The organism is Alcaligenes sp. NLF5-7 (genome assembly GCF_024266725.1).
Classification (GTDB): domain Bacteria; phylum Pseudomonadota; class Gammaproteobacteria; order Burkholderiales; family Burkholderiaceae_B; genus Alcaligenes; species Alcaligenes phenolicus.
Map to the genome: position 1 here is coordinate 2241357 of NZ_CP100755.1, position 456104 is coordinate 2697460.

The 456104-nt window shown below is 56.6% G+C and carries 405 protein-coding genes, 4 tRNA genes, 2 rRNA genes, 1 other RNA gene and 2 riboswitches (2 of these 414 cut by a window edge); of the genes, 224 read left to right on the plus strand and 188 right to left on the minus strand.

The features are described 5' to 3' along the window. From hprK to MID00_RS10365, 8 genes are all read right to left on the minus strand, one after another. A protein-coding gene (gene hprK / locus MID00_RS10330) for an HPr(Ser) kinase/phosphatase (RefSeq protein ID WP_009458650.1) crosses the window boundary here: on the minus strand, nt 1–772 show its 5' portion. It extends 155 nt beyond the left edge of the window; 772 of the gene's 927 nt are visible here — the first part of the coding sequence; its start codon is at nt 770–772; the stop codon falls past the left edge of the window. Next, the gene (locus MID00_RS10335; RefSeq protein ID WP_051316301.1) at nt 744–1244 is read right to left on the minus strand and encodes a PTS sugar transporter subunit IIA; all 501 of its coding nucleotides are present in this window, start codon (nt 1242–1244) and stop codon (nt 744–746) included. The genes hprK and MID00_RS10335 overlap by 29 nt, the downstream gene beginning before the upstream one ends. A gap of 154 nt (nt 1245–1398) precedes the next feature. Next, nucleotides 1399–1725, minus strand: a complete 327-nt coding sequence (gene raiA, locus MID00_RS10340) for a ribosome-associated translation inhibitor RaiA (protein ID WP_009458652.1) — start codon at nt 1723–1725, stop codon at nt 1399–1401. 189 nt (nt 1726–1914) lie between these two features. Next, complete coding sequence (gene lptB, locus MID00_RS10345) at nt 1915–2706, minus strand: LPS export ABC transporter ATP-binding protein (RefSeq protein ID WP_009458653.1); 792 nt, start codon at nt 2704–2706, stop codon at nt 1915–1917. Nucleotides 2707–2724: 18 nt separating this feature from the next. Next, a complete protein-coding gene (gene lptA / locus MID00_RS10350; RefSeq protein WP_021447173.1) occupies nt 2725–3375 on the minus strand; it encodes a lipopolysaccharide transport periplasmic protein LptA in 651 nt (216 codons plus the stop codon). Continuing rightward, complete coding sequence (gene lptC / locus MID00_RS10355) at nt 3372–3992, minus strand: LPS export ABC transporter periplasmic protein LptC (RefSeq protein ID WP_009458655.1); 621 nt, start codon at nt 3990–3992, stop codon at nt 3372–3374. Before lptC ends, lptA begins: the two co-directional genes overlap by 4 nt. 2 nt (nt 3993–3994) lie before the next feature. Continuing rightward, a complete protein-coding gene (locus MID00_RS10360) occupies nt 3995–4600 on the minus strand; it encodes an HAD family hydrolase (protein ID WP_250756174.1) in 606 nt (201 codons plus the stop codon). Nucleotides 4601–4602: 2 nt separating this feature from the next. Continuing rightward, nucleotides 4603–5592 carry an SIS domain-containing protein gene (locus tag MID00_RS10365; protein ID WP_254498790.1) on the minus strand — a complete coding sequence of 330 codons (990 nt, stop codon included), beginning with the start codon at nt 5590–5592 and terminating at the stop codon, nt 4603–4605. 157 nt (nt 5593–5749) lie between these two features. Between MID00_RS10365 and MID00_RS10370 the strand changes: the two genes are divergently transcribed. The 7 genes from MID00_RS10370 to MID00_RS10400 all read left to right on the plus strand — a co-directional run bounded on the left by MID00_RS10370 (nt 5750) and on the right by MID00_RS10400 (nt 13328). Further along, nucleotides 5750–6316: a GbsR/MarR family transcriptional regulator gene (locus tag MID00_RS10370; protein ID WP_026483763.1), complete on the plus strand. Its 567-nt coding sequence runs from the start codon at nt 5750–5752 to the stop codon at nt 6314–6316. Further along, nucleotides 6309–7892, plus strand: coding sequence for a cytochrome ubiquinol oxidase subunit I (locus MID00_RS10375; RefSeq protein ID WP_009458662.1), 1584 nt, complete (start codon nt 6309–6311; stop codon nt 7890–7892). The genes MID00_RS10370 and MID00_RS10375 overlap by 8 nt, the downstream gene beginning before the upstream one ends. A gap of 15 nt (nt 7893–7907) precedes the next feature. Further along, nucleotides 7908–9059: a cytochrome d ubiquinol oxidase subunit II gene (gene cydB, locus MID00_RS10380; RefSeq protein ID WP_021447171.1), complete on the plus strand. Its 1152-nt coding sequence runs from the start codon at nt 7908–7910 to the stop codon at nt 9057–9059. A gap of 14 nt (nt 9060–9073) precedes the next feature. Next, nucleotides 9074–9214 (plus strand): cytochrome bd-I oxidase subunit CydX, encoded by a 141-nt coding sequence (gene cydX, locus MID00_RS10385; RefSeq protein ID WP_009458674.1) that lies wholly within the window; start codon nt 9074–9076, stop codon nt 9212–9214. Next, complete coding sequence (gene cydD / locus MID00_RS10390; RefSeq protein WP_021447170.1) at nt 9215–10915, plus strand: thiol reductant ABC exporter subunit CydD; 1701 nt, start codon at nt 9215–9217, stop codon at nt 10913–10915. Next, nucleotides 10912–12606: a thiol reductant ABC exporter subunit CydC gene (gene cydC, locus MID00_RS10395; protein ID WP_254498791.1), complete on the plus strand. Its 1695-nt coding sequence runs from the start codon at nt 10912–10914 to the stop codon at nt 12604–12606. The genes cydD and cydC overlap by 4 nt, the downstream gene beginning before the upstream one ends. A gap of 170 nt (nt 12607–12776) precedes the next feature. Further along, entirely contained in the window at nt 12777–13328 is a 552-nt protein-coding gene (locus MID00_RS10400; RefSeq protein ID WP_009458676.1) for an adenine phosphoribosyltransferase, read from the plus strand. 138 nt (nt 13329–13466) lie between these two features. Here the strand turns inward: MID00_RS10400 and MID00_RS10405 are convergent, their stop codons facing one another. The 5 genes from MID00_RS10405 to MID00_RS10425 all read right to left on the minus strand — a co-directional run bounded on the left by MID00_RS10405 (nt 13467) and on the right by MID00_RS10425 (nt 25160). Further along, nucleotides 13467–16271, minus strand: a complete 2805-nt coding sequence (locus MID00_RS10405) for an autotransporter domain-containing protein (protein WP_254498792.1) — start codon at nt 16269–16271, stop codon at nt 13467–13469. Nucleotides 16272–16516: 245 nt separating this feature from the next. Next, a complete protein-coding gene (locus MID00_RS10410; RefSeq protein ID WP_254498793.1) occupies nt 16517–19321 on the minus strand; it encodes an autotransporter domain-containing protein in 2805 nt (934 codons plus the stop codon). Between the two features lie 419 nt (nt 19322–19740). After that, complete coding sequence (locus tag MID00_RS10415) at nt 19741–20235, minus strand: HugZ family protein (protein ID WP_238441735.1); 495 nt, start codon at nt 20233–20235, stop codon at nt 19741–19743. 294 nt (nt 20236–20529) lie between these two features. Continuing rightward, nucleotides 20530–24471 (minus strand): DUF3683 domain-containing protein, encoded by a 3942-nt coding sequence (locus MID00_RS10420; RefSeq protein WP_250756168.1) that lies wholly within the window; start codon nt 24469–24471, stop codon nt 20530–20532. Between the two features lie 146 nt (nt 24472–24617). Next, nucleotides 24618–25160, minus strand: coding sequence for a YqaA family protein (locus tag MID00_RS10425; protein WP_022983641.1), 543 nt, complete (start codon nt 25158–25160; stop codon nt 24618–24620). A gap of 150 nt (nt 25161–25310) precedes the next feature. On the opposite strand from MID00_RS10425, the gene ilvA reads away from it, so the two are divergent. Continuing rightward, the gene (gene ilvA, locus MID00_RS10430; RefSeq protein ID WP_009458682.1) at nt 25311–26819 is read left to right on the plus strand and encodes a threonine ammonia-lyase, biosynthetic; all 1509 of its coding nucleotides are present in this window, start codon (nt 25311–25313) and stop codon (nt 26817–26819) included. Nucleotides 26820–27099: 280 nt separating this feature from the next. Here ilvA and MID00_RS10435 read toward each other — a convergent pair whose 3' ends face one another. The 5 genes from MID00_RS10435 to phoB all read right to left on the minus strand — a co-directional run bounded on the left by MID00_RS10435 (nt 27100) and on the right by phoB (nt 31336). After that, nucleotides 27100–28113, minus strand: coding sequence for a biotin-dependent carboxyltransferase family protein (locus tag MID00_RS10435; protein ID WP_009458684.1), 1014 nt, complete (start codon nt 28111–28113; stop codon nt 27100–27102). After that, nucleotides 28110–28808, minus strand: a complete 699-nt coding sequence (pxpB, locus tag MID00_RS10440) for a 5-oxoprolinase subunit PxpB (RefSeq protein WP_083054717.1) — start codon at nt 28806–28808, stop codon at nt 28110–28112. The genes MID00_RS10435 and pxpB overlap by 4 nt, the downstream gene beginning before the upstream one ends. Nucleotides 28809–28810: 2 nt before the next feature. Further along, nucleotides 28811–29242, minus strand: coding sequence for a VOC family protein (locus MID00_RS10445; protein ID WP_022983640.1), 432 nt, complete (start codon nt 29240–29242; stop codon nt 28811–28813). Between the two features lie 80 nt (nt 29243–29322). Continuing rightward, entirely contained in the window at nt 29323–30621 is a 1299-nt protein-coding gene (gene phoR, locus MID00_RS10450) for a phosphate regulon sensor histidine kinase PhoR (protein WP_060185332.1), read from the minus strand. Nucleotides 30622–30625: 4 nt separating this feature from the next. Continuing rightward, nucleotides 30626–31336, minus strand: a complete 711-nt coding sequence (gene phoB, locus MID00_RS10455) for a phosphate regulon transcriptional regulator PhoB (RefSeq protein WP_250756166.1) — start codon at nt 31334–31336, stop codon at nt 30626–30628. 257 nt (nt 31337–31593) lie between these two features. On the opposite strand from phoB, the gene ubiE reads away from it, so the two are divergent. From ubiE to rfaE2, 6 genes are all read left to right on the plus strand, one after another. After that, nucleotides 31594–32364: a bifunctional demethylmenaquinone methyltransferase/2-methoxy-6-polyprenyl-1,4-benzoquinol methylase UbiE gene (ubiE, locus tag MID00_RS10460; RefSeq protein ID WP_026484476.1), complete on the plus strand. Its 771-nt coding sequence runs from the start codon at nt 31594–31596 to the stop codon at nt 32362–32364. 213 nt (nt 32365–32577) lie between these two features. Next, complete coding sequence (locus tag MID00_RS10465; RefSeq protein ID WP_254498794.1) at nt 32578–33570, plus strand: Tim44 domain-containing protein; 993 nt, start codon at nt 32578–32580, stop codon at nt 33568–33570. Nucleotides 33571–33750: 180 nt separating this feature from the next. Continuing rightward, on the plus strand, nt 33751–34380 hold the full coding sequence (locus MID00_RS10470) for an SCP2 domain-containing protein (RefSeq protein ID WP_009458697.1): 630 nt from the start codon (nt 33751–33753) through the stop codon (nt 34378–34380). 2 nt (nt 34381–34382) lie between these two features. Further along, nucleotides 34383–35939, plus strand: coding sequence for a ubiquinone biosynthesis regulatory protein kinase UbiB (gene ubiB / locus MID00_RS10475; RefSeq protein ID WP_022983639.1), 1557 nt, complete (start codon nt 34383–34385; stop codon nt 35937–35939). Nucleotides 35940–36113: 174 nt separating this feature from the next. Continuing rightward, entirely contained in the window at nt 36114–36983 is an 870-nt protein-coding gene (locus MID00_RS10480; protein ID WP_026484472.1) for a ferritin, read from the plus strand. A 1-nt stretch (nt 36984) separates the two neighbouring features. After that, nucleotides 36985–37467, plus strand: a complete 483-nt coding sequence (rfaE2, locus tag MID00_RS10485) for a D-glycero-beta-D-manno-heptose 1-phosphate adenylyltransferase (RefSeq protein WP_254498795.1) — start codon at nt 36985–36987, stop codon at nt 37465–37467. Between the two features lie 133 nt (nt 37468–37600). On the opposite strand, the gene MID00_RS10490 is transcribed toward rfaE2, so the two are convergent. The 5 genes from MID00_RS10490 to MID00_RS10510 all read right to left on the minus strand — a co-directional run bounded on the left by MID00_RS10490 (nt 37601) and on the right by MID00_RS10510 (nt 42062). Next, complete coding sequence (locus tag MID00_RS10490; protein ID WP_088452020.1) at nt 37601–38923, minus strand: TolC family outer membrane protein; 1323 nt, start codon at nt 38921–38923, stop codon at nt 37601–37603. Nucleotides 38924–38938: 15 nt separating this feature from the next. Continuing rightward, nucleotides 38939–39619, minus strand: coding sequence for a protein-L-isoaspartate O-methyltransferase (locus MID00_RS10495; protein ID WP_009458702.1), 681 nt, complete (start codon nt 39617–39619; stop codon nt 38939–38941). A 74-nt stretch (nt 39620–39693) separates the two neighbouring features. Further along, nucleotides 39694–40389, minus strand: a complete 696-nt coding sequence (locus MID00_RS10500; protein WP_041203004.1) for a 5'-methylthioadenosine/adenosylhomocysteine nucleosidase — start codon at nt 40387–40389, stop codon at nt 39694–39696. Nucleotides 40390–40429: 40 nt separating this feature from the next. Beyond that, a complete protein-coding gene (gene thiD / locus MID00_RS10505) occupies nt 40430–41248 on the minus strand; it encodes a bifunctional hydroxymethylpyrimidine kinase/phosphomethylpyrimidine kinase (protein ID WP_022983636.1) in 819 nt (272 codons plus the stop codon). Between the two features lie 7 nt (nt 41249–41255). Then, nucleotides 41256–42062 carry a thiazole synthase gene (locus tag MID00_RS10510; RefSeq protein WP_254498796.1) on the minus strand — a complete coding sequence of 269 codons (807 nt, stop codon included), beginning with the start codon at nt 42060–42062 and terminating at the stop codon, nt 41256–41258. Nucleotides 42063–42657: 595 nt separating this feature from the next. On the opposite strand from MID00_RS10510, the gene MID00_RS10515 reads away from it, so the two are divergent. From MID00_RS10515 to MID00_RS10565, 11 genes are all read left to right on the plus strand, one after another. Next, nucleotides 42658–42999, plus strand: coding sequence for a hypothetical protein (locus MID00_RS10515; protein WP_052159301.1), 342 nt, complete (start codon nt 42658–42660; stop codon nt 42997–42999). 110 nt (nt 43000–43109) lie between these two features. Beyond that, nucleotides 43110–43448 carry a hypothetical protein gene (locus tag MID00_RS10520; RefSeq protein ID WP_179136473.1) on the plus strand — a complete coding sequence of 113 codons (339 nt, stop codon included), beginning with the start codon at nt 43110–43112 and terminating at the stop codon, nt 43446–43448. Continuing rightward, nucleotides 43445–44383, plus strand: a complete 939-nt coding sequence (locus MID00_RS10525) for a CorA family divalent cation transporter (protein WP_254498797.1) — start codon at nt 43445–43447, stop codon at nt 44381–44383. The genes MID00_RS10520 and MID00_RS10525 overlap by 4 nt, the downstream gene beginning before the upstream one ends. Nucleotides 44384–44426: 43 nt before the next feature. Further along, complete coding sequence (locus MID00_RS10530) at nt 44427–44726, plus strand: hypothetical protein (RefSeq protein WP_009458709.1); 300 nt, start codon at nt 44427–44429, stop codon at nt 44724–44726. 3 nt (nt 44727–44729) lie between these two features. Further along, nucleotides 44730–45683: a CorA family divalent cation transporter gene (locus MID00_RS10535; protein ID WP_254498798.1), complete on the plus strand. Its 954-nt coding sequence runs from the start codon at nt 44730–44732 to the stop codon at nt 45681–45683. Then, on the plus strand, nt 45680–46582 hold the full coding sequence (locus MID00_RS10540) for a CorA family divalent cation transporter (protein WP_254498799.1): 903 nt from the start codon (nt 45680–45682) through the stop codon (nt 46580–46582). The genes MID00_RS10535 and MID00_RS10540 overlap by 4 nt, the downstream gene beginning before the upstream one ends. 145 nt (nt 46583–46727) lie before the next feature. Beyond that, nucleotides 46728–48446 (plus strand): porin, encoded by a 1719-nt coding sequence (locus MID00_RS10545; RefSeq protein ID WP_254498800.1) that lies wholly within the window; start codon nt 46728–46730, stop codon nt 48444–48446. A 388-nt stretch (nt 48447–48834) separates the two neighbouring features. Further along, nucleotides 48835–49152, plus strand: coding sequence for a hypothetical protein (locus MID00_RS10550; protein ID WP_035270349.1), 318 nt, complete (start codon nt 48835–48837; stop codon nt 49150–49152). Nucleotides 49153–49432: 280 nt separating this feature from the next. Continuing rightward, nucleotides 49433–49945: a sigma-70 family RNA polymerase sigma factor gene (locus MID00_RS10555; RefSeq protein ID WP_250756160.1), complete on the plus strand. Its 513-nt coding sequence runs from the start codon at nt 49433–49435 to the stop codon at nt 49943–49945. Between the two features lie 5 nt (nt 49946–49950). After that, entirely contained in the window at nt 49951–50928 is a 978-nt protein-coding gene (locus MID00_RS10560; RefSeq protein ID WP_254498801.1) for a FecR domain-containing protein, read from the plus strand. Between the two features lie 63 nt (nt 50929–50991). Continuing rightward, nucleotides 50992–53415, plus strand: coding sequence for a TonB-dependent receptor (locus MID00_RS10565; RefSeq protein ID WP_254498802.1), 2424 nt, complete (start codon nt 50992–50994; stop codon nt 53413–53415). A gap of 18 nt (nt 53416–53433) precedes the next feature. Here the strand turns inward: MID00_RS10565 and MID00_RS10570 are convergent, their stop codons facing one another. Next, nucleotides 53434–54375 (minus strand): ABC transporter substrate-binding protein, encoded by a 942-nt coding sequence (locus MID00_RS10570; protein ID WP_254498803.1) that lies wholly within the window; start codon nt 54373–54375, stop codon nt 53434–53436. Nucleotides 54376–54562: 187 nt separating this feature from the next. Further along, on the minus strand, nt 54563–56416 hold the full coding sequence (locus MID00_RS10575) for a TonB-dependent receptor (protein ID WP_060185323.1): 1854 nt from the start codon (nt 56414–56416) through the stop codon (nt 54563–54565). Nucleotides 56417–56485: 69 nt separating this feature from the next. Beyond that, a riboswitch (cobalamin riboswitch) is annotated at nt 56486–56651 on the minus strand. 142 nt (nt 56652–56793) lie between these two features. On the opposite strand from MID00_RS10575, the gene metH reads away from it, so the two are divergent. Both metH and MID00_RS10585 read left to right on the plus strand, forming a co-directional pair. Next, on the plus strand, nt 56794–60567 hold the full coding sequence (gene metH, locus MID00_RS10580; protein WP_254498804.1) for a methionine synthase: 3774 nt from the start codon (nt 56794–56796) through the stop codon (nt 60565–60567). A 1-nt stretch (nt 60568) separates the two neighbouring features. After that, nucleotides 60569–61408: a helix-turn-helix transcriptional regulator gene (locus tag MID00_RS10585; RefSeq protein WP_254498805.1), complete on the plus strand. Its 840-nt coding sequence runs from the start codon at nt 60569–60571 to the stop codon at nt 61406–61408. Nucleotides 61409–61537: 129 nt separating this feature from the next. On the opposite strand, the gene MID00_RS10590 is transcribed toward MID00_RS10585, so the two are convergent. Continuing rightward, nucleotides 61538–62380, minus strand: a complete 843-nt coding sequence (locus MID00_RS10590; protein ID WP_009458723.1) for an AraC family transcriptional regulator — start codon at nt 62378–62380, stop codon at nt 61538–61540. A gap of 226 nt (nt 62381–62606) precedes the next feature. Here MID00_RS10590 and MID00_RS10595 point away from each other — a divergent pair, with 226 nt between their 5' ends. Genes MID00_RS10595 through pdxH form a run of 7 tightly spaced genes read left to right on the plus strand, consistent with a single transcriptional unit; the run spans nt 62607 to nt 70349 of the window. After that, on the plus strand, nt 62607–63497 hold the full coding sequence (locus tag MID00_RS10595; protein ID WP_031233054.1) for a DMT family transporter: 891 nt from the start codon (nt 62607–62609) through the stop codon (nt 63495–63497). A gap of 56 nt (nt 63498–63553) precedes the next feature. Then, a complete protein-coding gene (locus MID00_RS10600; RefSeq protein ID WP_009458725.1) occupies nt 63554–64264 on the plus strand; it encodes a B3/4 domain-containing protein in 711 nt (236 codons plus the stop codon). 52 nt (nt 64265–64316) lie between these two features. Further along, nucleotides 64317–66464 (plus strand): NAD(P)-binding protein, encoded by a 2148-nt coding sequence (locus MID00_RS10605; RefSeq protein ID WP_254498806.1) that lies wholly within the window; start codon nt 64317–64319, stop codon nt 66462–66464. A gap of 14 nt (nt 66465–66478) precedes the next feature. Continuing rightward, nucleotides 66479–67567 (plus strand): anthranilate phosphoribosyltransferase, encoded by a 1089-nt coding sequence (gene trpD / locus MID00_RS10610; RefSeq protein ID WP_235332462.1) that lies wholly within the window; start codon nt 66479–66481, stop codon nt 67565–67567. Next, the gene (gene trpC / locus MID00_RS10615) at nt 67564–68355 is read left to right on the plus strand and encodes an indole-3-glycerol phosphate synthase TrpC (protein WP_035270368.1); all 792 of its coding nucleotides are present in this window, start codon (nt 67564–67566) and stop codon (nt 68353–68355) included. Before trpD ends, trpC begins: the two co-directional genes overlap by 4 nt. Nucleotides 68356–68409: 54 nt before the next feature. Continuing rightward, nucleotides 68410–69696 (plus strand): diaminopimelate decarboxylase, encoded by a 1287-nt coding sequence (locus MID00_RS10620; RefSeq protein WP_254498807.1) that lies wholly within the window; start codon nt 68410–68412, stop codon nt 69694–69696. An 11-nt stretch (nt 69697–69707) separates the two neighbouring features. After that, nucleotides 69708–70349, plus strand: coding sequence for a pyridoxamine 5'-phosphate oxidase (pdxH, locus tag MID00_RS10625; RefSeq protein WP_009458730.1), 642 nt, complete (start codon nt 69708–69710; stop codon nt 70347–70349). A gap of 65 nt (nt 70350–70414) precedes the next feature. Here the strand turns inward: pdxH and MID00_RS10630 are convergent, their stop codons facing one another. Further along, nucleotides 70415–71848 (minus strand): DHA2 family efflux MFS transporter permease subunit, encoded by a 1434-nt coding sequence (locus tag MID00_RS10630; RefSeq protein WP_254498808.1) that lies wholly within the window; start codon nt 71846–71848, stop codon nt 70415–70417. Between the two features lie 76 nt (nt 71849–71924). Here MID00_RS10630 and MID00_RS10635 point away from each other — a divergent pair, with 76 nt between their 5' ends. The 4 genes from MID00_RS10635 to MID00_RS10650 all read left to right on the plus strand — a co-directional run bounded on the left by MID00_RS10635 (nt 71925) and on the right by MID00_RS10650 (nt 74914). Further along, complete coding sequence (locus MID00_RS10635) at nt 71925–72116, plus strand: DUF3460 family protein (RefSeq protein ID WP_009458738.1); 192 nt, start codon at nt 71925–71927, stop codon at nt 72114–72116. Between the two features lie 45 nt (nt 72117–72161). Continuing rightward, nucleotides 72162–73004, plus strand: coding sequence for a ScpA family protein (locus tag MID00_RS10640; RefSeq protein WP_009458739.1), 843 nt, complete (start codon nt 72162–72164; stop codon nt 73002–73004). 11 nt (nt 73005–73015) lie between these two features. Then, the gene (gene panC, locus MID00_RS10645; RefSeq protein WP_009458740.1) at nt 73016–73864 is read left to right on the plus strand and encodes a pantoate--beta-alanine ligase; all 849 of its coding nucleotides are present in this window, start codon (nt 73016–73018) and stop codon (nt 73862–73864) included. Between the two features lie 774 nt (nt 73865–74638). Continuing rightward, complete coding sequence (locus MID00_RS10650) at nt 74639–74914, plus strand: response regulator transcription factor (protein ID WP_035270375.1); 276 nt, start codon at nt 74639–74641, stop codon at nt 74912–74914. Nucleotide 74915: 1 nt separating this feature from the next. On the opposite strand, the gene MID00_RS10655 is transcribed toward MID00_RS10650, so the two are convergent. Continuing rightward, nucleotides 74916–75554, minus strand: coding sequence for a hypothetical protein (locus MID00_RS10655; protein ID WP_009458742.1), 639 nt, complete (start codon nt 75552–75554; stop codon nt 74916–74918). Nucleotides 75555–75688: 134 nt separating this feature from the next. On the opposite strand from MID00_RS10655, the gene coaE reads away from it, so the two are divergent. The 6 genes from coaE (at nt 75689) to MID00_RS10685 (ending at nt 86264) form a co-directional block, all read left to right on the plus strand. Continuing rightward, entirely contained in the window at nt 75689–76291 is a 603-nt protein-coding gene (coaE, locus tag MID00_RS10660; protein ID WP_009458744.1) for a dephospho-CoA kinase, read from the plus strand. Nucleotides 76292–76341: 50 nt separating this feature from the next. Then, on the plus strand, nt 76342–77097 hold the full coding sequence (gene zapD / locus MID00_RS10665; RefSeq protein ID WP_026484449.1) for a cell division protein ZapD: 756 nt from the start codon (nt 76342–76344) through the stop codon (nt 77095–77097). Between the two features lie 222 nt (nt 77098–77319). Further along, nucleotides 77320–78591: an efflux RND transporter periplasmic adaptor subunit gene (locus tag MID00_RS10670; RefSeq protein ID WP_254498809.1), complete on the plus strand. Its 1272-nt coding sequence runs from the start codon at nt 77320–77322 to the stop codon at nt 78589–78591. 3 nt (nt 78592–78594) lie between these two features. Beyond that, entirely contained in the window at nt 78595–81681 is a 3087-nt protein-coding gene (locus MID00_RS10675; RefSeq protein WP_026484447.1) for a multidrug efflux RND transporter permease subunit, read from the plus strand. Then, entirely contained in the window at nt 81678–84782 is a 3105-nt protein-coding gene (locus tag MID00_RS10680) for an efflux RND transporter permease subunit (protein WP_254498810.1), read from the plus strand. Before MID00_RS10675 ends, MID00_RS10680 begins: the two co-directional genes overlap by 4 nt. 6 nt (nt 84783–84788) lie before the next feature. After that, nucleotides 84789–86264, plus strand: coding sequence for an efflux transporter outer membrane subunit (locus MID00_RS10685; RefSeq protein WP_254498811.1), 1476 nt, complete (start codon nt 84789–84791; stop codon nt 86262–86264). Nucleotides 86265–86593: 329 nt separating this feature from the next. Here the strand turns inward: MID00_RS10685 and MID00_RS10690 are convergent, their stop codons facing one another. Genes MID00_RS10690 through MID00_RS10700 form a run of 3 tightly spaced genes read right to left on the minus strand, consistent with a single transcriptional unit; the run spans nt 86594 to nt 89176 of the window. Continuing rightward, complete coding sequence (locus MID00_RS10690; protein ID WP_254498812.1) at nt 86594–87319, minus strand: spermidine synthase; 726 nt, start codon at nt 87317–87319, stop codon at nt 86594–86596. Then, complete coding sequence (locus tag MID00_RS10695) at nt 87316–88317, minus strand: Nudix family hydrolase (protein ID WP_254498813.1); 1002 nt, start codon at nt 88315–88317, stop codon at nt 87316–87318. The genes MID00_RS10690 and MID00_RS10695 overlap by 4 nt, the downstream gene beginning before the upstream one ends. Beyond that, entirely contained in the window at nt 88310–89176 is an 867-nt protein-coding gene (locus MID00_RS10700) for an ATP-binding protein (protein WP_009458756.1), read from the minus strand. Before MID00_RS10700 ends, MID00_RS10695 begins: the two co-directional genes overlap by 8 nt. A 173-nt stretch (nt 89177–89349) precedes the next feature. On the opposite strand from MID00_RS10700, the gene ispB reads away from it, so the two are divergent. Together ispB and gltS are read left to right on the plus strand one after the other, a co-directional pair. Beyond that, a complete protein-coding gene (gene ispB / locus MID00_RS10705) occupies nt 89350–90315 on the plus strand; it encodes an octaprenyl diphosphate synthase (protein ID WP_009458758.1) in 966 nt (321 codons plus the stop codon). Nucleotides 90316–90568: 253 nt separating this feature from the next. Continuing rightward, nucleotides 90569–91798: a sodium/glutamate symporter gene (gene gltS, locus MID00_RS10710; protein WP_009458760.1), complete on the plus strand. Its 1230-nt coding sequence runs from the start codon at nt 90569–90571 to the stop codon at nt 91796–91798. 183 nt (nt 91799–91981) lie between these two features. Here gltS and MID00_RS10715 read toward each other — a convergent pair whose 3' ends face one another. From MID00_RS10715 to MID00_RS10760, 10 genes are all read right to left on the minus strand, one after another. Then, nucleotides 91982–92884 carry a TIGR01777 family oxidoreductase gene (locus MID00_RS10715; RefSeq protein WP_022983620.1) on the minus strand — a complete coding sequence of 301 codons (903 nt, stop codon included), beginning with the start codon at nt 92882–92884 and terminating at the stop codon, nt 91982–91984. 98 nt (nt 92885–92982) lie between these two features. Continuing rightward, nucleotides 92983–93444 (minus strand): short-chain dehydrogenase/reductase SDR, encoded by a 462-nt coding sequence (locus MID00_RS10720; protein ID WP_009458762.1) that lies wholly within the window; start codon nt 93442–93444, stop codon nt 92983–92985. Between the two features lie 26 nt (nt 93445–93470). Beyond that, nucleotides 93471–95030 (minus strand): cryptochrome/photolyase family protein, encoded by a 1560-nt coding sequence (locus MID00_RS10725; protein WP_254498814.1) that lies wholly within the window; start codon nt 95028–95030, stop codon nt 93471–93473. Nucleotides 95031–95042: 12 nt separating this feature from the next. After that, entirely contained in the window at nt 95043–95834 is a 792-nt protein-coding gene (locus tag MID00_RS10730; RefSeq protein WP_254498815.1) for an SDR family oxidoreductase, read from the minus strand. 5 nt (nt 95835–95839) lie between these two features. Continuing rightward, nucleotides 95840–96400: a DUF3833 domain-containing protein gene (locus tag MID00_RS10735; protein ID WP_003801994.1), complete on the minus strand. Its 561-nt coding sequence runs from the start codon at nt 96398–96400 to the stop codon at nt 95840–95842. Then, the gene (locus MID00_RS10740; RefSeq protein WP_254498816.1) at nt 96397–97692 is read right to left on the minus strand and encodes an MFS transporter; all 1296 of its coding nucleotides are present in this window, start codon (nt 97690–97692) and stop codon (nt 96397–96399) included. The genes MID00_RS10735 and MID00_RS10740 overlap by 4 nt, the downstream gene beginning before the upstream one ends. A 13-nt stretch (nt 97693–97705) precedes the next feature. Continuing rightward, the gene (locus tag MID00_RS10745; RefSeq protein WP_022983618.1) at nt 97706–98275 is read right to left on the minus strand and encodes a chalcone isomerase family protein; all 570 of its coding nucleotides are present in this window, start codon (nt 98273–98275) and stop codon (nt 97706–97708) included. Continuing rightward, on the minus strand, nt 98268–99539 hold the full coding sequence (locus MID00_RS10750) for a cyclopropane-fatty-acyl-phospholipid synthase family protein (protein ID WP_022983617.1): 1272 nt from the start codon (nt 99537–99539) through the stop codon (nt 98268–98270). Before MID00_RS10750 ends, MID00_RS10745 begins: the two co-directional genes overlap by 8 nt. After that, the gene (locus MID00_RS10755; RefSeq protein ID WP_254498817.1) at nt 99536–100288 is read right to left on the minus strand and encodes a DUF1365 domain-containing protein; all 753 of its coding nucleotides are present in this window, start codon (nt 100286–100288) and stop codon (nt 99536–99538) included. The genes MID00_RS10750 and MID00_RS10755 overlap by 4 nt, the downstream gene beginning before the upstream one ends. Then, a complete protein-coding gene (locus MID00_RS10760; RefSeq protein ID WP_254498818.1) occupies nt 100285–101634 on the minus strand; it encodes an NAD(P)/FAD-dependent oxidoreductase in 1350 nt (449 codons plus the stop codon). The genes MID00_RS10755 and MID00_RS10760 overlap by 4 nt, the downstream gene beginning before the upstream one ends. A 143-nt stretch (nt 101635–101777) precedes the next feature. On the opposite strand from MID00_RS10760, the gene MID00_RS10765 reads away from it, so the two are divergent. Next, nucleotides 101778–102434 carry a TetR/AcrR family transcriptional regulator gene (locus MID00_RS10765; RefSeq protein ID WP_009458777.1) on the plus strand — a complete coding sequence of 219 codons (657 nt, stop codon included), beginning with the start codon at nt 101778–101780 and terminating at the stop codon, nt 102432–102434. A gap of 61 nt (nt 102435–102495) precedes the next feature. Here the strand turns inward: MID00_RS10765 and MID00_RS10770 are convergent, their stop codons facing one another. Further along, nucleotides 102496–102966: a nuclear transport factor 2 family protein gene (locus MID00_RS10770; RefSeq protein ID WP_009458783.1), complete on the minus strand. Its 471-nt coding sequence runs from the start codon at nt 102964–102966 to the stop codon at nt 102496–102498. 173 nt (nt 102967–103139) lie between these two features. Between MID00_RS10770 and MID00_RS10775 the strand changes: the two genes are divergently transcribed. Continuing rightward, complete coding sequence (locus MID00_RS10775) at nt 103140–103943, plus strand: SUMF1/EgtB/PvdO family nonheme iron enzyme (protein ID WP_161808945.1); 804 nt, start codon at nt 103140–103142, stop codon at nt 103941–103943. 8 nt (nt 103944–103951) lie between these two features. On the opposite strand, the gene MID00_RS10780 is transcribed toward MID00_RS10775, so the two are convergent. Together MID00_RS10780 and norR are read right to left on the minus strand one after the other, a co-directional pair. Continuing rightward, nucleotides 103952–104650 (minus strand): Crp/Fnr family transcriptional regulator, encoded by a 699-nt coding sequence (locus tag MID00_RS10780; RefSeq protein ID WP_009458784.1) that lies wholly within the window; start codon nt 104648–104650, stop codon nt 103952–103954. Further along, nucleotides 104643–106184, minus strand: a complete 1542-nt coding sequence (gene norR / locus MID00_RS10785; RefSeq protein ID WP_022983615.1) for a nitric oxide reductase transcriptional regulator NorR — start codon at nt 106182–106184, stop codon at nt 104643–104645. The genes MID00_RS10780 and norR overlap by 8 nt, the downstream gene beginning before the upstream one ends. Nucleotides 106185–106490: 306 nt before the next feature. Between norR and MID00_RS10790 the strand changes: the two genes are divergently transcribed. From MID00_RS10790 to MID00_RS10825, 8 genes are all read left to right on the plus strand, one after another. Beyond that, a complete protein-coding gene (locus MID00_RS10790; RefSeq protein WP_009458786.1) occupies nt 106491–108770 on the plus strand; it encodes a nitric-oxide reductase large subunit in 2280 nt (759 codons plus the stop codon). Nucleotides 108771–109037: 267 nt separating this feature from the next. After that, nucleotides 109038–109880, plus strand: coding sequence for a p-hydroxycinnamoyl CoA hydratase/lyase (locus tag MID00_RS10795; RefSeq protein WP_250756143.1), 843 nt, complete (start codon nt 109038–109040; stop codon nt 109878–109880). An 85-nt stretch (nt 109881–109965) separates the two neighbouring features. Continuing rightward, complete coding sequence (locus tag MID00_RS10800; RefSeq protein ID WP_254498819.1) at nt 109966–112089, plus strand: acetate--CoA ligase family protein; 2124 nt, start codon at nt 109966–109968, stop codon at nt 112087–112089. 69 nt (nt 112090–112158) lie between these two features. Continuing rightward, nucleotides 112159–113529: an MFS transporter gene (locus MID00_RS10805; protein WP_009458788.1), complete on the plus strand. Its 1371-nt coding sequence runs from the start codon at nt 112159–112161 to the stop codon at nt 113527–113529. Nucleotides 113530–113531: 2 nt separating this feature from the next. After that, entirely contained in the window at nt 113532–115307 is a 1776-nt protein-coding gene (locus MID00_RS10810; protein WP_250756141.1) for an acyl-CoA dehydrogenase, read from the plus strand. Between the two features lie 128 nt (nt 115308–115435). After that, entirely contained in the window at nt 115436–115900 is a 465-nt protein-coding gene (locus MID00_RS10815) for a MarR family winged helix-turn-helix transcriptional regulator (RefSeq protein ID WP_009458790.1), read from the plus strand. A gap of 229 nt (nt 115901–116129) precedes the next feature. Next, a complete protein-coding gene (gene nirK, locus MID00_RS10820; protein ID WP_009458792.1) occupies nt 116130–117275 on the plus strand; it encodes a copper-containing nitrite reductase in 1146 nt (381 codons plus the stop codon). A gap of 196 nt (nt 117276–117471) precedes the next feature. Further along, nucleotides 117472–117801, plus strand: a complete 330-nt coding sequence (locus MID00_RS10825; RefSeq protein ID WP_009460372.1) for a cytochrome c5 family protein — start codon at nt 117472–117474, stop codon at nt 117799–117801. A gap of 24 nt (nt 117802–117825) precedes the next feature. On the opposite strand, the gene MID00_RS10830 is transcribed toward MID00_RS10825, so the two are convergent. The 3 genes from MID00_RS10830 to MID00_RS10840 form a co-directional block, all read right to left on the minus strand. After that, nucleotides 117826–118620 (minus strand): exodeoxyribonuclease III, encoded by a 795-nt coding sequence (locus MID00_RS10830; protein ID WP_022983611.1) that lies wholly within the window; start codon nt 118618–118620, stop codon nt 117826–117828. Between the two features lie 72 nt (nt 118621–118692). After that, nucleotides 118693–119502: a class III extradiol ring-cleavage dioxygenase gene (locus MID00_RS10835; protein ID WP_026484437.1), complete on the minus strand. Its 810-nt coding sequence runs from the start codon at nt 119500–119502 to the stop codon at nt 118693–118695. 56 nt (nt 119503–119558) lie between these two features. After that, nucleotides 119559–119960, minus strand: a complete 402-nt coding sequence (locus MID00_RS10840; protein ID WP_026484436.1) for a DoxX family protein — start codon at nt 119958–119960, stop codon at nt 119559–119561. 219 nt (nt 119961–120179) lie between these two features. Here MID00_RS10840 and MID00_RS10845 point away from each other — a divergent pair, with 219 nt between their 5' ends. Together MID00_RS10845 and pyrE are read left to right on the plus strand one after the other, a co-directional pair. After that, entirely contained in the window at nt 120180–121070 is an 891-nt protein-coding gene (locus MID00_RS10845; RefSeq protein WP_022983609.1) for a LysR family transcriptional regulator, read from the plus strand. A 53-nt stretch (nt 121071–121123) separates the two neighbouring features. After that, nucleotides 121124–121798: an orotate phosphoribosyltransferase gene (pyrE, locus tag MID00_RS10850; RefSeq protein ID WP_026484434.1), complete on the plus strand. Its 675-nt coding sequence runs from the start codon at nt 121124–121126 to the stop codon at nt 121796–121798. 90 nt (nt 121799–121888) lie between these two features. On the opposite strand, the gene gatB is transcribed toward pyrE, so the two are convergent. Genes gatB through gatC form a run of 3 tightly spaced genes read right to left on the minus strand, consistent with a single transcriptional unit; the run spans nt 121889 to nt 125184 of the window. Next, nucleotides 121889–123346 carry an Asp-tRNA(Asn)/Glu-tRNA(Gln) amidotransferase subunit GatB gene (gatB, locus tag MID00_RS10855; protein WP_035270404.1) on the minus strand — a complete coding sequence of 486 codons (1458 nt, stop codon included), beginning with the start codon at nt 123344–123346 and terminating at the stop codon, nt 121889–121891. After that, the gene (gatA, locus tag MID00_RS10860; protein ID WP_035270405.1) at nt 123346–124866 is read right to left on the minus strand and encodes an Asp-tRNA(Asn)/Glu-tRNA(Gln) amidotransferase subunit GatA; all 1521 of its coding nucleotides are present in this window, start codon (nt 124864–124866) and stop codon (nt 123346–123348) included. The genes gatB and gatA overlap by 1 nt, the downstream gene beginning before the upstream one ends. Nucleotides 124867–124875: 9 nt before the next feature. Continuing rightward, nucleotides 124876–125184: an Asp-tRNA(Asn)/Glu-tRNA(Gln) amidotransferase subunit GatC gene (gene gatC / locus MID00_RS10865; RefSeq protein WP_003801948.1), complete on the minus strand. Its 309-nt coding sequence runs from the start codon at nt 125182–125184 to the stop codon at nt 124876–124878. A gap of 270 nt (nt 125185–125454) precedes the next feature. Between gatC and MID00_RS10870 the strand changes: the two genes are divergently transcribed. The 5 genes from MID00_RS10870 to rodA all read left to right on the plus strand — a co-directional run bounded on the left by MID00_RS10870 (nt 125455) and on the right by rodA (nt 131019). Beyond that, a complete protein-coding gene (locus MID00_RS10870) occupies nt 125455–126498 on the plus strand; it encodes a rod shape-determining protein (protein ID WP_003801946.1) in 1044 nt (347 codons plus the stop codon). A gap of 61 nt (nt 126499–126559) precedes the next feature. After that, nucleotides 126560–127441 (plus strand): rod shape-determining protein MreC, encoded by an 882-nt coding sequence (mreC, locus tag MID00_RS10875; RefSeq protein ID WP_009460381.1) that lies wholly within the window; start codon nt 126560–126562, stop codon nt 127439–127441. Further along, nucleotides 127425–128006 (plus strand): rod shape-determining protein MreD, encoded by a 582-nt coding sequence (mreD, locus tag MID00_RS10880; protein ID WP_009460382.1) that lies wholly within the window; start codon nt 127425–127427, stop codon nt 128004–128006. The genes mreC and mreD overlap by 17 nt, the downstream gene beginning before the upstream one ends. Nucleotides 128007–128020: 14 nt before the next feature. Then, on the plus strand, nt 128021–129880 hold the full coding sequence (mrdA, locus tag MID00_RS10885) for a penicillin-binding protein 2 (protein WP_009460384.1): 1860 nt from the start codon (nt 128021–128023) through the stop codon (nt 129878–129880). Continuing rightward, nucleotides 129877–131019, plus strand: coding sequence for a rod shape-determining protein RodA (rodA, locus tag MID00_RS10890; protein WP_254498820.1), 1143 nt, complete (start codon nt 129877–129879; stop codon nt 131017–131019). The genes mrdA and rodA overlap by 4 nt, the downstream gene beginning before the upstream one ends. A 35-nt stretch (nt 131020–131054) precedes the next feature. Here rodA and mutY read toward each other — a convergent pair whose 3' ends face one another. Genes mutY through MID00_RS10905 form a run of 3 tightly spaced genes read right to left on the minus strand, consistent with a single transcriptional unit; the run spans nt 131055 to nt 133722 of the window. Continuing rightward, nucleotides 131055–132146, minus strand: coding sequence for an A/G-specific adenine glycosylase (gene mutY / locus MID00_RS10895; RefSeq protein WP_250756139.1), 1092 nt, complete (start codon nt 132144–132146; stop codon nt 131055–131057). Then, nucleotides 132146–133054 (minus strand): ABC transporter permease, encoded by a 909-nt coding sequence (locus MID00_RS10900; protein ID WP_009460542.1) that lies wholly within the window; start codon nt 133052–133054, stop codon nt 132146–132148. Before MID00_RS10900 ends, mutY begins: the two co-directional genes overlap by 1 nt. Then, nucleotides 133051–133722: a cell division ATP-binding protein FtsE gene (locus MID00_RS10905; RefSeq protein WP_009460544.1), complete on the minus strand. Its 672-nt coding sequence runs from the start codon at nt 133720–133722 to the stop codon at nt 133051–133053. The genes MID00_RS10900 and MID00_RS10905 overlap by 4 nt, the downstream gene beginning before the upstream one ends. 220 nt (nt 133723–133942) lie before the next feature. Here MID00_RS10905 and MID00_RS10910 point away from each other — a divergent pair, with 220 nt between their 5' ends. From MID00_RS10910 to MID00_RS10935, 6 genes are all read left to right on the plus strand, one after another. Then, the gene (locus MID00_RS10910; protein ID WP_035270417.1) at nt 133943–134959 is read left to right on the plus strand and encodes an amino acid ABC transporter substrate-binding protein; all 1017 of its coding nucleotides are present in this window, start codon (nt 133943–133945) and stop codon (nt 134957–134959) included. 98 nt (nt 134960–135057) lie between these two features. Continuing rightward, on the plus strand, nt 135058–136245 hold the full coding sequence (locus tag MID00_RS10915) for an amino acid ABC transporter permease (RefSeq protein WP_022983606.1): 1188 nt from the start codon (nt 135058–135060) through the stop codon (nt 136243–136245). Further along, nucleotides 136246–137340 carry an amino acid ABC transporter permease gene (locus tag MID00_RS10920; protein WP_009460546.1) on the plus strand — a complete coding sequence of 365 codons (1095 nt, stop codon included), beginning with the start codon at nt 136246–136248 and terminating at the stop codon, nt 137338–137340. 60 nt (nt 137341–137400) lie between these two features. Next, nucleotides 137401–138138: an amino acid ABC transporter ATP-binding protein gene (locus MID00_RS10925; protein WP_009460548.1), complete on the plus strand. Its 738-nt coding sequence runs from the start codon at nt 137401–137403 to the stop codon at nt 138136–138138. A gap of 71 nt (nt 138139–138209) precedes the next feature. Then, on the plus strand, nt 138210–139199 hold the full coding sequence (locus MID00_RS10930; protein WP_250756138.1) for a tripartite tricarboxylate transporter substrate binding protein: 990 nt from the start codon (nt 138210–138212) through the stop codon (nt 139197–139199). Nucleotides 139200–139464: 265 nt separating this feature from the next. Then, on the plus strand, nt 139465–140043 hold the full coding sequence (locus MID00_RS10935) for an OmpA family protein (RefSeq protein WP_088453170.1): 579 nt from the start codon (nt 139465–139467) through the stop codon (nt 140041–140043). 1141 nt (nt 140044–141184) lie between these two features. On the opposite strand, the gene thiC is transcribed toward MID00_RS10935, so the two are convergent. From thiC to MID00_RS10950, 3 genes are all read right to left on the minus strand, one after another. Then, on the minus strand, nt 141185–143101 hold the full coding sequence (gene thiC / locus MID00_RS10940; RefSeq protein WP_009460552.1) for a phosphomethylpyrimidine synthase ThiC: 1917 nt from the start codon (nt 143099–143101) through the stop codon (nt 141185–141187). A 55-nt stretch (nt 143102–143156) separates the two neighbouring features. Then, nucleotides 143157–143251, minus strand: a riboswitch (TPP riboswitch). A 40-nt stretch (nt 143252–143291) separates the two neighbouring features. Continuing rightward, nucleotides 143292–143669 carry a helix-turn-helix domain-containing protein gene (locus MID00_RS10945; RefSeq protein WP_022983604.1) on the minus strand — a complete coding sequence of 126 codons (378 nt, stop codon included), beginning with the start codon at nt 143667–143669 and terminating at the stop codon, nt 143292–143294. Between the two features lie 212 nt (nt 143670–143881). Continuing rightward, on the minus strand, nt 143882–144256 hold the full coding sequence (locus tag MID00_RS10950; protein WP_022983603.1) for a helix-turn-helix domain-containing protein: 375 nt from the start codon (nt 144254–144256) through the stop codon (nt 143882–143884). 112 nt (nt 144257–144368) lie between these two features. On the opposite strand from MID00_RS10950, the gene MID00_RS10955 reads away from it, so the two are divergent. Then, the gene (locus tag MID00_RS10955; protein ID WP_009460558.1) at nt 144369–145130 is read left to right on the plus strand and encodes a helix-turn-helix domain-containing protein; all 762 of its coding nucleotides are present in this window, start codon (nt 144369–144371) and stop codon (nt 145128–145130) included. Between the two features lie 86 nt (nt 145131–145216). Here the strand turns inward: MID00_RS10955 and MID00_RS10960 are convergent, their stop codons facing one another. From MID00_RS10960 to rplU, 5 genes are all read right to left on the minus strand, one after another. Further along, nucleotides 145217–146470 (minus strand): D-amino acid dehydrogenase, encoded by a 1254-nt coding sequence (locus tag MID00_RS10960; protein ID WP_009460560.1) that lies wholly within the window; start codon nt 146468–146470, stop codon nt 145217–145219. A 129-nt stretch (nt 146471–146599) separates the two neighbouring features. Next, entirely contained in the window at nt 146600–147757 is a 1158-nt protein-coding gene (gene proB, locus MID00_RS10965; RefSeq protein WP_026484420.1) for a glutamate 5-kinase, read from the minus strand. A gap of 133 nt (nt 147758–147890) precedes the next feature. Continuing rightward, nucleotides 147891–148979 carry a GTPase ObgE gene (obgE, locus tag MID00_RS10970; RefSeq protein WP_009460564.1) on the minus strand — a complete coding sequence of 363 codons (1089 nt, stop codon included), beginning with the start codon at nt 148977–148979 and terminating at the stop codon, nt 147891–147893. Between the two features lie 286 nt (nt 148980–149265). Continuing rightward, a complete protein-coding gene (rpmA, locus tag MID00_RS10975; protein ID WP_009460566.1) occupies nt 149266–149526 on the minus strand; it encodes a 50S ribosomal protein L27 in 261 nt (86 codons plus the stop codon). 50 nt (nt 149527–149576) lie between these two features. Next, nucleotides 149577–149888: a 50S ribosomal protein L21 gene (gene rplU / locus MID00_RS10980; RefSeq protein ID WP_003801901.1), complete on the minus strand. Its 312-nt coding sequence runs from the start codon at nt 149886–149888 to the stop codon at nt 149577–149579. Nucleotides 149889–150283: 395 nt separating this feature from the next. Between rplU and MID00_RS10985 the strand changes: the two genes are divergently transcribed. Both MID00_RS10985 and MID00_RS10990 read left to right on the plus strand, forming a co-directional pair. Continuing rightward, a complete protein-coding gene (locus tag MID00_RS10985) occupies nt 150284–150487 on the plus strand; it encodes a CsbD family protein (protein ID WP_009460568.1) in 204 nt (67 codons plus the stop codon). A gap of 105 nt (nt 150488–150592) precedes the next feature. Further along, nucleotides 150593–150754, plus strand: coding sequence for a DUF1328 domain-containing protein (locus MID00_RS10990; protein WP_009460570.1), 162 nt, complete (start codon nt 150593–150595; stop codon nt 150752–150754). A 74-nt stretch (nt 150755–150828) separates the two neighbouring features. Here the strand turns inward: MID00_RS10990 and argJ are convergent, their stop codons facing one another. Further along, on the minus strand, nt 150829–152055 hold the full coding sequence (gene argJ, locus MID00_RS10995) for a bifunctional glutamate N-acetyltransferase/amino-acid acetyltransferase ArgJ (protein ID WP_009460572.1): 1227 nt from the start codon (nt 152053–152055) through the stop codon (nt 150829–150831). 94 nt (nt 152056–152149) lie between these two features. Continuing rightward, nucleotides 152150–152680, minus strand: a complete 531-nt coding sequence (locus tag MID00_RS11000) for a MarR family winged helix-turn-helix transcriptional regulator (protein ID WP_009460574.1) — start codon at nt 152678–152680, stop codon at nt 152150–152152. Nucleotides 152681–153413: 733 nt separating this feature from the next. Between MID00_RS11000 and MID00_RS11005 the strand changes: the two genes are divergently transcribed. After that, entirely contained in the window at nt 153414–155063 is a 1650-nt protein-coding gene (locus MID00_RS11005) for an AMP-binding protein (RefSeq protein ID WP_009460576.1), read from the plus strand. Between the two features lie 55 nt (nt 155064–155118). On the opposite strand, the gene hemL is transcribed toward MID00_RS11005, so the two are convergent. The 3 genes from hemL to MID00_RS11020 are packed head-to-tail and all read right to left on the minus strand — an operon-like array spanning nt 155119 to nt 157935. Continuing rightward, nucleotides 155119–156402, minus strand: a complete 1284-nt coding sequence (hemL, locus tag MID00_RS11010; RefSeq protein ID WP_022983602.1) for a glutamate-1-semialdehyde 2,1-aminomutase — start codon at nt 156400–156402, stop codon at nt 155119–155121. A 44-nt stretch (nt 156403–156446) separates the two neighbouring features. Next, nucleotides 156447–157133 (minus strand): thiamine phosphate synthase, encoded by a 687-nt coding sequence (gene thiE, locus MID00_RS11015; protein ID WP_254498821.1) that lies wholly within the window; start codon nt 157131–157133, stop codon nt 156447–156449. Beyond that, the gene (locus tag MID00_RS11020; protein ID WP_031233047.1) at nt 157126–157935 is read right to left on the minus strand and encodes a bifunctional hydroxymethylpyrimidine kinase/phosphomethylpyrimidine kinase; all 810 of its coding nucleotides are present in this window, start codon (nt 157933–157935) and stop codon (nt 157126–157128) included. The genes thiE and MID00_RS11020 overlap by 8 nt, the downstream gene beginning before the upstream one ends. A 140-nt stretch (nt 157936–158075) precedes the next feature. Between MID00_RS11020 and MID00_RS11025 the strand changes: the two genes are divergently transcribed. The 4 genes from MID00_RS11025 (at nt 158076) to MID00_RS11040 (ending at nt 160086) form a co-directional block, all read left to right on the plus strand. Further along, nucleotides 158076–158240 carry a rubredoxin gene (locus MID00_RS11025; protein WP_009460582.1) on the plus strand — a complete coding sequence of 55 codons (165 nt, stop codon included), beginning with the start codon at nt 158076–158078 and terminating at the stop codon, nt 158238–158240. A 112-nt stretch (nt 158241–158352) separates the two neighbouring features. After that, nucleotides 158353–158874: a YqgE/AlgH family protein gene (locus tag MID00_RS11030; protein ID WP_009460584.1), complete on the plus strand. Its 522-nt coding sequence runs from the start codon at nt 158353–158355 to the stop codon at nt 158872–158874. A 16-nt stretch (nt 158875–158890) separates the two neighbouring features. Then, nucleotides 158891–159298, plus strand: a complete 408-nt coding sequence (ruvX, locus tag MID00_RS11035; protein WP_009460586.1) for a Holliday junction resolvase RuvX — start codon at nt 158891–158893, stop codon at nt 159296–159298. Nucleotides 159299–159321: 23 nt separating this feature from the next. Next, nucleotides 159322–160086 (plus strand): 1-acyl-sn-glycerol-3-phosphate acyltransferase, encoded by a 765-nt coding sequence (locus MID00_RS11040; RefSeq protein ID WP_009460588.1) that lies wholly within the window; start codon nt 159322–159324, stop codon nt 160084–160086. Between the two features lie 5 nt (nt 160087–160091). Here MID00_RS11040 and MID00_RS11045 read toward each other — a convergent pair whose 3' ends face one another. The 8 genes from MID00_RS11045 to mpl form a co-directional block, all read right to left on the minus strand. After that, nucleotides 160092–160928, minus strand: coding sequence for a symmetrical bis(5'-nucleosyl)-tetraphosphatase (locus MID00_RS11045; protein ID WP_254498822.1), 837 nt, complete (start codon nt 160926–160928; stop codon nt 160092–160094). A gap of 3 nt (nt 160929–160931) precedes the next feature. Then, on the minus strand, nt 160932–162092 hold the full coding sequence (lptG, locus tag MID00_RS11050) for an LPS export ABC transporter permease LptG (RefSeq protein ID WP_086061563.1): 1161 nt from the start codon (nt 162090–162092) through the stop codon (nt 160932–160934). Nucleotides 162093–162145: 53 nt separating this feature from the next. Then, entirely contained in the window at nt 162146–162865 is a 720-nt protein-coding gene (gene mtgA, locus MID00_RS11055) for a monofunctional biosynthetic peptidoglycan transglycosylase (RefSeq protein WP_035275164.1), read from the minus strand. 1 nt (nt 162866) lies between these two features. After that, nucleotides 162867–163718 (minus strand): shikimate dehydrogenase, encoded by an 852-nt coding sequence (gene aroE / locus MID00_RS11060; RefSeq protein ID WP_035270447.1) that lies wholly within the window; start codon nt 163716–163718, stop codon nt 162867–162869. 106 nt (nt 163719–163824) lie between these two features. Then, the gene (locus MID00_RS11065; protein ID WP_009460600.1) at nt 163825–164694 is read right to left on the minus strand and encodes an energy transducer TonB; all 870 of its coding nucleotides are present in this window, start codon (nt 164692–164694) and stop codon (nt 163825–163827) included. Between the two features lie 5 nt (nt 164695–164699). Continuing rightward, nucleotides 164700–166589 (minus strand): ribonuclease catalytic domain-containing protein, encoded by a 1890-nt coding sequence (locus MID00_RS11070; protein WP_022983598.1) that lies wholly within the window; start codon nt 166587–166589, stop codon nt 164700–164702. Nucleotides 166590–166630: 41 nt separating this feature from the next. After that, nucleotides 166631–167218 carry a YqiA/YcfP family alpha/beta fold hydrolase gene (locus tag MID00_RS11075; protein ID WP_254498823.1) on the minus strand — a complete coding sequence of 196 codons (588 nt, stop codon included), beginning with the start codon at nt 167216–167218 and terminating at the stop codon, nt 166631–166633. A gap of 28 nt (nt 167219–167246) precedes the next feature. Beyond that, nucleotides 167247–168611, minus strand: coding sequence for a UDP-N-acetylmuramate:L-alanyl-gamma-D-glutamyl-meso-diaminopimelate ligase (gene mpl / locus MID00_RS11080; protein WP_060186662.1), 1365 nt, complete (start codon nt 168609–168611; stop codon nt 167247–167249). Nucleotides 168612–168751: 140 nt separating this feature from the next. Between mpl and MID00_RS11085 the strand changes: the two genes are divergently transcribed. From MID00_RS11085 to MID00_RS11120, 8 genes are all read left to right on the plus strand, one after another. Continuing rightward, nucleotides 168752–169216: a TlpA disulfide reductase family protein gene (locus tag MID00_RS11085; protein WP_254498824.1), complete on the plus strand. Its 465-nt coding sequence runs from the start codon at nt 168752–168754 to the stop codon at nt 169214–169216. 161 nt (nt 169217–169377) lie between these two features. Next, on the plus strand, nt 169378–169812 hold the full coding sequence (gene aroQ, locus MID00_RS11090; RefSeq protein ID WP_009460608.1) for a type II 3-dehydroquinate dehydratase: 435 nt from the start codon (nt 169378–169380) through the stop codon (nt 169810–169812). An 86-nt stretch (nt 169813–169898) separates the two neighbouring features. Beyond that, nucleotides 169899–170351, plus strand: a complete 453-nt coding sequence (accB, locus tag MID00_RS11095) for an acetyl-CoA carboxylase biotin carboxyl carrier protein (RefSeq protein WP_009460610.1) — start codon at nt 169899–169901, stop codon at nt 170349–170351. Nucleotides 170352–170355: 4 nt separating this feature from the next. Continuing rightward, the gene (gene accC / locus MID00_RS11100; RefSeq protein ID WP_009460612.1) at nt 170356–171705 is read left to right on the plus strand and encodes an acetyl-CoA carboxylase biotin carboxylase subunit; all 1350 of its coding nucleotides are present in this window, start codon (nt 170356–170358) and stop codon (nt 171703–171705) included. Between the two features lie 96 nt (nt 171706–171801). Then, complete coding sequence (prmA, locus tag MID00_RS11105; protein ID WP_009460614.1) at nt 171802–172722, plus strand: 50S ribosomal protein L11 methyltransferase; 921 nt, start codon at nt 171802–171804, stop codon at nt 172720–172722. 24 nt (nt 172723–172746) lie between these two features. Beyond that, nucleotides 172747–173994 (plus strand): zinc-ribbon and DUF3426 domain-containing protein, encoded by a 1248-nt coding sequence (locus MID00_RS11110; RefSeq protein WP_022983596.1) that lies wholly within the window; start codon nt 172747–172749, stop codon nt 173992–173994. Between the two features lie 8 nt (nt 173995–174002). Then, nucleotides 174003–174944 carry a carbohydrate kinase family protein gene (locus tag MID00_RS11115; RefSeq protein ID WP_009460622.1) on the plus strand — a complete coding sequence of 314 codons (942 nt, stop codon included), beginning with the start codon at nt 174003–174005 and terminating at the stop codon, nt 174942–174944. Between the two features lie 57 nt (nt 174945–175001). After that, nucleotides 175002–175493: a glycine zipper 2TM domain-containing protein gene (locus MID00_RS11120; protein ID WP_003801873.1), complete on the plus strand. Its 492-nt coding sequence runs from the start codon at nt 175002–175004 to the stop codon at nt 175491–175493. A 61-nt stretch (nt 175494–175554) separates the two neighbouring features. Here the strand turns inward: MID00_RS11120 and MID00_RS11125 are convergent, their stop codons facing one another. From MID00_RS11125 to MID00_RS11140, 4 genes are all read right to left on the minus strand, one after another. After that, the gene (locus MID00_RS11125) at nt 175555–176790 is read right to left on the minus strand and encodes a methylated-DNA--[protein]-cysteine S-methyltransferase (RefSeq protein ID WP_250756131.1); all 1236 of its coding nucleotides are present in this window, start codon (nt 176788–176790) and stop codon (nt 175555–175557) included. Nucleotides 176791–176927: 137 nt separating this feature from the next. Further along, on the minus strand, nt 176928–177491 hold the full coding sequence (locus MID00_RS11130) for a YggT family protein (protein WP_009460629.1): 564 nt from the start codon (nt 177489–177491) through the stop codon (nt 176928–176930). Nucleotides 177492–177605: 114 nt separating this feature from the next. Further along, a complete protein-coding gene (locus MID00_RS11135) occupies nt 177606–178511 on the minus strand; it encodes a histone H1-like repetitive region-containing protein (RefSeq protein WP_368044566.1) in 906 nt (301 codons plus the stop codon). 455 nt (nt 178512–178966) lie between these two features. After that, nucleotides 178967–182425, minus strand: a complete 3459-nt coding sequence (locus tag MID00_RS11140; RefSeq protein WP_250756130.1) for an indolepyruvate ferredoxin oxidoreductase family protein — start codon at nt 182423–182425, stop codon at nt 178967–178969. 112 nt (nt 182426–182537) lie between these two features. Between MID00_RS11140 and MID00_RS11145 the strand changes: the two genes are divergently transcribed. The 3 genes from MID00_RS11145 to MID00_RS11155 all read left to right on the plus strand — a co-directional run bounded on the left by MID00_RS11145 (nt 182538) and on the right by MID00_RS11155 (nt 184230). Then, complete coding sequence (locus MID00_RS11145; protein WP_009460635.1) at nt 182538–182996, plus strand: Lrp/AsnC family transcriptional regulator; 459 nt, start codon at nt 182538–182540, stop codon at nt 182994–182996. Between the two features lie 99 nt (nt 182997–183095). Then, a complete protein-coding gene (locus MID00_RS11150; protein WP_009460637.1) occupies nt 183096–183605 on the plus strand; it encodes a hypothetical protein in 510 nt (169 codons plus the stop codon). Between the two features lie 76 nt (nt 183606–183681). Beyond that, nucleotides 183682–184230, plus strand: a complete 549-nt coding sequence (locus MID00_RS11155) for a YaeQ family protein (RefSeq protein WP_254498825.1) — start codon at nt 183682–183684, stop codon at nt 184228–184230. Between the two features lie 201 nt (nt 184231–184431). Here MID00_RS11155 and gltX read toward each other — a convergent pair whose 3' ends face one another. The 5 genes from gltX to MID00_RS11180 form a co-directional block, all read right to left on the minus strand. Beyond that, nucleotides 184432–185841, minus strand: coding sequence for a glutamate--tRNA ligase (gene gltX / locus MID00_RS11160; protein ID WP_250756129.1), 1410 nt, complete (start codon nt 185839–185841; stop codon nt 184432–184434). A 103-nt stretch (nt 185842–185944) separates the two neighbouring features. Beyond that, nucleotides 185945–186586, minus strand: a complete 642-nt coding sequence (locus tag MID00_RS11165) for a response regulator transcription factor (protein ID WP_009460643.1) — start codon at nt 186584–186586, stop codon at nt 185945–185947. Further along, nucleotides 186583–187662, minus strand: a complete 1080-nt coding sequence (locus tag MID00_RS11170) for a sensor histidine kinase (protein ID WP_022983594.1) — start codon at nt 187660–187662, stop codon at nt 186583–186585. Before MID00_RS11170 ends, MID00_RS11165 begins: the two co-directional genes overlap by 4 nt. A 130-nt stretch (nt 187663–187792) precedes the next feature. Next, entirely contained in the window at nt 187793–190495 is a 2703-nt protein-coding gene (gene mgtA, locus MID00_RS11175) for a magnesium-translocating P-type ATPase (protein WP_254498826.1), read from the minus strand. Nucleotides 190496–190629: 134 nt separating this feature from the next. Then, on the minus strand, nt 190630–190848 hold the full coding sequence (locus MID00_RS11180; RefSeq protein ID WP_009460652.1) for a hypothetical protein: 219 nt from the start codon (nt 190846–190848) through the stop codon (nt 190630–190632). 392 nt (nt 190849–191240) lie between these two features. Here MID00_RS11180 and MID00_RS11185 point away from each other — a divergent pair, with 392 nt between their 5' ends. Continuing rightward, nucleotides 191241–193712 carry a GNAT family N-acetyltransferase gene (locus MID00_RS11185; RefSeq protein ID WP_035270494.1) on the plus strand — a complete coding sequence of 824 codons (2472 nt, stop codon included), beginning with the start codon at nt 191241–191243 and terminating at the stop codon, nt 193710–193712. A 187-nt stretch (nt 193713–193899) separates the two neighbouring features. Further along, nucleotides 193900–195978 carry a CocE/NonD family hydrolase gene (locus tag MID00_RS11190; protein WP_254498827.1) on the plus strand — a complete coding sequence of 693 codons (2079 nt, stop codon included), beginning with the start codon at nt 193900–193902 and terminating at the stop codon, nt 195976–195978. A gap of 59 nt (nt 195979–196037) precedes the next feature. Here MID00_RS11190 and MID00_RS11195 read toward each other — a convergent pair whose 3' ends face one another. After that, on the minus strand, nt 196038–196706 hold the full coding sequence (locus tag MID00_RS11195; protein WP_022983590.1) for an alpha/beta hydrolase: 669 nt from the start codon (nt 196704–196706) through the stop codon (nt 196038–196040). Next, nucleotides 196703–197257: a ribosome biogenesis factor YjgA gene (yjgA, locus tag MID00_RS11200; protein WP_009460660.1), complete on the minus strand. Its 555-nt coding sequence runs from the start codon at nt 197255–197257 to the stop codon at nt 196703–196705. The genes MID00_RS11195 and yjgA overlap by 4 nt, the downstream gene beginning before the upstream one ends. A gap of 67 nt (nt 197258–197324) precedes the next feature. On the opposite strand from yjgA, the gene pmbA reads away from it, so the two are divergent. From pmbA to erpA, 7 genes are all read left to right on the plus strand, one after another. Then, nucleotides 197325–198692 carry a metalloprotease PmbA gene (pmbA, locus tag MID00_RS11205; protein ID WP_060186674.1) on the plus strand — a complete coding sequence of 456 codons (1368 nt, stop codon included), beginning with the start codon at nt 197325–197327 and terminating at the stop codon, nt 198690–198692. Between the two features lie 280 nt (nt 198693–198972). Continuing rightward, the gene (locus tag MID00_RS11210; RefSeq protein ID WP_009460663.1) at nt 198973–200076 is read left to right on the plus strand and encodes a TRAP transporter substrate-binding protein; all 1104 of its coding nucleotides are present in this window, start codon (nt 198973–198975) and stop codon (nt 200074–200076) included. Between the two features lie 330 nt (nt 200077–200406). Continuing rightward, complete coding sequence (gene rplM, locus MID00_RS11215; protein WP_003801836.1) at nt 200407–200835, plus strand: 50S ribosomal protein L13; 429 nt, start codon at nt 200407–200409, stop codon at nt 200833–200835. Between the two features lie 9 nt (nt 200836–200844). Continuing rightward, a complete protein-coding gene (gene rpsI / locus MID00_RS11220) occupies nt 200845–201237 on the plus strand; it encodes a 30S ribosomal protein S9 (RefSeq protein ID WP_009460666.1) in 393 nt (130 codons plus the stop codon). 159 nt (nt 201238–201396) lie between these two features. Beyond that, nucleotides 201397–202461 (plus strand): N-acetyl-gamma-glutamyl-phosphate reductase, encoded by a 1065-nt coding sequence (gene argC / locus MID00_RS11225; RefSeq protein WP_254498828.1) that lies wholly within the window; start codon nt 201397–201399, stop codon nt 202459–202461. A gap of 35 nt (nt 202462–202496) precedes the next feature. Next, nucleotides 202497–203234, plus strand: coding sequence for a DUF6776 family protein (locus tag MID00_RS11230; protein ID WP_143241235.1), 738 nt, complete (start codon nt 202497–202499; stop codon nt 203232–203234). An 80-nt stretch (nt 203235–203314) separates the two neighbouring features. Continuing rightward, a complete protein-coding gene (gene erpA / locus MID00_RS11235) occupies nt 203315–203683 on the plus strand; it encodes an iron-sulfur cluster insertion protein ErpA (RefSeq protein ID WP_003801826.1) in 369 nt (122 codons plus the stop codon). Between the two features lie 195 nt (nt 203684–203878). Here the strand turns inward: erpA and MID00_RS11240 are convergent, their stop codons facing one another. Both MID00_RS11240 and MID00_RS11245 read right to left on the minus strand, forming a co-directional pair. Next, nucleotides 203879–204976, minus strand: a complete 1098-nt coding sequence (locus MID00_RS11240; RefSeq protein WP_254498829.1) for an anhydro-N-acetylmuramic acid kinase — start codon at nt 204974–204976, stop codon at nt 203879–203881. 3 nt (nt 204977–204979) lie between these two features. Continuing rightward, the gene (locus MID00_RS11245) at nt 204980–206347 is read right to left on the minus strand and encodes a M23 family metallopeptidase (protein ID WP_009460675.1); all 1368 of its coding nucleotides are present in this window, start codon (nt 206345–206347) and stop codon (nt 204980–204982) included. Nucleotides 206348–206589: 242 nt separating this feature from the next. On the opposite strand from MID00_RS11245, the gene tyrS reads away from it, so the two are divergent. From tyrS to MID00_RS11275, 6 genes are all read left to right on the plus strand, one after another. Next, the gene (tyrS, locus tag MID00_RS11250) at nt 206590–207816 is read left to right on the plus strand and encodes a tyrosine--tRNA ligase (protein ID WP_009460677.1); all 1227 of its coding nucleotides are present in this window, start codon (nt 206590–206592) and stop codon (nt 207814–207816) included. A gap of 19 nt (nt 207817–207835) precedes the next feature. After that, nucleotides 207836–208471, plus strand: a complete 636-nt coding sequence (locus MID00_RS11255) for a YbhB/YbcL family Raf kinase inhibitor-like protein (RefSeq protein WP_009460679.1) — start codon at nt 207836–207838, stop codon at nt 208469–208471. Nucleotides 208472–208654: 183 nt separating this feature from the next. Further along, complete coding sequence (gene glyA / locus MID00_RS11260) at nt 208655–209905, plus strand: serine hydroxymethyltransferase (protein WP_009460681.1); 1251 nt, start codon at nt 208655–208657, stop codon at nt 209903–209905. Between the two features lie 36 nt (nt 209906–209941). Next, nucleotides 209942–210403, plus strand: a complete 462-nt coding sequence (gene nrdR / locus MID00_RS11265; protein ID WP_003801815.1) for a transcriptional regulator NrdR — start codon at nt 209942–209944, stop codon at nt 210401–210403. Between the two features lie 4 nt (nt 210404–210407). Beyond that, complete coding sequence (ribD, locus tag MID00_RS11270; RefSeq protein ID WP_254498830.1) at nt 210408–211556, plus strand: bifunctional diaminohydroxyphosphoribosylaminopyrimidine deaminase/5-amino-6-(5-phosphoribosylamino)uracil reductase RibD; 1149 nt, start codon at nt 210408–210410, stop codon at nt 211554–211556. 140 nt (nt 211557–211696) lie between these two features. Beyond that, a tRNA-Ser gene (locus tag MID00_RS11275) sits at nt 211697–211787 on the plus strand. Nucleotides 211788–211930: 143 nt separating this feature from the next. Here MID00_RS11275 and MID00_RS11280 read toward each other — a convergent pair. Further along, on the minus strand, nt 211931–212914 hold the full coding sequence (locus MID00_RS11280; RefSeq protein ID WP_254498831.1) for a GlxA family transcriptional regulator: 984 nt from the start codon (nt 212912–212914) through the stop codon (nt 211931–211933). A 166-nt stretch (nt 212915–213080) separates the two neighbouring features. Between MID00_RS11280 and MID00_RS11285 the strand changes: the two genes are divergently transcribed. Genes MID00_RS11285 through MID00_RS11300 form a run of 4 tightly spaced genes read left to right on the plus strand, consistent with a single transcriptional unit; the run spans nt 213081 to nt 216219 of the window. Next, a complete protein-coding gene (locus MID00_RS11285; RefSeq protein WP_254498832.1) occupies nt 213081–213518 on the plus strand; it encodes a hypothetical protein in 438 nt (145 codons plus the stop codon). Between the two features lie 39 nt (nt 213519–213557). After that, on the plus strand, nt 213558–214772 hold the full coding sequence (locus MID00_RS11290) for an MFS transporter (RefSeq protein ID WP_254498833.1): 1215 nt from the start codon (nt 213558–213560) through the stop codon (nt 214770–214772). Beyond that, entirely contained in the window at nt 214705–216009 is a 1305-nt protein-coding gene (locus tag MID00_RS11295; RefSeq protein WP_254498834.1) for an aminotransferase class V-fold PLP-dependent enzyme, read from the plus strand. The genes MID00_RS11290 and MID00_RS11295 overlap by 68 nt, the downstream gene beginning before the upstream one ends. Nucleotides 216010–216021: 12 nt before the next feature. Further along, nucleotides 216022–216219 (plus strand): hypothetical protein, encoded by a 198-nt coding sequence (locus MID00_RS11300; RefSeq protein WP_203145455.1) that lies wholly within the window; start codon nt 216022–216024, stop codon nt 216217–216219. 85 nt (nt 216220–216304) lie between these two features. Here MID00_RS11300 and MID00_RS11305 read toward each other — a convergent pair whose 3' ends face one another. From MID00_RS11305 to MID00_RS11340, 8 genes are all read right to left on the minus strand, one after another. Continuing rightward, complete coding sequence (locus MID00_RS11305) at nt 216305–216712, minus strand: YgiW/YdeI family stress tolerance OB fold protein (RefSeq protein ID WP_254498835.1); 408 nt, start codon at nt 216710–216712, stop codon at nt 216305–216307. Nucleotides 216713–216799: 87 nt separating this feature from the next. Next, nucleotides 216800–218200 (minus strand): ATP-binding protein, encoded by a 1401-nt coding sequence (locus tag MID00_RS11310; RefSeq protein ID WP_254498836.1) that lies wholly within the window; start codon nt 218198–218200, stop codon nt 216800–216802. Next, entirely contained in the window at nt 218197–218865 is a 669-nt protein-coding gene (locus MID00_RS11315) for a response regulator transcription factor (protein ID WP_009460700.1), read from the minus strand. Before MID00_RS11315 ends, MID00_RS11310 begins: the two co-directional genes overlap by 4 nt. A 146-nt stretch (nt 218866–219011) precedes the next feature. Next, nucleotides 219012–219728 carry an arsenical resistance protein ArsH gene (gene arsH / locus MID00_RS11320; RefSeq protein WP_302329851.1) on the minus strand — a complete coding sequence of 239 codons (717 nt, stop codon included), beginning with the start codon at nt 219726–219728 and terminating at the stop codon, nt 219012–219014. Next, the gene (gene arsC, locus MID00_RS11325) at nt 219715–220146 is read right to left on the minus strand and encodes an arsenate reductase (glutaredoxin) (RefSeq protein ID WP_060186680.1); all 432 of its coding nucleotides are present in this window, start codon (nt 220144–220146) and stop codon (nt 219715–219717) included. Before arsC ends, arsH begins: the two co-directional genes overlap by 14 nt. A gap of 22 nt (nt 220147–220168) precedes the next feature. Beyond that, nucleotides 220169–221458, minus strand: a complete 1290-nt coding sequence (locus MID00_RS11330) for an arsenic transporter (protein WP_254498837.1) — start codon at nt 221456–221458, stop codon at nt 220169–220171. An 89-nt stretch (nt 221459–221547) separates the two neighbouring features. Next, a complete protein-coding gene (locus tag MID00_RS11335) occupies nt 221548–221871 on the minus strand; it encodes a helix-turn-helix transcriptional regulator (protein WP_254498838.1) in 324 nt (107 codons plus the stop codon). A 157-nt stretch (nt 221872–222028) separates the two neighbouring features. Further along, entirely contained in the window at nt 222029–222886 is an 858-nt protein-coding gene (locus MID00_RS11340) for a LysR substrate-binding domain-containing protein (protein WP_250756099.1), read from the minus strand. Between the two features lie 362 nt (nt 222887–223248). Here MID00_RS11340 and MID00_RS11345 point away from each other — a divergent pair, with 362 nt between their 5' ends. Both MID00_RS11345 and MID00_RS11350 read left to right on the plus strand, forming a co-directional pair. After that, nucleotides 223249–223866, plus strand: coding sequence for a LysE family translocator (locus MID00_RS11345; RefSeq protein ID WP_254498839.1), 618 nt, complete (start codon nt 223249–223251; stop codon nt 223864–223866). 378 nt (nt 223867–224244) lie between these two features. Continuing rightward, nucleotides 224245–225468 (plus strand): hypothetical protein, encoded by a 1224-nt coding sequence (locus MID00_RS11350; RefSeq protein ID WP_254498840.1) that lies wholly within the window; start codon nt 224245–224247, stop codon nt 225466–225468. A 195-nt stretch (nt 225469–225663) separates the two neighbouring features. On the opposite strand, the gene MID00_RS11355 is transcribed toward MID00_RS11350, so the two are convergent. Together MID00_RS11355 and MID00_RS11360 are read right to left on the minus strand one after the other, a co-directional pair. Beyond that, nucleotides 225664–227310 carry a long-chain-fatty-acid--CoA ligase gene (locus tag MID00_RS11355; protein ID WP_254498841.1) on the minus strand — a complete coding sequence of 549 codons (1647 nt, stop codon included), beginning with the start codon at nt 227308–227310 and terminating at the stop codon, nt 225664–225666. A 140-nt stretch (nt 227311–227450) separates the two neighbouring features. After that, nucleotides 227451–228335 carry a LysR substrate-binding domain-containing protein gene (locus MID00_RS11360; protein ID WP_254498842.1) on the minus strand — a complete coding sequence of 295 codons (885 nt, stop codon included), beginning with the start codon at nt 228333–228335 and terminating at the stop codon, nt 227451–227453. Nucleotides 228336–228520: 185 nt separating this feature from the next. Between MID00_RS11360 and phnD the strand changes: the two genes are divergently transcribed. From phnD to phnX, 5 genes are read left to right on the plus strand one after another with little or no spacing between them, the layout of a single operon-like run. Then, complete coding sequence (gene phnD / locus MID00_RS11365) at nt 228521–229339, plus strand: phosphonate ABC transporter substrate-binding protein (protein WP_235484348.1); 819 nt, start codon at nt 228521–228523, stop codon at nt 229337–229339. After that, nucleotides 229336–230151 carry a phosphonate ABC transporter ATP-binding protein gene (phnC, locus tag MID00_RS11370; RefSeq protein ID WP_254498843.1) on the plus strand — a complete coding sequence of 272 codons (816 nt, stop codon included), beginning with the start codon at nt 229336–229338 and terminating at the stop codon, nt 230149–230151. The genes phnD and phnC overlap by 4 nt, the downstream gene beginning before the upstream one ends. Nucleotides 230152–230153: 2 nt before the next feature. Next, the gene (gene phnE, locus MID00_RS11375; protein ID WP_009460720.1) at nt 230154–230969 is read left to right on the plus strand and encodes a phosphonate ABC transporter, permease protein PhnE; all 816 of its coding nucleotides are present in this window, start codon (nt 230154–230156) and stop codon (nt 230967–230969) included. Nucleotides 230970–230994: 25 nt separating this feature from the next. Next, entirely contained in the window at nt 230995–232107 is a 1113-nt protein-coding gene (gene psrA, locus MID00_RS11380) for an iron-containing alcohol dehydrogenase PsrA (protein ID WP_009460722.1), read from the plus strand. Between the two features lie 48 nt (nt 232108–232155). After that, nucleotides 232156–232998, plus strand: a complete 843-nt coding sequence (gene phnX, locus MID00_RS11385; protein ID WP_254498844.1) for a phosphonoacetaldehyde hydrolase — start codon at nt 232156–232158, stop codon at nt 232996–232998. A 115-nt stretch (nt 232999–233113) separates the two neighbouring features. Here phnX and MID00_RS11390 read toward each other — a convergent pair whose 3' ends face one another. The 11 genes from MID00_RS11390 to MID00_RS11440 form a co-directional block, all read right to left on the minus strand. Beyond that, nucleotides 233114–234010, minus strand: coding sequence for a LysR substrate-binding domain-containing protein (locus tag MID00_RS11390; protein WP_250756095.1), 897 nt, complete (start codon nt 234008–234010; stop codon nt 233114–233116). Between the two features lie 60 nt (nt 234011–234070). Next, nucleotides 234071–236218, minus strand: coding sequence for a phosphocholine-specific phospholipase C (locus MID00_RS11395; RefSeq protein WP_239054656.1), 2148 nt, complete (start codon nt 236216–236218; stop codon nt 234071–234073). 74 nt (nt 236219–236292) lie between these two features. Beyond that, nucleotides 236293–236529 carry a hypothetical protein gene (locus tag MID00_RS11400; protein WP_254498845.1) on the minus strand — a complete coding sequence of 79 codons (237 nt, stop codon included), beginning with the start codon at nt 236527–236529 and terminating at the stop codon, nt 236293–236295. An 11-nt stretch (nt 236530–236540) separates the two neighbouring features. Beyond that, complete coding sequence (locus MID00_RS11405; RefSeq protein ID WP_254498846.1) at nt 236541–238796, minus strand: alkaline phosphatase family protein; 2256 nt, start codon at nt 238794–238796, stop codon at nt 236541–236543. Nucleotides 238797–239012: 216 nt separating this feature from the next. After that, nucleotides 239013–239747 carry an alpha/beta hydrolase gene (locus MID00_RS11410; RefSeq protein ID WP_254498847.1) on the minus strand — a complete coding sequence of 245 codons (735 nt, stop codon included), beginning with the start codon at nt 239745–239747 and terminating at the stop codon, nt 239013–239015. A gap of 12 nt (nt 239748–239759) precedes the next feature. Then, complete coding sequence (locus tag MID00_RS11415) at nt 239760–240500, minus strand: ABC transporter ATP-binding protein (protein WP_009460732.1); 741 nt, start codon at nt 240498–240500, stop codon at nt 239760–239762. After that, on the minus strand, nt 240484–241245 hold the full coding sequence (locus MID00_RS11420; protein WP_009460734.1) for an ABC transporter ATP-binding protein: 762 nt from the start codon (nt 241243–241245) through the stop codon (nt 240484–240486). Before MID00_RS11420 ends, MID00_RS11415 begins: the two co-directional genes overlap by 17 nt. Next, on the minus strand, nt 241242–242102 hold the full coding sequence (locus MID00_RS11425) for a branched-chain amino acid ABC transporter permease (protein WP_009460736.1): 861 nt from the start codon (nt 242100–242102) through the stop codon (nt 241242–241244). The genes MID00_RS11420 and MID00_RS11425 overlap by 4 nt, the downstream gene beginning before the upstream one ends. Nucleotides 242103–242258: 156 nt before the next feature. Further along, nucleotides 242259–243140: a branched-chain amino acid ABC transporter permease gene (locus MID00_RS11430; RefSeq protein WP_254498848.1), complete on the minus strand. Its 882-nt coding sequence runs from the start codon at nt 243138–243140 to the stop codon at nt 242259–242261. A 10-nt stretch (nt 243141–243150) separates the two neighbouring features. Beyond that, entirely contained in the window at nt 243151–244392 is a 1242-nt protein-coding gene (locus MID00_RS11435; protein WP_031233034.1) for an ABC transporter substrate-binding protein, read from the minus strand. 40 nt (nt 244393–244432) lie between these two features. Further along, the gene (locus tag MID00_RS11440) at nt 244433–245011 is read right to left on the minus strand and encodes a cupin 2 protein (protein WP_009460742.1); all 579 of its coding nucleotides are present in this window, start codon (nt 245009–245011) and stop codon (nt 244433–244435) included. Nucleotides 245012–245105: 94 nt separating this feature from the next. Between MID00_RS11440 and MID00_RS11445 the strand changes: the two genes are divergently transcribed. Next, on the plus strand, nt 245106–245759 hold the full coding sequence (locus MID00_RS11445; protein ID WP_128831679.1) for a TetR/AcrR family transcriptional regulator: 654 nt from the start codon (nt 245106–245108) through the stop codon (nt 245757–245759). Between the two features lie 41 nt (nt 245760–245800). On the opposite strand, the gene MID00_RS11450 is transcribed toward MID00_RS11445, so the two are convergent. After that, the gene (locus tag MID00_RS11450) at nt 245801–246715 is read right to left on the minus strand and encodes a LysR family transcriptional regulator (protein ID WP_254498849.1); all 915 of its coding nucleotides are present in this window, start codon (nt 246713–246715) and stop codon (nt 245801–245803) included. Nucleotides 246716–246890: 175 nt separating this feature from the next. Here MID00_RS11450 and MID00_RS11455 point away from each other — a divergent pair, with 175 nt between their 5' ends. The 3 genes from MID00_RS11455 (at nt 246891) to MID00_RS11465 (ending at nt 252514) form a co-directional block, all read left to right on the plus strand. After that, nucleotides 246891–247991, plus strand: coding sequence for an alkene reductase (locus MID00_RS11455; RefSeq protein WP_250756090.1), 1101 nt, complete (start codon nt 246891–246893; stop codon nt 247989–247991). Between the two features lie 31 nt (nt 247992–248022). Continuing rightward, a complete protein-coding gene (locus MID00_RS11460; protein ID WP_250756089.1) occupies nt 248023–249045 on the plus strand; it encodes a zinc-binding alcohol dehydrogenase family protein in 1023 nt (340 codons plus the stop codon). 181 nt (nt 249046–249226) lie between these two features. Further along, a complete protein-coding gene (locus tag MID00_RS11465; RefSeq protein ID WP_254498850.1) occupies nt 249227–252514 on the plus strand; it encodes an autotransporter domain-containing protein in 3288 nt (1095 codons plus the stop codon). A gap of 117 nt (nt 252515–252631) precedes the next feature. Here MID00_RS11465 and MID00_RS11470 read toward each other — a convergent pair whose 3' ends face one another. Next, a complete protein-coding gene (locus tag MID00_RS11470; protein WP_254498851.1) occupies nt 252632–253159 on the minus strand; it encodes a DUF2478 domain-containing protein in 528 nt (175 codons plus the stop codon). 285 nt (nt 253160–253444) lie between these two features. Here MID00_RS11470 and MID00_RS11475 point away from each other — a divergent pair, with 285 nt between their 5' ends. Continuing rightward, nucleotides 253445–254194, plus strand: a complete 750-nt coding sequence (locus tag MID00_RS11475) for an IclR family transcriptional regulator (protein WP_254498852.1) — start codon at nt 253445–253447, stop codon at nt 254192–254194. A gap of 117 nt (nt 254195–254311) precedes the next feature. Here MID00_RS11475 and MID00_RS11480 read toward each other — a convergent pair whose 3' ends face one another. The 3 genes from MID00_RS11480 to MID00_RS11490 are packed head-to-tail and all read right to left on the minus strand — an operon-like array spanning nt 254312 to nt 257244. Next, nucleotides 254312–255064 (minus strand): enoyl-CoA hydratase/isomerase family protein, encoded by a 753-nt coding sequence (locus MID00_RS11480; RefSeq protein ID WP_088452152.1) that lies wholly within the window; start codon nt 255062–255064, stop codon nt 254312–254314. Beyond that, nucleotides 255061–256212: a CaiB/BaiF CoA-transferase family protein gene (locus MID00_RS11485; protein ID WP_254498853.1), complete on the minus strand. Its 1152-nt coding sequence runs from the start codon at nt 256210–256212 to the stop codon at nt 255061–255063. The genes MID00_RS11480 and MID00_RS11485 overlap by 4 nt, the downstream gene beginning before the upstream one ends. Before the next feature lie 45 nt (nt 256213–256257). After that, nucleotides 256258–257244: an MDR family oxidoreductase gene (locus MID00_RS11490; RefSeq protein ID WP_009460764.1), complete on the minus strand. Its 987-nt coding sequence runs from the start codon at nt 257242–257244 to the stop codon at nt 256258–256260. A 341-nt stretch (nt 257245–257585) separates the two neighbouring features. On the opposite strand from MID00_RS11490, the gene MID00_RS11495 reads away from it, so the two are divergent. The 4 genes from MID00_RS11495 to MID00_RS11510 are packed head-to-tail and all read left to right on the plus strand — an operon-like array spanning nt 257586 to nt 262139. Then, entirely contained in the window at nt 257586–258584 is a 999-nt protein-coding gene (locus MID00_RS11495; protein ID WP_250756085.1) for a tripartite tricarboxylate transporter substrate binding protein, read from the plus strand. A gap of 34 nt (nt 258585–258618) precedes the next feature. After that, nucleotides 258619–260721 (plus strand): acetate--CoA ligase family protein, encoded by a 2103-nt coding sequence (locus MID00_RS11500; protein ID WP_254498854.1) that lies wholly within the window; start codon nt 258619–258621, stop codon nt 260719–260721. Nucleotides 260722–260764: 43 nt separating this feature from the next. Then, the gene (locus MID00_RS11505; protein ID WP_035273445.1) at nt 260765–261517 is read left to right on the plus strand and encodes an enoyl-CoA hydratase/isomerase family protein; all 753 of its coding nucleotides are present in this window, start codon (nt 260765–260767) and stop codon (nt 261515–261517) included. A gap of 55 nt (nt 261518–261572) precedes the next feature. Further along, nucleotides 261573–262139 (plus strand): cysteine dioxygenase, encoded by a 567-nt coding sequence (locus MID00_RS11510; RefSeq protein WP_060186695.1) that lies wholly within the window; start codon nt 261573–261575, stop codon nt 262137–262139. A 1-nt stretch (nt 262140) separates the two neighbouring features. Here the strand turns inward: MID00_RS11510 and MID00_RS11515 are convergent, their stop codons facing one another. The 5 genes from MID00_RS11515 to MID00_RS11535 form a co-directional block, all read right to left on the minus strand. Next, nucleotides 262141–262902: a S9 family peptidase gene (locus MID00_RS11515; protein WP_083054568.1), complete on the minus strand. Its 762-nt coding sequence runs from the start codon at nt 262900–262902 to the stop codon at nt 262141–262143. Next, entirely contained in the window at nt 262899–264023 is a 1125-nt protein-coding gene (locus MID00_RS11520) for a DUF3182 family protein (protein WP_035273451.1), read from the minus strand. Before MID00_RS11520 ends, MID00_RS11515 begins: the two co-directional genes overlap by 4 nt. Before the next feature lie 45 nt (nt 264024–264068). Next, nucleotides 264069–264863, minus strand: a complete 795-nt coding sequence (gene otsB, locus MID00_RS11525) for a trehalose-phosphatase (RefSeq protein WP_022983322.1) — start codon at nt 264861–264863, stop codon at nt 264069–264071. 1 nt (nt 264864) lies between these two features. Next, the gene (locus tag MID00_RS11530; protein WP_254498855.1) at nt 264865–265836 is read right to left on the minus strand and encodes an SDR family oxidoreductase; all 972 of its coding nucleotides are present in this window, start codon (nt 265834–265836) and stop codon (nt 264865–264867) included. An 85-nt stretch (nt 265837–265921) separates the two neighbouring features. Beyond that, a complete protein-coding gene (locus MID00_RS11535) occupies nt 265922–266344 on the minus strand; it encodes a KGG domain-containing protein (RefSeq protein WP_035273453.1) in 423 nt (140 codons plus the stop codon). A gap of 137 nt (nt 266345–266481) precedes the next feature. On the opposite strand from MID00_RS11535, the gene MID00_RS11540 reads away from it, so the two are divergent. Next, on the plus strand, nt 266482–267543 hold the full coding sequence (locus tag MID00_RS11540) for a mechanosensitive ion channel family protein (RefSeq protein ID WP_250756082.1): 1062 nt from the start codon (nt 266482–266484) through the stop codon (nt 267541–267543). Here MID00_RS11540 and MID00_RS11545 read toward each other — a convergent pair. After that, a complete protein-coding gene (locus MID00_RS11545) occupies nt 267488–268888 on the minus strand; it encodes a trehalose-6-phosphate synthase (protein ID WP_254498856.1) in 1401 nt (466 codons plus the stop codon). The genes MID00_RS11540 and MID00_RS11545 overlap by 56 nt on opposite strands. A gap of 63 nt (nt 268889–268951) precedes the next feature. Then, entirely contained in the window at nt 268952–270322 is a 1371-nt protein-coding gene (rpoN, locus tag MID00_RS11550) for an RNA polymerase factor sigma-54 (RefSeq protein ID WP_254498857.1), read from the minus strand. Nucleotides 270323–270557: 235 nt separating this feature from the next. Between rpoN and MID00_RS11555 the strand changes: the two genes are divergently transcribed. Then, the gene (locus tag MID00_RS11555) at nt 270558–271094 is read left to right on the plus strand and encodes a DUF4142 domain-containing protein (RefSeq protein WP_250756080.1); all 537 of its coding nucleotides are present in this window, start codon (nt 270558–270560) and stop codon (nt 271092–271094) included. 40 nt (nt 271095–271134) lie between these two features. On the opposite strand, the gene MID00_RS11560 is transcribed toward MID00_RS11555, so the two are convergent. Both MID00_RS11560 and MID00_RS11565 read right to left on the minus strand, forming a co-directional pair. Then, complete coding sequence (locus MID00_RS11560) at nt 271135–272163, minus strand: sigma-54-dependent Fis family transcriptional regulator (RefSeq protein ID WP_250756079.1); 1029 nt, start codon at nt 272161–272163, stop codon at nt 271135–271137. 353 nt (nt 272164–272516) lie between these two features. Further along, a complete protein-coding gene (locus MID00_RS11565) occupies nt 272517–272993 on the minus strand; it encodes a YbaK/EbsC family protein (RefSeq protein WP_009460799.1) in 477 nt (158 codons plus the stop codon). A gap of 117 nt (nt 272994–273110) precedes the next feature. Between MID00_RS11565 and MID00_RS11570 the strand changes: the two genes are divergently transcribed. Both MID00_RS11570 and MID00_RS11575 read left to right on the plus strand, forming a co-directional pair. Next, entirely contained in the window at nt 273111–273530 is a 420-nt protein-coding gene (locus tag MID00_RS11570; protein WP_254498858.1) for a DUF411 domain-containing protein, read from the plus strand. A gap of 116 nt (nt 273531–273646) precedes the next feature. Further along, complete coding sequence (locus MID00_RS11575) at nt 273647–274030, plus strand: DUF4168 domain-containing protein (protein WP_026485377.1); 384 nt, start codon at nt 273647–273649, stop codon at nt 274028–274030. Between the two features lie 300 nt (nt 274031–274330). On the opposite strand, the gene MID00_RS11580 is transcribed toward MID00_RS11575, so the two are convergent. After that, nucleotides 274331–275284, minus strand: coding sequence for a DUF3829 domain-containing protein (locus MID00_RS11580; protein WP_254498859.1), 954 nt, complete (start codon nt 275282–275284; stop codon nt 274331–274333). Between the two features lie 212 nt (nt 275285–275496). Continuing rightward, nucleotides 275497–276600 (minus strand): metal-dependent hydrolase, encoded by a 1104-nt coding sequence (locus MID00_RS11585; protein ID WP_250756078.1) that lies wholly within the window; start codon nt 276598–276600, stop codon nt 275497–275499. 212 nt (nt 276601–276812) lie between these two features. On the opposite strand from MID00_RS11585, the gene MID00_RS11590 reads away from it, so the two are divergent. Next, nucleotides 276813–277820, plus strand: coding sequence for a rhodanese-related sulfurtransferase (locus MID00_RS11590; RefSeq protein WP_022983316.1), 1008 nt, complete (start codon nt 276813–276815; stop codon nt 277818–277820). Nucleotides 277821–277968: 148 nt separating this feature from the next. Continuing rightward, nucleotides 277969–278652 carry a glutathione S-transferase gene (locus tag MID00_RS11595; RefSeq protein ID WP_009460811.1) on the plus strand — a complete coding sequence of 228 codons (684 nt, stop codon included), beginning with the start codon at nt 277969–277971 and terminating at the stop codon, nt 278650–278652. A gap of 119 nt (nt 278653–278771) precedes the next feature. On the opposite strand, the gene MID00_RS11600 is transcribed toward MID00_RS11595, so the two are convergent. Continuing rightward, nucleotides 278772–280163 (minus strand): dicarboxylate/amino acid:cation symporter, encoded by a 1392-nt coding sequence (locus MID00_RS11600; RefSeq protein ID WP_009460813.1) that lies wholly within the window; start codon nt 280161–280163, stop codon nt 278772–278774. 268 nt (nt 280164–280431) lie between these two features. Here MID00_RS11600 and MID00_RS11605 point away from each other — a divergent pair, with 268 nt between their 5' ends. Together MID00_RS11605 and MID00_RS11610 are read left to right on the plus strand one after the other, a co-directional pair. Then, the gene (locus MID00_RS11605; RefSeq protein ID WP_254498860.1) at nt 280432–282288 is read left to right on the plus strand and encodes an ATP-binding protein; all 1857 of its coding nucleotides are present in this window, start codon (nt 280432–280434) and stop codon (nt 282286–282288) included. Between the two features lie 2 nt (nt 282289–282290). After that, nucleotides 282291–283631 carry a sigma-54 dependent transcriptional regulator gene (locus tag MID00_RS11610; RefSeq protein WP_250756075.1) on the plus strand — a complete coding sequence of 447 codons (1341 nt, stop codon included), beginning with the start codon at nt 282291–282293 and terminating at the stop codon, nt 283629–283631. A 166-nt stretch (nt 283632–283797) separates the two neighbouring features. Here the strand turns inward: MID00_RS11610 and fabI are convergent, their stop codons facing one another. Genes fabI through gloB form a run of 3 tightly spaced genes read right to left on the minus strand, consistent with a single transcriptional unit; the run spans nt 283798 to nt 286849 of the window. Continuing rightward, the gene (fabI, locus tag MID00_RS11615; RefSeq protein WP_009460819.1) at nt 283798–284583 is read right to left on the minus strand and encodes an enoyl-ACP reductase FabI; all 786 of its coding nucleotides are present in this window, start codon (nt 284581–284583) and stop codon (nt 283798–283800) included. A 33-nt stretch (nt 284584–284616) separates the two neighbouring features. After that, nucleotides 284617–286026 carry a transglycosylase SLT domain-containing protein gene (locus MID00_RS11620; RefSeq protein WP_031232537.1) on the minus strand — a complete coding sequence of 470 codons (1410 nt, stop codon included), beginning with the start codon at nt 286024–286026 and terminating at the stop codon, nt 284617–284619. Between the two features lie 10 nt (nt 286027–286036). Further along, nucleotides 286037–286849: a hydroxyacylglutathione hydrolase gene (gloB, locus tag MID00_RS11625; protein ID WP_022983315.1), complete on the minus strand. Its 813-nt coding sequence runs from the start codon at nt 286847–286849 to the stop codon at nt 286037–286039. Nucleotides 286850–286869: 20 nt separating this feature from the next. On the opposite strand from gloB, the gene MID00_RS11630 reads away from it, so the two are divergent. The 6 genes from MID00_RS11630 (at nt 286870) to MID00_RS11655 (ending at nt 293285) form a co-directional block, all read left to right on the plus strand. After that, a complete protein-coding gene (locus tag MID00_RS11630; protein WP_009460825.1) occupies nt 286870–287631 on the plus strand; it encodes a class I SAM-dependent methyltransferase in 762 nt (253 codons plus the stop codon). Further along, a complete protein-coding gene (rnhA, locus tag MID00_RS11635) occupies nt 287628–288071 on the plus strand; it encodes a ribonuclease HI (protein WP_022983314.1) in 444 nt (147 codons plus the stop codon). Before MID00_RS11630 ends, rnhA begins: the two co-directional genes overlap by 4 nt. A gap of 99 nt (nt 288072–288170) precedes the next feature. Next, nucleotides 288171–289217: an efflux RND transporter periplasmic adaptor subunit gene (locus MID00_RS11640; protein ID WP_009460829.1), complete on the plus strand. Its 1047-nt coding sequence runs from the start codon at nt 288171–288173 to the stop codon at nt 289215–289217. A gap of 9 nt (nt 289218–289226) precedes the next feature. Continuing rightward, nucleotides 289227–292304, plus strand: a complete 3078-nt coding sequence (locus MID00_RS11645) for an efflux RND transporter permease subunit (RefSeq protein WP_009460831.1) — start codon at nt 289227–289229, stop codon at nt 292302–292304. A gap of 86 nt (nt 292305–292390) precedes the next feature. Next, nucleotides 292391–293116 (plus strand): DNA polymerase III subunit epsilon, encoded by a 726-nt coding sequence (dnaQ, locus tag MID00_RS11650; protein ID WP_250756074.1) that lies wholly within the window; start codon nt 292391–292393, stop codon nt 293114–293116. A gap of 94 nt (nt 293117–293210) precedes the next feature. Continuing rightward, nucleotides 293211–293285 (plus strand) — tRNA-Val (locus MID00_RS11655). A 183-nt stretch (nt 293286–293468) separates the two neighbouring features. Here MID00_RS11655 and MID00_RS11660 read toward each other — a convergent pair. Continuing rightward, nucleotides 293469–294782: a short-chain fatty acid transporter gene (locus MID00_RS11660; protein ID WP_009460835.1), complete on the minus strand. Its 1314-nt coding sequence runs from the start codon at nt 294780–294782 to the stop codon at nt 293469–293471. Between the two features lie 363 nt (nt 294783–295145). On the opposite strand from MID00_RS11660, the gene MID00_RS11665 reads away from it, so the two are divergent. From MID00_RS11665 to MID00_RS11680, 4 genes are read left to right on the plus strand one after another with little or no spacing between them, the layout of a single operon-like run. Next, nucleotides 295146–297191 carry a TonB-dependent siderophore receptor gene (locus MID00_RS11665; protein ID WP_022983313.1) on the plus strand — a complete coding sequence of 682 codons (2046 nt, stop codon included), beginning with the start codon at nt 295146–295148 and terminating at the stop codon, nt 297189–297191. Between the two features lie 40 nt (nt 297192–297231). Continuing rightward, a complete protein-coding gene (locus tag MID00_RS11670; protein WP_254498861.1) occupies nt 297232–298311 on the plus strand; it encodes an ABC transporter substrate-binding protein in 1080 nt (359 codons plus the stop codon). Then, entirely contained in the window at nt 298308–299324 is a 1017-nt protein-coding gene (locus tag MID00_RS11675; protein WP_254498862.1) for an iron ABC transporter permease, read from the plus strand. The genes MID00_RS11670 and MID00_RS11675 overlap by 4 nt, the downstream gene beginning before the upstream one ends. Continuing rightward, nucleotides 299321–300088, plus strand: coding sequence for an ABC transporter ATP-binding protein (locus tag MID00_RS11680; RefSeq protein WP_254498863.1), 768 nt, complete (start codon nt 299321–299323; stop codon nt 300086–300088). The genes MID00_RS11675 and MID00_RS11680 overlap by 4 nt, the downstream gene beginning before the upstream one ends. Nucleotides 300089–300103: 15 nt before the next feature. Here the strand turns inward: MID00_RS11680 and MID00_RS11685 are convergent, their stop codons facing one another. Continuing rightward, nucleotides 300104–300664 carry a MarR family winged helix-turn-helix transcriptional regulator gene (locus MID00_RS11685; RefSeq protein WP_009460842.1) on the minus strand — a complete coding sequence of 187 codons (561 nt, stop codon included), beginning with the start codon at nt 300662–300664 and terminating at the stop codon, nt 300104–300106. 290 nt (nt 300665–300954) lie between these two features. Here MID00_RS11685 and MID00_RS11690 point away from each other — a divergent pair, with 290 nt between their 5' ends. The 4 genes from MID00_RS11690 (at nt 300955) to MID00_RS11705 (ending at nt 304499) form a co-directional block, all read left to right on the plus strand. Further along, on the plus strand, nt 300955–301926 hold the full coding sequence (locus MID00_RS11690; protein WP_026485442.1) for an amidohydrolase family protein: 972 nt from the start codon (nt 300955–300957) through the stop codon (nt 301924–301926). Nucleotides 301927–301928: 2 nt separating this feature from the next. Beyond that, nucleotides 301929–302753, plus strand: a complete 825-nt coding sequence (locus tag MID00_RS11695) for an alpha/beta fold hydrolase (RefSeq protein WP_250756069.1) — start codon at nt 301929–301931, stop codon at nt 302751–302753. An 83-nt stretch (nt 302754–302836) separates the two neighbouring features. Then, complete coding sequence (locus MID00_RS11700; protein WP_045931286.1) at nt 302837–303889, plus strand: 2,5-dihydroxypyridine 5,6-dioxygenase; 1053 nt, start codon at nt 302837–302839, stop codon at nt 303887–303889. After that, a complete protein-coding gene (locus MID00_RS11705) occupies nt 303876–304499 on the plus strand; it encodes an N-carbamoylsarcosine amidohydrolase (RefSeq protein ID WP_254498864.1) in 624 nt (207 codons plus the stop codon). Before MID00_RS11700 ends, MID00_RS11705 begins: the two co-directional genes overlap by 14 nt. Before the next feature lie 1358 nt (nt 304500–305857). Here MID00_RS11705 and MID00_RS11710 read toward each other — a convergent pair. The 4 genes from MID00_RS11710 to MID00_RS11725 form a co-directional block, all read right to left on the minus strand. Next, the gene (locus tag MID00_RS11710; RefSeq protein ID WP_009460849.1) at nt 305858–306376 is read right to left on the minus strand and encodes an aromatic-ring-hydroxylating dioxygenase subunit beta; all 519 of its coding nucleotides are present in this window, start codon (nt 306374–306376) and stop codon (nt 305858–305860) included. Between the two features lie 13 nt (nt 306377–306389). Then, entirely contained in the window at nt 306390–307679 is a 1290-nt protein-coding gene (locus MID00_RS11715; RefSeq protein WP_035273649.1) for an aromatic ring-hydroxylating dioxygenase subunit alpha, read from the minus strand. A gap of 66 nt (nt 307680–307745) precedes the next feature. After that, nucleotides 307746–309023: an NAD(P)/FAD-dependent oxidoreductase gene (locus tag MID00_RS11720; RefSeq protein ID WP_254498865.1), complete on the minus strand. Its 1278-nt coding sequence runs from the start codon at nt 309021–309023 to the stop codon at nt 307746–307748. A 31-nt stretch (nt 309024–309054) separates the two neighbouring features. Next, nucleotides 309055–309369, minus strand: coding sequence for a non-heme iron oxygenase ferredoxin subunit (locus tag MID00_RS11725; RefSeq protein WP_009460854.1), 315 nt, complete (start codon nt 309367–309369; stop codon nt 309055–309057). Between the two features lie 382 nt (nt 309370–309751). Here MID00_RS11725 and MID00_RS11730 point away from each other — a divergent pair, with 382 nt between their 5' ends. The 11 genes from MID00_RS11730 to MID00_RS11780 all read left to right on the plus strand — a co-directional run bounded on the left by MID00_RS11730 (nt 309752) and on the right by MID00_RS11780 (nt 322952). Further along, nucleotides 309752–310849 carry a TRAP transporter substrate-binding protein gene (locus MID00_RS11730; protein WP_009460856.1) on the plus strand — a complete coding sequence of 366 codons (1098 nt, stop codon included), beginning with the start codon at nt 309752–309754 and terminating at the stop codon, nt 310847–310849. A gap of 24 nt (nt 310850–310873) precedes the next feature. Then, a complete protein-coding gene (locus tag MID00_RS11735; RefSeq protein WP_254498866.1) occupies nt 310874–313276 on the plus strand; it encodes a xanthine dehydrogenase family protein molybdopterin-binding subunit in 2403 nt (800 codons plus the stop codon). Further along, nucleotides 313273–314109, plus strand: coding sequence for a xanthine dehydrogenase family protein subunit M (locus MID00_RS11740; RefSeq protein WP_009464042.1), 837 nt, complete (start codon nt 313273–313275; stop codon nt 314107–314109). The genes MID00_RS11735 and MID00_RS11740 overlap by 4 nt, the downstream gene beginning before the upstream one ends. A gap of 3 nt (nt 314110–314112) precedes the next feature. Beyond that, nucleotides 314113–315300: a 2Fe-2S iron-sulfur cluster-binding protein gene (locus MID00_RS11745; RefSeq protein ID WP_083054524.1), complete on the plus strand. Its 1188-nt coding sequence runs from the start codon at nt 314113–314115 to the stop codon at nt 315298–315300. A gap of 44 nt (nt 315301–315344) precedes the next feature. Continuing rightward, entirely contained in the window at nt 315345–316364 is a 1020-nt protein-coding gene (locus MID00_RS11750; RefSeq protein ID WP_137431454.1) for an ABC transporter substrate-binding protein, read from the plus strand. Further along, nucleotides 316364–317143 (plus strand): ABC transporter ATP-binding protein, encoded by a 780-nt coding sequence (locus MID00_RS11755; protein ID WP_009464036.1) that lies wholly within the window; start codon nt 316364–316366, stop codon nt 317141–317143. Before MID00_RS11750 ends, MID00_RS11755 begins: the two co-directional genes overlap by 1 nt. Further along, nucleotides 317136–317897 carry an ABC transporter permease gene (locus tag MID00_RS11760; protein WP_009464034.1) on the plus strand — a complete coding sequence of 254 codons (762 nt, stop codon included), beginning with the start codon at nt 317136–317138 and terminating at the stop codon, nt 317895–317897. Before MID00_RS11755 ends, MID00_RS11760 begins: the two co-directional genes overlap by 8 nt. Before the next feature lie 38 nt (nt 317898–317935). Continuing rightward, entirely contained in the window at nt 317936–318544 is a 609-nt protein-coding gene (locus tag MID00_RS11765; RefSeq protein ID WP_250756063.1) for a TRAP transporter small permease subunit, read from the plus strand. 11 nt (nt 318545–318555) lie between these two features. Next, entirely contained in the window at nt 318556–320232 is a 1677-nt protein-coding gene (locus MID00_RS11770) for a TRAP transporter large permease subunit (protein ID WP_250757253.1), read from the plus strand. A gap of 24 nt (nt 320233–320256) precedes the next feature. Next, nucleotides 320257–321279, plus strand: coding sequence for an XdhC family protein (locus tag MID00_RS11775; RefSeq protein WP_250756062.1), 1023 nt, complete (start codon nt 320257–320259; stop codon nt 321277–321279). Nucleotides 321280–321467: 188 nt separating this feature from the next. After that, entirely contained in the window at nt 321468–322952 is a 1485-nt protein-coding gene (locus tag MID00_RS11780) for an NAD(P)H-hydrate dehydratase (RefSeq protein WP_250756061.1), read from the plus strand. Between the two features lie 3 nt (nt 322953–322955). On the opposite strand, the gene MID00_RS11785 is transcribed toward MID00_RS11780, so the two are convergent. Beyond that, nucleotides 322956–323879, minus strand: coding sequence for a DMT family transporter (locus MID00_RS11785; RefSeq protein ID WP_250756060.1), 924 nt, complete (start codon nt 323877–323879; stop codon nt 322956–322958). Nucleotides 323880–324033: 154 nt separating this feature from the next. Between MID00_RS11785 and MID00_RS11790 the strand changes: the two genes are divergently transcribed. Then, nucleotides 324034–325638, plus strand: coding sequence for a phospholipase D family protein (locus MID00_RS11790; RefSeq protein WP_274984784.1), 1605 nt, complete (start codon nt 324034–324036; stop codon nt 325636–325638). Nucleotides 325639–325730: 92 nt separating this feature from the next. Here MID00_RS11790 and MID00_RS11795 read toward each other — a convergent pair whose 3' ends face one another. Beyond that, complete coding sequence (locus tag MID00_RS11795) at nt 325731–329339, minus strand: BTAD domain-containing putative transcriptional regulator (RefSeq protein ID WP_250756059.1); 3609 nt, start codon at nt 329337–329339, stop codon at nt 325731–325733. A gap of 195 nt (nt 329340–329534) precedes the next feature. On the opposite strand from MID00_RS11795, the gene MID00_RS11800 reads away from it, so the two are divergent. The 4 genes from MID00_RS11800 (at nt 329535) to MID00_RS11815 (ending at nt 333093) form a co-directional block, all read left to right on the plus strand. Then, nucleotides 329535–330281 (plus strand): GntR family transcriptional regulator, encoded by a 747-nt coding sequence (locus MID00_RS11800; protein ID WP_250756058.1) that lies wholly within the window; start codon nt 329535–329537, stop codon nt 330279–330281. Between the two features lie 178 nt (nt 330282–330459). After that, complete coding sequence (locus tag MID00_RS11805; protein ID WP_250756057.1) at nt 330460–331353, plus strand: MBL fold metallo-hydrolase; 894 nt, start codon at nt 330460–330462, stop codon at nt 331351–331353. Nucleotides 331354–331374: 21 nt separating this feature from the next. Beyond that, nucleotides 331375–332349 carry a tripartite tricarboxylate transporter substrate binding protein gene (locus tag MID00_RS11810; protein ID WP_250756056.1) on the plus strand — a complete coding sequence of 325 codons (975 nt, stop codon included), beginning with the start codon at nt 331375–331377 and terminating at the stop codon, nt 332347–332349. Nucleotides 332350–332793: 444 nt separating this feature from the next. Next, entirely contained in the window at nt 332794–333093 is a 300-nt protein-coding gene (locus MID00_RS11815; protein ID WP_254498867.1) for a hypothetical protein, read from the plus strand. Nucleotides 333094–333563: 470 nt separating this feature from the next. Here the strand turns inward: MID00_RS11815 and MID00_RS11820 are convergent, their stop codons facing one another. Both MID00_RS11820 and MID00_RS11825 read right to left on the minus strand, forming a co-directional pair. Further along, the gene (locus MID00_RS11820) at nt 333564–334535 is read right to left on the minus strand and encodes a tripartite tricarboxylate transporter substrate binding protein (RefSeq protein ID WP_009464013.1); all 972 of its coding nucleotides are present in this window, start codon (nt 334533–334535) and stop codon (nt 333564–333566) included. 37 nt (nt 334536–334572) lie between these two features. After that, nucleotides 334573–336162, minus strand: coding sequence for a sulfatase (locus tag MID00_RS11825; protein ID WP_031232491.1), 1590 nt, complete (start codon nt 336160–336162; stop codon nt 334573–334575). 106 nt (nt 336163–336268) lie between these two features. Between MID00_RS11825 and MID00_RS11830 the strand changes: the two genes are divergently transcribed. Both MID00_RS11830 and MID00_RS11835 read left to right on the plus strand, forming a co-directional pair. Then, nucleotides 336269–337183 carry a LysR family transcriptional regulator gene (locus MID00_RS11830; RefSeq protein ID WP_009464011.1) on the plus strand — a complete coding sequence of 305 codons (915 nt, stop codon included), beginning with the start codon at nt 336269–336271 and terminating at the stop codon, nt 337181–337183. A gap of 115 nt (nt 337184–337298) precedes the next feature. Then, nucleotides 337299–338411, plus strand: a complete 1113-nt coding sequence (locus tag MID00_RS11835; protein WP_252605448.1) for a diguanylate cyclase — start codon at nt 337299–337301, stop codon at nt 338409–338411. A 73-nt stretch (nt 338412–338484) separates the two neighbouring features. Here the strand turns inward: MID00_RS11835 and MID00_RS11840 are convergent, their stop codons facing one another. Then, a complete protein-coding gene (locus MID00_RS11840; RefSeq protein ID WP_254498868.1) occupies nt 338485–340917 on the minus strand; it encodes a penicillin acylase family protein in 2433 nt (810 codons plus the stop codon). A gap of 186 nt (nt 340918–341103) precedes the next feature. Between MID00_RS11840 and MID00_RS11845 the strand changes: the two genes are divergently transcribed. From MID00_RS11845 to MID00_RS11870, 6 genes are all read left to right on the plus strand, one after another. Beyond that, the gene (locus MID00_RS11845; protein WP_009464005.1) at nt 341104–341691 is read left to right on the plus strand and encodes a hypothetical protein; all 588 of its coding nucleotides are present in this window, start codon (nt 341104–341106) and stop codon (nt 341689–341691) included. A gap of 417 nt (nt 341692–342108) precedes the next feature. Continuing rightward, entirely contained in the window at nt 342109–343326 is a 1218-nt protein-coding gene (locus MID00_RS11850) for an ABC transporter substrate-binding protein (RefSeq protein ID WP_254498869.1), read from the plus strand. 67 nt (nt 343327–343393) lie between these two features. Next, entirely contained in the window at nt 343394–345289 is a 1896-nt protein-coding gene (locus MID00_RS11855) for an ABC transporter permease (protein WP_254498870.1), read from the plus strand. Beyond that, on the plus strand, nt 345286–346053 hold the full coding sequence (locus MID00_RS11860) for an ABC transporter ATP-binding protein (protein WP_254498871.1): 768 nt from the start codon (nt 345286–345288) through the stop codon (nt 346051–346053). Before MID00_RS11855 ends, MID00_RS11860 begins: the two co-directional genes overlap by 4 nt. Then, nucleotides 346050–346829: an ABC transporter ATP-binding protein gene (locus MID00_RS11865; protein ID WP_226349801.1), complete on the plus strand. Its 780-nt coding sequence runs from the start codon at nt 346050–346052 to the stop codon at nt 346827–346829. Before MID00_RS11860 ends, MID00_RS11865 begins: the two co-directional genes overlap by 4 nt. A gap of 48 nt (nt 346830–346877) precedes the next feature. Further along, on the plus strand, nt 346878–347426 hold the full coding sequence (locus tag MID00_RS11870; RefSeq protein WP_254498872.1) for a DUF924 family protein: 549 nt from the start codon (nt 346878–346880) through the stop codon (nt 347424–347426). A gap of 155 nt (nt 347427–347581) precedes the next feature. On the opposite strand, the gene MID00_RS11875 is transcribed toward MID00_RS11870, so the two are convergent. Together MID00_RS11875 and MID00_RS11880 are read right to left on the minus strand one after the other, a co-directional pair. After that, complete coding sequence (locus MID00_RS11875) at nt 347582–350422, minus strand: c-type cytochrome (RefSeq protein WP_254498873.1); 2841 nt, start codon at nt 350420–350422, stop codon at nt 347582–347584. Then, nucleotides 350419–350895: a (2Fe-2S)-binding protein gene (locus MID00_RS11880; RefSeq protein ID WP_035273699.1), complete on the minus strand. Its 477-nt coding sequence runs from the start codon at nt 350893–350895 to the stop codon at nt 350419–350421. Before MID00_RS11880 ends, MID00_RS11875 begins: the two co-directional genes overlap by 4 nt. Nucleotides 350896–351295: 400 nt before the next feature. On the opposite strand from MID00_RS11880, the gene MID00_RS11885 reads away from it, so the two are divergent. The 4 genes from MID00_RS11885 (at nt 351296) to MID00_RS11900 (ending at nt 356184) form a co-directional block, all read left to right on the plus strand. Then, a complete protein-coding gene (locus MID00_RS11885; RefSeq protein WP_254498874.1) occupies nt 351296–353554 on the plus strand; it encodes a xanthine dehydrogenase family protein molybdopterin-binding subunit in 2259 nt (752 codons plus the stop codon). A 61-nt stretch (nt 353555–353615) separates the two neighbouring features. After that, nucleotides 353616–354440 (plus strand): alpha/beta fold hydrolase, encoded by an 825-nt coding sequence (locus MID00_RS11890; protein ID WP_115634365.1) that lies wholly within the window; start codon nt 353616–353618, stop codon nt 354438–354440. An 81-nt stretch (nt 354441–354521) separates the two neighbouring features. Then, nucleotides 354522–355574, plus strand: coding sequence for a 2,5-dihydroxypyridine 5,6-dioxygenase (locus tag MID00_RS11895; protein WP_045931261.1), 1053 nt, complete (start codon nt 354522–354524; stop codon nt 355572–355574). Then, a complete protein-coding gene (locus MID00_RS11900) occupies nt 355561–356184 on the plus strand; it encodes an N-carbamoylsarcosine amidohydrolase (protein ID WP_250756049.1) in 624 nt (207 codons plus the stop codon). Before MID00_RS11895 ends, MID00_RS11900 begins: the two co-directional genes overlap by 14 nt. A gap of 123 nt (nt 356185–356307) precedes the next feature. Here the strand turns inward: MID00_RS11900 and MID00_RS11905 are convergent, their stop codons facing one another. From MID00_RS11905 to MID00_RS11915, 3 genes are all read right to left on the minus strand, one after another. Next, a complete protein-coding gene (locus MID00_RS11905) occupies nt 356308–359610 on the minus strand; it encodes an autotransporter domain-containing protein (RefSeq protein ID WP_254498875.1) in 3303 nt (1100 codons plus the stop codon). A gap of 814 nt (nt 359611–360424) precedes the next feature. After that, nucleotides 360425–360844, minus strand: a complete 420-nt coding sequence (locus tag MID00_RS11910; RefSeq protein WP_250756047.1) for a type II toxin-antitoxin system VapC family toxin — start codon at nt 360842–360844, stop codon at nt 360425–360427. Nucleotides 360845–360846: 2 nt separating this feature from the next. Continuing rightward, on the minus strand, nt 360847–361101 hold the full coding sequence (locus tag MID00_RS11915) for a type II toxin-antitoxin system prevent-host-death family antitoxin (protein ID WP_009454760.1): 255 nt from the start codon (nt 361099–361101) through the stop codon (nt 360847–360849). A 159-nt stretch (nt 361102–361260) separates the two neighbouring features. Between MID00_RS11915 and MID00_RS11920 the strand changes: the two genes are divergently transcribed. Then, a complete protein-coding gene (locus tag MID00_RS11920; protein ID WP_254498876.1) occupies nt 361261–361875 on the plus strand; it encodes an NTP transferase domain-containing protein in 615 nt (204 codons plus the stop codon). On the opposite strand, the gene MID00_RS11925 is transcribed toward MID00_RS11920, so the two are convergent. Further along, nucleotides 361872–362612, minus strand: a complete 741-nt coding sequence (locus MID00_RS11925) for a flagellar brake protein (protein ID WP_009454764.1) — start codon at nt 362610–362612, stop codon at nt 361872–361874. The two genes, MID00_RS11920 and MID00_RS11925, sit on opposite strands and share 4 nt — an antisense overlap. Before the next feature lie 112 nt (nt 362613–362724). Continuing rightward, entirely contained in the window at nt 362725–363645 is a 921-nt protein-coding gene (locus MID00_RS11930; protein ID WP_254498877.1) for a delta(1)-pyrroline-2-carboxylate reductase family protein, read from the minus strand. A gap of 215 nt (nt 363646–363860) precedes the next feature. On the opposite strand from MID00_RS11930, the gene MID00_RS11935 reads away from it, so the two are divergent. Next, nucleotides 363861–364277, plus strand: a complete 417-nt coding sequence (locus MID00_RS11935; RefSeq protein WP_022983226.1) for a YidB family protein — start codon at nt 363861–363863, stop codon at nt 364275–364277. A 148-nt stretch (nt 364278–364425) separates the two neighbouring features. On the opposite strand, the gene MID00_RS11940 is transcribed toward MID00_RS11935, so the two are convergent. Continuing rightward, entirely contained in the window at nt 364426–365706 is a 1281-nt protein-coding gene (locus MID00_RS11940; protein ID WP_009454769.1) for a bifunctional O-acetylhomoserine aminocarboxypropyltransferase/cysteine synthase, read from the minus strand. A gap of 273 nt (nt 365707–365979) precedes the next feature. Here MID00_RS11940 and MID00_RS11945 point away from each other — a divergent pair, with 273 nt between their 5' ends. Then, nucleotides 365980–368679 carry an AsmA family protein gene (locus MID00_RS11945; protein ID WP_250756045.1) on the plus strand — a complete coding sequence of 900 codons (2700 nt, stop codon included), beginning with the start codon at nt 365980–365982 and terminating at the stop codon, nt 368677–368679. Next, entirely contained in the window at nt 368676–369068 is a 393-nt protein-coding gene (locus tag MID00_RS11950; protein ID WP_031232400.1) for an MOSC N-terminal beta barrel domain-containing protein, read from the plus strand. Before MID00_RS11945 ends, MID00_RS11950 begins: the two co-directional genes overlap by 4 nt. A 63-nt stretch (nt 369069–369131) precedes the next feature. On the opposite strand, the gene MID00_RS11955 is transcribed toward MID00_RS11950, so the two are convergent. The 3 genes from MID00_RS11955 to rsmD all read right to left on the minus strand — a co-directional run bounded on the left by MID00_RS11955 (nt 369132) and on the right by rsmD (nt 370631). After that, entirely contained in the window at nt 369132–369389 is a 258-nt protein-coding gene (locus MID00_RS11955) for a YfhL family 4Fe-4S dicluster ferredoxin (protein ID WP_009454772.1), read from the minus strand. A gap of 85 nt (nt 369390–369474) precedes the next feature. Beyond that, on the minus strand, nt 369475–369981 hold the full coding sequence (gene coaD / locus MID00_RS11960) for a pantetheine-phosphate adenylyltransferase (RefSeq protein ID WP_009454773.1): 507 nt from the start codon (nt 369979–369981) through the stop codon (nt 369475–369477). Between the two features lie 20 nt (nt 369982–370001). Continuing rightward, the gene (gene rsmD, locus MID00_RS11965) at nt 370002–370631 is read right to left on the minus strand and encodes a 16S rRNA (guanine(966)-N(2))-methyltransferase RsmD (protein WP_254498878.1); all 630 of its coding nucleotides are present in this window, start codon (nt 370629–370631) and stop codon (nt 370002–370004) included. Nucleotides 370632–370686: 55 nt separating this feature from the next. Here rsmD and ftsY point away from each other — a divergent pair, with 55 nt between their 5' ends. Next, complete coding sequence (gene ftsY, locus MID00_RS11970) at nt 370687–372093, plus strand: signal recognition particle-docking protein FtsY (RefSeq protein ID WP_254498879.1); 1407 nt, start codon at nt 370687–370689, stop codon at nt 372091–372093. A 141-nt stretch (nt 372094–372234) separates the two neighbouring features. Here ftsY and MID00_RS11975 read toward each other — a convergent pair whose 3' ends face one another. Together MID00_RS11975 and MID00_RS11980 are read right to left on the minus strand one after the other, a co-directional pair. Next, a complete protein-coding gene (locus MID00_RS11975; RefSeq protein WP_254498880.1) occupies nt 372235–373764 on the minus strand; it encodes a CYTH and CHAD domain-containing protein in 1530 nt (509 codons plus the stop codon). Nucleotides 373765–373883: 119 nt separating this feature from the next. Further along, nucleotides 373884–374711, minus strand: a complete 828-nt coding sequence (locus MID00_RS11980) for an IclR family transcriptional regulator (RefSeq protein WP_022983222.1) — start codon at nt 374709–374711, stop codon at nt 373884–373886. A gap of 115 nt (nt 374712–374826) precedes the next feature. On the opposite strand from MID00_RS11980, the gene ribBA reads away from it, so the two are divergent. The 6 genes from ribBA to MID00_RS12010 are packed head-to-tail and all read left to right on the plus strand — an operon-like array spanning nt 374827 to nt 379005. Further along, nucleotides 374827–375993 (plus strand): bifunctional 3,4-dihydroxy-2-butanone-4-phosphate synthase/GTP cyclohydrolase II, encoded by a 1167-nt coding sequence (ribBA, locus tag MID00_RS11985; protein WP_009454780.1) that lies wholly within the window; start codon nt 374827–374829, stop codon nt 375991–375993. A gap of 14 nt (nt 375994–376007) precedes the next feature. Then, the gene (gene ribH, locus MID00_RS11990; RefSeq protein ID WP_009454781.1) at nt 376008–376526 is read left to right on the plus strand and encodes a 6,7-dimethyl-8-ribityllumazine synthase; all 519 of its coding nucleotides are present in this window, start codon (nt 376008–376010) and stop codon (nt 376524–376526) included. After that, nucleotides 376480–376995 (plus strand): transcription antitermination factor NusB, encoded by a 516-nt coding sequence (nusB, locus tag MID00_RS11995; protein ID WP_042488795.1) that lies wholly within the window; start codon nt 376480–376482, stop codon nt 376993–376995. Before ribH ends, nusB begins: the two co-directional genes overlap by 47 nt. A gap of 13 nt (nt 376996–377008) precedes the next feature. Then, nucleotides 377009–377971: a thiamine-phosphate kinase gene (gene thiL / locus MID00_RS12000; protein ID WP_035273371.1), complete on the plus strand. Its 963-nt coding sequence runs from the start codon at nt 377009–377011 to the stop codon at nt 377969–377971. Between the two features lie 9 nt (nt 377972–377980). Further along, a complete protein-coding gene (locus MID00_RS12005) occupies nt 377981–378502 on the plus strand; it encodes a phosphatidylglycerophosphatase A (RefSeq protein WP_009454786.1) in 522 nt (173 codons plus the stop codon). Continuing rightward, complete coding sequence (locus tag MID00_RS12010; RefSeq protein WP_009454788.1) at nt 378499–379005, plus strand: CinA family protein; 507 nt, start codon at nt 378499–378501, stop codon at nt 379003–379005. The genes MID00_RS12005 and MID00_RS12010 overlap by 4 nt, the downstream gene beginning before the upstream one ends. Nucleotides 379006–379009: 4 nt before the next feature. Here the strand turns inward: MID00_RS12010 and MID00_RS12015 are convergent, their stop codons facing one another. Then, the gene (locus MID00_RS12015) at nt 379010–379810 is read right to left on the minus strand and encodes an IclR family transcriptional regulator C-terminal domain-containing protein (protein WP_022983221.1); all 801 of its coding nucleotides are present in this window, start codon (nt 379808–379810) and stop codon (nt 379010–379012) included. Between the two features lie 149 nt (nt 379811–379959). Between MID00_RS12015 and MID00_RS12020 the strand changes: the two genes are divergently transcribed. Together MID00_RS12020 and MID00_RS12025 are read left to right on the plus strand one after the other, a co-directional pair. Continuing rightward, nucleotides 379960–380946 (plus strand): tripartite tricarboxylate transporter substrate binding protein, encoded by a 987-nt coding sequence (locus MID00_RS12020; protein ID WP_254498881.1) that lies wholly within the window; start codon nt 379960–379962, stop codon nt 380944–380946. 10 nt (nt 380947–380956) lie between these two features. Then, nucleotides 380957–382225 carry a CaiB/BaiF CoA-transferase family protein gene (locus tag MID00_RS12025; RefSeq protein ID WP_254498882.1) on the plus strand — a complete coding sequence of 423 codons (1269 nt, stop codon included), beginning with the start codon at nt 380957–380959 and terminating at the stop codon, nt 382223–382225. 401 nt (nt 382226–382626) lie between these two features. On the opposite strand, the gene pyrF is transcribed toward MID00_RS12025, so the two are convergent. From pyrF to MID00_RS12045, 4 genes are all read right to left on the minus strand, one after another. Continuing rightward, a complete protein-coding gene (pyrF, locus tag MID00_RS12030) occupies nt 382627–383454 on the minus strand; it encodes an orotidine-5'-phosphate decarboxylase (RefSeq protein WP_009454796.1) in 828 nt (275 codons plus the stop codon). A gap of 5 nt (nt 383455–383459) precedes the next feature. Continuing rightward, entirely contained in the window at nt 383460–383843 is a 384-nt protein-coding gene (locus MID00_RS12035; protein WP_009454798.1) for a diacylglycerol kinase, read from the minus strand. Between the two features lie 154 nt (nt 383844–383997). Further along, nucleotides 383998–385644 carry a chaperonin GroEL gene (gene groL, locus MID00_RS12040; RefSeq protein WP_009454800.1) on the minus strand — a complete coding sequence of 549 codons (1647 nt, stop codon included), beginning with the start codon at nt 385642–385644 and terminating at the stop codon, nt 383998–384000. A 34-nt stretch (nt 385645–385678) separates the two neighbouring features. Beyond that, on the minus strand, nt 385679–385966 hold the full coding sequence (locus MID00_RS12045) for a co-chaperone GroES (RefSeq protein WP_009454802.1): 288 nt from the start codon (nt 385964–385966) through the stop codon (nt 385679–385681). 320 nt (nt 385967–386286) lie between these two features. On the opposite strand from MID00_RS12045, the gene MID00_RS12050 reads away from it, so the two are divergent. Next, nucleotides 386287–386820: an aminoglycoside phosphotransferase family protein gene (locus tag MID00_RS12050; RefSeq protein WP_254498883.1), complete on the plus strand. Its 534-nt coding sequence runs from the start codon at nt 386287–386289 to the stop codon at nt 386818–386820. Nucleotides 386821–386854: 34 nt separating this feature from the next. Here the strand turns inward: MID00_RS12050 and MID00_RS12055 are convergent, their stop codons facing one another. The 5 genes from MID00_RS12055 to MID00_RS12075 form a co-directional block, all read right to left on the minus strand. Beyond that, nucleotides 386855–387265: a DUF1697 domain-containing protein gene (locus MID00_RS12055; RefSeq protein ID WP_009454806.1), complete on the minus strand. Its 411-nt coding sequence runs from the start codon at nt 387263–387265 to the stop codon at nt 386855–386857. A gap of 339 nt (nt 387266–387604) precedes the next feature. Beyond that, a complete protein-coding gene (gene iaaH, locus MID00_RS12060; protein ID WP_250756040.1) occupies nt 387605–389023 on the minus strand; it encodes an indoleacetamide hydrolase in 1419 nt (472 codons plus the stop codon). A gap of 122 nt (nt 389024–389145) precedes the next feature. Then, nucleotides 389146–390291, minus strand: coding sequence for a diguanylate cyclase (locus MID00_RS12065; protein WP_009454810.1), 1146 nt, complete (start codon nt 390289–390291; stop codon nt 389146–389148). Between the two features lie 132 nt (nt 390292–390423). After that, nucleotides 390424–390624, minus strand: a complete 201-nt coding sequence (locus MID00_RS12070; RefSeq protein ID WP_009454811.1) for a hypothetical protein — start codon at nt 390622–390624, stop codon at nt 390424–390426. A gap of 283 nt (nt 390625–390907) precedes the next feature. Next, complete coding sequence (locus MID00_RS12075) at nt 390908–391609, minus strand: pirin family protein (RefSeq protein WP_254498884.1); 702 nt, start codon at nt 391607–391609, stop codon at nt 390908–390910. Nucleotides 391610–391706: 97 nt separating this feature from the next. On the opposite strand from MID00_RS12075, the gene MID00_RS12080 reads away from it, so the two are divergent. From MID00_RS12080 to MID00_RS12095, 4 genes are all read left to right on the plus strand, one after another. Beyond that, nucleotides 391707–392624 (plus strand): LysR family transcriptional regulator, encoded by a 918-nt coding sequence (locus tag MID00_RS12080; RefSeq protein ID WP_009454814.1) that lies wholly within the window; start codon nt 391707–391709, stop codon nt 392622–392624. Between the two features lie 61 nt (nt 392625–392685). Continuing rightward, complete coding sequence (locus tag MID00_RS12085; RefSeq protein ID WP_250756038.1) at nt 392686–393153, plus strand: nuclear transport factor 2 family protein; 468 nt, start codon at nt 392686–392688, stop codon at nt 393151–393153. Nucleotides 393154–393414: 261 nt separating this feature from the next. Then, entirely contained in the window at nt 393415–394401 is a 987-nt protein-coding gene (locus tag MID00_RS12090) for a phosphate acetyltransferase (protein WP_250756037.1), read from the plus strand. Then, complete coding sequence (locus tag MID00_RS12095; protein WP_250756036.1) at nt 394401–395588, plus strand: acetate/propionate family kinase; 1188 nt, start codon at nt 394401–394403, stop codon at nt 395586–395588. Before MID00_RS12090 ends, MID00_RS12095 begins: the two co-directional genes overlap by 1 nt. Nucleotides 395589–395617: 29 nt before the next feature. Here the strand turns inward: MID00_RS12095 and MID00_RS12100 are convergent, their stop codons facing one another. After that, nucleotides 395618–396523 carry a LysR family transcriptional regulator gene (locus MID00_RS12100; RefSeq protein ID WP_009454819.1) on the minus strand — a complete coding sequence of 302 codons (906 nt, stop codon included), beginning with the start codon at nt 396521–396523 and terminating at the stop codon, nt 395618–395620. A gap of 244 nt (nt 396524–396767) precedes the next feature. Between MID00_RS12100 and MID00_RS12105 the strand changes: the two genes are divergently transcribed. From MID00_RS12105 to MID00_RS12120, 4 genes are all read left to right on the plus strand, one after another. Continuing rightward, nucleotides 396768–398156, plus strand: a complete 1389-nt coding sequence (locus MID00_RS12105; RefSeq protein WP_031232389.1) for a VOC family protein — start codon at nt 396768–396770, stop codon at nt 398154–398156. Further along, on the plus strand, nt 398153–399457 hold the full coding sequence (locus MID00_RS12110) for an FAD-binding oxidoreductase (protein WP_254498885.1): 1305 nt from the start codon (nt 398153–398155) through the stop codon (nt 399455–399457). The genes MID00_RS12105 and MID00_RS12110 overlap by 4 nt, the downstream gene beginning before the upstream one ends. 71 nt (nt 399458–399528) lie before the next feature. Next, nucleotides 399529–401058, plus strand: coding sequence for an aldehyde dehydrogenase family protein (locus MID00_RS12115; protein ID WP_152978308.1), 1530 nt, complete (start codon nt 399529–399531; stop codon nt 401056–401058). 154 nt (nt 401059–401212) lie between these two features. Next, nucleotides 401213–402616, plus strand: a complete 1404-nt coding sequence (locus MID00_RS12120) for an amino acid permease (RefSeq protein ID WP_254498886.1) — start codon at nt 401213–401215, stop codon at nt 402614–402616. Nucleotides 402617–402664: 48 nt separating this feature from the next. Here the strand turns inward: MID00_RS12120 and MID00_RS12125 are convergent, their stop codons facing one another. The 4 genes from MID00_RS12125 to MID00_RS12140 all read right to left on the minus strand — a co-directional run bounded on the left by MID00_RS12125 (nt 402665) and on the right by MID00_RS12140 (nt 406702). Then, a complete protein-coding gene (locus MID00_RS12125) occupies nt 402665–403966 on the minus strand; it encodes a sulfate adenylyltransferase subunit 1 (protein WP_009454831.1) in 1302 nt (433 codons plus the stop codon). Continuing rightward, nucleotides 403966–404877, minus strand: a complete 912-nt coding sequence (gene cysD / locus MID00_RS12130) for a sulfate adenylyltransferase subunit CysD (protein ID WP_254498887.1) — start codon at nt 404875–404877, stop codon at nt 403966–403968. Before cysD ends, MID00_RS12125 begins: the two co-directional genes overlap by 1 nt. Before the next feature lie 9 nt (nt 404878–404886). Next, nucleotides 404887–405624 (minus strand): phosphoadenylyl-sulfate reductase, encoded by a 738-nt coding sequence (locus tag MID00_RS12135; protein ID WP_254498888.1) that lies wholly within the window; start codon nt 405622–405624, stop codon nt 404887–404889. A 187-nt stretch (nt 405625–405811) separates the two neighbouring features. Continuing rightward, complete coding sequence (locus MID00_RS12140; protein WP_026485485.1) at nt 405812–406702, minus strand: DMT family transporter; 891 nt, start codon at nt 406700–406702, stop codon at nt 405812–405814. Between the two features lie 152 nt (nt 406703–406854). Here MID00_RS12140 and MID00_RS12145 point away from each other — a divergent pair, with 152 nt between their 5' ends. The 3 genes from MID00_RS12145 (at nt 406855) to ahpF (ending at nt 410755) form a co-directional block, all read left to right on the plus strand. After that, a complete protein-coding gene (locus MID00_RS12145; RefSeq protein ID WP_254498889.1) occupies nt 406855–408291 on the plus strand; it encodes a PLP-dependent aminotransferase family protein in 1437 nt (478 codons plus the stop codon). Between the two features lie 191 nt (nt 408292–408482). After that, nucleotides 408483–409046, plus strand: a complete 564-nt coding sequence (ahpC, locus tag MID00_RS12150; RefSeq protein ID WP_009454841.1) for an alkyl hydroperoxide reductase subunit C — start codon at nt 408483–408485, stop codon at nt 409044–409046. Nucleotides 409047–409162: 116 nt separating this feature from the next. Further along, nucleotides 409163–410755, plus strand: coding sequence for an alkyl hydroperoxide reductase subunit F (gene ahpF / locus MID00_RS12155; RefSeq protein WP_254498890.1), 1593 nt, complete (start codon nt 409163–409165; stop codon nt 410753–410755). A gap of 1252 nt (nt 410756–412007) precedes the next feature. Here the strand turns inward: ahpF and MID00_RS12160 are convergent. Next, on the minus strand, nt 412008–412916 hold the full coding sequence (locus MID00_RS12160) for a LysR family transcriptional regulator (protein WP_251197118.1): 909 nt from the start codon (nt 412914–412916) through the stop codon (nt 412008–412010). A 263-nt stretch (nt 412917–413179) separates the two neighbouring features. On the opposite strand from MID00_RS12160, the gene MID00_RS12165 reads away from it, so the two are divergent. The 8 genes from MID00_RS12165 (at nt 413180) to MID00_RS12200 (ending at nt 421603) form a co-directional block, all read left to right on the plus strand. After that, entirely contained in the window at nt 413180–414703 is a 1524-nt protein-coding gene (locus tag MID00_RS12165; RefSeq protein ID WP_009454847.1) for an acetyl-CoA hydrolase/transferase family protein, read from the plus strand. A gap of 146 nt (nt 414704–414849) precedes the next feature. Next, the gene (gene leuE / locus MID00_RS12170; RefSeq protein ID WP_026485490.1) at nt 414850–415485 is read left to right on the plus strand and encodes a leucine efflux protein LeuE; all 636 of its coding nucleotides are present in this window, start codon (nt 414850–414852) and stop codon (nt 415483–415485) included. A 63-nt stretch (nt 415486–415548) separates the two neighbouring features. Then, nucleotides 415549–416535, plus strand: a complete 987-nt coding sequence (locus MID00_RS12175) for a diaminopimelate dehydrogenase (protein ID WP_250756031.1) — start codon at nt 415549–415551, stop codon at nt 416533–416535. Nucleotides 416536–416669: 134 nt separating this feature from the next. Beyond that, a complete protein-coding gene (locus MID00_RS12180) occupies nt 416670–416861 on the plus strand; it encodes a YqaE/Pmp3 family membrane protein (protein ID WP_009454854.1) in 192 nt (63 codons plus the stop codon). 86 nt (nt 416862–416947) lie between these two features. Then, a complete protein-coding gene (locus MID00_RS12185; RefSeq protein ID WP_080748106.1) occupies nt 416948–418534 on the plus strand; it encodes an ABC transporter ATP-binding protein in 1587 nt (528 codons plus the stop codon). Further along, on the plus strand, nt 418521–419582 hold the full coding sequence (locus tag MID00_RS12190; protein WP_026485492.1) for an ABC transporter permease: 1062 nt from the start codon (nt 418521–418523) through the stop codon (nt 419580–419582). The genes MID00_RS12185 and MID00_RS12190 overlap by 14 nt, the downstream gene beginning before the upstream one ends. Next, nucleotides 419582–420499 (plus strand): ABC transporter permease, encoded by a 918-nt coding sequence (locus MID00_RS12195; RefSeq protein WP_009454860.1) that lies wholly within the window; start codon nt 419582–419584, stop codon nt 420497–420499. The genes MID00_RS12190 and MID00_RS12195 overlap by 1 nt, the downstream gene beginning before the upstream one ends. Nucleotides 420500–420523: 24 nt before the next feature. Next, nucleotides 420524–421603, plus strand: coding sequence for a BMP family ABC transporter substrate-binding protein (locus MID00_RS12200; RefSeq protein WP_009454862.1), 1080 nt, complete (start codon nt 420524–420526; stop codon nt 421601–421603). Nucleotides 421604–421833: 230 nt separating this feature from the next. On the opposite strand, the gene MID00_RS12205 is transcribed toward MID00_RS12200, so the two are convergent. Further along, nucleotides 421834–423240, minus strand: coding sequence for an MATE family efflux transporter (locus MID00_RS12205; protein WP_009454864.1), 1407 nt, complete (start codon nt 423238–423240; stop codon nt 421834–421836). 3 nt (nt 423241–423243) lie between these two features. Then, nucleotides 423244–423681, minus strand: coding sequence for a PaaI family thioesterase (locus MID00_RS12210; protein WP_035273402.1), 438 nt, complete (start codon nt 423679–423681; stop codon nt 423244–423246). A 145-nt stretch (nt 423682–423826) separates the two neighbouring features. On the opposite strand from MID00_RS12210, the gene MID00_RS12215 reads away from it, so the two are divergent. Further along, on the plus strand, nt 423827–424318 hold the full coding sequence (locus MID00_RS12215) for a copper chaperone PCu(A)C (RefSeq protein ID WP_254498891.1): 492 nt from the start codon (nt 423827–423829) through the stop codon (nt 424316–424318). A 66-nt stretch (nt 424319–424384) separates the two neighbouring features. On the opposite strand, the gene MID00_RS12220 is transcribed toward MID00_RS12215, so the two are convergent. The 9 genes from MID00_RS12220 to MID00_RS12260 form a co-directional block, all read right to left on the minus strand. Next, a complete protein-coding gene (locus tag MID00_RS12220) occupies nt 424385–425191 on the minus strand; it encodes an alpha/beta fold hydrolase (protein ID WP_254498892.1) in 807 nt (268 codons plus the stop codon). A gap of 90 nt (nt 425192–425281) precedes the next feature. Further along, nucleotides 425282–425971 carry a tol-pal system protein YbgF gene (gene ybgF, locus MID00_RS12225; RefSeq protein ID WP_250756025.1) on the minus strand — a complete coding sequence of 230 codons (690 nt, stop codon included), beginning with the start codon at nt 425969–425971 and terminating at the stop codon, nt 425282–425284. 216 nt (nt 425972–426187) lie between these two features. Then, nucleotides 426188–426691, minus strand: a complete 504-nt coding sequence (gene pal, locus MID00_RS12230; RefSeq protein WP_009454878.1) for a peptidoglycan-associated lipoprotein Pal — start codon at nt 426689–426691, stop codon at nt 426188–426190. Nucleotides 426692–426725: 34 nt separating this feature from the next. Beyond that, a complete protein-coding gene (gene tolB / locus MID00_RS12235; protein WP_250757250.1) occupies nt 426726–427952 on the minus strand; it encodes a Tol-Pal system beta propeller repeat protein TolB in 1227 nt (408 codons plus the stop codon). A gap of 99 nt (nt 427953–428051) precedes the next feature. Beyond that, a complete protein-coding gene (gene tolA / locus MID00_RS12240) occupies nt 428052–429170 on the minus strand; it encodes a cell envelope integrity protein TolA (protein ID WP_022983210.1) in 1119 nt (372 codons plus the stop codon). Between the two features lie 50 nt (nt 429171–429220). Continuing rightward, nucleotides 429221–429667 carry a protein TolR gene (tolR, locus tag MID00_RS12245; RefSeq protein ID WP_009454886.1) on the minus strand — a complete coding sequence of 149 codons (447 nt, stop codon included), beginning with the start codon at nt 429665–429667 and terminating at the stop codon, nt 429221–429223. Further along, a complete protein-coding gene (tolQ, locus tag MID00_RS12250) occupies nt 429667–430341 on the minus strand; it encodes a protein TolQ (protein ID WP_009454887.1) in 675 nt (224 codons plus the stop codon). The genes tolR and tolQ overlap by 1 nt, the downstream gene beginning before the upstream one ends. 2 nt (nt 430342–430343) lie before the next feature. Next, the gene (gene ybgC, locus MID00_RS12255) at nt 430344–430769 is read right to left on the minus strand and encodes a tol-pal system-associated acyl-CoA thioesterase (RefSeq protein ID WP_003805592.1); all 426 of its coding nucleotides are present in this window, start codon (nt 430767–430769) and stop codon (nt 430344–430346) included. A 66-nt stretch (nt 430770–430835) separates the two neighbouring features. Then, nucleotides 430836–432572 (minus strand): proline--tRNA ligase, encoded by a 1737-nt coding sequence (locus tag MID00_RS12260; protein ID WP_254498893.1) that lies wholly within the window; start codon nt 432570–432572, stop codon nt 430836–430838. A gap of 64 nt (nt 432573–432636) precedes the next feature. On the opposite strand from MID00_RS12260, the gene MID00_RS12265 reads away from it, so the two are divergent. The 3 genes from MID00_RS12265 to MID00_RS12275 are packed head-to-tail and all read left to right on the plus strand — an operon-like array spanning nt 432637 to nt 435390. After that, nucleotides 432637–433203 carry an RNA pyrophosphohydrolase gene (locus MID00_RS12265; protein ID WP_009454891.1) on the plus strand — a complete coding sequence of 189 codons (567 nt, stop codon included), beginning with the start codon at nt 432637–432639 and terminating at the stop codon, nt 433201–433203. Continuing rightward, a complete protein-coding gene (locus tag MID00_RS12270) occupies nt 433184–433870 on the plus strand; it encodes a response regulator (RefSeq protein WP_022983208.1) in 687 nt (228 codons plus the stop codon). Before MID00_RS12265 ends, MID00_RS12270 begins: the two co-directional genes overlap by 20 nt. Continuing rightward, nucleotides 433867–435390: a sensor histidine kinase gene (locus MID00_RS12275; protein WP_009454892.1), complete on the plus strand. Its 1524-nt coding sequence runs from the start codon at nt 433867–433869 to the stop codon at nt 435388–435390. Before MID00_RS12270 ends, MID00_RS12275 begins: the two co-directional genes overlap by 4 nt. 1 nt (nt 435391) lies before the next feature. On the opposite strand, the gene MID00_RS12280 is transcribed toward MID00_RS12275, so the two are convergent. Then, on the minus strand, nt 435392–436315 hold the full coding sequence (locus MID00_RS12280; protein WP_247966492.1) for an NAD(P)-dependent oxidoreductase: 924 nt from the start codon (nt 436313–436315) through the stop codon (nt 435392–435394). 224 nt (nt 436316–436539) lie between these two features. On the opposite strand from MID00_RS12280, the gene MID00_RS12285 reads away from it, so the two are divergent. The 4 genes from MID00_RS12285 to MID00_RS12300 all read left to right on the plus strand — a co-directional run bounded on the left by MID00_RS12285 (nt 436540) and on the right by MID00_RS12300 (nt 441633). Next, entirely contained in the window at nt 436540–437577 is a 1038-nt protein-coding gene (locus MID00_RS12285) for an ABC transporter substrate-binding protein (RefSeq protein ID WP_009454900.1), read from the plus strand. Nucleotides 437578–437660: 83 nt separating this feature from the next. Continuing rightward, the gene (locus MID00_RS12290) at nt 437661–438746 is read left to right on the plus strand and encodes an ABC transporter ATP-binding protein (RefSeq protein WP_250756024.1); all 1086 of its coding nucleotides are present in this window, start codon (nt 437661–437663) and stop codon (nt 438744–438746) included. A 12-nt stretch (nt 438747–438758) separates the two neighbouring features. Beyond that, nucleotides 438759–440444 (plus strand): iron ABC transporter permease, encoded by a 1686-nt coding sequence (locus MID00_RS12295; protein ID WP_022983205.1) that lies wholly within the window; start codon nt 438759–438761, stop codon nt 440442–440444. Between the two features lie 154 nt (nt 440445–440598). Further along, a complete protein-coding gene (locus MID00_RS12300) occupies nt 440599–441633 on the plus strand; it encodes an FAD-binding oxidoreductase (protein WP_254498894.1) in 1035 nt (344 codons plus the stop codon). A 190-nt stretch (nt 441634–441823) separates the two neighbouring features. On the opposite strand, the gene MID00_RS12305 is transcribed toward MID00_RS12300, so the two are convergent. Next, nucleotides 441824–443329, minus strand: a complete 1506-nt coding sequence (locus tag MID00_RS12305) for a tripartite tricarboxylate transporter permease (protein ID WP_022983204.1) — start codon at nt 443327–443329, stop codon at nt 441824–441826. A gap of 17 nt (nt 443330–443346) precedes the next feature. Next, on the minus strand, nt 443347–443805 hold the full coding sequence (locus tag MID00_RS12310; RefSeq protein WP_009454910.1) for a tripartite tricarboxylate transporter TctB family protein: 459 nt from the start codon (nt 443803–443805) through the stop codon (nt 443347–443349). A 340-nt stretch (nt 443806–444145) separates the two neighbouring features. Between MID00_RS12310 and MID00_RS12315 the strand changes: the two genes are divergently transcribed. From MID00_RS12315 to ssrS, 3 genes are all read left to right on the plus strand, one after another. Continuing rightward, nucleotides 444146–444550, plus strand: coding sequence for a hypothetical protein (locus tag MID00_RS12315; protein ID WP_009454912.1), 405 nt, complete (start codon nt 444146–444148; stop codon nt 444548–444550). Between the two features lie 3 nt (nt 444551–444553). Beyond that, complete coding sequence (locus MID00_RS12320; RefSeq protein ID WP_009454914.1) at nt 444554–444865, plus strand: cell division protein ZapA; 312 nt, start codon at nt 444554–444556, stop codon at nt 444863–444865. Nucleotides 444866–444918: 53 nt separating this feature from the next. Beyond that, a non-coding RNA gene (gene ssrS, locus MID00_RS12325) (6S RNA) lies at nt 444919–445102 on the plus strand. Nucleotides 445103–445156: 54 nt separating this feature from the next. Here ssrS and lgt read toward each other — a convergent pair. After that, nucleotides 445157–445954, minus strand: coding sequence for a prolipoprotein diacylglyceryl transferase (lgt, locus tag MID00_RS12330; RefSeq protein WP_026485505.1), 798 nt, complete (start codon nt 445952–445954; stop codon nt 445157–445159). 84 nt (nt 445955–446038) lie between these two features. Between lgt and MID00_RS12335 the strand changes: the two genes are divergently transcribed. Then, complete coding sequence (locus tag MID00_RS12335) at nt 446039–446407, plus strand: c-type cytochrome (protein ID WP_035275678.1); 369 nt, start codon at nt 446039–446041, stop codon at nt 446405–446407. Beyond that, on the plus strand, nt 446404–446934 hold the full coding sequence (gene msrA / locus MID00_RS12340; protein ID WP_009454920.1) for a peptide-methionine (S)-S-oxide reductase MsrA: 531 nt from the start codon (nt 446404–446406) through the stop codon (nt 446932–446934). The genes MID00_RS12335 and msrA overlap by 4 nt, the downstream gene beginning before the upstream one ends. On the opposite strand, the gene MID00_RS12345 is transcribed toward msrA, so the two are convergent. The 4 genes from MID00_RS12345 to MID00_RS12360 form a co-directional block, all read right to left on the minus strand. Next, nucleotides 446931–447911, minus strand: coding sequence for a nucleoside recognition domain-containing protein (locus MID00_RS12345; protein WP_250756022.1), 981 nt, complete (start codon nt 447909–447911; stop codon nt 446931–446933). The two genes, msrA and MID00_RS12345, sit on opposite strands and share 4 nt — an antisense overlap. A gap of 229 nt (nt 447912–448140) precedes the next feature. Further along, complete coding sequence (locus tag MID00_RS12350; RefSeq protein ID WP_009454924.1) at nt 448141–448305, minus strand: hypothetical protein; 165 nt, start codon at nt 448303–448305, stop codon at nt 448141–448143. A gap of 11 nt (nt 448306–448316) precedes the next feature. Continuing rightward, nucleotides 448317–449423 (minus strand): YeeE/YedE family protein, encoded by a 1107-nt coding sequence (locus MID00_RS12355; RefSeq protein ID WP_009454926.1) that lies wholly within the window; start codon nt 449421–449423, stop codon nt 448317–448319. A gap of 11 nt (nt 449424–449434) precedes the next feature. After that, the gene (locus tag MID00_RS12360) at nt 449435–450400 is read right to left on the minus strand and encodes a sulfurtransferase (RefSeq protein ID WP_009454928.1); all 966 of its coding nucleotides are present in this window, start codon (nt 450398–450400) and stop codon (nt 449435–449437) included. Between the two features lie 921 nt (nt 450401–451321). On the opposite strand from MID00_RS12360, the gene MID00_RS12365 reads away from it, so the two are divergent. The 5 genes from MID00_RS12365 to MID00_RS12385 all read left to right on the plus strand — a co-directional run. After that, nucleotides 451322–451747: a hypothetical protein gene (locus MID00_RS12365; RefSeq protein WP_254498895.1), complete on the plus strand. Its 426-nt coding sequence runs from the start codon at nt 451322–451324 to the stop codon at nt 451745–451747. Between the two features lie 818 nt (nt 451748–452565). Continuing rightward, a 16S ribosomal RNA gene (locus tag MID00_RS12370) occupies nt 452566–454102 on the plus strand. A 93-nt stretch (nt 454103–454195) separates the two neighbouring features. Then, a tRNA-Ile gene (locus tag MID00_RS12375) sits at nt 454196–454272 on the plus strand. Between the two features lie 11 nt (nt 454273–454283). Further along, a tRNA-Ala gene (locus MID00_RS12380) sits at nt 454284–454359 on the plus strand. 378 nt (nt 454360–454737) lie between these two features. Beyond that, nucleotides 454738–456104: ribosomal RNA gene (locus tag MID00_RS12385) — 23S ribosomal RNA — on the plus strand; it runs 1518 nt beyond the window's last position. Together the 16S and 23S rRNA genes with 2 tRNA genes alongside form the textbook arrangement of a ribosomal RNA operon.

Sequence of the window (456104 nt, forward strand, 5' to 3'; positions counted from 1 at the left end):
TGATGTCCACCCCCAGCACTTCCTGGGTCTGATCCTGCGTAGGCAGACGCTCGAAGCTGTCGGGGTTGGAACGAACCAGGTGCACAATTAGTTTAAGCTTCATTCTACGACGAACGGAGGTTTCGCCGAAAATGGTGCGAATGTCCAGCAGTCCCAGCCCGCGTACTTCCAGCAGGTTCTGCAGCAGAGGCGGGCATTGGCCGTCAATCATGTTGGGAGCCGTGCGGGACAGCTCAACCGCATCGTCTGCAACCAGCCCGTGTCCACGGGAGATCAGCTCCAGCGCCAGTTCACTTTTACCCAGACCGGATTCGCCGGTAATTAACACGCCCAGACCCAGCACATCCATGAACACGCCATGCATGGTGGTTTTGGGGGCCAGACGTTTGCCCAGGTAGATGCGCAGCAAATCGATAAGCTGGGCCGCATCGATAGGGGTGTAGAGCAGCGGCACCCCTTGGGTTTCGCAAAACTGGATCAGATCGTCGGGCGCAACGGCGTCGTTGGCAATGAACAGGGCAGGAACACCGCCTTGCCTGAGATCATCCAGATGATGCAGGCGACGTTTGACGTCAAAGCGGTTGTAAAAAGAGAGTTCTTCAGGGCCGAAAACCTGAATGCGGCCAGGGTGGATCAGGTTCAGGTGGCCGACCAAATCCGCGGCAGAGGCGCCAAGATCGGGGATGGGGCGTTGGGCAGCTTGTTTTCCGGCTGCCCAGCTTACCTCGAGCTTGTCATGATTATCATTGACCAGTTCTTGAACTGTCAGCATCGGGATGTTCCGCGTTGAGATCAGGGGTCTGGGTCAGGAGTTGGTGGATTTGAACAGGGTCCGTTTCCTGGGCCAGCGCCTGGCGGATGTCCTGATCGGCCATCAAACGGGCGATCTCGGCCAACAAGTCCAGGTGAATTTGAGTAGCCGTTTCGGGAACCAGCAAAAAGAACAGCAAGCTGGCGGTACGACCGTCGCTGGCATCAAAACGCACCGGTTCGGCCAAACGCATGAAAACGGCACAAGGCTCCTTCAAGTCCTTGATGCGGCCATGCGGGACGGCTACGTCGTGGCCAAGAGCAGTGGAGCCCAGACGCTCGCGAGCGATCAGGCTATGGAAAACGGCTGTCCGGGCAATGCCGTGATGGTTCTCGAAAATCAGTCCGGCTTGTTCAAAAGCGCGCTTCTTGCTGGTAACAGCAAGATCCAGAACCACGTTGGACAAAGGCAAAATACGCGACAAGAGATTCATGACGGCCATTATAGGGGGGAATGTTTTTTAGCTAAACATTTTTTGGATGGCTAACAACAGGCGGACACTGTGCCAAGAAACACAAAACCCCGAACTTCTGAAAGAACGGGGTTTGTCGGCAGGCGGCTATGCCTGCTGTAACAGTTCGGCGTGATCAGGCTGCCGGAACTTCGAGCCGCTTGGCGGGCTCATGCGCATGGCTGTTTGCCTTTTCCTTGTATTTCAGAATCTGGCGGTCGATCTTGTCGGCTAGCAGATCGATGGCGGCATACAAGTTTTCGTCTGAAGAGGCGCAGTGTATATCTTTGCCGGGGACACGGACGGTCACTTCGGCATTGTGCTTCAGGCGTTCAATGGAAAGCATAACCTGCGAGTCAACCACGTTGTCGAAGTGCTTTTCAATTCGACCAATTTTGCTTTTGACGTAGTCGCGAATGGCAGGAGTTATGTCAAGATTACGGCCAGTGATGTTAAGGCTCATATAGGCTCTCCGTAGTAGTCAAACAACATGTTTCAGAGGGGGGGATATCTTCGTGTTTAGCCTCCTTACTACTGATCTTGGATATTCCAGTATACCTATATGTTGGTCAGATAACATGACCTGGATCAATCTGCGGTGTGCAGGAAAACCCTTGCTCCGACAGGCCCCGTTACAGGGCCACAAGTCGGCTTACATTCGGAAGTTCGAGCCCAGGTAAACCTTGCGCACGGCTTCGTTATCGATGATCTCGGACGGGTGCCCGCTGGTCAGTACCGTGCCTTCGCTGATGATGTAGGCGCGGTCACAGATGCCCAGGGTTTCGCGCACGTTGTGGTCGGTAATCAGTACACCAATATTGCGGCCTTTCAGAAACTGTACGATGCGCTGGATTTCAATCACGGCGATCGGGTCCACCCCGGCAAAGGGCTCGTCAAGCAGAATGAAACGGGGGTTGCTGGCGAGTGCGCGGGCAATTTCTACGCGGCGGCGCTCGCCACCAGACAGGGATAGGGCGGTATTTTGACGAATGTGCGCAATTTGCAGCTCGCTGATCAAGGTTTCCAGGCGCTCGTTGATGTCGTTCTTGCTGATGCTGCGGCCGTTATCGTCCAGCTGCAGCTCCAATACGGCGCGGATGTTTTCTTCGACCGTCAGGCGGCGAAAGACGGAAGCATCCTGGGGCAGATAGGACAGGCCCAGCCGTGCCCGCTTGTGCATGGGCATGGCGGTAATGGGCGTGCCATCAATTTCAATACGGCCTGCATCGGCGGGCACAATGCCCACAATCATATAGAAGCTGGTGGTTTTACCAGCCCCGTTCGGGCCTAGCAGGCCCACCACTTCGCCGCTTTCCACATTCAAAGAAACATCCTGCACGACCGTACGTTTGCCGTAGGTCTTGCGCAGTCCCTGGGCAATCAGACTGCCTTTGGTCGAGTGGCTGGCGCGAGTAGGGGTAGACGGGTTGTTAGAAGCAACCATGATTCAAGGGGGTCCGGGCTATTTGCGGGGGGAGGACTTGCGTTGGCATTCGGCCAGAGCAGCATCGGCATTGGCGCGTGGGCGGGCCACAGAGCGGACCCGGCCATCACGTGTGGCGGAGTCCGAACCACCAAAGGCTTGGTACGTGCCATCTTTTTGGCGGTAGATAATGCGCTGGCCCTGGACAGAGTCCTGCAGCTTGCCGCAAACATAACGATTGACGACTGCCTTGCCAATCAGCTCGACCTCTTCGGTTTTGCCGTTATAGATAGCTCGGACACCTTCGGCGACCATCAGTTCAAACTTGGCCGGGTCTTCCTGACGAATAGTGACACGGGCGCGCTCGGTCACCGTTGCGGTGCCATGCTGGAAACCTTCCGCGTCCTGCTCGATGGCCAATTGGTCAGCCATCAAGGTCATGGCGCCACGGGTCAGGATGATGTTGCCTTTGTAAATGGTCTGCTTGGCAATATCGTCGTAAGTCAGGGTATCGGACAGCACGGAGGTGTCCGGTTCGGCGGCAGCAGAGGCAGCCGCTTGGGCCAGAGCAGGGGCCGTAGGCAGCAAAGCCAGGCTGGCAGTGCTCAGGCACAGGGCCAGGGCACCACGCAAAAGGCTAAGAGAGAGCTTGGGCTTGTGGCCCAGGCGGGCGCTGTCAGGCGTGGTCATGGAGGGGAATCCTTAGAGCTATTGGAAGAACGCGCTTTTTGTGTTTGTTGGCCGGAGATTTTAACGTCGGATTCCGACATGACGTTCAATTGGCGAACGCGATTATCGTAACGCATCCCGGTACCGCGCATGGTGGATTGGCCGTTGACGACCAGGGCCGGTTCGTTGGTGTACACCACGTCCTCTTCGGGCAGGATGATCAGCACTTCGCTGCGCACGTCCATCGCCTCGTCATCAGGTGTGGCCTGGCGGTGAATATGGGCATTGCCTTTCATGGTGATGGTGTCCCCGCCTGCATTCATGTGTGCCGTATCGGAAGTGGCAATGGTCAGGGGCGAATCGGCCCTGTTGCTGACCGCGCGTGGGGAAGTAATGTCGTGCGAGTCGTCATCCGGGTAGTGATAGGCAATCTTGCCATCCAGGCGGCTGATGGCCATCCCGGTCTGGTCGGAGCTGATCATGGTGAAGTCGCGCGCCCAGGAGTCGGGTTCGTGGGTAATGCGGCGCGGCGGGTCAATGGCGACCGAGCTTTGGGTGTAATCGACCGCCCACAGCGTTGCCAGCACCAGCAAGGTCAGCAACAACAGGGAAATGACGGTGGGTAGACGGTCACGCATGATTACTGAATGACTCCCGTGGTCTTCAAAGGACCACCTGTAATAAAGGGCGCAAGGCGACCCTGGGAGGCCAGGATGGCATCACAGCATTCGCGCACTGCGCCGTGGCCGGCCGGCTGTGTGGCTACCCAGCTGGCAATTTGACTGATATAGAAGGGGGCACCAGGCACGCTGGCGGAAAAACCGACGCGCTGCATGGCGGGCAGGTCGATCAGATCGTCGCCCATATAACCCACTTCACTTAGGGACAGGCCGTTTTCCTGAGCCAAGTGGGTCAGGATGGCAATTTTGTCGCGTACGCCCTGGTAAACAAAAGGAATGCCCAGTTCGGCAGCGCGACGCGATACGATGCCGCTTTCGCGTCCGGTAATCAGGGCGACATGAATGCCGCTTTCGCCCAGCATGCGTAAACCGTGGCCGTCCAGAGCGTGAAAGCTCTTGAACTCCTCGCCGTTCGCGCTGTACCACAGGCGTCCGTCGGTCAGCACGCCGTCCACGTCAAACACCATCATGCGCAACTGACGTAATTGGGTGCGCACGTTCTCGGGCAGCTTGGCCAGAATTTGAGCTTCAGCGGGATGGAGCGGGATGGTGGGCGTATTCATCATGATCAGATTACCTTTGCAGCCAACAGGTCGTGCATGTGCAGAGCTCCCAATAGTAGCCCGTTTGTGTCCAATACCAGCATTTGGCTGATACGCAGGGCATCCATTTGCTCGGCTGCTTCGATGGCCAGGGCTTCGGCGGCAATGCTGCGTGGTTCGCGCGACATGCCCTCAGATACTGGCAGATTGCGTATATCGCCGGCACGAGCGATCAGGCGGCGCAGGTCGCCGTCGGTGAACATTCCAACGGGGTGGCCTTGTGCGTCCGTGACAATAGTCATGCCCATGCCTTTGCTGGACATTTCCATCAGTGCATCGGGAATCAGGGTCTCGGGGGAGACGATAGGCAGTTGTTCGCCGCTGCGCATGATGTCGCGCACAAACGTCAGTAGTTGACGGCCCAGTGCACCACCGGGGTGGGAGCGGGCGAAGTCTTCGCGGCTAAAGCCTCGTGCTTCCAGGCAGGCAACGGCCAGCGCATCACCTAATACCAAGGCGGCCGTGGTGCTGGCCGTGGGAGCCAGGTTGAGTGGGCAGGCCTCATGCTCTACATGGGCATCCAGATGCAGGTCGGCATTTTGGGCCAGTTCGGACTGGGCATTGCCGGTGATCGCAATCAGTTTGGCACCCATGCGGCGCAGCACAGTCAGCACCGTGACCAGTTCCTGGGCCTGTCCAGAGTAGGAAATGGCAATGACCACGTCCTGCTTGGTAATCATGCCCAGGTCGCCGTGCAGGGCTTCAGCAGCGTGCATGAAAAAAGCGGGAGTGCCGGTCGAGGCCAAGGTAGCCGCGATCTTGCGCGCCACGTGGCCGGACTTGCCTATGCCGGTCACCACCACACGGCCCTGACAGTGCACGAGCAGCTTGGTGGCTTCTACAAAACTTTGGTCCAGACGCCCGCCCAGCGCTTGTAACGCGTCAACTTCAATGGCGAAGGTGCGTTGTGCCGAGGACAGGATATGTGCGGGGTCTAAAAGTGCCGGTGTATTCATGGCGAAATTGTAAACGTGAAGTGTCTGCTTGGCATGTAGATTTGCAGGAGGCAAATTGTAAGGACAGATGGCCTTGGACCAGTGGCAAGCCGAATAGTTTAGGGTTAAGATACGTCTTATTTTGTAATTTCAGTAATTACTGAAAATTCAGGAAGCCATGAATCTAGGACCACAGGCAGAGCGTTTTATTCTGCATTTTGGGGAGATGGGCGGGCGCTGGGGGGTCAACCGGACGGTGGGCCAGATCTATGCGCTGCTGTTCATTGCCCCCGAAGCCCTCCACGCCGACGAGATCGCTGAAACGCTAGGCATCTCCCGCTCCAATGTCAGCATGAGCTTGCGCGAGTTGCAGTCCTGGAGACTGGTCAACATGACGCACAAGATTGGCGAGCGCCGCGAATACTTTGAATCTCCCAAGGATGTATGGGATATTTTCCGTACTTTGGTGGAGGAAAAGCGTAAGCGCGAGATTGATCCCACATTGACCTTATTGCGAAGTATCCTAATGGAAGCGCCCGTCAATGACGAAGAGGCATATGGGCAGCAGCGCATTAATGAAATGCTGGAATTGATCGAGTTGGCTTGTGGTTGGTTTGACGAGGTTCATCACTTACCGCCCGAGACCCTGCAAAATCTGATGCGTTTAGGTAGCAAAGTTCAGAAAGTGCTGGGGTTCGCCGGGAAGATTCGCAAAGCTGATCAAACTGGGGATCGTCATGATTGATCTGGATGTTGTTACCTTGTCGCGGTTGCAATTTGCTTCCACCGCGATGTTCCACTTTTTATTTGTTCCCTTGACGCTGGGCCTGTCTTTTTTGCTGGCCATTATGGAAAGCGTCTATGTCATGACGGGCAAGGCCATCTGGCGCCGCATGACCAAGTTCTGGGGCGTACTCTTTGGCATTAACTTTGCCCTGGGTGTCGCAACCGGGATTGTGATGGAGTTTCAGTTCGGCATGAACTGGGCCTATTACAGTCACTATGTAGGCGATATTTTCGGAGCACCGCTAGCCATTGAAGGTTTGATGGCTTTTTTCCTGGAAGCAACCTTTGTCGGCCTGTTCTTTTTCGGCTGGGATCGCCTCTCCAAACTGGGACACCTGATTGTTACCTGGCTGGTTGCCATCGGTACCAACCTGTCGGCTCTGTGGATTCTGGTCGCTAACGGCTGGATGCAGAATCCGGTCGGTGCCATCTTCAACCCCCACACCATGCGTATGGAAATGACCGATTTTGCCGAGGTCATTCTCAATCCCGTTGCGCAAGCCAAAGTTGTTCATACCGTCAGTGCCGGCTATGTCCTGGGTGCCATGTTCGTGATGGGTATCAGTGCCTGGTACTTGCTGCGTGGTCGCCATATCGATCTGGCCAAGCGCTCGATGACGGTAGCGGCCAGTTTCGGCTTGGCAGCGTCCCTGTCCGTGGTGGTGCTGGGTGATGAAAGTGGTTACCTGACTACTGAACACCAGCAAATGAAGATCGCAGCCATGGAATCCATGTGGGAAACCGAGGAAGCCCCTGCCAGTTTCAATCTCTTGGCCTGGCCTGATCAGGAGGCCCGTGAAAACCGCTTTGCCGTGGAAATTCCATGGGTGATGGGTTTGATCGGTACACGCTCAGTCAGTACCCCCATGCTGGGCATTAATGAACTGGTCGAACATGCCAAGATTCGTATTGCCAATGGCTTGCGTGCTTACGAGGCACTGCAGCTGGTGCGCGCTGATGACAGCAATATCGAGGCCCGCCGCGTCTTTGACAATAACTGGAAAGACCTGGGCTATGCCTTGCTGCTCAAGCGTTATACGGACGACATTACCAAAGCCGATACCGAGACCATCGCCCAGGCTGCCTGGGATACGGTGCCACAGGTTGCGCCCCTGTTCTGGAGCTTCCGTGTGATGGTGGCGCTGGGGCTGTACTTCATCCTGTTCTTTGGCGTGGCTTTTGTGCTGGCATCGCGTGACCGTCTGCAACGTCACCCGCGCTTGCTTAAAGCAGCGGTCTGGAGCATTCCCCTGCCTTGGATTGCGATCGAATGTGGCTGGTTTGTGGCCGAGTTCGGACGTCAGCCCTGGGCGATTGAAGGTGTCTTGCCTACCTACTATGCGGCCTCTGGTCTGTCCTTTGTGGACTTGATGATCAGTATGACCATTTTCCTGTTGCTCTATACCACTTTGGCGGTGATTGGCATCAAGGTCATGCTGCACTCGGTGCGTAAAGGTCCGGACGAGGCTGGCGAGACCGCCACACCTTCCGCTTTGTCTTATGGTTCGCGCAACGCTCCGTTGCTGCGCGGTTAAGGAGGGGGAACCATCATGGAAAATTTGATTCTTCTCGATTACGACACCTTGCGCATCATCTGGTGGTTGCTGCTGGGCGTTTTGTTGGCGGCATTTGCCATCATGGACGGGGCCGACCTGGGTGTGGCTATGGTGTTGCCGCTGGTTGCTCGCACTGATGATGAGCGGCGTACGTTGTACAACGTGATTGGCCCGGTCTGGGAAGGTAACCAGGTTTGGTTGATCGTGGCCGGTGGTGTGGCCTTTGCAGCCTGGCCCTTGCTGTATGCCATGGCTTTCTCGGGCTTTTACCTGGCCATGATGCTGCTTTTGGTCGCCTTGATTGTTCGCCCGGTGGCCATCAAGTATCGCAGCAAGCTCAGCTCGTCGCGCTGGCGTCGTAACTGGGACGCGATCTGGACCGCCTCCGGCCTGGTTTGTGCTCTGGTGTTTGGTGTGGCCATTGGGAACGTCATGCTGGGCGTACCTTTCGGCTTTGACGAGACAACGCTGCGCCCCATGTACCAAGGCAACTTCTTCGGTCTATTCCAGCCCTTTGCCGTTCTGTGTGGCTTGCTCAGCGTCCTGATGCTGGCTTTCCAAGGTGCGGTGGTGGTTGCCTGGAAGGGCAGTGATCATGTGGCTCGTCGTGCGCGTGCCTGGGCCCTGCCGTTGGGCCTGCTGTCCATTGTGGCTTTTGCTGCCGGCGGCTGGTGGATCAGTGCCATGAATGGCTATAGCATGCCTTGGCCCGAGGCGGCCCACGCCATGTCCAACCCGATTGGCAAGACGGTCGATATGGTTGAAGGTGCCTGGTTGGCTAACTATCGTACCTGGCCTGCCTTGTGGGCAGCCCCCATTGTCGGTTTTGCGGGCTTGCTGTTCGGTGCCTTGCTGGCTGGTCGTGGTCGCGGCTTGTTGGCTCTGCTGTTCTCGTCCTTGGCACTGGCTGGCATCATCCTGACTTTTGGTTTTGCCGTCTTCCCATTCCTGCTGCCTTCGTCCTTGAACCCCGGTTCCAGCCTGACCCTGTTTGATGCCTCAGCCAGTCATCTGACCTTGTGGATCATGCTTTTGGTGACACTGGTGTTCTTGCCCATCATCGTGCTCTATACCTCCTGGGTATATAGCGTAATGCGTGGCAAGGTGTCGGTTGCCAGCATGAAAGATTCTTCTCATTCTTACTAAGGAGGCCAGCGCATATGTGGTACTTCTCTTGGGTTCTAGGTTTGGGTCTGGCCTGCGCATTCTCCATCCTGAATGCGATGTGGTTCGAGCTTCGTGAAAACACCGCTTTGCAGAGCGCAGCCGCCTCCAAGGCTAAAGCAGATATCGAGGTCTGATTGACACCGCAAAGTCCAACGGCGCAACAATGGCTGGGGCAATTCTCCAGCCGCGCCCGCACGGCTTTGCGGGCTTCCATGCTGGCCCCCGTGCTGGCCGGCGCTTTACTGATTCCCCAGGCCTGGTTGCTGGCAAAGATTGTGCAAGCAATTGTGGTCGATGGCTTGCCCTGGACAGGGCAGCTTTTCTCTATCCTGATGGTGGCCGCACTTTTGTTGCTGCGTGCCGCTATTTCCGCTTTTGGCGAGCGCCGTGCGCAAAAGGTTTCAGAACATCTGAAACAAGGACTGCGCTCCGAGCTGTTTGCCCGACTCTTCCGCAGTACGATGCCGCGTTTGCGGGCCAGCAATAGCGGCGAACTGTCCACCAGCTTGATCACGCAAATTGAAGCCCTGGATGGCTTTGTGACTCGCTATATCCCTTGCATGGCAGCGGCAGCCCTGGTTCCTTTGGCGCTAGTGCTGGCGGTCTTGCCGGTGGATGGCATTGTTTCCTTGATTCTCTTGTTGAGCACACCTTTAATTCCCCTGTTTATGGCCTTGGTGGGCTGGGGGGCGGAAGCGGCCAGCCGTGAACAACAACAAACAACGCTGCGACTGTCCGGCTTTTTCGCCGACCGGCTGCGCGGCATTTTTACCCTGAGCCTGATGGGGCGTGGGCAGGACGAGTTGCAGCGTGTGGAATTGGCCAGTCAGGAGCTGCGCACACGTACCATGAAAGTGCTGCGAATCGCATTTTTATCGTCGGCTGTGCTGGAGTTCTTCGCGGCATTGGGTGTGGCCGGGATAGCCGTCTACATTGGCTTGGGTTACCTGGGCTATCTGGGCGAGTCCTTCTCGGGCATTAGCCTGCAACAAGGCTTGTTCTGTTTGCTCCTGGCCCCCGAGGCCTACCAGCCCTTGCGCCAATTGGCCGCTAATTATCATGATCGGGCAGCGGCGCGTGCGGCTGCGGTGGAAGTCGACAGACTGTGGGCAAACTTGGGCCAGGATTTGATTCCTGCGGCTCCCACCAGCGCCGACAATGAAGCGGTTTTTCCCAACTTACCGGTACTGGTATTGCGTCATCTGCATTTGCCGCAGTTGGGCGGGCAGGGGACCTTGCTGGAAGTGCCCGGCCTGCAACTTTATATAGATCAGTCATACGCCTTGCTGGGGGCCAGCGGCTCCGGCAAGACCAGTCTGCTGGAAAGCCTGATTGGTTTGCGCCCCTTGGCGCAGGGTGAAATTTTGCTGCGCAACAGCGATACTGCCGGGCGTTTGCTGACGCGCCATGATGGCGTCGTACTGATTTCCCAGCAGGCCTTTTTAGCCATGGGGACCATTGCCGATGGCTTGCGTCTGGCAGCCCCACAAGCCAGTGATGAACAGCTGTGGCAAGCCTTGGAACAAGCCTGTGCAGCCGAATTTGTACGGGCCTTGCCCGATGGTTTGCAAACGGCGCTGGGCGAGGGTGGTTTTGGGCTTTCCGGTGGCCAGATTCAGCGTTTGGCACTGGCCCGCCTGTTTTTGACAGACCCGCATGTGGTCTTGCTGGACGAACCCAGCTCCCGCCTGGATGCGGCGACCCGGAATCGTGTTATGCGCAATATTCTTCGCTTCTGTCAGGGGCGTTGTCTGGTCGTGGCCACGCATGACCAGGAGCTGGCGGCCATGTGCTCGAACCAACTGCACATTGCCCAAGGAGTTCTGACGGCATGAAAGCGTGGTTTCGTCTTTTAGGTTCCAGCCTGCGCGCACGACGTGGGGCCGTATTGTTTACGGTTCTGCTGGCGATCAGCACGGTGGCCGCCGGTGTCGGCCTTTTGGGTGTGGCTGGTTGGTTTCTAAGTAGTGCTTTCCTGGCTACTTTGGGCATCGTGTTCAATCTGTTTGGCCCTTCGGCCATGATTCGTGGCCTGTCTTTTTGGCGTATCGCCTCCCGGTATCTGGAACGCGTCGTCGGCCATGCCCTGACGCTGGATCTGCAAGTACGTATTCGCAGCCTGGTTTTCGGACGCTTGAGCCGATTCAGTCAGTCTCGCTTGGCCCAGTTTCGAGATGGGGAGCTGGCTTCCAGTCTGACCTCTGACGTGGCTGTGCTGGATTTGGTGCTTTTGCTGATTTTGGTGCCGCTGACTACGGCTGTGGTGGCTGGTCTGGTGTTTAGCGCTGTGCTGCAAACCTGGCTGTCCTGGTGGGCCTGGCTGATTCTGGCTTGTTTGCTGATTGCCGCTTGTCTGATTCCGTATATTTGCGCCCGTGGCGCCAGCCGTGCAGCCCAGCAAGTCCATCAACTGGAAAACCGCCAGCGTGTTCTGGTGCATCAGGCCATCCGCGCCTATGCTGATATTCAGGTGTTTGCCGCTGCGGATGCCGTGCAGGAACAAGTGGACAAGCTGGGTCTGGAACTGGGGAAAGCCCGTTTGCGCAGTAATGGCTGGGGCATTGTCGGGCAGTTTTCCCAGCAGGTCTTGATGGGCGTGGCCTTGATGACCTGCCTGCTGGTTGGAGCGCAACAGGTCAATCTGCAAGCCATGAGCGGCCCCTTGTGGGTGGGGCTGGTGTTGGCTTTGCTGGGCTTGTTCGAGATCATGGCACCCATGATGCGCGGGGCGTCCCGCTTGGGAGAGGTTCAGGCAGCCAGCAATCGTTTGCTGACAATTCTGGATGAGCCCGAGGAAACCGCTCAGGCGCAAGGGCAGGCGATTGCGTTGGACAAGCCAGCCTCCCTCGAAATCACAGATCTGAATTTTGCCTACGGTTCACAGCCTGTATTGGAGCAGTTGTCGCTGCAAGTCCAAGCTGGCGAGCACATTGCTATTTTTGGCCCTAGTGGCTCCGGCAAGTCCACCTTGCTGGGTGTGCTGATGCGCTTGTTGCCTGTTTCGGGAAAGCAGTATCTGGTTGAGGGTAGAGCAGCCCAGCATTGGAGCCGCGCCAGCTGGTTTGATCATTGCGCCTTGCTGGCACAGGACTCGCCGCTGTTTCTGGGTTCGGTGCGAGATAACCTTTTGCTGGCAGAACCGACAGCTTCAGAGCAACAAATCTGGCAGGCTCTTCACGATGCCCAGCTGGACAGTGTGGTACGCGATTTGCCCCAAGGGCTGGATACCTGGCTGGGCGAGGGCGGGCAGCAATTGTCCTTGGGGCAGCAGCGTCGCCTGTGTCTGGCGCGTGTACTGTTGTCGTCTGCCCATATCTGGTTTCTGGACGAGCCTACGGCCAGTCTGGATGGCCCGACCAGTCAGGCCTTGATGCAGGATATTCTGGCCACAGCGCGGGGGAAAACTGTGATTATGGCGACCCACGATACCCGTTTTCTGCCTTTGGTCGATAACATTTATCAGTTTGAGGCGGGGCGTTTGCAGTGTAAATCCGGCGCAGCAATAGATACTTTAGGACCAAACTAAAAGGACACTTCGGGTCAAGTCTGTAGCGTTTTTTACCCAGCCGCGTCGTATTAGTACAACTTACGGGCACAAGCCGGGCGAGCCCTTGTTGCTGCTGCCCAATTGTGTACACTTGCAACGTATCCAAGTGCGCCCTTCGCGCCCGGATTTTCTGTTGTAGAAGCTTTGACATGCAAATTGATCCCACCCAGTACATCCGTCAAATCATTCGCAATGTGCCGGACTGGCCCAAGCCAGGGGTGACTTTCCGCGATATCACCACCGTCTTGCAGGACCCACGCTCCTTCCGCGTTCTGATTGACCTTTTTGTCTACCGTTACATGGGACAAAAGCTGGATCTGGTGGCGGGTGTGGATGCGCGTGGCTTTATCGTGGGCTCGGTTCTGGCTTACGAGCTGAACCTGGGTTTTGTGCCTGTGCGCAAGAAAGGCAAGCTGCCTTTCAATACCGTGGCCGAAGAGTACTCCCTGGAATATGGCAATGCCAGCGTCGAGATGCACACGGACTCCGTGCGCCCCGGCCAGCGTGTCCTGCTGATTGACGACCTGATCGCTACTGGCGGTACTTTGCTGGCGGCGGCTCGTTTGCTGCAGCGCCTGGGTGCCAACGTGGTGGAAGCCGCCGCGATTATTGATCTGCCTGAACTGGGTGGATCCAAGGCCGTGACAGATTCCGGCTTGTCGGTTTACACCGTATGTAGCTTTAACGAATCTGACCGCTAATTGCCAGAACCGGCGTATTGCCGGTTCGGCTTTGTAGCCTGAATCCCTGCCATGCCCGGAGCATCGCAGGGATTTTTCATGTCTGTCTGCTGGAGAGCGGGACTGGGGTACTGCCAGCCCCGCGCGTGGTCGTAGTGCTTAGAAACGGACCTTCATGAACAGGGAGCCAGCATGGTCCTGATTACGACCAAACTGACCCTGGTAGTTCAAGCCAAAGGAGGTGCTTTTGCCGGCTTTCAGTTCAGCGCCCAATTCGGCGACAGCAGCATTTTTGGCGATAGGCGCGCCGCTGATGCGGAAGTTGTTGCCGGGCAGTGCGGCAAAGGCCAGTTCACGTTCGGGGGTGGTGTCGCCCAGGGCATGACGCCAGCCTAAACCGGCACTCAAGGACAGTGTGGTTTTGGACAGATCCAGTTCCGTGGTGCCACGCAGACCCAGCGTCACGGTGCTCAGGTTCTGGCGTTGCGAGTCTCCGCGCAAGGCTGCCTGACCACCCGATTCGCTAAAGGAGCCGTGACGCAACTGGTGCCAGTTCACGCTGGCGTATGGTTCTACGCTGGAGCGGGGGCTGACGGGCATGCGGTAACCCAGTTGGGCAAAGGCCTGGATGCTGTGCGCTTTGTAATCAGCCTTCAGCGTTTCGTATTGGTGAACGGAGAGAGAACGCTCGCTGTCCAGGCTATGGCGGGTGTAAGCACCACCTGCCAGTAGATTCAGACTACCCGAACCCATTTCCCAAGCTTGCGTTCCGTAAAGGGCGGCGCTGTAGCTGTTGCTGCGTGAGGTCTGACGGCGGTCATCCAGCTTGATGCGGTTTTCCAGGTAGCCCAGAGAGGCACCCATGCGCCAGCCTTGTTCGCCGATGGCGGTATCGCCACCCAGGAACAGGCCGCCCACTTTATGACGAACATCCTGGCTGTTGTCGTCACCGTCCAGATCGCGTTGTTGGTGAATCACTTCGGCCCATAGAACGGTGTCTTTGCCGTTTTTATTACGTGCGCCTGAGGCTTGTTTGCCTAAAGTGCGGGGCAAAAGATCCCCGTTGCTTAGCAGGGCGGAGGTCGTACCCGCATGGATTTGGCCTTGCAATTGCTCCATGTAGCCTGCGACCTGTCCGGACTGAGCATTGAGGACCGTGTCGTACAGTTCGGCCATGGTGACCGGCGGTTGATCCGAGCCGGTATCCAGCGCGTTGGCCACGGCTTTCTGGTTCCCCGTATTGGCAAAGGTGGCAAACGGCGTGTCATTGCGCTTGATCATCAAGGACAGGCTGGGGCCGTAGAGCAGCGTTGGCGACAGGAAAGCCATGTCATAAGTGATGTGACTGTACTGACCTGTCACACCATTAGCTGCATCCAGAAAGGAATAAGCCACATTCTGGCGGTAGGGGCCACCGGCCAGTTTCAGCGTGCCGTCGATATGGGCTGCACCGCCAACCACCAGACGATCTGTTGCGCCTGCGGGGCCCACTTCCAGTTCATGCACCGAACCGGCATGGGCGGTGTAGTCGCCGCTGACGGTCAAGGTGCCAACCGAATTACCTGGAGCCAGGGTGCCGTAGTTATCGACTTGAGCGATTGTACCGGCCCCCCCCAAGGTGCCTTCGCGTTCCACTGTGACCGCAGAAGCCAGCGTGCCATTAACGGCCAGGCGACCGCCGCTGATGGTGGTGTCACCGGTATAGCTGTTATTGCCCGTCAGCTCCAGGGAGCCGGAACCGCGCTTGTGCAGGCCGCCGGTGCCACTGATGTCATTGGCGAAGGTGGAGTTGTAGCCTAGCGTATCGACGTCGAACAGACGAGTAAATTGTGCTGGCCCTTGCACGGCCTTGCCCACATTCATCAGGCCCCAGCCAAAAATGCTGGGGTCTCCCAGAGGGGTGGCGGTGGTCAGCAAGGTTTGCTGCAGGTGATACGCCGTGAAGTAGGGAAAGGCTTCTTTAACTAACGCTGCCGCTCCGGCCACGTGTGGCGATGCCATGGAGGTGCCACTTTTATAAATATAGCCTCCATCCGAGTTGACGGAGTTAATGCCAGGGGCCCACTGCCCCCCTGGTGCGGTCAAACACCACTCGGCGGAAACACCACATTTATTGGCGTAGACGGCCAAGGAACCATCTTCCCCGACTGCCGTCACGGCCAGCCAGTTGTCTTTCAGTTCGGGAAACCAGTAGGGAGAGCCAGCCAGAAAATCAGGGTGGTCTTGAGACTCATTGCCGGTAGCAAATACCATCAGGGAGCCAGCCTGCGCACTGTTCTTGAAGGACTCAATGATCAGAGGTTGAGCCTCTAGGGCGCTTTGAGCTGAGCCATAGTCCACAATATGGCAGGGTGGGTTATAGGACCTTGAGCAGTCATTGAGCCCCAGACTGCTATTGATAATGGGCAGCTTGAACTGGGCGAGATAGTTCCAGCCATTAGAAAGCATTCGATCTTGAAAGGCCCTTATATCGTCTGGAGTCGGGGTAGTGTCGTCACCACCATCATCATCGTCGTCATCGTCATCAGTATTGATGCCGTAGGCAACCGCAAAAAGCTGGCTATTGAAGGCGACGCCGTGCATGCCTGCTTCGTCGCGTCTCGCACCAATGATTCCGGCAACATGGCTCCCGTGTCCGGCAGGGGGCTGAGTATCGACTCCTTGGCCATTGGCGTAGGGGGTATTGTTGGCAAAGTCAAAGCCCCCAGCAATGGCGCCGGCAAACTCAGGGTGATTTGCCTGAATGCCCGAGTCCAGATAACCGACCGTGACGCCTTTGCCGGTAAAGCCCAGCGAATAGGCTTTGGCTGCATTGATCATGTCCAGGCCGGGTTGACGCTTATATTCTTTGGTGTGCCATTGCTCCAGTGAGCTCTCGGAATCGGCATGGACGATGCCAGGTAAAGTCAGGCTTAACAAAGCCATCTGCACCAGCATAGAGGTGTTGCGTTTCTTGTTCGACATGTCTTATCTACTTGGATCTTCTAAGGAGGGTGGCCACTCGTTGTGAAAACCTGCCTTGGAGGTTCTCAAGGCATCTTCAATTTAACGGCATAGCCGTTTAAACCGGCAGTTATGGGCTGCTGTATTGTTGAGGTCGTGTTCTTGTGGGCCCCTGCCATGCACGCGCATCGCAGGGATTTTTGATGGCCGTCTGTTATGCCTGCCGCGGGATTGGCGGAACGCCAAGCCCGCCTCGGGGCCTTAAATCAGAAACGTACCTTCATGAATAGCGAGCCAGCATGGTCCTGATTGCGGCCAAACTGACCCTGGTAGTTCAGACCGAAGGATGTGCTCTTGCCGGCTTTCAGCTCTGCGCCCAATTCGGCCACAGCGGCGTTCTTGGCAATCGGCGCGCCGCTGATGCGGAAGTTGCTACCGGGCAAGGCGGCAAAGGCCAGTTCACGCTCGGGTGTGGTGTCACCCAGGGCATGACGCCAGCCTAAACCGGCGCTCAAGGACAGCGTGGTTTTGGACAAGTCCAGTTCCGTGGTGCCGCGCAGACCTAGCGTGACGGTGCTCAGATTCTGGCGCTGCGAGTCTCCGCGCAAGGCTGCCTGACCACCCGATTCGCTAAAGGAGCCGTGACGCAACTGATGCCAGTTCACGCTGGCATAGGGTTCCACGCTGGAGCGAGGGCTGACGGGCATGCGGTAGCCCAACTGGGCAAAGGCCTGGATGCTGTGCGCTTTGTAATCAGCCTTCAGTGTTTCGTATTGGTGAACAGAGATGGAACGCTCGCTGTCCAGGCTGTGGCGGGTATAAGCACCACCTGCCAGCAGACTCAGACTACCCGAACCCATTTCCCAGGCTTGCGTTCCGTACAGGGCGGCGCTGTAGCTGTTGCTGCGTGAGGTCTGACGGCGGTCATCCAGCTTGATGCGGTTTTCCAGGTAGCCCAGAGAGGCACCCATGCGCCAGCCTTGTTCGCCGATGGCGGTATCGCCACCCAGGAACAGGCCGCCCACTTTATGACGAACATCCTGGCTGTTGTCGTCACCGTCCAGATCGCGTTGTTGGTGAATCACTTCGGCCCATAGAACGGTGTCTTTGCCGTTTTTATTACGTGCGCCTGAGGCTTGTTTGCCTAAAGTGCGGGGCAAAAGATCCCCGTTGCTTAGCAGGGCGGAGGTCGTACCCGCATGGATTTGGCCTTGCAATTGCTCCATGTAGCCTGCGACCTGTCCGGACTGAGCATTGAGGACCGTGTCGTACAGTTCGGCCATGGTGACCGGCGGTTGATCCGAGCCGGTATCCAGCGCGTTGGCCACGGCTTTCTGGTTCCCCGTATTGGCAAAGGTGGCAAACGGCGTGTCATTGCGCTTGATCATCAAGGACAGGCTGGGGCCGTAGAGCAGCGTTGGCGACAGGAAGGCCATGTCATAAGTGATGTGACTGTACTGACCTGTCACACCATTAGCTGCATCCAGAAAGGAATAAGCCACATTCTGGCGGTAGGGGCCACCGGCCAGTTTCAGCGTGCCGTCGATATGGGCTGCACCGCCAACCACCAGACGATCTGTTGCGCCTGCGGGGCCCACTTCCAGTTCATGCACCGAACCGGCATGGGCGGTGTAGTCGCCGCTGACGGTCAAGGTGCCAACCGAATTACCTGGAGCCAGGGTGCCGTAGTTATCGACTTGAGCGACTGTACCGGCCCCCCCCAAGGTGCCTTCGCGTTCCACTGTGACCGCAGACGCCAGCGTGCCATTGACGGCCAGACGGCCCCCGCTGACGGTGGTGTCACCGGTATAGCTGTTATTGCCCGTCAGCTCCAGGGAGCCGGAACCGCGCTTGTGCAGGCCGCCGGTGCCACTGATGTCATTGGCGAAGGTGGAGTTGTAGCCTAGCGTGTCTACATCGAACAGGCGGGTGAATTGCCCGGGTCCTTGTACGGCCTTGCCTACATTCATCAGGCCCCAGCCAAAAACGCTGGGGTCGCCCAGGTCAGTGGCGGTGGTCAGCAAGGTCTGCTGCAGGTGATATGCCGTGAAGTAGGGGAAGGCTTCCTTCACTAGCGCAGCACCGCCCGCGACGTGGGGGGAGGCCATGGAGGTGCCGCTAAAGGCGACATAGCCGCCAGAGGATTGGACCGAATTAATCCCTGGATTGTCGTCACCACCGGGGGCGGCCAAACACCACTCGGCTGCTACGCCGCACTTGTTCGCATAGGAGGCTAAAGATCCATCCTCGCCCAGGGCTGTCACGGCCAGCCAGTTATCTTTTAGTTCAGGAAACCAGTAGGGGGAGCCTGCCAGCAGGTCAGGGTGGTCCTGCGATTCATTGCCGGTGGCAAAGACCATCAGGGAGCCTGCGTCTACGCTGTTGTGGAAAGCCTCGATCGCCAGTGGTTGCCAATCCAGTACGCCTTCAGGCGAGCCATAGTCCAGGACATTGCAAGGTGGTGGGGAACTGGCATCGTTGCAACCATTGACGCCCAGGCTGCTGTTGATGATGGGCAGTTTGAACTGTGCCAGATAGTTCCAGCCTCGGGAGGCAACGCGGTCAAATGCGGCGGCTTGTTCGCGTGGGTCCGGTTCATAAGGATCGTTGCCAAGCATGTCATCATCATCGTCTTCTCTCGCATCGTAGGCGACCGCAAAGAGCTGACTGTTGAAGGCGACACCGTGCATGCCTTTGCCGTCGCGACGTGCGCCAATAATGCCCGCAACGTGGCTGCCATGACCTGCTGGAGGATCGGCATCTATGCCTTGGCCGTTGGCATAGGGGGTATCCGTGTTGAAGTCAAAGCCACCCGCAATGGCACCCGCAAACTCCGGGTGTTTGGCTTCAATTCCCGAATCCAGATAGCCGACCGTCACGCCTTTGCCTGTAAAGCCCAGTGAGTAGGCTTTGGCCGCATTGATCATGTCCAGGCCAGGCTGGCGTTTGTATTCTTTAGTACGCCATTGCTCCAATGAGCTGTCTGCTTGCGCATGGGTAAGGCCAGGCAAAGTCAGACTTAGCAAGGCCATCTGCACCAGCACATAGGTGCTGCGTTTCTTGTTCGACATCTCTTCCTCTCCTGGGTGTTTTTCTCTGTGTGGCGGCAACGTGTTGCGAGGTCGTGTTGTCGAGTCCTTGCGTGCCATTTAACGTCGTAGCTGTTGAATCTTATAGCGGCCAAATTTACGTTTTGTCATGCTTGGCGTTTGAAACACACGAAAACGGACGAGTGCACCGGAAGGGCAAGGAGAAGGAGTGGCGATTTCTCTGGTCAGAAAGGCGTTTAATGAGTGATCTGTTTTCTTTGTCTGGAAATCAGTTGGTGACGCCTTTGTTGCAGAGTCTGCAACATTTTGGGTGCAGGCCGGGGCTTGTAAGGGGCGAAGGCTTACCTGTTTGTCGTGGTATTAAGGTGCTTTGACGTGGTGAAGGCTGGAGCACAGATCCAGCGCTTCCAAGGCTTGCTGCGATTGCGAACTCGGGGACTTCAACCGGCCACAGGCTCTGCCAGCAAGGCACGCACTAGCTCAGGTTTCAAGGTTCGTGCCGCCGCAAACCCGGCAATATGGCGCACCCTGACCAGATCCAGAGCGAAGAAATGAAAGTCCGTAAAGCTGCTTAGAAATTCCATATCGGGAAAACGGGCGGTATAGGCTCGTTTGGCCTGTTCCCAGTCGGGCTGCTCGCGCTCCAGTTTGCGGGCCTTCATTTGGAAGGTGACGCGGGGCAAGTCATGGACAGCATCCTGGCCATGCTCGCTTTGGCTGACCATCAGGCTGGCATCGGGACGTTGCAGCAAATAACGGGTGTGAGCCGCCATTTCGCTGATGTGGATGATGATGCTGGCTTGTTCGGGGCAGATCGCAAAAGGGACGCGAGAGACCACCGGCAAGCCCTGATTGCTGAGTGTGCCCAAAGACGCAGTGCGTTCGCTGCGGAGCAGGGCCTGCAGGCTGTTTAGCAATGGATCATCAACAGACATAAAGACACCTATTCTGAAAAAGCTTCCATACTGCGGTTGGGACTTCATTCGTCCCTAAGGGAGTTTCCTTGGGCTGCTCCGCAGAAAAATCTCCGCGCAGCCCCTTTGCTTTATTGCTATCCGAGTGGCGCTTCTGGGGGAGGGCCTGGCGATGAATAGCGATCACGCTGAGCTTTCTCCCCACCAAGGGGCATTTTTATCCTGGAGCAGTCCAGCGGTAAAAGATACTTGCTCACCCCTTACAAAACAGGCCGACATAAAGCCGGCCTGTTCAGGGGGAGTGATGCGTTTGGTTTACACCAGAACGCGCTCAATACCACCGTCGTTGGCACGGCGTACGTAGTCCGCCATCCAGTTCTCGCCCAGCATGTGCTTGGCCATTTCCACCACGATGTAATCCGCATCCATCTTGGTTTCGTCCTCGTAGCGGGACAAACCTTGCAGGCAGGACGGACAGGAGGTCAGCACTTTGACTTCGCCCTGGAAACCATCGGCACGGACGGTGTCCTGGTTCTTTTGCAGTTCTTCGTGCTTGCGGAAACGGATTTGCGTGGAAATATCCGGACGCGACACCGCCAGCGTGCCCGACTCGCCACAGCAGCGGTCGGCCTTGATGGTGCTGTCGCCCACCAGGGATTTGACCGTTTTCATGGGGTCTTGCAGCTTCATGGGGCTGTGGCAAGGGTCGTGGTACATGTAGCGCACGCCTTGCACGTCTTCCAGCTTCAAGCCTTTTTCCAGCAGGTATTCGTGGATGTCGATCAGGCGGCAGCCAGGGAAGATCTTGTCGAATTCATAGCCTGCCAGCTGGTCGTAACAGGTACCACAGCTGACCACCACGGTTTTGATATCCAGGTAGTTCAAGGTGGTGGCCATGCGGTGGAAAAGCACGCGGTTGTCGGTGATGATCTTCTCGGCCTTGTCGCTTTGACCGCTGCCGCGCTGCGGGTAGCCACAGCACAGGTAGCCAGGAGGCAGAACCGTCTGCACGCCGACATGCCAGAGCATGGCTTGAGTAGCCAGACCCACTTGCGAGAACAGACGCTCCGAACCACAGCCGGGGAAGTAGAACACGGCTTCCGAATCCACGGAGGTGGCTTCAGGGTTACGGATGATAGGTACGTAATCCGAGTTCTCGATATCCAGCAATTTACGGGCAGTCTGCTTGGGCAGGCCGCCGGGCATCTTGCGGTTGATGAAGTGGATGACCTGTTCGCGGATTGGTGCCTTGCCGATGGTGGCAGGGGGAGCGCTGACCTGTTTGCGAGCAGGGGCAGCCAGCAGATTGTGCACCGCACGCTGGGCCTTATAGCCCACTTCAATCATGGCGGTACGAGTGGCCTTGATGACGCGCGGGTCCTTGGCGTTCAGGAAGAACATGGCCGCAGCCGAGCCCGGATTGAAGGACTTCTTGCCCATGCGGTTCAGTAAGGAGCGCATTTCCATGGACACATCGCCAAAGTCGATGTCCACCGGACAGGGGTTGTAGCACTTGTGGCACAGGGTGCAGTGGTCGCCTACGTCTTCAAACTCTTCCCAATGCTTCAGGCTGATCCCGCGACGTGTTTGCTCTTCGTACAGGAAGGCTTCGATCAGCAGGGAAGTAGCCAGAATCTTGTTGCGGGGCGAGTACAGCAGGTTGGCGCGTGGCACGTGGGTGGCACAGACCGGTTTGCACTTGCCGCAACGCAAGCAATCCTTGATGGCATGGGAGATGGAGCCGATTTCGCTGCGTTGCATGATCAGCGATTCGTGACCCAGCAGGTTGAAGCTGGGGGTCCAGGCGCGGCTCAAGTCCGCACCGGGCATCAGCTTGCCAGCGTTGAAGTGGTTGTTCGGGTCCACTTCGCGCTTGTAGTTCTGGAAAGGCTCCAGCTCTTCTTGAGTCAGGAACTCGTACTTGGTCAAACCAATTCCGTGCTCACCGGAAATCACGCCGTCCAGACCGCGCGCAATTTGCATGATGCGGGCCACGGTGACATTGGCTTGCTGCAGCATGCCGTAGTCGTCCGAGTTCACGGGGATGTTGGTGTGTACGTTACCATCACCGGCGTGCATGTGCAGCGCCACAAACACACGGCTTTTCAGCACGCGGTCGTGAATGGCTTGCAGTTCGGTCAGTACGGCCGCGCAGTCGGCGCCGGGGAAAATATGTTCCAGGTTTTCGCGGATCTCGCTCTTCCAGGAGGTGCGGATCGTGTGATCTTGCAGCAGCTGGAAAATCGAGGTGTTCGGGTCTTCTTGCAGACGGGCCTCGATCGCGGCGCTGTCCAGCGGCACACCAATCTCGGCCAGCTCAGCCTGCGAGTCTTTCAGCGGCTTGTCCAGATTGTCCTGCAGCCACTGCCAGCGCTGGCGCACATCGCGCACGATTTGCAGGGCGTCGTGACGGCGCTCGTCCAGAATCTCTTCGCGGGTGTGCTCGGCGTCGTTGTGATCTTCGATCTTGCCCACGGGCAGATCGCCTTGCAGGAAGTTTTCCAGTTCACGGGTCAAGCGCAGCTTGTTGTCCGTGGACAGTTCAATATTGATGCGTTCGATTTCTTCGGTGTACTCACCCATGCGGCGCAGGGGGATCACCACGTCTTCGTTGATCTTGAAGGCGTTGGTATGGCGGGCAATGGCAGCGGTACGGGCACGGTCGGCCCAGAACTTCTTGCGGGCTTCGGCGCTGACGGCTACAAAGCCTTCACCGGAGCGGCCATTGGCCAGACGTACGACTTCTGAAGCGGCCGTTGCCACGGCATCGGGGTCGTCGCCCACGATGTCGCCAATCAGGACCATCTTGGGCAGACCATCGCGCTTGCTCTTGGTGGCATAGCCCACCGCGCGCAGATAGCGTTCGTCCAAGTGTTCCAGACCGGCCAGAATGGCGCCGATGCGCTTGCCTTCGCCGTTCAGGTAGTCAATGACTTCCACAATGGAGGGCACGGCCTGCTTGGCCTGGCCGAAAAACTCCATACAGACGGTGCGTGTATGCGCCGGCATGCGGTGCAGCACCCAGCGGGCCTGCGTGATCAGGCCGTCACAGCCTTCTTTCTGGATACCGGGCAAACCTGCAAGGAATTTGTCGGTAACGTCTTTACCCAGGCCTTCCTTGCGAAAGCGCCGACCCTCAATGTGCAGGGTTTCGCTGCGCAGCAACTGGGCACCAGGGGCGTAACGGCCATCAAACCATTTGACTTCAAAGTGGGCCATTTCCACGTCGTGGATCTTGCCCATATTGTGTTCAAGACGGGTCACTTCCAGCCAGTTTCCCTGGGCATCGACCATGCGCCACCAGGCGAGGTTATCCAGCGCAGTACCCCACAGCACGGCTTTCTTGCCGCCCGCGTTCATGGCGATATTGCCGCCCACACAGGAGGCATCGGCCGAGGTCGGGTCTACCGCAAACACGGCACCGGCGGCTTCGGCAGCGTCAGCCACACGACGGGTCACCACGCCAGCACCGGTCAGAATGGTGGTGACGGGCTCGGACATGCCGGGCAACGTGGTTTGTTCAGGCTTGCCAATGGCATCCAGCTTTTCGGTGTTGATGACAACCGAGCGCCAGCTAAGTGGAATGGCACCGCCGGTGTAACCGGTACCACCCCCACGCGGGATGATGGTCAGCTTCAGTTCGATACAGGCGCGCACCAGGGCGGCCATCTCGTTTTCGTGATCGGGGGTGAGCACGACAAAGGGATATTCCACACGCCAGTCGGTGGCGTCAGTGACGTGCGAGACGCGCGACAGGCCATCAAACTTGATGTTGTCCTTGGCGGTCAGGCGCGACAGGGAGCGCACAATTTTCTGGCGCAGCTCGCGGGTATCGGTAAATTCTTGTTCAAACGCGGCTACTGCACCCCGAGCAGCGTGCAACAGGCGCAGAACCTTGGCATCGCGATCGGGCACGGCGCTGTCGCGGCGCTGGTCAATCTCGTTCAAGCGATGGTTCAGGGCCTCGATCAGTTGATGCTGGCGCTTGGGATTGTCCAGCAGATCGTCCTGCAGATAGGGGTTGCGCTTGACGACCCAGATATCACCCAGCACTTCAAACAACATGCGTGCGGAGCGGCCGGTGCGGCGTTCGGAGCGGAGCTCGGACAGCTTTTCCCAGGCCTCTTCACCTAGCAGTCGCAGGATAATTTCCCGGTCTGAGTACGAAGTGTAGTTGTAGGGGATTTCACGCAGGCGCGGCGTGTCGTTGTTGCGTGCCTGGGCAGCCAGGTGCTTGCTTGCAATGGGGGCGTTCATGGCGATAGTTGGCAAGGCCCGTCAAGGGCGGCTCAGCGAGGAGCAGATAGGCAAAAGACAAGTGTATACGAATCGTAGCCGGGCTGCCCCCTTACTACAGGGCCAAGTCAGGGTTAAGGGGGTGTTTGCGGCCAGTTTGCTGCAAATTACCAACCCAATTTGGGGAAAATCCACAGCAGACCAGCGGTCATGGTGGTATAGCGCGCCAGTTTTCCCACCGCCATGTAAAACACGCTGGGCCAAAATGGCAGGCGTAGCCAACCGGCTACGGCACACAGGGGGTCGCCTACCACGGGTAGCCAGGACAAGAGCAGGGCGGGCGGTCCCATGCGGGTCAGCCAGCGCCGCCCCAGCTCGTGCCAGCGGCCTGCGGCCTTGTTCTTGGGAGTTGCGCCGTCTTCTGTGTGTTGCGGGTGCTTCTCGCGCCAGGCTTCGTAGGCTTTCTCGGCGCCCAGACCCATGGCATAGCTGATGGCCCCACCTGCCGTATTACCCACAGTGGCAACCAGCACGGCGGGCCAGAACATATGTGGAGCCAGATTGATATAGGCGAATACGGCGGGTTCCGAACCCAGGGGGAGCAGGGTAGCCGAGACCAGGCTGATGATGAAAATGGCGCTCAAGCCCACTTCGGGCAGAGATAGGGCGGCCAAGAGCCACGAAATAAGATCAGAGATCCAGGCTTGCATAAGTAATGTGGACGGGTTTTGTAGGGAGTAATGGACGCCAGTTAGGGCATCCGCCTATGGTATTCTGTTTTTCTTTTCCGGTGAGCGGTCTCAGGCAGGGGCCTGCGGCTGGCCTTGGTGGCAAAACCGGTTGTTACTAAAAGCTGAGTCATGTCGAACGATTACCTAAAGCGCATTCTGACCTCGAAAGTGTACGATGTTGCCATCGAAACACCACTTGAACCCGCTCCCCAGGTATCGGCACGAATTAGTAACACGGTCCTGCTCAAGCGCGAAGACTATCAGCCTGTTTTTAGCTTCAAGCTGCGCGGTGCCTATAACAAGATGGCCAATCTGTCGGCCGCAGAATTAAAACGGGGTGTATTGGCCGCTTCGGCGGGTAACCACGCGCAAGGCGTGGCCATGGCAGCGCGCAAGCTGGGTTGCCGTGCCGTTATCGTCATGCCAACCACCACCCCGCAAGTAAAAATTGATGGTGTACGTAATCTGGGCGGCGAAGTGGTCCTGGTGGGCGAGAGCTATTCGGATTCCTACCAGCACGCTCTGGAACTGCAAAAGAACGAAGGCCTGACCTTTGTGCACCCTTTTGACGATCCTGATGTGATCGCCGGGCAGGGCACGGTGGCCATGGAAATTCTGCAACAGCACCCCGGCCCGATTGAAGCGGTCTTTGTCGCGATTGGCGGCGGCGGTCTGGCGGCGGGCGTCGCCACTTACATCAAGTCCTTGCGTCCTGAAATCAAAGTAATCGGCGTGCAGACCGAAGACTCCTGTGCCATGGTGCGCAGTATCAAGGCCGGTCGTCGTGTGAATTTGTCGGACGTGGGCCTGTTCTCTGACGGGACTGCCGTCAAGCAGGTGGGCTCCGAAACTTTCCGTCTGGTGCGTCAGTATGTGGATGATTTTGTCATCGTGGATACGGATGCGATTTGTGCGGCTATCAAAGATGTGTTTCAGGACTCGCGTAGCGTGCTGGAACCGGCTGGTGCCTTGGCTTTGGCGGGTGCCAAGCGCTACGCTGCTCAAAACAAGCTCAAGAACAAGACCCTGATTGCGGTCACGTCCGGCGCGAACATGAACTTTGACCGTATGCGCATGGTGGCGGACCGTGCAGATGTGGGCCAGGCTCGTGAAGCTTTGTTTGCCTTGACGATCCCCGAGGCAAAAGGCAGCTTCCGCCGCCTGTGCGATGCCCTGGGCACCCGCTCGGTGACGGAGTTCAACTACCGCATGTCCAATCCTGAAAAGGCGCACGTCTTTGTGGGTATGTCGATTTCCTCCGAAGCGGAGATCGAAAAGCTGGAAGAGCGTTTCGTAAAGAAAGGCTTTGGCACTTTGAATCTGACGGGTAACGAGCTGGCCAAGACCCATGTGCGTCATATGGTGGGTGGGGTGTCCAGTCAGGCTACGGACGAAGTCCTGCTGCGGTTCGAGTTTCCAGAGCGTCCTGGTGCTTTGCGTAAATTCCTGTCCAGCATGAATCAGGACTGGAATATCAGCTTGTTCCATTACCGTAATCAGGGTGATGACTACGGTCGCATTCTGATCGGTATCCAGGTCCCGTCTTCCGATAAAAAGGAATTCAAGGCTTTCCTGGGCAATCTGGGCTACCCGCACTGGGACGAAACGGATAACCCGGCTTACAAGCTGTTTTTGTAAGTCTATGGAGGGCGCACGGCATTCGCTGTCTTGCCTCAGACCAAATGAAAACACCTCGCTTGGAAAAGCGAGGTGTTTTTTTATTGGGGCTTGAATGTGGTGGCTGTCGTTGGAGCCGTATTGAGCCTGGGAGCCAGGAGCAGTGGGTGTCTGCTCCTGAGTTCGTCATGGGGGATTGGTTCAAGCCGCCTTACTGCCTTTGCGGCCTGATGGGCCGTTTGGCCATACGAATGTGCGATAAGGCCAGATGCCCGTTAGTACGGTGGCGACTTAACAAGCTCTATGTCACACACTGTTTTAGAGCCTGCCGCAACGGCTCCAGGCTGTCATTCAGACGTGCGAAAGCCTGTTCCTGACGGGCAGCCAGTGCATGGGCCTGTTCTACCGTCACCACTTCAAAGCCCAGATTCTGACCGGGCAAACGCTGGGCAACTTGAGCCAGATCCACGCTGATGACTTGTCCGATGCGTGGATAGCCGCCTGTAGTTTGCCGGTCTGCCATCAACACAATGGGCTGGCCATCGTTGGGGACTTGAATCGTGCCAAAGCAGGTGGGGGCGGACAGCAGTTCTTTTGGCGACTTGCGCTGCAAGGGCTGGCCTTCCAGGCGATAGCCCATGCGCTCTGAGGCCGGGCTGATGCGGTAGCTTTGGCCTTGGAACAATTCCAGCGATTCGTCGGTAAACAAATCGGCCTGATCCAGCATGACGCGCAGGCGTTCCCGTGGAGCCAGGGCCAGGGCGGCGGGCATGTAAATGCGCAGCTCATCCAGCTCGGCTTGCAGACTGTTCAAGGTCGTTTCGTCATTGGGTAGTGGTCGAGCCAATGCGATCTGGTCGCCTTTCTTCAAGGCGCGGCCTTCAAAACCACCCAGGCCAACGCGCATGTGGGTGCTTTGACTGCCCAGCAGGGATTCGACCTGAAAACCGCCGTAAACAGACAGGTAGCTACGGGCACCTTGGCCGGGTTTGGCGGACTGCATCGTCAGGGCTTGTCCGGCACGTGCCAGAGTAGGGCGCAGGACTGCTACGGGTTGGCCGTCCAGGCTGGCATTCATATCTGCGCCGGTCAGGACAAACAGGGCAGCTTCGTCAAAGCGCAGGCTGGGGCCTTGTACGGTAATTTCCAGGCTGGCCAGATCCTGGTCGGTGGTATTGCCTGCTAGCAAATGGGCCAGTCTGTGGGCGCGTTCATCCATGGCACCGCTGGGCGAAACCCCCAGGTGCTGGTGTCCATAACGGCCTCGGTCTTGCAGGCTGCTCATCATGCCTGGTTTGAGGATATGCACCGTCATGCGGGTGTCCAGTGATCAAACTGCTCGTGAGGCAGAGGCACAAAGCGCACTTGGTCGCCGGGGGCGAGCAGGGCGGCGGGCGAGCGCCGGGCATCAAACAAATTAACTGGCGAGCGGCCAATAAGATGCCAACCGCCGGGGGATTCGTTGGGGTAAATAATGGTTTGCTGGTTCGCAATGGCGACCGAGCCTTTGGGCAGCACAGTGCGTGGTGTGGCGCGGCGCGGCACATTCAGTTGCTCGGGCAAGATGCCCATATAGGGAGCGCCGGGGGCAAAGCCCACCATGAATACCAGTTGCACCTGGCTGCTGTGCAGTTCGATGACTTGTTCCTGGCTTAGCCCCAATTGCTCGGCAATGGCAGGCAGGTCCGGACCGAAGAGGCCGCCGTAGCACACGGGAACATCTACCAGTGCGCCGGGAGCGGCCTGGTCCTGGCTGGCATCCAGCTCGGCCAGGGCTTGGTGAACATAGTCGTGCAAACGAGCAAGCTGGTCGCTGCTGCCATCCGGGTAAAAGTGGATGGCGACTGCGGTAAAGCTGGGGACCAGATCACGGACACAGGCGGGGGCGTGGTCGCGCAGCAAGCGGGCGGCGCGAGTACAGCGCAAACCGGTGTCCAGAGAAAGCGGGCCGCTGAACTGCACTAGCAGACAGCGGTCGCCTTGCTCGTTAAGTTGCCAGGATTTGTGCATCTTTATTTGGCGAAAAGCGAATCCAGGCTATTGAAGGCCTTGAACTCCAGGGCGTTGCCCGAAGGGTCCATGAAGAACATGGTGGCCTGTTCGCCGGGCTCGCCCTTGAAACGGATATAAGGTTCGATAACGAATTTGGTGCCAGCGGCAACCAGCTTGTCAGCCAGGGTCTGCCAGGTGGGCATGTCCAGCACGACGCCAAAGTGGCGTACGGGCACATTATGGGCATCCACCGCGCTGGTGGCGTTGCTACCACACTCTGAAGGGGCCAGATGAGCCACGATCTGGTGGCCGTAGAAGTTGAAGTCAATCCACTGATCCGAGGATCGGCCTTCGGGACAGCCCAGTGTCTGTCCGTAGAACTGGCGTGCAACGGCCAGATCATGGACCGGAAAAGCCAGGTGGAAAGGGCGCAGCTCGTTGGTATGGGACATGCTTGGCTCCTGTGCGGCATAAGGCCGCCAACGTGGTCTTCAGAGCCGTTTATTGTAGGGCCAATATGGCCCCACATGTTCTAGCTGTCCTGGAGTCGAACCCGGCTCTTGGGGAAACGCAACATAAACACGCTGCCCACACCCAGACGGCTCTGGATTTGCAGGTCGGCGTTATGTCGCACGATGATGTGTTTGGTGATGGCCAGGCCCAGACCCGTACCGCCGGTGGAGCGGGAACGGCCCTTGTCTACGCGGTAAAAGCGTTCGGTCAGGCGGGGAATATCCTGGGCGGCAATACCGATGCCCGTGTCTTGCACCGAATAACAGGCCTCGCCATTGTCATTCAGATACCAGCGCACGGTGATGGTGCCATCCTTGGGGGTATAGCGCACCGCGTTGGTAATCAGGTTGGAGACAGCCGAGCTCAGTTCGGTTTCCATGCCCTGAATGGCAATGCGAGGGTCCAGCTCTGTGACAAAGCTGTGCTGGCCGCCAGAAATAGCCTCGCCTTGTTTCAGCGCGCTTTCAATCAACTGGCTGACCTGTACCGTCTCCCCTTCCACTGTGGGTGAGGATTCCAGCGTGGATAAGGTCAGCAAGTCGGACACAATCGACTGCATGTGGCGAGTCTGCTCCAGCATCATCTGCTCGTAGCGTTGACGCTGTTCCAAAGGCAAGCTTTCGGGCGGCATGTCCTGCAGGGTTTCCAGAAAACCCAGCAAGACGGTAAGCGGTGTGCGCAGTTCATGGGAGACATTGGCCACAAAGTCCTTGCGGGTAGTCTCCAGCATTTCCACCTGGGTGACATCACGCGTCACGATCAGGAACTGGCCCAGGCCATAAGGGGTTAATTGCAGCAGCAAGGAGCGCTCACGTCCGTCTTTGCTCAGATGCAGCAGCAAAGGGCCATCCCATTGAGGCTGACGGGCGTAACGAGAAAACTCGGGTTCGCGCAGGATATTGAAGATGCTGTGATGGCGGTCCGTGGCCAGATTCAGGCCTATGTGCTCACAGGCGGTCTGATTGCACCATTGCAGTTCCATCTCCCCATTCAGGGTAATGGCACCGTCGGGCAGGGCCTCGGCGGCCATCATGATGCCGTCTACGTAACGATTCAGATCCTGAATTTCCTGGCGATCACGGCGCAGTTGGCGGTAGATGGGAGCCAGAATGGCGTCCCAGGGGCCAACTGCGGGGGGCGGAGGATCATTCAGGTTGCGGGTCCAGCGTTCAACGCGGGAAAGCTGCAGGGTGCTGATGACAACCAGCAATAACAGGCCACCACAAAACAAGGCCAGACCGGTGAATGGCCCTAGCCACCAGCCGATCAAGCTGCCCAACAGGGCCCAGATAACAATAGACGTAAATATGCTGAACATGGGATCAGGCGGTCGGCGCCTTTTCCAGTGGGGAAAGGGCAAAACGATAGCCCGAGCCACGAATCGTTTCAATATGTTTGTCGTGTCCGCTAGGCTCCAGCGCCTTGCGCAAGCGACGAATGTGCACGTCTACCGTACGTTCTTCTACAAATACATGGTCGCCCCACACCTGGTCCAGCAACTGGGAGCGGGTGAATACGCGCTCGGTGTGTGTCATGAAAAAATGCAGCAGACGGAACTCGGTAGGCCCGATGGTCAGCGCCATGCCCTGGCTGGACAGACGGTGCGTGCTGGGGTCCAGCTGCAGGGTGCCGATGGAGATCACATCGTCAGTTAGCTGGGGAGCGCGGCGGCGCAATACGGCCTTGATGCGGGCAATCAGTTCTTTGGGCGAGAAAGGCTTGGTGATGTAATCGTCCGCACCGGCTTCCAGGCCATCGACCTTGTCCTGTTCCGAGCCTTTGGCGGTCAGCATGATGACCGGAATATGACGGGTACGTTCGTCCGAGCGCAGTTTGCGGGCCAGATTGATGCCCGAGGAGCCGGGCAGCATCCAGTCCACCAGAATCAAATCAGGCAGTTCCGCGCGAATGAGGATCTGGGCTTGTTCGGCATCGAAGGCGCGCAGCACTTTATGGCCGGCAAAAGACAGATTGACAGAGATCAGTTCCTGGATCGCAGGCTCATCTTCCACGACTAATATGCTTGTACTCATTGTTAGCTTCAGACTGGTCCGATAAAAAATAATAGAGGGTCAGGCTGGCTGTCTGTATTGTGCTTGGGCGCGGGGCCTGCTGTTGTCATCAGGCGGCTCAAGGGCAATACGGCAGGCGCTTCAAATCCCTGACTGCACGTAATAGCGCCATCATATGGCGTTAATGTTTCAGGTTTGTGAATGTGTAAAAAAGGGGAGCGCTCAGCGAGCCGGATTTTCGTTTCTGTACCGGGAAATCTGCGTTACGATTATGCACTATGGAAAAACAGCGTCCTCAAACCTCCTCCGCCCAGAACGCCGATACGCACTTCGGTTTTCAAACCGTGGCCGAAAACGAAAAAGCGGGCAAAGTAGCCCAGGTTTTTCATTCGGTGGCTAACAACTACGACATTATGAACGATCTGATGTCGGGCGGCCTGCACCGTATCTGGAAAGCCTTCACGATTGGTCGCGCAGCAGTGCGTCCCGGCATGAAAGTGCTGGATATTGCCGCGGGTACGGGTGATTTGACCAAGACTTTTGCGCGTCAGGCCGGTGCGGACGGCGAGGTCTGGCATACCGATATCAATAGCTCCATGCTGCGCGTGGGTCGTGATCGTTTGCAGGACAAGGGCATCATCACGCCCGTTACGGTCTGTGATGCCGAGCACCTGCCTTTCCCTGACGGCTATTTTGATCGCGTCTCGGTGGCCTTTGGCTTGCGCAATATGACGCACAAGGATCGCGCACTGGCTGAAATGAAGCGGGTGTTGCGTCCGGGCGGCAAATTGCTGGTGCTGGAGTTTTCCCGCGTGGCCAAGCCTTTGCAGGCCCCGTATGACTGGTATTCCTTCAATATCCTGCCCCGTATTGGCAAGTTTGTTGCCAAGGACGAGGAAAGCTACCGCTATCTGGCTGAATCCATTCGCATGCACCCCGATCAGGAAACTCTGGCCGACATGATGCGCGAAGTGGGCCTGGAGCGCGTGCAGTATTTCAATCTGACAGCCGGCGTAGCCGCGCTGCACGAAGGCATCCGCCTGGATTGATGCCAGGCGTTCTCTCTCTATATACAGCGGCACCTTCTGGTGCCGTTCGTTTTTTGTCTGTAATGAACGGTAAAAAAAACATGGTGCATGAGAACTTGTCATGTTAATGTTCAGCTTATCGTAAGTTTTCTTGAATAATCGACTGGGATGGCATGGCCGGGGGCGTCAAAACCCTGTGTGTTAAGCGCTTGTTCTGGTCAGGAGTTTGTGACTATGTCTGGACGGCTTTCTCGTTATTTCATGGCCGCTGTATTGGCTTTTAGCACCGGCGCCTTGCTGACCGTTTCTTATGATGCGGAAGCACGACGCATGGGTGGTGGCTCCAGTTTTGGCCGCCAATCCTCCAACATTACCAGCAACCGCTCGGCAGCGACGCCTCCTGCTGCAGCGAATAACGCGACTCGCTCGGCTACGCCTGCTGCGGGTGCCGCTGCTGCCGGTACGGCTGCGGCTGGTACCGCTGCCAAGTCGGGCATGTCCCGCTTCCTGGGCCCGATCGCCGGTATCGCCGCTGGTCTGGGTATTGCCGCCTTGCTGTCCAGCATGGGTCTGGGCGGTGCTTTCCTGGAAATGATGTCCAGCCTCTTGTTGATCGGTCTGGTGGTCTTCGCCGTTCTGTTCATCGTGCGTCGTCTGCGTGGCTCGGCTGCTCGTCCTGCCATGCAACAAGCCGGTGGTCAGTCCATGATGCGCAATGCTGATCCTGCTACTAGCCCATGGAAGCAGCCCCAAGCTGCGCCAGCACCTATGCCTGCTGCCGCTCCAGCTGCTCAGCCCGCTGCTGCCGCCGCTGTTCCAGCGCCGCCAGTAGACGAGAGCTGGTTCATCCCCGGTGATTTCGACACGCCTACGTTCCTTGCCAATGCCAAGACCCAGTTCGTGGAAATCCAGAAGCTGTGGGACAAGGGCGACGTGGAACAACTGCGTACCTTCCTGACCGACGACCTGCTCAAGGAAGCCGCTCCTCAAATCGCTCAGCGCCAAGGCGAGAACGTGACTCAAGTGGTACTGCTCAATGCAGAGCTGCTGGGTATCGAAAAAGTAGCCGACGGCCACCTGGCCAGCGTGCGCTACTCCGGTATGCTGCGTGAAGAAGTGGGTGCAGAGGCTTTCCGCTTTGAGGAAGTCTGGAATCTGTTCAAGGCCGACGGCGCAGGCTGGCTGCTGGCTGGTATTCAGCAGATCCCGGTTGACCCCAACGCTTGATCTTTACCTATACAGACAGCCGCCTTCTTACCCAGGCGGCTGTTCTGTTATGAGCGCTCCCGTTTCGCTGTGATCCCATCTGCCCGTGTTCCTGCCGCCCTGTACATCCGGCCGTGTCTGTGTCGGGTTAAACTGGCTGTTTTAATTGGACTGGTTTACTTGCCCCGGCAGTAGACTTGCATGGACATGCTTGGTATCCCTTCATTCCTAGAACCTGGCGCCGTGGGCGTGCGTTTGCTCAATGCCTTGCTTGATCGCGAGGATTGGGCGCGTGAGCGTTTGCGCAGCCATGCAGGTAAAACCGTGTCGCTGATTGTGGGCCGTTTGCAACTGGTCTACACCATCAGCTCTCAAGGAAAGCTGGAGCAGGGCCATCCTGCCGTCGTGCCGGATGTCACGTTGACACTGCCTCAGGACAAGCTACCTGAACTGCCACAAATTCTTCAAGACGGTGATTTCAGCCGTGTCGCCCAGTTAATGCATGTGCAAGGCGAGGCTGGGCTGGCCAATCTGGTGTCGGACCTGGCGGCCAATCTGCGCTGGGATGCCGAGCATGATCTGGCCAAAATTGTGGGTGATGTCATGGCGGTGCGTCTGTTCAGCGGGGCGCGCCGGGCCGTTTCCGGTTTGCGGGATCTGGGCCAGCGTTTGGCAGGCAATGCCAGCGAATACTTGACTGAAGAAAGTGCTTTACTGGTTACCCGCCCCGAACTGGAACGGATGCGCGAGCAATCGGCTGGTTTGGTCCAACGTCTGGACGAACTGGACCAGCGTTTGAAGCGTCTTGACGCGCGTCGGCGGGAGTCCTGAGCATGTTCTCCTTGTGTCGTCTGCTGACCATTTTGCTGGTTGTATTCCGTTATCGCCTGGACGAGCTGGTGCTATCGAGCATCCGCCACCCTTGGGCATCACGTATGTTGCGCATTGTGCGCCTGGGTCGCAAACCCAAGCTGCCACGTGGCGTACGTTTACGGCTGGCCCTGGAAAGTCTGGGGCCCATCTTCGTTAAATTCGGCCAGGTGCTCTCCACTCGCCGGGATTTGATCCCGCTGGATATTGCCGAGCAACTGGCTTTGCTGCAGGACCGGGTGCCGCCATTCCCTTCGGAGGTGGCGGAAGCCACAATTCAGAAGGCCCTGGGTGCTTCGCCTTACGAACTGTTCCAGAAGTTTGATCGCGAACCCATCGCTTCGGCGTCGATTGCGCAGGTTCACTTTGCCGAGCTGCATAATGGCCGCGAAGTGGCGGTGAAGGTATTGCGTCCCGGTATGCGTGAAGTCATCCATAAAGACTTGCGTCTGATGCGCGTGCTGGCTGCGTTCATGGAACGGCTGGGCCCGGATGCCCGTCGTCTGAAACCGCGCGAAGTGGTGGCCGAGTTCGACAAGTACCTGAACGACGAGCTGGACCTGATACGCGAAGCCTCCAACTGCAGTCAGCTACGCCGCAACTTCACCAAAGATGTAGAGCGTACCCAGCTTTTGATCGTGCCTGAAGTGCATTGGGACTATTGCGCCTCGACCGTGTTCACCATGGACCGCATGAAGGGCATCCCGGTCAACCAGATTGATCGCCTGCGCGCCGCCAATGTGGATTTGAAGGATCTGGCCCGCAAAGGGGTAGAAATTTTCTTCACCCAAGTGTTTACCGACGGTTTTTTCCATGCCGACATGCACCCCGGCAATATTTATGTCTCGGACGCACCGGAGAGCTTGGGCCGTTATATTGCCCTGGACTTTGGCATTGTGGGTTCGCTGTCCGAGTTCGACAAAAACTATCTGGCGCAAAACTTCCTGGCTTTTTTCCGGCGCGATTACCGCCGGGTGGCTCAACTGCACATCGAGTCCGGCTGGGTGCCACCTGAAACCCGTGAAGAGGAGCTGGAAGGCTCGGTACGCGCGGTATGTGAACCGTATTTTGATCGGCCCTTGTCCGAGATCTCCCTGGGGCAGGTGCTGTTGCGCCTGTTCCAGACCTCGCGCCGGTTCAATGTAGAAATTCAGCCGCAGCTGGTGCTGCTGCAGAAAACCCTTCTGAATGTGGAAGGGATGGGGCGGGATCTGGATCCGGAGCTGGATCTGTGGGATACCGCCAAACCTTATCTGGAAAAGTGGATGTACCAGCGTATTGGTCCATCGGGCTTTTATTCGCGTTTGAAACAGGAAGCAGGGCAGTGGGCCCAGATCATGCCGCAGCTTCCGCGTCTGGTGTATTCCGCTTTGAATAGGCCAGAGACAGGGCAGGCGTTGAACCAGGAACTCAAGCTGCTGCGCCAGTCGCAGCAGCAGACCAACCGATTATTGACTGCCTTATGCGCTGTATTGGCGGTTGCGGTCGGGGTGGCCATCTGGGCTTTGGTGGGGCGATAAGTGTGACGACCCCGCAACGCGTCAGTTTTTTTGTGGCTGACATATTTCTGATAACTGCAGGTTCTACGATAGACGCAGGTCCGCCAGCTGATTGCTAAGCTGGCGCTTTCCGGCGCCTTCCGGACGGTGAATGGCCGCCCTCAAGGAACCGCTTGATTCTTTTTAGGAATCGTTATGCTTTACCATGACTTATTTAAATCCATGGAAGCGGTGCGCTGGAATTTTGCGCATGACATACCGTGGGATGACTTTGATGGCAGCAAGCTCACAGACGAGCAAGCCTACACCATCAAAATGAACGCCATTACCGAGTGGGCAGCCTTGCCTGCTACCGAAATGTTCCTGCGTGACAATAAAGATGACAGCGATTTTTGCGCCTTTATGTCCGTGTGGTTCTTTGAAGAACAAAAGCACTCGCTGGTTCTGATCGAATACCTGCGCCGTTTCCGCCCCGAGCTGATGCCTACCGAGGAAGAACTGCACAAAGTGCGTTTTGACTTCGATCCGGCCCCGGCCATGGAAACGTTGATGCTGCACTTTTGCGGTGAAGTGCGCCTGAACCACTGGTATCGCCGTGCTGCCGACTGGCACACCGAGCCTGTGATCAAGGCCATCTACAAGATCGTGGCTCAGGATGAAGCCCGTCACGCCGGTGCTTACTTGCGCTACATGAAGCGTGCCCTGGTGCACAAGGGCCAGGAATTTGGCCTGCAAGCCCGTCTGGCTTTCTCCAAGATTGGTGTTCTGATGGCTTCTGCTCATCGCACCGCGCAGGCGTTGCACCCCACCAACTTGCACGTGAACAAAGCCATGTTCCCGGAAGATACTGTGCAGTCCAAGCTGCCATCGCCCGGTTGGCTGGAAAACTGGCTGGATACGCAGATTCGTTTCGACAAGGAATGGGAGCACAAGGTCAGCTCGCGCATCTTGCACAATATGTCGCTGCTGATGGGTAGCTCGTTCGAGACCGTGCAGGAATTGAACCGCTACCGCAAGGATCTGGCACGTCAGGTCGGCTCTGATTCGACGCTGGTGCAGGCTTGATATGGGCGCACGTTTCGAGGCCAAGGTGATGGGTCTGGACGCCTTGCGTGAAGCGGTGGAGCAGGGGCGCCTGGTGCGCCCTCTGGTCTTTACCAACGGTGTGTTTGATATCTTGCACCGTGGGCATGTCAGCTACCTGGACGAGGCTGCCCAATTGGGTGCCTCGCTGATTGTCGGTGTCAATACCGATGCCTCGGTGCGCCGTCTGAACAAGGGGCCGGAGCGCCCCATCAATCCCGAGCAGGACCGCGCCGCCTTGCTGGCTGCGCTGGCCTGCGTGGATGCGGTGGTCTTGTTTGACGAGGACACGCCCGAAGCCTTGATCGCGGCGCTGCGTCCGGACTTGATCGTGAAGGGCGGCGACTACGATATGGAAGCCTTGCCTGAAACGGCTTTAGTGCGTAGCTGGGGTGGCGATGCAGTTGCGATTCCCTTCGAGTTCCAGCGTTCCACGACAGCACTGGTCAAGAAGCTGCGCGACTAAAAGCACAGGACAAATTGATGTGTTGAATCCCGGCTTGGTCCGGGATTTTTTTGCTTCTAAGTCGTGAGCTCGAGGTTCTGCTTTTAAAGGCCAGATTGCGGTGCCTAGACTGTATTTTTTGCCAGCGCAGGCTTCAGGACGCCGGTTCAAGCAGATCGTTGACAGCACGCAGATCGTTTTCGTTCAAGGTGCCGCTGGCTGCTTTCAGGCGCAGGCTGTTCATCAGAACTTCGTAACGCGCTTGGGCCAAGCTGCGTTGCGCTTCATACAACTGCTGTTGGGCATTGAGTACATCGATGTTTACACGTACACCGACCTCGTAAGCCAGCTTGTTGGCCTCCAGGGCGTCCTGACTGGATTTGGTGGCTGCTTCCAGTGCCTGCACACGGACCAGACCTGTGGTGACGCCAGAGAAGTACTGGCGCGTCTGCTGGATGGATTGCTGAATAGCGAACTGATGATCGTAGCGGGCCTGTTGCAGGCGCGAGCTTTGTTCGCGTACTTGCGAGCTGGTTTCACCACCACGGAAAATCGGGATGCTTAACTCCAGACCTAAAGCGCTGTTCAGCGAACGTGGGCCACCGCCCGCTTGGCCAAACAGAGTCTGGTCGCTACCGCTGCCGGTTTGGGCTTTCAGGGCCAGGGTGGGTTCGTGCAGGGCCTGGGTGCTTTTCAACTGCTCTTCGGCAGCACGGGCCTTGATATCAGCCAGTGCCACGGTCAAGCCGGATTGGCTGGACTGATCCAGCCAGTCTTGCAAATTCGCAGGCTGCGGGGCGGGAAGGCGTAAAGGCTCGCGCAGGCGCGCCAGCGTGTCATAACGCTCCAGCGTCAGCGCAGCCAGCTTGTCCTGAGCCACCTGCAGGGCATTTTCAGCCTGCAAGACGCCAGCCCGGGTCAGGTCCAGGCGCGATTTGGCTTCGTAGGTATCGGTAATCGTGGTGCCACCCAGCTGAAAGTTCTGATCAGCAGCACGTAATTGCTCGTCAATGGCGGCTTGCTGGGCTTTCAGGGTAGACAGCGTATCTTGCGCAGCCAGCACATCAAAATAGCTTTGGCTGACGCGCAGCATCAAATCTTGCCGATCCAGCGTCAGCTGAATATCCGCACCCTGCGCCAGTAATTGGGCACGTTCGTAACGGGCCCAGGCATTACGGTTGTACACGGGTTGGCTCAGCGTCAAGGTCCAGGCAGCTCGGTCACTGGAATGCTGATTGGACAGCTTGCTGGTTTGACGCCGCTCTTGTAGTTCGGCTGTGCCGATGGCGCTTATCTGCGGCAACAGTTGTGCCCGGCTTTGGGGTACTTGTTCCTGATCGGCTTGATGCGCAGCTTGCGCAGCGCCAAACTGCGGTTCATGTGCCAGGGCCTGGTTCCAGGCCTGCAGCAGATCTTGCGACTGGGCGGTGCTACTTAAGGCAAGCAGCGAAAGCAATGCCAGGCGCAAGGGAGTCATGAACCGCATATGTGCTTAAAAGCGGAATTGCGAAACGGCGGTGCCGCGCAACGGTTTGATCCAGGTGTCGAACAGGGGTGTAGTCTCGAAGCTGGCCGCGCTGGTGCGAGTAATACGTACAGCCGTCATGACCGGGTTTTGACCGACCACTACAACCAGACGACCGCCGATACAGAGCTGGTACTTCAAAGCATCAGGAATGGTGGGCACGGAGCCGGTGACCAGAATGGCGTCGTACTCGGTGGTGCCCCAGCCTGCGTGCGCGTCACCCACTTCAACCTTGACGTTGCGCACATTGTTGCGCTGCAGGTTTTCCTGGGCGAAAGCGGCCAGTTTGCTGTCAATTTCGATGGAGGTAACTTGTTGGGACAGGTGAGCCAGCAAAGCAGCCTGGTAGCCCGAGCCGGTACCAATTTCGAGCACACCGTCGCTAGGCTGCAGCAGCAGCTCTTGAGTCAGACGGGCTTCGACTTTGGGCGAGAGCATGGTCTCATGCGTGTCCACGGCATTGATGATCAGTGGCAGCTCGGTGTCCGAAAAGGCCGAAGGGCGCAAGGACGAGGGAACAAAGCGTTCGCGCTGGACCTCGACCAATGCTTGCAGCACTTTTTCGTCGGATACGTTCCAGGGACGGATTTGTTGTTCCACCATGTAGTAACGGGCACGTTCGAGTTCAGACAGCGCAAAATGGTTCATAGCTTCCAGAAAACTAAAGGCTTGGCAAAGAGCCGATTATAAGCCAGCACATCGATAAAGATGCGCAGTTGGGCTTAGCAGGACGGCACCATTGCATGGAGCAAGGTGCTGGCGTTGTTGACGGCAATGGGCAAGAAGGTATCAAAATCCATGTGCGCTTCACTGTTGGCATTGTCTGAAATACTGCGTATGCAGACAAAAGGTACCTTGTTCAGATAGCACACCTGGGCAATGGCGCCACTTTCCATTTCGCAGGCTAAAGCGTTGAAGGTGGCGCTTAACCACTGTATTTTATCGTTACATGCGATAAATTGGTCGCCGGTAACAATTCGGCCCGTATGGACCTGATGGCCTTCGATCTGCTGGGCGGCGGTTTGAGCCACGGTCAGCAGGGCGGGATCGGCGGGGAAATCGAAGGTATCCAGACGGAAAACCTGTCCCGGCGCCAGACCCAGGGCTTTCAGTTCCACATCGTGCTGGACCAGGGTATCGGCAATGACGATATCGCCCGGTCGGATGCTGGGTTCAACCGCACCCGCAATACCGATATTGATAATGCTGTCCACGGCAAATTCCGAGATCAGCATCTGGGTGCAGGCGGCGGCGTTGACCTTGCCCACGCCGCAAACCACGGCCACAACGGGCTTGCCCAGATAGCTGCCGCGATGAAAATCCATGCCGGCGCGCTGGATGGTCTGGGGCTCTTGCAAGCGCTCCAGCACAATCTCCAGCTCTTCGCGCATGGCGACAATAATTCCAAGTGTAGACATAAGACAAGGGCCTTCAAGCGGCCCGATCAAACGGCACGTATCAGGACGATGGCCACAGTTTATGGAAGTGATGCACCGGACCATGTCCGCTGCCCACTGTCAGTTCACCCGAACGGGCAATGGCTTCGTACAAGTACTTTTTGGCAGCCAGAGCAGCGTCAGGCACATTGCTGTATTGGGGGAGCAGGGCGGCCAGCGCAGCCGACAAGGTGCAGCCGGTGCCGTGCGTATTGGCAGTATCAATACGTTTGGCGGGCATTTCGATCATCTTGTCGCCATCGTGCAGCAGGTCTATGCAGTCCGAACCGGGCAGGTGACCGCCTTTCAGGAAGACCCAGCGTTGATCGCTGTGATTCATCAGGCGACGCAGACGCTCGGCAGCCTGACGCATTTCCTTGACGGTTTCTACCGGGCGGGCGTCCAGCAGGACACCGGCTTCGGGCAGATTGGGCGTGATCATGGTGCACTGGGGCACTAACTGTTCACGCAGGGCATGGACGGCCGATTTTTCCAGCAGATGATCGCCGCTTTTGGCGATCATTACCGGGTCCAGCACCAGATGCCTGGGTTTGAAGTGAGCCATGCGCTCGGCCACCACGGTGGTGACGGCCTCCTGGCCCAACATGCCGATCTTGACACCATCAATGCGCACATCGGCAAACAGCGTATCAATCTGCTGGCGCACAAAGTCGGCAGGAACCGGGCTGATACCGGTTACCCCTTGAGTATTTTGTGCCGTCAAAGCGGCAATCACAGCGGTGGCATAAGCACCCAGGGCGCTCATGGCTTTGACATCAGCCAGAATACCGGCGCCGCCGGAGGGGTCAACCCCGGCAATGGTCAGCGTGTTGGGAATCATGTCTCAATCAGGTACGGGAGTGAATCAGCCCTTCGGTGGGGGAGCTGGGGTCGGCATCGTAGTATTTGCGGGGCACACGGCCAGCCAGATAAGCCTGACGACCGGCTTGTACAGCCAGGTTCATGGCGCTGGCCATCATCACAGGCTGGTGGGCACCGGCAATGGCGGTGTTCATCAGGACACCATCACAGCCCAGTTCCATGGCAATGGCCGCATCCGAGGCTGTACCGACACCGGCATCGACCAGCACAGGCACCTTGCTCTGATCGATGATCAGGCGCAGGTTCCAGGGGTTGATGATGCCCATGCCCGAACCGATCAGGGAGGCCAGGGGCATGATGGCGACACAGCCAATGTCTTCCAGCATACGAGCCTGGATAGGGTCGTCGGCGCAATACACCATCACATCAAAGCCTTCATCCACCAGGGTTTTGGCGGCTTTCAAGGTTTCGGGCATATTGGGGAACAGATTGCCGGAGTCGCCCAGCACTTCCAGTTTGACCAGTTTGTGGCCGTCCAGCAGTTCGCGGGCCAGACGCAAGGTACGCACGGCGTCCTCGGCGGTATAGCAACCCGCGGTGTTGGGCAGCAGGGTGTATTTGGAGGGGGGCAGGTAATCGAGCAGATTGGGCTCGTTGGCGTTCTGGCCGATATTGGTGCGGCGAATGGCCACCGTCACAATTTCAGCGCCGCTGGCTTCAATAGCCTGACGAGTTTCATCAAAATCTTTGTATTTACCGGTGCCTACCAATAGCCGGGATTGGTAGCTGGTTCCGGCCAGGATAAAGGGATCGTTGTTCACTGTTTGGGTCATGGTGGTGCTTTGTTGCGCATCCGTCTTTGTTGACGGATAAAGAATTGGTTTTTTGCAGGGCAAACACTGCAAGAATAATCCATTTGGCCGGTGCCCGCAGGAAAACCCGTATGCCGGCTTGCTGGTGTGCGATAGGGATTTGGCTCGGGCAGGGGGCTGGCCACGGATGCGAGCGCGATTGGCCTGTGGCTGTGGCAAATATATACCTTGGCATATTCGCCTTATGTTTAAGGCCATGCGCAAGGCCCCAATGCAGGCTGGCCCTGCCAGGGTTGCGATGCGAAAATTCTGTTGTTCCTCAAGAACGGGATTTTTATTGAGGGATCCGTAGATTTCATCCGTTCTTTCTGTTTTATCGCTCGGACACAAGCCTCAGGTGCTGATGTACCTGGGGCTTGAGTTCGATTGGCATTGTTTGATTGTTAAAGGAGCACGTTCTTGGGTCCTGACCCTGAATCTGAAAGACGCACATTTGCGTTGCGCCCCGCGTTTCATGTCCGCATGAAACCCCATTGCGAATTGAGCGCCGGCTCCAGGTTCCTCACGGTCTAAGACGTGTGGGGTGCTTCTGTGGCCGTGTGCCCAGGAGAATCTCATGCTGTTTTCCCGTCCTCACGATAGCTTGCAGCGCGCTTTGCGTATGGCTGTCGCCACTTACCGTCCTGTCGCCGTGTGCGACTTGCTGGCCTCGCACGGCACCTTGGCTTTTGCCCAGGCCTTGCCCGAGCTTTCGGCTCGTGTCCGCGCCGATGTTCTGGCCATGCTTCCCGCGTTTGATCGCAGTCAGGTCTACAACGCCATGCATACCGGCGTGCGAGTAGGGCATTTGGGTCGCCGCCGCACTCATGGCCCGTCGCCCAGCCTGTTCACCCTGTTCCCGCACCGCTACGGCACGCAGGACTGGCTGCGTGAGTATCGCCAGCCCCAGCGCTCTTGAGCACTGGACCCTACCCCTTTTCTGTTCAACCTGTCACAGCAGACCAGCCCATGCGGGGTTCGCACCGTCATGGACGGCTGCTGTGGCTTTCATCAACCCAAAAGAGTGCTATGCCGCAAACCATTCCCTCTTCCTTGAGCAGTAAACCGTATCAGGACAACTCGCTGGCCGCCCAGGTCTGGACCCGCTCGGCGCGTCGCCCCAGTGTTGCACCGCTCAAGGGTCGCAAGCGTTGGTCGCGCTACGAGCGTCTGTCCTTTTCCATGCTGCTGTCTTCGTGGGGCATTTTGATTGTGGTGGTGAGCTGGCTGTTTTTCAGCAACTCGCACCTGGAAACCCGGACCAGTTCTACCTCCGGCTCGCATTCCAGCTTTTACATGGGTACCACGACGCCGTCGCCCGATGCGTCCAGCACCCAAGAGACCCGTTCTGATGGAGATCAACAATGACGGACCAAGGTAAAACGCCGCCGCTCTTTGGCAACGACGGCCAGCCCAATAACTGGATGCGCATCAGCATCCATGCCACCGAGCAGATCAGTGGCCTTCGTAAAAAGCTGGGCGTGGAAATTCCACAGACCTTGCAGAACAGTCCCACACAGGAAGGCCCCTTCAGCTTTGTGCCTGTGACGTTTCTGAACGTGGACAAGGGTCAGAAGAAAGCCAGCCGTGTGGTGTTCATCCTGAGCCGCGAAGCCTTGGTGTCCATTGAACCTGATCCCAGCCCCAAGCCACTGGCCCAGGCCCTGCAGCGCTTGCAGCGTGATGGTCGCGAGAACGACGCCTTTGAAAGCTTTGCGGTGATTTTGCAATCCATTAACGATGCCACCGATGAACTGCTGGACTCCCTGAGCCACGATCTGGGCAAGGTGCTGACTCAGACCAACGCCGTGCTCAACAGCCTGGAAACCAAGGACCGGGACTTTGGCGTCAGTGATGTGGTCTCCACCCAGATGGATTTGAGCGAAGTAGAAGAACTCTTGTCCGACTGCCTGGAAAGCCAATTGCAGCTGGCCATGGCTGCTCGTCATGCCCTGGCGCGTTTACCCGCAGATCAGGAAAAACTGAAGCCTGTTTTTCATACCCTGATCGACGACATCGAGGCCGTGGAAAAGCAGGTGAACTTTGTGCACGACCGCGTCCGCCTTATGCAGACCACCAACAATATGGCGCTGAACGTGAAGCAGAACCAGATTGTGAAAGTGTTCTCGGTGGTGACCGCCGTGTTCCTGCCCGCCATGCTGATTTCAACCTACTACAGCATGAACTTTGCCTATATGCCGATTTTGCAATGGGAGCACGCCGAAATAGTGGGGATTATTTCCACCGCCTTGTTCTCCATGTTGCCGCTGATCTATGTGAAACACCGGGGCTGGCTGCGCTAGAGCGCGCTGCCTTTGATACTTAAATGAATGGGAAGAATTTCGTATGTTGAACACACTGAAAAGCAGTACCGAGGTGGCAACGGCAGGCTCGGATAAATTACGCGGACTGGTTTGGAATGAAGACTTGAGCCTGCAGTCGGACTCCAACGCGGCCGTCCAGCAGCGCCGTCAGGCCATTGACCGGGCGCGTGCCAACCGCCCACGCACCGCGCATATCGAGCGCGAAATCATGATTGCGGTGGTGGTGCTGTACATCCTGATTCTGGGCAGTTTTGCCGGTCTGCATTTGTATGGCCACTACATGGTTTCCCCGGAAGCGGAACAGGTACAAAGTGAGGACTAAGCCATGACTGAAAAAAAACAGGGGGGCGCGGTGGTGTCCAGCCTGAGCTACAAGCGCGGGCAAAAAACGGCATGGTTGCAACTGTCGGCCAGCCGGCACGATGAACTGGCCGAGGCGCAAGCCAAACTGGGCCTGGACCTGAGCGTCAAACGGGGCCGTGCTGCCGCGGAAGAAGCGGGCTTTATTCTGATTCCCGTGGAGATGGTGATACGTCAGGGCCAGCAGTACCGCGAAACCAGCCTGCTGTTCGCCTTGAGCAAGGACCGCCTGATCAGCGTGGAGCAGGACGTGCGGGTTGATACCTTGGAGCGTGTCAGCCAGCAGTTGAACGCCAGGGTAGAGGCCGGGCACGCCGTGCCCAGTCCCGCTTCAATTCTGTTCATGATCCTGCAGGCTCTGAACGACCAGGCTCGTGCCACGATTTCCGATATTGCCGGGCGTCTGGACGAACGCAGCGATACGGTGGCGGCAGCCAGTGGCGGCTTTGATACCTCCGGCCGTCAGGCCGGGGTGGCGGATATTGCCAGTACCGCCATCGGTCTGGGAGAGGCCGAGGAGTTGGTCGCCAAAACCGTGGAAGGGCAATTGATGCTGGCTCGCGCAGGCCGTTGGCTGCGTCGTACGCCCGGTGGCGAAAGCGCAGAGAACCTGTCCATGTTGCTCTCGGATATTCAAAGCTTGCGTCGTTATGCCCGCTTTCAGCACAACAAGATCCGCAACTTGCAGCAGTCCTTGATGACCACGCTGGATTTGAAGCAGAACCAGGTGATCAAGGTCTTTACAGTGGTTACTGCAGTGTTCTTGCCGCCTACGCTGATCGCGGCGTTTTACGGCCAGAACTTTGCCAATATGCCCGAGCTGGAAATTATCGGTGGCGAGTGGCTGGTCATGGGCATGACCGCCGTATTTGCCTTGGCTCCCTTGGCCTATGTAAAGCGTAAAGGGTGGATGCGATGACGGCCCGTTTCAAGGATATGGCTTCCTGGCGGCGCTTGCAGGCCCCTGACCGTCAGGCGCTGGAAGATCTGGGCAAGTTGTATCGCGTGGATTTGCTGCCACAAGCCCAGGCTAGCCTGGGGATGGCCACACGCATACGCTGTGTGCGAGTGAGTGACGAACAGATGCAGGTGTCTGACCTGATCTGGTGTTTGGGGCAGGACGATCAGCCTTTGTATACCGTGGAAACTGGCCATCGTCTGCTGCGTCCCGGCCAGGCTCTGGAGCGCTTGAGTGCCCAGGAAATGTCCTTGGCCAGCTCCCATGCCCTGGCTTTGACTTTGCTGTATCAATTGCTGGCGCAGACCTCGCAAGTGCTGGACCGTATTGATCAGGGCCTGAGTGTCTCGACCCTGTCCTTGCGCGGCTTTCTGTCCAATGTCGGCACGGACTATTCGCGCGGTGCCGAGGACATGATTGATCTGGACAGCCATATGGCAACCCTGCACAAACCGCTGTCTCATGTGATGCATTCCATTGACGATCTGGAGCAGGCCGCACAATGCTTGCGCCGCTGGGTGTATCAGGAAAAAAGCCTGGAGTTGAGCCGAGTGGACGAGCTGATTGCCGCCATTGAAGGCATGCAGCGCCGTGCGCATTTCGCCATTGAACGCCAGCGTTTTCATTGGCGTGCCGCCGGAGAGTCCGTGGCCATGAGCGACCTGAGCGTGACCAAGGTCTTTACGGTGCTGTGGGCCTTGCTGGTGCCCGGTACAGCCCTGATCAACTGGTACGGTCAGAACTTCCATGTCATGCCCGAGTTGTCTTGGGAGGGCACCATGTGGGTGCAGTTGGTGACCGTGTTGGTGTTGACGGCGGTACCGATCTGGACAATCAAGAAATCGGGCGCGTTGCGTTAAGGGGGAGTGCTGTGTGCTGGCCCGGTTAGGCGCTAACTCCTACCCGAATCAATTAGCGATTTTTGTCTTTCCACTGCGACGGTAAACACATCCCTAACCTTTCAGAGCGGGGTGGCCGTCCCTGCACCAATGTGTAGAGGTACCCATGAATGCAAGCCGGTTTTTCCATCCCGATCACAGCGCGGTCGTACACCAGAGCCCGGTGCGTCTGGTACGCCGCGCCCACTGTGCGCTGAGCTACTACGCCACCCGCAGCGTGCCACAAGTGTTGCAAGCCTTGAATACCCAGCGCCATGGCCTGGCCTTTGATGAAGTGTTGCGCCGTCTGATACAGAACGGCCCCAATCAAGTACGGGTACTGCGTTCCAGCCCCGCTGATCTGACCCAAGTGGTCCAGACCATGAAAAAACAAACCTGTCAGGTGCGCCGCGATTTGACCATGTACGATCTGGCACGGGATCACCAGTCCCGCGTGCCGGCTCGTATGCTCGTGACTGGCGATATCGTGCTGCTGTCTGCCGGTGATTACGTGCCGGCGGATCTGCGCTTGATCCATCAGGATCACCTGATTCTGAACCGTGCCATTTTGCAGGCTGCTCCCGAGACATGCGCCATGGGCGACCGGGTTGTGGCCGGGACCGCACAAGGTGTGGTGGTGGCGACGGGTAATCAAACCTTGTTAGGAGTTCTGATGCGTGAACCTGTTCCTGTGGCCTGCGGCTGGCGTCGTGTGCTGGAGTGCAGTCCTTTTCAATTGAGCAAAGCCGCTTCTTTGGCAGCTGGCGTGGCCCTGTTTGGTCTTGCAGGAGCGCTGATGATGCCCAGCCACAGCCATGCTGAAACCTCGGTGCAGCTTTATGGCACCCTGGATGCCGGCTTGGGCTGGACGCACGTGAGTGGTGAAGGCTCGCAGCGCGATGTGTTAAGCGGCGGGCAGACGGACTCGCTGTGGGGGATTCGCGGCCATGAGAGTCTGGGTGATGGGCTGCGCGCCACCTTTAATCTTGAAAGTGGTATTGATCTGGCCACAGGCCGGGCCGAGGATGCCGGGCGTCTGTTCAACTATCAGGCCTGGCTGGGTTTGGGCAGTGATAACTGGGGCGATCTGCGTTTTGGACGCCAGTACACCGTGGGTCAGGAATTTGTCTCTGCCATTGAAGTGGGTTCCTGGAAAGACTTTGGTATGGGCGCTTTGATGCGTGCTTCGGACAACTACCAGATCTCCAATCAGTTCAGCTGGCGCAGCTCGGAATGGGCGGGTATGCAGTTAGGCGCCAGCTATAGCGCGGATGTGGGCGAGCAGGGCCTGGGAGGGTCTCGCAGCAAACTCTATAGCCTCGCTTTGCGCTACGAGGACGGCCCCTGGCTGTTGGGGGCCAGTTACGAGAGCTTGAGTCGTGTCGAGTCCCATCGTCCTACGGCCTGGCAATTGGGTGCGAGCTATGACTTTGAGGTAGCCCGTCTTGCAGCTGGCTGGAGCCGTCAGAGCAATGGCTTTGTGGGCCTGAATGGTGATGATGGTCCTGCCCATCTGCAAGACAAGGGCTTGGAAGGCTTGGGCCCGGCGGAGTTCATCAACGGTGGCCGACTGGACACCTGGTATGTGGGCACGGCGATTCCTGTAGGCAAGGGCGAGTTCCAGCTGCAATGGTCTTTGGGCCGTCCGAACTGGACCTGGGAGGATACCGATGAGCGCGCACGTCGCATTCAGGTGATGTCTGTGGGCTACGTGCATGCTTTGTCGCCCCGCACCAGCGTCTATGCCTTTGCGGCTCAAGGACGTCGCTTTGATATGGAAACGGCAGCCAGTGCCAGCGAACCGCGTAGCAGCCGTGTGGCTTTGGGTGTGACGCATCACTTCTAATGAAATGGCCGGTTTCCTGCACCTGAGTCCGTGTTCTTACTGGCCCTGGCGCAGGAAGGTCGGGCAGGGCTGAGTGCTTGTGAGGACGGCTCAGGAGACATATCCCTAAGTATAAATTTGATGTCTGCAAGGCGATGGAAAGTGTGCCAATGCCTGGCGGACAAGCCCACATTCAGATGCGAAAATACTGTTGGTGCAAAAACCGTTGCACCTTCTTTTTTAACTACTCACGTTTAAAAGTAAATGGACCCTGATCCTTCTTTATGGCTTTGTTCCTGTAAAGGACAAGCCTCCTTAATGACCAGTCAATTGGACACTGGACCACAAAGCGGGCCCCTCTGATGAGGTGAGCACTCTTTCTGGACCCCTGTGTCCGAAGGAGAATGCTATGTTCCGCCTCAACCTGTTTCGTTCCACCCCACACAACAACGCTCTGCAAGACGCTCTGCGCCTGGCCGCATCCCGCCAGCGTCAAGGCTACCTGCTGGAGCTGCTGCAAACCCACGGTGCTCGCGAGTTTGCTTACGCACTCAACGACCTGTCCGGTCGCACCATTGAAAATGCACTGTCCACACTGCCTACCGTGGAGCGCAGCCAAGTCCTCAAGCATCTGTCCCGTCGTGCCAAAGCCCGTCTGAACGATGTAGAAGGCTTTCGCTACCAACCCACTCATGCCGTGCTGACACTGCCTTCTTTTGTGATGTAAGAGCTTGGCAGATGCCCCTGACATTCGGGGCGTAACCCGGCGCCGCGGCAATGATCTGTGCAGAGATCTTTGGGCGGGCATGGCTTTATAGCTATGCCCGCCTTTTTGATTGCAGCCTGAACGCACTTCTTTTTTTTACGGCCCTGCAGGGCGAACAGTTGTTTTCATCGATGATCTGTCGTGAGCAGACGACGCTTGCGACGCTCGCAATCAGAATCCCCGTCTTTTCATGTCATAATTTTGGAATGAGAATGATTATTGATTAGTTTGATCGGGGTCTATGGACTATCCGTCAGCGCCCATAGGGATGGGAGATTTCTATCAAGATCACCGTAGCTGGTTGTTGCGGTGGTTGCGCGCGCGTCTGCATTGCAGCTTTACGGCGGAAGATCTGGTTCAGGACACCTTTGTGCGTCTGCTGTTGGCCCCCTCTACCGTTCATCATTTACGTCATCCTCGTGCGTTTTTGGCTGCCACGGCCAGAAGGCTGTTAATTGATCGCAGCCGACGCATGGCGGTTGAGCAAGCCTATCTGGAAGCCTTGGAGGCGACCTTGGCCGAAGGGGCGCAAGCACCCTCGGCAGAGCAGTGCGCCCAAACCCTGGAGGCGCTGGCCTTGTTGGCTCAGGCTTTGGACGAGTTGCCCGCGCGGGCTCGCATGGTGTTCCTGAGCTGCTATCTGGATGGGGAAACGCAATCAAGCGTGGCCAAGAGCTTGGGGGTTAGCGAACGCACTGTGCGTAATGATCTGGTGCAGGCTTTGCTCCATGTTCAGACCTTGATTCCAGCTTGAGCCCCATGTCCAACGAGGAGATAGAGCGACAGGCCGCCCAATTGGTTGTGCTCTTGTCTGATCCCGAACAATTCACCGAACAGGCCCAAGCCGAATTCATGGCCTGGCGTGCGCAGGACCCGCGTCACGAAGCGGCGGCCGCAGGTATGGAAGCGGTCTTGGGCAGAGTCAGAAAACTGGCGGTACAGGCCAATACCACCCCTGGCCGTAGTGCGCTGGATGCAGGGTTGTCGGCTCGACCCAAGCTGTTGCGTGATTGGCGTCAGGGCATGATGCTGCTGCTCTGGGCTGTGGTGTTTATCTTGCCGATTCTGGCCTTTGTATTGCCCTGGTCCAATCAGTCCGTACAGACCGCTGCCGGAGAATGGCGCAGTGTGGTGCTGGAGGATGGCACTCGTTTGGAGTTGGCCGGAGCATCACAGGTCAAGATTTTGTATAGCAAGCAGTACCGGGATATTGAGCTGCTGGAAGGGCAGGTCCGGGTGGTGGTGGCCAAGCAGCCGGATCGACCCTTGCGGGTCTTGAGCAGCCAGGCGGTATCGCAAGCCTTGGGAACTGAATTTATTGTGCAGGAACAGCCGCAAGGCACGCTGTTGACGGTACTGTCGTCTCGGGTGCTGGCTTATCCGCGCCCCCAGGGCCCGCAAGCCGCTCGCGAGTTGGGGCCCGGCGATCAGGTACAAATTAATGCGCAAGGCTTGGGGGCGAACCGCCAGACCGATGTAAGCCGTGTCATGCGCACTTGGGATCAGCGGCAGTTGCTTCTGGAACATGTGCCTTTGACGCAGGCTCTGGAGCAGATCACCCGCCAGTACTCCGGCAAAACACAGATCAATCCGCAAGGTATGGAAGGTTTGACGGTCAGCGCTGTCTTGCCTGCCGACAAGCCCTTGTCGGCTCTGGCTTTGCTAAAGGACTTGTATCCCCGATTGCAGGTGCTGAACATGTCAGACCAAGGATTGATGATTAATTTCAGGCCTTGATTGCCGCTTTTTTGAGCTCGTGCGTCTTTAACAGATAGACCTTGCCAAAGAAGGAGAGATTTCATGGTCCCGAAGAATGCGCCGGCTTTGGCGCTTGTGAAGACGCCGTTCATGCCCAATACCTGCCGCCGCCTGCTGGGCTTGGCCTTTGTAGGGGCCTTGATGCTGAGCGTGGCGCCGGCCTCGGCCCAGACAACCCAAGCCTACGCGCTGGAAGCCGGGGATCTGGCCAGCCGCTTGAGCCAGTTCGCTCAACAGGCCGGGGTAGCGCTGGTGATGGATTCCTCCCGATTGCAGGGTTTGCGCGCTCCGCGCTTGCAGGGACAGTATTCCGTGCAGGATGGCTTTGCCGCCTTGCTGGCTGGGCAGCCGTTTCAGGTGCAAAGCCGAGATCATGGCTATGTCTTGATTGCCTTGCCCGATGGCGACACCTTGGCGGATGACGCCAGTGTGCAGTCTTTGGCCAGTATTGAAGTACGTCGCAATGCGCTGGGCGACATTACCGAAGGTTCAGGCACGTATGCAGCGGGCACGATTGCCACGGCAACCCGCTTGCGTCTGACTCCGCGTCAGACGCCGCAGGCCATCAGCGTGACTACACGCAAGAAGATGGACGACTTCAACCTGACCAGTATTGATGACGTGGTGCGCCATACACCCGGCCTGAGCATCATTACTTATGACAGCGAGCGTACCGTTTACGAAGCACGCGGTTTTGGTGTCCAGAACTTCCAATATGATGGCATCCCTACCTTGCGCGATTCACCATACTCGGCAGGCCATTCGCTCACGGACACAGCGATTTACGATCGTGTCGAGGTATTGAAAGGCGCCTCCGGTTTGCTCACTGGCAGTGGGACCCCAGGCGCGACTATTAATATGATTCGTAAAAAGCCGACGCACGAGTTTCAGGGATATGCCAGTGCGGGCTTGGGCTCCTGGAACAATTACCGCAGTGAAGCGGATTTCTCCGGCCCTTTGAACGAGTCAGGTTCGCTACGTGGCCGTCTGGTTGGTGCCTATCAGGACAAAAAGAGCCATTTGGACCACTACCAGCGTCAGACTTTGGTGTTATACGGCATCGTTGAAGCAGACCTGACACCGGATACCCGCTTGACCCTGGGTGCAGATTTGCAGGACAACGATCCCAAAGGATCAACCTGGGGGGGCATCCCGATTTATGACGCGCAGGGCCACTTCAACGAGATGGACCGTTCCTTTAATAACGGTACGCGCTGGAGTCGCTGGAACCAGTACACCCGTTCGGCCTTTGCCACTTTGGAGCATGAGTTCGACAGTGGCTGGATGGCCAAGGTGCAGCTCAATCGCTTGGTCAATGGTTATGACTCTGAGCTGGCGGCTGCGGCCGCTGGTAACCCTGATCCTTTGACCGGAAAAGGTGTGTCGCTATGGTCCGGGCGCTACGTGGGCAAGACGGTCTCGAACACGGCGGACTTCTATGCGACCGGCCCCTTTGAACTGTTCGGACGCGAGCATGAGTTGGTGGTTGGAGGCGGCGTATCGCGTCGTCGCTGGACCAATGCGTCTTACGGTGAAAACAGTAATACCGATGTCTCGAATTACTACGAATGGGATGGTCGCTGGCCGCGCATGAACTGGAAGCACCTGGGCGATGATCGTGAAGTGACACGAGAAAATGGTTTGTACGTCAGCACGCGCCTGAACTTGCGTGATGACTTGAAGCTGCTGCTGGGTACACGCTATGCCAACTACAACAAGCTGGATATGCGCGAGACAGGTGTATGGGTGCCTTACTTTGGGGCTGTGTATGACCTGAACGACAACTTCTCGGTCTATGCCAGCTACACCAATATTTTCCAGCCCCAAGACTTGCAAGACGAGGGCGGTCGTACTCTGGATCCCTTGCGCGGTGATAACTACGAGGTCGGTGTCAAAGGCGAGTTCATGGGAGGCCGTTTGACGTCCAGCCTGGCTTACTTCCAGCTGCGTCAGGATAACTTTGGCAAGGAGACGGGGGGGCGCACACCGTCGGGGGGTATCGCTTATGAGGCCACTCAAGGTGTGCGTACTCATGGCGTAGAACTGGAAGTGGCTGGTCAATTAACGCCGCAATGGCAGATGCATGCAGGCTATGCCTACAAGCTGTCGCGCCGCGATGGTGAAAAGGTGTCGACCTTATCGCCTGAGCACCAGTTCAACATCTATACCACCTACGATTTCGAGGGCGACTTGAATGGCCTGACCTTGGGCGGCGGTGCACGTTGGCAAAGCAAGACCTGGGGCGATGTCAGTCGACCCGGATCGCCGGGTAAGGTGCGGCATACTGTCTCGGGGTACTGGCTGGTAGATGCGATGGCGCGTTATCGTTTCAACAAGAATTTGTCGGCTACCTTTACCGTCAATAACCTGTTCGACAAGCGCTATTACTCCATGTTCTCCTGGTACAGCACCTATACCTGGGGCGAACCGCGCAACATGATGCTGGCGGTGAAGTATCAGTTCTAAGCCGAAGTAGAAAACCGCTCAGGATACCTGGGCTCGATAGCGATCCAGTTGCTCGCACAGTTCGCGAGTCGCCTCTATCAGCCTGGGGCCGGGGCGGTACAGCGCATCCGGGTTCAGGTTCAGCAAGGCGTGGGGACTTAGCCCCAGATGCTTTTCCCAGAACAGGTGGCGGGCGCGTAGTTGGGCCGGATCACGGTAGGCCATGATGACCACTTGCGGGCGCTTGTGCAGCACGTCTTCCAGGCTGATGGTGGGGGCGACGGCAGCATGGCGAGCGTAGATGTTTTGCGCTTTGCAGGTGGTCAGCACATCTTGAATCAAGGGATCGCGCGCCAAGGTGTACAACGGCTCGGAGCCGATTTCCAGAAACACGCTGACCGTCTCGCCCAAGCGGCTGTTCTGGCGCAGGGCGGCAATCTGATTGTCCAGCAAAGCAGCCATCGGCACGGCGACCTCCGCCGTGTCCAGGCTGTCTCCAGCCAGACGGACAAAGGCGGGAATATCGTCCAGTTTTTCAGGGGCGGCAAAGATCAGGCTGATATGGGTTTGCTGTAGCTGGCGCTGTAATTCAGGGCCGATCTGGTTGGCTTGCCAGGCCCAGACCTGATCAGGCTTTAGCTCCAGCAGCCGTTCCGGGTTTACGCGCAAGGCGTCCCCAATGCGGGGCAAATCCTTGGCGGCAGGCGGGTAGTCACTGGAACTGTCTACGGCGATCAAGTGCTCTTGGGCACCGGCGGCAAACAGAATTTCAGTGATGTGAGGGGCCAGACTAATCGCGCGGGCAGGAGCGACAGTTTGTGGGGGTTGGACTGCTTGCTCTGTCGCGGCTTTTTGGATTGTTTTATCTTGCTGCTTGCTCTGTACTTCTTGAGTGCTTTGCTCTGTGCTTGTCTGTGTCTCGGGCTGTGCTTGAGTCTGCGCCTGTGACAGCAGCGGGTCGTGATCCTGCGCTTGCGTCAAGATGGGTAATCCCAAAAGCAGGGCGAACAGGCAAAGCAAACCCCATAGCCCCAATCCACTCCAGACAGAGCGCTTTGAGTGCTGAAGACGACAAGTCGCAAGCAAAGAGGGCATCGTGCGCCTTTAAGTAAATGGCGCGGCTCTTGTGCAGATCCGCGCCAAAATCAAGCAAAGCTGATTTTACTGATTACATGCGCCAGGCAAAGTTCAGGAACACGCTGGAGCCGGCATTGTTATAGCCACGAGCCAAGGTGTAATCCTTGTCGAGCACATTGTTCCAACGCAGTTGGGCCTCCAGACTGGAGGTCAGAGGGTAGCTGGCGGTCAGGTTCAACAGGCCGTAGCTGCCCAGACGCTGGCTATTGTCGGGGTCTTCGAATCGATGGGAAGCAAATTGATATTCAGCCCCTGTTTTCAGCGCTCCGAAGCGTTGTTCAACAGCCACTTTGTAGTTTTGTTTGGCGCGGCGAATTAGACGGTTGCCTGTGTCCAGATCTTTGGGGTTGGTAAAGTCAGCGCTGGCGCTCAGAGTTGTGTCGCCCAGTTGCTTTATGGCCGTCAAGGTTACGCCAGTGATACGAGCGTTTTTGGTATTGATAGGCATGCTGTAACCAAGCGCTGCATCGTACGGGCCGGTGCTGATTAAGTCTTTGATGCGGTTTTGGTAGACGACCAGACCTAATTCGGTAGTGTCGTCGGTATAACGGATATGGCCCTCGATATTGCGTGATTTTTCTGGTTTCAGGTCTGGATTTCCTTGGTATCCAAATCCACTTGGCCAGTACAGGTCTGTAAAGGTCGGGGCGCGAAAGCCAGTATTGGCAGCCAGACCAACTGTCCAGTTATCGTAGATGTCCAGGTCATAGCCTAAGCCACCAGTGACTTTGTTGCCGTAGCCGCTGATATTGTCATTGCGGACGCTGGCCTGAAGGTGGTGCTGATTAATGTCGCCCCGGTAAATCAGGGAAAAAGCATTGGTGTTACGTTGATCCTGTTGTTGAATGGTCGAATGAGTAATCCGTTCTTCCTGGCGCTCAGCCAACAAGGAGACAGTATGTCCCTGAGCGAGAGTGAGATCATTTTGCCAACTATATTGACGTTGGATAGACGAGAAGATGGACGGGGCTTTTGTGCGTGAATCTATTGCCTCTTTGCTCAAAGAAGCGCTTAAACGACTGGTCCAGAAGTCGGACAGTTTGTTGGTGCTGGTTAGGCCATAGGCCTGCTGACGGGTCAGGGCTCTAGGTGTGCGAGGTTCGGTTGAGCCGTTGTCAAACTGGCCGTCCATATAGGTGTTGATAGCTGTCAGTCCAAGATGTTGGCCCTGTGCCCATTCATATCCTAGCGATCCGCTCAGACCATGCTGGGTGTAGCCATTCTTGTCGGGGTTATAGGCCCAGTCCAATAGTGGATTGGTCGCATTGAAACCATCGCTGGTGCCGTAGCTGGAAGCCAGACTGTAGTCCCAACCTTGAGACGCCCCCGAAAAACCGGCGCTGGCTTTGAAGGTGTCTTGCGAACCCAGGCCTACATTCCCCCATGCGCTCAAGGCGCGGTCACCGCCACCTTTTTTGGTAATGATGTTGATGACACCACCAATCGCATCCGAGCCATACAGGCTGCTGCCTGCGCCACGCACAATTTCAATACGCTCGATCAGGGCGGGGTCAATTGCCTGCCAGTTCACCGAACCGCTGGTGGGGCTATTGATACGCATACCGTCGATCATGACGCGGGTGTGTTTGGGGTCAGTACCGCGTAAAAAAACGCCGGTCGTGGTCTGCGGGCCTCCACTGCTGTAAATCTCCACCCCAGGCTGACGCTGCAAAATTTCAGCCACACTGCTTTGACCTGCTTTCTGCAAGGTTTCCTGATCAATCACCGTCACGTCACCCACCACGTTTTTCAGTGGCTGAGCCATGCGGCTAGGGGTAACAACAATTTGATCCAGTTTGGCGACAGGGGCAGTTTGGGCCGTGGCGATCAAAGGCAGGGCGCCCGCCAGGGCGACCATCAAAGGCCTGATGGACAGTAGTGTCATGGAGATTCCTGTGAGATGTGCGTCCCCGCACATCAGTAAGCGAAGCCGCCCACCGTGGGACGGCCATGAATTCAGGGTCGAGAAGCAGGCTGGTGTCGGGCTTTGCGCGTAGCAGGTACCGTTGCGGGGGCAGCACGTTTGGCAGTTCCAGGGCGGAACCGCTCACGTTTCCCATTTGACTTTCCCAGGCCCAGGGCTGCATGGGCCGGAAAGCACCTCTTTCCGAGCGGAAAATGTTACATGCCGCTGGGGCAAAGGTTAAGTGTTTAGGGTGGATTCGCTGTACAAAGCGCTACAATTGTGGCGCCAATCCACCATTCTCGCGGCTCTTGCTGTCAGATGCCGTCAACGTCCCGTTTCGTGTTACGGAGCTTTTAGTGTCCTATCCTGCTTTGCCTTATCCGATCTCTGCCTATACGCGTGGTACCGAGTTTGCGCGCCGTTTGGGGCAGCAAATTCTGATTCTGGATGGTGCAATGGGCACCATGATTCAGCGTTACAAATTGGGCGAGGCCGATTTCCGGGGCGAGCGCTTCGCGAATCACCATAAGGACGTCAAAGGCAATAACGAATTGCTGTCGCTGGTACGCCCGGACATCATTCGTGAAATTCACGAGAAATATCTGTCTGCCGGTGCCGACGTCATCAGCACCAACACGTTTGGTGCAACGGATATTGCCCAGGGTGACTACGATTTGCAGGGCATCAGCTATGACCTGAACCTGGCTTCTGCCCAACTGGCCTGTCAGGCGCGCGATGCCTTCAGTACACCCGAGTGGCCGCGTTTTGTAGCCGGTGCCTTGGGCCCGCAGCCCAAGACGGCTTCTATTTCCCCGGATGTGAATGACCCGGCCGCCCGTAACGTCACCTTTGAGCAACTGCGTGTGGCCTACACCGAACAGGTCCGTGCCTTGCTGGATGGTGGCGTTGACATTCTGCTGATCGAAACCGTTTTTGACACGCTGAATGCCAAAGCAGCTGTGTTTGCTCTGGAAACGGTCTTTGATGAACGCGGTGAACGCGTTCCGGTGATGGTGTCGGGCACGGTCACGGATGCCTCGGGCCGTATCTTGTCTGGTCAGACCGTGGAGGCCTTCTGGAACTCCATGCGTCATGCCCGTCCTATTACGATTGGCCTGAACTGTGCCTTGGGCGCTGCCTTGATGCGTCCCTACGTGGCCGAGCTGTCCAAGATTTGTGACACCTATGTGTGTGTCTACCCTAACGCAGGCCTGCCCAACCCCATGGCGGAGACCGGCTTTGATGAAACACCTGCCGATACGTCCAGCCTGCTGCAAGAGTTCACGCAAGCCGGTTTGGTGAATATGGTGGGGGGCTGCTGTGGCACGACGCCAGAGCACATTGCCGCCATTGCCGAGCTGTGCCGCAAGCTGCCTCCCCGCATTGTTCCTGACGTTCCTGTCAAAACCCGTTTGTCGGGTCTGGAACCACTGAATATTGACGAAGAAACCCTGTTTGTGAACGTGGGTGAACGTACCAACGTCACGGGCAGCAAGGCTTTCTTGCGCCTGATTCAGCAAGAAAACTACGAAGAAGCCTTGTCGGTGGCCCGTCAGCAGGTGGAAAACGGTGCACAGATTATCGACATCAATATGGACGAAGGCATGCTGGACTCGGCAGCCTGTATGCATCGTTTCCTGAACATGATTGCCTCCGAGCCGGATATTGCCCGCGTGCCCATCATGATCGACAGCTCCAAGTGGGATGTGATCGAAACCGGTTTGCGTTGCGTTCAAGGCAAGGCCATCGTGAACTCCATTTCCATGAAAGAGGGCATTGAGCCTTTCCTGGAACATGCCCGTCTGTGTCGTAAATACGGTGCTGCCATTGTTGTGATGGCGTTTGACGAGCAAGGTCAGGCTGATAGTTACGAGCGTCGGGTAGAAATTTGCGAACGCGCCTACCGCTTGCTGGTTGATGAGGTTGGCTTTCCGCCAGAGGACATTATTTTCGACCCCAACGTCTTTGCTGTTGCAACCGGCATGGACGAACATGCGACTTACGGTCTGGACTTTATTCGCGGTGTTGGCTGGATTCACAAGAATCTGCCGCATGCACGCTTGTCCGGTGGTATTTCCAACGTCAGTTTCTCCTTCCGTGGCAACGAAGCCATGCGCGAGGCCATCCACACCGTCTTCCTGTACTACGCTATTCAGGAAGGTCTGACCATGGGTATTGTGAATGCCGGTCAGTTGGGTGTGTACGCCGATATCGAACCGCATCTGCGCGACTTGATCGAAGACGTGATCCTGAATCGGGCCGAGCCCAAAGGGAAAACCGATCCGGCGGACGAACGCACCCCCACTGAACGCCTGGTGGAAATGGCCGAGAGCGTCAAAGGCTCCGGCGCCAAGAAAGAGGAAGACCTGAGCTGGCGCGAAACTACGGTTGAGCAGCGTCTGATCCACTCTTTGGTGCATGGCATTACCAGCTTCATCGTGGAAGATACGGAAGAAGTTCGTCAGAAGATTGATGCCCAGGGTGGTCGCCCCATCAGCGTGATTGAAGGTCCTTTGATGGACGGCATGAACGTGGTGGGCGACCTGTTCGGTCAGGGCAAGATGTTCCTGCCGCAGGTGGTGAAATCCGCGCGTGTAATGAAACAGGCCGTGGCCCACCTGATTCCCTTTATTGAAGAAGAAAAGCGCCAGATCGAGGCCGCAGGTGGTGATGTACGCTCCAAAGGCCGCATGGTGATTGCCACGGTGAAGGGCGACGTCCATGACATTGGCAAGAACATTGTGTCCGTGGTGATGCAGTGCAATAACTTTGAAGTGGTCAATATGGGCGTGATGGTGCCTTGTGCCGAGATCCTCGCCAAGGCCAAAGAAGTGGAGGCCGATATTGTGGGTTTGTCCGGCCTGATCACTCCCAGCCTGGAGGAAATGGCCTATGTCGCTTCCGAGATGCAGCGCGACCCGTACTTCCGTGAGCGCAATATTCCTCTGATGATTGGCGGCGCAACCACCAGCCGCGTGCATACGGCGGTGAAGATCGCCCCGCATTACGACGGCCCGGTTATCTATACTCCGGACGCCAGCCGCTGCGTGGGTGTGGCTACCCAACTGGTGTCGGACAATGTGGAAGAGTTTTTGGCTGAAGTGCGCGAGGAATACGAGCAAGTGCGCCAGCGCCATGCCAATCGTAAAGCCACGCCTTTGATCTCGCTGGAAAAAGCGCGCGAAGACAAGCCTGCCATCGACTGGTCCACCTACGTGCCGCCACGCCCTAAATTCATTGGCCGCCGCACCTTCAAAAACTACGACTTGGCCGATATTGCCCAGTTCATCGATTGGACGCCGTTTTTCCAGACTTGGAGCTTGTTCGGCAAGTATCCGGCCATTCTGGAAGACAAGGTGGTGGGCGAGCAGGCCAAGACGCTGTTTGCCGAAGGGCAGGCCATGTTGAAGAAAGTCATTGAAGGACGCTGGTTGACGGCAAACGGTGTAATTGCGTTCTACCCCGCCAACACCGTCAATGGCGAAGATATCGAGGTCTACTCGGACGAATCGCGCAGCGAAGTCTTGTTCACCTGGCGCAACCTGCGCCAACAAGGCGTCAAGCGTGAAGGCGTGGATAGCAAGTGTCTGGCTGACTACATTGCTCCGAAAGAAAGCGGCGTGGCCGATTACATCGGCATGTTTGCGGTTACTGGCGGGATTGGCGTAGACAAACTGTCCGAGCGCTTCCAGGCTGCCGGCGACGATTACTCGGACTTGATGATCAAGGCACTGGGCGACCGTTTTGCCGAGGGCTTTGCCGAATGTCTGCATGCTCGCGTACGTACCGACTTGTGGGGCTATGTCACCGACGAGCGCCTGTCCAACGAAGAGCTGATCGACGAGAAATACCAGGGCATTCGTCCTGCACCCGGCTATCCGGCCTGCCCGGAACACGTGGTCAAGCACGATATGTTCCGTGTCCTGCAGTGTGAAGACATCGAGATGTTCATCACCGACAGCTACGCCATGATTCCGGCTTCCAGTGTGTCGGGCTTCTACTTCAGCCATCCGCAGTCCAAGTACTTCAACGTGGGCAATATTGGTGAAGACCAGTTGCAAGACTATATCCAGCGCAGTGGTCGTACGGAAGAAGACGTACGCCGCAGCTTGTCGGGCGTATTAGGCTGATATGGGAACGACGGGGCCAACAGGGGCTAATCCGGGCGGCGCCGAGAGCGCCTCTCAACCCCGGCGTCAGGCTTTGGGACGATTTTTGCGTAATGCACGCGAGCGTATCCAGCCTGTAGACCTGGGGCTGGCTCCCGGTGTGCGCCGTCGCACTCCTGGTTTGCGTCGCGAAGAAGTGGCGCAGCTGTGCGATATCAGCACCACCTGGTACACCTGGATCGAGCAGGGTCGCGACGTTACCGTGTCCCCCACGGTCTGCGCCCGCCTGGCAACGGTCCTGAAACTGGCCCGGGCCGAGCGCCACTATCTGTTTGAACTGGCTGACTGCGCCGATCCCGAGCATTGGCAGGGTGATATTCAACCCTTGCCGCAAGGCTTGAGCGCATGTGTCGATAGCATCTCCGCCCCGGCCTACATTCTGGACCGCAGCTGGAACGTACTGGCTCGCAACGAAGCCTTGTTGGGTTTGTTCGATGGCTGGCCCGACCGTAGCGAGCAGCCCAATCTGCTGCGTTATATCTTCCTGGACCCGGCAGCGCGTGAGCTGGTGGTGGACTGGGAGCAGCGCGCCAGCCGCGTCGTGGCCGAGTTCCGCGCTGACGTAGGCGCCCACGCGGACGAAGCCGATATACAGGCTTTGATCCAGGAGTTGGCGCAGCAAAGTCAGGTATTCGCTTTCTGGTGGGGACGCCAGACCGTGGTGGAGCGGGAGGGCGGCTTGCGGGATTTCCGGCACCCCAGCCAGGGAGTGCGCCGCTTTCAGCAATTTACCTTTCGCCTGGCGATACGGCCGGATTGCAAGCTGGTGATGTTGCTGGAGGATGAGGATAAGCCGGTTTAAATTGGCTTCCTTATTATTTATTTTTCAAGATTGATTTTATTGCCAATCAAATTTTTTTCAATAAAATAAATTATCAAAATTATTGATTCTTGATTTGTCGTCTTGAATTAATTATCGGATTTCCCTCAATTACTTGAGCGCCGAAAAAGACTGCATTTTGCGAGATTGAGAGAGGGAGCCGGGCGTCAGGCCATAACTTGAGACGAAATGGCGGGTTAAGTGGCTTTGATCTGCAAAACCCGATAAAAGAGACGCTTGCAGTAAGGTGTGTCCTTGCATGATCAGGCGGCGTGCCATTTGCAGCTGACGCTGTAGTCGATACGCATGAGGCGGCAATTGCGTCACCGCCTTGAACGCCCTTAGAAATTGGAATCGGCTTAAACCGGCCTCCGTTGCCAGTTCATTAAGTGAGACCGGGATTTCTGGGTGAGCATCAAGACGAGCTTTGGCTCTGGCTAACTCGGCAGATAGAATCTCTGCTTCCGTGGGCTGATTATTTCCAAGCAGTGGCACCAGAATTTGAAAAAGCTCCTGCTCCGCAATTTCATCTATCAGTCCTTGCTTGGGCTCGCGCTTTGGATCGGTTAATGCCACGTACAGGCGCTTGAATGCCATGACCGCCGAGGTGTCGCCAAGAACAGGGTGGATAAACTCCACCCCGGCGCTATGCCCCATGGACTGGGCAAACTGGGCGATCAGCTCTGGGTCCAGATACAGCATGCGCCAGGTTCTTGCCTTGCCGTCTACGGGTCTTCCATCGTGAACTTCATTCGGGTTGACGGTAATCATGTTGCCGTTGGTCGCTCGTACCTGTCCGCGACCACTGGCTGAGTCCTGAGCTCCGCTGACCAGCACCCCTATCCCAAACTGATCGTGAGTATGCCGACCAAACGATTGGCTGGACATCGCTTCAACAGCGACGATATCTGTCTGCCCGCATACCTTCGCTTTGAATTGCTTACTGACCTTCATTTGGGATATTTCCTTTCATTTTCTAAGAGCGCACTTCGTGTTCCTGGATGAGTGGGGAAATGACTATTCTAATCGTTTTCTATTTTTGTTTTTATCAAAAAATAGTGCTCCCTCTTGATGTCTGCGGATTTTCTGTTTCCTTGCAATATCGTTCAAGATTTTTCTTGATCAATATTATTAAATACCAAGGTTATTACGTGAATTGATTTGCGTCCTAGAGGAAAAGATGTCAAGTCGCACACTTGGATATGTATTGTTGTCCTTGGCCATGATGACGGTTGGATCGACCGTTATTGCCTCCAAACTGATCGCTGGCAACATGCCTGCTTTTTTGGCAACGGCACTTCGTTTTGCTCTTGCCTTGCCGGTTTTGCTTGCCCTGATGTTCTGGCAGCGAGAGCGGTGGCCCAAGCTGTTGTTCCGGGACTGGGTACTGTTGCTGCTTCAGGCCGGGGCGGGCAGTGTTGGCTATACGACCTTACTGATAGCAGGCTTGTCCCATTTGTCGGCGGCTGATGCGGGCGTAATCATCGGCACATTGCCCGCTGTGTCTGCGCTCTTCTCCGTGATCGTCCTGGGCGAGCGGCCAGGGCTAAGGCTGCTGATCAGCGTCGTGCTGGCGACCTTGGGTGTCATGGCAGTGGTCTGGAAGGGCTCAGGTCCAAGTTCGTCCATTGGCATGTTTTATATCCTGGGAGCCGTGGTTTGTGAGAGCGCATTCATTTTGCTTAACAAGCGCATCCCTGTGCCGCTGCGGCCTTTGTTGCAAGCCACCACGATGACCGGTCTGGGCCTGCTGGTGTCCTTGCCCTTTGCTTTGCTTGAGTTACCGCTTTCCATGCCAGATACCGCAGCGATAGGTGCTGTGGCTTGGTATGCGCTTGTCCCTACCGTTGCAGGGTTTTTGCTGTGGTATGGCGGGGCAGCGCGGGTCAGTGGCAGCGAAGCGTCTGTATTTACGGCGGTGGCTCCTTTGACAGCCGTCACCCTGGCAGCGCTGGTTTTAGGGGAGCAGATTGGGTGGGTACAGATTGTGGGTGTTGCCACGGTCATTCTTGCCATTTTTGTGTTGACCTTCCCGGAGCGAACCCGAGCACGAACCGTACTGACGCAATAGGCAGTGTGCTTGCCTGTATTTCACATTTTCAATTGGCGAAAGGTGCCCTGCATACCATGTACTTCAATCATTCTGACACTGTGTGGAACCGCTTTCCGAGGCTGACGGCATTGGTCCTGGTTTTACAAGGGGTGAGGGTAGCTAAACTCCAAAACGATGCCCTGAACAGCACATTTACGAGGGTTGGCCAGTTGCTGGAGCAGGGGCCGGAGAGCGAACTCCCGTCTATTCAGGCCTGGCGTCAGGCGTATTCCCAGATGGGCATGAAGCCGACCCAATACCGCTGTGCGGTTGAGGCATTGCTGCGTCGCTTTCGTAAAGACGGACACCTGCCTGGCTTTCATCCCTTGATCGATACTTTGAACGCAGAGTCTATGCAGGCAGCCATTCCGATTGCGGCATTTGACTGCGCCCATATTTCTGGAGGCATCACAGTTCGGCCTGCCGATGGTACGGAGATTTACCGAACCTTTCAGGGTGAGGTCGAACATCCAACAGAGGACGAGATTGTGTTTGCCGATGAGGCCAACCATGCGCACTCACGTCGCTGGGTTTTCCGGCAGGGGGCTCAGTCCGTGGTCTCTAAAGAGTCAGATACGGTACTGGTCGTCGCGGAGGCATTACATGAGCGGGCTTATGAAGATCTGGAGGCCTTGCACGAACGCATCACGATACGTGCGGCTGAGTTGGAGATAGAGGTTCTGAAGGAGGGAATGCTGACTCAGCACAGTCGACGTTTTGAGTTTGTGCCTGAACTCTGTAAGTAGGGCATGGCGTTGGCGTCTTTCAGGTCTGTCAGCACAACAATCAGAGATAACAATGACTATTTTCCCCCCAGTAAGTGTTGATCGTTATGCACCACTTTTTGAGCCTTTGAGTATTGGTCCGGTAATCGCTAAAAACCGTTTCTATCAGGTGCCCCATTGCAATGGTATGAATCGGGTGCACCCAAGTGCAATGGCTCGAATGCGGGGGATCAAGGCTGAGGGCGGATGGGGTGTTATTTGCACTGAGCAGTGCGACATTCATTACTCCAGTTGTCGTCCGAGAGAGCTTAGGCTTTGGGATACCAGGGATATACCTGTTTTATCCAAAGCTTGTGAGGAGATAGCGCGATACGGTGCTTTGGCAGGCATAGAGCTTGCTCACAATGGTTTTCACGTAACTAATTTGGAGACGCGTGCTATCCCTTTTGCCCCTTCCTTGGCTCCGACAAGAGGAGTGGCTCCCGTTACTGCCAGGGAAATGGACAAAAGTGATATTCGAGACTTTTTGCGTTGGCACAGGAATGCTGCGCTTAATGCTAAGAGAGCTGGGTTCGATATTGTGTACATCTATGCAGGCCACGACATGACGCTTCCAGCTCATTTCTTGTCGCGGCGTCATAACCAGAGAACAGACGAGTATGGGGGCAGCCTGGAAAATCGAGTGCGTTTATTAAAAGAGTTGCTCTTGGATACTAAGGAGGCCGTGGGGGATCGATGTGCAGTCGCTTTGCGATTCAGTGTAGATGAGCTGGCTGGACCTTTTGGTCTTTCTGCTGAGGGGGAGGGCCGTGATGTTGTTGAAATGTTGGCCGACTTGCCGGATCTTTGGGATGTAAATCTCAGTCCATTTGGGAATGATGGACAGACATCGCGTTTTAGTGATGAAGGTTTTCAGGACAGTTACATCAGCTTTGTGAAACAGGTCACTGGAAAGCCGGTTGTAGGTGTAGGTCGGTATACATCCCCGGATCATATGCTGTCATTAATCTCGACTGGGAAGTTGGATTTGATTGGGGCGGCGCGGCCCTCTATTGCAGACCCCTATCTTCCGGAGAAGATCAGAACAGGGGCATTTGAGGATATTCGAGAGTGTATCGGTTGCAATATTTGTGTGGCATCAGACAAGCTCAGTGTCCCCTTGCGATGCACTCAGAACCCCACCATGGGTGAAGAGTGGCGTAGAGAATGGCATCCAGAAATCATCCAGCCCAAAAATACAGATCATAAAGTTTTGGTGGTAGGGGCCGGGCCTGCTGGTTTGGAGGCCGCATTGTGGTTGGGAAGACGTGGCTATGAAACGATCTTGGCTGATAAGGAGCGCAATCTAGGTGGACGTGCTCTGACGGAGGCTAGTTTGCCTGGCTTATCAGCATGGCGTCGGGTTGCCGATTGGCGAGTGGGGCAGTTGCGCAAGAATCCGAATGTCCTTGTTCTACCGGAGAATCCTGTTTCCGCCAGCATGGTTCTGGAGACAGATTGCGATTTGATTGCCGTGGCAACTGGCGCTCGATGGCGGGCAGATGGTGTGGGGCGTACCTACTCGGCACCCGTTGAAGGTTTGAACCGGTTACCGGTTTTTACTCCTGACGATGTAATGGCTGGGAGTTCGCTTGGCGGCCGGGTACTCATATTTGATGACGATCACTACTACATGGCAGGGGTGATTGGAGAGCGGCTTGCCGCCCAAGGTTGTTCCGTGAGTTTTGTGACGCCAGAGAGCTTGGTCTCGGCATTCACGCTCAATACGGCTGAGCAGCCAAAAATTCAGAAAAGATTGATCGAGCTGTGTGAGGGTGTACATGTATCCCACAAGCTAGAGAAGATTTTATCGGATGGCGTTGTGATTGCTTGTGTGTTTACCGGGCGCAAGCGATTTCTCCTTGCGGATGCGGTGGTATTGGTGACCTCACAGGTACCGAATGATTCCTTGTATCGGGAGCTTGATGCGCAGCTTGCTGTTCTCAATGAAGGGGATGGCCCCCAGCGACGAGTAGTGAGGATTGGTGATTGTTATGCACCGGGTACGATAGCTGCCGCAGTTTATGCCGGTCATTTGTTCGCTAGGACATTGGACAACCGTTTATATGACATACCTCCATTTCGTCGAGAGAATGTGACATTGGATTGGAACCAGACTCTCCCGGAGGATTTGGATGTATTCAATGCGTTTCAGTCAGAGCGCATGGATATGTGTTCATAGCCGCTGAGGTTTTCATGCAGACCCCCATAACAATGCAAACCGACGCGTTTGATATCAAATTGGCTATTCAAGACCTTGTCTCGTACAGGTCGTTGAGTCGTAACGGTATGGCTGCTTTGATGGACAGTATCGTTTCTGGGAAAGCTAGCCAGGCACAAGTTGGGGCAGTGCTGACTGCATTACGCATGCGTGGTGAGACTATCGATGAGATAGTCGGTGCCGCTCTTGCAATGCGAGCACGTATGGTGACTATACAGGCTCCACCAGGAACGATGGATATTCTGGGAACGGGGGGCGATAACTCGGGGACATACAACGTTTCTACATGTGCTGCTTTTATTGTGGCAGGTGCTGGAGTTCGCGTAGCCAAGCAAGGGAATAGAGCATTTTCCTCAAGGTCTGGTGCTGCTGATGTCTTGCGAGCGCTTGGGGTAAATCTGGACGTACAGCCTCACACGATTGAACGCTGCATTGATGAGGTTGGAATTGGGTTCATTTTTGCTCCTGCTCATCATCCAGCTCTTGCGAAAGCGATGCCGGTGCGCGTAGAGCTTGGAACCAGAACACTTTTTAATATTCTTGGTCCGTTACTCAATCCAGCTGGGGTTAAGCATCATTTGGTTGGTGTTTACGCCAGAAGCTTAGTTCGCCCTTTAGCTGCTGCTTTGGCTGAGCTTGGATCTGAACGGGTTCTTGTTGTTCATGGTTCTGATGGACTAGATGAAATTACTACCACAGGTCCGACTTTTGCAACGTTGGCTATCAGTGGTCATTTGACTGATCTCGAGATACGGCCAGAGGACCTTGGCTTGTCTATAGCTGCGCCTGACGTCTTAAAAGGAGGAGATCCGCAGACGAATGCACATGCACTGCGTTCAGTCCTCGAAGGGGAGGCTGGGCCTTATAGGGATATCGCATTGATCAATGCGGCTGGAGCATTAATTGCATCCGGGAAAACAGAGGGCTGGTTGGATGCCATACGAATTGCGCGTGCTTCCATTGATGAGGGCCAGGCATTGCGATGTTTGCAGCGTTTGATCTCTGTTTCTTGTCAGGGGGATGCTCCCCAACTGTTTTCCTCTGAGCTTTCTGGTGACCTATGAGTATTTTGAACACGATCAAGGCTTATAAGCTTGAGGAAATCGAACGAGCTCGTAGCGAGATGTCTCTATCTAGGTTTGAGTCTCTTATATCCCGGTTGCCACCACCTCGATGTTTCGTTTCCGCCATGGAAAAACGCGTGGTGCGAGACCAGATTGCACTGATTGCAGAGATCAAGCGAGCGAGTCCATCAAAAGGATTGCTTAGAGAAGGCTTTGATGTTGTTGAGATTGCCCAAGCATATAAAAAGGGCGGTGCAGCATGTTTGTCGGTTTTGACTGATGCCCATTTTTTTCAAGGGAAGGCAGGGGATCTGCAGCTTGCAAAATCTGCGTCTGACTTGCCGGTACTGCGTAAGGATTTCATTGTGGATATGTATCAGGTCTATGAGTCCAGAGCGATGAACGCCGACTGCATTTTATTGATTATGTCGATGCTAGGTGATGACTCCTTACTGAAAGAGCTGATGGAGCGGGCTCAGAGTCTTGGAATGGAAGCGCTGGTTGAAGTTCATGATGAGGCCGAGGCAGAACGCGCCTTGTCTATGAATGTACGAATGGTCGGGATAAATAACCGTAACTTGAGTGACTTCTCGGTTGATCTTGGCGTGTCAGAGCGATTGTTCAAGATGTTGGGGCCGCATTGTTTGGCAGTTAGTGAAAGTGGAATATCCAGTCCAGCAGAAGTGCTTCGTCTTAAAGCTAGCGGAATAAAGGGTTTTTTGATTGGTGAGCAGTTGATGCGAGTGTCTGATATTGAACATGCGACGCGCTCTATCACCTGTTTGTAGTGGGTGTTTGCAACCCACCTTTCTTTGTTGTGACTTTGTTTTAAGAGGAACACTATGTCGATATATGAGGCCGCAGAGCAAGACGTGCCGTGTTTGGATGTTCGTTATTTAGAGAGTCATTGGGTTTCAACAGCTAACCTAGCTAATATTTGCTCTAAATCCGGCACCCCTGTCTTTGTTTACAGCGAAAGCCAGGTTCTGAAGAACTTTCAGCGCATTACATCAGCCTATCGTGCTGCAGGCTTGGAGGGGCGTGTCTCCCTGTACATTCCGTTTTTCCCCAATGCAAACCCTCATGTCATGAAACCTCTTCATGATGCAGGGGCTGGTATCTTGTTACAGATGCCTAATGAGTACGAGCTACTCACACAGTATGGGTTTGACAGATTCATTATTTCTCCAGGGCATGTTTCGAACAAGGAACTCAGCTATTGGAATGCCAAAAAGCATTTGGTGTTTCTGGCTAGCCTTGATGAAATCGCATTTGCTATTGAGCAGAATGCGCCGACGATCAGTGCTCGTATAGATAGTCTTCGTTCGGATAAACCTGGGGTGAAGGTCGAGCAACTGGGACAATTAGCCCAAATGTTGAAAGATAGTGGGCGAACTCTGGAGTGCTTTGAGGTGTATTGCGGAAGTGGCAATTCACTTCAGGATATGGTTGATATCGTGCGTGAAATCTTCCACATGTTTGTTAAACACTTTCCATCAGCGAAATCAATTAATTTTGCGGGTGGGCATGGTTTTAACTATGAATTATGGGATGAAGAGAAAAAGCATTTTGACTGGAATACCTATTTCCTTGCGATCCGTGACCTAGCGGTCGAAATGAAAATACCTGAGACGGTTAAATTCTTATTTGAACCGGCCCGTGATGTGTTGGCTGATTCCGGTGTTTTGGTGTCAAGCGTCAAACGAGATGTAGTGCGTCATTCCAATGGGCATATCGTTGTTACAGATAGTTCTCGCATGTTGATGCCCTCTGCCCAGCTACTTAATCGGCCTCACAATACTGTCTTTCTGGACGACCACTTTCAGGAAATTACAGACTACAAGGACGCGGGTAGAGCCAAAATTCGAGGCCGCACGCTGCTACGGAATGACTATCCTATACCAGGTGAAGTGACTGTCCCTGCCTCGGTAAAGGCAGGTGATTATTTGCTGGTTCTTGATGTGGGAGCGTATTGCGCGACGCAGCATATGGAGTTTTTGAATGTGCCGCCTGCTGGTGAGGTGATCGTTGGCAAGGATGGCCAGGCTCGCATGATCAGCAAGCCGGGTGATGACGCTGATAAATGGCGCAATCTGCTGGCGGCGCCCCAACTACTTTCTTTCGCTTAGGTGTTTCGAAGATGACTCAAGTGACGCACGATGTGAGTGAGGCTTTTAACGATGAGACAAATACAGTTGTAGGCAATGACCCAATTGTTTTGTTTGGGGAATGGCTCGAGTTAGCTCATCGGAGTGAGGTGAACGATGCAAATGCGATGGCGCTTGCTACGTCTGATGCCTCTGGAATGCCCAATGTCCGTATGGTCTTATTGAAGAAATTTGATCAAGAAGGACTGGTCTTTTATTCCAATACACAGTCTCAAAAAGGAGGAGAGCTGCTTAGCAATATGCAGGCTGCCGGGGTGTTGCATTGGAAGTCTTTGCACCGACAGATTCGTTTTCGTGGACAGGTTCAGCAAGTTTCGGACGCCGAGGCTGATGCACATTTTGCGTCTAGAGATCGTGCAAGCCGGATAGGGGCGTGGGCAAGTCAACAATCCCGCCCTTTGCTCAAACGAGGGGACCTGGCCAAAGCGGTTGCGGTCCAGGCGGCTCGCTTTGGCATTGGTGAAGTTCCAAGGCCCTCGTATTGGACTGGGTTTCGTATCGTTCCTCTGTCGATGGAGTTTTGGATCGATAAACCTTTTCGGCTTCATGATCGGTTGGTGTTCAAACGCAGTTCCATAGAGATGCCTTGGGCCTCTAGCCGCATGTATCCATGATTACCGCTGAGGGTGTGGCCCCTTAATCGCGTTTGTTTTACCCGGGGTCAGTTTGGCATGTAGATCTACTTCTTCTGCAAAGACTCACCATCGCTGGCTGACAGTCGGGCAAAAGACAGGCTGGAGATGGCCGTAATAGCACCCAGAATCAGAAAGGCCCAGATCGTATCCTGGGTCTCCACGCTGCTGGCTCCGCGCAATGCCATGCTGATATTCAGCGTTACCGCCGCACATGCCACCCCCAGACTGATAGCCAGTTGCTGCGCCATGGCGGCAAAACTGCTGGCCTGGCTCATGGCTTCAGAATCCAGGTCGGCGTAGGTGAGGGTGTTGACTGCGGTGAATTGCAGGGAGCGGAAAAAACCGCCTGCGGTCAGGACGGCAATCATGAGCCACATGGGCGTGGTGGCCTGGAACATGGCGCACAGGGCGATGAACAGGCCCGTCAGCCAGGCGTTGACGATCAGGACTTTGCGAAAACCGTAACGCCGGATGATGGGTGGGGCCACCAGTTTCATGCCCAAGGCACCAATGGCACCGGTGAAGGTGATCAGGCCTGCTGATAATGCGCTCATGCCAAAGTTGGTTTGCAGCATGATGGCCAACAGAAATGGCGCAGCGCCTAGCGAGAAACGACATAGATTGCCGCCCAGCACGGAAATGGCAAAGGTTTTGGTGCGCAGCAGTGACAAATCAATGATTGGGTAGGTAACTTGTCGGGAGTGCCAGACGTACCATGCGCCAGCGACCAGACCGGCCAGTGTCAGCCAGCCCAAGGTATCCCAGCCCAGCGTGCCATGGCCTACGTTCTCGAAGCTGGTCACCAGAGTGGCCAGACAGATGGCGCTCAAGATAAAGCCCAGCCAGTCCAGGGGCGGGCGCTCTGTGGGGTAGTCCTCGCGGATATAGCGCAGCACCAGGGCAATGCCCAGTATGCCAACGGGGATATTGATCAGGAAAATCCAGTGCCAGCTGGCGTACGTGACTAAAAAACCACCCACGGGCGGGCCGATGATGGGGCCGAGCAAGGCAGGCAAGGTCAGCACCGCCATGGCGCTTAAAAGCTCATCTTTAGGGACGCGCCGCAGTAAGATAATGCGTCCCACCGGCACCATCATGGCTCCGGCCATGCCTTGTATCACGCGGGAAATGATCAGTTGTGACAGGGTCTGGGACAGGGCACATGCAACAGAACTGGCGGTAAAGAGTAGAATGGCGGCCAGGAACACCTTGCGAGCACCAAAGCGGTCTGCAGCCCATCCACTGATTGGAACGAATACGGCCACGGCCAGCAGGTAGCTGGTAATGATGGTATTCATGCGGATGACGCTGGTATCCAGCGACACGGCCATCGTGGGCAGGGCAGTGGCTACAACCGTAGAGTCCAGCATTTGCATGAATAATGCACATCCCACAATGTAGGGAATAATGCGTATGGCTCGACGCTCTTGAGGGGACATGGTCGCCGGTTTGGCGGCTTCGGTCTGTTCAGATGCCATGCGGCGAACTCTCTGGTGTGCGGTGCAGTAAACTCAAACTTTTCTGTTATCCAATTTATTTAGGCGTACAGGTATTATGGCAAAGAATTTCGAATCCGAAATTACCCAGTTTCTTAAACAGTATAAAGAGCAGAACGCGGATACCGAAGCACGGCAGCGTGAAGGCCGTTATCGTCTGTGGGACAAGCAGATTGACCAGGAACTGCAAGACGGTTACAAGGCTGCTCGCACGCCTCAGAAACCTTACGTGTACTACGAAAACAACTAAATCTGTACACCTGCGCCTGTGACTGAGATCGCACAGCAGACTGTTGTGGATACGCCAGCTCCTCAGCCCGAGGATGTGCTGGCGCGTCTTTATGGTGAGCCGCTGTTTGCGATCCCTCAGGATCTGTATATTCCGCCTGATGCGCTGGAAGTATTTCTGGACGCCTTTGAAGGGCCGCTGGATCTGTTGCTGTATCTGATCCGCAAGCAGAACTTCAATGTGCTGGATATTCCGATGGCCCAGGTCACCGGGCAGTATCTGGCCTATGTGGAGCAGATCCGCGCCACCAATCTGGAGCTGGCGGGGGAGTATCTCTTGATGGCCGCGCTGCTGATCGAGATTAAATCCCGCATGTTGCTGCCAGTGCGGCGCGCTGACACGGGAGAAGAGGTGGATGATCCGCGTGCCGAGCTGGTACGCCGGCTGCTGGAATACGAGCGCATGAAGGAAGGCGCGCGTCGTCTGGACGAGCTACCCTTGATGGGGCGCGATTATCTGCTGGCCAATGCCCAGGCCGAACTGGTTATTGAGGCCATTCCGCCGGAAGTGAATGCGGATGATTTGCGCGAGGCCTGGCTGGGCATCTTGAAGCGTGCCAAGCTCAATGCCAGTCACAAGATTACGCGTGAGCAGTTGTCGGTGCGTGATCACATGAGCCAGATTCTGCGACGTTTGCAGCATGTGCGCTTCATGGAATTTACAGAGCTGTTTAATGAACGCCTGGATCAGGGTGATCCGGCGGCGGTGCTTGTCGTGCATTTTCTGGCGATGCTGGAATTGGCACGAGAGTCACTGCTTGAAATCACGCAGGCCGAGCCCTACGCTCCTATTTATTTGCGCCTGACTTATATTCGAGCGCAGGCCGATGGGCCTGATCTTATTCCGTAGCGGAGAATTTTTTGAAAGTCGTCCATAACATCCAAGAACTGCGCGATCAGCTCCAGGGCCAGACACGCGTGGCATTTGTTCCAACCATGGGGAATCTGCATCGAGCTCACCTGGACCTGATGAAGTTGGCTCGTCAGCATGGCGATCCGGTGGTGGCCAGTATTTTTGTGAACCGCCTGCAGTTTGGCCCTAACGAGGATTTTGATCGTTACCCGCGCACTTTGCAGGAAGATGCGGCCAAGATGGAGCAGGAGCGCGATGTGTATGTCTTGTTTGCTCCTTCGGAGCGCGAGATGTACCCCGAGCCACAGAGTTTTCGCGTCAGCCCGCCTGATCATTTGGGCCGTATCCTGGAAGGTCATTTCCGTCCTGACTTCTTTGAAGGCGTGTGTACGGTTGTGTTGAAGCTGTTTTCCTGTGTGCAGCCGCGTGTGGCTGTGTTTGGGAAGAAGGATTATCAGCAGTTGATGGTGGTGCGTCAGATGGTACGCCAGTTCCAGCTGCCGGTAGAGATTCTGGCTCACGAGACGGTGCGGGAAGAGGATGGTTTGGCCATGTCTTCGCGTAATCGCTATTTGAGTCCCGAGGAACGCGCTCAGGCTCCGCAGATTTATTACGCACTGCAGGAAATGAATGAGCGTTTGCAGCAAGGTCAAAGCCGCGAGGAGATTGAGGCTTATGCGACCAAGAAGATGACGGATCTGGGCTGGAAGGTGGACTATATGGCCTTGCGTCGTCAGTCGGATTTGCTGGAACCGACGCCAGAGCAAATTGCAGCTGGCGAACCGTTGGTGGCATTGGCCGCTGCCAAATTGGGCGCGACGCGTTTGATCGACAACCTGGAAATGGTTAAAGCCTGATTTCTTGTGTTGTTTGGTGAGAAAAGCACAGTTTTTACTGTGCTTTTTTTATATCTGCGTGGTTTATTTTTGCAGTCTTTGTCTTTGTCTTTGTCTTTGCCTTTGTCTTTGTCTTTGTCTGGTGCTTTGGTTGGGGTGGTGGCAGTTCAGGCCCCCTCATGCCAGGGAGGGACTCAGTAAGACGCCACTCTGGCGCGCAGCTCTGGGGGGCGGCTGACTACTTGCCGGTGCTGCGCACCGGTGCCCTTGTCGAGAGATAGCTACGGGCGCACCCTGAACTCACCCGGTACTTGGTCCCCCGGACCAAGTACAAGCGTCGGGTTCAAACAGCAGGGTGCTTGCATCCCTGCGCTATCTCCCGCCGGCGGCAAGCAGTCTGAATCGCCGCCCCCCAGAGCTGCGCGTCAGAGTGGCTCATGGCCGTGAATGCTCATCTCTGCTGGCAGTTTATGGGGCCGGGTTTGTTGTGTTGCGTTGTGTTGTGCTGTGGTGAGGTGGGGTGTTTGACCGATCCGGGGGGGGTGACCCAGGTGATTGTTGTGTTTCTTGGGGGGATGAGGCTGTAGCTTTGTCTGCGTTTATCCCCAATTTGAGGCGTAAAAAGATGGTTTTCCGACGCATTGAAAACCGTGTATCTATATTAGTCCTGTGACAAAAACATCCCGTACAAGTTAACAGTCGCGTAGTCCCTGCCTAAAATGACAAACTCTGTCTATGGTTGATTTTTCACATCGCAGGCGGCCTGTTCGCCTGGTACAGATATACGAGACTGACATGGTATTGAATAGTCATTTGCCCGCCTCTGTGCTGTTTGAAAGTCTGACTCCGCGCGAGCGCGACGTGCTGTCTTATATCGCCATCGGCAAGGCGAACAAGGTGATTGCGGCTGAATTGGCGATTTCCCAGCGTACGGTGGAGGCGCATCGGGCACGCGTTTTTCAGAAGTTACGCGTGCGCAATGCGGTTGAATTGACCCGCTTTGTATTTAGCGAGCCGGGCTTGCGCGATGTGCTGCCGCCCAGCCTGGTGGGCAGCCTGTCTATGCCTTAGATTAGCGGCAGGCGGGAGTGGCCTGGCCGTCCAGCTCGCTGATCGGGTCGATGTCGGCTTGGCGAGTCAGGTGGCTCTCCAGCGTAGGGCGTTGCTGGTTAAAGGTGTGAATGCGCAGTACGTTGTTGTTCACAAAGCTCAGATCGGCCAAGGTCGAGTCGTTGTTGGCCAGCAAAGCGATGCGGGTAGGCTGTGTGCCGATAGGTACCCAGCAGCCGCTCATGCGGTGTTCTTCGCCAGCACCCAGCGGGGTGGCACGCAAGCGCCATTGGCCAGCAGGAGCCAGGGTTACGCTGATTTTGTAGGGCTCACATGCGCCGCCTTGTGGTGGGCAGGACAGGGTGCCCAGAAAGGTTTTGGGCTCGGCCAGCTCTGGAACGCTACGGTCGACCATGGCGGCAGGCTGCTGGGCGCGGGCCGGTGTGATGGCGTGCAGGCCTTCCTGGTTACCGAAGCCTAAATTGATTTGCGAGGGGGCACGGGCGGTGCCGCTACCTTGCGCTTGGCGCAGGGCGTCTTTCTGGGTGGAGTCGCGACCCTCGTTGGGGGTAGGCTGAACGGGTGCCTGGGCACATGCTGCCAGCAAAACGACCGAAAGCAAGGTAAGGGAACGCAGGGGGGAAATCTTGGTGAAAGACATGGCGGGCTTCCGTGGACTGGTTGATAGCTGAATTCTACGCTAGACCTGGGGCGGCGGGACAGTATCAGGTCTATTCAGGGTAGGAGGATTGGCGCGGGTACGTTACAGTTTTGTTTTTTATCCGTGGATTGCGCATGCTGACAATTGGGCTGACTGGTGGAATTGGATCGGGCAAAAGCCAGGTGGCCAATTTTTTTGCCTCTTGGGGGGCGGCTGTCGTGGATACGGATGTCATCGCGCATGAGTTGACCGCGCCCGGTGGTCTGGCCATTGAGCCGATTCGCGCTGCCTTTGGGGCACAGGCCTTGGCCGCGGATGGTTCCATGGATCGGGATTGGATGCGGGCCTGTGTATTTGCCGATCCTGATGCCCGTCATCGACTTGAGGCGATCATTCATCCCCTGATTTGGAACGTAACAAAAGCACAGACCTTGAAAGCGCAAGGATGTTATCTTGTTGTGGTTGTACCCTTGCTGGTGGAATCAGGACGATGGCGAGACCGTGTGGACCGGATTTGCGTTGTGGATTGTGATGAAGCGACCCAGATCGAGCGTGTTCAAAAGCGCAACGGGCTGGCAGTGGCCACAATTGAACGTATCATGGCAGCACAGGCGCAACGTCAGCAGCGCCTGGATGTGGCCGACGACGTGGTTCTGAATGATGGGCAGACGACTTTGCCCCTGTTGGAAGAGCGGGCGCGAGCAGTACACCAACGCTGGTGTGCCTTGACTGCCTGACAACACGACGTGTCTGACCCTCCAGTCGACAAAAAAAGGTTTTTAAACGCGTGACTCTATACGAATACCCCTGCAATGAGCGTGTCCGGGCTTTACTGAGAGTCGAATACTTGTTCGATAGGCTGTTTCATTTTTCGGCCAACCAGGATGCGTACTCGCATCAGATCGCTGTAGCGACTTTGTTTGATTTACTGGACATCTCGGATCGAACCGATTTGCGTTCTGCTGTTCTTCAAGACCTTGAGCGTCAGCGCGTGGCGCTGGCTGCGCTGCGTGAACACCCCGGTGTTCAGCTGCAGGCGCTGGACAAGATGATTGAACAAATTGTGCGCGCTTCTGCTGACCTCTCGGCCCAGGGGCGGGTGGGGCAGGGCCTGCGTGAAAATGAATGGTTGGCCAGTTTGCGGGGCCGAGTTGCTGTGCCCGGTGGCACGTCCCAGGTGGACATGCCTTCTTATTATTCCTGGCAACAGCGCCCCGATGCCGATCGTGTCCAGGATTTGCGCCGTTGGTCCGAGTCTTTCCTGCCACTGTATCAAGGTCTGGCCTTGATTTTGCGCTTGCTGCGCCAGTCGGGTGACTCGGCAGACCAACTGGCCCGTGACGGTTCCTATCAAGAAATGCTGGCAGGCAAGACCTTCCAGTTGCTGCGGGTGTGGGTGGACGCCGGTGCGTGCATCTATCCGGAAATGAGCGCTAACCGCTACGTCATCTGGATACGCTTTGTGCAGCAAGATAATCAATTGAAACCGCAGGCCGTGACGGGGGATATCCCCTTCAGGCTGGCCCGTTGCAACTTCGGCTGAAAACGCTGTTCATATAAGGTTCAGACTGCCGCTTTTATACTTGCTGTGCCAGCGTGGTCTAGCAGGGATGCGGTTTTGTCAGCGCTTGTATCTCTTTATCGTTTGAAACTAATTGCTATCGTGTTTTGGCTGCATAATGCGTGTCGCCGTCACGATCGGTAGTGCTTAAACGCTTATTTAGACCGTGCATAGAGACAATCAAGTTTTAGCCGGGGAGTATTCATGTCGGAGTTGAACACAGGCAGAGGTCGGCGGTCCCGATCCTTCTATGTCTGGGTGGTGGTGGGGCTGCTGGTGACAGCAGGCCTCGTTTATTACGCCCTGTCTTCCCCTTCCCGTACGTCCACTCCCATGCGCGGGCCTCGCGGCATGATGGGGGCGACTAAAGTCCCGGTGCAGGTGGCCACGGTCAAGGAAGGCCTGATCGACCAAACGGTCAATGCGATTGCCACGGTCAAACCTTTGCAAACAGTCGCCGTGCGCGGTGAAGTTGATGGTGTGCTCGAACGCATCCACTTCAAGGACGGTCAACGTGTGAAGGCCGGCGATTTGCTGGCCGAGATTGATCCGCGTACCTATCAGGTGCAACTGGATCAGGCGCGTGGCCAATTGGCGCAGAATCAGGCTCAGCTCAAAGGGGCGCAGCAGGAACTGGCCCGCCACCGCGTCCTGTTTCAACAGAATTCTATTGCTCGCCAGGCCTTGGAAACCAAGGAAACGGCCGTTCAGCAACTGCAGGCACAGATCAAATCCAATCAAGCAGAGGTGGCCCGTGCGCAGGTCCAGCTGGATCGCACTCGTATTACGGCGCCTTTGGATGGTCGCCTGGGTTTGCGCAAGCTGGATCAGGGCAATCTGGTGTCTGCCGGTAGTACCGATGGGATTGTCGTCATTACCCAGACGGATCCCATAGGCGTGGAGTTCTCCTTGCCGCAGAATCAATTGAGCAGCCTGCTGGAGGCCATGAAACAAAGCGAATCGCCTTTGCGGGTGTCCCTGATCGACAGCAAGGGTCAGCTCTTGTCGGACAAGGGCCGTTTGCAGGCACTGGATAACCAGATCGACATCAATACTGGCACGCTGAAAGTGAAGGCCGAATTTGATAATGCCGATGAAACCTTGTTTGCTAATCAGTTTGTCAATTCCCGTGTCTTTTTGGGCCAGGAACAAGGCTTGCTGATCCCATCGCACGCTGTGCAACGGGGTTCGGTGGGCACGTATGTGTACACCCTGGATGCCGAGGACAAGGTCCATATCCAGGTGGTGGAATTGGGTACGGCCACGCTGGAATTGACCTTGATTAAAACCGGCCTGAAAGAGGGCGATCGTGTGGTGGTTGAAGGGACTGACCGTTTGCGTGAAGGCTCGGAGGTCGAGGTGATGCAGCAAGATGGTCAGGCCAAGGAAAAGCCTGCGCCCGATGATGCCGCCGACAAGCCAGAGCAAGGCAAACGTCCGGGTGAGGGTCGCCGTCCACGTCCTGCAAGCGAGTAAGCCGTGAGCATGTCGCGTATCTTTATCCTGCGCCCGGTGGCTACCACCTTGGCGATGGTGGCCTTGCTGGTGTCCGGCTTGCTGGCCTATCGCATGTTGCCCGTAGCCGCTTTGCCGCAGGTGGATTACCCCACTATTCAGGTGGTCACGCTCTATCCGGGCGCTAGCCCGGATGTAGTGGCGGCCTTGATCACTTCACCGCTGGAGCGGCGCTTCGGCAGCATGTCGGGCCTGTCGCAGATGATTTCGTCCAGCTCGGGCGGGGCATCGCGCATTACCTTGCAGTTTGATTTGGGCTTGCCCCTGGATGTGGCCGAGCAAGAGGTGCAGGCGGCGATTAATGCCGCCTCCAATATGCTGCCCAATGATTTGCCTGCACCGCCTATCTATAACAAGGTCAATCCGGCTGATACCCCGGTTATTTCTTTGGCGGTGACTTCCCCCAATATGCCCCTGCACGAGGTGCGCGACCTGATTGATGTGCGGGTTGCACAAAAACTCTCGCAGGTGACGGGTGTCGGACTGGTCAGCATTGCGGGTGGTCAGGAACCAGCCATGCGCATTCAGGCTGATCCCAACGCCTTGGCCGTCCGCAATCTGACCTTAAGTCACCTGCGGCAGGCGGTGGTCGCGGCCAACGTGAACCAGCCCAAAGGCAATCTGGATGGGCCTCAGCGTTCCACCAGCATCGGCGCCAATGAACAATTGAAAACGGTACAGGATTATGAAAATCTGATCGTCAGCTACAAGGACGGTGCTGCCGTGCGTCTGGGCGAACTGGCCAAGGTGGTGCGGGATGCACAGGATGTGCGTCAGGCCGCCTGGATGGGGACTGTGCCTGCGATCTTGCTGAATATTCAGCGTCAGCCTGGCGCCAACGTCATTGATGTAGTGGACCAGATTCAAAGCCTGCTGCCCGAGATACGCCGTTCCTTGCCGGTCGGTGTGGATGTGGAAGTCGCCACGGACCGCACCCAGACCATTCGGGACTCGGTTGACCATGTGCAAAAGGAAATGATGCTGGCCATTGTGCTGGTGGTGCTGGTGACTTTTGTGTTCCTGCGCACCTGGACGGCTACGCTGATTCCCAGCGTTGTCGTGCCTATCTCCCTGATCGCCACCTTTGCCATCATGCTGATGTGGGGATTCAGTATTAATAACCTGACCCTGATGGCCTTGACGGTTGCCACCGGCTTCGTGGTTGATGATGCGATCGTGATGATCGAGAACATCGCCCGCTATATCGAAAAGGGCGAAACCGCCTTGCAGGCCGCTTTGAAGGGCGCGGCGCAAATTGGCTTTACCCTGCTGTCCCTGACCATCTCCCTGATCGCAGTGCTGATTCCGTTGCTGTTCATGAGTGATGTCATCGGCCGTTTGTTCCGTGAGTTTGCCATTACCCTGGCCGTCGCCATCCTGCTGTCCCTGTTCATTTCGCTGACGCTCACGCCCATGATGTGTGCGCGTATGCTCAAGCCCGAGGACGAGCGCCAGTATGGCCGTTTCACGACCTGGTTGGGCGATCAGATGGACCGCATCATTGCGGCTTACGACCGTGGCCTGATTGTGGTGCTGCGCCACCAGACGCTGACCTTGTGGGTAGCTCTGGGCACAGTGGTGTTGACGGGCCTGCTGTACGTGATCGTCCCCAAAGGCTTTTTCCCGCAACAGGATACCGGCCTGATTCAGGCGATTACCCAAGGACCGCAAACCGCGTCGTTCCGCGCAATGGGGAATTTGCAGCAGCAAGCCGTTGCGATTGTGCTGGAAGATCCGGATGTGGAAGCCGTCACGTCCTTTATCGGGGTAGATGGCACGAACGCCACCTTGAACAATGGCCGTCTGCAAATTGCTTTGAAGCCCATTGGTTCAGGCCGGGCCAGCGCCAATGAAATCATGGCCAGGCTCGATGAGCGTCTGAAAGATATTCCCGGTTTGTCGGTCTACCAACAGTCCATTCAGGAGCTGACGGTAGACGATCAGATCAGCCGTAATGTGTACCAGATGGCCTTGTCGGACCCGGAAACAGAGGTGCTGACGACCTGGATGCCGCGTTGGCTGGATGCCGTCAACGCCTTGCCGCAGATTAAAGATGCATCCATGAGCCTGCAAAACGATGGCCTGCAAGTGCTGCTGGATATAGACCGGGATGCGGCAGCCCGTGTGGGCGTGACCAAGGCAAATATTGATGATGCACTGTACGACGCGTTCGGACAGCGTTTGATTTCCACGATCTACACGCAGTCTGCCCAGTACCGTGTCGTGCTGGAGGTCAAGGATCAATATCGCCAAGGCCCGCAGGATCTGGAAAATATTCATGTAATGACAGCGGCAGGTACACCTGTGCCGATTACTTCCCTGGCGCGCATTCAGTTGGTTCCCACAACGTTATCGGTAGAGCGCTTGGGACAGTTCCCGTCCGTGAATGTGTCCTTTGACCTGGCTGATGGCTATTCCTTGTCCGACGCCATTGAAGCCATTGAAACCGTGCCCGACCAGATCGGTATGCCATCCTCGGTGGATACCCGCTACCTGGGTGCCGCCAAGGCCTTCCATGCCTCTTTGTCCAGCACGCTGTGGCTGATGTTGGCCGCCGTGCTGACCATGTACATCGTGCTGGGGGTTTTGTACGAAAGCTATATCCACCCCATCACTATTTTGTCGACGCTGCCTTCGGCTGCCATCGGCGCGCTGCTTGCCTTGCTGTTAGCCGGGCGGGATCTGGACATGGTGGGGGTGATCGGGATCATTCTGCTGATTGGTATCGTGAAAAAGAACGCCATCATGATGATCGACTTCGCCCTGGAGGCGCAGCGCGAGCAGGGCATGAAACCGCAAGAGGCCATTCATCAAGCCGCCTTGCTGCGTTTCCGCCCCATTTTGATGACGACTCTGGCGGCCTTGTTCAGTGCCATCCCTTTGATGCTGGCCACCGGCTCTGGCGCAGAGCTGCGTCAACCCTTGGGACTGGTCATGGTGGGCGGTCTCTTGGCTAGCCAAGTGCTGACCCTGTTCACGACTCCCGTGATCTATCTGTTTTTTGACCGCTTTACCCGTAATGGCGCCAAGTCGGTACGCGAGTCGACATGAAACGCTTGTTAGGGCTATTTATCTTCCGGCCAGTGGGCTCCAGCCTGCTGGCACTGGCGATGGTCTTGGTGGGCGCATTGGCCTTGCGGCTCTTGCCCGTGGCGTCTTTGCCGGAAATGGATTTTCCGGTGATTGCGATTTCGGCCAATTTGCCCGGTGCCAGCCCTGAAACCATGGCTTCCAGTGTGGCCACGCCACTGGAGCAGGCTTTAGGTTCTATTGCTGGGGTGTCGGAAATGAGCTCTCGCAGCAGCGAGGGTTCCACCCAGATCATGCTGGTATTTGAGTTGGACCGGGATATTGAAGGGGCTGCACGCGATGTGCAGGCCGCTATCAACCAGGCCCGGCCCATGTTGCCTTCGGGCATGTCCAGCGTGCCCACCTACGAGAAGGTCAACCCGTCGTCCATGCCTATCATGGTGTTGGCCTTGACCTCGCAGACGGCCAACAAGGCCCAGCTGTTTGATATGGCCAGCGGCATTGTGCAGCAGAAGCTCGCTCAGATTCCGGGCGTAGGTTCGGTAGACGTGGGCGGTGGCTCCTTGCCAGCGGTACGGGTGGGATTGAATCCCAAGGCATTGGCCTCGGCTGGCATTGCGCTGGACGATGTGCGTTCGGTGATCAATAACGCCAACAGTCTGCGTCCTAATGGCTACCTGGAAAGCGAGCAGGGCCAGTGGCAGATCAACTCGGGCAAGCAGTACAACCAGGCACGTTTTTTTGACCCCTTGATTCTGAAGAATCAGGATGGGCAGGTTATCCGCTTGGGGGATGTGGCCAAGGTCGAGGACTCTGTCGAAAACATTCACAGCATGGGTTATTGGAATAACCAGGAAGCGGTGCTGTTGATTGTGCGTCGTCAGGCGGGTGCCAATATTATCGAGACGGTCAATACCATTCGTGAACGCCTGGCTGATATCGAGGAAATGCTGCCCACCCAGGCGCAATTGACAGTGGCTCAGGATCGTACGCCCAGTATTCGCGCCACGCTGGAAGAGGCCCAACTGACACTGATTATTGCGGTGGCCCTGGTGGTGCTGGTGGTCTTGCTGTTCCTGCGAAACTGGCGCGCTGCTTTAATTCCGGCCATTGCCGTTCCGGCGTCCTTGATCAGTACCTTTGCCTTCATGCATTTGTTCGGCTTTACGTTGAACACCATTTCCCTGATGGCCCTGATTGTCGCTACCGGATTTGTGGTGGATGACGCCATCGTGGTGCTGGAAAGCATTATGCGTTACCTGGAAAAAGGCTTGTCCCCCATGCGGGCGGCCTTGCGCGGGACGCGGGAGGTGGGCTTTACCGTCACGGCCATGAGCTTGTCGCTGGTGGCCGTGTTCATTCCATTGTGGCTGATCGGGGGGCTGGCGGGGCGCTTGTTCATGGAGTTTGCCGTCACCTTGTGTACCGCCGTGCTGGTGTCCCTGGTGATCTCCTTGATGCTGACTCCCATGATGTCATCGCGCCTGCTGCGTCCTGGGCCGCAAGAGCATGAGTCCACCAACCCTGTCAGTCGTTTTTTGGGTTGGATAGGCAGTGTCAGCTGGCGTGGCTACCGTCGTTCATTGGGGTGGGCGCTCAAGCACCATCGACTGATGCTGTTCTCCTTGTTTGTCACAATTGGCCTGAATGTGTACCTCTACGCCGTAGTGCCCAAGGGGCTGTTCCCGCAGCAGGATACTGGCCAGTTGATGGGTTTTTTCCGGGTCGATCGGGGGACTTCCTTTCAGTCCATGGTGCCCAAGCTGGAATACTTCCGTTCCATCCTGAATCAGGACCCGGACATTCGTTCGGTGGCCGTGTTTGCCGGTGGTCGCAGTGGCAGCACTTCGTCCTTTATTCTGGTTGAACTCAAGCCTATGGATGAGCGCAAGGCCAGCACGACGGATGTTGTGAATCGTCTGCGCGAGCCTTTATCCACCACGCCGGGGGCGCGCATGTTCATGGTGCCGCAGCAGGATATTCCGGTCGGTAGCGGGGGCGGCGGGCGCAGTGGCTCTTACGACTATTCCTTGCTGGGCAGTGACCTGGAGCTGTTGAAAACCTGGTTGCCCAAGGTTCAGCAAGCCATGGCCGAATTGCCAGAGCTGGTGGACGTGGACACTGGCACGGACGATAAGGCCGGTCTGGTCCAACTGGAAATTGACCGCGATATGGCCACGCGCCTGGGCATTGATATGTCCATGGTGGCAGGGACTTTGAACAACTCCTTTTCCCAGCGTCAGGTTTCCACGATTTTTGGCCGCTTGAACCAGTATTACGTAGTCATGGAAGTGGAGCCGCGTTTTGCGCAGGATCTGGAGTCCCTGAAGGAAATCGAGGTTGTTGCCAAAGACGGCACTCGCGTTCCTTTGTCTGCCTTTACGCGCTTTACGACCGGCACCGCGCCGCGCAGCATTAACCATATGGGCTTGCTGGTGGCCGAGTCCGTGTCCTTCGGTTTGGCCGAAGGCGTCACCCTCAGTCAGGCAACGGCGGCCATTGAACAGGCCATGGCTCGCATTCAGCTTCCTACACGCGAGATCCAGGCCGGGTTTGAAGGTAATACGGCGCAGATGCTCGATGCCCTGGCCAAGCAACCCATGATGTTTCTGGCTGCCTTGGTGGCTTTGTATATCGTGCTGGGGATGCTGTACGAGAGCTATATGCACCCGCTCACCATTCTGTCCACTTTGCCTTCGGCTGGGATTGGGGCATTGCTGGCCCTGATGATGACCAGTGGCGAGTTCAACCTGATTGCCATGATCGGGGTGTTCTTGCTGATTGGTATCGTCAAGAAGAACGCCATCATGATGGTGGATTACGCCTTGCAAATGGAGCGTGAGCGCGGCATGGGTTCGCGTGAAGCTATTTACGAAGCCTGCCTGGTGCGATTCCGCCCCATCATGATGACGACCTTGTCCGCCATTTTTGGTGCTATTCCTTTGATTCTGGCCTCCGGGCCGGGCGTGGAAATGCGCCAGCCCTTGGGCGTCACCATTGTGGGTGGTTTGGTGCTCAGTCAAATCCTGACCTTGTACACCACGCCGGTGGTTTATCTTTATCTGGATCGTTTGCGCCATCGCTTCATGCGCCGCAAGAACCAGACAACTTTGAATATATAAGCTGATATGCCTACTTCTAACGCCATGATTCTTCCGCGCTTCGCACTGGCTGGGATGGTGCTGCTCCTGTCCGCATGTGCTGTTGGCCCTGATTATCAGCGGCCCGAAGCGCCGGTGGGCGAGCACTTCCGGGAAGAGGTACGGTCCACGGCCTGGAAGCAGGCCGAACCGGCTGATTTGAAAGACCGCGGCCCCTGGTGGGAAAGCTTCAACGATGGCGTGCTCAACACCCTGATGCAAAGCCTTAATGAGCAGAACTTTACCTTGCAGCAGGCACAGGCACGCGTTCGTCAGGCGCAGGCCACTCTGTCCAACACGCGTTCGACCCAGTTCCCGCAAGTAGGCAGTTCGGTCGGCACGACAAGGCGTGGCAGTGGGTCCGGTGATACCAGCCAAAGCAGCAGCGCCTATGACGCCAGCATTACGGTGAATTGGGAAGTGGACTTGTGGGGGCGGATTCGCCGTCAGGTAGAAGCAGGTGATGCTGGCCTGCAAGCCAGTGCTGCGGATATGGCTGCCACACGCTTGAGCCTGCAGTCTCAATTGGCGCAGACCTATTTGCAGTACCGCAGTGTGGAGTCCAGCGAGCGAGTGCTGGATGAAACCGTGGCCGCGTACGAGCGTTCTTTGCAAATCAATCAGAATCGCCTGGACGCCGGGTTTTCGGCACCGGGAGATGTGGCCGCAGCCTTAAGCCAGCTAGAGGGGGCTCGCACCCAGCGCTTGGCCTTGAATCGCGAGAAGGCCTCCTACCTGCATGCGATGGCTGTGTTGGTAGGCCGCGCACCTTCCCAGTTTGAGGTGGTGCCTCATGCGCCCTGGCCTGTTGCTCCGGATATTCCGGTGGGTCTGCCATCCAGTTTGCTGGAACGTCGCCCCGATGTGGCCCGTGCCGAGCGTCGCATGGCGCAGGCCAATGCCCAGATTGGTGTGGCCAAGGCTGCCTGGTTTCCCAGTTTGAGCCTGAAGGCCAGTGGGGGGTTCAGCAGCAGTGATCTTGGCGAATGGCTGACGGCACCCGCGCGTGTCTGGTCCCTGGGTCCTGCCTTTGCCCTGACCTTGCTGGATTTTGGGGCACGCCGTGCGCAAGTCGAGCAGGCCGAGGCCAGCTATGACGAACAATTGGCTGCCTACCGTCAGACAGTGCTGGATGCGTTGAAGGAAGTGGAAGATGCCTTGTCTGAACGCAATGGCCTGGAGCTGGAGCAAGCCAGCCAGGCGCGTTCTCTGGCCGCGGCACGCGAGTCCTTGCGGCTGACACGCAATCAGTTTGATGCTGGTCTGGTGGATTTTCTGAGTCTGGCCCAAACCCAGGCCACGGCGCTGTCGGCCGAGCGGCAGGCTTTGGACCTGGAGTCTCAACGCCTGCGGGCTGCGGTCAAGCTGATGGTTGCCTTGGGCGGCGGTTGGGATGTAGCGACAGGTCTGAACCCCGAAGAGCCGAACGCGGTGGAAGCTGATCCAGCCGCTAAAGCAGAATAGGTTCGGCCTGACCTACACTAATCTGACCTGACCTGACCTGACCTGACCTGACCTGACCTGACCTGACCCGATCCAATCTGGTCTTAATCAAGTTTGGTTTAGTTTGGTTTGAGGTGGTTCGGCGTTGGCTGAACTTCTTGGCGCTTGGTTTGGTTTAGTTTGGCCGTTTCATTGTGCTCTCCGGCCTGGCTGGGCCGGAGCTTCAACGCCCGGTTTGCCCCGTATGGACCAAGCAAAGATTGGACTACCTCCCAAGCTTGGGGCTGCAGTTTGCTTGCTTAGCGTTCAACAGCGGCTCATTCCTTGCTTGATATGGCGTGGAAACCGCCTCAGTCCTGGTCCATCCAGGTATACAGCCCGTCAACCCATTCCTCGCCGTCGGCCAAGCCCAAGGTGGCGTGGATCTCTTCGGCCCGCTGGTACAAGTCATCAAAGTCAATTTGTGGCGGGTCAGCAAAAGCCAGGGCGACCAGATTGCCATCGTGCGTTTCAGGTAACCAGACTACGGCCGGGAAGCTTTCTTGAAGCGCATGCAGATTGCGCGCATGGACCAGTTCCGAGCCCAGCAAATTCACCGTTAACAGTCCTTGTGGCCCCAGAGCCTTGCGGCAGGCCTGATAGAAAGCTGCGCTTTCCAGGGCAGGGTGTTCGGCCTGGTCGGAGTACACATCAATTTGCAGCACATCCAGCTCGCCGTAGACGGCATCCAGATAGTCCAGCGCGTCTACCGTGTGCACGTTCAGGCGTTCGTCGTCGGGCGGCAGGTTAAACAGCAGGCGACTGGCCTGCACCACTTCCGGGTTGATTTCCACGGCGTCGATGCGCGCCTGGGGGAAGTGCTGGTAGCAAAAGCGTGTCAGGCTGCCTGCGCCCAGGCCAAGCTGGGCAATACGACGTGGATCGGTCTGGAACAAGGTCCAGATCATCATTTGGCGAATGTAGTGCAGCTCTAGCTGATCGGGAGCATCCAGGCGCATGGCACCTTGCACCCAGGCAGAGCCCAGGTGCAGGTAGCGTACGCCTTCATGTTCTGAAATAGTGACGTGTGGCGTCATGCCGGGTCGTTGTCCAGCATGTGGCGTATACCGGCAATACCGTGTGCACCGTGGTTGCGGGCGTCAGCCAAGGTCCTGGCCGATTGCCCGCCTATGGCAAACACTGGCAGGCCAGCTTGTTCCGCCAGGCTGGCGAAACGGGCCCAGCCCATGCCGGGATCGCCGGGATGGGAGGAGGTTTCCAGGACATGGCCCAGAACCAGAAAGTCCGCCTGGATTTTGCGGGCTATTTCAATATCACTTTCATTGTGCGTGGACATGCCGATCAGGCCTTTGCTGATCGCGGGAAATGTCGTCAGGGTGTCGTGGCATTTCGCGGAAAGGGATTGGGCGTCGCTGGCGCGCAAATGCACACCATCGGCATGGTCCCACCAGCTCTCGGGGTGCAGGCTATTGACCAGGCAGCGCGCTTGGTAGCGCTGGCACAGGTTCACAACTTGCAGGAACGCTTGGTGCAAATGGAATTCGGCATCGGGCCGGGTAGCCCAGGCTGGCTCACGAAACTGGACCAGGGCCGGGCCTTGTTGCAGGGCTTGTTCCAGTTGTTCCAGATAGGCGGGTAAGCGGGCCGGCTCGTCGATGTTGGTAATCAGATAGCGTTCGGGCAGTTGCAGCCATTTAAGTGGCGGTTCGGTAGCAGGCAGTACAGGGCCGACTTCCAAAGGACCTTCAGGGTTGACCCAGGCAAGCTCTTGGCCTTCCAGGCACTGGGGTTCGCCTTCCCATTCCCGCACCAGGCAGAAAGAGAGTTTGACGAAATTCTTGGGGTATTCGTGTGTATAGGTAACCCAGGGGTGTGCGTGGGTGGTTTCAATGCCGAGTTCTTCGCGCAGTTCCCGTACCAGCGCCTGTATGACGCTCTCGCCCGCCTCAATCTTGCCGCCTGGCAGTTCCCACCAGCCCGGCCAGGGTTTATCGGCTGGGCGTTTTCCCAGTAGCACTTGGCCGTGTTGGTTCAGTAAAACGCCAACGGCCACTTCCAACGTGGGTTTAGACATGTCTAGCGGTCCAATCTCTAGCAAATTGACGTGCTACCCGGCCGGAGCGAGAGCCACGTTCCAGAGCCCATTGCAAGGCTTCCATACGCGAGCTTTCAATGTGTTCTGCAGGGCAACCCAAAGCGCCAAGCCAGTAATACACAATGTCCAGGTAGTCGTCTTGTTTAAAGGGGTAAAACGACAACCATAGTCCAAAGCGCTCGGACAGGGATACCTTTTCTTCAACGGCTTCACCGGGGTGGATCTCGCCGTCTGCAGACGTGGAGGCACTCAGGTTCTCTTTCATGTACTCGGGCATCAGGTGACGTCGGTTGGACGTGGCGTAGATCAGTACATTGTCGCCAGGGGAGGCCAGCGAGCCGTCCAGCACGGATTTAAGCGCCTTGTAACCGGCTTCACCTTCTTCAAAGGACAGGTCGTCGCTGAAGATGATGAAGTGTTCGGGGCGGGTGCTGATCAGGTCAATGATGTAGCCCAGGTCGCCCAGATCGGACTTGTCCACTTCGATCAGACGCAGGCCCTGATCGGCAAACTTGGCCAGCATGGCCTTGACCAGCGAGCTTTTGCCCGTACCGCGAGCACCTGTCATCAAGACGTTATTGGCCGGTTTGCCTGCCAGGAAATGGCGGGTGTTGCGCTCAATAATGCCCTTTTGGCGTTCGATATGATGCAGGTCTTCGGTCTGGATGGTGGCTACGTGCTGGACACCTTCAAGCCAGCCGCGCGAACCATTGGTACGCCAGCGAAAAGCAATGGAATCCCAGTTGATAGGGGGTGGAGCAGGGGGCAGCCAGGCTTCCAGTTGAGCGAGAACCCGCTCGGCCCGGCTGATCAGGGTACTAAGGTCTTGCGAACTCAAGACAGTCTCCGTTTCAGGTTGAAATGCTTATTATCGCTAATTTGGCCCCTTTTTCTGTGATCACTGTTGTGCTTGACGCGTAACAATAGGCCCAAAGCGATTCAAAATCGTATAATCATCAAGTTACGGTTGGCCGATAGCGGCCCCCTCCCTTACTCGTCCGGAATTCTGTTTTGAACCTGTCCACCCTGATTGAACCTATTGCCGACGACATGAAGGCTCTTGATGTCGTCATTCGTGAGCGCTTGAATTCGGATGTGGTGCTGATACGCACAATCGGCGAATACATCGTTAGTGCTGGCGGCAAGCGCATGCGTCCTGCGCTGCTGTTGCTGGTAGCCCGCGCGCTGGCTTATCAGGGGAGCACGCACCATCTGTTGGCAGGTGTGGTGGAGTTCATCCACACCGCCACCTTGCTGCACGACGATGTGGTCGATGAATCCGATATGCGACGCGGTCGCCACACGGCCAATGCGGTCTACGGTAATGCCGCCAGCGTGCTGGTTGGCGACTACTTGTACTCGCGCTCCTTCGAGATGATGGTGCAGTCGAACTCCATGCCGGCCATGGCCGTGCTGTCGGCAGCCACCACGGTGATCGCCGAAGGCGAGGTCTTGCAGCTGCTGAACGTACACGACCCGGACGTTTCCCTGGAACGTTACCTGCAAGTCGTACGCTACAAGACAGCCAAGCTGTTTGAAGCGGCGGCGCAAGTGGGGGCGATTGTGGCCGGTGCTTCGCCTGAAATGGAAGAAGCCATGGCCGCCTATGGCCGCCACCTGGGTACCGCCTTCCAATTGGTCGACGACGTGCTCGATTACACCGGTGATGCCCAGGCCTTGGGCAAGAACGTGGGTGACGATCTGCGCGAAGGCAAACCCACCATGCCACTGATCCGTGTCATGGAAGTTGGCACACCCGAGCAGGTTCAGCTGATCAAGTCGGCCATTGAAACCGGTGATGCGGATTTTGCCGCTGTTGCACAGGCTATCGAGCAAACCGATGCTTTGGCCTATACACGTGAAGCGGCCAAGGCAGAAGCCCAGCTGGCTGTTCAGGCCTTGGCTGATGTTCCCGAGAGCGAATTCAAGCAGGTATTACTGAGCTTGTGCGCGTTTTCCATCGAGCGCGACCGCTAAGTCTCCAGCCTTTCCCAACCCGCCACATGGCGGGTTTTTTTGTAATAAAGCGGGCCGATTCAGGGAAATTGGCGTCATTAGGCGCCTGTTCATGTTATTTTTCTCGGTTTTACTACGCTGTTGGTGGTCATGCCTTTGTCCCACAAGGACGAAGTAGCGACGATAGACATGCCTATTTGAACAAATTGGTTTGAAGCCTCTGTCAGACACAAAGGTGCAGGCCCCTTATTCCAAAGATGTAAGGAACGGATAGATGAACATTCAGCTCGATATAGCGCAAACGGTAGGTTTGGCGGCTGTTTTTCTCGTGCTGGGAGAATATATAAAGAATCGCGTTGCTGTATTGGCCCGCTATTTTATTCCCAGCCCCATTATCGGCGGATTGATTTTTGCCTTGATTGCCTTGGTTGGACATCAGACCGGCTCGTTCAACTTTACGTTTAACGACGATATACGCAATTTCTTGCTGATGGCCTTTTTCACGACCATCGGTTTTTCAGCCAGCTTCGAGTTGCTGAAAAAGGGTGGTCTGGCCGTTGCTTTGTTCCTGGGCTGCGCGGTTGTCCTGATTATTTTGCAGAACGTGATGGGCGTGACCTTGGCGACCCTCATGGACGCCAATCCCTTGCTGGGTCTGGCCGCCGGTTCGATCTCCATGACGGGGGGCCACGGTACTTCTGCTGCCTTTGGTCCAATGCTGGAAAATGCTGGTGCTGTTGGGGCTTTGCCTGCTGCCATTGCCGCTTCGACATGGGGGCTGGTAATGGGTTGTGTCATCGGCGGCCCCTTGGGCAAGCGCCTGATGAAAAAATACAATATCGACGGTCCTGCTCCACACCGTCGTCATCGTCGTCAGCACGAAGGTACAGATGCGCCTCATGCGATGGAGACTACGGTCAAGCAAACCGTTCAGGCTGATGATGGCGGCTTTGAAATGCCGGTATACGCCGTAGTGCTGCTGTCTATAGCGATTGGTGTGGGCAGTGTCATCATTGAATGGCTGGGCGATCGTGGCATTGTCTTGCCTGCTTACCTGGGCTCCATGCTGGTGGCGGCCATCATCCGTAACGTGATCGACTGGCGTCGTTACCGCTTGCCGGAAAAAGAGTTTGAGATCATCGGCAATGTGTCGTTGGCTTTCTTCCTGGTCATGGCGCTGATGGTGATGAAACTGTGGGAGCTGGCTCAAGTGGCAGGTCCGCTCTTGGTGATCCTGATTGCCCAGACTGTCATGATGTTCTTCTTTGCCAGCTACGTGACTTTCAAGGTCATGGGCAAGGACTACGATGCTGTGGTGATGTCGGCTGGCCATTGTGGTTTTGGCATGGGTGCAACGCCTAACGCCATGGCGAATATGCAGGCCTTCACGGAAGATAATGGTCCATCACGCAAAGCCTTCTTTGTGATTCCTCTGGTGGGCTCCTTGTTCATCGACTTCTTCAATGCCGTGATCATTACCGGCTTTGTGAACTTTCTGACGTAAGCGCGCAAGGTTCAGGCCGCGCCGTTCGGCGCGGCAGTGTCTCGTGGCAGGGCCCTTGGGCGTCACGGACAGGGGGTGTGTGGCTTTTGCTCGGGACGGCTTGGGCAAAGGCGATGCCCGAACCTTAGCGTACGCCGTTTTTTGATGGGCAAGATGGCAAGACCACCTCTGTAAACGATCCGTTCAGGCTTTGTTAAGCACATCCCTTAAGGCCTCGGACAGTTCAGGGTGACGCCAACTGAAACCTGCTTGCTGGGCGCGTTGCGGAATCAGTCGTTGTCCGCCCAGCAGCAGAACAGACATCTCTCCCAATGCCAGCCGTAGCACCCAGGCCGGGGCATGAAACAGGGCTGGCTTGCCCAGCTCTTGCGCCAGGATGCGGGTGAACTCCGCATTGCGCACAGGCTGCGGCGCACACGCGTTATAGGGGCCTTCACAGCTTTGACTGTGCAAAAGGTAGTCGATGAGAGCGACCTGGTCTTCAATGTGTATCCATGGCATCCACTGCTGACCATCACCTAGTCTGGCACCCAATCCTAGCTTGAACGAGGGGAGCAGCCGAGCTAGCATCCCGGCGTTTCTGGCCAAGACGGGCGCGGTGCGCAGCAAGACCACGCGCGCCCCCCACTGGCGAGCCTGTTCAGCCTCTTGCTCCCAGGCCACGCAAAGTTGGCTCCCAAAGTCCTTGTTGCCGGGTGCGCTGGCCTCAGTCAGTTGCTGTTCGCCGCCATCCCCGTACCAGCCTACCGCGGAGCCCGAGATCAAGACGGGGGGCACCGACGCTTGTCGCCCCATCCAGTCCACCAGACGGCGTGTCAGATCGACCCGACTTTGCCATAGAAGCTGGCGCCGTGCCTCAGTCCAGCGTTGATTGGCAATGGGAGCTCCGGCCAGGTTGATGACCGCGTCAAACGGCGCGCTGCCATTGAGCTCGTCCAGCACCGCGATACCCGTTGCGCCTGGGCACAATTGGGGGACTTGCTGGGGGTTTCGGCTCCACACCCAGAGTTCGTGGCCGTATTGTTGCCAGTGTTGGCAAAGGGCCTGTCCAATGAGGCCCGTGCCTCCTGTCAGAAGGATGCGCATGGAATTCTCCGTGTGTGAAGGTGAGCAAAGAACTTACCAAGGCAGTCCGTGACCATTGTAGGCCCAGAAACCACCACTGTCCTTTGAGCTGAGTGTGTCTAGCGTGGCCAGCAGGGCTTGCGCCGCATCGGCAGGCGGGCGGCCGATTTGAGCGCCCCGAAAGGGCGCCGACAAGGCTGAGGTAACAGTGCCCGGGTGCAGCGCTCGTGTCTGGGGAGCAACGGTGCAAAATGGGCCAGTACCAGGGCCGGGCCTATCGCGTTGGTGCTAAAGTTGGCCATCAGGTGGGCGGCATTCAGATCGGCCAAGCGCTTTTCAGGACCCCCGGTAGGGCTACTGAGCATGCCGGTGGCAAGCACGATGAGATGCCAGGGTCCTTGTGTGCTCAAGGTTTGGGCCGCTGTGGCAATCGTCTCGGGCTGATCGAAGTCCAGGGCGGGTGTGCTGCGCCGATGCAGGCTAACCAGCTCGCCGCAGCGAGGATCGGCGGCCAGCTGGGCGGTCATGGCGCCGGAGCTGCCCAGGATAAGGGCACGGTAAGCGGTGGGCAGGGATTGCATGTCATGCCTCGGTCAGTGTGGGTGGCTTACAGAGTATCCAGGTTCTTGCGCAGTTGCCCTGCGTGGGTGCGTAGGGCAACTTGTTGCTCGGGGGCCATTTTCTGCCATTGGCGATACATCAATGCCATCCGTCCCGCGCCTCCCAGTTCTTGGGCATTGCAGGCAAGGAAATCCCAGTACAAGGCATTGAAGGGGCAGGCGTGTGGCCCTGTTTTCTCCTTGGGCTTGTAGGCACAACCCTGACAGTAGTCGCTCATGCGTTGTAAATAGGCGGCGCTGCTGATGTAAGGCTTGGTGGCGATCAGGCCACCGTCGGCATACTGACTCATACCCAGTGTATTGGGCAGTTCCACCCATTCAAAAGCGTCAATATAGATGCCCAGATACCAGCGGTGGACAGCAGCCGGGTCGAGTCCGGCCAGCAGAGCAAAGTTGCCAATCACCATCAGGCGCTGGATATGGTGAGCATGAGCGCTGTGCAAGGACTGCTGAATGCACTGTTTCAGGCATCGCATGCGGGTGTTCCCAGTCCAGAACCAGTGCGGCAGTGGCAAATCATGCCCGAATGCATTGAGGCTTTCGTAGCCCGGCATGTGAGCCCAGTAGATGCCGCGTACGTATTCGCGCCAACCCAGGATCTGGCGTGTAAAGCCTTCCACGGCAGCCAAGGGGGCCTGTTCCTCTCGCCAGGCCCGTTCGGCCCGTTCCAGCACCTCAAGCGGGTGGAGCATTTTGACGTTCAGGGCGAACGAGAGCAGCGAGTGAAACAGCCGAGGAGCTCGGCTGGACATGGCATCTTCGTAGTCGCCAAAATGCGGCAGAGCATGGGTGATGAAGGCCTCCAGACAGTGCCGTGCTTCCTGGCGGTTCAGCGGCCAGCGAAAGGCGTTGGCCTGGGGATCGCCAAAGCTGGGCACATCACAACGCTGCAGCTTTTCCCAAAGCACACTGTGGTCGTGGCAGGGCCGCCAGTCGGTGGGTTCAGCCGGAGTGCCGGGCCAGGGTTTGCGATTCTCATGGTCAAAGTTCCACTTGCCACCGACCGGCTGCTCATGGTCGTCCAGCAGCAACCGGTACCGGCGACGCATACGGCGATAGAAATGCTCCATCAGCCATTGGCGTCGACCGCGCATCTGGGTCGCCAGCTCATCGCGGCGGCTCAGAAAGTGTTCACTATCCACCCCTGAGCAACTCAGGGACTGCGTGTCTGCCCACTGTTGCAATTGAGTATCCAGTCGCCATTCGTCGGCTTGTTGCCATTGCACCTGGTGGACACCGTAATGCGCCGCGAGCGCCGTCAGGTTGTCGGTGATGGAGTGACGGTTGCTGGGGTCTTCAAATGTCACATAACGCACACGATGGCCAGCGGCTCGCAACTGCTGCGCAAAGTCACGCATTGCAGCGAAAATGGCCAGAATTTTCTGTGCATGATGCAAGACATAGTCGGTTTCCTGACGCACCTCCATCAGTACATAGACCACCTGACTGTCCACCTGTTGGAACCAGCTGTGCTGTGGGTTGAGCTGGTCGCCCAGTATCAAGCGCAGAGTGTGGGCGCGGTAGTGCGCGGGGTGTGCTGACTCCATGTGCGGCTGCGTTTACATTCCAGTGACACGACGTACCGCCGAAAAGTACCAGCTATCGGGCAGGCATCGCATGAGCTTTACCCAGCGGGTAAAACGACGGGGGAAGTTCATTTCAAACTGTCCCTGTTTCCAGCCATGCAGGATATGACGGGCTGCTTCTTCTGGGGTGATGAGCGCGGGCATCTTGAAGCTGTTCTGGACGGTCAGCGGGGTGTCTACAAAACCGGGGTTGATAATGGAAATGCCCAGTCCCAACGGGTGCAGATCCAAATAGAGGTTCTCCGCCAGATTATTCAGTGCGGCTTTGGTGGGCCCATAGGCCAGGGACATTGGCAGCCCGCGGTAGCCCGCCACGCTACCCACCAGGGCCAGGTGGCCGCGTCCGGCCTCAAGCAGCATCGGGATGACCGCATCGAGCAGATGCAGCGCGCCCACATAATTGACTGCCAGATGTTTCTGCATCTCCAGAAGATTGAACTCGGTCGCCCGTTGGGGCAGGTACCTGCCTGCGCAATACAGCACCAGATCGGGCGCCATATCGACGCAGGCTTGTACTTTCAGCTTGGCCGCAGCCAGCGTTTCAGGTTCGGTGACATCCAGCGGGGCGACGACAAACCTCTCCCGGCCTTGGGCCAGCTCGTGCAGCGCATCGGTGTCTCTGGCCGAGACGATGACCTGCGCGCCTTGCGCATGAAGCGCCTCCGCGGTGGCTCTGCCTATGCCTGATGAGGCACCGACAATCCAGGCGTATTTTCCTTGCCAGTGACTGAGCGGCGGATTGAGTTTTGCGTGTAGCAGTGTCATCACACTTACTCCTTCATGAAGGACAGTGTCACATCCCCCAGATGAACGCCGAATTTGCTCATGGCAGCGCGGTTGAGCATGGTGCGGCCATCCATCAAGTACATCCAGTCATCCATGTTCACGTTCCAGACCTTGCCGTCCACCGGCAGTGCCAGCACGTAATTCCAATGAAAGGCGTTGCCAGCGGTCTGGCCCTGGGCCTGGCCGACCACATCGTCAGCGCGTCCGCTGTAGCGGCCATCACCCAGATGCTTCAAATGCCAGATCCGTTGCTGAGTGGTGCCATCGCTGTAGACAAAGTGCTCGTCTAGCACGCCTTCATCGCCCTTCCAGGTGCCCGTCATGCGCACGGTAAAGCGCTTGACCACTTTGCCGGAACGGTCTGTGAACAGGCCGTGGGCGGTTAAGGGGCCATTGAAATATTGACGCAGGTCCAGTTCAGGGCGTTCCTGGGCATAGTCCTGGACCGTGGGTCCCACGCATCCGGCCAGTGTGCCCATGAGTGTCAGTCCCAGGGCAACGCGCCGCCAGGGCAGGGTTGAGACAAGGCTGTTTGTCAGTTTCATATCAGTCTCCAGGATGAGTGCAGATGCTCGGCGCGCCACAGGCCAGCCCACGCCAATAGTTTGAACAGGCAGGGAAGGCCCCCATAAGCCCAGGCCAACGCCTGCAGGCCAGACGGGTCGCTTGTGCCGCTCTGGTAACCCAGGGCGGAAAGAAGGGGCAGGCACAGACCGGCTGCCAAGGCTAGGTTGAGCTTGGCAGCACAAGTCCACCAGCCCAGATACCGTCCTTCGCCCGAGCCGCCCTGACCGGATTCATGGATGACACCGGTCAGCAGGGCGCCTGGCAAGGCCAGATCCGCGCCCAGAGCCAGCCCGCTTGCCAGGCAGATAACGAGGAAGGCGTCACCGTCGCTGGCATCAAGCCAGGGTGTCAGGGAAAAGGCGACAACGCTTGTCAGCATGCCGGCCCGCCAACTGGGTGCCAGTCCCCAGCGCGAGACAGCCCGTACCCATAAAGGCAGCCCTGCCGCGGCGGCGCCGAAATAGCACAGAAGAAAGAGCGGCTGCATCTCCGGGGCCTGCAGGCGGTCTGCCACGAAAAAGGGCAACAAGGTAGCGGGTATGGCGGCGGCTACGCCGTTGAGCATGAAGACGAATAACAGCCTGCGGAAACTGGCATCAGCCCAGGGTGAGGTGCTTGATGCAGAACTGCTGTGCCCAAGTGCATAATCCATGGGGTGGGCGGTAGCGAGCGGCAGGCGATGTAGCCCGAACAGGCCTATGGCCAAGGCTAGAAAAAGCACGACACTGGTCGCATCAAAGCCTAACCAGGTGGGCAATACGCTGGCCAGCAAGACACCAAGAAGCGTGGCGCCTTCACGCCATGCGGTGACACTCGCACGCCAATTGGGATCACCACCCCAGCGAGTCCCCCAGGCCTGATGCAAGATGCTTACGGCGCTATAGGCCAAGGTGCATACCAGCAGGCTGAGTGCCAGCCAGATCAACATCTCTTGTGGGCCACCCTCGGGAGGATGCCACAGTGCTGCAAAACCCAAGCCCATAATCATGCTGCCCAACAAAGCGGCCAGCCAGGCCTGGCCCAGGCCTCGATGCAAAAGACGATCGGCCAGCCTTCCCAGCGCAGGGTCTAGCACCGCGTCAACGGCTCGGGTAGCCAGCAGCACGGCGCCCAGGCCCGCCAGCGGCACCCCGGCCACCGCCGCGTAGTAATGCGGCAGGTTCACATATAAAGGGAGCGACACGAACGACAGCGGCAGGCCAAGACTTCCATAGGAGAGTCCCGTACGCCAATGCAGCGGCTTTAAGGGGCGGGAGCCTGGGGGGAGCATGGTTGCGCCTTTATCAGCGTTTGCCTAAGAGGGCTGTTCGCAAGCCTGGTGCAGAAGTCTGCTCAGACAGCCAAATTCCGAAAAACAGGCGCGCATACTCTGCGTCCTGAATACGGGCGGTTTCACGTCCATTATGGAAAAAGCGGACATCGCCGGTTCCGTCTGTCACGCCCAGCAGGCGATCTTGTGCCAGGACATCCGGAAAAGCCTTTTTCATCAGGAGCAGCCATTGGCGAGCCTGCTGCTCGGAGAAACTGCCCACACGTCGCATTTCGGCAACTGAGCGCTCGGCAATGGCTTCGCCTTCCAGTTTGCGGTCATAGATCAGCTCCAGGGCGAAGGGCTGGCGTGCATACTCTTTGGGCTCGAAGTCCGGCATTGCCCACAGGCGCGCCTCGTAAACCCGCAGTCCAAAAAAGCGCATGGGACCACTGCCAACAAGATGGGCAGAGGGCAGGGTGGAGCGCAGCTCCTGGGGGACAGCCGCTGCGGCCGCCGAGAGATTAGGGGTCATGGCAATAAGGGTAGGGGCGAGAAGGCTGATGCCCACGATCAGGGCCTGGCGTCGTCGAATATCAGTCATGGTCAGGCCTTCTCAGGGTGAACTGGACTACATCGGTGTTGCCCATATCAAAGGCAGCCTCGCAATAGGCCAGATAAAATCGCCAGATGCGAACAAAGCGCTCGTCAAAGCCCTGGCTGCGGACTGCATCGAGCTTTTGCTCAAAAGCCTGACGCCAGCGTCGGAGTGTTTCGGCGTAATCCTTGCCAAAGCTCATTGCTCTGACCACGGTCAGGCCAGCTCGCTGGGCCTCGCGCTCGAAGGCCGTGACACTGGGCAGCAGCCCTCCGGGAAAAATGAATTGCTGGATAAAGTCGGAGGAGTGCAAATAACGGGCAAAAAGGTCTTCGCGCAGGGTGATGGATTGCACGCAGGCATAGCCGCCCGGTTTGAGGCAATCATGCAAAGTCTTGAAGTAGGTGCGCCAGTATTCATGCCCGACAGCTTCGAACATTTCAATGGAGACAATGGCGTCAAAGGGCTGCGCCGCGTGTTCTTTCGCCAGATCCCGGTAGTCCTGATAACGCAGATCAACCTGTTCCTGCAGGCCGGCTTTGCTTATGCGCTGCATGCCCCAGTCAAGCTGTTCGCGTGACAAGGTGACCCCTGTCACCTGCGCGCCGAACTCCGTGGCCGCTGTCTGGGCAAGCGCTCCCCAGCCACAGCCAATTTCCAGCAGTCGTTGCCCCGGCTGCAGTCCCGTCTCACGCAGCGCCCGTCTGGTTTTTGCGCCTTGAGCCTGCTCCAGATCAGCCTCGTGCAAGGCCGAGCCGTCAAGACCTTCGAACCAGGCAGCGCTGTAGCTCATGCTTGGGTCCAGCCAGAGTCGATAAAAGTCGTTGCCCAGATCGTAGTGAGCATGAATGTTTTTAGCGCTGCCCGCCCGCGTGTTGCGGTGAAGCATATGGCGCAGTCTGAAGCCCAGTCGAGCCCACCAGTGACCGTACACCAGTTGTTCCAGGTGATTGCGGTTGCGGATGCACAGACGCAGCAAGCCGCTTAGGTCATCGGTGTCCCATTGACCTTCTATATAGCCTTCCGCAAAGCCAATGTCGCCCGAGCTCAAGATGCGGTCCAGCGCCTCCCACTGCCCGATTGCGCAGCAGGCGTCGGGTTCCACTGCATTTTGCTTGGGAAAATGCCGCACTTGCCCATCGGGCAACTGAAGCTCCAACTGGCCATGAGGCAAATGCGTCAAGAGCTTCAGGACGCGGTTCGCGTGAGGTGACAAGTCGCTGCTTGCTGTTGCGGACTTGCTCAAGAGAGTGGCGGTGCTTGTATTCATCGTGTGACAGAGCGCTTGGGCGCTGGTGGTTTGCGATGGAAGGGAAGCCGCTTTGCCCACAGGCGTAGTGCTTGCCAATGGATGCGAACAATGACCCCCAGGGTCATCAGCGGCGTGCCAAAAAATGCCCTGCGTACGGTAGCCACATTCAGGGGGTGTAGCGTTCCTTGAACACCTGTGCGTAACAGGGGGCCTGCGTCGTCGTACAGATCGACGCGCGCCAGGTTGGTAGTTTCATTGCGCGAGAATCGAAAGCGATACTCGCCGTGGGTTTCGCAAAACGGGGAGACATGAAATTGCTTGCTGGCAACTTGTTCGCAATCCCAGCCCAGATGCGGCCCTGCCAGGAGATAGGCATGACGCTCACCGAAGGTGTTGTTGACTTCGGCCAGAATCGCCGCCAGCGAACCGTCGGCCCGATGGGCGTACCAGAAGCTCACGGGCTTGAAGACATAACCCAGGACGCGCGGAAAGGTATGCAGCCAGATCTCGCCATCCGCATCCTCAATACCTTCCTGCTCTAACAGAGATTCAAACCAGGCCAGAGCGTCATTACCGCCATTGCCATGATCGCTGTCATGAAAGCTGATCCAGCCGCGTTGGTTGCGGCGCAGGACGGGGACTGGGTGTTCCCGCAGGCTACGCATGGGAAGCAGCAGGAAATAACCAGGGTAATGAAAGGCGTGCTCGACTGGCCGCAGCCGCCGATGCCAGATATGACCAAAGCCAATGAGAGCGGAGGCATTCATACGGTTTCCTCCTGCCTGAGATCAGTGTGGGCCGCCTGCTCTGCACGGTTCAGGGATAGCAGAACCTGGTCAGCGGCGCTCAGACCCGAACGCAAACCGTCCTCGTGAAATCCGTAGCCGCACCAGGCACCGCAGAACCAGGTCCGGCGTTGGCCCTGCAACTTTTCAAGCTGTTGTTGTGCCAGGATGGCGGCATGGTCAAAGACTGGGTGGCTGTACGTAATGCGCGCATGTACCTTGTCCGCGGCTATGGGACGGGCCGGATTGAGCGAGACCACGACGGCTTGCTGCCAGGGCAGTGGCTGAAGGCGGTTGATGAGGTAATGCAGGCAAACTCCGGTTTCCTCTGAAGCCGCCGAGCTGGCGCGTTCATAGTTCCAGGCCGCCCAGGCGGCTTGGCGCTGTGGCAAGACGGCAGTGTCGGTATGCAATACGGCTTCATTGGCTTGATAACGAATGCTGCCCAGCACGGCACGCTCTGTCTGGGTTGCGTCCTGGCCCAGCAGGCGCAATGCCTGATCACTATGGCAGGCCAGCACGACAGCATCGAACTGCTCGGTACCGTGAGGCATTTCTACCATGACGCTTTGGGCTTCACGTTTAAGGCTGAACACAGGGGCGTTCAATCGGATTTCGTGGCGGCCGTCCTCTTGCAGTCGCTCAATGATGCGGCGTACGTAGCGTTGAGAGCCGCCTCGAACGGTGTGCCACTGGGGACGGTTGGTGATCTGGATTAGTCCGTGATTGTGACAAAAGCGAATCAGGGTAGCGACGGGGAAGCGGAGCATTTGATCGGTCGGACAAGACCAGATGCTGCCAATCATGGGCAACAGGTAGTTGTTGCGAAATGTGCTGCCAAAGCCATGCAGATCCAGAAAGGTTTCTATGGGCGTATTGAGTTGTGACTCAAGCTGGCGCTGGGCGATATCCGTCGTCAGACGATTGAAGCGCAAAATTTCCAGCAACATGCCAATAAAGCGTGGGCTTATCAAGTTCCTGCGCTGTGCAAACACGCTGCCTAGAGAGCTACCGCTCCATTCCAGCCCCGGTCTGCCATCAGGGTGGGGAATCTGCACGGAGAAGGACATCTCCGAGGGGGCGGTCTCTACCTCCAGCTCCTTGAATAGCTTTGTGAGCAGGGGATAGGTGCGGTGGTTGAACACCAAAAAACCGGTATCCACCCCGTGACTAATACCATCCAGGCTGAGCTCGACAGTATTGGCATGTCCGCCGAAATAAGAGTTGGCTTCAATCAGACAGACGCGATGCGTGTCTTGGGAGTGAGCAAGACGATAGGCAGCGGCCAAGCCGGATATGCCCGAACCGATTACAGCGATACGACGCATGGCAGCTCCTTGGGGTGTTGCGCAGGAGGTTATGAACCGGAAAGATCAAACAGTGAACTCATTAGTTCAAACTATAAACCTTAAATAATATTTTTGCACTATTTGGTATGCAAGATGATCTCATTCGTCCTAAAATAGAACTCATGAACGCTCGATCCTCAATCAAAGAACAAATCCAGCGCGTACGCGTAGAAGCCATCGTGACCGCTGTTAACCGTCTTTTGGCGACCAAAGGCTACGATGCCATGACGGTCGACCAAGTCGCCGCCGAGGCAGGCATGGCCAAGGCCAGCCTATATAAGCTGTTTACGTCCAAGGAAGAATTGGCCGCTGCGGCGATGGTGGGCGTGCTCGATCGCGCCCTGGCTTTTGTGGATGAGCTGCGCAAACAGGCTCAGGATGCTGCAGAAGCAGGCCAACCCATTACGGCGATTGATCAGCTCAAATCTGTGGTGCGCTGGACGATGGATACCCAGTTGCAAGGGGAAATGCCGTCGCTGCCCGCGCAGAACTCAAGCCTTAGCGCCTCGCTCCAGTCAAATGATGAGTACATGGATCGCCTGATTGCCTTGAGTAATCGTCTGAGCACCTGGATTATCGAGGCGCAGACGGCAGGCAGCCTGCAATCGGGTCTGCCAGTCGAGCTGGTGCTCTACACCTTGTTTGCGCGTGCATGTGACCCTGTGGTGAGCCTTCTCAAAGAGTCGGGGCAGTACACCCACGAGCAGATCATTGAATGGGTGAGCAGCACCACCTTTGATGGTCTGGCAGGCTCGGGCCGTACGTCCTTGGCACAGTAAGACAGTCTCCGGAATCCGTCCGGCACCCCCTGCCGGTGTTGGGTACGGAGTGTGAGGGGGGCTACTTTTCCGATGTGGACATCGTACGTCGCAGCCAGCGCATCAATAAACCCAGCATGGGTAGCTTTTCGTAAAGCTCCTCTGCCGCATCCCAATAATCTCGATGATGGGTCACCCGACCTTGTCCATCAAAGGACAGCGCTGACGCTCCCCGGATGCAGTGTTCAAGATCCGGCTTCCAGCGTTTGATGCAGAAGCGGAACTCCCATTCCAGAAAGGCTCGTTGGTCCTGGACGATCTGCTGCGTAATGACAAAGCGTGGCGAGTGCAACGCTGTAAACATGTGCTCGAAGATGCCGCGGATGGCTGCAACGCCCTCTACCTCATTGAAGGGGTCCTTGAAATGGGCGTCAGGCGCATAGCAGACCTCCAGCTCGGATAGCCGGTCTGGCGTCAGCCCTTGATAAAGATGGACAATGCGGCGCACTGCCGCCGCCATATCTTCGGAACCTGTCGTCAAGTCAGCATTCATTTTTTTGGCCCGAGGGTTCAAGGAGCGATGGGAGACCAGCAGTATAAGGCTCAAGGAAGGGGCAGGAACGTGTGAGCGGAGAATTTTGATGCCTTAAGGACGCTGTTTGCCTTGGCGCAAGGACATGAACCACTGGCTACGTTTCAATGGTGGCTGTCTCTTGGGAGTTCACAATGCAAAGTCGTGTAGCGGGAACCGTGCTGTTAGCGGCCATCTTGGCCGGATGTTCGGCTGGGGAGTCCAGCAATCCGTCCGCTTTGCCCGAACTGGTGGAAGTGGCTGGCCCGGCCCGTGAGCTCATGCAGGCTGGCGAGTACTTGCTCGATGGCCGCCTGGTCGCGTCCGATACGGTGATGTATGCCCCGGCCCCGACCCTGAAAGCGATGAAATATCAAGTCAGCCAGTACGAGTACGATCAGTGCGTTCGTGCAGAACGTTGCAAGGCTGCAGATGCAGTGGGTCGAGGGCAGGCCAAGAATATGCCGGTTGTCGGGGTGAGCTGGCAGGACGGACAGGATTACGCTGCCTGGTTAAGCGAGCGTACAGGCAAGACATTCCGTTTGCCGCAGTATCTGGAATGGAGCTATTTCGCCGATCAGAAAGTACCTGAATCGGCGCAGGGTGGGCTGGATGAGAATGAGCAGGCCGCTTTGTGGCTGCAGGAATATCAGGAAAGCTACAAGCGCAAACAGGAGCAAGAGGTGCCCTTGGCGCCTTTGGGGCAGGGCGTTGCCAATGCTTATGGGGTGTTTGATGCGGGTGGGCAGGTGGCTGAATGGACCAATACCTGCCATGTCCGGGTACACCGCATCAGCGTGCCGCGCGCAGAGTCTCGCCTGGAAAACTGCGGTGTCCGTACCCTGGGGGGCGAGCACATTGCGGTGATGCCCGACTTTATTCGCGACCCAAAAACCGGGGCGTGTTCGGTGGGTGTGCCACCGCGTTACTTGGGTCTGCGTCTGGTCACTGAAGACTAAACCTGCGCTTAGCCGCGTTCCAGAACCGCTTGTGCAAACTTGTCCAGGTCCGCAATCGTAATTTGCTTGCGGCCTGCCAGAATCAAACCTTGATGATCCCAGCTGCTGACGACGCGGCTGGCCGTGTACAAGGTGGTTCCGGCCAGGTCAGCCAGATCTTGCCGGGTTACCGGAATACTCAAGGACGTCCCTTGTGCACCGCTTTGGCCCACCTGACGAATCAAGCGCAGCAGGCTGTGAGCCAGTCGCTGCTCCACTTCCAGACTATGAATTTCCAGCAGGCGATCATCGGCATCGCTTAGTCGTTGCGCGACCGTGTCTTGTGCAGAGCTGAGCAGGCAAGGAAAGCGTTGCGTCAGGCTGTCCCAGGACTTTTCAGGCCAGGCCAATGCGGCGCTGGTGGTTACGCTAATGGCGGTTGCCGGATAGTTGCGACGGCGCAGGGCAGGGGCAATGCCAATTACGTCGCCGGGCAAGGCAAAACGTACCAGGAGTTGTGAGCCATTGGGCATGGTGCGTACGACTTTGATCAGGCCTTGCAGCAGAACAAAAAAGTGGTCGCTGCTTTGTTCCTGACGAAAGACCTGGCTGTCCTTGTCGTAGTGGATCAGGCGCCCCTCCTGCCACAGTTCGTTAATGCTGGCTGCGTCCAGCTGGGAGAAAACGGGCAGGCTGGCTAACAAGGAGGGGTAGGATATGTCAGTCATCACTTAAGCTTTCTGAGCGGGTTTTAAGCCCTAGTTTGCTGGCCAGCTTGTGCAGATTGCTGGGGTCTATGCCTAGCTGCCGGGCAGCCTGGCTCCAGTTACCGTCGGTCTCATCCAGAGCTTGCCGGATCAGCTGGCTTTGCAGTTGCTCAACGGACTGACGCAAGGATTGGCGAGGTGCACCAATAGCCGTACTGGTCGTTGCGACAGGCTGGTGGGTAGAAGGTAACAAATTGAGATTATCGGCGCTAAGCGTAAATATTTGGTTACGATCTGGCGCATCGACCAGCAGGCGGATGGTTGCCCGACTGATCAAATGTTCTAGTTCGCGAACATTACCCGGCCAATGATAAGCCAGTAAAGCGGTTTCTGCGTCGGGGGATAAGCGAATTCCGCGCAATCCCAAACGAGAACGGTTGGTTTCCAGAAAGTGGCCTGCCAGCAGCAGAATGTCCTGATGGCGCTCGCGCAAGGCGGGGATCGTGAGGGGGAAAACCGACAGACGGTGAAACAAGTCCGCCCGGAATCCACCTTGGGCGATCTGCTGGCTCAGATCACGATTGGTGGCAGCAACCAGACGTACATTCAATTTGATGGGGTGGTCCGCCCCCAGGCGCTGAATCTCGCCGTTCTGCAAAGTACGCAGCAGTTTGGCCTGTATCGTTAAAGACAACTCGCCGATTTCATCCAGAAACAGGGTGCCGCCTTGGGCGGCTTCAAAGCGCCCGGCCCGATTTTCATGGGCACCCGAGAATGCGCCCTTTACGTGCCCGAATAACTCGCTTTCTGCCAGAGACTCGGGCAGGGCAGCGCAGTTCACGTAGATCAAGGGTTTGTTGTGGCGTGGTGAGCGTTGGTGCAGGCGTTGTGCAAATAACTCCTTTCCCACGCCGGTTTCACCCAGCAAGAGCACAGGCAGCTCGGAGGTGGCCACCGTGTCCAGCAATTGAATGACCTCCAGCAGGGATTTGCTGTTGCCAATGATGGCGGCCGAGTTATTGCGCGACAGGTAATCGGGCGGCAAGGTGGAGAGCAGGCGCAAGCTGCGGTTTTCTTCTTCCAGCTCGCTGATGCGAATTGCGCTTTCCAACACCAGACACCAGTGCTTGAGTTCCACCAGCTTGGAGGCTGAAAACGTCCCTGGTCGCAAGGCATCCAGCGTCAGAATGCCCCAGGGCGTGCCCTGGACTTGCACGGTAATTCCCACGCAATCATGCACCGGTAGGGGCTGGCCCAGCTTGTCATCAAGCAGGCCGTCATAAGGGTCCGGCAGGGCACAGTTGGGTTCAAAGCGGGTCAGGCTGGGGGAGTGCAAAATCCGCGCCAGTCGGGGGTGATCTGCAATGACAAAGTGTCGCCCCAAGGTGTCATGGCCCAGGCCACTGGCCGCCACAATACGCAGCACCGTGTCGTCCAGCTTCAGCAAACCCGCCGCATCACAGCCAAAGTGCCGTGCCAGCAAATGCACCATGCGTTGCAGGCGTAAAGGCCCCGGAATCTCGGTGGCAAGGTCGGCAATCAAGAGATCTAGCATGGGTGAAAAATACCCTTATGGTGAAAAATACCCAGTTTTGTCGAGGTAGTTTATACCCAGGCTGATTGCAATCCTTTGATCTATGTCGTCCAGAACTTGGCACGGTCTTTGCTTTAGATGTTTTGTCATACATTTTTAAGGACTATGACATGACCCCCGACTTAGCAGAACATCGCTACAAGGCGTGTGCTTCGGTCCGTCCCCCGTTCCGGGGCCGTACCCAAACAGGTTTTGACCAGGTAACTGGGTCCTGCCAGGACTTGTTTGGATTGGGTCGTTTGATTCATCAGCGAGACGGAGAAGAAAATGCGTAGCTATAAAAAACTATGGTGGTCCCTGGTGGCAGTCACCATGGTGACCTTTGCCATCCTGGGATGGACAGGTGTGGAGGTGTATCGCCAGGCACCCCCCATGCCCGTCAAGGTAGTCACACCGGATGGCCGTGAGTTTACCTCACAGGAACAGATACATCGTGGCCAGTCCGCCTGGCAAAGTACCGGCGGCATGCAGCTGGGCTCGATCTGGGGGCATGGGGCCTACCAGGCCCCGGACTGGAGCGCCGACTGGTTGCACCGCGAGGCTCTGGCCTGGCTGGATCTGGCTGCCCAGCAAACCTACTCGCTGAACTACGATCAGCTGACATCCAGTCAGCAGGCCACTTTGCGGCAGGAACTGCAGGACGAATACCGTCCCAACCGCATTGATGAAGCGACGGGCGTATTGCAGATCAGCGAACGTCGCGCCAAGGCCATCGATACCACCGCCCAGTATTACATCGACCTGTTTGGCGACGCGCCTGAGCTGAAGTCCAGCCGCGAAAGCTTCGCCATGAAGGACAACACCTTGCCAGAGCTGCAGCGTCGTCAGGACATGACCCGCTTTTTCTTCTGGCTGTCTTGGGCCACGGTAACCGAGCGTCCTGGCACCACCGTCAGCTATACCAACAACTGGCCACATGAGCCTTTGGTGGATAACCATCCTTCCACGGCCAATATTGTCTGGTCCATTGTCAGTATCGTGCTCTTGCTGGCCGGTATTGGTTTGCTGGTCTGGATCTGGGCCTTTACGCACAAAGAAGAGGAAGCCCCTGTTGCACCGGCCACTGATCCGGTTCTGGCTTTCCGCCTGACCCCTTCGCAGCGTGCCCTGAAAAAATATGCCTTCCTGACGGTTGCCCTGTTTGTCATCCAGGTCTTCCTGGGCGGCTTTACGGCGCACTACACGGTCGAAGGCCAGATGTTCTATGGCATAGACGTGTCGCAGTGGTTCCCTTACTCCTTGACCCGTACCTGGCATATTCAGGCAGCCCTTTTGTGGATTGCCAGTGGCTTCCTGACCGCTGGTCTGTTCCTGGTGCCATTGATTAACGGGGGCGAGGATCCGAAGTTCCAGCGTCTGGGTGTGGACGTTCTGTTCGGCGCTCTGGTTGTGCTCTTTATTGGTTCTTTTGCCGGCAACTTCCTGGCCATCAAAAACATCCTGCCCCCCGAGCTGAACTTCTGGTTCGGTCACCAGGGTTATGAGTATCTGGATCTGGGCCGTTTCTGGCAGATCATCAAGTTCATTGGCCTGGCTTTCTGGCTCCTGCTGATGTTGCGTGGCATGTGGCCTGCCTTGCGTCGTGACAAGGGCGACAACCATTTATTGGTTCTGTTGACCATCTCTACCGTGGCCATTGGTCTGTTCTACGGTACCGGCTTGTTCTATGGCGAGCACACCAATATCACCATCATGGAGTACTGGCGCTGGTGGGTGGTTCACCTGTGGGTTGAGGGCTTCTTCGAGGTCTTTGCAACGGTTGCCATGGGCTTTATCTTCCTGACCTTGGGTCTGGTTTCCAAGCGTAGTGCCACGATTGCGGGTTTGGCAGCGGCCTCGCTGTTCCTGGTCGGTGGTGTGCCTGGTACTTTGCACCACCTGTACTTCTCGGGTACGACCACGCCGATCATGGCCATTGGTGCTTCCTTCAGCGCGTTGGAAGTAGTGCCTTTGATCATGCTGGGCTACGAAGCTTTCCATAACTGGAAGATGCAGAAACAAGCCAGCTGGATGAGTGATTTGCGTTGGCCTGTCATGTTCTTTGTGGCCGTGGCCTTCTGGAACATGCTGGGTGCTGGTGTGTTTGGCTTCCTGATCAACCCACCTATCTCGCTCTACTACATCCAGGGTTTGAACACCACGCCATTGCATGCTCACGCAGCCTTGTTCGGTGTGTATGGCTTCCTGTCTCTGGGCTTTGTCTTGCTGGTGGTGCGTTATATCTCGCCCGAGGTTCGTTACAACGATCGCCTGATGAGCTGGGGCTTCTGGACGCTGAACCTGGGTCTGGTGCTGATGATGTTCGTCAGCTTGCTGCCGGCCGGGATTATTCAGGCTTGGGCCAGCATCTCGGAAGGCATGTGGTATGCCCGCAGCGAAGAGTTCATGCAGCAGCCTATCCTGCAATCCCTGCGCTGGTGGCGTACCTTGGGTGACGTTGTGTTCATTGCCGGTGCCTTGATTGTGTTCCAGCAGGTTTGGGTACGTATTTCCGCACGGCGTCGGACAATCTCGGCCAATTCTGCGGGTGCTATCAAAACATCCTGATCTTGTTCCCTCACGCTTTCTTATCTTAAGAGAGAGTCTCTGCAAGAAAACCGCCTTCGGGCGGTTTTTTTCATATTGAACGCAGATTGGTCAAGCAGGGAGCGCACCGCTTGACCAGGTCAGAATAGTGACCTTATGCAAGGTTGTATTTGTAGTCACCTAGGGTTAACGCTGTATTGTGATGATCAATAATGGTTATATATCATAATAATTATCTAATTGAATCAATTGATCAAACACTCAGTTTTAAAAGAGCAAGGAAGGCTGATGAATATTGAACGCACAGAAGAGCAAACCGTGTTGTGTACGGTAGAGGGCCGTATCGCTTGGGTGAAATTTAATCGTCCCGAGAAACGCAACGCCATGAGTCCGCAACTTAATCGTCAGATGATGCGTGTGCTCGATGAACTGGAGTTCCGTGAGGACGTTGGTGTGGTGGTGCTCAGTGGCGAGGGCTCGGCTTGGACTGCTGGTATGGATTTGAAAGAATATTTCAGGGAAACAGAAGCCACTGGCCTGAAAGGGACGCGTAAGGCGCAACGCGAAAGCTACGGTTGGTGGCGCCGACTGCGTTGGTTTCAGAAACCGACGATTGCGATGGTTAATGGCTGGTGCTTTGGTGGAGGCTATGGTCCCTTGTTTGCCTGCGACTTGGCGTTTGCCGCGGATGAGGCCACGTTCGGCTTGTCTGAAATCAATTGGGGTATTTTGCCCGGTGGAGGGGCCTCAAAAGTTGCTGTGGAGTTGTTGTCATTCCGTAATGCGATGTATCACGCCATGATGGGTGAGAGTATTGACGGTCGGACGGCAGCCCAGTGGGGGCTGGTCAATGAGTCCTTGCCCTTGGAGAGCTTGCAAGAGCGCGTGACACAGGTCGCCCGAGTCTTGCTGCAAAAAAACCCGATTGCATTGAAGGCCACCAAGGATGCCATCCGTCGTGTGCAGGAGATGACCTACGACAATGCGGAAGATTATCTGGTGCGTGTTCAGGAGGCGGCCAACAGTTTTGATAACGAAGGTCGCAAAGAAGGTATGCGGCAGTTTTTGGACGACAAAACATACAAACCTGGCTTGGGAACCTACGACCTTTCCAAACAAGAAGCCCGATAAGGGGCACAGCAGGGGGACAGCCTCTTTGGTCTGAAAGAGAGCTGCCACCACTCAATGGGAGACAGCAGTGATAAGGACACAGAGGGTGGCCGCTCAGCGGCCGGATATCGGGCGGCTATTAAGGCCGGGCTCCATAGCTATTGTGGGCGCATCGGCCACACCCGGAGCACTGGGTGCATCGGTACTGGGTAATCTGGAGCGAAACGGTTTTGCCGGCGAGATTTACTTGATCAATCCCAGGCGAGTCCAGATAGCAGGCCGTCCTTGCTTGACATCCGTTGAGCAGTTGCCTGACGGCGTGGATGTGGCTGTATTGGCGATTCCACAAATGGCCGTTCTGGATACCGTTCGTTCACTGGCCAAGCGGCGTGTCGGTGCGGCGATCATCTTTACGGCAGGTTTTGCCGAGGCCGGTATACAGGGGCAAGCCGAGCAAAATGAGATTGCCCGAATCGCGGCTGAGGCTGGCATGGTGATCGAAGGGCCCAACTGTTTGGGGAGTATCAATTATCAGCAAGGTGTGCCATTGACGTTTGTGCAAGTTGACATTCGGCACAAGACGCAGGAACAACAGCCGTGCATTGGGGTGGTGTCGCAAAGCGGTGCGATGATGACGGTGTTGTGCACCACCTTGTCCAGTCGCAACTTGCCCTTGTCCTACGCGGTTTCGACGGGCAATGAGGCGGCCAGTGCTGCGGAGGACTATGTGGAGTTCCTGCTGGAGCAAAGCCATACCCGCGTTATTGCGATGATTGTGGAGCAGTTTCGTCATCCAGAGCGCATGCTGGCAGCGGTTACTCAGGCACGTAGTCAGGGCAAGACGCTTGTACTGCTTCATCCGGGCAAAAGTAGTGCGGCTCGCGCGTCCGCGGCCACACATACCGGTGTTCTGGCAGGCGACTATTCATTGATGCGCACCAAGATGGAGCGTGCGGGTGCTGTTTTTGCTGAAACGCTGGAAGAGCTGGGTGATATCGCCGAGATTGCCATTCGTTGTCCTGCCTTGCCGGCTGCGGGCGTAGCGGTTCTGGGTGAGTCGGGGGCCTTCAAGGCCTTGACCCTGGATTGGGCCGAGGCTCTGCAACTGGACCTGCCGGAGATCAGTGATCAGGACTCACCGCAGCTAAGGTCGGTGTTGCCCGGCTTTGTGGGTGTGAGCAATCCCTTGGACTTGACGGCGCAAGGTTTGGTTGATCCGGACCTTTACTACCGTACTTTGACGGCTTTGCTGAGGGACGAACGCTTCTCCACTCTTGTTGTTGGCCTGATTCAGGGCGATACGGTGACCTGCGGCATCAAAATGCCACCGGTGCTGCGAGCCATACACGACTTGCGTCCCCGAAAAGCCGTGGTGCTTGCCGGATTGGACGAGGGGGCGGCTGTTCCTCCCGAGTTCATTGAGCAAATGCGTAGCCTGGGCGTTCCATATTTCCCCAGTACCGAGCGGGCCTTGCGTGCCGTACAACGTTTGACAGCGTTTCAAGCACGTAGCTTTGACAGTAGTCACAGCGAACCCAAAGCTTTAGTGTTGCCGACAGATCGTACCGTCATTCCTGAATATCAGGCCAAGCAGATCCTGGCCCAAGCGGGCATACCATTTGCCCGTGGAGAACTGGCTACGTGCCTGGAACAGGCGGTAGAGGCTGCCCAGACGCTTGGTTGGCCTGTTGCGCTCAAGGCCCAGTCTGCGCAGTTAAGCCATAAGAGCGATGCAGGCGGTGTCATTCTCAACGTTGGCGACAGGCCATCTTTAGAGCAGGCCTGGAACCGTCTGCATGAGAATGTGGCTAACTACGACGTGAGTATTGTTCTTGATGGTGTGCTGGTAGAGGTCATGGGACGGCGCGGCCTGGAGATGATTGTAGGGGCGCGTCAGGATCCGCAGTGGGGACCCGTGATTTTAGTAGGCATGGGGGGGGTTACGGCAGAGATCATGCGCGATGTTCGCTTGTTGGATGCTGATCTCTCCATGACAGAGGTATTGCATGAGCTCGATCAGTTGCAGGCAGCGGCCTTGTTGCATGGCTATCGAGGCTCCCCCAGACTTGATCGCGAAGCGTTGGCCGAGTTGATCATCCGTCTTGGGCAGGTGTTGCGTGGGACGCCTGCTATTAGCGAGATAGACCTCAATCCGGTCATTGTGCTGCCTGAAGGTCAGGGTGTAGTTGCATTAGATGCCTTGATGCTGCTTCAGGGCCAAAGCGGCTGAGGCCCACCAGGGCTGGCTGTTCATGCCAGTCCATTTAATTTCCTTCCCCATCCTTCACAGGAGTTTGCCTTGAGCCTGCCTTACTTGCCGGGCCGTGTACGCATGCCCGCTTCCAACCAGCTTTCAACCTTGGGCTATGCGTATTACGTCACGATTGTCTTGTTGCTGGCCTACACGCTGTCTTTTGTGGATCGCCAGATTTTGGGCCTGTTAGTGCAGCCCATCAAGAAGGATTTGCATCTGTCAGATTGGGTGTTCAGTATTGTTCACGGCTTTGCATTTGCCATTTTCTATACGTTTGTTGGAATTTTTCTGGGCCGCTTGGCGGATAGTTGGAATCGTCGGAACCTGATTGTGATCGGAATGGTGGTGTGGGTGTTGGCCACTGCCGCAGGAGGCTATGTGACTGGCTTTGCATCGCTTTTTGTCGCCCGTATGTTTGTGGGCATTGGCGAGGCCGCCCTGTCTCCGGCCGCCTATTCTATGTTGGCCGATTACTTCGCGCCCGAGCGTCGGGCCCGCGCCATGAGTATCTATACATCAGGGGTTTATATAGGATCGGCGACTGCATTTATTGTGGGTGGGCTGGTTATTGAAGCGACCAGCCAATCAGGCACGCTGATGTTTCCGCTGCTGGGCAGCTTCAAACCCTGGCAGGCGGCCTTCATCTTTGTGGCTTTGCCCGGTATTCCTCTTATTCTGCTAATGCTGACCGTGCGCGAGCCGGTGCGGCGGGGCATGAAAGGGACTGACTCGACTCCACATGCCGGTTCGGCTCCCGCTCCTGATTGGCGCTATGTGCTGCGCCATAAACGGGCTTACTTTCCACTGCTGCTGGCTCCCGGCTTGACTGCCATGATCACGTTCGGCGTCACGGCCTGGCTGCCCGCCACCTTTATCCGCCAGTGGGGGTGGACTCCTGGTGAAATTGGCCCAGCCTATGGGGTCATTATTCTGAGCTTTGGCATTGGTGGCATGCTGGTCAGTGGCTTTCTGGCTGACCATCTGACAGCACGGGGCAAGCTGGTAGGCTCGATCCTGATTTCCTTGGCCGCCACCAGCGTTTTGATCGTGACTGGAGTGGCGCTGGCCTTCGCCCCTTCTGCCGAGCTTGCTTTGGTGGCTGTGGCAGCAACGACCTTCTTTCTGGGGATGCCCGTTGCCTTGGCCCCCCCTATCTTGCAGGCCATTACCCCCAATCAATTGCGGGGACAAGTCACGTCGATTTACCTGCTTCTGATTAATTTGATTGGCTTGGGTATGGGGCCCTTTCTGGTCGCTTTTTTCACGGATTTTATTTTCCATGACGAACAGAAAGTAGGGCTGTCATTGGGTTTGGTCTCTGCCTTGGCAGCCTTGTTGTCAGCAGTGTGCCTGGCCCGGGCGATTGGCCCGTATCGTCAACTGGTCGCCATTTTGGCGCAGCAAGAGAGGACTTAAGTATGCAAGCATCGCATTATCAGCCCCCATTAGAGGACTTTCGTTTTGTACAGCAATATTGCTTGCAGGCGGAGGAGGATTGGTGCCGTTTGTCGGCTTACGAAGGGCTGGATCAGGAAACGGCAGATAGGGTAGTTGAGGCTGCCGGTCGCTTCTGTGCCGACGTCTTGGCTCCGCTTAATGGGCCAGCTGATTTGCAAGGATGTCGTCTAGAGAATGGCCGGGTCTTGACACCAGACGGGTTTGCCAAGGCCTATACAGATTTTATGGCGGCTGGATGGCCTGCGTTGGCCTGCGATCCCGGCGTGGGTGGCCAGGGCCTGCCTCAGTTGCTCGATACGGCCTTGCATGAAATGTTGGCATCAGCCAATCATGGCTGGGCCATGTATCCAGGAATTCTGCATGGTGCCTATGCCTGCCTGAATGCTCATGGTGATGAATACATTCGCCGCACCTATCTGCCGCATATCGTTAGCGGACGCTGGTTAGCCACAATGTGCCTGACTGAACCACAAGCCGGTTCCGATTTGGGTTTGCTGCGTACCCAGGCGCTGCCCGAACAAGAAGGTTCTTACCGCCTGCATGGCAACAAGATCTTCATCTCCGGTGGCGATCAGGATATGAGCGAGAACATCGTTCATCTGGTGCTGGCACGTCTGCCTGATGCCCCTGCCGGGACACGGGGGCTGTCCTTGTTCCTGGCCCCGCGCCTGATTCCCAAGGAGGGGGGGCTTGTGCCCAATACGATTTACTGTGATGGCCTTGAGAAGAAAATGGGCATCAAAGGCAGTGCTACTTGCTCGATGCGTTTCGAGGCAGCCCATGCGTGGCTGATAGGCAAACCGCATCAAGGCCTGGCCGCCATGTTTGTGATGATGAATTCGGCTCGTTTGCATGTTGGGTTGCAAGGCTTAGGTCATGCAGAAGCGGCGTGGCAATTGGCCCGCTCTTATGCTCACGAACGTTATCAGATGCGGGTGCAACCCCGCCCGGCACAGGCCAATGGAGTAGCGGATCCTATTGCCCATCATCCCGCTATGCAACGCATTCTCGCCGACTTGCGTGTCTGGACGGAAGGTATGCGGGTGATGGCGGCATGGACAGCGCATCAGCTTGATTTGGCGCAGAGCTTGCCAGAGGGTGAAGAGCAGACTCGGGCGCAGGATCTGGCCTCTTTACTGACACCAGTCGTCAAGTCGTTATTTACAGAGCGGGGCTTTTCCTTGGCCAGCGACGCACTGCAAGTTTTTGGCGGCTATGGGTACGTACATGAGTATCGTATTGAGCAAACGCTTCGAGATGCGCGTATTGCCATGATTTATGAAGGAACCAACCAGATCCAGGCGTTGGATCTGCTACAGCGCAAGATTGCCGCCGTGGGGCCCGAGGCCTTGCAACCTTTGCTCCAGGCCTGGCGCTGGGAAGCGGATGCCTGTCTGGAGGCGTTGGCAGAATGTCCATGGGGGAAAGCATTAAGACAGTGGAGTGACCAACTGTACATAGTGACGACCCATTTATGCACCTGCGCTCAACACGATACGCAAGTACTGGCCCGGTGTGCGGAGGACTATCTGCGCTTGGTCGGCATCGTGTGTATGGCATTTGCCTGGGCACGGGCAGGGCGGGTCAGTCGCTTGCATGCCGATACCAGCTTGTGCGAGCGCAAGGTGGCTAGTGCCGATTATTTCTTTGATCATGGCTTGCTGGATGCCCGCTATTACTTGAGCAGGATCGAGGCGGCAGTGACAAGCGCGGTGCCTGTGCACAAGCTCGTCTGAGACGGTTGGTGGGTCTATGCTCTATGATTGATGTCTGCACCGATCAACGGTGTGCCACTCAGGATGGTGTCGATGTTGTGTCGACACTGTCTTGCAGGCATTTTTCTTTTTTAGTCAGACACCAACTCATGGACAGTGCTCTCGAATCCGCGGTTGACCAGTCACGCCTTCTCCGCTTTCTGGGCTATCGCCTCACGCGTACGGAAATTCATATTCATAAGTTGTTTGCGCATCGTGTTGCCGAGCATGATCTCAAGCCCAGTGAGTTTTCTATTTTGATCTTGCTCGATGCTAATCCGGGAATCTATTTGCGCCAATTGGGTGAAACGCTGGATATCTCGCCATCCAATCTGGTGCCGGTGGTCGAGCGTCTGGTCAAGCGTGGCTTGATCGAACGTCATTCAGATCCGCGGGATCGACGCTTACAGCAATTACATCTGACTGCCCAAGGCCAGACTTTGCTCTTGCCTGCTGAAGAGCAGGTCGGAAAACTGGAGGAGGAATTGGAACAGATACTCACCGCCGCTGAGCGGCGCCATTTGTTCTCGGCCCTGGACAAACTGATGGCAGTCCAAGAGAGTCGCGAAAGCTGATCAGTTGCAGAACGGCTAAGCAGATGATCCTTGCGGATTGGGTGGCTGCGTATCGTTAACAGGTATTTTCTGGAACCGCCTTTAAGGCGGTTTTTTTTGTGTTCATCGCCAATGCTTGCGCTGCAACAAAGATGGCTTGGGCCAAGTACGTTCAAATACATCCTGTAACTGTTAGAGCAATCAACTATTTAATCAGCAGGCATCACGCCTGGATCAAACCGGAGGTAGTATGGAACGTCGTCATTTCTTGAAAAGTGCTGGCCTAGGTGTCGCCGCAGGAACGACTTTGCTGGCGGCTCAAGTACAAGCCCGCGAGACGGCTGCACCAAAAAAGAACGCGCCCTGGCTGGCCGCGCGTACAGAAGCCCAGATCGCCAAGCTGGAGCGGGTCAAGGTGGATCTGGTTGCGCCTCCTATGGTCCACAAGCACGAGCAGAAAGTAGGTCCCGAGCCTCGCGTGGTGGAGTTCCGCATGAGCATCGTGGAAAAAGAGATCGTGGTCGATCGCGATGGCACCACCATGCACGCCATGATGTTTGATGGCTCCATGCCCGGCCCCACCATGGTTGTGCATGAAGGCGACTACCTGGAGCTGACCCTGGTCAACCCAGCCAGCAACACCATGCCGCACAACATCGACTTTCACGCCTCGACTGGCGCGCTGGGCGGTGCCAAGTTGACCAACGTGAACCCCGGCGAACAAGCCACCTTGCGCTTCAAGGCCGACCGTACCGGTACGTTTGTGTACCACTGCGCACCCGAAGGCTCGGTAGCCTGGCACGTGGTCCAGGGCATGCACGGTACCGTCATGGTGCTGCCACGCGACGGCCTGAAGGATTCGGCGGGCAACTCGCTGCATTACGACCGTGTCTACACCATTGGCGAGTTTGACCTCTACATCCCTCGTGATGAAAAGGGCAACTTCAAAAAGTATGGTTCCTCGGCTGAAAGCTACGGCGATACCCTGGAAGCCATGCGTGGTCTGATCCCCAGCCACGTGGTGTTCAACGGCAAGGTCGGTGCCTTGATGGGCGACGGTGCTATGAAGGCCAACGTGGGTGAAACCGTGCTGTTCATTCACTCGCAGGCCAACCGCGACACCCGTCCTCACCTGATCGGTGGGCACGGTGACTGGGTTTGGGAACTGGGCAAGTTTGATGATCCACCTGCCAAGAACCTGGAAACCTGGTTCATTCGCGGCGGTTCGGCCGGTGTGGCGCTCTACACCTTCAAGCAGCCTGGTGTGTACGCCTATGTGAACCACAACCTGATCGAAGCCATGGAACTGGGCGCAGCAGGTCACGTTCTGGTCGAAGGCGAATGGAACGACGACTTGATGAAGCAAGTCAGCCCTCCCGGCCCGATCAAGGGCTAAGCAGGGTTGGCACCCGGTATGCGGAATTGAGAACCAGAAACACCCATCATTTCCGTCCGGGCTTCAAGGCAGTTATTGGATAGTGATTAGCTAGTGAAAACGCAAGAGGTTCGAACCATGAAAAACGGGCCTCTTGTACAGAAAACGAAGTATCAGCCAGGTATGCGTTCATGCCGACTGTTTAAAGGGTAAACCCATGAGAACCTATCGCCCCGCCACCATGATGTACTCCGCAATGGCCGCTTTGTTTTTGCTGGCCGCCGCACCTGCAGCACATGCCAACTCGGACGAAGCTCTCAAGCTGTACAAGTCTTCGTGTATGGTCTGTCATGCATCGGGTATGGCCAATGCCCCTCGTTTGGGTGACAAGGCTCGTTGGGAGCCCCTGATCGCCCAAGGCGAAGATGCCATGATGCAAGTTGTGCTGAACGGCAAGGGCGCCATGCCCCCACGCGGTGCAGCTCCCAAAGCAACCGATGAACAATTGCGCAGCGTTGTGCGCTACATGATTGAAAAAGCCAGCTAAGGCGCTGGCTTTTTCAGGCTGGATTTACAGGCTCCAGTCGTAATCAACCGTCAGTGGCGCGTGGTCGCTGAAACGCTCTTCCTTATAGATCGTTGCACCGCGCGCCTTGGCAGCAATACCTGGGGTGGCAATTTGATAATCAATGCGCCACCCCACATTTTTGGCCCAAGCCTGGCCGCGGTTGCTCCACCAGGTGTAGCACTCGTCCGTGGTATCGGGATGCAGGCTGCGGTACACGTCCACCCAAGCCAGTTCGCCCAGCACTTTGCTCATCCAGGCGCGTTCTTCTGGCAGAAAACCACTGTTTTTCAGGTTGCCTTTCCAGTTCTTCAAATCGGCTTCGTGGTGCGCAATATTCCAGTCACCACAAATAATGAACTCGCGGCCGGTATCACGGTGTTCCTGCATCAAGCCATTAATCCACTGCTCAAAATGATCCAGAAAGCGGTACTTGGCGGTTTGACGCTCGTCGCCCGAGGAACCCGAGGGCAGGTAGGCGCTGATCACACTAAGGTCGTTCCAGTCGGCGCGGATAATGCGGCCTTCAGCATCGAACTCTTCGCAGGCCATGCCTTCGGCCACGCTTTCTGCCTTGTGGTTCAGGTACAGGCCTACACCGCTATAGCCTTTTTTCTGAGCATGGTGGAAATGCCCGTGGTATTGACCGGGGTTGGTCAAATCGGGGGTCAGATCAGGCTCGCTGATCTTGATTTCCTGCATGCAGACAATATGAGGTTTCTGGGCTTCCAGCCAGGCGGGCAGGCCTTTACGAAAGGCGGCCCGAATACCGTTGACGTTTAACGAGGTGACGCGTAACACGTGGCAATTCTCCTTATAGCGTCAGCACTTTAACCCGTAACCTGCCTGGATGTCAGTGGCCGTCAGAGCTTGTTACGACGCTGAGCCGAAGCGGTAGCTGGACACGGTCAAGCCACCAAAGGCCTGGGTTTCGTGGTGGAAGCGATGCGCTGCGTCGCCACGCGCAGCACCAGCGGCCACCATGAGGGGAACCAGGTGATCTTCGCGGGGATGGGCAACACGTGCGGCCGGGGCCTGTTCCCAGTCCATCAAGGCCTGACGACGGGCGGCAGGGTCCTCCAGGCTCAGGCTTTGATGCAGCCAGGCATCAAACTGGGCAGAGGGCTGCACACCGCCAGGTCCCATATTGCGCAGGTTGTGATAGCTCAGACCGCTGCCAATAATCAGCACCTCTTCGTCTCGCAAAGGCGCAAGCGCCTCGCCCATGGCGTAGTGCAGGGCCGGGTCGTAGTTCGCGTGAATGGACAGTTGCACCATAGGCACTTTGGCTTGCGGATAGATCACATAAGCCGGTACGAATGCACCGTGGTCAAAGCCACGCTGCGAATCCAGATGAGTGGGCAGGCCAGCGCCTTCCAGCAAATTACAGACCTGTTGGGCCAGAGCAGGATCGCCTGGTGCAGGGTAGTGAATCTCGTACGTGTGGGGCGGAAAGCCGTAATAGTCGTACACCATGCTCGGTTGTGCTGCGGCGGCAACCAGCAGATTGGCTTGTTGAGCTTCCCAGTGGGCGGAGACCATCAAGATCGCTTTGGGTGTGCGCCCCAATTGGCGTGGAATATCCTGCAAGGCAGCACGCAGCGGGGCGTACATGGTTTGCGCTTCAGGCATCCAGGGCCAGGGTCCGCCACCATGCGAGATGAAGTAGGTGGGCATTGTCATGATGATCTCCTGCCCCTGCCCTGATAGGGGCAGGGGATAAGGGGTTGAACAAGGCGTCAGGCTTTGCCGCGGCCTGCGTCAATACTCCATGGGCCTGGGCCGGCAAAGGCCAGGTACAGGAAGGCAAAGCAGAACAGAACTGCCGCCTCACCGCCATTGAGGATAGGGGTTGCGAAGGTGCTGCCGCTGGCGTGGCCAATAAAGTAAGCGAAAGCGCACAGGCCCGAAGCAATAAAGGCTGCAAAACGAGAGAACAGACCAATCACCAGCAAGACACCCAGAACCAGTTCCAGAATGCCCGCAATGCCGTAAATGGAGCTGATTTGCAGGTTGGCAAACATGTCTACTTTGGGGAAACCCAGGATCTTGGCAGTACCGTGTGTCAGCAGGAGATAGCCTGTAACGATGCGCAGCAGGCTAAGGATGCGAGGAGTCCAGCTAGAGGTAAGGGCGCTCATGTATGTTCCTTTGGAAAGTTGACAGTATCGGTAAACGAAGCACTGGCCCGGCGTAGTGACAAAAGCTCTGTGTCAGGCATGACGTGATGACATCCTGGTGCTGGTCCCGCCCATTCAAGGCCCAGACAGGCACCGGGTTAGCGCTCGTTCAAGATTAATCAATTACTATCAGGAAATAAACAGGCCTATTTTCATTAGTTACTTTCTCATTAGGAAAGCATGGATACGATTCAGAGTCTGCGGGTGTTCCGGGAAATCGTCGCAGCGGGCAGCTTTGCAGCGGCGGCGCAACGCTTGGATATGTCTGCGCCCATGGTCAGCAAGCACTTGGCCAATCTGGAAAAACAGCTGGGCGCCCGCTTGCTCCATCGCAGCAGCCGTCGTTTGAGCCTGACGGAGTTGGGGCAAACCTACTTTGATTATTGCTTGCAGGCACTCGATACTCTGGAGCGCGGACAGCAGGCATTATCGGGTTCTGAGCATCAGCCCCAAGGTGTGTTGAGAGTGACGGCCCCCGTATGGTTTGCCAACCGCAAAGTGGCGCAGCTGTTGCAGGATTACCAAACACGCTATCCGGAAGTGACTCTGGACATGAGCCTGAGCAATCACAAAGTGGATTTGGTGGCGGAAGGTTTTGATCTGGCCTTGCGGGTGATGCGCGAGCCTGCGCCGCATCAGATTGCACGTCTTATTTGCCCCACGCCCTTTCATCTGGTGGCCAGCCCGGAGTTTGTGGCCCAGCACGGCATGCCGCGTAACTGTGCGGAGGTGATGCGTCTGCCGGCTATCAGCCCCAGTTATTTACAGCAGCCCAGTTTTGAATTTTTGGGGCCGGACGGGCCGGAGTCCTTGCGCCTGAATCCTTTCATGCGTTCGGATAACACCAATCTGACTTATTACAGTGCGTTGGGTGGAGCAGGGCTGGCCTATTTGCCGGAGTGGCTGGTGATGGATGATCTGGAAAGTGGTCGGCTGGTTCGCCTGTTGCCCGATTACACCGAAGAGCTGCAGCAGCTGCATGCCGTCTATGCCAGCCGTCGCTATTTGACACCTAAAGTGCGCAGTTTTATCGACTTCTTGCTGGAAGAACTGGCCGAACCTGCCAAGTGATGGCTCACATCACGCTAAAATGCCTTTCGTCTCTATCTTTTTCATACTCTGTCATGTCGGCTAATAACGATAATCGTCGCAATTTTGTGCGCTTCTCCCTGGAACAGGGAGTGCTGCGTTTTGGGGAATTCAAGGTCAAGTCTGGCCGTTTGAGCCCTTACTTCTTCAATGCCGGCCTGTTCAATACGGGACGTAGTGTGGGTCAGCTGGCCCGTTTCTATGCTCAGGCTTTGCTGGATTCGGGCGTGTCTTTTGACATGCTGTTTGGTCCCGCCTACAAGGGGATTCCTCTGGCTGCCGCAACCTCAATTGCCCTGGCCGAGCATCCACAAATCGGTGATCGTGATGTGCCTTTTGCTTTCAACCGCAAGGAAGCCAAAGACCACGGTGAAGGCGGCACCCTGGTGGGCGCTCCCTTGCAAGGCAAGGTCGTGATTATTGATGACGTGATCACAGCGGGTACGTCCGTGCGTGAATCCATGCAGATCATCAAGGCCGCAGGTGCAGAACCTGCCGCGGTGCTGATTGCTCTGGATCGCATGGAGCGCGCCGGTAACGATCAGGAACTGTCCGCGCATTCTGCAGTGCAGGAAGTGGAACAGACTTACGGTATTCCTGTGATCAGCATTGCCTCTTTGGCTGACATCATGGCGGTGCTGGCGGATGACACCACCTTGGCTGCTCATGCTCCTCAAGTGAAAGCCTACCGCGATCGCTACGGTGTCTGATCATCTGCGTTTGGCAAGCAAAGTTCAGCAGTAAAAAAACACCAGGCCAAGGCCTGGTGTTTTTGTATCCGTTAAGCGCAGAGTCCGGACTTAGGCGTCCAGCTTTTGCTTGAGCATTTCGTTGATCTGCTGCGGATTGGCCTTGCCCTTGGCCACCTTCATCACCTGGCCGACCAGAGCGTTGAAGGCTTTTGGCTTGCCGGCACGGTGCTGCTCGACGATGCTGGGGTTGGCGGCCAGTACTTCGTCCACCATGGCCTCAATGGCACCTACGTCATTGATCTGCTTCAAGCCACGGGCGTCGATAATGGCGTCCACATCGCCATTGAGCTCGCCGTCCCACTGCGCCGCGAACACGTCACGGGCAATCTTGTTGGAGATGGTGCCGTCAGCAATACGGGCAATCAGCTGAGCCAATTGTGCTGGGCTGACTTTGGACTGCTCAATGTTCAGCTCTTCACGGTTCAAGGCAGCCGACAGTTCGCCCAGAATCCAGTTGGCGGCTAGCTTCGCGTTAGCCTTGGAGCCCGCCTGCAAGATGGCTTCGAAGAAGTCAGCCGTTGCACGATCTACCGTCAGTTGCGAGGCGTCGTAACGGCTCAGTTCAAACTCTTGCTCGAAGCGAGCCAGTTTCTGGGCGGGCAGTTCAGGCATGTCCTGACGAACCTGTTCGATCCACTCTTCACTGATAAACAGAGGTGGCAGGTCAGGATCGGGGAAGTAGCGGTAATCGTGTGCATCTTCCTTGCTGCGCATGCTGCGGGTCTCGTCACGGTCCGAGTCGTACAGGCGCGTTTCCTGGATGACTTTGCCACCGTCTTCGATCAGCTCGATCTGGCGGCGTGCTTCGTATTGAATGGCACGTTCCAGGAAGCGGAAGGAGTTGATGTTCTTCAGTTCGCAACGGGTGCCAAATTCTTTCTGGCCTTTGGGGCGTACCGATACGTTGGCATCCACGCGGAAAGAGCCTTCCTGCATATTGCCGTCGCAAATGCCCAGCCAGACTACCAGGCTGTGCAGGGCGCGTGCATAGCCCACGGCTTCAGCTGCCGAGCGCATTTCAGGTTCGGACACGATTTCCAGCAGCGGCGTGCCTGCGCGGTTCAAGTCGATCCCGGTGCTGGACTCGCCGTAGGGACCACGGAAGTTTTCGTGCAGGGATTTACCGGCATCCTCTTCCAGGTGCGCGCGTGTCAGATTGATGGTTTTTTCTTCACCGTCCAGCATGAAGCTGACCGTACCGCCGCTGACGACGGGAATTTCCATCTGGCTGATCTGGTAGTTCTTGGGCAGATCCGGGTAGAAGTAGTTCTTGCGCTCGAACACGGAGCGCGGCGCAATGTGGCCGCCTACGGCCAGACCCAGGCGAATGGCCCGTTCGGCAGCGCCACGGTTAAAGACAGGCAGAGCGCCGGGCAAGGCCATATCGACTTCGTTGGCTTGCGTGTTGGGCAAGGCGCCAAAGCGAGTGCTGCTGCTGGAGAAGATTTTGGATTCGGTCGAGAGCTGGGTATGAGTTTCCAGCCCGATCACAATTTCCCATTCCATTATTGTTGTCCTGGTTGACGTTGATGCCAGTCGGTGACTTGCTGGAAGCGGTCGGCAAAGGCCAGCAATTGGCCTTCACGGAAGTAGTTGCCAATGATTTGCAGGCCGATGGGCAGGGGGCGCTCATCCTTGCTGAAGCCGCAAGGAATGGACATGGCGGGCAGGCCGGCCAGGCTCACGCCCAGTGTGTAGACGTCGCCCAGCCAATCGGTGGTGGGATCCTCGATGGTGGCACCCAGCTTGCGGCCCAGAGCCGGTGTGACGGGGCCCAGGATCAGGTCGCACTGTTCAAAGACTTTCTGGAAGTCGTCCACAATCATGCGGCGCACGCGTTGGGCTTGCAGATAGTAGGCGTCGTAGTAGCCATGCGAGAGCACATAAGTGCCGACCAGGATGCGGCGTACCACTTCAGGGCCAAAGCCTTCCGAGCGCGAACGCGAAATCATGCTGTTCAGATCGGTGTACTGGCTGGCGCGGTGGCCAAAGCGTACGCCGTCAAAGCGCGACAGGTTGGTGGAGGCCTCAGCGGGGCTGATGACGTAATAAGTAGGGACAGACAGCTCTGTCAGGGGCAGTTGCACGGTGACGCGCTCTGCACCCAGGCTTTCGTAGGTTTTCAGGGCGGCTTCAATGGCGTCGGCAACGACCGGGTCCAGGCCGGGGCCAAAGAACTGGGCGGGCACACCAATACGCAGGCCTTTCAGTGGCTGGCTGCCTTGGGCTTCTTGTTGAGCCTGTTGCTGTTCAAATTGCTGACGAATGCGCGCGCCGTTATTGGGCTGGTCGTCGCAAAATTCCAGGCTGGTGGCGTCTTGCGGGTCGAAACCACACATGTTCTCCAGCAGGTCCAGCAAGTCGCGTGCATTGCGGGCGATCGGGCCGGCCTGATCCAGGCTGGAGCCGTAGGCAATAATGCCGAAGCGGGAAATCGTGCCGTAGGTGGGCTTGATGCCGCTGACACCACACAGGGCGGCAGGCTGGCGAATCGAACCACCGGTATCGGTTGCAGTCGCACCCGCTACCAGGCCAGCAGCGACAGCGGCGGCAGAACCACCCGAGGAGCCACCGGGCACCATGGAGTGATCCCAAGGGTTGCGCACGGGGCCAAACACCGAGCTTTCGTTGCGCGAGCCCATGGCGAACTCGTCACAGTTCAACTTGCCCAGCGAGACAGCACCGGCTGCCTGCAGCTTGGTCACGACCGTGGCGTCAAAGGGGCTGACGTAGCCTTCCAGCATTTTGCTGCAGGCAGTGGTCTGCCAATCCTTGGTGACAAACAAATCTTTGTGGGCGATAGGGATGCCGGTCAGTGGACCGGCCTTGCCTTGAGCAATCAGGGCGTCAGCGGCATCGGCCTGGGCCAGGGTCAGGGCAGCGTCCTGCTGCACGAAGGCATTGAGCTCTTTTTGACGGGCGCTGTTGTCCAGGGCTTGCTGGGCCAGCTCGCGGGCACTGACGGTTTTGTTTTGCAGAGCTTGGCGCAGCGCTGCAATAGTCGCGAATTCAGGGGTAAAAGACATGGTTTTGCTTTATTCGATGACCGTGGGCACCAGAAACAGGCCATCCTGCTCGGCGGGGGCGTTGCGCATCATGGCCTGGCGGCTTTCTACCGTTCCGGAAGGCAGGGCCTTGTCCTCGCGCAGACGCAGACTGATCTGCTGGCGGGCGGACAAAGGGTGGGCCATGGGCTCAACGCCTTGAGTATCAACGGTTTGCAAGGTCTGGATCAGGCCCAGGATGCGCGTCAAATCGTGCTCGACCTGGGAGGCTTGTTCAGCAGAAAGATCAAGGCGCGCCAGTTGCGCTATACGGGCAACATCCTGTTCAGTGATAGACATGTGGGTGGGTACTGGAAAATGAGTAATAAAAAAAAGCGGAAATCCGTCAGTTAGGGACAGTTTGGCACTTTTACAGCAAATGCGGGGGTTACAGAACTTAACTGACCATTAAAACAGTCCTAATGTAGAGCAATTATAAGTTATCATTGACCGTTTCCTTCCCAGGTATTTTTGAATTCGTTGCCTGGTTCTTGTGCCTGTCGTTTTACGCTTGAGTTCCGCGCCGAATTTACCTGCCTTTTCCCCAAACACTTTACACTTTGCGCGCCCATGTTCGGATTCCTACGCAGTTACTTTTCCAGCGATATGGCAATCGACCTCGGTACGGCCAATACCCTTATCTATGTACGCGGCAAGGGTATCGTACTGGATGAACCGTCCGTTGTAGCCATCCGCCATGAAGGTGGACCTAATGGTAAAAAAATCATTCAGGCCGTTGGGCAGGAGGCCAAGCAAATGCTGGGTCGGGTGCCTGGCAATATTGAAGCCATCCGGCCCATGAAGGATGGTGTGATCGCGGACTTTACGGTTACCGAGCAAATGCTCAAGCAGTTCATCCGCATGGTTCACCCACGCAGCATGTTTGCTCCCAGCCCACGCATTATCGTGTGTGTGCCTTGCGGCTCCACCCAGGTGGAACGCCGTGCCATCAAAGAATCTGCTCTGGGCGCTGGCGCCAGCAAGGTCTACCTGATTGAAGAGCCCATGGCGGCCGCGATCGGTGCAGGCCTGGCCGTGTCCGATGCCAGCGGCTCCATGGTGGTGGATATCGGTGGTGGTACAACCGAAGTGGCAGTGATCTCTTTAGGCGGTATGGTCTATAAAGGATCGGTTCGCGTCGGTGGCGACAAGTTTGACGAAGCCATTATTAATTACATCCGTCGCAATTACGGAATGCTAATTGGTGAACCTACGGCTGAATTGATCAAGAAAGAGATCGGTTCCGCATTCCCTGGCACTGAAATTCGCGAGATTGAAGTCAAGGGTCGTAATTTGTCCGAAGGGGTGCCACGCAGTTTCACGGTGTCGTCCAACGAGATTCTGGAATCGCTTACCGATCCCTTGAATCAAATCGTTTCCGCGGTTAAAACCGCTCTGGAACAAACTCCTCCAGAACTGGGTGCGGACATCACTGACAAGGGCATCGTCCTGACAGGTGGTGGTGCTCTGGTTCATGACCTGGACCGTCTGCTGCAAGAAGAGACCGGCTTGCCCGTCGTGGTGGCTGAAGATCCTCTGACCTGCGTGGTACGGGGTTGCGGTGAGGCTCTGGAACATCTGGAGCGTCTGGAGTCCGTATTCATTTACGATTGATCTTTGCTTGGCCTTCACGGCAGTGTCTGCCTGTGGGGGCAAGCGATCGAGTGCTTGAGTAATGCGAGAACAAGGCTCCATCCGGCTATTTAGGCGCGGCTCATCAGCTGAGCTGCGTCTGGCCGCTCTTTTGGTGCTGGCTGTGGGCTTGTTGATTACTGACGCTCGTTATGCTGTGCTCGAACCCGTGCGGCAGGCCGTGGCCACTGTGCTGTATCCCTTTCAGCGTGTCATGCTGGCCCCTCGTGATCTGGTTACTTATTTCAGCAGCTGGACCGACGCGGCCTCCACCGCCCGTTCCGAAAAAGAAGCCTTGCAACGCCAGCGTATCGAGCTGGCTCAGTTGTCTACCCATGCCGCCCAGCTGTCTGCTGAGAACGAGCAGCTGCGCCGTTTGCTGCAAGTGGCCGATACGGTTACCCAACCGTCTGTCGCGGTAGAGGTTCTGTACGAACCGCCTAATGGGTACGCCCGTCATCTGATCTTCAATAAAGGCTCGGCCAGCGGCATTCGACCCGGTATGCCGGTTATTGACGAAGGCGGCGTGGTTGGCCAGGTGGTGCGTGTCACGCGCTTTACCTCGGAAGCTGCGCTGATCACGGACGATAAAGTCTCGGTGCCGGTACAGGTGTTGCGCAATGGTCTGCGTTTGATTGCCTTCGGTGGCAACCCCGGTGGCAAAGTGGAAGTGCGTTTTCTGACGGCTGATGTGGATCTGGAGCCGAACGATACCTTGATCACCAGCGGTATCGGGGGCTTGTTCCCTGCCGGTCTGCCGGTGGGAATGGTCAGCAGTATCGAGCGCGATGATGCGTCCGGTTTTGCGCTGGCCTTGGTGACGCCTTTGTCGCACCCCGAGCGTTATCGCCATTTTCTGATTTTGCTAGTGCCCGAGAGCGAGCGCCCTCTTGAACAGGACGATGCCAATGATGCGACGCGCTGAGTCCTCGGACACCTCTGGCCGTAAAACCCGGTCCTCATCCTTGAGTAGTTTGCAGCCTATTGATAGCAGCCCGTTTTCGCGCGCTTCCAGTCCCTGGTTGGTGTGGGGCTCGATTCTGCTGATGTGGCTGGTTTCCATGCTGCCCTGGCGCCTGCTGCCCTTTGCGCCTGATCTGTTGATGCTGGTACTGGCTTTCTGGGCTGTACACGAGCCGCGCCGTGTTCCCATGTCACTGGCATTTATTGTGGGCATTCTGGTGGATGTGCACGATGGCAGTCTGCTGGGCGAACATGCCCTGACCTATATTCTGGTCGTGTACGGCGCATTGCTGCTACGCAAGCGCATCCTGAATTTTGGCATGTGGACTCACTTCTTGCACATGGCAGTTGTCATGCTGCTGGCCCAGTTGATCGTGCGGGTTCTGCACGCCTGGCTGGTAGGGGAGTGGTCTGGCTGGGAGTGGGCCGGAGGCGCCCTGTTGACCGCCGCCCTGTGGCCGCTGGCCGATAGCGTGCTGTTCTTGCCGCAGCGGCGTCTGGACGAGTCCGACTCCGGTTCGTCCTGACGGGTAGGGCGGCCATGTTTGAATTCAAAAAAACTTCGCATCAGTTGCGCCAGCGCATTCTGTTTCGCGCCTTGGTAGCGGCCGTTCTGGCCTGCGTACTGTTAGGGGTGCTGGGCGTGCGCTTGTGGTATTTGCAAGTGGTGCGCTACGAAGGCTTTGCCGCCCGAGCCGATCAAAACCGTATTGCCGTCATCCCGATTACCCCTCGTCGAGGCGAGATTCTGGACCGCAATGGCGAGGTACTGGCCCGTAATTACCGGGACTACACCTTGTCGGCCGTACCCGCCAGTTTGGGCGAGCCGGTAGACGATATGCTGGATCGTGTCGGCGAGCTGGTGGAGCTAAGTCCACGTGATCGTCGTCGATTCAAGCAGAGCGTCGCGCAAAACAGTCGATATTCTGAAATTCTGTTGCGCAATAACCTGAGCGATGATGAAGCCGCCTGGTTTGCTGCCCATGCCTTCAAGTTCCCTGGTGTGACCTTGCAGGCTCGCTGGGTGCGCGAATATCCGCAGGGCGAGGCGGCAGCGCACGTGCTGGGTTATGTGGGCCGTATTTCCGAGGGCGATCAGCAGCGCCTGGAAGAAACCGGGCAAACCGGTAACTACCGTGGCACGCAGGTCATTGGCAAAAAAGGGATCGAGAAAACCTGGGAAAAGACCCTGCACGGTCGCACAGGGATAGAGGAAGTGGAAGTGGCCGCGTCGGGCCGTCCAGTACGTACCTTGAGCCGGGTCGACCCCGTACCGGGTGCCAGCTTGCGTTTGTCGCTGGACATTGGCCTGCAGAAAATGGCTGAAGCCCTGTTTGAAGGACGACGCGGCGCGCTGGTGGCCATCGAGCCCAGCACTGGCGAAGTGCTGGCTTTCGTGTCGGCCCCGTCTTTTGATCCGAACCTGTTTATTGACGGTATTGACGTAGAGAACTGGCGCAAGCTGAATGACTCGCCCGACCACCCGCTGATTAACCGCCCACTGTACGGCACCTATCCTATCGGCTCGACTTACAAGCCCTTTGTGGCCTTGGCTGCTTTGGAAACCGGCAAGCGCAAGGCGACGGACCGTATTTCTGACCCTGGCTACTTTGAGTTTGGTGGTCAGCGTTTCCGTAACGCGGGTGGCGCTGTATATGGCTCTACCGACATGCACCGCGCCCTGGTGGTATCCTCCGATACCTATTTCTACTCATTGGGCCCGGAAATTGGCGTTGATAATCTGCACGATTTCATGAAGCAGTTTGGCTTTGGTCAGCAAACCGGCATTGATCTGGATGGCGAGCGCCAGGGCATTCTGCCTTCGACTGAATGGAAACGTCAGGCCTACAAAAAACCGGCCCAACAGCGCTGGTATGCCGGGGAAAGTATCTCGGTGGCCGTGGGCCAGGGCTATAACTCGTTTACTGTGCTGCAACTGGCCCATGCGACCGCCGTGCTGGCCAGCAATGGCATTGTGCGGCCTCCACATCTGGTCACCCAGACGCTCAGCCCCCATGATCCGGAAATTGAACAGCCCGTGCGTATTGATGCCAAGCTGATCCCCCTGAAGCAGGCTAATGTGGATGTGGTCAAACGTGCTCTGGTGGATGTGGTGCGTTTGGGTACCGCCCGCCGGGCTTTTGCGGGTGCGGCGTATCAGGCTGCTGGCAAAACGGGTACGGCACAGGTTTTTAGCTTGCGCGGTGCCAAGTACAACGCCAACGCCATTGATGAGCGTTTGCGTGACCACGCCTTGTTCATGTCCTACGCCCCGGCAGAGAACCCCAAAATTGCTGTTGCCCTGATCGTGGAAAACGCAGGTTGGGGTGGGTCGGTTGCGGCACCGATTGTGCGCAAGGTCTTTGATTACTGGTTGGTGGAACGAGGGCAGATGCAATGAAGCGACTTTTGCAACTGGGCCTGAGAGCCATCACCGCCTTTGATTGGCCTTTGCTGCTTTTGCTGGTGCTGATGGCTGCGCTGGGCATGACCGTCATGCATTCCGCTGTGGGCGGTACAGACTGGCGCTTTGCCGATCAGGTGCGTAATTTCCTGTTGGCCTTTAGTGTGATGTGGCTGGCCGCCCTGATTCCGCCTGCCTTGTGGATGAAGCTGGCTCCGGTGGTGTATTCGATCGGGGTCGTGTTGCTTTTGGGGGTGGAGTTCTTTGGCGAAACCAGCAAGGGCGCAACGCGCTGGCTGGACCTGGGGGTGGCACGTATTCAGCCCTCGGAAATGCTCAAAATTTCCGTGCCCTTGATGTTGGCCTGGTATTTCCACCGCTATCAGCGGCCCAAGATGAGCCTGCTGGACTTCATGGTGGCAGGCATCTTGCTGATGATTCCGTTCCTGCTGATCGTGCGTCAGCCGGATTTGGGTACGGCTTTGCTGGTGTTTGCGGCCGGTTTCTGCGTGATTTACTTTGCAGGCCTGTCCTTCAAGCTGATCGTACCCATTGTGGTGGTGCTGGTGCTGGGCATTAGCGCCTTGCTGTACTACGAAGACTATATCTGCGTACCAGACCTGGATTGGGTGGTGTTGCACGACTATCAAAAGCACCGTGTCTGCACCTTGCTGAACCCCGGTAGTGACCGTTTGGGCAGAGGGTTCCATACCATCCAGTCCATGATTGCGATCGGTTCTGGTGGTGTTTACGGCAAGGGCTACATGATGGGTACCCAGTCCCATCTGGATTTCGTGCCCGAGCGCACAACCGACTTTATTTTTGCAGTGTTTGCCGAAGAATTCGGTTTGTACGGCGGCATCATGCTGCTGGTGCTGTACGCCTTGTTGATCCTGCGCGGCTTGTCGATTGCTGCTGTGGCTCACACCCAATTCAGCCGTTTGCTGGCCGGTTCCATGTCCATGATGCTGTTCGTTTATGTGTTCGTGAACATAGGCATGGTGACGGGAATTCTGCCCGTGGTAGGCGTGCCTTTGCCGTTCCTGAGCTATGGCGGTACGGCCTTGATGACCTTGGGTGTAGCCTGCGGGATGCTGATGAGCATCAGCAACGATAAGCCAGCGCGGCCTGCATAGCGCCATTCCCCCGGATTAGGCCGGGGATCTTGGCATTAGCTCAGAAGTAATTGTTCACTATCCTTGCTCTGGTACAAACCCAGCAGCAGCTTGCGTATGGGTGCAGGTAAAGCGGTCTGCTCCAGTGCTTCATGGTCCTGCCATTGCTGGCCTGCCACTGGCTCGGCCAGTACAGATTCATCGACTTGCAGTAACCAAGGGGTGATGTGCAGCTTGAAGTGAGAAAACACATGCTGGAAAGAGGCCAGCGCAATAGCTTCCTCGTTAGACCAATGCAGTGCCGCCGTTTGCAGGCTGATGGCATCGTCAAACTGGGGCAGGGTGAGCAGGCCACCCCAAATTCCCTTGTCAGGACGTTGTTCCAGCAAAACCTGGCCATTCAACTCCAGAATCAGCACATGCGCATAGCGTTCATCCTGACGAATGCGTTCTTTGGGGCTGGGCAGCTCGGATTGTGCCTGGTGCGTGTGGGCGTAGCAGTCGCTTTGCAGCGGACAGAGACTACAGGTGGGCTTGCTGCGGGTACAGCATTGCGAGCCCAAGTCCATCAGCCCTTGAGTGTAGGCCGCCATATCCAGGCTGGCGGGGGCGAGTTCCACGACCTCATCTGCCTTGGCCCATAAAGCGTTTTCCACGGCCTTTTTCTGCATGGGCCCGTAGATCCCGAAGTAGCGTGTGAACACGCGTTTCACGTTGCCGTCCATGATGGGGCTACGTTCGCCAAAACAGAAGGCGGCGATGGCACAGGCGGTAGAGCGGCCAATGCCGGGTAAGGTCGCCAGATCTGTGGCATTAGCCGGAAAACGGCCACCCCATGTCTCCATGACCTCGCGGGCACAGCGGTGCAAGTTACGGGCGCGGGCGTAGTAGCCCAAACCGGCCCAATAAGGCATGACTTCGTCTTGCTCGGCCTCGGCCAAATCCTTGACGGTGGGGAAGCGTTCCAGAAAACGCTCGTAATAACCCAGTACGGTAGCGACCTGGGTTTGCTGCAACATGATTTCGGACAGCCAGACGCGGTAAGGATCTTGCGTGTTCTGCCAGGGGAGGTGGTGGCGGCCGGAAGTTTTTTGCCAGGCCACCACTTTTTCGGCCAGATCTTGGGGACGGGGTTCAGGAAGTGACATCAATATTGGGTACTACGGGTAACAGACCAGCGTGCTGCCAGGGCGCCCAAAATGGCGACCAAAATAGCCGCTGTCAGCAACAGAGAAAATTCTGGCAGCCGGAGCGTCAACTGGACGCCATAGCTTTGGGCCAGACTGGATAAGGCTTTGTTCAGTGGGGTCAGTGCCAGCAGGGCCAGACCGCATGCCAGAGCGCTGGCCGTCAGGCCGGTTAGCGCGCCCATATACAGGAAGGGGCGGCGTACAAAGGCTTCGGTGGCGCCGACCAGACGGGCCACGGCAATTTCTTCACGCTGGTTCAGGGCTTGCAGACGGACGGTATTGAACACAGTGGCAATCACCACTACGCCCACACCTGCCATCAGAATCCATAAGCCAATACGGATGAAGCTCAGAATCGCAGCCAGACGCTGCACCCATTCGCTATCCAGCAGCACACTATCCACGCCTTCGCGGCCTTGCAGGGTCTTGGCCAGGGAGTCGGCACGCGTCACCAAGTCCGGGGTTTCATGCAGAGTCAGCACAATGGCGTGTGGCAAGGGGTTGCTGGGCAAGGCGCCCAAGGCGTCTGTCCAGCTGGGGTTGCTTTGCAGTTGTTTGAGCGCCTGCTCCTTGCTGACCAGCCTGATCTGGGCCAGTTCAGTTTGAAACTCTTTGCCCACGGCCTGACTGAAGGCTTGCGCCTGTTCCAGCGTGCTGTTCTGCTTCATGAACACGGTCATTTCGGGCGAGGTCGGAATCTCGCGCACGACAGGTTGAGCGGCCAGCAAGATACTGGCTCCCAGAACGGGCACAGCCAGGGTCAAGGCAATGACCAGCAGGTTGGACAGGGAGGAGAAGGGTTGCACTTTCAGGCGGCGCAGGGCCACCAGAAAGGCGTATTGATGATGACGCAGCCAGGTTCTCATGCCAGCACTCCTGGGTGATCGGAAAAACGGCCGTCCTGAATCAACAGGGTTCGACGTGCATAGCGTGCCATCAAATTCAGATCGTGCGAAGCAATCAAGGTGGTGACACCCACCCGGTTAAAGTCCATCAATACATCCATGATGCGTTTGGCGTTATCAGCGTCCAAATTGGCAGTGGGTTCGTCGGCAATCAAAATAGCCGGGCGATTCACAATAGCGCGGGCAATCGCCAGCCGTTGTTGTTCACCCCCCGACATTTCCACCGGCTTTAAATCTTCTTTGCCACGCAGGCCCACTTTTTCCATGGCGGCGCGGGCACGTGCCTGCGCCGTGCTGGGCTCCAGACCCATGACGGCCAGGGGCAGGAGTACATTGGCCAGGGCGCTGCGATCTTGCAGCAAGTGCGTATCTTGTAAAACCACGCCTACGGCGCGTCGCAAATACGGCCGTGCGCGGGCCGGCAGCTTATCCAGCCTGTGTCCATTGACCTGGACAGAGCCACGGCTAGGCAGCTCCAGGCCTCCGATCAGACGCAATAAAGTGGATTTACCTGCTCCAGAGGGGCCGGAAACAAAAATGAATTCGCCGTCATCAATGCGAAAATTAATGTCGGCTAGAATATTTTTACTGCGGCCATACGATTTAAAAACGTGTTGGAACTCGATCATCGCGACGCACAATTAAAGAGGAATCTGCTTGGAAAGCCCCTGGGGAATGACCGCCGGGGCTCGCATGAAAATGTCGGCGTAGGTAAAAGTATTAGTCAGATTGTTAGAGGGAAACCCCCGATTTGTGTTTGGACAGTCTGGCTCTACGATTGGACACCACAGCTTAGCTGCAATTGTAATCTGCATCCATTTACCAAAAGTAAACAGGAGGTGATATTCCATGACCTTAGTGAAAACCATTGCATGTAGTGTTGCGTTGATGGCCTTGGCCGCTAATGCACAGGCAGGTGAAACCCTGGACTCGGTGAAGAAGAAAGGCTTTGTTCAGTGCGGTGTCTCAACGGGTATTGCAGGATTCTCGCTGGCAGACAGTAAGGGTGTCTGGTCCGGCATTGACGTGGACATGTGCAGTGCGATCGCCGCTGCTGTTTTTGGGGATGCCAAAAAATACAAGGTTACGCCTTTGACCACTCAGCAGCGCTTTACCGCCCTGCAATCGGGTGAAGTTGATGTGCTGACCCGTAATACCACCGCGACGATCTCTCGCGATACGACCTTGGGTTTGGTCAGCACTGGCATTAACTACTATGACAGCCAGGGCGTGATGGTGAAAAAATCCCTGGGCGTGAAAAGCGCTAAAGAGCTGGATGGGGCCGCTGTGTGCGTACAGCCCGGCACCACGACCGAGCTGAACCTGGCGGACTGGTTCCGTGGTCAGGGGATCAAGTTCAACCCTGTGGTGATCAACAACCCTGAAGAAGCCATGCGCTCCTTTACTTCCGGTCGTTGCGACGGCTTTACCAGCGATAAATCCCAGCTGGCAGCCATGCGTGCCGCCCAGGCTACGCCGGATGAGTTCGACATCCTGCCCGAGGATTTCTCCAAAGAGCCGCTGGGCCCATTCGTGCGTCAGGGCGACGAGGACTGGTTCACCCTGGTGCGCTGGACTCTGAACGCCATGCTGGAAGCCGAAGAATATGGCATTACCAGCGCGAACGTGGATGAAAAGACCAAGAGCGATAACCCGAACATTCAGCGCATTCTGGGCGTGTCCGGCGAGCTGGGCAAAGGTCTGAAGCTGGATAACAAGTGGGCCTACAACATAATTAAACAGGTCGGCAACTACGGCGAAAGCTTCGAGCGCAATCTGGGTAAATCGACCGCCTTGAAGCTGGAGCGCGGTTTGAATGCGCAATGGCGTGACGGTGGTGTGATGTACGGCTGGCCAGTGCGTTAAGATTTCGGTCTTCGCTGTTTGTTCTTGCGTCTGGCTTCGGCCAGACGCGCGCCACCTCGCAGGGCTACGCGTAGTGCTGCATCCATGGGTTTTACGCTATGGCACAAAATACACCTGCCGCGCCAGCCCCCCCTAAACGGCGCCTGTCCTGGAATGATCCGTTCACACGCGGCATTATTTACCAGGTGCTGATTTTGGGTGTGCTTGGCTTTTGTGTGTGGTATCTGGTCTCCAATACCTTGCACAACCTGGCTGTTCGCAATATTTCTACAGGCTTTGATTTCCTGAATCGAGAGGCTGGCTTTGCCATTGGCGAGTCGGCGCTGGCTTATAAGCCCTCGGATACTTATGGGCGGGCCATTCTGGTCGGTCTGGTCAATACGCTGAAAGTGGCGGTGATCGGCATTATTGCTGCCACCGTGTTTGGCACCTTGCTGGGCATTGCACGCTTGTCCAAGAACTGGCTGGTCTCCCGGCTGGCGGGCTTGTACGTGGAAGTGATGCGTAACGTGCCTTTGCTGCTGCAACTGTTCTTCTGGTACGCCCTGATTACCGAGACCTTGCCCGGACCGCGGCAGGCTTTGAATCCGCTGGGCGGCGTATTTTTATCGAATCGTGGTTTGAAGCTGCCCACCCTGCAGGGCGATGGCATGGACTGGATCTTCATGGGTCTGGGCCTGGCGGTGGTGCTGTGGGTCTTGATGGCGCACTGGGCGCGTCGTCGTCTGGAAAAAACGGGCCGTCCTTTCCCCACCATTCGCTTTGGCATATTGCTGCTGGTTCTGATGCCGGTTCTGGCCTTGCTGATCAGCCCCGAACCCTTGGCGCTGGATGTGCCCCGTCTGCAAGGTTTCAACTTTGTAGGGGGCGTAACTTTATCGCCTGAGTTTGCCGCCTTGTTGGCCGGTTTGATTACCTATACCTCGGCCTTTGTGGCGGAAGTGGTGCGTTCCGGTATTCAGGCCGTGGGCAAAGGACAATGGGAAGCGGCGCAGGCACTGGGTCTGTCCCGTGGCCGCATGATGCGTCTGGTGGTTCTGCCCCAGGCTCTGCGTGTGATTGTGCCTCCCATGACCAGCCAGTACCTGAACCTGACTAAAAACAGTTCCTTGGCCGTGGCCATTGGCTATCCCGATATTGTGTCTGTGGTGAATACCACCTTGAACCAGACAGGGCAGGCGATTGAAGGCATTTTGATCATCATGGCGGCTTACCTGACGGTCAGCTTGTCGATCTCGATCTTCATGAACTGGTACAACAACCGAATTGCTTTGGTGGAGCGCTAAATGAGTCATACGCCTACATCCACCGTAAGCGGGCCACCGCCACTGCAGCGGGGCACCCTGGGCTGGCTGCGCCAGAACCTGTTTTCCTCTCCCTTGAACGCCATTTTGACGGTGTTGTCGGCCTGGCTGCTTTTGATGACTGTGCCAGCCATGATCGATTGGCTGTTCATCAAGGCCAATTTCGATGCGCAAACCGCGCAGGATTGTCGGGCCAGTGCGGGTGCATGCTGGGCTTTCATTCGTGAAAAGCACCGTCTGATCCTGTTTGGCATCTATCCCTATGACGAGCAATGGCGCCCCTTGTTGGCCTCCATCCTGCTGACCTTGCTGATCGTGTGCAGCTGCGTGCGTTGGTTCTGGAAACCCTGGCTGCCTGTGATGTGGCTGGTCGGCCTGACCGTCGTGGGTATTTTGATGTGGGGCGGTGTGCTGGGCCTGAGCTATGTGGAAAACAGCCTGTGGGGCGGTTTGCCGCTGACCTTGATTCTGGCTACCTTCGGCATCGCGTTCGCCTTTCCTTTGGGCTTGTTGCTGGCCTTGGGACGTACCTCGCGCTTGCCGGCCGTCAAGGCAGTGTGCGTGGTTTACATCGAACTGATTCGTGGCGTGCCGCTGATCAGCTTGCTGTTCATGTCCTCGGTAATGCTGCCTTTGTTCATGCCCGAGGGCTTTAACATTGACAAGCTGCTGCGTGCTCAGATCGCCATCATTTTGTTTGCGGCGGCGTACATCGCGGAAACCGTGCGGGGCGGCTTGCAAGCTATTCCCAAGGGACAGTATGAAGGCGCGGCTTCGCTGGGCTTGAGCTACTGGCGCACCATGCGTCAGATCATCTTGCCGCAGGCGCTCAAGATCGTGATCCCGCCACTGGTAGGCATTTTCATTTCCCTGTTCAAGGACACCTCCCTGGTCGTGATTATCGGTATTTTCGATTTGACCCAGGCGGCCAAAGTGGCCCTGGCCGATGCGGCCTGGCGCGGCTTTAGCCGGGAAGCCTATCTGTTCATCGCACTGATTTATTTTGTGTTCTGCTACTCCATCTCTCGCTACAGTCGTTCGCTGGAGCGACGTTTGCAAACGGGTTATGAACGCTGACACAGGTAGCAAAGCCTTGGGTAAGACCTATTGCTTTGCTGGCCAGACAAGGAGTTTTGCATGGCAGACGCCATTATTCAGCTAAAGAACGTCAATAAATGGTACGGGCAGTTCCATGTGCTGCGCGATATCAATCTGGATGTGGCCCCCGGCGAGCGCATCGTTATTTGCGGGCCTTCGGGTTCGGGCAAGTCCACCCTTATCCGCTGCATCAACCGCCTGGAAGAGCATCAGAAAGGGCAGATCATTGTGGCTGGTGAGGAGCTTACCAACGATGTGCGCCAGGTCGAGGCCATTCGGCGTGACGTTGGCATGGTGTTTCAGCACTTCAATCTGTTTCCTCACCTGACCGTGATGGAAAACCTGACTTTGGGGCCGATGTGGGTTCGTCGCAAGACCAAGGCCCAGGCTCAGGAGCTGGCCATGAAGTATCTGGAGCGTGTACGTATTCCAGAGCAGGCCAACAAGTATCCCGGACAGCTCTCTGGCGGACAGCAACAGCGCGTGGCCATTGCACGTTCCCTGTGCATGGAGCCTAAAATCATGCTGTTTGACGAGCCTACCTCGGCGCTGGACCCGGAAATGGTCAAGGAAGTGCTGGAAGTGATGGTCGAGCTGGCCCATACCGGCATGACGATGTTGTGCGTGACCCACGAAATGGGTTTTGCGCGTAAAGTGGCTGATCGGGTCATTTTTATGGATCAGGGCGAAATCATCGAGCAAAATACGCCTGATGAGTTCTTTGACTCGCCACGCAGTGAAAGAACGCGTGAGTTCTTAAGCCAGATCATTCATTAAGGATCAGTGGCTGCTCTGCATGGGCTGCCTTGTGCAGCCCATATGCATTTTTATTTCAAGGAAAAAAAGTGATGTTTCGAGTCTGTAAGTGGCTGCTGGCTGTCTCTGGTGTTGCGGCTGTCATGGCTGCCCCGGCTGTAATGGCGGAGGATGCTTATCCTTCCAAACCTATCCAGTTCGTGGTGCCTTATCCACCGGGTGGCCCTTTGGACAGCATGGCTCGCTTGCTGGCTGAACGCGTCAAAGGCGACCTGGGCACGGTTGTGGTGGAGAACAAGTCGGGTGCGGGTGGCAATATCGGTGCCAGCATTGTGGCCAAGGCTGCTCCGGACGGCTATACCCTGATGATGGGTGCGGTGGCGATCAACTCCATCAACCCCTGGCTGTACAAGACGGTGCCTTTTGACCCGGTCAAGAGCTTTGCGCCTATCGCCCTGGTTGCCTCGGTGCCTAACATCCTGATCGTGAACAAAGAGTTTGCCGAACAAAACAAGATTGCTTCGGTGCAGGATCTGATCAGCTACGCCAAAGAGCATCCCGGTCAAATGAACTTTGCTTCGGGCGGTAATGGCAGTGCGGGTCATCTGGCCGGTGAAGTCCTGAACACCCGTGCCCAGATCAATTCCGTGCATGTGCCTTACGCCGGTGCCAACCCCGCCAAGACGGCTTTGCTGGCAGGCCAAGTGCATTTCATGTTCGACAACCTGGCTTCGGCAGCGCCGCTGATCAAGGCAGATACCGTCAAGGCCCTGGCTGTGACGACTCTGGAGCGTTCCAGCTTCCTGCCTGACGTTCCCACCATGGAGCAGGCTGGTGTGAAACCGTTTGATTTGGGCACCTGGTTCGGTGTGTTTGCTACTGGCGGTACACCACAGCCTGTGCTGGACAAGCTGCATGCCGCTTATTCCAAGGCTTTGATGGATCCGGCCGTGCGTGAAGCACTGGCTACCATGGGCTCGGATGTGGAGCCTGGTACCATGGCTGAATTCAGCGAGCTTGTCAGCAATGATCTGAAGAAGTACAAAGAAGTCGTTGCCGACTCGGGTGCCGAGTTGTTCTAAGCTTTCAAGTACTTAGCCCCCAGGCAATCAGTGACTGCAGTTTGTGTGGTCGCTGGCAAGATCAAGAATTGTTAAAGAAGGCAGTGAAGTCTGTTTTGAAGTACCTGCTTGCGGTGCCTCTTGCTAGTATTGGAGGCATTCAAGTGGTCCTGGTACTTAATTTGAGATTACGGAGCCAATAATGACAATTTCCATTCGTTCTGCAAAATTAGCAGCATGTGCTGGTGCTCTTTCCCTTTTGGCCGCTTGCGGCACGATGGACAATATGAGCACAGGTGGTCGTACCGCAGTGGGTGCGGGTGGCGGCGCTGCTGTGGGGGCTGGTCTTGGGGCTTTGATTGGTGATAGCAGCAAGGCCGCCATGATTGGTGCAGGTATCGGTGCACTGGCTGGTGGTATTGCAGCGTACAACTGGTCTGGCATTAAAAAGGATGTTCAGCAGTCTGGCGCAACTGGCCTGGGTGTGGATGTGACCGAAATGCCCGATGGCAGCTTGCGGGTCAATATTCCTAGCAGTGTGTCGTTTGATACCGGCCATTATCAGTTAAAGCCTGCTTTGCTGCCTGTTCTGGATAGTGTGGCTCGCGCCATGAATCAGCATCCAGAGTTGCGTGCCAAGGCTGTCGGTCATACCGATAGCACCGGGTCGGCACAGACCAATCAAACTTTGTCGGTTAACCGCGCAAGCGCTGTCACGAATTACCTGACGCAGCAAGGTGTGGGACAAGGTCGTTTGATGGTTGAAGGTCGTGGCCCGAATGCTCCTATTGGCGATAATGCGACGGCTGAAGGCCGTGCCATGAACCGCCGCGTGGAGTTGTATTTGTACGCTCCGCAGAAGTAAGTCTCTGCTTGCCGCCTTAGGGCGTGCTGACAAAAGGCCCGGTTTTTTAACCGGGCTTTTTTGTGTTCGATCGGGGAGGAGTGACGCGGTTTGAGGGCGGTATTCTTTGCTTGTTGTCTGTTGTCTGTTGTCTGTTGTCTGTTGTTAGCCGTGAGCTGGCAATTGACGGTTATCAGTTGTCGTTGAGGGCGTTACCGTTGCTTGGGAGTCAGCGCTGATTATTGAGTAGAACCAGGTAGTGAGCACGCCCTTGGGGGCGGTGGGGACCCGGAGGGGCTTGAGCACTTGCCGGTGCTGCGCACCGGTCCCCTTGTCGAGGACATCATCCGGGCGCACTCTGAACTCGCGGGGTGGTTCGTCCCCCGGACGAACCACAAGCGCCCCGCTCAAACAGCAGAGTGCTTGCACCCCGGATGATGCCCCCGCCTGCGGCAAGTACTCTGAATCGCCCCTCCGGGTCCCCACCGCCCCCAAGGGCTCATACCGTGGCTATTCAAGCAATCATGTATTGAGGGTCTGGGTCTGGGTCTGGGTCTGAGATTTGGGATTTCGGATCTTGGGTCTGAGGTTTGACGTCTGAGGAGAGGGGTCGGAGGTGAAAGGTCTCAGGTGATAGGTGATAGGTGATGGGTGATAGGTCGGTCAGAGGTCAGAGGTCAGAGATTCGACGCAGACCAGAAAGTGCCACACGCCATTCAAGGATGCAGTTTGAACCGTCCAGAAAAAACGATTGTGAGCCAGTTGAGCCTAGCTTCAGGGTGTCCGGGCGGTTCAGAGGGTTTGCCGCGGTCGGGAGATAGCGTAGGGGTGCAAGCATCCTGCTGTTTGAGCCGGACGCTTGTACTTGGTCCGGGGGACCAAGTACCCGGCGAGTTCAGGATGCGCCCGTAGCTATCTCCTGACAAGGGCACCGGTGCGCAGCACCGGCAAACCCTCAGCCCGGACACCCTGAAGCTAGGCTTAACTGGCGTCTTCAGCAACGATCTCTTCTGACTGTTAAACCTCGCTTTCCAATAAATGAAATGACGAAGCCCCCAAAAAGAAAAAGCCCCAGGCAGAAAGAATCCACCCAGGGCTTTAACCCATCAAGGCCTGATCAAACAAAGATCATGTTCACACCCGGCCCGTATTCAACACAGCATCAAGCCTCCTGATACAGCTTGCTGCCTTGCTGAACAAATTGCACTGACATCTCCTTCATCCCCTGATCCACAGCGGACTGCTCATCCAGACCGTTAGCCTTGGCATAGTCCCGTACATCCTGCGAAATCTTCATGCTGCAGAACTTGGGGCCACACATGGAGCAGAAGTGCGCCACTTTCATCGAGTCTTTCGGCAAAGTCTCGTCGTGGAACTCACGCGCTGTATCCGGGTCCAGACCCAGATTGAATTGATCATCCCAGCGGAATTCAAAGCGCGCCTTGGACAAGGCATTATCCCGGAATGCCGCCGAAGGATGTCCCTTGGCCAAGTCCGCGGCATGTGCTGCGATCTTGTACGTGATGATGCCGTCCTTCACGTCCTTCTTGTTCGGCAAGCCCAGATGCTCCTTGGGCGTCACATAGCACAGCATCGCCGTACCTTGCCAGGCAATCATCGCTGCACCCAAACCGGAAGTGATGTGATCGTAGCCCGGCGCAATGTCCGTTGCCAAAGGCCCCAAGGTGTAGAAGGGGGCCTCATGACAGTGCTCCAGCTGCAACTGCATGTTCTCTGGAATCAAATGCAAAGGCACATGACCAGGACCTTCAATCATGACTTGAACATCATGCTTCCACGCTACCTGGGTCAACTCGCCCAGGGTACGCAGTTCCGCGAATTGTGCCTGATCATTAGCGTCATAGCCCGAGCCGGGACGCAAGCCATCGCCTAGCGAGAAAGCCACGTCGTACTGCTTCATGATCTCGCAGATGTCCTCGAAATGCTCGTACAGGAAGCTTTCGCGGTGATGCGCCAGACACCACTTTGCCATGATGGAACCACCGCGCGAAACAATGCCTGTCATGCGGCTGGCCGTCATGGGAATAAAGGGCAAACGCACACCGGCATGAATGGTGAAATAGTCCACGCCTTGCTCGGCCTGCTCAATCAAGGTGTCGCGGAAAATATCCCAGGTCAGATCTTCGGCAATGCCGCCGACCTTTTCCAGGGCCTGGTAAATAGGCACCGTACCGACAGGAACCGGCGAGTTGCGAATAATCCATTCGCGCGTCTCATGGATATTCTTGCCCGTGGACAAATCCATGATGGTGTCCGCACCCCAGCGAATCGCCCAGGTCATTTTTTCGACCTCTTCGCCAATGGTGGAGCCCAGGGCGGAGTTACCGATATTGGCGTTGATCTTCACCAGGAAGTTGCGGCCAATAATCATGGGCTCGGTTTCCGGGTGGTTGATATTGGCGGGCAAAATGGCTCGGCCACGCGCAATCTCATCACGAACAAACTCGGGGGTGACCGTGGTGGGCAAGCTGGCACCGAAACCTTGACCAGGGTGTACCTTGGTCAGGCGACGAGCCATCTCTTCACCTTGCGGACCGCTGGCGCGCAAGCTTTCAATGTATTGCTCACGTCGCAGATTTTCCCGAATCGCCACAAACTCCATTTCGGGAGTGATGATGCCGCGCCTTGCGTAATGCATTTGCGTGACATTAGCGCCCGAAATACTGCGTCGTGGCTGGCGCTTCAACTCGAAGCGTAAAGTATCCAGCTCCGGATCGGCCTGGCGGGCCTGACCGTACTGGCTATTGAGCCCCGCCATCAACTCGGTGTCCTTGCGCTCGCTGATCCAGGCTTGGCGTAGCGGTGGCAGGCCTTTGCGAATATCGATCTGTACCGAGGGGTCCGTGTAAGGACCACTGGTGTCATAAACGCTTAAGGGAGGATTCGGCTCGGCGCCGAAGTGGCTGGGCGTATCAGCCAGGGAGATTTCCCGAAAAGGCACACGCAGATCAGGCCGTGAGCCGGTTTGGTAGATTTTTCGGGAGTTGGGTAAGGGCTGGATCGCAGCCGGGTCTACGCTGGCCGCTGTGGCCGTAAAAGAAGGGGTTTTGCTTGTCATTGCAGCTCCAAAGAAATGGTGGAGCCGATATAGGAAGAAGTGCCGTGCAGGCATTGCACCTGTGGCACACGCTCCCAGCATCGGCATTATCCGTACTGGTACGAGGGTTTATCTCAACCCGCCAAATGGCGAGTACCCCTGCGTGCTGACAAGTATAGGTATCTTGGAGCTGCTTGTGGACGTATAAGGCTTATTTTCTTTTCATACCGTTGAGCAGATGACGGATGGTTTGATCCAGGTGGTCACGCTCTTTGGGTGGCAAAGCCACAATCTCGTCCACGGAAAAGCGGTTGAAGGGCCAGGTCACAATCGGTGGGCCTTCGCCGGAGTCTTGCAAGGTGGTAGCATGGGCTGCACTCAGCTCCATATTGCCCAGCCCGTTTTTCAGCCATTGAGCACTGATATTCAGGGCTTTGGCCAGATCCAGAATTTCGCGCGCGTCACGCCGCGTACCACTCTCGTAATTGGAGATGGCGCTTTGACTGAGGTTGCACAGACGAGCCAGCTCGGCTTGAGAAAAGCCGCGTTGCAGGCGGGCGTGGCGGAGGCGATCAGAGAAGTGTTTCACAGTACAGATTGTTCATGGAACGCCCTGCACGATGGTTTTGAGTAAAGATGTCGTATGTGATAAAAATGTCTGGCTTAACCGGCTGAATGAAACGAAGAGAAGCTTAAGATGGGAGCAGCACCAGATTTGTCGGGTTCAAGCCTGTGCTTAAAGCTTGAATGTCAGGGGTGTTTAACAAGGCAGGCGGTATAGGCGGGTAGAACGTACGGTGCCTAGCGTTTTTTCATGCCGTCCAGTAAATGACGCAAAGTGCGATCGAGCAAATCACGTTCGCCATCTGCCAAAGCAACCACTTCATCGACGGAAAACAGACGGAAAGGCCAGGTAACAATGGGAGGACCATCCAGGGGTTCGGACAATGTGTAGCTGTCCTGCGTGAACTCCATCGTGCCGATACCCTTGCGCAACCACAAAGCGCTGACATTCAAGGCTCTGCTCAACTCCAGAATTTCACGTGCATCCCGACGAGTGCCATTTTCATAATTGGAGATGGCGCTCTGGGTCAATCCGCATAGACGTGCCAAATCTGCCTGAGAAAGACCGCGATGTTGACGTGCGTGGCGAAGGCGTTCGGAGAAATGTTTCACACAACAGATTGTTGATGTAAAGCCAAACACGATGGTTTTAATTAAAAATCACAGTCGTGATTTATACTGTCCGGCATAGTCATCAGATGTCATTATAGTTAAGGTATCAACTATGTCGGTTGCAAATGAAATTGCTGGCGGTCCTGTTGTTCTGTACCTGGCCACGTCTATCCCTGATCGAAACTTACTAGAACAACAAATTCAGGCTCTGGCAGAACGTGGTTATCGTCTTATTTTTTGTCCGGATGCGACGGCTTTGCTGCAGTTGGCCCAAACGCGGGGCCGTTACGCCGGTTCGATATGTATTGCCTGGTTGGGCGGGGCCTTGGCGGAAATCTGCTCGGCGGCCGTGCGCTTACGTATGCTGTGTCCGCAAATTGGAATCCTGATGCAGTCTGATGCGACGGACTCGGCCATGCTGCAAGCCTTGCATAGCGGCGGAGATCAGTTTTGCCCCAGGGATGCGTCTTTGGAGTTGCTGGCAGCCAGTTTGCACAGCTTGCAGCGGCGCATGATGCAGATGCCCATCATTCCTGAACCGTCTCAGCCCCAGGAGTGGGTGCTGGATCAGGAGGGCTGGGCCTTGATATCGCCTGTCGGGATCTCGTTTAGCCTGACCAGCACGGAGCGCGCCTTCATCGTCCGCTTGCTGCGCGAAGAGGATCGCCGGGCCAGTCATTACGAGTTGATGCGGGCTGTGGCTAGTAAAACGGATGTAATCAGCAATCCACCCGGTGCTTCGCATATCAACCGCCTGGGCGTTCTGGTCAGCCGTATGAGACGCAAATTCAACCAGGGAGGCACGGTTCTGCCTATCCGCTCGATTCATAACTGGGGCTATATGTTCGCTGCTAATTGCCAGTTGCTGGCCTAGTCAGGATGTCATCAGGGCAGGGCAGTTGAAAAAGGCCCTGTCGGTTATACCGGCAGAGCCTTTGTTCATGCTGTGGGGGGCAGGGCTTAGTAGTAGCGCTGCACCGACAAGTCGTCTGCACGGATGGCAGGCTCCTTGTTGCTGATCAGATCAGCCAGCAATTGTGCACTGCCGGTAGCCAAGGTCCATCCCAGCGTACCGTGGCCGGTGTTCAGGAACAGATTGGAGTAGCGGCTACGCCCCACAATTGGGGTGCTGTCCGGCGTCTTGGGACGCAGGCCGGTCCAGAAATGCAGATCTGCATCGCTTTGGTAGCTGCCGGGGAACAGATCATTCAGGACCATCAGCAAGGTCTGTTCACGGCGGGGATTCAGGCGCTTGTTAAAGCCGACGACCTCGGCCATGCCGCCCACGCGAATGCGATTATCAAAGCGGGTCAGGGCGATCTTGTAGCTTTCATCCAGCAAAGTGGACTGAGGCGCACGCGAGGCATCCGCAATTGTGGCGGTAATGGAGTAGCCCTTCAACGGGTAGACCGGGATGGCCTGCAGGTCTTTCATCAAACCCGTAGACCAGGAGCCCAAGGCCACCACGTAGGCATCGGCAGTCAACAGGCCATCGGAGCTTTGGACGCCGCTGATCTGCGTGCCGTTGCTGTGAATGCGCTGAATGTTCTGGTTCCAGCGGAATTCCACGCCTTCCTTCTCGGCCAATTCGCTAAGGCGGCGGGTGAACATCTGGCAGTCGCCGGTTTCATCTTCCGGGAAGCGCAGGCCACCGCTTAGTTTGTGCTCTACGTGGCGCAGAGCCGGCTCAATCGTGTGCAATTCGGAGGCGGACAGCAGCTCGTAAGGCACGCCAGCTTCTTTCAGGACCTCGATGTCGGCAGCAATGCCGTCCAGCTGCTTTTGCGTACGGAAAAGCTGCAAGGTGCCTTGGGCACGGTGCTCGAATTGAATGTCGGTCTGGGCGCGCAGCTCGGCCATGCAGTGGCGGCTGTATTCAGCCAGACGCACCATGCGTTCTTTATTGATGGCGTAGCGGTCTGCTGTGCAGTTGCGCCACATGGCCAGTAGCCACTTGATTTGTGTCAGCGTGCCATCCGGGCGAATCGTCAGGGCCGGATGCTCGTCGAACATCCACTTGATGGCTTTGCGCGGGATACCCGGCGCAGCCCAAGGGCAGGCATAGCCAAAGGACAACTGACCGGCATTGGCAAAACTGGTTTCCAGAGCGGGCCCAGCCATGCGGTCGATGACCGTTACGCTGTGTCCTTGGCGGGCAAGATAATAAGCGCTGGTTACGCCTTCTACGCCAGCACCTAGCACGAGGATCTTCATACGGTTCCTTGGGCGCATCGCCCGAAAGGGAAAGTGTTGCAATCAGGCGCGCAAAAACCGCGCGCACTGTCGCAATTCGATACGTTTTATCCGTCTATTTCAACAGGCGGGCAGGGTAGGGGTCAAGGATTAGTCCTGATCCGGTGCACTGCGTGGGAACACCATATTGTTACGGTGTATCAGCTCTGTATCGTGTTCGCTGCCCAGCAATTCATTGATCAGGTGGCTGGGTTGGCCCATGATGCGGCGGGTGTCGTCCGAGGAGTAGTTGATCAGACCACGGGCGTATTCCACGCCGTGCTTATCCACGCAGGCAACGACATCGCCACGGTCAAATTCGCCTTCTACATGGGTGACACCGACGGGCAGCAGGCTCTTGTGACCGTCTACCAGCGCACGTACAGCGCCTTCGTCCAGCGATACGCGACCACGCACACGCAACTGGTCGACCAGCCAGCGTTGGCGGGCCGAGCGTACGGGCAAGGTGGCGCGCAGCTCGGTGCCGATGCGCTCACCTTGCGCCAGGCGGGACAGGACTTGCTGTTCGCGGCCAGAGGCAATAATGGTGTGGCCACCGCTTTGCGCAGCGCGTTTGGCGGCCAGGATTTTGGTGATCATGCCGCCGGTGCCGATATTGCTGCCCGAGCCGCCTGCCATGGCTTCCAGCGTCGGATCGCCCGCCTGTCCCAGCGAGATGAACTGCGCATCAGGATTGCTGCGCGGGTCGGCACTGTAAAGGCCAGCCTGGTCGGTCAGGATAATCAGGGTTTCGGCTTCGATCAGATTGGTGACCAGTGCGCCCAATGTATCGTTGTCGCCCACGCGGATTTCATCCGTGACCACCGTGTCGTTCTCGTTCACGATGGGGACTACACCCAGGTCCAGCAAGGTGTTGATGGTGCCTCGTGCATTCAGGTAGCGATGGCGGTCGGCCAGATCTTCATGGGTCAGCAGAATCTGAGCGGTGCGCACACCATGGCGGGCAAAAGCCACTTCATAGGCTTGAATCAAGCCCATCTGGCCGACGGCCGCCGCCGCTTGCAACTCATTCATGGCCTTCGGTCGGCGCGGCCAGCCCAGGCGAGCCATGCCTTCGGCAATGGCACCGCTGGAAACCAGCACCAATTGCTTGCCTTGGGCATGCAGTTGAGCAATCTGGGTAGCCCATTGCTCTACGGCATCCAGGTCAATCCCTTTGCCCTCGTTGGTGACCAGGGAGGAACCTACTTTAATAACCAATCGGCGCGATTGCGCAACGGCCGATTCAGAATGAGAAGAGTGCTGCATGACGAGTTCAGAAATCCATCGCTTGGCGTGTAAATAGAGAAAATGCCAGGAGTAGGGCGGTTGGCTTAACCGCGTCTTCCGGGCATTTTGGGGTTCAGTCCTGGAGTCTAGATCCTGGACCTGTGTAGCACGATCAGTCTGGGGCAAACCTCTCGTCGTAAATATGGGTGCCGTCGGCAATATCTTGCTCGATATGCTCTTTGCGGCTTTCTTCATCCAGCCAGGATTGCAGCTGATAGACCAGATCCTGTGTACCGACACCGGTCAGGGCGGAGATACCAAAGACCGGGCCTTCCCAGTTCAGCTCTTTGAGCAGGCGGGCTTTCAGGTCTTCCGGGTCCGAGACCATGTCCAGCTTGTTCAGAACCAGCCAGCGTGGCTTGGCGTACAGCTCTTCGCTGTACAGACGCAGTTCTTCAACAATGGCACGGGCCTCTGCAGCCACTTTGGCTACAACATCCTCGTCCGGGTCCAGGCTGGATACGTCCAGCAGATGCAGCAAGATACGGGTGCGGGTCAGGTGGCGCAGGAACAAGTGTCCCAGGCCGGCACCTTCGGAAGCGCCCTCGATCAGGCCAGGAATATCGGCCACTACAAAGCTGTGGGCTTCGGACGAACGCACCACACCCAGGTTGGGGTGCAAGGTGGTGAAGGGGTAATCCGCAATGCGCGGCTTGGCGTTGGAAATGCGGGTGATCAGCGTGGATTTACCGGCGTTGGGCATACCCAGCAGACCGACATCAGCCAGCACCTTCAGTTCCAGACGCAGCTTGCGATGCTCGCCTTCCTTGCCGTAGGTAAATTGACGCGGGGCACGGTTCACACTGGATTTGAAGTGCAGGTTACCCAAACCACCGGCGCCGCCTTGGGCCAGGGTTATTTTTTCGCCATGACGCTTCATGTCAAACAGCTGCTCGCCGGTTTCTGCGTCAAAAATCATGGTGCCAACGGGCACACGCAGGGTGATGTCCTCGCCACCCGCGCCATATTGGTCGGACCCACGGCCGTTTTCGCCGTTGCGAGCGCGGTGCAGGCGGGCGTAGCGGTAGTCGATCAAGGTGTTGACGTTACGGTCGGCCTCGGCATAAATGCTGCCACCGCGTCCACCGTCGCCGCCATTGGGGCCACCTTTTTCAATAAATTTTTCTCGGCGGAAACTGGCAGCGCCGTTTCCACCTTTGCCTGCGACCACTTCAATGGTCGCTTCGTCTACGAATTTCATGGTGATGAGTGCTGTATAGGTCCAGGGGCCGCAGAACCGTATGGGCTGCTGGTCTGGGAGCAGACCATTTTAAACAAAAACCCCAATTGCTTAGTGTATAGGAGATTGGCTTATCTGCCGGTATGTGCCGTGATAGTGGCCGATTTTTTATCTCTTGCTGTGGCCGTAGGGAGACTGGCTAAGCCGGGTGGGCGGGTTTGGGCGATGGCAGGTTGGCCATGCATAAAAAAAGCCCTGCCTAGGGCGGCAGGGCTTTTTCGCAGCGAGTACGCTTTGATCGGGTGGCTTATTCGCCAGCAACGACCGAAACGGTACGCTTGTTCAGAGCACCAGTGATGGAAAATTTAACTTTGCCATCGACCAGGGAGAACAGTGTGTGGTCTTTACCAATGCCCACGTTCACGCCGGGGTGAAACTGAGTGCCGCGCTGACGAACAATGATGCCGCCAGCCGAAATTACCTGACCGCCGTAGACTTTAACGCCCAGACGTTTGGCCTGTGAGTCACGGCCGTTCCGCGTAGAGCCGCCGCCTTTCTTCTGTGCCATTTCTTTAGCTCCTAGATGAAGAAAATACCAAATTCGCTTTTAGCAACAACTTAGGCGTTGATCGCTTCGATGCGGATTTCGGTGTAGTTTTGACGATGGCCTTGCGTTTTGCGGTAGTGCTTGCGACGGCGCATTTTGAAAATCTTGATTTTGTCGTGACGGCCTTGCGCAAGAACAGTAGCCTTGACCACAGCGCCAGCAACGAAAGGAGCACCGATTTGCAGTGCTTCACCTTCGCCGACGGACAGAACCTGGTCAAGCGAAATTTCTTGCCCAATGTCTGCCGGTATCTGTTCTATTTTGAGTTTTTGGCCAGCAGTAATGCGATATTGCTTACCGCCGGTTTTTATAACCGCGTACATAGGGAATCCCTTAAAGAGTCAAACAGGCATCGCGTAAAAGGCCAATAACAGCCCGCTGTAATGCCATCTAACATAAAAAAATCTTGACACGCAAAATGCCAAGCAAAAAATAATAGGACAAAAAGGCTTTGCTGTCAATGGCTTGGGCCTTCTCCTGTCTGTATTTTGCATCCAATCCTTTCGTTTTTCACTGGGTAGGCAGGGTAGGCCCCTTGTCTTGGGGGCGTAAAGGACGTGTGAGGGGACCTGCCTCGTCCAGAACAGGGCATATCGCTAATTTGTTACATTTCTCCTCAATCTGTGGCCTTTGAGTGGCTCGCCTTCCGCTACGGTAGAGCTGTTGCGTTCACAGAAGCGTAAGTCATTTATTTTTCGGACCTACTAAGGGGAAGCGTATGAATAAGGACACGATCGAAGGCAAATGGAAACAACTGGCTGGTAAAGCCCGCAGCGTCTGGGGCGAAATTACGGATGATGAGTGGGCCAAGGTGAAAGGGGATGCCACGCAATTGGCCGGTCTGGTGCAAGAGCGCTATGGCCGTACCCGCGAAGAGGCGGAGCGCGAGGTTAAAGACTTCTACGACAAGTACGACCGTTAGCGGGTGGGAACCTTTTTTTGTCTGTAGGTATTTCATGAGCTGTCGTTGAGATGGTCCGTCAGACAAGGTGCTGTCCCTGTACGTACTGATGATGAGGAGAATCGTATGCTTTACTACGCCGTAATCTTTTTTATTGTAGCTATCGTGGCTGCTGTGCTGGGTTTTGGTGGCATTGCCGCTGGTGCTGCTTCGATTGCCAAGATCCTGTTTGTCGTGTTCCTGATTCTGGCGGTGCTCTCGCTGGTCAAGGGCATGGGCAAGAAATAGAACAAGCCCGCCAGTGGCGGGCTTGTCTGTATGTCAAAACCGTCTCCACCGATTGGGTAGAGACGGTTTTTTTATCAGGAGCGGTAGTCCGCGTTGATAGTGACGTACTCGTGCGAGAAGTCGCAGGTGTAAACCGTTTCGCTGTGTTGGCCACGGCCCAGAGAAACACGTACCAGAATTTCGGCTTCCTGCATGACGCGCTGGCCATCTTCTTCCTGGTAGTCGGGGTTGCGGCCACCGTCCACGGCTACCAGCACATCACCTAGCCACAGACGCAATTTGCTCACGTCCAGATCGCTAATGCCGGCGTAGCCAATGGCGCACAGAATACGGCCCAGGTTCGGGTCGGAGGCAAAGAAGGCTGTTTTCACCAGAGGTGAGTGAGCGATGGCGTAAGCCACTTTCAGAGCTTCTTCGCTGGAGCCGGCGTCATCAACCTGAATGGTCATGAACTTGGTGGCGCCTTCGGCGTCACGCACGATTTTCTGGGCCAGTTCGCGCGAGGCGTCGACCAGGGCATCCAGCAAGGTGTTGTAGTTCGGGTCTGCAATCGACTCTACCGTGACACCGCTTTGGCCGGTTGCCATGATGATGAAGGAGTCGTTGGTGGAGGTGTCGCCATCAACCGTAATGCGGTTGAAAGAGCGGTCTGCCGCCTGACGACACATATCGCGCAGCAGTTCGGGAGCAATACCGGCGTCCGTAGCCAGGTAACCCAGCATGGTGGCCATATTGGGGCGAATCATGCCCGCGCCCTTGCTGATGCCGGTCAGTGTGATGGTTTTACCCGACAACTGGATCTGGCGAGACACGATTTTGGGTTGCGTATCGGTGGTCATGATGCTGTGAGCAGCATTGAACCAGTTGTTGTCGGCCAGATCGTTCACCGCCGCAGGCAGAGCGCCCAGCAGGCGATCCATGGGCAGAGGCTCCAGAATGACGCCGGTGGAAAAGGGCAGCACTTGCTGAGGCAGGATGTTCAGCAGGCGCGCGGTTTCCGTGCAGGTTTGCTGTGCTTTTTCCAAACCAGCCTGACCTGTGCCAGCGTTGGCATTGCCGGTATTGATGACCAGGGCGCGGATGCCATCGTGCGTAGCCAAGTGCGCTTCGCACACTTGTACTGGAGCAGCACGGAAACGGTTGGTGGTGAATACACCGGCCACGCTGGTACCGGGGGCCAATTCAAACACGGTCAGGTCGCGTCGGTTGGCCTTGCGAATACCGGCTTCGGCAATACCGATTTTGACACCGGCAACAGGGTGAATATCAGATTCAGAGGGGATGAACAGATTGACGGCCATGACGCGATCCGAAAAACAATGTTAAAGGCGGCTCAAAGCAGTAATGATACTTGCTTTGAGCCGCCTGAGCATATCTTTGGTCGCGCCGGAGCGCTTAGCTTTCGCGAGCAGCCATGGCCACGTTGTTGCGAGTGATCAGCTTGAGTTCGCCCAGGGCTTCAAACAGGTTGACGCGTGCTTTTTCCGACAGGTTGGCAAACATCTCCTGTAGCCACTGTTCGTGGGAGGCAGCCATTTTCTTGAATTGGCGCTTGCCCTTGGGTGTCAGGCGGATCAGGGAGCTGCGACGATCGGTGAGCACCTTGATGCGTTCGACCAAACCTTCTTTTTCCAGCTGATCGGTAATGCCCGTGATATTGCCGTTGGTGACCATCAGGTGACGGGACAGCTCGCTCATTTTCATGCCAGCGGGCTGACGCTGCAATTGAGCCATCAGGTCAAAACGAGGCAGTGTGGTCGTGTGCTCGGTACGCAGGCGACTGCGAATTTCGCCTTCAACCAGATTGGTGCAGGCCATCAAGCGCAGCCACAGGCGGGTGTCGAAGTGGTCGTCGCTATGGGCACGGCTTTCCAAGTCGGGAGCGGCATCGGCGACGGCGGAAGCGGGGATATCGTTCATGATCATAGATAGCTTGCCTTAATGGTGCATGTCCAAAATGTTTAGCTTTGAAGGACGCAGACCGCAGCCATGAGCAAGCTGGGTTAGCTTGGTGGGTATCTTAGGGGCTGGTTCGAAGTTTGACATTGCGACAGATCAAAGTAAATTCGTTTTTAAGCTTAAATTAATCAACTTGATAGAAAGCACCGGCAAAGCAGGCAAAGCATTGGGTAAGGAAATGCAAACTCTTGTCTGCTATTTACTTTTAGGGCCACGGCTTTGAATAATCTTCGGACGGCACTCTAACTTTGATCCGACACGATAAGCTGGCTAAATTCAAGTGATTATTTATTTGAAGTATAAGGCATTTGCCTCTGTATCGCCTGTTCGCTTAATCACTTTTCTGCTTTTTCTGATACTTTTTTTTGTTTCAAAAATAATGCCTGCCGTAATTTTTCTTAATTGAAAAAAATGCATGCAGAAGATCGATTTATTTCTTATATCCTGAAATTCATTATTGAATTTTGCGTTGCGCGGGCAAGGGCCTCAGAGGAGCCGGGATCAGTCTAGGATACCCCTTGAAACAGCGGAGGATGATGCGCTACTGCGGATAACCCGTAGTCGGGATTGCTGATACTGGAGCATTTTTTTTGCTAATATCCTTTAGAACTAAACAATATAGACCTTGCCAATTTGGCTGGCGCCTTTGATGGACCAAGGTCTACGCCTGAGTGGGGCGTAATCTACGCAGGAGATAAGGATGGAACGTTCAGCGCACCTTGATACCTTTGCACGCGACAATCTGCCACCCATGGAGTGGTGGCCAGAGATGTTGCTGGAAGGCAATCCGGATGTGGACTATCCCGCTCGTCTCAATTGTGCCGTGGCGCTGTTGGGAGAGCAGGTAGCAGCGGGGCATGGTGATCGCGTGGCTTTGCAGTGGGCACAGGGCGATGAGAATCGCAGCCTGACCTACAAGCAGCTGGACGTGCTGACCAACCGTATTGCTCATGTTCTGGTTGAGGACATGAAGCTGGTGCCCGGCAACCGGGTTTTGCTGCGTGGTCCCAATAACCCCATGATGGCCGCCTGCTGGTTGGCCAGCATCAAGGCCGGTCTGGTCACGGTTCCCACCATGCCTTTGTTGCGGGCGGTGGAACTGAAGACGATTCTGGACAAGGCCGAGATTCATGCTGCCTTGTGTGACGAGCGCCTGCGTGAAGAGCTGGAACACTGCATGGACTCCACGCATGATTCCTACACGCCTGCTCTGAAGCAACTGTTGTGCTTTAACGATGAAAGCGCCAAGGGTCTGGAAGCCTTGTTGGCTGACAAGCCCGAAGAGTTCACCGCTTGCGATACGGCGGCTGACGATGTTTGTCTGATCGCTTTCACCAGCGGCACGACCGGCCAGCCCAAAGGTTGCATGCACTTCCATCGTGATGTGCTGGCAATGTGCGATACCTTCTCGCGTCACGTACTGCGTTTGACCCCGGATGATGTGGTCTGCGGTACGCCTCCTTTGGCCTTTACCTTCGGCCTGGGCGGTCTGCTGTGCTTCCCGCTGCGTGTGGGTGCATCCACTGTCCTGCTGGAGCGTCTGACGCCTTCCGATCTGCTGGGCATGATTGATCGCTTCAAAGTGACCATGAGCTTTACCGCACCCACCTTCTATCGTCAGATGGCTGGTTTGGTGGATCGTTACTCCTTGGCCAGCTTGCGTGCCACCGTGTCGGCAGGCGAAGCCTTGCCAGATGCGACGCGTCAGCTTTGGAAGCAGGCCAGCGGCATCGAGATGACAGATGGCATTGGTGGCACGGAAATGATTCACGTGTACGTGTCCAGCCCACCTGAAAAAGTGCGTGCTGGTGCCATTGGCCAAGTGGTGCCCGGTTATGTCGCCACGATTCTGGACGATGATCTGAATCCGGTGCCAGTCGGTACGGTAGGCCGTTTGGCCGTAAAGGGGCCAACAGGCTGCAAGTACCTGAACGACGAGCGTCAGAAGCAGTTTGTTCAGGGCGGTTGGAACTTCCCTGGCGACACCTTCAAGATGGACGAGGACGGCTACCTGTATTACCAGGCTCGTAACGACGACATGATTGTTTCCTCGGGCTATAACATTGCCGGTCCTGAGGTGGAAGGCACCTTGCTCAAGCACGAGGCTGTGGCCGAGTGTGGCGTTGTAGGTGCCGCCGATGAAGAACGGGGCCAGATTGTGCAGGCCTTCATTGTGCTCAAGCCTGGCTTTACCGGAAACGATGAGCTGAAAAAGAAGCTGCAGGATTTTGTGAAAGAGAACGCAGCGCCGTACAAGTATCCACGCGCCATTGAGTTCGTGACTTCGCTGCCTCGTACCGAGACAGGGAAGTTGCAGCGCTTTGTCTTGCGGCAGATGGCGCAAGACTGATTGTTCAGAGCATAAAAAAAGCGGGCATATAGCCCGCTTTTTTTGTCCGGCGCTTTTAGTTTTTGAAGGTGGCAAAAACTTCGCGTGCCGCTTGCACAGTGGCGTCGGTAATGTCCGGGGTGTGCTGCACCGAAACAAAACCTGCTTCAAAGGCCGAGGGTGCGAAGTACACACCCTTGTCCAGCATGGCGTGGAAGAACTGCTTGAAGCGCTCGATGTCGCCAGCCGACACTTGGGCCAGGGAGGTGGGCACGGTTTCGCTGAAGTAGATACCGAACAAGCCGCCCTGGTGGTCTGCCGTAAAAGGTACGTCTGCTTCTTTTGCAGCGGCCTTCAAGCCCTGGATCAGCTTGGCGGTGTTGGCTGTCAGGGTGTCGTAGAAACCGGGTTGAGCCAGTTTCTTCAAGGTTGCCAGACCCGCGGCCACAGCAACAGGGTTACCGGACAGGGTGCCTGCCTGGTAAACACCACCGACGGGAGCGACGCATTGCATGATGTCGCGACGGCCACCGAAAGCACCGACGGGCATGCCGCCACCAATCACCTTGGCCAGGGTGGTCAGGTCAGGACGAATGCCGGTCAGGCCTTGCACGCCTTGAGGGCCAACACGGAAGCCGGTCATGACTTCGTCAAAAATCAGTACGGCACCGTATTCGGTGCACAGTTCGCGCAAGCCTTCCAGGAAGCCGGGGGCTGGGCGCACCAGGTTCATGTTGCCGGCAAAAGGCTCAACGATAATGCAGGCGATTTCGCTGCCTTTCTGTTTGAAAGCATCGCGCACGGCGTCCAGATCGTTGTAGTCCAGCACCAGGGTGTGGCCGACAAATTCGGCTGGCACGCCTGCAGAGGTGGGGTTGCCAAAGGTCAGCAAGCCGGAACCGGCTTTGACCAGCAGACTGTCAGCGTGGCCGTGGTAACAGCCTTCAAACTTGATGATGGTGTTGCGGCCGGTAAAGCCACGGGCCAGACGAATGGCGCTCATGGTGGCTTCGGTGCCGGAGCTGACCAGACGCACTTGCTCGATGGACGGCAGCATCTTGGTCAGGGTTTCAGCCAGCACGACTTCGCCTTCGGTAGGCGCGCCGTAGGACAGGCCGTGTACGGCGGCTTCCTGTACGGCCTTGATAACGTCCGGATCGGAGTGGCCCAGAATGGCCGGTCCCCAGGAACCCACGTAGTCCGTGTATTGCTGGCCGTCTGCATCCCAGATGTAAGGGCCCTGAGCGCGTTCGATAAAGCACGGGGTGCCGCCCACGGAACCGAAGGCACGGACGGGCGAGTTGACGCCGCCGGGGATGACTTTGCAGGCACGTTCAAAAAGTTCGGAGTTACGGGACATGAGGCAAGAATCCAGATGTGAAAAGGTCAAGGCCAGGCAAGGGATCAGCGCACAAAGCGCGATGAGTCCTGGGCGTGAAAGTAGTCGGTAAAGCGTTGCGCCGTGGCGCGTATATCGCTGGTTTCAAACAGGCTGCTGATAACGGCAACGCTATCGACCCCTGCTTCCAGCAGTTCGGGCATTTTCTCGGGTGTGATGCCGCCAATCGCAACAATGGCAGCACGCCGTCCCTCGTGTTCTTGTTCTTGGCAAAGTAGTCGAGCTTGTCGCAAGGTGTTCAGTTCAGCCGGGGGGGCTTCGGGTTTGACGCTGGAAGGGTACATGGCCCCAAAGGCAATGTAGTCTGCATCGTCTGTCAGGGCCTGGCGAGCCAGATCCAGACTGTTATAGCAGGAGCGTCCCAGCAGGGCTTGCGGCCCCAGTGCCTGACGGGCCTGGGTCAACTCGCCATCGCTTTTACCCAGGTGCGCGCCTTGCACATCAAACTCTTGCGCCCAGCTCCAGTGATCGTTCACCAATAGCGGCAGATCCAAAGACAGGCACAGCTTGATCAACTCTTTGAGTTGTTGCTGGCGGATTGGTTCCGGGCCGTTCTTGCGACGGAACTGCAAGACCTGCAAACCCCCTTCGTGAGCGGCACGCACTGCGTTCAACAAGCGGGCGGTGTCGTCCCATTCGGGAGTAATGCCGTATAGACCGGCAGGAAAGCGCAGGGTGGTGGTGTCAGTCATTTTGGGGAGCAACAGGGTTGAACAGGCGGTGGCCCATACCGGGCTGGAAGGTGTCACTGGCACGTGCCTGCAGGTGCAACAAGGCTGATTCTACCGCGTTATCCAGCTCGTGGCCTTGAGCCAGAAAGCTCAGGCAGGCGGTAGCCAGCAAACTGTCTATGTCCTGCTGACGCAGGCCGCCATCCAGCGGCATGCTGTAGTCCAGACGACCGTGATGTCCCTGAAAACGCGTGTGCCATTGTCCGGCAGCACCGGGGACGCCGGTGACCAGTACGGCATTGGCTCCGTTGTTCAACAAGGTTTCCACGGCATCGGGGGTGTCGCCCAGCAGCTCGTCGGCCTGCCAGCGCTCCAGGCTGGGGTGGTCGATCAATAATAAGGAGCTCAGGGGCAGGAGCAGGCGTAAACTGGCATCAAGAGCATCGTCCGCATCCAGTTCGTCCAGGCCGGTGGGCATGGCGCTCAGGTGCAGGACCAAGGGCAGTTCAGGGTAGTCGGAGCAAAGCTCGGCCACCATGCTGGCGATTTCAGGACTGTAGACAGGACCGCACTTGATGGCCTGAATGTTCATGTCCTCCAGCAAGCAGCGCGCCTGGTCGTCGGCAATGTCCTCTGCCAGGGTCTGAATGTTTTCTTGCTGCGCGCTATCGCGCACCAGCAAGGCGGTGGGCACGCTGACGATATGGCAGCCCAGATGAGCGCCAGTGATGGCATCGGCGGGCAGGTGGGCACCGCCGCTGGGATCATAAGGAGCCAGCACGAGCGCCAGAGCAGGACTTGAATTTTTGATTTCAGCAGCCATCTTGTCTTGGTTACCCATGCAGGGCCGGCAAGGCTCTGGATGTCACGGGTTGAGTAATTTAGTAATATGAACCCCATTTTAATGGATTGCCCCGATTTGCACGCGGATCGGACTATGTTTACAAATACAGTAGGAATACTATGCGTACGTGGATGTGCCTGATTTGCGGCTGGATTTATGATGAAGAAGCAGGTTTGCCTGAGGAAGGCATTGCGCCGGGCACACTCTGGGAAGACGTCCCTCCGAACTGGGTCTGTCCCGAATGCGGCGCTCGTAAGGAAGACTTCGAAATGATCCAAGTGTGATCATCTCAAGTTCCAAGGTGGTTTGTTTTGACGGGAGGTGTGTATGAGTGCCACTAGCCAGTCCCCGCTAATCCAAGAAAGCGCTGATCTAACGCACCACCTGTTACTTGCCATGCCCGGTGTGGTTTCGGGCAGCTTGGCTGACACGGTGATTTATGTCTGTGAACATAATGAACAAGGTGCCTTGGGCCTTGTTATCAATCGACCAACAGATCTGAGCCTGGTTGAGCTGCTGTCTCGTATCGAGGTGGATGTGGAAAACCGGGCTGATCTGGCCGCGACTTCTGTCTACTTCGGTGGACCGGTGCAAACGGATCGCGGCTTTGTTCTCCATGATTCCGATAAAACCTATACCTCCAGTCTGGGGGTAGGTGATCTGACTCTGACTACTTCGCGGGACGTACTGCAGGACGTAGCCCAAGGCCAGGGGCCAGTGCATATGCTGGTCACGCTGGGTTATGCCGGTTGGGCTGCGGGCCAGCTGGAAAGCGAGATGGCCGACAATGCCTGGCTGAGCATCAAGGCTACCCATGAAATCCTGTTTTCTACCCCGGTTGGGGAGCGCTATGATCGCGCCCTGGCCTTGCTGGGAATCAGTCCTTTTACCCTGACAGGTGCTGCGGGCCATGCCTGAACACGAAACACCGTCAATGGTCAGCTCGGCGCAAACCTTGCTGGCCTTTGACTATGGCCTGAAAAAAATTGGTGTGGCGCTGGGCAACACCTTGACGCGCCAGGCCCGCCCTTATACGATTTTGCGGCCCGTTACACGGGAACAGCGCTTTGCGGCTATCGAGGCTTTGCTCAAGGAATGGCAGCCCGATCGCGTCGTGGTAGGTTTGCCTTTGACCCTGGATGGTGGCGAGCAGTATGCTTCGCTGCGGTGTCGGCGTTTTGCCAACCAACTGCACGGTCGCTATGGCGTTGCAGTAGACCTGGTCGATGAGCGGGGCTCCAGCATGGAGGCTCAAGAATTGCTGGGCAATAATGACGATGATGATGCCATGGCAGCTTGCGTGATCCTGCAGCGATATCTGGACAGCCTGCCACCGGCCTGAGCTCTCTACAAGGTTGCAGCCTTTTGATTAGTTTATTTCGTTTTAGTTGGCGCGCTGTCGCTCTGATTGTGTGGATCGTGGTCGGCTTGTTAAGCGTCGGTCTGCTTTTTCCGGTATTGCGTCCAGGCGGGCGCCGCGTCATGGTGTTGCGCATGTCGCGCCTCTTGATGCTGATCTGCGGCGTGCGTGTACTGCAGCACGGCCAGGCCGTTCAGGATCGATCCGTGCTCTATGTGTCCAACCATATCTCCTGGTTGGACATTTTTGTACTCAACAGCGTGCGTAGTACCTCTTTCATTGCAAAAAGCGATATTCGCCGTTGGCCAGTGATTGGCTGGCTGGTGGCGGGTGCAGGGACGGTTTTCATTGAGCGCGGGCAGCGTCGTGCCATTCAGATTGTCAGCCAGCAAATGGCTGTGTGCTTTGAGCGTGGTGATGCCGTAGGTCTGTTCCCTGAAGGCACCACTTCAACCGGTCTGGATGTACAGCCTTTCCACGCCAGTTTGTTTGAGACGGCTATCAGCCTGAATGTGGATATTCAGCCGGTGGCTCTGGTATTTGAGCAGAAAGGCCAGCGCAGTGAGCGCTTTGCCTTTGTGGGCGAGCAGTCTCTGGTTGGCAATATCTGGGTTCTGCTCAGTGCGCGTAATGTCTCTGTGCACTGCCATTTTCTGGACCTGATGCCGGCTCAATCCTGTACGGAGTGGGGACGTTCGCAAACGGCACAAACAGCTCGTGAACAGATCCGTGCGGTCGTGTGCCCCGAGGCCGTCACTGTCGAGGCCTGATGGCTTTAGCCCGGTTTCTTGCTTTCCGGGCAGTGAATCTGAACCAGATGCCGGTCTTGCAGGCGTACAGCACTAAGCTGGCGACCCCAGACGCAGCCGGTATCCAGACTGATCACGGTAGGCGTGTTCAGCAAGCCCAGCGTAGACCAATGTCCAAAAATAATAGGAACCTGGGCACAGGCGCGATTCGGCATTTCATACCACGCTAGCAAGCCGGACTCGGCATCCGGTGCACCCTTGTGCTTGAAGTCCATGCGGCCATTCACATCGCACATGCGCATGCGGGTCAAGGTGTTGACAATGGCGCGCAGGCGATCGTAGCCTTGTAGCCCAGCATCCCAGCGATCCGGGTTGTTGCCGAACAACTCAATAATCTTTTCTTGCCAGTCATCCGCACGTAAGAGTGCTTCCAGCTCGTGGGCGTATTCCAGCGTTTGCTCCGGGCTCCAGTCGGGGTGCACTCCGGCATGTACCATCAGATGGCCATGCTCATAATGAGCCAGCGGTTGGTGTCGCAGCCAGTCCAGCAGCTCTTGTGCGTCCGGCGCGGCCAGCAGTTCCTGCAAGGTATCCTGTTTGCCGGGCTTGCGCACCCCGGCAGCGACTGCCAGACAGTGAATGTCGTGGTTGCCCAGTACACAGACGGCGCGATCGCCCAGAGAACGAATCAGGCGCAACGCTCCCAGAGAGTCCGGGCCACGGTTGACCAGATCGCCTGCAAACCAGAATTTGGCCTGGCTGTCGGCTGCAATATCAGGATGGCTGAGCAAGCTGTCCAGGGGGCGGCAGCAGCCTTGAATATCACCAATCGCCCAGATGGCGGGGGAAGTAGCTAAGGACATGATTTAGTTGGTTGTGCTGGAGTTGCGACGACGCCGGTTGTGCCGGTTTTCCATCATGATAAGAGCACTCAAGGCCATGGCCATGGCGATCAGGTTCGGAACCAGAGCGGTGACCCACGGCGCCAGATTACTGAGCATGGCCACGTTCAAGGCCAGCTGATTGATCATGAAAAAGCCCACGCCCAGCAAGATACCGGTAAAGACCTTGGTGCCCACACCGCCGTGGCGGGTCTGCATGAAGCCGATAGGCGCAGCAATGGTAATCATGACCAGCAAGGTAAAGGGGTAAGCGACTTTGCGCCACAGGGCCACAACCTGACGTTTGGTCTGCAGCTTGTTCGCGTCCAGGTAGCCGATGTAATCCTTCAGGTCCAGAATGGACATGCGCTCGGGTGTCACGACGCGTGCAATCAGTCGATCCGGCGTTAGCGTGGTGGTCAGCGTCAAGGTGGGGCGTTTTTCAATTTTGACCAGCGCTTGATCAGGCGCCTTATCCTGTGACAGAGCCGTGTGGGCCTGCTCATTGACGTGGGTTTCGGTAACGTCCTGCAAGTCCAGCTGGTTCTTGTGGAACTGTCCGCTGGGAGCTTGAGTCATTGCACTCAGGCGCTGCCCATCCGAGAAGTCGAACACGCTGACATCGCTTACTTTGCCATCGCCCTGCAGGTTGGCAATATTGATGATGCGCACCCCGCCACTGTCATTGCTCTCCTTGAACCAGTAGCCACTGTCCAGACGGCCGCCACCGGAACGTCCCAGCAAGGCCATGCCTTGCTCACTGGATTTGATCTCGGCCATGGGGGTGACATACTCGGACAAAACAAAGGCCCCCCCTACCAGGGGCAGGGTAATGGTCCAGAGCATCAGCATCATGTGCAGGCCGCTAACGCCTGACGCACGCAAAATTACCAGCTCATTGCGCTGAGCCAGACTGGCCAGGGCCAGGGTGGCACCAATCAACAGGCCAATGGGCAGCAGGTCGTACAGACGGGTGGGCAGCTCCAGGGCCTGGATGTAAAACAGATTCATCAGGGTGAACTTGGAACCGACCTTGTCCAGCTCTTCAATCAGGGCGAAAAAGGTGAACAGGCCAAGCAGGGCAATCAGCACCACGGCGCTGGAGCGATAGATTTCGGAAGCGAGATAGCGGCGTGCGGTGCGCATGAAAATAGGGCCCAGGAAAGACGTGGCTAGCTTAACAAAAATGCGGATTGCAGTCAGGGAATAGCGACTTGTCGCATACGTTGACTGATAGTGCGCGTGCGCGATTGCAAATAGGGGCTGTTACGGTTTTTGTCATAGTAGGCCGGGTTGGGCAACATGCCCGCCAGACGGGCGGCCTGCATGGCACTGAGCTTGGCCGCATCAACCTTGAAGTAGTGGCGTGCCGCCGCCTGGGCACCAAAAACGCCTTCTCCCCATTGAGCTACGTTCAGGTACAGCTCCAGGATGCGCTCCTTGCTCATGACGGTTTCAATCATATAGGTCAGAATCAATTCCTGACCTTTGCGCAGATAACTGCGTGATTCCGATAGAAACAGATTCTTGGCCAGTTGCTGGGAAATGGTAGAACCACCACGACGGCGGGTAGAGCCCTTTTCCGACTGGCGACGGTTGTATTCCCAGGCTTTGCGAATGGCATCCCATTCGACCCCCGAATGGTTCAGGAAGTTCGAATCTTCGGAGGCAATCACTGCGCGTTTCAAATTGGCGCTGATCTTGTCGTACGGCACCCATTGATAGCGCAGTTCGGCATCCGCATTGGCGCTGCGCAACTGGCCCTGCTCGGCCGCCATGAAGGTGGTCATGCGGGGCGGCACCACGCTGTACCAGAGCACCATCAGAAACAGGGCGATCTGATAAAGCAGAACACCAGCGGCCACGGCCAGAACGGCCAGGCCAGCCAGTTTCCAGGGATGGGCCAGAAGGCGACGCACGTCAGATTTGTCCGATGTCCTGGCGCAGCTGGGCCAGTACGGGTTCGACATCGGCCTCTACGCCGTGCCAGATCTGAAAGCTGGCGGCCGCTTGGCCTACCAGCATGCCAAGGCCATCTTTGCTATGTGTGGCACCGGCTTGCTCGGCGGCACGCATGAAGGCAGTGGGTTCGCTGGCATAAAACATATCGTAGGCCAGAGAGTTGCTGCGATAACGGGCATCTGGCAGTTCGGGCAGATTCTGGTTCAGGCTGGCCGAGGTGGCATTGATCACAATGTCCCAGTCGCCACAATGATCGTCCAGACCGCCCGCGCTCAGGCGGCGGGAGGCATCCGGGTCCAGAGCAACGACCTGCTCACGAATGTCGTAGGCTTTGGCGCTGGTGCGGTTGATGATGTGCAGCATTTCGCAACCGGCTTCCAATAAGGGGAACACCACTCCACGCGAGGCACCACCTGCACCGATCAGCAAGATACGCTTGCCTTCCGGGTTGTGGCCGACACGCAGCAGGTCCGAGCACAAGCCCACTCCATCGGTATTGCAGCCATGCAACTGTCCATCTTCCAGCCATAGCGTATTGACGGCTCCGGCCATGCGAGCGCGACGGCTCAAGCGTGGGCCCACCAGATCATAAGCCTGCTCTTTGAAGGGCAAGGTGACATTCAGGCCGCTGCCGTCCTTGAAAAACTCCTCCACGGTGGCGTTAAAGCCATCCAGTGGTGCCAGAATGCGCTCGTAGCTCAGGGCCAGATTGAACTGGCTGGCAAACTGCGTATGGATTTGTGGAGAGCGGCTGTGCTCGATAGGGTGACCAATAACGCCGTAGCGCTTGGCGGGAGTCGTGTCGGGCATGGTTAAGCGATGCTTGTCTTGTTGTGAGGTGTCAGCCCCAAGGCTGAAAGCGCATATTTTACCCTAGGGTCTGCTTTTGCCAGAGCTTGCTGTGGACAATACGATCTTATTGCACATCCGTGCCGTGCATACTGAGCCTGTCATGCGTAAAACTCCAGCTGCGGGTAATGACGAGTACATCCGCGCCAGGAGCCACTTGTTCGGGCAGGGGGGCGAAGGGGGCGGCCAGTTCCACAATGCGGCGGGCCGCCAGATTCAAGGCGGCCTGATCTGAAGGCTCAGTAATCTGGGCACGCAGCAGGCTGCCATCGCGCCGGATATAGACTGTCATTTGCAGTTGACCGTACAGTTGCTCGCCATTTTGCTTCGGATAGTGGCGGGTGCCGGTCTGCTCAATTTTTTGACGCCACTGATCCAGGTACTGGGCTTGTTCGCTGGCTTTGGCGCTGGGGCCTACATAGTGGTAGCGGGGTTGGCGTTGTTGTTCACGAATCTGCTCACGCAAAATCGCCAGTTGGCTATTTTGCACTTGTGGGTCCAGATCATGGTCGTCCGGGCCGGGCTCAATGGACGCGCCAATATATTCAAAGCTGGGTGTCGACAAAGGTGCCTTGTCCTGACTTTCCAGCTCGCCCAGCAGGCGCTGCTGTTCAGCTTCCAGGCTTTGCTGGCGTGCACGCAAGGCTTCCAGCACTAACTGATTCGGCAGATTGGGATCGGTCAGCGGCAAAGGATTGCTGGCTTGCCCTTGCTGATGCTCTCCGCCGCCATCCAGATTCAACTGCGCTAACAGTTGGGGACTTAACGGTGCCGAGTCGGTACTGAAATTGACCAGTGCTACATCCAGACTGTTGGCTGGTGCGGGCGAGGGCGCGCGAGCCGGCCAGAAGATCAGCAAAAGATGAATCAGTGCCGAAAGGGCGACCGCCAGCCACAAATAGTCTTTGGGCGCGTGGCGGCGGTCGAGCTTGGTCATGATCGTCAGTCAGCCGTGGCGACCGAGCGCAAACGGGCTTCCACCGTCAAAGCCAGTTCGTCGAAGGACAACAGATCCAGCGTGACTTCCTGACCACGTTCAAGTGCTGGCAGGCCGGGGACATGAAGAACCAGCGGCGCATTGCTCAGGCGCACCAGATCTTCCTTGATGAAGTTGGCCTGGACTTGCTTGATGTCGTTTTGTTGCAGCCAGCGCAGGCACCAGAAGCGCTCCAGAGACGACTGGTAGTCCGACCACTGGGTGTATTGCGATTCAAAGGCGCCAATAATGGCGTACAGATCCGCATCCTTGGGCTGGAAGGGGGCGGCCAGGCGTGCGGAGATGCCGTGCTCGGCCGCCGCCAGAATCTGGCCCTGATTGATCAGGTCCACATAACGGCGCAGAGGCGAGGTCGACCAGATGTATTGCGGCACACCAATGGATTCGTGCGGGCCGGGGGTGGTGGACATACGCGTACGCATGAACTGCTGGGAGCGGTAAATACCGGGCACATTGTGCTCGGCCAGCAAACCGCCCCACAGCTGATTGGCCAGAATCATGTATTCAGCCACCAGCAGGCTTAGCGGCGCATTGCGCACGCGTGGCACCAGACGAATGATGGAGTTTGGATCGTCGTGCGGGCCATCCAGCTCGAAGCTGTATTCCACACGGTTATTGTTTTCCGGTTTGCCACGCACGGCTTCACGCTGGGCTGACAGTTGGCGCGAGAAGTTCCATAGCGGACGCAGCCATTGTGCATAGGGCAGTTCGGCGTTTTCGTCGGCCAGAGCTTCTTCGCTGATGAGCGGGTCCAGCTCGTGCTGGCGCAGGTTGCCCGCCACGGTAATGCGTTCCAGACGAGTCTGATGCGACAGGATTTCACCAGTGCTGATGTCGGCGTCTACATACAGCGACAGGGTAGGACGAGTCTGCCCTTGATCCAGGGAGAAATGCGCGATCAGCTCGGGCGGCAGCATAGGGATCTTGTAGCCCGGTGTGTATACCGTTGCCATGCGATTGCGGGCAATCTGGTCGATCTCGTTGCCACGAGCCAAAGCCAGCGAAGGCACGGCAATGTGAACCCCGATACGCAGGCGGCCCGGTTCCGGATGCTGGACGGACAGGGCGTCGTCAATTTCAATCGTATTGGCGTCGTCCACCGAGTAGGCGGTGACATCGGCCTCGGGCAGGTCCTGCCCCCAATTTTGCAGGGCAATCTCCGGAAAGCCTGTCCCTTTGGGGAAGTGCGCGGCCAAAAAGCGATGTTGATGCAAAGTCAGTGGATTGGACCAGGCACCCAGCGACAGCAGCAGCTTTTCCGTGCTGACACCCAGTTCTTTCTGGGCCTGATCAAACGCTTTCCACTCCAGCGTGTTCTTGTCTGGCTGAGTCAGGAAGGTGCTGGCTTTCTCGGCAACTTCGGGCGGCAGTTCGCCCTTGATCATCTGTTCGGCCCAGGTCTGGATTTGCTCTTGCTGCAGGCGTTTCTTTTCAATGGCGGCCAGAGCGGCTTGCAAAATTTCTGGCGGAGCAGGGCGGTACAGCCCTTTGCCACGACGGTGAAAGTAGGCGGGTGCGCTGTGCAGGGCAAAGATGGTGCCGGTTTTTTCGACAGCGCTGGGCGCGTGACCGAAATAATCCTGTGCCAGCGTGGACGCTTCAAACTCCTCCTGGGGGGCGCATTCCCATAAAAAATTGATATCCAGGGATTCGGCCAGCGCTTGGGCTTTTTCCAGCAGTTCTGCCGGGGCGGGCTGCTCGAAGGTAAATAGAACGCTGTTTTTCTTTATTTTGCTGCGTTTGCCAGACGCGGATTCCACCTGCATGGTGGTATCGCTGTCAGAAAATATTTTTTCTGCTTTGAAATTACCGCTGTCTTCAAAAAGGACGTACATGATTTTCCATCTGGATGGTGCTGGCCATCCGGTAAAGATAGTTAAGGTTGTTGCAGGGCAAAGCGCAAAATTTCGTCGATCCAGGGATCAAAGTCGGTCAGGCCGTGATCTCCGCCTTCCAGAATGTGACCTTGGCTGCCTTTGTACCAGTCCGCCATCTCGCGCCAGTTCAGGACTTCATCACCTTTGGCGGCCAGCAGGTAAAAGCGCTGGGGATCGCTGGGGCGTGGTACGTGAATGTCGTTGAGCTCATCCACATAGTCGGGCAGGAAGTGAAACGGGTCGGGCGAGTGATAACAGACATGCTCGCCCACCTGCGTAGCCAGATCGCGCCCTGCGTAGACCACCGGGTTAAGCAGCACGGCGCGGCTGTGATAGTGCTGCGCCAGGTGGCTGGCATAGTAACCGCCCAGCGAGGAGCCGATCACACACAATTGATCGGCGCTCATGCCCGCCTGCATTGCCGTGTCCACAATGCGCTTGCACATGGCAATGGCCTGGGCCGGGCTGGCGGGCAATTGCGGGCAGCGCCACAGGTGCAGCAAGCCACTGTCCTGCATGGTTTGTTTCAGGCGCTGCGCTTTGTAGGACGAAGGCGAGGAACGAAAGCCGTGTAGATAGAGGATCATGGAGGCACCTGCTATATAGATAAGAGGGTCAGCGTGACAGTTGATCCAGCAGGCGCTGATGAATGCCGCCAAAGCTGCCGTTACTCATCACGACAATGGCATCGCCGGGCTGGCTGGCCTGAACAATGGCCTGAACCATTTTATCCAAATCATTCCACGCTGTGGCGCGATCCCCTAAAGGAGCCAGGACCTTGGCCGCATCCCAACCCAGTGCGTGCTTGCCCTGGGTCTCGCCGTAGCAAAAAACCAGGTCGGCATCTTCCAGCGAACCGGGCAGGCGGGCAGCCATGGCACCCAGCTTCATGGTGTTGGAGCGTGGCTCCAGCACGGCCAGAATTCGGGTGGCTTTACCTGTCTGGCTGCGCAAACCGGCTAGCGTAGTAGCAATGGCGGTAGGGTGATGGGCAAAATCGTCGTAGACGGTAATGTCATTGACCACGCCACGCACTTCCATGCGGCGCTTGATGCCAGCGAATTGGCTCAGTGCCGCGCAAGCCTGTTCAGGTTTGACGCCTACATGGTGGGCAGCGGCGATGGCGGCCAGAGCGTTCAGGCGATTGTGTTCGCCGGTCAGTGTCCATTGGACGATGCCTTGGGACTGGCCTTTGAACATCACGTCGAAAGAGGTGGCGCTGATTGCCTTGCTGTCCCAATCTCCGTCGGGGCCAAACTGTTCAACCGGCGTCCAGCATCCACGGGCCAGGGTTTCGTCCAGGCTGGGGGTGTGGGTGGGACGCAGAATCAGCCCGGTGGAGGGGATGGTACGCACCAGATGGTGAAATTGGGTCTGGATGGCGTGCAGATCAGGGAAGATATCAGCGTGATCGTATTCCAGATTGTTCAGGATGGCCGTGCGGGGGCGGTAGTGAACAAATTTGGAGCGCTTGTCGAAAAAGGCGGTGTCGTATTCGTCGGCCTCGATCACAAACAAGGATTGTTCTGGATTGAAGCGGGCCGACACACCCAGGCCGGGGGCCACGCCACCGATCAGGAAGTTGGGGGACAGCTGGGCCTGTTCCAGGATCCAGCCCAGCATGGAGCTGGTGGAGGTCTTGCCGTGCGTGCCGGCCACGGCCAGAACGTGCTGCTTGTGCAGAATGTTCTCGCCCAGCCATTGCGGGCCGGATGTATAAGGCAGACCCTGATCCAGAATGGCTTCCATCAGAGGATTACCGCGCGTAACTACATTGCCCACTATATAGAGATCAGGGGACAGCCTGGTTTGCTCTGCGCCAAAGCCTTCAATAAGCTCAATGCCTTGTTCTTCCAGCTGCGTGCTCATGGGCGGGTAGACCCCGGCATCGCAACCGGTAACCGTATGGCCAGCCGAGCGGGCAATCAGGGCCAGACCACCCATGAATGTGCCGCAAATTCCTAGTATATGTATGTGCATGACAATCCTCCGGCCTGTATTCTAGACGACTGTTTGATCTGATGCGTGAGCTTTGGTGAGGGCCGGTGCTATCATCCCCAGATGATATTTTTCAGGTGTGAGCCGGTATGCGTAGGCGTCTTTTTCTGCAGAAATCGCTAGTGTGTGCAAGTCTTTTGGCCCTGCATCCCGCCCCTTGGGCCAGTTTGCTGCCTTCAGACCCCTTCCTGGCGCAAAGCTTCAAGGATCTTCAGGGCGAAGATCGCGCGCTCTCTACTTATATAGGCAAGCCCCTGGTGGTCAATTTCTGGGCGACCTGGTGTGCACCTTGCGTCAAGGAAATGCCGGACCTGCAGGAACTGCACAAACGCTACCCCGAGGTGAACTTTGTGGGTATCGCAGTGGACTCGCTGGATAACGTGAAAGAGTTTCTGGAACGCGTGCCGGTCAGTTACGACATTTTGCTGGCTGGTTCGGGTGGCTTGAAACAAATGCGCAGCGTGGGCAATAAAAATGGCGGATTGCCCTTTACTGTCGTGTTTGGCAGCAATGGCCGGGTCAGCGAACGCATTTTGGGCCAGATAGATCCCGAAAAGTTGGACGAAGTTATTAAAGCTCAACGCTAACTGGCCGACTTTTTCGCTTAATTTCGTCAAATTGTCGGTCTGGTCCACCCCTGTTTCAAACGGGATGGGACCAATGCTAACTGTTTGTAAGCCAAGCAGGTTTATGGACAAATGACGTTATTTAGCGTAAAAAGGCGGTCTGTCTTGACGAAAAATCCGCTATGGCGAAACATGTCCTGGTCCTTAACGGGCCCAACCTCAACCTGCTGGGTACCCGAGAACCCGATGTCTACGGACATCAGACTCTCGACGATATCAACAGTGGTTTACAGGTGCTGGCCGACCAGCATGGCGCGCAGTGTCATTTTTTTCAAAGTAATCACGAAGGCGGGCTCGTCGATCGAATTCATCAAGCCCGTACCGAGGGCGTGGATTTCATCCTGATCAATGCTGGGGCCTACACCCATACCAGCGTGGCGATACGGGATGCGCTTGCCGGTGTCGGTATTCCGTTTATTGAAGTTCATCTGTCCAATGTTCACCGTCGTGAGCCGTTCCGTCACCACTCCTATCTCTCTGACATCGCTAGCGGTGTCATTGTTGGTTTGGGGGCCTACGGTTATGAAGCCGCGCTGCGGTTTGCTTTGAATAGTTAGGCGGTTCGTTTCGTTTTTTTGACCAATATTTTTTTAATGCCGTCCTGACCCAGTCAGTGGCTAGTGCGGCGTTGCGGGAAGTACGCATGGATCTTAGAAAACTCAAAACCCTGATCGATCTGGTAGCCGAGTCTGGCATTGCCGAACTGGAAATCACTGAAGGTGATGACAAGGTTCGCATTGTGAAATTTTCGCAAAGCTCGGCAGCTCCCGTGGTCTATGCTCCCGAGGCTCCTGTAGCCCAGGTGGTAGCCCCCGCCGCTGGCGCTCCTGCCGCAGCTCCCGCTGCACCCGCCGTTCCCGAAGGCCACGCCGTCAAGGCTCCTATGGTCGGCACGTTCTACCGTGCTCCTAGCCCAGGCGCTGCTCCTTTTGTGGAAGTGGGCCAGACGGTCAAGGAAGGCGAGCCTTTGTGCATTATCGAAGCCATGAAGCTGCTCAACGAGATCGAAGCCGACAAGTCCGGCGTGATCAAGGAAATTCTGGTTGAAAACGGCGGGCCGGTGGAATACGGTCAGACTCTGTTCGTCATCGGTTGATGATATGTTTGAAAAAATCCTAATCGCCAATCGGGGCGAAATTGCCTTGCGTATCCAGCGCGCTTGCCGCGAGATGGGTATCAAGACAGTCGTCGTTTATTCTGAAGCTGATCGTGGTGCCAAGTACGTGCGTCTGGCCGACGAGGCCGTGTGTATTGGCCCCGCCCAAGCCCGTGACAGCTACCTGAGCATGCCTGCCATTATCTCGGCAGCAGAAGTCACCGATGCGGAAGCCATTCACCCTGGCTATGGCTTTATGGCTGAAAACGCGGACTTCGCTGATCGTGTCGAAAAGAGCGGTTTTGTCTTTATCGGCCCACGTCCCGAGAACATCCGCACGATGGGCGATAAGGTCATGGCCAAAAAAGCCATGATCGAGGCCGGTGTGCCTGTGGTTCCCGGTTCGGATGGCGCCTTGCCCGACGATCCTGCTGAAATCGTGCGTATTGCCCGTGAAGTGGGCTACCCGGTCATCATCAAGGCCTCTGGCGGTGGTGGTGGTCGCGGCATGCGCGTGGTCTACACCGAAGCCGCTTTGCTGACGGCCGTTGCCACGACCAAAACCGAAGCCGCTGCTGCGTTCAATAATCCCGAGGTCTACATGGAAAAGTACCTCGAGAATCCACGCCATATCGAAATTCAGGTATTGGCTGATGGGGATCGCAATGCAGTCTGGCTGGGGGAGCGCGACTGCTCCATGCAGCGTCGTCACCAGAAAGTGATTGAAGAAGCACCGGCTCCAGGTATTCCACGTCGCCTGATCGAACGCATCGGCGAGCGTTGTGCTGATGCCTGCCGTCGTATGCGTTACCGCGGTGCTGGTACGTTTGAATTTCTGTACGAAAACGGCGAGTTCTTCTTTATCGAGATGAACACCCGTATTCAGGTCGAACACACCATCACTGAAATGATCACCGGCATTGATCTGGTCCAGGAGCAGATCAAAGTGGCCGCAGGCGAGAAGTTCGTGCTGCGCCAGCGTGACATCGAGTTTGAAGGTCACTCGATCGAATGCCGTATCAACGCGGAAGATCCATTCAACTTCGTACCAAGCCCAGGCTTGATTACCAAGTGGCACACTCCCGGTGGCCCTGGCGTGCGTATCGACTCGCACGTGTTCACCGGCTACACCGTGCCGCCGTACTACGATTCCATGATTGCCAAGCTGATTACCTACGGTAAGACGCGCGAGCAAGCCATTGCCCGTATGGACATTGCCTTGTCCGAAATGGTGGTGGAAGGGATCAAGACGAACGTGGATCTGCACCGGGAATTGATGCAGGACGCCAGCTTCAAGGCAGGCGGCACCAGCATTCACTACCTGGAACAAAAGCTGGCCCAACGTAGCAAGTAAGGGCAGCAACAGGTCAGGCCACAGCCCTGACCTGACAAGAATGATGACTATGTAAAACAGGGGCGAGCCCCCTGTTTTGCTTTATGGAAACTATGTATGCGTGAACTCTTACTGAGCTGCCAGGAACACGAGGCCGAGCGCTTGTCCGATGCCTTGCTTGAGGCGGGCGCCTTGTCGGTGTCGGTGGAAGATGCCGATGGTGATACCGACCAGGAAAAGCCCCTGTTTGGCGAACCTGGTATCGAACCGGATGTGCTGGCCTGGGATCGAAATCGGGTGGTGGCCTTGCTGCCCGAGGAGCTGGAGCCAGAAGAGTTGCTGCAACCGCTTTTTGAAGCCGGTGTGCTGGATCCTGCAAAGGCCCAGTGGAGCGTGCGCGAAGTACCCGACGAGGATTGGGTTCGTTTGACGCAATCGCAGTTTGGTCCCATCCCGGTGGGCGATCGTATCTTGATTGTGCCCAGCTGGCACAAGGACGACGAGGACCTGCCAGTCGCCCAGGAAGGCGATGACGGCCTGGTGCGTATTGAATTGGACCCCGGCCTGGCCTTTGGTACCGGCAGTCACCCCACGACGCATTTGTGTCTGGATTGGCTGGCCCATCATGTGCAAGCGGGTCAGACCGTGCTGGACTACGGTTGTGGCTCCGGTATCTTGGCGATTGCCGCCCGCAAGCTGGGTGCTGGCCATACGGTTGGTGTGGACATTGACGAGCAGGCCGTGATTGCCACGCGCTACAATGCGCAAGTCAATCAGGTCGAGGTTGAAGGCTTGCTGCCCGATGCCATGCCCGCCGGGCAAACGGATCTGGTTGTCGCCAACATTCTGGCCAATCCCCTGCGTATGCTGGCTCCCATGCTGGCCAACCGTGTCAAACCGGGCGGGCATTTGATCCTGTCCGGTATTTACGATTGGCAGGCCGAGGAGATGATCGAGGTCTATTCCTCCTACTTGCCCATGTCGGTTTGGCAGGAGCGCGATGGCTGGGTGTGTTTGGCTGGTCAACGCCCGTTATAAGACGGCAGAACTTAAGGTGAGTTCATGGAGCTAAAGACTCGCTGCCCCCGTTGCGGGACATCGTTTGCAGCCAGTGTAGAAACGCTGCAACGCCGCCGGGGCTATATACGCTGCATTCAATGTGCGCATATCTTCGATGGCTTTGAAGAAGTCATTGATGAGCAAGCCCCTGAGCCTTCCTATCATTCCCCCGCCACGCCGGTTCAGATCGAGCCGCGCCTGGCGCCCGAGCCACCTGTTTCGCCACGGCAGGAACAGGTGCAGTCGGTGGACCTGCAAGCGCCCATTCCAGGGCCGCGATTTGTGGAGCACTCCCGTCACGCCCCGCCGCGTGATGAAGGCACGGCCCACGAGTCCTTGCAGGTACGCAAATTCCCCGACTCCATCCTGACACAAGCACCTGTCCCTCCGGCCGCGCCTGCTGCTGTAACTACCGAGCCTTTTGTCCGCCCGGCAGAGCCTGCGGTTGAGTCGGTAGAGCCGTCAGTCATTCGCGCCCGCTCCAGACACGAGCCTTTGCCGCAGGATGATCAGGACACCTCGTTTTTCGTATCGACCGGCTCTGTTTCTGAGCCAGATGGGGACCATCATATTGGTCAGGCATCGTGGTCGGCTGCCGAGCCTGAGTTCAGTGTGGGCGACCGTGCCAGTGCCTTGCGCGCCTCTTTCCCCTCGCGTCAGGCTGATGGTACGCATGATAGGGATGGCGAGGATTTTCAGCAGGGCTGGGTCATTGACCCCAACCCAGCCTTGCAACGCGAGACACGTTATGAGGGCGAAGCCAGCTTTGGTCAGCGTGTGGGTTCACTGATCTGGACCAGCTTGTGCGTTCTGGGCGTTGTCCTGTTCGTCGTGCAGCTGATGTACGTGTATCGCGTACAGATTGTCAGCCAGATACCCATGCTGCGCCCCGTGTTCGAGAGCGCGTGTCAGACCTTGTCGTGCAAGGTTCCCTACGAACGTCGTCTGGACCAGATTCGCGTGCAGGCTTCGGCTTTGCATAAAGCGCCGAATCAGCCCGGACAGTCCACCTTGGGCTTTACGCTGCGCAACGAGTTTGAACGGCCCCAGGAGTGGCCTACGCTGGTACTGGATTTGAAAGATTTTTCCGGAGCCCTGATCGCCCGGCGCAATATTACGCCCGATCAGTACCTGGCTTCCGAGCGACGTGAGCCTGCTTTTGCAGCGCGCAGTGAAATCATGGTGCGCCTGCCTTTGAATACCGGGCAGCTCCAAGTTAATGGCTACCAGATTAGCCCTTTTTTTCCTTAAGGTAATTTATGACCGAGCGAGTGCTGGTATGTGGTTCGATCGCGTTTGATACGATCGCGGTTTTCGAGGGGTACTTCAAAGATCACATCTTGCCCGACAGCATCAAAACCCTGAGCGTGTCCTTCTTTGTGCCCAGCTTGCGTAAAGAGTGGGGCGGTTGTGCGGGTAATATTTCCTACACCTTGAACATGCTGGGTGGCCAGCCTGTTCCTGTGGGGGCTGTTGGCAGCGACGGTGTGGATTATGTACAGCGTCTGCAGAACCTGGGTATTGATACCAGCATGGTGTGTGTGATGCCCGAGATGTTCACCCCTCAATGCTTTATCACCACAGATCTGGCCGCCAGCCAGATCACCTCTTTCCACCCGGGCGCCATGATCAATTCTGCCCAGATCGATTTGTCTGGTCAGGAAGCGGCATGGGGCATTGTGGCTCCGGATTCCAAAGACGGCATGTTTGCTCATGCCCGCCACCTGCATGCGCAGGGTACGCCCTTTATTTTCGACCTGGGTCAGGCCATGCCTTTGTTCGCGGGTGAGGACCTGCTGGAGATGCTGGAACTGTGTCAAGTTCTTACGGCTAACGAATACGAAGCTGAAGTTATCGAGCAGCGCACCTCCAAGAGCATGGCCGAGATCGCCCAGGGCTTGCAAGCCGCTGTCGTGACGCATGGAGAGCATGGCAGCACGCTTTATCACAATGGTCAGACTTACGAGATTGCCCCTGTGCCCGTGGAAAATGTGGTGGATCCCACCGGCTGTGGCGATGCTCATCGCGCAGGCTTGTTATATGGTCTTACAAAAGGCTGGAGCTGGCAGGAGGCTTGCAGCTTGGGTAACTTGATGGGCAGTATTAAAATTCAGGCGGATGGCCCGCAAAATCATGAATTTAAACGGTCAGATATCTCGGCCATGCTAAAACAGCACTATGGTATTGAGCGCAGTCTGTAAAAGAGCGCTCGATAGTTTTTTATGATTCGGCCAGCTACGTTTTTTGGAGTAAACCGTATGTACGTTTCTTTTTTCGATCGACCCAAAGTGCGTCTGCTGGTAGTGGCGAGTCTGGCAGCCCCCGTGTTTTTGCTGGCAGGTTGTGCCAATAAATCGGCATCCAGCTCGGTATACAGCTACGGTCAGGCTCAGCGCGAACAGATCGTGCGTTTGGGTACCGTGGTTTCGGTACGCGCCGTCACTATTCAGGAAGACCAGAATTCGGGCGTGGGCACCGTGGGTGGCGCAGCCTTGGGTGGTGTCGCTGCCAGCAGCATTGGTGGTGGCCGCGGTAGCATCCTGGCCAGTATCGGTGGTGCGATTCTGGGTGGTCTGGTTGGTAATGCGGTTGAAAACCGCATGGGCAAGACCCAGGGTCTGGAAATCACGGTTCAACTGGATAATGGCGAAACCCGTGTGGTGGCCCAGGAAGCCGATGTACCTCTGTCCGTTGGTCAGCGTGTACGTATGCTTAGTGGTAATGGCCCAACTCGCGTGGTGCCCATGTAATCAGAGCTTTAGTGCTTGGTGCATAAAAAACCCGGCCATTGGCCGGGTTTTTTTACGCCTGTCAGCGCTGAGCCTTTTGGGGGCGTTCGCGCTCCAGCAAGGTTTTCTTGCGCTCCAGGCCCCAACGATAGCCTGCCAGATCCCCGCTTTGCCGCACGACCCGATGGCAGGGGATGGCAATGGCCAAGGTGTTGGTGGCGCAGGCTCGTGCCACGGCACGGGCGCCTTTGGGCATGCCCAGACGTTCGGCAATCTCGGTATAGCTCAAGGTCTGGCCTACTGGGATATGACGTAGAAACTCCCAGACACGTTGTTGAAAAGGGGTGCCCTGGATGTCCAGGGGCAGATCCAAGCCCAGGGTCGGCTCTTCTACCATGGCAACGACCTGGGCCACTCGTTGATTGAATTGCGGATCGGCTTCGATCAGCTCAGCGGCCTTGAATTGCTCTTGCAACTGTTCCAGCAAGACTTTGGCATCATCGGCCAGGGAAATCGCACAAATCCCGCGCTCGCTTTCGGCAACGAGCAATGTACCCAAGCTGCATTGGGCAATCGCAAAATAAAGAGGGCTACTTGGAGTTTGTTGGCGAACGGGCTTGTCCTGCGAGCGCGGGGCGCGATTTACCTTGTTCGAAGAAGGTGCCAATGCTGGCGCCTGTTTGGGCATGCGCCACAAGTACCAGGAAGCCACGCTGCGGTAGGGTGCCCAAGCTTGGCCAATTTCACGCAAGACACGGGCTGAGGGAGCCTTGTCCAGCTGCTTCAAATTGCGATAGCCCTCGCGCACCCCAAAGTCGTCCGCGGGCAGAATGTCTTCATGCTCCAGCGTGTACATCATCATCATTTCCACCGTCCAGCGACCTATGCCGCGCAGCGTGGTCAGCCGCTTGATCAGCTCTTCATCCGGCATTTGCAAAGCGGTGGCCTGGTCGGGAATGATGCCATCCAGGCGAGCCTGGGCCAGGCCCAGAATGCTATTGGCTTTGGCACCGGACAAGCCACAAGCGCGCAGGGTGTCATACGGCGTCGCCAGCACTTCCTCGGGCGTTGGGCAATGGCCGTGCGGATAGATATCAATCAGGCGTTGCAGGATGCGCTCAGCCGCCCGGGTATGCAACTGCTGATACACAACAGAGCGGATCAGGGCTTCGTAAGGGTCGCGCTCGGGGCGTGGCTGATGGATGCAAGGGCCCACGTGGGCGACCAGCGCTTGCCAGTCGGGGTCCAGTGCGGCCAGGAATTGTTCGGCCTCGCGGTAGCGGCTGGATGTGTCTGGTTTTGATGGAAGGCGAGTCATGGAAGTGGCCTGCTGATTGGTGGTGAGGCCAGTATAAGGTCCACTTTCGCACAAGACATCCTGATTCTTGCTCTTGAATTCAGGATAAAAAAAACCTGGGCTATACCCAGGTTTTTCATGCGTACAGTCCGCTGTGCTTAGATTGGCACCAGACTGAAAGCGGTGCGCGTGATGACCATATTGAGCACTTGAGTCAGCAGCAGGACGACCAGCGGCGACAAATCCAGACCACCCAGGTCAGGCAAGACGCGACGGATCGGGTCCAGCAAGGGGGCCGTAATGGAACGCAGCAAGGGCATGCTGGGCGATTGTGGCTGAATCCAGGATAGTAGCGCTTGCAGCAGGACCACCCAGAAGATCAGGCTCAAGGTCCAGCGCAGAACGGTGAAGACGGCTGCCAGCAAGAACATGGGGAAGTTCGAGAGCATGGACACCGATCCGGTCAGTACCATGGCGCTCAAGACCAGGTATACCAGGGCGCTAAGCCAGGCGGCGAACAAAGAGGTCCAGTCCCAATGGTTGCCGCTTTTAATGACACGGCGCAAAGGCATGACCAGCCAGTCCGTGACCTTGAACATAGCTTGCGAATAAGGGTTGAAGGGATGGATTCTGAGCGCATACACCCAGGCACGCAGTAGCAAAATCGTGCCCAGCAGCGACAGAACAATATGGATTAGGAAGAGGGCGACTTCACTGAACATAGTTGCTTGGTATGAATTGATGGGAGAGGGAATTGTCGCATGCAAGTGCTACAAACCAAAGAGCCACCCTGATCAGGGTGGCTCTTTGAGGAGAAACATAAAAGTAGCGTGTGCTTAAGGACGCTTGCCTGTTGGGAAGGGCCAGGAGCCAGCAGGATTGACATCTTCGCGGCGAGGTTCGGCAGGCGCTGCTGCTGTTTTGGTCGCTTTGCGAGCCGCTGTTTTATTGCCTGCTTTAGCGGTGGCGTTAGTCGTTGTGCTGGTCTTTGGAGTCTTGGTTTCTGCGGTCACGGATTTAACTTCTTTCTTCTTTGGAGCTACGGGTTTCTTGGCACTGGTAGCAGGACTGGCTTTTTTAGCCGCGGTCTTTACAACTGCTTTGGTGCCGGTTTTGGTGGCAGGTTTCGCTGCCGCTTTGCTGGGGGTGGCTTTTTTGGCCACGGGTTTGCTTGCCTTGGTGCTGGCCGGTTTTTTTGCGGCAGCGGTGGCAGCAGGTTTGGTGGTAGCGGGTTTGGCGCTGGCCGTTTTGGGCGCAGCTGATTTTTTAGCTACCGATTTTTTGGCAACCACTTTCTTTGCCACCGTCTTCTTGGCTACCGCTTTTTTAGCGACGGCCTTTTTGACAACGGCTTTCTTGGCTACCGCCTTTTTAGCGGCTGTCTTTTTAACAGCTGCTTTTTCGGCTACGGTTTTAGCGGTGCTTGTCTTGGTCGCAGCGGCTTTAACAGCCGTGGTTTTTGCTGGAGTGGCTTTCTTTACCGCTGTTTTTTTCGCAGCCGTTTTCTTGGCGGGTGCGCTGCTTGCAGACTTGGCAGGGGCTTTTACAGCAGCCTTGCTGGTCTTGGTAGCGGTGGTTTTAGCGGGGGACTTGGGGGCAGCGGTTTTGCTGCTGGGACTGGTCTTGGTAGCAGTAGCTTTTACGGGTGCTGCGGCTGCTTTTGCTGGCGTTGCTTTTTTGGGGCTAACGGCTTTTGTGCTTTCTGCTTTTGCTGCGCCTTTCTTGGCTGTTGCCATGATCATGCTCCTTGAGAACAAGTCTTTAGTTTGTCCACACCCATTTGACCTGGCCTGGAAAACTGCAATGGCCTTTTTCAAATGACGCAGGCGTTTAAGGTCGATACCTTATACGCTTAGAAGTCTAACGCAAGCCCCTACACAGTCAAGCATTAATCATGGCTTGGGGCTTATGGAATTAGGAATCGGTGTCTGCTGTCTCAAATAAGTTGCGTTCTGGACACGTGCAATCGGCCCATAGTCGCATCCAAGTCTCTGATTTTTGACGCATTGCTGGATCGATTGCATGGCCTTTTCATGCTTTGAAAGACCTGTGTTAAGCATGGAAAAGGCGCTTGAAAACGGTCTTTAATTCGAGGTTGATTGATGCTTTTCAATGTCGCTTCAAATCAAAAAAAAGCCCTGCATAAGCAGGGCTGAAAGGGCAGGTTAATCGTTTCGAAAGCCGCAGTGGGCAAGGCTTAGGCGGGAACAGCCTGAATTTCCGGGCCAGTGTTTTTCAACTGCTGCGACAACTCGGCAAAGCGGGCTTCATACTTCTTGGCCGATTCCATTTTCACGGGACCGAAGCCGCGCAATTGTTGGGGCAGCTCGGCCAGTTCCAACGCTGTGGCGTAGTTGGCTTGATTCAGGTTCTTGCTCAAGCTGTTGAGCAGGCTCTGGTATTCGCGCCAGAAGCGACGTTCCATACGACGCTCATGGGTGTAGCCAAATGGATCCAGTACCGTGTTGCGCAGACCTTTGCCTTTCGCCATCCAACGTAGCAAGGTGGCGGTGCGTGGGCCCAATGTGATCTTGCGCGGGCGGCCGGTAGATGGATCACGGCGTGCCAGCAAAGGTGGTGCGAAGTGAAAGCGCAAGGAGAAGTCACCTTCAAATTGCTGCTCCAGATCCTGGCGGAAAGCGGGCGAGCTGAACAGGCGAGCAACTTCGTACTCATCCTTGTAGGCCATCAGTTTGTACAAGCTGCGTGCGGCTTTTTCCGTCAAAGTAGGACGCTGACCCGGACGCAGTTTCTGTTCGGCTTCACGCAGAGCATTGATGGTGCTGCTAAAGCGCTGGGCATAAGCGGCGTTCTGGTATTGCTCCAGGCTGCTGGTGCAGCGCTGCATGATTTGTTCCAGTGTTTCGCGGCGCTGCAAGGTTACGACCTGAGCGGCTGGAGCCAGGAGGCTGGCCAGTGCTTTCTCATCGTGAGCCAGCACGCGACCCAAATGGAAGGCATCCAGGTTGGCTTGAATCGCCACACCGTTCAGGCGGATAGCCTGTTCAACAGCCGCACTGCTAACGGGCATGGAACCTTGCTGCCAAGCCATGCCCATCAAGAGCATATTGGACAACAGGCTATCGCCAAACAGCAGGGTGGCAGCCTGGTGAGCATTGAAAGAGCGCACCTGGTTTTCGCCAGCGGTGGTCTTGAGTTGGCTCAGCAAGTGCTGGGCATCCAAAGGGGCATCCGGGTTGCGGGTGAACTCGGCCGTGGGGGCCAGGTATTCGTTGATGATGGCGTGGGTATGACCAGGACGCAGGCAGGAAAGGGCATTGGGGTGAGCGGCGGCCACCACGTCGCACAAGATCGCCAGGTCGGCTTGGCCGGGATCGACACGCACCGCACCCGTGTTCTCTTTATTGGCAGATAGACGGATGTGGCTGATGACGGTGCCGCCTTTTTGTGCCAGGCCCGTCATGTCCAGCACGGAGCTGGAGCGGCCTTCCAGGTGTACCGCCATGGAGAGCACCGCACCAATAGTGATCACACCAGTACCACCCACACCGGCCACAATTACATTGCAGTCCTTGGCTTGAATATTGGGTTGTGGCAGCGTGTCCAGCTTGGCCAGCAACTGGGCTTTCATATCGGCCTGACCGTTTTGATCGCCACGGCGCAGGGCACCGCCCATCACCGACACAAAGCTGGGACAGAAACCGTCCACGCAGGAGTAGTCCTTATTACAGCTGGACTGGTCGATCTGGCGCTTGCGGCCTTCGGGAGTTTCAGCAGGCACCAAAGACAAGCAGTTCGATTGCACGCCGCAATCCCCACAGCCTTCGCAGACCGCCTTATTGATAAAGAGGCGACGGGCAGGATCGGGGTACTCGTTCTTTTTACGACGACGGCGCTTTTCAGCCGCACAGGTCTGGTCGTGAATCAAAATGGTGACGCCGGGGATCTCGCGCAGTTCGCGCTGCAAACGATCCAGCTCGCGACGGTGATGAACGTCCACACCGGCAGGCAGGCTGACACCGCGATAGCGTTCTGGCTCATCGGTGGTGATGACCACACGACGCGCACCTTCACCAATGGTCTGCTGACAAATGCGAGGCACAGATATCGGGCCGTCAACCGGCTGACCGCCTGTCATGGCAACCGCATCGTTGAACAGAATCTTGTAGGTAATGTTGGCACCCGCGGCAATGGCCTGACGAATCGCCAGATAGCCGGAGTGGAAATACGTGCCTTCACCCATGTTCTGGAACATGTGGCCGGTCTGGATGAAGGGCGACAGGCCCACCCAGTCCGTGCCTTCGCCACCCATTTGAGTCAGTCCACGGGTTTTGCGGTCCATCCAGGTCGCCATGTAGTGGCAACCCACACCCGCCATAGCCTGGCTGCCTTCGGGTACTTTGGTGGAAGTATTGTGCGGACAGCCCGAACAGAAGTAGGGGCGACGAGTCAGACCATTGGTATCAATCGGTGCCAGGTTTTGCACCGTACAGGCAGGCAACTGTACATTGGCGTGATGGCCCAGCCAGCGACGCAGACCCACGGCCACACGGGCAGGGCTGAGCTGGCCATCGGCAGGGATCAGCACTTCATTTTCGATATCGCGCTTGCCAGACACCGTAGGGCGCTGGGCACGGTTAAAGAGCAGATTCTTTAACTGGTCTTCAATGATTGGGCCCTTTTCTTCAATGACCAGAACGTGGTCCAGGCCTTCAATAAAATCGTTCAGCGATTGCGGGTTAACAGGCCAGCTCAAACCAATTTTCAGATGGCGAATGGCGGGCAGATCTTTCAGGCTGCTGAGCTGTTGCAGCGCATCCAGCGTATCCAGTGTGGCTTTGCCGGTGGACACAATACCGATACGCGCATCAGGTGCCGCTTCCAGCACGCGGTCCAGGCTGTACTTGTGAGCAAATTCACGCACGCTATCTAGGCGGGCGTCCAGCGTACCTTCCATGGAAGGGGTCAGGAATTTGCTGGGGTCGTAGGGGTGTTTGCCGCCTTGCTTGTCGGCCAAGGCCGGGGCCAGATCATCCAGAGGGGCAATCTCGAAAGAGCGGCCGCTTTCCACGGTTTCGGTAATGGCTTTGAAGGCTACCCAGGAGCCGGAGTAACGCGACAAGGCCCAGGCCCAGATACCAAAGCGTTCGTATTCTTCAACCGAGCTGGGGTTGACCACCGGGATGCCCCAGGCGATCAGGGATTGTTCGCTGGCGTGGGGAATGGACGAAGACGAGGCCACGTGGTCATCACCCACAATCATCAGGACGCCACCGTGTTGGGAGGCACCGGCAGCATGGCCGTGGTGCAAGGCATCGCCCGCGCGGTCTACACCGGGGCCCTTGCCATACCACATGGAGAACACGCCATCGACGGTACGGTCGGCACGCTCGCCAGCTTGCTGGGTGCCCATAATCATGGAGGCGGCCAGGTCTTCGTTAATAGCGGGTTGGAAACGGACCTTGGCCTGGTCCAGATACTTCTGGGCCTTCCACATGATCATGTCCACGCCACCCAGCGGCGAACCACGGTAGCCGGAGACAAAACCGGCGGTGTTCAAACCGTGTTCTTTATCCAGGCGAGCCTGGGTCAGCAACATGCGCACCAGGGCCTGTGTGCCAGTTAAAAAGATGCGTCCTGATTGTGCGGTCAGGTTGTCGCTTAGCTTGTATTGAGTGTCGACGGACTGCGTCATGATGAAACCTCCAGATAGAGATCATGATAGAGAGTCTGCCCTCGCTTTTTTTTGCGTTATAGTTGCGTGTATTCCCTATTCTTTGAAATTTTCATTTCGTAAATATTCAAATATGGATAAAACTGACTTAAAAATATTGGATGCCTTGCAGCTGGATGGCCGAGCCTCGGCTCAGCAGGTCTCCGAGCAGGTGGGTTTGTCCACTGCGCCCGTGTGGCGGCGCATCAAAAATCTGGAAAAAAACAAGGTTATCCAAGGCTATTATGCGCGCGTGGATCGCCGTCAGGTGGGACTGCAAAGTTGCATGTTTACCCAGATCAGTCTGGACCGTCACTCGGGTGAAATAGTCGATAACTTCATTCGTGCCGTGCGCGATGCGCCCGAGATTCTGGAATGCCACGCCGTGACTGGCGATGCGGATTTTCTGCTCAAGATCATGGTGCCAAGCGCCGAGTCCTATGACGATTTCCTGCACCGCTTCCTGTTCAATATGCCGGGCGTGCGTCAAACCCGCACGATTGTGGCCATGCGTGAAATCAAGAACGTGACCCGCTTGCCTTTGCCACTTTGAAGCATCTTGTTATGGGGTAATACAAGCGCCTTCGGGTAGAATAATCAGGATTCGCTGGCCTGTGGTGGGTCGGTATGTACGCATGAAGGACGGGGTTTTATGACGAAGGCGAATATCTTGCGACGCACTTCCTGGGTTGCTGTGCTGGCTACCGTGTTTTTAAGCGCCTGCGCGGTCAAAGCGCCGGCTCCCGAGCCTGCTGCACAAGCGGCTACCAAGCCTGTCCATCCCGCATGTCAGCCTGCTGCGGCGGGGGACCAACTGGCTGGTAATTGGCTAAGCAAGCACCGCCAGAAAGGCGTGGTTGGCGAGTTGCGTACCTTGTTCACCTTGCAAACTGACGGCTCCATGGCATACACCGAACAGGTCAAGCGGCCCAACAAGCCTTCGCAAGGCTTGAACGAAAGTGGTTGCTGGGTGCGCAAGGGCAACGACTTGCAAATCAGCACGCAAGAATCCAATGGGGTCACAACCGAACCGGGCGACCCGATTTATGAAAACCACTACAACATCGTCAGCCTGACAGCCCGCAATCTGGTGCTGCGTGACCAAAGTGGTACCACCTATCGCTTGACCAGAATGTCGCCTGGCTACCGCCTGCCATTCTGATCTCTGCTTGTTTGAATGATTCCTGGCCGTCCTGGGGGCGGCCAGTTTTTTGTCTGTTTCTTTTGCTGGACGCTCCATGGCTCTGCGCGCGACGATTTATAAAGCTGAACTTAATGTGGCCGATAACGATCGGGCCTACTACGGCAGTCATACCCTGACGCTGGCCCGTCACCCCTCCGAGACCGAAGAGCGTCTGATGGTGCGTTTGTTGGCTTACGGTTTGTATGCGCAAGCGGACGAAGCCTTGAGCTTTTCGCGCGGGCTAAGCGACTCGGACGAGCCCGCCTTGTGGGAACATGATCTGGGCGGCAATTTGCTGCATTGGCTGGAGGTAGGCCTGCCGGACGATAGACGTCTGATCAAAGCCAGTGGCCGTGCTGACAAAGTGACGGTGCTGGCCTATGGCCGCAATGTCTCCGTCTGGTGGAGTGGCATCAAGGACAAGATCAGCCGCGCCCGCAATATACAGGTCTATGCGCTGGATGCTGCCGGGACTGACGCATTAGCCGCCCTGGCCGAGCGTGGCATGACCATCAATCTGAATGTCCAGGACGGCACGGTCTGGGCCAGTAGCGATAAGGGCGAAGCGACAATTGAAATTAGCCACCTGAATGCGGCTGTTTGATATGAGTCAACTGCTTGCAACGAAGTAACCTGGCTCGCCGGAGCGAGCCAAAGAGCATCGGGCAAGTGGCGTTGGAGTCGGCCTTAGGTGGTATGCAGGTTTAACGTCGATAGACGAGCCATCGAGCCGATGTCAGGGTACCAAGCAAAAAGAAGGGCATCTCGAATGAGATGCCCTTTATGTAAGCCTTAGCTATAACGCTTACAGCCCAGCCAAACGCCCCAACACTTTGTCGCGCCCAACCAAAGCCAGCACAGCATCCACCGCAGGCGTCTGCTTCTGCCCCGTCACAGCCACACGCAAAGGAATAGCCAGCTTGGGCATCTTGACCTCATGATCCGCCAGAACCTGCTTGATCAAAGCAGCCAGACTCTCCGTATTCCACTGCGGCAAGCTAATCGCCTTGCTGGCAAAATCACGCAGCAAAACACGCGCTTCCGGCGTCAATACCTCGGCCATCAGCTCATCGCTGGCGGGCTCGAAAGGACGGCAGAACAGCAAAGCACCTTCAGCCAGCTGATTCAAAGTCTCGGCACGGTCTTTCAACAAACCCATGATGCCGGGCAAGTCCTGACCATCCGTCTTGCCACCCAAGGCCTCAATACGAGGCGCCACACGCTCGGCCAGATCCGCATTGTCACTGGCCTTGATGTAATGGGCGTTCACCCAGTTCAACTTCTTGGGGTCCCACTGCGAAGCCGACTTGCTCAGACTGCGCGTATCAAACCATTCCACCAACTGCTCGCGGGTGAACAGCTCGTCATCTCCGTGACTCCAGCCCAAACGAGCCAGGTAATTGATCATGGCCTCAGGCAGATAACCGTCCTTGTCGTAATCCATGATGCTGACCGCACCATGACGCTTGGACAGCTTCTCGCCATCAGGGCCCAGAATCATGGGCACGTGACCGTACTCAGGCAAAGTCGCGCCCAAAGCCTGCAAAATCACAATTTGACGTGGCGTGTTGTTCACGTGATCGTCACCGCGAATCACATGAGTGATCGCCATGTCCCAATCGTCCACCACCACGCAGAAGTTGTATGTAGGCGTGCCATCCGGGCGGGCAATGACCAGATCGTCCAGCTCGCTGTTATCAAAGCTGATGCGGCCCTTCACCATATCGTCCCAACTGGTTGCGCCGGACTGCGGGCTCTTGAAACGAACCACAGGCTTGCGGTCAGCCGGGATGGCAGGCAACTCCTTGCCAGCCTCAGGACGCCAGGTACCGTCATAACGAGGCTTCAAACCCTGAACACGCGCTTTTTCGCGCATGGCTTCCACTTCCTCGGGGCTGCTGTAGCAGTAATAGGCATGGCCGTCTTTCAGCAGCTGGGCGATGACCTCGTGGTAACGATCCATGCGCTGCATCTGGTAGAACGGACCTTCGTCGGCATCCAGGCCCAACCATTGCATACCATCCAGAATGCCTTGCACCGCCTCGGGGGTGGAACGCTCCAGATCCGTATCCTCAATACGCAGCACAAAAGTGCCTTGATGATGACGGGCAAAGGCCCAGGAGAACAGTGCAGTGCGTGCGCCGCCCAGGTGCAGATAACCAGTGGGCGAGGGGGCAAAACGGGTGCGGATGACGTTGGAAGTAGACGTGCTCATAACTTGTGTGTGGCCTTGACCTTGGGAAGCCCGCATACGGGACCGAATCTGCGTATTTTAACCCAGCACGCCAACTAGGAAAGAACCGCCGCGCAGAACTGTCCTAATGGCCGCTTTCTGTATTGAGTTGATCGAACTGGCGCACCAGTTCCGCCAGCGAACCGGCCTGCATTTTTTGCATCACGCGAGCACGCCGTACTTTGACCGTGACTTCCTTCACATCCAGCTCGGCCGCGATCTGCTTGTTCAGCAGGCCTTGCACCACCCGCTCAAAGACATCGCGCTCGCCCGCGTTCAGGCTGTCCCAGCGTTGCTGCAAAGTCAGCCGGGTTCTGGCTTCTTCCTTGCGCTGCGCATCAGCAGCCAGAGCCGACTGCACGGCATCAATCAGGGCCTGATCTACAAAAGGCTTGGTCAGAAAATCCCAGGCACCATGCTTGATGGCCTTGACCGCCATATGAATATCGCCGTGGCCAGTAATAAAAATGACCGGCATATGCAGCCCGCGCGATTCCATCTGCAAATGAAAATCCGTGCCGCTTTGCTCGGGCATGCGCACATCCAGCACCAGACAGGCAGGGGCATCAGATAAAGGATGCGCCAGAAAGTCTCGTGTAGAGGCAAAGCTCAGCGCGTTCAAGCCTACGCTGGCCAGCAAATCGTCCAGGGCCGCGCGAACGGACGGGTCATCATCAATGATGTAGACGGTGGGCGTGTTCAGAGAGGAATCCAGATTTTCTGTCATGGCGCCAAAGGTAAGGTGAAATGAAAGGCAGCACCGCCATCGGCTTGGTCAGTGGCCCAGATATGGCCGTTATTGGCATCAATAATGGTGCGGCTGATGGTCAGGCCCAGGCCCAGGCCGCTTGCCTTGGTGGTCCAGAAGGTATCAAACAATTGGGATAGCTGCGTGCCCGACAAGCCGGGACCATTGTCCTTGATGGAAAACAGTACCTTGTTGGCTTGCGGCTTGTCGCCGGGCAAAACGCTGGTTTCTATGGTGATATGAGCTGCATGGTAGTCCGAGGGAGGGGACAGGGCTTCGATGGCATTGAGCAGCAAATTGGCCATCACCTGCTGAATCTGAACCCGGTCGGCAAAGACCTGGGGCAGATCGGACTGCAAGGCCAGACGCAGATCAATATGCTGACGTCGCATCTCGCCACCGGACAGGCTAAGCAGCTCGGTCAGAGCCAGATTCAAATCAAACGCGCTGCTGGTGGGGGCTTCGTTACGGGTAATGCTGCGTACCCGATCCAGCACATCCTTGGCGCGCTGGGCGTCGTACACAATACGCTGCGCGGCAGCCTGTGCCTTCTTGACATTAGGGGGCGAGGCTTCCAGCCAGCGCTGACAGGCGCCCGCGCTGCTGTTGATGGCGGCCAAAGGCTGGCTGACTTCATGGGCAATCGAGGTGCTGAGCTGGCCCAGGGTAGTCAAACGGGACAGTCGCAGCAAATGCTCGCGCGTCTCATGAGCCGCCGCCTGCACGGATTTGAGCTTCAGCCCCAGATACGAGGTGATCGCGATGGCAATAATACTGATGCCGGTATTGACCAGGCCCACGTCGTAGTCGCCCGAGCGGGTCAGCAGAAAACTGACCACGGTCAGCACCATGCTGATGGTAGTCAGGGCAACAACTTGCCGTGCCGACAGAAAACGAATCGCTATCAGCAGCAGCGGGGTGTGAAAGACCGCAGCGGCGATAGCGTAGTTGGTGACGGTATCGGCAATGAAGACCAGCGCCATCAAAATACAGATGCCGGTCAGGGCCAAGGCTCGGTAGGTTTTGCTCGATAGGAAGCGAAGGGGTGGTGTCATATCTTTCGTGTATGGGCCAGGCTGCAGGATGGTGTCTGTCGTGTGGCCATCATATACCCGAGGTTCTTTCAGAATGTGCGTTAAGGCCTGAGCCCCCGAAAGGATTTCCGGGGGCCCAGACCTGTCCGACTTAGAACCACTGGCCAAAGCGGCGGATGTACAGCATTTTCATACCCTGTGCGACCAGGCAGTAAGCCAGCAAGGTGCCGACCAGCCACGGGAAGTATTCCCAAGGCAAAGGCTGCAGGCCAACCAGTGCACCGACGCCCGAGAAGGGCAGATAAATACCAATAGCGGCAATCAGGAAGGTCATCAGCATCACAGGCAGGGCTGCGGTGCTTTGGATGAAGGGGATCTTTTGCGTACGCAGCATGTGAACAACCAGTGTCTGCGAGAGCAAGCCTTCAATAAACCAGCCGGACTGGAACAGCGATTGCAGTTCGGGCGTATTGGCGCCAAACACGTACCACATCAGGACAAAGGTGGTGATGTCGAAGATGGATGAGGTCGGGCCTATCCAGATCATGAAGCGGCCAATATTCTTGGCATCCCATTTACGCGGTTTGCGTAGAAAGTCCTTGTCCATGCGGTCCCAGGGCAAAGCCAGTTGGGAGATATCGTAGAGCAGGTTCTGAATCAGCAAGTGGATGGCCAACATGGGCAGAAAGGGGATGAACGCACTGGCCACCAGCACCGAGAACACATTGCCAAAGTTGGAGCTGGCTGTCATGTTCAGGTACTTGATGATGTTGCCAAAGGTTTCGCGGCCTTTGATCACGCCTTCTTCCAGAACCAGCAGGTTCTTTTCCAGCAGGATGATGTCTGCCGATTCCTTGGCAATATCCGTGCCGCTATCCACCGAAATCCCCACGTCGGCATCGCGCAGGGCGGGGGCGTCGTTGATGCCATCTCCCAGAAAACCGACGGTGTGACCATTGGCTTGCAGCGCTTTGAGTACACGTGATTTTTGCAGGGGCGTGAGCTTGGCAAAAACCGAGTGGCGCTCGACAGCGCAACGCAGATCGGGGTCTTGCATCAGCTCGATTTCAGGTCCGAGCAAAGGCTTGCCGGGCGCCAGGCCCACTTCACGGCAGATTTTCGCGGTAATGATTTCGTTATCGCCGGTCAGTACTTTTACGGCTACACCGTGCTCGGTCAGGGCGGCAATCGCTTGGGCAGCACTTTCCTTTGGTGGGTCCAGGAAGGTCAGCAAGCCTTGTACCGTCATCTCGCGTTCATCCTGGGCTTCATAACGGCTCTTGGCCTGTTCGACAGGAATACGGCGAGTGGCAATCAGCAGGACACGGAAGCCGTCCGAGTTGTAGCGGTAAGCCATTTTCAGCAAACGGGCACGTTGCTCGGTATCCAGTGGCAAGCGCTGGTCACCGTCTTGTACGTGGGTGGCAATGCTGAGCATTTCTTCCACCGCACCCTTGCAGACCATGAGCTGTTCGCCTTGCGGATTTTGCACGACAACCGATAGGCGACGACGCACAAAATCAAAAGGCAGTTCGTCTATCTTGCGGTAGGAGCCAATGGCTTGCAGGGCAGAGGGTGTTTTTTCTGCGAAGCGCAGTACCGCCTGATCCATCAGGTTCTTCACGCCGCTTTGGTGCAGGCTGTTGAGCAGCGCCAGTTCCAGAATGCGAGGACTGTTGCGATCATCCAGACCCAGATGGTGTTCCAGAATGATGCGATCTTGTGTCAGGGTGCCGGTCTTGTCGGTACACAGCACGTCCATGGCACCAAAGTTCTGGATCGCGTTCAGACGCTTGACCACCACCTTGTTCTTGGCCATGGCCACCGCGCCCTTGGCCAGGTTGGAGGACACAATCATGGGCAGCATTTCAGGGGTTAGGCCCACGGCAACGGCCAGTGCGAACAGGAAGGCTTCGGTCCAGTCGCCTTTGGAGAAACCGTTGATCAGCAGCACGATGGGCACCATGACCAGCATGAAGCGAATCAGCAGCCAGCTGACGCTGTTTACGCCCCGGTCAAAAGAAGTTTCGGCGCGCGAACCGACAATGGCTTTGGCCAGCGAGCCGAAATAGGTCTTGGCACCGGTGGCCACAACCACTGCCGTGGCCGTACCGCTGACTACGTTGGTGCCCATAAAGCACATATTGTTCTGGTCCAGCACACCGGCCTGGGAGCTGGACGCCGTAGCACTTTTGCTGCTGACTGCGCTAAAGACATCGTACTTTTCGACAGGCAGGGCTTCACCTGTCAGGGCGGCCTGGCTGACGAACAAGTCGCGGGACTCTATCAAGCGCAGGTCTGCCGGGATCATGTCCCCAGCCGACAGGCGCACAATATCGCCGGGCACGATCTGGCTCATGGGGATTTCGCGCATGACCGTGGCGCTGGACACGGTAGAGCGTCGTTGTACGCTGGCGGTGGTACGAACCATGGCTTTCAGAGCCTGGGCAGCTTTGCCGGAACGGTACTCCTGCCAGAAACGCAGCAGGCCGCTCAAGGTGACCATGACCACAATAATCAGCACGCCGGTGTAGTCCACTTCTTCGCCCGAGCGCATGGGCAAAATAATGTCGGTGACAGCACTAACGGCGGCCAGCACCATCAGGACCGCAATAAAGGGATTTTTAAAGGCCAGCGCCAATTGAATCAGGGCGTGGGCGGGCTTGTCCCGGGCGACCTCGTTAGGTCCGTATTCGGTCAGGCGGCTCAAGGCTTCGGCGTCGGTCAGGCCATTCAGATTGGCTTGTACAGAGGCCAGGGTTGTCTCCAGGCTAAGCCCGGTTTCGGTGGCCGTGCGCAGCTTGGCGTCGTAGTCCACTGAGCGCAGTGGCGGACGATGTTGTTGAATGCTCATGTAATGCTCCTGGTGTACAGGCGTGACGGTGCTGTCCATCCCAAGAGATGGACACAGCAGGTCCTGCCGACCGGTGTGAGGGTCGGCAAACTAAAGATAAGAACAAGCGGATTTAGTAAGCGTCAGGCCAGCGTTTAGTGGCTGGGCAAGGTGCAGCGCCACACTCGCGCTGAGGGTGGTTTGTCACTGTCTGCAATCCAGTGAATTTCTGGTTTGCGACTGGCCGTGTTGATACGCCAGGCAATAGCGGGGCGGCGGCCGGGAACAGCACGCTCGCGAGGGCAAGGTGTGGCAAGATGCGAACCCGACGAGGTCAGGGCCCGGATCGGTCCAGTATGAATAATGCGGTGCATGGTTGACTCCTGATCGTGCTGCGCAAGCCACATCAGCAGACAACCCGGTGGGTCAGTAGCGTCTGAGGGGCCTGTGCAGCATCTTTCTTCGACTGTCGTCGCTGGACATAGTGTGTTTTTTCCTGTCAGAGAGAACGAAAGGTCCTGCTTTCCGAACGGGTGTTATTTTACGACCTGCAAGCCGCTTTGCGACTGGCTTTGCGCCCGTTTTGCCCAGGCATTGGCGTATGGTTGCTATACGAAAGTATATGAATGGCCCGCCACGGGATAAAAACCGGCTGCATGATGCAAGACAGAGATAGCCAGCCAAGTCTCTTTTATTTGTAGGCGGCTGTGCTTAAGATGGGAGAATTCATTATTTTGGTGTGTGGTTTTCTTATGGCGGAACAATCATGGCAGCCCTAAGGCATCGTCTGACAGCATTGTTTGAGCCCCGTTCGGTGTTGGTCGTGTCCACCTTGCCTTTGCCCCTGATCAACGAGATGCCAGCCCGATTGGCTGGGCGGATCACGCAGGCACGGATTACAGCCACGCAAGTGCTGGTGCCCGATCGTCTGGAAGGATTGACCGATACACAGCGCCTGGATCTGGCGCTGGTGTGTATCGAGCCGGTGCGTTTGCCACAGGCCCTGGATGCCATCCGGGTGCATAAACCACGTGTGGTTCTGTTGCTGCCCTCCAATCTGGCCTCCCGCGATCCTATGGAAGACATGGTGTATGCGCGCTCCTGGGCCCGTATCAATAATTGTCTGGTGCTGGGGCCGCGTGCCTTCGGGATACAACGGCCGCATCTGGGCATCAATTTAAGTCACGAGCCGCAAATGGCTCTGGCGGGCCGTGTGGCCTTGGTGTCTCAGTCGCGCTCCATTACCTCGGCCTTGATGGACTGGGCTGAGGATGTCAGCCTGGGTTTCTCTGCCATTGTGTCGGTCGGGGACGAGGCCGTTATCGACGTGCCCGAGGTGCTTGAATATCTGGCCATGGACCCGCGCACGGACAGTATTGCGCTGTATCTGGAGCACACACCTGCTTCTCGTCGTTTCACCAGTGCCTTGCACGCCGTAGCGGCCGTCAAACCTGTGGTGGTCCTGAAAGTAGGCGGTCAGCGTCAGCAGGGCGAGGCCCACGAGGCGGTCTTCAATGCCTTGATGCGGCGTGTGGGGGCGGTGCGCATTCGTTATTTTGTGCAGCTGTTCTCGGCCCTGAAAGTGCTGGTTTACACCCGCCGTCCCAAAGGGCGGCGTATTGCCTTGTTCTCCAATGGGAATGGGGCCGCGCAGATGGCTTTGGATGTACTGGGTTCGGATGCCGCAGTGACCTGCCCGGAGCTATCGCCCTCGACCCAGCGGGCGCTGGATAATCTGCTGGCTCCTGGCGACCAGGTTCAGAACCCGGTGGTCACTTATGTGCCACTGACGCCCATGCGTATCGACTCGGTTATTTCCACCTTGCTGGATGACAAGGAAATTGACGGGGTGCTGGTCTTGCTGACACCAGACCCCTTGGCCGATATGCCGGCGGTATCGCGTGAGCTGGCCATGCTGTCGGCCAGTGCTCGCAAACCCATTATTACGTGCTTGATTGGGGATGCGGATATGCGTCCCCTGCGTCATTTGCTCGATGGTGTGGGGACGCCGGCTTTCCGTACCCCGGATACGGCTGCCAACGCCTTCGATCTGCTGGCCCGCTATCACTACAACCAGCATTTGTCGCAGCAGACCTTGCCGCCTTTGCCGCTGGGCACCTTGCCAGAGGTAGAGCCTGCCCGAGAACTGGTACGCCAGATTCAAAGCGAGCGCCGCGAGGCTAGCGAGCAGGAGTGCCGCGATCTGCTGCGCTACTTCCACGTGCCTGTTGTCGACTTGCGTGTGACGCACGATCAGGGTGAGCCTGATCCTGATGTCCCGCCCATGGGTCTGCGTTTTGAGACCGACGACAAGTTGGGCCCTTACGCCGTCTTTGGTGGGGCCGATCACGCGGATTGGCTTTCCTCATCCTATCCGGCGGTAGAACTGCCACCGCTGAACCGCTATCTGGCGCGCCAGTTGGTGGAGCGTAGTCCCTTGTGGCGCAAGAGCCTGTCCTCGCAATTGACGCCTTTGGTGTTGACGCAGCTGTTGCAGGTGCTGGAGCGTCTTTCGGATTTGATGAGCGAGTTGCCCGGCGTGCGCCGTGTGGTGCTGGACCCCATCATGGCGGGCGAGAACAGTCTGTACATCAAGAGCATTTCCATTTCCCTGAGCAAGCAGTCCATGCTGGTACTGCCTGAAACGGCTGGCTATCGCCACATGGCGATTCATCCCTATCCGCGTCACATGATTGAGCGGCGTCAGTTCAAGGATGGGCAGCGCTGGACCTTGCGCCCTATACGTCCCGAGGACGCCGAGGCCTTGCAGACCTTTATGCGTGGCCTGTCGGATGAAAGTCGCTACATGCGCTTTGTGTCCATGCTGCGAGAACTGACTCCACGCATGTTGTCGCGCTACACCCGCATCGACTACGACCGGGAGCTGGCGCTGATCGCTACCGTGCGTTCGCCCAATCCAGATAACCGTAACCATCCCCGTGACGAGATTATTGGGTTTGCCCACTATCTTCGTAATGGTGATGGCCGGGGGGCAGAATATGCCCTGGTTATCGGGGATGCCTGGCAGCGGCGTGGTCTGGGAGTCATCCTGATGGAGGCGCTGATACAGGCTGCCGCCGAGCAGGGGCTGACCTACATCGACGGCTATGTGCTGGCCTCCAATGCGCCTATGCAAGCCTTGATGAAGCGTCTGGGCTTTCAGAACGATGCGGACCCGGAAGACCCCAGCATGCGTCGTGTCTGGCTGGATCTGGGTGAGACCCGTCGCTCGGATTAGGCACAGGCAGGCCTGTCTGCTTGTCAGGTAAATACCCGTTTAATTGTTCCCCTGATGTCCCGATTCACTCAACGGTGGCGGGACTATGATGCACTCGTGATGGCAGGCAGTACAGCGCTGGATTGCTGGCTGCCGCCGCATCAATGGATGGTGCCCACCACCGACGGCGCCACATACCGGGGACACAATGATGCGATTGAATCTGGCTGCTTTGCAGCGCTGGGTGCTGGGCTTGTTCTTGATAGGCGGCCTGCTGGCTTGCTCCGGGCAGACAGCGATGCCACCTGAAAAAAACCATTACGAGTTCTCCATGGAGAACGACAGCCTGGAAATGCGCGATGGTGTGCGCTTGGCGGTGACGTATTATCGGCCATCGGCTAAAACACCGGGTGAAACCTTCCCGGTCATTCTGGAGATGCTGCCTTATCGCAAGGACGACTTCTTCGCGCTGGGTGACTACGAGTACGGCTCTTATTTTGCCAAGCGGGGCTATGTGCTGGCGCGGGTTGATGTGCGTGGCACAGGTGGCAGCTCTGGCCCTGTCCCTGTTAGCGAGTATTCCGCTGCCGAGATTGCCGATGCCGAGGAGCTGATCGATCAGTTGTCTCGCAAGAGCTGGTCCAATGGCAAGGTGGGTATGTACGGCCTGTCCTGGAGCGCCTTCAACTCCTTGATGACGGCTCACAGAAAACCGCCAGCACTCAAGGCCATTATCGCGGCGCACGGTTCTACCGATCTGTTTTACAACGACGTTCACTATATTGATGGTGCCTTGCATATTGACTCCTATGCGCACCAGATTGATACCGATAACGCCATGCCGCAAAGCCCGGATTATCGGATTGACCAGGAGTATTTCAAGAACCGTTTTGACCGCGAGCCCTGGATTTTTACCTGGCTGCGTCAACAACAGGACGGCGATTTCTGGCGTGCCGAGTCCCTGGCCTTCAAAAAGCAGCCTTTGGAAGTCCCGGCCTATTTGATTGGTGGCTTGCTGGATGGCTATCGTGATTTTGCGCTGGATGTCAGTCGAACCTCGAAAGCGCCTGTAATTGTGGAAATGGGGCCCTGGAACCACGCCTGGCCAGAATATGGCGTGCCTGGCCCGAATTATGAGTGGCGCGAGAAGGCGGTGCGCTGGTGGGACTACTGGCTTAAAGACATAGATACCGGAATTCTGGATGAACCGCGTCGGATGGCCTTCATGCGTACCGGCCATGCTCCCGCTACCGATCGGACCAGCGTGCCCGGTTATTGGCGCTGTGATCCGCAATGGCCGGTGGAAGGCGCGCGGACTCAACGTCTGCATCCTCAGGCCGGACACCAGCTGGCTGCTATTTCTCCTGCCTCCGGTTTGGCTCAGACCTTGCGTTACAAGGCTGGAGCGAGTTTGGCTGGTGGTGGCTGGTGGGGTGAGCAAACGGGCGATATGGCTGCCGATGATGCACATAGCCTGGTGTATGACTCCGCGCCCTTGAGCGATGCCATGGAAATCATGGGTATGCCTAAGGTACGTCTGAAGGTCGCGGCTGATGCGCCTTTCTATCAATGGACAGTGCGACTGGAGGATGTGGCCCCGAATGGGCAGGTTTCTTTGGTCAGCGGGGCAATCATCAACCCTTCCCAGCGTATCTCGCGTCTGGAACCACAGCCCTTGGTGCCGGGTAAGGCCACCAATTTGGAAACATCCATTCACTTCACTACGTGGCGTTTCAAGCCGGGCCATCGTATCCGCCTGGCGGTGAGCAATGCGCAGTTCCCTATGGTCTGGCCCAGCCCGACGCCGGGTGTCACCAGTCTGTTTCCGGGTGCGGATACCTGGGTAGACCTGCCCGTGGTGCCTGTGCGGGAGCAGGGTACGCAGGCTTGCGTCATGTCGCCACCCCAGGCGAGTGAAGCGGCTCCTTTCGGCCGCACTATTGACGGGGATGGCCCCATGTTCAGCAGTGTTCGTAATGAAGCTACGGGCGATTCGACGTTCACCACCAGCAATGAGCTTAGCTGGGTGCTGCATGACAATTTGTACCGCTCCGAGGAGATGTATCGCTGGGAGGTCAATGATGCTACGCCTGCCAAGGCGCGCTATCAGGGTGATCGGCGCAATGTCTTTACGATCAAGGGGCGGGAGATTGATATGTCAGCCCAGGCTCGGATCGAGTCCGACGAGTCGTATTTCTACCTGACTTTCACGCGGGTGCTGAAAGAGGATGGGGTGCAGGTTCGGGAAAAGACCTGGCAAGAGCGTATTGCTCGGATCTATCAATGAAAAGCTGAATAAGAAACGCCGCTGTGATTGCAGCGGCGTTTTTTTGTCTTGTGCTCTGATTAGCGCAGTACCTGTTTCAGGAAGTGGCCAATCGCGCTGATTTCTTCCGGGCAAACAGCGTGGGGCATGGGGTAGACATTCCATTGCACCTGATAGCCCATGGCTTCCAGTTGCTGACGGCTGGCTTCGGCACGTGTCAGAGGCACGACCGGGTCCATGCTGCCATGCGCCATGAATATAGGCGTGTTCTGATTGGCCTGATGACGTTCTTTTTCCACCGCTGTCGCCAAAGGCAGGTAACCGGACAGGCAGAGCATGCCAGCCAGACGCTCTGGCAAGCGCAAGCCGGTTTGCAGCGTCATGGCACAGCCTTGCGAGAAACCGGCCAGAACAATATTTTCCGTGGGAATGCCGCGAGCGTTTTCGCGGGCAATCAGGTTCTGCACTTCGATCTGCGATTGGCGCAGGCCGCTTTCGTCCTCGTGGCGCACCAGGTCCGCCACATAAATGTCGTACCAGGAACGCATGGCCATGCCGCCATTGATGGTGACGGGCTGGATGGGGGCGTGCGGGAAAATGAAACGAATAGCGGGGGCGTTTTGCAGGCCCAGCTCTGGCACTATAGGGGCGAAATCGTGGCCGTCAGCGCCTAAGCCATGCAGCCAGATAACGGCGTGCTGAGGGTTGGCACCGGTTTCAATCTCAATCGACTCAAGCAGAGGGTTCATGCGGACTCCGAAAGATCTACCAAGGTCTTGATGTATTGGTACAGGGCGCGGTAGTGCTTGCGCTGTGGGTCTTGGCCTTGTACCAGTGTGGAATTTTTCTCGGCTTCTTTGCGTGCGGCACGAATCAGGGTGCGCAATTGCTGGATATCGGCGCCGGAAAATTCATTCATGAATTCGGTCAGAGCGTCGTCATCACGCAACAACAGGTCGCGTAGCGCTTCCAGCCTGTGCATGGCACGGGTGTCTTCCTTGGAGCCGTTTTCCCAGACGTCCAGTTGTTTCAGGATCGGTTCGGGCTCCACATTGCGCATCAGCTTGCCCACGTAGTGGATTTGACGGCGGCGTCCTTCGCGGGCCGTCGGGCTGATGCGCTTGGCATCCTTGATGGCAGCCATCAAGGGCTCGCCCAGATCAAGTTGTTTGAGTCGGTCGTCCGAGAGCTCAATCAGGCGTTTGCCCAGGTCGAGCAGAGCGTGCATTTCGCGTTTTACCTGCGATTTGCTGGGGCGGTCGTAACCGTTTTCATCGATTTCAGTGCGTGGACGGGCCATAAGAAGTGAAATAGCAAAGATTGTCGCCAATTGGCTATGATAACCGCCTAACCCTCAAAGAGTAGCAATGAGTCATCCAACTATTTCCCAATTGTCGATCAGTGCCAATCAGTTCCAGTTTTGTGAATTGGTGGATGAAGCGCTGCGGCATGCCAAAAAACTGGGCGCCAGTGATGCTGCCGTCGATATTTCAGAAAACAAAGGTCTGGCCGTCTCTGTGCGCCAGATGGAACTGGAAACGGTAGAGCAGACGCAAGACCGCTCCTTGGGTGTGACCGTGTTTGCAGGCCAGCGCAGTGGCTCGGCCTCCACGTCGGACTTTTCGATCAAGGCGCTGCGTGAAACGGTGGAAGCCGCCTGGCATATTGCCCGCTACACCGCTGAAGATCCTTTTGCTGGGCTGCCTGAAAAAGACATGCTGGCGCAAAGCTATCCCGATCTGCACCTGCACCATCCCTGGCTGCTGGACGCGGATCAGGCCGCCAAACTGGCGATTCGTGCCGAGCAGGCTGCGCTGGAGTTGAGTCCTCTGATCAGTAATTCCGAAGGCGCGTCGGTCGATACGCTGGAAGGGCATTTTGTGATGGGTAACAGCCGCGGCTTTCTTGGGGGCTACCCCTATAGCCGTCACTCGCTCAGCGTCAGCCCCATTGCCGGCAAGGGCGACAATATGCACCGCGACTACTGGTACAGCAGCTCGCGTGACCCTTCCCGCCTGGCCAGCCCCGAGTCGGTTGGGCGTTATGCGGCCGAGCGCACTTTGTCGCGCCTGTCGGCCCGCCGTATTCCGACCGGCCGCTATCCGGTGTTGTTTGAAGCCCCGCTGGCTGTGGGCTTGATCGGCTCTCTGGTGCAGGCCACCAGTGGCTCGGCCCTGTATCGCAAAACCAGCTTCCTGCTGGATTCTTTGGGCAAGTCTGTCATGGCCAAGCACATTGACGTGCTGGAGCGTCCGCATCTGGCTGCCGCCATGGGCAGTGCACCGTTTGACTCGGAAGGGGTACGTACCTGCGACCGTGATGTAGTGCGTGGCGGCGAGCTGAAAGGCTATTTTCTGTCTTCCTACGCAGGCCGCAAACTGGGCATGCCTTCTACGGGGAATGCCGGTGGTTCGCACAATTTGCTGCTGAGCTCGCGCCTGACTCGTCCCGAGGACGACCTGGATGCCATGTTGAAGAAAATGGACCGTGGTCTGCTGGTAACCGAGCTGATCGGCCAGGGTATCAATTACCTGACCGGCGACTACTCGCGTGGTGCCTTTGGCTACTGGGTGGAAAATGGTCGCATTCAGCATGCCGTGGAAGAAGTGACGATTGCAGGCAATCTGGCCGAGATGTTTGTGCAGATTGTGGCCGTGGGTGCTGATACCTTTGCGGCTGGCTCCAAGCGTACGGGTTCCATCCTGATCGAGCAGATGTCGGTGGCCGGTTCCTGATTTCTGCTACCTGGAAAACTGGCTTGGCCCCTTATACCTTGCCACGGGCAAGAGGGCGCTCAATAAACAGATGTTTACGGCCTGAGTTCGGAGTCGCTTCCGACTCAGGCCGTTCTCTATGGAGCGCCGTTCAGGTGTTTCAGGTCAAAGACCCGACAATATAGGGCCGGATTTGCGGGATAATCCGGGCTTTCCCAGCCCCCCATTCGGGGCGCGCCAGTGTACTATCCATAGCATAAAAATATTTCCCAGTTATCGAATACCCACAAGGAGGTTATTCATGCAGCGTCGCTCGTTTCTGAAAAAGGCAGGTCTTGGCGCCGTAGCCAGTACCGCCGCTATTGCTGCTCCTGCTATTGCCCAAAGCAATCCCAAGGTTAATTGGAAGCTGACATCGACTTACGGTCCCGCTACCCCGGCTCTGTTTTCGACAGCCCAGTCGTTTTGCAAGATGGTGGAAGAGGCCTCGGACGGCAACTTCAACATCCGTCTGTACCCAGCCGGTGAAATTGTCCCCGGTTTTGGTGTGATGGATGCAGTCAGCAATGGCACGGTGGAGTGCGGTCAGACAGCTTCTTATTACTACTACGGTAAAGACCCCTCGTTCAGCTTTGACACGGCCGTGCCTTTTGGCCTGAATGCCCGTCAAATGAACGCCTGGATGCAGGAAGGCAACGGTACCAAGCTGCTGCGTGAACTGTTTGCCACTCGCAACATCATCAACTTCGCTTTCGGTAACACCGGCACCCAGATGGGTGGTTGGTACCGCAAGGAAATCAACTCTCTGGAAGACCTGAAAGGTCTGAAGATGCGTACGGCCGGTTTTGCTGGCGAAGTGCTGGCCCGCATGGGCGTGGTGCCTCAGCAAGTGCCACCAGGCGATATTTACCCATCGCTGGAAAAAGGCACACTGGACGCCGTGGAATTCGTCGGTCCTGTGGATGACGAGAAACTGGGCTTCCAGAAAGTGGCCAAGTATTACTACTATCCCGGTTGGTGGGAGGGGTCGGCCCAGGTTTCGCTGTACGTGAACGACGCTGCTTTCAATGCACTGCCCAAGCAATACCAGTCCCTGATTGAAATTGCTTCGCGTGCTGCGGGCGAGCGCATGATCTGTCAGTACGACGCCCAAAGCCCAGGCGCCCTGCGTCGCCTGATCGCCAGCGGTGCGGTACTGAAAGCCTTCCCGCGAGACGTGATGGACGAGTCCTTCAAGACCGCCAATATTCTGTACAAGGAGTTCTGCGACAAGGATCCCATGTTCAAGAAGATTCACGACGACTACATGGGCTTTCGTGACGCGATTGTGCCTTGGTTCCGTGTGGCCGAAGGCTCTTACGACAACTACCTGGGCATTGCTCTGGCAAACCAGAAAAAAGGCTGATCCCCGTAGTTGGGACCGGGCAGGGCAGTCTGCTCCGGTTCGACTAACCAGTCTTGTTAACCCCTGTTTTTCCTTTGGAAAGCAGGGGTTTTTAATGCGCCTTCCCTTTATGAGAGAGCGCCTGGTTGTGGCAAAAAACCTGTGTTTTTGTGCAAAACCCTAGTGTTATCCACTATTTATGTTATTATGGCGAGCTATTTGGCAGAAATGCACGGGCGGAATATAACGCCTTGGCAGGGTCAAATAGAGCTGCCCGGCTTGAAACAGCGGGTAGATTGTATGGGCCGAGCATGTTGCTTTGACCCAGAATTTTAATATTTAGGAACCATCATGAAGACCTTCGTGGCCAAGCCGCTTGAAGTCAAACGTGACTGGTTTGTGATTGACGCTAAAGGCAAAGTCCTTGGTCGTGTGGCCAGCGAAGTCGCACGCCGTTTGCGTGGTAAGCACAAACCCGAATATACCCCTCACGTTGATACCGGCGATTACATCATTATCATCAACGCTGCTGACATTGCCGTGACCGGTAACAAGGCGCAGGATAAGAAGTACTATCGTCACTCGAACTACCCAGGCGGTATTTACGAAACCAACTTCCAAACCATGCAAGAGCGCTTCCCAGGCCGTGCCATCGAAAAGGCCGTCAAGGGTATGTTGCCAAAAGGCCCTCTGGGCTACGCCATGGCCAAGAAACTGAAGGTTTACGCTGGTGCCGAGCATCCTCACAGTGCTCAACAGCCTAAAACTCTGGACATCTAAGGATAGGTCATGATTGGTAACTGGAATTACGGTACGGGCCGTCGCAAGACCTCCGTTGCTCGTGTCTTCATCAAGAAGGGTACGGGTCAAATCGTAGTCAACGGCAAGCCTGTTGACGAATACTTTGCTCGTGAAACGGGTCGCATGATTGTGCGTCAGCCCCTAGTGCTGACCAACCATGTTGAATCGTTTGACATCAAGATCAACGTGCATGGCGGCGGCGAAAGCGGCCAGGCCGGTGCTGCCCGTCACGGCATCACCCGCGCTCTGATCGACTACGACGCAACACTGAAGACAGAACTGAAACAAGCTGGCTTGGTGACTCGTGACGCTCGTGCTGTTGAGCGTAAGAAAGTCGGTCTGCACAAAGCACGTCGCCGCAAACAGTTCAGCAAGCGTTAATTCGCTTCGCGACCTGTTTATGGTGCTCAAAAACCCCGGACGTGTCCGGGGTTTTTGTTTGCTGGCTACATTTGTCCTGCTTTGCCCGCTCTGGTACTTGAGAACAGGCAGGACTACGTTAAGATAGAATTTTTGCTCGTCTCTCTTTCAGGAAAGTTCATGGCTACACATAGCGATACCCGGATCAAGGTAGGGATTGTTGGCGGTACAGGTTACACCGGGGTCGAGTTGCTGCGTCTGTTAAGTCAGCACCCCCAGGTAGAACTGGTTGCCATTACCTCGCGTAAAGAGGATGGTGTGCCGGTATCGGATATGTATCCGAACCTGCGTGGTCATGTGGACCTGAAGTTCTCCACGCCGGAAAATGCCAATCTGGAACAGTGTGACGTGGTCTTTTTTGCCACTCCACATGGCGTGGCCATGAGCCAGGTCGAACGTCTGCTGGAAGCGGGCGTGCGCGTCATTGACCTGGCCGCAGACTTCCGCCTGCAAGATACGGACTTATTCCAGAAGTGGTACAAGATGGAGCACAGTTGCCCGGACATCTTGAGCCAGTCGGCTTATGGCCTGCCAGAGCTGCTGCGCGACAAGATTGCTCAAGCCAAGGTTATTGGTAATCCTGGTTGCTACCCCACCACCGTTCTGTTGGGCCTGGCCCCCTTGCTGGAAGGCGGCAAGGCGCTGGTTGATACCCAGCATCTGATTGCAGACTGCAAATCCGGTGTGTCCGGTGCCGGTAAGGGTGCTTCGGTTCCCAATCTGTTTGCTGAAGCCAGCGACAACTTCAAGGCATATGGCGTGTCGGGTCACCGCCACCATCCGGAAATTGTGGAACAGTTGCAGCGCTTGGCTGGTGGCCCGGTCGGTTTGACCTTTGTGCCGCACCTGGTGCCCATGATTCGCGGCATGTTCTCCACGATCTACGCACGTATCAAGCCCGAAGCCATGGATACAGACTTTCAGGCCTTGTACGAGCAGCGCTACGCCCAGGAAACCTTTGTGGATGTGCTGCCTGCCGGTACTCTGCCAGAAACCCGCTCGGTACGCGCTTCCAACCAGCTGCGTATTTCCGTGCAGCGTCCTGGCAATGGCGATCAGCTAATTATTCTGGTGGTGCAGGATAATCTGGTTAAGGGTGCTTCGGGTCAGGCTGTGCAGAACATGAATATCTTGTTCGGTCTGCCAGAACAAACCGGCTTGAATCACGTTGCAATTTTGCCTTAAAGGGAACTTGGTCTTGGTGAACAGGTCAAATGTTTATGGCTGAATCACCGCAAACCAATTCTTCTACTGTCGCTCCTTCCCGTTCGCGGGGCGGGGCGACTACGATTGGGCTGGCCGTATTGTTGGGAGTGTTGTTGGGCGGTGGAGGCCTGTGGCTTTACCGCAGCCTGACTCAACCGGCCGATCAGTCCGAACAAATACAGCTGGCCATGCAAAATCTGGCGCGTAGCCAGCAATCTCTGCAGCAAATTCAAAGTGAATTTGAAGGGCTGCGCGGGCAACTGGTTCTGGAAGAGAGCACACGCAAGGGTTTGGAAAAGTCCTTGTCGTCTACCCAGGCCGAACTGGCGCAGACGCGCGAACAGTTGGCCTTTTACGAACAGTTGCTCCCACCCGGTCCCAGTGGTTCTGTTACTGTCCGAGCCCTGGACGTTGCGAAAAGGGGTGATTTGCTGGAGTACAAGGTACTGCTGCAACGTAACGCCCCAGAAGGAAAGGCTTTTTCCGGGCGCCTCCAGTTTCAGCTGACTGGGCGGCAAGACGGAAAAAACGTTAAAATCGATCTATCACCCAGTTCCGGGCCGGACTCGGTACTGGCAGAGTCGTCTGTAGAACAGATCGATCCCTTGGTTTTAAACTTCAACCAGTTTCAGCGCGCCATGGGTTGGCTGGCTTTGCCGCCAGGCTTTGAACCCACCGCCTTGACGCTGAACGTCCTGGAAGGAAGCGTTATCCGCGCCTCTCGCCAGGAAAAAATCGCCCAGCCAGACTAATCACCTTACCCGCGGGTGGTCATGTGCAAGGCGATCACATGATAATTATTCATGCCGGCGGGGGCCGGCAGGAGAACCACATGAGCACTCTTACCGAATCCGTTGATCTGCAAGCCCCTCCTTCCCCACTGATCTTTACCGATTCAGCGGTTGAGAAGGTCCGTGAGCTCCTGATTGAAGAAGGCAGCCCCGAACTGAAGCTGCGCGTCTTCGTGCAAGGTGGCGGCTGTTCCGGCTTCCAGTACGGCTTCACCTTTGACGAACTGGTAAACGACGACGACACCATTATTGATAAGGATGGCGTGCAACTGCTGGTTGACGCCATGAGCTTCCAATACCTGGTGGGCGCTGAAATTGATTACAAGGACGACCTGGACGGCGCTCAGTTCGTGATTCGTAACCCGAATGCCACGACTACCTGCGGCTGCGGTTCTTCCTTCACGATGTAAGAAGGCAAGGCTGGCGCTGATTGCTTAGCGTTTCTGGCCTTGGCAGGTTGCTACAAAGTACACCCCAGACTCTGAGTTCAGAGTCTGGGGTGTTTTGTTTATGGGGTTTTGTTGAAGGCCGTGCACCGTTAGGTCTAAGGGGTAAACCGCTGGAGGACGCTTCTTGGTTCAACTTGGGAGGGGCTTGTTCGTAGCTCAGGCCGGATAACAAGCGCCCAGCACCGTAGCGCGCCGTGCGCCTGTCACAGCGGGCAGTCCCGCAGGAATACGTTCGATATGCGCGTAAGCCAGCCAGGCAAAGGCAAGGGCTTCGATGGATTGCGGATCCATGCCCAGCTCGGCGCTGGAGCGGATAGGCATAGCCACCAGATCGCCCAGGCGTTTCAGCATGGCAGGATTGGCAGCGCCACCGCCACACACAATCAGCTCTTGAATCTGATCTGCGTAAGGCTGGATGGCCTGTGCAACGCTATGTACGGTCAAGTCCATCAGAGTGGATTGCACCGTAGCAGGCTGAAGCTCGCCTTTCGGATCAACACGATCCAGATGCTCCTGCAGCCACCCCAAATTGAACAGATCACGACCTGTAGATTTAGGAGCAGGCAGAGCAAACCAGGGTTCGCTCAACAGGCTGGCAAGCAAGGCAGGATCAGATGCCGCGCTATCAGCCCATTGTCCGCCCTTGTCGTAGGACTGGCCTTGATGCTTGTTCACCCAGGCATCCAGCAGCATGTTCGCCGGGCCAGTATCGAAGCCAAAAACATCGCGTCCAGGCAGCAGCAGGGAGATATTCGCAATTCCACCCAGGTTCAGAATGACGCGGCCATGTTCGTGACGGAACAGGGCTTCATGGACGATGGGCACCAAAGGTGCACCTTGGCCGCCCGCCGCTATATCCCGGCTGCGGAAATCCGCAATCACGTCCACTCCACAGCGTTCGGCCAGAAGAGCAGGGGCATTCAATTGCAGGGTGTAGCCCTGGTCAGGCGCATGGCGGATAGTCTGACCGTGTACGCCAATCGCACGGATCAGCTCTTTTTCGGGGCCTTGAGTCCAGGGCAGGCAAGCCTGGGCGTAGAGTTCGGTCAGTTGCTGGGCGGCGATGCTGGCGCGGGCCAGTTCGTTGTGCCCTGGATGCTGCAAAGCCAGCAGCTCGTCTCGCAGAGCGGCTGGCATGGGCAGGCTATGGGTTTGGTGTATCTGTGCCCCCTGTGGGCCGAAGGATGCCAGCACGGCATCCACACCGTCCATGCTGGTACCAGACATCAGTCCGATAAACAGGGGGGCTTTCATGGTTTAGCGGCTGGCCAGCTTTACGGGCTCAGCATCTGTGTGCAGCAAGGCAAAGCTGTTTTGGTAGGAAGCCAGGGTTTGCTGGAACTGCTTGCGCTGCGGGGCATCCAGAACGCGTGCTACTGGCAGGTCTACCGACAGGGGATCAACGGCTTTCTGGGCGATACGGAATTCGTAATGCAGATGTGGGCCTGTTGCCCAGCCCGTCGAGCCCACATAGCCAATCAACTGGCCTTGTTCTACGCGGTCGCCTTTACGCAGTCCAGCGGCAAAGCGGCTCTGGTGAGCGTACAAGGTGGTGAACTGACCGTGATGCTTCAGGATGATCGTGTTGCCGTAGCCGTTCTGGCGGCCAATAAACTCGACCGTGCCATCCGCGGTAGCGTGGATGGGGGTGCCGGATGGGGCAGCATAGTCCACACCCTTGTGGTCACGCCATCCGCCATGCACCGGATGGCGGCGACCGCCAAAGGTGGAGCTGATGCGGGTGAACTTCAGGGCGGTGCGCAGGAAAGCGCCTTTCAGACTTTGGCCGCTGAAATCGTAATAACCGCCGGAGCCATTTTCAGGCTGGAACCAGGCGGCCTCATGGATTTTGCCCTGATTGATGAATTCCACTGCCAGCAAGCGGCCCGAACCCACGTCCTGGCCTTCATGACCGTAGGACTCGTAGACCACGCGGAAACTGTCGCCTTTGCGCAGATCTTTCAGAAAGTCGATCTTGCTGCCCATCACATCCGCCATTTGCAGCGTGATGTTGTCGGGGATGCCGGCCTGATCGCTGGCGCCAAACAGCGAGCTGTTGATGGTGGCTTGAGCCACGCGCACTCGGGTCTGGGTCAGGTCGGTTTGTTCCTGGGCGATAAAGCCATTGTTACCATCCGGGCGTACTTCCAGCCAGCTTGCCAGACCTTGGCCGGACTGATCGGAGTAGGGAGTATGACGGTAGCGCAGCCACTGCAAATTGCCATTGGCATCCAATGCGGCTTGTACGGTACGGCCAGGGTAAAGCTTGTAGATGGAGCGCGCTTTCTTGTCATGCGTCAGAAATTGCAGCAGGCCCTCTTCACTGACTTCCATGCGCTGGAGCAGGGCGGACAAGGTGTCGCCACGGCGGATGCGGGTTTCAGTAATGTAGGCTTGCTGGTCCTGGGCCTGCAGCACGGTCAGGTCCGATGGCAGGGTCAAGGCGGTGCGGGCTTGGTAAATCTGGGGTTCCGGGCTGCTGGGCATCACCACGGCAAGTGCACCGGCGGCTACAAAAGAGCCAAGGGCAAGCGTGATCAAACCGGCACGGATAAAAAGGGCTCGGGCGGACCGAGGCTGGTGGATGTTGAGGTGGGAGGAGGAGCGTTTCCCTTTGCTGAACATAAAACCAGAACCTTGTTGGACGTACGGTTTACCGTCCACCCGGCTGGCAGGCGGAGGTCAGTTGTACTGGGCGGACAGAACATTCCAGCCCTGGCGATCTGACCTGCGCGGGAATGATAAAATAATTTGGTTTACGAAACCTTGCTCAATTCTTAAGCACGTCTCGCAATAGCAGGCTATCCTAGCGCATTAGGCTTAATTTTTCGAGCATTTTTACTCATTAGTTTGTCACCAGATTTGTTATGTCATCCCCCTCAGAGCCCCTTTCTCCAGAAGTCCTGGCTGATTTAGCCATCGTCAAACGCGGCTGCGACGAATTGCTCGTCGAATCCGAGTTTGCCCGCAAACTGGCGCGCAGCCATGCAACAGGACAGCCGCTGCGTATCAAGCTGGGTCTGGACCCCACGGCTCCCGACATTCACCTGGGGCACACAGTGGTGCTCAACAAGATGCGCCAGCTGCAGGATTTGGGGCATACCGTCATCTTTTTGATTGGCGACTTCACTTCCACCATTGGTGATCCCAGCGGCCGCAACACGACTCGTCCGCCCCTGACGCCCGAGCAGGTCATTGCCAACGCCAAGACCTACTACGATCAGGCTGCGCTGGTTCTGGACCCTGCCCGTACCGAAGTTCGCTACAACTCGGAATGGTGCGACAAGCTCGGTTCGCGCGGCATGATTCAACTGGCTTCGCGTTATACCGTGGCTCGCATGATGGAGCGTGATGATTTCACCAAGCGCTTCAAGGCGAATCAGCCTATTTCGGTGCACGAGTTTTTGTATCCTTTGCTGCAAGGCTACGATTCGGTTCAATTGAAAGCGGACGTGGAATTGGGCGGTACCGACCAGAAATTCAATTTGCTGGTGGGGCGTGAATTGCAAAAAGAATATGGTCAGGAACAGCAATGTATTTTGACCATGCCATTGCTGGTGGGTTTGGACGGCGTAGAAAAAATGTCCAAATCCAAAGGCAATTACATTGGTATCAGTGAAACGCCGGACTCCATGTTCGGCAAGTTGATGTCCATCTCCGATACCTTGATGTGGCGTTACTTCGAGCTGTTGTCGTTCCGTAGTCTGGAAGACATCGCCGGTCTGCAAAAGCAGATTGAAGAAGGCCGTAACCCACGTGAAGTCAAAGTGGAGCTGGCACAGGAGATCGTCACACGTTTCCACAGTGCCCAGGCCGCCGAGCAGGCACTGGAAACATTTGATGCCCGTTTCCGTCGTGGCGAAATGCCCGAAGACATGCCCGAGGTAACCGTGGCCGGTGAACTGGCCTTGCTGCGTGTCTTGCGCGAAGCAGGTCTGGTTGCTTCCGGCAGCGAAGCCCAGCGCAATGTGGAGCAGGGCGGCGTGCGCATCAATGGCGAACGTGTGGACGATAAAGGTTTGCAACTGGAGCCGGGCAGCTATGTGCTGCAAGTGGGCAAGCGCAAGTTTGCGCGAGTCACTTTGACCGGCTGATTGATTGTGGAGGTCTGCAATGAAACTGCGTAGTGATTCTTTTCAAGATCAGAGCGTGATTCCCGAGCGTCTGGCGTTTTGCCGTTACGACGCGCAATCGAGAGTCGCCTTGGCCGGTAACGCCAATCCGCATCTGGAATGGTCCGATGTTCCCGAGCAGACCCAATCCTTTGTGGTTATTTGCCACGACCCCGATGTCCCCAGTAAACCGGACGATGTGAACCAGGATGGGCGCGAGGTACCGGCGGATTTGCCACGGGTGGATTTCTTTCATTGGGTCTTGATCAACATCTCGCCCGAACTGCGTAGCCTGGCAGAAGGCTCTTATTCCAAGGGCATCACGCCACGCGGTAAAGCCGGTCCACTGGCTCTGGACGATACGCGCCAGGGCGTGAACGACTTTACCAACTGGTTTGCCAGCGACCGCGACATGAATGGTGATTACTTCGGCTACGACGGCCCGTGCCCTCCGTGGAACGATGCTTTGCCGCACCGTTATGTCTTTACGGTTTATGCCCTGGATATTGCCGAGCTGCCTTTGGAAGGTCGCTTCAATGGCCAGGACGTGTTGCGCGCCATGGAAGGTCATATTCTGGGTCGTGCATCCCTGACCGGTATGTATACCCTGAATCCCCGTTTGATCCAGCAATCCTGATTCCCCAGGGCGGACTGTTTGAGTTTTTTTCATATTCTCTTGAGTCCGCCTGCCGCCGCCTTACTTATTTCCATGTTTTTTGGGGTTTCTGCCACCAGAGACGTTTGTCTCGGTGGTTTGACGCGCTTCCGCGCTAAAATGTTGCTTTCTTAGTTTGCTACCACTTTATCCTTAGGAACCCTCATGTTTGACCGTTCTGCGACTCTTGACAAAGTTGACCCCGATCTTTGGGCTGCGATTCAAAGCGAAGATGTGCGCCAGGAGCAGCACATCGAGCTGATCGCCTCGGAAAACTACACCAGCCCCGCCGTGATGCAGGCCCAGGGCACACAACTGACCAACAAATACGCGGAAGGTTATCCTGGCAAGCGCTACTACGGCGGTTGCGAGTTCGTGGACGTGGTCGAGCAACTGGCTATTGACCGTCTGAAAGAGCTGTTCGGTGCAGAAGCCGCCAACGTGCAGCCCAACTCCGGTTCGCAAGCCAACCAGGGCGTGTACATGGCTGTGCTCAAGCCCGGTGATACCGTTCTGGGCATGAGTCTGGCAGAAGGTGGTCACTTGACCCACGGTTCCCCCGTGAACGCATCGGGCAAGCTGTACAACTTCGTATCCTACGGTCTGGACGAGAACGAAGAGCTGGACTACGACGAGCTGGAGCGCCTGGCCAAAGAGCACAAGCCCAAGCTGATCGTGGGTGGTGCCTCGGCTTACGCCCTGCGCATCGACTTCGAACGCATGGCTCGTATTGCTCATGAAAACGGCGCCTTGCTGATGATCGACATTGCCCACTACGCCGGTCTGGTTGCTGGTGGTGCTTACCCCAACCCCGTGCCTCACGCTGACTTCGTGACTTCTACGACTCACAAGTCCCTGCGTGGTCCTCGTGGTGGCGTCATCATGATGAAGGCCGAACACGAAAAAGCCATCAACTCGGCTATTTTCCCCGGCATTCAAGGCGGCCCACTGATCCACGTGATCGCTGGTAAGGCTGTTGCGTTCAAGGAAGCTCTGGCTCCCGAGTTCAAGACCTACGCTGCTCAAGTTGTGAAGAACGCTGACGTTCTGGCCCGCACTCTGGTTGAGCGCGGTCTGCGTATCGTGTCCGGTCGCACCGAAAGCCACGTCATGCTGGTAGACCTGCGTCCCAAGGGCATCACCGGTAAAGTGGCTGAAGAAGCACTGGGCAAGGCTCACATCACGGTCAACAAGAACGCCATTCCTAACGACCCCGAGAAGCCATTTGTCACCAGCGGCGTGCGTTTGGGTACTCCTGCCATGACCACTCGCGGCTTTAAAGAAGCCGAAGCGGAATTGACGGCGCACCTGATTGCTGATGTACTGGACAACCCTCACGACGAAGCCGTTTTGGCGGACGTTCGTCGCCGTGTACACGAGCTGACTGCCAAGTTGCCCGTTTACTCCTCCAAGTAATCCAGCCGGAGCGGGCCGTGAGGCCCGCGATCTTGAATGAAGTGTCCGTTCTGCCACCATGCCGATACCCAGGTGATCGACTCTCGAATCACCGAAGAAGGCGACGCCATACGGCGACGTCGTAAATGCTCGGCCTGTGAACGGCGCTTCACGACTTACGAGCGTGCCGAGCTGAGCCTGCCGGTTGTGGCCAAGCGCAATGGCACTCGTATGGATTTTGATCCCGCACGTTTGCGGGCGAGCATGGGCGTTGCACTGCGCAAGCGTTCCATCCCCATGGCTCAGGTCGATGCCGCTGTGCAGCGTATCGAAGAAAAACTTCAACTGACTGGCGAGCGCGAAGTCTCCTCCGAGACCATAGGCGAGCTGGTCATGGCCGAGCTCAAGCAGTTGGACCAGGTGGCCTATGTGCGCTTTGCCTCGGTCTACAAGAGCTTTAAAGACATCCGCGAGTTCGTAGAGGCGATCGACGAAATGAACGATCCCGACCGCGGCTAAGGCTATGGTCGAGCAAGAAGACGTCATCTGGATGCGGCAAGCCCTGGAGCTGGCCGAGAAATCCCTTTATATCAGTGCCCCCAACCCGCGAGTCGCCTGCCTGATCGTGCGCGATGGCCAATTATTGGCGTCGGGTTCAACACAGCAAGCGGGTGGCCCCCACGCAGAAGTGATGGCCTTGCGCCAAGCCAAAGAGCGCGGCGTCAGTGTGGCCGGTGCGACCTTTTACGTCACCCTGGAGCCTTGCAGTCACCACGGGCGAACCCCTCCTTGTGCCGATGCGCTGATCAAAGCAGGCGCTGGGCGTGTTGTCTTTTCCATGTACGACCCCAACCCCTTGGTGGCTGGCAACGGCGTTTCACGCTTGCGTCAGGCGGGTATTATCGTAGATGGCCCCTTGTGCGTAGAGCAGGCGCTGGCGATCAACGCCGGTTTCTTTGCCCGCATGACACGTGGGCGTCCCTGGTTGTGGATGAAGATGGCCGCTTCGCTGGATGGCCGCAGTGCCTTGCCGGACGGTCGCTCTCAATGGATTACCGGGCCGCAGGCTCGTGACGACGGTCACCACTGGCGCGCCCGCAGTTGCGTCGTGCTGACAGGCATCGGAACCGTGCATGCCGATAATCCCTTAATGAATGTGCGTGCGGTTTCTACGCCGCGTCCCCCGATCAAGGCTGTGCTGGATACGCATTTACGCATGGACCCGAAAGCTGCCTTGCTGGACGGCACGCCGTGCTGGGTATTCAGTCACCGTCGTGATCCCGAGCTGGAGGCGGAGCTGGCAGATCGAAATGCACAGGTTATTCCCATGCCCTTGCACGAAGGTCAGGTGGATGTCCGTGCCGTTCTGGACTGGATGACAGATCAACAGATCAATGAAGTCCATGCAGAAGCCGGTGCTCGCCTTTCCGGTGCCTTGATTGATGCGGGTGTAGTGGACCAATTACTGATGTACCTGGCCCCCAAGATCCTGGGGCAGGGACGAGGCGTGGCCGATATTACCGAACTGGCCGGGCTGGACGATGTAGAGCCGTTTGAATTTACCGATGTGCGCTTGCTGGGTGCCGACCTGCGCGTCCTGGCGCGCCAGCGCGATCATTGGGAAGCCTTGCTGCGAGCGGTGGGTGGAGCTTATCCGCCGGACTCGGAATAAGCTGTTTGTCCGCTTTACTGTTTAGTTGCTACTAATTAGCCGAAGAAAGAATTTGAGCACTTGCGTTACAAGGATAAGTGCTGCTATTATTATGGACTTGGCGTTAGCAGCTTCAAATTGCTTGGCCAAAAGAACAGTTAGGACAGGTGGCCGAGTGGTTGAAGGCGCACGCCTGGAAAGCGTGTATACGTTTATAGCGTATCGGGGGTTCGAATCCCCCTCTGTCCGCCAGAATTCAAAAGCCCCCGCACAGCAATGTGTGGGGGCTTTTTTCTTGGCTGCGTTTTACAGAGTCGGTGAAATTAATAATTCATTTGTAGTCAGGCTCTGCGTCGTCGTTGCAAAAAAGGTCGCTGACCGGGAACCGCGCAAGATCAGCGCAGGCCTTGAGAGTCTTGCCTTTGCTTATCTCGCCATTTTGAGGGAGGAAGTGTTTCGTGTTGCCGCCAGGCGGCTCGAAATGATTGCAAGCTGGCAAAACCGCAATGCTCAGCAATTCGCTCAATAGACCAGTCGGTATCCATGAATAATTGGCGCGATCTGTCCAGCCGCATGATCTGTTGGTACTGCTTCAGACTGATGCCGCATTCTTTCATGAACAGGCGGCTCAGATGCCTGTAGCTGACTGAAAATTTTGCTGATAAGGATTCGTTGAGCGGGGTTTGAACCGTCTGCTGTGCCAACCAGTCTTGCACTTCATGAATCAAGGGATGTTGGTGATTGCGATAACTCAGATGGACGCTTAACTGCGGGTCTGCTTCCAGACGACGAAACTGAATCAGATTTTCGCGCGCGATACGTGCGCTGATTGCGCTGCCGAAATACTGGGTGATCAGGTGCAATGCCAGATCTATTCCTGCAGAAACGCCAGCTGAGGTAGAGATAGGACCATCCTGCACAAGGATGCGTTTGCTGATAACCCGTGCTTGTGGCGCAAGTTGTTGCAGGGTCTTGAGGTGATTGTGATGTGTCGTGCAGAGGCGACCATCCAGCAGTCCTGCTTGTGCCAGCAGCACAGCGCCTGTGCAAACGCTGGCGATCACTATTCCCGACGGTAGCTTGCCCCCGATATCACGTAGCCATTGCGTCACTTGTTGCTGTGCCGGCGTTGCGGGGAGTTCGGCCTGGATTTTGCTTCCGACTACGACAACGACATCTCCTGCGATCAGACGCTTGGGAAGAGGAGCAATCGCGCTTAGAAAAATCCCCTGGTAGCTTTTGATGTGGGATTCCGGCCCGACACACTGGATCTTGATGTCGGCTATATCCAGTTCTGTTAGAGAAGCAAAAATCTGCATAGGCCCTCCCAGATCCAGGATGTGCATCTGGGGAAGGACGACAAAGAAAATCCGTTTCATGTGTTATTCGGATGAATCATTGATTTGATTTAGCGATGTTATCGCTTTTTATTCCTTTTTCTTAATGGTGTTTTCTTTTCTATTTATGTCCTGAAACAGTCTGGAGCCTGGATGGTCGAGAATTTACGATAAACAAGAAATTTTTACATCGAAAGGATTTGTCCTCGTGGCGGAAGAATCAAGAGTCATTGAGCTTCATTGGAATCCCGCTTTTACGGGAGCAACGGGGGCCGGGGTGCTGGAGCGTATCAATATGACGGTCGCTGATAAGGGCACGCTGGGGTTTGCCTCTGAGCTGTCGGGAGAGCAGGCGCGTCTGTTCCTGGACGCCTTGAACCGCAAAGTGGCAGACGGCGATACGCAAGCCTTGTATGCCAGCTATGCCGGTCAACCCGCTTTCTTTGTGATGATGAATTTGAGTGGCATGCCCAATTGCCGACACAGTGCTGAACTCGCCAAGGCGGTCGTGGCGCCGGGGTTTCGTGGACAAGGTTTACCGAAACAGGCGCTGGAGGCCGTGGACCATACCTGCACCTTGTTCTGGAACATGTATGACAACTTGCATAGAGAGTACTGTCAGCCAAGCCCCGTTCGTCTGAGTTGATTCGGTGCGCCATTGAAAATCTGAGGTGGATGTTGCTTCATGCAAAACAAGAATGTTGTCCGCTCTCTGGTCGGGCTGGGATTTCTGGCCATGTTTCTCTCGAGCGCGTTCAAAGGGGTTTTCCAGGTTTATTTCAATGACCTGGCTCTGTCTTTTGAGCGCGGCCGATCAGATTTCGGTTTTGTGGGCGGGGTGTTCCTTTTGGTATCCGGGCTGGCATCGCCGATGGTCGGTGCCTTGTCGGATCGCTTTGGGCCCATCTGGACCGTCTTGATCGGCAGTGTGCTTGGAGGGGGAGCATTCCTTTTGCTTGGCCTTCTACCTCATCAGTACTGGCTTTTTGTCATTTTGTATGGACTTTTGGCGGCGTTTTCTCTGGCGGCGATGACGTTTGTGCCCATGGGCATATTGGTTGACCGGTTGTTCGACCAGAAAAATAAAAGCTTCGCTTATGCCTTGATCACTAATGGCACGGCAATTGGATTCATTGTCCTTTCCCCATTCTGGTTGTGGTTGCAAGCCCATTTCGAATGGCAGCAGGTCTTTTTTGTTGTTGGTCTGCTGTTCCTGGGGCCTTTGGCCTTGCTGTTCTGGCTGGGGGCACGAGTGCCTTTGCCTGCGAAAGAGTCTGTCGGACATATTCAGGAGAAACGCGTTGGCACTTGGCCTGTCGTGTTGCGTGATCCTGGCTTTTACGTGCTTGCCTTTGGTTTCTTCGGCTGTGGGGCGTCGATGGCGTTCATTGACGTTCATCTGGTGCCTTTATGGCGCGATGCCGGGGTGAGCCGCGCAAGTATGGGGATGAGCTTGAGCTTGTTTGGCGTGCTGGAAATGATTAGCGGTTTAGCGGCTGGCTGGTTGGCGCTGCGCTTCTCCCAGCATCGGCTGCTGGCGGCATTCTACGTACTACGCTGTCTGGCCATGAGCTTGTTATTGGCTCCCTCCGGGATAGTGACGACCTATGTCTTTGCGGCTGTATTTGGGGCCAGTTATCTCGGAACGGTCATTTTGACCTCAGCGATCTGCCTGGATCGCTATGGAGGCGCCGTCAAGGGTCAGGTATTTGGCATGCTTTTTCTGGTTCACCAGATCGGCGCTTTTGGGTCTGCTCAATTAGGTGCTTACGGTTATGACCGTTTGGGTAGCTATCAGGCCACAGTCATGGTCCTGGCCATGCTGACCGCGATTGCCGGTATTTCTTCACTCTTTCTGTCGTCTGTTGCTTTTCGACGGACTCAATCTGAATTCAACTGAGATCTCCATGATGTTCAATGACCAAGGTGCTACTCAAATGCTCAGGATTGGACAGGGTATCGATGTCTCTGACAGCTTTTGCGAGCCGCTTGCACTGACCTCTGCCTATTGCTTCAGTTCAGCCAGTGAGGCAGCCGCTCGTTTTGGCGGGACGGAGCCGGGCAATGTTTATAGTCGATTTACCAACCCAACAGTAAAGACGTTCGAGCAGCGGGTTGCCTTCCTGGAGGAGGCTGAGGCGGCGGTGGCGTTTGCATCCGGCATGGCTGCATTGTCAGCGGTGGTGATGGCGTTTGCCGCGAGTGGTCGCAATATCGTGTGCGCACGTGATGTGTTTGGCACGACTCTGACGATGTTGCGTCAGCACTTTTCCCCTTATGGCGTGGAGGTGCGCGTCGTTGGCATGTTGGATTACGACGCTTGGGAAAAGGCGATCGATAGCGCTACCTGCCTGCTTATTGTTGAAACTCCAGCAAATCCGATGCAGCAGGTTGCCGATATTGCCCGGCTGTCGCGCATGGCCCATGCCCATGGGGCATTGCTCCTGGTAGACAGCACCATGCTGACCCCAGTTTTGCAGCGACCATTGAGGCACGGCGCGGATCTGGTATTGCACTCTGCCGGTAAATATATGGATGGCCAAGGGCGGTGCATAGCCGGTGTAGTCGGTGGGGCCGAGGCATTGATGCAGCCACTGCGGGCGGTGTTGCGTTCGCAAGGAGCCTGCCTGAGCCCTATGAATGCCTGGTTACTGCTCAAGAGTCTTGAGACGCTTGAGTTACGTATGCAGCGCATCAGTGCCAGCGCACTGTCGATAGCGCGTTGGCTGGATAAGCATCCGAATGTCGGTTCGGTGTTTTACTCGGGCCTGGAGTCGCATCCCTGCCATGAAATCGCTTGCGCGCAGCAGGCCGGCTTTGGAGGGGTGGTCAGCTTTGAAGTGGGCACGAGCCAAAAAGAGGCTTGGGCTTTCATGGATGCTTTGCAGCTGATTTCAATTGCCACCAATATTGGAGATACACGCAGCATGGTCACGCACCCGGCATCAACGACACATGGACGCTGGTCGCCGGAGGATCGCATGCACTGCGGGATTGGGGACAATCTCGTGCGCTTGTCTGTGGGCTTGGAGTCACTTGCCGACTTGCAGCAGGATATTGATCTGGCACTCCAGATTGCCCTTGCTCAGAAGGATCAGAGTGTGCGGGGCTACTCCTTGCTTGAGACGCTGGAATGAGGGGGGGGACCGATGTTTTTGACGTTGTTGTTTTCTGTCGTACTGACTTTCCATGCGCTGGTGCTGTCAGATAGCGGGCGACGCTCCAAGCAATGGTTTCGGTATCTTGTTATCAGCTTGATGGCTCTGTTGCTGAGCTTGCCGATTGATTTTGCCACCCTGAGCGACCGCCGGATTGACGGCCTCGCCTTTGGTGGCTTATGCGGTTGATGGCTGAGGGGGCCTGGTACCGGATAAGCCCATTGGTTTCAGCTTGTCCGGTACCAATTCCACTGGGACATCAGACCAGGCAGGATCAAGGAATCAGGCTCAGGCGGTCGACTTCAAATTCGGTTTTGCGCAGGCCTTTGTCGAACTCGCCCGTCAGCTCCACTTTCTGTTCGGCGCTGATGGTTTGACCAGCCGGAAAGTCCTTGTTGTCGATCTCTACCGTGATACGGCCGGTGGCATCTTCAAAAATATAGCGCTCATCACCTTCAAACGACACCAGACGGCCTTGCAAACGCGCGATTTGATCGTCGCGGCCGGTTTCCAGGAGCTGCTTGATGGTCATGAGCGGCACATTGTTAGGGCCAGAGTAGGAGCCGGTAGCCGTGGCGGCTTGAGGGGCATTGCTTGGGCCTGTGTAGTTGGCTGGTTGCGCGAGGGCAGCGGTGGCGCTCAGAGCAAGTACGGCAGCAAGAGTGGGTAAAGTGAATCGCATGATTGAGTTTCCTGTATCGGGTTATCGGGTCAATGTTCCGCCGATTGCGGAATAGTTTTATTAGACCCCCCGAACCTGAAGGCAATCTTAAGATACGTAATTGGGTGGGAAATCCAGCACGACACTCAGACCCTGGCCGTCCAGCCCCTCTTCAAAGGAAAGCGTGGCCTCGTGCAAGGCCGCGATGCGGGCCACGATGGACAAACCCAGTCCGTTGCCTGTTTGGCCGGTTCCCAATACGCGAAAGAAGCGTTCTCCCAGTCTGGGCCGTTGTTCGGGGGGGACGCCAGGCCCATTGTCTCGGACCGCAAGGCGTACACCGCCATCGTGTCTGCGTGTTGTTTCGACCCGTACTCGGACGCCTGCGCCGCCGTAGCGAATGGCATTGCCAATCAGGTTACGTAAAGCGCTGTTTAACAGCACTGGCGCCGCCTGTATGCTTGTGACGGCCAGGGCTCTTTCCATGTTGATGGATGTCGAAGGCAGGGATGGAATCAGACTGTCCAGGACCTGATTCAGGTCTACGGTTTCACGCTTCAAGGGTTCGGCCTGCGGCTCCAGTCGCGTCAGGGCGAGCAGGCTTTCTACCAGGGCGGTACAACGGTCCAGGTCCGCACGCAATTGCTGCAGATGGGCTTCAGGCAGTTGCAGCTCGCGCTCAATTAGTTGAACGCGCATGCGCAGCCCGGCCAAGGGCGTACGCAGTTCGTGTGCGGCATCGGACGTAAAGCGCCGTTCACTTTCCAGTGCGGAAGACAAGCGTGCCATGAGCGCATTCAATGCATCCAGCATGGGTTGCAGCTCGCGTGGGGGATTTCCGCCTTCTACAGGAGTGAGGTCATCAGACGATTTGGAATTGATGCGTTTAGCCGTGTCCTCCAAAGGACGCATCAGGCGTCGGATCAGGAACCAGCTGGACAGACCCAGCAGCGCCAGTAGCCCCACTGCGGGCCACACCAGGTTCTCGGCCATGTCTTCGAGCAGCTCCAGGCGTTCTTCCATAGGCTGGCCAACCTGGGCTGTGACCCCTCCGGCTCCGGGGCGCACGTAAACCCGCCAGAGTTCGTCATCAACCCAGACAGTGGTGATTTGCTTGCGTTTCGCCTGGGGGATAAAAGCCGTTTTGGGAGTGTCGTCGCCGCGTAGCAGTACCCGGCCATCTGCGGCCACGAGCTGGTAATACATGCGCAGCTTGAGAGCCGCGTCACGGTTCAGTCGTGTGTCTGTTGTATTGGCAGAAGCCTGCGCCTCTTGCGGGTCCAGCATCAGTACCAGACGTGCCCCTTCTTCAAGGGCATCATCAAGCACATCGCCGGTTGCGTGCCAGGCCACTCCGACTACGATGGCCAGGCTGACCAGCCACAGCCCAATACTGGTGCCCATGACGGTAAGCAGCAGACGACGTCGTAAGGACCAGCCTTTCGGGCGTGACACCGGGGACTTGGCGGTAAAGCGGATACGCGTTAGTTTCTGGAGCAGGTTTTTCATGCGGGTGCCAGAACGTAGCCTTGATTACGTACGGTGACGATGAAGTCACTGCCCAATTTCTTGCGCAGATTGTAGATGTGTACTTCGATAGCGTTGCTTTCCACTTCTTCGCTCCAGCCATAAAGGGCTTCTTCAAGCTGGGCACGACTCAGAATATGGGTGGGATGATGCATCAAGGCTTGCAGAACAGCGAATTCGCGTGCTGTTACGGCCACAGGCTTGTCGTTCAAGGTGACGCGCTTGGCTGTCGGGTCAATGGCGACGGGACCGTGACGCCATTGGGGAGAGGCTTGGGCGGCACTGCGGCGCAAGGCCGCACGTACTCGCGCGGACAGCTCCTCAAGATCAAACGGTTTGACCAGATAGTCGTCCGCGCCCAGATCCAGACCCTGTACCCGGTCAGCCAAGGTATCGCGCGCAGTGATCACAATGACGGGCACTTGTGCGTGAGATCCGCTGGCTCCTCGCAGACTGCGTAAAACCGCATCGCCGTCCACACCGGGCAAGCCCCGATCCAGCAAGATGCACTGATAGGTATGAGTGGCCAGGGCTGTGGCAACTTGATCGCCACGTTGCAACCAGTCCACAGCATAGCCGTCCAGATGCAGCCAGGACTGCAAGGAACTGCCCAGCGAAGGATCATCTTCGATTAAGAGAATACGCATGTGCAAAGCCTGGCAGGGAAAGATGAAGGGAAACTGATGTAGCTGCGGGGTATGAGGTAAAGCAGGGGCAAGCCCCTACCTTGTTTGTATAGCGACTGTGTGTTTTTGAAAAGTGCAGCGAGGTGTTTTCCGTTCTGATTGGCGCGCTAGATGCTGCGCTGTTGTACCCGTGCAGACAGCTCCTGCGCCGTCTCCTTGCGCTCGCTATATCGATCCACCAGATACTGCGCACAGTCACGCGTCAGCAAGGTGAACTTCATCAGTTCCTCCATCACATCCACCACGCGCTCGTAGTAGGACGAAGGTTTCATGCGGCCTTTTTCGTCAAATTCCAGAAAGGCTTTGGCAACCGAAGACTGGTTGGGGATAGTGATCAGGCGCATCCAGCGGCCCAGAACCCGCATCTGGTTCAAGGCGTTAAAGGATTGCGAGCCGCCTGACACTTGCATCACGGCCAGTGTTTTGCCTTGTGTTGGGCGTACAGCACCGATGCTTAACGGTATCCAGTCAATTTGTGCTTTCAGAACGCTGCTCATGGCACCGTGGCGCTCGGGCGATGTCCAGACCATGCCTTCGGCCCACTGCACGAGTTGGCGCAACTCCTGCACTTTCGGGTGGTCTTCTGCTGCACCGTCGGGCAAGGGCAGGCTTTGCGGGTCGAAAATTCTGGTTTCTGCACCCATTGCTTCCAGCAGCCGTGCTGCTTCTTGTGTCAGAAAGCGGCTGTAGGAGCGTTCTCTCAGGGAACCATATAAAAGCAGAATTCGAGGTGGGTGTGTGGCGCGTGCTTGAGGCAGCAGTTCTGCCATATCTGGAGTGTTAAATGCGTGCTCGTCCAGATTGGGTAAATCAGGCTTGCTCAATTCTTTGTCCTTTTTCATCAATAACGGCTTGGCCGTCTTCTTTCCGGAAGGCACCTTGTTGTGCTTGGGGAAGTATCTCCAGCACCTGTTCCGAGGGACGACACAAGCGCGTTCCCAATGGGGTGACAACAATAGGGCGGTTGATCAGAATCGGGTGCTGCAACATGAAATCAATCAGCTGTTCATCGCTCCATTTCGGGTCGCCGAGCCGGAGTTCTTCATAGGGCGTACCTTTTTGTCGCAGGACTTCACGCACGCTCAGGCCACAGTTTGCGATCAACTTAGTCAGCGTGCTGCGGTCCGGCGGTGTTTGCAGATACTCGATGATGGTGGGTTCTTGCCCGCTATTGCGGATCAGGCCCAAGGTGTTGCGCGAAGTGCCGCAGGCGGGGTTGTGATAGATGATGATGTCTGTCATGGCGCGATCTTGATATCAGGGTTTAGTGGGCGATACCCAGTCGCAGCGCCAAGGCTGCCAGGGTGATCAGCAAGACGGGTGTGGTCAGGATGGCTCCTACTTTGAAGTAGTAGCCCCAGCTGATTTTTGTGCCTTTCTGGGCCAGGACATGCAGCCACAGCAAGGTGGCCAGACTGCCTATAGGTGTGAATTTCGGGCCCAGATCGCTGCCAATGACGTTGGCGTAAATCATGGCTTCCTTGACGACGCCCTCGGCGCTGGAAGCGTCAATGGACAGGGCGGTGACAAGGACCGTGGGCATATTGTTCATCACCGAGGACAGCAGCGCAGACAGGACGCCGGTACCCATGGCCGCCGCCCACACGCCAGCTTGGGCGAACTGATCCAGCAATAAACCCAGGTAATCGGTTAGCCCGGCATTGCGCAGGCCGTAAACCACCAGATACATGCCCAGCGAGAACACGACGATTTGCCAGGGGGCGCCACGCAGCACTTTTCGTGTGCTGATGACTGTGCCACGGGCGGCAACCGCCAGCAAAATGATGGCGCCTGCTGCGGCAACCGCACTGACAGGGACACCCAGGGGTTCCAGTGCAAAAAAGCCTGTCAGCAATAACGCCAGCACCATCCAGCCAGCCTTGAAACTGGCCATGTCCTTGATAGCTTCAGCAGGCGCTCTTAATTGTTCAAGGCGATAGTGGGCGGGAATGTCGCGACGGAAGTACAGCATCAGAACGACCAGGCTGGCCAGTACAGACACGATGTTGACGGGTGCCATGATGGCGGCGTAGTCCGTGAAGCCCAGTTTGAAGTAGTCGGCAGAGACGATGTTCACCAAATTGGAGACGACCAGCGGCAAGCTGGCTGTGTCCGCAATAAAACCAGCTGCCATGACAAAAGCCAGAGTTGCTGCCGGTGAAAAGCCCAAGGCCAGCAACATGGCCATGACAATCGGCGTCAGAATCAGTGCGGCTCCGTCATTGGCAAACAGGGCAGAGACTGCTGCGCCCAGAATCACGATAAAGGCAAAGAGCTTGCGCCCGTTGCCGGCTCCCCAACGGGCGACATGTAGGGCGGCCCATTCAAAAAAACCTGCCTCGTCCAATATCAGGCTGATGATGATAATGGCGACAAATGTGGCGGTGGCGTTCCAGACGATATTCCAGACCAGGGCCAGGTCAGTCCATTGCACGACGCCAGACAGCAAGGCAGCAACTGCGCCTAAAGAGGCACTCCAACCAATGCCCAAACCTTTGGGCTGCCAGATCACCAAGGTTAAGGTAGCGATGAAAATGAGTACAGCAAGAAACATGACGGAGTGTTCTGATCAGAGGGATAGCCAGCAAGGCAGTTAAGTTTCGAGTGGTTTTTGCAGGACGTGGATATCAAGTGTCCGGCGCTCTAGCAGTTCTGACACAGGTCTTGCGTTGGGAGGCAGGTTTGACCCTGACAGCAATTCTCGGTCAGATAAGTAAGCAGATCGTTCATGGCGGGAAAGCTGGCGCTGTAGAGCAGATTGCGACCTTGCCGCTCGGCGTGGATCAGCCCGGCATTGCTAAGCTCCTTTAAATGAAAGGACAGGGCGTTGGGGGCAATGCCTAGCTGCTCAGCCAGAGAGCCGGGTGTCAGTCCGGTGGGCCCGGCAACAACGAGTGCGCGGAAAACCCGTAGGCGGGCTTCGTGGGCCAGAGCGGCCAGGGAGCGGATAACTTGAGATTCTTCCATGGAGTAATAATACAACAATTCAAGAATTATTGAATGAGTTATTGCTTTCCAATCGCAGTACTTTTGCGGACTGCTTATCTATTTGAAAGACAAAGTCACGATGATGTTCTGGTATAGCGCGTATGGCCCATTTTGCTGTTTGCCGCCAGCACTGGGCTTAAGCCGCCAACTGCTCACTTAACCAGTCGGCAAATACTTCCGCACGCGGGTTTTGATCCAGAGCCTGGGGAGAGAGCAGGTAGTACGCCGAGCCGTCCGCAATGAATCCTTGCGGGGCAATGAGCTGACCGCTTTGCAGTTCATCTTGCACCATCAGATGCGACACAATACTCATGCCTTGTCCGGACAAGGCGGCCTGGATACATAAATAAAAATGCTCTAGTTCCAGCTTGTTGGCAGAGCGTATGACTTGGCCGCTAAGTCGCGCCCAGGTGGCCCAAGCTTGCGGACGGGAGCTGCTTTGTATCAGCACCTGTTTGGCCGTGTCCTGGGTGTGGGGATAGTGGGGCTGGCAGACCGGCCCTATCATTTCTTCGCACAACTTCAGGCCGCAGACCGAGTCTGCCCAATGAAAGTCGTCACGGCGTATGGCCAGATCCACTCCCATTTGAGCAAAGTTCACTGGTCCCCCGGCTGTAATCAGATGCACGGTGATATTGGGGTGCAGAGTGTGGAAATCCCCCAGTCGGGGTATCAACCATTTCATTGCAATGGTTGGCTCGCAGGAAACGACCAGCGCATGTTCACGCTGGGTCTGCTGCAACTGATACACCACGTCTTCCAAGCGCTCGAACATGGGCGCGGTCACATGCAAAAGCTGGCGGCCTGCCTGTGTCAGAAATACAGCTCGATTGCGCCGTTCAAACAGTTCTACCCCCAAAGATTCTTCCAGCGCCCGAATCTGGCGACTGACCGCGCCGTGAGTGACATGCAGCAGCTGGGCTGCCTGCACAAAGCTGCCTGCCTTGGCGGCCGTGTCGAAGTAGCGGAAGGCCGTGAGATTGGGGATTTGCATGGTCGATGAAAACTCACAGAAATAGCGCAGGAATTATCGTTTTTAAATTAGCACAGGATTATCAATAATGAAATCCTGAGAGCGAATATTCAAACAAGAAAACGATAGAAGTTTGGGAGGGTTTTTCTTGGGTTTTGAAAATCTGGATTGGTCCCGTTGAGAATCGCAAAAACTATATAAATTGGATGAATACATAGCTCACCAGGAAGGGTTTTCACATTCCAACTGGAGCGGTCTTTACAGACTGGTAGATCGTCCGCGAAGGAACGATCTCATTCCTAGAGTGTAGGGCTTGCTCTGCGGTTTGGCTGCCCTTGACCTGGCTGGTCACACCGATTTCATCAAACTTAGGCTTGTTAAAAATGCATGAACTGTTGGCCGTTGCCACTATCACTATCCTGGCCGTGATCAGCCCAGGCCCCGACTTTGCCATGGTCACTCGTAATGGCTATTCCTTTGGCCGCAAGATTGGCCTGATTTCGGCTCTGGGTATTGCTGCCGGGGTGCAGGTGCACGTGGTCTATACGGTACTGGGCGTTGCGATTCTGATTACTCAGTCTCCCACCTTGTTTCTGGTGATGAAAGTGGTGGGGGCATCGTACTTGATGTACCTGGGCTATCAGTCTTTCCGTAATCGCACTGTTTTGAATACGGACGGCGAGGCAGGAAATATGCCCAGCGCCTGGCAAGCTTTTGGCATGGGGTTTTTGACCAATGCCTTGAATCCCAAAACCATGTTGTTTGTGGTGGCCACCTTTACGCAGCTGGTGCAGCCGGATGCATCGTTCTGGCTGAATTTCGCTTATGGATTTTTCATGTCTTTTGCCCATTGGGTCTGGTTCAGCATTGTGGCGCTGGTGTTCTCAAACAAGCGCTTGCGGGCAGCCATGCTGGCCCGGCAAAGATTGCTGGACAGGGTGATAGGCGTGGCCTTGTTCAGCTTGGGCGCTTCGCTGCTATTTGCCAACTCGGTGTCTTAGGGCGGCCATGCGGGAGCAGGTGCTGTGCACAGGCGATTTGTACTGCCTGATTATTGAAGTGATTAATAAATTGGTTTGAATTAAATTCAGAATTTAATTGAGTATTTTATTTTTAATTTGATTTTGAATTATATTTGTATGGCTATTAATAATAAAAATATAAAAGTATGGAAAAAAATATGAATTAAATTCTTTAAAAGAATATCTGTTATCTTCTGTCATTTATTGACGGCGCTCTGGGTATGGTTGTTACGTTGCCGTTTCAGGTTTCGCACACTACTTGTAGAGAGGGAGACAAGAATGACTTGCCATCATATAAACGCAAAAGCGCTGGCTGCGTCTGGCCTGGCTTTATTCGCAGCGGTTCAGAGCGGTGTTATGGCTCAAAGCCCGGAGCCCCGGCTGGATACCAGCCAGCTGTATGCAGACGTGCATTTCCACGCTTCCAATTACGCCATGCAAGGTATTTCCTTAAAGGAATATGCAGAGCGCTATATGAGCGCCAATCGCCAGCAAATTGTGCGCTCCACCATCATGCCGATTCCTTTGCAGCAACGCTGGGATGGGTTTGAACAGTACCAGGCACAGTCTGGCGATCAGATGTATGGCCCGAACTACTACATAGGCCCCAAAGCAGACTTGTATTACTACTCTTTTGTGGATGCCATGTTTGCGCGCGAGTACGAGCGCTTGCCGCCCCAGTATCAGGAAAAGCTGGATGTCATGATTACGGCCTTCAATCCCATGGACGTATATGCCTCGCAACATATCAAGCGTGCGGTGCTCAGTTTTCCAGGCGTGTTTGCCGGGGTGGGAGAGTTCACCATTCACAAGGAGCTGGTGTCCAGCAAGCTGGCTGGTGAAACGGTAGAACAAACCAAGGCCCCCTCTGTGCCGCTACCGCCTGATGCGGGCGATGGCAGCAAGGTATCGCTGTATTCCGAGTCGCTGGAGTATTTGTTCAAGACCATTGAAGAGATTGGTCTGGTCGCGATCTTGCACAATGATATGTACCGGGTAGAGGTCAATTACCAGGGTGAGCTGGAGCATTCCTATCCCGATCAGGACTATGTGGACGGCTTGAAGCACGTGTGTGGACATGCGCCCAAAGCCAAGGTGGTGTGGGCGCATACGGGCCTGGGGCGTTTTGTGAAACCCACCAGCGACCACATTACGCGCGTGAAAGAAGTGCTGGATGCCTGCCCCAGCTGGTCTACCGATATTTCCTGGGATCTGGTGCAGGACTATATGTTGAATCCCGAGCCGGGCATGCCCAGTCGCCAGGATTGGCTGAATTTCTTCAATGAATACCAGAACCGGATTCTGTGGGGTTCAGATGTGGTGATCTTTACGCGTAATCGCTTTGAGTCGGCCCCTCCCACTTCAGTGACACCGGGCGGTTTGATGGAACCGGCTCAGTACCATGCGGACTTGTCCAAGATGAGGGAGTTTCTGGACGAGTTGCCAGTGGCCATAGGCAACAAGATTCGCTATGAAAACTATCTGGGTCTGTTCAATCGTGCCAAGTTCTCTGTGCGGGCCTGGGAGCGCGAGAATGCGGATCTCAATATCTGGGATATTCCTACGCCTGTGCATCCTTGAAGGGGGCATGCTGTTGATATGGGCCAGCCATAGATACTGGCCTTGATTCTGGCCCTGACAAAGCCAATGGCAAAGGCAAAAAACAGCCCCCCGACAGTTGGATAACTGTCGGGGGGCTGTTTGCGATTGCGCGTCAAGAAAGCCGAGCCTGGCTTCTTGATTCTGCTTTCAGGCATCTGGCTGGATGCAGCCTGGTTAACCGGCCTTGTTCTGCGCAGCCAGCTTGTCCAGATCCTCCTGAATCAGCTTGCGAATAGCGGTTTTCAAGAGCTTGCCGGTTGCTGTGTGGGGCAGTTCATCGACCACGATCAGTTCGTCAGGAATACTCCATTTGGAGACTTGTTCTGTAAACAGATCAATCATGTCCTGCTTGGTGAAGGTGGCGTCGTCCTGTAGCTGCACCACCAGAACCGGACGTTCGCCCCAGCGCTCGTCGGGCTTGGCTACGACAGCCGCTTCCTTGATCGCCGGGTGAGCCTGGGCAATGTTTTCCAGCTCGATGGAGCTGATCCATTCGCCACCGGATTTCACCACATCCTTGGTTCGGTCCACGATCTGGATAAAGCCATCCTGATCAATGGTCACCACGTCGCCCGTATTGAACCAGCCATCTTCTGTATGGGCTGAGCTGTCATTGCTATTGAAGTAAGAAGCCGCAATCCAGGGACCGCGCACCAGCATGGCACCAAACATCTTGCCGTCGCGGGCAATGGGTTGACCATCGTCGCCATCTACCCGGAACTCGACTCCGAAGAGCGGACGACCTTGCTTGGCCAGCAGCTTGAGTTTCTCGTTCTCCGGCAAGGACTCGTGCTTGGGCAGCAGGGCAGCCGCCAGACCGACCGGGCTGGTTTCCGTCATGCCCCAGGCGTGGCGTACCTTGACACCCAGCTTCTGGAAGCGGGTAATCATGACTGGAGGCGCAGACGAGCCGCCAATCACCAGGCGTTGCAGGCTGCTGAAGGTTTTGCCATTGGCTTGCATCCAGTCGAGCAGGCCTAGCCAGACGGTAGGCACACCGGCTGTCATGGTGACCCCTTCGTTTTCAAACAGGGTATGCAGGCTGGCGCCGTCCAGTTTCGGGCCGGGCAAGACCAGTTTGGCGCCCACCATCAAGGCCGCATAGGGCAGGCCCCAGGCATTGACGTGGAACATGGGCACGATGGGGGTGATGGTGTCGGAAGCAGACAGACACAGGGCATCGGGCATGATCAAGGCAAAGGCATGCAAGATCGTGGAGCGATGGCTGTAGAGCACGCCTTTGGGCTTGCCCGTGGTGCCGGAGGTGTAGCACAGGCCGCAGGCCGTGTTCTCATCAAACACCGGCCAGTCGAAATGATCGGATTCAGACGCAATCAGGGTTTCATAGCACTGCAGATTGGGCAGCAGGTCCGACTTGGGCATGTGCGCTTCGTCCGTCATGATGACCACGGCTTTCAGCTTGGACAGCCGATCGGCCAAGGCCTCCAGAATCGGCATGAAGTTCAGGTCGGCAAACAGCACGCTATCGTCTGCGTGTTCAATGATGTAGCCAATTTGATCCTGAAACAGACGCGGGTTGATGGTGTGGCACACCAGGCCCGAGCCCGATACGCCGTAATACAGCTCCAGGTGACGATAGCCGTTCCAGGCCAGGGTGCCGACGCGGTCGCCATGTTGCAGACCCATTTTTTTCAGCGCATTGGCCAGTTGCTGGCTGCGCTTGGACAGATCGGTATAGGTGTACCGGTGAATGTGGCCTTCAACGGTTTGGGAGACGACCTCTCGGTCTGCGTGATAGTTCGCTGCGTGACGCAGTATGGATGATACTAGCAGTGGGGTATTCATCATCATGCCAAGCATGGTCTTCGTCCTCCCTGGGAGTAAATCAAACAGAACTGACGGGCCTTGAAACTGTGAGTCTACGCGCAGAAAATGGACGAAACACATCACTGACTGTCATGGCCTACGTTTGCACAGTAGCCTGAAACTCACAAATACGTCTATGTAGTCGTTTGTATTTGCTTGCGTAATGCCAAAGCTTCTGTGAAAAATTGGGCAATCATGCGGCTGTCCCGGCGCTCGGCCAGGCAATATAAATACGTGTCGGTGCGCACGGGGTCTCCCTGAATACGAACGGCTTTGAAACGATGGTCCGGAATGAATTCGGCCTCGGATACCGTACCGACGCCCAGCCCTCGGGCGACGGCTTCCCGCAAGGCCTCCCGACTACCAATTTCCATGACGGCGCGGGGCCGGATATGCTCCTTTTCCAGTGCTGCTTCCAGACAGGCCCGTGTGGTAGAGCCCGATTCCCGCTGCAATAACGGCGCATCCTGCAGGGCGGACAGAGGCACGCTGTCGTGCTGGGCCAAAGGGTGCGACAAGGGGGCGAACAGAATGACAGCATGGCTGGCGTAGTGCTCGGTGTGAAAAGCCGGGGCCTCGCAGGCTCCGGCCAGCACGGCAATATCGGTGGCATAGTCGGCCAGGTCGGCCAGCACCTCGGCCGAGTTCCCCATATGAATGGAGATATCCACCCCTGGAAACAGCTTGTGGTAGGCCTCTACCATTTCGATCACATGAAAAGGCCCCACGGCCCCAATGCGCAAGCGCCCCACGTGCAGCTTGCCACTGTCATGTAGGAGGTTGAAGGCATCTATTTCCAGAGCCCCCAGTTGCTGTGCCACGGGCAGCAGGGCCAGCCCGACCTGGGTTAGCTGAATCCCGCGCCCCCGGCGATGAAAAAGCTCGACATCGTGTTGTTGTTCCAGGCCCTGAATCTGTTTGGTAACGGTGGGTTGGGCCAGTCCCAGGGCGCGAGCCCCGGCGCTGAAGCTGCCGTGGCGGGCAACAGCCAGAAAGGCACGTAGGCGTGCGGCGGACATATAGACTCCATCTATAGATAACTGATGTTTTCAATCCTAAATCGATAACATGAAGGCAATGTGACCTTCCTAAGATGTCGGCATTCCTCCTACAAACCCTAAGGACGACTGCCGTGAACAAGAACGTATTTCAGACTGCCCGCCGCTCTTTCATCGCGGCAACGGCCGCTACAGCTGTTTTTTCGGTGTTCGGTACAGCGGCTCAGGCCGCACAGGACACGCTGACCATTGGCTTGATCCCTGCCGAGGATTCCCAAGCCATGATTGAATCCAGCAAGCAGGTGATTGAACAGCTGGAGCGCGAGTCGGGCATGAAGGTCGAGCCCTTTGTCGCCACGGACTACAACGGCATCATCGAAGCCCTGCGTGCCAAGAAGCTGGACGTGGCTTATCTGGGCCCATTCTCTTATGTGCTGGCCAATTCGGTGGCCGATGTAGAAGCTTTTGCCGTGGCTGTGACCAAGAAGACGGGCAAAAGCGCTTACAAGAGCTTGATCGTGGTGCGCGCAGACAGTGGCATTGAAAATGTGGAGCAGTTGAAAGATCGCACCTTTGCCTTTGTTGACCCCAGTTCCGCCTCCGGCCACCTGTTCCCTAAAGCGGGTCTGGAGAACGACGGTTACAAGCCCGAGGTGCTGTTTTCCCGTGTGGTGTTCTCCGGTTCGCACGATGCCAGCCTGCTGGCCGTGGCCAACAAGAAAGTTGATGCTGCCGCTGTTGCTGACCGTATTTATACCAGCGCCATTGCCAAGGGTCAGTTGGCCGAAGGCGATTTGAAGGTTGTCTGGTCGTCCAGCGATATTCCCGAGTCGCCCATGGTCTGGCGCAAGGATCTGGACCCAAGCGTGAAAGAGAAAGTCGCCAAGGCTCTGGCCAATATTAAAAATGTTCCTTGGGGCGATCAAGGCATGCTCAATGGCTTCCAGCCTACCACTGACGCGGCTTACAACGTAGTGCGCGATACTGCCAAGGTGCTGGATCTGGATCTGCGGAGCATGAAATGATCCGTGTGCGTGGCCTGAACAAGTGCTACGGCAGCAATAAGGTGCTGTGTGGTGTGGACATGGATGCAGAGGCTGGCGAGTTCCTGGTGGTACTAGGCCAGTCCGGGGCGGGCAAGTCCACCCTGCTGCGCTGCATGAACCGGCTGGCCCAAGCGGATACGGGCGAGTTGTCCGTGGCCGGCATTGACGCCATGTCCGCCCAGGATACGCGAGCTTTGCGGCGCCAGGTTGCCATGATTTTCCAGCATCACGATGTGGTGCCGCGCTTGTCGGTGCTGCGCAATGTGTTGACTGGGCGCCTGGGAGCGGTGCCCGTGTGGAGTTCCATTTTGCAACTGTTCAGCCGGGCAGATATCGCTCTGGCCCAGGACTGTCTGCAACGGGTCGGGCTGGCTCACAAGGCCCAGGCCCGTACCGACTCCCTGTCCGGTGGTCAGCGTCAACGGGTGGGCATTGCCCGTGCGCTGGCTCAGCGCCCGCGCATCATTCTGGCCGACGAGCCGGTTGCCAGTCTGGACCCTAAAACGGCCCGTCTGGTGATGCGTTATCTGCACGATGCCAGCCGGGAACTGGGCATTACCGTGGTCTGCAACCTGCACCAGGTTGATTACGCACGCGAATTTGCGAATCGCATTGTGGGTCTGGCTCATGGCCGTGTGGTGTATGACGGTGCCCCGGAGCAGATGACTGAGGATGATCTGGCACGCATTTACCCCGGCCCCGAGCCTGGGCACAGCGGTGTGTCGGGCAGTACGGGTGATGCCGCTTCTTTTCTGGCCGAACCGCTAAGCATTGTTACCAAGGGAGCGTGAAGATGGACAGCAAGTACTCCTGGGTCATGTCTACCCCGACCAGCGCCAAGGGCTGGATTCTGACCGCCCTGATGGTGGCCGCCATTATGGTGGGATTGCAGTGGAGCGCAGAGGGGGCGCAGTTAAGCGCCGCCGAGTTTGCTGCCGGCCTGCCACAAATTGCCGACTTTCTAAGCCGCACCTTTCCACCGGACTGGAGCATTTTGGGCAATTTGCTCGCTCCGGCCATCGAGACTATTCAGATTGCGATCTGGGGCACGGTGTTGGGCGTGATCGGCGCAGTGCCCGTGTCCTTTCTGGCTGCCCGTAACCTGAAGGTCAACCGCTACTTGTACGGTTTTACCCGCCAAAGCCTGAACATCATCCGCAGTATCAATGAGCTGATTCTGGCCCTGGTGTTTGTGGCTGCCGTGGGCCTGGGCCCCTTTCCTGGTGTGTTGGCTCTGGCCGTACATGGAGTGGGAATGCTGGGCAAGTTCTTTGCCGAAAGCATTGAGGAAATTGACCAGGGGCCATTGGATGCCCTGCGTGCTACTGGCGCGCGTCCTTTGCAGGTGATTGTGTTCGGTGTCTTGCCGCAGGTTATTACCGCCTGGATTGCCGTGATCCTGTATCGCTTCGAGGTCAACCTGCGTTCGGCCACCGTGCTGGGCATGGTGGGGGCTGGCGGCTTGGGCTTTGAACTGGTCAGCAGCCTGAAACTGTTCAAGTACCAGGAAACAGCGACCTGCATTGTGGTCATTACCGTGATGGTGGTGGTGGCCGACCTTATCTCCAACCGCCTGCGCGAAGCGATTCGCCACAACGGGCGCGATTGATTGCAGTTTTTCTTTTGAGATTGTTATGTGGCATTTTTTCAATCCAGTTCAGATCGATGCAGGGCATGGGGCTTTTGAGCGTCTGCCCGAGCATCTGGGAACACGGCGAGCCATTCTGATTGCCTTTCCCGAAGCGCGTGAACTGGGCCAGTGCGATCGTTTGCAAGCCTTGCTGGGCGATCAACTGGTGGCGATCGAAACCGATATACAGCCCAATCCGGATGTGTCCTGGCTGGCCCCGCTGTATGAGCGCCTGTGGCGCGATCATCCCGATGTGGAGTGCATCATTGCTCTGGGTGGTGGCAGCGTGATCGATTGCGCCAAAGCCATGCTGAGCAGCACGCCTTCGGGCACGTTTTCCGAATTGCTGGACTGCCTGTCCGGCAAGACCAGCCTGAGCCAGCCTCCAGGGCGGGTGCGCAGCCTGATTGCCGTGCCCACCACGGCAGGCACCGGGAGCGAGGTTACCCCCTGGGCAACGATTTGGGACAAGGGACAGGGGCGCAAGTACTCCCTGCATCTGCCCTGGACCTGGCCTCAGGCCGCCATTATTGATCCGGGCTTGATGCGCAGCCTGCCTGCAGCGGCGACGTTGGCCAGCGGCCTGGATGCCTTGTCGCACGCCCTGGAGTCTTTGTGGAACGTCAACCGCAATCCGGTGTCGGCAAGCCTGGCGGTCTCGGCAGCGCGCCAGATCATGGGCAGCCTGCCACTGCTGATGCAGGACTTGTCCAACCTGGAACTGCGCGGCCAACTGGCGGTTGCGGCCGTCATGGCAGGGCTGGCGTTCTCCAATACCAAGACGGCCCTGGCCCATTCTCTGTCTTACGAGCTGACTCTGGAACAAGGGCTGCCGCATGGCATCGCCTGCTCCTTCAGCTTGCCGCATGTGATGCAAATGGCACTGGGGCAGGATGCAGATCTGGACCGCTTGCTGCTGTCCATTTTTGATGCGCACAACGGCCTGCAGGCGGTGACGGCTCTGGCCCGTTTTCTGGAGGGGCTGGGTGTCAGTACAGACCCGGCCGCTTACGGTCTGGCTCCCGAGCAGTGGCAAGAACGAATTGCCCAGGCTCTGGAAGGCCCGCGAGGACGTAATTTCATTGGTGCACAGACTCTGGATGCTGTGCAGGTATAAGCCCGGCTATTGATCCGGTTTGTTTTCAAAACTGAAGGTTTTTCAATAATGACTCAGAATTTCAATGCTCTGGATACGCTTATGTCGGACAAGGTCGAGGCCGTTATTTTTGACTGGGCTGGCACGCTGGTCGATTTCAGTTCTCTGGCACCGACACAGATTTTTGTGGATGCCTTTGCCACCTTCGGGATTCAGATCAGCCTGGAGCAGGCACGTGGTCCCATGGGCTTGTCCAAGCGCGATCATATCCGTACCTTGCTGGCGACTGAATCGATTCAGGACCAATGGGTGGCCCAGTTCGAGCGTGCTTCCACGGATGCCGATATTGATGCCATCTACGAGCGTTTCATGCCCATGCAGATCGAGAAAGTAGCCGAGTACTCGGCTCCGATTGAAGGGGCGGCAGCTGTTCTGGAGCAGTTACGTTCCAAGGGCATCAAAGTGGGTTCCTGCTCGGGCTACCCTCGTCAGGTGCTTGATGTGTTGCTACCTGCTGCAGCCAGCCAGGGCCTGGCTCCCGATTGCGTTATCGCTGGTGATGAGTTGCCTGCTGGTGGTCGTCCCGGTCCTTTCATGGCCTTGGCCAATGTTCTGGCTCTGGGCGTGGGTGATGTGCGTCGTTGTATCAAAGTGGACGATACCGTGCCCGGTATCGAAGAAGGCCGCCGTGCGGGGATGTGGACGGTGGGCTTGAGCCTGTCGGGTAACGAAGTGGGCTTGTCGCTGGCCGAACTGAAGACTGCTGACCCAGCTGAAGTAAAAGCACGAGTCGAGCGAGCCAGCGAGCGTTTGAGCCAGTCCGGCGCGCACTACGTGATTGAAACCATTGCGGACTTCCCAGCCATTGTCCAGGCGATCCAGGCGCGTCTGGCACAAGGCGAAACACCCTGATTTCGTGGGGGCATTGAATCAGGCGTGAAGGGAAGGGCGGGGCTTTATGCCCCGCTTTTTTTATGCCTGGTATCAGTATGGCCGGGCGTGCTTCAGGTATTGCGCCGCCAGGCGACTAGGCACGTAGCTTGCAGTCGCTGGACAGGGCGCTTTGGTGTTGAGCAATGGCCTCGAAGAAGGCGGCCACCAGGCGCGACTCACGTCGCTCGTGCAGACAGCAGACATGGATTTGCGTCCAGACCGGCTCATTCTGGATACGTACCACCCGCAGGCGCGGGTCTGGCACGTATTCGGACTCGGAGACCGTACCCACTCCCAGGCCACGAGCCACGGATTCGCGCAAGGCCTCCCGGCTGCCGATTTCCATGGCGATATCCACCTTGATCTTGTGTTCATGCAAGGCATCTTCCAGTGCTTTGCGAGTGGTGGAGCCTTCCTCACGCATCAGCAAAGGCTCGCCGGCCAGTTCGTCCAGGGCAATGGCATCGCGCTTGGCAAAGGGGTGGTCATGGCGCACAAAGGCAATGACCGGATAACGGGCATAGGGTTGCATGTAGTAGCGGCGCTGGGGCTGGCAACTGGCCACGACGCCGACATCGCAGACGTACTTGTCCAGGTCGTCCAGGACCAGCTCGGAGTTGCCCAGTTTGACGGACAGCTTGATGCGCGGGTACACCGCGTGGAAGGACTCGATCAGTTCGGTGACGTGGTAAGGGCTGACGGCACCCAGTTTGAGGGTGCCGTAGTGCAGCTTGCCCGTGCCATCCAGCATTTGGCGCATGTCGGATTCCAGCGAGATCATGCGCCTGGCCATGGGCAGCATTTCCAGCCCCAGGGTGGACAGCTCGACACGCCGGCCCCGGCGATGAAACAGCTCGGCTCCGTATTCGCGTTCAATCATCTGTATTTGTGAACTGAGCGTGGTGTGGCTCATGTTCAGGGCCCGCGCGGCGGCGGTAAAGCCACCGTGCTGGGCCACCATGACGAAGGCCCGAATCTGGTTGAGCGTCATCGTGTTTCTCTAACTGTTTTTTTTCGGGACTGGCTGCCCTATCTTGCCTGATCAGTATGACTAGCGTGCGACGCCCATGGCCGGATCACTGATCCCGTCGCGGCCATTTTCCAGACGGCCAGCAAAGCGGCGCTCGAAATGTTCGCCCATGGTGGCGGTGAAGTCATACCAGTTGGCCGAGCCTTCCAGCGACCAGCGCGCGTCAATCTGCATGCCGGGGTCCACGGTGTACACCCATGGGCCATCTTCCCGATACGCATTGGCGGTGACCGTGACGGTCGCCGCTTCGCTACCCACGTTCATGATGGTCAGAGAGACGGTGTTGGCCTTGGGCTCGTAGCAGACGCGGACTTCGGGTTTGGGGCCCTGGCGCAGGGCGTGCAGATTGCCCTTGAAATGACGGTGGTAGCCGTTGGGGCCCAGCACCCACAAGCTGTAGTCGCCGTTCTGGTCTGCGCCCACGGTCCAGGAGTCCGAAATCATCTTGTCGGCTTCTACGGTAAAGCGACGTGGGTACTCGGACAGATGCAGCTCGTCGTACACATGGAACACGGTGCCTTGGGTGCCAGTATTGCTGAAGGTCAGCCACACCTTGTCCTTGTCCAGATCCACATTGGCGCTGGTATGCAATTGATAAGGCAGGGCACGGGAGGGGCGTAGCATCAGATCCTGTGTGGGCATGGGCTCGGAACCCACAGGCGGCATGGGAACCTTGCCCGCCTGTACTTGCTGCGCCAGTGTGGCATCGGCCTGATCGCGGGTGGGGGCTGACACCAGGGCAGGCTTGTTGGCATTGGGGGACTTGAAGTCAAAGCAGGAGCGCATGTCGCCGAATACGGCTCGACGCCAGGGGCTGATATTGGGCTCCTGCACACCGAAGCGCTGCTCCAGAAAGCGCAGCACGGAGGTGTGGTCAAACTGCTGGGAGTTCACCCAGCCGCCCACGCTCCAGGGAGAAATGATCAGGGTTGGCAAACGGGGGCCGGCACCAAAGGGGCGGCCATCGGGGGGCAGCTTGCGCGAGTCTCCATCCGGGGCGGGCATGGTGTAGTACTCGTTCGAGACATCCACGGTGGACTTGCCGGCCAGAGTGCCGTCGCGGTGACGCCATGGGGGGGCTGGTGGGGGCATGTGGTCAAAGAAGCAGTCGTTTTCGTCGTAGTTCACGATCAGAACGGTTTTGCTCCAGACCTCGGGATTGGCCGTCAGGATGTTCAGCAAACGCTCCAGATACCAGGCACCCTGTCCGGGCACGCCCATGCTGGGGTGTTCGCTGTAAGGGCCAGGGGCCACAATCCAGCTGACCTGTGGCAGGGCACCCATCTCGATATCGTCGGCAATGGCTTGCAGAAAGCCGCCGTCGGGCATGGTATTGCCAAAGCCCTTGTACAAGGGAGACAGCGCTTCCATTTGTGGCGAATAAGTGGCCGAGGGCGAGCCCATCGAGGCCAGATCTTCATTGACCTTGCGGTAGGACGCAAACGCCACCAGCTGATTGTTATTGCTGTTGTTGCCGGGACGGTTGTAGACCTTCCAGCGCACGCCTGCTTCCTGCAGACGCTCGGGGTAGCTGGTCCAGTCCAGCCCGTCTTCGGATGGGCCCAGGCCCCCCCAGTTAGAGTTGGTGACGCAGGCACGCCCGGTGACATTGGCCCCATTGGTGCCGCTCCACAGGAACATGCGGTTGGTGAAGGTGCCGGTGTTGATGGAGGTGTGATAGGCATCACAGACGGTAAAGGCGTTGGCCAGTGACCAGTGAAAGGACAGGTCCGACTCCTTCAGGTAGCCCATGGCCACATTGGTGTATTTGGCTTTGGGCCAAAAGGCCATGCGGCCGCCGTCCCAGGCCTCCTGCTGGTCATTCCAGTCGTGTGCACCACCCACGCGCAGGGCATTGCCTTTGGTGGCGTCCAGATAATAGGGCTGCACCACGCCGCTGCTGCCTTGCTGACGCCAGACCGATTCGCCTGAGGCCATGGGGATGGTGAAGCGGTCACTAAAGCCGCGTACTCCCGGCATGGTGCCGTAGTAGTGGTCAAACGAGCGGTTTTCCTGCATCAGGATAATGACGTGCTCCACATCATTGATGGTGCCGGTGGCATTGTTGGCCGGGATGGCCAGTGCTTTCTGAATGGCGGGGGGAAAGGGCCCCAAGGCAGCGGCGCTGGCGGCCAGCCGCAGAAAATTGCGACGATTAAGGTAAGTCATGGGAAAGCCTTGTCGATTGAAGGTAGCAAGAGGGCCAGGCGCGGCAGTGACCACAGCCCGGCCGGGGTGCTCTGTCAGGGAGCGCAGTCCAGTTGCGAATTGGGGGTGGCGGGCTTGTCCGTGCCTTGTTCGCCCAGCGAACCGCTGGCCGGAGGCGTGACGATGGGCACCTGTTCACTGCCCGAGCCCGTGTCGCTTGCTGGGGAAGGGTCGCCGCTGCTGCCATCGCTGCAGGCACTTAGTATCAGGGCCGTGACGCTAGCCAGTGCCAAGGTGCGCATCAAGCGTGCCAGAAGAGTCAAAGAGGTCATGGCGTGCTCGCTTAGTGGGTGGACAAACTGGACAGCGGCTTGTTGGACCAATAGATCGACTGCAGCTCTTCGTCGCTCAGCACACGATTCCACATGGCCAGATCACCAAACATTTGCTGGGTTGGCGGAGCAACAGCACATTTGCCCACGGTGTAGGGCGGCGTAACCGAGCCATTGCACTTGTTCATCAGGAACTTGCCGGTGCCATCATCGCCAATCCCCCATTGCGGATAGGGAGAGAGCTTGGACAGATCAACAGCGCCAGTGGATTTGCCAGCTGCAACCTGCGTTGTCTGGCCGATGACCGGATCGAAGATCTGCATGTTCATCTTCTTGGCCACACCGTCCACCGCAAAGGCAATGTAGACCCAGCGGCCTACCGGAATTTGCGTGTAGGGATTGGTGGGGCCGTCGGCACGAACACCGCCTGAACCAATATTGAAGGCCACGCCACACTGATTCTTGGTGGAGCTGCTGAACAGGCCAATCGCCACACCGGCATTGCCACCGCTGACATAGTTCTTGTTGGACAGGATGGTGACGTTATTGCGGTCAATGCACTGGGGCACCTGATACCAGAAGCCGATGGTGAACTGGGGGCTGCTGCCGGTGGAAATATCAAAGCCTTGTGTCGGCGTCATGCGGTAGCCTTCCAGCCCTTCCACGGTGACATGATTGGTATCGACCAGCAGCCCATGCGTGCCGCTAAAGGGGCCGGGTACCACTACCCCTGCGGCCGAAGGCAGATCGGCAGAGGCGGGGGCCATGCTGCTGTTGCCTTGTGCATCAACAGGCGGCAGGGTCGCGCTGAAGGGGTAGTAAGAAAGCAGACCGTTGCGCAAGGTGGTGGCCAATGGCACAGGCGGCAAGTAGGAGATGGGCGGGCTGATCAGGTTGCGCCAGGCGGCCTGCTCGCCCGAGCCTGCCTGCACGGTGTAGTCAAACTGATACGTGCCTTTGCTGCTCAGGTCGGCCGTCAACTGATTGTCGGTATAGCTTTGTGTCCCTGCGGGCAGACGCGAAGCAATGACCTGGCCATCGCGCAGGATATCGATGGGGGCGTCGGCCGGTGCTTTCCAGTCCAGCTTGATGGCCACGGACGAAGAATTGTTGTCCACGACGGTGGCATTCAGATTGGACACGGCTTGTGGGCCCAGCAGGCTGCTGCCATCGAGCTTGTATTCTGCCGCTGGGGGCAGCGTGTCCAGATAGCGCATGACGGTGGGAGCGACATCAACCAGGCTGTTGTACTGATACAGCTCGGCCAGTGTCTGGGGCAGGCTGGCTCCTATGCCTTGTTCCCCTGTGTTGACGCTTTGGTTGAAGGCAAGGAAAGTAGCGGACTGGGACAGCAAGGGCAGGCCATTGTCTTGCCCATGCTCGCTCAAACCGTGGTTGCCTGTCACGACAATCAACCATTGGCGATCCTGCTGCTTGGCCGTGGCCGCCATCAAGGTACCGATCTCCTTGTCCAGCTTGCTCAGGGTGGCCAGGTAGTCAGGTGACTCGACACCAAAATCCAATGCCGCATCTTTGGCAGAGCGGTACTGAACCAGAACCTTGCGGTAGTTCCCTTCAATCATCTTCATTGCCTGGGTGGAGACACAGGACAGGGTGACGGCTTGTGCAGAACAATCGGCCAGCTCGTGCAGACGCTCGGCATCATGGTCAGCCTTGAGCAAATGGGCCAGTCCGCTGGATGCAACGGCCGCGGCATTCTGGCCTGGTTGGGCAGAGTGAAACAGGCTGTTTTGACGCAAGACCTGGTCTGGTGCCGTAGATACCACGCCGTGACGATTGGCCCAGGTGCCGGTCAGCAGGCTGGCCCAGCCCGGCATGTCCAGATTGGCTTGTTGGCTGGGGGTGCCCACCACACCGCCGCTATAGGCCAGTTGGACGTTCAGTTTGGCCAGATTGGGGAGGCTGCCCGCTGCCATGCCTTGCTGCACAGCGCGGTAGGTGGTCCCGTCCAGATCAATGATCAGGGCGTGACGAGTGCTGGGTGTGTCAGGCTTTACCGGGTTGGTGGGGGTTTCGGGGGCGGTGGCCGGGCCCGAGCTGGTTTCAGAGCTACCACAAGCGGCCAGAGCGGCAGATAGGCTTGCTACTGCCAGGGCCTTGATCAGGCCTGTTTTGCTGCGTCCTGCGCGGCCCACGGGCGGGTGCTGCAAGCAGCCAGCTTGGGCCGCGTTCAGATACCGGGTTGCAGAAGGAGGGGGAAAGCCGGGCCCTTGAGAAAGGGGGCTGGCCATGTGCGCATGTCTCATGATTCGATTGCCTTGTCGCTGACGTTAAGAAAGGATCGATCGAATTAGAGCAAGGCAGCATGACGGCCTTGGGTCGATATCCTAGACGTTCATCGTCGTTGCTGTTTGTTTTTTCGGCGGAATCTCTTGGAGGTTTGGAGCGCGAGTCAACAGTGCCGGTTCTGGAGTGTGAACAAGCCCGCTGTTAGCGGGCTTGTTTTGTTAAAGAGGGAACGCTTAAACAGTAGGAGTTGCGCAGGATAGGTAAGGCTTCAGAGTTTGTAGTGTTTCAAGGGGATGGGAGATCATGCAGTCATGGCCAGCTTGTAGTTCCAGATAAGGCCAGCCTAGTTGGCGGGCATATAGCTTGCTGCTTTCCAGAGCGCTTAGAGCAGGTTGAGTACAGTCTACGTAGATGCCGGGATATAAGTCTGGGCCTACATTTTGTATATCTGTGTAGGTGCGGGCGGGGTGCGGCGTCAGCATGCGGTCTGCCCAGCGAATGTCTGCTGGGTCATGTACCCCCATATTTGCAACCGTGGGGACAGGAAAGACCGTTGTGCTGTTGCTACCCTGGTAGCTGGAAATCAAGCGTTGTCGGCGTGTCGCGGGGTCGTGTGCGTCGGACCAGCTTTGACCGCAAGGGACCAGGACAGCATCGAGATAAATGGCACGTTGTATGTGCGTGCTGCCGGTGATATGCAGTTGCTCTTGTAAGCCGGGCATGATCAGACCCGCATAACTATGTCCGATCAGGACACAGTCATCGAGCTCCTGATATTGCAAGAACATCGCAATATCTTGTATGTGAGTGTGTATCCCAACCTCTGGTGTCAGAAGGTGGGCACGGTCTCCCAAGCCTGTGAAGGTGGGTGTGAAAACCCGGTGGCCATGTTGCTCTAGCAAGGTCTGTAGGCCGCCCCAGCTCCAGCCTCCGTGCCAAGCTCCATGTAGTAAAACAATATTGGACATGACAGACTCTTTTTAAACTGCGCAGTAGCGGTCCTGCATTTCTTGATCGATTAGTAGTTCGGCAGCACTGGCACGGTGCACAACAGTGCCATTGTCGATAATCACCGCACGGTCTGCGATCTCCAGAGCGAGAGCCACATTTTGTTCGACTAAAACCAACGTTTTTCCTTGCTGGCGCAGCTCGGTAAATAGCGCAAACATTTCATCGACCAGTTTGGGCATAATCCCTTCAGAGGGCTCATCAAGCAAAATGAGCTTCGGATTGCTCATCAGGGCACGTGCAATCGCTAGCATTTGCTGTTCCCCACCGGACATGGTGCTGGCTGCTTGCTTGAAGCGTTCTTTCAGGCGGGGGAAGGTTTGTGCAATTTCCTCAATACGCTCTGTCAGCTTGTACTGGCCGGGTGTCGCTGCCAGACCTAACTGCAGGTTTTCCAGGACCGTAAGTCCCGGGACGATCCTGCGTTCCTCAGGGACGTAGCCCAGACCGTAGCGGAAGCGTTGATGGGCGGGCCGGGCAAGTATTTCTTGTCCTCCGTACAAGACTGATCCTTGGACTTTCGGTACCAGGCCCATTATTGCCTTCAAGGTAGTGGTTTTGCCGGCACCATTTCGACCAAGAATAGCTAACAGTTCACCTTCTTTAACGGAGAGGTCGATACCTTGAAGAATATGGCTGGGCCCATACCAGGCTTGGAGGCCGGTAATGTGCAGCAGCGTGTCTTGCGGTGGGCTACTAGTGGTGGGCGGCATGTTTTTCCCCTAAATAAACACGTTTGACCTCGGCATTGTTCATGATGTCGGTGGGAGGGCCCTCGGCCAGTAGGGCACCATGATGGAGGACAAGAATCCGATCACTTATATCCATGACCATCTTCATTTTGTGCTCGACTAGTGCAATGGTGCGTTGTTGGCGCAATGCCTGGATCAATTCGATAATTTGTACTGTCTCTTGTGGTCCCATGCCGGCCGTTGGTTCGTCCATTAAAAGCAGCTCTGGATCGCTGGCCAGAGCCATGGCAATCTCTAGTGCACGCTGCTCTCCATGAGATAGGGAACTAGCCAGTAAACCGGCCTTATGATCCAGTCTGACCATGGCTAGCAGTTCTGTGATGCGCTCTTGGGCCTGGGGGCGCTCATCGCGTACAGTCCAGAAATTCAGGGTGGTTTTAGGAGTTTCCAAGGCTAGAAAAATATTTTCTGCCAAAGTGCTTTCCAGAAAGAGGCTCGTGATTTGATGAGACTTGGCAATACCTATATTGACAAACCGGTGCCGGGGGGTAGACCGGGTGTCTTGGCCCTTAAACAAAAGTTGACCAGTATCGGGTTTGATGGTGCCGCTCAACATGTTGAATAATGTGCTTTTCCCGGCCCCGTTGGGGCCGATAATTGAAAGCAGCTCTCCGCGTCGAATGTTAAAGCTGATGTCTCTATTGGCGACATAGCCACTGTAGGTTTTGCTCAAACCTTGGGCGGAAAGAATAATGTCGTGTGTCATGGCTTTGGCTCCGCAGGACGGCTCTGTCGTATTGCTTGAACGCCACCCCAAATACCTTTTGAGAAAAACAGTACCAGCAGCATGAACAAAATACCGCTGATCATTTGCCAGTAGTCAGTCAAGTCAGAAAGAAGGTTTTCAGCGCCTAGAAAGACAACCGCTCCTACCACCGGGCCGACAAAAGTGGCCATGCCCCCTAGTAGCACCATCATCACTACTTGCCCGGACAGGTGGACCGAGAGCGTCTCCAGGGGGACTGTTCCTATGTGATAGGCATATAGAGCTCCTGCTAAACCGGACAGCAAGCCGGAGATTGCAAAGGTGATCTGCCGAACACGTAGAACAGGCACACCGCAAGCTGCTGCACGCTGCTCATTTTGACGGATCATGGACAAGGAGCGACCCAGGGGGGTGTAGAGCAAGGCACGCAGCAGACTCAAAGCGCCCGCTACAATTGCAAAAATCAGGTAGTACTTGCTGAGTGGGTCGGAACTGGACAGTTGTAAGAATCCCCAGTCTATTTCCAAGGGGGGCACGCCTCGCAAGCCGTTGTCCCCTCCGGTCCAGTTTGGATTGCGGTAAGCGAAGAAGTACGCACATTGCGCCAATGCCAATGTGATCATGGCAAAGTAGATTCCACGCACCCGTAAGGATAAAAAAGCAAAGAGCAGGCCGATCCCCAAACCCACCAAGGCGCCAGACAGCAAAGATAGTTCCCAAGGGAGTTGGCCGTGGACAGCCGCGATGCCAGCCGCATAAGCTCCACCTCCAAACAAGGCTGCGTGTCCTAGCGATAGCATGCCGCCATAACCGAAGACTAAATTGTATGCACTGGCAAAGAGTGCAAAAATCAGCATGGAGGTAGCCAGGGATTGATGGGGAACCAGCCAGGGAAGCAGGCCCAGGAACGCCAGTGTTCCAAGCAGGTCCAGCCAGCGTCCGGATCGGTGGATGCGAGCAGCCGGTCTTGTGTCGCGGTGTGCTCTTGTAAGAATTGATGTTTGCATAATTTTTTAGCCTAAAGCCCCACGGCGCCCCAGAAGGCCTTGGGGACGCGCCAGTAACATGAGAGTCATCAGCACATAGATGGAGAGTTCTTGGAACTCGGGGGCGAACAGGGTCACAAAACTGACAACCATGCCGATCAGCAGGCCGGCCAGTACAGCGCCAGATAAGGACCCCATCCCCCCTACGACCGTTACAACGAAGGCATCAACCAGAATGGCCGAACCCATATCCGGATGGACGCCCCGCATGGGTGCAGCCAGAATTCCTGATAGGGCGGCCAGTCCTGACCCCAGGGCAAAGGCCATCAGCCAGACTCGCGAAATGTCGATGCCCAGAATGCGGATTATGGTCCCGTCTTGGGCTCCAGCGCGGATAATCAGTCCCCAACGTGTGCGCTCCAGCAGCAGCCACAACAGCAATACGAGTCCCAGACAGAGCGCGATTAGAAAGAGCCGATACCCCGGCAAGAGGCCAAACCCAAGATCAACCACCTCGCTTAGGGCATCAGGAGTAGCAATATGGACACCCTCTCGGCCAAAAATCATGCGCACCGCATCGACGATGACGTATGCTGCCCCAAAAGTAAGCAGGAGGGGATAATCGATACCTTTGCCGTACAAGCGCCGAATCAGAAAGCGCTCAAAAAGTCCTCCAATGGCAGCCCCACCCAGAGCGGCTACAACGAGGGCTGCAGTAAAGCTTTGCGTGTACTCCAGCGTGACAAAGCCCAGGTAGGCGCCCAGCATGTAAAAGGCTCCATGTGAGAAGTTCACCACGTTAAGCAGGCCGAAAATCAGTGTTAGTCCTACCGCTAGCAGAACATAGATGGAGCCGAGCGCCAGTCCAGCTGCAGCTTGTTGGAAAATCAGGTCTATTGTCCATTCCATAGCGCTGCCCCTATGCGGTAAAGCCCAGGCTTTCACAAGACATCAAACGATTTTCCGCCGCCTCTTCGGTTGCCAGAATCTCAAATAAATCATCGTCAGTCTTGGCTTGTTCGGGAGCTTTGGACTGCACGATAAAAACAGATTGCACTGATTGATGGTCGCAACGACGGTAAAACTGGGGGCCTTTGTAGTAGTCGTACTGCATTGAGCTGAGCGTGTGAACAAGTGCGTCAGGTTCAATCGACTGAGCCTGGATTGCGGCTTTCAAGGGAGACAGGACGCTGGCATAACCCAAGGCCGCGTAATCAGATGGATTGGCACCATCCGAAATTGCACGAAATCCAGCGTTAAATTTGGCCGCGCTAGGCACCGAGTCTTCAATTCCCCAGTAGTAGCCGATGCAGCCTAAAACGTCTTCATAGACCTTATGTCCGTCCACTTGCCTGGCGGTATGCACCATAAGGGGAACAGCCAGTTTCATTTTGCGTTTCAGGCCAAACTCCCGGGCTTGCTTTAAAGCGACTTGTTGGTCTCTACCGAAATTATTGATGACCAGCAGGTCCGGTTTGAGCGCCAGAATGCGCGGGAACAATGTGGAGTAATCATTGACGCCTAAAGGGTGACGAATATCGTCGATGATTTCTGCCCCTTGCTGTTCTGCTGCGAGCCTGAAACCTGCGGCCATTTCTTGCCCATAGATATATTCGGCAGTCAGCATGACGATACGCTTGGCACCTTGTGGCACCACGTAGCGAGCCAGTGCGCCTGCAGTGGCCGTTGGTGTTAGCCCTTCATGAAACAGGTACTTGCTCCATTCAGTCGCCTGGTTTATCGAATCGGAATTGGCTATAGGGGTGTACGGTACACCTTTGGCCTTGATGACACTGTTGACCGAGAAGGCAGCTGGGCCAAAAGGACCTGCAATGAAATTAACCTTTTCCGTTTCGATCAGTTCCAGTGCGCGTGTTGCACCCTCGCCGGCATTCAGCCTGCAATCGCGTACCAGCAGTTCAGCCATGCGCCCCCCCAGGCCGCCAGCTTCATTGAATTGCTGGATAGCTAATTGGGCACCCAGCACTTCCAGGCGAGCGTCGGCGCCATAAGGGCCTGTAAGTGGAGCGATGAAACCGACCTTTATAGGTGAGTTGGCTTGTGCCCGTGCCCAGCTAGGCACGGATAAAGCCGTGAGTGAGGCCGCCGAAAACTGGAGTAATCGACGACGCTTTGGGGAGCAGAGAGCGTTCTTATCCATGAGAGGGATCCTTGAGAGCATGGGCCAGGCAACTGGAGGACTACTGAGTATTGGGTTGGTAAGGGGCAAACCGCTGTACCGCGTTTTCGGTGTACTCGACCTTAGGCTGTGTTCCGGCAATGACGTAAAGCAGCAGGGACTCTGCCTCGGGGTCGCCCTCGGTGATATTTTCAAATCCGCGGGCAATGCCGGCTGGCATGGAAATCACGTCGTAGGGGCCCAGATCTACATGCTCTTGCTCAGAGCCCTCGTTAAAGAAAAATCGCCAACGGCCTGTTAAAGGCATAAAAGTCTCGTTGGTGTCATGCACATGGGCAAAGGCACCGCAACCTGGCTTGGCACTGGCAAAGCCCAGATTAAATCCCTCATTGATTGCAATGGCTGCAGCCGCAGAGGCGGCGGAGCCGACAGGAGAAAGCCCACCCTCTTCAGGTGGAGCAAAGCCTATGACGTTCATCAGGGTTCGGACCCCCAATGGGTGATTCATATCGGGCAGTCCTGTGCTGGCACCACGCAGATCTGCGAATCTAGCGACACGGGTCAGCATCTCCTGGCGAGAGGCAACTCTGCAGGGGATGATGCGGTTGGAATTAGTGGGGTTTTGATTGTGCTCAATCATTGTCTCTTTCCTTAAAGTTTATCAAACGATAAAAAAGATTATCGTGCGATAATTTAAGTTCCGCAATTTAATTTAAATGAGGGGTTTCCCTAGCATGGCTGAGCACTTACCGCCTTCAGATACACCCAGAAAAGAGGCTGATATGCCACGGAAGCATTTGTCTGGGGTAGACCGACGAGATCAAATGGTGGAGCAGGCCATCGAGCTTTTTGCTCAAAAGGGATTTGCCTTGACGACCAGAGAGTTGGCTCGTGAGCTGCACATCACGCAACCACTGTTGTATCGATACTTTCCTAGCAAGCAGGAGCTGATTGAGCAAGTGTATGAGCGGGTGTTCTTAAGTCGCTGGAATCCGCTTTGGGAGGTCTGGCTGGCTGATCGAAGTCGTCCATTCCGGGATCGTTTGGTGCAGTACTTTGTGGACTACACCCAGGCAATATTAACTAGCGAATGGGTACGGATTTTTCTGTATGCGGGCTTGCAGGATCCGTCTTTGAACCAACGTTATCTGCAAATGCTTCATGAACGGATTTTCAGAATTCTGAGCCAGGAGTTGCATTACGACTTGGGGCGGGAGCAGGCCTTGACATCAGATCAGGCGATGCTGGAGAACGAGGCTTGGTGGGGGCTTCACAGTAGTTTCTTTTATATGGGGGTACGCAAATGGGTGTATCAGCTTGAGGTGCCTGATGAACTGGATGCCGTGATTGCGTACCGTGTGGATGCTTTTTTGGACGGACTAAGGTAAAGATTTATGCGGCTAAGCCCAGTCTGTTTCAATAACCACCCTCAATAAGAGGGTGCCTGCCCCCATGCCTTGATTCGCTGGACTATAAATTGGTGCAGCTCGCGCAATAGCGGTGTGATCTGCTGGCGGCCAGCAGCCAGCAGGTAAAGGGGCGAGGCTTCAAAGCCCCAGTCTTGGCAAAGTGGAAGCAAGTACCCTTTGGCAAGATCGTTCGCTACGTCGAAGTAGGCTTTATAGGCAATGCCTTTGCCCAATAAAGCCCAGCGCCTGACAACATCCCCATCGTTAGACACATTTACGGCTCTTACAGCTACAGTCATTGTCGGCTCACCGCCTCGTTCAAAACGCCAACGATCGTGTACGTCCTCACCTAGCATAAAACACAGGCAGTCATGGTTTTTGAGCTCATCAGGGGTCTTGGGGGTACCGTGACGACTTAGGTAAGAGGGGGCTGCACACAGCACGCGCCGATGCTGGGGGGCGATAGGCAGAGCCACCAAATTGGAGTCTGCCGGATGACCATAGCGAAAGGCTGCATCAATGGGTTCGCTGTATACATTAGCCAGCCGATCGGACAGATGCAGGCGTATGTCCACGCCCGGATTGGCATCCTGAAATTCATTTAACCAAGGCAACAGCACATTGCGCCCCAGATCGGACGGGGCGGCCAGCTTCAATTGGCCCCGGGAGCCTGGGCGGCCACTGGACAATTGCAGGCTGGCTTGCTGCAAGGCGGACAGGGCGGGACGACATTGAGCCAGAAACACTTCGCCTTCAGAGGTCAGCCGCAAATGGCGCGTGGAGCGCAGAAAAAGCTGTACACCCACTTCTGATTCGAGGCGTTTGATTGCCGCACTGGCGGCTGCCGGTGTTATGCCCAAACCTCGTGCCGTGGCGGACAGACTGGCGTTGTCAGCGGTGCGAACAAAAATTTCCAGATCTTGCAGTGCTTTCATAACGTGCCTCGCTGGGCTGGGTTTTTATGCTGAAAAGCTAATTAATGGAATTAATTATGACGCTATTTTCAACGTATTTTTGAATATCGTTTCAAGCAAAAGCCTGTTTTTCTAAAGATCCTGAAAAGGCACACTGTGATCCACATTTTCATTTTCTTGATGAGGCATACAAATCATGGGTCTAGCAACATCTACTTTGTTTTCGGCATTGAAAGTGGGCAGCTTGCAGTTGCCTAACCGTATCGTGATGGCTCCCATGACACGTAGCCGCACTGATCAGCCAGGAGATATTCCGAATGCGCTGATGGCCCAGTATTACGCTCAGCGTGCCAGTGCAGGCTTGTTAATTAGCGAAGCGACGCAGATTTCGCGACAAGGGCAAGGCTACAGCTTTACTCCCGGCATCTACACCCAGCAGCAGGTACAGGGCTGGCGCTTGGTAACAGATGCTGTGCACCAAGCAGGTGGCCGGATTGTCTTGCAACTGTGGCATGTGGGTCGGATGTCTCATGCCAGCTTTCATGCAGATGGTCAGACTGTGGCCCCTTCCGCCTTGTCTCCCCAGGCTCAGGTTTGGGTAGTGGGGGAGGACGGGGTGGGGCGGATGCTGGATTGCCCCGTACCGCGCGCCCTGAGCGAGCAAGAGATTGCAGCTGTGATTAAGGACTACCGCCAGGCGGCCGCCAAGGCCATGCAAGCGGGATTTGATGGCGTGGAAATCCATGGTGCCAATGGCTACCTGATTGATCAGTTCCTGCGCACCACATCCAATCACCGTGAAGATGCGTATGGGGGCAGTGTGGAGAACCGTATTCGTTTTGCCACAGAGGTGGTCGAAGCAGTAGCGGCAGAGATAGGAGCAGAGCGCACGGGTATCCGTCTGGCCCCCTTTATTACGCAGCGAGCCATGAACTGCCCCGAAATCATTCCAACGATCTTGCAGTTGGCCAAGGGATTGGACGGCAAGGGTCTGGCCTACATTCACTTGTCAGAGGCTGATTGGGATGATGCCCCTGAGATTCCTGATGATTTTCGCCATGCCTTGCGTGCCCACTTTTCGGGTCGAATTATGGTTGCGGGCAAATATGACGCACACAGAGCCGAGAAGATTGTAAAGAGTGGCCTGGCTGATCTGGTGGCGTTTGGTCGCCCCTTTATCGCCAATCCGGATTTGCCTGCACGCTTGCGTGATCAGCTTCCCTTGGCAAGCTTCGATCCACAAACCTTGTTTGGGGGTGGCGCACACGGGTATACCGATTATCCGAGCATGGCCTAAGACAGGTCATTGATTTTTATAAGGAAAAAAGATGAAAGCGATTGCGTATAAAGCGCCCCAAGCGATAGAGCTGCCTGAGTCCCTGATGGATATTGAGTTGCCCGACCCGGTGGCCACAGGCCGCGACTTGCTGGTCCAGGTAAAAGCGGTGTCCGTCAACCCGGTCGATACCAAGGTGCGACAGCGTGGTGGGCCGGATGCCGGGCAGCAGTACAAGGTGTTGGGCTGGGATGCCAGTGGCATTGTGAAGGCGGTTGGCCCTGAGGTCCGCTTGTTCAAACCGGGTGATCGCGTCTGGTATGCCGGTTCGATTGCGCGTCCGGGCACGAACAGCCAACTGCATCTAGTCGATGAGCGCATCGTGGCGCATGCACCCAAATCGCTGGATTTTGCCGCAGCAGCCGCTTTGCCCCTGACCACCATCACTGCCTGGGAAATGCTGTTTGACCGTCTGGGGATCGCACCTGGCAAGGCTCCTAGCGGCAAGAGCCTGCTGATTGTAGGGGCGTCCGGTGGAGTGGGCTCCATCATGACGCAACTGGCATCCCGCCTGACTTCCTTGACCGTGATTGGCACCGCTTCCCGCCCCGAAACCCAGGCCTGGGTGCGTGAACTGGGTGCCCACCATGTGATTGATCACAGCAAGCCCTTGACTGACGAGCTGGAGCGTATCGGCTACCCGCAAGTGGACTATGTCGTCAGTCTGACGCATACCGATCAGCACTTTGAGCAGATTGTTCAGGCCATCGCCCCGCAAGGAAAGTTTGGCCTGATTGATGATCCCGCCAGTCTGGATGTCAGCCAGCTCAAGCGCAAATCTGTGTCCTTGCATTGGGAGTTCATGTTTACCCGCTCCTTGTTTGGCACGGACGACATGCTGGCCCAGCATCGCTTGTTGAGCGAAGTCGCTGACCTGATTGATGCCGGTCTGATCCGCACAACCTTGACCGAGCGTTTTGGCAGTATCAATGCCAGCAATCTGAAAAAAGCCCATGCCTTGCTGGAGTCGGGTAAAGCACGTGGCAAGCTGGTGCTGGAGGGGTGGGACGCGTAAACCGCTTATTGTGTTTTGAGCCACCAACCCGCGTTGCCATATGGCCACAGCGGGTTTTTGGTGGTTTGAATTAAACGGTTTCCAGGCTTTATTTGCATTAATGTGCTTGCTCGGAGGTTGTCCCTGGGGCGTTTACTACACGGGACGTCTTGTGTATTGCCCACGCCTGGAGCCCAAGCTCATGTCCGCGATTTTGAAAACCCTGTTCAGTGCTGGTGTCTTGCTAGCGGCTTCGGCCAGCGCCCACGCCTACCAGACTGAAATTATCTACAACAAGAAAGGGGAAGCGGCCTTTGAACTGCGGGTCTTTGGCCCTCAGGATGGCCCTTATGGCAATATTGGGCCGTCGGCCTTTGATGTGGACGAAAACGGCCGCCGCAAGATTCGTGCGGCGCTGGAGCGCTGGGCTGAAATCCTGATTCTGCCGCCGAATTACCGTCCCGGCGTTGTCCATCTGGGCACCTTCGCGGCGCCCGGTGCCTCTGCCAGCAGCGATCCCTGGTTGATGGCGGGTGATCCGGTGGCGGTTTCCATGCTGCAGGCCGCTCTGTTCAATGCCTTGTCGCCAGAGGACTACGACAGCCCCCATGGGATTATCAATATCGGGCTGATGCCCTTTGATACGGCCCCGGTCAATCCCAGCCAATTACCCTTGACGGGTCAGGCGGACTATAACGGGGTCATTTTTCACGAGTTGGCGCATGCCCTGGGTTTGGGGAATGTGGTTGCCGACAGGAATGGGCCTGGCACAGGTACACCGCAGTTTGCTCCTTTCCTGAATCGGTGGGCGGCGGGTTTGCGGGATGACAATGGCAATCCGGCCCGCCCTGAGCAGAACATTCTGTGTACGCCTTGCAGTCATCCCTATGATGCGCAGGCCTTCGATCTGCGCAAGGATCAGGGCTACTTTACCGGCCAGCATGTGCAGGAGGTGTTGGGTGATGCCATGCCCGGCGTCCCGGTCAGCATTCTGACTTTTCATGACAATCCTGCTGCCGGTATAGACACGGATTACATGAGTCACAGCGAGTTGCGCAACAGCCTGATGAGCCATCAACGTTACCGCAATTACACCAACTTCATGGAAGCTGAAATCGCGGTGATGCAGGATCTGGGCTTGCAGATCGACCGGCGTAATTTCTATGGTTATTCGGTTTACGGGGATGACGTCACTCTGGTCAATCAGAATGGTTTCTTTGCGCGTAATGCCGAGGGTACAGCGTATCTGCCGGGGCAGTACAACACCGCGACTCAGGGCCTGGGCCTGCACATTTATGGCCAGCGCAATACGATTACCCAAGCGGCGGATTTGCTTGGCGCCGGCCCTGGCGGTATAGGCGTGCGGGTGGACGGTAGTGAAAACACACTGATTATTCCGGCCTCCACACGTATCCATGCCCAGGGCTGGGTTGGTCGTGGTCTGCAGTTCAGCTATGGTCGTAATCACACGATCGTGCAGCAGGGCGAAGTGCGTGCGCAGGGTGAGGACGGGGTGGCGGCCTTGTTTGATTTTGGCAATAACGCCAGGGGCAATCAGGATGGTTATCATGGTTCATGGCAATGGTTCTCGCCGTTGGAGAACAAGCCGCTTGGCTATGTGCCCCAGATTTTGCAGGGCGCCCTTATCAAGGATTACCATTTATCCGGTCTCTTGTCGGGCAAGAAAGCCGCTATCCAGATTTCCAGCAATGCACAGGTTGAGAATATCAACATCATGCAAGGTGCCCGGATTCAGGGCGATATCCTGTCTGACTATTCCACTCGTCAAAACAACGGCGAGCTGTTTGTCACCCATGTGAATTTTGGGCAGAAAGCAGATGAGCAAGGGCGTGCCACGCTGGAGGCCGATCCTGATTTCCGCCTGCGTTATGACGGCAATATTCAGGGCGCGGACAACTTGGCCGTGGTGATTGCAGGGGGCGAAAGCTCGCTCAGTGGCCAGCATCAGCTGCTCGGCCTGCGTGTGGATGCAGGCGCTACGCTGAGCGGCAATAGCAGTTACGCCATCAATCCGGAAGGTAATTTCAGTAATCACGGCACCTTGAGTCCGGGTAACTCCTTTGGTCAGATGACGATTCAAGGCGATTTTGTTCAGGCTCCTGAAGGCCGGGTATTGATCGAAGCCGACACGCGTCAGAATGACCGGATTGAAGTGCAAGGTCTGGCTCAACTGGCGGGTGAATTGAAGCTGCAATTGCAGCCTGACTGGTATGCCGATGGCTGGTCCTTGAGCCAGAACACGGTCTTTCAGGCCACACAGACCCAGGGTGGTTTTGATCTGCTGACTGCCAGCCTGAATTCGCCCAGCCTGAGCGTGCACGTGAATAACGGTGGCTGGTCGGTCAGCCGTCAGGCAGCGGCTTACTCGCCCTATACGGCTAATCCGAATGCGGCTGCCGTAGGCCGCAGTCTAGAGCAGGCTTCCACTGACAATCAGCGTCCCTTGGCCTCTGTCTACCAGGCTTTGGACTTCTCCAGCGCGGATGGCAGTGAGATCGGTGACGCACTCAATCAGTTAAGCGCTGGTGCTTATGGGGCTCAATTGGCTGCCAGCTTGCGTCGCGAGCAACTGGTGTCCGAGCAACTGCGCCAGCGCCCTGGCCTGGGCAAGGATGGCTGGCAGACTTTCATCCAGCCTTTTGGTGGCCGTTATCACTGGCAGTTAAGCAGCAATGATGTAGACCACCGCAGCCAGACTTATGGTGTGGTGTTCGGTGTGGAACATCGCGCTGCAGGCAGCGATTGGAGCTTGGGTGCCCATGCGACTGCCAATGAGCAAAGCTTGAATATAGATGCCCCTTATCAGGCGAAAAGCACGTTGACCGGATTGGGTGCCGGTGTGCATGCCTTGTACCGTGCTGATGCTCGTGAGGGCTGGCAAGGTCTGGCGCAAGTTCGTATGGGCTTGGAGCAGGGCAAGCTGAACCGACGAATTGCGTTTTCTGACTATCAGGCCAATCCCAAATCTGACTGGACTGGCCATAGCTTTGCAGCGGGTCTTCAGACTGCCTATAGCTGGCCCTTGGGCGAGGCAGGCCGCATAGGTCCGGTTCTGGCTTTGGACTATCTGCGTTACAGCCGCCCCGGTTTACGTGAAGAGGGGGATGTGGGTAGCCGATTGCAGCTGGATTCGACCCGTGCCCATTCCTTGCAAGCGTCGCTGGGTCTGGCTGTCAGTCAGGTTTGGGAGTTGAAGCAGGGCCGTCGTTTACAGGCCGGGGTCTCCGCTTCCTGGGAGCAGGCTTTGCTGGGCCGCAAGCAGACACAATATGCACAGTTTGAGGCTTCACCACAGACAGGTTTTGATGGTCGCTATGCGCGTGTTGATAGCCATGCGCTGGCATTGCGGGCGGGCTTGACGCTGCAAAGCTCCGAGCGTTTGCGTTTGGGTGTGTCCGCAGGGACCCGTTTGCTGGGCAATAGCCGGGCAGATATTTCGGGGAATGTGTCGCTGAACTGGGCGTTCTAGGCGGGGTTAGCCGGGATTTTGAAGGGCTATTTGTTAGCCATGATAATTTGATAGGGAACTGCCGGATTGATTCTGGCAGCTCCGTAAATTGGATCACGCTAGCCCCGTTGGGGGCCTTCAGGCGGCCTGGCGGCTGTTCTCGAACCAGTCCCACAGTGCCTGACGCTCCGGCTCCAGTTCCACCGCCAGGCCACCCGTAAACTCACGCCATGCAGGCAGGTAGGTGTGGGCCACAACAGTCAGCACCGGGTAGCCCTGGTCGATCAGGGCCATGATCTCGTTATTAAAACCCTGGCCGTCCGCTTCCATAATTCCAAAGCGATTCACAATAACCAGATCAGCCGGGCTTTCCAGCGCCCGACGCAGCACTTCGCTGGCTTCCAGCAAAGCACCAATGTCCAGGCAACAGGCGGTGGATTCCGACCCCAGGTTCTGGGTAATGGGATACAGCGTGCCCTTGTCCAGATCCTGTACCGTGCGCAGGCTATGGTCTTCCTTCTGAATTTCCGGACCTTGCACCAGACCACAGACGCGATAGTTCTTCGCGCGCAATTCCTGCACGAATTCCAGTAGCAAGGCGTCGGTACTGCCTTTGCCTGCGTGCACGATGGCCGCAAGGGCAAGAGGCGGGGAAGTGGTGTCCATCGGGGTGTGGCTCCGGGCAGTAGAAAGGGAAGGCAAGGCTCTTTGTACACGCATTTGGCCTGGGCTGGAAAGCGGAAAAACCTCTGTGCTGCTGGCCGGTGTTTGGCCTTGGTGGGTAGCAGGCTTGTTGTTTAAGGTTCAAGTCTTGAAGCCTTTCTGCTTGAACAGCGGATGGAACTGTTGCGAAAGCCGCTTGCTGCTTTGCTATACGGGCTTGTCTGGCTATGGCGTGGTTCTGTTCCATGAGACAATTCATGCACTTTTAGTGACTGATGGGATATTCGATTGGACAAGACTTTTGTTAAGGGCCTGGTGCTCCTGGAAGCCCTGGCCAAGCACGAACGCGGTTCGGGTGTCACCGAACTGGCCAATCAATTGATGCTCAATAAAAGCAATGTGCATCGCCTGTTGCAGGCCCTGGTTCACCAGGGCTTTGCACGCAAGAATGAAGATACGGGTCGCTACGAGCTGACCATGAAGCTCTGGGAGCTGGGCTCGGGCCTGGCCAACCGTCTGGATGTGCGGGTGGAAGCCTTGTCTTTCATGAAAGAGCTGGCCGAGCAAACCCAGGAAACGGTGCATTTGTCGCTGCTGGACGGGGTCGAGGTGCTGTATATCGAAAAGATAGACAGCCCGCAGCCCGTGCGCGCCTACACCACGGTGGGTGGTCGCTCGCCTGCGCAATGTGTGGCTACCGGCAAGGCCATGCTGGCCTGGGCCAGTGAAGATACCTTGAATCTGGTCAAGAACCGCCTCAAGCCTTATACGCCTCGCAGTCTGGTCAAGTTTGGTGATTTGCGCCGAGAGCTGGAGCAGGTGCGTGATCAGGGCTATGCCATTAACCGTGGCGAATGGCGTGAGCAGGTCGTGGGGGCGGCTGCGCCTATTTACGATAGTCGTGGAATGGTGGTGGCGGCTTTGGGTATTTCCGGGCCTGCGGAACGTCTGGAGGAAGCCCGGCTGGTTCAGGCCGGTAAAACCTTGATGACGGCAGCGGCACAGATCTCGCGCCGTTTGGGCTATAGCGGCCATTAAGCTGCTACAGCCGTAGTTCGTTTGTCCGGGCTGCAAGAAGCCGCCCGGATGCAAATTGCCCCCAGAATCTGGATGCTTCTCCAGTTTTTGGGGGCAGTTCCATTCAGGAATGAAAGTTCAAGATTTTGCGGCTTGCCGGAAGGCCGCAATTCTTTGTTTGAGGCCGGGTGCGGAAGCAGAGCGTACCAAGGCTGTCATATCCCGATCAGCTTGTTGTGGGCAGCCCGTTAACTGATGCAGATAGGTGCGACTGGTGGCGTCCAGCAAGCCCGCAGTCTGTTGAGCCTGCTCGATGACAGCAGGCCATGCATCGGGCTCTTGTATGCCGTTAATAAAACCCAGCTGCTCCGCTTTGGCAGCATCAAAAATCTGGCTTCCTGCCAGAAGTTGATGAGCCTGCTGGCCGCCGATCAGGGCAGCCAGCCTGCCTGTTCCCAGTGCCAGACCAAACTGCAATCCGGGCATGCGAAAGCGGGCATCGGCACTGGCGATACGTTGACGACAAACAGCAATCAAATCCACCCCGGCGCCGAAGTTCTGCCCATGCGCCAGGGCCAGCGTGGCGCAAGGCGTATGGGCCAGCATTTGCAGCAGGGTTTCGATGCGGATAAAGCGCAGTACCAGGTCCCCTTCGCTTTGTTGCTCGTAGTCGCTGAAGTCAAAACCGGCACTGAAATTGCGGCCCTCACCTCGCAATATCAGCAGATCCGCCTGGGCCTTTTCCGCGGCCTGCACGGCCGCGATCAAGGCTTCGACCAGATCGGCCGACAAGGCATTGCGCTTGTCAGGCCGGTTCAGCGTCAGTGTCCAGACTTTGCCTGCGCAGTCCACGTTCAGGCCGAGACTGCTGCTGCAATACGGCTCTGTCATGGGGTAACTCCGTGCAAGATGCTGTCGTTATGTTCGCCCAATGCCGGGGGGGCCATACGGACGGGCAAGCCCACTCCATTGATACGCAGGGGCGAGACAAAGGTGCGCGTCTCGGTGTCTGTGCCCGGCAGGCGAATGTTTTGCACCCACTCCATGTGCTCGACCTGCGGGTCTCGCAGCACGTCGGAATAGCGGTTGATGGGACTGCAGGGTACGCCTTGGGCACGGAATTGTGCTAGCCAATGTTCGGAGTCGTGCTGCGCAAAAATGGCTTCCAGCAGTTCACGCAAGGCGTCTTGATGTTTGGCGCGCAGGGTTGTGCTGGTAAAACGCTCGTCCTCGGTCAGGTCCGGGCGTTCTACAACCTGACAGACGGAGCGCCACAGTGCGTCGTTGCCCGCTGCCATGGCGAAGTACCCCCCTTTGCATTGGAACGCCTGGTAGGGGGCATTACGGGGGTGGGCGGAGCCCAGCTTGTCCGGGTCGCGACCACTGCCGAAATACTCGGAGGTTTGCAGCGCAGCGATGGCCAAGGTGGTCCCTAGCATGGGCACATCGATATGTGCGCCCTGACCGGTGGCGCGGGCCTGTGGCAAAGCGGCACTGATGGCAAAAGCGGCATACAAACCGGCTGCAAAGTCCGCCAGTGGAACTCCGCATTTAACGGGGGCTCCACCTGCTTCGCCCGTCACGCTCATCACGCCGCTCATGGCCTGAATCGTCAGGTCAAAACCGCCTTCCTGCGAGCGGGGGCCGCTTTGTCCGTAGGCAGAAATTGAGCAGTACAGCAGTCTGGGATTCAGGGCCTTAAGGCTTTCATAATCCAGCCCCAAGCGCTGCATGACGCCGGGCCGATTGTTTTCCAGCAAGACGTCTGCATCCAGTACCAGTTGGCGTGCTTTGGCTACATCTTCGGGGTTCTTCAGATCCAGCGTTACCGAGCGCTTGTTGCGGTTCAGCGAAGCAAAGTTCTCGCTATATCCTTGGTTGATGGGCGGCCAGCTTCGCAAGGTGTCACCCCCTTTGGGGTGTTCGATCTTGATGACGTCAGCCCCCATATCGGCCAACAACATACCGCAGTACGGGCCAGCGGCCACATTGCAAAATTCCAGTATCCGAACCCCGTTCAGGGGCAGTGTCGTATCCATGAATCAGCTCCAGAGCATGATAGGTAGATGGGGGCCGACAGGGCCTTATGCGTTCACATCAACCACGATGCGGCCGCGTACCTTGCCTTCCAGTAACTGGCCGGCTTGATCAATGGCTTGGGAAAGTGTGATGGTGCTGGCGCCGATGCGCTCCAGGGCTTCGATAGACAAATGCTTGGCCAGCAAGTCCCAGGCCGCCAGGCGCTCGGGTTTGGGGCAATGGACGCTGTCCACCCCAATCAATTGCACACCACGCAGAATGAAGGGGGCCACGGAAGCGGGGAAATCCATGCCCTGGGCCAGACCGCAAGCGGCGACTGCACCCAGGTATTGCGTGCCTGCGCAGACATTGGCCAGGGTATGGCTGCCTACGCTGTCGATGGCTCCGGCCCAGCGCTCCTTGCCCAGTGGCTTGCCCGGTTCGCTCAAGGTGTTGCGGTCCACAATCTCGCTGGCGCCCAGCGCCTTCAGATAGCTTTCTTCCTGAGGTCGGCCTGTGCTGGCCATGACGGTGTAGCCCAGGGCATGCAGCAGGGCCACGCTGACACTGCCTACGCCACCCGCGGCACCTGTCACCAGAATCGGGCCCTTGTCCGGCGTGACGCCTTGGCGCTGCAAGGCACGCACGCACAGGGCAGCGGTATAGCCGGCGGTGCCTATCATCATGGCTTGCTGGGTAGAGAAGGCCTCAGGCAGGGGAATCAGCCAATCGCCTTTCACGCGTGCCTGTTGTGCCAGGCCACCCCAATGTACTTCGCCCAAGCCCCAGCCATTGAGCACCACTTTCTGGCCGGACTTGAAATTCGGGTCGCTGCTGTCGGTCACCGTGCCAGCAAAGTCGATGCCGGGCACCATGGGGAACTGGCGCACTACGGGGGATTTACCCGTCATGGCCAGGCCGTCTTTGAAATTCAGGGTGGAGTAGTCGATGCGGACGGTAACCTGGCCTTCCGGCAGGGCGGACTCGTCCAGGGATTGCAGGCTGGCTTTGTATTGGCCGTCGGTTTTGTCGATGACGATGGCAGAGAACATGAGTGAATTCCTTCGATCAGTTAAGGGTTTGTGTTCTGATATTTGGAACAGCGTTCTTTAAATTGACATGGAAAAGCAGTGTTTTCATTTTATCCAGAAGCTCGTTGCGGTCAAGCCCAATGCGACCAGATGATCGAACTGGGGAAATCCCGAAGGGGTTTAATAGTTGACACCTGAAATCAAATATCCCACTATTTGAACCGTTGTCCTAAGTTACTTGTGTTGTTGCTGTCTGTTGTATTCAAGCCGTTCTCACGGCATTTTTAATATCAAAAACAAGAACAGCGTTCTATATATTGGAACACAAAGAGAGAAAAACTCTCACACAGGAGGCAAGGATCATGTTCAGTTCTTTTTTTTCGCGCACAGGGCTTCTACGCACAGTGCTGGTCTCTGGACTGGCGGCAGTCAGCAGCTTTTCTGCCCCGGCGGCCATCGCGGCCGATACCTATCCCAGCCGTGAAGTGACCTTTGTGGTTCCCTATCCCCCAGGCGGTAACAGCGACAATCTGGCGCGTCTGTTTGCCGACCGTCTGCGCGTCAAGCTTGGCGTTCCCATCGTGATTGAAAACCGGCCCGGCGGCACCACCTCACTGGGCACGTCTATCGTGGGTCGCGCCAAACCCGATGGCTACACCTTGTTGCTGGCCACCAGCACCGCCTTTACCGTGCTGCCCTATATACGCGACGTGCCTTATGACCCGATCAAGGGCTTTGATTTTGTAGGCAGTCTGGCCGGTTACCTGCCCATCATGACTGTGCGCAATGATTTGCCGGTCTCCAACCTGAAAGAGTTTGTCGAGCTGGCCCGCAAGGAGCCCGGCACCTTGACCTATGGTTCGGCAGGTATTGCGTCTGGCGGCCACCTGGCTGGAGAGATTCTGGAAAACGCCGAGAAACTGGACTTGCTGCATGTGCCGTTCAAAGGCTCGGCAGACACCATGACGGCCTTGATGGGCAATCACATCGATTTCTTTATTGATGGAGTCGGGCTGGAGCTGGTGAAAAGTGGCAAGGCCAAAGCCCTGGTGACCTATGCCAGCGTGCGTCATCCCGAACTGCCGGATGTGCCCACACCGAAAGAAGCCGGTTTTGATCTGGCCCTGCCTTTTGAAGGGTTCTGGGGGCTGGCGGTGCCGGCTGGCACCCCTGACGATGTCATGAAGAAGCTGGCCAAGGCTACCGAAGAAATTCTGGCCGAGCCGCAGACTCAAGAGCGTTTCCACCGCATCAGTGTCAGTGCCAGCTGGAAAGACGGCGATGCGTATGCCAAGGATCTGGAGCAGAGTCGGGCTTATTACAGCGAGCTGCTCAAGACCATCAAGATGAGCGATGACTAAACGCTCACAGAACCACCAACAGGAGACAAATGTGATGGAAACCGTCACTTGCGCCAGCACGCTGGACGCTTTGCTGGACCCGGCATCCATAGCTTTGGTCGGCGCCTCGGAAGATCAGTCCAAGTTTGGCGGGCGACTGTTCCGTATGCTGCTCAAGCACGGTTATGGCGGCAAGGTCCTGCCTATCAATCCCAGCCGCAGCAGTTTGTTTGGTTTGCCCGCTGTGCCCGGTCTGGCTGCACTGGATAGCGCTCCGGATCTGGCTGTGTTTACGGTGGGGGCCGATACCGTTCTGGAACAGGCGCAGATTGCGGCCCAAATGGGGGTACGCGGTTTGCTGGTGATCTCCGCAGGCTTTGCTGATGCAGGCGAGCGCGGGCTGGAGCGCGAGCAGGCCTTGCTGCGTATCTGCCGTGACTCGGGCATGCGACTGATCGGTCCCAATTGCCTGGGCATGATCAGCCCCAGCCGCAGTCTGGTGCTGTGCTCTTCGCCGGTGCTGGACAGAGACAGCCTGCCGGAACGGCCTATTGGTTTTGTCAGCCAAAGCGGTGCCTTGATGACTACCTATTTTGATCGGGCATGGGCGATGGGCGGTGGCTTTACCTACGGTTTTTCGGTGGGTAATCAGGCTGACCTGGATCTGTGCGACTTTGTGGATTTCCTGATTGATGATCCCAAGACGCAAGTGATCTGTACTTATATAGAGGGCATTAAAGATACTCAGGCTTTGCGTCGCACAGCTCGTCGGGCGCAGGCGGCGGGCAAGCCCTGGCTGGCCGTCAAGGCAGGGCGCTCCAGTGCGGGCAAGGCGGCCGCCTTTTCGCATACTGCTAGCGTAGCGGGTGACCATGATGTGTTTGCCAGTGTCTGTCGCGATGAAGGCATCAGCCTGATGGACGATATGGGGGCCATGCTCTTGCTGGCAAACAGCATGGTGCGCTTTACCAGCAACAAGATCTCCAAAGTCGCGATTGTGACGCCTTCGGGTGGCGGTGGGGCCTTGGCTGCAGATGCTTTGGCAGAGCATGGCGTGGAACTGTCCAGTTTTTCCGCTACTACCAAGCAGGCTCTGGCTGCCCACTACCCGGCAGGGCAGGCGGATAACCCGGTTGATCTGGGAGCGCGTCTGACGCAGGACTCCACCGAAGTGGCCCGCGCTACTTTGGATGCCTTGATGCAGGATCAGCAAAGTGACGCGGTATTGATCACGGCTTCCATGTGTCCGCAGGAGTGGATGGCGGCCCTGATTGAAAAAATCATCCACCGCGAACCGCACTGGGCCAAGCCCGTGATGGTGGCGTTTGATGCGGGCGCAACATCCGAGCCTTTGCGGCAGAAACTGGCCCAGCACGGCCATGCGTATGCCAGTTCCAGTCTGGAAGCGGCGCTGGCCTTGTCCGCCTGGAAACGTCACGGCCAGTTTGTGCCGCGCCAGCAAGCCTTGCGTCCCAGTGCCTGCCAAGCGCCTACGGTCATGCCGCGCGGTGTTTTGAATGAAGATCAGTCCAAACGTCTGCTGGCGCATTACGGCCTGCCCGTGAATCTGGGCCAGGTGTGCGAGGACGTGGAACAGGCTGTGGTGCTGGCCGAACAGATTGGCTATCCGGTGGTGATGAAGATTGTGTCTCCCGACATCGTCCATAAAACCGAAGCGGGTGGGGTGGCGCTGGATGTGGCCGACGACGCCAGCTTGCGACGCGATTTTGCCCGGCTCTACGCCAATGCCAAAGCCTATAAAGCAGATGCCCGTCTGGAAGGCGTGCTGGTGCAGGCCATGGCCAAGGGGGATGTGGAGCTGCTGATCGGCGCCCGTCAGGATGCGCAGTTTGGCCCGGTCGTGGTGTTTGGTGCAGGCGGCATTCTGGTGGAAATGCTGTCGGACCGGGTGATTGCCGCGGCCCCTTTAACCCTGGCTGATGCAGATCGACTTTTATCTACCTTGATGATCGACAAGCTGCTGAAGGGGTACCGGGGACGCATGCTGGATCGTGACGGTGTGCTCGATGCGATTGTGCGTGTCAGCTTCCTGGCCCACGACTTGCGCGACACCAACTTTGAATTGGATATCAACCCCTTGATCGTGGCGGCTACCCGCTGTCACGCCGTCGATGCCCGCCTGTCCATAGGCGAATAAAACCAAAACCTATTCTTTGAAAAATACCCAGGAGGAGTAAACCATGTCGGATTATCAGTGCATTCTTGTAGAAAACCACGATGACGGTGTTTCAATCTTTACGATCAACCGTCCCGATCGCCGCAATGCCTTGAGCGCCACTGTGGTCAAGGAATTGCAGCAAGCGTTTCTGGCCTTTGACGAAGACCCCACACGCCGCGTAGCTGTGCTGACCGGGGCAGGCAATGACGCTTTTTCTGCCGGGGCGGATATTAATGAGTGGCCCGAGTTGTGGCGCGCCATTCCCACGGTAGGCTTTGAAACCGACAAGCCCATTATTGCGGCCGTTAGTGGTTGGTGTGTGGGTGGAGCCCTGGTGATGGCCATGATGACGGATTTGCTGGTAGCGTCCGAGAGCGCCAAGTTCTCCTACCCCGAAGCCAAGCTGGGCTTTACTGGCGGCATCATCTCGGGCCTGGCCTCGCGCATTCCGCATCATGCCGCCATGGAAGTGATCTTGTTGTGCCGTACGCTGGAAGCCCGCCGTGCTTACGATCTGGGTTTTGCCAATGAAGTGGTGCCGGTAGGCGAGCAAGTCCAGGCTGCTGTGCGTATGGCGCAGGACTTGGCAAAGATGTCGCCGCGTGTTTTGCAAACCTTGAAGCGCTTTATCAATAATGAAGTGCTGACGCGCGGCCCGTCCGAGCAAATGGCGCGCACCATGCGGCAACTGAAAGCGATCGAGGATAGTTATGATGCCAAGGAAGGGATGAACGCCTTCAAAGAAAAACGTGCCCCGGTGTATCTGAACAAATAAGAACTGATTCACGAATTGGGCCGCAAGGCCCAGTCAACTATGGAGACATCCCCTTATGCACCCCCGTTTTGAGCGTTTTATTCAAGGGATGAATGAATTGACCGGCCGCCCGGCTGTCGCCGAGGCGGATATCCTGCGTGATGGCCGTGTCCTGCTGGGCGAACTGGTGGCCCAGGACGATTGGCTGGCCCCGGAGTACACCCAGCCCCATCCCCAGTTTTATCAGCAGTACTTGCTGTATTGCTGTCCGCAGGAACGCTTTTCCGTGGTCAGCTTTGTGTGGGGTCCCGGCCAGAAAACCCCTATCCACGACCATACCGTGTGGGGCTTGATTGGTATGTTGCGTGGCGCGGAACGCTCCCGGCCTTTTGACCGTGATCCCGATACCGGCCATATGACAGAACAAGACACACAGACTCTGGAACCAGGCGTGGTGGAAGTGGTGTCACCCACGGTGGGTGATATACACGAGGTTTCCAATATGTATGACGACCAGGTGTCCATCAGCATTCACGTTTATGGCGCGGATATCGGCAAGGTACGCCGTCACGTCTTTGACCCGCAGACTGGGCAGGCCAAGGAGTTTGTCTCCGGCTATGCCAACCGTCCGGCTGTCGCGTGAGTCAAGTGGTGTTGTTGGGCAGGTGCCCAATACGGGCGCCAATAATCATTTCCTGAATCCAGCGATAAAGCAGCACGGAGTAATCACGCTGGGCGACTTTCTCGTCCAGCGCGTGGTTGCTGCCTTCCAGCACTCGATGTGTCAGGGAATGAGCCTGGCTGAAGGCTTGGCGATACGTTAGCAAGGTCTGGCGGGGAATCAGCTCATCGTATTCCGCTTCAAACAGCAGAACATCTCCCGTGAATTTGGAGCAGGCCTGCAAGGCGCGGTTCTCTTGCGGAGAATGAGTATGCAGACGGTAGTCCTGCAGCAACTCTCGGTTGAGCTGATCCTTTGGAGACAGCCAATCGTCGTCCGGGTACAAGGCAGGAGCCAGCAAGCTGAGCCAGCGTACCGATCGAAATTCACTTAACAGGCAGGCCAGATAGGCGCCATAACTGTGCCCCACAATGGCGATGGAGCTGGAGTCCACCATAGGGTGGCTGCTCAAGGTGTCAAAGGCCGCGCAGATGTCCTGAAAGTTCTGTTCTCGGGTGACGTTCTCGCGCTCGTGCTGATTGGCATTGTGCCCGGCAAGATCAAAGGTCAGACAAATACAGCCCATACCGGCAATGGTGTGGGCGCGTTTCAGGTCAAAGTGCTGGCTGCCGCCCCAACCGTGCACGAACAAAATGCCAGGGACAGGGGATTGGGGGACTAGCAGGCGTGCATCCAGGTGCTGATGGGGCACTTTGATGGTGGTGTTGAAAATTTCCGTACTCATGATGGCAGTGGGCCGCCGAAGCGGGCAAGATAAGCCTCGTCTTCTTGGTCGAGGCTGTAAAGATGAGGGGAGTTTTTCACCAGGCTGGCATCGTCCAGATAGCGCTCGCGTGTCCATGCGTGGGTATGTTGGAGCTCAGGGTGGCGTTGCAGGGTGCGGATGGCCAGAATCTCTGCAATGGACGCTCCGCCGAAACGCCAGGAATGTTCCAGTACGGCTGCCTTGTAGTGGCCACGCGCATTTTTACCGACGATGAGGTCATAGTTGCGACGTGAGGCATACAGTTCAGGAAAGGCCTGCCTGATGTTTTTTTCGTAGCTTATGGTCAGCTCAAGCAGATGCTCAATGCGCTTCATGCCTGAGAGCTGCAGCAACTGCGGAAACCCGCCGCGAACCAGTAGCAAGCTGGAGCCGCCATATACGGACTCGTGCTGCAGGTTGGTGGTCTGGTGTTGCTGGCCGATATAGGAAAAAAGATGCTCGCCCACCTGGGTCTGGCCGATGCTGAAGGTCTCGCCATCGAGCAGGTTCTCCTCCAGTACCAGACCCTGTTCCAGTTGACTCTGCCACGGCGGCAGGTTCAAGAGCTCTTCCAGCTCTTGACGGCTGTAGATCACCTTCTGGCCTTTGCCTGCATTAGCACTGGCCAGTTTGGCCCGTATGCCGGTCTGGCCTGCTTCATCCAGAAGGCTCATTGTGCGTAGCGCGTCGTTTCTTGAAAAGACGCTGTAGCCTGGCAAGACCGTGTGCCGTAACGCCAGGCCCAGCTCATTGTTCCAGCCTTCCGGGCGGTCCATATCGTCCTGGGGAAGGGGATGGGCGACGGTTTTATGGGCCAGAAAGTCATATGGCACTACACCCCCATACAGTTGGGAGGCCTGTTCGATACCCAGTTGTCGCGCCTGCTCCAGGCTCAAGGTCTGCAGGGGGAGGTAGTAAGTGTTTCCGGAGCTGGGCTTTAGCTGGTCTTCATAGTCAATATGGACTCGAGGCAGATCCAGGAATTGCGCCAGTTCCCTGGCCATGAATTCCAGACTTTGGAGCGCGCCCTTGTTGCAGCCCTTGCTGGGCAGGCTGATTTGCAAGGAGGTCTTGGGCGTAGAGGTAAGTATCTTGCTCATGGGGCCATCCTTTTAAGTAAAGAGAGTGCGGCCAGTGTCAGCGAGTCATGGCGCAACCGTTTTGGCGCCTGAGGGCGTTCGCTGTGCCAGCTCGGAGAAAAAGCGCGTCTCCAGCAGACTGGTTTGCAAAAGTGTCAGCAGGTCAGAGGGGTGTGGCAAGGAAAGCTGGGCCGCGCTGGCTGGCTCCTGAGGACCGATGCGTATGCTCAGCCCGCCTTTCTGGTTCACAAACTCAAAGGCGGCCTCATCGGTCAAGTCGTCGCCAATCATGACGGGCTTGCGGTCGGCGAACGCGGGCAGGCGTTGGGCCCGGGCCAGGGCTTGGCCTTTGTCAAAGCCGCTCATGCGCAGTTCGATGACACAATGTCCACGGATCAGATCAAAGCCGGGATATTCCGAGCACAGCACGTGCAGTTCTGTGGCCAAGGCCTCGCCAACTTCAGGGCGTTGCCGAAAGTGCACAGCCACACCGTGCGATTTGCGCTCCATCCAAACCAGTGAGTAGGGGTGGATCAGGGCGGCGACAGAGCGGGACAGGCTGTGGTGCTCAGCCGGGTTGATCGGGATGTTCCAGCATTCCTGACCCTCGGCGTCATACATGGCTGCGCCGTGGCTGCTGATCATGGCAAGCGGAAGCTTGGTGCAGGCGATATGCAGGCTGTCATGGTCGCGGCCTGAAACCAGTGCCACCGCGCCGTCGCAGGCAGCGTGCAGATTCAGCAGCAGGCCGGCGGTGGACGGGGGAAGAAATACCTGGTCAGGCCGCGCAGCCAAGGGGACCAGGGTACCGTCCAGATCCAGAAACAAGGCGGTCTGATCCAAATGCAGAGCGTTATTCATATCAGCTTCCTGGGTAACCCGTGATGGGGAGCACGGTGCCGGTGATGTAGCTGGCGGTGATCGGGCTGGCCAGGTAGACATAGGCAGGCGCCAGTTCTTCCGGCTGGGCGGGGCGGCCAAAGACCGTATCGGCACCAAACTCGGGGATTTTTTCGGCCGGGGAGTCAGCGGGGTTCAAGGGGGTCCAGACGGGTCCGGGAGCGACCGCGTTTACACGTATACCTTTGGGCGCCAGGTTGGCCGCCAGGGAGTACGTGAAGGCAATAATGGCGCCCTTGGTGCTGGAGTAGTCCAGCAGATGAGCGGCCCCGCGCAAGGCTGTGACCGAGCTGGTATTGACGATGGCATCGCCCGCGTGAAGGTGCGGCAGGCAGGCCTGGGCCATGTAGATATAGCCATAGATATTGGTGTGGAAGGTTTCATTGAGCCGCTCCGGGGTCAGGTCCAGCAAGGATTGGGCATGTTCCTGAAAGCCGGCATTGTTGACCAGAATATTCAGGTGACCGAAGCGGTCAAGTACCTGCTCAATCGCTTGTCGGCAAAATTCAGGGTCTTTCACATCGCCGCGCAGTGTCAGGCATTGGCGGCCTTCGGCCTCGACGGCCAGACGAGTGCGTCCGGCATCTTCATCCTCGTGCAAATACACAATCGCCACATCGGCACCTTCTCGGGCATAGAGCACGGTAACGGCCCGGCCTATGCCCGAGTCCCCACCGGTAATCACGGCTACTTTTCCTTCCAGCTTGCCGCTGCCCTTGTAGCTGGAGGCTTCGTAGCGGGGGGCCGGGTCCAGATCACTTTCACACCCAGGCTTTTCCAGGTGTTGTTGCGGCAGGGGGGGAGTGGGGTAATCGCTGCCTGGGTGGCTCTTATCGTGCGTGACGGGCTCGTTCTGGCCGACCCCGTTCTTGTCCTTCTGGTCCTGCTGTTCTTGCAGGTGACGTTGCTCTTTCACTGTTTGACGCGTTGTCATGACGGCTCCTGAAATAGACAAGGAATGGGACAGGGCGCGGCGGCCCTGGTGGGTGCGCCGCGTCCAACTGGGGCTTGGTTAAGGCTTAGCGTCGCTGGTCCTGGGTGGCCTTGCCACCTTTGGCGCCGGCCTTGCGGGCCTCCTCGGAGTCGAACTCATGGGCCGTGCCCTTTTCATGGGCTGCCCGGCCACCCTTGGCACCGGCTTCACGGGCTTCTTCAGAAGTGAACTCGTGAGCTGTGCCCTTTTCATGAGCGGCGCGACCGCCCTTGGCGCCCGCTTCGCGAGCTTCTTCAGAGTTGAACTCGTGCGCCGTACCGCGTTCATGGGCTACACGGCCGCCTTTAGCGCCAGCCTCACGGGCCTCTTCCGGGGTGAACTCGTGCGCGGTGCCTTTTTCGTGCGAGGCACGCCCACCTTCAGCAGCAATCTCGCGCTGCTTTTTGTCGTCCATGGAGGCAAAGCCACGTTGATCTTTATGATCCTGTTTGTTGGTGTGCTGGGTCATATAACTCTCCTTGAGAAAGAACACCAATCACGTGATTGGTTATGACTGACCCAGCACAAAGCGTGCCTGACTGCCTGGGGGCGGGGCGCGGCACACAAGTTGCTGTATCTGGAGACATGGTTTTCAGGAGAGCAATCATGATGTCAATGACGTGGTGGATGTGGCTGCTGTTATTGCTGGGCGGCTGGGCGATACTGCTGCTGGTGCATTTTCTGGGTGGCAAGATTATTGAAAGACTGGCCTCGCCAGAGCACTTTCTGCGGTTTTTCAGCGAACGGATACGCTGGCCGTCGCGGCTGTTTTTTCTGGCCGTATTTTTGCGCATATGTATTCCGCTGGCCCCCATCTCGGCCAAGTGGCAGTCCTATCTGATCGTTGGGGACATGCTGGTGCTGATTATCTGCACGACCTGGATGCTGATGAGTGCAGTCGAATCTCTGTTCCAGCTTGTGGTGGTGCGTCACCCCTTGAATGTGTCCGACAATCTGCGTTCGCGTCAGATCTACACCCAGGCGCGTGTGCTGGCACGCAGTGTGCATTTCTTGCTGGTCTTGCTGGGCTTGTCCTTTGCTTTGATGGTTCTACCCGGCGCACGGCAACTGGGCACCAGCCTGCTGGCATCGGCCGGGGTAGCGGGGCTGGTAGCCGGTATTGCTGCCCGGCCGGTGCTGGGTAACTTTATTGCCGGTTTGCAGATCGCATTCACCCAGCCCATACGCATTGACGATGTGGTGATTGTGGAAGGGGAGTGGGGCCGGATAGAGGAAATCACGGCCACTTATGTGGTGGTACGTGTGTGGGACGAGCGCCGTCTGATCGTTCCCTTGCAATGGTTTGTAGAAACTGTCTTCCAGAACTGGACCCGTCGCAGCGCCTCTTTGCTGGGCACGGTATTTCTATGGGTGGACTACAAGGTTGAAATGCAGGGCTTGAACACGGCATTCAAGGACTTGTGCGAGTCCTCTGAATTGTGGGATGGGCGCGTTCAGGTGTTGCAGGTGACCGATACCAATGAGTGGGGGATGCAGTTGCGCTTTCTGGTCAGTGCTGCCGACTCGGGCCGTTTGTTCGACTTGCGCTGTTTGTTGCGCGAGCGCTTGGTGGCCTATCTGGGTCAGCACCAACCGGATGCATTTGTACGCGTCAGGATGCTGGAAGCTCAGCCAGAGGGTCATGGGCCTGATTCAAGCCCGAGCTGATGCCAAGATCATGCAGGAACTGTTCGCACCACTGCCTCAGGTCCTGCTGTCGCAGTTGCATCATTAAATGCTGGTGGCGTCGGCGTCGTTCCTCTAGCGGCATGTTCAAGGCCTGATACAGGCTGCGTGCGGTGGCGTCCGCATCAAATGGGTTGACGGGCAGGTAGCCGCCTTGCAGGGATTGTGCCGCGCCCGTAAAGGTGGACAGAACCAGGACACCGGGGTCGGCGGGGTCCTGGGCAGCGATATATTCTTTGGCCACCAGATTCATTCCGTCACGCAAGGGTGCGATAAAACCGACGCGGGCGCGGCGCAACATGCGCATCAGCTGGCCGGCCGGAAAGGCGCGGTTCATGTACACCACCGGACTCCAGCCTGGCGTGGCAAATTGACCGTTAATCTGTCCGGCCAGACTTTCCAGCTCTTCACGCATGACTTGATAATCGTGAATATCGCCGCGGGTAGAAGGGGCGATTTGGACATACGTTGTTTGCCCGTGCAGCGTCGGGTAGCTGCGCAGCAGCGTATCCAGGGTGCGCAGCCGATAGGCCAGACCCTTGGTGTAATCCAGCCTGTCCACACTGATAATGGTGTCAGGCCCGTTGACTGGCTCGATTGGTGTGGCGCTGTCGGTCCATGAGGGGGCCTTGGCCAGAGCCTGAACCAGATCCACATCGATACTGATGGGATAGACGTCTGTGCTGACGGTACGGGCGCCTGACTCGCTCGTGCGCGGTGGCACTAAGGTCTGGAGTGCGGCTGTCAGCGCATGATGGTCGCCACGGCTTTGGACGCCAATCTGGTCGTAATGGTGCAGCATGGGCAGCCATTGTTCATAGCGGGGAATGGAGCGCAGAATCTCCGGGCACGGAAAGGGGGTGTGAAAGAACAGGCCAATGGCCTGCTGCATTCCTTGCTCTCGGCAAAAATGGGCTAATGGCATCAGGTGGTAGTCATGGACCCAGATCAAGTCGTCCTCTTCGGCAATCTGGCGCAAATAAGCGGCAATTTGCCGGTTGATCTCCAGGTATTGCTGGAAGTGGTGGGTCTGGAAGTCCATCAGGTCCAGGCGGTAGTGAAAGGCGGGCCAAAGGCAGGTGTTCGCGTAACCGCAGTAAAACTGTTCGTATTGCTCCTGGGTGAAGGAGAAGGTGACGGCTTGGTAGCTGCCCCGATCTTCGGTACGCAGCGAACCCGGCTGTGAATCACATTGACCATTCCACCCCAGCCAGATGCCCTGGGTCTGCGGGTGCTTTAACAATTGATCTACTGCGACGGCCAGCCCGCCTGTGCAAGGTTGATCGGAACTGGCCACGCGTACGGACACCACAATGATTTTGCTCATGCTGATTCTCGCTTTGTTTTATTAAGGGATCTTCGTTGGAGAATCAGCAAATTGCGTACCCGTTCAATTCAAGGGGTGCACATCCTGCCCGCTGACAGCACGCAGGCGTGCCCGTTGCAAACGTTCGCGGGCATTGGGAATACCCAGTTGCAGGCGGTACTTGGTGACGGTTCGTTTGGATAGCTCCACACTGTTCTGACGCAGCGCCTGATGCAAGTCGACATCGCTTAAAGGCTGACGTTCTGGTTCGCTGGCAATCAGCCGGCGTATCTGCTCCTTGACCAGGGCGGTGGAGCAACTGCCACCGAAATCAGTCTCCAGCTCGCCGGAGAAAAAATGCCTGAAGCTCAAGGTGCCAAAGGGAGTGCTCATGTACTTGTTGGCAGTCGCTCTGGAGATGGTGGATTGATGCAGATCCAGCTCCTTGGCCAGATCGCTGATGCGCAGGGGTTGCAAGCCTTGCTCACCTAGCTCGAAAAAAAGGATCTGGTGCCGGACGATGAATTCAGCGACACGGCACACCGTGCTGCGTCGCATCGCCAGACTCTCGGCCAGCCAGCGAGCCTGAGTCAGGGCGCTGTGCAAAGGGCGGTTCTGTTGCGTGCGTGCCTGTTGCTCCAGGGTGGCGGCATATTCTTGATGCACCTGAACGCGTGGCAGGCTGCGAGGGTCCGCGAGCACACGCCAATGCTTGCCATCGCGGTAGACGTGGACGTCTGGCGTAATGGCCTGGCGTAACGGCTCCAGATAAGCCAGACCGGGCTTGGGGTCCAGGCTTTGCAGTTCGCGCAGCGCCTGATGAAAGTCTGCATCGGACAGATTCAGGCGGCTCTGCACTTGTGACCACTCGCCTTGCGCCAGCGCGGGCAGCTCGGTAGCCACTAACTTGAGCAGTCTCTGTTTCAGAACCGGGTCTAGAGACTGACGCGCCTGGATCTGCAAGCGCAACGCGTCGGACAGGCAGTGGGCACCTGTACCGGGAACAGAAAGGGACTGGACCAGCGCCAGCGCGGTTTGCCATTCGGCAAGGGGGATGTGTTCGTAGCCGGTGGGGAGCAGGTCTTCAAAGTGATCGCGCAAGTATCCGTTGTCATCCAGGGCGTTCACGATCAGGGCACATAAGGCCTTGCAGCTCTCACTGGCGTGACTCAAACGTACATGCTCCAGGATCTGTTCGTCACGGCTGCGCGGAGCCGGGCTTATGTCGTGCTTATCGATCAGGTGAGCGCTTTGGCTGGACCCAGGATGGGACAGGCCCTCTCGTACGGGGGCGGCGGGTTCTGGAGCGGGTTCCAGTAGGGGATTGTCTTGCAGGCTGTCTTGTACCAGCGTTTGCAGCTCCTGCGCCGAGAGCTGCAGGATTTGTGCGGACTGTTGCAGTCGCTGCGAGAGGGTTTGCTGCATGTGCAGCTGCGGAACCATTTCCAGCTTCATGGTGGCGTCTCCTTGTGCTTGGTGATGCGAACCGACAGTTCTTCGGACACAGTTGCCGGGATGATCCGGGCCCTGTGCTATCTACATAGCAAGTTCCGTTCCTGCCCCAAGGTTGAAGGCGCGGGTACGGCCCTTGCTAGGACACCGTCAAGGCTTTGCTGGCCATGCGGATTGGCCTCAGGTCAGCAAAGATGTTCTGGTTTCAGGCAATGACTGACGTTTTTGGAGGTGTGCGATGCGAGTAAGACATCTGATGTGTTTGGCGGTGGCGGCGGGTCTGGTATTGGGTTTGAGTGTTCGCAGTGCTTCTGCCATTGAGCTGTTTTCTCCGGATAAAGGGTTTTTGAGAGATGCGGCACAATCGGGACATTTTGAAGTGACGGCTGCCAAGCTGGCTCTGGAGCGCAGCAACAACGATAGAGTGGTCGAATTTGCACAAATGATGATCGACGACCACGAGCAGCTGGCCAAGGAACTGCAGACGCTGGCACAGGCCCGCAAGGTGGAGCTGCCCACCGAGCCCAGCCTGATGCAGCGCGGCAAGATCTCCATGCTTGAGGGCGCGGAGGGTGAACAGTTCGATGCGGACTATGCCAACGAAGCGGCAGTCAAAGCGCATGAGGACACCATCAAGCTCTTTGAGGACTACATCAAGGATGGTAAAGACAAGGAAGTCATGGGTTTTGCTCAGGACGCTTTGCCCATGCTGCAGCAACACTTGCGGCATGCTCATGCGTTGGCAGACTCCATGAAGCCTGCCGTGGCCCAGTAAGCTTTTGCCAAGCTTGCTCAGTTCCACACTGGGCAAGCATTTATTCCATGGGGTCGGCCTCCATATTGATTTCCACCTGATCGCTGTTGCTCATTACATAGCTGCGCAGTACCGCATTGCGTAGCTGGCGTATATTGCCCGGCCAGTGATAGCGCTCGATCTCCTTCATGCTGGCCAGGCTCAGTGAGCGGTTCTGCTGATGCTCCTGGTTCAGCTGTTCTACCAAGTGCTTGGCGATCAGGACGGCATCGTCGCCGCGTTCACGCAGGGGGGGAATTTGAATCGGAAAGACCCCCAGGCGGTAATACAGATCTTCGCGCAGTTTCTTGTCCTCAATAGCGCGCATGGGCGGGCGATTGGTCGCAGCGATGATGCGGGCATCATGTTTGATCAACTTGTCGCCACCTACCTTCATGTATTCGCCATTTTCCAATGCGCGCAGCAGCTTGGTTTGGGCGTCTATGGGCATTTCGGTTATTTCGTCCAGGAACAGCGTGCCCTGGTCCGCCAGTTCAAAGTAGCCCTGCCGATTACGTTCGGCTCCGGTAAAGCTGCCTTTTTCGTGGCCGAACAGCTCGCTTTCGATCAGTTGTTCTGAAATGGCTGAACAGTTGATGGGTACATACGCCTGTTCCTTGCGAGCGCTGCAGCGGTGAATGGCCCGGGCCGCCAGTTCCTTGCCGGTGCCACTCTCGCCAATCAGCAGCACAGGCAGGTCGGTGCTGGCCACTTTGCTGATCTTTTCATAGAGTTTTTTCATGGGGGCGGAACAGCCTACAAACTCGCCAAAGTCATGATGCTGCTCGGCTTGAAAAGCACAGGCACCGTTTTGATACTTGGCTTTTAATTGCTCCAGCAAGGTGCGCAATTGCGCCTGGTCTTGCCGGGTCGAGCCACTGTAGGCGTGCAAGGTATAGCTTTCCACCGCATCCAGTCCGATGCGACGGCTCAACTCCTGAGCCTGCAGGGCGCTGACACTGGGGCCAAACAGCAGGGCATCAGGAGTTTTCTGGTGATAACGGATCAGAACATCTTCTGGCGTATTTGCAGCGATGGCGGAAAAGTTCATCTGCCGCGCCAATGCCAAAAAAAGGCTTATAAAAGCTGAATCTGTCTCCAGCAATAATAGGTGGGGCATTTTTTCCTCTGGGATAGACAAAGTTAATTTGAGATCCGATGTCTTATCCTAATCAGGATAGAAAGGGCATTCGTTACCAGATATGGCAAGGACGAACCCGCTTATTTTCTGAAAATACCTTATGGCCGCGTCCCCATGCCTTGAGCTCTTATGGCGTTTTTTGTCGCCTGGTCATGTACGTATTCAACTTACACATCTGTTTACCTGTCAGCGACGGGCAGGTTTGCCTGCGCCTGGGGGGCACAAGGCAGCAGGTCAACCTCTGACCCAATCGCAGGTGGGGGTCAGGACTGAGCTGGAGGCGGCTGAGTCACATCAATCCATTGCGCGCGGGTCAGCTCGGCCAGGCGCTGCGGGGTGATGCGTACCGCAGAATTAATAGAGCCTGCTGCGGGCAAGACCGTGTCGTAGTCCTGCAAGGACAGATCGCAGTAAATCTCCAGCGGGGTAGCCAGACCAAAGGGGCAGACCCCGCCAACCGGGTGACCCGTCAAGGCTTCAGTGCTTTCCAGGTCCAGCATTTTTACGCGCGTACCGAAGGCGGTACGCAGCTTCTTGTTGTCCAGACGGGCATCACCTCGAGCGACCAGCAGTACTACTTTATCGCCCACTTTCAAGCTAAGCGTCTTGGCAATTTGTCCCGGCTCGACTTGGTGCACTTGCGCAGCCAGCACGACGGTGGCTGTGCTTTCGGTGGTTTCAATTACCTGAATATCGGCAGCGTGTTCGTTAAAAAACTGTTTGACGGAATCAAGACTCATGGCGGATCAGGACGGATTAGTGTGTTTTGTTAAACTTTTTTGCGAGTGCCTAGTCTTAGTCAAGTGCATGAGAGTGTCAACCAGAGCGCCGTGGCGCTGCAAAACAGGAATGTAATTGTGATTAAACCTTTATTGTTGACGGCCAGCCTGATGGCCTTCAGTTCCATGGCGTTGGCAGAGGGTCCCGCTATTACGATGTACCAGGATCCTGACTGTGGTTGTTGTGGGGGCTGGGCACAGCACATGCGCGATGAAGGCTTTGAGGTCAAAGAGGTCAAGGTCGTGAAGATTCAAGACGTGAAGCGGCTTTTGAGAGTGCCGGAGAACCTGGCGTCCTGCCACACCGCGATGATTGAAGAGACGGGGCAATTGATTGAAGGCCATGTGCCTGCCAAGGTCGTCAAACGCATGATGAATGATGGCAGTGTGCGTGGGGTGGCCGCGCCAGGCATGCCCGCCAATTCACCCGGCATGGGCCAGATGGACGGCAATTTGGTAACCGTGGACTTTAACGGACGTCCTTACTCGCGCGACTGAAGTCTGTAACGGGAAGGGTGGCATGCAGATACACGAAACTACATTGAGAAACTTGTAAGCTGCTGCCGCTCTTGTCATGATGATCGTTCATTGACTCTGTTTAGGAGGTTCTATCCATGCAGCCCTCAGTTAAAGCTTTTCTTGCTGCTACCGCAGTCGCATTTGGCATGTACAGCCCTTTTGCGATGGCCCAGGGCAATGCGGCTCCGGCCAACTCGGCAGCCCCTGCTGCCACCCAGATCGTTAAACCTACGGATTCTCAGCTGGAGCAATATGCGCGCACCTACAAGAAGGTCGCCCAAACTGCTTCGGAATATCAGCCGCGTCTGGATGCGGCCAAAAGTGATGCAGAGCGTCAGGCTATTGTTCAGGAAGCCGACCAGCGCCTGGTAGGCGTGGTCAGTGCCAATGGCATGGATCTGGCGGACTACAACGGCATCAGTCTGGCGATTCAGCAGGACCCGGCCTTGCGCCAGCGTGTTGAAGGGATGCTGAAATAAGGCTTGTTTGTGATCCTCGGGTTTGACAGAGCGCCGGGTGTCATTTTGTAGTGACCGTAGTGGGTAAATTTAAACCCTGGACGTAATCGTCCAGGGTTTTTTTTGGCGCCGTGCTGCCCTAAAGCTCGGCGCCCCCGGTAAAAAGCCCCTCGGAGGCACTAAGCCAAAGGCGCAGCGTGGGGGCTTATTGTGTGGATCGCTTCAAGACGAAGCGTGCCCGCCAGAGCCGGCATGACTGCCTGCATTGAGACTGGAGCCTGACGCCAGGTTTACGGCTTCAAGCTCAGTCTCTGGGTGCCATTAGCAACGGGGATAGTTAAGCGCCCCGATCATTGCATTGAATTTCAATTGCAAGCTGCTGGCGTCATTTTTTATCGGGTTATTGATCTGCCAGCTGATCGAGCCTTCCTGAGGTACGTAATTGCCTTCAGAGGCATGCTGGATGACGCTTCTGCCCTGGGCCAGGAATTCATTCATTTTCGACATGATTCGTGGGCATCCTTGCGGCGTTTCTTCCTTGAATTTTTTATCCCAGTTGCTGATCATCGCGGCTGCCTGGTCAAGACTTTCCTGGAAGGGGGGAATGCTCTCTTTTGCTCCCTGCTGCTCGAAAATAGCATCGACCTTGTTCATGGCCTGCTTGCTGAACAGCACGGCACCCAAACGGTAATGCTCCATGGAGTCCTTGGGAGCTTTATCGAAAGAGGTCTGGATGTTTATTTCGTCCTGTTTTTGAATGCCTTGGAGAAATGCAGCCTCTGCCTGTACGACTTCTGTCAGGGCGCTGACGAACGCCTCGTTATTGTCGGCTGCCTTTTTGCCGCCATCCGTCAGAAACTCTTTTGATTCGGCATAGTTGTTCAACTCGGAATTGAGAGGTGCCAGCTTGGTCAAGGAGTCGTCAAACTGCTTTGCTGGTCCATCTATTTCCGGCATGTTGGCTTCCAGTGCCAAGGCGGACTTCAGTTTTTCCTGGGTGTTCTTGATGCTTACCAGTGAAACAACGGAATAGTTATCCAGCTTCTTGCCCGAGCGCACGGCAGGCTCGTAGACGGTTTGATAATCGGAAAGCGCACGGTAGAAAGGCGTATGCAAGCTATTGGCAACTTCAACATAGGCATTGTATTTCTGGATAAAGCCTTGCTCGGATGAGACCGCTTGAGATGGTGCTTCTGTCGCTTCTTCGCTGTTGCAGCCCGCAATAGCGATGCAAAGGCCCAGCGTGGCGAAAACAGATATTTTTTTTAAATTCATGATGAAAGTGATTGATGCTTTTGATGCGTTGGCAATACGTTAAAACCCCTATCGGGCAGGACGCAATTTTATAGCTTCACCACTTCGTATTTTGTATCAAGCTAGGACCTTATGTTTCAGGAGCGCGTGCTACACGCGGCCGGGCGGGCTAGCAAGAGTTTGCTATGCCCACCTTGCACAGGCCCGTCTCCATCTCTGGTTTTTGGCCTTGCTTAATCCATGTCCTGGAAGTCTGGGCTTGCCCTGGGAATAGGTACACCGGCATCAATGCGTTTGGCCCATTCTTGTAGCGGTAGCGGTGGAGTCGGCTCCCAAATACGACGCAGAACGGGCTTTAGCAAAGCAATATTGTGGCCACTGGCCCAACGATACGGAATCACCGGCAACCAGGTGTCGTCTGCAATGCGTTCGGCTACGACAAAGCGGAAACTGTACTGGCCGGGGCCCAGGCTCATGCGTATATCACTGACCACCAGCAGGTCATCGATGATGTCGTAGCGCAGCCAATCGTCCGAAAACCAGCGCAGTTGCTCCAGCTGTTTCAAGGGGGGGAACAACTGGGTGTAGTCGCTATGAACGGGCAGGCACAGGGATTCGTATTGATGCCCCTTGGGTGCACGCAGCCGGTCCAGCAGGCCCACCATGACTTCGCATTCCCGGTCCTGTGTGTCGCGCACCAGTACACGCCAGAGCAGGATGTTCATGGGTTGGGCGGCGGAGTATACCCGCGTGATTTCCACCTGCTCTTGTTTGAGCTGTGCGGTCGCCTGTTGCTCGGCCCAGAACTTGGCACCTACCGAGGCTGCCAGATACAGGCTGCTCAAGAGCAAGGCCCAGTTGCAGGCCCGTATCGTTGCGGGTGCCGGTCCACGTATCAAGCCTATGATCGTGGCGATCAGTAAGGGCACGGTATAGAGCGGGTCAATAATGAAGATGCTGGACCAGGTTGCCGGGGTAGCGGCCAAAGGCCACAGCAATTGCGTTCCGTAACTGGTGAAGGCATCCAGAAGAGGGTGGGTAATCAGCGCCAGCCAGACCGCCAGCCCCAGCCTCCCCGCAGAGGCACGTGCTTGTGGAAACAGCAGTCGCCATAAAAGGGTGATCAGGATGCCTGCCGCGCTCAACACAAATAAAGAGTGCGAGAAACCGCGATGACTGACCATGGAGGTAATCGGGTCCCCATATTGAATGAAGACATCCAGATCGGGCAGGGTGGCGATGATGGCACCGGACAGGATCGCCTTGCGGCCATACTGCCGCCCGAGGAGGGAGCCGCAGATGCTGGCACCGAGGACTGCTTGTGTTACGGAATCCATAGCTCTCGTGCAAAGTGAAACAGGGACCGGGGCCAGATGCGGCCTGACGGCTTTAGCGTTATGATTTTAAAGTTGAATCCCCGGCCCGCCCTATTTTTTTGACGGGCGTCAAAGGCCCAAGGGGTATCAGTCGCGTATAGTGTACGACGGCCTACGCTGTCCTACCGCCTGCGGGCTGCGCCACCGCTTCTATCCAGAGAATTCGTTTACCTATGTCTACCTACCTGATCGCGGCTTTATATAAGTTCGTGGAATTGCCCGATTTCGCACAAATGCGCGACCCCTTGTTTGCTTTTTGCGAGCAGCATGAAGTCAAAGGCACGCTGTTGCTGGCGCGCGAAGGGATTAACGGCACGATTGCCGGCCCTCAGGAGGGTATTCGTGCCGTCTTGGCATATCTGAACTCCGATCCACGTATTTCTGGCCTGGTGCATAAAGAATCCTATGCCGACAAGGCTCCGTTTTACCGCCTCAAGGTGAAGCTGAAAAAAGAGATCGTTACCCTGGGTGTACCGGATCTGAAAACCGCCGAAATGGTGGGCGAGTATGTTGCTCCCGAAGACTGGAATGCCCTGATCAGCGATCCGGACGTGGTGGTGGTGGATACCCGCAACGATTACGAAGTGGGTATTGGCACTTTTAACCGTGCCATCAACCCCAAGACCCAAAGCTTTACCGAGTTTCCTCAGTGGGTGGCCGAGCAGTCCAAGGAAGGCGGTGTCTTGCATGGCAAACCGCGCGTGGCCATGTTCTGTACCGGCGGTATCCGCTGTGAAAAATCCACAGCCTTCATGCGTTCGCAAGGCTTTGATCAGGTTTACCACCTGCAAGGCGGCATTCTGAAATATCTGGAAGAGATTCCAGCAGCAGAAAGCCTGTGGGATGGTGACTGCTTTGTGTTCGACGAGCGCGTATCGGTGCGTCACGGTCTGGAACCCGGCGATTATGATTTCTGCCGTGCCTGTCGCATGCCTATCAGCGAAGAGGAAAAAGCCTCGCCCCAGTTCGAAGAAGGCGTCAGCTGTCCCTACTGCCACGGCCACAGTTCCCCCGAGCAGATCGAGCGTTTCCGCGAGCGTCAAAAGCAAGTGGCCTTGGCGCGCGAGCGTGAAGAGCGTCACATTGGCGTCAGCATGGACGAGTTGACCGAGCGCCGTGAAGCCGCCCGCCGCAAGGCGGAAGAGCAACGCCTGCTGGCTCAGCAAGGCAAGGACGCCTAGCCCTGATCGGGCCACTGTGTTACCTCTACTAGCTTGATTCTGGCGCTGCGTCGTTTATAGTCCGCCCTTCTGCTACAGAAGGGCGCTTTGCATAAACGCCAGCGCTTTAAGTCCGTGCCTGTGGCGCGGCTTTTTAACGGGATTGAGCATGTCCTTATCTGATCTGCCCATTTTGTATTCCTTTCGCCGTTGCCCCTATGCCATGCGGGCACGGCTGGCTATTGCGGCCAGCGGCGTAACTTGTCAGTTGCGCGAAGTCGTACTGCGCGACAAACCCGAGGCCCTGCGCCTGGCCTCTCCCAAAGCCACCGTCCCGGTGCTGGTCTTGCCCGATGGCAAGGTTATTGATGAAAGCCTGGACATCATGCGTTGGGCTTTGGCGATTCAAGATCCCAAGCAGTATTTGCAGCCTGAGCAGGGCGATGTCGAGCAAATGCTGGCCCTGATTGCGGCCAATGACGGGCCTTTCAAGCGGCATCTGGATTGCTATAAATACCCGGATCGCCATACCGAGGATGAACAATTCACGGATGCCGCCAGTTTTTCGGCCCTGCATAGAGCCCAAGCCAGTGAATTATTGATGGGCCTGAATGCCCGCATCGAACAGCAGGGCTACCTGATGGGACAGCGTCCTTGTCTGGCAGATTTGGCGATTGCCCCCTTTGTGCGGCAATTCGCACAAGTGAACAGGGACTGGTTTGATGCGCAGCCTTGGACGGACTTGTCGACCTGGTTGCTGAACTTTCAGTCCAGCCCTTTGTTCCTGAGCATCATGGATAAATACCCTGCCTGGACGCCAGACAGCGAGATTGTGCGGTTTCCTTCTGTCTGACTGAGTCGCTAACGACCTGCCCAAAGCAATACGAGCGGGAGCAGCTTGGCAAGAACAAGCAGACAAGCAAAAGGCCGGTTCTCAATTGAAAACCGGCCTTTCTTTTTCAAGTGCCCGAATCAGGCTGCAACAGTCGCGCGCGGCTCGCTGGCCTCTTGTGCGGGAATCTCCATGTCACCGCGCTGATGCAAGGTGACGCTGGTATCCAGCGGTGGCAGCTCGCCATTCATGGCGCTGTTGAGTTGATCGGTATCCAGTTCGCCTTCCCAGCGGGCAACCACAATGGTGGCAACCGCATTGCCCACCAGATTGGTCAGCGCACGGCATTCGGACATGAAGCGGTCAATCCCCAGGATCAGAGTCATGCCAGCGATAGGTACCGAAGGCACCACGGACAGGGTAGCCGCCAAGGTAATGAAACCGGCCCCCGTTACACCCGCCGCGCCTTTGGAGCTGAGCATGGCAACCAGCAATAGCAGAACCTGCTGCTGCAAGGTCAGTGGAATATCACAAGCCTGGGCGATGAACAGGGCCGCCATGGTCATGTAGATATTGGTGCCGTCCAGGTTGAAGGAGTAGCCGGTAGGTACAACCAGGCCGACAACCGACTTGGCACACCCGGCGCGTTCCATCTTCTGCATCAAGGTAGGCAAAGCCGCTTCCGAGGAGCTGGTACCCAGCACCAGCAGCAGTTCTTCACGAATGTAGCGGATCAGCTTGGTGATGGAAAAGCCGTTGTAGCGGGCCACGGCACCCAGAATGATCAGCACAAAAAGCACGGAGGTGACGTAGAAAGTCACCACCAGCAGCGCCAGGCTGGACACGGATTCAATCCCGTATTTACCGATGGTGAAAGAGATGGCACCGAAGGCCCCGATGGGAGCGGCTTTCATCAGGATGGCAACCAGCTTGAAAACAGGCGTCATCAAGGCTTGCAGCAGTTTCAGCACGGGTTTGCCGTGATCGCCCACAGCGGCCAGGGCAATACCAAACAGCACGGCCACAAACAGCACCTGCAGAATGTCGCCGCCGGTAAAGGGGCTGATCAGGGTGGCGGGGATGATGTTCATCAAAAAGCCCGTCAGCGTGCTGTCATGGGCTTGCTGCACGTAACCCTGGATAGAGCTGGGGTCCAGGGTGCTGGGGTCAATGTTCATGCCATGGCCGGGCTGCACGATATTGCTGACCACCAAGCCTACAATCAGGGCCAGCGTGGAGAAAGTCAGAAAGTAAATCATGGCCTTGCCCACCACACGGCCCACTTTTTGCAGGTCTGTCATGGCGGCAATGCCGGTGGCTACCGTCAGGAAAATGACGGGCGCAATAATCATTTTGACCAGCTTGATGAAGGCATCGCCCAAAGGTTTCATGCTCTCGCCCAGCGAGGGGTAAAAATGGCCCAGCAAAATCCCGATAGTGATGGCGATGATGACCTGTACGTACAAAATTCGATACCACTTGATTTTGACGATCTGCGGTACCGAACGGTCTCCTGTGCTTATATCCATCATGATGTCGTCTCCGTGACTTGATGTAGCCGACCTGGCAGTCAGCTGGTGGCCTGCTTGGAATTGTGTGTGGGCAGGCGGTTTAAGCTCGCCGGAATCCTTGTCCCGGCCCATAAGCTCATGACTAAAGCAACATCCGTGCCAATCTGTTCACCGGCAGAAAACCAGTAAATAAGCGGCTTGCGGACAGGAGACTTCCCCGCTATCTGCTTATGTGTGCGAAAATCCGCACAGCTATTACTAATTTTTGGCGATATTTCGCACAGGTTTCATGAACTCCATTCCGGTTTCTTCGAGCATGCGGCGGCGCTTCAGGCTCGAATGGTTGCTGCTGCTGGGCTTGGCCGTCGTGCTGGGACTGTTTGCCTTCTGGCGTTCGGCCGATTTGGGCACGGCTCGTTTGCTGACACAAAGCGAACAGCGGCTTGATTCCTTGATGCGCGGTAATGCCGGCTGGATCAGGACTATCCGAGACAAATTCCGCACCTTGTCCTTTGCTCTTGCACAGGACGAGGCTCTGCGCCAATACCTGATGGGCAATCCTGCCTATGGTGATGCCGAGGCTTTGAATCGCAAGTTCCAGCAATTGGCCGAAGATACGGGCGCTCCTGTTCTGTACCTGCTGGATATTCATTCGCAGACGCTGGTGTCCAGTAACTGGCAGGAGCCCGACAGCTTCGTGGGCAATCACTACGGTTTCCGCCCTTACTTCACCAAAGCCCTGGCGCAGGGGCATGCTGAATACTTTGCCTTGGGGACTGCCAGCGGCAAGGCGGGTTTGTACATTTCACGCATGGTGCAAGATCAGGACGGCAAGGCGGTTGGTGTGGTCGTCATCAAGCTGGTATTCGATCTGCTGGAAAAAGAATGGGAAGGTTATGGCGATCGCATGTTTGTAAGCGATCCCAATGGCGTGATTCTGCTAAGCGGTGAACCGGACTGGCGTTTGCATAGTCTGGATCAAGCCGCGCCCGAGCAACTGGTCAAGCTGCGGGCCAGTCAGCAGTTTGGTAGTGAGCCCTTGGAGTCAGTGGGCTTGAATATGTCGGATTCCGGCGAACGGGCCTCCTTCTGGACACTGGGGCAGGAGCGCTTTTTGCATGTGCAGCAGCCTGTCGCGGGCAGTGATTGGGTTTTGCACGCGATGGCTCCCATGGATGCTGCATTGCAGACCCAGGCCTTTCAATCCCGTCTGACGGTGATGGGGTTGTTATGTGCAGCGCTGGTACTGACGGCCTTGGCCCTGCAACGCAATCAACAGCGCCGGGAAGCACAGGCGCGTCAGGAGCTACTGCGTGATGCGCTGGAAGAAGCGGTAGAGTCCCGGACCGCTCAGTTGCAGGTGGCGCGTCGTCGCCTGGAGCAGGAGATGCAGGCCCTGCAAGAAGCCCGTACGCGTGCGCGTGATCTGCGTGAGCAGTTGGAGCAGGCCGAGAAGCTGTCCTTTCTGGGGCAGGTGACGGCCGGGGTGGCTCACGAGATCAACCAGCCTGTCGCGGCGATTGAAGTCTATGCGGACAACACTTTGCGCTTGCTGGATCAGGGCCAGACGGAAACGGCACGGCAGAACCTGTCCCGCATCCAGACGCTGACCCAACGCATTGGCAGTATTACCTCCCAACTGTGTCATTACGCCCGCAAGCCCCAGGAACAGGAAGGCCCGGTACGGGTTCGTTCGGCTGTGGATAGCGCCTGGCAATTGCTGGAGCACAGGGCGCGGGCCCAAGGTGTGGGCCTGGAACTGGAGGGCGTGAACGAGTCTGTGCGTGTATGGGCCTTGCCGGTACGTCTGGAGCAGGTTCTGGTGAATTTACTGCGTAATGCGCTCGATGCTCTGGATGGGAGCCGTCAAGGGCGTATCCGTATAGAAGTCATGAGCGAGCAGCAGCATGTGCGCATTGTTGTTTCCGACAACGGCCCCGGCCTGAGTGCGGAAATCCGCCAGCGTCTGTTTACGCCCTTTAGCTCCAGCCGCCGTCAAGGTGTGGGCTTGGGGCTGGTGATCTCGCACGATATTGTGGCTGCCTTGGGTGGCCGTTTGGAAGAAGGGCCTTCGCGCCTGGGTGGCGCCACGTTCCATATCGTGCTGCGCAATGCCGATAGCGAGCTGGGCCAGGGAGAGAGATAAGAATGGAAGTCGCGTTTGTTGATGATGATGCGGACTTGCGTGCCGCCGTGGTGCAAAGTCTGGAACTGGCGGGCCTGAAAGTAGTGGCCTGTGCCAGCGGGCAGGAGGCCTTGAGCCGCTTGCCCAAGGATTATTCCGGCGTGGTGGTGACGGATATTCGCATGCCGGGCATGGACGGGCTGGCGCTGATGCAGGCCTTGCATGCTCGCGATCCCGAGCAGCCCGTCGTGCTGATTACCGGCCACGGCGATATTGATATGGCCGTGCAGGCCATGCACGATGGCGCCTTTGACTTTCTGACCAAGCCTTATCAGGCCGAACGCCTGCTGACGGTAATACGTCATGCCACCATGCAGCGCAGTTTGGTGCTGCAAAACCGTGCCTTGCGCGAGGAATTGGACGAGGACGGCCAAGGCCCGGCGCTCCTGGGTAATTCCGAGGTCATGGTCAATTTACGCACTACCTTGCGGCATCTGGCCCAGTCCGATGTGGATGTGCTGGTGGAAGGGGAAACCGGCACGGGCAAGGAAGTGGTGGCCATGTTGCTGCACCGCTGGAGCGCCCGAGCACAGCATCGTTTTGTGGCACTGAACTGTGGTGCCTTGCCTGAAACCATTATTGAAAGCGAGCTGTTCGGTCACGAAGCCGGGGCATTCACGGGCGCGCAGCGCAGACGTGTAGGCAGTGTTGAACATGCACACCGTGGCACGCTGTTTCTGGATGAAATCGAAAGCATGCCCATGATTGCGCAGGTGCGCTTGCTGCGTGTGCTGGAAACCCGTTGCGTAACTCCTTTGGGTTCCAACGAAGAGCACCCGGTAGATATCCGCGTCGTTGCCGCCAGCAAGGTGGATTTGTCCGACCCCGCCCAGCGTACGAACTTCCGCGCCGATTTGTATTACCGACTCAACGTGGTCACCTTGCGCCTGCCGCCTTTGCGGGAGCGCAAGGAGGATATCCCCATGCTGTTCGCCCACTTTGCGGCGCTGGCTGCCAAGAAGTACGGCATGCCGCAAAAGATGCCCGATGCGCGCAGTCTGGCCTATATGCAGTCACATCACTGGCCGGGCAATGTGCGCGAGCTGGCACACTTTGCGCAACGTGAAGTGCTGGGTGTGCAGCACCCGGAGATCAAGGAGCTGGAAAACGAGGACTTGAGCCTGCCCGCCCGCATGGAGCAGTTCGAGTCGCAGCAGATACGTCAGGCGCTGGCACGCCATCGTGGCGATATCAAGGCGACCTTGCAGGACCTGCGTATCCCGCGCAAAACCTTTTACGACAAGTTGCAGCGGCATGGCATTTTGCGTAGCGACTTTGTGGAAGAGGGGGCGCAGGGTGATTGATTCGCTAGACCCTTACAGGTTTTTCTACCCTGTCTGATTTGGGCAGGCTCTGTTCGGGTTGTACTCCTGGAGGCAAACGGCAGCTTGCCTATGCGTTGTCTAGACGTCCCTGAGCAATAAAAATAGCGGCCTTGGCCGCTATTTTTTTACATCAAGGCGTGGGGCCTTACTCCTGCATACCCGGAACGATGCAGTTAAAACCGGCGTCAACATGCGTGATCTCGCCTGTGATACCGCTGGCCAATTCGGACATCAGGAAGGAGGCCACATTGCCCACTTCTTCAATGGTGACGTTGCGCTGCAAGGGAGCGTGCGTCTCTACGAATTTCAGAATGGTGGAGAAGTCCTTGATGCCGCTGGCAGCCAGGGTCTTGATAGGACCGGCCGAGATGGCGTTGGCACGAATGCCGTACTCGCCCAGCGCCACCGCCAGGTAACGCACGGAGGCTTCCAACGCAGCTTTGGCCACGCCCATGGTGTTGTAGTTGGGAATGGCTTTTTCAGCGCCCAGGTAGGTCAGGGTCAGCACCGAGCTCTTGCGGCCTTTGAGCAAGGGCAGGGCAGCCTTGGCCAGTGCGGGAAAGCTGTAGGCGGAAATGTCATGAGCGACGCGGAACGATTCGCGCGACAGGCCGTCCAGGAAGTTGCCGGCAATGGCTTCACGGGGTGCAAAACCGATGGAGTGCACCAAACCGTCCAGACCGTCCCAGCGCTCGCCCAGCGAGGCCATGGCCTGTTCGATCTGATCGTCTTCAGACACATCACAGGGCAGCACGATATCCGTGCCCAGTTCTTTGGCAAAGCCTTCAACACGTTCTTTAAAACGCTCGCCCACATAGGTCAGGGCAATATCAGCACCTTGTTGGCGACATGCTTGCGCAATCCCGTAAGCAATAGAGCGATTCGAGAGGACGCCTGTGACCAGGATGCGTTTTCCTTGCAGGAAACCCATGCTGAAAATCCTTTATGTAATTAGTGGGTGGACTTAGCCACGAATATTGGAACCGGGAACACGCAAACGTGTCCCCCTGGAAAGAGAGCTGCCTTTGATATTGTTCAGGCGTCGCAGTTCTGCCACCGAAGTGTCGTACCGTTTGGCCAAGGCGTAAAGTGTATCGCCCTGGCGAACCGTATGGGTGCGCACATTGGCGCCGCGACGCAAAACAACAGTGTCATTCTTGCGGTTGACGCTGGCCGTTTGCGTACGAGCACGGCGTGTGCTTTGCGCTACCGGGGCGGCAGGTGTATTGGTCAGAGAAGCCAGTTGCAGGCTGCCTTCACCCAAGGTGGTGCTGGGCACCAATAGTGTCTGGGCCACGGCCTTGGTGCTCTTGCTACCCAAACCGTTGATGGAGCGCAGCTGCGACAAGGTAATGCCGTGACGCTGGGCAATGGACAGATAGCTTTCGCCGCGCTTGGATTGGTAGGCCTTCCAGTTGCTGAGCTTGCCTTGATAGGCCGCCAGATTGGCATTGAAAATATCCACCTTGTTGGCGGGCAGCAGCAAGGTGCCGCGATCGGCAGGGATCGTGGGGCGATTGTGGGCAGCGTTCAAGGCCTTGAACTCGTCCACGGAGATTTCAGCCAGCTCAGCAGCAAGGGCTACGTCAATGTCCTTGTTCTTGCGCACGGCCGTGAAATACGGTGTGTTGCTGATTGGGGGCAGGGTAATGCCATAACGCTCCGGGTTAGCCACAATGTTTTTGATCGCTTGCAGTTTGGGGACGTAATTACGTGTTTCGTCCGGCATCTTCAGCGATAAGTAGTCAACATCAAGGTTGGCCTGTTCATTACGCTCCATGGCGCGGCGTACCGAACCTTCACCCCAGTTGTAGGAGGCCAGGGCCAAATACCAGTCGCCCTGGAACTCGTACAAGTAAGACAGGTAGTCCAAAGCAGCGCGAGTGGACTCGACCGGGTCACGGCGCTGGTCTACCCACCAGTTCTGCTCCAGCTTGTATTGTGTGCCGGTGCTGGGGATGAACTGCCACAGACCGGACGCATGGGAGCGCGAATAGGCGACGGGGTTATAGGCACTTTCCACAAAAGGCAGCAAGGCCAGTTCGGAAGGCAGGCCACGGGCATCGAGCTCGTCCATGATGTGGTACAGATAGCGCGAGGCGCGCTGGCTCATGGTACGGATGGATTCGGGGTGCGAAGCGTAGTAGTTGGTCCAGTAATCAACCAGATCGGTATGCAGGTTGGGGATGGAGAAACCCCGGCGCATCCGGTCCCACGCGTCTTTGGGTGGGTGGGTCAGATCAATGGTGCGAGACGTATCGGCGGCAATGCTGGTGGAGGTCTTGGCGGCTTTTTGAGGGCTGACCTTGGGGCCTGTGGCGCAGCCTGCCAGCACGAAAGCGCATAGCAGCGCAAAAAGTCTCATTAGGTTCATTGCGGAATCTTCAGAAATTGTTTTTCCAGTCGCGCAGGCTGGCAAATACCTCGACAGGATTATTAAGGGACTGGGCAGCATGGTGCTCGGCAGCCTTGATAACAGCAGTCGTCTCGCAACGCAGAAATGGATTGGTAGCCAATTCTGTTTTCAAGGTGGAGGGCACCGTAGGCAAGTTTTGCTGACGCTTGAGATTATCCTGTTCCCAACGTTCATGCAGCTGGGGATTGTCCGGCTCTACCTGTAGAGCCCAGCGTAAATTGGATAAAGTGTATTCGTGCGCACAGCAGATCAGGGTGTCCGATGGCAGTTTTGCCAACTTGCCCAGGGAATCCGTCATTTGTGCCGGGGTGCCTTCAAACAGGCGTCCGCAACCAGCAGCAAACAAGGTATCACCACAGAAAACAAAGGGCTGTTTTACCTCATTTTGACCAAAGTACGCAACGTGTCCGGCGGTATGGCCGGGGATGTCCAGCACGTCCAGCGTCAGTTCCAGAGTAGGTAACTCGACCTTATCGGACTGGCCGACAGGCACGTCACAGGCAGGCAGACGCTCGTTGGCGGGGCCCCAGACGCGAGCCGGGTGCCTGGCCAGGATATCCATGACACCTCCAACGTGGTCTCCGTGGTGGTGTGTCAGTAAAATGGCATCCAGTTGTAAGGACTCGCGCTCCAGCCAATCCAGAACCGGGGCGGCTTGGCCGGGGTCCACAACCAGGGCATGACCGTTTCGACTTAAAGCCCATATATAGTTGTCGTTCAGGGCTGGTAGTGGAATCAGGCGAACATCGCTTGGCACAGGCCAGGTAAATGCATTCATCATGGTAGAGGGAGAGAGCGCCAGTGGAGCAGACTTTGAATGATCAATTTGCCCAGTGGTTGGAAACCGTACCGGGGCGATATGTGCGGGCTTGGGAACAAGCCGGAATCGATGCGGAGGTGGTCAACACCTTCGGGTATCATGCCATACAAATTGGATTGCCGCATTGGGACCTCCTGGCGCATAGTCGCATCTCCTGCAAGGTATGTACGGCTCAGGCCGGCGTCTTGCCCGCCCAGCAGAAGAACCTGGTTTATGCCGAACCCGAGCATCTGCCTTTTGATACGCAAAGCATTGATCTTTTAATCCTGCCCCATACATTGGAAAGCGCCCGCGACCCGCACCAGGTGTTGCGAGAGGCCGAGCGCGTTCTGGTGCCAGAAGGGCGCATTCTCCTGACGGGTTTCAACCCCTTGAGTTTGTGGGGTGCCCACGACTGGATTCCGGGTCTGGAGCGGGGCACGCCTACCTTGCCGGGAGATGTGATGTCACCCTCGCGCTTGCGCGACTGGTTAAAGCTTTTGTCCTTTGATGTGCAAAGTACGCAGATGGGCTGTTATGCACCGTTGTGCCGTCAGCAGTCCTGGCTGGACCGCTGGTCCTGGATGGAGCAAAGCGGTGCGCGCTGGTGGAGCTTTGCGGGGGCCGTCTACATGATTAGTGCGGTCAAACGCACGCCGGCCTTGCGTATGGTCGGGCCCAAGTGGAAGAAAAACCGTCGGCGTGTGCGTCGGCCTATGGTGGTTGCTGGACGCGCTGCCGATGAAGGAATTAGCAAGACATGACTGATGTTGTCGATATTTGGACCGATGGTGCCTGCAAGGGCAACCCCGGTTTGGGGGGCTGGGGCGCCTTGTTGCGTCATGGCGGACGTGAAAAAGCCATTTGCGGTGGCGAGGCCAATACTACCAATAACCGCATGGAACTGATGGCCGTGATCGAGGCACTCAAAGCCTTGAAACGCCCTTGCCAGGTGCGGGTACACACCGATTCGCAGTACGTACAGAAAGGCATGAACGAATGGTTGCCCGGCTGGAAAGCCCGCGGCTGGCGTACTGCCGATAAAAAGCCCGTCAAGAATGCCGACCTGTGGCAGGAGTTGGAGCAGCAGGCCGCAAAACATGAACTGACCTGGTTATGGGTGCGTGGCCATGCGGGTGATCCCGGTAACGAGCGTGCGGATCAACTGGCCAATGAAGGGGTGGAAATCGCCAGGCAGTTATAAGATCTTGGGCAGAGTTGTAGCCCGCTGATAGTACTATTAGCCACCCGTCATATTTTGTCAGACAGCTTCACCGGCCTGGCCGGTCAGGATAAGCCGCCCATGATTTCCACGCTGCGTCCCACGATTTTTTCTCTGTTTCTTGTACTGTTTGCCAGTAGCAGCCCCAGTTGGGCGCAGTCTGATGCCACGCGGGTGGAAGTGCTGCCCGTGCGGCAAAGTGAGTTGATTCGTGATGTGGCGGCGGTGGGAACCCTGGTGGCCAGAGAGTCCGTCGTGCTGCGGCCCGAGATCAGTGGCCGTATTTCAGCGATCAGCTTTGAAGAAGGTCAGCCCGTCAAAAAAGGTCAGCTCCTGATTCAATTGGACCCGGCCATGGCGCAGGCGCAATTGAACCAGGCACAGGCAAATTTGAATCTGGCCAATAGTCAGCACAAGCGTTCTTCGGAATTGAGCCGCCAGGGCTTTATCAGCCAGCAGGCCAAAGACGAGTCCGGTAGCCGTTTGGCTGTTCAGCAAGCCGAAGTGCAATTGGCGCGTGTGCAGCTGGACAAGACCCGTATCCGTGCCCCCTTTGATGGTGTGACCGGCTTGCGTAATGTCTCGGTGGGTGACTATGTTGGGCCGGGCACGGACCTGGTGCAGCTGGAAGCGGTTTCGACCTTGAACGTGGACTTCCGTATTCCCGAACAATATCTGGCCGATGTGAAGGCCGGCATGCCGGTCGAACTGCGCTTTGATGCCTTCCTGGGCGAAACCCGCCATGGCTCGGTGCTGGCTGTCAGCCCGGCGGTGGATACGGCTGGCCGTTCCATTTTGCTGCGGGCCCAGGTACCGAATGAAGATGGCGCTCTGCGCCCCGGTTTGTTCAGCCGTGTACGCCTTGAGCTATCGCGTTATCAGGCCTTGATGGTGCCTGAAACCGCCTTGGCTCCTTCGGGGCAGGATCAGTACATCTATATTGTGAAAGACGGCCGGGCAGAGCGCCGTCAGGTGCAGGTTGGTGTACGCGAGCAGGGCTGGGTACAAGTCACAGGCGATCTGAAAGCGGGCGACAATGTGCTGGTGGCTGGGCTGCAAAAGGTTCGTGATGGAGTGCCGGTCGATATTCAGGAAGTGATCGACGTCCAAACACAGCCGCAGCAATAGGACGGAATCATGGTTCTTTCTGACTTATGTATCCGTCGCCCGGTATTTGCCACGGTTCTGTCTTTGGTGATTGTGCTGGTCGGTTTTATTTCCTATGAACGCCTGACCGTACGCGAATACCCCGCTATTGACGAGCCGGTAGTCTCCGTCATCACCAATTATAAAGGGGCCTCACCGGAGGTGATCGAGTCCCAGGTGACCAAGCCTCTTGAAGATCAGTTGTCCGGGATCGAGGGCGTGAACGTGATGACTTCACGCAGCCGTTCCGAGCGCAGCCTGATCAACATTAAATTCAATTTGGACCGGGCCCCCGATGCCGCTGCCGCCGATGTGCGCGACAAGGTGTCGCGTGCCCGACGTTTCCTGCCCGATGAGGTGGACGAGCCCATCATCAATAAGGTGGAAGCAGACTCCACCCCGATTATTTATGTAGGTGTGGATACGGGCGACTACAGCATGCTGGAGGCCTCGGACTACATCAACCGCTACATTAAAACGCGCCTGTCCGTCTTGCCTGGTGCCGCTGAAGTGCGCGTGTTTGGCGAGCGCTTGCCCGCTATGCGGATCGACCTGGATCGCACCCGCCTGGGGGCCTACCAGCTGACCGTGCAGGATGTGGAAGATGCTCTGCGCAAACAGAACGTGCTGATTCCAGCTGGTCGTATTGAGTCCGATGCCCGCGAGTTTTCCGTGGTTTCCTCCACCGACCTGGAAACGCCCGAGGAATTTCGCAACATCATCATCAGTCAGGCAGCCGGTTATCCGGTGCGCATCTCCGATATTGCCGACGTGCGTATCGGGCCTGCCGAGGAACGGGTACTGGCCCGATTCAATGGGCAAAATAGTTTGAATATTGGTGTGACTAAACAGTCCACCGCCAACCCGCTGGATCTGTCCAAATCCGTACGAGCAGAAGTGGAGCGCATCAACGAAAGCCTGCCGGGCAATATGAAGTTGTCCGTGTCTTACGACAGCTCCATCTTCATTCAGAAATCCATTGATTCGGTGTACACCACCATTGCCGAGGCCATTTTGCTGGTGGTGCTGGTGATTGTGTTTTTCCTGCGCAGTTTCCGCGCCAGTGTGATTCCCATTGTGACGATTCCGATTTCCCTGATCGGGGCCTTCGCCATCATGTACATGCTGGGCTTTTCCATCAACACGCTGACCTTGCTGGCCATGGTGCTGGCGATTGGCCTGGTGGTGGACGATGCGATTGTGGTGCTGGAGAACGTGTACCGCCATATCGAAGAGGGCAAGACGGCCATGCAGGCTGCCTTTTTGGGTGTGCGTGAAATTGCCTTCGCCGTGATTGCCATGACGCTAACCCTGGTGGCGGTGTATGCCCCACTGGCTTTTGCCACAGGCCGTACCGGGCGATTATTCATTGAGTTTGCCCTGACCTTGGCGGCTGCCGTGCTGGTATCCGGTTTCGTGGCCCTGACCCTGACGCCCATGATGTGCTCGCGCATGCTGCGTCCACATGGTGCGAAAGTGGGCCGCGTCAGTCAGGGTATCGAAAACTTCCTGGTCTGGCTGACTCGAGGCTACCGCCGTATCCTGATTCGCGCCTTGCGCTGGCGTTTTCTGGTCCTGTTCATTGGTGTGGCCGTTGCCGCGACCAGTGGGCTGCTGTTTACGGTCATCAAAAGCGAACTGGCTCCGATTGAAGACCGAGGTGTGATTTTCGGGATTGTGAATTCGCCCGAAGGCGCTACGCTGGATTACACCTTGCGCAATGTGGAGCGGGTGGAAGAGCTATATCGCGGCATACCGGAGACAGAGGGGTATCAGTCCATTATTGGTTTCCCTACCGTCACCGATTCCTTTGCAATTTTGCGCTTGAAGCCGTGGGAGGAGCGTACACGTAACCAGCAATCCATTGCGCGTGAACTGCAACCGCATTTCTCCGCCATTCCCGGTGCGCGTGCTTTCCCCACTAACCCGCCGTCGTTGGGACAGCGGGCTACGTCCAAGCCGGTGGAGTTTGTGATCATGAGCCAGGCACCGTATCCGGAGCTGGCCAAGATCGTGGACGGTTTTCTGGCTGAGCTGCGAGACTATCCAGGGCTGTTGAACGTGGACACGGACTTGCGCTTGAACACGCCGGAAATCCGTATTGATGTGGACCGCGACAAGCTGGCCGATACCGGCGTATCGGTGGAAGCGGTAGGCCGCACTCTGGAATCCATGCTGGGTGGGCGTCAGGTCACGCGCTACAAGAGTGATGGCGAGCAGTACGACGTGATTGTGCAGGTGGACAAGCAGGCTCGTTCCAGCCCGCAAAACATTCTGGATATTTACGTGCGCACTAAAGATGGTGGCATGGTGCAGGCCTCCAACTTCCTGAATGTGCGCGAGAGCGTATCGCCGCAATCGCTGAACCACTTCAACCGCTTGCGAGCGGTCATTGTGGAAGCATCGGTGGCCCCCGGCTATGCCTTGGGTGAGGTGCTCGAACACATGAATGAGGTGGCTCGCAAGACCTTGCCGGAAACGGTGCAGACAGACCTGGATGGCCAGTCGCGCGAGTTCCGGGATTCCTCGGGCAGTATCTATCTGGTCTTCCTGATGGCACTGGCCTTTATTTATCTGGTGCTGGCCGCGCAGTTTGAAAGCTGGCGCAACCCGCTCATCATCATGCTGTCCGTGCCCTTGTCCATGACAGGGGCCTTGCTGGCCCTATGGCTGTCGGGCGGGACCTTGTCCATTTACAGTCAGATCGGTTTGATTACCCTGGTGGGGCTCATTACCAAGCACGGTATCTTGATTGTGGAATTTGCCACTCAACAACGCGAAGCGGGGGCCAGTTTGTACAATGCCGTGGTGCGCGCTTGCGAGATGCGCCTGCGCCCCATCTTGATGACAACCGGCGCCATGGTGCTGGGGGTCTTGCCGCTGGCCTATGCCTCCGGGGCGGGTGCCGAATCCCGTCAGCAGATTGGTTGGGTGCTGGTGGGCGGCTTGTCCCTGGGAACCTTGTTGACCTTGTTTGTGGTGCCGGTGGCCTATACGCTGATTGCGGGCAAGAAAGAAGGGCAGGACAAGCAACTGGAATTGATTGATAAGCCCGAGGCCTCTGTCTGAACCTGTGGTGCTGGTCTGCGGGGAAGCTGTTTGTATAGCCTCCTTGTCGAGTGCCATTACTGTGATTGAATTTGTAGGGAAAGTGAATGCGTCAAATTATTCTGGATACTGAAACCACCGGTCTGGAGCCTCGTGAAGGGCACCGCATTGTTGAAGTGGGTGGGGTAGAGCTGTTCAATCGTAAATTGACGGGCCGCCATCTGCACTTGTATCTAAACCCGGACCGGGACTCTGATCCTGAAGCTTTGGCAATTCACGGCTTGACCACGGAATTTCTGTCCGGCCACCCACGTTTCAAGGATGTGGTGGATCAGGTGCTGGATTTTGTGCGGGGTGCGGAAGTCATTATTCATAACGCCTCTTTTGATACACGCTTTCTGGATGCCGAGCTGCAAAAGGTAGGTAAAGGCCCGTTCTCCCAGTACTGCGACAGCATCACCGACTCCTTGTTGGTCGCGCGGGAAATGCACCCTGGCAAACGGAACTCCCTGGATGCCTTGTGCGAACGCTACGGCATTTCCAACTCCCACCGTACCTTGCACGGCGCTTTGCTGGACTCGGAGTTGCTGGCTGATGTCTGGCTGGCCATGACCCGTGGCCAGGACGCCTTGCTGATGGACTTTGACGAGTCTGATGGGCAAGGTGGGGATGGCAGCAATCTGAGCCTGGGCAAGTTTGACGCCAGCGTGCTGAAAGTGCTGCGCGCGTCCGAAGCCGATCAGGCCGAGCATGAGAAATACATGGACGTGCTGGAAAAGCAGAACAAGAAGCCGCCCATGTGGCGTGAGATGCTCAACCCGGCAACGGAGTAATTATTTAAGAAAAGAGCTGGCCCTGAACTTGTAAATCAATCAGGGCCATGCTATAGTTTTTTTCTTCGCAGCTTTTGTAGTTCTTTAAAGCTCCGGGCGGTTAACTCAGTGGTAGAGTGCCACCTTCACACGGTGGAAGTCACAAGTTCGAACCTTGTACCGCCCACCATCTCTACCTTCATTTAATTCCCCCTCATAGTGTCATTGCCCTTTTTTGTGGCGGCTTGTTTGCGTCCTGCTTATGCTTGGGCTAATTGCTGCCTGCTCAATGCAAAACGCCCCATGGATATTCACGGGGCGTTTTTTATTGCCAGTCAGGATACGGTGCCTGATGAAGGCATCCCGGCCTGTCTTACAACCAGGTCAAACCAATCGAGATCACAATACCCGAGACAATCAGCTGAATCAGGCAAAAGCCCATGATGTCCTTGGCTTTCAGACCGGCAATCGCCAATACCGGCAAGGCCCAGAAAGGCTGGAGCATATTGGTCCAGGAGTCGCCCCAGGCAACGGCCATGGCGGTGCGCGCCATGTCAGCATCCAGAGCCTGTGTGGCAGCAATCACGACCGGGCTTTGTACCGCCCACTGGCCACCGCCCGAGGGCACAAAGATATTGACCAGACCGGCGCTCATGAAGGTCCAGAAGGGCAGGGTGGTAGCAGTGGCAAAGGACACCAACCACTCGGACAGGCTGGCAGCCAGACCGGAGTCAATCATGATGGCCATGATGCCTGCGTAGAAGGGGAACTGAATCACAATCCCGGCACCGCCGCGAATGGCTTCATCCAGGCTTTTCAGCAGACGACGTGGAGTCCCGTGCAGCAAGATGGCCAGAATCAGGAAGGTGAAGTTGATCACGTTCAGGTTCAGGGTTGCACCACGCAGCACGTAGTAGTCAAACAGGTAGGCCAGGCCAGCGACACCAATCACGATGGAGATCAGACGGCTGTTTTCCAGACGGTCTGCTGGGCGATCGGTGGTCTGGTTGACGTCGTTTGGCGTGTCTTCCAGCAGCTTGGGGTCGACGTAAATGCTTTCCTTGTCGCTGGGCAGCATCAATCGGTTGATCAGCGGCACCAGAATGAACAGGGCGATCACAATGGCCAGGTTAAAGAAGGCGAAGATGGTGTCAGATGTGCTGATGATGCCGATCTTGTCTTCAGAGAAGTGGCCCGAGGTGGCAATGGTCAGTGGTACAGAACCGGCCAGGCCACCGTGCCAGACCAGAAAGCCCGAGTAGGCACTGGCAACCAGCAAGCGGTAGTCCACGCGGACCTGACGAGCCAGTTCTTTGGCGAACAGGGCACCGACCACCAGGCCGAAACCCCAGTTGATCCAGCTGGCCGCCAGCGACACCAGGGTCACCAGAATGATGGCGGATCCAGCCGAACGGGCCAGCGAGGCCAGGCCACGCAACCAGCTTTTTACCAGTGGCGTGCTGGCCAGCATGTGACCGGTCAGCAAGACCAGCAACATTTGCATGGCAAAGGTCAGTAGACCCCAAAAGCCGTTACCCCAATATTGGATGATCTCCATGGGAGAGCGTTGCTCAAACGCCATTGCCGCAATACCGGCAATCAGTGTGAGCAGGATGACGAAAATATACGGATCGGGTAGATAGCGTTCAACCAGGCGGACCGAACCGCGCGTCATGGCTTTAAACATAAATTGTGCTCCTGTGGATTTGCGCCAGTATTTGCGCGGGTCCAGATGTCTTGGGATCGTTTTGATGCCTGTTTGTGCAGGCACTTTGCTGGCAGCATTTTGATAGGAATGCTCAGTACAGCCGTATTGTTGGCGAGAAGCCGCAAATTGGGAAGACGGGAAAACCTGAACCTTAAAGTTTCTGGCTAGTTGTAGTTCTTCGCTATATGCTCTACTATATAGCGGTGTTTTCGAAAGAACCATCACTCATCGCTCGATGATGGGTTCTATTTACGGGCCCCTTGGGGTCCGTTTTTTTTTGTGCCGCATCTTTGCGTGGCGTCAGTTCATAAATCAATTAGAAAGATCGAATAGGGAAGGGGAATGAGACATCAGTCCAAACGTGCCACAGCAGCGCGTCATCAGTCCGTCTGCTTTGTGCCGCGCGCATTGGTCTTGAGCATGATGGGGGCCTTGGCAGTTAGCCAGGCTCAGGCTCAGGAAAACAATGACCGTGTGTTTCAGCTGGGCAAAGTGGTTGTTCAGTCCAGCCTGGATCGCGAGGCTCCTTTGGGGGAGAGCGCAGTCAGCCAGAAAGAAATGCAGGCTTTTGATTTGCGCGATGTGGGTGCCGCCGTTAGTGTGCAACCCGGCGTGACCGTTTCGGCGGGCGGTGCTCGTAACGAACAGATGGTCTATGTGCGTGGCTTCGATTCGCGTCAGGTGCCCTTGTTTCTTGACGGTATTCCACAGTACGTGCCGTACGACGGCTATGTGGACTTTACCCGTTTCACCACCATGGACCTGAGCGAAATTCGCGTGGCCAAGGGAGCAGCTTCCTTACTGTATGGCCCCAATATCATGGGCGGTGCCATCAACCTGGTGACCCGTAAACCCGTCAAAGAGTTTGAAGGCGAGTTCCGCGCCGGTTACGCTACGGGCGATCAACGCTACAGTGCCTTGAACGTGGGCACCAATCAGGGTTCCTGGTACATGCAGGCAGGCTTGTCCTGGTCAGGCGAACGCAGCTTCCCCTTGGGTCGTGGGTTTGAAGATCAAAAAGCACGTCCTACCGACACGGGTGGCATGCGCAGCAATGCTTCTCAAATGGACAAGAAAGCGTCCTTCAAACTGGGTATCACTCCCAATGCGACGGATGAATACGTTATTGGCTACGTGAACCAGAAAGGTCAGAAAGACAATCCGGTCTACACCGGCGTGAACGATGCCAAGCTGGGTCAACGCTACTGGCGCTGGCCATACTGGGACAAGGAAAGCCTGTACTTCCTGAGCTCCACACAGATTGGCGAGAGCAACACGATCAAGACCCGCGTGTACGAAGACAAGTACAAGAACGGTCTGGATATGTATAGCAATGATCAATACGCGACCCTGACTGGCCCGACCAGCGAGTACACGGACCGTACCCGTGGCGCTGCCCTGGAATGGGTCAACACCAGCCTGGACAATCACGAGCTGCATTTTGCCTTGCACTACAAGGAAGATCAGCACCGTGATCCCAAGCCATCGGGCACTGAGCACTACAAGGACGTGACCACGTCTCTGGCGTTTGAAGACCGTATTGCTGTGGGTGAGCTGTGGCAGTTGCGCGTGGGTGCCAGCCACGAACGTCGCAAAGCCAAAGAAGCGCACAACTTTGAAACCGGCGATACCGATGCCACCAACGGTTTGCTGGAGCTGGGTTACGACTGGAGCGATGCCATGCAGGTCTACGGTAGCGTGGCTTACAAGACTCGTTTTCCCACGATTAAAGATCGCTACTCCAGCCGCATGGGCTACGCCCAACCTAATCCGGATCTGAAACCCGAGCACGCCATTCACTATGAACTGGGCTTGCGCGGTCAGCCATGGGAAGGTGCACAGCTGGAATCGGCGCTGTTCTTGAGCCAGGTGCGTGACATGATTCAAAGCACGGTTATTCAGGCTCCCGGTTGTGACAAGTACCGTCCAGTGGGTTTTTGTGATCAGGCCACCAACGTCGGCAAGGCTCGTCAAATGGGTCTGGAGCTGTCTTTGCAGCAGGAGCTTTCTGCTCATTGGTCTGCAGGCCTGGCGTACACATATTTGAATCGTCGCAACCAGTCTGACCCGGACGTCAAATTGGTGGATACACCCAATCATCGCCTGTTTGCTCACCTGAGCTGGAAGCCCACTGCGCAGTGGGAAGTGATGGGTTCGGTGGAAACCGAAAGCGGCCGCTACTACTCCTACGCCAATAGCAAGGGTGATCAGATCTACGAAAAAACACCGGGCTTTGCCTTGTTGAGCTTGAAAGGTATCTGGCGTCCGAATTCGGACATCACACTGGAAGCCGGTGTGCGTAATCTGGGCGACAAGCTGTACCAATACAAAGAAGGCTACCCCATGCCCGGACGTGTCTGGTTTGTGGGCGGAAGCTATCGTTTCTAAAGCCGTTTTGTGATTTGCAGTTAAAGGGGGAGAGGCATAAATGAAGCGTCGTGATGTATTGCGTGCCTGGGTGGCACTGACTATGTTGGCGCCTCATGCCCGTTTGCTGGCCCGGTCCAAACAGGCCGGGAGCAGCCGCTCTGTCAGCTTGCATATCAGTGTGGCGGGCAAGCTGCCTGATCCGGCTCAAGTGGGGCGGATAGTGGCAGCCGGTCCGCCCGCTTCTGTGCTGGTGTATTGCCTGGCACCCCACGCGCTTTTAGGTTGGCCTTTTCAACTGGCTCCTGCTGCACGCAGCATGATGGAGGCCGCTGGTTTTTCCTTGCCGTATCTTGGCCGTCTGGCCGGTCGGGGCAGTACCTTGTCCCTGGAAAGCCTGCTGGCCTTGAAGCCCGATATGGTCGTGGATATAGGCGATGTGAATCCCTATTACGAGTCTGCCGCCAAATCCGTGCAAGAGCAGACGGGCGTGCCTTATGTCTTGCTGGATGGTCGCCTGAACGACAGCCCGGCGCAGTTGCGTCAGGCAGGTCATATCCTGGGGCAGGCCGAGCGCGGCCAGCAACTGGCCTTGCGTGCACAAGCGATTCTGGATACCGCACATCAGGCCGCCAACCCCCGCGCCAAAGGCTTGAAAGCCTATTTGGCACGCGGTAACGATGGTCTGGAAACCGGCATGGGTCAATCCATTCATACCGAGGTGCTGCGGCTTTGCGGTTTGACGGTAATGGGTGACGAGAAAACCGATAATCGCCTGGGCCGTATTTCCTACGAACAATTATTGGCCTGGGACCCGGACATGCTGTTTGCTCAGGATGATGCTTTCTTTGAGCTGGCCCGTACTCAGGCTCCCTGGAATCAGCTCAAGGCAGTGAAGGAAGGACGCTTGTACCGCGTACCCGCCTTGCCCTTTGGCTGGCTGGATGGCCCGCCGGGAGTCAATCGTCTGGCCGGGGTGATCTGGCTTAATGCCTTGCTGGAAGGCAGTGCTGCCATGCCACGCATGTATTCAGAGTTGCAGGAGTTTTACTCGGCTTTTTACGGCATGTCCTTGAGCGACGAGCAGGTCAAGCGATTGGTACAAGGGCTGGACCCGCTGGGTTCGCAGCAAGGCGCATGAAGTCAGGTTTGTCCTACGGGCTATTGCTGCTTTTACTGGGGCTGGTTCTGGCCGTATTGGTGGTGTTTGCCCTGGGGCAGGGGGCGTATCCCTTGTCCGGAACAGAAGTGCTGCGCGCCTTGGTCGCCGGTTTTGGTAGCGATCCAGAAGCGGGGCAGAGTCAGGCCGTACGCGTGGTCTGGGATTTGCGTCTGCCACGTATTGCAGCGGCTTTGCTGGTGGGGGCGGCGCTCTCGACCGCAGGCGCGGCGTATCAAACCATGTTTCGCAATCCACTGGTTTCACCCGATATCCTGGGTGTGTCCTCGGGTGCAGGTCTGGGGGCGATTCTGGCCATTTATTTGAATTTTTCCTTGTTCGGCGTACAGATGGCGGCCTTTGTTGGCGGCCTGCTAGCGGTGGGCATTGTCTTGAGTCTGGCGCGCATGCTGCGCCATCATCCACCTATCCTGATACTGGTTCTGGCCGGGATGGCGGTGGGTACCTTGCTGGGTGCCGCCCTATCGCTTATCAAGATTCTGGCTGATCCATACTCCCAATTGCCTTCCATGACCTTCTGGCTGCTGGGTGGGCTAAGCGCTGTGCGCTCTTACGAAGTCTGGCCCGCTGCATTGATGGTATTGGCGTGCATCGTCCCTGTCTGGCTCTTGCGTTGGCGTATCAATGTCCTGGCCCTGCAAGATGACGAGGCCCGCTCCTTGGGTATGTCCGTCTCTGCCTTGCGTTGTCTGCTGATCGTTTGCGCGACCTTGATGACGGCGGTGTGCGTGGCCCTGGCTGGAATTATAGGTTGGGTCGGTTTGCTGATCCCGCACGCGGCCCGTTTATTGGTTGGCCCGGACTTCTCCCGTCTATTGCCCGTTTGCTTGTTGGTGGGCGCCGCCTTCCTCTTGTTAACCGATACCTTGGCACGCAGCATAGGCACATTGGAGCTGCCCTTGGGCGTGCTGACAGCCTTGGTGGGTGCTCCCGGCTTCTTGCTGTTGCTGGCTCGTGGTGCGAGGCAGCGATGAGCGAACAAGGCTTGGAAGCGATTGATCTGGCTGTAGGCTACGGGCGCAAGCAAGTCGCCAGTAATTTGAATCTGCGCGTACAGACCGGGCAGGTCGTTTGTTTGCTCGGGCCCAATGGCAGCGGTAAGTCCACCTTGCTGCGCACCTTGCTGGGCCTGCAGCCGCCTTTAAAAGGGCAGGTGAAGGTGCAGGGCAAGCCCCTGGAGCGATGGAGTGCGCGTGCCCTGGCCAGACAACTGGCCTATGTACCGCAAGCGCAGGAGTCGGCCTTTGCCTTCACGGTAGAACAATGGGTCTTGCTAGGTTGTGCCAGTGAGCTGGCCTGGTACACCCAACCTCGGGCCGCCGACCGGCAATGGGTAGGCGTTTGCCTGGAGCGGTTGGGCATCGGGCAGCTAGCTCAAAAGCGCATTGATCAGATCAGCGGGGGAGAGCGCCAGCTGTGCGTGATTGCACGGGCCTTGGTGCAGCGTTCACAGTTCTTGATCATGGACGAACCCGCCTCCAGCCTGGACTTCGCGAATCAATTACGGGTACTGGATCAAGTCTCGCACTTGCGTCAGGAAGGTCTGGGTGTGCTTTTGTGTACGCATCAACCCGAACATGCGGCCCGCGTGGCGGACTGGGTGATCTTGTACCAGGAGGGGGGCATATTGGCGCAGGGAGAGCCCCGCGACATGCTTAGTCAGGCCAGTTTGCGCCAGCTGTACCAACTGCCAGCGCATGCCTTTGAACTACCTGATTGGTATGCGCGAGGGGCCTGAGGCCCCCCGAGCTTCTCACATGTTTTTCAGGGCGGCACGACCATATTGGTTGTTGTGCTCCACTACACGCGTCAGCATGGTCATAAAGGTCTGGCGCTGCTTGGCGGTCAGTGGGTCCAGCAGTCGTTCCTGGGCGCGGTTCATGCCCGCACTGATTTCCTTCATCGCCGCCAATCCTGCTTCGGTGATGTACGTCTGGCGGGAGCGGCGGTCTTCGGGGTTGATACGGCGTCCCAGCAAACCTTTTTCCTCCAGCCTGCGGATGACATCGGCCGAGGTGGTGCGATCCAGCCCCAGCTCGTAGCCGATCGTGGTTTGATCCAGCCAGGGTGAACCCATCAACACGGACAGGACACCGTGCTGGACAGGGGTGAGGTCACTTTTGCACTCCTCGTAAAACATGGCGTAGTGAATCTGGTTAAGACGGCGGACCAGAAAACCAGGCCGGGACCACAGTTTGCGTCGATACAGCTCGGCATTTTCTTCTTCCACTGGACCCAGGATTTCGGCCTCGTCGGCTTCCAGTCGTTCTTCTTGCTTTAGCTCGGCGTGATTCTTCATGGATAAGTCAGTCATCGATTGAGTGGCCTTCAGCCCGTTGCCAACAAGGCAGCACACTGAAAGCGGGACGACCTGCAAAGGGTACGGCTGCAAGGTCGGCGTCTACAAGGAAAGCAGGGCTACGCTAACGTGAACAAAAGCCCTGATTTCTGATTTGCAGTCATTTCTACAGGCGCTGTCCACGCCCCAAAGTATATGTGATTTCCCGACTTGCTGAAAACAATAATAATCAGCATACTGATAGATATTGTTGGGGGGTCAAACGATTGACCTTATGTAAATCAATAATTTAGGGAAAATTTACGGTGAAACGTATTAAAAAAATAGCACTGGAGGAGCACTTCAACGCCGTTGGCTTTGAGGATTATTCCAAGGCCTTTGTCAAACATATTGACAGTGCCGACGCGCGTGAACTGATGGCTCGTTTGCATGACTTCGACGCCCAGCGTCTGGAGGTGATGGATCGTGCCGGTATCGAGTACGTTGTGCTGTCGCAGACCGGCCCTGGGGTACAGGTGGAAAAGGATGTGTCCGTCGCTATCGAGCGTTCACGTCAGAACAATGATTTCCTGGCGCAGCAAATTGCACGCCATCCCGATCGTCTGGGCGGCTTTGCCACTTTGCCCATGCAAGACCCGGCTGCTGCCGCGCAGGAATTGACGCGTGCGGTGCAGGATCTGGGCTTGAAAGGCGCTTTGGTTAACGGTCACACGCATGGCGTGTACTACGATGGCCGCGAATATGATGCCTTCTGGGAAACCGTGCAGAAGCTGGATGTGCCGTTCTATCTGCACCCCTTTGATGCTTATGAAATGCCGCACGCTTACACAGGCCACCCGGAGCTGATGGGTGCAACCTGGGGTTGGGGTGTGGAAACCGGCACTCACGCGCTGCGCATGTTGTTCGGTGGTGTGTTTGATCGCTGCCCGGATGTGAAGTTGATCTTGGGTCATATGGGTGAAGGCTTGCCGTTCCAGCGCTGGCGCTACGACAGCCGCTTTGCCGTGTACCCACATGGTGTGACCTTGAAGCGCAAGCCTTCCGAGTACATCGGCAGCAACATCCTGATCACTACTTCGGGTGTCTGTTCTGCCCCAACGCTAATGGGCGCAATTGGTGAAATGGGTGCTGAAGCCGTATTGTTCTCGGTTGATTACCCCTACGAGTCCACTGAGCTGGCCGCTGATTTCATCGAGGCAGCGCCTATGGATGACAAGACACGCGAGCTGGTTTGCTACGGCAACGCTGCCCGTCTGTTCAAGCTGGACCGGAGCTAAGCATGAGCACATTTCTGTACGGCGCTCATGTGCACGCCAATGGCATTCGTCAGCATTACCTGCGTTTTGGTGGTTCCGTTGGTGGGCGTGACCAGCGTCCTGCCGTCATCATCGTTCCCGGCATTACCAGCCCGGCGGTGACCTGGGGTTTTGTGGGTGAACAATTCGGCAAGCATTTTGATACCTACATTCAAGACGTGCGTGGTCGCGGCTTGAGCGAAGCGGCTGAAGGTATGGATTACAGCCTGGATGCGCAGGCGGATGACTTGATTGCACTGGCTCAGGCGCTGGGCCTGAAGGACTACATCGTGGTTGGTCACTCCATGGGTGCCCGCATTGGTTTGCGTGCCGCTCACAAGAACAGCGAGGGCCTGAATCGTCTGGTGATGGTTGATCCGCCAGTGTCTGGCCCAGGTCGTCGCGCTTATCCCTCCAAGTTGCCCTGGTACGTGGATTCCATGGCGATGGCTCGCAAGGGTTGCACGGCTGACGATATGCGTGCCTTCTGCCCGACCTGGACCGAAGAGCAATTGCAATTGCGTGCTCAGTGGCTGCACACCTGCCATGAGCCTGCGATTCTGGCCAGCTTTGAGGGCTTTCATACCGACGATATTCATGTCGACTTCCCGCATTTGACCGTGCCTGCCTTGCTGATGACAGCCGAGCGTGGTGACGTGGTGCGTGACGAGGATGTGGCCGAGATTCAGCAGTTGGCCCCTGGCGTTCAGCACGTTCGCGTGCCTGATGCCGGTCACATGATTCCTTGGGATAACGAAGCAGGCTTTTACGAAGCCTTCGGTGACTTCCTGGGCCAGCGCTTGGTGTGATGTTGAGCAGGGGCCGCCAAGGCGGCCCTGTCGTGATTAGGCATGTCGGTTTGAAGCCGAGGTGTCTCACTAGGAGAGACAAAATGGCAGTGAGTGATTATCAACTTATCGAAGCATGGCAAGAGGTTCTACGTCTGTCCAAGCTGCAAGCAGGTCAAACCGTGACCCTGCTGACCAGCTCCACGACGAATCAGCAAACCATGCAGTGTGCGCAGATCGCGGCCCAGTCCATGGGCGCGGTGGTAAATCGTCTGGATCTGCTGCCTGTGAATGCAGAAAAGGCACTGAGCCGGGATCCTTTGGCTTATCTGGGCACGACGCCTTTGACGGGCAACGAGGCGGCAATCGCGGCTTTGAAGGCCAGTGACCTGGTGCTGGACTTGATGACTCTGTTGTTCTCGCCTGAGCAGATTGACATTCTGAAGTCGGGTACGAAGATTCTGCTGGCGGTGGAGCCACCGGAGATTCTGGTTCGCACTGTGCCAACGGAAGCGGATCGTGCGCGTGTGACAGCGGCTGCGGGGCTGATTAAAGCGGCCAAGGAAATGAGCATTACGTCTCCTGCCGGTACCAATCTGCGTTGCCCGCTGGGTGAGTTCCCCGCGATTCGTGAATACGGTTTTGTAGATGAGCCCGGTCGTTGGGACCACTGGCCTAGTGGCTTCGTGCTGACCTGGCCGAACGAGCTGGGCACTAACGGCACCATTGTGATCGACAAGGGCGACATCCTGCTGCCGCAGAAAAAGTATTCCTCCGAGCAGATTATTCTGACTGTGGAGAATGGTTATGCCACGAAGATCGAAGGCGGCATTGAGGCGCAATTATTGGACGAGTACATGAAGTCCTTCAATGACCCCGAGGGCTACGCTATCTCGCATATCGGCTGGGGGCTGCAACCACGTTGCCATTGGTCCACACTGGGTCTGTACTCGCGTGAAAACACCATTGGCATGGATGCCCGTGCGTTCGAGGGTAACTTCCTGTTCTCCCTGGGCCCGAACAACGAGGCTGGCGGCAATCGCACGACGGCCTGCCACATTGATATTCCTTTGCGCAATTGCACGGTCAGCCTGGATGGCCGTGCTGTCGTGCGTGACGGCAAAGTACTGGACGGAGGCGTTGGTGAGTACGAATGAAGGAGCGGTGTACGCTCAACAAGGTTTTGGGTCGACGCTGGAGCCTAAAGCTCCTTACGGCTTGTTGATTATTGATCTGGTGAATGGCTTTGCGGATCCTGCCGTGTTTGGTGGCGGCAATATTCCCGAAGCTATCGAGAACACGCAGAAGTTGCTGGCAACGGCGCGTGAACAGGGCTGGCCGGTGGCTCATACGCGTATCGTGTATGCCGACGATGGCGCTGATAACAACATCTTCAGCATTAAAGTGCCCGGCATGCTGGGTCTGACCGAAGACGCGCACAACAGCAACATCGTGCCGGAACTGGCTCCTGTGCCCGGTGAGTTCATCGTTCGCAAGAACGTGCCTTCGGCGTTTTTCGGTACGCCCTTGGCGGCTTGGTTGACCCAGCGTGGTGTGCAAACACTGCTGGTTGCCGGCGCCGTGACCAGTGGTTGTGTGCGCTCCAGTGTGGTCGATGCGATGCAACTGGGTTTCCGCCCCCTGGTGGTATCGGATTGCGTGGGTGACCGTGCGATTGGGCCTCACGAGGCGAACCTGTTCGATATGCGTCAGAAGTACGCCACCGTGGCAACACGTGAAGAGGCGATGACGTTGATCGATCTTTAACGCTATTCAATTTTTTTGAGCTTTTGAAAAGAGCGACGTGTTTCATCATGGTCTGGATGGGCGTCCGTGCTTGATGAGACATGATTCGTCGTTAACAAGTCTGTTTTGATAGCCTTGTAATTGAGTATCGATGGTCTGCCGCTTGGGGGCGGGCTATCGGACCTGTGCCCCTGGGAGCCGTATGGCTCTCGGGGGCTTTTTTATTTTTGGCAGCGTTGTGAGTTTGCAAGGATTGCTGTGTCAGGTCTTGAGTGAGGGGATGGCTGTCTTGTGAGTCATTTTAAGAAGGGTTTGGTGGAGCTTTGGGAGCAATAGAGGAGTTCTTCTGGACGTGCCGTTTGGGCTTTGCGTGAGGGCGGCGGATAGTTTTCTTGTGGGGCCCGGGGACGGCTTGTCTTGGCGGGTCTCTTGCCCACGCTGCGCGTGGGTTCCCTTGTCAGAGTGCTGGGGCGGGCGGGTCGTGAACTCGGAGCGCGGTTTGTCCCCCGGACAAACCGCAAGCGTGCTCCTCAAACAGCACGCCCCTTGCATCCCGCCCCAGCACTCTGCCTGCGGCAAGAGCCCTGACTCGCCCGCCAAGCCGTCCCCGGGCCCCACAAGAAAACAAGCAACACGGGTTAAAGCCCAAACGGCACTTGCAGAGGTGGGATGAAAGGCGAGGGCCCAGATTGGATGGGTGGAGAAAGGAAGGGAAGGGAAGGGAGGAGGGGCTTTGGCTGAGGCTGAATGTTCTCGGGGTTTAGGGGGGGGCAGAAGAGCAGAACGATATGCGTTTAGGAAACGCAGAGGAGCAAGGCACGAGGCCCTGTTTGGTCAAAGAGCCCGTAAGAGATTGGTAGATAAAAAGCCGTTGTGAGCCGTTCAGTCGGCCTGCTGGGGTGTCAGGGCGGATCAGAGTACTTGCCGCGGGCAGGAGATAGCGTAGGGGTGCAAGCATCCTGCTGTTTGAACCCGACGCTTGTACTTGGTCCGGGGGACCAAGTACCGGGTGAGTTCAGGATGCGCCCGTAGCTATCTCCTGACAAGGGCACCGGTGCGCAGCACCGGCAAGTGCTCAGCCCGGACACCCCAGCAGGCCGACTGAATGGCGTTTTCACAGAGACTTCTTTTACCCCCGGTTCCCTGATTAACCTTAATTCTCTCCAGGCTTGATAGGCCCCCAGAACCTGCGCTACCAGCCCTAAAGCCTCATATCTCTGATGTTGCGCCAGGCATCAGCCCTTTGCCCCAATAAATAAGCAAAAAAAAGCACCCCTCAACAAAGAAGGGTGCTCAAAGGAATCAGAAGACCTTCTGACTCAAGTGGCTCGGAAACAGCACACAAAAAACAGTTTTGAAACCAGAAGCAAACCCCGGACTTAGACCGGAAACACCAGATCATTCGCCAGGATGGACGTATCAAAAATCACCTGACGCTCCTTGAGCATCAAACGACCGTCCACACGCGTGAAGGTATCGAAATAATTACCCACCAGATGCACCGTGGAAGGCCCTTCCACCAAGGTCTGCATCAGCATGAAATTGCCCTCGGCCTCAATATCGCCATTGTCAGCCTCGCTGATCACGCGCACATCCGTGACCAGATGCAGCATGTAGCGCGGGGCATACATCTGCGTGCGGGCAATGGCCACCGCACGGTCGTGCATCATGTCGCGCCCTTCGGCATAGACCAGACCTACCGGCAAATTCAGATCCGCGTTCTCGCGTGAAGTGACCCGGTAAACCGCGTCCTCCACAAAAAACATGGGCCAGTCCTCAACATTGCCACGATCCAAAGTGGCACAGTACTCGGCATTGAAAAGCTCAATTTCCGCCTTTAACGCCAAAGCACGCTCAACAGAAACCTGGGCGGGTTTGAAAGAAAAATCCATTTTCATAAGTCAGCTCGTCTTACAGATCCATCACTTGGCGGTAGTACTGGTACATGGAGCGAATAGCCGCTTCCGAGATCAGCGTATTGGACGTACCCAGCTTGCTTTCATCCAGCTTGATGATGTTCACCTCGCTGCTGGAACGACGTACCCCTTCCTGCACAAACTTCATGGCCTCGTTGTCTTCCAGACCCAGGAAACCGGCAGGGCCCATCAGGTTGCCCTGACGCAGACGGTGACGAGTCATCTCCTCGGTATCGTCCTCATAGCCAAACATGGTCCATTGCATGATCAGACTGTTGGGGCCATTGGGCACAATCTGACGCACACCCAAGGTGTTCATCTCGCGCTGAACAATCAGATTGGGCCAAATTGTCTGCATGGTGACCGACCAGGGAGAATCAAACTCCTTGATGTAGTCCAGGAAACGCTCGTCGCGCAAACGCATATCGTCCACAAACGAACGCATTTCCTTCTTGTTGTCCTCGCTGACCTCGGCGTACTTGTCCTCGGACTTGGCCGATGCCATATAGCCATGGCGACCATGTACAGGGTCCACATACATCTGCGACTTGTTGCCCGCCACCAGCAGACCAAATACCACCAGGAAAGAGTGCAGCAAGGTCGCGTGGTAAGGATCTTTCAGATTCTCGTGGTACATCTTCCAGTTGCAAGGCAACTCGTTACGGTAGTAACCCAGAATCTTCAGCTTCTTGCCGGGAAACACCGCCTCGAAATCCTTCAGAATTTCAGGCGTCAGGTATTCCGTAATAGGCTCGACCTTGTCGCTGTAGGATGCAAAAATGACGCCGTTGTGCGTTGTCACATGCAGCTTTTTCAGACCATGCTCGGAGTTCTTGAAGCTGCGCGGCATGCCGCCTTCTTTATTCGCACCGCGCTTGAAAGGAATCCCTTGCAGATCACCCTTCAGGCTGTAAGACCACTGGTGATACGGGCACACAAATTCATTGGTGTTGCCCTGGTTGTGGCGGCAAAACTCGGCACCACGGTGTGCACAGCGGTTTTCAAACACGTTGATGCTGCCATCTTCCGCACGCGCCACGACTACTGGGGTGGAGCCCACATACGAGCGCTTGTAGTCGCCCGAATCGGGAATTTCCGCTTCCAGGGCCACAAAGTTCCAGGTGTCACCGTGGAAAATGCGCTCCATCTCGCGGTTGTAAATGTCGTTGCTGGTGTAGACCCAATCCGGAATGGTGTTGAGCACATCCTCGGGCCAGGTGCATTCCTCGACAGGGCGGTCTTTGGACCCGACCGTCTGGCCTATCACCGTTTGCGTCTGATACATAGGGTTCTCCTCTGATAACTCTTTAATGATTCGGGATGACGAGGCGGCGCAGGCCGCTTCTCTTTCTTAGACTTGGGTCGTACGAGCCGCTTCTTTCACGTACTGGCGCAGCTTGGTGGCCGGGTCCAGCACGATGGCCGGGTCCACAGGCAAGTTCTGTTCCATGACGCTGCGCAAGGCGCGTAGATCCGCGCCGGCATTGACGCCAATTGCGTGTTGCAAATGCTGGCCTTCAAATGCCAGCAGCATGAAGCTGATGGCATCGCCCTGGCTGTCCATGACGCCGCGTACCTGATAGTCCAGATCCGGGCTGCCTTGACCCAGCATTTGAATGTTGCAACCGAGCACGTCCGTCCAGAACCAACTGACAGGTGCAGCAGGAGCATCCTGCCCGGCAATGGCGTGGGCCACCTGACGGGCTTGCTCGTTGGCGTTCTGCCAGGATTCGGTGCGCGTGCGCACGGCGGTATCGGGGCAGATCTGGGTGGCGCAATCGCCAGCGGCATAAATGCCCGCCACACTGGTGCGGCCCTGGCGATCCACAATAATCCCGGCCGTCATATCGTCTACCGCGATACCACTGGCCCGCGCCAAGGCGGAGTTCGCGCTCAGACCGGCGGCCACAATGGCCAGATCGCCATTCAGGATCTGGCCATCATTTAGTTCCAGCTGAACGGGGTGCTCGTTTTCTGCCGCAAAGTGGGCCTGACGCACTCCCTGACCCAAGCGCACGGTGATGCCTTGCGACTCGAAGCGCTCCAGCAACCATTGCGACAGCAGCGCAGGGGCGTTGCGGGCCAGCAGACGTTCATTCGCTTCAATGACAGTGACCTGTGCGCCGGTTTCGCTGGCGGTAGAAGCCAGTTCCAGACCCATGAAGCCGCCACCAATCACCAGGGCGCGCAAACCGGGTTGCAGACGAGCTTGCAGGCTCAGGGCATCGTCCAGCGTGCGCAGATACAGGGCGTTGGCCTGGCTGGCGGGCAGCAGAGCCAGTTCGCGGGCCGCGCCGCCTGTGGCCAGCACCGCGTGGTCAAAGCTCCAGGTCTGGCCATTGCTCAGGCTGGCCTGAAGTGTGGCGCAATCCAGAGACTGCACGCTGGTGCCCAACAAGAGTTCAATATTCTGTTCTTGATAGAACTCGGCTTTTTGCAAAAACACGCTGTCAGTGGTCGCGCTGGACTTGAGCACGTCTTTGGACAGGGGCGGACGCTCGTAGGGAAGGTGAGTTTCATCCCCTACCAAGGTGATGCTGCCGCTAAAGCCCAGGCTGCGCAGTTCGCGCGCCAGCACCGAAGCCGCTTGGCCAGCGCCGATGATCAGTACGGAAGTGTGGTGTGCCATGATGTTGCAGGTCTCGTCAGCAGAAAAAAGCTCAGGCCTGACTGAAGTCGGCCAGAATATCGTTGCCTTCAATGCGCAGCGGGTAGACCTTGATGTCCACCGTGGCAGGGGCGTTCATCGCCTTGCCGGTGCGCAAACAGAACTTGGCCTGATGCAGCGGACATTCCACACAACCGTCTTCCAGATAGCCGTCGGACAGCAGGGCATATTGGTGGGTACAGACGTTGTCGGTCAGGTGGAACTCGTCATCCAGTTTGTGCAGGGCCAGTTTCTTGCCTTCCCACTCGATTGCCAGGGACTCTTCGTTGTCGATGGCATCGGTTTCGGAAATTTTTATCCAGTTCAAAGTTGTCTCCGGGTTGTGCTTTCAATTAGTCAGTATACTGTATAAATTATAAAATCAAATATCGTTTTTATAAGGGATTGCGCTAGTTGAGGCTTAAGCTATTGATGATGCTTTCCTTTATCTCATCAAGGACATGCGTCAGTAGTTTCCCTGCTTGACCAAAAATTAATTAATCAGCACACTTACTATTATCGAAGTGGTGAATGTCAATTTCATAGTGTGCTGACACTGCTTGGAACGTCCGTCTGGCCCCTCGGGGGGGACGGTTTGGCAAGGTTCGGGCAGTTGCTGTCGGGGCTGCAAGCCAGACTGGCGGGCAAACTACCCAGACCCCTATCGAGCAAGGGGTGTAAATACATTAAAAAATACAAAGAGGTGAGTGATGGAGCGTCGTAGTTTTCTGCTGAAATCGGCAACGGTTGCGGGTGCGGGTTTGGCAGCCGTAGCCGCCCCTGCAATTGCGCAGAACAGCCCCACCGTGCGCTGGCGTATGTCTACCGGCTGGCCCAAAAGCCTGGACACCATTTATGGTTCGGCCGAAGCGCTGTGCAAACGTGTCAGCGAACTGACCGAAGGCAAGTTCGAAATCCGCGCTTTCCCCGGTGGCGAGCTGGTGCCTTATGCCCAGAACATGGATGCCATTAGCAACGGCACGGTCGAATGCAACCACGTGCTCAGTACCGCTTTTGTGGGCAAGAACACCGCCGTAACGTTTGATACTGGCTTGTCCTTTGGCATGAATGCCCGTCAGCACAACTCCTGGGTGCACTTTGGTGGTGGCCTGAAACTGCTGCGCGAAATGTACAGCCAGTACAACATCGTCAACTTTGTGGCGGGTAACGTGGGTGTGCAGATGGGGGGCTGGTTCCGCAAGGAAATCAAGGACCTGGACAGCCTGCAAGGTCTGAAGATGCGTATCGGTGGCATCGGCGGCATGGTGCTGTCCAAACTGGGTGCCGTGCCCCAGCAGATTCCTCCTAGCGATATTTACTCCTCGCTGGAAAAGGGCACGATTGATGCGGCCGAGTGGATTGGCCCTTACGACGACGAAAAACTGGGCTTGAACAAAGTCGCTCCCTTCTACTACTCCCCCGGCTGGTTCGAGGGTAGTGCGTCCCTGACCTCTATGGTCAATAAAGACGCCTGGGAAGCCTTGCCTGCGCACTTCAAAGTGGCATTCGAGACGGCCTGTAATGAGCAGACCATGCTCAGCCTGGCCAAGTACGATGCCTTGAACCCCGGCGCTCTGCGCAAGCTGGTGGCCGATGGGGCCAAGCTGCGTTACTTCCCCAAGGACGTCATGAAGGCCGCCTACGACAAGTCCCAGGAACTGTGGAAGGAACTGTCGGACAGCAACGCCGATTTTGCCAAGATTTATCCAAGCTGGAAGGCCTTCCAGGAGCAGGAAGCCAGTTGGTTCCGGGTTGCCGAAAGTGCCCTGGACAACTTCACCTTCAGCGAGTTGGGCAAGCGCAGTTAAGCAGCACATTCTTAAGGTAGTGAAATGAGTCAGCACAGTCACCCGTCAAGCCTGGGTGGCCAAGGAGTGGGTGCGCGTATTCTTCGCAAGGAGGATGCGCGCCATCTCAATGGCCGGGGCAACTTCATCGGAAACATGACCATGCCGGGGCTGCAGGAAGTCGCCTTCCTGCGCAGCCCCATGGCGCATGCCCGAATCCGTCAGATCAGTATTGAAGACAGCGCACGTGCGCAGGTTATTACCCGTGCCGATATGCCGGACTGTCTGGATATTTACGCCGCTTCCACCTTGCCCAGTTATCAGGCCTCCAGCATGCCGCCGCTGGCCTCGGGCAGTGTGCGTTATGTGGGCGAGCCGGTTGCCATGGCCTTTGGTGAAAGCCGCGCCGTGGCCGAGGACGTTCTGGAGGAGATTGAAGCGCTGTACGACGAGTTGCCGGTCTACGGCAGTGTGCCGGCCTCGCTGGCCGCGCAGGGTGATCTGTTGCATGAAGGCTGGCAGGATAATGTGTTTGTGACACTGCGCTCGGACGTGGCCTTTGAAGAGCATGCCGCCCGTGCCGATCGCGTGATCGAGCACTCGGTCAGCCTGTCACGTCAGTGCATGTTGCCGATGGAAGGCAAGGCCGTTCTGGCCTATTGGGATTTCCAGGCCGATCAACTGGTGGTGTATTGCGGCAGTCAGATCCCGCATATGCACCGCACTGGCATTGCCCAGTTCCTGGGTATGGATCAGGCGCAGGTTCGTGTGATTTCCCCCGATGTGGGCGGCGCTTTTGGTTATAAATGCGTGCTGCATCAGGAAGAGCTGTGCGTGGCCTGGTTGGCCAAGACCTTCCGCAAGCCCTTTCGTTTCATGGAAGACCGCCGTGAGCACTTGATTGCTGGCGCCAATACCCGTGAACACCAATACCGCCTGAAAGCACACATCAGCAATGAAGGCCGCCTGCTGGCGCTGGATGCTGAAATTGATATTGATGGTGGCGCTTACTCGGTCTGGCCCTTTACCGTGGGTTTGGAAGTAGGCCAGGCCCTGGGCAACTTGCCCGGTCCTTACGATTTTCGTGGCTACCGCTGCCGCACACGCGGTGTGGGCACCAACAAACCAGGCTTCATGCCGTACCGCGGCGTTGCCCGTACGGGTGTCTGCCTGGCCATTGAACAGATGATGGATCAGATCGCCCTGGCGGTCGGCAAGCCCTCCTGGGAAATTCGCTTGATGAACCTGGTGCAAGGCGAGCAAATGCCTTACGTCAACGTGGCCAACAAGCATTACGACTCGGGCAACTATCCAGAAAGCCTGCGCTGCGCTCTGGCTGCGGTGGATGTGGAGGCTGTGCTGGCTCGTCAGGCCAAGGGTGAGCCCGATGGTCGCCTGATTGGTCTGGGTGTGGCTTCCTATACTGAGCAGTCTGCACACGGTACGTCCGTGTTCGCCAGTTGGGGCACTGCGGTGATTCCGGGTTTTGATCAGGCTTTTGTACGCATGACCCCGGACGGTGGGCTGGAAGTGCGTGTGGGTGTGCATTCGCACGGCCAGGGTATGGAAACCTCGTTTGCCCAGATCGCCAGCGAAATTCTGGGTATTCCCGTGGCCAGGATCAAAGTAGTGCACGGTGATACGGGCCGCACGCCATTCTCTACCGGCACGTATGCCTCGCGCTCCCTGGTGATGTCTGGCGGTGCGGTGTCCAAGGCCTGTAAAGAGCTGCTGCCGCGCGTGCGCAAGATTGCCGCGCATATGCTGAAAGCCGATGTGGATAGCATTCAGCATCAAGGCGATATGTTCAGCGCCGAGGGGCGCCAGGTCAGCATCGCCCAAGTGGCGGATGCCTGGTACATCAATCCGCAGCATTTGCCCGAGGACGTGGACCCGCAAGGTCTGGAGCTATCCGTAGGTTACAAACCCAAAGTCGATACCGGCAGCTTCACCTACGCCAGCAATGCCGTGGTGGTGGCTGTCGATCCAAAGACTGGCGGGGTGGAAGTGCTCAAGTACGTGGTGGTGGAAGATTGCGGCATCATGATCAACCCAATGATTGTGGAAGGCCAGACCATAGGCGGGATTGCCCAGGGGATCGGCACCGCCTTGTACGAAGAAATGCCCTACGACGAGTTTGCTCAGCCGCTGGCATCGACCCTGGCAGACTACGTCATGCCCGGTGCCTGCGAAGTGCCCAATATTCATATCGAACACATGGAAAGCCCATCGCCCAATACCGAGTTTGGTGCCAAGGGCATGGGCGAGGGCGGGGCGATTGCCCCTCCTGCCGCCATCATGTCGGCCATCAATAATGCCTTGCGCTCCACGGGAGCACAGGTCTCACATACCCCCGTGACACCGCATCGACTGCTAAGCGCCATTCGCGCTGCAGCACAGCCCGCCAATCAGCAAGATAAACAGCCCGTGTCGGAGGTTCAGGCATGAAGGCCGCCAAGTTTGAGTATGAACAGGCCCAGAGCCTGAAACAGATCCAGGACGCTTATGGCAGCGACCCTTCCGCAGTGCGCTTGATGGGTGGCAGCCAGTCCCTGGGCCCCATGTTGAATCTGCGTCTGGTGCGCCCTGCTCGAGTGCTGGATGTGTCGGCAGTGCCCGAGCTGCGACAGGTAACGGCCAATAAAGGGCAAGTGCGTATCGGCGCTGCTGTGACTCACGCCCAGATTGAAGATGGCATTCACGAACTGCTGCGCGGCCACATGATGCAGAAAGTGGCAGGCCGCATTGCTTACCGGGGTGTGCGTAATCGCGGCACCTTGGGTGGCAGCCTGGCCCATGCGGACCCGGCGGCAGACTGGGTGCTGACCTGTGCCGCCCTGGGCGCACGCATCAATGTGCGTGGAACCCAAGGCAGCCGTACGGTTCCCATGAGCGAATTCATGCTGGCTGCCTACACCACGGTGCTGGAAGCCGGTGAGTTCATCGAGTCTGTGGATGTACCTGAAGTGTCCGGTTCGGCCCGTTGGGGTTATTACAAATTTACCCGCAAAGTGGGCGAGTTTGCCGATGCCAGTTGTGCCTGCTATTTCGACCCGGCCACCCGCACGGCGCGCGTAGTGATTGGAGCCATGGAAGGCGCCCCGCGCTCCTTGCCCGAGCTGGCCGTGAACGTGGCTGCACAAGGGGCCGCCGTCCTGGAAGGGGACACGATTGCAGCGGCCTTGCAGCCGTATCTGGCACAACGGGATGAAGCTCATCAGGTGCTGTTCCGTACGGTAGTAGAGCGCAGCCTGAAGCAAGCGCTGGGTGTGAAAGGTTAAGACATGGCAGAAATCTCGATTCAAGTTAACGGCCGTCAGCAAAAGCACGAGGCCGAACCGCGCACCCATCTGGGTGATTTCATCCGCGAGAAAAGCCGTTTGACCGGCACCAACCTGAGCTGTGAACACGGTGTGTGCGGCGCATGTACGGTGCTGGTGGATGGCCGTCCAGTGCGCTCCTGCATCACTTTTGCCGGTGCTTGTGATGGCCACGAAGTCACCACCGTGGAAGGCTACGATGACGATCCGATCATGAGCCGTCTGCGTACGGCTTTCTCGGAAAAACACGCCTTGCAATGCGGCTTCTGTACGCCTGGCATGTTGGCGACCAGCCGCGACATCGTGCTGCGTTTGCCCGATGCAGACGAAGCCCGTGTGCGTATTGAGTTGTCCGGCAATATTTGTCGCTGCACCGGCTATCAAGGCATTACAGCCGCCATTCTGTCCGTGCTGCAAGCCCTGCGCGATCAGCCCGATGCCCAGGTAGAAGCCTTGCGCGCTGCCGTGGTGCAGAACGTGCAGCAAGACTGGAACCAGAACGGCTTTACGACTTTTGAAGCGGTACAGGAAGAAGTGCAGACGCCCGCTCCGGTGGCCGCTGCTGCACCTGCCGCGTCCGGCAGTGCCGACAAGGGCAAGGGCCAGGCCATTCAAGGTGGTTTTGATGCCCGTTTCCCGGCCGATCAGGTTTGGGCTTTCATGAAGGATTTGCCCAAGGTGGCGGGCTGTCTTCCCGGCGCGATTATCGAGTCCCAGGAAGGGGCTACGGTGCAGGGCAAGATCGCCATCAAATTTGGCCCCATGTCGGCTGCCTTCAAGGGTAATGCCACGTTGGAAGAGGATAACGAACGCCGTGCTGCCGTGCTGCGCGGTGAGGGCGTGGACTCCTTGAGCCAATCGCGTGCCCGTGGCGATGTCAGCTTTCAGGTCAATCCGGATGGCGAAGCGCGCAGCCGCGTGGAAGTGGAGCTGGTGTATTCGCTGCAAGGGCCACTGGCGCAGTTTTCGCGCTCCGGGCTGGTTCAGGATTTCGTGCGCCGCATGATTGCGGAGTTCGGCAAGAACGTGAACCTGCGCCTGGAAAAACCGCTGGCCGAAGGCGAAGAGCCGGTGGTGGCCGAGTTCAATCCGGTCAAGATGTTCTTCAGCATTTTGTGGGACCGCTTCAAGGGACTTTTCCGGCGCTCATAAGCGCATAGACGACGCAAGACGATAAATAAAACGGGGGTAAGGAGATGACGGAGCGTAAAGCTTTGGGGGGACGTGTGCGCCTCGCAATCGGGGCCACCTTCTTGTTGAGCACCTGGGGGGCGGCAGCCGAGCCCTTGAATGTAAAGCTGGACTGGACCCCTTGGGCCGTCCATGCACCGTTTCATCTGGCCGTGGAAAAGGGCTGGTTCAAGCAGGCTGGCCTGGATGTACGGCTGGAAGATGGCAACGGTTCTGTCACGGCGGTGCAGATCGTGGGTGGCAGTGATCGCTTTGATGTGGGCCAGGCAGCGCTGGCCTCCATGGTGATTGCACGCAGCAAAGGCTTGCCAGTCAAAGGGCTGGCCACCTTTGCCACGTCCAGCGATATCGGCGTGCTGGTGCCCAAGGATTCGGGTATTAGCGGGCCGGAGGGTTTGAAGGGACGCAAGATCGCCTATACCGCCGGTTCTCTGGAAGCGCCTTTTGTCGATGCGTTTCTGGCGGCGGGCGGCTTGCGTCGCAGCGATGTGGATCTGCTGAGTGTGGATGCGGCTGGCAAGGCAGCGACCTATGCGGTGGGGCGGGCTGATGCCGTGATCTCCACCATTCCATTTGTACTGGCTTCGGTGTCGCGTCAGCGCGCCTCCAATGCCATTCCTTTCGCCCAGCACGGCCTGGATATGGTCAGCTTTGGCCTGTTCACCAGCGAAGCCAAGCTAGCCAGCCGGGGACAGGAGCTGGCGACTTTTTCCAATGTGGTGGCCAAGTCCTGGAACTACATTTACAGCGGTCACGAGCAAGAAGCGGTGGATGCGATTGTGGCGCAACGCCCCAATGCGCGTTTGGACAAAGCCATTTTGCTGGACCAGCTGAACATTCTTAAAACCTACTTTGGCCCGGCTGTGGAGCAAGGCAGTATCGGCGTGAACCAGCCTGCGGACTGGGACAAGACAGTTGCCACGCTGGAACGGGTAGAGCTGATTCCTGCCGGTCAGAAGGCCACGGACTATTACCAGTCCGGCGTGGTCACCCCGCAATCCCTGAGCAGTCTGGAGCTGAAGTAATGGCGGCGCGGGTACTTTCTCAAGATGTGCGCAAGCGCTTTGAGGGCGCGCGTGATGTGCTGGCGCTGGACGGCATCAATGTCGATATTCAACCCGGCCAGTTCATCAGCATTCTGGGCCCCAGCGGCTGCGGGAAAAGCACCTTCCTGCGTTGCGTGGCCGGGCTGGAAAACATCAGCAGCGGCTCCCTGACGGTAGACCAGCAACCCGTCAGCGGCCCGCCCGACCAGGTGGGCATGGTGTTCCAGCGCGATGCCTTGCTGGAGTGGCGCAGCATACGCGACAACATTCTTTTGCCTTTGGAGTTTGCCGGCAAGCGCACGGCCGATTATCTGGACAAGGTGGATCAATTGCTGGCCTTGACCGGCCTGTCTCAGTTTGCCGACAGCTATCCACGCCAGTTGTCTGGAGGCATGCGCCAGCGGGCCTCCATTTGCCGTGCTTTGGTGGATGATCCGCGCCTGCTGCTGATGGATGAGCCTTTCGGTGCGCTGGATGCACTGACGCGCGACAACATGAACGCCGAATTGCAGCGCATCTGGATGAAAACGGGCAACACCACCTTGTTTGTGACGCACGGCATTGCCGAAGCCGTTTTCCTGGGCGATACCGTGCTGGTGTTCTCGTCTCGTCCAGGCCGCATTCTGGAGCAGATCAAGATCGACTTTCCTCGTCCGCGCCCGCTGTCCTTGCGCGAGACCCCGGAGTTCGGCCGGCATGTCGCTCATATCCGTCAATTGTTCGGCATTGCCGATGGTGCAGGAGACAGCCATGAATAAAGCCTTGCGTTCAATGCCCAGCTGGTTGGCGGGCGTGGTCTCTACCGTCGTGGTGCTGTTGGCATGGGAATTAATTTGTTGGCTGGGTCAGGTGCGGGAAGTGATTTTGCCGCGCCCCTCGCTGATTCTGGAGGATTTGTATGGCGAACTGGGTTGGTACATGGGTCAAGCGTTATACACGCTCGGCATCACGCTGGCTGGATTTGTATTGGCCGCCGTAGGCGGCGTGCTGATTGCCGTCGCCCTCGTGGGTTCACCGCTCTTCGAGCGTTTTTGCTATCCCCTGATTGTGGGTTTCAACAGCATTCCCAAAGTGGCTTTGGCACCGCTGTTCGTGGTCTGGATGGGTACCGGCTACGAGCCCAAGGTGGCCATTGCTTTTCTGATCGCCGTCTTTGCCGTGATTGTGGATACGGTGCAAGGCTTGCGCTCGGTCTCGCCCGACATTCTGGACCTGGGCCGGGTTTTGAAAGGCGGGCCGGTTGCCCTGTTTTTCAAAGTGCGCCTGCCCTCTGCGCTGCCATCGATCATGGCGGGCCTGAAAGTGGCTCTGTCCCTGGCTTTGGTAGGGGCTATTGTGGGCGAGTTCGTGTCCTCCCAGCGTGGCCTGGGCTTTGTGATCATGAGCGCCCAAGGGGTGTTCGACACGGTGCGCGTGTTTTCCGCCCTGTTCATTCTGGCCGTCATGGGACTGGCGCTGTACTTCCTGCTGGATGCAGTCGAAAAGCGCGCCACCCGTTTTCGGTCTCATTAGATTCCAACTAACTTCAACGCAGAAAATCTGGGGGATTGATGCAATCTTTACTCAAACTATCCAGGGCGATCGACAGCCTGAATCAGCTATGTGGCCGGGTGGTCATGTGGGTGGTTTTGCTGGTTGTCGTGATCAGCTCTTATAACGCCATCGCGCGCAAGTTCTTTGACTCCAGCTCCAATGCCTGGCTGGAGGTGCAGTGGTATTTGTTTGGCGCCTTGTTCCTGCTGACGGGCGGCTATACCTTCTTGCGCAATGAGCACGTGCGTGTGGATGTGCTGGCCTCACGCCTGTCCGAGCGCAAGCAGATTGTGATCGAAGCCGCGTGTGTGGTGCTGTTCATGCTGCCGGCCTGTATTGCCATCATGGCCTTGTCCTGGCCGGTGTTCATGGACTCCTACCTGAGCCAGGAAGTGTCTTCTAATTCCGGTGGCCTGATTCGCTGGCCTGCCAAATTGATTATTCCCATCGGCTTTGCCCTGATTTCCTTGCAGGGGATCTCGCACCTGATCAAGTGCATTGGTTTCTTGCGCGGTGCCTGCCCCAACCCCAACAAGAAGTTGCAGGAAAAATCGCCCGAAGAGCTGCTGGCTGAAGAAATTGCTCGGCAAGCCGAGGCCAAGTTAGCGCATCAACACAAAGGCTGAACCAGATCATGATGGATTTATTTGTCGCCAATATGGCGCCAGTGATGTTTGCGTCGCTGATTGTTTTCTTGCTGCTGGGCTTTCCGGTTGCCTTTGCGCTGGCCGCCAACGGTATGGTGTTCGGTCTGATCGGTGTGGAAATGGGCCTGTTCAACTGGTCCCTGTTCCAGGCGCTGCCGCTGCGTGTGTTTGGCATCATGGCCAACGATACTTTGCTGGCCATTCCCTTCTTTACCTTCATGGGGCTGATTCTGGAACGCTCCGGCATGGCAGAAGACCTGCTCGATACGATTGGTCAGCTGTTTGGTTCCATGCCTGGTGGTCTGGCCATTGCCGTGGTGTTTGTGGGTGCCATGCTGGCTGCAACCACAGGTGTGGTGTCAGCCTCGGTGATCTCCATGGGCCTGATCTCCTTGCCCATCATGTTGCGCTACGGTTATAGCCGCAGACTGGCCACGGGCGTGATTGCCGCTTCAGGCACCTTGTCGCAGATTATTCCGCCGTCGCTGGTGCTGATTGTGCTGGCTGACCAGTTGGGCCGTTCGGTAGGCGATATGTACCGTGGTGCCATGGTGCCTGGTCTGGTGCTGACAGGCGCTTATCTGCTTTACATCCTGATTCTGGCCGTGCTGCGTCCCAAGGATGTGCCACCGATTCCTGCCGAACATCGCACTTATTCGGAGGCCAATGGCCGTTCCGGTGCGCGCTCCTTGTGCGTGTTGCTGTTGATCTCGCTGGTGGCCGGTTATATCTTGGACGAGTTTTGGGTTGATCCCAACGGCCCGGTAGATGAGAAGGTTATTATCTGCATCTTGCTGGTTGGTGGTGTGGCTTTCGTGCTGGCCCTGATCAACAAATGGCTGAAGCTGGGCTTGCTGTCGGTGCTGGCAGAACGCGTGGTGTTTGTGATGATCCCGCCCCTGGGCCTGATCTTTCTGGTGCTGGGCACAATTTTCCTGGGTATTGCCACCCCCACGGAAGGCGGTGCGATGGGCGCAGTCGGTGCTATTCTGATGGCGGTCAGCCGTCGTCGTCTGAGCACCGATCTGCTCAAGCAAGCTATGGATACCACGGCCAAGCTGTCCTGCTTCGTGATGTTCATTCTGATCGGTTCCACCATCTTCTCGCTGACTTTCCGTGGCGTGGATGGCGACTTGTGGGTGGAGCACCTGCTGATTGACCTGCCTGGCGGTGAATACGGCTTCCTGATTCTGGTCAGTGTGCTGGTGTTTGTACTGGCCTTTTTCCTGGATTTCTTCGAACTGGCATTCATCATCGTGCCTTTGCTGGGGCCGGTGGCTGACAAGATGGGCATCGATTTAATCTGGTTTGGCGTGCTCTTGGCCGTTAATATGCAAACATCCTTTATGCATCCACCATTTGGCTTCTCACTATTTTATTTACGCTCGGTGGCGCCCAAGGATGATTACATCGACAAAGTGACCAAGAAGAAGATCCCGGGTGTGGCCACAGGCGACATTTACTGGGGCTCCGTACCCTTTATCTGCATCCAGATTGTTATGATTGCTGTGGTGTTGCTGTTCCCCGGCATGGTGACGCATTACAAGGGAACGGGCGCCCAAGTTGATCCCAATACAGTCACGATCGAAATGCAGGACGAATACGGTGCCGACCTGAATCCGTTTGATGATTCGGGCGAGGGTGGCGGTATGCCGGTATTCAAATAAACACAGGAAAGACTGGAGACACATATGGAGAGCCTGGATGTCAGGGTATTGCGCCAGTTGCACGAGTGGCGCGCACAAGGACGTGATGCCATTTTGGTTACGGTTGTGCAGACCTGGGGTTCGTCCCCCCGTCCAGAGGGTTCCATCATGGCTCTGGAAAAAGGTGGGGCGGTGGTCGGGTCGGTCTCGGGTGGTTGTATCGAGGACGATCTGATCCGTGCCTATCACGAACCCGAAGGGGCGGATAAGCGCCTGCATGGCGATGGCTGTCCTCAGATGCTGACGTATGGCGTCAGCGCGGATGAGGCGCATCGCTTTGGCCTGCCTTGCGGCGGCACGATCCGTTTGCTGGTGGAGTTCAATCCCTGCCCGCAAGCAATGTCGGAATTGCTGAGCTTGCTGGAGCAGCGCCATCTGGTGCAACGTCATGTGGATCTGCAAACTGGCCGTGCCTGGGGCAGTGCCACCCGTGTTCCGGCTGCCTTGCATTTAAGCGAGGACCGCCTGTCGGTGACTTTTGGCCCGTCCTATCGGCTCTTGCTGATCGGTGGTGGGCAACTGTCCGAGTACGTGGCGACCATTGCCTTGTTCAACGGCTTTGATGTGACGGTCTGCGATCCGCGCAGCGAGCATATTCAAGGCTGGAGCGTGACGGGTGCACGTGTAGTTAGCGGCATGCCGGACGATGAGGTCATTGCCTGCGTGCCGGATCGGCGTACGGCCATTGTGGCCCTGACGCACGATCCCAAGCTGGATGATATGGCCTTGCTGGAGGCGCTCAAGAGCAGTGCCTTTTATGTGGGGGCGATTGGTTCGCGACGTAATAACCAGAGCCGTCGCGAACGCCTGGCCGAGCACTTTGATCTGACGGCCGAGGAAATCGACAAGCTCAAAGGTCCGATTGGTTTGTATATAGGCAGCAAGACCCCGGCAGAGATTGCCGTCAGCATCATGGCCGAGATCATCGCGATCAAGAACGGGGTGGATGTGCCGCGTGAACTGTCCGTCGGCTCTGTCAAGGATAGACAAGAACAGCCGTCGGCCTAGGTGGTGGCTGTTGCGACAGTTCTGCATTCAAACTTTTCGCACTAAGATAAGAGAACGGGCGGCGACCCGTTCTTTTTTTGTCTCCAGGCCGCCCAGGACCTGACGCCTTCTGTTTTCAGCAGGCCGCCAGCGGGTGACCAGCCCGTGCAGCGTAGGGACGTTTTGATTTCTGTCTTTGTGAGCCTGCCATGCCCTTTGTGTCCCAATATGGTTTTTTGCCCCTGAGTGCCGCGCCCGGAAAACAGGCCCTGTACAGTCCGGCACAGTGCGCCAGCATGGATGCAGCCGCTCCGGCTTTCGGGGTATCCATCGAGCAATTGATGCAGGCCGCTGCCAGTGCGGTGGCGCGTACCGTGCAGCGCCATTGGCCGCAAGGAGCGGTGCTGTTCTTGTGCGGGCCGGGTAATAACGGCGGGGATGCCTTGGTGGCGGCGCAAATTCTGCGCGAGCAGGGGCGGGTGGTTTCCGTGTTCAGTCTGGTGGACCCGTCTGTACGGCAGGGTACGGCCGCCTGGGCGCAAACGCAATGGCAGGGTCGCTGGGAAAGTCAGTGCCCGGACTTTCGACGCTTTTCGGTGGTGGTGGATGGTTTGCTGGGAGCAGGCCTGGATCGTGATGTAGAGGGCGAGACAGCCGCCTTGATTCAGGCTTTGGCGGCTTCCAAGGTTCCTGTATGTGCCATTGACGTGCCATCGGGCCTGGATGGCGCCAGCGGGCAGGTGCGCGGTGTGGTCGCCCCTGCCACGGTGACAGTCAGTTTTGTGCGCTACAAGCCGGGCCATGTGCTGTATCCGGGCCGTGCCTTGTGCGGCAAGCTGGAGCTGGCCGAAATCGGCATGCCAGCGCCGGCCTTGCAAGAGGCCAATACCTGGTTGAATGAACCTGCCTTGTGGCATGCTCATCTGCCGCAGTTGGGTGCCCAGAGCCATAAATACACGCGTGGGCATGCTTTGGTGGTTGGCGGCGAACGGATGACCGGAGCCAGCCGTCTGGCGGCTCGTGCAGCACAGCGCGCTGGAGCCGGACTGGTCAGCATGGCTGTGCCACCCTCGGTCTGGTCGGTGTACGCCGGGGCACTGGACAGCATCATGGTGGCCCCCTTGGATAACACTCTGACCACGGACGAGCGCATTCGCGCCTGGCTGGTGGGGCCGGGTGCGGGACTGGGCGAGCAAACCCGTCGCCTGACTTTGGCTTTGCTGGCAACGGGGCGACCTTGTGTTCTGGATGCGGACGCCATCAGCAGCTTTGCAGCACAGCCCCAGGAGTTATGGGATGCCTTGCATGAGCAGTGCGTGTTGACCCCTCATGCGGGCGAGTTTGCCCGCGTTTTTGAGGAAGTGCCGGATCGTCTGGAAGCGGCGCGACTGGCTGCTACGCAATGTGGTGCCGTGCTGGTGTTGAAGGGAGCAGATACTGTTATTGCCGCGCCCGATGGGCGGGCCTTGATCAATGCCTGCGCCCCGCCGTGGTTGGCCACTGGAGGCAGCGGGGATGTGTTGGCGGGTCTGGTCTGTGGCTTGCTGACCCAAGGCATGCCTGCCTTTGAAGCGGCGGGGGCGGCTGTCTGGCTGCATTCACAGGCCGCCCTGGAGTTTGGTCCCGGATTGATCCCGGAGGATTTGATAGAGGTGCTGCCCCGTGTTTGGCAGCGCCTTCTGTCCAGGGTCTGAGACTTACTTGCGTGGGGCGCGCTGGTAGGCCAATGCCACAATCCCGCTCAGCACCACCGCGCCACCGAGCAATTGGGTGGAGTTCAAGGTTTGTTTCAGAATCAGCCAGCCCAGAATCAGCGAGGCCACCGGCTCCATATTCATGAAGGGCGCATTGCGTGTCATGTCCAGGCGGGGAGCCAGCACAAACAGGGTCACAAAGCCCGTGGTGTACAGCACACAGACCAGAGACAGGGCAATCCAGCCTACAGCGTCGTGGGGCAGGGAAGAGCCACCGGGCAGCAGTCCCAGAGGGCTAAGTGCAATCAGGCAGACCAAAGTTTGGCTGATGGTACAGAAACTGCGTACCAGGCCGGGCAAGGGCGCCAGTTTATTTTCTGTAATCCACAGTCCAATCGCAAAGGTCAGGGCGGTCAGCAGGCTGCAAACCACGCCCAGGACCCACTGCCCATCCAGCGTTGCGCCCTTGATCAGACTGGGAGCGTCCAGCGCCAACAAGAGGCCGACCAGAATTGCCATCATGATGATGGAGGTTTTGCGCGTGGGTTTGTGCCCGCCCAGTATCCAGGTCAGTAGCGCCAGCAGAATCGGGTACATATTGGCCACCAGCAAGGCCAAGGCGACGGGGATACGGGCAATGGAGGAATAAATCAGCATGCACTGCATGGTGATCAGCCCGCCCAGCATCAGTTGCCAGCCCAGATACTGACGGGGCACATACAGGGCTTGCTTGCGCCAGATCAGTAGCATGCTCAAGGCCAGGGTGGCCGCGGCCGAGCGAAAGATAACCGAGATGATCAGCCCGGTGCCATGGTCCAGCGCCACTTTGGCCGCGATATGGTTGGCGGCGAAGGAGCTGCCCAGCATTAACAGCAACATAATGGCAAGGTGACGGGGCAGTAAGGCAGGAGATGTTGCGGGGGGCATGCTACTTTTATTTCAAGTTTAAAGAATGGGTGGATGCTTTATTGTTGTCCGCCCTGCCACTTGCTGCAAGTATTGATTGCGAAACATGCTCAGGCCTGGTCCCGAGGGCGGTGCTACTATGTTGAGCGATGTCCATGTCCACAGAGATGCCTTCATGAAAATCGACCCCGCCAAAAAGCCGACGATTCCTCGTTCTACGGGACAAGCACCGTCCTTTTTCTGGCGCAGCTTGATGGCGGGTGGGGCCTTGCTGGCCGGCCTGACAGGCTGTGCCCTGCCTTCGCTGGAAGGACGTAGCCACAGCGAGGCGTTGCCGCTGGATCAGGCCAAGGAAACCATGATTGGCCAGGCAGTGGCTCCCTTAGTTCAGCAGCATCCTGGCTTGTCGGGCATTTATCCTTTGTTCGATCCACATGATGCCTATGCTGCCCGTGCCTTGTTAGCCTTTGCCGCTCAAAAAACGCTGGACGTGCAGTATTACATCTGGCGGGGCGACACCACCGGCACCTTGATGCTGGGCACTTTATTGCAGGCTGCCGAGCGTGGCGTGCGTGTGCGCTTGTTGATTGATGACAACGGCATCACCGGGCTGGATGATATCTTGGCCGCTTTGAACGCTCACCCCAATGTCGAGGTACGGCTGTTCAACCCCTTTGTGCTGCGCTGGCCCAAACCTCTGGGTTTTCTGACGGACTTTTCCCGTCTGAACCGGCGCATGCACAACAAGTCTTTTACCGTGGATAACCAGGTCACCATTATTGGTGGGCGCAATGTGGGCGATGAGTACTTCGGTGCGACTCAGGACGTCTTGTTTGCGGATCTGGACGTGATGGCAATTGGCGCGGTGGTGCAGGACGTCTCCAAGGATTTTGACCGTTACTGGGCCAGTCAATCGGCCTATCCGGTGGACAGCCTGATCAAAACGGGTGGTTCGGAAGCCCTGATGAAGTTTCAGGCTAAGTTGCAGGAAGCCGAAGCGCAACCACGCGCCAAGGATTACCAGCAGGTGCTGCGTGAATCGGATCTGGTCAGCCATTTGGTGCGTGGCGAGCTGGATTTCCAGTGGGCGCGGACCACCATGATCAGTGATGATCCGGCCAAGGCCCTGGGCCCGGTCAACCCTGAGCAATTGATGGTCTGGCAAATGGACCATGTGCTGGGCAAGCCCACCAGCCAGGTGGACCTGGTGTCCTCGTACTTTGTGCCTACCGCTGCAGGTGTACGGGCCTTTGAGGACATGATGAAGCGGCCTGGCATGAAGGTCCGTATCCTGACCAATTCCCTGGCTGCAACGGACGTGACGGCCGTACATGCAGGCTATGCGAAACGACGTAAAGCCTTGTTGGAAGCTGGGGTGCAGTTACTGGAGCTGCGGCCCACCATGGACAAGCCTACGCGTCACGGCTCCGGGCCTTTTGGTAGCTCGGGTTCGGCTCTGCATGCCAAGACCTTTGCGGTAGACGGTAAGCGCCTGTTTGTGGGCTCTTTTAATTTCGATCCGCGTTCGGTCAATTTGAATACGGAGCTGGGCTTTATTATCGAGAGCCCTGAAATGGCGCAAGCCCTGTCCAAGAGTTTTGAGGACGTCCTGCCTTACCGCAGCTATCGTGTGGAACTGGATGAAAACGGTGATCTGGTGTGGATTCAGTTGAACGAAGACGGCACCCAGCGCTTTTTCACCTCCGAGCCGAATGCCAATATCTGGCGTCGAGCCGGGGTAGGCGTCTTGTCTATCCTGCCGATCGAGTGGCTGCTTTAAGCCGATTCAATTATCGGTAGTGGATCTGAAATGCCCCCAAGGATCAAGCTGATTCCTTGGGAGCATTTTCTTGTGCTTGCTGGTTTTATTGACTAGACCTTGAGCTTTTGCACGGCCTGTCGGCGTGTCTGAATCCAGTCTGCGTAGCGATGCAAGCCATGTTTTTCCATGTGTTGCTCGGCCAGATTCCATTCCTGCAAGGCTTGTGCGTTCTCGCCCAGCGCCATCCAGGCGTCTCCGCGCACACAGTGCAGCTCGGTGCCCAGACTATTGGTGTCATAACGCAGACCTTGAGCGGCAGCCTTGTCCAGCCAGGGCATGGCTTCATTGCTGCGACCCAGACGTATCATGGCGCGAGCAATACGGCTCATCAGGCCATCGGTGCTGATGGGTAGACCGTACTGGGCGATCTGTACGCAATCGAGCAGGGACTGCAGGCTGGTTTCTCGGCCTTGCAACATCACTTGGCAATAGTGCAGGTAAGAGCGACTAAGTGCAGACCAGGGCTCGGGGTTATGCGATTTTTGCAGCTCTTGCAAGGACAGCTCGGCCACTTGCTGACAGTCTTCAAGCTGTTCCATCAGGTAGTAGGCCTGCATGACGAACAAGTGCGTAATGGCGCGTAGTGAAAAAGTGGTATCCACACGCAAGGATTGCAAGGCCAGATGGACATGCTGCTGAGCAGCATCCATATTGCCTTTCAAGGCCAGGGCGACGCTCAGGGTTCCAAAGGTAATGGACTGAGGAAAGTGCTCGGCAATGGCCTGACGACCGTTCTGCTCCTTCAGGTCATCAAAGACGGCCAGGCTCAGGTTCAGCGTCTGGATGGCATTGGTGACATTCCCTTTCCACAGCTCGTGCTGACCAATGGCGTACAAGGCCCAGCTGCGGTTCTGATCGTGGCTGGTTTCATTGGCCAGAGCCAGTAACTGGCGCGCTTTTTGCAGGGCTTGCTCGAAATTGCCCTGGGCTTGAAAGGCTGTCCAGGCTGTCCACAAGCTGATCATGACCTGATCCGAGTCATGCTCGTCATGCAGCTCATGGCCCAGCTCGTAGGCCATGGCCGTAGAGGCGGAGGCGGGGCCGTACAACGAGGACTCAATCGCGCCTTGCAACATGCGACATTCAAATTGCAGGGTTTGGCGAACCTGCAAGTCTTCAATCAATTCGCTGCGGTTCAAGGAGCGCTGCAGGTATTGGCTGGCCTGGCGCAGGTCGTCCTGTGCCAGCGCTTCGCGGGCTGCACGCTGCCACCAGAAGGCGGCTTCCGGACTTTCCGCTTCGCACAGATGCAGGGCAATGTACTCGGGCGCGTGACGGCGGCGTATGCCGTGCTGGGCGATGGCGTAGTGGGCCTGACGCAGTTCTTCCTGCATCGCCACACGTTCCAGTGCCTGGGAGACCAGCGGCAGACAGGAGACATGCTTGTCATGCACATCGATCAGATCCAGCGTCGCCAGCGTGTCCAGTCCACTGCTCAAGGCGGTGTTTTCCAGGCGCAGCATCAGAGCCAGCTCGTCGATGGAAATAGGCTGTGCCTGCAAGGCGATGCTGGTCAGGATGTGGCGTGTTGCGGGCAGGAGGCTGTGGTACTGGGTGCAGACCAGGTCAGTCAGGCACAAGGCATCACTGCATTCACTATTGAGCTCATGGCAGCGCAGCAGCTCGTTGGCATGGCCTGGATTGCCTGCGCTTAAGCGGACCAGGCGGCTGCGTTTATCGCGCGCCAGCCTTTGTCCCCGTTGGCCGCTTAACAGGCTGTTGATGCTGGAGCGATCCAGTGTACGCAGGCTCAGGTGCTCGGCACGTTCCAGTCCATGACCGGGTTTGCGGCTGGTTGTCAGCAGCAAGGTCGGGTGACGCGGGGCCGTGTGCGCCAGCAAGCGGATCAGGCGCTGGGAAGGCGGGTCGGCCCATTGCACGTTTTCAATAATCAGCAAGCGACGGCGTGGCGAATTGCCCGGGCCGCTGAGCAAATTGAACAATAAATCCATATGAGCCGTGGAAGGCTCGTTCAGGTCTTGCTCGTCCGGGCCGCTATTTAGCCATTGATGCAGGGACTGGGCCTGTTTGGGGCTGATTTCCAGTGCCTCTTGCAAGGTTTGCACGGAGAAGGGATCGCGCTGCTTGCCGTTTTGCGAGGTGAGGTAGTCGGCAATCTGCTCGTGCAGCCAGAGGCGAATCGGATGCCAGGCCACACGACGCTTGTCTTCACGACAATTGAGCACAATGCAGTGGTGGGCGGTTTTCTGCACATAGTCCGCCAGAGACTGCACCAGCAGACTCTTGCCGATATGAGCGCGACCGTGAATGGCAATGTGATGCAAGGCACGGTTGGGACCGATATGCGCCCAGGCTTGCACCAGATGGTCGAACTCTTGCGAGCGGCCATAGACGCGGCTGGTTAAACGCGTAGGGTCTGCGTCGGAAGGGCTCAGATTCAGCCACAGCGCTTCGCTCTGGCGGCCCAGCGGGCCTTGCACATCCTTGGTGTCCAGACGCAGAGCGGCCTGCACGCTGATACGTGGCGTGCCGGGGCTGGCTTCCCAGCTCAAGGGCAGCACCACTTGTGCAAGTTGGCCCCAGGGATCGGGGTAAGCGCTTTGATCGTCCATGGCCAGATCGGCGTGCAGGGCGATGCTCAGCTTGACGTGTTCATCCATGCGCAAGGTTGCCGCAACCCGTGCCAATGCGGCTGCTTGCGCGACGGGCGACTCCAGCAACTCGGGATAACCAAAGTAGGCAATCAACTGATTGGGGCCAGCCTCACAGGGCCAGCCGCCATGCTGTTCAATCAAGGTTTGCAAGGTCTGGCGACATTGTCCCAGCAGATGGCCGCCGCGCTCACGAGCATGCCGGTGACCGGGCTCAAAGCGCAGGCAAAAGCCGACCGCGGCCAAGGGGCGCAGGCGCAGAGAGACCGTCGTGGGTAAGGATTTGGCAGGGCTGATCGAGCGTGCCGGCAAATCCACCAGACTGCGTGTCTGGGCACTGGGTTCGCAGCCCAGGCGGTCGGCCAGCAAGACCGAGCATTGCTCGTAGGCGTGCAGGGCGGCTTCATGCTGGCCTTCCTGTTTCAGCAGCCGAATCAGCTCTTGATGCAGTTTTTCTTCTTCAGGCCAGATCAGGAGCCAGCGTTTAAGGTAACTGACTGCTTGCGGTGCAGGCAGCGTGCTCAGGCCAGACTGTATGTAACGGTCACGGCATTGCGACAGAGTTTGACGAATGTTTTGCTGTGTATCCTGCAACCAGTCCTGTAACTGCTCGCCATGGTGCAGTTTTACCTGCCCCAGCAAGGGGCCCTGATACAGGTTCAGGCGCTCCAGATCGTTAAGCGATGGCTGACTGGGGTGTTGCAACAGGCTGAGCACATCCACCTGGGTGTGGCTGGGGTCCAGGGCCAGGGTGTCATTGGTAATGTGCAGGACCTGATCACAACCTTCAAAAGCGCGGCGCAAGGCGTGCAGCGCGTGGCGTAAACGAGCGCGGCCCACACTGATGGGGTCTTCATGCCAGATCGTTTCAGCCAAACGGCTGCGACTAATCGGTTTGCCCTGGGCCAAGGCCAACATGGACAATAAAATACGCGCTTTATCGTAGTTAATGATTTGTGCGCGGCATTGTCCTTTCACCAGGAGTCGGTAGGTACCGAGCAGGTAAATTTGGGCCAAGTGCGAGGCGGAGGAAGGCAAAACATCCATGGGCTCGGGCTCGTATCAAGAGTTAAGCAATGATTGGGATAATGTATCCGATACGTTTAATTTTCGTTTACCAACTTTTGCAAAAATAAACGCTTTGCTTGTTCAAGATTAAACCTTTTTGGGACATCTCCGGCTTAACTCATCGCAGGCTATGATGTGGACTTGTCACTTTCCTGTGCTTGCTTGCCTCTTGGTATGGTCGATCCCACACGTTCATCGCTGCGCAAACAGTCCAAATTGCCTCTGTCGCTCAAGGTGAAATATACCTTGCGAGCGCGCCTGGAGCGTGGCGAATGGCCGGTGGGAACGCGTATTCCCACGTTAGAGGAGTTGATGCAGGAGTATGGCGTCTCGCGCGCTACCGTGCGGGCGGCACTGGATGAGCTGGAACACGAAGGCCTGATCGAGCGCACACGCGGCAAGGGCACGTTTGTTATTGGCGACGTCGCGCAAGACCATTGGCTGATGTTGCCCACCAATTGGGATGCCTTGATTGAACATCTGACGCGTCTGGATTCGGTCATGGTGGAGCTGGGCAATGGTCTGGGAGCCTTGCCCATTGAAATTACCGGGCAGTCCTTGCCCGATGAATATTGGTGGACCAGCCGTGTGAATTACGCTGATGGCGTGGCTTACAGCCTGAATACGGTCTACGTGTTGAATACACTGGCCCAGACCTTGCAACCGGTATTAAGTCAGGAACCAGTGCTGCTGGTGCTGAATCGTCTGGCTCGCGAGCAGATCCATACTATTCGTCAGACACTGACCGTGCGGGTTGCCGATGCGGATTTAGCACGCCATTTGAATATGGATATAGGCATGCCGGTGGTGCGGGTAATTCGCCTGATTGTGAACCGTGCAAATCAACTGGTTTATGCGGCACAGGTCTTTTATCCCGCTAAATATCTCAGCATTCAGACCGAGCTGACACCTGGCCTTTAAGACTGCCATCCCAGGCGCGCTGCGCCTTTACGACACTCCTAGGTAAAAACACCAAGTTATGCCGCTCGATAGCGAGGTGTACACTTTTTCCATAAAGTCCTAAAAATAGAACTTTATGACTTTATAGGGAAGGCACTGTTCTGGTGCTGGATGTTTTTATTGTTTGGAGGAGTTTTACGTGAAGATAACCATGCTTGGCACCGGCGCTGCGTTGCCAGATCCCGATCGTGCTCAGTCGTCCATTTTGGTGACGCTGGAGAATGGCAAGAATTATCTGTTTGATTGCGGCGAAGGGTCCACGCGTCAGATGGTGAAGGCCAATATCAATCCAGCCGATGTGCCTTGGGTGTTTTTAAGCCATCTGCACTATGACCACGTTTGCGGTCTGCCTTTTTTTGTACTGTCCAGCTGGGTTTTTAACCGTGAAGGCAAGCTGAAGGTTTTTGGCCCCAAAGGCACGCAGGATTTTGTGGATCATTCCTTCGAGAATGGCGCGTTTCGTGTGGATATTCAGGCTCGTGCGGCTTATCCGGCTCGTCAGAAAAATATTGAAGCGGTACGCCCCGAGGTCTTCGAGGTGGAGCCAGGTCTGATGTACGAGGACGAGGACGTCAAAATCTACATTGATGTGGTGGACCACATTCCTAGCGAAATTACGGACTGCTTTGGTATGCGTATGGAGGCTGAAGGCAAGGTTGTGGCGTTCAGTGGCGACACGGCTCCGTGTGAGTCCATGATTCGCCTGGCGCAGGATGCGGATCTGCTGATACATGAGTGCACTTTTCCGGAGTCTTTCCTGAAGCATCGCGCGCAGTCAGGGGTAGGCACGTTTGCCCATACCAGTCCTTTGCAGTTGGGCGAGATCGCTCGTAAAGCCAATGTGAAGAGTTTAGTGGCCACGCATTTTGGACATTACGACTCCACCAGTCCGGTGATTAAACGTGCGGCGGGCAATCATTTGCCGGTTGATTTGATGGGGCCGGAGCGTCTGGATGAAGTGGCTCGGGATATTCGCAAAAGCTACAAAGGCGATTTGCGTTTGGCAACGGATTTGATGCGCATAGACCTGTAAAAGGCGCGCGGGGGAGACAAGATGCAAGCAATTAAAAAGACGGTGGTGGGCTTGGTGGCTGCGCTTGGTCTGGCTGCGGCAGGTCCGGTCTGGGCGGATTATCCCGATCACCCTGTGCGAGTGGTGATTCCTTACCCTCCAGGAGCGGCGGGTGACATTATTTTCCGTATCTTGCAGCCCGAACTGTCGATGGAGCTGGGGCAGACGGTAATTACGGATTACAAGACCGGCGCGGGCGGCAATATTGGCACGCAGATGGTGGCGCGCTCCAAGCCGGACGGCTACACCTTGCTGTTTTCAGCCACCAATAATTTTGTGATCAATCAGTTCTTGTACAAGAACATGGGTTATGACCCGTTCAAGGATTTGTATGTGATCAACAAGGTGGCGGATGCGGCGGCTTTTGTTTATGTGAATGGAGATTTGCCGGTCAAGAATATGGCTGAATTCCGGGATTATGTTCAGCAGCGCAAAGGGCAGGTGAATTACGGGACGCCAGGAGCAGGCACAACGCCGGAGCTGTCGGCCTGGAAGCTGTCCGAGGCTCTGGAGGGCGACATGCTGGGTATTCATTACCGAGGCTCGGCGCCGGGGATTCAGGCTTTGTTGAGCAATGAAGTGCAGATGTTTGTCAGCAGCTATGGTTTGGGGGCGGCTTTTTTGCCTGAAGGTCGTTTGAAGGCCTTGGCAGTGGCCTTGCCAGAGCGCTTCCCGGCTTTGCCTGATGTCCCCACGATGGAGGAGCTGGGCTACAAGGACGTGGTGATCAGCAACTGGTGGGCGTTGGCTGTTCCTGCCGGGACGGAGACGGAGATCGTGAGCAGGATTGAAGGGGCTTTGGAGAAGGTTCTGGCTGATCCGGCTATTCGCAGCAAGTTGCTGGATCAAGGGTATTTGCTGTCCAAGGTTTCTGCTGAGGAGTTTCGGAAGGGACTGCCTGCGGAGGCGGATTATTGGCACGATATCGTGACTAAGGCTGGGATTAGTTTGGATTGATATGTCGCTTGGGTACAGGGTTGGCTTGATTGGGATTGAGTGTTTTGTCGAGCCTTGTATGCGAGGGCTTGTTTGAAGTGGGAGGGCGCTGGTTTTGACAGGAGGAGGCTTTCTTCTGGACGTGCTGTTTGGGCTTTGCGTGAGGCCGGTGGATAGTTTTCTTGTGGGGCCCGGGTACGGCTTGTCTTGGCGGGTCTCTTGCCCACGCTGCGCGTGGGTACCCTTGTCAGAGTGCTGGGGCGGGCGGGTCGTGAACTCGGAGCGCGGTTTGTCCCCCGGACAAACCGCAAGCGTGCTCCTCAAACAGCACGACCCTTGCATCCCGCCCCAGCACTCTGCCTGCGGCAAGAGCCCTGACTCGCCCGCCAAGCCGTACCCGGGCCCCACAAGAAAACAAGCAACATCGTGTACATAGCCCAAACAGCACTGGAGAGTAGAAATGGTTTGGACTTGTTGAACGGTGGTTTCGTTTTTCTTGGGACGCTTCAGACAGGTTTTGAGCTTGGTTTGAGTACGTGGGTCATAGGCGAGGTGACTGGAGTTGAGGAAAAAGGGGGGGGATTAAGTAGCTTTTTTACGATGCTGGAGGAGGCTTTAAGGTTTTGGGGCGCTACTCTTTTGGCTTTGGCTTTGGCTTTGGCTTTGGCTTTGGTTGTTGTTGTTGTTGTTGTTGTTGTTGTTGTTGTTGTTGTTGTTGTTGGCCACTTCTGGCGCCATAGCTTTCACTCCTTAAACAGGGCGTAAAAGCAGCAAACCTCATATCGCATTGAGCCATTCAGTTGGGCTCTTGAAAAGAAGGGAGCAGAGCAATGTGAGTCTGCTGGTTGGTGCAGGTGTAGTGGTGTTCGGGCGATTCAGAGTACTTGCCGCGGTCAGTTTGGGAATTCGGGATGCAAGCCCTGTGCTGTTTGAGCGGGGCGTTTGTACTTGGTCCGGGGGACCAAGTACCCCGCGAGTTCACAGGGCGCCCGGATTCCCAAACTGACAAGGGCACCGGTGCGTAGCACCGGCAAGTGCTCAGCCCGAACACCACTACACCTGCACTAACCGGCTCCCTGCTCCTGCTCCCTTCTTTGTACGAGCAGCCTTCTCACCAACCGTTGAGTCCTTACCCCAAAGCAACTCACGAAGAAAGCCTGCTCTCAGTAATCCCCTCGAACCTATACAGCCTCAAAAAAAACAGCCCCTGAAACCAGGGGCTGTAATTCCAACAATTACTGATCAGAACGAATATTGTTATCCCGCACAATCTGCTCCCAGCGAGCGTTACGCTGCTGCACCCATTGGGCTGGAGAAACCTTGGACGAGTCGTAGGCTTGAATATCCAGCATCCGCAAAGTCTCGGCGGTGGACGGACGCTTCACGATATCGCTGAGTAAATCGTTCCATGCCTTGATCTTCTCTGGAGGCGAACCCTTGGTGGTGAAAACCAGATACGAGAAGCTCTCGTTAAAGTTTTCCAATCCAGGCAGCTTTGCTTCGGCCAAAGTAGGAACCTCAGGCAGTAAAGGATTGCGCTTGCCGCCAGAAGTCGCCAAGGGAGTCAGCAAACCTTCCTTGATCGGACCCAAGACACCGGCAATCGTCAGAAAGCCGCTGTCCAGACGCTCGCCATACATATCATTGACCACAGCGCTATTGCTGCGATACGGAATGTGATCCAGCTTGATACCGCTATCCTGCGTCAAGGCCGACATCATCAAATGCCCAGGCGAACCCATACCGGCCGAGCCGTAATTCATGGGCTTGGCGCGGGCACGCTCCAGAAACTCGGCAGGCGTTGTGATGCCGGTCTTGCTGGGAACCACCAGAACCTGGTCAAAAGTACCCAGCAAAGACACCAGGTCCAGGGACTCCCCGATCTTGAACTTGCTGTTGACGTAAATATGCGGATTGGCTGTAGCAACCGTATCCAGTGTCAGCAGCAAGGTATTGCCATCCGGCTTGGCCCGGCCCACCGCCTCTGCAGCAATCGTACCGGCTGCACCCGCCCGGTTCTCCACCACAATCGTCTGGCCGGTGGTTTCAGTGGCTTCGCGGGCCAACATGCGACCCAGGACATCTAGCGGGCCTCCTGCCACGGAGCTGACCACAATGGTGGCCACCTCGGCACTCTGGACTGGCGTAGCCAAAGGTAAGATCAGCGCACAAATGCTTACTTTGCGCAGCAAGGAAAGGGTGGGCATAGATGTCTCCAGATAGAGGTAATTAACAGTGTTCAGCTCACGCTATCGCCAAAGGCAAGGGACTGGTTTCGCTGTGAGCCATCATGGTATCGATCAATTGGCACAAAAGCGTTGTTTTTAACGCTTGCGCGTCAGGTTCATTCCACAAATTATGTTGTTCCAGCGGATCGGCTTGCAGATCGTACAGCTCGCCAATTTGACCGCCTTCATACAGGCTCAGACGGTGCTGCTGCGTGACCAGCGAACGCAGCTTGGTGCGAATGGGCGTATTGAACAGCTTGCGCTGGTTTTCTTCTTCGATCAGTACGCCTTTGCGCCATTCCACAGGCTCCTTGTGCATCACTTTCAGCAAGGAGCGACCCTGGATGCCGTTGTAGGGCAGCTGGCCGGCACGTTCCAGCACCGTAGGCGCGACGTCAATGGTAGAGCAGACCGCCTCACTTGTGCCTTGAGTTTTCGCATCCTTGGGGTCAAACCAGATAAAGGGGCTGCGAATAATGCTTTGATAATGCACAGGGCCCTTCAGCATTAATTGATGGTCGCCCATGAAGTCGCCATGATCACTCATGAAAATGACGATGGTGTTTTCCGCCTGACCAGTGCGCTCCAGATGGTCCAGAATGCGCCCGATCTCGGCATCAATATGCGTGATGGAACCGTAGTTCAGCGCAATCGCCTCGCGGGCCTCGCGCTCGGAACAGGCAAACAGCGTAGGAGTGTGCTTGATGGCTTTGCCTTCATCGCGCAGCTGATGCAGCAATTGCAGATGGGCAGGCAGGGGATGCGGACCCAGGTGGAAGGAGTCGGGCAGGCTGACCTCTTCAGGCTTGTACATATCCCAGTACTGACCGTGCGGAGTGAAGGGATGATGCGGGTCCGGGAAGGAGCACTGAATAAAGAAGGGCTGTTGTTCCTGGGCATATTTGTCCAGCACAGCGCGGGTCCGTTCACCAATCCAGGCCGTGGTGCTGTACTCTTCTGGCACACGGGTACGCCAGGCCTGGCCAATGCGGCTTAACTCGTAGTCCGGAGTCGGGATGGCGTTTTCAGGGCCGGACAGGGCGGCGATTTCAGGATGTTCATCCTGCAGCCAGCGGCCATAGTCGCCCCAGACCTGATCGCCGTGATCAATGGCCAGGTCCACGTGCTCGTAGCCGTAAAAAGGTAGCTGAACACCGTGATCGGCGCGATCGCGCCACCATTGGCCACATTCCTGGCCGTAATCGTTGGTAGGCAGAGGAGGGCGAGCTTCTCCCTTGGTCGGAGGATCATCCGGCCGTGGGTAGAGCGGGGGCGTATCCGTTATATTTTGCAGGTGCGCCTTGCCGACCAAGGCTGTGCTCCAGCCTGCCTGGCGCAGTACATCGACAAAGGTGCTGGAATCCAGTGGCAGGGGCACACCATTGTGACGGGCGCCGTGCACCGAGGGCATGCGACCTGTCATCAGGGACGCACGGTTGGGCATACAGATGGGGGTGGCGACGTAAAATCGGTCAGCACTCCAACCACGAGCGGCTAACGCATCTAGATTAGGCGTTTTAACTTCTTTATTGCCGTAACAAGCCAAATGGTCTGCGCGGAGTTGATCCGCAATGATCAATAAAAAATTGGGTACTGACTGAGACATGAAGTGCCTATTTTGTAGCTTTGGGTATCCCCATTATGGAAGCAGTAGCCATAATGTTAAATTGAATAACTTGCAGGTATATATACCTCTTTCATATAGGTAAGTCATGAGCTGGAGTGAACGCATTCGCTTGAAGCATCTGCAGGTTTTAATTCGTTTGTGCGAAGAAAAAAGCATGAGCGATGTGGCCCGGCAGTCCAATATGACTCAGCCTGCCTTGTCAAAATGGCTCAAGGATTTTGAAGACAATATAGGCATGCCCTTGTTCGAGCGTCATGCTCGCGGCATTGAGCCTTTGCCAGCCGCCCTGGCGCTGGTTTCCCAGGCCCAGGGGGTGTTGAATCGCCTTGACCGCATGAATGCAACTCTGGAGCAATACAGGCAGGGTTTTCGCCAGCAATTTACTTTGGGTATTTCGCCTATGGTGGCTGCGGTTTATTTGCCGCAGTTGCTGGTGTATTTGCACGAGCGCGATCCACAATGCCATATCCGTATTCAGGAAGGCACGCTGGATATTTTGAGCCGTAATCTGGAACAGGGCGAACTGGATCTGGTCATTGGCCGTGTAGATGAAGCAGGCCGTAACCCGGCGATGGCGTATTTGCCTTTGGGTATGGTGCCTTTGGGGGTAGCGGCTTGCCGCAAGCATCCTTTGGCACAGCAAGATGAAGTGACCTGGGAGCAGACGTTGGAGTATCCCTGGATATTGCCACCACGAAACAGCCCGATGCGGCGCAGTTTTGAACTGGGCCTGGATGCCAAGGGCTTGCCGTATCCCACCTGCGCCATTGAGTCCGCCTACGCACACACCAATGCCCGTGTGGCAGTCAATAGCGACTTTTTAGTGCCCATGACACGCAGCATGGTGCCGGTCTACCCGGAGCTGTGTATCTTGAACCTGGACTGGAGCGACCCGCGCTTGCATGGTCAGTTGGGTCTGTTGTGGCGCCCGCAGGATTCGGGCGAACCGATGTTGGAAGAGGTAATTAGCTGGATGAGTAAGCAACCTCAAGTGGTGTGATTGTAAGTCGGGGTCAGCGCGGGCGGACCCTGAAAGAACTGACAGCTTGTTTTTCAAACTCATGTAACTAAAAATTGCCGTTATGTTACTTTGTTTCTTCTTAGCGAATTGATTGATGGGAACAATTCTGGAAGGCTGGAAAAACTTGCAAGCGATCAGTATTAGCTCGGTGCGCGACACACTGAGCGGGAAATATCATTCTCGTGACTTCATTCATGCCCGAATGGAGTATTTGCGCAGCCGTGTCATTCTGGTCGGCTTGTTATTTGCTTTGCTGACCCCCCTTTGGACTTTGATGGACTGGCTGGTCTTGCCCAGCTGGCCCGCGCATTTGATGGCGATACGGGTTTTAAGCCTGGGGGGATTGATCTTGTGCGTATGGCTGGCTTTCAATGGCCACCAACGCATTACCCGCATTTATGTTTTAAGCGGCCTGGTCTTTATTTTGCCGGCCTCTTTTTACGCTTATATGCTGCTGACCCTGTCCGGGGCCGGCCAGTACGTTGTACTGGGGTATGGCTTTATTCCTTTCCTGCTGGTGGCCACCTTAAGCATTTTTCCTTTCACTTTGCTGGAATCAGCCTTGGTGGGGGGCGCGTTAATTGCTTTGCAGGTTTTGGCCAGTGTCAGTTCGGGAACCTGGCTAAGCATGAAAGGTTTACAGGATCTTTGGCTTTTGACAGCCTTGCTGGTCGTCGCTTTAACAGCCAATTATTTTCACCTGGGGCTTTTGCTGCGTTTATATCGGCAAGCCACACACGATACCTTGACCGGCTTGTTGAACCGGGGCGCGATTAGCCGTCAGCTGGGACAGGGACCAGTGCGTGAAAGGCTGCATGTGCTGATGGTGGATCTGGATCATTTCAAGCAGATCAACGATACCCACGGTCACTCGGTAGGGGATGACGTGCTGACGCGTACTGCCTCTTTATTCAAGGCGCAGCTGGGGCCGGATGATCTGGCGGCCCGTTATGGTGGCGAGGAGTTTGTGCTGATTCTGGCCGGACGTAGTGATGCACAGGCCTTGAGTTTTGCCGATCTGCTTTTGAGCCAGGTACAGGCACAAACCTTTTATAACCACGACCGCGAGGCTTTTCAGATTACGGCCAGTATGGGTTTGGCGGTGTGTCAGCCCGGTCAGGTGATTGAGGATGTCCTGATGCAGGCTGACCAGCGCTTGTATCAAGCCAAGCGCGCTGGTCGTAACCAGGTGGTAGCGAGGGATTAAGCCTGCCGGGTGAAGCACAAGGAAACGGGGCCTGGAGCGTGTACCGCTCCAGGCCCCGTTTTCTATTGACGGCTTAGTAGCGCAGGGTTTGGCTATCCTGGCTGGCCTTGTCGATGTCCTGAGCGCTGATGGCATCGCTCTTGCACTTGAAGGCAGCAAACATCTCCAGCTGATCCGAGTGATGGGCGCTGGCTTCGCCTTCAGGATTGATGAAACCGCTTTGACCGGGAGCCATAACCGAGCACATGCGCACGCCGGTGGGGTCCAGCACATACTGGAATCGGGCGCTGCCGGTGTTCAGATAAGGCATGATGCGGCGCTCGTGTGCAGGGTCAGACCAAGGCACCCCAATCGCATTGCGTGCGGCGAACAGCATGGATACGGCTGGAGCACGCCATTGCTGGGCTTGTGCACCCTGTGATTTCTGTAGCGAGGCAGCAGCTTGCTCCAGTGCGTCCAGCACCAGTTCCTGGGCCGGGCGACCTTGCAGGAAATCAATTGTTTGTGGCACACCAGCAGCCGGGCCCTGAATGGCATTCCAGATCAGCTTGGCGGCCGCAGCGGGCTGGGCACTGCGCGGATCATCCATGGCCGGGTACAGGCTTTGTGTGTAGGTGTTGTAGACGCTGTCAGGCAAACGACCTTTCAGGAATACGGGCACTGCGGCTTGCATCCAGGCCTGCATCACGGCTGGGGCGCTGCCTTCGTACTGTTTGCCATTGCTGGCCACGTGCAGCTTGTAGTCCCAGCCTTTCAGTTGTTCGGCAGCCTGACGGGCCAGGGCACTGGCACGTGGCAGCTTGGCAGCTTCCTGGATGATGGGGGCGAAGTAGCGCGCATTCAGATCAGAGCGGGCACCCAGGGAGTCAATGCCCCAGATTTCTTCGTCACTCAGGCGCTGCTTGGCCTGTAGCGGTGCCAGCAGTTCCTGCACACGGTCCACATAGGAGAAGTTGGAGTTGTCTGCCAGCAAGGCACCGTAAGCCTTGTTATTCCAGCTGGCGATATAGCCTTGCTGCGGGTTCAGCACTTTGGGGTTGTGATCAAAGCTCAGGAAGCCTTGCCATTCCATACTGCCGTCGCCCGCTGCAGGGAACTGGATCGCCTGATTGGCTGGGCGCTTGGGCAGGAGGCCCAGGGCTGCTGCACCGATATTGTTCTGGGTGTCGGCATAGAACCAGGTAATGGAAGCGCTGACGCGCGAGGCCTGAGCCATGAATTGATCCCAGTTCTTGGCCTTGGCCGCATGGGCCCAGCCCAGCAAGGTTTCAATTTCCCGGCCTTCCCAGGTGCGACGGTTGGCGTAGGCGGTGTTGTTTTTTTTGTCCCAACTGCTGACATAACCTTGAGCTGCGCGGTAAACGTCCTGCGTCACATCGTCCTGACCACGCACCTTGATGCGTACCTGCTTGTGCTCCATGGGGCGCCAGGCATTGTTGTACCAGTAACTATGCGGGTCACCGTCTTTCAAGCGCAATTGGTAGACGTCATTGGTGTCCAGCGAACCCACGGTGGAGCCCCAGGCAATCTGGCCATTGGTGCCGAACAAAATAGCGGGCAGGGCAACGGCCGTGCTGCCGGTCAGGTCGTAGCCGGCACCGTGCAGGCCGACGCTATAGGTAATGGACGGGGTGTACCAGCCTTGTTGCGGGCCGTTGTACAGCACGGCATGACCGTGGCTTGTCTTTTCGGGGCCCAGCAACCAGGCATTGCTGGCAGTAGGTGTGCCTGCGGCCACGGTGGGGCCCAAGGCCACGGCTTGCTTGTGCAGGTAGTCCTGCGCCGCTTGTGCGGACAGAGCCTGCAAATGCGTAGGCAAATCGGCCAGCGCTGCCTTGGCGTCAGGCTGCGGAATAATGGTGGGGGCAGTCGGGTCGTTCAGCCAGCGTAGTTGTTTGTAAAGCTGTTCGCCACGTTCCGCGCCCTGGTCTGCTTTCAGGGTTTCCAGCAGACTCAGGTTGGTCACTTCGGCCGTGCCAGCAAAGAAGCGGTTCAGAATCAGGCCCACCCAGACCATGGCAATGTCTTCAGGCTGCCACTCAGAAGGCTCAAACCCTTTGTCCAGAAACTCCTTGGGCATCAAGGTGTCGCGCTGGGCTTTCACCTCGCGAACGCGTTGGGTGAAACCAGCGGCATAGCCCTCGAACATGGCGCGGTCCTCTTTGGACAGAGCGGCCAATTGTTTGCGGATAGAGTCCGGATCGATATTGTTGTGAGTGACTTTATCCAGCTCCAGGAAGTCCGGTCCCAGAACTTCTGCCACGGTTCCCCAGCCAGAGCGCTTGGCAATTTCCATCTGGTATAGACGGTCTGTAGCCACGGCATAGGCATAGCCATAGAACAGGCCATAAGTGCTGTCGGCATAGATATGAGGAGTGCCGTAGCTGTCGCGCTTGATGGTGACGCTGCGCTCACTTAAGGGGGCGCTGGCGCAGGCGGCCAGCAAGACGCTGGTGGTCAACACGCCAAGAGTCAGTCGGGATGGAAAGCGACGGGGAAAAGTCAAAATCTTGTCTCCAAAAGAATAGCCTGGAAGGCTACGTTTTTTTATCTCTTGAGAATATAACGTCAAAATTCTTTAGGCATTGATATTTCCAGGTGAAACCTTCTAGAGGATTTCCCCAGTAGAAGCGGGGTTTGGGAACGAAACTTGCTGGTTCTTTGTTGAGCACATTTATTGGGGAGCCTTGTTATGGAACGCATTATTGCGGCGGAATTCGATACGTTTGATCAGGCCCAACAAGCTGCGCGAGTCCTGCAGGGGCTGGGCTTGGAAAGTCAGGATCTGCAGATTTTCTACCTTAAACCAGGAGGTCAGCATGCGCAGTATCCGATTGGAGGTGACAGAACTTTGGACAAGGCTGCCCGAGGAGGTGGTTTGGGTGCCATCCTGGGTGTCGTTCTAGGGGCCGTCTTGGGGATCGCCCTGGGCTGGTGGTTATTGAGCATGACAAGCTGGCCTCAGCTGTTGTTGCTTGCCTTTGCGGCCTTGGGGGCTTACATCGGCGCCATGGTGGGCGGGATCGTGAAGCTGGGTGGCCATAAGCCTGAAAAAGAGCCTTTAAATCGCGTTTCGGGTGTCATGTTGGCGGCGCGTCTGGGGTCGGCCGAGGAAGCGGTACTGGTGCGTGAGTTGCAGCGCAATGGGGGCTACGCGATTGAATGGGCCAACGGCAATTGGAGTGATGGCCAATGGCAGGACTTCAACCCAACGCGCACCCCTCAGTTATACGATTTACCCTCTGCGGGGCAGAAAGTTCACGAGACTCGCAGTGGCTGATTGCCACTTTGGCGCGGTGACTCCAGAGCAGTAGCTCATAAGCCTTTCTAGCGTTTTTAGCCGTTTGCTTCCCCTTTGCCGGATATGATGGAGCAGTTTATGAAAACCATGATTCGGCGCGTGCAGGAACCAGGCGGGGTGGTTGCGTTTTAATCCTTGGGCTTATTAAGTGTAGTCACTGTATATCGGTAGTTATCTTCGTTTCAGGCTATCTACTTTTTCTGCTCATTTCTTCTTGATCTCCTTGCTGTAACGGCTTTTTGCTTGGCTTGTTGTGTTTTATGCTTAAAGTGTTCAAGGGTATATCCCTAGGTCTTGGCCGATTTACTCCAAAAAATACCATGTGTACACTTTAAATCACTAAAACAAGACAAGTTGCTGAGTCGTGTTTCGCCTCACAAGCCCACGGAGAAGACAATGAACAAGACATTTGCAGGGGTAGCACTGGCAGGAACGATAATGTTGCAAACCTTGGGGGCCACCGCTGCCGCCGAGGGGGTGATCAAGATCGGGGAGCTGAACAGCTATAAATCCCAGCCCGCGTTTTTGGGGCCCTATCGAAACGGGATGGAGCTGGCGGTTGAGCAGATCAATCAGGCCGGGGGAATTCACGGCAAGCAGCTGCAATTGATCATCAAGGATGACAACTCCAATCCCGGCGATGCGGTACGTGCGGCCGAGGAATTGATCTCGCGTGAAAAAGTGGATGTGCTGACCGGGACCTTCCTGTCCAATATCGGTCTGGCCATTACCGACTTTGCCAAACACAAAAAAGTATTCTTTCTGGCCAGCGAGCCGTTGACCGACAAGATCGTCTGGGCCGATGGCAACCGCTACACCTTCCGCCTGCGGAACTCTACCTATATGCAGGTAGCCATGCTGGTGCCCGAAGCCGTCAAGCTGAACAAGAAGCGCTGGGCGATTGTGTATCCCAACTACGAGTATGGACAGTCCGCCGTGGCCACTTTCAAGACCTTGATGAAAGAAGCCCAGCCCGATATTGAATTTGTGGCTGAACAGGCTACCCCGCTGGGCAAGGTCGATGCCGGTGCCGTGGTGCAGGCCTTGTCCGAAGCCAAGCCTGATGCGGTCTTTAACGTACTGTTTGCGTCCGACCTGGCTCGTTTGGTCCGTGCCGGTAATCAGCGCCAGTTCTTCAGCCCTGCCTTGCCGGTAGTCAGCATGTTGACTGGCGAGCCGGAGTACCTGGATCCCTTGGGTGAAGAAACGCCGGAAGGCTGGATTGTGACGGGCTACCCCTGGTACGCCATCGACACGCCCGAGCACAATGCCTTCCTGAAAGCCTATCGGGACAAGTACAAAGAGCACCCACGCCTGGGCACGATTATTGGCTACAGCACCATTGTGTCGATTGCCGCCGGTATTGAAAAAGCCGGTTCTACCGACACGGAAGCCATGATCAAAGCCTTCCGTGGTCTGGATGTGGTCACGCCTTTCGGCCCCATCACTTACCGTACGCAAGATCAGCAATCCACGCAGGGGGCGTATGTGGGTGTGCTGGCCAAACAAGACGGCAAGGGCATCATGACCAATATTCGTTATGCCGATGGCAAAGATGTACAGCCTACGGATGAGCAAGTCAGCCAGTGGCGTCCTGCCGCGGCCAATCAATAATTCCAGGAACGCAGTATTTCGTAGATCGGCGCACCGTCTGGTGCGCCACTTCTGACGCGAGGCAGTAATGGCCTTATCGGGTTTATGGGTGCAGTTCCTTAACGGGCTGGCCGAGGCATCGTCTTTGTTCCTGGTGGCGGCGGGTTTGTCCCTGATCTTCGGGGTGACACGCATCGTCAACTTTGCACACGGTTCCCTGTATATGCTGGGCATCTACATGGCGTACTCCACCGTGCAGTTCATGGGGGGCTCGGCGCTGGGGTTCTGGGTAGGCTTGATTGTGGCGGCCTTGCTGGTCGGCGCTTTGGGAGCCTTGCTGGAGATCGTGCTGCTGCGGCGTATTTATAAAGCGCCCGAGCTGTTCCAGTTATTGGCCACTTTTGCCCTGGTGCTGGTGATTAATGATGGCGCTTTGGCCGTGTGGGGGCCGGAAGATCTGCTGGGGCCGCTGGCTCCGGGTTTGAGCGGTTCTATTTCCATTGCAGGGCGCTTCTTCCCGATCTATGACCTGGTGCTGATCGTGATCGGTCCGGTAGTGCTGGGCTTGCTGTGGCTCTTGCTGACCCGTACCCGATGGGGGGTGCTGGTGCGCGCCGCGACCCACGACAGACAGATGCTGGGTGCGTTGGGCGTGAATCAGGCCTGGCTGTTTACGGGTGTGTTTGCCTTGGGCGCTTTCCTGGCCGGTTTGGGTGGTGCCGTGCAATTGCCGCGTCAGCCCGCCAATCTGCTGCTGGACCTGAGCGTGATTGGGGATGCCTTTGTGATTGTGGTGGTCGGCGGCATGGGCTCCATCCCCGGTGCTTACGTGGCTGCGCTGATCGTCGCTGAATTGAAGGCCCTGTGTATTGCGCTGGGCACGGTCACCTTCTTTGGTGTGGACTTTGCCTTTCCGAAGTTGACGCTGGTGGTGGAATTCATCTTCATGGCCGTGGTGCTGGTGTTCCGGCCTTGGGGCTTGTTTGGACGTGCTCAAGCCGTCAGCCGTAACTCGGCCCCTATCGAAGCGCCTCTTCGTGCTGGTAGTGGAGCGTTCCAGGTCATGGTGCTGGTGGTTCTGGGTGTGATGGCGGCCTTGCCTTTGATGAGCGACTGGTTCCCGTATGCGCCCGTGCTGGCTCTGGATATTCTGGTTTTGTCCCTGTTCTCCTTGAGCCTGCATTTCATGATGGGGCCAGGGGGCATGAACTCCTTTGGTCATGCTGCTTACTTTGGTCTAGGCGCTTATGCGGCTGCTCTGTTGTTCAAAGCGGCGGCCTTGTCCATGGGCTGGTCCCTGGTACTGGCTCCAGCTGTCGCAGGCTTGGGTGCGCTGATCTTTGGCTGGTTCTGCGTGCGTCTGTCCGGTGTTTACTTGGCCATGCTGACTTTGGCTTTCGCACAGATTATCTGGTCGATTGTGTATCAGTGGGACAGCTTTACGGGTGGCTCCAATGGCGTGGTCGGTATCTGGCCTGCGGAGTGGCTGTCGGGTGATCGCTACTATTACTTTGCCTTGCTGCTGGTGGTGGCAGCGGCCTTCCTGTTGCGTCGCATCTTGTTCTCCCCCTTTGGTTACGCCATGCGTGCCAGCCGGGACTCGGCCTTGCGGGCCGAGGCCATTGGTATCCCCGTCAAGCGCGTGCAGTGGCTGACCTTTATTCTGGCAGGTACGTTTGCCGGTCTGGCCGGTGCCTTGTTCGTGTTTTCCAAAGGTAGCGTCTCGCCTGAAGTGATTGCAGTGAACAAGTCCGTGGATGGCTTGGTCATGGTCTTGCTGGGTGGTTTGCAAACTCTGGTTGGGCCAGTGGTGGGTGCAGCCGTATTCACGTTGCTGCAGGACTTCTTCCTGGGCATTACACAGTATTGGCGCGCCTTGTTTGGTGGCGTGATTCTGCTGCTGGTTCTGGCTTTCCCGCAGGGTATTGCCGGCTTTTTCAAACGCTGGGCACATCGCCGCGTAGCACCGGAGGCATCGTCATGAGTTTGCTGCAAGTACGAGGTCTTAAAAAAGCGTTTGGCGGCAATCTGGCCGTAGACGGTATCGAGTTTGATGTGCAGGCCGGAGAGTTCCTGGCCCTGATCGGCCCCAATGGGGCTGGCAAAACCACCACCTTCAATATGGTGGGCGGGCAATTGACGCCTACAGCCGGGTCAGTGCGTTTGGGCGATCAGGAACTGGTAGGGCTGGCCCCGCGCAAGATTGCTGCCTTGGGGGTGGGCCGTACCTTTCAGATTGCCGCAACTTTTGCGTCCCTGACGGTGGTGGAAAACGTGCAGATGGCCTTGCTGGCTCATCAGAAAAAACTGTTTTCCTTCTGGCGTCGGGCGGCTCAGTTCGAACGGGCTCGTGCGCTGGATTTGCTCGATCAAGTAGGCATGCTGGCGCAGGCCGAACGGCCTTGCAGCGAGCTGGCTTACGGGGACGTGAAGCGGGTGGAGCTGGCGATTGCGTTGGCCAACGACCCCCGTCTTTTGCTGATGGACGAACCCACGGCAGGCATGGCACCCAAAGAGCGTAATGAGCTGATGCGCCTGACCAAAAAACTGGTGATCGAACGCAATATGGGTGTGCTGTTTACCGAGCACAGCATGGACGTGGTGTTCGAGCACTCGGACCGCATGTTGGTGCTGGCCCGTGGTCGGCTGGTGGCAGAAGGGGGTGCAGACTATATTCGTCAGCATCCCAAGGTGCAGGAGGTGTACTTTGGCACAGGCAAAACATTCGAGAATAAGGAGCCAGCATGACGCAAGATTTAGTAGCCGGTTCTGAGCGAGTTGCCACAGGCGTGGCCGACAAGCAGCCTTTGCTAAGTGTGGATGGCTTGAATGCCTGGTACGGTGCCGCGCATATCTTGTTTGACCTGTCACTGACTGTGCAACGTGGTGAAGTGGTCGCCTTGATGGGGCGTAACGGCGCGGGCAAGTCCACTACCTTGAAATCCATTATGGGTTTGATGGAGCGCTGCGACGGTCACATTGAATTCATGGGCCAGGCCATTCACGACAAGCAGCCCTTTGAAATCGCACGCGCAGGTTTGGGCTTTGTGCCCGAAGACCGGCGTATCTTTACCGACCTGAGCGTCACGGAAAATCTGGAAGTGGGACGTCAGCCAGCACGGCGCTGGCCCGATGGTACAGCAGCTCCGCACTGGCAGCCCGAGCGCTTGTACAGCCTGTTTCCGAATCTGGGTCAAATGCAGGACAGGCCCGGTGGGCAGATGAGCGGGGGCGAGCAACAAATGCTGACCGTCGCGCGCACCTTGATGGGCAATCCTTATCTGGTCTTGCTGGATGAACCATCCGAGGGCGTGGCTCCCGTGATTGTGGAGCAGATGGTGCACATGATTCTGGAGCTGAAGCAGGCCGGAGTCAGCATCTTGCTGTCCGAGCAGAATTTGCATTTTGCCGAGCTGGTGTCGGATCGGGCTTATGTGCTGGAAAAGGGGCAAATACGGTACAGTGGCGCCATGCAGGAATTAAGTGCCAACGAGCAAGTGCGGCGCACTTACCTGTCCGTCTAACTTTGGGCCTCCCAGTAATGGAGGCCAGACCGGCTTCAGGAGAACACCATGGCAGATGCAAGTGCCAATCCTCAGGCAGTGATTGATTTCTGGATTGAATCAGGGCCAGAGAAATGGTTTCGCAAGTCCGATGACTTTGACCGGGAATTTCGCGAACGGTTTTTGGATTGGCACGAACGTGCGGCCAAGGGCGAGCTGGATGATTGGGCACAGACGGCAGAAGGAGCCTATGCCTTGCTGATTCTGCTGGATCAGTTTCCGCGCAACTCTTTTCGCAATACCACGCGCATGTATGCGACCGATGAGAAGGGGTTGGCGATTGCCAAGGAAATGGTGGCCAAGGGGCTGGATAAACAGATTCCGGTGGAGCGTCGGGTGTTTTGCTACTTGCCGTATTCCCATGCAGAGAACCTGGCCGATCAGCAAGAGGCCGTGCGTCTGAATCAGGAAATTGGCCGTCCCTGGCTGGACCACGCTGAGGAGCATCTGGATGTGGTGGAGCGCTTTGGGCGCTTCCCGCACCGTAATTCGATCCTGGGGCGTACTACGACTGCGGAGGAGCAGAAGTTCCTGGAGGCTGGTGGTTTTTCCGGCTGATGGGTTTTGAGTCCGGGCCAGGCTGGGATCTTGGGCTTGGCCTGGGCCAAGTCTGAAGGCGATGCACCATAAAACAGAGGCGGCCAAGTGAAAACTTGAAGCCGCCTTTGTTTCGTTTGCCGCGCGTCCAAACACTCTCTGCGGACACCCCCCGTCTACAAGTGTCCCTTCTGTTCCCTGATGGTCGCAATCTTGTCTTTCAGTCCTGTCCAGGCCGGTTTGTCCGGAGCAAAACGCGCTCGCATATAGTTCAGCAAATCTTCCATCTGCTCGTCATTCATGCTGTTCTTGAAACCGGGCATGGAGCCCAGAGCAGGCTGTGCCGGACGGGTAATGCCGTGCATCAATACCTGAATCGTATTGTCCGGATGCTCGCTGTGCAGATTGCTGTTCAAGGCCAGGGACGGGCGGGCACCAAATAGCACCGGCCCACCGCGCGGGTCGTGACAGACAGCACAAGCGCCGTTGAACAGGTTTTCACCCGGCATCAACATCACTTCCTTATTGCTGCGGCTGTTCTGCTCCAAAAGCGCGGCCTGGGCGGCGTGCGTTTGTTCTTGTTCGCTCTCGACCGGGTTCAGGCTGCTTAGATAATGCGCCATGGCGCGGACATCGGATTCAGGCAGTTCTGCCAAACCCGCCACGACCGGTCCCATTGGTCCTGCTGCCACGCCATGACGGGGCGAATAGCCGGTACGCAAGTACTGGTATAGCTCCTGCTCTGTCCAGGGGATGGGGGCTTTGGACAAGCTATTGAGTGCAGGCGCTTCCCAGTTGTCCGCAAAACCACCGGCCAGGAAATTCGCTTCACCCCCTTTCTCGGCACCCAGCATATTGCGCGGGCTATGGCAGGCCGCACAGTGTCCGCTGCTGTTAACCAGATACGCGCCCCGATTCCATTGCACGGTTTGCGTGGGGTCCGGCACGTAGGCATTCGGATCACGGTGAAACAGCAGGTTCCAGCCCGCTACCAAAGGCCGCATATTCATGGGGAAGGGCAGTTTGGTTTCAGGCACTTCGGATTTCACCGGCTCTTGCGTCATCAAGTAGGCATAGAGGGACTGCATGTCCTCATCGCTGATCTTGGCAAAGGCCGTGTAAGGGAAGGCCGGGTACAGGTGGCGACCGTCCTGATGAATACCTTCGCGCATGGCACGTTCAAAGGCTTTGTAGCTCCAGCTGCCTATGCCGGTTTCTTTGTCCGGGGTGATGTTGGTGGTATAGATCGTGCCAAACGGCGTATCCAAACCCAGACCGCCCGCATTGGGTGTGCCGCCTTCAGCAGTGTGGCAGACCATGCAGTCGCCCGCAATCGCAACCAGGCGGCCGCGTTCGATGGCAAGCTCTGAAAAGATGGAGGTATCCACCTGGCCGACCGGTGCAATGGCAGGTCGCCAGGGCAGGGCACTCAAGACTGTGCCGGTGGCGACCGCGGCCAAGGCACCCCACCAGGCTTTGCGTTTTTTGCTGCTGCCTGTCTTATCGGCCTGATAGCCCAGTGCCAAAGACTGTTCGCTAAAGGGCGCACTGGTCAGGCGTATGCCACTGGCATTGAAAATTGCATTGGCAATGGCGGCAGCAGCAGGCAGTTCCACGCCCTGATTCCAGGCCAAAGGCTGGCCTACGGCAGACTCCCGTTTGACCAGTTGAACGGCTGGCTTGTCGGCTGTTCCCCTGACGGGACGGTCGCTGCTACCTTCGTCACCTTTGCCCACGCCGTTGTTTAGCAGTTGCTGTGCCCAACGGCCTAGTCGGTCGGCCAAGGCGGGTGCAGACTCTGGGGCCTGCTCGGCATTGCCCAGTTCGGTGCTGTCGTGGCCAATGGTCAGCTTGTCTATGCTGAGTGTGCCTTGGCGGGTATCGACGCTGACATCGACAGCCCAGGCGGACCACTGCTCGCGTGCAGCTTGCCCGGGGACGTGTTCAACAATATGGCTGTAGGCCAGCCCGCGACCCTTGCGTAAAGGGCCTTGATGGGCGGGCAAGGGTTCGGACCAGTCCGACTGTTCGGCAACCCGTTGCAGCAGATCTCGACCTTGGGGACTACTGACTTGTTCCAGTCGTGCCGCCAAGGGATCCAGTCCCAGGCTGTGGCAGTCTTGATCGAACTGCGACTCTTGAGCAAAGATCGTGGCCTGGGCCAGGCTGTCGGGGTCGCTGCTGGCGGCTGCGCCATCATAGTTAGGTGTAGGGGCGGAGAAGTAATCGTTTTTTACGGCCGGGCCGCTGCTGGGCAAACCTGGCTGACCGCAAAGAATGGCCGCCAGAGAAGGGCGTGCACCGGACAAGGTGTTCAGTTGCCAGCGGGTGGCCCGCAAATGGGCATTCAGGTCGTTTTGCTCTGCAGTGCCTTTAAAGACACTCAGGCGAATGGTGTCTGCACTGTGGCTGGCACGAACTTGTACGGCCTGGGGGCGCCCAAAGGCCATGACTGCCGCATCCATGGCACAGTCGTAAGCATCGGCCTGATTACCGGCAATATCCTGCAAATGGATCTGTTCGCTGGGCAGGCCGCTCAAGGCTTGCAGCTCAATCAGCAGGGCCGCGGGGCGCTGCGTATGCGCCCAAACATAAAGCTGTTTGTCGTGATAACAGGCACGGGCCCAGGCAGTTTCCTGATGCTCGGCGGCAGATTGCCATTCATAGCTTTGATCGGGGGTGCTAAGCGTAGCAGCAACATCCTCATTCGCTGGAAGCGCAGCCTGGTTTGCCGCTACGGGCGTAGCCCAACGTGCATCCAGCAAAGCAGCGCCTTGCTGAGCCTGCTCGGCTTGCACCGCCAGCACACCCAGAAAATTGCCCATACGCACACAGGCCACGACACCAGGCACTTGCAGGGCGGCCTGTTGGTTTACTGTCTGTAATTCAGCACCCAGATACTGCCCGTTTTCGTAGGACCAGTAAGGAGGGCGTACAACAGCGCCATGCAGCAGGCTGGTGCCAGCAGGCAGTTCCGGCCATAACGCTCGGGAAAGGTCTTGTACTGAATGACTCATTGCCGGGCCTTTGCGACGCGTACAGCGGCTTGCATGATTTCTACGTGTGTGCCGCAACGGCACAGGTTATAGCGCAGCTCGTCCCGAATTTGCTCTTCGGTGGCTTGCGGATTGCGTTCCAGCAGGGCCTGCACAGTCATGACCATGCCATTGAGGCAATAGCCGCATTGTGCGGCCTGGCAGTCAATAAATGCCTGCTGAACATCATTAGGCTGGCCGTTCCGGGCCAAGCCTTCCAAGGTAGTGATCTGACGGTTTTCTACCAGGCTGACAGGCACAACACAGGAGCGGGCGGCCACACCATCGACCAGCACCGTACAGGCGCCACATTCACCCAGGCCACAGCCGAATTTGGGGCCATTCAGTTCCAGGTCGTTACGCAATACATAAAGCAGCGGCGTATCGGGTTCCACCTCGATGATGTGGGTCTCTTGATTGACCCGCAAAGTATGCGGGCGAGTACAAGGGTTCATGGGTTTCGCCTTTGGTAGATCGCACCTTGTTGTCGGACAGCGTGTGCGGTGCTTTTATCAGCTCGGTATTGATATGCTTAAATTAAGTGTATACACTTTAATTTATCGAGTAAATAGATTCTACTACTCCCTTGAGGTATCAATCAAAGCCCTCTTGGGAAGCCGTTCGAAATTCGGTCTAATCTTATTTAATATAGGGTTTACACTGATTATTAAGCCCTTGATTTTCTCTTTATAGTAGTTGCGATAAATGGGTTGAAGCGCACTGAATTTGTTTTTATTAGGGCGTGTACGCTAGTAATCAATGTTTTGCCAGGGGGCGTTTCAGGCAGGTTTTCAGGGATGGAGCCCTGATGGCCGGTTTCCAGCCCCTTATATAAAGCCCAGCCAGGAGAGTGTGATGTCTTACGATGCGCCGCGCCACCAGCAGCAAGACTTGCTCAGGGCGTCTGGCACCTTGCTGATTTTAGCGGCACCGGCGCGGCCTCCCAAGCCTTCGCCCGGCCAGCCCGGCGTGGTGTCCGAGTATTTGCAGGCGCACGACGATGTCTTTGTCGCCGTGTCCGAACAGGGCTGGGTGCGCGCTTTTAATGGGCACGTGGATCTGGGTACCGGCATTCAAACTGCACTGAGTCAGATTGTGGCCGACGAGCTGGATGTGCCCATGGCACGCGTGCAAATGGTGCTGGGTCATACCGATGCGGTGCCCAATCAAGGCCCCACCATCGCCAGTGCTTCGATTCAGATTCATGCTGTACCGCTGCGCAAGGCGGCGGCTCAGGCACGTCAATTGCTGCTGGCACAAGCCGCAGAACGCTGGGCACTGCCTGCCGATCAATTACGCGTGGAAGACGGCACCATCATTGCCCCGGACGGGCGCAGCCTGACGTACTGGAAACTGCTGGAGGGTCTGGAACTGCGGGCCTATCTGGATAAAGAAACTCCCACCAAACCGGCCGAACAATTGCGCACTGTAGGGACAGCCCAGGCGCGTGTCGATATTCCGGGCAAGGTCGCAGGGCAGTGGGTGTATGTGCACGATGTGCGCGTGCCCGGTATGTTGCATGGCCGCGTTGTGCGTCCTCCTTATATAGGGCGTGATAGCGGCGACTTCATCGGTCGCAGTCTGGAATCCGTGGACGAGGAGTCCATCCGTCATATTGGCGACGATGTGCGAGTCGTGGTGATTGGCGACTTTATTGGTGTGGTCGCGCGTCGTGAAGAACACGCCATGCGTGCTGCCCGCGAATTGAAAGTGCGCTGGAAAGCGATTCCTCCGCTGGAGGATATGAGCAATCTGGAGCAGCTGATTCGTCGTCAGCCCATGACAGAGCGTTTGCTGGCCGATAAAGGGCCGGGTTTTGACGAGCTGCCGCCAGAAGGCAAACGCTTGAAGCGTAGCTATGTCTGGCCTTTTCAACTCCATGCCTCTATTGGTCCGTCTTGCGCGGTGGCGGACTATCAGCCCGGTCATAGCCGGATCTGGTCAGGCTCGCAGAACCCGCATATGTTGCGCGTTCATTTGAGCCAGTTGCTGGACGAGGACGAGGCCGGTCTGGAGATCATCCGTCACGAAGCGGCCGGTTGCTATGGCCGTAATTGTGCTGACGATGTGTGTGCGGATGCCTTGCTCTTGTCCCAAGCCGTAGGTGCGCCGGTGCGTGTGCAACTGACGCGAGAACAAGAGCACGGCTGGGAGCCTAAAGGCGCTGCTCAGTTGATGGATGTCGAAGGCTCCATTGATGCCCAAGGGCAACTGCGTCATTACGATTTTGTGACCCATTACCCCTCCAACGATGCGCCGAACCTGGCGCTCTTGCTGACGGGGCGGGAGTCGGCGGCCCCCCGTCAGTTGGAAATGGGGGATCGCACGGCAGTACCGCCTTACAGCTATCCCAAGCAGCGCATTGTGTGTCAGGACATGCCCGCGATTGTGCGCGCTTCCTGGTTGCGCGGCGTGTCGGCCATGCCCAACTCTTTTGCGCATGACTGCTTTCTGGATGAGCTGGCAGTGGAAGCGGGTGTGGACCCCTTGACCTATCGCCTGCGTTATCTGGATCAGGATGAACGTGCTCAGGAGCTGCTGCAGGCGGTGGCGGATAAGGGGCACTGGCAGATTGGGCAGCGTGGTTCGCGCGGGCAGCCGGATGAGCAGGGCTATTTGTATGGCCGTGGTCTGTCGTATGCCCGTTATATACACAGCAAGTTCCCTGGTTTCGGGGCGGCCTGGTCAGCCTGGTTACTGGATTTGCGGGTCCATATAGAAACGGGCGTGATCGACGTGCAGAAGATTTATGTGGGTCAGGATACCGGGCAGATGGTGAACCCGGCCGGTGTGCGCCACCAGATTCACGGCAATGTGATTCAGTCCTTGAGCCGCACGTTGTATGAACAGGTGCGCTTTAACGCACAAGGCGTGGTCAGTGCGGAGTGGGGCGCCTATCCCATCGTTGATTTCCCACGTATCCCGCCCATAGAGGTGATTTTGATGGACAGGCAGTCCGAGCCGCCTATGGGGTCGGGCGAATCCGCCTCCGTACCCTGTGCCTCGGCCATTGCCAATGCTTTGTTTGATGCAACTGGCCGACGTTTTCGGCAGGTGCCTTTTACACCGGATGTGGTCCGGGCCGCGCTGGCTGCTACGCCTCAAATGGCCTAGGCAGCAGCAGTTTTCATGGGTCGGGCTTAGGGCCTGACGGTTTCAATCCAAGGACAGATTAATGAGTACCTTTCTTTACGGCGGCCATGTTCATGCCAATGGCATTCGTCAGCATTACTTGCGTTACGGTGGTTCCAGCGAGGGTCGCGATCAGCGCCCAGCCGTCATCATTGTTCCTGGTATCACCAGTCCGGCTGTGACCTGGGGCTTTGTGGGCGAGCAGTTCGGCAAGCACTTTGATACCTACATTCAGGACGTACGTGGTCGCGGTTTGAGCGAAGCGGCTGAAGGTATGGATTACAGCCTGGATGCGCAGGCGGATGACTTGATCGCACTGGCTCAGGCGCTGGGCCTGAAGGACTACATCGTGGTCGGTCACTCCATGGGTGCCCGCATTGGTTTGCGTGCCGCTCACAAGAACAGCGATGGCCTGAACCGTCTGGTGATGGTTGATCCGCCAGTGTCCGGCCCAGGTCGTCGCGCTTATCCCTCCAAGTTGCCCTGGTACGTGGATTCCATGGCGATGGCTCGCAAAGGCTGCACCGCAGAAGACATGCGTGCCTTTTGCCCGACCTGGACCGAAGAGCAATTGCAATTGCGTGCCCAGTGGCTGCACACCTGCCATGAGCCTGCGATTCTGGCCAGCTTTGAGGGCTTTCATACCGACGATATTCATGTCGACTTCCCGCATTTGACCGTGCCCGCCTTGCTGATGACAGCCGAGCGCGGGGATGTGGTGCGTGATGAAGATGTGGCCGAGATTCAGCAGTTGGCCCCTGGCGTTCAGCACGTTCGCGTGCCTGATGCCGGTCACATGATTCCTTGGGATAACGAAGCAGGCTTTTACGAAGCCTTCGGTGACTTCCTGGGCCAGCGTTTGGTGTGATGTTGAAAGGGCCGCACGGGCGGCCCGTCGTGATGCAAAGGTTCCGCGTCAGTGTCGGAACCTTTCACAAGGAGAGACAAGATGGCAGTTAGTGATTACCAACTTATCGAGGCATGGCAAGAAGTGCTACGCCTGTCCAAGCTGCAGGCAGGTCAAACCGTGACCTTGCTGACCAGCTCGACCACGCACCCGCAAACCATGCAGTGTGCGCAGATTGCTGCTCAGTCCATGGGTGCGATTGTGAATCGCCTGGACTTGTTGCCGGTCAACGCGGAAAAAGCCTTGAGCCGGGACTCTCTGGCCTATCTGGGCACGACGCCTTTGACGGGTAATGAGGCGGCAATCGCGGCTTTGAAGGCCAGCGATCTGGTGCTGGACTTGATGACTCTGTTGTTCTCGCCCGAGCAGATCGACATTCTGAAGTCGGGCACGAAGATTCTGCTGGCCGTGGAGCCACCAGAAATTCTGGTTCGCACGGTGCCAACGGAAGCGGATCGTGCACGCGTGACCGCTGCGGCCGCTTTGATCAAGGCCGCCAAGGAGATGAGCATCACCTCTCCTGCTGGTACTAATTTGCGTTGCCCGCTGGGCGAGTTCCCGGCAATTCGTGAATACGGGTTTGTGGATGAGCCCGGTCGTTGGGATCACTGGCCTAGTGGCTTCGTGCTGACCTGGCCGAACGAGCTGGGCACTAACGGCACCATCGTGATCGACAAGGGCGACATCCTGTTGCCACAGAAGAAATACTCTACCGAGCAGATCATTCTGACCGTGGAAAACGGCTATGCCACCAAGATTGAAGGTGGTATCGAAGCCGAGCTGCTGGACGAATACATGAAGACCTTCAACGATCCCGAAGGTTATGCCATTTCCCACATTGGTTGGGGTTTGCAGCCACGCGCTCACTGGTCCACCTTGGGTCTGTACTCGCGTGAGAACACCATTGGCATGGATGCGCGTGCGTTCGAGGGTAACTTCCTGTTCTCCCTGGGCCCGAACAATGAAGCTGGCGGCAAGCGCACAACCGCATGCCACATTGATATTCCTTTGCGCAATTGCACGGTCAGCCTGGATGGCCGCGCTGTCGTGCGTGATGGCAAAGTACTGGACGGAGGCGTTGGTGAGTACGAATGAAGGAGCGGTGTACGCTCAACAAGGTTTTGGGTCGACGCTGGAGCCTAAAGCTCCTTACGGCTTGTTGATTATTGATCTGGTGAATGGCTTTGCGGATCCTGCCGTGTTTGGTGGCGGCAATATTCCTGAAGCTATCGAGAACACACAGAAGCTGTTGGCAACGGCGCGTGAACAGGGTTGGCCGGTGGCTCATACGCGTATCGTGTACGCCGATGATGGCGCTGATAACAACATCTTCAGCATTAAAGTCCCCGGCATGCTGGGTCTGATCGAAGATGCGCACAACAGCCACATTGTGCCGGAATTGGCTCCTGCGCCCGGTGAGTTCATCGTTCGCAAGAATGTGCCTTCGGCGTTTTTCGGTACGCCCTTGGCGGCTTGGTTGACCCAGCGTGGTGTGCAAACACTGCTGGTTGCTGGCGCCGTGACCAGCGGTTGTGTGCGTTCCAGCGTGGTCGATGCGATGCAACTGGGTTTCCGTCCCTTGGTGGTATCGGATTGCGTGGGTGACCGTGCGATTGGCCCTCACGAGGCGAACCTGTTCGATATGCGTCAGAAGTACGCCACCGTGGCAACGCGTGAAGAAGCGATGAAGTTGATCGGACTTTGATCGAGCGAGTATCGGTGGTCTGCCGCTTGGGGGCAGGCTGTCGGACCTGTGCCCCTGGGAGTCGAACGACTCTCGGGGGCTTTTTTATAGTTGCTGTTCAGGTCCGTGTGAGGCCATCTGTTTTTAAAACGCCCAGCGCAGATTCATCTGTCCTTGCAGCGATGAATACCCGCCTCCGAACTGTGAACTGATGCTGGTGCCAATCGACAGACGCTCACTGCGTTGCCAGGTCAGGCCAGTTCGCAGGCTCATCGTGTCGCGAGGCAGTACGCTATTGCGGGTATTGAACGTCGTATCTGTGGATGCAATGGCGAAACGGGCAGCTTGAGTCAGGTCGCGATCCAGCCATTCGTGATTCCAGCCAATGTCAACGTTCACGGCCAAGTTGCTGCCATCAGCCAGGGGGCGCTTCCATTCTGCCGTCAGCCCCAGGCTGGAGCGCAGGGCGTCTACGCGCTTGCTGTCCAGGTGAAGTCGAGTGGCCGCATTGCCAGATTCGTCGACCGATGGGCGGGACACCAGGGCATAGTTCATGCTGGCAAAGGGTCCGACAGAAAAGGATGGGTCCAACTGCCACAGGTAGCCTGTGCCGGCGTCAATCGACAGATTGCGTCCTGTCCAGTCGGACGAGTGCGTGGCCTGGTAGTCTCCAATGGCAATTTGTCTGCGCATATCGGCTTGTTCCAGACCCAGGCGCAGCCCGCTGAATGCAAAAAGACCTTCCCGAGCACCGGGGCGGTATTGCAGATGGGCAGCCAGACCAAACGCGGTGGCTTTGCTCTTGCCGGAGTAAGGGGCATCTGGTTTGACCGACAGGTCTGAAATATCCAGCTGCGCTCCCACGGCGAAGTCGGGGGCTGACTCCAGGGCGCGTCCGGCTCCAAGGATCAGGCCATAGCTGTGGGCATCGTAGCCAAGCATGGACCCGCGCGTGTTTTGATCGCCACTGGCACCGAATACCAAGGCGTAGCCCTGCCAGTCAGTACCGGGTCGCAGCATGCTTTGGCTCAGGCCTTGGCGGGCGGTTTGCATGATTGAGCGCTCGTGCATCAGGGATCCAGCCATTGCAGCGCTGTAGCCTGCCGGTGAGATCTGGTTCAGGGCAGCGGGTATTTGGGAGCCGTCCGTGGCCGAGAAGTCGAGCGCCTGGAACAGGCCTTGTGTGGCTGCTGGCCCGGCAGCGGCTAGTTTGAACAAGGCTTGGCCGGCTTCTTGCTGGTTCTCGTCGCGGCCATACTGGCTATAGGCATTGTTGGCTCGCGTGGCCGACAAGCGATAGCGTTCATTACCCAAGGGAGCGGCGTCAAATTGCAAGGTGGGTGATACGGAAGCGATTTGAGTGGTGCCGAAGCTGCCGCTGTAGCTGGCTGCTTCCACAAACGAGTTTGTGTCGACGGACCAGGCGTTTTGATACCAGTCGGCGGCGGGCGTCAGTTGCAGCGTGCCGGCCAGGTCAGCATGGCCACTGACGGCGAGGGTGTCATGGCCGCCTTTACCATCAAATTCGGCTAACAGGCGGCCTGTTGCTGTTTGTTGGAAGTTGCCATTTACATTGATGCGTCCGACGGAGTTGCCGGGCGCCAGGGTGCCGGCATTAATCAGAGCATTGCCGCTGGCCAGATCGAAACTGGCATTCCCGCCCAAGGTTGCTGCTTCCTTGATGGTGGCGCTGTGAACCTGCAAGGTGCCGTTCAGTTGCGTTGTGCCGCCGTCAAATGACAGGGCCAGATTGTCTTTGCCGGTGATGTTGCCGGCGTAGCTCAAGTGGAATGTGGCATCGGGCTGATCAATGCTGCGGCCCATCTTGTTGGCAGCCTGACCAAAGGACAGCGTAGTCAGACGCAGCTTGTTGTTGTCGTCGCGTTCTGCGTAATGCGACACTATATCGCCTTCAATTTGTGCGCCTTGCATCAGGTTGATGCGCTCAACGTAGGCATTGTCAGAGATCAGGATGGCCGCTTCTTGACCTGCAACTCGCCCGCTGATGTCGGCTTGTTGAACCAGGGGGCCGTTCAGTTCGGGGAGCAGGGCTTCATTGCTGCCCTCGCTGCTGCGGATGTAGGATCCACGTCGCTCGGTCTCGTTGCCTAGCGAGTTGGTGCCAAAATCAAAACGCAGGCCTACACCCTGAGGGCCGCTAGCCTGGATATCGCCGCGATGAACCAGTGTGTGTCCGCGACCATAGGCAAATTGAACGCCTCGCCCGTTCAAACCATCTGCGTAGATTCTGACGCCTGGGTCGATGACAAGGGTGTTGTTCTCGCCATCGACCCGTATGCCTGCACCGCCTGATCCTGCTGCCAGCAGGTCAGCGGCTTGTCGGACCTGATTATTGCTGCCATAGATATGCAGGCCCAAGCCTAAAGTGGATTGGTTGTACTGACCTGGAAGGTAGTGGGTGCCCTGGGCATTGCGGGCAAAGAAGCCTTGTGTATTCACCAGTTTCAGGCCATCGCCGTAGATCGAGCGCCCGAAGAAGTTGGCCCGGTCAATGGTGTAGCCCAGGTCTTGCAGGACGGCCAGTTCAGCTTCCATGAAGCCCGAATAGTTACGGAAATTCTGGTGGCTCATGACGCTGTTTCGAAGTTCGATGTGGCTCATGAAGTTGTCATCTACGTCGCCGTTTTCCCCCAGTATCTTGACGGGTACGCCCTGCAGGCCTCCAGCCAGGACTTGCTCGATATTGGCACCGACCAGGAAACCCTTGTCCTGCCGTAGATCGAAGGCATCAGGGTCGTAAGAGGTGTTGCAGCCATTGCATAGAACTTTCTGTCCTGCCTGTGCTGGATTACCGTTGTCGTCCCTTAGCAGTTGCGTCCAGCTACTCAGCTGGCTTGTGAAATACGGTCGTATGTCATGGTCATCGCCTCTGTTTTCTACGCTGCTTAAGATACCCAGGCCATGAGCAACTTCGTGAATGGCCGTCAGGAGTACGCTGTCTTTACCGGTCTGGGGTGTTTGTGTAAGCGTCGGTTTTGTTGCGTAGTCGTCTGTGCCCAGGCCAAAAAACCCATGCCCACCTAATGGCAGCGTGCCTGCCGCTGGCGTCAGGCCGAAGATATTTTGCTGCATTTGCGTTAACGCACTTTGGCCGTCATTGGCTTCGGGTGAGCCACCGTAGGCGTTGCCCGACACATTACTCGTACCTATATTGATAATGGTTGGGGGATTGTTACCTTGGGTCTGGAGTATTTCAGCCCAATAGCCCAAGCCGTCAACGATCTCGTTTTTGTAGGCTTCATGACCTTGCCAGCTCCAGTAGGACGTATTGCCCTGGTTGTCGAACGGACCATCGCCAATTTCAAAAAAACGCGCGATAAAGACGGGGCGTCCCGAGGCGTTTTCTATGATTCTGTCTTCCAGGGCTTGAGCAGACAGTGGGGCAATGACAAGCGCCAGGGCGGCACACAGTTTTGTTGGTTTCATTGTTGAGCAGGTGTTGAAGGCGCGAGATATTGTTTGCACTGGATGGCCCCTGAGGTAGAGGAAACAGTTTGATTAGAGTGGGGCGTTCATTGTTGCTGCATCGGGGCAGGGCTGATGAAGGGTGGTGCCTTGGCCTGTGTCGGAAAAATATAGCAGATGTGTCAAATTGATATTGTTGGTTTTAAACCCTTGGTCGGGGTTTTTAAACGGCGTGCATCTGCTCTTTTGAGCTTTGAGCTTTGAGTTTTGGGTTAAAGGGTTGCGGGGTTGCCGGGGGAGTCGCTTTTTTTGGGCGGCTTTCTTCTGGACGTGCCGTTGGGCTTTGCGTGAGGCCTGTGGATGGTTTTCTTGTGCGGCCCGGGTACGGCTTGTCTTGGCGGGTCCCTTGCCCACGCTGCGCGTGGGTTCCCTTGTCAGAGTGCCGGGGCGGGCGGGTCGTGAACTCTGAGCGCGGTTTGTCCCCCGGACAAACCGCAAGCGTGCTCCTCAAACAGCACGCCCCTTGCATCCCGCCCCAGCACTCTGCCCGCGGCAAGAGCCCTGACTCGCCCGCCAAGCCGTATCCGGGCCGCACAAGAAAACATGTGACACTGGTTAAAGCCCAAACGGCACTGGGGCGGAGGAAAAGAAACGAGGAGGGTGGGAATTGGAGGGGAAAGTAGTCAGATAGTCAGGAGCGAGTCTGCCGGCCAAGGCCAGGATTGGGAAACTGAGCAGGCCGGAATGGTGACGCTGCTAAGAGATGATATTTGCTGGTGGTCGGGTATCTGAATAGAGGATGCTGGGGGCTGCTGATTTTGGAGAGCTGTTCGGCTCAGTTTTCCCACGGGTTGAGGAGGGTGACAGGGGAACCTTTGAAGTCTTTGGTGTTGCGCGTGACGACGGTCATGTTGTGAACCAGGGCTGTTGCCGCGATCAAGGCGTCCCGTTCGCCCTTCTTGTTTGGAACATGCAATTGGGCACATTGTCGTGCTACCGCTGCATCAATGTTCAAGGTGGCTTGGGAGAATGCGGGTAGCACCTGATTTTCAAACCAATTGCGCAATATGGTTCCCTGGGCGGCATCTTCCCGCTCTTTGCTCAGGATGCCTTGTTCCAGTTCCAGGACGGTAATGACGGATATGTACAGGGTGGCGGCGTTGACGCTGTGAATCCAGGCGGTGACATTTGCATCGGCTTTGCCAGATTTCATTTTCCGTATTTCGGAGACGACGTTGGTGTCCAGAAGGTACATGGTCAGAAATCAACGGGGCGAGTGTTGATGTTGCTATGAGCAGGTTCAAAGTCGATGTCGGCGTCATCGTCTGACATGGCCAATTCATCAATAATGTTGCGGCGCTGCTCGGTCAGTTGCAGGTAATTCTGGAATGTCATTAGCACGTGTGAGGGGCGACCACGATCGGTAATGATGACGGGACCATTGCGCGCGGCTTTTTTGGCCTCACTGGTGGCCTGGTTGAATTCTCGGCTTGAAAGAGTGGTGATAGTCATGATGCACCCTCCTGCGGTATTTGAATGTAGTTATGTTACTACATTGAGTGTTGCTTGGTTTCTTCGTGCTTGTTTCTATCAATAAATTTATCCTGTACGCAGGGGCGTGAAAAGACATGGTGTGACAGAGTAGTCACGTGAGACTGGAGAGGTGAATCAATGGCAGGGCAGCAGCATGTATCTGGGGTGACCGGCATTATTCTGGCGGCAGGCTTGGGGCGGCGGTTTGATCCGTCGGGCCAGCAGTTGAAACTGTTGGCCAAGACTGAAGATGGTAGAACGATGGTGCGCCGCGTCTGTGAGACGGCTTTGTCTGTGCTCGATGAGGTGCTGCTTGTTTGTGATATCCATGAGCAGATTTTGCGTCAGGAGTTGGGTGACTTGCCGATCAGATTTGTTCAGGCACCTGAGGCCATCCGCGGTATGGGTGTTAGCCTGAAAGCCGGTATCCGAGCTAGCAGTCCCCGTTATGGGTATGTTGTTTTGCTGGCGGATATGCCTTGGTTGCGGCCAAGCACTGTAGCGGCAGTGGCCCAGGCTGTGCAGGATAGGGCCGGAATTGTACGCCCCGTTTTTAATGGCCAGCCTGGTAATCCGGTTGGCTTTGGATTGGAGTGGCATCAACCGCTTTTGGAGCTGGCAGACGAGCAGGGTGCGCGCGACTTGTTGCAAGCCAACAAGGATCAGACCTTGTTTGTGCCTTTAGTGGATGAGGGGATCTTGCGCGATGTGGACACCCCCAGCGATTTGGGGATGTCTCAAACATCCAATTAGCCGTGACCGCGCTGTTTGGCGATCTGCTGGCGCTCCAGGCGGCCGATGTAGTGCTGAATTGCCATCTGCGTGGAGGCAGACAGGTCAATGAAGGTACAGCCCAAACGTTGAATCTGTTTGCCATTAGGCAACTGCTGTGTTTCCGTACGCGCTACTTGTAGTGCCACAACAAAAGAACCGGCTTGCGGCAGTTCGAGCAGGGATTCGGTTTTATGCGTGCCGATCACTTCTGCCAGACTTTGCGATTCGTCCACCAAAGACAAGCCGCCACCGCTGATGTCGTGCAGCAGAAAGCTTTTGGACTCGTTATTCAAGCGCAAGATCACCATGGCCGGTTCGCTGACGGGTACGTTGACGCGGAAGAACTCGCGTCGCTGCAAGCGGCGAATGGATTCGGGGATCGGGATCGCCAGGGCTGGCTGACCTTCGTAGGACACGACCTCTGGGGTGGGGCCTTGAAACGTCACCTTGATCTTGTCCAGCGAGGTCTCGAAATGGGTATGTTCGGACTGCAGCAGATTGCGGGTTTTTTCTTCTTTGTTGGCGGTATCAATCACCACCACGTTGTTGTCCAGATCAATATCCAGAATGGTGGTGACAATCCGGTCATTGCCCTGATTGGCTTCCATGTGCAGTAACAGGCCCCCTTTTTCGATAGCCTGTAAAACACGCAGAATTTCAAACTTGGACTGGATCTGATACGGATCGTCTTCGGTGGGAGGGAGCGTAGAAGTCATGGGCAGGGCGGCAAAAAGAGATCGGTAAGTGACTGTAAGGGATTGTACGCGCCAGAGTAACACTCTGGGCGCGCTTTGGCGTGTGAAGTCAGCTAGTTAACAGCCTAAGTATTTAGGCTTGGTTTAAATGTTGCAGGGCGCAGCGTGCTGCTGCCAAATCCCACGCAGCCGAGCCTACCGATTTGAAGAACAAGGGCTTGTCTTTGGGGGCTGGGGTACGCAGCGCCTGGTGAATGCTGTGGACTTGCTCCCAGTCCACGCCGGCCTGGATCAGGTCGCCTGCTTCCTGGCGGGCACCGGCGACATCATCGGCATATAGACGGCTGGCCAGCAAGGTGTGGGCCTCGAACTCGGCCATATCCGGTTGAAAGGCTCCCAAGCCAATCAGCAAGCGATCAAGGCGTGCGGGTTCGTGATACACGGGTGTCAGGCTGGAGGTCAGGGCGATCAGCACATCCGTTTTTTCCGGAACAGCTGTGGTGGCCTGGACCCGGTCCCCGAATCTGGCTTGCAAGGATGTGGCCACAGCCTGCGCACGGTCTGGGTTACGGCCCGTCAGGGTGACGCGTGCTTTGGGGTACAGCGTCATGATGGCATCGCAATGCGCGACAGCCTGCTGTCCGTACCCCAGCAAAGTGATGTGCTCCGGCCCTTGGGGCCACAGGGCTTGAATACCCAGCATGGATACCGCTGCAGTACGGCGTTCGGATAGGGTGGGGGCATCCAGAATCAGTAGCGGCAAACCGTTCTGGGCGTCGTAGACGCTGACCAGGCCCTGGATACTGCCCAGTTCCTGCTGCTGGTTGTCCAGCATCACATTAGCCAGTTTATGAACACCTATATCGTGTGAAACCGCTGGCATGGACAGCATTTTCCCCGTTTTGGGATAGTCCAGAACCTGACGGGTTGGGGCGACGATAGTGCCAGCAGCATACTGGGCCATGGCTTTGCCTAGCTGGGCGACCAGTTCAGGATAAGGCAGGGCACGAGCAGTCTCTTCAGAGGACAGGACGGTATAGGAAGTTTGCGTCATTCCAGGGTCTCCATGGAGTCGGTCTGTGGGTGATGCCGGACTATTGAGAAACCAGTGTAGCGTAGGCCCAGCCCAGGGCAATAGGGCCTTTCCGCCAGTGATCTATTGACCCACCTTGACAATTAATCCGCCCCGCCTGGCGGCCTGTCGCGGCATAATGAGGCCTGATATCAGCACCTGCCCACGCGCGGTGCCGTGCATTGGGGAGAAAAATAATGAGTTTGCTTAATTCTGTTGTGTCGGCCTTGTCGGCTACGGATTCCAAATCCAAAGAGCAGGGCGCTTTGTTGCCCGCCCTGATTCAAGTCATCAGCAGCTATCCAGGCGGTTTGAGCGGCCTGATCGAGCGTTTTCGCTCGGGTGGTTTTGGTGATGTGGTCTCGTCCTGGATTTCGCAGGGCAGCAATCAGGAAATCGGCCAGCAGGATTTGCTGGGCGTGATGGGGCAACCGGCCATCAAGCAATTGGTGGACCTGTCGGGTTTGAATCAGCAAAGCGTGCTGGATAATCTGAAGATCATGCTGCCGTCCTTGATCAATCAAGCCAGCCCCAATGGTCAGTTTGACCCATCTCACATTACCGATGCCAGCAGCCTGCTGGGTGGTTTGACGCAGTTGTTTCGCAAGTCCTGATTCTCTTGCGTCCGTGACACGGTCTGTCTGACGGCCGTATTGCCAAGAATGAAAAAAGCCTGGAATCGGTATTGCACCGACTCCAGGCTTTTTTGCTTGATGCCGAAAAACCTGTACAGCAATTCCGGCCTGTACAGGTTTTTGGGTTTTAGCCGCGTGCCGCTGCTTCCAGAGCTTGTTCCAGATCGGCCAGAATGTCGTCGATGTGTTCCAGGCCAACGGACAGACGCACCATGTCTTCGCTCACGCCTACGGCGGCCAGTTCTTCGGCATTGAGCTGACGGTGAGTTGTGCTGGCAGGGTGGCAAGCCAGGGATTTGGCATCACCAATATTGACCAGACGCAGCACCAGGTTCAGCGCGTCGATAAAGCGAGTACCGGCTTCAATGCCGCCCTTGATACCAAAGGACAAAATCGCCGCAGGCTTGCCACCCATATAGCGCTTGGCCAGTTCATGATCCGGATGGTCAGGCAAACCGGCGTACTTCACCCAGGACACTTGTGGGTGCTTGTTCAGATACTGGGCTACTTTCAGGGCGTTTTCTGTATGACGCTCCATGCGCAGAGGCAGGGTTTCGATGCCTTGCAGGATCTGGAAAGCGCTCAAGGGGGCCAGGGCAGCGCCGGTATTGCGCAGCGGAGCCACGCGGCAGCGGCCGATGAAGGCGGCTGGGCCAAAGGCGTCGGTATAGACCACGCCGTGGTAGGACGGGTCAGGCGTATTCAGGATGGCAAAGCGATCTTTGTGCTCAGCCCAGGGGAACTTACCGGAGTCCACGACCATGCCCGCAATGGTGGTGCCGTGACCGCCCATGTATTTGGTCAGCGAGTGCACGACAATGTCGGCACCGTGCTCGATAGGACGGCACAGGGCAGGCGAGGCCACGGTATTGTCTACAATCAGGGGTACGCCATGGCGGTGAGCGGCATCGGCCAGTGCACGGATATCGATGATGTTGCCAGCCGGGTTGCCGATGGTTTCGCAGAACACGGCACGAGTGCGGTCGTCGATCAGGGCTTCCAGTGCTTCGATATCATTGGGTTGGGCAAATTTGACGGTAATGCCCTGGCGCGGGAAGGAGTGCGCGAACAGGTTGTAGGTGCCGCCGTACAGTTTACTGACGGACACAATGTTGTCGCCGGCCTCTGCAATCGTTTGGATAGCATACGTGATGGCTGCCATGCCAGAGGCTACTGCCAAGCCCGCAATCCCGCCTTCCAGTGCTGCCACGCGCTCTTCGAGCACGGCATTGGTCGGGTTCATGATGCGGGTGTAAATATTGCCGGGCACCTTCAGGTCAAACAGATCCGCGCCGTGTTGCGTATTGTCGAAAGCGTAGGAAGTGGTCTGGTAAATCGGAACAGCAACGGCTTTTGTGGTCGGATCAGGCTGGTAGCCAGCATGAATGGCGAGAGTCTCTAGTTTCATGGTTAATTCTGGAATTGATGATCAAGTGGCTTATATAAGACAAAGCAAGCATAACCCCTGTATGTAGAGAAAAGCATCTAAGGGTGCAGACATTAATACTATGCTTTTATTTCTTTTGGTAATAATGGCGAATTACTGACAACAGGCTCTGCTTTTTAAAGTGCGGGTGGATATTTCTTATTTTCGTTACTTCGCAATGGCCCGACATGGGTTAGCATTTCGTATCCGGGCAGATGGCGTGTTGCATCCTGCCCCGAGGTCCTAGAGGCTTACATGAAAGTATGGTTTAAGCGGGGCTTATTCAGCCTCGTCGTTTTAGCTATTGTCACGGTGGTAGGCGGGGCGATTTTCCTGCTGACATTCAATCCCAATTCGTACAAGCAGAAGCTGGCTGACATCGTCCAGCAAAAGTATCAGCGTACGCTCAAGATTGACGGTGATATCGAACTTTCTTTATTTCCCCGCATTGGCCTGTCCGTGCAGGGGCTGTCCCTGTCTGACCGTAATTCGGAAGATCCTTTCGCTTCTTTGGAAAGCGCCCGGTTTGCGGTGGCCTTGTGGCCTTTGATCAATAACCGCCTGGTGGTGGACCACGTTGCTGTTACCGGCTTCAAAGCCTGGATTGTGCGCGATGAGGAAGGCAAGCTGAATTTTGACGACTTGCTGCAAGCCCCGCCTGCCGGCCCTCACCTTCCCCTTGCCCGCTCGGGCGTATCCTTGTTGCCCGCAGCACAAGCTGCCGAGGCTCCTCAGACAGCCGAGCCTGCACCCGAGTCCTTGCCCGTTCCCGAGTTGATTGCCAAGCGCTCGGGTAGCGAAACGGATTTCCAGATTGATATTGCGGGTCTGAGTCTGAAGGGTGGTGAGATTCATTACTTCAGCAAACGCAGCAATGTAATTGGCCGTTTGTTGCAGCTGGAAGTGAACACGGGCCGCATGACGTTTGGTCAGCCTTTTGATGTGGCTTTCAAGAGCCGCTTGTCGGGGGACTATCCCGTGGCGGATGGTGTGCTGGAAGGGCAAGGGCAGCTGAGACTGGACCCTGCTTCCAAATCCTACGGCGCGCAAAAGCTGAACTTGAGCTTTGTCGGTGATCTGGACCAGTTGCAGGCACAAAGCCTGACTCTTAAGGGCAATGTGGCCTACAAGTCGGCCCAACGCCAGTTCAGCGCCACCAATCTGGATACCCAATTGCAAGGTCAGTGGTTGGGCGCTTATCCGGTTAGTGATCTGAATGCCACGTTGAATACGCCCAAGATGGAAATCGACAGCGTCAGCGACCTGGTGTCTTTCGAGAAGCTGGCTTTGCGTGTTCGTGGCAAAAATGAAGATCAGAATCTGGATCTGGCCCTGGACGTGCCTCGTATCCAGGTATCGCCTGCCCAGGCTGAAGGTTCGCCTGTCGTTGCCAGCCTGAAAGTCAGCGGCCCCAAGGTCCTGGGTTTGGGTTTGACGTTGCAAGGCTTGTCCGGTAACAGCCAGGAATTGATATTTGAGCAGGCCAAGCTGGACGGCGCCATCAAGCAAGGCAGCCGTGTGGCGCAATTGAAGGCCAGTTCCCCCATGCAGTGGCAGCCATCGAATGAGTGGCTGCGTCTGCCCGAGGTTAAAGCCAATATCCGCGTGGAAGACGAGGCCGACGCAGGTAGCCGGTTCGAGATGCCTCTGACGGGTCAGGCAGACCTGAACAAAGGCAAACAAGAATACAGTGCGCAGCTAAGCAGTAGCACCGAGCAGGCTCAAGGCAGTCTGGATGTGAGCTTGCAAGATAAGGGTAAAGGGCCGTTGCTGAACGCGGTACTCAAAGCGGACAAACTGGACCTGGACGAACTGCGTTCGATTTTCTGGGTGACAGCCCCCGAAGTGGTGACCCCACCGGAGCCGGAGCCAGAGGCTGAAGCGCCGGAAGTCGCTACCGAGCAGGAGCCGGCTGCAGAGGGGACTGAACAAGCCGAGCAGCCCAAGGCAGAGCAGGCTCCCGCAGTCGAAGAAGTGGTTGAAGAAGCCTCCTCTTACGCTTGGCTGGATACGCTCAGCTTTGATCTGCGTTTTGAAATCGAAAAGCTGCGCAGCCTGGGTGTAGTAATGGATCAGGTGAAAGCTCAGGTCAAGAACCAGGGTCAGTTGATCAATTTGTCGCAGTTCAATGCGCAGGCGTATGAAGGTCAGCTTCAGGCCAAGGCCAAGGTTGAGCCCGGCAAGCGCTTCGAATTGGGCCTGAAGTTGCAGCAAATGCAGGTCGGTTCGCTCTTGCTGGATGCGTTCGGCAATGACTACCTGGCAGGCAAGGGCAATGTGGATCTGAACCTGAAGGCTCAAGGCGCCACAAGCCAGGAGCGTCTGAATGCTCTGGAAGGTGGCCTGACGGTCGATTTGCATGACGGCAGCTGGCGCAGCGTTGATCTGGACCAGAGCGTGCGCGATATCAACGAAGCCGTGCGCAATGCCTTTGGCGGTCAGATTCCTTTGCTGCTGCCCCAGTCCGATCCTTTGCGCCGCACGGTGTTGAACCGTTTGCAGGGCAGTCTGGATATCAAGAAAGGGCAAGCGACTTTCCGTAATTTACGGGCCACCACCCCGATTCTGACGGTGACAGCGGCTAAAGGCGCCACGCTGGATTTGGTAAATCAACAAGCAGATGTGACTTTGCAGGCTCGCCTGAACCACAACAATCTGGCCGTGGAAGAGCGCAAGTCCTTCCAGGACCTGCGCAATGTGCTGATTCCTATCCATATCTCCGGTCCCTGGACAGGGCTGTCCTACCAGATTCAGTGGAAAGATATTGCCAGCAACTCCATCAAGAAGGCACTGCAAGACGGTTTGCTGGATTTGTTGAGCCAACAAGCGTCAGAAGCTAAAGCAGAGTCCACCCCCGATGTGAAGTCCGAGGTGAAGCAGATCATCAAGGAAGAGTTGGGGGCCAAGGTTCCACAAACCGTGGGCGAAGCCATGAAGCAGTGGTTCAAGCCATGAGCACAAGTTCAGCGTTAAGTTCGCCTGACCAGACGGTTTGCCTGTTGCAAGGCGGCCCGTCCCTTAGTGACGGCAAGGCACTGGCCTGCAAGGGGCGATGGGTGCTGGGGAACGATCAGGGGCAGGTCCTGGCTGCCGATGCGCTGCCTGCCTTGGCCGAGCTTAGTATGGAACTGCGTTTTGGCCAGCTGGTGTTGCGCGCTCCGGGCATGTTGCGCCTGGATATCGAAGTGGACGTTATTGAAGACGATCCGGATTCCTTTTCCCTGTGGCAGGAAAATGGGCAATCCGTGCAATTGGTAGACGAAGGGGATTTGCCTGCCCAGTGGTTCAGCCGCTATACAGGCCAGCCGCTGCGTCTGTTAAAGCGTTTGCCCCAGGCTGAGTAAGCTGTCTGCGCGGTGATCCATATAGAACAAGCCCTGCTCATGGCAGGGCTTTTTTTTTTCTGCTTATGTCGTAGGTTCGGACTGCAGCCGGTGATAGCGGGCAAGCAGCGTTTCCTGGCTTTCCTGATGCTGGGGGTGAACCTCGATACATTCGACCGGGCACACTACCACACACTGCGGCTCATCAAAGTGGCCGACGCATTCTGTACACAGGTTGGGATTGATCTCGTAGATCTCCTCGCCCATGTAAATAGCCAGGTTAGGGCACTGCGGCTCACAAACGTCGCAGTTAATGCATTCTTCAGTAATGTGCAGTGCCATAGCGCAGTGTCCTGATAAGCGTGGTCCTTGGATTTGACCAGTCGGTCACCCCACAGTGTAGTACGGACCGCTGCGCAGGGCGAGTTCAGGTGGCTGAAACCGTTTGCTGATTGCGTTCCTTGGCTTTGGTTTGTAGCCAACGCTCCACGGACGGGAACACAAATTTGCCTACATCACCGCCCAAAATGGCAATTTCGCGCACGATGGTGCCGGAGATGAACTGGTACTGATCCGAAGGAGTCATGAACATGGTCTCGACTTCGGGCAGCAGGTGACGGTTCATGCCCGCCATTTGAAATTCGTACTCAAAATCGGACACGGCGCGCAGGCCACGTACGATAACGCGACCATTTTGCTCGCGCACAAAGTCCTTGAGCAGGCCGGAAAAGCTTTTCACTTCCACGTTTGGATAGTGGCTGAGCACTTCGGAGGCGATCTCAACACGCTCTTCAACGGTGAAGAAAGGGCGCTTGTTCTGGCTGGAGGCCACACCGACCACAACGTGATCGAAAAGGTTGGCGGCTCGCCGGACCAAGTCTTCATGGCCTCGTGTCAGGGGGTCGAAGGTGCCGGGGTAAACAGCTGTGATCATGGTGCATCCGCGTAAGTGGTTCAAATTGGCAGGTCGGAGTCCGGGGGGAGCGGTGCAGGCGTCCCGGAAAATTCGGCATTATTGACTGTTTTTTGCATCGCAGCAAATCGCAACAAATGATAATGTACCTGCCCTGCCTTATCCTGTCGTAGTATCCCGTATTGATCTGGGGCTTGTATAGGGGTTTCGGACTCAATGTAAACCAGTGCGTCCGGTGCCAGCACATTGGGCAGCAAGGGCCAGATACGTTCCATCCAGTCCTGCGCAAAGGGCGGGTCTATGAAGACCAGATCGTAGCGCATCTGGCTGCGCTCCAGAATATGGAGGGCGTCGCCCGCATGGATACGGACGTGGTCTGCCTTGAGTTTGGTACGCAGGCTGCGCAAATTGCTGACAGCGGGTCCGTGGCGTTCCACCATTTGTACAAAGGCGACACCGCGCGAGGCCGCTTCAAAGCCCAGGGCTCCGCTACCGGCAAACAGATCCAGCACGTTCTTGTCGCTGAACTGACCGCCCCAGAAGTGGTTAAGCCAGTTAAACAGCGTTTCGCGCACACGATCCGGGGTGGGCCGCAGACCGGGTGCATCGACGACTGAAATCGGTGTGCGGCGGTAATCACCACCTACAATACGGACAGCATGTTTTCTCATTAGCGCTTTGATCAGATAATGTGGTCATTCAACAGAATTTTCTAGTGTAAATCGTATGTTCAGTTTTTTTAAAAGAAAGAAGGCCAAGCCAGAGCCACAAGTCACTCAAACGGAGCTGACCGAGCCGCTTTCTCCTGCCCCGTCTCAGCCCCAGGCTGACGCGGCAGATGCATCCCCCGCTGTATCGCAGGAGCAAAGCACGCCGGTTCAAACGCCGGTGGCCTCGCCTGCTGTGGCTTTGGATAGCCAGGCAGTCAGCCAGGCTGAACATCGCGCTGCTTCCGAGTCTACGCCCACGCAGCCAGAGGTGCCACAACCGGCCCCGGCCAGTGTCCCGACCCCAGCGCCTGCCCGTGTCCACGAGCCGCAAGTGCAGCCTGTACCTGAACCCGAGGTGCAGCCAATTCCCGAGCCGGTGCCGCAGCCAGAACCCGAGATACAGCCGACTCCTGAACCGGAGCCAGAGATTGTTCCAGTTCCTGCGCCACAGCCTGAACCAGCTCCTGCCCCGACGCCAGAGCCAGAAGCCGCCGCGCCTGTGGTGAAAACTTCCTGGATGGCACGCTTGAAGCAGGGCTTGTCGCGTACAGGCCAGAGCCTGAGCAGTCTGTTCGTCGGTGCCAAGGTTGATGAAACCTTGTTCGAGGAACTGGAAGACGCCTTGCTGATGGCAGACGCGGGTGTTGAGGCTACCGAGAAACTGATTACCGCCTTGCGTGCTCGTGTCCGTAAAGAAAAAGTCAGCGATGCGGCCCAGGTCAAACAGATCCTGTGTGACATCCTGACCGATCATTTGAAGCCCCTGGAGAAATCCTTTCCTTTGGAATCGAGCAAACCACTGGTAGTCATGATTGCCGGGGTGAATGGTGCAGGTAAAACCACGTCTATCGGTAAGTTGGCTCACACCTTCCAGGAGCAGGGCGCAAAAGTCTTGTTGGCCGCCGGTGATACCTTCCGTGCTGCCGCTCGTGAACAGCTGATTGAATGGGGCACCCGCAATAACGTCAGTGTTATTGCTCAAGACGGTGGTGACCCCGCCGCGGTGGCGTTTGATGCTGTGCATGCAGGCCGTGCCCGCGATATGGGCGTGGTCATGGTGGATACCGCCGGCCGTTTGCCAACCCAGCTTCACCTGATGGAAGAGCTCAAGAAGATCAAGCGCGTCATCGGCAAGGCCGATGGTCAGGCTCCTCATGAAATTCTCTTGGTTGTGGACGGCAATACCGGCCAGAACGCCATTTCCCAGATCCGTGCCTTTGATGCGGCCTTGGGGCTGACTGGCCTGGTGGTTACCAAGCTGGACGGTACGGCTAAAGGCGGGACGCTGGCTGCCGTTGCTGCCTGTGCGCAAGGCGTACGTCCTATTCCGGTGTACTGGATTGGCGTGGGCGAGGGCATGCAGGATCTGCAAGCCTTTGTGGCCCGTGAGTTTGCGTCGGCCTTGTTGGGCATGAACGCTTAAATCCAAGTTTGGCTGTCAAAAAAGCGGCGATGCCTGTAAAGACATCGCCGCTTTTTTATCCCTGGGCCGACCAGGAAAAGAGCGCTACGTAGTAGCAAACCAAGGCTCAGTGCACAGTGGGCTTTTCAGTGCTTTTGGCGTTCAGCGTCGCAGAAGCTCTGTTTGCGGCTGATGCTGATCCAAGGCATTGAGCGCATGCTGTGCATGGGCGGCACGACCTTGACGGGCATGCGTCAGCCAGTCCCGCGCAAACTGCGCTTGTTCGGGGTTGGCCGCATGTTGGGCATACCAATCCAGCGCCACGTCCACGTCGGTGACTGCACCAATCAAGGCCTGACATTCGCGCAGCACTTTGTGCAGCCCTTGCTTGTCGGCTGCGCTGGGCAAAAACTCCAGGCAGTAGCGCAGGCTCTTGATCCGGTTGCGCAGGCGGTGCTGCTTGTCCTGGCTGATCTGAGCAAAGCGTTGGCTGCGTAATTGAATTGTCTGGAACCAGCGGCTGATACGGGCTTCGATCAAATGTTCGGGCTGAGGCACACCATTCAGTTCCAGTGTAGGGCCGCAAATCAGGCTTTGCAGATTACTTAACAGCAGGGACTGAAACTCGGCTGCACTGGCCAGTTGGACCGGGTCGTGCTCCAGATGGGCAGGAGTAGGCTCAGGTGCCGGGCCGGGCATTCCCGCCTGCAGCAGCAAGGGGGTGATTTCCAGGTGTACCAGGTCATGGTCGCGTGCCTGACCAAACAGACCGAAATAATGTGTCAGACGCGTATTGGCATACCCTTCGCTAGCCGATAGCCACATTTTGAACAGCTTGCGGCAGGAGCGCAGACGGCGCAGACCCACGCGCATCAAGGCCAGATAGTCGGCCTGACGGGAAGAGTCCGGACGTATGCCATCCACGCCGGCCAGCAAGGCGGCATTGCGAATGACCTGCTCCAGGCTCATGGTGGCACTCAGGCTATAAAACTGTTCCAGATCCTCGGTGTCAACAAAATGCGGTTTGGGCAGGTCGTAGGCTTTGCGGGTCAGGGCTGCAGCTACCTGTTCGGGCGTCAGATCCAGACTTTCCGATTTGGCCCGGCGGCGGTCCTCCAGACTGGCCAGGGCATCACCACGCTCGGACTTGCTGCGCATCTCCAGAATCAGGCCATGTTTGTACAGCCAGCGCTGGCCAACCTCAAACATGGTCAGGCTCTCGCCCTTGATCAGCTCAATTTCCAGCTCGTTGACCAGCAGCTTCAAACCATTGGATTCGATATGGCCCACATCGTAGGCCAGCTCCAGTTCAGACTGGCCTTGCTTGATCAGGGCCAGCTCGCGCTGGATGCGGGTTTGATAACGGGCTTGGATTTGATCCGCGTAACGAGCCAGCGCAGCGTGGGCGGGTGTGTCCTGATACAGGCTCAGGTCCAGTTCCGGGCCGGGACGGGGGTGATTGATTTCAATGCGGGACAGGGTATCAGGACCGGGCAGTTTGACGGTCTGGACCCATTGCTCGCCTTCCTTGCGCAGACGCAAGGCGATACTCGAGCGCGCCAAATCGCGTTCGGGCGTATCAAAGTAAATGGCATTTAAGGTAATGCTACCCGTGCGTACTGCGTCAAAGGCGGTCAATAAACCGGGACGGGCACTCTCGGGTACAAAAAATTTCAGTTCTTGTTCTAGCACAGCATCGCACTCGAGAAATCACCCACAACAGGTGGGCGGATAAAACGATTATTTTGCATGTAAACCAGCCAAACTTGAAGTGTCGACACCCGTATAAGTGTGTGTAGTCATGTCAAGTTTTATAAAGGGGGAGTACCTAGCGGCTCGCGCCAGCCCAACTGGTGTGAAATGCTGTTGGCGCACTGTCGCAACTGAGCCAGGATGGGGCTGTTGATACTGGCATCAAACAGCGTACTGGGGCCCAGACTGGTCAGGGCCAGCACAATCTGGCCGGAGTGATCAAACACGGGGACGGACAGGGCATCAATACCGGGCAAGGGGTTGCCCAGTGCCTGTGCCACACCTTGTTCACGGATTTTTTCGAGCATGGCAGCCAGTTCTTTGGGGCTGGGGCGCAGCGGACTGATACTGGTGACAACAGCGCTGTCGCCTGCCTCGCGCTCAATGTAGTGGCGCGCCACCTCAGGGGGCAGCCAGGCGGCAAAGACGTGGCCGGTGGCCGTGTGCAGCATGGACATGACCGTGCCGCAGCGCATGTTCACATGGACCGGGTAGCTGGCCTCGCTGATATGAACCATGGTGGGTCCGTGTGAGCCCAGCACCGCCAAGCCCAGGGTGTGCCCGATGCGCGAGGCCCAGGCTTGAACCAGGGGCAGGGCAATCTTCACCGGGTTCTGGCTTTGCAAGCTGACCAAACCCATCTGCAAGGCAAACGGCCCCAGCTCGTACAGGCCGGTAGCCGGAGCCTGCTGCACCAGTCCTACGTTGGTAAAACTGACCAGATACGGGTGGGCTTTGGCCGAACTCATCCCAGCTTGCGTGGCCAGATCTCGCAACATCATGGGTTGTCCGCTATCTACCAGCACTTTCAACAGGCCAAAACCCGTTTCAATGGATTGGATACGGCGACGCTTTTCGTCCATAGCAGGCAAAATGGGTTCGGTCATAGGGGTTTGGAGCGGTTTGGCACGGTCTTCAAGTGTACCGACTAATGAAGCTGCCCGCCGGGCCTTGGGTGTCGTAAAATGGCCTTAATTATTATCTGTCTGAGCAAAGAGCACGATGAATCAAGAAATTCAGTCCGACGCTGGTCAACTGGGCGCCAGTCCAATCGCTCCCGTTCCAGAGATTGTTGAAGAGCTGCGCGCCGGTCGCATGGTTATTCTGGTTGACGAAGAGGACCGCGAAAACGAAGGCGATCTGGTCATGGCCGCCGAATTCGTAAATGCCGAGGCGATCAACTTCATGGTGACGCATGGCCGCGGTCTGGTTTGCCTGACGCTGACCGAAGAGCGCTGCCGTCAGCTGGACCTGCCTTTGATGGCCACCCGCAACGGTACACGCTTTGGCACCAACTTCACGGTGTCGATTGAAGCGGCTGAAGGCGTGGAGACCGGCATTTCCGCTGCTGACCGCGCCCGTACTGTGCAAGCGGCCGTGGCCCGTGATGCACGTCCGATTGATCTGGTGCAGCCTGGCCACATTTTTCCCTTGAAGGCGGCCAAAGGTGGTGTGCTGGTGCGTGCCGGTCACACCGAAGCGGGCTGCGATTTGACGGCGATGGCAGGCTTGACCCCGGCTGCTGTCATTTGTGAAGTGCTCAATCCTGACGGCACCATGGCGCGTTTGCCCGATTTGTTGGTGTTCGCCCGCGAACACGGCATCAAGGTTGGCACCATTGCGGACCTGATCCAGTACCGCAGCGAACACGAGTCCATGATCGAGCGTTTGCACAAGAAGTCCGTCAAGACTCCTTATGGCGAATTTGAATGCCACGCTTACCGCGATCTGTCTTCCGGTGGCTTGCATCTGGCACTGGTGCACGGTGAAATCAGCCCGGAAGTGGAAACCCTGGTGCGTGTACATGAACCGACTACCGTGCTGGATGTTCTGATCGAGGGGGATGTGGGCCACAGTTGGACCCTGCCCACTGCGTTGCGTACCGTGGCCAAATCCGACAGCGGTGTTGTCTTGCTGATGAACTGCCAGAGCTCCGAAGAAGAGAGTTTCGAGCAGATTCAGGCTTGGGCTGCAGACAGCCCGGCCCAGGCGCCACGCGGTCGCCCTAGCCGCAACGATCTGCGCACCTACGGGATTGGTGCACAAATTTTGCGTGACCTCAATGTTGGTAAAGCCCGTTTGATGTCGCGACCACGTAAAATGCCAAGCATGGCCGGGTTTGCATTGACCGTGACGGGTTACCATAGCGAACCAGACTCTCAATCCTAAGCGGAGCTTCCAACATGAATCCTTACATTGTTACCCCTGACCTGAATGGGGAAGGTCTGCACATTGGTATTGTGCGTGCGCGTTTTAATGAATCCATCGGTCTGACCGAGTTGGAAGCCTGCTTGAAAGAGCTGGAAGCTTTGGGTGTAGACGAGCGCGACGTGACCGTTCTGTCCGTCCCCGGCGCGCTGGAACTGGGCATCACCCTGGGCCAGATGGCTGAAACCGGCGAATTTGATGCCCTGATCGCTCTGGGTGCTGTTATCCGCGGTGACACCTACCACTTTGAAGTGGTCAGCAATGAAAGCGCTTCGGCCATTACTCAAGTCTCCCTGGCAACCGGTATTCCTGTTGCCAACGGTGTACTGACCACCAACACAGATGAACAAGCCGAGATTCGTGCTGCTGAAAAAGGTCGCGATTGCGCCCGTACAGCGGTCGAGCTGGGCAATCTTATCGCCGTCCTCGAACCCGAGCTGGACGACGATGAGGACGAAGATTACGAGGACGAAGATCTTGACGACGACAAATAAAGTCCCGGCCAGCAAGGCCAACGGACGATCCGCGCGCCGCCGCTCGCGCGAATTTGCCCTGCAGGGCATCTACTCCTGGCTGTTGCGAGGTGCTGATGGCCTGCAGGAAGCCACCTCCATCGACGCCCATATCCGGGGCGACGAGGAGTTTGGCGAAGCCGACGCAGCCTGGTTCAAAACCTTGCTGTTCGGCGTCATGCGCGAAGCCCCTGTGCTGCGCGAACGCTTTTTGCCGTATGTGGATCGTCCTTTGGAAGAGCTCTCTCCCATCGAACACGGCATCTTGCTGATTGGCAGCTACGAACTGGTGCATCACGTTGAAGTGCCTTACCGCGTTGCCATTAACGAAGCCGTTGAACTGGCCAAGTCCTTTGGCGGCACCGACGGTTTCAAATTCGTGAACGGCGTGCTGGACAAATTGGCCGCCGACGTACGCGCACCTGAAGTTGCCAAGCAGGCCCGCCGCTAAAACGGGGCGTGCCGTGCTGAACGAGTTCGGTCTTATCCAGCAGTATTTCAATCGTCCCGCTCCCGAAGGCTATTTGGGAGTGGGCGACGATTGCGCCCTTTTTACTCCAACACCCGGCTGGCAACTGGCCAGCAGCGTGGATCTGCTGATCGAAGGGCAACATTTCTTTCCCGATGTGGACCCCTTTCTCTTGGGGCACAAGGCGCTGGCCGTGAACCTGTCGGACCTGGGCGCCATGGGGGCCAAGCCACGAGCCTGCCTCCTGGCTTTGTCCATGCCCGAAGTCCGGCCCGAGTGGCTGGCCGCATTCTCCAAAGGTTTGTTTGAACTGGCCGATCAGGCGCAATGCCCCTTGATCGGTGGCGATACCACGCGCAGCAAGCAAGGGGTGGTCATCAGCATTACGGTGCTGGGTGAAGTCCCGGTGGGACAGGCCTTGCAACGCAGTGCGGCTCAAGCTGGTGACGACATCTGGTTGACGGGGACGTTGGGGGCGGCAGACATTGCCTTGCGCCTCTTGCAAGGTCGACTGGCTGCGGACCCGGATCGTCTGGCTGCCAGCCGCCCAGCCTTGGAACAACCCTGGCCGCCTTACCGCCTGGGCCATGCCCTGGCAGGTTTGGCTCATGCTGCCATTGATGTGTCTGATGGCCTGGTTCAAGACCTGGGCCATATCGCCAAAGCCAGCCAATGTGCCGCCCATCTGGATTGGGACGCCTTGCCGCTGGATCTTTCCTTAAAGGGTTTGCCTGCCGAGCTGCAACGCGAAGCGGTTCTGGTTGGTGGTGACGTTTTTCAATTGTGTTTTACGGGGGCTCCCCAACAACGGGAGTCCATCATGGCGCTGGCCCAGCGCGAAGGCGTGCAGCTTAGCCGTATTGGCTCCATGCACGCTGGTAGCGGGGTGTACGTGCGTGATCAACAGGGTCTGCATCCTGCCCCTGCCCAGGGCGGTTTCGATCATTTTGGTGGCTGAGTCTGTGTCATGAGCACATTTCCTGATCCCTCCTTGAATCCCATTCAACGTCCTACCCTGGATTGGGTGGTGAAAAAGCCTTGGCGCCTGATTGCCTTTGGCGGCGGTACCGGCGTATTGCGTCCGGGGCCGGGTACCTGGGGCACGGTGCTGGCCTGGGTCTTGTGGGTCTTGGGTCTGCATGTGCTGACCGACACGCAAATGGCCATTTTCTTGCCACTTACCTTTTTCATTGGCTGCTGGGCTTGCCACCGCACGGGCTACGACCTGGGCGTGTCCGATCACAGCGGCATGAATTGGGATGAGATGGTCGCCTTCTGGCTGGTGCTGTGGCTGATTCCGCAGACCTGGCTTGCACAGGGCATCGCATTCGTTTTATTTCGTTTCTTTGATATTCTCAAACCACCGCCAATCCGCTATTTTGATCGTCGTCTGCATAATGGTTTTGGCGTTATGTGGGACGATCTCCTGGCAGCAGGCTATACCTTGTTGCTGATGGCTGTCTTGGTACGTTTTGGAGTTTTCTCATGAGCGATTACGAGCACGGCAATGCCGCCCTGGCCCTGGGGCGAGCCCTGAAAGATCGCGGCTGGATGGTGGCCTGCGCCGAGTCATGTACCGGTGGCCTGCTGGCTGCTGCCCTGACGGACCTGCCCGGCTCCAGCGCCTGGTTCGAGCGCGGTCTGGTTACCTACAGCAATAAGGCCAAGGTTCAGGAACTGGGCGTGAACCAGGACACGCTGGATCGTTTCGGTGCGGTCAGTGAAGAAACCGCCATGGAAATGGCGGCGGGTGCGCTGCAAGCTACCGCAGACGCGGAACTGGCGATTTCCACGACCGGCATTGCCGGTCCGGATGGAGCTACAGCGGGCAAGCCGGTTGGCCTGGTGTGCTTTGGTTTTGCACAGCGCCGGGGTGATGGCATTGTGACCCGCGCCTCTGCCCGTATCTTTGACGGAGACCGGGCCCAAATCCGTCAGCAGGCCGTGGAATACGCCTTGGCCAGTGCGCTGACCATGCTCAATCCCGCCTGATTGCTCAGGCCGGCAACATCAAACCCAGCTGCCTGGCGCTCGAACGTAGTTCGGGCAGGCAGCGCTGGATCAGCTTTTCTTCTGTGTCCTGCCAGTCCTTGATGCTGATGCTCATCCCGGCCACAACGCGCCCGCTGGCACTGCGCACGGGTACGCCAATTGCCGTTAGACCCAGTTCCAGTTCTTCCTTGATCAAGGAATAATCCTTTTCCTGCACCTGCTTCAATTCGCGCAGCAAGGCCTCGCGAGTATGGGCGGTGTATTGCGTCATGATCTTGAAGGGAGCCAGCTCCAGGTAGGCATCCAGCCTGCTTTGCGGCAACTGCGACAGCATCATTCGCCCGATAGAGGTGCAGTGAGCAGGCAGGCGGCTACCCAGGCCCAGAGACACAGTCAGTACACGCTGTCGTTGGGCGCGTGCCAGATACAGAATTTCGTCCCCATCCAGCAAGGCCAGTGCACAGGTTTCACCGACGCGGTCACTCAGGTCGTCCAGTATGGGCTGGGCCAGACTGACGATGGAGGTCGAAGAAAAGTAGGCATGGCCCAGCTGCAAAATCGCCGGACGCAGCTTCCAGAACGGACCTTCCTGCTCTGCATAGCCCAGGGCTTGCAGCGTGTAGAGGCAGCGCTGCACCACCGCCCGTGCCAGACCCGTTTTCAGGGCAATTTCTGCGGCCCGCAATGGGCGTCTTCTATCTGAAAAAGCCGTAATCACCTGCAAACCACGGGCTAGCGATTGCATGTAATCCGGGTCGCCTTTGTAGCTGCTGGTGGCGGGGCCTGTCTCTTTATTTGTTGTCATGGCTCAGGAAGTGGCAAGGTCTAGTTTTGTTCGATTAACGAACTTGATGGGATTCACAAGAATTATCGATGATAAATTGTAAAAAAAACAAGACTTAGCAATTTAATAATCAAGTTCGATTATCGGACGAAATAAGTTTGGAGTGATGCATGAAAAAAATTCTAGCCCGTAAAGTGGCTCCTCTTCTGGCCGGAATGGGTTTGTTGTTTTGTTCCTTGGGCGCGCAAGCCGCGTATCCGGACAAGCCTATCCGTCTGGTTGTGCCCTTTACGCCGGGCGGTGTGACTGACGTGATTGCCCGAGGTGTCGCGCAGCAACTGTCCAAGGATCTGGGCCAGATCATCATTGTGGAAAACAAGCCCGGTGCCAGCGGCATTATCGCTACGGACTTCGTCGCGAAATCTGCCCCCGATGGCTATACCGTCCTGCTGGCTGCGGTTGGTCAGGCCGTGGTGAACAACCACCTTTACAAGAAACTGCCTTACGATCCGGCGCAGGATCTGGCCGCTGTTTCTCTGGTGGCGGAAGGGCAGAACGTGCTGGTGGTGAACGCCAAGCAAAGCCCATTCAATACGGGCGAGGAGCTGATCAGTCATGCTCGCGCCAAGCCCGATGATCTGACTTACGCTTCCTTTGGTAATGGCTCGTCCTCGCACCTGTCGGCTGCCGCCTTTACCACGATGGCCAATATCGACGTCATCCACGCTCCTTACCGTGGCAGCGCACCTGCCATGACCGATCTGCTAGGTGGTCACATCTCCTTCATGTTCGACAGCATGGGCACCGCAATTACGCACATCAACGCCAATACTGTGCGTCCCCTGGCTGTGTCCGGTCCGGAGCGTTCCTCCTTGTTGCCAGAGGTTCCAACCTTTGCAGAGTTGGGCCTGAACCAGGGCTATAACGTGACAGCCTGGTTTGGTTTCCACGTCAGCAGCGGCACGCCTATTGAAATTATTGATCGCCTGAGCCAGGCCATGAAAACCGTCAGCGAGAACAGCGAGTTTGTTGAAACCTTCCGTCGTCAGGGCGTGGACATCATTTCCTCCACCCCTGCCGAGTACGCCGAGTTCCTGCGTCAGGAAGACGAGAAATTGGGCAGCCTGATCAAGCAAGCCAATATCACGCTGGACTAATTGTTTTTGAATGGAGCACTGTAACGTGAGCGATCAGCACGCCTCGCAGGCGACGCGTCCTGCCCCTTTGGATGGTATCCGGGTTCTGGATCTGACACGCATTCTGGCTGGCCCATGGTGCACACAGAACCTGGCCGACCTGGGGGCCAATGTCTACAAGATAGAGCGACCCGAAACCGGCGACGATACCCGCGCCTGGGGCCCGCCCTTTTTGCAGACACCTGAAAAGGAAGATACGGCTGAAGCGGCCTATTACTTGTCGGCCAACCGTAACAAGCAGTCGATCAGCCTGGACATTGCCAGCCAGGAAGGGGCGGATGTGGTGCGTGCCATGGCGCGGGAATGCGACATTCTGGTGGAGAACTTCAAGGTGGGGGGTCTGGCTAAATACGGCCTGGACTACGCCAGCTTGAAAGAGATCAACCCTCGCCTGATTTATTGCTCGATTACCGGCTTTGGCCAGACTGGTCCTTATGCCGAGCGTCCGGGTTATGACTTCATGATCCAGGCCATGGGCGGCATGATGAGCCTGACGGGCGAGCGTGATGACAAGCCCGGCGGTGGTCCTCAGAAAGCGGGGGTTGCCGTCGCGGACTTGATGACGGGCATGTATGCCACCAGCAGCATTCTGGCCGCCTTGTTTGAACGCTCACGCAGTGGTTTGGGGCAGCATATCGACATTGCCTTGCTGGACTGTCAGGTAGCCATGCTGGCGAACCAGAACATGAATTATCTGGTCAGTGGGCAGGCACCGAAGCGAGCCGGTAATGCACATCAGAATCTGGTGCCGTATCAGGTGTTCCCAACGGCAGATGGCCACATCATTGTGGCTATCGGCAATAACCGTCAGTTCGCGGCTTATTGCGAAGCAATTGGACACCCGGAAATTGTTGAGGATTCGCGTTTCAACATTAACAGTCAGCGGGTCAAGCACAGGGATGAGCTGGAGCAGATTCTGAGTGCCGCGATGCAACAGCATCCTAGCGCTTATTGGCTGGACGTCCTGGACAAGATTGGCGTGCCAGCCGGACCTATCAATGATCTGCATGGTGTGTTCTCCCACCCGCAGGTCCAGGCCCGGAACATGCGGATCGAGCTGGACCACAGCCAGGCCGGCAAGGTCAGCATGACGGCCAGCCCCATGCGCTTTTCAGATAGCCCGGTGTCCTACCGTATGGCTCCGCCACAATTGGGCGAGCATACCGAGCAGGCGCTGGAGAGTTTGCTGGGAGCCGATAGCCCGGAGCTGAAGCAGTGGCGCAACCGGAACCAGGCTTGAGCAGGGTTAAAAGCCGAAGCCAAACCAGAATTTGAACCAGTGTCAGAGTCGAGGCGCAGGCCTAGTTTAGCGTTTGGACTTGTGGCAGAAGTAGTGTCTGATTGACACCGCCCCTGCTACCTGAAATACAGGTCAGACCCTGGCCTAGGCCTCGTGACTCAGTAGGGGGAAGCTGCTTCTTACGCTTAAGGCTCAACTGAGCCTGAGCGGGTCCTATCGGTCATAGCTTAATAAATAAGAAGCCCCACTCACTTTGGATTGAATCCAAGTGAGTGGGGCTTTCTTGTATCTACACTAATTGCTGTCGCTGTCGCTGTCGCTGTCGCTGTCGCTGTCGCTGTCGCTGTCGCTGTCGCTGTCGCGATCCCCGGACTTGTTCGACAAGCCGGGAGGGCCATCAATCAACGCTGCTTGTTGCGCGCATCATTAATCGCATTGCGCGTAGCAATCGCTGCAGCTTGTGCCGCATCACGCCAGTCATCGCCACGGCTGGCGTACAGAATGGCGCGCGACGAGTTGATCATCATGCCGTTACCGTGCGAGTCCATACCAGCAGCAACGGTGGCGACCACATCGCCACCTTGTGCGCCAATGCCGGGCACCAGCAAAGGCATATCGCCAATACGGGCACGTACCTTGCCAATTTCCTCGGGGAAGGTTGCGCCCACCACCAAAGCACATTGGCCGTTTGTATTCCATTTCTCTGCCACCAGGCTGGCTACGTGCAGGTACAACGGGGTACCGTCGGCCATTTCCATGAATTGCAGGTCCGAGCCACCAGGGTTGGAGGTGCGGCACAGCACGATCACGCCCTTGTCCTTGTGCTCCAGGTACGGCTCTACCGAGTCAAAGCCCATGTAGGGGCTGACGGTGACGGCGTCTGCGCGGTAGCGCTCAAAGGCTTCGCGTGCGTACTGCTCGGCTGTCGAACCCACGTCCCCACGCTTGGCATCGAGCACGATGGGCAGGTGAGGGTAGCGGCTGCGAATGTAGTCGCACAGGTCTTGCAACTGATCCTCGGCACCCTGAGCGGCAAAGTAGGCAATCTGTGGTTTGATGCCGCAGGTGTAGTCGGCGGTGACGTCCACAATCGCTTTGCAGAACTCATAAATCGCGCCGGGTTTGCTGGCCAGCTCCAAAGGCAGGCGGGCAGGGTCTGGGTCCAGACCCACCATCAGCATGGATTGGTTGTCCGTCCAGGCACGGTTCAGTTTTTCTATGAATGTCATGGGAATCAGGAAAGTAAACGGCTATACAAAAAGCTGAGCCAGACGGCACCAGCAAAAATAAGGGACAGCAGCACGGCAGCACTGGCCAGATCCTTGGCCCGCCCGATCAAGGGGTGGTGCTCCAGGGTAATCGTGTCGGCCAGGGCCTCCAGGGCCGAGTTCAGCAGCTCCACCACCAGCACAAAGACTAGTGTGCCCAGCAGGACCAGAATCTCCGCCGGGGTTTGCCCCAGCCAGAATGCCAGTGGCGTCAGGATGACAGCCAGCGCCAGTTCCTGGCGAAAGGCAGCCTCATGGCGCAGGGCAGCGGCCAGGCCCTGGCTGGAGTAGCGCAGGGCATTGAACAGGCGACCAACACCGCCTTTGCTTTTGAATGGAGAGTCTGACATGAAGGACGCTGCAGATTGAAGTGCCCTGATTATAGGGGTTTGCTTGGGCGAAAAAAAACCGGATGGAAAAATCCATCCGGTTTTTGTACTAAAAGCGTGGCGATCAGGGCAGAAGTGATCAATTTCCGCCCGGATCGGGGTGCTGATAAGTGGCTTAGAAGCCGCCCATACCACCCATGCCGCCCATGCCACCCATGTCAGGCATGGCTGGAGCAGGTTTGTCTTCCACGATTTCGGTCACGGCCACTTCGGTGGTCAGCAACAGGCTGGCGATCGAAGCTGCGTTTTGCAGGGCAGTGCGAGTCACCTTGGTTGGGTCCAGAACGCCTTGCTCGACCAGGTCACCGTATTCGCCAGTAGCAGCGTTGTAACCGTAGGTGCCGGTGCCGCTGGCCACTTGGTTAACAACCACGCTGGCTTCTTCGCCGGCGTTGGAAACGATGGTGCGCAAAGGAGCTTCGATAGCACGCAGGATCAGCTTGATACCGGCGTCTTGGTCGGTGTTGTCGCCTTTCAGTTGGGCAACAGCTGCGCGGGCACGAATCAGTGCAACGCCACCGCCAGGAACGATACCTTCTTCGACGGCTGCGCGAGTAGCGTGCAGGGCGTCTTCAACGCGGGCTTTCTTCTCTTTCATTTCGACTTCGGTGGCAGCGCCAACGCGAATCACGGCAACACCGCCAGCCAGCTTGGCCACGCGCTCTTGCAGTTTTTCACGGTCGTAGTCGGAAGTGGACTCGTCGATCTGAACGCGGATTTGTTTCACGCGAGCTTCGATGTCGGTGCCGTTGCCAGCGCCGTCGATGATCGTGGTGTTTTCTTTGGCCACTTCAATGCGCTTGGCCTGACCCAGGTCGTCCAGAGTCGCTTTTTCCAGGGACATACCGGTTTCTTCGGAGATCACGGTACCGCCAGTCAGGATAGCGATGTCTTCCAGCATGGCTTTGCGACGATCGCCAAAGCCAGGAGCTTTAACGGCGGTAGTCTTCAGAATGCCACGGATGTTGTTCACAACCAGAGTAGCCAGGGCTTCGCCTTCCACATCTTCAGCAACGATCAGCAAAGGACGGCTGGTCTTGGCAACTTGCTCCAGTACGGGCAGCAGGTCACGGATGTTGGAGATTTTCTTGTCGAAAATCAGAACAAACGGATCGTCCAGAACAGCAACTTGCTTGTCAGCGTTGTTGATGAAGTAAGGGGACAGGTAGCCGCGGTCAAACTGCATACCTTCGACCACGTCCAGTTCGTTTTCCAGGGACTTGCCGTCTTCAACGGTAATTACGCCTTCTTTGCCCACTTTGTCCATGGCATTGGCGATGATCTCACCAATGGAGTGGTCGCTGTTGGCGGAAATGGAACCGACCTGAGCAATTTCTTTGCTGGTGGTGCAAGGACGGGACAGTTGACGCAGTTCGTCAACCACAACGCCAACAGCCTTGTCGATACCGCGCTTCAGGTCCATTGGGTTGATGCCTGCGGCAACAAACTTCAGGCCTTCTTCAACGATGGCTTGGGCCAGCACAGTAGCGGTAGTGGTACCGTCACCGGCGTTGTCGGAAGTTTTGGAAGCAACTTCTTTAACCAGTTGAGCACCGATGTTCTCGAACTTGTCTTTCAGTTCGATTTCTTTGGCAACGGACACACCGTCTTTAGTAACGGTAGGAGCGCCGAAAGAGCGGTCCAGAACAACGTTACGGCCTTTGGGGCCCATGGTGGTCTTAACAGCGTTAGCCAGAATATTGACGCCGCGTACGATGCGGGTACGTGCGTCGTCGCCGAAGTAAACTTGTTTTGCGGTCATGGTTTGAATCCTATTGAATTTTCGTTGGCGGTACTTATTCGATCACGGCGAAGATTTCTTCTTCGCGGATCACCAGCAGCTCTTCGCCGTCGATCTTGACGGCCTGGCCGGAGTATTTGCCAAACAGAACTTTGTCGCCGACCTTCAGATCCAGCGCCAGAACCTTGCCGTCCTCGGTTTTCTTACCGGGGCCAACGGCCAGGATTTCGCCTTGATCGGGCTTTTCAGTCGCGCTCTCGGGGATAACGATACCGGAAGCGGTGGTGCGTTCGTTGTCCAGACGCTTGACGATCACACGATCGTTCAAAGGACGCAGTGCCATGGAGAAACTCCTGTTTAAAGATGACTTTAGTTGTTGGTCCGATTGTGGGGGCGAGGCGTTTTAGCACTCAACCCCTTCGAGTGCTAATTATAGGGACGACTTTTCTAATTTCAAGAGCACCAGGGTCAGGCTGTTACATATTTGTCCTGGGGCGTGAAGTAGGGGGGAGGGAAACGCCGGGTTCTGGTGCGTGTCTGAACTTGGGCTCACATTCATAAGGCAAGCTCAGTTAAGCTGGGCGCTTTCGATCATGAGCGGTCGGGCATGATCGAACGCCAGGCTTTCTTTTGTCTAAAGAGATTTCCACGAAAACCAGCGCAATGTCCAACTTCAACCTATTCAATGTCTTTCTCCAACGCTGGGGGGCTCAGGCCGCTGGCAAGCCTTTCAGCACTGCGACCAGCGATCTGATGCCCGTGCGGCTGACCGGGAAGTTGGAGGGGCAGCCGGCGATGATCAAAATCACACGAGATCTTGATGAGCGTATCGGCGGCCAAGTGCTGCAATGGTGGGCTGGCGATGGCGCGGCGCATGTATATGCGCTGGACCCAGACTCTGGAGCGTTGCTGATGGAGCGTGCAACGGGCTCCAGGGACTTATTGCGCATGGCTTTAGAAGGGGAAGATGATGCAGCGACGACCTGTATCTGCCGTGCCCTTGAACAATTGCATTCAAACCGACCTTCGGCCCCACCTGACAATTTGCGCCCCCTGAGCGATTTTTTTGAATCGCTGGCACCGATGGCGCAGCAAGAGGGCGGTCTGATGGCTGAATGCGCACTAGTGGCCAATGAGCTGCTGCGAGATCAGCGTGATCAGGTCGTTCTGCACGGGGATGCGCACCGAGGCCAATAAAGAGTTGGCCGTTGCAGATCTGGCTCGACAGGCCTTAGCTTGAGGGGTTCATCATTATTTCATTACCCGTACTCAAGGCGATCAGCTTGCTCATGGTGGTGAAGTTGCGTGTCGTCGCAACGACCTTGAGCTTTCTCTCGATGAAATTATTGTTGGCTTTCAGGTCTCGATACCGGGTTGCGCACACTATATAGACGATGTCATCAATGATGCGGACCTGATCCGGTGCGTGCTCCAGGGCGTGGAAGGCATGGAGTAAGGCGCTGTCTGCTGGGGAGCGCAGCAGGGTGAAATATAGCTGGCTGGGGCTTTCGTCCTTGAAAGGATTGTTCGCCATCACCCGCATGAAATAAGTCGGTGTTCGGGCGATAACCTGAATATCTCCGCCCAGCTTGTTCTTGCCGGTAGGCATGAGGCCGCGCAATAAAAGAATCTGTGTATTCATGGTGTGTGCTGGCCGTGAGGTTGGGGTGTTGCCGTGCGGGCGGGAGTTTCAGTGCGCCATTTTATGCTGTGTTAAAAAACAGTAGTGAGTTTGGTTTTCAAGGCTCGTCAGTCTGCTCTGTGTGAGCATCACGGCTGGTTGGTGCAGATGTTGCGTCGGCGGTTTGGCGGTAATACGGACCCGGGCGCATGACGCCTTCGTGAGGAGCCTCATCAAAAAAACAGGCCGATTTCCCTAGGAATTCGGCCTGTTTCTTGTTGGGCTGATGGCATTTGAATGTGGCGAATTATTCAGCCTGGTGCAGTAGCCTGCAGATTGCTTAATCCGTCTTTACGTCGTTTATGCCCGTTTGCTCAAATCCGGTGCCGGTGTCGTTGGCAGCAAAGGATCAATCGCCCGGCAAAGAGCCAGCAACTGATCATCTGCACCGATACCCGCTTCAATCAGCATCCCCACCGGCAAACCGCCCGACAGACCGATAGGCAGGGAAATGCCCGGTGCGCCCAGGTTCGAACCCAAGTCGGTACGCGAGATGTAGGTGTTGAAGGTAGGCACTGCCTTGCCGTTCATCATGGTGCTTTCATCATCGCCAATCGGGCAGGCGGTCAGCGGGCTGGTCGGGAAGATCAAGCCACTGACATTGGACTGGCGCAGCAGGTCTGCATAGGCCTGTTGCATCAGGGGGCGGTTTACATTCAGCGCTTCTTCGTAGGCTTCCTGGCTGATGGTGTAGTCGCCCGTAATGGCGTCGAAAATCTCTTTCACATCGGGGCTGTGAATGCCCGCAATCAACTCGTCCAAGCTAATGTCGTACTTGTTTTCGGCCAGGTACAAAGGCAGGTTCTGCAAGGTTTCATACAGCACAATCGGCATGCCGACGCGGGCATTGATCTTCAGAACCGGAGACAGGTCTACATCGACCAGCGTGACACCGGCTTTTTGCAAATCATCCAGAAATGCCAGGGTCACGTCGGCCACACCGGCATCCATATCTTTCCAGAAGCTGTCACGGGGTACGCCCAGACGCAGTTCCTTCAAGGAAGGAGTGGCAATCACAGTAGGGGTCTTCTGGCAGAGCAGGCTGTCCAGCAAGCTGATGTCAGCCAGACTGCGAGTCATGGGGCCTGCTGTATCGCGGGTAGGGGACAAGGGCACAATGCCCTGGCCCGAATAACGGCCCACTGTAGGACGGAAACCGTACAGGCCGCAAAGCGCGGCAGGTAAACGCACCGAAGCGCCCGTATCCGTGCCCAAGCCAGCTGGAAACTGACGAGCTGCCACAACCGTTGCAGTGCCACCGGAAGAGCCGCCGGGAATACGACTTGGATCATAAGGGTTGCGACTGGGGCCCGTAGTGGCGTTATTGGTCGTAATCCCAAAAGCCAGTTCGTGCATCACGGACTTGGCGGGCAGCACGGCACCGGCCTTGCGCAATTGTGCGACTACATCTGCATCTTTCAGCGGCACGCGACCTTGCAGGGCGCCGGTGCTGGACGTGGTGGGCATGTCCGTGGTGTTCAGGTTGTCTTTCATCACCAAAGGCACGCCGTCCAGCGCCAAGGCTTCGCCACGGGCGCGGCGTGCATCAGACTGATCGGCCTGCTGGTAAAACAGCGCTGAATCCAAATGTGCCAGACCGCCCAAATGGGCCATTTCTTGTGATTGCTTGAGCAGCTCGTCGGCAATCTCACGGGCGCTGAACTGGCTTTTTTCCAGACCTGCCAGCAGTTCGCTGGCGCTAAGTTCGGTAAGTGACATGGGGTCTCCTGGGGAGGCGTGAACGCCCCCGGCTTTTGCTGTGATAGTCCTATCAATCAGCCTCTAACGGGGCTGTCTTGAAAAAAGAGACTGTAAGGGTATCAGCAAGCAGGAGGAATAACTCAGGACGCCTTCCAAACGACCTTGTTGCGGCCAGCATGCTTGGCTTCGTACAAAAGCCGGTCAGCTTGCTCAATGGCCTGCTTGATGTCGCCATTGCTGTTTAGCTGAACCACACCGAAACTGGCCGTCAGCGTATGCGCCGTGGCGGGGATATGCAGATTCATCACACTGCTGCGCAAACGCTCGGCAACCAGCACGGCGGTATGCAAGCTGGTACTGCGTATCAGCAAGACAAACTCCTCGCCCCCAAAGCGGGCTGCCAAATCGTCCTGGCGAACCGTGCGAGCCAGTAAGGCCCCGAACTCCTTCAAGGCCCGATCGCCCGCTGCATGGCCCCAGGTGTCATTGACCATCTTGAAGTGGTCCAGATCGCAGGTCATGACCGCCCAACCACTATGACCATACAGTTCCAGGCGTTTTTTAACCTGCTCGAAAAATGCACGACGATTCAACAAACGGGTTAAAGGGTCCCGGCTGCGCTCATGATCCAGCGTCTGCACAATCGACATGGCGGTGCTGGTCAAAATAGCCAGCGCTACCCAGATGCTGATGAACATATTGGTTGCCAGCATCAAGAGCCATAAACCGGAGCGGGTCAGCTCTGGCTGCATCTCGTGAGGGATCAACGTGGCCAGCGCAAATACACGAACAAAGGCATAGAGCAAGGCCGTCAGGTAAGAGGCCCGCAACAGCGTTGCCAAAGGAATCGTGCGTGACCTGCCGGACAAGATCGACTTGATGGGCAAAGCAACCAACAAGGCCAGGCCCCAGTTCAGAATTTGTAAACGCAGCCAGAGATCATCATCAATCTGGGAAAAATAAAAAAGCAGCCCCAGCGTGACGAGGACGATTGCCCCAGCCAATCTGGGATGAGCACGTCCGCCAAAACGCAAGGCGACCCCATGAGACAAGGCCCAGACACCATATAAATACATAGCCGACAAGGGCAGAGTCCAGCGGGCGAGTTGCTCATTGGGCATCAGGCTATGGATCCCCATAGGAATAGCCGTGGAGATATACCCCGAGGCAATCCAGAGCAGGTAACGGTGATCGCGTAGACGGCTCCAGCAGTAAATCATCGCGATGCCCAGCAATGCCGCGCAGGCAGGGACGATCAGAACGAAATACTGGTTCGGAGAGGACACGGTGTGTTCGCGTGCATTAAGAAGAGTTGAAAACTGGCGTTACAACAATTGTAACGATATTGCTGCAGGGCAGACGCTTATCGATTGAGAACAAACAGTTTAATCAGAGAAAAGAGGAAGTTTTGATCTGCTTTATGAGCCGGTTTCCGTTAAGGGAAGGCTGCGCAGAATGAGAAGGACAGACAAGGGGAAGGATTGTTTACCTAAGCTAAACAAAAAATCAGGAATACTTTTCAAAACCACACCGAAAACAGACAGTTGAGACAGCCCACCTCCAACTGTATTTTTCATGGCAGGAAATTGAGCCACGAAAAATACCCCTGAATCCATCATCAATTAGCTCATAGAGCGGCATTACAGTTACGTTTCGCCCTCAAATTGCTCCAAGTGGCGTCTTTCTGCCAAGGTGGAGTACTGAACAAACAACATTACGCCAGCAAACGGCAAGGCAACCCAAGCGTTCTATTGGGTTGTTTAATTTCCGAGCTGACATATGACCTTAAAAAGACATATATCTTCTCTTACCTGCGTTTATTTTCAGAGCACCAGAACAGCAAAAAGAAGCGGGGGAGCGCTCAAACGGCCTCCCCCCATCTTCAAAACAGCCCGTCCGCAATTACTGCGCCGTCTCAACCAGCACCAGCTCAGCATCCTCCAGCGCCTGAACTTCCAGCGTCGTTTCATTGCGAATCGCCGCCCCATCACGGGCATTCAACTCCAGACCATTTACCGAAACCCGCCCTGTGGCAGGCACCAGATAAGCCAGATGCTCGGCAGGCAAAGACCGAGTCGTGCTTTGACCTTTCGTCAGGGTCGCTCCCAGCACACGGGCCTGGGCACGAATCGGCAAAGCCTCTGCGTCACCTTCAAAACCACTGGCCAGGGCCACAAACTGCCCCGAACGCTCATCCTTGGGGAAAGGCTTGGCACCCCAGGCTGGCGGTAAACCACGACGCTCTGGCTGAATCCAGATCTGGAAGATGCGTGTCGTACCATTTTCCAGGTTGTACTCCGCATGGCGAATACCCGTGCCGGCACTCATCACCTGCACATCACCGGCTTCAGTACGCCCCTTATTGCCCAAACTGTCCTGGTGGCTGATCGCCCCTTCACGCACATACGTAATGATCTCCATATCGGCATGATCGTGAGGTGGAAACCCGGTGTTGGACGCAATCGTGTCGTCATTCCAGACACGCAGGGCACCCCAGCTCATGCGAGCGGGATCGTAGTAATTAGCAAAAGAAAAATGGTGCTTGGCGTCCAGCCAGCCGTGGTTGGCGCCGCCCAGTTCATTAAAAGGCCGATGTTCAATCATGATGCGCTCCTTAATATTAGATACTAAAAAGAATTCTAGGCGTCTTGCTGATTGAATAAAATAGAATCAATAGCATAGAATTCATTCCAAAAACGACATGAAAACATTACCGGATCTACAAGCCTGGGCCATCTTTGCCACTGTGGCGGAAACCGGCTCCTTTGCCCAGGCAGCCGAAGTTCTGGGCCTGTCACAACCTACTGTCTCCAAGGCAATCACCCGGCTGGAAAAACAGCTGCATGTGTCCCTGTTCCACCGTACCTCCCGACGCCTGTCCCTGACAGAAACCGGGCAGGCCAGCCTGGAACAGGCCCAAGCCGTTCTGGCTGCCGGACAGAACGCGGAAGCCCTGGCACGCGACCAGAAAGAAAGCCTGCAGGGACGTATCAAGATTGCTGCCCCCATGTCCTTCGGGCTGGAGCATCTGGCCCCTTTGCTGCCCGCTTTCATGGAAAAGCACCCGGCCGTGCTGCTGGATCTGCACTTTAACGACGCTCAGGTCAACATCGTGGAACAAGGTTTCGACATGGCCTTGCGTATCTCGACCATGGATGATTCCAGCCTTCTGGTGCGCCGTCTGTGCAATTTGCGCCTGCGGCTGGTTGCCGCCCCCAGTTACCTGGCCAAGTACGGCAGACCCTCACACCCCAGCGACCTGGCTCAGCACATGAGCCTGCGCTACGCCTACGAGCGACGCGGCAGTGTCTGGCGCTTTCAGCAAGGGCAGGAGTATTACTCCCAAACCGTGCCCTGTGCTTTGCAAGTCAACAATGCCCAGGCCCTGATCCCACCCTTGCTTGAGGGCCTGGGGCTTAGCGTGCTGCCTCAATTCCTGCTGGGCGATATGGTCGAGCAAGGCCAGTTGGAAATCGTGTTACCGCAATGGGATTTGCCCAGCCTGACCTTGCATCTGCTGACGCCTCCGGGCCGCTCGCGCTCGGCTCGTGTGCAAGCTTTTATCGATTTTCTGGTCGCGGGATTTGAACAGGCAGCCTGGGCCGATACCGGCCAGTAAGAGACTGCTTACGTTTTGCCGCTAGACTGTCTGGTCCACGCTTGCTTTCTAGGAGATCACTATGGATACACGTCCTCCCTTGCCACCTTTCGATCTGGAGAGTGCCAGCCAGAAAGTGCGTGCCGCCGAGGATGCCTGGAATAGTCGTGACCCGGTCAAGGTTTCGCAGGCATATACCGTGGATACGCGCTGGCGCAATCGCAGCGAGTTTCCGCAGGGTCGAGATCAGGTTCAATCTTTTTTAGAACGCAAATGGCAAAAAGAGCGTGAATACCGCTTGATTAAAGAAATCTGGGCCTGGCATGAAAATAGAATTGCCGTGCGTTTTGCTTATGAATGGCAAGATGAATACGGTCAGTGGTGGCGCAGTTACGGAAATGAAAATTGGGAATTTGACGAGCATGGCTATATGGCGGTGCGCCATGCCAGCATTAACGATGTGGCAATTACAGAATCCGAACGCAAGTTCCGTTGGCCCTTGGGGCGGCGCCCCGATGAGCATCCGGGTTTGAGTGATCTTGGCCTTTAATTAAACCTGGGTGGCTGATCCTGGATACGCTCAGATTGCGGTGGTTCGGGACGAATACGCCACCACAGAAATAAAAATCCGGTTTGCACTTGGCTAAACCGGATTTTTTTTAATATTTAATCTTTATGTTTCATTCTTCATGGTCTGGAAAGAATAAAGGGCGAAATATTGAAGTTTCCCTGTTCGCAATCAAAGACACACGCTTGGATAAATGGTTTAGTGTTGGGTTAGCCTTCGTTCATCTCCAAGGAGTCTTCTATCATGAATCACCCTGCTGGCCCGGATACGGCCGCCGTGGATCGCACTGGGCCTTCCAGTCATTATTCCCGATTGATCGAGCAAGCTCGCAAAGAGCACAGTCGAATTTGTGTGGTGGCTCATCCCTGCGATGATGTGTCCCTTGGAGCCGCCTTGCAGGCACGGGCCCAAGGCCTGTTCGAGATCGTGCTGGTTGGCCCGCAGGCCCGTTTGCATTCCGTAGCGGCAGAGCATGGTTTAAGCCTGGAAGGGGTCACCTTGATTGATACCCCCCACAGCCATGCCTCGGCAGAGCGAGCCGTAGAGGAAGTGCTGGCCGGACGTGCCCAGTTGCTGATGAAAGGCAGCCTGCATACGGATGAACTGATTCAGGCCGTGCTGTGCACCCAGGGCAAGGGCTTGCGGACTGGTCGCCGTTTGAGTCATGTTTTCATCATGGATGTGCCCAGCTATCCGGAGCCCTTGTTTGTGACGGACGGTGCCATCAATATTTTCCCCGATCTGAGCACCAAAGCGGATATTGTGCAAAACGCCATTGATCTGCACCACGGCCTGGGCTTGGGCATACCGTTGGTCGCCATCCTGTCTGCGGTCGAGCAGGTGACCGAAAAAATCCCGACCACGCTGGAAGCGGCGGCCTTGTGCAAGATGGCTGATCGCGGCCAGATTACGGGCGGTGTGCTGGACGGCCCCTTGGCGCTGGATAACGCTATCAGCCCCGAGGCGGCGCGCATCAAAGGAATTGTGTCGCCCGTTGCGGGCAAGGCGCAGATTCTGGTGGCCCCTGATCTGGAGGCCGGCAATATGCTGGCCAAAAACCTGACCTTCCTGTCCGGCGCCCAGGCTGCTGGTATCGTGATGGGGGCTCGTGTGCCTATCATTTTGACCAGCCGAGCCGATAGCGCCCAGACCCGCATGGCCTCTTGTGCGGTTGCCAGCCTTTACGCGGGTTATCTGGAACGTAAAGTTGCTGTGGAGGCTGCGCACTAATGAGCGAGCAGATTCTGGTCATTAACGCAGGCAGCTCCAGCCTGAAGTTTCACATGTACAAGGTCCAGCCGGGCGACCAGCTGGATTTTGAGTTTGGCGGTCAGGTTTCGGGCATTGGCAGTAGCCAGCCAGCCTTCAAAGTTAAAGATGCCCAGGGCCAATCCATGGTCAAGCAGGACCTGGATGGCGAGCAGGCCAAGGACCTGCATACAGCTCAGGCTTTGGTGGCGCGCTGGCTGCTGGAGCATGTGGATGGTCGACCTATTGCCGTTGGCCACCGTATCGTGCACGGGGGCGCCCGCTACGACAGCAGCGTACCCTTGACCCCGCAGGTGCTGGAGTATCTGGACAGCCTGTCACCTTTGGCACCACTGCATCAGCAGAACAATCTGGCTCCTGTTCGCGTGATCTTCGAGCACTACCCGGAAATCTTCCAGGTAGCGTGTCTGGATACGGCCTTCCATCAAGGACATGCCCCGCATTTGCAGCACTTTGCATTGCCTGGTCGGTTCTTTGAACAGGGCGTGCGCCGCTACGGTTTCCACGGCCTCTCCTATCACTATATTTCCCAGCACCTGCGTCGCGAAATTCCCGAACTGGCTGACGGGCGCGTCGTCGTTGCTCACCTGGGCTCAGGTGCATCGGCTTGCGCCTTGCAAGAAGGCCGCAGCGTTCATACCACCATGGGCTTTACGGCGCTGGACGGCTTGCCTATGGGGACTCGTCCGGGGCGTCTGGATGCCGGTGTCGTGCTGTGGATGCTGGAGCAGGGAATGGAGCACGATGAGATCCAGTCCGTGCTCTACACCCAATCCGGGCTGAAAGGCTTGTCCGGCGATCAAGCGGATATGCGAGCGCTGGAGGCTTCCGATGACCCTCGTGCCAAGCTGGCGGTGCAGTACTTCTGCTATCACACGGCAGAGAATCTGGCGGGCTTGTGCGTGGCCTTGAAGGGGCTGGACACCTTGGTGTTCACGGCGGGGATTGGCGAGCACAGCCCGTCTATTCGGGCAGGCATCGCCAGGCACCTGGAGTGGATGGGGGTGGAGATTGATCCGGTTCGCAATCAGGCAGGGGAAACCGTCATTTCGACAGGCGACAGTCGGGTCAAGGTCCTGGTCATTCCCACCAACGAAGAGCGGGTCATAGCCGAGCAGTCTCTCGCCTTGGTGAGGAAAAAGTCATAGCGCTACCGTGGCGGTTTGAAGCCCCGGCCTCAGTCCGGGGCGCGTTCCCGCGTTATTTCCGCTTGTAGCCATTGTCGAAATGCGATCAATGGTGGGTAGTCGCAGCGTCCCGTCGGACAGGCCAGGTAGTAAGCCTCCGTGTTCAGGCAGGGCGAGTCCAGAGCCAGAACCAAGTCTCCGCGACTGAGCTCCTGTTTGAACAGAAATGTGGGCAGTAAGGCAATCCCAAGGTTGGAAATAGCTGCTTGTGTAATCAGCGCAAACTGGTCAAGCAGCATGCCGTGAATATGCACGTTCTCCACGCCGTTGGCGTTGAACCAACGCTCCCAGGCATCGGGCCTTGAGACCAGATGCAGTAAAGGTGCCTTGAGCAAGTCAGCTGCCGTCTGGAACTGATAATGCTCGCGAAGGGCGGAACTGCAGGCAGGTACCACGGTTTCTGACATCAGAAAATCCAGATTCGCCCCCGGCCAGTCGGGCAGGCCGTAATGGATGGCGGCATCCACATTTTCCATTTGAAAGTCAAACGGTTGCAGGCGCGTCAGCAGGTTAATGGTGATGCCGGGGTATGCAGCCACAAACTCTGGCAGCCGGGGGGCAAGCCAACGAGTCCCGAACGTGGGCAGGATGGCCAGGTTCAGCGTTCCGCCATGCGGATTGGCTTTGAACCCCAGGGTGGCGTTGGCAATGCGTCGAAGAGCATCGCTTAGCTCTTGGGCGTAAGTGCTACCCGCCTGAGTCAAACGAACCGTCTGGCGTTCTCTGACGAAAAGTTCCGCGCCCAATATTTCTTCCAGCAGTCTGATCTGTCTGCTGACGGCGCTTTGGGTCAGATTCAGCTCGCCCGCTGCTGCCGTGAAGCTGCCCAGCCGTGCGGCGGCTTCAAAGGCAATCAGGACGTGCATGGGAGGAAGAAAACGTTTGGGAATGGACATGCTGGTTTGCTAAGGGAAAACGTTTAGTCATTCTATTTAGGAATGACTTGAGTTGGAATCATCGTTTGACCCCTCTTGCCACTGCTCACAGAATGAGGTGCAAGTTTGCTAAGTATTTCAGGCTTATAAGATGACGGGCTTCCGCTGGCTGTGGTGTGAAGGAGTGCATACGAGTACACGGAAGTGATTCATTAATGGACTGACCTTGCCTTGTCGACAGGTCATGCAATTTGCTGGCGGTTCTATGGACACCTCTGTTTTTGTTTCTAAGGACGAAATCCGTTCCCGTTTCTCAGGCGCCATGTCGGCCATGTATCAGCAGGAGGTGCCACAGTACGGGGCCTTGTTGAGCCTGGTGCACGAGATCAATGCCAGTGTGCTCAAGCATGACCCAGCATTACGCAGCGCCTTGCAGCAGCAGTCGGAGCTGACCCGTCTGGATGTGGAGCGCCATGGCGCCATTCGGGTTGGTACAGCGGCGGAGCTCAAAGGGATTGCAAAGATTTTTGCTGTCATGGGTATGTATCCCGTTGGTTATTACGATCTGTCGGTGGCGGGTGTACCCGTCCACTCCACCGCGTTTCGCCCTGTGGACGACCATGCGTTACAAACCAATCCCTTCCGGGTGTTCACCTCTCTGCTCAGACTGGAGCTGATAGAGGATGCGAATCTGCGAGCGCAGGCAGCTGCAATCTTATCGCAACGGACTATTTTTCCCTCAGGGTTGCTGGAGTTGGCGGAACAGGCGCACATGTCTGGTGGCCTGACCGAACTGCAGGTCACGGAGTTTGTGGCTGCCGCCACCACTGTTTTTCGCTGGCATCGCCAGGCGACTGTCGATCAGGACACGTATCGCAAGTTGCATGAGGCCCATCGTCTGGTGGCCGATATTGTTTGTTTCAAGGGCCCCCATATCAATCACCTGACTCCCAGAACCCTGGATATTGATGCGGTACAAGAGGCCATGCCCCAATGGGGGATCCCTGCCAAAGAACTGATTGAAGGCCCACCGCGCAGGCGCCATCCCATCTTGTTGCGCCAAACCAGTTTCAAAGCCTTGGAGGAGGAGATTGAGTTTGCCGGCCAAGCCAGGGTAGGGTCTCATACCGCACGTTTTGGTGAGATAGAGCAACGTGGCGTGGCTTTGACCCAGGCGGGCCGGGCACTTTATGACTCCTTGTTGGCTCAAGCCAGAGATGCCGGGCAGCAAGCCGCTACTACACAGACGTATGCCGAACGTCTCCAGCACGTGTTTGCTCAGTTTCCAGATGACAGCGATGAAATGTACGAGCGTGGGCTGGCTTTTTTTCGGTTTGAACCACGGGATCCTGCTATCTGGCAGCAGGAACTGGCTGCCGGCCGGCCCTGGAACCTGCCTGATTTGATCAAGCGCGGCGTAGTCGCATTGACCCCCATTACTTACGAGGATTTTCTGCCAGTTAGCGCGGCGGGGATTTTCCAGTCCAACTTGGGGGATGCTGAACAGAGAAACTATGTATCGCAAGCGGCTCGGTCTGAGTTTGAACGCGATCTGGGTGGCCCCGTGCTGGATGAAATTGAACTTTACCGGGCTGCTCAGATGCGTTCCGAGCACGCCTTGCAGCAACGTTTTCTGGCGGAGTCGAGGTCATGAACGCGGACGGGCGCAGCCATGGACTCTGGCAGGCATCAGCTCCAGCCCCTCTGGTCTGCGAGCGTTTACAAGGCCAAGTCCAAGCGGATGTTGCGGTTATTGGCGCTGGGTTTACCGGCTTGTCCGCGGCCCTGAATCTGGCACAGGCTGGAGCGCGGGTAGTGGTCCTGGAAGGGGCGCAGATCGGCTTTGGTGGATCGGGACGAAATGTGGGGCTGGTCAATGCTGGCTTGTGGATTGAGCCAGAGACGCTGCTCAAAACATTGGGTTCTTATTACGGGGACCGCCTATTGCACTTGTTAAGCGGGGCGCCGGCTGCTGTGTATGAATTGGTAGCCCAACACCGGATTGATTGTCAGGCCGTGCAGAATGGTACTTTGCACTGCGCGGTCGGCGCGGGTGGCCTTCGCAACATCCGGAAGCGTTGGCAGCAATGGCAAGCTCTCGGGGCGCCGGTGGAGTTGCTCGATCACACACAGGCTACGGCGGCAACGGGAACCACCGCCTATGCGGGTGCCTTGCTGGACCGACGCGCGGGCACGCTCCAGCCTTTAGCCTATGTTCGAGGACTGGCGCGGGCAGCGATCACGGCGGGGGCCCGCATTTGCGAGCAAAGTGCCGTCAGGCGGGTTGAGGATGGTCGCACGCACTGGGTGTTGCAAACGCAGGATGGGGAGGTGCTGGCACCTTGGGTCATTGTGGCGACCAATGCCTATACCAGCGATATCTGGCCAGCCTTGCCCGCAGAACTGGTGCGTCTGCCTTATTTCAATGTGGCCACGCAACCGCTGGATACTGCACTGCGCGCCCAGATTTTGCCGGGGGGGCAGGGTGCGTGGGATACGCGTTCGGTTTTGTCCTCGTACCGCTTCGATCAAGCCGGTCGCCTGGTGTTTGGCAGTGTGGGGGCATTGCGCGGACGCGGACAAGCAATACATAAGGCGTGGGCGCAACGCGCATTGCAGCACTTGTTTCCGGCCTTGAAGCACGTGCAGTTTGATTATGAATGGTATGGCTGGATAGGCATGACGTCTGATGCCGTACCCCGCCTGCATCAACTGGGGCGACAGGTCTTGTCATTTAGCGGCTACAACGGGCGTGGCATTGCTCCTGGAACGGTCTTTGGACGTGAGCTGGCGCATCTGGTTCTGGGGCGGATCAAGGTGGAAGAGCTGCCTTTACCTCTGTCTCCGCTCAGGTCGGTCCCATGCAAGTCTGGGAAGGAGGCAGTTTATGAATATGGCGCACAGTTGGCGCATCTTGTCGGTGCCCGCAGCCCCCAGGGGCGGCGTCGGTCTTGAGGACAGACTTTTTTTAAGGAATGGGCGTGTTTCTGAAAGCCGATATTCCGCATTTTTTATAGGGTACAGGTATGACTTACACAAGCATGACGCAGACAAGCGAACTGGCACATTCCACCCTGGCCCAATTGGGTGTGACGGCTGCGCTGGATGTTCAAGGGGGAATGTCGGTGCGCTCGCCTATCGACGGGGGCATTCTGGCCCATCTGCGGCCTCACAGCAGCGAGGAGCTTAGCAAGGCGATTGCTCGTGCCCATGATGCCTGGCAGGTGTGGCGTACCGTGCCTGCGCCGGCACGAGGTGAGCTGGTTCGACTGCTGGGCCAGGAGCTGCGGGCCCAGAAGCAGGCTTTGGGCCAGTTGATTTCCCTGGAGGCTGGAAAGATTACGAGTGAGGGCTTGGGTGAAGTCCAGGAAATGATTGATATCTGCGACTTTGCGGTGGGTTTGTCCCGACAGCTCTACGGTTTGACAATTGCCTCTGAGCGGCCTGGTCATCGCATGCTGGAAACCTGGCATCCATTGGGAGTGGTCGGGGTGATCACCGCTTTTAATTTTCCCATGGCGGTGTGGGCCTGGAATACTGCGCTGGCCTTGGTGTGTGGCGATGCCGTGATTTGGAAGCCCTCCGAAAAAACACCCTTGTCCGCCCTGGCGTGCCAGGCTGTCTTTGAGCGGGCAATGGCGCGGTATGAGGCCGGGCCGGCGCACCTGAGCCAAGTGCTGATTGGTGGGCGCGAAGCCGGAGAGCTACTGGTTGATGATCCCCGGGTGGCGCTGGTGTCGGCCACCGGCAGCACACGGATGGGTCGGGAAGTGGGGCCTCGTGTGGCGCGTCGTTTCGGGCGCGTTTTGCTGGAACTGGGGGGCAATAATGCCGTTATTGTCACGCCTAATGCGGATCTGGATCTGGCGGTCCGGGGGATTGTCTTTGCGGCGGTCGGGACGGCGGGGCAGCGCTGTACAAGTACACGACGCTTGATTGTGCATCGTAGTGTCAGTGAGCAACTGGTAGAACGGCTCAAGCAGGTGTATGGCAAGCTCAGGATTGGCAATCCGTTGCAGGAAGGAACGCTGCTGGGACCTTTAGTCGATCGGGCCTCTTTTGAGGCGATGCAGACCGCACTGGATGCGGCGCGTGCTCAAGGGGGGCGGGTTAGCGGTGGAGAGCGGGTGCTGGAGGATGAGTTCGCATCGGCCTATTACGTCAGACCAGCCATCGTGGAAATGGACAGCCAGACCGATACGGTACGGCAGGAAACCTTCGCACCTATTTTGTATGTGCTGCGCTATGAGAACCTGTCCGAGGCACTGGCGCTGCAAAACGATGTTCCGCAAGGCCTGTCGTCCGCCATTTTCAGTAATGACTTGCGTGAAACTGAGGAGTTTCTGTCGGCCAGCGGTTCGGACTGCGGTATCGCCAACGTCAATATTGGTACTTCCGGGGCGGAGATCGGTGGCGCCTTTGGTGGGGACAAGGAAACCGGCGGGGGGCGCGAGTCCGGTTCCGATGCCTGGCGTGCCTATATGCGCCGGGCGACCAATACCATCAACTACTCCCGAGAATTGCCATTGGCTCAGGGGGTGAAGTTTGACCTTTGACGCTGCCTGAGCGTTCGGACGGAGGGTCCTAGCCGATGATCGGCCGGGCCTGGCTGTTGGGTGACGTGCGCCTATAGCAAGCGAAGCATATCGTCGGGGCGCCCCGGGCGGGTCAGAACTGCCCCGCCATTGAATAAAAAGCGAGGAGACAATAATGACCATGCCTGAACAGGCAGGCCAGGGTGCGCTCGCGCACGGCCTGAACTCAAGACAGATGTCCATGATCTCTATCGCGGGGATCATTGGTGCCGGACTGTTCATTGGATCAGCCAATGCCATCGCGAAGACCGGGCCGGCAGCGGTACTGTCCTATATCTTGACGGGAGCATTGGTGCTGCTGGTCATGCGGATGTTGGGCGAGATGGCTGTCGCCAATCCTGATAGTGGCTCATTTTCCACCTATGCCGCGCGGGCGATCGGGCCCTGGGCGGGATTTTCCATTGGCTGGCTGTATTGGTGGTTCTGGGGCTTGATCATTCCCGTTGAAGCCATTGCCGGGGCCTATATCTTGCATCAATGGATGCCGGGTATCCCTTCGTGGCAGTTTTCCATTGTCATCATGGTCGCCTTGTCGATGACCAATCTGTTTAGTGTCAAGAATTTTGGCGAGTTTGAGTTCTGGTTTGCCTTGATCAAGGTGCTGGCCATTATTGTGTTCATTGTGGCCTGTCTCTGCGCCCTGACCGGCTTCTGGCCCTGGGTTGACGGGGGGAAGGTGCCGATGATTCCCGTGTTCAGCAACTTCGCGCCGCAAGGCATGGGCGCCGTGCTGGCGGGTATCCTGATTACGATGTTTTCATTTTTTGGGGCGGAGATCGTGACGATTGCCGCCGCCGAAACTGATAACCCGCAGGAAAAGATACGTAAGGCGACCAATCTGGTGGTCTACCGTATTTCCCTGTTTTATGTGTTGTCGATTTCCTTGATTGTGCTGATCGTCGGTTACGACGATCCCAGGCTGATGCAGGTAGGGTCATTTCAGCGCACGCTGGAAGTTCTTCGCTTGCCTGGGGCTAAGCTAGTTGTGGATGTAGTGGTACTGATTGCGGTGACTTCCTGCATGAACTCCGGCTTGTATACGGCCTCTCGAATGATTTATTCCCTGTCCGTCCGTGGTGATGCTCCTGCTTGTATTGCCAGGGTATCGTCCAAAGGTGTGCCTTATAACGCCGTACTTGTATCGACCTTGGCCGGTTTTGCAGGCTGCCTGGTGAACTATCTCTTGCCTGGACAGGTGTTTTCGTTCTTGCTATCCACAACGGGTGCGATTGCCCTGATCGTTTATTTGGTGATTGCTGTGTCCCAGCTACTGTCGCGTCGCCAGGCAGAAAACTCAGGCATAGATTTGCCATTCAAGATGTGGTTTTTCCCCTGGCTGACTTATCTGTCCATCGTGCTGATCTTGGCGGTGCTGGTGTATATGGCGATGGTGGAGGCGTACCGCTATCAGTTAGCCATGACTTTGGGTGTGAGCGCGTGTATTGTGCTGGCGGCATTAATGAGGCTCAGGCGCAGTTCAGCACGGGGCCGGTCTGTCAGGCAGCAAGAGGCGTCGTGATCTTATACGGTGCCTGCGGCAAGACGTGGGTCTGCCGCAGGCTGTTCTTTATACGCGCTTCTGGACCAGACCAGCAGCCACGGTCTGGTTCGTGCTGGGGTCAATCAGGATGAAAGAGCCCGTGCTGGAATGATCCTGATAATCGTCCAGCACCAGTGGGTCACGGCTGACCAGGCTGACACGGCCAATATCATTCAGGGATAAGCTGCCAGTGGCTTGCTGCTCTTGCAGGCTATGTACATCGCGCAAGGCATGAACGGCTTGCACTTTGGCTTGGGTAAGGCGCGTGCCTTGCTTTAACCAGTAAGAGCGGGTGGTATTCAAGGCCTGCTCGTCCAGCCAGCACAGCTGCGCATCAAAGTGTTTGCTGGTGCTTACCTCTTCATGGGCCAGTGTCAGCAAATCGCCCCGTGAAATGTCCAGTTCACGATCCAGCGCCACAGTCACGGCGTCCCCGTCGCTGACAGAAGTTTGTTCCGTACCCGCGCGAAACAGCTGTGTGATCACCGCCGTTTTTCCGCTAGGCCACACCTGAACGCTATCGCCCACCTGGATACGGCCGCCACTGAGCTGACCGGCGTAGCCACGGAAGCCATCAGCACGGCTGCCGCCATGACGCGCCACCCATTGCACAAACAAACGGGCAGGGCGCTGAATGTTCTCGCGCAGATCCAGCGATTCCAGCAAAGGCAGCAGTGGCAAACCTTGATACCAAGGCGTGTGTGGCGAAGCCCGGGTGATGTTCTCGCCCTTCAGGGCCGAGAGCGGAATGATGTGAAAGTGCTCAATCCCCAGCTGGGTAGCCAGTTGGCGATAGGCTTCATGGATACGGTCGAACACGGCTTGGTCCCAATCGACCAGGTCCATCTTGTTCACCGCCACCACGATATGGCGCAGGCCCAGCAATTTGGCAACCGTGCTGTGGCGCTTGGTCTGGGTCAGCAGTTCACCGTCCTTGGCGCGGTGCGCATCGATCAGAATAATGGCGGCCTGGGCGGTGGAGGCCCCCGTAATCATGTTGCGGGTGTACTGCTCGTGACCGGGGGTATCGGCCACGATGAATTTGCGTTTGGGGGTCGCGAAGTAGCGATAGGCCACGTCAATCGTGATGCCTTGTTCGCGCTCGGCTTCCAGGCCGTCGGTCAGCAGGGCCAGATCGGGTTCGGCGTCCTCGCCACGCTTGTATTTGGAGCGCTGGATGGCCGCAATCTGGTCGGCAAACACGCCCTGGCTGTCTACCAGCAAGCGGCCAATCAAGGTGGATTTTCCGTCGTCCACGGAGCCAGCGGTAATCAGACGCAGCACGCCTTGATCGGCAGCCTGCAGCCAGGCGTCATTGACTGTGTTCATTAGAAATATCCTTGTTTCTTGCGGTGTTCCATGGAGGCTTCGGACGTCTGGTCATCCATGCGGGTGGCGCCACGCTCGGTAATGGTGGCCAAGGCGGTTTCAGCAATAATGTCTTGCACGGACGCGGCGGTAGAGAGCACCGGGCAGGTGCAGGAAATATCGCCTACGGTGCGGAAACGCACATCGCGCCATTCAGAGGTTTCCCCATCCAGCAAGGGAGTCAATGGCGTGATGGGTACGATCAGCCCCTGACGCTCCACCACTTCGCGCGAGTGGGTGTAGTAGATGGATGGCAGATCAATGGCCTCACGCTGGATGTATTGCCACACGTCCAGCTCGGTCCAGTTGGAAATCGGGAATACGCGCAGGTTCTCGCCCTTGTGAATACGGGTATTGAACAAGTGCCACAGCTCGGGGCGTTGCGCTTTGGGGTCCCATTGGCCGAATTCGTCGCGAAAAGACACGATGCGCTCTTTGGCGCGGGCTTTTTCCTCGTCACGGCGGGCGCCACCGAAACAGGCATCAAAGCCAAATTCGGCAATCGCTTCCAGCAAGGTGACGGCTTGAGCCCCGTTGCGGCTGGCGGTTTCACTGCGCAGCACCACGGTGCCGCGCGCGATGGAATCCTCCACGCTGCGCACAATCAGTTCGGCGTTCAGCTCGGCGGCGCGGCGATCCCGAAATTCGATCACTTCCGGGTAGTTGTGGCCGGTGTCCACATGCATCAAGGGAAACGGCAGCGGGCCGGGCGCAAAGGCTTTCTGGGCCAATTGCAGCAGCACGGCGGAGTCCTTGCCGCCGGAGAACAGCAGCACGGGTTTTTCAGCTTCAGCCGCGATTTCACGCAGAATAAAAATGGCCTCGGCTTCCAGCCAGTCCAGATGAGTACGGGTAGAGAGTGGTTCGCCCATGGGGTTCCTTCAGGTGTTGACACTGCTATTCAGATTGCTGGCATGCAGGCCGCATTCCAGGCTGTCGCGCTGTTCCCACCACCAGCGCCCGGCGCGCACGTCTTCACCGGGGCGAATGGCGCGCGTACAGGGCTCGCAACCTATGGAGGGGTAGCCTTGGTCGTGCAGCGGGTTGTAGGGGACGCTCAAGCCACGGATCACGGCCCAGACATCGTCCTGAGTCCATTCGATCAAGGGATTGAATTTCTGCAGTCCAAAGACGCTGTCATATTCCTTGCTGGACAGTTCGGTGCGACTGGCTGTTTGTTCGCGGCGCTGACCGGTAATCCAGGCTGATCGGCCTTGCAAGGCACGACGCAGTGGCTCCACCTTACGGATCGCGCAGCATTCTTTGCGCAGCTCCACGCTTTCGTAAAAAGCATGTGTGCCATGCGCGCTGACGTGTTCCTGCACCCGGTCCGGATTCGGGTGAAAAAACAGGATGGGGCGTTCGTAGTGCTGCTGGATGTCGCGGCCCAATTGCAAGGTCTCTTCGTGCAGACGACCGGTATCCAGGGTGACAGTTTGCAACTCGGGGGTGTAGATGGACATGGCGTGAAACAGCACCATGTCTTCCGCAGCCAGAGAACTGGCCAGAACGGCATCCGTGTGTTCGCACGCGATGTATTGCAGATCGTCGCGCAGCTGTTTCCACAGCATCAGTGGCCGGGCGCTCAGGGCGAGCGCGGCAGGGGCTTGGGCGGGCATGATCAGATGTCCTTGCGGCAATACCAGTACCGGCCCTGCTCAAAACGGAGTCACGTGGGCCGCGCTATCGCCTTTACATGGTTCATGAAGTGATGAGCCAGTGTGCTTGCGCGAGCCCTCGCTGGGAACGAAGTATTAGTTAGGTGAATATGCCCTTGCTGTATTTAGCCGCCTTGTCATTGTATTTTCAGGCGCGTCGGCTGGCGGCAATAATGGCGATGATGACGATGCAGGACAGCCAGGTCAGCAGGTCCACTTGCTCGCTTAACCATACCGCTGAAATCAGCACGGTCAGGAAGGGTTGGGCCAGTTGTACCTGACCAATACGAGCCACACCTCCCATGGCCATGGCCTTGTACCAGGGGAAGAAACCCAGCAAGGAAGAGAACAGGGCCAGGTAGAGCAAGGCCATGACAGATTGGGAAGAGGGCATTTCTGTCATGGGAAAAGTCAGCCACAAGGTGGCAGGAATGGTCAGCGGCAAGCTGGCTGCCAGGCACCAGCAGATGGTGCGCCAGCCACCCAGGGTACGGGCAACACGCCCCCCTTCGGCATAGCCTACGCCAGACATGAATACCGCCAGAGCCAACCAGATATCGCCGGTTTGCAGGGCGCCTTCACCGATATAGAAAGCGTAGAGCAGCACCAGTACGGCACCCAGCAGGCTCAGCATCCAGAAGCGGCGGCTCAAGGGTTCACCGCTGCGGGCGGAGGCAACAATGGCGGTGGCCAAAGGAATCAGCCCGCTCAATACGGCCCCGTGCGAGGAAGGCACGGTCTGCATGGCAATCGAGGAAAACACGGGCCAGCCTACGATTACACCCGTACAGGACAGGGCAATCCCGCGCCATTCCGACGCAGTGGGGCGACGGCTGCGGGTTGCCAGCAAGATGATGGCCGCAAACACCCCCGCGATACTGGCTCGTGCCATTCCGACCAGCCAAGGGTCAAAGCTTTGTACCGCCAGCCGTGTCATGGGCAAGGTGAAGGCAAAGACGGTAACCCCGATAAAAGCGTAGAGATAGATCAGCAATGCTGGGGCGGTACTGGGCATGGGAAGACTGGTGCTGCGGCTCATGAAAATCACCACGGATGAGAAATAGGTTTATCACAGCTTTGAGCTTAAAATAAATAAACAATACAGTTGCGATACAGTTCATCAATCAGTCGGTCAAGCTGTACTGGTCAAACTTCCGCTACAGTCGGTTTTCTCGCTTGGAGCTCAGCATCATGGAATGGTTGGATTGGCAGCCCGTGCGCGGTTCGGACGTGACACTTAGCGATCAACTGGTCGCCTGGGTGCAGCAGGCCCTGCATTTGAGGTATCGGGGCGGCAGTCGCTTACCCTCTGTGCGCCGGTTGGCGCAGTCTGCCGGGGTCAGTACGCATACTGTTGTGGCCGCGTACGACAAGTTGATGGCCTTGGGCTTGGTGGAGTCCCGGCCCGGTTCCGGTTTCTTTGTGCGTGTGCGCAGCCCTCGACGCCTGCGTTCCGAATCCCTGCATGTAGAAAAGAATGAGCCGCGCAAAATAGATGTGAACTGGATGTTGAACAGTTTCATGGGGCATAGCGACAGCGCGGGCATTCCCAGTCAGTGGCTGGATAACGAGATGATTCTGGCGGCCTTGCGGCAGGTCAGCCGTAGCGCCGGCTCCAACTTGCTGGGCTATGGGCATTCGCATGGCTACAGGCCCTTGCGTCAGCACATTGCGGGACAACTGGAAGATAGCGGCATACAGGCAGATCCTGATACGCAGCTTTTATTGTGCAGTGGTGTTACGCAGGCGCTGGATTTGCTTCTGCGCCATTGGCTACGGCCTGGTGATGCGGTTGTTGTGGAAGATCCGGCCTGGTATCTCTTGTTTGCTCGCCTGGCGGTGGTGGATGTGCGAGTGCTGAGTGTGCCACGCCGCGCAGATGGCCCGGACCTGGCGGTACTGGAGCAGCTGGCGCGCGAGCATCGTCCACGTCTGGTTATTTTGAATACCGTGGTGCATAACCCCACCGGCTTTAGCTTGAGTCCGGCGGTGGCGCACAGCATTCTGACTTTGGCCCAGGCCTGGGACTTTCACATTATTGAAGACGACACCTATAGCGAGCTGCACGCCAATCCTGCCTGCCGTCTAGCGCAATTGGATCAACTGAACCGGGTGACGTTGGTGGGGGGCTATTCCAAAGTCATGGCAGCTGGTTTGCGGGTGGCGTATATGGCAGCAGCTCCTGAACTGCTGCAGTCTTTGGTGAATCTGAAAATGCTGGCAGGGCTGACGTCACCGGAGCTGGGTGAGCGGGTCATTCACCGGGTGCTGGTAGATGGACCCTATCGCAAACACCTGGAGCGGTTGCGCCGTCACGCCAACGCCGACAGGCATAAAACCCTGGAGCAATTGGCGCATGTAGGCCTGGCGCCGGACGCACCACCCCAGGCGGGCATGTTTGTCTGGGTGGATACGGGTGTGGATACGGAAAGTCTGGTGCGTGCTTTGGGGCGACCAGGGCATTTATTGGTGCCGGGGGCCTTGTTTTCCCCGCAACAGCAACCATCTACATATATGCGTATTAATGTTTCTTTAGGCGACGATGCGCAGTTTTGGCAGGATTTTGCCCGTTGTTTGTTCAACGCCAAGCAGTCCTCCAGCCCCGTGCCCAGCGAAGTAGCCTTATAGCTTGAACGCTGATAGTTGCACTGTCATCCAGCTCTGTTAGCATAAGTCTGTGCGACGCATAGAAAGAAGTTTTTATGCGACGCTCGATAGCTAATAGCAATGAACGTTATTGCATTAATCAATTTTACTAATCGGCAGTGGCTTCCTATAATGGCTTTACTGTCAATGATTAATCACTCACCGGAGCAAATATGTCTTTGATCAACACCGTCATCAAACCTTTTAAAGCACAAGCTTTTCACAACGGCAAATTTATCGAAGTCAGCAACGAAACCGTTGCCGGTAAGTGGGCTGTTTTCGTTTTCTACCCAGCCGACTTCACGTTTGTTTGCCCAACCGAACTGGAAGACCTGGCTGACCACTACGCCGAATTCCAGAAAATGGGCGTAGAAATTTACTCGGTGTCCACCGACACTCACTTTGCTCACAAAGCATGGCACGACACTTCGGAAGCCATCAGCAAAGTTAACTACCCAATGATCGGTGACCCAACTCATCAGCTGTCGCGCAACTTTGACGTGCTGATCGAAGAGGAAGGTATCGCTCTGCGCGGTACGTTCGTGGTGAACCCAGAAGGCGAAATCAAGGTCCTGGAAATCCACGACAACGGTATCGGCCGTGTGGCTTCCGAACTGCTGCGCAAAGTTAAAGCTGCTCAGTACATCGCCGCTCACCCCGGTGAAGTTTGCCCAGCTAAATGGGAAGAAGGCGCCAAGACGCTGACTCCTTCCCTGGATCTGGTTGGCAAGATCTAAGACCTTTTAAACACGGGTCTTTAGCGGTGGTCGGCGCGCTGCGCCGCCACCCCGGTGCCTGACCGGTTCAGGCACCTCAAGTTGTTTCGTTCAGTACAGGATAAAGGGCGTTTCACATGTTAGATGCAAACATCAAAACTCAATTGAAGGCATACCTCGAGAAGATCACGCAACCGATCGAGATCGTTGCGACGCTGGATACTGGCGCCAAGTCCGTCGAGCTGCGCGAACTGTTGCAAGAAATTGATGGTCTGTCCGACAAGACCAGCTATCGCGAAGATGCGGATGCGCAAGAGCGCAAGCCTTCCTTCCAAATTAATCGTCCCGGTACCGACATTAGCGTGAGCTTTGCGGGTATCCCGATGGGACACGAATTTACCTCTTTGATCCTGGCCCTGCTGCAAGTGGGTGGCCATGAGATCAAGCTGGATGCCGCTGTGATTGAGCAGATCCGTAATCTGCCCGGCGACTTTGTTTTTGAAACGTATTTCTCGCTGTCGTGCCAGAACTGTCCTGACGTGGTGCAGGCCTTGAACGCCATGTCCGTGATCAACCCACGTATCAAGCACGTGGCGATTGACGGTGCCCTGTTCCAGGACGAGGTTCAGCAGCGCAACATCATGTCGGTTCCGGCCGTGTTCTTGAATGGCGAAATGTTCCATCAAGGCCGTGCCAGTGCTGAAGAGTTGCTGGCCAAACTGGATACGGGCGATAACTCGGCTCGTGCCGAAGCCTTGAATGCCAAGGACGAGTTTGATGTGCTGATTGTGGGTGGTGGTCCTGCAGGTGCTGCCGCTGCTGTGTACGCCGCTCGCAAGGGTATTCGTACGGGTGTATTGGCCGAGCGTTTTGGTGGTCAGGTTCTGGACACCATGTCGATCGAGAACTACATCTCGGTAGTTGAGACCAATGGTCCTGCGTTTGCAACGGCGCTGGAGCAGCACGTCAAAGCCTACGATGTGGACATCATGAATCTGCATCGTGCCCAAGGCATTCGCCGTGAAGGCAAGCAGGTCATTGTGGATGTGGATGGCGGTGCTCAGCTCAAGGCCAAGTCCGTGATTCTGGCTACTGGTGCCCGCTGGCGCGAACTGAATGTGCCTGGTGAGCAGGATTACCGTAACCGTGGTGTGGCGTACTGCCCGCACTGTGATGGTCCTTTGTTCAAGGGCAAGGATGTGGCGGTGGTTGGCGGTGGTAACTCCGGCGTTGAGGCGGCAATTGACCTGGCTGGTTTGGTCAAGCACGTTACCTTGATCGAGTTCGGTGATGCCTTGCGTGCTGACCAGGTCTTGCAGACCAAGCTGCGCAGCTTGCCTAATGTGACGATCATCATGCAGGCTCAGACGACTGAAGTTCTGGGTGATGGCACCAAGGTGGTGGGTCTGAATTACCTGGACCGTGCTACTCAGGAAGCCAAGAGCCTGAAGCTGGATGGTGTGTTCGTTCAGATTGGTCTGGTGCCCAACACGGAATGGTTGAAGGGCAGCGATGTGGGGCTGTCGCGTCATGGCGAGATCGAGGTTGATGCTCGCGGTGCGACTTCGCTGGCTGGTGTGTTTGCAGCGGGTGATGTGACGACCGTGCCTTTCAAGCAGATCGTGATTGCTGCTGGTGAAGGTGCCAAGGCTGCGTTGAGCGCTTTTGATTACCTGATCCGTAGTTCGGCTGAAGTTGAAGAGCCGGCAGCAGAGAAGGTGACTGCTTAATTATTTCTGATTGTTGGACCTGGCTGTTCAAGAGGGCCACCCTGTTTTGGGGTGGTTCTTTTTTTTGTCTGTGGGTGGGGCAATAAGTAGTTGTTGTGTATCAGGAGTGCTTCAGCATAGATCCCGTTCTTTGAGAAAAGTCGTCTCAGGAAAGACGCCGCTCAAGCCGTCTGCCCCTGCCTCGGGGCTTGACTACTTGCCGGTGCTACGCACCGGTACCCTTGTCTGTTCTGGAATCCGGGCGCCCTGTGAACTCCCGGGGTACTTGGTCCCCCGGACCAAGTACAAGCGTCCCGCTCGAACAACACAGGGCTTGCATCCCGGATTCCAGAACAGCCCGCGGCAAGCAGTCTGAATCGCCCCGAGGCAGGGGCAGACGGCTTGAGCGGCTCGATGCATGAGATGGCGCGATTTTTCAGTCGTTTCATGTACGAGAAATTGGCAGGGATGTGGAACAAAAGAGGTGTTTGATTTCCTACGTTCCATGTGGAGACAACTGGCGGTTTGTGATGTGTCCTGAGCAGATGGTCATGATCCTGCCAACTAGCTGTTGATGGACGCTAAATTGGCGGGGTTTTTTGTTTTCTGTTGGTCTACCTTCCTTCCTGTCTGCTTGTCTATTTGGCTGTCTGTCCATTTATTTCTTCGTGTTTACTTGTTAGTCGATCTGCTTGTCTGGCAACTAAGCTCCTACCCGCCCACATATTTTTTGATGCAGTGGCCAATCATGATCATCTTGCTCTAATTTGAATGTGCTGATGCTGATTTGTGATTCAGCTCTACATGTAAATACTTCCTCACTGCATACACCGTCTCAGGCTTAGAAGTTGGCTTGATGCTTGCTGACGCTATAAACCACTGCTGCGGCCTGCGGGGGCGCGGGGCGATTCAGACTACTTGCCGCGGGCAGAAAGACAGGACGGGATGCAAGCATTCTGCTGTTTGAGCGCGACGCTTATAGCTCGTCCGGGGGACGAGCTATCGCGCGAGTTCAGAATGCGCCCGTCCTGTCTTTCTGACAAGGGTACCGACGCGCAGCGTCGGCAAGTGGTCAAGCCCGGCGCCCCCGCAGGCCGCAGTAGTGGTGCTTTACAGAGATTGCCTATTCATTAATCCAGGCTCTTCCAAACCGAAACGACGTCACATAAGAAAGACATGCTCCTGCATGTACATGGCAATTCAATGCGATTGGGCCGGCCTTGGCCTAGTGTCGAGTGCACGATGAGTATTCAAGGGCTAATAAATAGTTCTGCTATAAATCCCCTTCAAGCTCCGGCCAGTTCCCGCCCAACACATCCGCACAGACCTGCAGCCATGCTCTGGCCGCCTGCGACAGATACCGCCCATTCCACAGTAGCGCCACTTCCCAGTTCAAGGCCGGTTCCACCACTTCTTTGGCAACCCAATCCCCCGGTTCCAGCCGAGAAAGAAACGGCTGGGGCAACAAAGCGACTCCCATTCCCGCCTGTGCCATGGAAGCCACCCAATCCCATTGATTGCTTTGCGCCGCAATATTCGCCCGCAAGCCCGCATGGGCGAACGCACGCCGCAACATACGGGTCAGGGCATAGTCTTCGCCCAGGAATATCAAAGGATGTTTCTCCAACTCCCGTAGCTTGATTTTCTTTTGCGCACCGGACAGCGTATCTTTATGGCCAATCGCCCAAACCGCATGCTTGGCCACGGGGGTAGCCGATACATTCAGCTCCGGCCCCAAAGGCAGAATACTCAGCCCCATTTCAACCGTGCCCGCCGCAACCATACGCTCAATCCCCATGCCGGTTTCTTCATGCAGAATCAGCTCGATCTGCGGATGCCGGTTCTTGAAAGTCTTGAGCACTTCCGTAAACAGCACATTAATCATGGGCGGAATACCCAGATCCAGGCGGCCGCGTTGCAATGCCTGAACTTCGTGAACCTCTCGCAGCAAGCCCTGCATGCTCTGCAGAACTTCCTGTCCCCGCTCCAGCACCACCTTGCCACAATCAGTCAGCTGTAATTGACGGTGATCGCGAATCAGCAGGGGCTCACCCAGCTCATCTTCCAGCTGCTTCACCATCTTGCTGATGGTCGATTGCGTCACGTTCAGGCTCTGCGCAGCTTGCGTAAAGCTTTGATGTTTAACGGTTTCAATGAAGTATCGCAAGGATCGGATGTCCATGATTGGCAGGCCTTTTGTTTATGACTTTTACGACTTCTTAGGAGTTATTTTATTCATTATGGCGATGCTATGCTGGCTTTGTTCAAAAAACATAAACGCCTGTTGTCAGGGCGATTTCGGCTTTTTATCTCCGGCTTGTACAGCCCCTATTTTTAAAGCGTGATGTCGTTCTGTTGCGTGAAGATTTCGCCTGGCGCTTTCGGCCCTGGCTCCTTCCGAAAGCAACAACAGGTAGATCAATGACACAGAGACAGGAGCACACGATGTTCAAGGATCGCATTCGTTCCCCCGAATTGGAAGGCAAAGTCATGACCGCTCAGGAGGCAGTCGCCTTCTTCAAAGACGGGATGAATGTCGGGATGAGCGGTTTTACCCGTGCAGGGGACTGTAAGGTCATGCCTCGTGCCTTGGCCGAGCGCGCCCAGACCGAGCAATTAAAACTGAATGTGGTTACCGGCGCTTCGCTGGGTAATGATAGCGACGGCATGATGGCCGAGGCCGGTGTGCTGGCCCGCCGCTCGCCGTTTCAAGTGGACTCGGTGCTGCGCCGTCATATTAATGAAGGCAAGGTCCTGTTTACCGATCAGCACTTGTCCCTGACGGTGGAGCACATGCGTTCGGGCAACCTGCCTGCCATTGACATCGCTGTCATTGAAGCGGTTGCCATTACAGAAACCGGCGCAATTGTGCCGACGACCTCGGTAGGAAACTCGGCCAGCTTTGCCCAGCAAGCCAAACAAATCATTGTTGAGCTGAACCTGAGCATGCCAGTGGAAATGGAAGGCTTGCACGATATCTATGTGCCCGAGGCCCGCCCCAACCGTCAGCCTATTGAACTGACGGATGTGGACCAGCGTATTGGTACCACCGCCATTCAGGTGGATCCTTCCCGCATCGTGGGTATTGTGGTGACCGACGCTTTGGACAGCCCCTCCAGCGTGCTGCCACCTGATGAAGAAACCCAGGCAATTGCCGGTCACATTATTGAATTCCTGAAAGGCGAAGTAGACGCTGGCCGTATGAGCCACTCCCTGCTGCCCTTGCAGGTGGGAATCGGTACGATTGCCAATGCCGTGACTTACGGCTTGCTGGATTCTCCCTTCACCGACCTGAGGATGTACTCGGAAGTCTTGCAGGACAGCGCAATTGCCATGTTGGACTCCGGCCAGTTGAGCTTTGCCTCGGCTTCGTCCTTGACTCTGTCTGCTCCCAAGATGGCGCAGTTCCTGGAAGGCCTGGAAAACTACCGCGACAAGCTGGTGCTGCGTCCACAGGAAATCAGTAATCACCCAGAATTGGTGCGTCGCTTGGGCATTATTGCGATCAACACCGCCCTGGAATTTGATATCTATGGCAACGTGAACTCCACGCACGTCTGTGGCACCCACATGATGAATGGCATTGGCGGTTCCGGCGACTTCGCCCGTAATGCGCACCTGTCCATTTTTGTCAGCAAGTCCGTCGCCAAGGACGGCGCCATCTCCAGTGTGGTGCCTATGGTGTCGCACGTAGACCACTGCGAGCATGATGTGGCCGTGCTGGTCTCCGAATGGGGCCTGGCTGATTTGCGCGGTTTGGCTCCTCGTGAACGTGCCCGCGTCATCATCGAAAAATGTGCCCACCCCGACTACCGTCCTGCTTTGCTGGACTATCTTGAGCGCGCCAGCAAACGTGGTGGCCACACGCCCCACATCCTGGAAGAGGCCTTGTCCTGGCACGTTCGTTTCCAGCAAGCAGGCACCATGAAACAGGAGCAATTCCAGACCCAGGAACTTGCGACTGCGTAGTCCATCAGGTCTGGTAATGCGTAGCCGAGTCAGTCCGGCAGCGCAGACCTTACAAATTGACCTGATCGCCCCTGGCATTCCACCCGTGCCAGGGGCATTTTTTTAGCGCTAAAATTGCGGATTCTGCTGCGTTTAGCGAGGCCAGCGTGTTCGAACAAATCGGTATTGTCAATTTCTGGGCCTTTGTGGTGGGTACGGTGTTTATCGTGCTTTTGCCCGGACCCAATTCTTTATACGTCCTGGCCAGTGGCGCCGGACATGGCGTGCGCGAAGGCTATAAAGCAGCCTTGGGCGTGGTCGTGGGCGACGGCATTTTGATGACGCTGACGGCCCTGGGCGCTGCCTCGCTGCTCAAGACGCTGCCCATGTTGTATATGGGCATACGCTGGCTGGGTGCGGCCTATTTGCTGTATTTGGGTGTGCGGCTTTTACAGTCGGCCTTCAGGCAAGGTGGCCCGGTTCAGTCTGTGGACACGCGTTTGCGTCACGAAACCCGCTTTCGCAAGGCCTTGCTCCTGAGTTTGTTGAACCCCAAGGCCATCTTGTTCTTCCTGTCCTTCTTCGTGCAATTTGTGGACCCGTCCAAAGGTCACACGGGCCTGGCCTTTATGTTGCTGGGCCTGGTGGTGGAACTGATCAGCATTTGTTATTTGTCTTTGCTGATTTTTGGCGGAGATCGCCTGGCAGGAATTTTCCGACGCCATCAGCGTCTGTCCCGGATGGGCAATGGCTCGGTGGGGCTGCTGTTCATGGGCTTTGCCGCCCGTATGATCAGCGACTAAGCCAGTTGCTTCAGAGCGCAGCAGTTCTGACAGCACTTATTTATCAGTTTTAAGGAAAACACCATGAGTAGCAAAATCCGTGTCGGTATTGCAGGTTACGGCAATTTAGGGCGAGGCGTAGAGCTGGCCCTGGCACAAAACCCGGACATGGAGCTGGTCAGCGTTTTTACTCGTCGTGACCCTGCTTCCCTGCGTCTGCAAAGTGCAGGCGTGCCCGTGCGCGCCCTGGACCAGATCGAACAGTACCGCAATGATATTGACGTGCTGATTCTCTGTGGTGGCTCTAAAAATGACCTGCCCGAACAAGGCCCGGCCTTGGCCCGCTGGTTCACGACGGTAGACAGCTTTGATACCCACGCCCGTATCCCTGAGTACTACGAAGCCGTGGATGCCGCCGCCAAAGGCGCAGGCACGACCGCCTTGATCGCGGTGGGTTGGGATCCAGGCCTGTTTTCGCTGAATCGCTTGTATGGCGAGTGTGTCTTGCCTGTTGGCCAAACGTACACCTTCTGGGGCAAAGGCTTGAGTCAAGGTCACTCCGATGCCATCCGCCGTGTGGCCGGTGTAGCCGGTGGTGTGCAATACACCTTGCCTATCGAAGCAGCGGTACAGCGTGTGCGCAACGGGGAGCAGCCCGAGCTGAGCACCCGTGAAAAACACAAGCGTCAGTGCTTTGTGGTCCTGGAAGAGGGCGCCAGCGCCGACGCCGTACGTGAAGCCATTGTGACCATGCCCGATTACTTCGCGGACTACGACACGGAAGTTAATTTTATTGACGCTGAAACCCTGGCACGCGATCACGCGGCAATGCCTCACGGTGGTTTTGTGATTCGTAGCGGTCAGTCCGGCGCGGGTTCGCAACAAGTGGTGGAATACGCCTTGAACCTGGGCAGCAACCCGGAATTTACCTCCAGTGTGCTGGTTGCCTACGCGCGTGCGGCCTACCGCATGAACCAGCAAGGTCAAACCGGTGCCCAGTCCGTGCTGGACGTGGCCCCTGGCCTGTTGTCGCCTAAATCGCCTGCGCAATTACGCAAAGAATTGCTGTAAATCCTGGTTTCAGGCTGCGGCCCGGCTCAGCTTGCCTGAGTCGGGCCGCAGGTCTTGCTGGTTTGCGCACAAATGATTCAGTGGGTCAATAAAGGGTAAAATAGCGCCCATTCCTCACTACATTGAGTGTTCTCATGCGCTTATTGATCGCACTGCTTCTGCCCTGGTTGGTCTTTTTCACGATCGGTCGACCTGTAGCGGGCATTATTTGCCTGATTCTGCAGTTGACCGTCATTGGATGGATACCGGCCGCTATTTGGGCGGTATATTCTCTTAGCCAATACAAAACTGACAAGAAAATTGAACAAGCCCTGGGCAAGCGTTAAGCCCTAGGTTTTCCTTCCTTTTTGCACGTCTGAGCAGGCCATGATGCGCTTGCTCGGGCGTTTTATACTTTTTTGCTGATACAGCCATGACCCTATCGTCTCCCGTGGGCCATTCTTCTGAGTCCGGTGAGCAAACGGTATCCGTAGACCCCAAGGCTGTGCCACGCCTGGAACTTCGCAATATCACCAAGGCCTATCCGGCGGTGGTAGCCAACGACAATATTTCCCTCTCTATCCTGCCGGGGCAGATTCATGCCGTGCTGGGGGAGAATGGCGCGGGTAAATCCACCTTGATGAAGATCATCTACGGTGTGGTCAAACCCGACCAGGGCCAGATTCTGTGGGACGGCCAGCCCGTCCAGATCAGCAGTCCGGCGGCGGCCCGACAGTTGGGCATCGGTATGGTGTTCCAGCATTTTTCCTTGTTTGACACCCTGACTGTCACGGAAAACATTGCATTGGGCTTGCCTGCTTCGACCAATATGCAGGAGCTGGCTGGTCGAATTAGTGAAACGGCCAGTCAATATGGTCTGGATCTGGACCCCCAACGTCATATCCATACTTTGTCCGTGGGCGAGTGCCAGCGGGTTGAAATTGTGCGTGCCTTGCTGGGCAAGCCAAAGCTGCTGATTCTGGATGAGCCAACCTCGGTATTGACCCCGCAGGCAGTACGCCGCTTGTTTGGCACTTTGCGGCAACTGGCTGCTGAGGGTTGCAGCATTGTCTATATCAGCCACAAGCTCGATGAAATCCGTGAGCTGTGCAATGCCTGTACGGTCATGCGTATGGGCAAGGTCACCGGCTATTGCGACCCTCGCGAAGAAACCACGGCCAGCCTGTCGCGCCTGATGATTGGTGCCGAGCCTCAGTCTCTGGGTGAACGCAGCATGCAACAAGGCGGGACGCTCTTGCAGGTGCGTAATCTGCAGTTAAGCAAATCCCATCCTTTTGCCTGTGAATTGCAGGATGTCAGTTTTGATCTGCACCAGGGCGAAATTCTGGGGGTGGCGGGTATTTCCGGTAATGGTCAGCAGGAGTTGCTGGCTGCCTTGTCAGGTGAAGATACCCGCGCACGGGCAGACATGATTTTGCTGGATGGTCAGGCGATTGCCCAACGCGATGCGGCTTGGCGACGAGATCAGGGCATGGGCTTCGTACCTGAAGAACGCTTGGGACGCGGTGCTGTGCCGGAATTGTCATTGGCTCAGAACCTGCTGCTGTCTCATCAGAACCCGGAAACGGTGAAGCGCGGTTTTCTGCGTTTTCCCAGCATTCGCCGTCTGGCAGGCGGGATTATCAAGCGTTTCCGCGTCAAGACTTCCAACGAGCAGGCCGCTGCCAACAGCCTGTCAGGCGGGAACCTGCAAAAGTACATTATTGGCCGTGAAGTCACCCGTCAGCCGCGCATTCTGGTCATTGCCCAGCCCACCTGGGGTGTGGACGTAGGGGCTGCCGCCCAGATCCACGCCGAGCTGCTGGCCCTGCGCGATGCGGGCTGTGCCTTGCTGGTCATCTCTGAAGAGCTGGATGAATTGTTTGCGATTGCCGATCGCCTGATTGTTATCTCCAAAGGTCGTATGTCTCCCTCTATTCCCGTGGCGCAAGCCAGTGTTGATCAGATTGGGCAATGGATGAGCGGTTTGTGGGAGGAGGGTGAACATGCTCAGGCTTGAGACTCGTGCCACGCCCTCTACCTTGATGGCCTGGTGCTCCCCTTTGCTGGCTGTCTTGCTGACCATGGTGGTCGCCGGAACCTTGTTCTGGTCGCTGGGCAAGAATCCTCTGGCGGGCTTGAACGTATTTTTTCTGGAGCCTTTGCGTGACCTGAATGGTTGGGCTGAGGTGGGCGTCAAACTGGTGCCCTTGCTGCTGATCTCGGTCGGTCTGGCCATCTGTTTCAGAGCCAATATTTTCAACATCGGGGCGGAAGGGCAGTTGGTGATGGGCGCCTTGGCAGCCGGGGCCTTTATTCTGCAAGTGGACGATGGCGATAACGGTGGTTTTTTCCTGATTACCGTGGCTTTGGCCTGCGGCATGCTGGGCGGCATGGCCTGGGCTGCTATCGTGGCTTTCCTGAAAGATCGCTTCAATGCCAACGAGATTCTGGTGTCCCTGATGCTGGTCTATGTGGCCCAGCACTTGCTCAGCTATCTGGTACACGGTGCCTTGCGCGATCCCGATGGCTTTGGTTTTCCGCAGTCCAGCCTGTTCTCGGACGGCTTTTTGTTGCCCGCAGTCTTGCCCGGCACGCGCTTGCATAGCGGTATTGTGCTGGCAGTGATCGCTTCGGTGGCGGCCTGGCTTTTCCTGACACGCAGCATGGCCGGTTTTCGCTTGCGCGTGGGGGGTATGGCCCCATTGGCTGCTCGTTACGCCGGTTTTTCCTCCCGTAAAGCCTTGTGGAGTTCCTTGCTGATTTCGGGGGCATTGGCCGGTCTGGCTGGTGCAGCGGAAGTCATGGGCCCGGTTGGGCAACTGACCCCTTCGATATCTCCCGGCTATGGTTTTGCGGCCATTATTGTGGCCTTTGTGGGGCGACTGCACCCGCTGGGACTGATTTTTTCCTCTTTTGTGATGTCCTTGCTCTATATCGGTGGGGAATTGGCCCAAAGTCGTTTGGGCTTGCCCAATGCGATTACCGGCATTTTCCAGGGCATCCTCTTGTTTTCCTTGTTGGCTTGTGACGTGCTCATCACCAAGCGTTTGGTCTGGAGAAAGTAATGGACGCGATTGCACCTTTGCTCGCCGCAACCATCAACGCAGGCACCCCTTTGCTCCTGGCAGCCTTGGGTTTGCTGATTAATGAAAAGTCGGGCGTCATCAATCTGGGCTCGGAAGGCATGATGCTGATGGCGGCCATTGTGGGCTTTGCGGTGGCCGTGCAAACCGGCAGCCCTGCTTTGGGCTTTGTGCTGGGCGCGGTGGTTGGCATGGTCATGGCAGCCGCCTTTGCCTGGCTGACCGTCTGGCTGGGCGCGAATCAGGTGGCTTGTGGTTTGGCCCTGTCCTTATTCGGGGTAGGGGCCTCGGCCTATATTGGCTTGCCCTTTACCGGCAACTCCCTGGTCGTGACCAAGCTGTCCATTCCCGTACTGAAAGATATTCCCCTGATCGGGCCTGCTTTTTTCCAGCAGCATTACATGGTCTATGTGTCCTGGGTGCTGTGTATTGCCGTAGCCTGGTTCCTGACTCGTACCCGCTCCGGTCTGGTGCTGCGCGCGGTGGGTGAATCGCCTGCCTCGGCGCACTCGCTGGGCTACAACGTGCGCTACATTCGCCTGGGTGCCTTGATGTTTGGTGGTGCCTGCTGCGGTCTGGCTGGTGCTTTCATCTGCCTGGTTTACACGCCCATGTGGGTCGAGAATATGGTTGCCGGGCGTGGCTGGATTGCGTTGGCGCTGACAACGTTTGCAACCTGGCGTCCCTGGCGCGTCATGCTGGGCGCTTACTTGTTTGGTGGGGTCACGATCCTGACCTATCATGCGCAGGCTCTGGGTGTTCCGGTAGCCTCGCAATTGCTGGCCATGATGCCGTATTTGGCCACGATTATTGTGCTGGTTTTAATTTCCCGAAACGCTAACTGGATCAGGTTGAATATGCCTGCATCGCTTGGCAAAAACTTCAATCCCAACAACTAGAGGACTGACATGACTGGAAACTTTATGCGCAAGGCTCTTTTGGCCGCTGCCATCGCTTCCCCCCTGGCCGCCTTGCCTGTGTCCGCTCAGGCAAACGATCAAGAACCCCTGAAAATCGGTTTTGTGTATGTCAGCCCCATCGGTGAAGCCGGTTGGACCTGGCAGCAAGACATTGGCCGTCGTGAAATGGAAGAGGCCCTGAAAGGCCGCGTGGTCACTCAGTACGTGGAAAACGTGCCTGAAGGTGCTGACGCAGAGCGCGTCATTCGCGATCTGGCCCAGCAAGGCAACAAGCTGATCTTCACAACCTCGTTTGGTTACATGAACCAGACGCAGAAAGTGGCCAAGCAGTTTCCGGACGTGAAGTTCGTGCACTCCACCGGCTACAAGACGGCTCCTAACGTGGCCACCACCAACGCCCGTTTCTACGAGTCCCGTTACCTGGCTGGCGTATTGGCCGGCAAGATGACCAAGTCCAATGTGGTCGGTTACGTGGGTGCTCACCCCATTCCTGAAGTGCTGCAAGGCATCAACGCCTTTGCCATCGGCTTGAAGAGCGTGAACCCCGAAGCCCAAGTGCGCGTGGTTTGGGCCAATAGCTGGTACGACCCAGGTAAAGAGCGTGACGCAGCGGTCACGCTGCTGGGTCAGGGCGCGGACGTGGTGACTCACCACACCGACTCCACCGCCACCGTGCAAGCGGCTGAAGAAGCTGGCAAGTACGCGATTGCCTACCACTCCGACATGAGCAAGTTCGGTCCTAAAGCCCAACTGGCTGCCGTGACCCACCACTGGGGTGATTACTTCACTCGCAAAGCCACTGAAGTTCTGGATGGCAAATGGCAGAACGACAGCACCTGGGGTGGCCTGAAGTCCGGTATGGCTGCTTTGGAAGGCTTCGGTCCTGAAGTGCCTGCTGATGTGAAAGAGTTCGTTCTGGCCAAACAGGCCGAGATCGTGGCTGGCACACTGCAACCTTTTGCCGCTCCTATCAAGGACAACGATGGCAAGGTGCGTCTGGAGTCCGGTTTCCTGGATGACGATGCCTTGAACCGCATGGATTACTACGTGGAAGGCGTGGCCAGCAAACTGCCCAAGCAATAAGCTGCCCTGCAGTCTGTAGATAAACAAAAGCCCCTTGTCGGAAAGTCCGACAAGGGGCTTTGTTGTAGGTGGCGTGTGTAGCTTTTCACGCTGTAGCTTGGGTAAAGTCTGAGCTTGTTCGGTGTTTGCTTCGGGTCTGGTTTGTCATCCGTTCAGGAAGACAAGGCTGACGCACAGAGCTGCAATACAGAGTCGCCATGCAAAATTGATCTATGGAACCGACCTCAGAACTATGCTGCCTGTGCAGGCCGCTTGCGGCCCAAGCGTGTCGATGCCCGCATCCAGCGCAGCGTCATCAGCACGGCAACTACAGACAAACCTGTCACCAGCCCGATCCAGATTCCCATCCCGCCCATATTGAACTGGAAGGCCAGCAAAGAGCCCGTAGGAACGCCCAGCACCCAATACCCTAGCAAGGCCAGCAGCATGGGTATGCGCGTGTCATGCAGGCCGCGTAGCATCCCTGCAGCCACGGCCTGGGCACCATCACTGATCTGAAACAGCGCGGCCAGCGCCAGGAAGGTAATGGCCAACTGAATAACGGTTTGGTTTTCGGCGACATCCAGATCCAGAAACAGGCCAATCAGGGTCAAGGGGGCGAACCAGAATACCAGAGCCGCCAGTCCCATGAAGCCTACCCCCAGAATGTAGGAAATCCAGCCGGCACGGCGGGCACCCAAAGGATCGACCCGGCCTGCGGCCAGCCCCACACGGATGGTGGCAACCTGACTGAAGCCCAAAGGAATCATGTAGGACACCGAGCAGATCTGCATGGCAATCGCGTGTGCGGCCAGATCAGATTGCCCCAGTACGCCCATCATCATGACGGCGGCGTAAAACACCAGGGTTTCCAGGGTGAAGGTAATCGCAATGGGGATGCCCAGCGCCCACATTTTCCACAGACGCTTCACACTCCACTGCCAGGCATCGTTGAACAGGTAGTAGCGTCGGAAGCGCGGATCCCGCAGTACCACCCAGCTCAAACCTGCGAACATGAAGAAGCTGGACAAGGTAGTGGCCAGACCTGCGCCTGCCAGTCCCATGGCGGGCATGCCCAGATTGCCAAAGACCAGGAGCCAGCCCAGCACGGCATTGATACCGATCGCGATGACGGCCACCGCCAAAGTCCATCCCGGCTTTTCCATGGCGGCCAAGAAGGAGCGCAGCACGATGTAACCCAGATAGGGCAGCAAAGCCCATTGCAGGGTGTGCATATAGGTGACCGAGCGCGCCGCGACAACGGGGTCCTGGCCCATCATCAGCAAGATATGCTCGGCATTCCACAACACAATCCAGGCAGGCAGGGTAATCAGTAAGGCCGTCAGAAAGCCGTGACGGATGATTTGCTGGGATTCGCGTACATTGCGCAGTCGTCGGCCCAGTGTTGTGGCCAGCATGGGAACGACAGCGGACACCAGCCCCATGCTGAAAATCATGAAGGCCTGATACAGACTGGCGGACAGTGAACCGGCAGCCAGCTCATCAGGACCCAGTCGGCCCATGTAAATCAGGTTGGTTGCCAACAGGCTGACTTGAGCCAGGTTGGTCAGAATCAGGGGGCCGCCCAATCGCAGGGAGGATTGCAGCTCCGCCAACCAGAGCTGGCTCGGGCTGGTAGTTTGAGACTTTGCAAACATGGTTTATTTGGCGCGAGGCAGGGACCAGGTGCTGATAACTTGTGCGACAGCCGGGCCACCGTTGGCCGGTTCCAGCAGCACATCGCCCGCGCAGGTACGGCCGGTCTTGTGAATCCGGGCATGAGCCAGAATATCGCCGGGAGGGGCCTTGCGCAGGAAATTGATGGTCAGGCTGGAGGTGACAGCATCGGGGTTGCCCGTGGCTCCGACTACAGCGGCATACAAGGCCAGATCAGCCAGCCCCATCAGCATGGGGCCTGCCACCATGCCGCCCATGCGCTGGTGGGCATTGCGCTCGGGCAAGCGCAAACAGGCGTTGTCGTGGCCTATGTGGACAACATCAATACCCAAAACGGCGGCAAAGGGATGCAGACGCTCCAGAAGATCACGAAACTGAACAATATCGATTTTAGGCTCGGGTGCAGAGTGTGTGCTGGTCATGACGTCGTCACTGAAAAGAAGGCCGTTGTAAGAAGGGCATACTGGCTGGTACTGTATCAGATCGTCCCGCGTATCGGGGTAGTTCGGCGCCCGGCTGTTCAGGGCTGGACCCATTCCAATCGATCAACAAGAAGCGAGGAGCATCATGAAACGCAGCGCAATTGTGTTTGCCTTGAGTTTGCTGGCATCAACCGGCACCGTGATGGCACAGGGGCATGGAGGCCATGGTCGTGGCACGCCCGAACCGGTACGCGCCTTGAGCACGCAGGTCCATGCCAGCCAATGCTGGGTGCGCATGATGCCCGAGCCCACACCTTCCGCCGCCTATCTGGAACTGGAGAACAAGGGTGAGCAGTCCGTAGCTGTGACAGGAGCCAGCTCATTGTCCTTTGGGCATGTGATATTGCATCAAACTAGCGAGAGCGAGGGGATGGCGCGCATGTCGCATGTCTCCGAGGTGGAGATCCCGGCAGGGGGAGTATTGAGCCTGAAGCCGGGGGCTTTCCACGTGATGCTGGGTCAGGCCAAAGAAGACTTGGCCCTGGGGGAGCGCATCATCTTGAGCATTCATCTGTCGGACGATACTCAGGTCCAGGCCGAGTGCGAGTTGCGACCTGCCAAGACACAGGCTTATTAAACGTAATTAGCGTTTGGATAGAGACCGGGAGCTGGCCGCTGCATGCGGCCAGTTTTGCATTGGGCTTCAGGCTTGCAGCGCGTCCAGCACCGCCTGGTTGAACGCCTTGGGATTGGCCAGATTCATACCGTGGGCAGCCAGCGGGATGCGGTGCATCTGATCCTCGCGTCGGTGCTGACGAATGATGTCCATGCAGTGGTGATAGCGTGTGGGGCTGTTTTCACCCGTGATGAAGCTTAAGGGTGCCTTCATCTGCTTGAGCCACTCCAGGTCCGGACCTTGATTGGGCTCTTGCTGCTGATCCAACATGGTGTGGGCGTTGTCCTGAATCATCTCGCGGAACCAGCGTGTCATTTGCTTCCACGTCCCCGAGCCATTGACCGTATCTACGAACAGAGCCATGGCACCATCGCGGTCACCCTGTTCCAGGTGTTCGGCCACTTGCTGGAACAAGGGGGCATAGGAGTAGGCACCGGGAGTCGGAAAGCCGGGATCTGCCAGGGTCAGGCTGGCCACCTGCTCGGGCATTCTTTGAGCCAGTAGCAGGGCAACATGACCACCGCGAGAGTGCCCCACGATATGCACTTTCTCATCAGGAATATGCTGATCCAGCAAGGCCTGCAAGTCCTGGGCGTGTTGCGCCGTATTGAAGTGGCCGGGGCTGGGTGCTCCGGGCCAGTAGGAGCGCAGGCTGGGAGCCAGAACCCGATACTGGGTAGCAAAGGCGGGGATCTGCCAGCGCCAGTAGCGCCAGTCGCACAGGGAACCGTGGATCAGCAAAACGGGTGCGCCTTGTCCCTGATCCACAAAGGTGTGGCGATAGCCTTGCGCGGTCAGTTCAAGTGTGGAGAAGTCGGCAAAAGGGTTTGTCATGGCAAGCAGTAGAGGTCAGGCAAGGATGGGCCACCTGAAAAAAACAGACCGGGTCTGAACCCGGTCCTTGTGGCATTGCGCGCTGGGTGATTATTCCAGCAATTTCAAGCGGCTGCGCGCGGTCTCGGCTGCCTCGGATTGTGGGTAGTCCTTGACGATACGCTGCAAGGTGGTTTTGGCACCGCTCAGATCGTTCAGTTCGATCTGGCTGGAGGCTGTCACCATCAGGGCATCAGCCGCGCGTGGGCTTTGTGGGGAGGCCTTCACAAAAGCCTGGAGTTTCTGAATGGAGGTCTTGAAGCTTTTGATCGCGTACAGGCTGCTGCCTTCGTAAAAGCGCACTTCGTCAGCCAGAACGCTGGACGGGTAGGCGGCCAGAAAACCGGCAAAGGCATCGGCGGCGGGCTTGTATTGGCCAGCGCGGTAAGCGTCCATGGCACTATCAAAGACGGCTTGTTCTTGTGGGTCAGCGGCATGAGGGCTTTGCTGGCCGGGAGCCGGGCTATTGGCCTGGCCTTGGCCGCTGGCTTGCCAGCTCAGTTTCTCTACCTGGCCGCGCAGCGACACCACCTCGGAGCGCAGGGTATCAATTTGATCAGCCAATTGCAGGCGAGCCTGGGTGTTTTGCTCGTTCATCTGACGAATTTGCTGCCGCAGCTCCAAAATGGCGCGTCGGGCCTCGTCATCGGCAAAGGCCTTGGCCGGCAGGCTGGCGAACAGGGCGGCCGTAGCGAACAGGGTAACGGTCGCGAGACGAAAAGGCTTTTTATAAGCGTGCATAGTGAAGTCCGTTAAAAAATGTGCATCCGCAATGCGCAGGCTCCTCACCTGCCGGTTTCCCCTCTGTTGGGGGCTGTGATCTGGGGGCTTTTTGCCGGCCTGGCGAGCCCGCTGTCCAGCATAACGAATTTTCAGTGGATCGGGCACAGCGCCGATAAAAAACGCCGCGGCGTTAACAACCGCCACGGCGTCGGAACCACTTGGTCGATGCAGAAATTATCGTTGGTAAACGATGTCTGCGCGACGGTTTTCAGCGTAATCAGCTTCGGTGTTACCCAATGCTTTTGGACGCTCTTTACCAAAGCTCACAGCTTCGATCTGGCTGTTGCTTACGCCCAGCAGACCCAGCATGCGTGCCACGGCGTCGGAACGACGCTGACCCAGAGCCAGGTTGTACTCGGCACCACCACGCTCGTCGGTATTACCTTCGATGCGTACGGTTTGCTGAGGATGGCTGCTCAGGTAAGAAGCGTGCATTTCTACTAGGCCACGGTACTGGTCGTTAACCACGTAGCTGTCGTAGTCAAAGAACACCGAGCGTTGTTGTGCCAGTGGGCTTTGAGGGTTGAAGGGGTCCATGATCTGGCCTGCGCTGGCAGAGTCCGATCCTGTACCGCCGGTTGAACCGGAGCCAGATTGATCCAGAGGAACCGAGCTGCAAGCAGCAAGGGCGGCAGCCATAACGGCGAGGGTAAGACTTTTAAGAATGCGCGAGCTCATTTGAATTCCTTTTGAAAAAGAGTCACACAGGATGTCAGTTGGTAAATGGTCCCCAGGTGGGTTCGCGTACTTTGCCATTCAAAGACGAGAGGGTCTGACGAACGCGACCATCCACGGATGTCACAGCTAGGACACTGCGGCCCCCCTGAACAGAACTATATAAGATCTGCATCCCATTAGGGGCGAAACTCGGAGACTGATCGTCGGGACCTGTCGTCAGCAGTTGCTCAGCTCCTGATGCCATATCTTGAGTGGCAATTCGGAAAGCACCGTTTCTGCGTGTGACGTATACAAGCCTAGTACCGTCTGCAGAGACCTCCGGTGAAATATTGTAACTCCCGTTGAAGGTAATGCGCTGTGCATCGTCACCACCCAGACTTACTTTGTAAATATTGGGAGCACCACCACGATCGCTCACAAATACAAGGGAGTTGCCATCGGGCGTAAAACTTGGTTCAGTATCGATCAAGGGAGAACGCATCACGCGGCGCAATCCGGAGCCGTCCGTATTTAGCGTGTAAATCTGCGAAATACCGTCTCTGGAGAGCACAACAGCGACCTGATTGCCGTTAGGAGCCCATGCGGGACTACTGTTATTACCCTTGAAATTAGCTAACGGTTCGCGGTGACCGGTGGCCAAAGTTTGCACATATACAACAGGTTTGTCGTTTTCGAAGCTCACATAAGCCAGTTTTTTACCGTCAGGAGACCAGGCTGGGGAGATGATTGAGTGTCGAGAACGCAACATTACTTGCGGATTTTGCCCATCCGCGTCAGCAATTTGTAACTCGTAATTGTTGCCTGTTTGCAACACGTAGGCCAGTCGAGTCGAAAAAACACCGCGCACGCCGGTAATTTTTTCATAAATCCGGTCTGCAATCTGGTGAGAAATACGGCGCAGTTCTTTTTCACTGCCCGCAAAAGCCACCCCATCCAGCTGTGTTTGACGGACCGAATCCACCAGGCGATAGCTGATGGAATATTGGCCACCGGTCTGGGCAACTGAACCATAAGCCAGGTAATCGGCACCGCGATTGCGCCATTCGTCGTAGGCAATCGTGCTTTCTGCATTCAGTCCAGCACCGGTGGCATTGATCAATTGGAATTGACCCGAACGGGTCAGGTCGGCACGGATAACTTCAGCTAGCGATTGGCTGGCTGGGTTGTCAGCAAAATCGGCGATCGCGATGGGGTACTGGGTAGCACCCACACCCGATATATCGACCCGCAGTTGGGCCTGGGCCGGTTGGCTGGCGAACATGCCAGCGGCCAGGGCAAACGCTCCAGTGGCCGTGGCGCGCCAATGACGACCTAAGGTCGCCAGGGCTGGGGTAGCGGCGGTCATTATGCAATCTCCTGATTAATCGAACATGCGGTATTCGCCATCAATATACGATGGATACTGCCCGCTAGGCGGTTTGGGGAAAGGGCTGCAACGGGCAAGACCCTTGGATACGGCATCATCGAACTGCGCGATGCCGGACGATCGTTTGATTTGAACGCGGTTAGGCGTGCCATCGGCATTCAGGTCCACGCGGTACTGCAGTGCAGGGTTGCCACGTACTTCAGAGCGGGCAGGGGTGCTGTAGACCACGCCAGGCTGCACGCAAGCGCGCACCTTGGCGGCATAGCCACCATCACCACCACCGCCACCGGCCTGGTTGCGGTCTGCTGTACCACCGGCACGTCCAGGGGCACCTTCACGCATGGCTCGGCGGAATGCTTCTTCTTTGGCCTTGCGCTCGGCATCGGCACGGGCTTTGGCGGCGGCCTCGGCACGGGCTTTACGTTCCGCGTCTGCTTTGGCTTTAGCTTCGGCATCCGCCTTGGCTTTGGCTTCTGCATCGGCTTTAGCCTTGCGTTCGGCATCGGCCTTGGCTTTCGCGTCGGCTTCTGCTTTAGCCTTGCGCTCTGCTTCTGCCTTGGCTTTTGCTTCAGCTTCAGCTTTTTCCTTGCGTTCCTGTTCCTGCTTTTCCTTTTGTTCGCGTTCGCGACGTTCAGCGGCTAGCTTGTCCTGACGCTGTTTTTCCTTGCGTTCCTGTTCCAGCTTTTCTTCACGCTCTTTTTTCTCGCGTTCCTTGCGAGCCTGCTCCAGGGCGATCTCGGGATCAACCTCAGGTTCAGCAGGAGGGGTGACCTTTTCAGGCTCTGGAGGCGGCTTGGGAGCCGGAGGAGGTTCAGGTTTGGGCTCGGGCTTGGGTTCTGGCTCTGGAGCCGGCTCAGGCTCAGGCTGCGGCTCGGGTTCGGCCTCGGGGGCTTCGGGATCAGCATTGATGGCCGCATCGGGTGCGACACCGTCCATCCACAATTCGACCTGCACCGCATTGGGTGTCTTGGGTGCAGAAAAAAGGGCTCCCGCCAAAATGGCGAGCAGCAACAGCCCGTGCAGACCCAGGGCGATGAGCAAGCCGCGCCGATCTTCCTTTTGCTCAGGCGAGCGCAGCGCCTGATTGCGGGTATTGCGTGTTCTGTGCTTCATTCAGTTCAGGTTTTTCGCGCCGGACGGCGAGCACGCTATCCGGCCAGAGGTTATTTGCGAGCGTCAGGATCGCTGTTGCGATCGACGATCAGACCCAGGCGGTTGATGCCATTGGAGCGCAGTTCATCCATCAAGCCCATGACGGTCTCGTAGGGAACCTTGCCATCGGCGGCAATGACAACCGGGCTGTCGGCCTGCATACGCGAGCGCACTTCATTGAGCAGTGTGGACTTTTCGATGTTCATGAACTCGGAGCCCGCATCGCGCAAGCGAATGGCCAGTTTGCCGTCCTTATCAACCTGGATTTCCACCGGCTTGGCAGGCACTTCGGAGGCTTGGCCTACTGAAGGCAATTCCACCAGTCCGGGGGTAATCATGGGAGCGGTGACCATGAAGATCACCAGCAGCACCAGCATCACGTCGATATAAGGGACGACGTTGATTTCATTTTTCATGCGCCGGCCGTGACGGCCGGTGCTTCCACGCATCGATGGCATCAGTTCACCTGCCGCTGCAAGATGTTCAGGAATTCGTCGATAAAGCTGTCAAAGCGGATCGAGATACGATCGAGCTCGTTGGTAAAGCGGTTGTAGGCAACCACGGCAGGGATAGCGGCAAACAGACCGATAGCTGTGGCGATCAGGGCTTCGGCAATACCGGGAGCCACCGAGGCCAGTGTGGCCTGCTGCATGCCGGACAAACCGATAAAGGCGTGCATGATCCCCCAGACAGTACCCAGCAGCCCGATGTAAGGGCTGACCGAACCGGCAGAGGCCAGGAAGTTCAGGTGTGTTTCCAGTGTGTCCATTTCGCGCTGGTAGCTGGCGCGCATGGCACGGCGTGGACCGTCCAGCAGGGCTGGGCCCGAGCTTTGGCTGCGACGGGCCTTGATGAATTCGGTCATGCCGGCTTCAAAAATACGGGCCAGTGCACCGTGTTCGGCACGACGCGAGGAAATGGATTGCTGAAGCACGGCCAGATCGCCACCTGCCCAGAAGTCGTCCTCAAAGCGGCGGGTCTGTTCCAGCGTGCGTTTAAGTGCAGCCCGTTTACTGAAAATATAGGCCCACGAGAGAATCGATATTCCCAACAGAATCAGCATGACGAGCTGAACGGGAATACTGGCATCGAGAAGTAGCGAAATCAGCGACAGGTCGCTAGTAGCTTGCATGGTCAGTCCTGAACCTTTTCCAAGAGGGTACGTAAATCAGAGTCCAGCTTGCTTGGACGAAGCGTGTTGGCGTCAACGCAAACAATTTGGATGGTGCTTTGGCATAACAGTTCCCCACCTCGCAGGGCACCTTGTTCGAAATGGATGGTAGCCGAACCCAGCTGGGTAATGCGGCTGCGCACCGAGATCAAATCATCGAGCCGGGCAGGTTTGAGATATTGTATTTCAACCTTCTTGACTACGAACAGGCGTTGATTCTGCTCGGCCACATCGGATTGGTTTACGCCCAGGTTCCTGAGCCATTCTGTGCGCGCACGCTCAAAGAATTTCAGGTAGTTGGCGTAATATACGATCCCCCCAGCGTCGGTGTCTTCGTAATATACGCGAATATCAAGCCGAGCCTGGGTGTCCCACTTGTCATTAAGCATGTCGTTCGTAAAAGAGTTTATGTTGACGGGCAGGGCATGGCGCACGGCCAGCCCTGCTTGGAGTCCTTACAGCGTGGCCAAACGCTCCAGGCTGACCTGGGCAATCTGGTCCACCGGCACGTTGGTGCTGCTGGCATCACGGCGTGCCTGCATTTCAACCAGGCCTTCTTTCAGGCCGCGCTCGCCAATGGTAATGCGCAGTGGCACACCAATCAGCTCCCAGTCGGCAAACATGATGCCGGGGCGGGCGTCGCGGTCGTCCAGAATGACATCCACACCTTGCTCTTTGAGCTGGGTGTACAGATCAGTAGCAGTCTGACGCACAGCATCGCTTTTGGTAAAGCCGATCGGGCAGATCACCACTTCGAAAGGAGCCAGCGCACGAGGCCAGATCATGCCGCGTTCGTCGTGGTTTTGTTCAATGGCAGCGGCGGCAATACGGCTGACGCCAATGCCATAACAACCCATTTGCATGACAGCCGGTTTACCATCAGTTTCCAAAAAGGTGGCGTTCAGCTTTTTGGAGTAGACATCGCCCAGGAAGAAAACGTGACCCACTTCAATGCCGCGCTGGATGGCCAGCTTGCCGCCTTCGGGGGCAGGGTCGCCGTGAACCACGTTGCGCAGGTCTGCCTTGATGGGCTCGGGCAGGTCACGGCCCCAGTTCACGCCGGTGTAGTGGAAGCCTTCTTCGTTGGCACCGCACACAAAGTCGCTCATGTTGGCTACGGTCAGGTCGGCAATCACTTGCACAGGCTGACGGGTGCCGATCGGACCTAGATAACCGGGCTTGCAGCCAAAGGTGGCCACAATTTCCTCTTCCGTGGCCAGACGGTGGCCTTTTTCAAAGCCGGCCAGCTTGGAAACCTTGATGTCGTTGACTTCATGATCGCCACGAACCAGCAGCAGGTGGACGGTGCTCTTGGTCTTGCCGTCTTCTTCGACGTCCGTTGCCAGCACAACCGACTTGACGGTTTGGCTCAGGTCACAGCCCAGGAATTGGGCCACCAGTTCACACTTGGGGGCATCAGGCGTGGCGGTCTTGACCAGGGCTTGGCCAGGAGCGGCACGCTCGGCCAGCAGGCAAGGGGCGGGAGCCAGCTCGATATTGGCAGCGTAGTCGGTGTCAGGGTTGTAAACCAGCAAGTCTTCGCCGGTATCGGCAATCACCTGGAATTCATGGCTGCGCGAACCGCCAATGGAGCCGGTATCAGCGGCCACGGCACGGAAGTTCAAGCCCAGGCGCCCAAAGATGCGCATGTAGGCGTCGTACATATTGTCGTAGCTGGCTTGGGCGTCTTCGGCATTGCGGTCGAAGGAGTAAGCATCCTTCATGGTGAATTCGCGGCCACGCATCAAGCCAAAGCGGGGACGGCGCTCGTCACGGAATTTGGTTTGAATGTGGTAGAAGTTGATGGGCAACTGGCGCCAGCTGTGGATTTCGTTGCGGGCAATGTCCGTGATCACTTCTTCGGAGGTAGGCTGCAGCACGAAGTCGCGCTGGTGGCGATCCTTGATTCGCAGCAGTTCGTCACCATATTTTTCCCAACGGCCCGACTCTACCCAGAGTTCGGCAGGCTGGACGACTGGCATCAGCAGCTCAATGGCGCCGGAGCGGTCCATTTCCTGACGGATGATGTTTTCAATCTTGCGCAGCACGCGCAGGCCCATCGGCATATAGGTATAGATACCGCCGGCGGCTTTACGGATCATGCCGGCGCGCGTCATGAGCTGGTGGCTGGCAACTTCGGCCTCGGTAGGCGCTTCTTTCAGGGTATTAATGTGATACTGGCTAGCATGCATGGTAGGGAACTCGTCAGGTACGTATAATCAGATCTAATTGTATTGAATTCGTTAGAGGTGGCCTATGTTAGATCGTGAAGGCTACCGTCCTAATGTCGGAATTATCCTCGTTAATCGCAAGAACGAGGTTTTTTGGGGCAAGCGTATTCGGGAACATGCCTGGCAGTTCCCGCAAGGCGGTATTAAATACGGTGAAACACCCGTACAAGCGATGTACCGCGAACTGCATGAAGAAGTGGGCTTGCTGCCTGAGCATATCCGTATATTAGGCCGGACGCGAGATTGGCTTCGCTACAACGTGCCCAATCATTTTGTACGTCGGGAGGCGCGTGGCCATTACAAGGGCCAGAAACAAATCTGGTTCCTGTTGCGGCTGGTAGGGCGAGACAGTGATGTCTGCCTGCGTTCCTCGTCGACGCCGGAGTTTGATGCATGGCGCTGGAGTCAATATTGGGTGCCACTTGATTCAGTGATTGAGTTCAAGCGGGAAGTCTATCAGCAAGCGCTGAACGAGCTGTCGGATATTTTGTTCCGACGACGGCAGGAAAATCGTTATTTACGTCAGCGCCTGCAAAGCGCAGTTGATGCCGATACCTTAGATAGCAGGGATCATGCGCATATTATTGGTTGAAGATGAGCGGGAAATGGCCGCATGGCTGGAGCGGGCCTTGGCGCAAAGTGGTTTTTTGCCCGATCCCGCTCATGACGCCCGCTCGGCAGAAGTATTGTTGGCGGCCCATGAGTATGATGCGGTCGTGATGGATTTGCGCCTGCCCGACAAACACGGGCTGGTGCTTTTGCGCGAGATGCGCGAACGCGGCGATCACACTCCTGTGCTGATTCTGACCGCTCAAGGCGCCTTGCAGGATCGCGTTCGTGGTCTGAATCTGGGTGCCGATGATTTCCTGACCAAACCCTTTGCCCTGGAAGAGCTGGAAGCTCGTCTGGCGGCACTGGTACGGCGTAGCCGTGGCCGGGTGGCTCCAGTGGTCAGCTGTGGCTCTTTGGAATACAACCCTGAGAGCCGGGCATTCCTGCTGGACAATGCCATTGTGCATTTGACGCCGCGTGAACATGCGGCCTTGCTGGTTCTGATCAGCCGCTCTGGCATGCCTGTAGAAAAGTCTCAGCTATTTGCCCGAGTATTCGAGCACGATAGCGATGCCAGCCCTGATGCCATCGAGGTTGTCCTGCATCGCTTGCGCAAGAAACTGGCCAATAGCGATGTGCACATCGTGACGGTGCGTGGTCTGGGCTACATGCTGGAAGTGCTTGAGGCGGAATCCGGCGTTTCATGACGGCCCCTTCTCCACCCCCCGCCAATGCCTGGCAAGGCAGTTTGCGCTTTTGGCTGCTGGTACTGCTGATACCGGGGGTGGTGGCTTTACTGCTTTACGACAGCTGGGAAGACTACCTGGCCATGAACGCGGTCACGGAAAATGTCTACGACAGCGCCTTGCTGGAACCGGCCAAAGTGCTCGAGACCAGCGTGGAGTTCAATACTGACGGCAGTTTGCGTATTGATCCGCCTTTTTATGCGCAGGTCATGCTGGAATCCCGACCGGGTAATCGCAAGTATTTCCGTGTCGAAGAAATCACCCCTTTGGTCCGTAATCTGGGCGGTGTTGATGCCAATCAGTTAAAAGGGCGCACCTTGCTGGGGATGGAAGGGCTGCCGCGTCCTTCCAATCTGGCCGACCATGAAGGCGTGCCGGTTTTCTACGATTCATATTTCCGCAATGACACCGTGCGCATGGTGGCCTTGTGGCGCGATCTGCACTACAAAGGCCAGCACAGGCAGGTTCTGGTCATGGTGGGCGAAAGCCTGGATTTGCGGTTGCGCACCCAGCAAGAAGCCTGGCGCGAAGGTATTTTCCGCAATTTGCGTATGTTGCTGCTGGCTGTGGCGTTGGTGTGGTTTGCCGTAGCGTGGGCCTTGCGCCCCCTGCAGGCCTTGCGACAGGAAGTGCGTAACCGTAGCGTGGACGACTTGCAGCCTTTGGACGAGCGTGATGTTCCTCGTGAAGTAGTGCCTTTGGTGCGTTCGGTCAATCACCATATTGAGTTGTATCGTTCCGTGCTGGATCGGCAGGCCCAGTTTCTGGCCGACGCCTCGCATCAATTACGCACCCCTTTGGCGATCATTCATACCCAGGCCCAATACGCTCGCCGTGAACCGGATATCGAGCGTGTCCGTGAGTCCCTGGGGGCGATCATCAAGCAATTGGGGCAGGCGACTCGCCTGACCGAGCAGTTGTTGGCTCTGGCTCATGCCAGCCATACCACCACCATGAGCCAGGGGCAGGTTGACCTGGCCAGTCTGGGGCGTGAGGTGGTGCTGCAATATCTGCCTTTGGCCCGTGAGCATCGTCAGGATCTGGGTTGGATCGGGCCAGGAGAAGAGGGCGAGCAGGCACCTTTGTGGGTGTATGCCAGCGATGCCGAGATCCATGAGTCCGTTTCCAACCTGATTCACAACGCCATCAATCACGCTGGTAGTGGCAGTGCAATTACGGTTTCTGCCGGGCATGACGACAAGCTGGCCTGGATCAGCGTTACCGACAACGGCATGGGCTTGGCCGCCAGTTTGCGTGAAAGCGTATTTGTACGTTTTGACCGGGGCGGCCCGGCACGCAAGGGTGGACGGGGTTCTGGCTCCGGGCTGGGTCTGGCCATTGCGCTGGCTTACGCCGAGCGCAATGGCGGCACGATTGTGCTGACCGATGGGGAGCCCAACGATATGGGCGGCTACGGTTTGAAGGCGACGCTACGCTTGCCTTTGCTGCAGCCCGAAGCGCCTAAACCAGAAAACACGTGAATTAAGCCGCGTCGTTTGGACGGGCCAGCAGATTGAACAGGGTAGAAATATCCCAATCGCGATGGCCCTGCTGGGCAATCTTCGCAAACTGCTCCTGAATCAAGCGAGTTGCGGGAAGCTGGGCCCCATTACGCTGTGCCTCCCGCTGCACCAAATCCAGGTCCTTCAACATCCAGTTCACGGTAAAGCCGGGCTGAAAGTCTCTGGCCAGCATTGTGGGGCCTTTAGTTTCCATTTGCCAGCTGCGCGCCGCACCCTTGGTCAATACAGACAGGGCCTGCTCCATATCCAGTCCGGCCCGTTCACCAAAAGCCATGGCTTCGGCCAGACCTTGCAAGAGTCCGACAACGGCAATCTGGTTCACCATCTTGCACAGCTGCCCGGACCCCAAGGGCCCCATCAGGGTGCAGGCCTGGGCGTAGCTCATCATCAGCGGGCGGGCGCGTTCCATATCCTCAGCTTGCCCACCACACATAATGCTGAGCATGCCTTTCTGGGCACCCGCCTGTCCGCCAGAAATGGGGGCGTCGATAAATGCAACTTCTTGCTTGGCCGCCTGTGCTCCCAGTTCCTGGGCCACTTCGGCGGAGGCAGTGGTGTGGTCGATAAACAGGCTCCCTGCCCTCATGCCTGCCAGCACACCGTTCGGCCCCTGAAAAATCGAGCGCAAGTCATCATCATTGCCCACACAGGCCATGACAATGTCTGCTTGGGCAGCGGCCAGGGCTGGTGTAGCGGCCCATTCCTGTTTGAACTCTTTACTCCATTGTTCCGCCTTGGCCGGGTTGCGGTTGTACACCGTGACTTGATGCCCTGCCTGGGCCAGATGTCCTGCCATGGGATAGCCCATCACCCCCAGACCAATGAACGCCACTTTTTGCGGGCTGGCGGGTTCATAGTGTTTAGGCTGAATGGATGGGGTCATGGCGCGGGTCTCCTGGAAAATAATCTGTTCGATCGTACAGCTTAGCGCAGCTTTATCGGCTTGATCTTTGCCTGCCCGAATAAGCGGCAAAACGTTTTAGGCTTGACGGCGTCAGGCCCCTCATGTTCTAAACCAAACATAGATCTGTAATAAATGGAATTTGCCTGTCTGGATTATGATGGGCGCACATAATTTCCTGGCTAATTAACTGGAACTTGAATCCTATGACCACTTTTGATCGTCGTCGTTTCTTGAAGCTGGCAGGTGCCACCGGACTGGCGTCTATGAGTACCTCTTTGCCATGGGCGGCGTGGGCGGCAGACGCAGCCGTACTGGAAAAAGCAAAGGCTCAAGGCCAGGCTGTTTTCTACGCCAACATCACGGCGGTAGAGCCCATCATGAAGGCCTTGCAACAAGCGCAAGGCATTGAAGGCAAATACACCCGTATTTCCAGCTCCAAGTTCATCCCCACCATCCTGACCGAGTTCAATGCCGGCAAGTTGATGGCGGACGTGGTTCAGGCTCCCTTGCCCATGCTGCAACTGCTCAAAGAGCAGGGCGTGCTGATTCCCCATCAGTCCGAAGCCGTGCAGGGCTACCCCGAGTGGGCCATTCAAGACGATTCGATTATTCAATTTGGCATCGAATATGTGTCTTATATCTATAATACGGACCACCTCAAGGCCGAGGATGCGCCACAACGCTACGAAGATCTGGCCGATCCCAAGTGGAAAGACAAGATTGTGATGGCCAACCCTTCCAACCACCCCTCCACCATTGGCTGGCTGATTGGTTTGAAGGAAAAGGTCTTTAGCAGTGAAGAGCAGTGGCTGGACTTCCTGAAAGGCCTGGCTGCCAACAAGCCCATGTTCGTGGCCTCGTTTGGCCCAACTCCGGCTCCTATTGAAAGTGGCGAGAAGTTGATTGCCATTTCCATGCCCAAGTACATCGTGACCAAGTCGCCTGCGCCATTGGCCTGGGGCCCCATGTCGGATCAGCCCTTGCTGGGCTCCCCACGTGCCATCGCCCTGACCAAGAATGCACCGCATCCTGATGCTGCTCGCGTGTTCCTGGACTACTGGCTGGGTAATGAAGCCATGGGCATTCTGGCCAACAAGGTTGGCGAATACGTCCTGGCTCCAGGGGTACACCCTCCGGTTGCGGGGATCGATAAAGCCAAGGTCGAGCCTATTCGCGACCTGAGCGACGAAGAACTGGTCCGTTGGGGCCGCGAATTCAGCCGTATCTTCGCCGTCCGTTAATCGGGACGACAAGAACGACAGGTTCGTCTAGAACGGGGCGCCTTGGCGCCTCGCCTTATTTTTATTGAAAACATTTACTCATTATGCAAATTGAAATTACCGGCCTAAGCAAGACCTATGTCTCAGAGGGCAAAACCTTCAAGGCTTTGGACAATATCAACCTGACGATTCCCGCTAATGAGTTTTTCACACTGTTAGGGCCCAGCGGCTGCGGCAAAACCACGCTGCTGCGGTGCATTGTTGGTCTGGAAATCCCAGACGAGGGTGAAATCCGCATTGGGGACGAGATCGTCTGGTCCAGCGCCAAGAATATTGCTGTGCCGGTGGAAAAGCGCGGTTTGGGCATGGTGTTTCAGACATACGCCATCTGGCCGCACATGACGGTGTTCGACAATATCGCTTACCCCTTGCAAGTGCGCGGCGAGCGCAAAGAGGTGATTCGTGAAAAAGTCGCGAACATCCTGAAGTTTGTGCAGCTGGAAGGGGTGGATCAGCGTTCCGCAACGCGTCTGTCCGGTGGTCAGCAGCAGCGTGTGGCATTGGCCCGAGCCCTGGTGGCCGAGCCTAAAGTCATTTTGTTTGATGAGCCGCTCAGTAACCTGGATGCCAAGCTGCGTGAAGAAACCCGTAAAGAACTGCGCGAATTTCTGAGCCGTCTGGACATTACCGCTGTGTACGTGACGCATGATCGCGTCGAGGCATTGGCCTTGTCCAACTCCATCGCTGTGATGCGTGGTGGCAAGATTCTGGAAATTGGTACGCCAGAAAAAATTTACTTTGATGCCGATCACCGCTTTGTGGCCGACTTTATTGGTCGTGCCAACCAGATCAGCGCCAAAGTGCTGGAGCAGCGTGCAGACTCCACCATTGTGGAATGCGAACTGGGCCAACTGCATTGCAAGAAGCGTGACCTGCCCGTGGGCACCGAAGTTACCTTGTGCATTCGCCCAGAATTTATTCGTGTCAGCAGCCAGGCCAATGAAGTGGGGCAGAACCTGTTCCACGGTCAGGTCCAGGCCCTGGAGTTCGTCGGTGAGTCCTACGAGGCCGAGGTCAAAGTGGGTAAAGAGCAGCTTCTGGTGTGTATTGATCCAGACGTGAAGGTGAAAGAGGGCGATACCGTACGCTTTAACCTGCACCCTGAACACTGCATGCTGTTGTCGGCATAAGGGCGGGGCATCATGAATCACACACGCAGACCACTTAGCTGGTCGCTTATTCTGATCGTCGGCTTTCTGACGCTGTGCCCGGTCCTGATGTTGCTGCTGGGCAGCTTCTCGCAGGGCCTGACGGCTTTTGGTTCCTTTACCACGGCTAAATACGTAGCCGCCTACACCGATCCCTTCTTGCTGGAAGTCACCTTCAATACGGTGGTTTTCGTGCTGGGCTCTTCCCTGTTCTCTACTGCGCTGGCTGTTTTCCTGGCCTACCTGAATACGCGTACGAACATGCCCATGAAAGGGGTGTTCACGGTGCTGTCCATCGTTCCCATGATGATTCCGCACTTGCTGTTCTCGGTTAGCTGGGCCTTGCTGCTAAACCCGTCCAACGGCCTGATCAATATGTTCTTGCAGGATACATTGGGCCTGCAGGAAGCACCGCTGAACATCTATTCCCTGTGGGGCATGATTCTGGTTGAAGGCTTGTTGAACATGCCTGTGGCCTACCTGATCATTGCGCCTGCCATGGCCTCTTTTGACGTTTCCATGGAGGAGTCCTCCCGTGTATTCGGGGGCGGTCTGTGGCGTACCTTGACGCGGGTTACCCTGCCGATTCTGCGTCCAGCCATCATGGCGGCTTTCATTCTGGCGATTGTGCGGGCCTTGGCTTCCTACGCCGTGCCACGAGTTCTGGGTACCCCAGGTCGTGTGGATGTGCTGGCCACTTATCTGTTCGAGATGATCTCTACCGGCTTCGCTCCGGATTACGGAAAAGCGGCGGCGCTGGGCATGAGTGTGCTGTCGGCCTCCATTGCCCTGATCGTTCTGTATCGCTACATGACGAAAGAAAGCAGCAAGTATGTGACGATCTCCAGCCGTGGTTTCAAACCCACTCAGCTGGAATTGCGTCGCGCGAAAATCCCCTTGTTCATCATTGTGGGCATTATCAGCTTGCTGATGGTGGTGCTGCCTGTGGCCGTGTTGCTGTATACCTCCATGATTCCGTACTCCATGGTGCCTAGTGCTCGCGCCTTCTCCTTGATGAGTTGGGCGAACTGGATTGATGTCATTCAAGATCCGATCTCCAAAGTGGCCATGAAGAACAGTTTGTTCCTGGCTGTGGTCGGAGCCAGTCTGGGTGTATTGCTATCGCTGTTTGTGGCCTATGTGGTGGTCAAGTTACGAACGCGGGCGGCGGCGCTGCTGGATACCTTGAGCTTCCTTTCCTTTTCCTTCCCGGGGATTGTGATCGGTATCGGCTTTATGTGGTTCTTTGTGCAAACGCCTTTGTATGCCACGCTGACCGCCTTGCTGCTGGCCTATATCGCCGCTTATCTGCCTTACGGTATCCGACCCTTGTCGGCCGCTTTTGTGCAGGTCCATGCCCACCTGGAGGAGTCCTCGGCCGTTGCCGGGGCCAGTTCCTGGACCACCATGCGCCGCATCATTATTCCTTTGCTGATTCCTGGTGTGGTGTCGGCCTGGATCTTGATGGCAACCATGTTCATTCGTGAGCTGACGGTGTCGGTGGTGCTGTCCCGTCCCGGTACGGAAGTGCTGGCGGTACAGGTGCTGGGTTATGCCGAAGATGGTTTGTGGGGCAAGCTGTCGGCGCTGGGGATCATCATGATTCTGATCTCTACCGTGCTCGTGCTGCTGGCCATGTATATCGGTAACTTTTACAAGCGCCGCCAAGGCACGATGTAAGTTGGACTGATCTCAAGGGCCTGAATTCCGCAAGGGATTCAGGCCCTTGTTGTTTTTGCTGAGAGCAGACCGTATCTTGTTGCCTGGCTGGCTATTCGCTTGTTCATGCGCACAAGGGGCTGGCTGTTTTTTGTTTATCCATTAGTAGAAAGCTATGACGCATAAATGCAAAGTGCTGGTCGTCGGTGGTGGCGTGATGGGGGCGTCGGTCGCCTGGCATCTGACTCAAGCGGGTGCCGCAGTCACTTTGATCGATCAGGGTGCGGGTAGTGTGCCCAGCGCAACCGCAGCCTCTTTTGGATGGGTAGGAGCCAGCGCCAGTACACCTTCTGATGACACTGACGCCTTTGCCTTGCGTCTACACGCTCTGGAAGAGTACACGCGTCTGAAGCAGACCTTGGGGGCATTGCCTGTGACCGTGCGTGGAGCCTTGTTCTGGGGGGAAACGACGGACGAGACAGCCGCCTTGATTGCCGAGCATCTGGCAGCCGGTTCCAGGGTTGAAAGCCTGTCAGCCGCGCAAGTGCGTCAGAAAGAACCGTCGTTGGCAGCCGTACCGGATTTGGCAATGTGGGCGCCCGATGATTTCGCCTTGGAGCCAGTAGATCTGGCACGTGGTTTTATTCAAGCGGCACAAGCGAATGGCGCCACGGTTCTGTCCGGTACGGTACAGCGTGTGTTGTCGGCAGGAGGGCGAGTGAACGGTATAGAAGTGCAAGGGCAAGTCATCGTGGCCGACAAGGTGGTGCTGGCCAATGCTTATGGTGCCTTGGTTTTGGCAGCCAGTGCAGGGGTAGCGTTGCCTATAGAGCAACAGCCCGCCGTGTTACTGCGCCTGGATGCTGATAGAAATCGGGTCCGGCATTTACTCTGTGCTCAGGATCTGGAGGTGCGACCGGGCAAAGAAAGAGGGTTGATGTCGGCGTTGGATTATCCCTTGGAAGGCGAGGCAGGTTTGCAGCGTCTGGCCGAGCAAACCTGTCAGTCCATTGCTCAGTTGCTGCAACTGCCTTCTGTCCCGCGCATCTTGTCGATAGAGGTCGGGCAGCGCCCCATGACTAGTAACAAGCAGCCATTGTGTAGGCCTATTGGGACTGTAGATGGTTTGTTCGCCGTCGTGGCTCACCCCGGTGTCATTCTGGCTCCCTTGTTGGGAAGCTTGTGTACGCAGGCAGTTCTGGCTGCCTGAGGTTTGTTTCCTGACGTAGGGCTGTGCGCTCTTTCAAAGATTTGGCTGTCTTGAAAGCAGGCAGCGAAACCAGCTAATAAAGAAAAAGGCCCGATTTCGTGGAGAGACGAAATCAGGCCTTCTTGTTGACTGCGCCGGTTTGAATGCTCCCTTTCAGCGGGAGCGTTCAAACCAGAGAACGGACGGTGTCTTAGTCCTCTTCGACGAAGGTTTCTTCGCGTTTCTTTTTCACCGAAGGAAGGGCTACAACCACAACCAGGAAGGCAGCCAGGACCAGCAGCGACAGGGACAGAGGACGTGTCACAAAGGTGGTGTAATCACCGCGGGACAGTAGCAGGGCACGACGGAAGTTTTCTTCCATCATTGGTCCCAGGACCAGACCCAGCAACAGCGGAGCTCCTTCACAACGCAGCTTGGACCAGACGTAGCCCACCAAACCGAAGGCGGCGGTGACCAGAATGTCAAACACGTTGTAGTTCAGCGAGTACACACCCACCGTGCAGAACACCAGAATGGCGGGGAACAGCAGGCGGTAGGGCACTTTAAGCAGTTTCACCCACAGTCCTACCAATGGCAGGTTCAGGATGACCAGCATCAGGTTACCAATCCACATGGAGGCGATCAGCCCCCAGAACAGTTCGGGGTGGCTGGTCATCACTTGTGGACCAGGCTGAATGTTGTGGATGGTCATGGCGCCAATCATCAGCGCGGTCACAGCGTTACCGGGGATACCCAGGGTCAGCAGCGGGATGAAGGAGGTTTGAGCGGCAGCGTTGTTGGCAGACTCGGGACCGGCCAGACCAGCAGGGTGACCTTTACCAAAGCGTTCCGGGTTCTTGGAGATTTTCTTCTCCAATGTGTAAGACGCAAAGGAGGACAGCACCGCGCCACCACCGGGCAAGATACCCAGGCAAGAACCCATGGCGGTACCACGCACGACAGCAGGCCAGGACTCCTTGAACTCTTGCTTGTTGGGGTACAGCGACCCGACCTTGCCAGTGATCTCCACGCGTTGATCGCCCAGCTCCAGGTTGTTCATGATTTCGGAGAAACCAAACACACCCATTGCCACCACGGCGAAGTCGATACCGTCTTGCAGTTCTGGAATACCGAAGTCGTAACGGGCAACACCGGAGTTCACGTCGGTACCGACCATACCCAGCAGCAGACCCAGCAAGATCATGCAGATAGCTTTGGGCAGGGAGCCCGAAGCCAGCACCACAGCACCGACCAGGCCCAAGACCATTAATGAGAAATACTCCGCAGGTCCAAACTTGAAGGCGACTTCAGCCAAGGGCGGTGCAAAAGCGGCCAGCAGCACGGTGGCCACACATCCGGCAAAGAAAGAACCCAGAGCAGCAATCGCCAGGGCAGCACCGGCCCGGCCATTACGGGCCATCTGGTGTCCGTCCAGCACCGTTACCACCGCCGAGGTTTCTCCCGGCAGGGCGACCAGAATGGCCGTTGTGGACCCACCATATTGGGCGCCATAGTAAATACCGGCCAGCATGATCAGACCAGCAACGGGAGGCAGCACATACGTAATGGGCAGCAGCATGGCAATGGTTGGCACAGGGCCAATGCCTGGCAACACGCCAATCAAGGTGCCCAGTATGCAACCGAGCAAAGCGTAGGCCAGGTTCTCGGGCGTGATCGCCACCGAGAAACCCAGCATCAGGTTGTCAAATAATTCCATATTCGTTCACCCCCTAATCAGGCCAGAAAACTTGGCCACAGGGGGAACACCAGCCCCAGGCCCTTGATGAATGCCAACCAGACGAACAGCACCAAAAAGACGGCTGCGCCCAGTGCAACAGGCCAGCTAAATTCATGGCTGGCAAAGCTGCTGATCAGTACAAGCAGGAAAATGGAGATGTAAACACCCAGCGAGTTCAGTGTCAGACCGCAAAGCACGACCGCGCCGATGATAACGAAGAGCACTTTCCAGTTAAACTTCTCTACCTCAGTGCTTTCTGCTTTGGCAGACATCGAGCCCAAAGTGACGACCGCCCCTAACAAGCTCAGGCATACACCAAGCCAGAAGGGGAAGTAGCCGGGCCCCATGCGGGCGGCTGTTCCCATCGAGTAGCTGGTGGCCCCGAGCGCGAAAGCGGCGCCCACGACCACGAACATGACCCCGGACCAGAAGTCCTGTTTATTTTTAATTTGCATAAGGTGGATTCTCCTTGTCTGCCTTGCGCATTGGTTTTCCTTTTTCCTGTGTCAGCTTCTTTATAGTGGAGCGGGCTCCATACTCTGCGTGTGCCGACTGCATTGAACAGAGGTGACGCATGGTAATGGAGCACTTGAAGACTGGAAACCCTGAGATGACCCTAGTTTTTAAGGGTTTTCCCGGTAATTCTGAAAATTTAGGGTTTTTTGGGAGCGTGTTCGTAGGTGGATGGCAGGCTTTGAAAGAAGTTTGAAAGGTAATGGAAAGATGGGTGAAAGGTTATCATTAGTATGAAATTCCTCTACCCAGTAACGCTAGCAATGGTTTACGATAAGGCCCATGTTGCAAGATCTCGACTTTCTCGCTGACCGTATCGGTCAACTGGTAGAGCAATCTCGTCAGCTCAACGCTGAACGCGCTCAATTATTAGCTCGTCTGAAAACTCAGGATGCCGAGCTGGACGCCTTGCGCCAGCAAAATCGTCGTCAACAAGATGAGTTCGAGTCCCTGTCCACCGGTGTTGCTTCGCATCAGCGTCAACTGGATATGGTGCAGCAACAAGCGCAGGCTGATCAGGCAGAACTGAAAAAGCTGCTTGAACAGGAACAGGCCCAGGTAGTTGCCTTGCGTCGCGAGTTGGACAGCGCACGCGCGGGTATGGGTGTGTTGCGTGATGTAGCAGGACAGGCTCGCGACCAGATCGGTTCGATCCTGATGCGTTTACCCGGTGCCGTACAGGAGTAAGTCATGGAACGAGTCGATATTTCCCTGTTGGGCCGCGATTACTCTCTGGCATGCCCTCCTTCCGAAAAAGCGCGCTTGCTGGAAGCTGTCAAACTGGTAGACCAGCGCATGCAGTCTATCAAGGGTTCGGGCCGTGTCTCTGGCAACGAACGTATCGCCGTCATGGCCGCCATTCAGATCGCCAGCGAGTTTTTATCCGCTAAAGCACCTGATGGTCCTCTGGCTAATGTTGCTTTTGGCGATTTCAAGCGTAAAATTGAAGACATGCACGCAATGATTGACGAGGTCATCGAACCTTCGGGTACCGCGCGCTAAACCAAATTTGAAAGCAGTCCCTTGTTGTCCCTCGCGGACTGCTTCATCCCAGTAAGTCCCTGCCGTGTTCGTGACACGACCATACATTCCTTGAACCAATGCTTTTGGCATACAGGTTGTTGGATTAGCCAGTAGGAGCGATCGTCCTCGTCGACGAACCCGAAGCTGGCTTGATGACAGCCGATCTTGGACCCTCGGTTCCAGGATGCCGGTCTTGACGGCAATGGTGGGGCACCTGCAAAAAAAGCCCGTCCAGATCTGGACGGGCTTTTTTCTTTTCTGCTGTTTTGTTTATTTCTGACTGCCAGGCGCAACGTCTCGTTTGCTGGCATACGCAAACAGAGCCAGGCCAGCGACAATCATGGGCAAGGACAACCACTGCCCCATCGACAAGCCTGCGCTGAGCAGACCCAGGTAGCCGTCGGGCTCGCGGGTGTATTCCACCATGAAGCGGAAGAAACCATAGCCGATCAGGAACAGGGCACTGGTTTGACCGACGGCGCGTGGACGACGCGTGAACCACCACAGCAAGATAAACAGGGCAATGCCCTCCAGGGCCATCTCATACAACTGCGAAGGATGGCGAGGGGTTGCGTCCACTTGCGGAAATACCATGGCCCAGGGCACATCACTGGGGCGACCCCATAGTTCGCCGTTAATGAAATTACCCAGGCGGCCCACGGCCAGCCCCAAGGGAATCAGGGGAGCCAGAAAATCGCTGACTTCCAGAAAACGCCGTTGACGGTTTCGAGCAAACAGCGCAATTGTCACCAGCACACCGATCAGACCACCATGAAAGGACATGCCACCTTGCCAGACATACAGAATCTCCAGCGGGTGCGACAAGTAGTAAGAGGGTTGATAGAACAGGGTGTAGCCCAGACGCCCACCTGCCACCACGCCCAGGACGCAGTAAAAGATCAGGTCTTCCAGGTCCTTGCGGGTCAGCAAGTCATAGCCCGCACGGATACGCGCTGTGCCAGCCAGCCAAACCAGGCCAAAGCCCACTAAATACATCAAGCCATACCAATGAATGGCAAGGGGTCCAAGTTGTATGGCGACGGGATCAAACTGCGGGTGAATTAACATGCGTGCCCATTACAGAGATGAATATCAGATAATAGCGTGACTGCGAGCCCAGACCAGGGCTGGGTAAATTGTAAGGGAAGGATCATGCTGCATTCAGTCTCTTGGGCCAGACGTTTACCATTAGTAGTTTTTTGTGGATTGATGATCTTTAATCCGGTGGCAAAGGCTGATACGGTAGCGCTGATGGATATCGTGCAGGCGCAGTGCTTGTCCTGTCATCAAATTGATCGTAAACGGGTCGGGCCCCCTTTTCGGGAGATCGCCCAACGCTATGCGTCAGGTCCGGCGCAGGAAACTCAGGCGTACTTGCAGCGACAAATTCAACAGGGTAGTCGGGGGAACTGGGGAGCTATTCCCATGCCCGCTCAAAACCGGATCAGCGCCGAGCAAGCACAAGCTATTGCAGCCTGGTTGCTGAGTCTAGCCAATTCGTCAACAAAGGAGAATTCATGAAGGAAACAGCCATATTAGGTGGCGGATGTTTTTGGTGCACTGAAGGGATTTTCAAAGCCTTGCGAGGTGTGCAGTCTGTGGTGCCCGGATATTGTGGCGGCCATGTAGAGCATCCCACCTATGAGCAGGTTTGCGGCAAGCAGACCGGCCATATTGAAGTGGTCAAAGTGGAATTCGACCCTTCCGTCATTTCCTATCGGGATTTGCTGGAGGTATTTTTCCTGACCCATGACCCTACCACGCCGGATCGTCAGGGCGCTGACCAGGGACCACAGTATGCGTCGGCAATTTTTTGTCAAAATGAAGAACAGCGCCGCCAGGCCTTTGAGGTCATCGAAGAAATCAAATCGCAGTTTGATGCACCGATCGTGACCCATGTGCTCGACAGTTCCACTTTCTGGGAGGCCGAGGACTATCACCACGATTATTTTGCATTGAACCCCGAGCAAGCGTACTGCCAGATGGTCATTGCGCCCAAGCTCAAGAAGTTCTACCAGCGTTTTCAGGATCTGCTGGTAAAAAGCTAAGCATCCTGAGGATGCGAGGCAGAAGCAAGGTAGCGTCTGTACAGGGCGCTACCTGGTAATGTCAGACGGGCCATCAGGCCAATAATCAACAAGGTCAGAACAAGTCGGCCGACCAGGGCCACCCAGATGTTGGCACCCAGAGCCAGAATAAGAATGGTGTCTTCAATCAGGGAGTGGCTCAGTGACAGCCAGGACAAGGCCAGCAAGCGTGTTCTGGGACTGTAGTTCTGCTGGCGGGACTCATCAATAATCAAGGCACCGCCGTAGCTCAAACCCAGCAATACGCCAATCGTGGTGGTGGGGGCGACTCGTTCTTCCAAGCCTGAAAAGCGGAGCAAGGGAAGCAGGAGTCGAGTCAGCAATCGGGTGAAGCCGATTTTCTCCAGGACTGACAGGATCAGGAGCAGGCCAAGAATAATCAGCCAGGTCATGAATAGCGAGCTGGCCGTTCCCCACAACCAGTCTACCCAGCCTTGCCAACCACCTTGTGTGGCATTGGATTGTCCATAAAGCCAGGCAAGGGACACGGGTTCCTGTAACAGCCCGGCGCTATTCAAACCCCAGGCCAGCAGGCCACCGTAAAGCAGGGCGCAGACAATCCGCAGCGTGGCGGTAAACCAGAAGCTGGCTCCGGCTCGGCGCACAATGGCCTGTTCCATGGGCATATTGTGTGCAAACAGCATCATGGTGCCCAAGACGCTGATTTGAGCCACGTTGAAACTCAAGCTGTCGCCCAAGGCCGCCATTGATCCTATGCCAGCGTAAATACCGGCCAGAGCAGTGGTTGCCCAGACAATACCGGCTTCGGCAGGCAGGCCAACCAGTGCCATGATCGGGCCTATCAGTTTGCCGACTTTCTCGATCAGGCCCAACTGCGCGGCAATACGCACCGCAATCATGATGGGGAGCATGATGCGCGCAACGGTATAAAACATGCGCAGGCTGCGGCTAAAGGTGGTGCGAAGGAAGGTCAGCATGACAACAGAGGGATGGGAAATCTGATTGATGCTAGCACGGCTCTATGCTTGCTTTGGCGTGCCCTGGCACTTGCGTGGGGCGGGCAATGCAGGCTGTCGGTTTGTCACTACAAGCGGATGCGCTTTCCTTCACCCAAAAGAAAACCCCTGAGGGTGAAACCCGATGCAGCCAAGTAAGGCTGCCTGGTTTTCTCCCATCAGGGGTGTTACAGGCCGGGTAGGCCCTGGCTTATCGACCCGAGCAGTGGCCACCGCTAGCAGCTTGTCCACTGCCCCAGGCAATGGGGGCGGGCTCGGGACGGTAGGGATAGTCTTGCAGGCTGTCCATGACAACTAGCAAGACAACGACCAGCCAGAAAGTACTGGTAATAAGGCGGAAAGTAGTTTTGCTCATGCTTGCACGACTCAAGGATTAACGCGGCGACGAATGCGCACGCCTATGATGGACCCGGCAAAGGCCAGTGCAAACCAGACCCAGCCATGGATGCTGGCCGAGGCAATGCCTCCCAGGAATGCGCCCACATTACATCCAAAGGCCATACGGGCACTGTAGCCCATCACCAGGCCCGCAATTGCACCTACCCACAAAGTGCGGGCATTGGGGGATTTGAAATTGGCAGGATGATTCCAGCGTGAGGCTGCCATGGCGCCCAAAATCAAACCAAAGTTGGTGACCGAAGTAACGTCAGCCAGGACGGGTTCAGCCAGACGTTGTGCATGTGGAGCCACGCCCCAGAACGCGTCGCCAACTGGGGACCAGCCCAGAGCCGAGAATACTTTTGCGCCCCACAAGCCAATACCATAGACGATGCCCCAGGGTTGGCCTGCGACGATCATGTGAATGGCATACAGCACGGCCAGCAGCAAAGCGCCCATCCACCAGCGCATTTCCCATTTGGCAGGTGGGCTGTTTTGCTCTTTCCGATGGCGACGTGCACCTCGGCCGACGAACCAGGATACGGCGGCGCAGCCTAGTACGGTAATCAACAAGGCAGTGGGCCAGCCCAAGGACACAGTCAGGTCGATAGCGGGTAGGCCGCCCAGGGCAATCCAGCCGGGCTGGTGCGATGCGCCTAGAAAGCTACCAATGGCAAAGGTAGGCAGAACTGCAAAGGAAATCGGTGCGCCTGCGCCTGCTTTATAGAGAGTGCCGGAACCGCAGCCATCGGCCAGTTGCATGGCAGCGCCAAACAGAAAGGCACCCAATACCAGGCTGATGGTCAATGGGGCAATCGCGCCAACCAGCTCACCGCCACTATCGGCGATCAAGGGTAGGGTGAAGGCAGCGGCCAATACCAGCAGGAGCATTTGTGCCCAGATACCTTGAGGGTCACGGCGCTCGATATAGTTACGCCATCCGGTCGTGAAACCGAAACGGGCTCCTTGCAGGACGGCACCAAAGCCAATCCCCAGCAGGGTGAGCAGGCCTTGGCGCAGTCCACCTACCAGAGCGACCCCAACAATCAGGGCCAGGCTGGCCAGGATAAAGCCCAGTCTAGTCAGATAAAGCATGATCGATTTCTTTAGTTAATGGCGCGTTTGGCATCGAGTTTCAGAACTTCGAAACGGGAGGGCTGGTTATCCATAGGCAAGTTGCTGCGGCTCCATTCCACGACGGACTCGGGGTAGAGCTTCACGTTAGGGTTGCCGGCCAGTTCGGACAGGACAAACCAGTTCGTGGCAGCCCAGTGGCCGGTATTGCAGAACGAAACGGTGGGTTTGTCGTCCAGGCCTTGTTCTTTGACGATCTTGACGAGTTCTCCGGTGTCTTTCAGGACAGGTTTGTCGCTACGGAAAAAGCTGTTGAAGTCCAGCTCGCGTGCGCCGGGCAGGGTGCCGTAGCGGGCGGCGGCGTCAACGCGCTTTTCGCCTTTGAAGAATTCGGTTGGGCGAGCGTCCAGCAGGACGGGAGCCTGACCGTTCTTGATGTAGTCAGCGACTTCTTGTGTGCTGACCACCATGTCTTTGTTGTAGTGGTAGCTGAATTCGGTGGGGGTGACAGTGGGGGTGTCTTTGCTCAGGGCTTTGCCTTCGGCTTCCCAGGCTTGCAGGCCGCCGTCCAGAATGGATAGCTGGGTCAGGCCGCCAGCTTTCAGTGTCCAGTACACGCGTGCTGCTGCGCCGAAGTCCGTGGGGTTGGCGCCCGCGTAGGTGACGACAACGTAGCTGTCCTTGGAAATGCCGGCTTTGCTGAACAGGGCAGACAGCTCGGCTTCGGAGCGCAGGGCACCGGCGTTCTCGGCTGGGCCGCGGTAGGCACCATATGGAGTGTGGACGGCACCTGGTACATGGCCTGCTGCATATTCTTTGTCTGTGCGGATATCCAGAATGCGCAGATTGTTTTGATCCAGCTTGGTGGCCAGGTCGCCAGCCGAGATCAATGCGGCTGGTTTGGCTGCCGTGTCGGGTGTGCTTGGCTCTGCGGAAGCAGTCGGTGCCAGGACCGCGCTGAATGCAAATGCCAAGGAGATGAGGATTGGTTTGATCATTATTACTCTCTTGAGTAAGCAGAGGCCTGCTTAGAGGATTAAGTGCATAAGGAATGGTAATGAACGTGGCTACAGAAAATAACAATGAATTGGGGATTAGCTTATTGCTTGGGGGCGTAAGGAGGGGAGGATCTCTATATATAGAGTAGATAGGAGGGGGAGCTGTGTTTGTGCCCAGCCTTGGGTGAGCTTGTGTCTCTGTAGTTGCTTTCTGCAGGCGTGTCTTTGTCCTCTATATTGAGAGAGCGTGCCGGTCTAGAGGACGTTCTATCGGTGAAGAAAGCTGGGTTTTTTCTACTAGAGAGGATGTGTTGAGATGATTGGTGTTCTCATGAGTGCAGACTTAGAGACTTAGAGACTTAGAGACTTAGAGACTTAGAGACTTAGAGACTCGGAGAATCTAAGACCTAAGCAAAGAGACTGAGAACCAAAGGGCTATTGAAGGTCAGTGAGGATAGAGGGTGGGGGGATTGGATTACTTCTTGGGGAGGCTCACCACCCAACTATATATAGAGGGTTGAGTCGCAACAATGAATGGCCCTTCTATATAGAGAGGGCGCTCATTGTTTCAACCGCTCTACGTAGGTCGCCACTCGAGGCCCCGGGACCGGGTGTTGGGGCGGACTACTTGCCGGCGCAATGCGCCGGTCCCCTGGTCGCAGTCATGATCGGGGCGCAGTCTGAACTCGCCCAGTGATTGGTCCCCCGGACCAATCACAAACTTTGGGCTCAAACAGCAGACTGCTTGTATCCCCGATCATGACTGCGACTGCGGCAAGTACTCTGACTCGCCCCAACACCCGGTCCCGGGGCCCCGAGCGGCTAGCAGCCCTGCATAATGCTCGATCTTGGAGGCCATTCAACTCGCTATCTATATAGAGACACTGTTGATTGGAGGCATAGGGCCGATGCAGTGTTCGTGTGGTCGTTCTTTTGTCCGTTATCCATCCATCCATCCATCCATCCATCCATCCATCCAGCCAGCCAGCCAGCAAGCAAGCAAGCAAGCAAGCAAGCAAGCAAGCAAGCAAGCAAGCAAGCAAGCAAGCAAGCAAGCAAGCAAGCAAGCAAGCAAGCAAGCAAGCAAGCAAGCAAGCAAGCAAGCAAGCAAGCAAGCAAGCAAGCAAGCAAGCAAGCAAGCAAGCAAGCAAGCAAGCAAGCAAGCAAGCAAGCAAGCAAGCACAAGGGCTGATGACTGGTGTGGGTGATGAGTTTCGCTGTCTCTATATAGAGAAAGGGCTATTAGGCGGCAGGAGAATATCTAGCCAATTTTCACGAGAAAAACAGCGGTTTGGTCTGGAAGATGCGGTTGAGGATGGGCTGGCCGCTACCAGGGGAAAAGACTGAAGTTAAGCTAAAAAATATTTTTATAGTTATTCTTCATAGTTATCAATGAGCTAAGGGTTTTTTGGCGGTTTCTCTCCTGAAATACCTAGGAAAATCCCATAGAACGCTTGCAAAGCGGAAAATCCTCGTGCTATAGTTCTTTTCTCGCTGCAGCACACACAGGGTTTTCCCCGAAGCGCCGCAGAGAGCAGTTAGACAAGTTTCACCGCCTTGGCCAAGAGGCCCGCACCGAAACTTGAATGACTGGTCAGGAAACTGACAGGGTGTAAAACCCGGAGCTTGACAAATCAGAAAATTCTGTGTTAAAGTTCTAGGTTCTGCTCCAGAGAACGCAATGTTAAGTTTTTAAGCGGTTTTGCAGGTTGAAACGGTTTTGAGAATTTACCCTTGTTTGTGAAGTTAGATAGTTGACCTCACGGTTGATTGTTCAGTAGGTAAGAAAGAACGAAAGTTCTGGTTTAAGCGGGACGAGTTGGACGGTTTTAAAACTTTCTAGCTTCTTCAAAAAACGCTTGACACACTGCCTGATCTGCTTCATAATCTCGTTTCTCTGCTGCTAACACAGCAAGGTACGAAGCGCTAAGCGCGACGAGCCAGCCGGGTTAGTCAGTAGAACGACAGGCAACTGTCACTGCTCTTTAACAATTAACAGCCGATAAGTGTGGGCGCTTGGAATGAGCGAGTCGAACCCTTCGGGGATCGCCACAAGTTTGTATCAAGTGCTCACAAACGAAAGATGAAGAATTACCTTGTGTAACTCTGAATTTTTCTTTGAGACACAATCGGTCTCGTCGCAAGACGGGACAACCACAGAGATTAAACTGAAGAGTTTGATCCTGGCTCAGATTGAACGCTAGCGGGATGCTTTACACATGCAAGTCGAACGGCAGCGCGAGAGAGCTTGCTCTCTTGGCGGCGAGTGGCGGACGGGTGAGTAATATATCGGAACGTGCCCAGTAGCGGGGGATAACTACTCGAAAGAGTGGCTAATACCGCATACGCCCTACGGGGGAAAGGGGGGGATCGCAAGACCTCTCACTATTGGAGCGGCCGATATCGGATTAGCTAGTTGGTGGGGTAAAGGCTCACCAAGGCAACGATCCGTAGCTGGTTTGAGAGGACGACCAGCCACACTGGGACTGAGACACGGCCCAGACTCCTACGGGAGGCAGCAGTGGGGAATTTTGGACAATGGGGGAAACCCTGATCCAGCCATCCCGCGTGTATGATGAAGGCCTTCGGGTTGTAAAGTACTTTTGGCAGAGAAGAAAAGGTATCCCCTAATACGGGATACTGCTGACGGTATCTGCAGAATAAGCACCGGCTAACTACGTGCCAGCAGCCGCGGTAATACGTAGGGTGCAAGCGTTAATCGGAATTACTGGGCGTAAAGCGTGTGTAGGCGGTTCGGAAAGAAAGATGTGAAATCCCAGGGCTCAACCTTGGAACTGCATTTTTAACTGCCGAGCTAGAGTATGTCAGAGGGGGGTAGAATTCCACGTGTAGCAGTGAAATGCGTAGATATGTGGAGGAATACCGATGGCGAAGGCAGCCCCCTGGGATAATACTGACGCTCAGACACGAAAGCGTGGGGAGCAAACAGGATTAGATACCCTGGTAGTCCACGCCCTAAACGATGTCAACTAGCTGTTGGGGCCGTTAGGCCTTAGTAGCGCAGCTAACGCGTGAAGTTGACCGCCTGGGGAGTACGGTCGCAAGATTAAAACTCAAAGGAATTGACGGGGACCCGCACAAGCGGTGGATGATGTGGATTAATTCGATGCAACGCGAAAAACCTTACCTACCCTTGACATGTCTGGAAAGCCGAAGAGATTTGGCCGTGCTCGCAAGAGAACCGGAACACAGGTGCTGCATGGCTGTCGTCAGCTCGTGTCGTGAGATGTTGGGTTAAGTCCCGCAACGAGCGCAACCCTTGTCATTAGTTGCTACGCAAGAGCACTCTAATGAGACTGCCGGTGACAAACCGGAGGAAGGTGGGGATGACGTCAAGTCCTCATGGCCCTTATGGGTAGGGCTTCACACGTCATACAATGGTCGGGACAGAGGGTCGCCAACCCGCGAGGGGGAGCCAATCTCAGAAACCCGATCGTAGTCCGGATCGCAGTCTGCAACTCGACTGCGTGAAGTCGGAATCGCTAGTAATCGCGGATCAGAATGTCGCGGTGAATACGTTCCCGGGTCTTGTACACACCGCCCGTCACACCATGGGAGTGGGTTTCACCAGAAGTAGGTAGCCTAACCGCAAGGAGGGCGCTTACCACGGTGGGATTCATGACTGGGGTGAAGTCGTAACAAGGTAGCCGTATCGGAAGGTGCGGCTGGATCACCTCCTTTTAGAGCGAATGGCTCGCAAAGCGAAAGCGTCCACACTTATTGGCTGTTAGTTAATGTCATGACCATTGAAGGTATCGCCCACTGGTGATAGATGGGTCAGTAGCTCAGTCGGTTAGAGCACCGTCTTGATAAGGCGGGGGTCGTTGGTTCGATTCCAACTTGACCCACCAACGATTACCTCGGGGGATTAGCTCAGCTGGGAGAGCACCTGCTTTGCAAGCAGGGGGTCGTCGGTTCGATCCCGTCATCCTCCACCACCGCTTTTGTGGTTGGTTGTCGATACAGCAAAGTTCATGACAGAGTATAGGGCACAGGCCAACAGCGGTTGACCTGGCGCTAGATTCAACGAAGAGTGTTCTTTTTCAAGAATACTGCTCGTTGGGTTATGCAACCCACGAATTGCTCTTTAACAATTAGGAAGAAGCACAACGAAGGTGTGTTGTCTAATAAACGCAAGACGATTAGTCGCCTTGTGATGACAATACACGGGTTGTGATTGCAACAGAACAAATTATGTTCAACGAAAGTTCTCAAAAATATAGACGTTGTCTGATCTTCGGATTGGATAACAGCTAAGGATTGATGAACGGCAACAACGTATACTCATATTCCTATAACAGCATCAAGCGTTATAGGATCAAGCGAATAAGTGCATATGATGGATGCCTTGGCGATCACAGGCGATGAAGGACGCGGTAGCCTGCGAAAAGCTACGGGGAGCTGGCAAACAAGCTTTGATCCGTAGATGTCCGAATGGGGAAACCCACCGTAGTAATACGGTATCCCATGCTGAATACATAGGCATGTGGAGGCGAACCGAGTGAACTGAACCATCTCAGTAACTCGAGGAAAAGAAATCAACCGAGATTCCGGAAGTAGTGGCGAGCGAAACCGGACCAGCCTGGATGTTTTAGCGTAGTGAATAGTCGAATGGAATGGAAAGTCCAGCCGTAGCAGGTGATAGCCCTGTAGGCGAAATTCAGTACGTGGAACTAAGCATCGAACAAGTAGGGCGGGACACGTGAAATCCTGTCTGAATATGGGGGGACCATCCTCCAAGGCTAAATACTCGTGATCGACCGATAGTGAACCAGTACCGTGAGGGAAAGGCGAAAAGAACCCCGGAAGGGGAGTGAAATAGATCCTGAAATCGTATGCATACAAACAGTAGGAGCACCTTCGTGGTGTGACTGCGTACCTTTTGTATAATGGGTCAGCGACTTACATTCAGTGGCAAGCTTAACCGAATAGGGGAGGCGTAGCGAAAGCGAGTCCGAATAGGGCGATTCAGTCGCTGGGTGTAGACCCGAAACCAGGCGATCTATCCATGGCCAGGTTGAAGGCACGGTAACACGTGCTGGAGGACCGAACCCACTAATGTTGAAAAATTAGGGGATGAGCTGTGGATCGGAGTGAAAGGCTAAACAAGCCTGGAGATAGCTGGTTCTCTCCGAAAACTATTTAGGTAGTGCCTCGTATATTACTGCCGGGGGTAGAGCACTGTTATGGCTAGGGGGTCACAGCGACTTACCAACCCATGGCAAACTCCGAATACCGGCAAGTACAGTACGGGAGACAGAGCACCGGGTGCTAACGTCCGGACTCAAGAGGGAAACAACCCAGACCGCCAGCTAAGGTCCCTAACTATGGCTAAGTGGGAAACGAAGTGGGAAGGCATAGACAGTCAGGAGGTTGGCTTAGAAGCAGCCATCCTTTAAAGAAAGCGTAATAGCTCACTGATCGAGTCGTCCTGCGCGGAAGATGTAACGGGGCTAAGCCATAGACCGAAGCTGCGGATGTGTACTTTTAGTACACATGGTAGGAGAGCGTTCCGTAAGCCTGTGAAGGTGTTCCGTGAGGAATGCTGGAGGTATCGGAAGTGAGAATGCTGACATGAGTAGCGATAAAGGGGGTGAAAAGCCCCCTCGCCGTAAGTCCAAGGTTTCCTGCGCAACGTTCATCGGCGCAGGGTGAGTCGGCCCCTAAGGCGAGGCAGAGATGC

What these genes read in the sequence shown, in the direction of transcription:
- MID00_RS10435 (WP_009458684.1), bottom strand. Translation starts at nt 28,113, where the DNA reads ATGACGGTGCATATCCTCAAACCAGGCATGATGAGCAGCCTGCAAGAC.
- MID00_RS11720 (WP_254498865.1), bottom strand. Translation starts at nt 309,023, where the DNA reads ATGGCACACCACACTTCCGTACTGATCATCGGCGCTGGCCAAGCGGCT.
- MID00_RS10755 (WP_254498817.1), bottom strand. Translation starts at nt 100,288, where the DNA reads ATGAATGCCTCCGCTCTCATTGGCTTTGGTCATATCTGGCATCGGCGG.
- MID00_RS10915 (WP_022983606.1), top strand. Translation starts at nt 135,058, where the DNA reads ATGGCACAAAATACACCTGCCGCGCCAGCCCCCCCTAAACGGCGCCTG.
- psrA (WP_009460722.1), top strand. Translation starts at nt 230,995, where the DNA reads ATGTGGCATTTTTTCAATCCAGTTCAGATCGATGCAGGGCATGGGGCT.
- MID00_RS11450 (WP_254498849.1), bottom strand. Translation starts at nt 246,715, where the DNA reads ATGAAAGCACTGCAAGATCTGGAAATTTTTGTTCGCACCGCTGACAAC.
- MID00_RS12090 (WP_250756037.1), top strand. Translation starts at nt 393,415, where the DNA reads ATGAATCACCCTGCTGGCCCGGATACGGCCGCCGTGGATCGCACTGGG.
- MID00_RS11910 (WP_250756047.1), bottom strand. Translation starts at nt 360,844, where the DNA reads ATGTACCTTCTGGACACCAACGTCGTCTCCGAAATACGGAAAATGAAA.
- rpsI (WP_009460666.1), top strand. Translation starts at nt 200,845, where the DNA reads ATGATTGGTAACTGGAATTACGGTACGGGCCGTCGCAAGACCTCCGTT.
- MID00_RS11410 (WP_254498847.1), bottom strand. Translation starts at nt 239,747, where the DNA reads ATGTCCAATATTGTTTTACTACATGGAGCTTGGCACGGAGGCTGGAGC.
- MID00_RS10375 (WP_009458662.1), top strand. Translation starts at nt 6,309, where the DNA reads ATGATTGATCTGGATGTTGTTACCTTGTCGCGGTTGCAATTTGCTTCC.
- MID00_RS12260 (WP_254498893.1), bottom strand. Translation starts at nt 432,572, where the DNA reads ATGCATGCTAGCCAGTATCACATTAATACCCTGAAAGAAGCGCCTACC.
- trpD (WP_235332462.1), top strand. Translation starts at nt 66,479, where the DNA reads ATGCAGACCCCCATAACAATGCAAACCGACGCGTTTGATATCAAATTG.
- dnaQ (WP_250756074.1), top strand. Translation starts at nt 292,391, where the DNA reads ATGCGTCAAATTATTCTGGATACTGAAACCACCGGTCTGGAGCCTCGT.
- MID00_RS11460 (WP_250756089.1), top strand. Translation starts at nt 248,023, where the DNA reads ATGAAAGCGATTGCGTATAAAGCGCCCCAAGCGATAGAGCTGCCTGAG.
- MID00_RS11955 (WP_009454772.1), bottom strand. Translation starts at nt 369,389, where the DNA reads ATGGCACTGCACATTACTGAAGAATGCATTAACTGCGACGTTTGTGAG.
- gloB (WP_022983315.1), bottom strand. Translation starts at nt 286,849, where the DNA reads ATGATGAATGCATTTACCTGGCCTGTGCCAAGCGATGTTCGCCTGATT.
- lptC (WP_009458655.1), bottom strand. Translation starts at nt 3,992, where the DNA reads ATGCGTGACCGTCTACCCACCGTCATTTCCCTGTTGTTGCTGACCTTG.
- MID00_RS12335 (WP_035275678.1), top strand. Translation starts at nt 446,039, where the DNA reads ATGCTGCATTCAGTCTCTTGGGCCAGACGTTTACCATTAGTAGTTTTT.
- MID00_RS11850 (WP_254498869.1), top strand. Translation starts at nt 342,109, where the DNA reads ATGAACAAGACATTTGCAGGGGTAGCACTGGCAGGAACGATAATGTTG.
- MID00_RS11020 (WP_031233047.1), bottom strand. Translation starts at nt 157,935, where the DNA reads ATGGCTGCTGAAATCAAAAATTCAAGTCCTGCTCTGGCGCTCGTGCTG.
- MID00_RS11930 (WP_254498877.1), bottom strand. Translation starts at nt 363,645, where the DNA reads ATGACGCAAACTTCCTATACCGTCCTGTCCTCTGAAGAGACTGCTCGT.
- ahpF (WP_254498890.1), top strand. Translation starts at nt 409,163, where the DNA reads ATGTTAGATGCAAACATCAAAACTCAATTGAAGGCATACCTCGAGAAG.
- MID00_RS10605 (WP_254498806.1), top strand. Translation starts at nt 64,317, where the DNA reads ATGACTATTTTCCCCCCAGTAAGTGTTGATCGTTATGCACCACTTTTT.
- MID00_RS11045 (WP_254498822.1), bottom strand. Translation starts at nt 160,928, where the DNA reads ATGTCCTTAGCTACTTCCCCCGCCATCTGGGCGATTGGTGATATTCAA.
- MID00_RS12295 (WP_022983205.1), top strand. Translation starts at nt 438,759, where the DNA reads ATGAATCACACACGCAGACCACTTAGCTGGTCGCTTATTCTGATCGTC.
- MID00_RS10840 (WP_026484436.1), bottom strand. Translation starts at nt 119,960, where the DNA reads ATGAGCGCCCTTACCTCTAGCTGGACTCCTCGCATCCTTAGCCTGCTG.
- tolB (WP_250757250.1), bottom strand. Translation starts at nt 427,952, where the DNA reads ATGTTCGCCAGCCAACCGGCCCAGGCCCAACTGCGGGTCGATATATCG.
- MID00_RS11800 (WP_250756058.1), top strand. Translation starts at nt 329,535, where the DNA reads ATGGTCGATCCCACACGTTCATCGCTGCGCAAACAGTCCAAATTGCCT.
- MID00_RS11745 (WP_083054524.1), top strand. Translation starts at nt 314,113, where the DNA reads ATGGCAGAAATCTCGATTCAAGTTAACGGCCGTCAGCAAAAGCACGAG.
- MID00_RS10735 (WP_003801994.1), bottom strand. Translation starts at nt 96,400, where the DNA reads ATGAAACTGACAAACAGCCTTGTCTCAACCCTGCCCTGGCGGCGCGTT.
- MID00_RS12055 (WP_009454806.1), bottom strand. Translation starts at nt 387,265, where the DNA reads ATGAATACACAGATTCTTTTATTGCGCGGCCTCATGCCTACCGGCAAG.
- MID00_RS11515 (WP_083054568.1), bottom strand. Translation starts at nt 262,902, where the DNA reads ATGAGTACGGAAATTTTCAACACCACCATCAAAGTGCCCCATCAGCAC.
- MID00_RS10770 (WP_009458783.1), bottom strand. Translation starts at nt 102,966, where the DNA reads ATGAATGCTGACTTGACGACAGGTTCCGAAGATATGGCGGCGGCAGTG.
- MID00_RS11575 (WP_026485377.1), top strand. Translation starts at nt 273,647, where the DNA reads ATGCAGCCCTCAGTTAAAGCTTTTCTTGCTGCTACCGCAGTCGCATTT.
- MID00_RS10480 (WP_026484472.1), top strand. Translation starts at nt 36,114, where the DNA reads ATGCTTTACCATGACTTATTTAAATCCATGGAAGCGGTGCGCTGGAAT.
- MID00_RS11125 (WP_250756131.1), bottom strand. Translation starts at nt 176,790, where the DNA reads ATGACTCGCCTTCCATCAAAACCAGACACATCCAGCCGCTACCGCGAG.
- groL (WP_009454800.1), bottom strand. Translation starts at nt 385,644, where the DNA reads ATGACCGCAAAACAAGTTTACTTCGGCGACGACGCACGTACCCGCATC.
- MID00_RS11560 (WP_250756079.1), bottom strand. Translation starts at nt 272,163, where the DNA reads ATGAACTTTTCCGCCATCGCTGCAAATACGCCAGAAGATGTTCTGATC.
- MID00_RS12205 (WP_009454864.1), bottom strand. Translation starts at nt 423,240, where the DNA reads ATGTTTGCAAAGTCTCAAACTACCAGCCCGAGCCAGCTCTGGTTGGCG.
- MID00_RS12085 (WP_250756038.1), top strand. Translation starts at nt 392,686, where the DNA reads ATGGATACACGTCCTCCCTTGCCACCTTTCGATCTGGAGAGTGCCAGC.
- MID00_RS11455 (WP_250756090.1), top strand. Translation starts at nt 246,891, where the DNA reads ATGGGTCTAGCAACATCTACTTTGTTTTCGGCATTGAAAGTGGGCAGC.
- MID00_RS10495 (WP_009458702.1), bottom strand. Translation starts at nt 39,619, where the DNA reads ATGAACCATTTTGCGCTGTCTGAACTCGAACGTGCCCGTTACTACATG.
- MID00_RS12120 (WP_254498886.1), top strand. Translation starts at nt 401,213, where the DNA reads ATGACCATGCCTGAACAGGCAGGCCAGGGTGCGCTCGCGCACGGCCTG.
- aroQ (WP_009460608.1), top strand. Translation starts at nt 169,378, where the DNA reads ATGGCGAAACATGTCCTGGTCCTTAACGGGCCCAACCTCAACCTGCTG.
- MID00_RS11695 (WP_250756069.1), top strand. Translation starts at nt 301,929, where the DNA reads ATGAGCACATTTCTGTACGGCGCTCATGTGCACGCCAATGGCATTCGT.
- MID00_RS12280 (WP_247966492.1), bottom strand. Translation starts at nt 436,315, where the DNA reads ATGACCCCATCCATTCAGCCTAAACACTATGAACCCGCCAGCCCGCAA.
- pyrE (WP_026484434.1), top strand. Translation starts at nt 121,124, where the DNA reads ATGTCGGCTAATAACGATAATCGTCGCAATTTTGTGCGCTTCTCCCTG.
- MID00_RS10720 (WP_009458762.1), bottom strand. Translation starts at nt 93,444, where the DNA reads ATGCAATCCCTGCCCACCGCTTACCGTGCCCTTATCCTGGGCAGCTCC.
- mutY (WP_250756139.1), bottom strand. Translation starts at nt 132,146, where the DNA reads ATGTCACTTCCTGAACCCCGTCCCCAAGATCTGGCCGAAAAAGTGGTG.
- lgt (WP_026485505.1), bottom strand. Translation starts at nt 445,954, where the DNA reads ATGTTAATTCACCCGCAGTTTGATCCCGTCGCCATACAACTTGGACCC.
- MID00_RS11935 (WP_022983226.1), top strand. Translation starts at nt 363,861, where the DNA reads ATGAGTTTGCTTAATTCTGTTGTGTCGGCCTTGTCGGCTACGGATTCC.
- MID00_RS11335 (WP_254498838.1), bottom strand. Translation starts at nt 221,871, where the DNA reads ATGGAAGAATCTCAAGTTATCCGCTCCCTGGCCGCTCTGGCCCACGAA.
- MID00_RS11665 (WP_022983313.1), top strand. Translation starts at nt 295,146, where the DNA reads ATGAGACATCAGTCCAAACGTGCCACAGCAGCGCGTCATCAGTCCGTC.
- accC (WP_009460612.1), top strand. Translation starts at nt 170,356, where the DNA reads ATGTTTGAAAAAATCCTAATCGCCAATCGGGGCGAAATTGCCTTGCGT.
- ybgF (WP_250756025.1), bottom strand. Translation starts at nt 425,971, where the DNA reads ATGCACGCTTATAAAAAGCCTTTTCGTCTCGCGACCGTTACCCTGTTC.
- MID00_RS10730 (WP_254498815.1), bottom strand. Translation starts at nt 95,834, where the DNA reads ATGACACTGCTACACGCAAAACTCAATCCGCCGCTCAGTCACTGGCAA.
- mreC (WP_009460381.1), top strand. Translation starts at nt 126,560, where the DNA reads ATGCGAGAACAAGGCTCCATCCGGCTATTTAGGCGCGGCTCATCAGCT.
- MID00_RS10930 (WP_250756138.1), top strand. Translation starts at nt 138,210, where the DNA reads ATGTTTCGAGTCTGTAAGTGGCTGCTGGCTGTCTCTGGTGTTGCGGCT.
- MID00_RS10870 (WP_003801946.1), top strand. Translation starts at nt 125,455, where the DNA reads ATGTTCGGATTCCTACGCAGTTACTTTTCCAGCGATATGGCAATCGAC.
- MID00_RS12005 (WP_009454786.1), top strand. Translation starts at nt 377,981, where the DNA reads ATGAGCACATTTCCTGATCCCTCCTTGAATCCCATTCAACGTCCTACC.
- MID00_RS12315 (WP_009454912.1), top strand. Translation starts at nt 444,146, where the DNA reads ATGTTGCAAGATCTCGACTTTCTCGCTGACCGTATCGGTCAACTGGTA.
- MID00_RS11440 (WP_009460742.1), bottom strand. Translation starts at nt 245,011, where the DNA reads ATGATTGAGCACAATCAAAACCCCACTAATTCCAACCGCATCATCCCC.
- MID00_RS11810 (WP_250756056.1), top strand. Translation starts at nt 331,375, where the DNA reads ATGCAAGCAATTAAAAAGACGGTGGTGGGCTTGGTGGCTGCGCTTGGT.
- MID00_RS10905 (WP_009460544.1), bottom strand. Translation starts at nt 133,722, where the DNA reads ATGATCGAGTTCCAACACGTTTTTAAATCGTATGGCCGCAGTAAAAAT.
- MID00_RS11750 (WP_137431454.1), top strand. Translation starts at nt 315,345, where the DNA reads ATGACGGAGCGTAAAGCTTTGGGGGGACGTGTGCGCCTCGCAATCGGG.
- phnC (WP_254498843.1), top strand. Translation starts at nt 229,336, where the DNA reads ATGATCCGTGTGCGTGGCCTGAACAAGTGCTACGGCAGCAATAAGGTG.
- mrdA (WP_009460384.1), top strand. Translation starts at nt 128,021, where the DNA reads ATGTTTGAATTCAAAAAAACTTCGCATCAGTTGCGCCAGCGCATTCTG.
- MID00_RS12080 (WP_009454814.1), top strand. Translation starts at nt 391,707, where the DNA reads ATGAAAACATTACCGGATCTACAAGCCTGGGCCATCTTTGCCACTGTG.
- rplU (WP_003801901.1), bottom strand. Translation starts at nt 149,888, where the DNA reads ATGTACGCGGTTATAAAAACCGGCGGTAAGCAATATCGCATTACTGCT.
- MID00_RS12125 (WP_009454831.1), bottom strand. Translation starts at nt 403,966, where the DNA reads ATGAACACAGTCAATGACGCCTGGCTGCAGGCTGCCGATCAAGGCGTG.
- MID00_RS10750 (WP_022983617.1), bottom strand. Translation starts at nt 99,539, where the DNA reads ATGAATACAAGCACCGCCACTCTCTTGAGCAAGTCCGCAACAGCAAGC.
- MID00_RS11780 (WP_250756061.1), top strand. Translation starts at nt 321,468, where the DNA reads ATGCCCTTTGTGTCCCAATATGGTTTTTTGCCCCTGAGTGCCGCGCCC.
- MID00_RS10990 (WP_009460570.1), top strand. Translation starts at nt 150,593, where the DNA reads ATGCTTTACTACGCCGTAATCTTTTTTATTGTAGCTATCGTGGCTGCT.
- MID00_RS10900 (WP_009460542.1), bottom strand. Translation starts at nt 133,054, where the DNA reads ATGAGAACCTGGCTGCGTCATCATCAATACGCCTTTCTGGTGGCCCTG.
- MID00_RS10725 (WP_254498814.1), bottom strand. Translation starts at nt 95,030, where the DNA reads ATGGAGTCAGCACACCCCGCGCACTACCGCGCCCACACTCTGCGCTTG.
- MID00_RS11305 (WP_254498835.1), bottom strand. Translation starts at nt 216,712, where the DNA reads ATGCGATTCACTTTACCCACTCTTGCTGCCGTACTTGCTCTGAGCGCC.
- tolQ (WP_009454887.1), bottom strand. Translation starts at nt 430,341, where the DNA reads ATGCAAGCTACTAGCGACCTGTCGCTGATTTCGCTACTTCTCGATGCC.
- MID00_RS11605 (WP_254498860.1), top strand. Translation starts at nt 280,432, where the DNA reads ATGAACTCCATTCCGGTTTCTTCGAGCATGCGGCGGCGCTTCAGGCTC.
- MID00_RS11120 (WP_003801873.1), top strand. Translation starts at nt 175,002, where the DNA reads ATGTACGTTTCTTTTTTCGATCGACCCAAAGTGCGTCTGCTGGTAGTG.
- MID00_RS11590 (WP_022983316.1), top strand. Translation starts at nt 276,813, where the DNA reads ATGTCTACCTACCTGATCGCGGCTTTATATAAGTTCGTGGAATTGCCC.
- MID00_RS12020 (WP_254498881.1), top strand. Translation starts at nt 379,960, where the DNA reads ATGAAAAAAATTCTAGCCCGTAAAGTGGCTCCTCTTCTGGCCGGAATG.
- MID00_RS12265 (WP_009454891.1), top strand. Translation starts at nt 432,637, where the DNA reads ATGTTAGATCGTGAAGGCTACCGTCCTAATGTCGGAATTATCCTCGTT.
- MID00_RS10635 (WP_009458738.1), top strand. Translation starts at nt 71,925, where the DNA reads ATGGCAAAGAATTTCGAATCCGAAATTACCCAGTTTCTTAAACAGTAT.
- MID00_RS10410 (WP_254498793.1), bottom strand. Translation starts at nt 19,321, where the DNA reads ATGTCGAACAAGAAACGCAGCACCTATGTGCTGGTGCAGATGGCCTTG.
- MID00_RS11730 (WP_009460856.1), top strand. Translation starts at nt 309,752, where the DNA reads ATGGAGCGTCGTAGTTTTCTGCTGAAATCGGCAACGGTTGCGGGTGCG.
- MID00_RS11870 (WP_254498872.1), top strand. Translation starts at nt 346,878, where the DNA reads ATGGCAGATGCAAGTGCCAATCCTCAGGCAGTGATTGATTTCTGGATT.
- MID00_RS12165 (WP_009454847.1), top strand. Translation starts at nt 413,180, where the DNA reads ATGTTCAAGGATCGCATTCGTTCCCCCGAATTGGAAGGCAAAGTCATG.
- MID00_RS12140 (WP_026485485.1), bottom strand. Translation starts at nt 406,702, where the DNA reads ATGAGCCGCAGCACCAGTCTTCCCATGCCCAGTACCGCCCCAGCATTG.
- raiA (WP_009458652.1), bottom strand. Translation starts at nt 1,725, where the DNA reads ATGAGCCTTAACATCACTGGCCGTAATCTTGACATAACTCCTGCCATT.
- tyrS (WP_009460677.1), top strand. Translation starts at nt 206,590, where the DNA reads ATGTCATCCCCCTCAGAGCCCCTTTCTCCAGAAGTCCTGGCTGATTTA.
- MID00_RS11520 (WP_035273451.1), bottom strand. Translation starts at nt 264,023, where the DNA reads ATGAGCAAGATACTTACCTCTACGCCCAAGACCTCCTTGCAAATCAGC.
- MID00_RS10680 (WP_254498810.1), top strand. Translation starts at nt 81,678, where the DNA reads ATGAAACGCTTGTTAGGGCTATTTATCTTCCGGCCAGTGGGCTCCAGC.
- MID00_RS10835 (WP_026484437.1), bottom strand. Translation starts at nt 119,502, where the DNA reads ATGACAATGCCCACCTACTTCATCTCGCATGGTGGCGGACCCTGGCCC.
- MID00_RS10670 (WP_254498809.1), top strand. Translation starts at nt 77,320, where the DNA reads ATGTCGGAGTTGAACACAGGCAGAGGTCGGCGGTCCCGATCCTTCTAT.
- MID00_RS11865 (WP_226349801.1), top strand. Translation starts at nt 346,050, where the DNA reads ATGACGCAAGATTTAGTAGCCGGTTCTGAGCGAGTTGCCACAGGCGTG.
- MID00_RS12350 (WP_009454924.1), bottom strand. Translation starts at nt 448,305, where the DNA reads ATGAGCAAAACTACTTTCCGCCTTATTACCAGTACTTTCTGGCTGGTC.
- rplM (WP_003801836.1), top strand. Translation starts at nt 200,407, where the DNA reads ATGAAGACCTTCGTGGCCAAGCCGCTTGAAGTCAAACGTGACTGGTTT.
- MID00_RS11315 (WP_009460700.1), bottom strand. Translation starts at nt 218,865, where the DNA reads ATGCGTATTCTCTTAATCGAAGATGATCCTTCGCTGGGCAGTTCCTTG.
- MID00_RS10620 (WP_254498807.1), top strand. Translation starts at nt 68,410, where the DNA reads ATGTCGATATATGAGGCCGCAGAGCAAGACGTGCCGTGTTTGGATGTT.
- accB (WP_009460610.1), top strand. Translation starts at nt 169,899, where the DNA reads ATGGATCTTAGAAAACTCAAAACCCTGATCGATCTGGTAGCCGAGTCT.
- MID00_RS11415 (WP_009460732.1), bottom strand. Translation starts at nt 240,500, where the DNA reads ATGCCGCCCACCACTAGTAGCCCACCGCAAGACACGCTGCTGCACATT.
- MID00_RS11880 (WP_035273699.1), bottom strand. Translation starts at nt 350,895, where the DNA reads ATGAACCCTTGTACTCGCCCGCATACTTTGCGGGTCAATCAAGAGACC.
- MID00_RS10715 (WP_022983620.1), bottom strand. Translation starts at nt 92,884, where the DNA reads ATGCGCATCCTTCTGACAGGAGGCACGGGCCTCATTGGACAGGCCCTT.
- MID00_RS10765 (WP_009458777.1), top strand. Translation starts at nt 101,778, where the DNA reads ATGAACGCTCGATCCTCAATCAAAGAACAAATCCAGCGCGTACGCGTA.
- ubiE (WP_026484476.1), top strand. Translation starts at nt 31,594, where the DNA reads ATGGAAAAACAGCGTCCTCAAACCTCCTCCGCCCAGAACGCCGATACG.
- MID00_RS11395 (WP_239054656.1), bottom strand. Translation starts at nt 236,218, where the DNA reads ATGACTTACCTTAATCGTCGCAATTTTCTGCGGCTGGCCGCCAGCGCC.
- MID00_RS12100 (WP_009454819.1), bottom strand. Translation starts at nt 396,523, where the DNA reads ATGTCCATTCCCAAACGTTTTCTTCCTCCCATGCACGTCCTGATTGCC.
- thiC (WP_009460552.1), bottom strand. Translation starts at nt 143,101, where the DNA reads ATGACAAGCAAAACCCCTTCTTTTACGGCCACAGCGGCCAGCGTAGAC.
- MID00_RS10590 (WP_009458723.1), bottom strand. Translation starts at nt 62,380, where the DNA reads ATGAAGGTCAGTAAGCAATTCAAAGCGAAGGTATGCGGGCAGACAGAT.
- MID00_RS10655 (WP_009458742.1), bottom strand. Translation starts at nt 75,554, where the DNA reads ATGTCTTTCACCAAGATTTCCCCCCTGCGTTCCCTTACCTTGCTTTCG.
- argJ (WP_009460572.1), bottom strand. Translation starts at nt 152,055, where the DNA reads ATGGCCGTCAATCTGTTCATCCCCTCTGAATCTGATATTCACCCTGTT.
- MID00_RS11980 (WP_022983222.1), bottom strand. Translation starts at nt 374,711, where the DNA reads ATGACCGAACCCATTTTGCCTGCTATGGACGAAAAGCGTCGCCGTATC.
- MID00_RS12185 (WP_080748106.1), top strand. Translation starts at nt 416,948, where the DNA reads ATGACCCTATCGTCTCCCGTGGGCCATTCTTCTGAGTCCGGTGAGCAA.
- MID00_RS11230 (WP_143241235.1), top strand. Translation starts at nt 202,497, where the DNA reads ATGGCTGAATCACCGCAAACCAATTCTTCTACTGTCGCTCCTTCCCGT.
- MID00_RS11360 (WP_254498842.1), bottom strand. Translation starts at nt 228,335, where the DNA reads ATGTCCGCCGCACGCCTACGTGCCTTTCTGGCTGTTGCCCGCCACGGC.
- tolA (WP_022983210.1), bottom strand. Translation starts at nt 429,170, where the DNA reads ATGAAGCACAGAACACGCAATACCCGCAATCAGGCGCTGCGCTCGCCT.
- coaD (WP_009454773.1), bottom strand. Translation starts at nt 369,981, where the DNA reads ATGATCACAGCTGTTTACCCCGGCACCTTCGACCCCCTGACACGAGGC.
- MID00_RS11340 (WP_250756099.1), bottom strand. Translation starts at nt 222,886, where the DNA reads ATGCAAATCCCCAATCTCACGGCCTTCCGCTACTTCGACACGGCCGCC.
- MID00_RS12215 (WP_254498891.1), top strand. Translation starts at nt 423,827, where the DNA reads ATGAAACGCAGCGCAATTGTGTTTGCCTTGAGTTTGCTGGCATCAACC.
- MID00_RS11355 (WP_254498841.1), bottom strand. Translation starts at nt 227,310, where the DNA reads ATGCTTGGCATGATGATGAATACCCCACTGCTAGTATCATCCATACTG.
- ubiB (WP_022983639.1), top strand. Translation starts at nt 34,383, where the DNA reads ATGTTCTCCTTGTGTCGTCTGCTGACCATTTTGCTGGTTGTATTCCGT.
- phoR (WP_060185332.1), bottom strand. Translation starts at nt 30,621, where the DNA reads ATGTTCAGCATATTTACGTCTATTGTTATCTGGGCCCTGTTGGGCAGC.
- MID00_RS11500 (WP_254498854.1), top strand. Translation starts at nt 258,619, where the DNA reads ATGGAAACCGTCACTTGCGCCAGCACGCTGGACGCTTTGCTGGACCCG.
- MID00_RS11920 (WP_254498876.1), top strand. Translation starts at nt 361,261, where the DNA reads ATGGCAGGGCAGCAGCATGTATCTGGGGTGACCGGCATTATTCTGGCG.
- MID00_RS11670 (WP_254498861.1), top strand. Translation starts at nt 297,232, where the DNA reads ATGAAGCGTCGTGATGTATTGCGTGCCTGGGTGGCACTGACTATGTTG.
- yjgA (WP_009460660.1), bottom strand. Translation starts at nt 197,257, where the DNA reads ATGGCCCGTCCACGCACTGAAATCGATGAAAACGGTTACGACCGCCCC.
- MID00_RS11645 (WP_009460831.1), top strand. Translation starts at nt 289,227, where the DNA reads ATGGTTCTTTCTGACTTATGTATCCGTCGCCCGGTATTTGCCACGGTT.
- MID00_RS11030 (WP_009460584.1), top strand. Translation starts at nt 158,353, where the DNA reads ATGCCCGGTGTGGTTTCGGGCAGCTTGGCTGACACGGTGATTTATGTC.
- MID00_RS11025 (WP_009460582.1), top strand. Translation starts at nt 158,076, where the DNA reads ATGCGTACGTGGATGTGCCTGATTTGCGGCTGGATTTATGATGAAGAA.
- obgE (WP_009460564.1), bottom strand. Translation starts at nt 148,979, where the DNA reads ATGAAATTCGTAGACGAAGCGACCATTGAAGTGGTCGCAGGCAAAGGT.
- MID00_RS11860 (WP_254498871.1), top strand. Translation starts at nt 345,286, where the DNA reads ATGAGTTTGCTGCAAGTACGAGGTCTTAAAAAAGCGTTTGGCGGCAAT.
- MID00_RS12270 (WP_022983208.1), top strand. Translation starts at nt 433,184, where the DNA reads ATGCGCATATTATTGGTTGAAGATGAGCGGGAAATGGCCGCATGGCTG.
- ribH (WP_009454781.1), top strand. Translation starts at nt 376,008, where the DNA reads ATGAATCCTTACATTGTTACCCCTGACCTGAATGGGGAAGGTCTGCAC.
- MID00_RS10955 (WP_009460558.1), top strand. Translation starts at nt 144,369, where the DNA reads ATGTCGGTTGCAAATGAAATTGCTGGCGGTCCTGTTGTTCTGTACCTG.
- MID00_RS12105 (WP_031232389.1), top strand. Translation starts at nt 396,768, where the DNA reads ATGGACACCTCTGTTTTTGTTTCTAAGGACGAAATCCGTTCCCGTTTC.
- cysD (WP_254498887.1), bottom strand. Translation starts at nt 404,877, where the DNA reads ATGGGCGAACCACTCTCTACCCGTACTCATCTGGACTGGCTGGAAGCC.
- MID00_RS11195 (WP_022983590.1), bottom strand. Translation starts at nt 196,706, where the DNA reads ATGAACCCTCTGCTTGAGTCGATTGAGATTGAAACCGGTGCCAACCCT.
- coaE (WP_009458744.1), top strand. Translation starts at nt 75,689, where the DNA reads ATGCTGACAATTGGGCTGACTGGTGGAATTGGATCGGGCAAAAGCCAG.
- lptA (WP_021447173.1), bottom strand. Translation starts at nt 3,375, where the DNA reads ATGACCACGCCTGACAGCGCCCGCCTGGGCCACAAGCCCAAGCTCTCT.
- MID00_RS12355 (WP_009454926.1), bottom strand. Translation starts at nt 449,423, where the DNA reads ATGCTTTATCTGACTAGACTGGGCTTTATCCTGGCCAGCCTGGCCCTG.
- MID00_RS10845 (WP_022983609.1), top strand. Translation starts at nt 120,180, where the DNA reads ATGGATACGATTCAGAGTCTGCGGGTGTTCCGGGAAATCGTCGCAGCG.
- MID00_RS11710 (WP_009460849.1), bottom strand. Translation starts at nt 306,376, where the DNA reads ATGAAAATGGATTTTTCTTTCAAACCCGCCCAGGTTTCTGTTGAGCGT.
- MID00_RS11245 (WP_009460675.1), bottom strand. Translation starts at nt 206,347, where the DNA reads ATGTTCAGCAAAGGGAAACGCTCCTCCTCCCACCTCAACATCCACCAG.
- ribD (WP_254498830.1), top strand. Translation starts at nt 210,408, where the DNA reads ATGGTCGAGCAAGAAGACGTCATCTGGATGCGGCAAGCCCTGGAGCTG.
- MID00_RS11785 (WP_250756060.1), bottom strand. Translation starts at nt 323,879, where the DNA reads ATGCCCCCCGCAACATCTCCTGCCTTACTGCCCCGTCACCTTGCCATT.
- MID00_RS12075 (WP_254498884.1), bottom strand. Translation starts at nt 391,609, where the DNA reads ATGATTGAACATCGGCCTTTTAATGAACTGGGCGGCGCCAACCACGGC.
- MID00_RS12045 (WP_009454802.1), bottom strand. Translation starts at nt 385,966, where the DNA reads ATGGCACTGCGTCCTTTGAACGATCGTGTGATCGTCAAGCGTCTGGAC.
- rfaE2 (WP_254498795.1), top strand. Translation starts at nt 36,985, where the DNA reads ATGGGCGCACGTTTCGAGGCCAAGGTGATGGGTCTGGACGCCTTGCGT.
- MID00_RS10530 (WP_009458709.1), top strand. Translation starts at nt 44,427, where the DNA reads ATGTTGAACACACTGAAAAGCAGTACCGAGGTGGCAACGGCAGGCTCG.
- MID00_RS10465 (WP_254498794.1), top strand. Translation starts at nt 32,578, where the DNA reads ATGTCTGGACGGCTTTCTCGTTATTTCATGGCCGCTGTATTGGCTTTT.
- MID00_RS12050 (WP_254498883.1), top strand. Translation starts at nt 386,287, where the DNA reads ATGTCCAACTTCAACCTATTCAATGTCTTTCTCCAACGCTGGGGGGCT.
- MID00_RS10370 (WP_026483763.1), top strand. Translation starts at nt 5,750, where the DNA reads ATGAATCTAGGACCACAGGCAGAGCGTTTTATTCTGCATTTTGGGGAG.
- MID00_RS11855 (WP_254498870.1), top strand. Translation starts at nt 343,394, where the DNA reads ATGGCCTTATCGGGTTTATGGGTGCAGTTCCTTAACGGGCTGGCCGAG.
- MID00_RS11075 (WP_254498823.1), bottom strand. Translation starts at nt 167,218, where the DNA reads ATGATCCTCTATCTACACGGCTTTCGTTCCTCGCCTTCGTCCTACAAA.
- MID00_RS11290 (WP_254498833.1), top strand. Translation starts at nt 213,558, where the DNA reads ATGCAAAACAAGAATGTTGTCCGCTCTCTGGTCGGGCTGGGATTTCTG.
- MID00_RS11280 (WP_254498831.1), bottom strand. Translation starts at nt 212,914, where the DNA reads ATGAAACGGATTTTCTTTGTCGTCCTTCCCCAGATGCACATCCTGGAT.
- ruvX (WP_009460586.1), top strand. Translation starts at nt 158,891, where the DNA reads ATGGTCAGCTCGGCGCAAACCTTGCTGGCCTTTGACTATGGCCTGAAA.
- MID00_RS11735 (WP_254498866.1), top strand. Translation starts at nt 310,874, where the DNA reads ATGAGTCAGCACAGTCACCCGTCAAGCCTGGGTGGCCAAGGAGTGGGT.
- MID00_RS11535 (WP_035273453.1), bottom strand. Translation starts at nt 266,344, where the DNA reads ATGACCCAGCACACCAACAAACAGGATCATAAAGATCAACGTGGCTTT.
- MID00_RS11130 (WP_009460629.1), bottom strand. Translation starts at nt 177,491, where the DNA reads ATGTTCAGTGAAGTCGCCCTCTTCCTAATCCATATTGTTCTGTCGCTG.
- MID00_RS10555 (WP_250756160.1), top strand. Translation starts at nt 49,433, where the DNA reads ATGGACTATCCGTCAGCGCCCATAGGGATGGGAGATTTCTATCAAGAT.
- MID00_RS11485 (WP_254498853.1), bottom strand. Translation starts at nt 256,212, where the DNA reads ATGGATACGACACTGCCCCTGAACGGGGTTCGGATACTGGAATTTTGC.
- MID00_RS11825 (WP_031232491.1), bottom strand. Translation starts at nt 336,162, where the DNA reads ATGTCTCAGTCAGTACCCAATTTTTTATTGATCATTGCGGATCAACTC.
- mgtA (WP_254498826.1), bottom strand. Translation starts at nt 190,495, where the DNA reads ATGAGCATTCAACAACATCGTCCGCCACTGCGCTCAGTGGACTACGAC.
- MID00_RS11350 (WP_254498840.1), top strand. Translation starts at nt 224,245, where the DNA reads ATGGCTCAAAGCCCGGAGCCCCGGCTGGATACCAGCCAGCTGTATGCA.
- MID00_RS11255 (WP_009460679.1), top strand. Translation starts at nt 207,836, where the DNA reads ATGAAACTGCGTAGTGATTCTTTTCAAGATCAGAGCGTGATTCCCGAG.
- MID00_RS11400 (WP_254498845.1), bottom strand. Translation starts at nt 236,529, where the DNA reads ATGACCTCTTTGACTCTTCTGGCACGCTTGATGCGCACCTTGGCACTG.
- lptB (WP_009458653.1), bottom strand. Translation starts at nt 2,706, where the DNA reads ATGGTTGCTTCTAACAACCCGTCTACCCCTACTCGCGCCAGCCACTCG.
- nirK (WP_009458792.1), top strand. Translation starts at nt 116,130, where the DNA reads ATGGAACGTCGTCATTTCTTGAAAAGTGCTGGCCTAGGTGTCGCCGCA.
- ybgC (WP_003805592.1), bottom strand. Translation starts at nt 430,769, where the DNA reads ATGCTTAATGACAAGTGGGACACCCAGGCTCGGCTTGATATTCGCGTA.
- MID00_RS11700 (WP_045931286.1), top strand. Translation starts at nt 302,837, where the DNA reads ATGGCAGTGAGTGATTATCAACTTATCGAAGCATGGCAAGAGGTTCTA.
- MID00_RS10690 (WP_254498812.1), bottom strand. Translation starts at nt 87,319, where the DNA reads ATGACGCCACACGTCACTATTTCAGAACATGAAGGCGTACGCTACCTG.
- rpoN (WP_254498857.1), bottom strand. Translation starts at nt 270,322, where the DNA reads ATGAAGCTGGAAATGGTTCCGCAGCTGCACATGCAGCAAACCCTCTCG.
- MID00_RS10420 (WP_250756168.1), bottom strand. Translation starts at nt 24,471, where the DNA reads ATGAACGCCCCCATTGCAAGCAAGCACCTGGCTGCCCAGGCACGCAAC.
- MID00_RS12285 (WP_009454900.1), top strand. Translation starts at nt 436,540, where the DNA reads ATGACCACTTTTGATCGTCGTCGTTTCTTGAAGCTGGCAGGTGCCACC.
- MID00_RS10745 (WP_022983618.1), bottom strand. Translation starts at nt 98,275, where the DNA reads ATGACTGATATTCGACGACGCCAGGCCCTGATCGTGGGCATCAGCCTT.
- prmA (WP_009460614.1), top strand. Translation starts at nt 171,802, where the DNA reads ATGCGTGAACTCTTACTGAGCTGCCAGGAACACGAGGCCGAGCGCTTG.
- MID00_RS11685 (WP_009460842.1), bottom strand. Translation starts at nt 300,664, where the DNA reads ATGACTGACTTATCCATGAAGAATCACGCCGAGCTAAAGCAAGAAGAA.
- MID00_RS10910 (WP_035270417.1), top strand. Translation starts at nt 133,943, where the DNA reads ATGACCTTAGTGAAAACCATTGCATGTAGTGTTGCGTTGATGGCCTTG.
- MID00_RS11070 (WP_022983598.1), bottom strand. Translation starts at nt 166,589, where the DNA reads ATGTACGTCCTTTTTGAAGACAGCGGTAATTTCAAAGCAGAAAAAATA.
- MID00_RS12195 (WP_009454860.1), top strand. Translation starts at nt 419,582, where the DNA reads ATGGACGCGATTGCACCTTTGCTCGCCGCAACCATCAACGCAGGCACC.
- MID00_RS10960 (WP_009460560.1), bottom strand. Translation starts at nt 146,470, where the DNA reads ATGAAGATCCTCGTGCTAGGTGCTGGCGTAGAAGGCGTAACCAGCGCT.
- MID00_RS10405 (WP_254498792.1), bottom strand. Translation starts at nt 16,271, where the DNA reads ATGTCGAACAAGAAACGCAACACCTCTATGCTGGTGCAGATGGCTTTG.
- MID00_RS10525 (WP_254498797.1), top strand. Translation starts at nt 43,445, where the DNA reads ATGACGGACCAAGGTAAAACGCCGCCGCTCTTTGGCAACGACGGCCAG.
- ribBA (WP_009454780.1), top strand. Translation starts at nt 374,827, where the DNA reads ATGAATCAAGAAATTCAGTCCGACGCTGGTCAACTGGGCGCCAGTCCA.
- MID00_RS12010 (WP_009454788.1), top strand. Translation starts at nt 378,499, where the DNA reads ATGAGCGATTACGAGCACGGCAATGCCGCCCTGGCCCTGGGGCGAGCC.
- MID00_RS11495 (WP_250756085.1), top strand. Translation starts at nt 257,586, where the DNA reads ATGTTCAGTTCTTTTTTTTCGCGCACAGGGCTTCTACGCACAGTGCTG.
- MID00_RS11180 (WP_009460652.1), bottom strand. Translation starts at nt 190,848, where the DNA reads ATGCACCGCATTATTCATACTGGACCGATCCGGGCCCTGACCTCGTCG.
- MID00_RS11480 (WP_088452152.1), bottom strand. Translation starts at nt 255,064, where the DNA reads ATGACAGAGCCGTATTGCAGCAGCAGTCTCGGCCTGAACGTGGACTGC.
- MID00_RS10760 (WP_254498818.1), bottom strand. Translation starts at nt 101,634, where the DNA reads ATGCGTCGTATCGCTGTAATCGGTTCGGGCATATCCGGCTTGGCCGCT.
- MID00_RS12025 (WP_254498882.1), top strand. Translation starts at nt 380,957, where the DNA reads ATGGAGCACTGTAACGTGAGCGATCAGCACGCCTCGCAGGCGACGCGT.
- MID00_RS10360 (WP_250756174.1), bottom strand. Translation starts at nt 4,600, where the DNA reads ATGATGAATACGCCCACCATCCCGCTCCATCCCGCTGAAGCTCAAATT.
- MID00_RS10585 (WP_254498805.1), top strand. Translation starts at nt 60,569, where the DNA reads ATGGGAACGACGGGGCCAACAGGGGCTAATCCGGGCGGCGCCGAGAGC.
- MID00_RS10425 (WP_022983641.1), bottom strand. Translation starts at nt 25,160, where the DNA reads ATGCAAGCCTGGATCTCTGATCTTATTTCGTGGCTCTTGGCCGCCCTA.
- MID00_RS11445 (WP_128831679.1), top strand. Translation starts at nt 245,106, where the DNA reads ATGGCTGAGCACTTACCGCCTTCAGATACACCCAGAAAAGAGGCTGAT.
- MID00_RS11505 (WP_035273445.1), top strand. Translation starts at nt 260,765, where the DNA reads ATGTCGGATTATCAGTGCATTCTTGTAGAAAACCACGATGACGGTGTT.
- MID00_RS10825 (WP_009460372.1), top strand. Translation starts at nt 117,472, where the DNA reads ATGAGAACCTATCGCCCCGCCACCATGATGTACTCCGCAATGGCCGCT.
- MID00_RS12070 (WP_009454811.1), bottom strand. Translation starts at nt 390,624, where the DNA reads ATGATGGATTCAGGGGTATTTTTCGTGGCTCAATTTCCTGCCATGAAA.
- MID00_RS11755 (WP_009464036.1), top strand. Translation starts at nt 316,364, where the DNA reads ATGGCGGCGCGGGTACTTTCTCAAGATGTGCGCAAGCGCTTTGAGGGC.
- MID00_RS11135 (WP_368044566.1), bottom strand. Translation starts at nt 178,511, where the DNA reads ATGATCATGGCAACAGCCAAGAAAGGCGCAGCAAAAGCAGAAAGCACA.
- nrdR (WP_003801815.1), top strand. Translation starts at nt 209,942, where the DNA reads ATGAAGTGTCCGTTCTGCCACCATGCCGATACCCAGGTGATCGACTCT.
- MID00_RS11885 (WP_254498874.1), top strand. Translation starts at nt 351,296, where the DNA reads ATGTCTTACGATGCGCCGCGCCACCAGCAGCAAGACTTGCTCAGGGCG.
- MID00_RS10550 (WP_035270349.1), top strand. Translation starts at nt 48,835, where the DNA reads ATGTTCCGCCTCAACCTGTTTCGTTCCACCCCACACAACAACGCTCTG.
- gatA (WP_035270405.1), bottom strand. Translation starts at nt 124,866, where the DNA reads ATGTCTTTTACCCCTGAATTCGCGACTATTGCAGCGCTGCGCCAAGCT.
- gatB (WP_035270404.1), bottom strand. Translation starts at nt 123,346, where the DNA reads ATGGAATGGGAAATTGTGATCGGGCTGGAAACTCATACCCAGCTCTCG.
- MID00_RS12160 (WP_251197118.1), bottom strand. Translation starts at nt 412,916, where the DNA reads ATGGACATCCGATCCTTGCGATACTTCATTGAAACCGTTAAACATCAA.
- MID00_RS12095 (WP_250756036.1), top strand. Translation starts at nt 394,401, where the DNA reads ATGAGCGAGCAGATTCTGGTCATTAACGCAGGCAGCTCCAGCCTGAAG.
- MID00_RS12310 (WP_009454910.1), bottom strand. Translation starts at nt 443,805, where the DNA reads ATGCAAATTAAAAATAAACAGGACTTCTGGTCCGGGGTCATGTTCGTG.
- MID00_RS11540 (WP_250756082.1), top strand. Translation starts at nt 266,482, where the DNA reads ATGATGTCAATGACGTGGTGGATGTGGCTGCTGTTATTGCTGGGCGGC.
- rsmD (WP_254498878.1), bottom strand. Translation starts at nt 370,631, where the DNA reads ATGAGAAAACATGCTGTCCGTATTGTAGGTGGTGATTACCGCCGCACA.
- MID00_RS10565 (WP_254498802.1), top strand. Translation starts at nt 50,992, where the DNA reads ATGGTCCCGAAGAATGCGCCGGCTTTGGCGCTTGTGAAGACGCCGTTC.
- nusB (WP_042488795.1), top strand. Translation starts at nt 376,480, where the DNA reads ATGAGGACGAAGATTACGAGGACGAAGATCTTGACGACGACAAATAAA.
- MID00_RS10810 (WP_250756141.1), top strand. Translation starts at nt 113,532, where the DNA reads ATGCAAGCATCGCATTATCAGCCCCCATTAGAGGACTTTCGTTTTGTA.
- thiE (WP_254498821.1), bottom strand. Translation starts at nt 157,133, where the DNA reads ATGACTGACACCACCACCCTGCGCTTTCCTGCCGGTCTATACGGCATT.
- aroE (WP_035270447.1), bottom strand. Translation starts at nt 163,718, where the DNA reads ATGCCCGACACGACTCCCGCCAAGCGCTACGGCGTTATTGGTCACCCT.
- trpC (WP_035270368.1), top strand. Translation starts at nt 67,564, where the DNA reads ATGAGTATTTTGAACACGATCAAGGCTTATAAGCTTGAGGAAATCGAA.
- MID00_RS11945 (WP_250756045.1), top strand. Translation starts at nt 365,980, where the DNA reads ATGAAAGTATGGTTTAAGCGGGGCTTATTCAGCCTCGTCGTTTTAGCT.
- phnE (WP_009460720.1), top strand. Translation starts at nt 230,154, where the DNA reads ATGGACAGCAAGTACTCCTGGGTCATGTCTACCCCGACCAGCGCCAAG.
- mreD (WP_009460382.1), top strand. Translation starts at nt 127,425, where the DNA reads ATGATGCGACGCGCTGAGTCCTCGGACACCTCTGGCCGTAAAACCCGG.
- MID00_RS11620 (WP_031232537.1), bottom strand. Translation starts at nt 286,026, where the DNA reads ATGAACCTAATGAGACTTTTTGCGCTGCTATGCGCTTTCGTGCTGGCA.
- MID00_RS11110 (WP_022983596.1), top strand. Translation starts at nt 172,747, where the DNA reads ATGGAGCTAAAGACTCGCTGCCCCCGTTGCGGGACATCGTTTGCAGCC.
- MID00_RS11170 (WP_022983594.1), bottom strand. Translation starts at nt 187,662, where the DNA reads ATGACACCACCCCTTCGCTTCCTATCGAGCAAAACCTACCGAGCCTTG.
- tolR (WP_009454886.1), bottom strand. Translation starts at nt 429,667, where the DNA reads ATGCCATCGATGCGTGGAAGCACCGGCCGTCACGGCCGGCGCATGAAA.
- MID00_RS11345 (WP_254498839.1), top strand. Translation starts at nt 223,249, where the DNA reads ATGCATGAACTGTTGGCCGTTGCCACTATCACTATCCTGGCCGTGATC.
- MID00_RS10470 (WP_009458697.1), top strand. Translation starts at nt 33,751, where the DNA reads ATGGACATGCTTGGTATCCCTTCATTCCTAGAACCTGGCGCCGTGGGC.
- MID00_RS10685 (WP_254498811.1), top strand. Translation starts at nt 84,789, where the DNA reads ATGCCTACTTCTAACGCCATGATTCTTCCGCGCTTCGCACTGGCTGGG.
- MID00_RS12115 (WP_152978308.1), top strand. Translation starts at nt 399,529, where the DNA reads ATGACTTACACAAGCATGACGCAGACAAGCGAACTGGCACATTCCACC.
- MID00_RS11875 (WP_254498873.1), bottom strand. Translation starts at nt 350,422, where the DNA reads ATGAGTCATTCAGTACAAGACCTTTCCCGAGCGTTATGGCCGGAACTG.
- msrA (WP_009454920.1), top strand. Translation starts at nt 446,404, where the DNA reads ATGAAGGAAACAGCCATATTAGGTGGCGGATGTTTTTGGTGCACTGAA.
- thiD (WP_022983636.1), bottom strand. Translation starts at nt 41,248, where the DNA reads ATGATTCCCAACACGCTGACCATTGCCGGGGTTGACCCCTCCGGCGGC.
- MID00_RS11680 (WP_254498863.1), top strand. Translation starts at nt 299,321, where the DNA reads ATGAGCGAACAAGGCTTGGAAGCGATTGATCTGGCTGTAGGCTACGGG.
- MID00_RS11895 (WP_045931261.1), top strand. Translation starts at nt 354,522, where the DNA reads ATGGCAGTTAGTGATTACCAACTTATCGAGGCATGGCAAGAAGTGCTA.
- MID00_RS10490 (WP_088452020.1), bottom strand. Translation starts at nt 38,923, where the DNA reads ATGACTCCCTTGCGCCTGGCATTGCTTTCGCTGCTTGCCTTAAGTAGC.
- MID00_RS10985 (WP_009460568.1), top strand. Translation starts at nt 150,284, where the DNA reads ATGAATAAGGACACGATCGAAGGCAAATGGAAACAACTGGCTGGTAAA.
- gatC (WP_003801948.1), bottom strand. Translation starts at nt 125,184, where the DNA reads ATGTCTATCACTGAACAGGATGTTGCCCGTATAGCGCAACTGGCGCGC.
- MID00_RS10540 (WP_254498799.1), top strand. Translation starts at nt 45,680, where the DNA reads ATGACGGCCCGTTTCAAGGATATGGCTTCCTGGCGGCGCTTGCAGGCC.
- lptG (WP_086061563.1), bottom strand. Translation starts at nt 162,092, where the DNA reads ATGCGCACCGCACGCCGCTATCTCGCTTCCGAAATCTATCGCTCCAGC.
- MID00_RS12110 (WP_254498885.1), top strand. Translation starts at nt 398,153, where the DNA reads ATGAACGCGGACGGGCGCAGCCATGGACTCTGGCAGGCATCAGCTCCA.
- MID00_RS11565 (WP_009460799.1), bottom strand. Translation starts at nt 272,993, where the DNA reads ATGAGTCTTGATTCCGTCAAACAGTTTTTTAACGAACACGCTGCCGAT.
- MID00_RS11760 (WP_009464034.1), top strand. Translation starts at nt 317,136, where the DNA reads ATGAATAAAGCCTTGCGTTCAATGCCCAGCTGGTTGGCGGGCGTGGTC.
- MID00_RS11300 (WP_203145455.1), top strand. Translation starts at nt 216,022, where the DNA reads ATGTTTTTGACGTTGTTGTTTTCTGTCGTACTGACTTTCCATGCGCTG.
- MID00_RS11115 (WP_009460622.1), top strand. Translation starts at nt 174,003, where the DNA reads ATGACCGAGCGAGTGCTGGTATGTGGTTCGATCGCGTTTGATACGATC.
- MID00_RS11715 (WP_035273649.1), bottom strand. Translation starts at nt 307,679, where the DNA reads ATGTATCAGACGCAAACGGTGATAGGCCAGACGGTCGGGTCCAAAGAC.
- MID00_RS12200 (WP_009454862.1), top strand. Translation starts at nt 420,524, where the DNA reads ATGCGCAAGGCTCTTTTGGCCGCTGCCATCGCTTCCCCCCTGGCCGCC.
- cydX (WP_009458674.1), top strand. Translation starts at nt 9,074, where the DNA reads ATGTGGTACTTCTCTTGGGTTCTAGGTTTGGGTCTGGCCTGCGCATTC.
- glyA (WP_009460681.1), top strand. Translation starts at nt 208,655, where the DNA reads ATGTTTGACCGTTCTGCGACTCTTGACAAAGTTGACCCCGATCTTTGG.
- gltX (WP_250756129.1), bottom strand. Translation starts at nt 185,841, where the DNA reads ATGAGCACGTCTACTTCCAACGTCATCCGCACCCGTTTTGCCCCCTCG.
- pdxH (WP_009458730.1), top strand. Translation starts at nt 69,708, where the DNA reads ATGACTCAAGTGACGCACGATGTGAGTGAGGCTTTTAACGATGAGACA.
- MID00_RS10925 (WP_009460548.1), top strand. Translation starts at nt 137,401, where the DNA reads ATGGCAGACGCCATTATTCAGCTAAAGAACGTCAATAAATGGTACGGG.
- MID00_RS11595 (WP_009460811.1), top strand. Translation starts at nt 277,969, where the DNA reads ATGTCCTTATCTGATCTGCCCATTTTGTATTCCTTTCGCCGTTGCCCC.
- MID00_RS11675 (WP_254498862.1), top strand. Translation starts at nt 298,308, where the DNA reads ATGAAGTCAGGTTTGTCCTACGGGCTATTGCTGCTTTTACTGGGGCTG.
- MID00_RS12275 (WP_009454892.1), top strand. Translation starts at nt 433,867, where the DNA reads ATGACGGCCCCTTCTCCACCCCCCGCCAATGCCTGGCAAGGCAGTTTG.
- MID00_RS10335 (WP_051316301.1), bottom strand. Translation starts at nt 1,244, where the DNA reads ATGAATCTCTTGTCGCGTATTTTGCCTTTGTCCAACGTGGTTCTGGAT.
- MID00_RS12320 (WP_009454914.1), top strand. Translation starts at nt 444,554, where the DNA reads ATGGAACGAGTCGATATTTCCCTGTTGGGCCGCGATTACTCTCTGGCA.
- MID00_RS10780 (WP_009458784.1), bottom strand. Translation starts at nt 104,650, where the DNA reads ATGACTGACATATCCTACCCCTCCTTGTTAGCCAGCCTGCCCGTTTTC.
- MID00_RS11940 (WP_009454769.1), bottom strand. Translation starts at nt 365,706, where the DNA reads ATGAAACTAGAGACTCTCGCCATTCATGCTGGCTACCAGCCTGATCCG.
- MID00_RS11915 (WP_009454760.1), bottom strand. Translation starts at nt 361,101, where the DNA reads ATGACTATCACCACTCTTTCAAGCCGAGAATTCAACCAGGCCACCAGT.
- MID00_RS12015 (WP_022983221.1), bottom strand. Translation starts at nt 379,810, where the DNA reads ATGACAACAAATAAAGAGACAGGCCCCGCCACCAGCAGCTACAAAGGC.
- MID00_RS12190 (WP_026485492.1), top strand. Translation starts at nt 418,521, where the DNA reads ATGCTCAGGCTTGAGACTCGTGCCACGCCCTCTACCTTGATGGCCTGG.
- MID00_RS11580 (WP_254498859.1), bottom strand. Translation starts at nt 275,284, where the DNA reads ATGAATTTAAAAAAAATATCTGTTTTCGCCACGCTGGGCCTTTGCATC.
- MID00_RS11795 (WP_250756059.1), bottom strand. Translation starts at nt 329,339, where the DNA reads ATGGATGTTTTGCCTTCCTCCGCCTCGCACTTGGCCCAAATTTACCTG.
- MID00_RS10535 (WP_254498798.1), top strand. Translation starts at nt 44,730, where the DNA reads ATGACTGAAAAAAAACAGGGGGGCGCGGTGGTGTCCAGCCTGAGCTAC.
- MID00_RS11145 (WP_009460635.1), top strand. Translation starts at nt 182,538, where the DNA reads ATGGATAAAACTGACTTAAAAATATTGGATGCCTTGCAGCTGGATGGC.
- MID00_RS11600 (WP_009460813.1), bottom strand. Translation starts at nt 280,163, where the DNA reads ATGATGGATATAAGCACAGGAGACCGTTCGGTACCGCAGATCGTCAAA.
- ahpC (WP_009454841.1), top strand. Translation starts at nt 408,483, where the DNA reads ATGTCTTTGATCAACACCGTCATCAAACCTTTTAAAGCACAAGCTTTT.
- MID00_RS11845 (WP_009464005.1), top strand. Translation starts at nt 341,104, where the DNA reads ATGGAACGCATTATTGCGGCGGAATTCGATACGTTTGATCAGGCCCAA.
- rpmA (WP_009460566.1), bottom strand. Translation starts at nt 149,526, where the DNA reads ATGGCACAGAAGAAAGGCGGCGGCTCTACGCGGAACGGCCGTGACTCA.
- MID00_RS10500 (WP_041203004.1), bottom strand. Translation starts at nt 40,389, where the DNA reads ATGTCTACACTTGGAATTATTGTCGCCATGCGCGAAGAGCTGGAGATT.
- MID00_RS10400 (WP_009458676.1), top strand. Translation starts at nt 12,777, where the DNA reads ATGCAAATTGATCCCACCCAGTACATCCGTCAAATCATTCGCAATGTG.
- ftsY (WP_254498879.1), top strand. Translation starts at nt 370,687, where the DNA reads ATGTTCAGTTTTTTTAAAAGAAAGAAGGCCAAGCCAGAGCCACAAGTC.
- cydB (WP_021447171.1), top strand. Translation starts at nt 7,908, where the DNA reads ATGGAAAATTTGATTCTTCTCGATTACGACACCTTGCGCATCATCTGG.
- MID00_RS11770 (WP_250757253.1), top strand. Translation starts at nt 318,556, where the DNA reads ATGGATTTATTTGTCGCCAATATGGCGCCAGTGATGTTTGCGTCGCTG.
- MID00_RS12290 (WP_250756024.1), top strand. Translation starts at nt 437,661, where the DNA reads ATGCAAATTGAAATTACCGGCCTAAGCAAGACCTATGTCTCAGAGGGC.
- iaaH (WP_250756040.1), bottom strand. Translation starts at nt 389,023, where the DNA reads ATGTCACTTACCGAACTTAGCGCCAGCGAACTGCTGGCAGGTCTGGAA.
- MID00_RS11465 (WP_254498850.1), top strand. Translation starts at nt 249,227, where the DNA reads ATGTCCGCGATTTTGAAAACCCTGTTCAGTGCTGGTGTCTTGCTAGCG.
- pmbA (WP_060186674.1), top strand. Translation starts at nt 197,325, where the DNA reads ATGAGTCATCCAACTATTTCCCAATTGTCGATCAGTGCCAATCAGTTC.
- MID00_RS11190 (WP_254498827.1), top strand. Translation starts at nt 193,900, where the DNA reads ATGATGCGATTGAATCTGGCTGCTTTGCAGCGCTGGGTGCTGGGCTTG.
- MID00_RS11555 (WP_250756080.1), top strand. Translation starts at nt 270,558, where the DNA reads ATGCGAGTAAGACATCTGATGTGTTTGGCGGTGGCGGCGGGTCTGGTA.
- MID00_RS11585 (WP_250756078.1), bottom strand. Translation starts at nt 276,600, where the DNA reads ATGGATTCCGTAACACAAGCAGTCCTCGGTGCCAGCATCTGCGGCTCC.
- MID00_RS10815 (WP_009458790.1), top strand. Translation starts at nt 115,436, where the DNA reads ATGGACAGTGCTCTCGAATCCGCGGTTGACCAGTCACGCCTTCTCCGC.
- MID00_RS12360 (WP_009454928.1), bottom strand. Translation starts at nt 450,400, where the DNA reads ATGATCAAACCAATCCTCATCTCCTTGGCATTTGCATTCAGCGCGGTC.
- MID00_RS12145 (WP_254498889.1), top strand. Translation starts at nt 406,855, where the DNA reads ATGGAATGGTTGGATTGGCAGCCCGTGCGCGGTTCGGACGTGACACTT.
- MID00_RS11140 (WP_250756130.1), bottom strand. Translation starts at nt 182,425, where the DNA reads ATGACGCAGTCCGTCGACACTCAATACAAGCTAAGCGACAACCTGACC.
- rnhA (WP_022983314.1), top strand. Translation starts at nt 287,628, where the DNA reads ATGACTGATGTTGTCGATATTTGGACCGATGGTGCCTGCAAGGGCAAC.
- MID00_RS11310 (WP_254498836.1), bottom strand. Translation starts at nt 218,200, where the DNA reads ATGAAAAACCTGCTCCAGAAACTAACGCGTATCCGCTTTACCGCCAAG.
- MID00_RS12220 (WP_254498892.1), bottom strand. Translation starts at nt 425,191, where the DNA reads ATGACAAACCCTTTTGCCGACTTCTCCACACTTGAACTGACCGCGCAA.
- MID00_RS10545 (WP_254498800.1), top strand. Translation starts at nt 46,728, where the DNA reads ATGAATGCAAGCCGGTTTTTCCATCCCGATCACAGCGCGGTCGTACAC.
- MID00_RS11530 (WP_254498855.1), bottom strand. Translation starts at nt 265,836, where the DNA reads ATGACAACGCGTCAAACAGTGAAAGAGCAACGTCACCTGCAAGAACAG.
- MID00_RS12305 (WP_022983204.1), bottom strand. Translation starts at nt 443,329, where the DNA reads ATGGAATTATTTGACAACCTGATGCTGGGTTTCTCGGTGGCGATCACG.
- MID00_RS10740 (WP_254498816.1), bottom strand. Translation starts at nt 97,692, where the DNA reads ATGCTCCCCCCAGGCTCCCGCCCCTTAAAGCCGCTGCATTGGCGTACG.
- pyrF (WP_009454796.1), bottom strand. Translation starts at nt 383,454, where the DNA reads ATGACATTCATAGAAAAACTGAACCGTGCCTGGACGGACAACCAATCC.
- ilvA (WP_009458682.1), top strand. Translation starts at nt 25,311, where the DNA reads ATGTCGAACGATTACCTAAAGCGCATTCTGACCTCGAAAGTGTACGAT.
- MID00_RS11905 (WP_254498875.1), bottom strand. Translation starts at nt 359,610, where the DNA reads ATGAAACCAACAAAACTGTGTGCCGCCCTGGCGCTTGTCATTGCCCCA.
- MID00_RS11925 (WP_009454764.1), bottom strand. Translation starts at nt 362,612, where the DNA reads ATGACTTCTACGCTCCCTCCCACCGAAGACGATCCGTATCAGATCCAG.
- fabI (WP_009460819.1), bottom strand. Translation starts at nt 284,583, where the DNA reads ATGGGTTTCCTGCAAGGAAAACGCATCCTGGTCACAGGCGTCCTCTCG.
- MID00_RS11210 (WP_009460663.1), top strand. Translation starts at nt 198,973, where the DNA reads ATGCAGCGTCGCTCGTTTCTGAAAAAGGCAGGTCTTGGCGCCGTAGCC.
- MID00_RS10365 (WP_254498790.1), bottom strand. Translation starts at nt 5,592, where the DNA reads ATGAATACACCGGCACTTTTAGACCCCGCACATATCCTGTCCTCGGCA.
- otsB (WP_022983322.1), bottom strand. Translation starts at nt 264,863, where the DNA reads ATGAATAACGCTCTGCATTTGGATCAGACCGCCTTGTTTCTGGATCTG.
- MID00_RS11185 (WP_035270494.1), top strand. Translation starts at nt 191,241, where the DNA reads ATGGCAGCCCTAAGGCATCGTCTGACAGCATTGTTTGAGCCCCGTTCG.
- MID00_RS12175 (WP_250756031.1), top strand. Translation starts at nt 415,549, where the DNA reads ATGAGTAGCAAAATCCGTGTCGGTATTGCAGGTTACGGCAATTTAGGG.
- MID00_RS11765 (WP_250756063.1), top strand. Translation starts at nt 317,936, where the DNA reads ATGCAATCTTTACTCAAACTATCCAGGGCGATCGACAGCCTGAATCAG.
- MID00_RS11425 (WP_009460736.1), bottom strand. Translation starts at nt 242,102, where the DNA reads ATGCTGATTTTTGCACTCTTTGCCAGTGCATACAATTTAGTCTTCGGT.
- MID00_RS11155 (WP_254498825.1), top strand. Translation starts at nt 183,682, where the DNA reads ATGGCTCTGCGCGCGACGATTTATAAAGCTGAACTTAATGTGGCCGAT.
- MID00_RS10600 (WP_009458725.1), top strand. Translation starts at nt 63,554, where the DNA reads ATGTACTTCAATCATTCTGACACTGTGTGGAACCGCTTTCCGAGGCTG.
- MID00_RS12345 (WP_250756022.1), bottom strand. Translation starts at nt 447,911, where the DNA reads ATGCTGACCTTCCTTCGCACCACCTTTAGCCGCAGCCTGCGCATGTTT.
- MID00_RS10515 (WP_052159301.1), top strand. Translation starts at nt 42,658, where the DNA reads ATGCTGTTTTCCCGTCCTCACGATAGCTTGCAGCGCGCTTTGCGTATG.
- MID00_RS11435 (WP_031233034.1), bottom strand. Translation starts at nt 244,392, where the DNA reads ATGGATAAGAACGCTCTCTGCTCCCCAAAGCGTCGTCGATTACTCCAG.
- proB (WP_026484420.1), bottom strand. Translation starts at nt 147,757, where the DNA reads ATGCAGCACTCTTCTCATTCTGAATCGGCCGTTGCGCAATCGCGCCGA.
- MID00_RS10630 (WP_254498808.1), bottom strand. Translation starts at nt 71,848, where the DNA reads ATGGCATCTGAACAGACCGAAGCCGCCAAACCGGCGACCATGTCCCCT.
- MID00_RS11490 (WP_009460764.1), bottom strand. Translation starts at nt 257,244, where the DNA reads ATGTTCTCTGCCATCGTCATCGACAAAACCGACGGCCAATACAAAGCC.
- MID00_RS10935 (WP_088453170.1), top strand. Translation starts at nt 139,465, where the DNA reads ATGAGCACAGGTGGTCGTACCGCAGTGGGTGCGGGTGGCGGCGCTGCT.
- argC (WP_254498828.1), top strand. Translation starts at nt 201,397, where the DNA reads ATGGCTACACATAGCGATACCCGGATCAAGGTAGGGATTGTTGGCGGT.
- rodA (WP_254498820.1), top strand. Translation starts at nt 129,877, where the DNA reads ATGAAGCGACTTTTGCAACTGGGCCTGAGAGCCATCACCGCCTTTGAT.
- MID00_RS10415 (WP_238441735.1), bottom strand. Translation starts at nt 20,235, where the DNA reads ATGTCTGTTGATGATCCATTGCTAAACAGCCTGCAGGCCCTGCTCCGC.
- MID00_RS10920 (WP_009460546.1), top strand. Translation starts at nt 136,246, where the DNA reads ATGAGTCATACGCCTACATCCACCGTAAGCGGGCCACCGCCACTGCAG.
- MID00_RS10560 (WP_254498801.1), top strand. Translation starts at nt 49,951, where the DNA reads ATGTCCAACGAGGAGATAGAGCGACAGGCCGCCCAATTGGTTGTGCTC.
- MID00_RS12210 (WP_035273402.1), bottom strand. Translation starts at nt 423,681, where the DNA reads ATGACCAGCACACACTCTGCACCCGAGCCTAAAATCGATATTGTTCAG.
- MID00_RS11240 (WP_254498829.1), bottom strand. Translation starts at nt 204,976, where the DNA reads ATGAAAGCCCCCCTGTTTATCGGACTGATGTCTGGTACCAGCATGGAC.
- MID00_RS10520 (WP_179136473.1), top strand. Translation starts at nt 43,110, where the DNA reads ATGCCGCAAACCATTCCCTCTTCCTTGAGCAGTAAACCGTATCAGGAC.
- MID00_RS11830 (WP_009464011.1), top strand. Translation starts at nt 336,269, where the DNA reads ATGAGCTGGAGTGAACGCATTCGCTTGAAGCATCTGCAGGTTTTAATT.
- MID00_RS11640 (WP_009460829.1), top strand. Translation starts at nt 288,171, where the DNA reads ATGATTTCCACGCTGCGTCCCACGATTTTTTCTCTGTTTCTTGTACTG.
- MID00_RS11820 (WP_009464013.1), bottom strand. Translation starts at nt 334,535, where the DNA reads ATGCCCACCCTTTCCTTGCTGCGCAAAGTAAGCATTTGTGCGCTGATC.
- MID00_RS12180 (WP_009454854.1), top strand. Translation starts at nt 416,670, where the DNA reads ATGCGCTTATTGATCGCACTGCTTCTGCCCTGGTTGGTCTTTTTCACG.
- MID00_RS10790 (WP_009458786.1), top strand. Translation starts at nt 106,491, where the DNA reads ATGCGTAGCTATAAAAAACTATGGTGGTCCCTGGTGGCAGTCACCATG.
- MID00_RS11330 (WP_254498837.1), bottom strand. Translation starts at nt 221,458, where the DNA reads ATGTTTCTTGCTGTACTCATTTTCATCGCTACCTTAACCTTGGTGATC.
- hemL (WP_022983602.1), bottom strand. Translation starts at nt 156,402, where the DNA reads ATGTCCCGTAACTCCGAACTTTTTGAACGTGCCTGCAAAGTCATCCCC.
- MID00_RS11005 (WP_009460576.1), top strand. Translation starts at nt 153,414, where the DNA reads ATGGAACGTTCAGCGCACCTTGATACCTTTGCACGCGACAATCTGCCA.
- pxpB (WP_083054717.1), bottom strand. Translation starts at nt 28,808, where the DNA reads ATGCACAAATCCTGGCAACTTAACGAGCAAGGCGACCGCTGTCTGCTA.
- MID00_RS10595 (WP_031233054.1), top strand. Translation starts at nt 62,607, where the DNA reads ATGTCAAGTCGCACACTTGGATATGTATTGTTGTCCTTGGCCATGATG.
- MID00_RS10795 (WP_250756143.1), top strand. Translation starts at nt 109,038, where the DNA reads ATGAATATTGAACGCACAGAAGAGCAAACCGTGTTGTGTACGGTAGAG.
- MID00_RS11165 (WP_009460643.1), bottom strand. Translation starts at nt 186,586, where the DNA reads ATGACAGAAAATCTGGATTCCTCTCTGAACACGCCCACCGTCTACATC.
- MID00_RS11000 (WP_009460574.1), bottom strand. Translation starts at nt 152,680, where the DNA reads ATGATCATGAACGATATCCCCGCTTCCGCCGTCGCCGATGCCGCTCCC.
- MID00_RS11510 (WP_060186695.1), top strand. Translation starts at nt 261,573, where the DNA reads ATGCACCCCCGTTTTGAGCGTTTTATTCAAGGGATGAATGAATTGACC.
- MID00_RS11790 (WP_274984784.1), top strand. Translation starts at nt 324,034, where the DNA reads ATGAAAATCGACCCCGCCAAAAAGCCGACGATTCCTCGTTCTACGGGA.
- MID00_RS11150 (WP_009460637.1), top strand. Translation starts at nt 183,096, where the DNA reads ATGACGAAGGCGAATATCTTGCGACGCACTTCCTGGGTTGCTGTGCTG.
- MID00_RS11065 (WP_009460600.1), bottom strand. Translation starts at nt 164,694, where the DNA reads ATGACCAAGCTCGACCGCCGCCACGCGCCCAAAGACTATTTGTGGCTG.
- MID00_RS11420 (WP_009460734.1), bottom strand. Translation starts at nt 241,245, where the DNA reads ATGACACACGACATTATTCTTTCCGCCCAAGGTTTGAGCAAAACCTAC.
- MID00_RS10575 (WP_060185323.1), bottom strand. Translation starts at nt 56,416, where the DNA reads ATGACACTACTGTCCATCAGGCCTTTGATGGTCGCCCTGGCGGGCGCC.
- MID00_RS11660 (WP_009460835.1), bottom strand. Translation starts at nt 294,782, where the DNA reads ATGTTTAAAGCCATGACGCGCGGTTCGGTCCGCCTGGTTGAACGCTAT.
- mpl (WP_060186662.1), bottom strand. Translation starts at nt 168,611, where the DNA reads ATGCACATACATATACTAGGAATTTGCGGCACATTCATGGGTGGTCTG.
- MID00_RS11775 (WP_250756062.1), top strand. Translation starts at nt 320,257, where the DNA reads ATGGAGAGCCTGGATGTCAGGGTATTGCGCCAGTTGCACGAGTGGCGC.
- norR (WP_022983615.1), bottom strand. Translation starts at nt 106,184, where the DNA reads ATGCTAGATCTCTTGATTGCCGACCTTGCCACCGAGATTCCGGGGCCT.
- MID00_RS11610 (WP_250756075.1), top strand. Translation starts at nt 282,291, where the DNA reads ATGGAAGTCGCGTTTGTTGATGATGATGCGGACTTGCGTGCCGCCGTG.
- cydC (WP_254498791.1), top strand. Translation starts at nt 10,912, where the DNA reads ATGAAAGCGTGGTTTCGTCTTTTAGGTTCCAGCCTGCGCGCACGACGT.
- phnX (WP_254498844.1), top strand. Translation starts at nt 232,156, where the DNA reads ATGACTCAGAATTTCAATGCTCTGGATACGCTTATGTCGGACAAGGTC.
- MID00_RS11835 (WP_252605448.1), top strand. Translation starts at nt 337,299, where the DNA reads ATGGGAACAATTCTGGAAGGCTGGAAAAACTTGCAAGCGATCAGTATT.
- MID00_RS12035 (WP_009454798.1), bottom strand. Translation starts at nt 383,843, where the DNA reads ATGTCAGACTCTCCATTCAAAAGCAAAGGCGGTGTTGGTCGCCTGTTC.
- MID00_RS10695 (WP_254498813.1), bottom strand. Translation starts at nt 88,317, where the DNA reads ATGTCTAAACCCACGTTGGAAGTGGCCGTTGGCGTTTTACTGAACCAA.
- arsC (WP_060186680.1), bottom strand. Translation starts at nt 220,146, where the DNA reads ATGACAGACATCATCATCTATCACAACCCCGCCTGCGGCACTTCGCGC.
- gltS (WP_009458760.1), top strand. Translation starts at nt 90,569, where the DNA reads ATGAACATTCAGCTCGATATAGCGCAAACGGTAGGTTTGGCGGCTGTT.
- MID00_RS11405 (WP_254498846.1), bottom strand. Translation starts at nt 238,796, where the DNA reads ATGAGACATGCGCACATGGCCAGCCCCCTTTCTCAAGGGCCCGGCTTT.
- MID00_RS10775 (WP_161808945.1), top strand. Translation starts at nt 103,140, where the DNA reads ATGCAAAGTCGTGTAGCGGGAACCGTGCTGTTAGCGGCCATCTTGGCC.
- MID00_RS11545 (WP_254498856.1), bottom strand. Translation starts at nt 268,888, where the DNA reads ATGAGCAAAATCATTGTGGTGTCCGTACGCGTGGCCAGTTCCGATCAA.
- MID00_RS12300 (WP_254498894.1), top strand. Translation starts at nt 440,599, where the DNA reads ATGACGCATAAATGCAAAGTGCTGGTCGTCGGTGGTGGCGTGATGGGG.
- pal (WP_009454878.1), bottom strand. Translation starts at nt 426,691, where the DNA reads ATGAGCTCGCGCATTCTTAAAAGTCTTACCCTCGCCGTTATGGCTGCC.
- MID00_RS11470 (WP_254498851.1), bottom strand. Translation starts at nt 253,159, where the DNA reads ATGGACACCACTTCCCCGCCTCTTGCCCTTGCGGCCATCGTGCACGCA.
- MID00_RS11950 (WP_031232400.1), top strand. Translation starts at nt 368,676, where the DNA reads ATGAGCACAAGTTCAGCGTTAAGTTCGCCTGACCAGACGGTTTGCCTG.
- MID00_RS11390 (WP_250756095.1), bottom strand. Translation starts at nt 234,010, where the DNA reads ATGACGCTCAACCAGATTCGGGCCTTCGTCATGGTGGCCCAGCACGGT.
- MID00_RS11740 (WP_009464042.1), top strand. Translation starts at nt 313,273, where the DNA reads ATGAAGGCCGCCAAGTTTGAGTATGAACAGGCCCAGAGCCTGAAACAG.
- MID00_RS10445 (WP_022983640.1), bottom strand. Translation starts at nt 29,242, where the DNA reads ATGTCCCATACCAACGAGCTGCGCCCTTTCCACCTGGCTTTTCCGGTC.
- MID00_RS11890 (WP_115634365.1), top strand. Translation starts at nt 353,616, where the DNA reads ATGAGTACCTTTCTTTACGGCGGCCATGTTCATGCCAATGGCATTCGT.
- MID00_RS12135 (WP_254498888.1), bottom strand. Translation starts at nt 405,624, where the DNA reads ATGCCCGCCCAAGCCCCTGCCGCGCTCGCCCTGAGCGCCCGGCCACTG.
- MID00_RS10510 (WP_254498796.1), bottom strand. Translation starts at nt 42,062, where the DNA reads ATGACCCAAACAGTGAACAACGATCCCTTTATCCTGGCCGGAACCAGC.
- MID00_RS11430 (WP_254498848.1), bottom strand. Translation starts at nt 243,140, where the DNA reads ATGGAATGGACAATAGACCTGATTTTCCAACAAGCTGCAGCTGGACTG.
- erpA (WP_003801826.1), top strand. Translation starts at nt 203,315, where the DNA reads ATGAGCACTCTTACCGAATCCGTTGATCTGCAAGCCCCTCCTTCCCCA.
- MID00_RS10650 (WP_035270375.1), top strand. Translation starts at nt 74,639, where the DNA reads ATGGTATTGAATAGTCATTTGCCCGCCTCTGTGCTGTTTGAAAGTCTG.
- phoB (WP_250756166.1), bottom strand. Translation starts at nt 31,336, where the DNA reads ATGAGTACAAGCATATTAGTCGTGGAAGATGAGCCTGCGATCCAGGAA.